General features: G+C 67.9%; 402 protein-coding genes, 8 tRNA genes, 2 pseudogenes and 3 riboswitches (1 of these 415 running past the window's edge). Of the genes and pseudogenes, 277 read left to right on the top strand and 135 right to left on the bottom strand.

What is annotated here, in order from left to right:
• Positions 1–323: 323 nt before the first annotated feature.
• Positions 324–1,151: an alpha/beta fold hydrolase gene (locus ABLE92_RS03905; RefSeq protein WP_348803327.1), complete on the bottom strand. Its 828-nt coding sequence runs from the start codon at positions 1,149–1,151 to the stop codon at positions 324–326.
• Positions 1,152–1,381: 230 nt separating this feature from the next.
• Here ABLE92_RS03905 and ettA point away from each other — a divergent pair, with 230 nt between their 5' ends.
• From ettA to ABLE92_RS03925, 4 genes are all read left to right on the top strand, one after another.
• Positions 1,382–3,055, top strand: coding sequence for an energy-dependent translational throttle protein EttA (gene ettA, locus ABLE92_RS03910; protein WP_348803328.1), 1,674 nt, complete (start codon positions 1,382–1,384; stop codon positions 3,053–3,055).
• A 192-nt stretch (positions 3,056–3,247) separates the two neighbouring features.
• The gene (locus ABLE92_RS03915; protein WP_496560764.1) at positions 3,248–8,059 is read left to right on the top strand and encodes an NAD-glutamate dehydrogenase; all 4,812 of its coding nucleotides are present in this window, start codon (positions 3,248–3,250) and stop codon (positions 8,057–8,059) included.
• 5 nt (positions 8,060–8,064) lie between these two features.
• Positions 8,065–8,520, top strand: a complete 456-nt coding sequence (locus tag ABLE92_RS03920; protein ID WP_348803896.1) for an acyl-CoA thioesterase — start codon at positions 8,065–8,067, stop codon at positions 8,518–8,520.
• 10 nt (positions 8,521–8,530) lie between these two features.
• Positions 8,531–9,226, top strand: a complete 696-nt coding sequence (locus ABLE92_RS03925) for a DUF8010 domain-containing protein (RefSeq protein WP_348803330.1) — start codon at positions 8,531–8,533, stop codon at positions 9,224–9,226.
• 12 nt (positions 9,227–9,238) lie between these two features.
• On the opposite strand, the gene ABLE92_RS03930 is transcribed toward ABLE92_RS03925, so the two are convergent.
• Together ABLE92_RS03930 and ABLE92_RS03935 are read right to left on the bottom strand one after the other, a co-directional pair.
• Positions 9,239–10,996 (bottom strand): glycoside hydrolase family 13 protein, encoded by a 1,758-nt coding sequence (locus ABLE92_RS03930; protein ID WP_425476147.1) that lies wholly within the window; start codon positions 10,994–10,996, stop codon positions 9,239–9,241.
• Positions 10,997–11,482: 486 nt separating this feature from the next.
• A complete protein-coding gene (locus ABLE92_RS03935; protein WP_348803332.1) occupies positions 11,483–11,899 on the bottom strand; it encodes a globin in 417 nt (138 codons plus the stop codon).
• Between the two features lie 262 nt (positions 11,900–12,161).
• Here ABLE92_RS03935 and ABLE92_RS03940 point away from each other — a divergent pair, with 262 nt between their 5' ends.
• From ABLE92_RS03940 to ABLE92_RS03950, 3 genes are all read left to right on the top strand, one after another.
• On the top strand, positions 12,162–12,698 hold the full coding sequence (locus ABLE92_RS03940) for an HNH endonuclease (RefSeq protein ID WP_348803897.1): 537 nt from the start codon (positions 12,162–12,164) through the stop codon (positions 12,696–12,698).
• A gap of 132 nt (positions 12,699–12,830) precedes the next feature.
• Positions 12,831–13,079, top strand: coding sequence for an aa3-type cytochrome oxidase subunit CtaJ (gene ctaJ / locus ABLE92_RS03945; protein ID WP_348803333.1), 249 nt, complete (start codon positions 12,831–12,833; stop codon positions 13,077–13,079).
• Positions 13,066–13,560, top strand: coding sequence for a DUF5130 domain-containing protein (locus ABLE92_RS03950; protein ID WP_425476144.1), 495 nt, complete (start codon positions 13,066–13,068; stop codon positions 13,558–13,560). The genes ctaJ and ABLE92_RS03950 overlap by 14 nt, the downstream gene beginning before the upstream one ends.
• A gap of 79 nt (positions 13,561–13,639) precedes the next feature.
• On the opposite strand, the gene ABLE92_RS03955 is transcribed toward ABLE92_RS03950, so the two are convergent.
• On the bottom strand, positions 13,640–15,070 hold the full coding sequence (locus ABLE92_RS03955) for a cation:dicarboxylate symporter family transporter (RefSeq protein WP_348803335.1): 1,431 nt from the start codon (positions 15,068–15,070) through the stop codon (positions 13,640–13,642).
• A 182-nt stretch (positions 15,071–15,252) separates the two neighbouring features.
• Here ABLE92_RS03955 and ABLE92_RS03960 point away from each other — a divergent pair, with 182 nt between their 5' ends.
• Both ABLE92_RS03960 and ABLE92_RS03965 read left to right on the top strand, forming a co-directional pair.
• Complete coding sequence (locus tag ABLE92_RS03960) at positions 15,253–16,848, top strand: sensor histidine kinase (RefSeq protein ID WP_348803336.1); 1,596 nt, start codon at positions 15,253–15,255, stop codon at positions 16,846–16,848.
• The gene (locus tag ABLE92_RS03965) at positions 16,845–17,540 is read left to right on the top strand and encodes a response regulator (RefSeq protein WP_348803337.1); all 696 of its coding nucleotides are present in this window, start codon (positions 16,845–16,847) and stop codon (positions 17,538–17,540) included. The genes ABLE92_RS03960 and ABLE92_RS03965 overlap by 4 nt, the downstream gene beginning before the upstream one ends.
• Before the next feature lie 37 nt (positions 17,541–17,577).
• Here the strand turns inward: ABLE92_RS03965 and pepN are convergent, their stop codons facing one another.
• Complete coding sequence (gene pepN, locus ABLE92_RS03970; RefSeq protein WP_348803338.1) at positions 17,578–20,160, bottom strand: aminopeptidase N; 2,583 nt, start codon at positions 20,158–20,160, stop codon at positions 17,578–17,580.
• 185 nt (positions 20,161–20,345) lie between these two features.
• Here pepN and ABLE92_RS03975 point away from each other — a divergent pair, with 185 nt between their 5' ends.
• From ABLE92_RS03975 to ABLE92_RS03985, 3 genes are all read left to right on the top strand, one after another.
• Entirely contained in the window at positions 20,346–20,951 is a 606-nt protein-coding gene (locus tag ABLE92_RS03975; RefSeq protein WP_348803339.1) for a mycothiol-dependent nitroreductase Rv2466c family protein, read from the top strand.
• A gap of 125 nt (positions 20,952–21,076) precedes the next feature.
• Positions 21,077–21,550: a ribose-5-phosphate isomerase gene (locus ABLE92_RS03980; protein WP_348803340.1), complete on the top strand. Its 474-nt coding sequence runs from the start codon at positions 21,077–21,079 to the stop codon at positions 21,548–21,550.
• 19 nt (positions 21,551–21,569) lie between these two features.
• On the top strand, positions 21,570–22,373 hold the full coding sequence (locus ABLE92_RS03985; protein WP_348803341.1) for an Fpg/Nei family DNA glycosylase: 804 nt from the start codon (positions 21,570–21,572) through the stop codon (positions 22,371–22,373).
• Positions 22,374–22,411: 38 nt separating this feature from the next.
• On the opposite strand, the gene ABLE92_RS03990 is transcribed toward ABLE92_RS03985, so the two are convergent.
• Complete coding sequence (locus ABLE92_RS03990) at positions 22,412–22,552, bottom strand: hypothetical protein (RefSeq protein WP_348803342.1); 141 nt, start codon at positions 22,550–22,552, stop codon at positions 22,412–22,414.
• Positions 22,553–22,783: 231 nt separating this feature from the next.
• On the opposite strand from ABLE92_RS03990, the gene ABLE92_RS03995 reads away from it, so the two are divergent.
• Together ABLE92_RS03995 and sthA are read left to right on the top strand one after the other, a co-directional pair.
• On the top strand, positions 22,784–23,752 hold the full coding sequence (locus tag ABLE92_RS03995) for a PE-PPE domain-containing protein (protein WP_348803343.1): 969 nt from the start codon (positions 22,784–22,786) through the stop codon (positions 23,750–23,752).
• A 106-nt stretch (positions 23,753–23,858) separates the two neighbouring features.
• The gene (sthA, locus tag ABLE92_RS04000; protein ID WP_348803345.1) at positions 23,859–25,304 is read left to right on the top strand and encodes a Si-specific NAD(P)(+) transhydrogenase; all 1,446 of its coding nucleotides are present in this window, start codon (positions 23,859–23,861) and stop codon (positions 25,302–25,304) included.
• Between the two features lie 119 nt (positions 25,305–25,423).
• Here the strand turns inward: sthA and ABLE92_RS04005 are convergent, their stop codons facing one another.
• From ABLE92_RS04005 to ABLE92_RS04025, 5 genes are all read right to left on the bottom strand, one after another.
• On the bottom strand, positions 25,424–26,119 hold the full coding sequence (locus ABLE92_RS04005; RefSeq protein WP_348803346.1) for a L,D-transpeptidase: 696 nt from the start codon (positions 26,117–26,119) through the stop codon (positions 25,424–25,426).
• 198 nt (positions 26,120–26,317) lie between these two features.
• A complete protein-coding gene (locus tag ABLE92_RS04010; protein WP_496560770.1) occupies positions 26,318–27,517 on the bottom strand; it encodes a lipase family protein in 1,200 nt (399 codons plus the stop codon).
• Positions 27,518–27,721: 204 nt separating this feature from the next.
• A complete protein-coding gene (locus ABLE92_RS04015) occupies positions 27,722–27,907 on the bottom strand; it encodes a hypothetical protein (RefSeq protein ID WP_348803347.1) in 186 nt (61 codons plus the stop codon).
• An 87-nt stretch (positions 27,908–27,994) separates the two neighbouring features.
• Positions 27,995–29,449: a cytochrome P450 gene (locus ABLE92_RS04020; RefSeq protein WP_348803348.1), complete on the bottom strand. Its 1,455-nt coding sequence runs from the start codon at positions 29,447–29,449 to the stop codon at positions 27,995–27,997.
• An 11-nt stretch (positions 29,450–29,460) separates the two neighbouring features.
• Complete coding sequence (locus ABLE92_RS04025; protein WP_348803349.1) at positions 29,461–29,610, bottom strand: hypothetical protein; 150 nt, start codon at positions 29,608–29,610, stop codon at positions 29,461–29,463.
• A gap of 170 nt (positions 29,611–29,780) precedes the next feature.
• Here ABLE92_RS04025 and ABLE92_RS04030 point away from each other — a divergent pair, with 170 nt between their 5' ends.
• Complete coding sequence (locus ABLE92_RS04030; RefSeq protein ID WP_348803350.1) at positions 29,781–31,016, top strand: sensor histidine kinase; 1,236 nt, start codon at positions 29,781–29,783, stop codon at positions 31,014–31,016.
• On the top strand, positions 30,977–31,666 hold the full coding sequence (locus ABLE92_RS04035) for a response regulator transcription factor (protein WP_348803351.1): 690 nt from the start codon (positions 30,977–30,979) through the stop codon (positions 31,664–31,666). The genes ABLE92_RS04030 and ABLE92_RS04035 overlap by 40 nt, the downstream gene beginning before the upstream one ends.
• Before the next feature lie 71 nt (positions 31,667–31,737).
• Here ABLE92_RS04035 and ABLE92_RS04040 read toward each other — a convergent pair.
• Positions 31,738–31,808: transfer RNA gene (locus ABLE92_RS04040), tRNA-Gly, on the bottom strand.
• A gap of 223 nt (positions 31,809–32,031) precedes the next feature.
• Here ABLE92_RS04040 and ABLE92_RS04045 point away from each other — a divergent pair.
• The 5 genes from ABLE92_RS04045 to clpX all read left to right on the top strand — a co-directional run bounded on the left by ABLE92_RS04045 (position 32,032) and on the right by clpX (position 36,727).
• Positions 32,032–32,105 (top strand) — tRNA-Pro (locus ABLE92_RS04045).
• A 77-nt stretch (positions 32,106–32,182) separates the two neighbouring features.
• The gene (gene tig, locus ABLE92_RS04050; RefSeq protein ID WP_348803352.1) at positions 32,183–33,592 is read left to right on the top strand and encodes a trigger factor; all 1,410 of its coding nucleotides are present in this window, start codon (positions 32,183–32,185) and stop codon (positions 33,590–33,592) included.
• Between the two features lie 289 nt (positions 33,593–33,881).
• The gene (locus tag ABLE92_RS04055; RefSeq protein ID WP_348803354.1) at positions 33,882–34,460 is read left to right on the top strand and encodes an ATP-dependent Clp protease proteolytic subunit; all 579 of its coding nucleotides are present in this window, start codon (positions 33,882–33,884) and stop codon (positions 34,458–34,460) included.
• Between the two features lie 52 nt (positions 34,461–34,512).
• Positions 34,513–35,202 carry an ATP-dependent Clp protease proteolytic subunit gene (locus tag ABLE92_RS04060; RefSeq protein WP_348803355.1) on the top strand — a complete coding sequence of 230 codons (690 nt, stop codon included), beginning with the start codon at positions 34,513–34,515 and terminating at the stop codon, positions 35,200–35,202.
• Between the two features lie 244 nt (positions 35,203–35,446).
• Positions 35,447–36,727, top strand: coding sequence for an ATP-dependent Clp protease ATP-binding subunit ClpX (gene clpX / locus ABLE92_RS04065; protein WP_348803356.1), 1,281 nt, complete (start codon positions 35,447–35,449; stop codon positions 36,725–36,727).
• A gap of 80 nt (positions 36,728–36,807) precedes the next feature.
• On the opposite strand, the gene ABLE92_RS04070 is transcribed toward clpX, so the two are convergent.
• Complete coding sequence (locus ABLE92_RS04070; protein WP_348803358.1) at positions 36,808–39,123, bottom strand: FdhF/YdeP family oxidoreductase; 2,316 nt, start codon at positions 39,121–39,123, stop codon at positions 36,808–36,810.
• A gap of 49 nt (positions 39,124–39,172) precedes the next feature.
• On the opposite strand from ABLE92_RS04070, the gene mobA reads away from it, so the two are divergent.
• From mobA to proB, 11 genes are all read left to right on the top strand, one after another.
• Positions 39,173–39,793, top strand: a complete 621-nt coding sequence (mobA, locus tag ABLE92_RS04075; RefSeq protein WP_348803359.1) for a molybdenum cofactor guanylyltransferase — start codon at positions 39,173–39,175, stop codon at positions 39,791–39,793.
• Between the two features lie 28 nt (positions 39,794–39,821).
• On the top strand, positions 39,822–42,467 hold the full coding sequence (locus ABLE92_RS04080; RefSeq protein WP_348803360.1) for a valine--tRNA ligase: 2,646 nt from the start codon (positions 39,822–39,824) through the stop codon (positions 42,465–42,467).
• 41 nt (positions 42,468–42,508) lie between these two features.
• Positions 42,509–44,056, top strand: a complete 1,548-nt coding sequence (gene folC, locus ABLE92_RS04085; protein ID WP_348803899.1) for a bifunctional tetrahydrofolate synthase/dihydrofolate synthase — start codon at positions 42,509–42,511, stop codon at positions 44,054–44,056.
• 68 nt (positions 44,057–44,124) lie between these two features.
• Positions 44,125–44,466, top strand: a complete 342-nt coding sequence (locus tag ABLE92_RS04090; RefSeq protein ID WP_348803900.1) for a DUF4233 domain-containing protein — start codon at positions 44,125–44,127, stop codon at positions 44,464–44,466.
• A gap of 184 nt (positions 44,467–44,650) precedes the next feature.
• Positions 44,651–45,121, top strand: coding sequence for a hypothetical protein (locus tag ABLE92_RS04095; protein ID WP_348803361.1), 471 nt, complete (start codon positions 44,651–44,653; stop codon positions 45,119–45,121).
• A gap of 64 nt (positions 45,122–45,185) precedes the next feature.
• Positions 45,186–45,602, top strand: coding sequence for a nucleoside-diphosphate kinase (gene ndk / locus ABLE92_RS04100; RefSeq protein ID WP_348803362.1), 417 nt, complete (start codon positions 45,186–45,188; stop codon positions 45,600–45,602).
• A gap of 412 nt (positions 45,603–46,014) precedes the next feature.
• Positions 46,015–49,449, top strand: coding sequence for a translation initiation factor IF-2 N-terminal domain-containing protein (locus ABLE92_RS04105; protein ID WP_348803363.1), 3,435 nt, complete (start codon positions 46,015–46,017; stop codon positions 49,447–49,449).
• Positions 49,450–49,764: 315 nt separating this feature from the next.
• The gene (gene rplU, locus ABLE92_RS04110) at positions 49,765–50,076 is read left to right on the top strand and encodes a 50S ribosomal protein L21 (RefSeq protein ID WP_348803364.1); all 312 of its coding nucleotides are present in this window, start codon (positions 49,765–49,767) and stop codon (positions 50,074–50,076) included.
• 18 nt (positions 50,077–50,094) lie between these two features.
• Positions 50,095–50,358 carry a 50S ribosomal protein L27 gene (gene rpmA / locus ABLE92_RS04115; protein ID WP_348803365.1) on the top strand — a complete coding sequence of 88 codons (264 nt, stop codon included), beginning with the start codon at positions 50,095–50,097 and terminating at the stop codon, positions 50,356–50,358.
• A 161-nt stretch (positions 50,359–50,519) separates the two neighbouring features.
• The gene (obgE, locus tag ABLE92_RS04120; protein WP_348803366.1) at positions 50,520–51,980 is read left to right on the top strand and encodes a GTPase ObgE; all 1,461 of its coding nucleotides are present in this window, start codon (positions 50,520–50,522) and stop codon (positions 51,978–51,980) included.
• Between the two features lie 84 nt (positions 51,981–52,064).
• Complete coding sequence (gene proB / locus ABLE92_RS04125; protein ID WP_348803367.1) at positions 52,065–53,180, top strand: glutamate 5-kinase; 1,116 nt, start codon at positions 52,065–52,067, stop codon at positions 53,178–53,180.
• A gap of 13 nt (positions 53,181–53,193) precedes the next feature.
• Here the strand turns inward: proB and ABLE92_RS04130 are convergent, their stop codons facing one another.
• The 4 genes from ABLE92_RS04130 to ectA all read right to left on the bottom strand — a co-directional run bounded on the left by ABLE92_RS04130 (position 53,194) and on the right by ectA (position 56,705).
• Positions 53,194–54,099 carry a Sir2 family NAD-dependent protein deacetylase gene (locus ABLE92_RS04130; RefSeq protein ID WP_348803368.1) on the bottom strand — a complete coding sequence of 302 codons (906 nt, stop codon included), beginning with the start codon at positions 54,097–54,099 and terminating at the stop codon, positions 53,194–53,196.
• A gap of 45 nt (positions 54,100–54,144) precedes the next feature.
• Positions 54,145–54,579 (bottom strand): ectoine synthase, encoded by a 435-nt coding sequence (locus ABLE92_RS04135; protein WP_348803369.1) that lies wholly within the window; start codon positions 54,577–54,579, stop codon positions 54,145–54,147.
• Positions 54,576–55,847, bottom strand: a complete 1,272-nt coding sequence (ectB, locus tag ABLE92_RS04140; RefSeq protein WP_348803371.1) for a diaminobutyrate--2-oxoglutarate transaminase — start codon at positions 55,845–55,847, stop codon at positions 54,576–54,578. Before ectB ends, ABLE92_RS04135 begins: the two co-directional genes overlap by 4 nt.
• A 330-nt stretch (positions 55,848–56,177) precedes the next feature.
• Positions 56,178–56,705 (bottom strand): diaminobutyrate acetyltransferase, encoded by a 528-nt coding sequence (gene ectA / locus ABLE92_RS04145; protein WP_348803372.1) that lies wholly within the window; start codon positions 56,703–56,705, stop codon positions 56,178–56,180.
• Positions 56,706–56,903: 198 nt separating this feature from the next.
• Here ectA and rsmD point away from each other — a divergent pair, with 198 nt between their 5' ends.
• From rsmD to ABLE92_RS04175, 6 genes are all read left to right on the top strand, one after another.
• Positions 56,904–57,473, top strand: a complete 570-nt coding sequence (gene rsmD, locus ABLE92_RS04150; protein ID WP_348803374.1) for a 16S rRNA (guanine(966)-N(2))-methyltransferase RsmD — start codon at positions 56,904–56,906, stop codon at positions 57,471–57,473.
• A gap of 11 nt (positions 57,474–57,484) precedes the next feature.
• A complete protein-coding gene (coaD, locus tag ABLE92_RS04155) occupies positions 57,485–57,973 on the top strand; it encodes a pantetheine-phosphate adenylyltransferase (RefSeq protein WP_348803375.1) in 489 nt (162 codons plus the stop codon).
• A 104-nt stretch (positions 57,974–58,077) separates the two neighbouring features.
• A riboswitch (SAM riboswitch) is annotated at positions 58,078–58,186 on the top strand.
• 46 nt (positions 58,187–58,232) lie between these two features.
• On the top strand, positions 58,233–59,291 hold the full coding sequence (locus ABLE92_RS04160) for an amino acid ABC transporter permease (RefSeq protein ID WP_348803376.1): 1,059 nt from the start codon (positions 58,233–58,235) through the stop codon (positions 59,289–59,291).
• Positions 59,288–60,109 (top strand): amino acid ABC transporter ATP-binding protein, encoded by an 822-nt coding sequence (locus ABLE92_RS04165; RefSeq protein ID WP_348803377.1) that lies wholly within the window; start codon positions 59,288–59,290, stop codon positions 60,107–60,109. The genes ABLE92_RS04160 and ABLE92_RS04165 overlap by 4 nt, the downstream gene beginning before the upstream one ends.
• A gap of 136 nt (positions 60,110–60,245) precedes the next feature.
• Positions 60,246–61,253 carry an ABC transporter substrate-binding protein gene (locus tag ABLE92_RS04170; RefSeq protein WP_348803378.1) on the top strand — a complete coding sequence of 336 codons (1,008 nt, stop codon included), beginning with the start codon at positions 60,246–60,248 and terminating at the stop codon, positions 61,251–61,253.
• 160 nt (positions 61,254–61,413) lie between these two features.
• Complete coding sequence (locus ABLE92_RS04175; RefSeq protein WP_348803901.1) at positions 61,414–62,133, top strand: GNAT family N-acetyltransferase; 720 nt, start codon at positions 61,414–61,416, stop codon at positions 62,131–62,133.
• Between the two features lie 90 nt (positions 62,134–62,223).
• Here ABLE92_RS04175 and ABLE92_RS04180 read toward each other — a convergent pair whose 3' ends face one another.
• Positions 62,224–64,485, bottom strand: coding sequence for an HNH endonuclease signature motif containing protein (locus tag ABLE92_RS04180; RefSeq protein ID WP_348803379.1), 2,262 nt, complete (start codon positions 64,483–64,485; stop codon positions 62,224–62,226).
• A 590-nt stretch (positions 64,486–65,075) separates the two neighbouring features.
• Here ABLE92_RS04180 and ABLE92_RS04185 point away from each other — a divergent pair.
• From ABLE92_RS04185 to ABLE92_RS04245, 13 genes are all read left to right on the top strand, one after another.
• Complete coding sequence (locus ABLE92_RS04185; protein WP_348803381.1) at positions 65,076–65,891, top strand: DivIVA domain-containing protein; 816 nt, start codon at positions 65,076–65,078, stop codon at positions 65,889–65,891.
• A 72-nt stretch (positions 65,892–65,963) separates the two neighbouring features.
• A complete protein-coding gene (locus ABLE92_RS04190) occupies positions 65,964–66,614 on the top strand; it encodes a YceD family protein (protein ID WP_496560765.1) in 651 nt (216 codons plus the stop codon).
• Entirely contained in the window at positions 66,611–67,342 is a 732-nt protein-coding gene (rnc, locus tag ABLE92_RS04195; RefSeq protein WP_348803382.1) for a ribonuclease III, read from the top strand. Before ABLE92_RS04190 ends, rnc begins: the two co-directional genes overlap by 4 nt.
• A gap of 15 nt (positions 67,343–67,357) precedes the next feature.
• Positions 67,358–68,233 carry a bifunctional DNA-formamidopyrimidine glycosylase/DNA-(apurinic or apyrimidinic site) lyase gene (gene mutM / locus ABLE92_RS04200; protein ID WP_348803383.1) on the top strand — a complete coding sequence of 292 codons (876 nt, stop codon included), beginning with the start codon at positions 67,358–67,360 and terminating at the stop codon, positions 68,231–68,233.
• Between the two features lie 116 nt (positions 68,234–68,349).
• Complete coding sequence (locus ABLE92_RS04205) at positions 68,350–68,826, top strand: OsmC family protein (protein WP_348803384.1); 477 nt, start codon at positions 68,350–68,352, stop codon at positions 68,824–68,826.
• A 7-nt stretch (positions 68,827–68,833) separates the two neighbouring features.
• Positions 68,834–69,130 carry an acylphosphatase gene (locus ABLE92_RS04210; RefSeq protein WP_348803385.1) on the top strand — a complete coding sequence of 99 codons (297 nt, stop codon included), beginning with the start codon at positions 68,834–68,836 and terminating at the stop codon, positions 69,128–69,130.
• Positions 69,131–69,244: 114 nt separating this feature from the next.
• A complete protein-coding gene (smc, locus tag ABLE92_RS04215; protein ID WP_348803386.1) occupies positions 69,245–72,895 on the top strand; it encodes a chromosome segregation protein SMC in 3,651 nt (1,216 codons plus the stop codon).
• Between the two features lie 21 nt (positions 72,896–72,916).
• Complete coding sequence (gene ftsY, locus ABLE92_RS04220) at positions 72,917–74,488, top strand: signal recognition particle-docking protein FtsY (protein WP_348803388.1); 1,572 nt, start codon at positions 72,917–72,919, stop codon at positions 74,486–74,488.
• 213 nt (positions 74,489–74,701) lie between these two features.
• The gene (locus tag ABLE92_RS04225) at positions 74,702–76,048 is read left to right on the top strand and encodes an ammonium transporter (protein ID WP_348803390.1); all 1,347 of its coding nucleotides are present in this window, start codon (positions 74,702–74,704) and stop codon (positions 76,046–76,048) included.
• Positions 76,049–76,108: 60 nt separating this feature from the next.
• Entirely contained in the window at positions 76,109–76,447 is a 339-nt protein-coding gene (locus ABLE92_RS04230) for a P-II family nitrogen regulator (protein WP_348803391.1), read from the top strand.
• A gap of 9 nt (positions 76,448–76,456) precedes the next feature.
• Positions 76,457–79,042 (top strand): [protein-PII] uridylyltransferase, encoded by a 2,586-nt coding sequence (locus tag ABLE92_RS04235; protein ID WP_348803393.1) that lies wholly within the window; start codon positions 76,457–76,459, stop codon positions 79,040–79,042.
• 96 nt (positions 79,043–79,138) lie between these two features.
• Positions 79,139–80,704 carry a signal recognition particle protein gene (gene ffh, locus ABLE92_RS04240; protein WP_348803394.1) on the top strand — a complete coding sequence of 522 codons (1,566 nt, stop codon included), beginning with the start codon at positions 79,139–79,141 and terminating at the stop codon, positions 80,702–80,704.
• Positions 80,705–80,708: 4 nt separating this feature from the next.
• Complete coding sequence (locus tag ABLE92_RS04245; protein ID WP_348803395.1) at positions 80,709–81,806, top strand: amidohydrolase family protein; 1,098 nt, start codon at positions 80,709–80,711, stop codon at positions 81,804–81,806.
• Between the two features lie 327 nt (positions 81,807–82,133).
• Here the strand turns inward: ABLE92_RS04245 and ABLE92_RS04250 are convergent, their stop codons facing one another.
• Positions 82,134–82,793, bottom strand: coding sequence for a GAP family protein (locus tag ABLE92_RS04250; protein WP_348803396.1), 660 nt, complete (start codon positions 82,791–82,793; stop codon positions 82,134–82,136).
• 316 nt (positions 82,794–83,109) lie between these two features.
• Between ABLE92_RS04250 and rpsP the strand changes: the two genes are divergently transcribed.
• The 16 genes from rpsP (at position 83,110) to ABLE92_RS04330 (ending at position 94,772) form a co-directional block, all read left to right on the top strand.
• A complete protein-coding gene (gene rpsP, locus ABLE92_RS04255; RefSeq protein WP_348803397.1) occupies positions 83,110–83,580 on the top strand; it encodes a 30S ribosomal protein S16 in 471 nt (156 codons plus the stop codon).
• A complete protein-coding gene (locus ABLE92_RS04260; protein ID WP_348803399.1) occupies positions 83,577–83,819 on the top strand; it encodes an RNA-binding protein in 243 nt (80 codons plus the stop codon). Before rpsP ends, ABLE92_RS04260 begins: the two co-directional genes overlap by 4 nt.
• 11 nt (positions 83,820–83,830) lie before the next feature.
• Positions 83,831–84,379, top strand: a complete 549-nt coding sequence (gene rimM, locus ABLE92_RS04265; protein ID WP_348803400.1) for a ribosome maturation factor RimM — start codon at positions 83,831–83,833, stop codon at positions 84,377–84,379.
• A gap of 11 nt (positions 84,380–84,390) precedes the next feature.
• A complete protein-coding gene (gene trmD / locus ABLE92_RS04270; protein WP_348803903.1) occupies positions 84,391–85,086 on the top strand; it encodes a tRNA (guanosine(37)-N1)-methyltransferase TrmD in 696 nt (231 codons plus the stop codon).
• Positions 85,087–85,244: 158 nt separating this feature from the next.
• Entirely contained in the window at positions 85,245–85,625 is a 381-nt protein-coding gene (locus ABLE92_RS04275) for a YbaB/EbfC family nucleoid-associated protein (RefSeq protein ID WP_348803401.1), read from the top strand.
• The gene (locus ABLE92_RS04280) at positions 85,622–85,954 is read left to right on the top strand and encodes a hypothetical protein (RefSeq protein WP_348803402.1); all 333 of its coding nucleotides are present in this window, start codon (positions 85,622–85,624) and stop codon (positions 85,952–85,954) included. Before ABLE92_RS04275 ends, ABLE92_RS04280 begins: the two co-directional genes overlap by 4 nt.
• Entirely contained in the window at positions 85,951–86,976 is a 1,026-nt protein-coding gene (locus ABLE92_RS04285) for a hypothetical protein (protein ID WP_348803403.1), read from the top strand. The genes ABLE92_RS04280 and ABLE92_RS04285 overlap by 4 nt, the downstream gene beginning before the upstream one ends.
• Before the next feature lie 220 nt (positions 86,977–87,196).
• A complete protein-coding gene (rplS, locus tag ABLE92_RS04290) occupies positions 87,197–87,538 on the top strand; it encodes a 50S ribosomal protein L19 (RefSeq protein ID WP_348803404.1) in 342 nt (113 codons plus the stop codon).
• An 18-nt stretch (positions 87,539–87,556) separates the two neighbouring features.
• Entirely contained in the window at positions 87,557–88,414 is an 858-nt protein-coding gene (gene lepB / locus ABLE92_RS04295; RefSeq protein WP_348803405.1) for a signal peptidase I, read from the top strand.
• 38 nt (positions 88,415–88,452) lie between these two features.
• Positions 88,453–89,151: a ribonuclease HII gene (locus ABLE92_RS04300; RefSeq protein WP_348803406.1), complete on the top strand. Its 699-nt coding sequence runs from the start codon at positions 88,453–88,455 to the stop codon at positions 89,149–89,151.
• Positions 89,148–89,459 (top strand): DUF2469 domain-containing protein, encoded by a 312-nt coding sequence (locus tag ABLE92_RS04305; RefSeq protein ID WP_348803407.1) that lies wholly within the window; start codon positions 89,148–89,150, stop codon positions 89,457–89,459. The genes ABLE92_RS04300 and ABLE92_RS04305 overlap by 4 nt, the downstream gene beginning before the upstream one ends.
• 203 nt (positions 89,460–89,662) lie before the next feature.
• A complete protein-coding gene (locus ABLE92_RS04310) occupies positions 89,663–90,076 on the top strand; it encodes a YraN family protein (protein WP_348803408.1) in 414 nt (137 codons plus the stop codon).
• A complete protein-coding gene (locus ABLE92_RS04315) occupies positions 90,057–91,628 on the top strand; it encodes a YifB family Mg chelatase-like AAA ATPase (RefSeq protein ID WP_348803410.1) in 1,572 nt (523 codons plus the stop codon). The genes ABLE92_RS04310 and ABLE92_RS04315 overlap by 20 nt, the downstream gene beginning before the upstream one ends.
• Positions 91,625–92,752 (top strand): DNA-processing protein DprA, encoded by a 1,128-nt coding sequence (gene dprA, locus ABLE92_RS04320; protein ID WP_348803411.1) that lies wholly within the window; start codon positions 91,625–91,627, stop codon positions 92,750–92,752. Before ABLE92_RS04315 ends, dprA begins: the two co-directional genes overlap by 4 nt.
• 111 nt (positions 92,753–92,863) lie before the next feature.
• The gene (locus ABLE92_RS04325) at positions 92,864–93,757 is read left to right on the top strand and encodes a siderophore-interacting protein (protein WP_348803412.1); all 894 of its coding nucleotides are present in this window, start codon (positions 92,864–92,866) and stop codon (positions 93,755–93,757) included.
• A 94-nt stretch (positions 93,758–93,851) separates the two neighbouring features.
• On the top strand, positions 93,852–94,772 hold the full coding sequence (locus ABLE92_RS04330; protein WP_348803414.1) for a tyrosine recombinase XerC: 921 nt from the start codon (positions 93,852–93,854) through the stop codon (positions 94,770–94,772).
• A 23-nt stretch (positions 94,773–94,795) separates the two neighbouring features.
• On the opposite strand, the gene ABLE92_RS04335 is transcribed toward ABLE92_RS04330, so the two are convergent.
• Positions 94,796–95,302: a M23 family metallopeptidase gene (locus tag ABLE92_RS04335; RefSeq protein WP_496560771.1), complete on the bottom strand. Its 507-nt coding sequence runs from the start codon at positions 95,300–95,302 to the stop codon at positions 94,796–94,798.
• Positions 95,303–95,747: 445 nt separating this feature from the next.
• Here ABLE92_RS04335 and rpsB point away from each other — a divergent pair, with 445 nt between their 5' ends.
• The 5 genes from rpsB to ABLE92_RS04360 all read left to right on the top strand — a co-directional run bounded on the left by rpsB (position 95,748) and on the right by ABLE92_RS04360 (position 100,031).
• The gene (rpsB, locus tag ABLE92_RS04340; protein WP_348803415.1) at positions 95,748–96,557 is read left to right on the top strand and encodes a 30S ribosomal protein S2; all 810 of its coding nucleotides are present in this window, start codon (positions 95,748–95,750) and stop codon (positions 96,555–96,557) included.
• A 98-nt stretch (positions 96,558–96,655) separates the two neighbouring features.
• Positions 96,656–97,480, top strand: coding sequence for a translation elongation factor Ts (tsf, locus tag ABLE92_RS04345; protein WP_348803417.1), 825 nt, complete (start codon positions 96,656–96,658; stop codon positions 97,478–97,480).
• Between the two features lie 166 nt (positions 97,481–97,646).
• Positions 97,647–98,387 carry a UMP kinase gene (gene pyrH / locus ABLE92_RS04350; RefSeq protein WP_348803418.1) on the top strand — a complete coding sequence of 247 codons (741 nt, stop codon included), beginning with the start codon at positions 97,647–97,649 and terminating at the stop codon, positions 98,385–98,387.
• A 55-nt stretch (positions 98,388–98,442) separates the two neighbouring features.
• Positions 98,443–99,000: a ribosome recycling factor gene (frr, locus tag ABLE92_RS04355; RefSeq protein ID WP_348803420.1), complete on the top strand. Its 558-nt coding sequence runs from the start codon at positions 98,443–98,445 to the stop codon at positions 98,998–99,000.
• A 113-nt stretch (positions 99,001–99,113) separates the two neighbouring features.
• Positions 99,114–100,031, top strand: coding sequence for a phosphatidate cytidylyltransferase (locus ABLE92_RS04360; protein ID WP_348803421.1), 918 nt, complete (start codon positions 99,114–99,116; stop codon positions 100,029–100,031).
• A gap of 32 nt (positions 100,032–100,063) precedes the next feature.
• On the opposite strand, the gene ABLE92_RS04365 is transcribed toward ABLE92_RS04360, so the two are convergent.
• Positions 100,064–100,444, bottom strand: a complete 381-nt coding sequence (locus ABLE92_RS04365; RefSeq protein ID WP_348803422.1) for a LapA family protein — start codon at positions 100,442–100,444, stop codon at positions 100,064–100,066.
• A gap of 30 nt (positions 100,445–100,474) precedes the next feature.
• Between ABLE92_RS04365 and rlmN the strand changes: the two genes are divergently transcribed.
• A complete protein-coding gene (rlmN, locus tag ABLE92_RS04370; protein WP_348803424.1) occupies positions 100,475–101,581 on the top strand; it encodes a dual-specificity RNA methyltransferase RlmN in 1,107 nt (368 codons plus the stop codon).
• Positions 101,582–101,672: 91 nt separating this feature from the next.
• On the opposite strand, the gene ABLE92_RS04375 is transcribed toward rlmN, so the two are convergent.
• Positions 101,673–101,939 (bottom strand): DUF2631 domain-containing protein, encoded by a 267-nt coding sequence (locus ABLE92_RS04375; protein ID WP_348803426.1) that lies wholly within the window; start codon positions 101,937–101,939, stop codon positions 101,673–101,675.
• A gap of 155 nt (positions 101,940–102,094) precedes the next feature.
• Here ABLE92_RS04375 and puuE point away from each other — a divergent pair, with 155 nt between their 5' ends.
• From puuE to ABLE92_RS04405, 6 genes are all read left to right on the top strand, one after another.
• Positions 102,095–103,075, top strand: a complete 981-nt coding sequence (gene puuE / locus ABLE92_RS04380; RefSeq protein ID WP_348803427.1) for an allantoinase PuuE — start codon at positions 102,095–102,097, stop codon at positions 103,073–103,075.
• 63 nt (positions 103,076–103,138) lie between these two features.
• Positions 103,139–104,296: a 1-deoxy-D-xylulose-5-phosphate reductoisomerase gene (gene dxr, locus ABLE92_RS04385; RefSeq protein ID WP_348803429.1), complete on the top strand. Its 1,158-nt coding sequence runs from the start codon at positions 103,139–103,141 to the stop codon at positions 104,294–104,296.
• Between the two features lie 27 nt (positions 104,297–104,323).
• On the top strand, positions 104,324–105,556 hold the full coding sequence (locus ABLE92_RS04390) for a M50 family metallopeptidase (protein WP_348803431.1): 1,233 nt from the start codon (positions 104,324–104,326) through the stop codon (positions 105,554–105,556).
• A gap of 63 nt (positions 105,557–105,619) precedes the next feature.
• Entirely contained in the window at positions 105,620–106,813 is a 1,194-nt protein-coding gene (gene ispG, locus ABLE92_RS04395) for a flavodoxin-dependent (E)-4-hydroxy-3-methylbut-2-enyl-diphosphate synthase (RefSeq protein ID WP_348803433.1), read from the top strand.
• Positions 106,814–106,847: 34 nt separating this feature from the next.
• The gene (locus tag ABLE92_RS04400; protein ID WP_348803434.1) at positions 106,848–107,684 is read left to right on the top strand and encodes a GNAT family N-acetyltransferase; all 837 of its coding nucleotides are present in this window, start codon (positions 106,848–106,850) and stop codon (positions 107,682–107,684) included.
• Between the two features lie 103 nt (positions 107,685–107,787).
• Positions 107,788–109,617 (top strand): penicillin-binding transpeptidase domain-containing protein, encoded by a 1,830-nt coding sequence (locus ABLE92_RS04405; protein WP_348803436.1) that lies wholly within the window; start codon positions 107,788–107,790, stop codon positions 109,615–109,617.
• A gap of 9 nt (positions 109,618–109,626) precedes the next feature.
• Here the strand turns inward: ABLE92_RS04405 and ABLE92_RS04410 are convergent, their stop codons facing one another.
• Genes ABLE92_RS04410 through ABLE92_RS04420 form a run of 3 tightly spaced genes read right to left on the bottom strand, consistent with a single transcriptional unit; the run spans position 109,627 to position 112,465 of the window.
• Positions 109,627–110,403 (bottom strand): heme ABC transporter ATP-binding protein, encoded by a 777-nt coding sequence (locus ABLE92_RS04410; protein ID WP_348803438.1) that lies wholly within the window; start codon positions 110,401–110,403, stop codon positions 109,627–109,629.
• Between the two features lie 2 nt (positions 110,404–110,405).
• Positions 110,406–111,491 carry a FecCD family ABC transporter permease gene (locus ABLE92_RS04415; protein WP_348803440.1) on the bottom strand — a complete coding sequence of 362 codons (1,086 nt, stop codon included), beginning with the start codon at positions 111,489–111,491 and terminating at the stop codon, positions 110,406–110,408.
• Positions 111,488–112,465 carry a heme/hemin ABC transporter substrate-binding protein gene (locus ABLE92_RS04420; RefSeq protein WP_348803905.1) on the bottom strand — a complete coding sequence of 326 codons (978 nt, stop codon included), beginning with the start codon at positions 112,463–112,465 and terminating at the stop codon, positions 111,488–111,490. Before ABLE92_RS04420 ends, ABLE92_RS04415 begins: the two co-directional genes overlap by 4 nt.
• 214 nt (positions 112,466–112,679) lie before the next feature.
• Between ABLE92_RS04420 and map (ABLE92_RS04425) the strand changes: the two genes are divergently transcribed.
• On the top strand, positions 112,680–113,543 hold the full coding sequence (gene map / locus ABLE92_RS04425) for a type I methionyl aminopeptidase (protein ID WP_348803441.1): 864 nt from the start codon (positions 112,680–112,682) through the stop codon (positions 113,541–113,543).
• Positions 113,544–113,598: 55 nt separating this feature from the next.
• Here the strand turns inward: map (ABLE92_RS04425) and ABLE92_RS04430 are convergent, their stop codons facing one another.
• From ABLE92_RS04430 to ABLE92_RS04445, 4 genes are all read right to left on the bottom strand, one after another.
• The gene (locus tag ABLE92_RS04430; RefSeq protein WP_348803442.1) at positions 113,599–115,710 is read right to left on the bottom strand and encodes a protein kinase domain-containing protein; all 2,112 of its coding nucleotides are present in this window, start codon (positions 115,708–115,710) and stop codon (positions 113,599–113,601) included.
• A gap of 109 nt (positions 115,711–115,819) precedes the next feature.
• A complete protein-coding gene (locus tag ABLE92_RS04435; protein ID WP_348803906.1) occupies positions 115,820–118,069 on the bottom strand; it encodes a protein kinase domain-containing protein in 2,250 nt (749 codons plus the stop codon).
• Positions 118,070–118,164: 95 nt separating this feature from the next.
• The gene (locus ABLE92_RS04440) at positions 118,165–119,217 is read right to left on the bottom strand and encodes an RCC1 domain-containing protein (protein ID WP_348803443.1); all 1,053 of its coding nucleotides are present in this window, start codon (positions 119,215–119,217) and stop codon (positions 118,165–118,167) included.
• A complete protein-coding gene (locus ABLE92_RS04445) occupies positions 119,214–121,496 on the bottom strand; it encodes a protein kinase domain-containing protein (protein WP_348803445.1) in 2,283 nt (760 codons plus the stop codon). The genes ABLE92_RS04440 and ABLE92_RS04445 overlap by 4 nt, the downstream gene beginning before the upstream one ends.
• Before the next feature lie 139 nt (positions 121,497–121,635).
• On the opposite strand from ABLE92_RS04445, the gene ABLE92_RS04450 reads away from it, so the two are divergent.
• The 4 genes and pseudogenes from ABLE92_RS04450 (at position 121,636) to ABLE92_RS04465 (ending at position 126,537) form a co-directional block, all read left to right on the top strand.
• Positions 121,636–123,186: a cobyric acid synthase gene (locus tag ABLE92_RS04450; RefSeq protein WP_348803446.1), complete on the top strand. Its 1,551-nt coding sequence runs from the start codon at positions 121,636–121,638 to the stop codon at positions 123,184–123,186.
• Positions 123,187–123,223: 37 nt separating this feature from the next.
• Positions 123,224–124,048, top strand: a complete 825-nt coding sequence (locus tag ABLE92_RS04455; protein WP_348803448.1) for an alpha/beta fold hydrolase — start codon at positions 123,224–123,226, stop codon at positions 124,046–124,048.
• Between the two features lie 563 nt (positions 124,049–124,611).
• Positions 124,612–125,381 (top strand): annotated as a pseudogene (locus tag ABLE92_RS04460) (DUF222 domain-containing protein); the annotation flags it as partial.
• Between the two features lie 196 nt (positions 125,382–125,577).
• On the top strand, positions 125,578–126,537 hold the full coding sequence (locus ABLE92_RS04465) for a prolipoprotein diacylglyceryl transferase (RefSeq protein ID WP_348803951.1): 960 nt from the start codon (positions 125,578–125,580) through the stop codon (positions 126,535–126,537).
• Between the two features lie 295 nt (positions 126,538–126,832).
• Here the strand turns inward: ABLE92_RS04465 and ABLE92_RS04470 are convergent, their stop codons facing one another.
• Positions 126,833–128,227, bottom strand: a complete 1,395-nt coding sequence (locus ABLE92_RS04470; protein ID WP_348803450.1) for a mycothione reductase — start codon at positions 128,225–128,227, stop codon at positions 126,833–126,835.
• A 3-nt stretch (positions 128,228–128,230) separates the two neighbouring features.
• Positions 128,231–129,289, bottom strand: coding sequence for an alpha/beta hydrolase (locus ABLE92_RS04475; protein WP_348803451.1), 1,059 nt, complete (start codon positions 129,287–129,289; stop codon positions 128,231–128,233).
• 181 nt (positions 129,290–129,470) lie between these two features.
• Here ABLE92_RS04475 and mqo point away from each other — a divergent pair, with 181 nt between their 5' ends.
• The 6 genes from mqo to ABLE92_RS04505 all read left to right on the top strand — a co-directional run bounded on the left by mqo (position 129,471) and on the right by ABLE92_RS04505 (position 137,374).
• A complete protein-coding gene (gene mqo / locus ABLE92_RS04480) occupies positions 129,471–130,988 on the top strand; it encodes a malate dehydrogenase (quinone) (protein WP_348803452.1) in 1,518 nt (505 codons plus the stop codon).
• Positions 130,989–131,050: 62 nt separating this feature from the next.
• Positions 131,051–131,581, top strand: coding sequence for a GNAT family N-acetyltransferase (locus tag ABLE92_RS04485; protein WP_348803454.1), 531 nt, complete (start codon positions 131,051–131,053; stop codon positions 131,579–131,581).
• Position 131,582: 1 nt separating this feature from the next.
• A complete protein-coding gene (locus tag ABLE92_RS04490; RefSeq protein ID WP_348803456.1) occupies positions 131,583–133,625 on the top strand; it encodes a VWA domain-containing protein in 2,043 nt (680 codons plus the stop codon).
• 21 nt (positions 133,626–133,646) lie between these two features.
• Positions 133,647–134,264 (top strand): cob(I)yrinic acid a,c-diamide adenosyltransferase, encoded by a 618-nt coding sequence (gene cobO / locus ABLE92_RS04495; protein ID WP_348803457.1) that lies wholly within the window; start codon positions 133,647–133,649, stop codon positions 134,262–134,264.
• A 4-nt stretch (positions 134,265–134,268) separates the two neighbouring features.
• Complete coding sequence (locus tag ABLE92_RS04500; RefSeq protein WP_348803458.1) at positions 134,269–135,735, top strand: cobyrinic acid a,c-diamide synthase CobB; 1,467 nt, start codon at positions 134,269–134,271, stop codon at positions 135,733–135,735.
• Positions 135,722–137,374, top strand: a complete 1,653-nt coding sequence (locus tag ABLE92_RS04505) for a GAF domain-containing sensor histidine kinase (protein ID WP_348803907.1) — start codon at positions 135,722–135,724, stop codon at positions 137,372–137,374. The genes ABLE92_RS04500 and ABLE92_RS04505 overlap by 14 nt, the downstream gene beginning before the upstream one ends.
• A 366-nt stretch (positions 137,375–137,740) precedes the next feature.
• On the opposite strand, the gene ABLE92_RS04510 is transcribed toward ABLE92_RS04505, so the two are convergent.
• Positions 137,741–138,454 carry a response regulator transcription factor gene (locus ABLE92_RS04510; RefSeq protein WP_348803459.1) on the bottom strand — a complete coding sequence of 238 codons (714 nt, stop codon included), beginning with the start codon at positions 138,452–138,454 and terminating at the stop codon, positions 137,741–137,743.
• Positions 138,455–138,674: 220 nt separating this feature from the next.
• Between ABLE92_RS04510 and ABLE92_RS04515 the strand changes: the two genes are divergently transcribed.
• From ABLE92_RS04515 to ABLE92_RS04530, 4 genes are all read left to right on the top strand, one after another.
• Positions 138,675–139,673 (top strand): acyl-ACP desaturase, encoded by a 999-nt coding sequence (locus ABLE92_RS04515; RefSeq protein ID WP_348803460.1) that lies wholly within the window; start codon positions 138,675–138,677, stop codon positions 139,671–139,673.
• Positions 139,670–140,011 (top strand): hypothetical protein, encoded by a 342-nt coding sequence (locus ABLE92_RS04520; protein ID WP_348803461.1) that lies wholly within the window; start codon positions 139,670–139,672, stop codon positions 140,009–140,011. Before ABLE92_RS04515 ends, ABLE92_RS04520 begins: the two co-directional genes overlap by 4 nt.
• A 111-nt stretch (positions 140,012–140,122) precedes the next feature.
• A complete protein-coding gene (gene cobA / locus ABLE92_RS04525) occupies positions 140,123–141,379 on the top strand; it encodes a uroporphyrinogen-III C-methyltransferase (protein ID WP_348803462.1) in 1,257 nt (418 codons plus the stop codon).
• 137 nt (positions 141,380–141,516) lie between these two features.
• A complete protein-coding gene (locus ABLE92_RS04530) occupies positions 141,517–143,046 on the top strand; it encodes a DHA2 family efflux MFS transporter permease subunit (protein ID WP_348803463.1) in 1,530 nt (509 codons plus the stop codon).
• Positions 143,047–143,084: 38 nt separating this feature from the next.
• On the opposite strand, the gene ABLE92_RS04535 is transcribed toward ABLE92_RS04530, so the two are convergent.
• On the bottom strand, positions 143,085–143,861 hold the full coding sequence (locus tag ABLE92_RS04535) for a hypothetical protein (protein WP_348803464.1): 777 nt from the start codon (positions 143,859–143,861) through the stop codon (positions 143,085–143,087).
• A 58-nt stretch (positions 143,862–143,919) separates the two neighbouring features.
• Positions 143,920–144,660, bottom strand: a complete 741-nt coding sequence (gene yaaA, locus ABLE92_RS04540) for a peroxide stress protein YaaA (protein WP_348803465.1) — start codon at positions 144,658–144,660, stop codon at positions 143,920–143,922.
• Between the two features lie 82 nt (positions 144,661–144,742).
• Between yaaA and ABLE92_RS04545 the strand changes: the two genes are divergently transcribed.
• The gene (locus ABLE92_RS04545) at positions 144,743–146,473 is read left to right on the top strand and encodes a proline--tRNA ligase (RefSeq protein ID WP_348803908.1); all 1,731 of its coding nucleotides are present in this window, start codon (positions 144,743–144,745) and stop codon (positions 146,471–146,473) included.
• Between the two features lie 24 nt (positions 146,474–146,497).
• Here the strand turns inward: ABLE92_RS04545 and ABLE92_RS04550 are convergent, their stop codons facing one another.
• The 3 genes from ABLE92_RS04550 to ABLE92_RS04560 form a co-directional block, all read right to left on the bottom strand.
• Positions 146,498–146,956 (bottom strand): phosphohydrolase, encoded by a 459-nt coding sequence (locus ABLE92_RS04550; RefSeq protein ID WP_348803466.1) that lies wholly within the window; start codon positions 146,954–146,956, stop codon positions 146,498–146,500.
• A gap of 107 nt (positions 146,957–147,063) precedes the next feature.
• Positions 147,064–147,492 (bottom strand): ferritin-like domain-containing protein, encoded by a 429-nt coding sequence (locus ABLE92_RS04555; protein WP_348803467.1) that lies wholly within the window; start codon positions 147,490–147,492, stop codon positions 147,064–147,066.
• Entirely contained in the window at positions 147,489–148,073 is a 585-nt protein-coding gene (locus tag ABLE92_RS04560) for a hypothetical protein (RefSeq protein WP_348803909.1), read from the bottom strand. The genes ABLE92_RS04555 and ABLE92_RS04560 overlap by 4 nt, the downstream gene beginning before the upstream one ends.
• Positions 148,074–148,217: 144 nt before the next feature.
• Here ABLE92_RS04560 and rimP point away from each other — a divergent pair, with 144 nt between their 5' ends.
• The 7 genes from rimP (at position 148,218) to ABLE92_RS04595 (ending at position 156,194) form a co-directional block, all read left to right on the top strand.
• Positions 148,218–148,763 (top strand): ribosome maturation factor RimP, encoded by a 546-nt coding sequence (gene rimP, locus ABLE92_RS04565; protein ID WP_348803468.1) that lies wholly within the window; start codon positions 148,218–148,220, stop codon positions 148,761–148,763.
• Positions 148,764–148,864: 101 nt separating this feature from the next.
• Positions 148,865–149,902: a transcription termination factor NusA gene (gene nusA / locus ABLE92_RS04570; protein WP_348803469.1), complete on the top strand. Its 1,038-nt coding sequence runs from the start codon at positions 148,865–148,867 to the stop codon at positions 149,900–149,902.
• Between the two features lie 87 nt (positions 149,903–149,989).
• Entirely contained in the window at positions 149,990–150,313 is a 324-nt protein-coding gene (locus tag ABLE92_RS04575; RefSeq protein ID WP_348803471.1) for a YlxR family protein, read from the top strand.
• 79 nt (positions 150,314–150,392) lie between these two features.
• The gene (gene infB / locus ABLE92_RS04580) at positions 150,393–153,203 is read left to right on the top strand and encodes a translation initiation factor IF-2 (protein ID WP_348803472.1); all 2,811 of its coding nucleotides are present in this window, start codon (positions 150,393–150,395) and stop codon (positions 153,201–153,203) included.
• A 179-nt stretch (positions 153,204–153,382) separates the two neighbouring features.
• A complete protein-coding gene (rbfA, locus tag ABLE92_RS04585) occupies positions 153,383–153,853 on the top strand; it encodes a 30S ribosome-binding factor RbfA (protein ID WP_348803473.1) in 471 nt (156 codons plus the stop codon).
• Positions 153,853–154,821: a DHH family phosphoesterase gene (locus tag ABLE92_RS04590; protein ID WP_348803475.1), complete on the top strand. Its 969-nt coding sequence runs from the start codon at positions 153,853–153,855 to the stop codon at positions 154,819–154,821. Before rbfA ends, ABLE92_RS04590 begins: the two co-directional genes overlap by 1 nt.
• A gap of 41 nt (positions 154,822–154,862) precedes the next feature.
• Positions 154,863–156,194: an MATE family efflux transporter gene (locus ABLE92_RS04595; RefSeq protein ID WP_348803477.1), complete on the top strand. Its 1,332-nt coding sequence runs from the start codon at positions 154,863–154,865 to the stop codon at positions 156,192–156,194.
• Positions 156,195–156,204: 10 nt separating this feature from the next.
• Here ABLE92_RS04595 and ABLE92_RS04600 read toward each other — a convergent pair whose 3' ends face one another.
• The 3 genes from ABLE92_RS04600 to ABLE92_RS04610 form a co-directional block, all read right to left on the bottom strand.
• Complete coding sequence (locus ABLE92_RS04600) at positions 156,205–156,960, bottom strand: hypothetical protein (RefSeq protein ID WP_348803478.1); 756 nt, start codon at positions 156,958–156,960, stop codon at positions 156,205–156,207.
• Positions 156,961–157,031: 71 nt separating this feature from the next.
• On the bottom strand, positions 157,032–157,853 hold the full coding sequence (locus ABLE92_RS04605; RefSeq protein WP_348803479.1) for a hypothetical protein: 822 nt from the start codon (positions 157,851–157,853) through the stop codon (positions 157,032–157,034).
• A gap of 67 nt (positions 157,854–157,920) precedes the next feature.
• Positions 157,921–158,709, bottom strand: coding sequence for a hypothetical protein (locus ABLE92_RS04610; RefSeq protein ID WP_348803480.1), 789 nt, complete (start codon positions 158,707–158,709; stop codon positions 157,921–157,923).
• Between the two features lie 83 nt (positions 158,710–158,792).
• Between ABLE92_RS04610 and ABLE92_RS04615 the strand changes: the two genes are divergently transcribed.
• From ABLE92_RS04615 to ABLE92_RS04640, 6 genes are all read left to right on the top strand, one after another.
• Positions 158,793–159,800: a metallophosphoesterase gene (locus ABLE92_RS04615; RefSeq protein ID WP_348803481.1), complete on the top strand. Its 1,008-nt coding sequence runs from the start codon at positions 158,793–158,795 to the stop codon at positions 159,798–159,800.
• Positions 159,797–160,465, top strand: coding sequence for a 4'-phosphopantetheinyl transferase Npt (gene npt, locus ABLE92_RS04620; protein ID WP_348803482.1), 669 nt, complete (start codon positions 159,797–159,799; stop codon positions 160,463–160,465). The genes ABLE92_RS04615 and npt overlap by 4 nt, the downstream gene beginning before the upstream one ends.
• Position 160,466: 1 nt before the next feature.
• Positions 160,467–161,396 (top strand): tRNA pseudouridine(55) synthase TruB, encoded by a 930-nt coding sequence (truB, locus tag ABLE92_RS04625; RefSeq protein WP_348803483.1) that lies wholly within the window; start codon positions 160,467–160,469, stop codon positions 161,394–161,396.
• A 207-nt stretch (positions 161,397–161,603) separates the two neighbouring features.
• Positions 161,604–162,560, top strand: a complete 957-nt coding sequence (locus ABLE92_RS04630; RefSeq protein WP_496560766.1) for an oxygenase MpaB family protein — start codon at positions 161,604–161,606, stop codon at positions 162,558–162,560.
• A 1-nt stretch (position 162,561) separates the two neighbouring features.
• Positions 162,562–162,786 carry a hypothetical protein gene (locus ABLE92_RS04635; protein ID WP_348803485.1) on the top strand — a complete coding sequence of 75 codons (225 nt, stop codon included), beginning with the start codon at positions 162,562–162,564 and terminating at the stop codon, positions 162,784–162,786.
• Between the two features lie 20 nt (positions 162,787–162,806).
• A complete protein-coding gene (locus ABLE92_RS04640; RefSeq protein WP_348803486.1) occupies positions 162,807–163,001 on the top strand; it encodes a hypothetical protein in 195 nt (64 codons plus the stop codon).
• A 247-nt stretch (positions 163,002–163,248) separates the two neighbouring features.
• Here ABLE92_RS04640 and ABLE92_RS04645 read toward each other — a convergent pair whose 3' ends face one another.
• Positions 163,249–163,971 (bottom strand): metal-dependent transcriptional regulator, encoded by a 723-nt coding sequence (locus ABLE92_RS04645; protein WP_348803487.1) that lies wholly within the window; start codon positions 163,969–163,971, stop codon positions 163,249–163,251.
• A gap of 204 nt (positions 163,972–164,175) precedes the next feature.
• Between ABLE92_RS04645 and ABLE92_RS04650 the strand changes: the two genes are divergently transcribed.
• The 4 genes from ABLE92_RS04650 to ABLE92_RS04665 all read left to right on the top strand — a co-directional run bounded on the left by ABLE92_RS04650 (position 164,176) and on the right by ABLE92_RS04665 (position 168,926).
• Positions 164,176–165,153, top strand: a complete 978-nt coding sequence (locus tag ABLE92_RS04650; protein ID WP_348803488.1) for a bifunctional riboflavin kinase/FAD synthetase — start codon at positions 164,176–164,178, stop codon at positions 165,151–165,153.
• Between the two features lies 1 nt (position 165,154).
• Positions 165,155–165,772 carry a hypothetical protein gene (locus ABLE92_RS04655; RefSeq protein ID WP_348803489.1) on the top strand — a complete coding sequence of 206 codons (618 nt, stop codon included), beginning with the start codon at positions 165,155–165,157 and terminating at the stop codon, positions 165,770–165,772.
• 149 nt (positions 165,773–165,921) lie between these two features.
• Positions 165,922–166,191, top strand: coding sequence for a 30S ribosomal protein S15 (gene rpsO, locus ABLE92_RS04660; RefSeq protein ID WP_348803490.1), 270 nt, complete (start codon positions 165,922–165,924; stop codon positions 166,189–166,191).
• 452 nt (positions 166,192–166,643) lie between these two features.
• The gene (locus ABLE92_RS04665; protein ID WP_348803491.1) at positions 166,644–168,926 is read left to right on the top strand and encodes a polyribonucleotide nucleotidyltransferase; all 2,283 of its coding nucleotides are present in this window, start codon (positions 166,644–166,646) and stop codon (positions 168,924–168,926) included.
• 183 nt (positions 168,927–169,109) lie between these two features.
• On the opposite strand, the gene ABLE92_RS04670 is transcribed toward ABLE92_RS04665, so the two are convergent.
• Complete coding sequence (locus tag ABLE92_RS04670) at positions 169,110–170,612, bottom strand: amino acid permease (RefSeq protein WP_348803492.1); 1,503 nt, start codon at positions 170,610–170,612, stop codon at positions 169,110–169,112.
• 308 nt (positions 170,613–170,920) lie between these two features.
• On the opposite strand from ABLE92_RS04670, the gene ABLE92_RS04675 reads away from it, so the two are divergent.
• From ABLE92_RS04675 to ABLE92_RS04690, 4 genes are all read left to right on the top strand, one after another.
• Positions 170,921–172,774, top strand: a complete 1,854-nt coding sequence (locus ABLE92_RS04675) for a putative nucleotidyltransferase substrate binding domain-containing protein (RefSeq protein ID WP_348803493.1) — start codon at positions 170,921–170,923, stop codon at positions 172,772–172,774.
• A gap of 419 nt (positions 172,775–173,193) precedes the next feature.
• Positions 173,194–173,946 carry an NRDE family protein gene (locus tag ABLE92_RS04680; RefSeq protein ID WP_348803494.1) on the top strand — a complete coding sequence of 251 codons (753 nt, stop codon included), beginning with the start codon at positions 173,194–173,196 and terminating at the stop codon, positions 173,944–173,946.
• A 56-nt stretch (positions 173,947–174,002) separates the two neighbouring features.
• A complete protein-coding gene (locus tag ABLE92_RS04685) occupies positions 174,003–174,959 on the top strand; it encodes an aldo/keto reductase (RefSeq protein ID WP_348803495.1) in 957 nt (318 codons plus the stop codon).
• Positions 174,960–175,048: 89 nt separating this feature from the next.
• Positions 175,049–175,714 carry a GAP family protein gene (locus ABLE92_RS04690; RefSeq protein ID WP_348803496.1) on the top strand — a complete coding sequence of 222 codons (666 nt, stop codon included), beginning with the start codon at positions 175,049–175,051 and terminating at the stop codon, positions 175,712–175,714.
• 75 nt (positions 175,715–175,789) lie between these two features.
• Here ABLE92_RS04690 and ald read toward each other — a convergent pair whose 3' ends face one another.
• On the bottom strand, positions 175,790–176,905 hold the full coding sequence (gene ald / locus ABLE92_RS04695; RefSeq protein WP_348803497.1) for an alanine dehydrogenase: 1,116 nt from the start codon (positions 176,903–176,905) through the stop codon (positions 175,790–175,792).
• Positions 176,906–177,075: 170 nt separating this feature from the next.
• Between ald and ABLE92_RS04700 the strand changes: the two genes are divergently transcribed.
• The 4 genes from ABLE92_RS04700 to ABLE92_RS04715 all read left to right on the top strand — a co-directional run bounded on the left by ABLE92_RS04700 (position 177,076) and on the right by ABLE92_RS04715 (position 179,662).
• On the top strand, positions 177,076–177,555 hold the full coding sequence (locus ABLE92_RS04700) for an Lrp/AsnC family transcriptional regulator (protein WP_348803498.1): 480 nt from the start codon (positions 177,076–177,078) through the stop codon (positions 177,553–177,555).
• A gap of 378 nt (positions 177,556–177,933) precedes the next feature.
• Positions 177,934–178,686, top strand: coding sequence for a 4-hydroxy-tetrahydrodipicolinate reductase (gene dapB, locus ABLE92_RS04705; protein ID WP_348803499.1), 753 nt, complete (start codon positions 177,934–177,936; stop codon positions 178,684–178,686).
• Between the two features lie 5 nt (positions 178,687–178,691).
• The gene (locus ABLE92_RS04710) at positions 178,692–179,210 is read left to right on the top strand and encodes a hypothetical protein (RefSeq protein ID WP_425476142.1); all 519 of its coding nucleotides are present in this window, start codon (positions 178,692–178,694) and stop codon (positions 179,208–179,210) included.
• Entirely contained in the window at positions 179,207–179,662 is a 456-nt protein-coding gene (locus ABLE92_RS04715; RefSeq protein WP_348803500.1) for a flavodoxin family protein, read from the top strand. Before ABLE92_RS04710 ends, ABLE92_RS04715 begins: the two co-directional genes overlap by 4 nt.
• A gap of 10 nt (positions 179,663–179,672) precedes the next feature.
• Here ABLE92_RS04715 and ABLE92_RS04720 read toward each other — a convergent pair whose 3' ends face one another.
• Complete coding sequence (locus ABLE92_RS04720) at positions 179,673–180,233, bottom strand: TetR/AcrR family transcriptional regulator (RefSeq protein ID WP_348803501.1); 561 nt, start codon at positions 180,231–180,233, stop codon at positions 179,673–179,675.
• Between the two features lie 70 nt (positions 180,234–180,303).
• Here ABLE92_RS04720 and ABLE92_RS04725 point away from each other — a divergent pair, with 70 nt between their 5' ends.
• Complete coding sequence (locus ABLE92_RS04725) at positions 180,304–181,737, top strand: carotenoid oxygenase family protein (protein WP_348803502.1); 1,434 nt, start codon at positions 180,304–180,306, stop codon at positions 181,735–181,737.
• Positions 181,738–181,754: 17 nt separating this feature from the next.
• On the opposite strand, the gene ABLE92_RS04730 is transcribed toward ABLE92_RS04725, so the two are convergent.
• The 9 genes from ABLE92_RS04730 to ABLE92_RS04770 are packed head-to-tail and all read right to left on the bottom strand — an operon-like array spanning position 181,755 to position 195,445.
• Positions 181,755–182,066, bottom strand: coding sequence for a Rieske (2Fe-2S) protein (locus tag ABLE92_RS04730; protein ID WP_348803503.1), 312 nt, complete (start codon positions 182,064–182,066; stop codon positions 181,755–181,757).
• Positions 182,063–184,564, bottom strand: a complete 2,502-nt coding sequence (gene nirB / locus ABLE92_RS04735) for a nitrite reductase large subunit NirB (RefSeq protein WP_348803504.1) — start codon at positions 184,562–184,564, stop codon at positions 182,063–182,065. The genes ABLE92_RS04730 and nirB (ABLE92_RS04735) overlap by 4 nt, the downstream gene beginning before the upstream one ends.
• Entirely contained in the window at positions 184,564–184,917 is a 354-nt protein-coding gene (locus ABLE92_RS04740) for a molybdopterin oxidoreductase (protein ID WP_348803506.1), read from the bottom strand. Before ABLE92_RS04740 ends, nirB (ABLE92_RS04735) begins: the two co-directional genes overlap by 1 nt.
• Before the next feature lie 53 nt (positions 184,918–184,970).
• Positions 184,971–189,077 carry a bifunctional nitrate reductase/sulfite reductase flavoprotein subunit alpha gene (locus ABLE92_RS04745; RefSeq protein WP_348803507.1) on the bottom strand — a complete coding sequence of 1,369 codons (4,107 nt, stop codon included), beginning with the start codon at positions 189,075–189,077 and terminating at the stop codon, positions 184,971–184,973.
• Between the two features lie 5 nt (positions 189,078–189,082).
• Complete coding sequence (locus tag ABLE92_RS04750; RefSeq protein ID WP_348803509.1) at positions 189,083–189,814, bottom strand: sirohydrochlorin chelatase; 732 nt, start codon at positions 189,812–189,814, stop codon at positions 189,083–189,085.
• Positions 189,807–190,967 (bottom strand): uroporphyrinogen-III synthase, encoded by a 1,161-nt coding sequence (locus ABLE92_RS04755; protein WP_348803510.1) that lies wholly within the window; start codon positions 190,965–190,967, stop codon positions 189,807–189,809. Before ABLE92_RS04755 ends, ABLE92_RS04750 begins: the two co-directional genes overlap by 8 nt.
• Positions 190,964–191,344 (bottom strand): nitrite reductase small subunit NirD, encoded by a 381-nt coding sequence (nirD, locus tag ABLE92_RS04760; protein ID WP_348803511.1) that lies wholly within the window; start codon positions 191,342–191,344, stop codon positions 190,964–190,966. The genes ABLE92_RS04755 and nirD overlap by 4 nt, the downstream gene beginning before the upstream one ends.
• A gap of 15 nt (positions 191,345–191,359) precedes the next feature.
• Complete coding sequence (gene nirB, locus ABLE92_RS04765) at positions 191,360–193,969, bottom strand: nitrite reductase large subunit NirB (RefSeq protein ID WP_348803512.1); 2,610 nt, start codon at positions 193,967–193,969, stop codon at positions 191,360–191,362.
• Between the two features lie 30 nt (positions 193,970–193,999).
• Positions 194,000–195,445, bottom strand: a complete 1,446-nt coding sequence (locus tag ABLE92_RS04770; protein ID WP_348803513.1) for a nitrate/nitrite transporter — start codon at positions 195,443–195,445, stop codon at positions 194,000–194,002.
• A gap of 267 nt (positions 195,446–195,712) precedes the next feature.
• Here ABLE92_RS04770 and ABLE92_RS04775 point away from each other — a divergent pair.
• From ABLE92_RS04775 to ABLE92_RS04825, 11 genes and pseudogenes are all read left to right on the top strand, one after another.
• Positions 195,713–196,446, top strand: a pseudogene (locus tag ABLE92_RS04775) (GAP family protein).
• Positions 196,447–196,471: 25 nt separating this feature from the next.
• Positions 196,472–197,311, top strand: coding sequence for a thymidylate synthase (locus ABLE92_RS04780; protein WP_348803514.1), 840 nt, complete (start codon positions 196,472–196,474; stop codon positions 197,309–197,311).
• Between the two features lie 111 nt (positions 197,312–197,422).
• Positions 197,423–197,911: a dihydrofolate reductase gene (locus tag ABLE92_RS04785; RefSeq protein WP_348803515.1), complete on the top strand. Its 489-nt coding sequence runs from the start codon at positions 197,423–197,425 to the stop codon at positions 197,909–197,911.
• Positions 197,912–197,929: 18 nt separating this feature from the next.
• Positions 197,930–199,165: a winged helix-turn-helix domain-containing protein gene (locus ABLE92_RS04790; protein WP_348803516.1), complete on the top strand. Its 1,236-nt coding sequence runs from the start codon at positions 197,930–197,932 to the stop codon at positions 199,163–199,165.
• A gap of 220 nt (positions 199,166–199,385) precedes the next feature.
• Positions 199,386–202,214 carry a PEP/pyruvate-binding domain-containing protein gene (locus ABLE92_RS04795; protein ID WP_348803517.1) on the top strand — a complete coding sequence of 943 codons (2,829 nt, stop codon included), beginning with the start codon at positions 199,386–199,388 and terminating at the stop codon, positions 202,212–202,214.
• Entirely contained in the window at positions 202,207–205,752 is a 3,546-nt protein-coding gene (locus tag ABLE92_RS04800; protein ID WP_348803518.1) for an AMP-binding protein, read from the top strand. Before ABLE92_RS04795 ends, ABLE92_RS04800 begins: the two co-directional genes overlap by 8 nt.
• Positions 205,749–206,015, top strand: a complete 267-nt coding sequence (locus tag ABLE92_RS04805) for an acyl carrier protein (protein ID WP_348803519.1) — start codon at positions 205,749–205,751, stop codon at positions 206,013–206,015. The genes ABLE92_RS04800 and ABLE92_RS04805 overlap by 4 nt, the downstream gene beginning before the upstream one ends.
• On the top strand, positions 206,012–207,091 hold the full coding sequence (locus tag ABLE92_RS04810) for an SDR family oxidoreductase (RefSeq protein ID WP_348803520.1): 1,080 nt from the start codon (positions 206,012–206,014) through the stop codon (positions 207,089–207,091). The genes ABLE92_RS04805 and ABLE92_RS04810 overlap by 4 nt, the downstream gene beginning before the upstream one ends.
• Entirely contained in the window at positions 207,088–208,119 is a 1,032-nt protein-coding gene (locus tag ABLE92_RS04815; RefSeq protein WP_348803521.1) for a hypothetical protein, read from the top strand. Before ABLE92_RS04810 ends, ABLE92_RS04815 begins: the two co-directional genes overlap by 4 nt.
• Entirely contained in the window at positions 208,116–209,117 is a 1,002-nt protein-coding gene (locus tag ABLE92_RS04820; RefSeq protein WP_348803522.1) for a ScbA/BarX family gamma-butyrolactone biosynthesis protein, read from the top strand. Before ABLE92_RS04815 ends, ABLE92_RS04820 begins: the two co-directional genes overlap by 4 nt.
• On the top strand, positions 209,114–210,052 hold the full coding sequence (locus ABLE92_RS04825; protein ID WP_348803523.1) for a UbiA prenyltransferase family protein: 939 nt from the start codon (positions 209,114–209,116) through the stop codon (positions 210,050–210,052). Before ABLE92_RS04820 ends, ABLE92_RS04825 begins: the two co-directional genes overlap by 4 nt.
• 29 nt (positions 210,053–210,081) lie before the next feature.
• Here the strand turns inward: ABLE92_RS04825 and ABLE92_RS04830 are convergent, their stop codons facing one another.
• The gene (locus ABLE92_RS04830; RefSeq protein ID WP_348803524.1) at positions 210,082–212,733 is read right to left on the bottom strand and encodes a cytochrome P450; all 2,652 of its coding nucleotides are present in this window, start codon (positions 212,731–212,733) and stop codon (positions 210,082–210,084) included.
• A gap of 89 nt (positions 212,734–212,822) precedes the next feature.
• Between ABLE92_RS04830 and ABLE92_RS04835 the strand changes: the two genes are divergently transcribed.
• Positions 212,823–214,103 carry a glycosyltransferase gene (locus ABLE92_RS04835; protein ID WP_348803525.1) on the top strand — a complete coding sequence of 427 codons (1,281 nt, stop codon included), beginning with the start codon at positions 212,823–212,825 and terminating at the stop codon, positions 214,101–214,103.
• A gap of 103 nt (positions 214,104–214,206) precedes the next feature.
• Complete coding sequence (locus ABLE92_RS04840) at positions 214,207–214,971, top strand: HAD-IIB family hydrolase (protein ID WP_348803526.1); 765 nt, start codon at positions 214,207–214,209, stop codon at positions 214,969–214,971.
• Between the two features lie 22 nt (positions 214,972–214,993).
• Here the strand turns inward: ABLE92_RS04840 and ABLE92_RS04845 are convergent, their stop codons facing one another.
• Both ABLE92_RS04845 and ABLE92_RS04850 read right to left on the bottom strand, forming a co-directional pair.
• A complete protein-coding gene (locus tag ABLE92_RS04845) occupies positions 214,994–216,415 on the bottom strand; it encodes an amidase (RefSeq protein ID WP_348803527.1) in 1,422 nt (473 codons plus the stop codon).
• Positions 216,416–216,780: 365 nt separating this feature from the next.
• Entirely contained in the window at positions 216,781–218,415 is a 1,635-nt protein-coding gene (locus ABLE92_RS04850) for an alkaline phosphatase D family protein (protein ID WP_496560772.1), read from the bottom strand.
• Between the two features lie 405 nt (positions 218,416–218,820).
• Between ABLE92_RS04850 and thyX the strand changes: the two genes are divergently transcribed.
• From thyX to ABLE92_RS04875, 5 genes are all read left to right on the top strand, one after another.
• Positions 218,821–219,573 (top strand): FAD-dependent thymidylate synthase, encoded by a 753-nt coding sequence (gene thyX, locus ABLE92_RS04855; RefSeq protein ID WP_348803529.1) that lies wholly within the window; start codon positions 218,821–218,823, stop codon positions 219,571–219,573.
• Between the two features lie 131 nt (positions 219,574–219,704).
• Positions 219,705–220,610, top strand: a complete 906-nt coding sequence (gene dapA / locus ABLE92_RS04860; protein WP_348803530.1) for a 4-hydroxy-tetrahydrodipicolinate synthase — start codon at positions 219,705–219,707, stop codon at positions 220,608–220,610.
• Positions 220,610–222,721 carry a ribonuclease J gene (locus ABLE92_RS04865; protein ID WP_348803531.1) on the top strand — a complete coding sequence of 704 codons (2,112 nt, stop codon included), beginning with the start codon at positions 220,610–220,612 and terminating at the stop codon, positions 222,719–222,721. The genes dapA and ABLE92_RS04865 overlap by 1 nt, the downstream gene beginning before the upstream one ends.
• Before the next feature lie 86 nt (positions 222,722–222,807).
• Positions 222,808–223,443, top strand: coding sequence for a TIGR03085 family metal-binding protein (locus ABLE92_RS04870; protein WP_348803533.1), 636 nt, complete (start codon positions 222,808–222,810; stop codon positions 223,441–223,443).
• A gap of 110 nt (positions 223,444–223,553) precedes the next feature.
• A complete protein-coding gene (locus tag ABLE92_RS04875) occupies positions 223,554–226,649 on the top strand; it encodes a DNA translocase FtsK (protein WP_348803534.1) in 3,096 nt (1,031 codons plus the stop codon).
• A 7-nt stretch (positions 226,650–226,656) separates the two neighbouring features.
• On the opposite strand, the gene ABLE92_RS04880 is transcribed toward ABLE92_RS04875, so the two are convergent.
• Positions 226,657–227,085 carry an MmcQ/YjbR family DNA-binding protein gene (locus ABLE92_RS04880; protein WP_348803536.1) on the bottom strand — a complete coding sequence of 143 codons (429 nt, stop codon included), beginning with the start codon at positions 227,083–227,085 and terminating at the stop codon, positions 226,657–226,659.
• Between the two features lie 254 nt (positions 227,086–227,339).
• Between ABLE92_RS04880 and ABLE92_RS04885 the strand changes: the two genes are divergently transcribed.
• Positions 227,340–228,383 carry a TerC family protein gene (locus ABLE92_RS04885; protein ID WP_348803537.1) on the top strand — a complete coding sequence of 348 codons (1,044 nt, stop codon included), beginning with the start codon at positions 227,340–227,342 and terminating at the stop codon, positions 228,381–228,383.
• Here the strand turns inward: ABLE92_RS04885 and ABLE92_RS04890 are convergent.
• The 3 genes from ABLE92_RS04890 to ABLE92_RS04900 form a co-directional block, all read right to left on the bottom strand.
• Positions 228,368–229,393 (bottom strand): DUF3558 domain-containing protein, encoded by a 1,026-nt coding sequence (locus tag ABLE92_RS04890; protein WP_348803538.1) that lies wholly within the window; start codon positions 229,391–229,393, stop codon positions 228,368–228,370. The genes ABLE92_RS04885 and ABLE92_RS04890 overlap by 16 nt on opposite strands.
• Positions 229,394–229,520: 127 nt before the next feature.
• Entirely contained in the window at positions 229,521–229,808 is a 288-nt protein-coding gene (locus tag ABLE92_RS04895) for a YciI family protein (protein ID WP_348803539.1), read from the bottom strand.
• A gap of 50 nt (positions 229,809–229,858) precedes the next feature.
• Positions 229,859–230,443, bottom strand: a complete 585-nt coding sequence (locus ABLE92_RS04900; RefSeq protein WP_348803540.1) for an amino-acid N-acetyltransferase — start codon at positions 230,441–230,443, stop codon at positions 229,859–229,861.
• Positions 230,444–230,523: 80 nt separating this feature from the next.
• Here ABLE92_RS04900 and ABLE92_RS26110 point away from each other — a divergent pair, with 80 nt between their 5' ends.
• The 9 genes from ABLE92_RS26110 (at position 230,524) to ABLE92_RS04940 (ending at position 238,451) form a co-directional block, all read left to right on the top strand.
• Positions 230,524–230,715 (top strand): WGR domain-containing protein, encoded by a 192-nt coding sequence (locus ABLE92_RS26110; RefSeq protein WP_425476140.1) that lies wholly within the window; start codon positions 230,524–230,526, stop codon positions 230,713–230,715.
• Positions 230,640–232,499 (top strand): DUF4132 domain-containing protein, encoded by a 1,860-nt coding sequence (locus ABLE92_RS04905; protein WP_348803541.1) that lies wholly within the window; start codon positions 230,640–230,642, stop codon positions 232,497–232,499. Before ABLE92_RS26110 ends, ABLE92_RS04905 begins: the two co-directional genes overlap by 76 nt.
• Before the next feature lie 178 nt (positions 232,500–232,677).
• Positions 232,678–233,388, top strand: a complete 711-nt coding sequence (pgsA, locus tag ABLE92_RS04910) for a CDP-diacylglycerol--glycerol-3-phosphate 3-phosphatidyltransferase (protein ID WP_348803542.1) — start codon at positions 232,678–232,680, stop codon at positions 233,386–233,388.
• Positions 233,389–233,704: 316 nt separating this feature from the next.
• Complete coding sequence (locus ABLE92_RS04915; RefSeq protein ID WP_348803543.1) at positions 233,705–234,043, top strand: helix-turn-helix domain-containing protein; 339 nt, start codon at positions 233,705–233,707, stop codon at positions 234,041–234,043.
• Between the two features lie 192 nt (positions 234,044–234,235).
• Positions 234,236–235,048, top strand: coding sequence for a PspA/IM30 family protein (locus tag ABLE92_RS04920; RefSeq protein WP_348803544.1), 813 nt, complete (start codon positions 234,236–234,238; stop codon positions 235,046–235,048).
• Positions 235,049–235,129: 81 nt separating this feature from the next.
• Positions 235,130–236,350, top strand: a complete 1,221-nt coding sequence (locus tag ABLE92_RS04925) for a glycosyltransferase (protein ID WP_348803545.1) — start codon at positions 235,130–235,132, stop codon at positions 236,348–236,350.
• Entirely contained in the window at positions 236,341–236,535 is a 195-nt protein-coding gene (locus ABLE92_RS04930) for a DUF3046 domain-containing protein (protein ID WP_348803546.1), read from the top strand. The genes ABLE92_RS04925 and ABLE92_RS04930 overlap by 10 nt, the downstream gene beginning before the upstream one ends.
• A 332-nt stretch (positions 236,536–236,867) precedes the next feature.
• Positions 236,868–237,911, top strand: a complete 1,044-nt coding sequence (recA, locus tag ABLE92_RS04935) for a recombinase RecA (protein WP_348803547.1) — start codon at positions 236,868–236,870, stop codon at positions 237,909–237,911.
• Positions 237,912–238,019: 108 nt separating this feature from the next.
• Positions 238,020–238,451 (top strand): regulatory protein RecX, encoded by a 432-nt coding sequence (locus ABLE92_RS04940; protein WP_348803912.1) that lies wholly within the window; start codon positions 238,020–238,022, stop codon positions 238,449–238,451.
• A gap of 149 nt (positions 238,452–238,600) precedes the next feature.
• On the opposite strand, the gene ABLE92_RS04945 is transcribed toward ABLE92_RS04940, so the two are convergent.
• The 4 genes from ABLE92_RS04945 to ABLE92_RS04960 all read right to left on the bottom strand — a co-directional run bounded on the left by ABLE92_RS04945 (position 238,601) and on the right by ABLE92_RS04960 (position 241,990).
• Positions 238,601–239,491, bottom strand: coding sequence for an amino acid ABC transporter permease (locus ABLE92_RS04945; RefSeq protein WP_348803548.1), 891 nt, complete (start codon positions 239,489–239,491; stop codon positions 238,601–238,603).
• On the bottom strand, positions 239,488–240,171 hold the full coding sequence (locus tag ABLE92_RS04950; protein WP_348803550.1) for an amino acid ABC transporter permease: 684 nt from the start codon (positions 240,169–240,171) through the stop codon (positions 239,488–239,490). The genes ABLE92_RS04945 and ABLE92_RS04950 overlap by 4 nt, the downstream gene beginning before the upstream one ends.
• A gap of 12 nt (positions 240,172–240,183) precedes the next feature.
• Positions 240,184–241,191 carry a glutamate ABC transporter substrate-binding protein gene (locus tag ABLE92_RS04955; protein WP_348803552.1) on the bottom strand — a complete coding sequence of 336 codons (1,008 nt, stop codon included), beginning with the start codon at positions 241,189–241,191 and terminating at the stop codon, positions 240,184–240,186.
• Between the two features lie 70 nt (positions 241,192–241,261).
• Complete coding sequence (locus tag ABLE92_RS04960; RefSeq protein ID WP_348803913.1) at positions 241,262–241,990, bottom strand: amino acid ABC transporter ATP-binding protein; 729 nt, start codon at positions 241,988–241,990, stop codon at positions 241,262–241,264.
• A 266-nt stretch (positions 241,991–242,256) separates the two neighbouring features.
• On the opposite strand from ABLE92_RS04960, the gene miaB reads away from it, so the two are divergent.
• Positions 242,257–243,816 carry a tRNA (N6-isopentenyl adenosine(37)-C2)-methylthiotransferase MiaB gene (gene miaB / locus ABLE92_RS04965; RefSeq protein ID WP_348803914.1) on the top strand — a complete coding sequence of 520 codons (1,560 nt, stop codon included), beginning with the start codon at positions 242,257–242,259 and terminating at the stop codon, positions 243,814–243,816.
• Positions 243,817–243,857: 41 nt separating this feature from the next.
• Complete coding sequence (locus ABLE92_RS04970) at positions 243,858–244,550, top strand: Rv2732c family membrane protein (RefSeq protein ID WP_496560767.1); 693 nt, start codon at positions 243,858–243,860, stop codon at positions 244,548–244,550.
• Between the two features lie 215 nt (positions 244,551–244,765).
• Here ABLE92_RS04970 and ABLE92_RS04975 read toward each other — a convergent pair whose 3' ends face one another.
• On the bottom strand, positions 244,766–246,202 hold the full coding sequence (locus ABLE92_RS04975) for a DUF349 domain-containing protein (protein ID WP_348803553.1): 1,437 nt from the start codon (positions 246,200–246,202) through the stop codon (positions 244,766–244,768).
• A 212-nt stretch (positions 246,203–246,414) separates the two neighbouring features.
• On the opposite strand from ABLE92_RS04975, the gene ABLE92_RS04980 reads away from it, so the two are divergent.
• The 4 genes from ABLE92_RS04980 to hflX all read left to right on the top strand — a co-directional run bounded on the left by ABLE92_RS04980 (position 246,415) and on the right by hflX (position 250,640).
• Positions 246,415–247,245, top strand: a complete 831-nt coding sequence (locus ABLE92_RS04980) for a class III extradiol ring-cleavage dioxygenase family protein (protein WP_348803554.1) — start codon at positions 246,415–246,417, stop codon at positions 247,243–247,245.
• Entirely contained in the window at positions 247,233–248,156 is a 924-nt protein-coding gene (gene miaA / locus ABLE92_RS04985) for a tRNA (adenosine(37)-N6)-dimethylallyltransferase MiaA (RefSeq protein ID WP_348803555.1), read from the top strand. The genes ABLE92_RS04980 and miaA overlap by 13 nt, the downstream gene beginning before the upstream one ends.
• The gene (gene dapF / locus ABLE92_RS04990; RefSeq protein ID WP_348803556.1) at positions 248,153–249,058 is read left to right on the top strand and encodes a diaminopimelate epimerase; all 906 of its coding nucleotides are present in this window, start codon (positions 248,153–248,155) and stop codon (positions 249,056–249,058) included. Before miaA ends, dapF begins: the two co-directional genes overlap by 4 nt.
• Positions 249,059–249,134: 76 nt before the next feature.
• Positions 249,135–250,640, top strand: coding sequence for a GTPase HflX (gene hflX, locus ABLE92_RS04995; protein ID WP_348803557.1), 1,506 nt, complete (start codon positions 249,135–249,137; stop codon positions 250,638–250,640).
• A 99-nt stretch (positions 250,641–250,739) separates the two neighbouring features.
• Here hflX and ABLE92_RS05000 read toward each other — a convergent pair whose 3' ends face one another.
• From ABLE92_RS05000 to ABLE92_RS05015, 4 genes are all read right to left on the bottom strand, one after another.
• Positions 250,740–251,000, bottom strand: coding sequence for an HPr family phosphocarrier protein (locus ABLE92_RS05000; protein WP_348803558.1), 261 nt, complete (start codon positions 250,998–251,000; stop codon positions 250,740–250,742).
• 118 nt (positions 251,001–251,118) lie between these two features.
• Entirely contained in the window at positions 251,119–253,227 is a 2,109-nt protein-coding gene (locus ABLE92_RS05005) for a PTS fructose transporter subunit IIABC (RefSeq protein ID WP_348803559.1), read from the bottom strand.
• 78 nt (positions 253,228–253,305) lie between these two features.
• Entirely contained in the window at positions 253,306–254,271 is a 966-nt protein-coding gene (locus tag ABLE92_RS05010; protein WP_348803560.1) for a 1-phosphofructokinase family hexose kinase, read from the bottom strand.
• Positions 254,268–255,038, bottom strand: a complete 771-nt coding sequence (locus ABLE92_RS05015) for a DeoR/GlpR family DNA-binding transcription regulator (protein ID WP_348803917.1) — start codon at positions 255,036–255,038, stop codon at positions 254,268–254,270. Before ABLE92_RS05015 ends, ABLE92_RS05010 begins: the two co-directional genes overlap by 4 nt.
• A gap of 160 nt (positions 255,039–255,198) precedes the next feature.
• Here ABLE92_RS05015 and ptsP point away from each other — a divergent pair, with 160 nt between their 5' ends.
• Positions 255,199–256,986: a phosphoenolpyruvate--protein phosphotransferase gene (gene ptsP, locus ABLE92_RS05020; RefSeq protein ID WP_425476139.1), complete on the top strand. Its 1,788-nt coding sequence runs from the start codon at positions 255,199–255,201 to the stop codon at positions 256,984–256,986.
• 39 nt (positions 256,987–257,025) lie between these two features.
• On the opposite strand, the gene lexA is transcribed toward ptsP, so the two are convergent.
• Positions 257,026–257,766, bottom strand: coding sequence for a transcriptional repressor LexA (gene lexA / locus ABLE92_RS05025; protein WP_348803563.1), 741 nt, complete (start codon positions 257,764–257,766; stop codon positions 257,026–257,028).
• A 266-nt stretch (positions 257,767–258,032) separates the two neighbouring features.
• Between lexA and ABLE92_RS05030 the strand changes: the two genes are divergently transcribed.
• Together ABLE92_RS05030 and nrdR are read left to right on the top strand one after the other, a co-directional pair.
• Positions 258,033–258,632 carry a LysM peptidoglycan-binding domain-containing protein gene (locus ABLE92_RS05030; RefSeq protein ID WP_348803564.1) on the top strand — a complete coding sequence of 200 codons (600 nt, stop codon included), beginning with the start codon at positions 258,033–258,035 and terminating at the stop codon, positions 258,630–258,632.
• Between the two features lie 24 nt (positions 258,633–258,656).
• Positions 258,657–259,163, top strand: coding sequence for a transcriptional regulator NrdR (gene nrdR / locus ABLE92_RS05035; protein ID WP_348803565.1), 507 nt, complete (start codon positions 258,657–258,659; stop codon positions 259,161–259,163).
• Here nrdR and hrpA read toward each other — a convergent pair.
• Positions 259,137–263,090, bottom strand: coding sequence for an ATP-dependent RNA helicase HrpA (gene hrpA, locus ABLE92_RS05040; RefSeq protein ID WP_348803566.1), 3,954 nt, complete (start codon positions 263,088–263,090; stop codon positions 259,137–259,139). The genes nrdR and hrpA overlap by 27 nt on opposite strands.
• 86 nt (positions 263,091–263,176) lie before the next feature.
• Between hrpA and ABLE92_RS05045 the strand changes: the two genes are divergently transcribed.
• On the top strand, positions 263,177–264,409 hold the full coding sequence (locus ABLE92_RS05045) for an aminotransferase family protein (protein WP_348803567.1): 1,233 nt from the start codon (positions 263,177–263,179) through the stop codon (positions 264,407–264,409).
• A gap of 146 nt (positions 264,410–264,555) precedes the next feature.
• Here ABLE92_RS05045 and ahpD read toward each other — a convergent pair whose 3' ends face one another.
• The gene (ahpD, locus tag ABLE92_RS05050) at positions 264,556–265,089 is read right to left on the bottom strand and encodes an alkylhydroperoxidase, AhpD family (protein ID WP_348803568.1); all 534 of its coding nucleotides are present in this window, start codon (positions 265,087–265,089) and stop codon (positions 264,556–264,558) included.
• A gap of 11 nt (positions 265,090–265,100) precedes the next feature.
• Positions 265,101–265,688 (bottom strand): peroxiredoxin, encoded by a 588-nt coding sequence (locus ABLE92_RS05055; RefSeq protein WP_348803569.1) that lies wholly within the window; start codon positions 265,686–265,688, stop codon positions 265,101–265,103.
• 138 nt (positions 265,689–265,826) lie between these two features.
• Here ABLE92_RS05055 and ABLE92_RS05060 point away from each other — a divergent pair, with 138 nt between their 5' ends.
• On the top strand, positions 265,827–266,777 hold the full coding sequence (locus ABLE92_RS05060) for a hydrogen peroxide-inducible genes activator (protein WP_348803570.1): 951 nt from the start codon (positions 265,827–265,829) through the stop codon (positions 266,775–266,777).
• A gap of 31 nt (positions 266,778–266,808) precedes the next feature.
• On the opposite strand, the gene ABLE92_RS05065 is transcribed toward ABLE92_RS05060, so the two are convergent.
• Entirely contained in the window at positions 266,809–268,911 is a 2,103-nt protein-coding gene (locus ABLE92_RS05065; RefSeq protein ID WP_348803918.1) for a DEAD/DEAH box helicase, read from the bottom strand.
• On the bottom strand, positions 268,908–269,933 hold the full coding sequence (locus tag ABLE92_RS05070; protein WP_348803571.1) for a proteasome assembly chaperone family protein: 1,026 nt from the start codon (positions 269,931–269,933) through the stop codon (positions 268,908–268,910). The genes ABLE92_RS05065 and ABLE92_RS05070 overlap by 4 nt, the downstream gene beginning before the upstream one ends.
• A gap of 424 nt (positions 269,934–270,357) precedes the next feature.
• Here ABLE92_RS05070 and ABLE92_RS05075 point away from each other — a divergent pair, with 424 nt between their 5' ends.
• Together ABLE92_RS05075 and ABLE92_RS05080 are read left to right on the top strand one after the other, a co-directional pair.
• The gene (locus ABLE92_RS05075) at positions 270,358–271,011 is read left to right on the top strand and encodes a hypothetical protein (protein ID WP_348803572.1); all 654 of its coding nucleotides are present in this window, start codon (positions 270,358–270,360) and stop codon (positions 271,009–271,011) included.
• Positions 271,012–271,134: 123 nt separating this feature from the next.
• The gene (locus ABLE92_RS05080) at positions 271,135–272,235 is read left to right on the top strand and encodes a DUF4192 domain-containing protein (protein ID WP_348803573.1); all 1,101 of its coding nucleotides are present in this window, start codon (positions 271,135–271,137) and stop codon (positions 272,233–272,235) included.
• A gap of 25 nt (positions 272,236–272,260) precedes the next feature.
• Here the strand turns inward: ABLE92_RS05080 and ABLE92_RS05085 are convergent, their stop codons facing one another.
• Positions 272,261–272,944, bottom strand: coding sequence for an iron-dependent transcriptional repressor DtxR (locus tag ABLE92_RS05085; RefSeq protein ID WP_348803574.1), 684 nt, complete (start codon positions 272,942–272,944; stop codon positions 272,261–272,263).
• Between the two features lie 180 nt (positions 272,945–273,124).
• Between ABLE92_RS05085 and ABLE92_RS05090 the strand changes: the two genes are divergently transcribed.
• Positions 273,125–274,369 carry an acetoin utilization protein AcuC gene (locus tag ABLE92_RS05090; protein ID WP_348803575.1) on the top strand — a complete coding sequence of 415 codons (1,245 nt, stop codon included), beginning with the start codon at positions 273,125–273,127 and terminating at the stop codon, positions 274,367–274,369.
• Entirely contained in the window at positions 274,362–277,283 is a 2,922-nt protein-coding gene (locus tag ABLE92_RS05095; RefSeq protein ID WP_496560768.1) for a bifunctional acetate--CoA ligase family protein/GNAT family N-acetyltransferase, read from the top strand. The genes ABLE92_RS05090 and ABLE92_RS05095 overlap by 8 nt, the downstream gene beginning before the upstream one ends.
• Before the next feature lie 4 nt (positions 277,284–277,287).
• Here the strand turns inward: ABLE92_RS05095 and ABLE92_RS05100 are convergent, their stop codons facing one another.
• Both ABLE92_RS05100 and ABLE92_RS05105 read right to left on the bottom strand, forming a co-directional pair.
• Positions 277,288–278,307 (bottom strand): sigma-70 family RNA polymerase sigma factor, encoded by a 1,020-nt coding sequence (locus ABLE92_RS05100; RefSeq protein ID WP_348803577.1) that lies wholly within the window; start codon positions 278,305–278,307, stop codon positions 277,288–277,290.
• Positions 278,308–278,566: 259 nt separating this feature from the next.
• The gene (locus tag ABLE92_RS05105; protein ID WP_348803579.1) at positions 278,567–278,965 is read right to left on the bottom strand and encodes a DUF3099 domain-containing protein; all 399 of its coding nucleotides are present in this window, start codon (positions 278,963–278,965) and stop codon (positions 278,567–278,569) included.
• A gap of 161 nt (positions 278,966–279,126) precedes the next feature.
• Here ABLE92_RS05105 and ABLE92_RS05110 point away from each other — a divergent pair, with 161 nt between their 5' ends.
• Entirely contained in the window at positions 279,127–279,408 is a 282-nt protein-coding gene (locus ABLE92_RS05110; protein ID WP_348803581.1) for a DUF3039 domain-containing protein, read from the top strand.
• A 22-nt stretch (positions 279,409–279,430) separates the two neighbouring features.
• Here the strand turns inward: ABLE92_RS05110 and ABLE92_RS05115 are convergent, their stop codons facing one another.
• Positions 279,431–280,744, bottom strand: coding sequence for a YihY/virulence factor BrkB family protein (locus tag ABLE92_RS05115; RefSeq protein WP_348803582.1), 1,314 nt, complete (start codon positions 280,742–280,744; stop codon positions 279,431–279,433).
• Between the two features lie 302 nt (positions 280,745–281,046).
• Between ABLE92_RS05115 and ABLE92_RS05120 the strand changes: the two genes are divergently transcribed.
• Positions 281,047–282,768, top strand: a complete 1,722-nt coding sequence (locus ABLE92_RS05120) for a DEAD/DEAH box helicase (RefSeq protein ID WP_348803583.1) — start codon at positions 281,047–281,049, stop codon at positions 282,766–282,768.
• A gap of 213 nt (positions 282,769–282,981) precedes the next feature.
• Here the strand turns inward: ABLE92_RS05120 and ABLE92_RS05125 are convergent, their stop codons facing one another.
• The 4 genes from ABLE92_RS05125 to ppgK form a co-directional block, all read right to left on the bottom strand.
• Positions 282,982–283,188: a DUF7455 domain-containing protein gene (locus ABLE92_RS05125; RefSeq protein WP_348803585.1), complete on the bottom strand. Its 207-nt coding sequence runs from the start codon at positions 283,186–283,188 to the stop codon at positions 282,982–282,984.
• 250 nt (positions 283,189–283,438) lie between these two features.
• Positions 283,439–284,392, bottom strand: coding sequence for a sulfite exporter TauE/SafE family protein (locus tag ABLE92_RS05130; RefSeq protein WP_348803587.1), 954 nt, complete (start codon positions 284,390–284,392; stop codon positions 283,439–283,441).
• Between the two features lie 362 nt (positions 284,393–284,754).
• The gene (locus tag ABLE92_RS05135) at positions 284,755–286,227 is read right to left on the bottom strand and encodes an RNA polymerase sigma factor (RefSeq protein ID WP_348803588.1); all 1,473 of its coding nucleotides are present in this window, start codon (positions 286,225–286,227) and stop codon (positions 284,755–284,757) included.
• A gap of 165 nt (positions 286,228–286,392) precedes the next feature.
• On the bottom strand, positions 286,393–287,181 hold the full coding sequence (gene ppgK / locus ABLE92_RS05140; protein ID WP_348803589.1) for a polyphosphate--glucose phosphotransferase: 789 nt from the start codon (positions 287,179–287,181) through the stop codon (positions 286,393–286,395).
• A gap of 230 nt (positions 287,182–287,411) precedes the next feature.
• Here ppgK and ABLE92_RS05145 point away from each other — a divergent pair, with 230 nt between their 5' ends.
• On the top strand, positions 287,412–288,308 hold the full coding sequence (locus ABLE92_RS05145) for an inositol monophosphatase family protein (protein ID WP_348803590.1): 897 nt from the start codon (positions 287,412–287,414) through the stop codon (positions 288,306–288,308).
• A gap of 38 nt (positions 288,309–288,346) precedes the next feature.
• On the opposite strand, the gene cei is transcribed toward ABLE92_RS05145, so the two are convergent.
• Complete coding sequence (cei, locus tag ABLE92_RS05150) at positions 288,347–289,063, bottom strand: envelope integrity protein Cei (RefSeq protein ID WP_348803592.1); 717 nt, start codon at positions 289,061–289,063, stop codon at positions 288,347–288,349.
• A 427-nt stretch (positions 289,064–289,490) separates the two neighbouring features.
• On the opposite strand from cei, the gene ABLE92_RS05155 reads away from it, so the two are divergent.
• Entirely contained in the window at positions 289,491–289,790 is a 300-nt protein-coding gene (locus tag ABLE92_RS05155) for a DUF4193 domain-containing protein (RefSeq protein WP_348803593.1), read from the top strand.
• Between the two features lie 50 nt (positions 289,791–289,840).
• Here the strand turns inward: ABLE92_RS05155 and ABLE92_RS05160 are convergent, their stop codons facing one another.
• A complete protein-coding gene (locus ABLE92_RS05160; RefSeq protein ID WP_348803594.1) occupies positions 289,841–290,407 on the bottom strand; it encodes a DUF3093 domain-containing protein in 567 nt (188 codons plus the stop codon).
• 22 nt (positions 290,408–290,429) lie between these two features.
• Here ABLE92_RS05160 and dut point away from each other — a divergent pair, with 22 nt between their 5' ends.
• Both dut and ABLE92_RS05170 read left to right on the top strand, forming a co-directional pair.
• On the top strand, positions 290,430–290,927 hold the full coding sequence (gene dut / locus ABLE92_RS05165; protein ID WP_348803595.1) for a dUTP diphosphatase: 498 nt from the start codon (positions 290,430–290,432) through the stop codon (positions 290,925–290,927).
• Between the two features lie 141 nt (positions 290,928–291,068).
• Entirely contained in the window at positions 291,069–291,953 is an 885-nt protein-coding gene (locus tag ABLE92_RS05170; RefSeq protein ID WP_348803597.1) for a DUF3710 domain-containing protein, read from the top strand.
• 69 nt (positions 291,954–292,022) lie between these two features.
• On the opposite strand, the gene ABLE92_RS05175 is transcribed toward ABLE92_RS05170, so the two are convergent.
• The gene (locus tag ABLE92_RS05175; RefSeq protein WP_348803920.1) at positions 292,023–292,697 is read right to left on the bottom strand and encodes an alpha/beta hydrolase; all 675 of its coding nucleotides are present in this window, start codon (positions 292,695–292,697) and stop codon (positions 292,023–292,025) included.
• 226 nt (positions 292,698–292,923) lie between these two features.
• On the opposite strand from ABLE92_RS05175, the gene ABLE92_RS05180 reads away from it, so the two are divergent.
• Positions 292,924–293,298, top strand: coding sequence for an OB-fold nucleic acid binding domain-containing protein (locus tag ABLE92_RS05180; protein ID WP_348803598.1), 375 nt, complete (start codon positions 292,924–292,926; stop codon positions 293,296–293,298).
• A gap of 123 nt (positions 293,299–293,421) precedes the next feature.
• On the opposite strand, the gene ABLE92_RS05185 is transcribed toward ABLE92_RS05180, so the two are convergent.
• Together ABLE92_RS05185 and ABLE92_RS05190 are read right to left on the bottom strand one after the other, a co-directional pair.
• Positions 293,422–294,081, bottom strand: a complete 660-nt coding sequence (locus tag ABLE92_RS05185) for a potassium channel family protein (protein WP_348803599.1) — start codon at positions 294,079–294,081, stop codon at positions 293,422–293,424.
• A 75-nt stretch (positions 294,082–294,156) separates the two neighbouring features.
• On the bottom strand, positions 294,157–294,819 hold the full coding sequence (locus tag ABLE92_RS05190) for a potassium channel family protein (RefSeq protein WP_348803600.1): 663 nt from the start codon (positions 294,817–294,819) through the stop codon (positions 294,157–294,159).
• Positions 294,820–295,012: 193 nt separating this feature from the next.
• Between ABLE92_RS05190 and ABLE92_RS05195 the strand changes: the two genes are divergently transcribed.
• The 3 genes from ABLE92_RS05195 to dxs all read left to right on the top strand — a co-directional run bounded on the left by ABLE92_RS05195 (position 295,013) and on the right by dxs (position 300,570).
• A complete protein-coding gene (locus tag ABLE92_RS05195) occupies positions 295,013–297,022 on the top strand; it encodes an APC family permease (protein ID WP_348803601.1) in 2,010 nt (669 codons plus the stop codon).
• Complete coding sequence (locus ABLE92_RS05200) at positions 297,019–298,374, top strand: class I SAM-dependent RNA methyltransferase (protein ID WP_348803602.1); 1,356 nt, start codon at positions 297,019–297,021, stop codon at positions 298,372–298,374. The genes ABLE92_RS05195 and ABLE92_RS05200 overlap by 4 nt, the downstream gene beginning before the upstream one ends.
• A gap of 204 nt (positions 298,375–298,578) precedes the next feature.
• On the top strand, positions 298,579–300,570 hold the full coding sequence (gene dxs / locus ABLE92_RS05205) for a 1-deoxy-D-xylulose-5-phosphate synthase (protein WP_348803921.1): 1,992 nt from the start codon (positions 298,579–298,581) through the stop codon (positions 300,568–300,570).
• 222 nt (positions 300,571–300,792) lie between these two features.
• Here the strand turns inward: dxs and ABLE92_RS05210 are convergent, their stop codons facing one another.
• The 3 genes from ABLE92_RS05210 to ABLE92_RS05220 form a co-directional block, all read right to left on the bottom strand.
• Entirely contained in the window at positions 300,793–303,048 is a 2,256-nt protein-coding gene (locus tag ABLE92_RS05210) for an HNH endonuclease signature motif containing protein (RefSeq protein WP_348803604.1), read from the bottom strand.
• 376 nt (positions 303,049–303,424) lie between these two features.
• Positions 303,425–304,711: a ribonuclease D gene (locus tag ABLE92_RS05215; protein WP_348803605.1), complete on the bottom strand. Its 1,287-nt coding sequence runs from the start codon at positions 304,709–304,711 to the stop codon at positions 303,425–303,427.
• Entirely contained in the window at positions 304,708–305,337 is a 630-nt protein-coding gene (locus tag ABLE92_RS05220) for a DUF3000 domain-containing protein (RefSeq protein ID WP_348803607.1), read from the bottom strand. The genes ABLE92_RS05215 and ABLE92_RS05220 overlap by 4 nt, the downstream gene beginning before the upstream one ends.
• Before the next feature lie 128 nt (positions 305,338–305,465).
• On the opposite strand from ABLE92_RS05220, the gene hemE reads away from it, so the two are divergent.
• From hemE to ABLE92_RS05240, 4 genes are read left to right on the top strand one after another with little or no spacing between them, the layout of a single operon-like run.
• Positions 305,466–306,527, top strand: coding sequence for a uroporphyrinogen decarboxylase (gene hemE / locus ABLE92_RS05225; protein WP_348803608.1), 1,062 nt, complete (start codon positions 305,466–305,468; stop codon positions 306,525–306,527).
• Between the two features lie 2 nt (positions 306,528–306,529).
• Positions 306,530–307,930, top strand: a complete 1,401-nt coding sequence (gene hemG / locus ABLE92_RS05230) for a protoporphyrinogen oxidase (RefSeq protein ID WP_348803609.1) — start codon at positions 306,530–306,532, stop codon at positions 307,928–307,930.
• 48 nt (positions 307,931–307,978) lie between these two features.
• Positions 307,979–308,674 carry a hydrogen peroxide-dependent heme synthase gene (gene hemQ, locus ABLE92_RS05235; RefSeq protein ID WP_348803611.1) on the top strand — a complete coding sequence of 232 codons (696 nt, stop codon included), beginning with the start codon at positions 307,979–307,981 and terminating at the stop codon, positions 308,672–308,674.
• A complete protein-coding gene (locus ABLE92_RS05240; RefSeq protein WP_348803612.1) occupies positions 308,671–309,555 on the top strand; it encodes a peptidylprolyl isomerase in 885 nt (294 codons plus the stop codon). The genes hemQ and ABLE92_RS05240 overlap by 4 nt, the downstream gene beginning before the upstream one ends.
• A 16-nt stretch (positions 309,556–309,571) precedes the next feature.
• On the opposite strand, the gene msrB is transcribed toward ABLE92_RS05240, so the two are convergent.
• Positions 309,572–310,003, bottom strand: coding sequence for a peptide-methionine (R)-S-oxide reductase MsrB (gene msrB / locus ABLE92_RS05245; RefSeq protein WP_348803613.1), 432 nt, complete (start codon positions 310,001–310,003; stop codon positions 309,572–309,574).
• A 136-nt stretch (positions 310,004–310,139) separates the two neighbouring features.
• Here msrB and ABLE92_RS05250 point away from each other — a divergent pair, with 136 nt between their 5' ends.
• Positions 310,140–310,679 carry a hypothetical protein gene (locus tag ABLE92_RS05250; protein WP_348803614.1) on the top strand — a complete coding sequence of 180 codons (540 nt, stop codon included), beginning with the start codon at positions 310,140–310,142 and terminating at the stop codon, positions 310,677–310,679.
• An 8-nt stretch (positions 310,680–310,687) separates the two neighbouring features.
• Here ABLE92_RS05250 and ABLE92_RS05255 read toward each other — a convergent pair whose 3' ends face one another.
• From ABLE92_RS05255 to ABLE92_RS05265, 3 genes are all read right to left on the bottom strand, one after another.
• Positions 310,688–311,956 carry a glycosyltransferase family 87 protein gene (locus tag ABLE92_RS05255; protein WP_348803615.1) on the bottom strand — a complete coding sequence of 423 codons (1,269 nt, stop codon included), beginning with the start codon at positions 311,954–311,956 and terminating at the stop codon, positions 310,688–310,690.
• A 92-nt stretch (positions 311,957–312,048) separates the two neighbouring features.
• On the bottom strand, positions 312,049–313,614 hold the full coding sequence (locus ABLE92_RS05260; RefSeq protein WP_348803922.1) for an alpha/beta hydrolase: 1,566 nt from the start codon (positions 313,612–313,614) through the stop codon (positions 312,049–312,051).
• Between the two features lie 115 nt (positions 313,615–313,729).
• Positions 313,730–314,497: a pyrimidine reductase family protein gene (locus ABLE92_RS05265; protein ID WP_348803616.1), complete on the bottom strand. Its 768-nt coding sequence runs from the start codon at positions 314,495–314,497 to the stop codon at positions 313,730–313,732.
• Positions 314,498–314,534: 37 nt separating this feature from the next.
• Between ABLE92_RS05265 and zapE the strand changes: the two genes are divergently transcribed.
• The 4 genes from zapE (at position 314,535) to ABLE92_RS05285 (ending at position 318,614) form a co-directional block, all read left to right on the top strand.
• Positions 314,535–315,548, top strand: a complete 1,014-nt coding sequence (zapE, locus tag ABLE92_RS05270) for a cell division protein ZapE (protein WP_348803617.1) — start codon at positions 314,535–314,537, stop codon at positions 315,546–315,548.
• Between the two features lie 108 nt (positions 315,549–315,656).
• A complete protein-coding gene (locus ABLE92_RS05275) occupies positions 315,657–316,886 on the top strand; it encodes a hypothetical protein (RefSeq protein ID WP_348803618.1) in 1,230 nt (409 codons plus the stop codon).
• A 105-nt stretch (positions 316,887–316,991) separates the two neighbouring features.
• Entirely contained in the window at positions 316,992–317,396 is a 405-nt protein-coding gene (locus tag ABLE92_RS05280) for a DUF6285 domain-containing protein (protein WP_348803619.1), read from the top strand.
• 27 nt (positions 317,397–317,423) lie between these two features.
• A complete protein-coding gene (locus tag ABLE92_RS05285; protein WP_348803620.1) occupies positions 317,424–318,614 on the top strand; it encodes an acyl-CoA dehydrogenase family protein in 1,191 nt (396 codons plus the stop codon).
• Positions 318,615–318,662: 48 nt separating this feature from the next.
• On the opposite strand, the gene ABLE92_RS05290 is transcribed toward ABLE92_RS05285, so the two are convergent.
• A complete protein-coding gene (locus ABLE92_RS05290) occupies positions 318,663–319,667 on the bottom strand; it encodes a phosphotransferase family protein (protein ID WP_348803621.1) in 1,005 nt (334 codons plus the stop codon).
• A 175-nt stretch (positions 319,668–319,842) separates the two neighbouring features.
• Between ABLE92_RS05290 and ABLE92_RS05295 the strand changes: the two genes are divergently transcribed.
• Complete coding sequence (locus ABLE92_RS05295; RefSeq protein ID WP_348803623.1) at positions 319,843–320,577, top strand: DUF2306 domain-containing protein; 735 nt, start codon at positions 319,843–319,845, stop codon at positions 320,575–320,577.
• On the opposite strand, the gene ABLE92_RS05300 is transcribed toward ABLE92_RS05295, so the two are convergent.
• From ABLE92_RS05300 to ABLE92_RS05345, 10 genes are all read right to left on the bottom strand, one after another.
• Positions 320,550–321,110 carry a GNAT family N-acetyltransferase gene (locus ABLE92_RS05300; RefSeq protein WP_348803624.1) on the bottom strand — a complete coding sequence of 187 codons (561 nt, stop codon included), beginning with the start codon at positions 321,108–321,110 and terminating at the stop codon, positions 320,550–320,552. The two genes, ABLE92_RS05295 and ABLE92_RS05300, sit on opposite strands and share 28 nt — an antisense overlap.
• A 207-nt stretch (positions 321,111–321,317) precedes the next feature.
• The gene (locus ABLE92_RS05305; RefSeq protein WP_348803625.1) at positions 321,318–321,782 is read right to left on the bottom strand and encodes a DUF1622 domain-containing protein; all 465 of its coding nucleotides are present in this window, start codon (positions 321,780–321,782) and stop codon (positions 321,318–321,320) included.
• Between the two features lie 43 nt (positions 321,783–321,825).
• Positions 321,826–322,446 (bottom strand): class I SAM-dependent DNA methyltransferase, encoded by a 621-nt coding sequence (locus ABLE92_RS05310; protein WP_348803626.1) that lies wholly within the window; start codon positions 322,444–322,446, stop codon positions 321,826–321,828.
• Between the two features lie 17 nt (positions 322,447–322,463).
• Positions 322,464–323,237 carry a 3-oxoacyl-ACP reductase gene (locus ABLE92_RS05315; protein WP_348803627.1) on the bottom strand — a complete coding sequence of 258 codons (774 nt, stop codon included), beginning with the start codon at positions 323,235–323,237 and terminating at the stop codon, positions 322,464–322,466.
• Positions 323,231–323,327, bottom strand: a riboswitch (TPP riboswitch). It overlaps the preceding gene by 7 nt.
• 101 nt (positions 323,328–323,428) lie before the next feature.
• Complete coding sequence (locus ABLE92_RS05320) at positions 323,429–323,623, bottom strand: hypothetical protein (RefSeq protein ID WP_348803628.1); 195 nt, start codon at positions 323,621–323,623, stop codon at positions 323,429–323,431.
• A gap of 105 nt (positions 323,624–323,728) precedes the next feature.
• A tRNA-Val gene (locus ABLE92_RS05325) sits at positions 323,729–323,800 on the bottom strand.
• A gap of 20 nt (positions 323,801–323,820) precedes the next feature.
• Positions 323,821–323,893, bottom strand: a tRNA-Gly gene (locus tag ABLE92_RS05330).
• Between the two features lie 138 nt (positions 323,894–324,031).
• Positions 324,032–324,106 (bottom strand) — tRNA-Val (locus ABLE92_RS05335).
• Between the two features lie 32 nt (positions 324,107–324,138).
• A tRNA-Cys gene (locus ABLE92_RS05340) sits at positions 324,139–324,212 on the bottom strand.
• A 22-nt stretch (positions 324,213–324,234) separates the two neighbouring features.
• Positions 324,235–324,307: transfer RNA gene (locus ABLE92_RS05345), tRNA-Gly, on the bottom strand.
• Positions 324,308–324,615: 308 nt separating this feature from the next.
• Between ABLE92_RS05345 and ABLE92_RS05350 the strand changes: the two genes are divergently transcribed.
• Positions 324,616–324,687, top strand: a tRNA-Val gene (locus ABLE92_RS05350).
• 685 nt (positions 324,688–325,372) lie between these two features.
• On the opposite strand, the gene ABLE92_RS05355 is transcribed toward ABLE92_RS05350, so the two are convergent.
• From ABLE92_RS05355 to ABLE92_RS05365, 3 genes are all read right to left on the bottom strand, one after another.
• On the bottom strand, positions 325,373–325,666 hold the full coding sequence (locus ABLE92_RS05355; RefSeq protein ID WP_348803629.1) for a hypothetical protein: 294 nt from the start codon (positions 325,664–325,666) through the stop codon (positions 325,373–325,375).
• Positions 325,663–326,280 carry a recombinase family protein gene (locus ABLE92_RS05360; RefSeq protein ID WP_348803630.1) on the bottom strand — a complete coding sequence of 206 codons (618 nt, stop codon included), beginning with the start codon at positions 326,278–326,280 and terminating at the stop codon, positions 325,663–325,665. Before ABLE92_RS05360 ends, ABLE92_RS05355 begins: the two co-directional genes overlap by 4 nt.
• A gap of 272 nt (positions 326,281–326,552) precedes the next feature.
• On the bottom strand, positions 326,553–327,428 hold the full coding sequence (locus ABLE92_RS05365) for a D-hexose-6-phosphate mutarotase (RefSeq protein ID WP_348803631.1): 876 nt from the start codon (positions 327,426–327,428) through the stop codon (positions 326,553–326,555).
• Positions 327,429–327,499: 71 nt separating this feature from the next.
• On the opposite strand from ABLE92_RS05365, the gene ABLE92_RS05370 reads away from it, so the two are divergent.
• From ABLE92_RS05370 to ABLE92_RS05445, 16 genes are all read left to right on the top strand, one after another.
• A complete protein-coding gene (locus tag ABLE92_RS05370) occupies positions 327,500–328,924 on the top strand; it encodes a carboxylesterase/lipase family protein (RefSeq protein ID WP_496560769.1) in 1,425 nt (474 codons plus the stop codon).
• Between the two features lie 138 nt (positions 328,925–329,062).
• On the top strand, positions 329,063–330,589 hold the full coding sequence (locus ABLE92_RS05375; RefSeq protein WP_348803632.1) for a glycosyltransferase 87 family protein: 1,527 nt from the start codon (positions 329,063–329,065) through the stop codon (positions 330,587–330,589).
• Positions 330,517–330,930, top strand: coding sequence for a TIGR02611 family protein (locus ABLE92_RS05380; RefSeq protein ID WP_348803634.1), 414 nt, complete (start codon positions 330,517–330,519; stop codon positions 330,928–330,930). Before ABLE92_RS05375 ends, ABLE92_RS05380 begins: the two co-directional genes overlap by 73 nt.
• A gap of 169 nt (positions 330,931–331,099) precedes the next feature.
• Positions 331,100–333,172, top strand: a complete 2,073-nt coding sequence (gene thrS, locus ABLE92_RS05385; protein ID WP_348803635.1) for a threonine--tRNA ligase — start codon at positions 331,100–331,102, stop codon at positions 333,170–333,172.
• Positions 333,165–333,752 carry an ATP adenylyltransferase gene (locus ABLE92_RS05390; RefSeq protein WP_348803636.1) on the top strand — a complete coding sequence of 196 codons (588 nt, stop codon included), beginning with the start codon at positions 333,165–333,167 and terminating at the stop codon, positions 333,750–333,752. The genes thrS and ABLE92_RS05390 overlap by 8 nt, the downstream gene beginning before the upstream one ends.
• A 34-nt stretch (positions 333,753–333,786) precedes the next feature.
• A complete protein-coding gene (gene pgsA, locus ABLE92_RS05395; protein ID WP_348803637.1) occupies positions 333,787–334,500 on the top strand; it encodes a phosphatidylinositol phosphate synthase in 714 nt (237 codons plus the stop codon).
• Positions 334,493–335,410 (top strand): phosphatidylinositol mannoside acyltransferase, encoded by a 918-nt coding sequence (locus ABLE92_RS05400; protein WP_348803639.1) that lies wholly within the window; start codon positions 334,493–334,495, stop codon positions 335,408–335,410. Before pgsA (ABLE92_RS05395) ends, ABLE92_RS05400 begins: the two co-directional genes overlap by 8 nt.
• Positions 335,407–336,531: a glycosyltransferase family 4 protein gene (locus ABLE92_RS05405; RefSeq protein ID WP_348803640.1), complete on the top strand. Its 1,125-nt coding sequence runs from the start codon at positions 335,407–335,409 to the stop codon at positions 336,529–336,531. Before ABLE92_RS05400 ends, ABLE92_RS05405 begins: the two co-directional genes overlap by 4 nt.
• A gap of 77 nt (positions 336,532–336,608) precedes the next feature.
• Entirely contained in the window at positions 336,609–337,130 is a 522-nt protein-coding gene (locus tag ABLE92_RS05410; RefSeq protein WP_348803641.1) for a LemA family protein, read from the top strand.
• Positions 337,131–337,350: 220 nt separating this feature from the next.
• Positions 337,351–338,199, top strand: a complete 849-nt coding sequence (gene pdxS, locus ABLE92_RS05415; protein WP_425476180.1) for a pyridoxal 5'-phosphate synthase lyase subunit PdxS — start codon at positions 337,351–337,353, stop codon at positions 338,197–338,199.
• Between the two features lie 81 nt (positions 338,200–338,280).
• A complete protein-coding gene (locus ABLE92_RS05420; RefSeq protein ID WP_425476177.1) occupies positions 338,281–339,294 on the top strand; it encodes a PP2C family protein-serine/threonine phosphatase in 1,014 nt (337 codons plus the stop codon).
• A gap of 14 nt (positions 339,295–339,308) precedes the next feature.
• A complete protein-coding gene (locus ABLE92_RS05425) occupies positions 339,309–340,061 on the top strand; it encodes an FHA domain-containing protein (protein ID WP_348803644.1) in 753 nt (250 codons plus the stop codon).
• Between the two features lie 417 nt (positions 340,062–340,478).
• The gene (locus ABLE92_RS05430; protein WP_348803645.1) at positions 340,479–340,919 is read left to right on the top strand and encodes a response regulator transcription factor; all 441 of its coding nucleotides are present in this window, start codon (positions 340,479–340,481) and stop codon (positions 340,917–340,919) included.
• 71 nt (positions 340,920–340,990) lie between these two features.
• Complete coding sequence (locus ABLE92_RS05435; RefSeq protein WP_348803646.1) at positions 340,991–341,845, top strand: acyl-CoA thioesterase; 855 nt, start codon at positions 340,991–340,993, stop codon at positions 341,843–341,845.
• Positions 341,842–342,444, top strand: a complete 603-nt coding sequence (gene pdxT, locus ABLE92_RS05440; protein WP_348803647.1) for a pyridoxal 5'-phosphate synthase glutaminase subunit PdxT — start codon at positions 341,842–341,844, stop codon at positions 342,442–342,444. Before ABLE92_RS05435 ends, pdxT begins: the two co-directional genes overlap by 4 nt.
• Positions 342,445–342,555: 111 nt before the next feature.
• Positions 342,556–343,308 carry a YebC/PmpR family DNA-binding transcriptional regulator gene (locus tag ABLE92_RS05445; RefSeq protein WP_348803648.1) on the top strand — a complete coding sequence of 251 codons (753 nt, stop codon included), beginning with the start codon at positions 342,556–342,558 and terminating at the stop codon, positions 343,306–343,308.
• 50 nt (positions 343,309–343,358) lie between these two features.
• On the opposite strand, the gene ABLE92_RS05450 is transcribed toward ABLE92_RS05445, so the two are convergent.
• Complete coding sequence (locus tag ABLE92_RS05450; RefSeq protein ID WP_348803649.1) at positions 343,359–343,967, bottom strand: nucleoside/nucleotide kinase family protein; 609 nt, start codon at positions 343,965–343,967, stop codon at positions 343,359–343,361.
• Between the two features lie 112 nt (positions 343,968–344,079).
• Between ABLE92_RS05450 and ruvC the strand changes: the two genes are divergently transcribed.
• From ruvC to ABLE92_RS05495, 9 genes are all read left to right on the top strand, one after another.
• Positions 344,080–344,649 carry a crossover junction endodeoxyribonuclease RuvC gene (ruvC, locus tag ABLE92_RS05455; RefSeq protein WP_348803924.1) on the top strand — a complete coding sequence of 190 codons (570 nt, stop codon included), beginning with the start codon at positions 344,080–344,082 and terminating at the stop codon, positions 344,647–344,649.
• On the top strand, positions 344,646–345,245 hold the full coding sequence (gene ruvA / locus ABLE92_RS05460; protein WP_348803650.1) for a Holliday junction branch migration protein RuvA: 600 nt from the start codon (positions 344,646–344,648) through the stop codon (positions 345,243–345,245). The genes ruvC and ruvA overlap by 4 nt, the downstream gene beginning before the upstream one ends.
• The gene (gene ruvB, locus ABLE92_RS05465) at positions 345,242–346,342 is read left to right on the top strand and encodes a Holliday junction branch migration DNA helicase RuvB (RefSeq protein WP_348803651.1); all 1,101 of its coding nucleotides are present in this window, start codon (positions 345,242–345,244) and stop codon (positions 346,340–346,342) included. Before ruvA ends, ruvB begins: the two co-directional genes overlap by 4 nt.
• A 184-nt stretch (positions 346,343–346,526) precedes the next feature.
• The gene (gene yajC, locus ABLE92_RS05470; RefSeq protein WP_348803652.1) at positions 346,527–346,943 is read left to right on the top strand and encodes a preprotein translocase subunit YajC; all 417 of its coding nucleotides are present in this window, start codon (positions 346,527–346,529) and stop codon (positions 346,941–346,943) included.
• A gap of 370 nt (positions 346,944–347,313) precedes the next feature.
• Positions 347,314–348,975: a protein translocase subunit SecD gene (gene secD / locus ABLE92_RS05475; protein WP_425476179.1), complete on the top strand. Its 1,662-nt coding sequence runs from the start codon at positions 347,314–347,316 to the stop codon at positions 348,973–348,975.
• Positions 348,972–350,198, top strand: a complete 1,227-nt coding sequence (secF, locus tag ABLE92_RS05480; RefSeq protein WP_348803654.1) for a protein translocase subunit SecF — start codon at positions 348,972–348,974, stop codon at positions 350,196–350,198. Before secD ends, secF begins: the two co-directional genes overlap by 4 nt.
• A 71-nt stretch (positions 350,199–350,269) precedes the next feature.
• A complete protein-coding gene (locus tag ABLE92_RS05485; protein ID WP_348803926.1) occupies positions 350,270–351,943 on the top strand; it encodes an ABC transporter substrate-binding protein in 1,674 nt (557 codons plus the stop codon).
• Positions 351,944–352,006: 63 nt separating this feature from the next.
• Positions 352,007–352,609, top strand: a complete 603-nt coding sequence (locus ABLE92_RS05490) for an adenine phosphoribosyltransferase (RefSeq protein WP_348803655.1) — start codon at positions 352,007–352,009, stop codon at positions 352,607–352,609.
• Positions 352,610–352,780: 171 nt separating this feature from the next.
• The gene (locus ABLE92_RS05495) at positions 352,781–355,291 is read left to right on the top strand and encodes a RelA/SpoT family protein (RefSeq protein ID WP_348803656.1); all 2,511 of its coding nucleotides are present in this window, start codon (positions 352,781–352,783) and stop codon (positions 355,289–355,291) included.
• A 115-nt stretch (positions 355,292–355,406) separates the two neighbouring features.
• Here ABLE92_RS05495 and ABLE92_RS05500 read toward each other — a convergent pair whose 3' ends face one another.
• Positions 355,407–356,351 (bottom strand): peptidylprolyl isomerase, encoded by a 945-nt coding sequence (locus ABLE92_RS05500; protein WP_348803927.1) that lies wholly within the window; start codon positions 356,349–356,351, stop codon positions 355,407–355,409.
• A gap of 349 nt (positions 356,352–356,700) precedes the next feature.
• On the opposite strand from ABLE92_RS05500, the gene ABLE92_RS05505 reads away from it, so the two are divergent.
• Together ABLE92_RS05505 and hisS are read left to right on the top strand one after the other, a co-directional pair.
• On the top strand, positions 356,701–357,459 hold the full coding sequence (locus ABLE92_RS05505; RefSeq protein ID WP_348803657.1) for an MBL fold metallo-hydrolase: 759 nt from the start codon (positions 356,701–356,703) through the stop codon (positions 357,457–357,459).
• Complete coding sequence (gene hisS, locus ABLE92_RS05510; RefSeq protein ID WP_348803659.1) at positions 357,456–358,724, top strand: histidine--tRNA ligase; 1,269 nt, start codon at positions 357,456–357,458, stop codon at positions 358,722–358,724. Before ABLE92_RS05505 ends, hisS begins: the two co-directional genes overlap by 4 nt.
• A 585-nt stretch (positions 358,725–359,309) precedes the next feature.
• Here hisS and ABLE92_RS05515 read toward each other — a convergent pair.
• From ABLE92_RS05515 to ypfJ, 4 genes are all read right to left on the bottom strand, one after another.
• Positions 359,310–360,131 carry an alpha/beta hydrolase family protein gene (locus ABLE92_RS05515; protein ID WP_348803661.1) on the bottom strand — a complete coding sequence of 274 codons (822 nt, stop codon included), beginning with the start codon at positions 360,129–360,131 and terminating at the stop codon, positions 359,310–359,312.
• 45 nt (positions 360,132–360,176) lie between these two features.
• Complete coding sequence (locus ABLE92_RS05520) at positions 360,177–360,449, bottom strand: hypothetical protein (RefSeq protein WP_348803662.1); 273 nt, start codon at positions 360,447–360,449, stop codon at positions 360,177–360,179.
• A 33-nt stretch (positions 360,450–360,482) separates the two neighbouring features.
• On the bottom strand, positions 360,483–362,075 hold the full coding sequence (locus ABLE92_RS05525; protein WP_348803928.1) for a DUF885 domain-containing protein: 1,593 nt from the start codon (positions 362,073–362,075) through the stop codon (positions 360,483–360,485).
• A gap of 89 nt (positions 362,076–362,164) precedes the next feature.
• Positions 362,165–363,037, bottom strand: a complete 873-nt coding sequence (gene ypfJ, locus ABLE92_RS05530; protein WP_348803663.1) for a KPN_02809 family neutral zinc metallopeptidase — start codon at positions 363,035–363,037, stop codon at positions 362,165–362,167.
• 190 nt (positions 363,038–363,227) lie between these two features.
• On the opposite strand from ypfJ, the gene aspS reads away from it, so the two are divergent.
• The 8 genes from aspS (at position 363,228) to ruvX (ending at position 378,725) form a co-directional block, all read left to right on the top strand.
• Positions 363,228–365,075, top strand: coding sequence for an aspartate--tRNA ligase (gene aspS, locus ABLE92_RS05535; RefSeq protein ID WP_348803664.1), 1,848 nt, complete (start codon positions 363,228–363,230; stop codon positions 365,073–365,075).
• A 122-nt stretch (positions 365,076–365,197) separates the two neighbouring features.
• Positions 365,198–368,665, top strand: a complete 3,468-nt coding sequence (locus ABLE92_RS05540) for a transglutaminase family protein (protein ID WP_348803665.1) — start codon at positions 365,198–365,200, stop codon at positions 368,663–368,665.
• Complete coding sequence (locus tag ABLE92_RS05545; protein ID WP_348803666.1) at positions 368,662–371,472, top strand: circularly permuted type 2 ATP-grasp protein; 2,811 nt, start codon at positions 368,662–368,664, stop codon at positions 371,470–371,472. Before ABLE92_RS05540 ends, ABLE92_RS05545 begins: the two co-directional genes overlap by 4 nt.
• On the top strand, positions 371,469–372,572 hold the full coding sequence (locus tag ABLE92_RS05550) for a transglutaminase family protein (RefSeq protein ID WP_348803667.1): 1,104 nt from the start codon (positions 371,469–371,471) through the stop codon (positions 372,570–372,572). Before ABLE92_RS05545 ends, ABLE92_RS05550 begins: the two co-directional genes overlap by 4 nt.
• A gap of 113 nt (positions 372,573–372,685) precedes the next feature.
• Positions 372,686–373,990: a hypothetical protein gene (locus ABLE92_RS05555; RefSeq protein ID WP_348803669.1), complete on the top strand. Its 1,305-nt coding sequence runs from the start codon at positions 372,686–372,688 to the stop codon at positions 373,988–373,990.
• A gap of 8 nt (positions 373,991–373,998) precedes the next feature.
• Complete coding sequence (locus tag ABLE92_RS05560) at positions 373,999–375,414, top strand: replication-associated recombination protein A (protein ID WP_348803929.1); 1,416 nt, start codon at positions 373,999–374,001, stop codon at positions 375,412–375,414.
• A gap of 210 nt (positions 375,415–375,624) precedes the next feature.
• Entirely contained in the window at positions 375,625–378,294 is a 2,670-nt protein-coding gene (alaS, locus tag ABLE92_RS05565) for an alanine--tRNA ligase (RefSeq protein WP_348803670.1), read from the top strand.
• Complete coding sequence (ruvX, locus tag ABLE92_RS05570; RefSeq protein ID WP_348803672.1) at positions 378,294–378,725, top strand: Holliday junction resolvase RuvX; 432 nt, start codon at positions 378,294–378,296, stop codon at positions 378,723–378,725. Before alaS ends, ruvX begins: the two co-directional genes overlap by 1 nt.
• A gap of 186 nt (positions 378,726–378,911) precedes the next feature.
• Here ruvX and ABLE92_RS26115 read toward each other — a convergent pair whose 3' ends face one another.
• Positions 378,912–379,136 carry a hypothetical protein gene (locus ABLE92_RS26115; RefSeq protein ID WP_348808677.1) on the bottom strand — a complete coding sequence of 75 codons (225 nt, stop codon included), beginning with the start codon at positions 379,134–379,136 and terminating at the stop codon, positions 378,912–378,914.
• Between ABLE92_RS26115 and mltG the strand changes: the two genes are divergently transcribed.
• From mltG to ABLE92_RS05610, 8 genes are all read left to right on the top strand, one after another.
• Positions 379,120–380,808 carry an endolytic transglycosylase MltG gene (mltG, locus tag ABLE92_RS05575; RefSeq protein WP_348808676.1) on the top strand — a complete coding sequence of 563 codons (1,689 nt, stop codon included), beginning with the start codon at positions 379,120–379,122 and terminating at the stop codon, positions 380,806–380,808. The two genes, ABLE92_RS26115 and mltG, sit on opposite strands and share 17 nt — an antisense overlap.
• Positions 380,805–381,698: a shikimate dehydrogenase gene (locus ABLE92_RS05580; protein WP_348803674.1), complete on the top strand. Its 894-nt coding sequence runs from the start codon at positions 380,805–380,807 to the stop codon at positions 381,696–381,698. The genes mltG and ABLE92_RS05580 overlap by 4 nt, the downstream gene beginning before the upstream one ends.
• Before the next feature lie 140 nt (positions 381,699–381,838).
• On the top strand, positions 381,839–382,276 hold the full coding sequence (locus tag ABLE92_RS05585) for a prepilin peptidase (RefSeq protein ID WP_348803675.1): 438 nt from the start codon (positions 381,839–381,841) through the stop codon (positions 382,274–382,276).
• Entirely contained in the window at positions 382,264–383,472 is a 1,209-nt protein-coding gene (gene aroC / locus ABLE92_RS05590; protein ID WP_348803676.1) for a chorismate synthase, read from the top strand. The genes ABLE92_RS05585 and aroC overlap by 13 nt, the downstream gene beginning before the upstream one ends.
• Positions 383,469–384,044: a shikimate kinase gene (locus ABLE92_RS05595; RefSeq protein WP_348803677.1), complete on the top strand. Its 576-nt coding sequence runs from the start codon at positions 383,469–383,471 to the stop codon at positions 384,042–384,044. The genes aroC and ABLE92_RS05595 overlap by 4 nt, the downstream gene beginning before the upstream one ends.
• Positions 384,041–385,165, top strand: coding sequence for a 3-dehydroquinate synthase (aroB, locus tag ABLE92_RS05600; protein WP_348803678.1), 1,125 nt, complete (start codon positions 384,041–384,043; stop codon positions 385,163–385,165). The genes ABLE92_RS05595 and aroB overlap by 4 nt, the downstream gene beginning before the upstream one ends.
• 36 nt (positions 385,166–385,201) lie before the next feature.
• On the top strand, positions 385,202–385,714 hold the full coding sequence (locus ABLE92_RS05605; protein ID WP_348803679.1) for a hypothetical protein: 513 nt from the start codon (positions 385,202–385,204) through the stop codon (positions 385,712–385,714).
• 430 nt (positions 385,715–386,144) lie between these two features.
• Positions 386,145–388,100, top strand: a complete 1,956-nt coding sequence (locus ABLE92_RS05610) for a DUF222 domain-containing protein (protein WP_348803680.1) — start codon at positions 386,145–386,147, stop codon at positions 388,098–388,100.
• Positions 388,101–388,312: 212 nt separating this feature from the next.
• Here ABLE92_RS05610 and ABLE92_RS05615 read toward each other — a convergent pair whose 3' ends face one another.
• Positions 388,313–388,816, bottom strand: coding sequence for a B-4DMT family transporter (locus tag ABLE92_RS05615; protein WP_348803681.1), 504 nt, complete (start codon positions 388,814–388,816; stop codon positions 388,313–388,315).
• 126 nt (positions 388,817–388,942) lie between these two features.
• Between ABLE92_RS05615 and ABLE92_RS05620 the strand changes: the two genes are divergently transcribed.
• The 10 genes from ABLE92_RS05620 to pyrF all read left to right on the top strand — a co-directional run bounded on the left by ABLE92_RS05620 (position 388,943) and on the right by pyrF (position 400,099).
• Entirely contained in the window at positions 388,943–390,049 is a 1,107-nt protein-coding gene (locus tag ABLE92_RS05620; RefSeq protein WP_348803682.1) for a M24 family metallopeptidase, read from the top strand.
• Between the two features lie 36 nt (positions 390,050–390,085).
• Positions 390,086–390,649 (top strand): elongation factor P, encoded by a 564-nt coding sequence (efp, locus tag ABLE92_RS05625; RefSeq protein WP_348803683.1) that lies wholly within the window; start codon positions 390,086–390,088, stop codon positions 390,647–390,649.
• A 15-nt stretch (positions 390,650–390,664) separates the two neighbouring features.
• The gene (gene nusB / locus ABLE92_RS05630; protein WP_348803684.1) at positions 390,665–391,138 is read left to right on the top strand and encodes a transcription antitermination factor NusB; all 474 of its coding nucleotides are present in this window, start codon (positions 390,665–390,667) and stop codon (positions 391,136–391,138) included.
• 99 nt (positions 391,139–391,237) lie between these two features.
• Positions 391,238–391,825, top strand: coding sequence for a bifunctional pyr operon transcriptional regulator/uracil phosphoribosyltransferase PyrR (gene pyrR, locus ABLE92_RS05635; protein ID WP_348803686.1), 588 nt, complete (start codon positions 391,238–391,240; stop codon positions 391,823–391,825).
• The gene (locus ABLE92_RS05640; protein WP_348803687.1) at positions 391,825–392,805 is read left to right on the top strand and encodes an aspartate carbamoyltransferase catalytic subunit; all 981 of its coding nucleotides are present in this window, start codon (positions 391,825–391,827) and stop codon (positions 392,803–392,805) included. The genes pyrR and ABLE92_RS05640 overlap by 1 nt, the downstream gene beginning before the upstream one ends.
• Entirely contained in the window at positions 392,802–394,139 is a 1,338-nt protein-coding gene (locus tag ABLE92_RS05645; protein WP_425476175.1) for a dihydroorotase, read from the top strand. The genes ABLE92_RS05640 and ABLE92_RS05645 overlap by 4 nt, the downstream gene beginning before the upstream one ends.
• Positions 394,136–394,774 carry a PH-like domain-containing protein gene (locus tag ABLE92_RS05650; RefSeq protein ID WP_348803688.1) on the top strand — a complete coding sequence of 213 codons (639 nt, stop codon included), beginning with the start codon at positions 394,136–394,138 and terminating at the stop codon, positions 394,772–394,774. Before ABLE92_RS05645 ends, ABLE92_RS05650 begins: the two co-directional genes overlap by 4 nt.
• Positions 394,771–395,946, top strand: a complete 1,176-nt coding sequence (carA, locus tag ABLE92_RS05655) for a glutamine-hydrolyzing carbamoyl-phosphate synthase small subunit (protein WP_348803690.1) — start codon at positions 394,771–394,773, stop codon at positions 395,944–395,946. The genes ABLE92_RS05650 and carA overlap by 4 nt, the downstream gene beginning before the upstream one ends.
• Positions 395,946–399,281, top strand: a complete 3,336-nt coding sequence (gene carB / locus ABLE92_RS05660) for a carbamoyl-phosphate synthase large subunit (protein WP_348803691.1) — start codon at positions 395,946–395,948, stop codon at positions 399,279–399,281. Before carA ends, carB begins: the two co-directional genes overlap by 1 nt.
• Positions 399,278–400,099 (top strand): orotidine-5'-phosphate decarboxylase, encoded by an 822-nt coding sequence (gene pyrF, locus ABLE92_RS05665; RefSeq protein ID WP_348803693.1) that lies wholly within the window; start codon positions 399,278–399,280, stop codon positions 400,097–400,099. Before carB ends, pyrF begins: the two co-directional genes overlap by 4 nt.
• 362 nt (positions 400,100–400,461) lie before the next feature.
• On the opposite strand, the gene ABLE92_RS05670 is transcribed toward pyrF, so the two are convergent.
• Positions 400,462–400,947 (bottom strand): SRPBCC family protein, encoded by a 486-nt coding sequence (locus ABLE92_RS05670; protein WP_348803694.1) that lies wholly within the window; start codon positions 400,945–400,947, stop codon positions 400,462–400,464.
• A 10-nt stretch (positions 400,948–400,957) separates the two neighbouring features.
• Complete coding sequence (locus ABLE92_RS05675; protein ID WP_348803696.1) at positions 400,958–402,823, bottom strand: alpha-amylase family protein; 1,866 nt, start codon at positions 402,821–402,823, stop codon at positions 400,958–400,960.
• Positions 402,824–403,374: 551 nt separating this feature from the next.
• Between ABLE92_RS05675 and mihF the strand changes: the two genes are divergently transcribed.
• The 8 genes from mihF (at position 403,375) to ABLE92_RS05715 (ending at position 411,874) form a co-directional block, all read left to right on the top strand.
• A complete protein-coding gene (gene mihF / locus ABLE92_RS05680; protein ID WP_020791706.1) occupies positions 403,375–403,689 on the top strand; it encodes an integration host factor, actinobacterial type in 315 nt (104 codons plus the stop codon).
• Between the two features lie 23 nt (positions 403,690–403,712).
• Entirely contained in the window at positions 403,713–404,351 is a 639-nt protein-coding gene (gene gmk / locus ABLE92_RS05685) for a guanylate kinase (protein WP_348803698.1), read from the top strand.
• A 130-nt stretch (positions 404,352–404,481) separates the two neighbouring features.
• Entirely contained in the window at positions 404,482–404,781 is a 300-nt protein-coding gene (gene rpoZ / locus ABLE92_RS05690) for a DNA-directed RNA polymerase subunit omega (RefSeq protein WP_348803699.1), read from the top strand.
• Positions 404,782–404,796: 15 nt separating this feature from the next.
• Positions 404,797–406,086, top strand: a complete 1,290-nt coding sequence (gene coaBC / locus ABLE92_RS05695) for a bifunctional phosphopantothenoylcysteine decarboxylase/phosphopantothenate--cysteine ligase CoaBC (protein ID WP_348803700.1) — start codon at positions 404,797–404,799, stop codon at positions 406,084–406,086.
• A gap of 105 nt (positions 406,087–406,191) precedes the next feature.
• Positions 406,192–407,403, top strand: coding sequence for a methionine adenosyltransferase (gene metK / locus ABLE92_RS05700; protein ID WP_348803701.1), 1,212 nt, complete (start codon positions 406,192–406,194; stop codon positions 407,401–407,403).
• A gap of 78 nt (positions 407,404–407,481) precedes the next feature.
• Positions 407,482–409,419 carry a primosomal protein N' gene (locus ABLE92_RS05705; protein ID WP_348803932.1) on the top strand — a complete coding sequence of 646 codons (1,938 nt, stop codon included), beginning with the start codon at positions 407,482–407,484 and terminating at the stop codon, positions 409,417–409,419.
• Positions 409,420–409,463: 44 nt separating this feature from the next.
• Complete coding sequence (fmt, locus tag ABLE92_RS05710; protein ID WP_348803702.1) at positions 409,464–410,405, top strand: methionyl-tRNA formyltransferase; 942 nt, start codon at positions 409,464–409,466, stop codon at positions 410,403–410,405.
• Positions 410,402–411,874 carry an RsmB/NOP family class I SAM-dependent RNA methyltransferase gene (locus ABLE92_RS05715; RefSeq protein WP_425476174.1) on the top strand — a complete coding sequence of 491 codons (1,473 nt, stop codon included), beginning with the start codon at positions 410,402–410,404 and terminating at the stop codon, positions 411,872–411,874. The genes fmt and ABLE92_RS05715 overlap by 4 nt, the downstream gene beginning before the upstream one ends.
• 159 nt (positions 411,875–412,033) lie before the next feature.
• Here ABLE92_RS05715 and ABLE92_RS05720 read toward each other — a convergent pair whose 3' ends face one another.
• A complete protein-coding gene (locus ABLE92_RS05720) occupies positions 412,034–412,300 on the bottom strand; it encodes a helix-turn-helix domain-containing protein (RefSeq protein ID WP_348803703.1) in 267 nt (88 codons plus the stop codon).
• Positions 412,301–412,377: 77 nt separating this feature from the next.
• Between ABLE92_RS05720 and map (ABLE92_RS05725) the strand changes: the two genes are divergently transcribed.
• From map (ABLE92_RS05725) to ribD, 3 genes are read left to right on the top strand one after another with little or no spacing between them, the layout of a single operon-like run.
• Complete coding sequence (gene map, locus ABLE92_RS05725; RefSeq protein WP_348803705.1) at positions 412,378–413,145, top strand: type I methionyl aminopeptidase; 768 nt, start codon at positions 412,378–412,380, stop codon at positions 413,143–413,145.
• 43 nt (positions 413,146–413,188) lie between these two features.
• Positions 413,189–413,881, top strand: a complete 693-nt coding sequence (gene rpe, locus ABLE92_RS05730; protein ID WP_348803706.1) for a ribulose-phosphate 3-epimerase — start codon at positions 413,189–413,191, stop codon at positions 413,879–413,881.
• A 14-nt stretch (positions 413,882–413,895) separates the two neighbouring features.
• Positions 413,896–414,924, top strand: coding sequence for a bifunctional diaminohydroxyphosphoribosylaminopyrimidine deaminase/5-amino-6-(5-phosphoribosylamino)uracil reductase RibD (gene ribD, locus ABLE92_RS05735; protein WP_348803707.1), 1,029 nt, complete (start codon positions 413,896–413,898; stop codon positions 414,922–414,924).
• A gap of 50 nt (positions 414,925–414,974) precedes the next feature.
• Here the strand turns inward: ribD and ABLE92_RS05740 are convergent, their stop codons facing one another.
• Entirely contained in the window at positions 414,975–415,325 is a 351-nt protein-coding gene (locus tag ABLE92_RS05740) for a lipopolysaccharide assembly protein LapA domain-containing protein (RefSeq protein WP_348803708.1), read from the bottom strand.
• 67 nt (positions 415,326–415,392) lie between these two features.
• A riboswitch (FMN riboswitch) is annotated at positions 415,393–415,546 on the top strand.
• A gap of 54 nt (positions 415,547–415,600) precedes the next feature.
• On the opposite strand from ABLE92_RS05740, the gene ABLE92_RS05745 reads away from it, so the two are divergent.
• The 5 genes from ABLE92_RS05745 to ABLE92_RS05765 are packed head-to-tail and all read left to right on the top strand — an operon-like array spanning position 415,601 to position 419,337.
• Entirely contained in the window at positions 415,601–416,242 is a 642-nt protein-coding gene (locus ABLE92_RS05745) for a riboflavin synthase (protein WP_348803709.1), read from the top strand.
• Positions 416,242–417,534, top strand: coding sequence for a bifunctional 3,4-dihydroxy-2-butanone-4-phosphate synthase/GTP cyclohydrolase II (locus tag ABLE92_RS05750; protein WP_348803710.1), 1,293 nt, complete (start codon positions 416,242–416,244; stop codon positions 417,532–417,534). Before ABLE92_RS05745 ends, ABLE92_RS05750 begins: the two co-directional genes overlap by 1 nt.
• A complete protein-coding gene (gene ribH, locus ABLE92_RS05755) occupies positions 417,531–418,016 on the top strand; it encodes a 6,7-dimethyl-8-ribityllumazine synthase (RefSeq protein WP_348803712.1) in 486 nt (161 codons plus the stop codon). The genes ABLE92_RS05750 and ribH overlap by 4 nt, the downstream gene beginning before the upstream one ends.
• A gap of 32 nt (positions 418,017–418,048) precedes the next feature.
• The gene (locus ABLE92_RS05760; protein ID WP_348803713.1) at positions 418,049–418,513 is read left to right on the top strand and encodes a PH domain-containing protein; all 465 of its coding nucleotides are present in this window, start codon (positions 418,049–418,051) and stop codon (positions 418,511–418,513) included.
• Complete coding sequence (locus tag ABLE92_RS05765) at positions 418,510–419,337, top strand: SAM-dependent methyltransferase (protein ID WP_348803714.1); 828 nt, start codon at positions 418,510–418,512, stop codon at positions 419,335–419,337. The genes ABLE92_RS05760 and ABLE92_RS05765 overlap by 4 nt, the downstream gene beginning before the upstream one ends.
• Positions 419,338–419,391: 54 nt before the next feature.
• Here ABLE92_RS05765 and ABLE92_RS05770 read toward each other — a convergent pair whose 3' ends face one another.
• Together ABLE92_RS05770 and ABLE92_RS05775 are read right to left on the bottom strand one after the other, a co-directional pair.
• On the bottom strand, positions 419,392–421,227 hold the full coding sequence (locus ABLE92_RS05770) for a DUF222 domain-containing protein (protein WP_348803715.1): 1,836 nt from the start codon (positions 421,225–421,227) through the stop codon (positions 419,392–419,394).
• Positions 421,190–421,672: a hypothetical protein gene (locus tag ABLE92_RS05775; protein ID WP_348803716.1), complete on the bottom strand. Its 483-nt coding sequence runs from the start codon at positions 421,670–421,672 to the stop codon at positions 421,190–421,192. Before ABLE92_RS05775 ends, ABLE92_RS05770 begins: the two co-directional genes overlap by 38 nt.
• Positions 421,673–422,230: 558 nt before the next feature.
• Between ABLE92_RS05775 and uvrC the strand changes: the two genes are divergently transcribed.
• The 13 genes from uvrC to ABLE92_RS05840 all read left to right on the top strand — a co-directional run bounded on the left by uvrC (position 422,231) and on the right by ABLE92_RS05840 (position 437,962).
• The gene (gene uvrC / locus ABLE92_RS05780) at positions 422,231–424,309 is read left to right on the top strand and encodes an excinuclease ABC subunit UvrC (RefSeq protein ID WP_348803718.1); all 2,079 of its coding nucleotides are present in this window, start codon (positions 422,231–422,233) and stop codon (positions 424,307–424,309) included.
• A 62-nt stretch (positions 424,310–424,371) separates the two neighbouring features.
• A complete protein-coding gene (gene rapZ / locus ABLE92_RS05785; protein WP_348803720.1) occupies positions 424,372–425,271 on the top strand; it encodes an RNase adapter RapZ in 900 nt (299 codons plus the stop codon).
• Complete coding sequence (locus ABLE92_RS05790; protein ID WP_348803721.1) at positions 425,268–426,272, top strand: gluconeogenesis factor YvcK family protein; 1,005 nt, start codon at positions 425,268–425,270, stop codon at positions 426,270–426,272. The genes rapZ and ABLE92_RS05790 overlap by 4 nt, the downstream gene beginning before the upstream one ends.
• A 104-nt stretch (positions 426,273–426,376) precedes the next feature.
• Entirely contained in the window at positions 426,377–427,354 is a 978-nt protein-coding gene (whiA, locus tag ABLE92_RS05795) for a DNA-binding protein WhiA (RefSeq protein ID WP_348803934.1), read from the top strand.
• A gap of 185 nt (positions 427,355–427,539) precedes the next feature.
• Positions 427,540–428,556, top strand: coding sequence for a type I glyceraldehyde-3-phosphate dehydrogenase (gap, locus tag ABLE92_RS05800; RefSeq protein WP_348803722.1), 1,017 nt, complete (start codon positions 427,540–427,542; stop codon positions 428,554–428,556).
• Between the two features lie 36 nt (positions 428,557–428,592).
• On the top strand, positions 428,593–429,804 hold the full coding sequence (locus ABLE92_RS05805; protein ID WP_348803723.1) for a phosphoglycerate kinase: 1,212 nt from the start codon (positions 428,593–428,595) through the stop codon (positions 429,802–429,804).
• Complete coding sequence (gene tpiA, locus ABLE92_RS05810) at positions 429,798–430,586, top strand: triose-phosphate isomerase (RefSeq protein WP_348803935.1); 789 nt, start codon at positions 429,798–429,800, stop codon at positions 430,584–430,586. The genes ABLE92_RS05805 and tpiA overlap by 7 nt, the downstream gene beginning before the upstream one ends.
• 119 nt (positions 430,587–430,705) lie before the next feature.
• Entirely contained in the window at positions 430,706–430,945 is a 240-nt protein-coding gene (gene secG / locus ABLE92_RS05815; protein WP_348803724.1) for a preprotein translocase subunit SecG, read from the top strand.
• A 161-nt stretch (positions 430,946–431,106) separates the two neighbouring features.
• Complete coding sequence (ppc, locus tag ABLE92_RS05820; protein WP_348803725.1) at positions 431,107–433,941, top strand: phosphoenolpyruvate carboxylase; 2,835 nt, start codon at positions 431,107–431,109, stop codon at positions 433,939–433,941.
• Positions 433,942–434,200: 259 nt separating this feature from the next.
• Positions 434,201–436,315 (top strand): glucose PTS transporter subunit IIA, encoded by a 2,115-nt coding sequence (locus tag ABLE92_RS05825; RefSeq protein ID WP_348803726.1) that lies wholly within the window; start codon positions 434,201–434,203, stop codon positions 436,313–436,315.
• A 109-nt stretch (positions 436,316–436,424) separates the two neighbouring features.
• A complete protein-coding gene (locus ABLE92_RS26120; protein WP_496560773.1) occupies positions 436,425–436,841 on the top strand; it encodes an ATP-binding cassette domain-containing protein in 417 nt (138 codons plus the stop codon).
• Positions 436,748–437,176, top strand: coding sequence for a hypothetical protein (locus ABLE92_RS05835; protein ID WP_348803953.1), 429 nt, complete (start codon positions 436,748–436,750; stop codon positions 437,174–437,176). The genes ABLE92_RS26120 and ABLE92_RS05835 overlap by 94 nt, the downstream gene beginning before the upstream one ends.
• A gap of 3 nt (positions 437,177–437,179) precedes the next feature.
• Complete coding sequence (locus ABLE92_RS05840; RefSeq protein ID WP_348803727.1) at positions 437,180–437,962, top strand: ABC transporter permease; 783 nt, start codon at positions 437,180–437,182, stop codon at positions 437,960–437,962.
• Between the two features lie 18 nt (positions 437,963–437,980).
• Here the strand turns inward: ABLE92_RS05840 and pgl are convergent, their stop codons facing one another.
• From pgl to tkt, 5 genes are read right to left on the bottom strand one after another with little or no spacing between them, the layout of a single operon-like run.
• On the bottom strand, positions 437,981–438,724 hold the full coding sequence (gene pgl, locus ABLE92_RS05845) for a 6-phosphogluconolactonase (RefSeq protein WP_348803729.1): 744 nt from the start codon (positions 438,722–438,724) through the stop codon (positions 437,981–437,983).
• A complete protein-coding gene (locus ABLE92_RS05850) occupies positions 438,724–439,638 on the bottom strand; it encodes a glucose-6-phosphate dehydrogenase assembly protein OpcA (RefSeq protein WP_348803730.1) in 915 nt (304 codons plus the stop codon). Before ABLE92_RS05850 ends, pgl begins: the two co-directional genes overlap by 1 nt.
• A gap of 34 nt (positions 439,639–439,672) precedes the next feature.
• Positions 439,673–441,217: a glucose-6-phosphate dehydrogenase gene (gene zwf / locus ABLE92_RS05855; RefSeq protein ID WP_348803731.1), complete on the bottom strand. Its 1,545-nt coding sequence runs from the start codon at positions 441,215–441,217 to the stop codon at positions 439,673–439,675.
• Positions 441,218–441,221: 4 nt separating this feature from the next.
• Positions 441,222–442,343 carry a transaldolase gene (tal, locus tag ABLE92_RS05860; RefSeq protein WP_348803732.1) on the bottom strand — a complete coding sequence of 374 codons (1,122 nt, stop codon included), beginning with the start codon at positions 442,341–442,343 and terminating at the stop codon, positions 441,222–441,224.
• A 47-nt stretch (positions 442,344–442,390) separates the two neighbouring features.
• Complete coding sequence (tkt, locus tag ABLE92_RS05865) at positions 442,391–444,469, bottom strand: transketolase (protein ID WP_348803733.1); 2,079 nt, start codon at positions 444,467–444,469, stop codon at positions 442,391–442,393.
• A 528-nt stretch (positions 444,470–444,997) separates the two neighbouring features.
• Between tkt and ABLE92_RS05870 the strand changes: the two genes are divergently transcribed.
• The gene (locus ABLE92_RS05870) at positions 444,998–445,978 is read left to right on the top strand and encodes a heme o synthase (RefSeq protein WP_425476173.1); all 981 of its coding nucleotides are present in this window, start codon (positions 444,998–445,000) and stop codon (positions 445,976–445,978) included.
• Positions 445,979–446,014: 36 nt separating this feature from the next.
• Here the strand turns inward: ABLE92_RS05870 and ABLE92_RS05875 are convergent, their stop codons facing one another.
• Positions 446,015–446,980, bottom strand: a complete 966-nt coding sequence (locus tag ABLE92_RS05875) for a quinone oxidoreductase family protein (protein ID WP_348803734.1) — start codon at positions 446,978–446,980, stop codon at positions 446,015–446,017.
• Between the two features lie 52 nt (positions 446,981–447,032).
• Positions 447,033–447,542, bottom strand: a complete 510-nt coding sequence (locus ABLE92_RS05880) for a phosphoribosyltransferase (RefSeq protein ID WP_348803735.1) — start codon at positions 447,540–447,542, stop codon at positions 447,033–447,035.
• 129 nt (positions 447,543–447,671) lie between these two features.
• On the opposite strand from ABLE92_RS05880, the gene ABLE92_RS05885 reads away from it, so the two are divergent.
• Positions 447,672–448,061, top strand: a complete 390-nt coding sequence (locus tag ABLE92_RS05885) for a hypothetical protein (protein ID WP_348803736.1) — start codon at positions 447,672–447,674, stop codon at positions 448,059–448,061.
• Between the two features lie 57 nt (positions 448,062–448,118).
• Here ABLE92_RS05885 and ABLE92_RS05890 read toward each other — a convergent pair whose 3' ends face one another.
• The 4 genes from ABLE92_RS05890 to mptB all read right to left on the bottom strand — a co-directional run bounded on the left by ABLE92_RS05890 (position 448,119) and on the right by mptB (position 452,939).
• Positions 448,119–449,138, bottom strand: coding sequence for a COX15/CtaA family protein (locus ABLE92_RS05890; protein WP_348803737.1), 1,020 nt, complete (start codon positions 449,136–449,138; stop codon positions 448,119–448,121).
• A gap of 57 nt (positions 449,139–449,195) precedes the next feature.
• Entirely contained in the window at positions 449,196–449,993 is a 798-nt protein-coding gene (locus ABLE92_RS05895) for an ABC transporter permease (protein WP_348803738.1), read from the bottom strand.
• Positions 449,990–451,060 carry an ABC transporter ATP-binding protein gene (locus ABLE92_RS05900; RefSeq protein ID WP_348803739.1) on the bottom strand — a complete coding sequence of 357 codons (1,071 nt, stop codon included), beginning with the start codon at positions 451,058–451,060 and terminating at the stop codon, positions 449,990–449,992. Before ABLE92_RS05900 ends, ABLE92_RS05895 begins: the two co-directional genes overlap by 4 nt.
• Before the next feature lie 79 nt (positions 451,061–451,139).
• Positions 451,140–452,939 (bottom strand): polyprenol phosphomannose-dependent alpha 1,6 mannosyltransferase MptB, encoded by a 1,800-nt coding sequence (gene mptB / locus ABLE92_RS05905; protein WP_348803740.1) that lies wholly within the window; start codon positions 452,937–452,939, stop codon positions 451,140–451,142.
• 176 nt (positions 452,940–453,115) lie between these two features.
• Here mptB and ABLE92_RS05910 point away from each other — a divergent pair, with 176 nt between their 5' ends.
• The 8 genes from ABLE92_RS05910 to ABLE92_RS05945 all read left to right on the top strand — a co-directional run bounded on the left by ABLE92_RS05910 (position 453,116) and on the right by ABLE92_RS05945 (position 460,235).
• Complete coding sequence (locus ABLE92_RS05910; RefSeq protein WP_425476172.1) at positions 453,116–453,964, top strand: helix-turn-helix transcriptional regulator; 849 nt, start codon at positions 453,116–453,118, stop codon at positions 453,962–453,964.
• The gene (gene sufB, locus ABLE92_RS05915) at positions 453,961–455,415 is read left to right on the top strand and encodes a Fe-S cluster assembly protein SufB (protein ID WP_348803742.1); all 1,455 of its coding nucleotides are present in this window, start codon (positions 453,961–453,963) and stop codon (positions 455,413–455,415) included. The genes ABLE92_RS05910 and sufB overlap by 4 nt, the downstream gene beginning before the upstream one ends.
• Positions 455,415–456,596: a Fe-S cluster assembly protein SufD gene (sufD, locus tag ABLE92_RS05920; protein ID WP_348803743.1), complete on the top strand. Its 1,182-nt coding sequence runs from the start codon at positions 455,415–455,417 to the stop codon at positions 456,594–456,596. Before sufB ends, sufD begins: the two co-directional genes overlap by 1 nt.
• Positions 456,597–456,779: 183 nt before the next feature.
• The gene (gene sufC / locus ABLE92_RS05925) at positions 456,780–457,553 is read left to right on the top strand and encodes a Fe-S cluster assembly ATPase SufC (protein WP_348803744.1); all 774 of its coding nucleotides are present in this window, start codon (positions 456,780–456,782) and stop codon (positions 457,551–457,553) included.
• A 56-nt stretch (positions 457,554–457,609) separates the two neighbouring features.
• Complete coding sequence (locus tag ABLE92_RS05930) at positions 457,610–458,890, top strand: cysteine desulfurase (protein ID WP_348803746.1); 1,281 nt, start codon at positions 457,610–457,612, stop codon at positions 458,888–458,890.
• Positions 458,890–459,360: a Fe-S cluster assembly sulfur transfer protein SufU gene (gene sufU / locus ABLE92_RS05935; RefSeq protein WP_348803747.1), complete on the top strand. Its 471-nt coding sequence runs from the start codon at positions 458,890–458,892 to the stop codon at positions 459,358–459,360. The genes ABLE92_RS05930 and sufU overlap by 1 nt, the downstream gene beginning before the upstream one ends.
• Positions 459,357–459,788 (top strand): metal-sulfur cluster assembly factor, encoded by a 432-nt coding sequence (locus tag ABLE92_RS05940; RefSeq protein WP_348803748.1) that lies wholly within the window; start codon positions 459,357–459,359, stop codon positions 459,786–459,788. Before sufU ends, ABLE92_RS05940 begins: the two co-directional genes overlap by 4 nt.
• 90 nt (positions 459,789–459,878) lie before the next feature.
• Complete coding sequence (locus ABLE92_RS05945; protein ID WP_348803937.1) at positions 459,879–460,235, top strand: DnaJ family domain-containing protein; 357 nt, start codon at positions 459,879–459,881, stop codon at positions 460,233–460,235.
• 45 nt (positions 460,236–460,280) lie between these two features.
• Here ABLE92_RS05945 and ABLE92_RS05950 read toward each other — a convergent pair whose 3' ends face one another.
• Positions 460,281–461,373, bottom strand: partial view of a flavin-containing monooxygenase gene (locus ABLE92_RS05950; protein ID WP_348803749.1) — the 3' portion only. Its footprint extends 623 nt past the window's final position; only the last 1,093 of its 1,716 coding nucleotides appear in the window; its start codon lies beyond the right edge, outside the window; the stop codon is at positions 460,281–460,283.

The raw sequence follows: 461,373 nt of genomic DNA on the forward strand, positions 1-461,373 counted from the left end.
CGGCGGAACGCTGGGTCGGTGAGCGTTCGGCGGAACGCTGGGTCGGTGAGCGTTCGGCGGAACGCTGGGTCGGTGAGCGTTCGGCGGAACGCTGGGTCGGTGAGCGTTCGGCGGAACGCTGGGGCGGTGAGCGTTCGGCGGAACGCTGGGTCGGTGAGCGTTCGGCGGAACGCTGGGGCGGTGAGCGTTCGGCGGAACGCTGGGTCGGTGAGCGTTCGGCGGAACGCCGGGGCGGTGAGCGTTCAGCGGAACGCCGGGGCGGTGAGCGTTCAGCGGAACGCCGGGGCGGTGAGCGTTCAGCGGAACGCCGGGTCGGTGAGCGTTCAGCGGAACGCTGGGGCGGTGAGCGTTGTCGCCCTGCGCACGTGGTCGCGCACCGCCTCGGCGACCAGCGCGGGATTCTCCAGCGTCGGGATGTGGCCGACACCGGGGAGGACGACCTCCTCCACGTGATCGGGCAGCCCGTCGAGGAGCCGTCGCATGCAGCCGTCGCGGGTGAGGAAGGTGTCGAACTCCGACAGGATGAGGGTCATCGGCGCGGTGACAGCCCGGATGTCGTCGTCGGTGAGTGGGCCGTCGCGCAGACAGGCCAGCTGCATCGGCAGGTAGATCGGGCAGTGCGAGACCGCGCGCACGACGTTCGTCGCGTCGTCGGCGGACACGGCGGTGACGTCGGTGCTGCAATTGCGGATGATCGGCCGCTGGAAACGTTCACTTCGCGCCGCCCGATCACCGCGCAGGCGTGCCACCGCGGCGAGCGGGAACTGGCCGATGAATCCGAGTCCGAGTCGGAACTCGGTCATGGAGAACCGTTTCCAGCCCCCGGCCGGGTTGATCGGTGCGAGGGAGCGGGCGCGGCCCCGCCGTTCGAGTTCGAAGGCGAGTTGCCCACCGAGGGAACAGCCGACCACGTGGCAGGTGTCCCAGCCAATCGCGTCGAGCTCACGTTCGATGCCGTCGGCCAGTCCGGCGACGCCCACGTCACGCAGGCGCAGCCGGGGTCCTCCCCAGTGTCCGGGCATGGTGATCGCCGCGACGTCGTGGTCGGCCGCGAGGTCGTCGACGACGGCGTGCCACATGTGATGCGACAAGCTGAATCCGTGTAGCAGCAGTACCGGTTCGCCCGCCCCGGCCCGAATCATCGACATCATTGGCCCCCGTCCTCGGAATGACTCCACAGGTAACAGGGCACGAGGACGGTGTCCAGGACTCAGGGTGCTGCGTCCGCTGATCAGTGGCCTCCCAGCGGCCGACCTCGTCCCCGCTAGGATTGACGGGTGTTTCGGGATGCGACCGCGTCCGGTTCGTTCGCTACGTGCCCGGACGCGCTGGTCCTCCCACCATGCGCGACGACAACAAACCAGGTCAGTAGGGATTAGGTGTGGCTGAGTTCATATACACGATGAAGAAGGTGCGCAAGGCGCACGGCGACAAGGTCATCCTCGACGATGTCACCATGTCGTTCTTCCCCGGCGCCAAGATCGGCGTCGTGGGCCCCAACGGCGCGGGTAAGTCGTCGATCCTGAAGATCATGGCCGGCATCGATCAGCCGTCCAACGGTGAGGCCTTCCTCGATCCCGACGCCACCGTCGGCATCCTGCTGCAGGAGCCGCCCCTCAACGAGGAGAAGACGGTCAAGGAGAACGTCGAGGAGGGGATGGGCGAGATCAAGGTGAAGCTCGACCGCTTCAACGAGATCGCCGAACTGCTCGCCACCGACTACTCCGACGAACTCATGGAGGAGATGGGCAAACTCCAGGAGGATCTCGACAACGCCGACGCCTGGGACATGGATTCCCAGCTCGAGCAGGCGATGGACGCGCTGCGCTGCCCGCCCGGCGACGCGCCGGTCACCCACCTCTCCGGTGGTGAACGGCGTCGTGTCGCGCTGTGCAAGCTGCTGCTGTCCAAGCCGGATCTGCTGCTGCTCGACGAGCCGACCAACCACCTCGACGCCGAGAGCGTGCTGTGGCTCGAGCAGTTCCTCGCGAGCTACCCCGGCGCCGTCCTGGCCGTGACCCACGACCGCTACTTCCTCGACCACGTCGCGGAATGGATCTGCGAGGTCGACCGCGGCAAGCTGATCCCGTATCAGGGCAACTACTCCACCTACCTGGAGAAGAAGGCCGAGCGACTCGAGGTCCAGGGCAAGAAGGACCAGAAGCTGCAGAAGCGCCTCAAGGAAGAGCTCGCCTGGGTGCGTTCGGGTGCCAAAGCCCGCCAGACCAAGAACAAGGCGCGTCTGGCCCGCTACGAGGAGATGGCCGCCGAGGCGGAGAAGACGCGCAAGCTCGACTTCGAGGAGATCCAGATCCCCACGCCGCCGCGCCTCGGTGACGTGGTGGTCGACGTCTCCCACCTCGACAAGGGCTTCGACGGGCGCGTGCTGATCAAGGACCTCTCGTTCACCCTGCCGCGCAACGGCATCGTCGGCGTCATCGGTCCCAACGGCGTGGGTAAGACGACGCTGTTCAAGACGATCGTCGGACTCGAGGAGCCGGATTCGGGCACCGTCAAGGTCGGCGACACCGTCAAGCTCAGCTATGTCGACCAGGGTCGCGCGAACATCGACCCCAAGAAGTCGGTGTGGGAGGTCGTCTCCGACGGACTCGACTACATCGAGGTCGGCCAGAACGAGATGCCGTCGCGGGCATACGTCTCGGCGTTCGGCTTCAAGGGCCCGGATCAGCAGAAGCGCTCCGAGGTGCTCTCCGGTGGTGAACGCAACCGGCTGAACCTGGCGCTGACCCTGAAAGAGGGCGGCAACCTGATCCTGCTCGACGAGCCGACCAACGACCTCGACGTGGAGACCCTGAGCTCGCTGGAGAACGCGCTCGAACAGTTCCCCGGCTGTGCGGTGGTCATCTCCCACGACCGCTGGTTCCTGGACCGCACCTGTACCCACATCCTGGCGTGGGAGGGCAACGTCGAGGAGGGCAAGTGGTTCTGGTTCGAGGGCAACTTCGAGGCGTATGAGGCCAACAAGGTCGACCGCCTCGGCGCCGACGCGGCCCGTCCGCACCGGGTGACCCACCGCAAGCTCACCCGCGACTGAGTTCGCGCCACCACAACACGTCACTGCGACGTCACCTCACTCGCCGTCCGGGCTTCCCGGGCGGCGAGTGTGTTTGTGCCGTGGATGACTGCCGTGGCCGCCCCGATGGCACTAGGCTCGCGGATGGACCGGTGTGTGTCGAAGCGTCTGTGAAAGGGCGCGTCCATGAGAGGGTGATCATCGTTGACGGATGTGACTTCGCTTCTGCCGCAAGTCATTCCCTGCTACCTGGCGACATCGGTCGGTGCGATCGACGAGGCCGGTGGGCGCAGCCGCTCCCACCTGGATCCGGCGACGCTGGACCCCGGCGAGGTTGACCGAATCCGGACCCACGTGCAGGTCGCCGCCGTGCGTGGCGTCGGGCAGTCGATCATCGACGTGGTCACCGGCGGTTCCGGCGGCACCGAGATCGTGGTGATCAACGACGACATGCCACTGTTGGTCGAGGCGGTCCTGGCGACCCTGGAGGGGCAGGGTCTGACCGTCGGCCGGATCGATCACCCGATCATCGCGGTGACCCGCGACCCGGCGGGCACTCTGACCGACATCGGTGACCACGCGCACGGCCGGGCGGAGTCGTGGATCTCGGTGTCGGCGTTGCCGGGCCGGGCGTCGGTTGACGACGACGCTCTCGCCGCGCAACTGAAGCGCGTCATCGGCATCGTCGTGGACGTCGACGAGGATGCGCCGGCGATGCGGGAGCGGCTGACGGGGTGTGGTGCCGACTGCGTGTCGATGCCCGATGGTGCGGGCGTTGCGACCGCCGACATCGACCGGCGCGAGTACTCCGATCTCTTCGACTGGTTGGCGGGCAATCACTTCGTCACATTGGGGTATGAGCGGATCACCGCGCGCGGCGGTGTCGAGGAGCGGCTGGGCATCTATCGGGCCGACGACGTCGATCCCAGTTTCCCCCTCGCCGACGGGGCTCGGCCGGCACCGCGGATCTCCCGGGTGTTCGTCGAGACGGGGATCCAGCGGTCCAACTATCCGATCCTCATCCAGTTGCCGACCGCCGACGCCGACGGCACCCCGACCGGCGAACACCGGTTCCTCGGGGTGTTCACCTCCTCGGGCCTGCATCAGACGGTGCTCGATGTTCCGGCGTTGCGCGCGAAGGTGCACGAGGTGGTCCGGCGGGCCGGGGTCGACGAGGATTCCTATGCCGGGCGCACCATGGTCGAACTGCTGCAGAACTACCCCCTGGTGGAGATGTTCCAGGATTCGACGTCGGAACTGAGTCGACGCGTCGACGACATGCTCGACGCGGTGGCCACCCGGTCGTTGCGTGTCTTCCTGCGCGTCAACCCGGGCGGGCAGGCCGCCACCGCCCTGATCTACCTGCCACGCGACCGCTACAACACCGCATCACGACTCGCCCTGCAATCGGAGGTGACCCGGATACTCGAGGCCTCCGACCTGGAGTACTCCGCGCGGGTCAGTGAGCGTCCCCTGGCCCAACTGCAGGTGATGGTCCGGGTGGACCCCGAGGTGGCCCGCTCCTGGGGATCGGTCGACATCGGCAGCGAGGTGCAACAACGCATGCAGGCGGCCCTCGCCGAGGCCGTGCGGAGCTGGGACGAACGTGTCCGTGAACTGATCACCGCCTCGGACGGGGTGACCTCGGCGGTTCCGGGACCATCGGCGCGGGTCGACACCGACGCGATGCTGCGACTGATCAGCTCGCTGCCCGACGACTACAAGGATCAGCGTGCGCCGACCGCGGGTGTCGCCGACCTCGCGCAGGTGGTCGGATTGGCCCCCGGTGATCTGGCCGTCACCCTGAAGGGGCGTTCGCAGGATGATTCCGCCGCTCCGCGTTGGGATTTCACACTCTATCTGTGCGGTGAGTCGGCGACGCTGACCGATGTGCTGCCGGTGCTGCACAGTCTGGGGCTCGACGTCATCGACGAGCACCCCTACCAACTGGTCCGTCCCGACGGTGCGGACTGTCATGTCTACGAGTTCGCGGTCGCGCTCGCCCCGGGGATGTCGGTCGACATGGCGACCGCCGAGGATCTCCCGCAGCGGTTCACCGAGGCCTTCACCCAAATCTGGCGTCGTAATGCCGAGGTCGACGCCTACAACGAGTTGATCATGCGGTGCGGGCTGACCTGGCGTTCGGCGGCCATGCTGCGGGCCTACGGGCGTTACCTGCGCCAGTGCGGATTCGCTTACAGCACAACGCATGTCGCCGCAACTCTGGGGCGCTACCGCGATGTCACGCGCGGCCTGGTCGACCTGTTCGAGGTGTCGTTCGACCCGGCCGTGAGCGACCCGGCACGACGTGAGACGGTGCTGGCGGCCCTGCACGAGGCGGTCGGCGAGGTCCTGTCGCTCGACGCCGACCGGATCGTCTCCGCCTTCACCTCCGTCGTCACCGCGACCGACCGGACCAATTTCTATGTGACGGGCGGACCGCAGGTGGAGTCCGACCCGGCGACGTCCGGTGGGCACCGTCCGGTGATGTCGTTCAAACTGCGTCCGCGTGACATCCCGCAGGCGCCCGAACCCCGTCCGCTGCACGAGATCTGGGTGTATTCGCCGCGGGTCGAGGGCGTGCATCTGCGGTTCGGGTCGGTCGCCCGCGGTGGTTTGCGGTGGTCGGACCGGCGTGAGGATTTCCGCACGGAGATCCTGGGTCTGGTCAAGGCGCAGGCGGTGAAGAACGCGGTGATCGTGCCGCTCGGGGCCAAGGGAGGTTTCGTGCTGGCGCGGCCGCCGGCCCCGACCGGTGACCCGGCCGCGGACCGGGATGCGTTGCGGGCCGAGGGAATCGAGTGCTACCGCAGGTTCATCTCCGGGCTCCTCGATGTCACCGACAACATCGACCGGGCCACCGGCGAGATCATCGCGGCCCGCTCGGTGGTGCGGCGCGACGGCGACGATCCGTATCTCGTGGTGGCCGCGGACAAGGGCACCGCGTCGTTCTCCGACATCGCCAACGGGGTGGCCGGTGATTACGGCTTCTGGCTCGGCGACGCCTTCGCCTCGGGCGGCTCGGCCGGTTATGACCACAAGGCGATGGGCATCACCGCGCGCGGCGCCTGGGAATCGGTCAAACGGCATTTCCGGGAGATGGGAATCGACACCCAGGCAGAGGAATTCACCGTCGCCGGGATCGGCGACATGAGCGGGGACGTCTTCGGTAACGGCATGCTGCTCAGTGAGCACATCCGGTTGGTCGCCGCGTTCGATCACCGGCATGTGTTCATCGATCCCACCCCGGACGCCGCCATGTCGTATGCCGAGCGGGCCCGGTTGTTCGCGTTGCCGCGCTCGTCGTGGGCCGATTACGACGCCACGCTGATCAGTCCCGGCGGCGGAGTCTGGTCACGGGAACGCAAGTCCATCCCGGTGAGCGCCGAGATGCGTTCGGCGCTCGGCCTTTCCGACGATGTGACGGCATTGTCGCCGCCGGATCTGATCCGGGCGGTGCTGCTCGCCCCCGTCGACCTGCTCTGGAACGGTGGCATCGGGACCTATGTGCGGGCGTCCACCGAATCCGACGCAGAGGTGGGGGACAAGGCCAACGACGCCATCCGGGTCACCGGAGAACAACTGCGCGCCAAGGTGATCGGCGAGGGTGGCAATCTCGGAGTCACCGAACGAGGCCGCATCGAGTTCGATCTGGCGGGCGGCCGGGTCAACACCGACGCGATGGACAACTCCGCCGGTGTCGACTGCTCCGATCACGAGGTGAACATCAAGATCCTCCTCGACGCCGCGGTGTCGTCGGGGGACCTCGACTCGCAGGCGCGTAACCCGTTGCTCGAGTCGATGACCGACGAGGTCTCCGCACTGGTTCTGGCCGACAACATCTCGCAGAACGCGGAATTGGGCTTCGGTCGCGCATACTCCACCGAACGCGTCGACGTCCACGGACGGCTGCTCGCGCAACTGGCGCATCGAGGGGTCAACCTGAAGCTGGAGGCGCTGCCCGATCCGGTCACCCTGCACAAGCGCCACACCTCGGATATCCATCGTGGATTGACCTCGCCCGAGTTGGCGACCCTGATGGCCCACGTGAAGCTGGCCGCCAAGGATGACCTGCTGGCCAGCGACCTACCCGACAACGACGTGTTCGACGCACAACTCGACGGCTACTTCCCGGTGGCGCTGCGCCGGCAGTTCGCCGACGGTATCCGCGATTATCGCCTGCGCCGTCAGATCGTGACGACGGTTCTGGTCAACGACGTGGTCGACCGGGCCGGGATCACCCACCTGTTCCGCCTGAGTGAGGCGACCGGCGCCGGAACCGACGAGGTGGTGCGGGCATTCGTCGTCGCCGACCAGGTGTTCGGGATGGCCGATCTCCTTGCCCGGGTTCAGGATTGCGCCGCGAGCATCGAAGCGATCGACGAGATGATGATGTACGCGCGGCGACTGCTGTTCCGCGGGTCCCGGTGGTTGCTGGCCTTCCGCCCGCAGCCGCTGGCGATGGCCGCGGAGGTGACCCGGTACTCCGAACGGGTCGCCACGCTGTCGGCGTTGCTGGACAGCTGGTTCGGGCGCGGATCGGCCACCGACGTCGACGATCGCGTCGAGCACTACCGGTCGCTGGGTGTGCCCCCGGATCTGGCACACGAGGTGGCCATCAGCCTGCACCGCTTCTGCCTGCTCGACATCGTCGACGCCGCCGAGATCGCCGACCGTGATCCCGTCGAGGTCGGTGAACTGTACTTCGCGGTGATGGAGCATTTCGGGTTGGAGGAGTTGCTCACCGCGGTTAGCAACCTCGACTACGGCGACCGCTGGCATGCGTTGGCGCGCTTGGCTCTCCGCGACGACATGCATGGCGCGCTACGCGCCCTGACCCTGAAGATCCTCGAGGTCAGCGAACCCGAGGAGCGTGCGGCGGTGAAGATCTCCGAGTGGGAGCGGTCCTTCTCGTCGCGGCTGTCCCGGGTCCGGGCGATGCTCACCGAGATCGAGGAGGCGGGCAACCTCGACCTGGCCACCCTGTCGGTGGCCGCGCGGCAACTCCGTAGCGTGATCCGGTGACCAATATGAGCTTTGAGGACGAGGGAACCGCCACCGCGAACGGCTACGTGGTCAAGGTGCCGGTGCGGTGGTCGGACATGGATGTGTTCGCCCACATCAACCATGCCCGGATCGTGACGTTGCTGGAGGAGGCCCGGATTCCGTGGCTGTTCTACGACGAACGACCCACCGCGGATCTGCGTCGCGGGTGCGTGGTGGCCGACCTGCACGTCAAGTACCAATCCCAGCTGCGCCACGACGAAGGACCGATCGTGGTGACGATGCGGGTGGAGAAGGTCCGCGCCGTGGACTTCACCGTGGCCTACGAGGTGCGCCCCCACGGGGCGTCACCGACCGACAAACCGGCGGTGATCGCCTCCACCCAGCTCGTCGCATTCGACGTCGACGGGCAGCGCCTGCGCCGGTTGACCCCCGCCGAACGGGAGTACCTGGAGTCCTTCGTCGTGACGGCGGGATCGTGACGGGCGCCGAGTGAATCCGGAACGGTTCCTCTCCCTGGACCGGGCCGAGGACAAGGCCGACGCGGTGGCCTTCCTGGCACGGGCGAGCCGACTCGACGAGTCGGCGGTGACGCGGCTGTCGGTACGCCCCGACGGGCTCATCGGAATGTGGTCGCACACCGGATTCGAGGTGCTGGTGACCCGCGCGGTCTTCGGCCGGATGGCGCCCCGCGACCTGGTATGCGATGCGTCGACGCTGCGACAGGCGTTGACCCAGGCCGAACCCGGGACCGCGGTGGACCCCGGCATGCCGTTCGACTCGGCATGGCGCGGCGCACTGCCCCTACAAACCGGCTACCGGCACGTCGACGATGTGCCCGCCCGCGCGGTGGTGGAACTGGCCCGCGACGGTGCGCGCGTGGCGCGGGAGGAGGGCAGCGCCCACGGGCCGGCGACCGGGCTGCTCGACCAGCCGGTCCTGGAGGTGGCCTCCGCCGACGGCAACCTGACGGCCGCGGTGTCGATGCGGTCGCTGTTCGCCCTGACCGCCATGGGGTTCGTGCGTGACGCCGACGGCCGGGCGATCACCGAGAACTCCGACGTCGAGGCCGTCGACCCGGCCGAACCCATCCGAATTCGTATGTCCGCGGCCTGGATTCGGATCGATGCCCGTTACGGCGCGGTGTACCAGCGCCGCCACCGCGACCTCGATGTGATGGTGCGCTGAGAGACGCGGAGCTCAGACCAGCCAGGCGGCGGAATTCGGTGCCAGGTACCCGTCGACCAGTGGTGCACTCACCAGGATCACCTCACCGGGTGGCAGGGGAACCGGGTCGGCGGTGGTGTTCAGCGCGCACACCAGTCGTCCCTCCGACCGCCGGAACGCCAGACAGCCGTCCGGGGCGCCGTACCACTCGACGGTGTCGCCGGCGAATTCCGGTCGCTGATACCGCAATTCGATCGCCTGCCGATACAGCGACAGCGTCGACGAGATGTCTTCGAGTTCACGTTCGACGGTGAACGGTGCCCACGACTCGGGCATCGGCAACCAGGTCTGCGGTGACGAGCTGAATCCGAACGGCGGTTCGGTGCCCTCCCAGGGAATCGGCACCCGGCACCCGTCGCGGCCACGCTCGGTGTGACCCGACCGTTCCCACACCGGATCCTGCAGGGCCTCGTCGGGGAGATCGGCGTTGGGCAGCCCGAGTTCGGCGCCGTTGTAGATGAACACCGTTCCGGGCAAGGCCAATTCGACCATCGCCATGGCGCGGGCGCGCGCCGATCCGACGGCGAGGTCGATGGGCGAATCGTCCCCGCCCTGATCGTCTCCACGTTGATCGATGCGGGCATAGCGGGACACCTCACGCTCGACGTCGTGATTCGACAGTGTCCAGGTGGGGGTACCCGATACCGACAACACCGCATCGAGGGAGTTCTCGATGGCATCACGTACCGATTCGGCGGTGAACTCGGCCTTCGCGAGCCGGAAATTGAATCCCAGGTGCAGCTCGTCGGGCCGCAGATACTCGGCGAATCGCTCGTTGTCCTCGACCCAGATCTCACCGACATTCGCCGCGCCCGGGTACTCGTCGATCACCGTGCGGATCTTGCGGTGGATGTCGTGCACCGCATAGTTGTTGAAGCGCGGGTCGTCGTCGCTGTTGCTCAACAGGCCGACCGACTCCAGGTCCATGTCGGGAAGATCCTCGGGCTTGGCCATGCCGTGCGCGACGTCGATGCGGAACCCGTCGACGCCACGGTCGAGCCAGAACCTCAGCGTCCGTTCGAGATCGGCGAAGACCTCGGGATTCTCCCAGTTCAGGTCCGGTTGCTCGGCGGCGAAGACGTGCAGATACCACTGCCCGGGACTGCCGTCGGCCTCGGTGACCCGGGTCCAGGCCGGCCCGCCGAAGACGCTGCGCCAGTTGTTGGGTGGCTGATCGCCGCCCTCGCCCACGCCGTCGCGGAAGATGTAGCGGGCCCGCTCGGGGCTGCCGGGTGCGGCGGCCAACGCCGCGGTGAACCATGCGTGCCGGTCGCTGGTGTGGTTGGGGACCAGGTCCATGGTGACGCGGATGCCCCGGTCGTGTGCCTCGTCGATGAGATCGTCGAAGTCGGCGAGATCACCGAACAGCGGATCGATGTCGCGCGGGTCGGAGACGTCGTAACCGTGATCGGCCATGGGGGAGCGCATGATCGGGCTCAGCCAGATCGCATCCACACCGAGCAACTCGAGATAACCGAGTTTGTCGATCACGCCCGCGAGATCGCCGACGCCGTCGCCGTCGAGGTCGGAGAACGACCGTGGATAGATCTGATAGAACACCGCCGACTGCCACCAGGTGGTGTCGGCGGGATCGAGTTGCGGCACCACCACCTGATCGGCGACTGCGGCCACGGCCGGTTCCTGTTCCGGTTCGGAATCGGTCTCCGGGGTCTCGGTGTCGGAGACGTCGGTGTCGGGGGCGCCGGTGTCGGGGATCTCGGCGTCCGAGATCTCGGGTGTGACGTCTTCCGCAGGTGCGACGCTCTCGGCGGGATCGGCGTGGACTGCCGTGACGTCGTCACCGGCCTCGTCGTCAACAGCCTCGTCGTCGGATGCCTCATCGTCGGCCACCTCGGCCACCTCGTCATCGGCCGGCGGGGTGTCATCGGTTGCCGCAGAGCCGACCGCGGGTTCGGTGGGAGCTACGTCCTCGCCGACCTCGGCGTCCGCGTCGACATCCTGCCCGGCACCCTCGTGCCCGACGACGGCATCACCGGAGGGTGTGGTGGCTGCCGGCCCGCCCGGCTCTTCCGACGGCGCGGCCGAACCATTCTCGATATCCGATACGGGATGATCGGGGTCGGACGAGTCGGCGCTCGATGTCTCATCGCTCACGTCGCAATTGTGCACCACCTGTGATTTCAGTGAGGAATTGAGGTTGGTGCGGCGCGTCGCTGCCCGGGCGTGTCGCGTCGGGCCGATGCCCTCCGGGCGCACTCAGAACGGCGAGTTCACCATCGACTGCGCGGCCATCTCCATGTAGTCGACGAGGGCCCGGCGGTGCGCGTCGTCGAGGGTGTCGGAGTCGATCGAGGCGATCGCGATGTGCATGCAGCGCAGCCAGGCATCGCGCTGGATCGGGCCGATGGTGTACGGATGATGACGCATCCGCAGCCGTGGGTGGCCTCGTTCCTCCGAATAGGTGCGGGGACCGCCCCAGTACTGCTCGAGAAACATCCGCAGACGTCGTTCGGCCGGCCCGAGATCCGCCTCGGGGTACATCGGCCGGAGAATGTCGTCCTTGGCGACCTCGGCGTAGAACGCGTGGGTCAGGCGTTCGAAGGTCTCGGCGCCACCGACCTCGTCGTAGAAGGAGCGTTGGTCGGGTGCTTGGGCGGGCTGCTGTGCACTCACCCGTCCATTGTCCCTCACTCCCGATTGGGAGTGCACGAGCGCGTTCGACGTGGTCCACTTGACGCGACCGGTGCGCGCACGGGAGACGGCTATGACACGCAGAAGTCCACGGCAGGTTCGCGATGTGACGATGCTGCACGCGACCCGACGACCCGAGGTGCCCCGACGACCCGAGGTGCCCCGACGACCCGAGGTGCCCCGACGACCCGAGGTGCTCGGTGCGGATGCGGCCGTGGGCACGGCAGTCCCGGACACCGCTTCGATGCGTTCGACCCCCGGGATCTGGGGCCGCCGACGGGTGCTGCTGCTCAACGCGACCTACGAGCCGCTGACCGCGGTCTCGCTGCGCCGCGCGATCGTCCTCATCCTGCGTGAGCGTGCCGACGTCGTTCACGCCGCGGCCCCCGGACTGGCCGTGCATTCGGCCGACACCGCCGTCGCGGTGCCGTCGGTGATCCGCCTGCGGACCTATGTGCGGGTGCCGTACCGGGCGACCATCCCGATGACGCGCGCCGCGCTGATGCATCGCGACCGGTTCCGCTGCGGCTACTGCGGCGCCAAGGCGACCACCATCGATCACGTCCTGCCGCGCAGTCGCGGGGGCGGCCACACCTGGGAGAACTGCGTGGCCTGCTGTGCCGGCTGCAACCATCGCAAGGCCGACCATCTGCTCAGCGAGTTGGGATGGACCCTGCACACCCCACTCGTGGCGCCCAAGGGGCGGCATTGGCGATTGCTGGCGACCGTCAAGGAGATCGATCCGGCCTGGGCGCGCTACATCGATGTGGGCGCCGCCTGAGTCCCGCGAAATTGTCTACGACGCGTTGTAGGCCCCACTGGGACGTGAGTGTCGTCGTGGGCTAGATTGATCACACGACCTGCTGGGCGGGTCGCCTACCGGCAGCCCCCGGACACCGATCGAAAGGATGTCATGGATAGCGCGATGGTCGGCATCGGAGTCGTCGTCACGGTCGTTTGCGTCGTGATGGTGGTTCTCTGTGTCATCTCGATGGTGTTCTCGAACGGCCTGAAGTACCCGAAGGTGCAGGAGTACACGCTCGATCAGCCGTGGACGCGAGATCCGTTGCTGTTCAGCGCGACCGAGATCGAGCCGATGGCTCTCCCGCACCATGCAGAAGCGACCGATGTGGATGGAGGCTCGGCCAGTGGCAAGTGGTGAGGTAACCCAGGCAGGGACCGAGGGGGGCGTCAAGCTCTCCCCGTCCACCGCGCTCCCGATGGGAACGGTGATCACCAACAGCGGACGCGTGTCGTCGACCCGTTTCCCCGGTCAGTCCCCGAGCACCCCGCCGTTCAGTCAGGCCGACCTCATCGACCTCGACGATGCGCTGAAGGCCGCCAGCGAGAAGGCAATGGTGCGTTTCTCGGTGTACATCGGTGATCTCGGCTCCGACGCGGTCGCCGACGCCCGCGCGGTCCTCGCGCAGGCCCCGGAACCGGCCAACGGTGCACTCATCGCGGTGTCGCCGAATTCGCACGATGTGGTCGTGGTGTCCGGTGCCCGGGTCGCCGACCGCGTCAATGACCGGGTCGCCCAACTCGGCGTCACCGCCGCGATCGGCAGCCTCCGGTCCGGCAACCTCATCGACGGTCTGGTCTCGGCACTGCATGTGATCGCCACGGCGGCCGCAAACCAGTAGCGACGTCCCCGACACAACCTCACGTCGGCCGCTCATCCCTGGTGGATGAGCGGCCGACGTCGTTGTGGGCGATGGGTGATCAGTGAGTGACCAGGACCTTCTCGGTGGCCTGTGCGCCGGCGTCCGGCCGCTGATCGATCGGATCGTCGTCGGCCGAGCCGATGGTGTCGTCTCCGTCCACCATGTCGGATTCGTTGAACGGGGCACGGCCGGAGAGCACCTCGTCGACGCGGTCCTTGTCGACGGTCTTCGTCCACGATCCGACCAACAGGGTGGCCACGGCGTTGCCGGAGAAGTTGGTGACCGCCCGCGCCTCGGACATGAACCGGTCGATACCCACGATCAGCCCGACACCGTCGAGCATCTCCGGACGGTGTGCCTGCAGACCGCCGGCGAGGGTGGCCAGGCCCGCGCCGCTGACGCCGGCGGCGCCCTTGGACGCGATGATCATGAACGCCAGCAGTCCGAGCTGCTCGGGGATCGACAGCGGATCACCCATGGCGTCGGCGATGAACAGCGAGGCCATCGTCAGATAGATCGCGGTGCCGTCCAGGTTGAACGAGTACCCGGTCGGGACGACGACGCCCACGGTGGTCTTCTGCACGCCGAGGTGCTCCATCTTGGCGATGAGGCGGGGGAGTGCGGATTCCGACGACGAGGTCGCGAAGATCAGGATGTACTCCCGGGCCAGGTAGCGCACCAGGCGGAAGATGGACACGCCGGCGACGGTGCGCAGCAGCACGCCGAGCACCCCGAACACGAACACCAGGCAGGTCAGGTAGAACGCGACCATGAGCACCAGCAGCTGACCGACGGCCGCCCATCCGGTCTGACCGACCACGCTCGCGATCGCGCCGAACGCGCCGATCGGGGCGACCCACAGCACCATGGTCAGCACCTTGAACACCAGCTTCTGGAAGTACGACACCGCGGTCAGGACCGGCTCACCGCTGCGACCCATGGCCTGGATGGCGAATCCGACGAGCAGTGCGACGAACAGGGCCTGCAGGACGCTGCCCTCGGTGAGTGCCGACAGCATCGAGGTCGGGATGATGCCCTCGATGAAGGCCATCGTGCCGCCGGATTCGTGCGCCTGCTCGGCCAGCTCGGCGCCCTTGCCCGCCACCGACGAGATGTTCAGGCCCTCACCGGGTTTGATGATGTTGCCGACCACCAGACCGATCGCCAGGGCGACGGTCGACATCGCCAGGAAGTAGACGAAGGCGAGTCCGCCGACCTTGCCGACGGTGGCCGCCTTCCGTACCGAGCCGATCCCCAGCACGATGGTGCAGAAGATCACCGGCGCGATCATCATCTTGATCAGGCTGACGAACATCGTCCCGAGGACGCCGAGATCCTTGCCGAGTTCCGGCCAGATCAGGCCCACCGCCACACCGGCGATCACCGCGACGATCACCGCGATGTAGAGCCAATGCGTGCGATCGCGCTTCTTCCCCGAGGGGGACGCCGGGAAATCGGCGGTGCCCGCCGCCTTCGCTCTGATGGTCATCTCGACTGCCTTTCGTTCCTCCGCCCCCGCCGATGCGAGGAGGTGCTGGGTAAGAATTGTTCGATGACCCGGTGATGCCGGTCACCCTTGAGTTCATTTCGTTCAGTGGCACACATCACCGGACGCGGAGCACACTGGCTGGCGATCACCGGCACACGTCCGGAGAAAGAGGTGATGCGACGATGAGCAGGCTGATGCCGCGCTCCCTGGCCGGGCAGGCGGTGGCCCTGCAGGTGGCGGTGGTGGTGGCCATCGTGGTGTGCGGCAGCGTGCTGGCCGCCGTCGACGCCCGCGCCGACGCCAACCGCGCCGCGCGCGAGGAGGTGAGCGCGGTGGCGGTCAGTCTGGCCGACGCGCCCTGGACCGCGGCGGCACTGAGCTCGGCCGATCCCACCGCCACCCTGCAGCCGGTCACCGAGCAGATCCGACGCGCCACCGGCGTCGCGTTCATCACGATCATGGACACCACGGGTCGCCGCTTCACCCACACCACCCCGTCGCTCATCGGGCAGCGCTATATCGGCACCACCGAGCCGTCGCTGCGCGGGGAGATCTACACCGAGACCTACACCGGCACGCTCGGTCCGTCGATCCGCACCGTCGCGCCGGTGCGCGACGCCGGTGGGAAGGTGGTCGGGCTGGTCGCCGTCGGGATCACCCAGTCCACGCTCACCGAGGACTGGGTGTCGCAGCTCCCGCTCATCGCCACCATCGGGATCGCCGCGCTGGTGATCGCACTGATCGGACTGTGGGCCATCCGCCGCCGATTACTGCGCCACACAGGCGGATTGGCGCCGTCGGAGTTGCGGGTGATGTACGACCACCACGACGCGGTGCTGCACGCCGTCCACGAGGGCCTCATCGTCCTCGAGGGTGGGAAACCGGTCCTGGTCAACGACGAGGCCCACCGGCTGCTGGGCGACGGGCGCGGGGGCCGTGAACCGGCCGATGGTGATGCCGCGGTGGATATTCCGTCGTTCCTCACCGGCGGCCACGAACCGCTGCGCGACACCCTGTACGCCGCGAACGGTCGCGTGTTGGTGGTCAACCGCGCACCCGTGCCCGGTCGCGATGACGGTGCGGTGGTCACCATCCGGGATCGCACCGAGTTGTCCGAGGCGGTGGGAGAACTCGATTCGATGACGCGCTTCGCCGAGGCGCTGCGCTCGCAGGCACACGAATCGGGGAATCGGTTGCACACCATGGTCGCGTTGATCGAGATGGGCCGAACCGAGGAGGCCGTGCGGCTGGCCACCGAAAGCCTGGAGGTGTCACAGCATCTCGTCGACCGGATCACCGACGCCGTCGCCGAACCGACCCTGGCGGCGCTGCTGCTCGGAAAGTCGGCGCAGGCCGCCGAACGGGGTATCGCGTTCGCCCTCACCGAGGACTCGATGGTCGATGATGGTGCCACACAACGACTCTCGCCGGCGGAGATGATCACGGTGGTGGGCAACCTGGTGGACAACGCACTCGACGCGTGCGATCCGGAGGATCCGTGGGTCGAGGTGACCGTACGCGGCGACGCCGGTGGTCTGCGCATCGTGGTGGCCGATTCCGGCGGTGGGATGTCGCCCGACGTCTTCGCCCGGGCGCAGCAACGCGGCTACTCGACCAAGGCCGGCGGTGACGAGGCCGGCCGGGGGATCGGGCTGGCGCTGGTGGCCCAGGTCGTCGCCGGCCATGACGGGGTGATCGTCGCCGAGAACACCTATGGGTCGGTGGTCACCGTGGAGATCGGGTCGGCCGCCGCACCCGCCGTGGGGGTGGGGTCGTGATCGCGGTGATGATCGTCGAGGACGAACCCCTGATCGCCGCCGGACATCGCGAATACCTGTCCCGCGTCGGTGGATTCGAGGTGATCGCCGAGTGTCGCACCGCGCAGGACGCACTGCGGCGGGCCACCGGGGCGGCCGCGACCGGTGCACCGATCGACCTGGTGTTGCTGGATCTGGGGCTCCCCGACGCGCGTGGCGTCGACCTCGCCGCCGCTCTGGGCGGTATCCGCCCGGCACCCGACATCATCGCGATCACCGCCGCCCGCGATCTCGACTCGGTGCGCAGCGCGATGGGTCACGGAGTGCTGCTCTACCTCATCAAGCCGTTCACCTACGCGGCGTTCAAGGAGAAGCTCACCCAGTATCTCGGCTACCGCGCAGCGCTGTCCGGACACGGGGACGCGGTGAGCCAACGGGAGGTCGACCAGGCGCTGGCGCAACTGCGCACCGTCGGCGACCGGCGGACCGCCGCGAAGGGACGCGCACCCGACACCGAGGATGCCGTCGCACGTGCGGTGCGCGACAGCGCCGCCGGACTCACCGCATCGGAAGTCGCTGCGGGCGTGGGTAGTTCGCGGGTGACGGCTTGGCGCTACCTGGAGCATCTGGCCGACGACGGCACCGTGGACCGGGTCACCGAATACGGGCGCACCGGTCGGCCGCAGGTCCGATACGTGTGGCGGGTGCGGTGAGCACCCGCCACACGATGTCGCCGATCTCGGGTCGAACTCAGCTCGCGTCGAACTCGCGGGCCTTCAGGGAACGTTCTACTCCCGCACGGCCTTCGGAGATCAGGCGCTTGAGTGCCGACGGATGGTCGCCGGCCAGGAACTCCTCGGCCGCCGTCAGTGCGTCGGCGCTGATGTCCCACGACGGATACAGACCGACCACCACCGTCTGGGCGACCTCGCTCGAGCGGCGTGACCAGACGCCCGGCGCGGCGTCGAAGTACTTCGCCACGTAGTCGTCGAGGAGGCCGTCCTGACCCGGGCGGGCGAATCCGGCGACGACCGCACGGGTGTAGATGTTGGAGGCCGTGTCGTCGTCGATGGCCTGAGCCCAGGCGTCGGCCTTGGCCTCCGGCAGCGGCCGGGCCGCCCGCGCGGTAGCGGCCTGACGGGCGCCGGCGGCGGTGTTGTCGCGGTCGGCCTCGGCGTCGATGACCGGCGTCGAATCCGGATCGGTGTCGATGGCACCGGCGGTGGCCAGGGCGATCACGATCTTCCAGCGCAGATCCGTGTCGACGGTCAGTCCGGGCAGGTCGTAGTCGGCGGGGTCGTCGCCGTCGAGCAACGACTGCAGCATCTGCGTCTGATCGTCGTTGACCCGGCAGGTGAGCAGGGTGTTGACGAAGGCCAGCTGGTGATCGGAGCCGGCCTCGGCGCCCTTGGCCAATTCGAGCAGTCGGGCGCTGAATCCGGGACGGCCGGTGGTGGCCGCCCACGCCGGATCCGCGTAGGCGTCGATGGCGGTGGTCGCCTGCAGCAGAACGCGTTGCACCACACCGATCTCCGTCTCGGACGCGATGCCGCGTTCGACGAGTTCGACGAAGTCCCGGGCGCGCATCTCGGCCTGACGGGTCATCTCCCAGGCCGCCGACCACACCAGCGTGCGCGGCATGGAGTCGGTGATGTCGCCGATCCGTGCGGTGGCGGTCGCCAGGGACTGCTCGTCCAGCCGGATCGAGGCGTAGGTGAGGTCGTCGTCGTTGAGCAGGATCAGCGCGCCGCGGGGCACGCCCACCAGGTCGGCGACATCGGTGCGTTCGCCCTCGACGTCGAGTTCGGCACTGTGGGTGCGCACCAGCGCGCCGGAGCCGTCATCGTCGTAGACGCCGACCCGCAGGCGGTGCACACGGGTCTCACCGGCGCCGGGTGCGGCACCGTCCTGGACGATGGTGAACCGGGTGAACGCGCCGTCGTCGTCGAGCTCGAAATCCGGTCGGATGACGTTGATCCCGGTGGTGCGCAGCCACTGGTCACCCCAGTCGGACAGGTCGCGTCCCGACGACTTCTCCAGCGCGGCAAGCAGATCCGAGAAGGTGGCGTTACCGAACTTGTGGGCGGTGAAGTAGTCGCGCAGGCCGGCGAGGAAATCCTCGAGGCCCACGTAGGCGACGAGCTGTTTGAGTACCGAGGCGCCCTTGGCGTAGGTGATGCCGTCGAAGTTCACCTCGACCGCGGCGATGTCGGGGATGTCGGCGGCCACCGGGTGTGTGGAGGGCAACTGATCCTGGCGGTAGGCCCAGGACTTCTCGACGTTGGCGAAGGTGGTCCACGCACTCTCGTATTCGGTGGCCTCGGCCTGGCACAGGACCGAGGCGAAGGTGGCGAAGGACTCGTTGAGCCACAGGTCATCCCACCAGGTCATGGTGACCAGGTCGCCGAACCACATGTGGGCCATCTCGTGCAGCACGGTCTCGGCGCGACGCTCGTAGAGGTACTTGGTGACCCGGGACCGGAACACGTAGTCCTCGAGGAAGGTCACCGCGCCGGCATTCTCCATCGCACCGGCGTTGAACTCGGGCACGAACAGCTGGTCGTACTTGTCGAAGGCGTACGGGATGCCGAAGTTCTTGTGGTAGAACGCAAATCCTTGCTTGGTCTCGGTGAACAGCCGCTCCGGATCCATGAACTCGGCCAGCGATGCGCGGCAGTAGATGCCCAGCGGGATGTCGCCGTGCTCGTCACTGTAGGTGTCGGTCCACTCCGCGTACGGCCCGGCGATGAGGGCCACCAGATAGGTGCTCATCGTCGGTGTCTCGCGGAAACGGTGGATGCCCGGTTCGGCCACCAGATCGTTGACCACTGCGGCGTTGGAGATGACCTTCCAGTCCTCCGGCGCGGTCACCGTCAAGGTGTAGGTGGCCTTGAGGTCGGGCTGGTCGAAACAGGCGAACATGCGCTTGGCGTCCGCGGTTTCGAACTGCGAATACAGATACACCGAGTCGTCGGTGGGGTCGACGAAGCGGTGCAGACCCTCACCGGTGTTGGAGTAGGCGCAGTCGGCGACGACGACCAGTTCGTTGTCGGCGGCCAGATCCGGCAACGCGATGCCGACCGATTCGTCGAAGTCGGACACGTCGAGCTCGGTGCCGTTGAGGGTGGCCGAGATCAGGTTCGGTGCCACCAGGTCGATGACGGTCGAGGATCCCGCGGTGGCGGTGAAGGTCACGGTGGTGGACGACCGGAAGGTGGTGGAGCCGGGGGCCCCGTTGCCGTCGGTCAGATCGAGGTCGATGCCGTAGTGGGAGACGGTCACGGTGGCGGCACGCTCGCGGGCCGCATCACGCGTCAGATTCGGAGCAGTCACAGTGGCCAGCTTAGCCATCCACCCGTCGTGTCCGGGGTACGGTCGGTGCCGGCGGAATCAGCGGGCACACCCCGGAGTTGTAGAAACAGGGTTGTGGAAACAGCCACGGTGTGCGTCCCGGGATTCCGGTTCGCGCACCGAAGTCAGACAAACCCGTCAGACAAACCCGACGAAGGGATGACCGCATGTCGACCGATCGCGTGGATTTCTGGTTCGATCCGCTGTGTCCGTGGTGTTGGATCACCTCCCGCTGGATTCTCGAGGTCGAGAAGGTGCGCGACATCGACGCGAACTTCCACCTCATGAGCCTCGCGGTCCTCAACGAGGGACGCGATATCCCCGAGGATTATCGTGAGCGACTCGCCAACGCGTGGAAGCCGGTGCGGGTGATCGCCGCGGCCGCCGCGAAACACGGCGACCAGATCCTGGCGCCGCTCTACACCGCGATGGGCACCAAGATCCACAACGAACAGAACAAGGATTTCGACGTCGTCATCGCCGAGTCGCTAGCCGATCTCGGTCTCGAGCCGGAGTTGGCACAGGCCGCGGAGTCCACGGAATTCGACGATGCCGTTCGCACCAGCCACCACGCGGGCATGGACAAGGTCGGCGACGACGTGGGCACCCCGACCATCCACATCAACGACGTGGCGTTCTTCGGTCCGGTGCTCTCACGCATCCCGCGCGGGGAGACCGCCGGCACGGTGTGGGACGGCGCGCTGGCGTTGGCGTCCTACCCGCACTTCTTCGAACTCAAGCGCAGCCGCGGTGAGGACCCGGAGTTCGACTGAAACACCGACCGAGCAGACCGGCCGAGCAGATCGACCGAGCAGATCGGCGGCGCAATCCTGGTCTGCCAGAACGCGGTCGGTGGGTGCGATGATGTGGCGCACCGACCGCGTTCTATAGTGTCGGCATGCGCGTATACCTCGGTGGAGATCATGCTGGTTTCGAACTGAAGACGGCCATCGCTGAGCATCTTCGGGGTGCCGGTCACGAGGTCATCGATTGCGGTGCCCACACCTATGACGCCCTCGACGACTATCCCGCCTTCTGCATCGCGGCCGCCGAGAAGGTTGTCGCCGATCCGGGCAGCCTCGGAATCGTGCTGGGCGGCAGCGGAAATGGCGAGCAGATCGCCGCGAACAAGGTGCCGGGTGCGCGCTGCGCGCTCGCGTGGAGCATCGAGACCGCCCAGTTGGCGCGGCAACACAACAACGCCCAGCTGATGGGCATCGGTGGGCGGATGCACACCACCGAGGAAGCGCTCGCGATCGTCGACGCCTTCCTCGCCGCCGAGTGGTCCGGCGAAGAGCGTCACCAGCGTCGTATCGACATCCTGTCGGAGTACGAGCGCACCGGCGTGGCACCGGCCGTTCCCGAGGCCTGAGCCGAGATCGGGTTGACCGATGCCCGAGGGGCATACGCTGCACCGCATCGCGCGGCGTCAGCAGAAGCTGTTCGGTGGGCAGCGCGTCGCGGTGTCGAGCCCGCAGGGTCGCTTCGCCGGGGGGGCCGCGCTCGTCGACGGGTGGGAGTTCCACCGGGCGCAGGCCTGGGGTAAACACCTGATCCAGGGCTACCGCGACGGACGGCGGTCTCAACTCGTCCACGTGCACCTGGGACTGTACGGGTCGTTCACCGAACTCCCGGTACCGATGGGGGAGCCGGTGGGTCAGGTCCGGATGCGGATCGAGGGCGCCGAGATGGGGACCGATCTACGCGGCCCCACCGCCTGCGAGCTGTACACACCCGCCGATCTCGACGACCTCGTCGCACGCCTGGGCCCCGACCCGTTGCGTCGCGACGGCGACCCGGACCGCATGTGGCGGGCGATCCACCGATCGCGACGACCCATCGCCGCGCTGCTGATGGATCAGAAGGTGATCGCCGGCGTCGGGAACGTGTATCGGGCCGAGGTGTTGTTCCGGGCGCGGCTCGATCCGCAGCGCCCGGGTACCACCATCGACCACGAGACGGTCACCGCCCTGTGGGCGGATCTGGTGTCGTTGATGCGAATCGGTGTGCGGCGCGGGCGAATTCACGTGGTGGCGCAGGAGGATGATCACGGGCCCGGCTCGTACGCACCGGATCGTCCGCGCACCTACGTGTACCGGCGCACCGGAGAGCCGTGCCGGATCTGCGGTACCCCGATCGCGCAGACCGAACTCGAGGGGCGAAACCTCTACTGGTGCCCGAGTTGTCAGCAGTGAGGCTTGTCAGCAGTGAGGCGCGGGCGCCGACGGCGGGATCAGCGCGATTCGAGGCGCTGGGCCATCACCAGAAGCTCGTCGCGCTGAGCGCCGCTGGCAGTGCGATGAATGCGGTCGTACAGATCGCGATGGCCGGTGGAGGAGGACAGGAAACGTTCACGGAAACGTGCGAACGACATGTGCTGGTACTTCTTTCAACTTCTCGATTGTGTCGATCGGCCGGTCGGGCGGACTGCGGGTGAGCGAGCGCTGCCGACACCAAGGCCTCTTCCCATTGTTCGCGTTACATCTGTGTTAATCAACGTGTTCGGCGATGATTCTGCTCACCCGGCCGCCTCGGGTGTGCCGGTCTCAGGCGGCGCTCAGCCGTCTCGTCGACGGTTCTCATCCGCGATGGACAGGATGGAGTCATGAGCGCAGCCGACGTGACGGCCACCGGCGACTGGCCGCCCGCACACCATGTCACCGCACTGGTGGTCGGTGGCACCGGGGAGTCATCCGCCGACGACACCCGCACCGAGGTGAGCGGTGTCCTGTCCGGGGTCACCGAGGCCCTCGACGACCGATTCGATCCTCGCTGGGTGGCCTACCCGGCGAGCTACGGTCCGGCCCCACACCTGGACGGGATCAGCTACGCAGACAGCGTCGCCGAGGGGATGCGCAGACTCGATGCGGCGCTCGCGGCCGAGACCGGTCCGGTGGTGCTGATCGGCTATTCCCAGGGGGCCGTGGTGATCCGGCGCCTGCTGGCCGACATCGCCGCCGACCCGCGTCGACGCCCGGTGGCCGACCGGGTGCTGGCCGTGGGTCTGGTGGCCGATCCGCATCAGCCGCCCGGGGTGGTCCCGGGATGTGACGGATGGGGTGTGGCCGGTCGCGGGCCGGCGTTGCCGGCGTCGATCCCGGTCTGGTGGGTGGGGACCGCCGAGGACATGATCTGCAATGCCGGGCACGATTCGTTCATCCGGGACATCGCCGATCTCACCGACTCGCTGACCGTCGCCGATCCCCGGCGATGGCTGGGCGCCATGTGGGAAACGTTGCGCACCAACTCCTTTCAGAATGCGCTGCGGACCTCGCCCGGACCGGTGCAGTGGCGACGCGACATCACCCGGTTGTGGTCGGCGGCGCGGGAAGTGCGCGGGTATCTGCCACGGGTGATCACCTGGCGGGGGATGGTCATCCGGAACGCGACCGGCGGCCGCCACACCGCCTACCGTGACGAGCCGTATCACCGGGCACCGATCACCGACCCGCTGACCACCGGTTGCCAGGCACTCGCCCAGTGGCTGCAGGTCCAGGTGACCTTCGCGATCGGTGCCGAAGCGGAGAACCCTGCCGACATCACCGCCGACCCGCGCAGCGACGCCGTGGCCTGATCACCTCCGCTCGAGTCGAGGGATTCGGGCCGGTGAGCGACACTTGTATGCGTCTCGGGACGCCTCGTGCCCGCGATTCGTAGAGCACTCGAGCGGAGCATCCACGGTGGATCATTTCGACATCGTCGTCATCGGGTCCGGGCCTGCCGGGCAGAAGGCGGCGATCGCCGCCGCCAAACTGGGTAAGCGAGCGGCCATCGTCGAGAGACGTCACATGATGGGCGGCGTCTGCATCAACACCGGCACGATCCCGTCGAAGACGTTGCGGGAGGCCGTGCTGTACCTGACGGGTCTCAATCAACGCGAGTTGTACGGACAGTCCTACCGGCTCAAGACCGACATCACCGTCAGCGACCTCACCGCGCGGACCATGCACGTCGTGGGCAAAGAGATCGACGTCATCCAGAACCAGTTGGCACGCAACGGGGTGAGCATCTTCACCGGCAGTGCGCAGTTCACGAGTCCGCACGAGATCATCATCGAAGACGCGACCGGCGACCTCAAACGGGTGACGTCGGACAAGTTCGTCATCGCGGTGGGTACCCGCCCCGCCCGTCCGAAGACCGTCGAGTTCGACGGCGAGACCGTCGTCGACTCCGATCAGATCCTGGAGATGGATCGGGTACCCGGCTCGATGGTCGTGGTGGGCGCGGGCGTGATCGGTATCGAGTACGCCTCCATGTTCGCCGCCCTGGGCACCAAGGTGACCGTCATCGAGCAACGTCCGGCGATGCTGGACTTCTGCGACCGGGAGATCGTCGAGGCCCTGCAGTACCAGCTCCGCGAACGGGGCGTGACCTTCCGGTTCGGTGAGCACGTCAAGACCGTCGAGACGCATCCGTCAGGCACCTTGACGGTCCTCGAATCGGGCAAGCAGATTCCCGCCGACACCGTCCTGTACTCCGCCGGACGGCAGGGCGTGTCCGACGAGCTGAAGGTGGAGGCCGCCGGGCTGACCGCGGACTCCCGCGGCCGACTGAAGGTCGACGGACACTTCCGGACCGAGGTCGAGCACATCTACGCCGTCGGCGACATCATCGGCTTCCCCGCGCTGGCGGCCACCTCGATGGAGCAGGGGCGTCGTGCCGCCTACCACGCCTTCGGCGAACCGGTCGGGGAGACGGCGGAGGAGTTGCAGCCGATCGGTATCTACGCGATCCCGGAGATCAGTTTCGTCGGGCGGACCGAGGATCAGCTGACGACCGCCAACATCCCGTTCGAGGTGGGGGTCGCCCGATACCGCGAACTGGCCCGCGGTGCGATCATGGGCGACTCCTACGGACTGCTGAAACTGCTCGTCCACGCCGAGGACCGGACCCTGCTGGGTGTGCACGCGTTCGGTTCCAACGCGGCCGAACTCGTGCACATCGGGCAGACGGTGATGGGCCTGGGCGGCACCATCGACTATCTGGTCGACGCGGTGTTCAACTACCCGACACTCGCCGAGGGGTACAAGGTGGCCGCGCTCGACGCGTCGAACAAGATGCGGGCCATCGCCCGCGTGCGCGCGGAGGGCCGTTCCCTCGATCTCGACGCCGACGCGGCCGTCTGACAACGGCGCCCCGCGGCCACCCCCACCGCCACCACACCGAACGACGAAGGCCGGTCCCTGTCGGGACCGGCCTTCGTGGTATCAGCTCAGCGGTATCGGCTCAGTGGAGCCCGGAGCGCTCAGTCGCCGGTGTACTGGCCACCGATGGTGCCACGTACCACGATGGGGGTTCCCTCACCGATGGTGTCGTAGACCCACTTGCCGTTCTCGGTGCTCACGTTGATGCAGCCGTGGCTGACATTGCTCACGCCCTGCTGGGCGAGTGACCACGGTGCGGCATGGATGAAGATGCCGTCCCAGGACATGCGGGTCGCGTACTCGACGTAGGTGCGGTAGCCCTCAGGGGAGTCGACGGGCACACCGTAGGTGGAGGAGTCCATGTACATGTCACGGTACTTCTCCTTGGTGTGGTACACGCCGTTCGGAGTCGGGTGCTCACTGGAGCCCATCGAGATCGGCATCGACTTCACGAAGTCGCCGTCCTTGTACCAGTAGATGGTGTGGCTGGCGTCGTCGGCCAGGGCCACCCATCCGGTCGGTGTCGACACACGCGGGACGGCCGGGACACCGGGGGTCTCCGGGGTCGTGGTCGTCGGCGGCGGAGTGGTGGTCTCCGGCGTCGGGGTCTGGGTCGGCGGAGTCGGGAGACCCGGGATGGCGGGAATCTCGACCGGCGGCAGGCCGGGCACGACGGTCACGGGCGCCGCCTGTGCCAGACCCGGAAGGGCGAAGGCCATCGCGATCACGCCGAGGACGACGGCGACAAGGCGGAAGCCTCCGCGACGGCGGCGGCGAGAGGAAGTGGTGTTCAGCACGGGACGTTGAAACCTTTGCTTTCGGGAAACTCCAGGCGCCTCCCCCCGGAGTGCGCAGCCACCATCGTTACACAACCGTTGTCTTTCGGCCAAAGGCCTGCGGGGTCGGCGGTGTGTGACGGTGCCGCATCGGGGATGCGATATGTCGAAACAACAGGTGAGGGACCCTGAGAAAAGTCGATGTGACAAGCGACACACTCAGCAGTTGCGGGGTGCCGGGATCCCGGCGAATCGGTCGCCGAGGTAATTGAAGGCGGGCAGCAGCCCGATCACGGCGGCCGACATGTGGTCCGGTGACGGCGTCGAGAAGTGTTGCACTCGCACCCCGGCCCGGCAGTAACGCCCCAGGGTCTGATCGATCGACGACACCGGGATCAACGCATCGGTCGGACTGTGCCACTCGAAGATCGGGGTGGTCGGTATCCCCGGATAGAAGACGAGACTGTTGTCCCGGACCACACGTCGCGCCGTGGGGTCCTCGAAGATCTGCTCGCCGCCGACCGACACCTCCTTGGCCGAATGGCCCGCGCCGAGACGCAGGATGTCGTTGGTGCAGGCGTTGCGCATCTCGAGGAACATGCGCATCCCCACCGGCGACAGATACTTCAGCATCGGAATCTGCTGCGGATACTCGCGCGAGAGTCCGATGGCGGCGGCGAAGGCGAGACCGAAGGCCGGATGCGGATTGTTGTAGCCCAGACCCTCCGCCATCTTGATCAGATCCATCGGCACGCCGCCGTAGGCCGCGCCGACGATGTCGAGGTCGGGGGCATAGGTGGGGGCGAGAGCCGCGGCCCACGCGGTGGCCATGCCACCGCCGGAGTATCCGGCCATCGCGACCTTGCTCCGCGCGACGCCGGCGGGGGAGAAGTGCTGCACCGCGCGGATGCCGTCCAGGGTGATCTGGCCACCGAGCTTCGCCGCGCCGTAGGAGCTACGCGGCCCGAGGTGATCGGGGATGGCGATCGTCCAGCCGCGCTGCAGCGCGACGTTGAGGCCGGGTGCCTCGCGAATCGTGAGGTTCGGGTCGCTGGTCCACAGTGCCTGCGAGGGGGCGCATTCGAGTCCGGTGGCATTGATGATGTGCTGGAACGACAGCAACGGCCCGTTGGCCTGCTTGTGAACCGGAACGAGCAGCGTGGTGACCGCGGCGATCGGCGCGCCCTCGCTGTCGGTCGTGCGGAACTTGATCTGATACGTCCGCACATCGACGAATGCCGGCGGGTTGACGCGGGTGCGGGTCGCGATGATGTCGCCGTCGCGGAAGCGCCCGATGTCGGCGGGAGCGGCGTAGAACGGGTCACTCAGTGAGGTGGGCAATGCGACGTTGTCGGCGTGGGCCGGGCCGGCGGCGGTGGCGGTGATCGCCGCGCCGAGGCCCGCGACCGTCAATGCGATACACGCGAGCCGGGTGAGCGCGGCCGCGCGCACGCGACGGCCGAAGATTGTGGACAAGGTCCCCCCAAGGGATTGTGCCTGCACGCCTGCGCGGTGTGGAGTACCGCCGCAGGACCCCCGCCCGGGTCACAATCTCTTGGGTCACGCCACCGCTGTCAACTGGAACAAATGACCAGGTGCGGCCGTGGTGACGTGGGACCGGGCTCAGGCGGTCTGCAGGTGCTCGGTGTGGAGGTGGCGTGCGGGTTCCGAGCAGGCCTCGTCGCGGCACACGAGCATCGTGTCGACGCGGCGGTGACCTCCCTCGCTGGTCGCGACGTCCTTGCGGACGTGCAGATTCGCCCCGCACGAGGGGCACTTGCGTTGGCTTTTCACATGACTGGAAGACATGGCCTCAGACTACGCCGAATGTGGCGAATATCACATCAACGGACGGCCGTGTGGCGGACGCCGTGGGCGACCCGTCGGCGCCGGGCGTCAGTGCACCGCACGTGCGCGGACGCGACCCCCGTCCGCCGGAATCATCGTGACATTGCGGTGCCGCGGCCGCTCGGGCGCGCGGTCGGTGGCCTCGAGGTCGACCCGGCGCAGGACCTCGGTGACGATGATGTCGAGTTCGGCCATCGCCAGATGTGCGCCCAGGCAACGGCGGTTGCCGCCCCCGAAGGGGAGGAAGGCGTGCGGTGACGGACGCGTGCCGAGGAACCGTTCCGGCCGGAATGCGAAGGGCTGCGGGTAGAGGTCGTCGCGATGGTGCAGCAGTATCGTGCTCGCGATCACCACGGTGCCCGCGTCCACGCGGAATCGTCCGAACTTCCAGGGGCGCAACACTTCTCGCGCAATGGACGGAACCACCGGGCGGCACCGCATCGTCTCGGTGATCACCGCGTCGACGACGTCGCGTTCGCCGGCGCGTGCCGCGTCACGCGCGTCGGCCAGCATGCGCGGATGGCGGGTCAGACGCTCGAACACCCACGCCGTGGTGTGTGCCGTCGTCTCGTGACCGGCGAGGAGGAGCCCGACGAGTTCGTCCCTGATCTCGGAGTCGGAGAGTCGGGCGCCGTCGGGGGTTCGGGCGGTGAGCAACACCGACAGCACGTCGTCGCGGTCGGTGTCGCCGTGACCGCTGTCGTCGAGGCTGCGGCGTTCGGCGATCAGTCGGTGCACCGCGCGGTCCAGCGGCGCCAGACCCAGCGCGAGAATTCCGGTCGCCTCCTCCCTGCGCGCATTGCGCAACTGCGCGGCGACCCCGATGCGTGTCGTCGAGAACCGCATGCTGCGTCGCACCGCGACCCGCAGGGCACGCTCGGCCGGAGTCGACGAGGCGTCGTCGGTGAGGCCGAAGGCGACACGGGTGATGACGTCGAGGGTGATCTCCTCGGCAATGCCGGCCACCGCCACCTCCGAACCCGGCCGCCACCGGTCGATCCGCTCGCCGCAGGCCCGCTCGATGTGACCACGGCAGTCGGCGACCGCGGAACGGTGAAACGCGGGCATCAACCGGGCGCGCTGACGACGATGCTGCTCGCCGAGCGTCGTCAGGACCGAATCTCCGCCGACGATGGGCCGCAGCAGGGAATGGCGGGTGGCCGAGGGCGCGATCTCCGGCGCCGCCGTCACGATCGACCGGATGTGGCCGGGATCGGAGATCGTCACGATCGCGCCGGGCCCGCCGACGAGGTCATAGGCGACCACATCGCCCAATCGGGCGGCGTCGGCGAACATCAGGTCGGTTTCGTTGCGGGCGAAGTCGATCGTGCGCCACAGTGACGCGGCGCGGGCCAGTGGTGCGCGCGGCAGGTCGCGGGCGTCGTCGGCGACCAGTGGACCCGCCTCGCCATCAAGGGTGAGCAGACCCGACCGGGCGTCGGACGCGGCGGCGAACCAGGCGCGGCCGGGTCCGGAGTGTGGGCGCATGGTCGGGGCACTCATGCGACTCCCGCTCATGAGAACCGCGCCGTGCGGATGCGACGTTCGCGGGCGGCGAAGGCGGCCCGTTCCTCGCGGCCGCGGTAATCCATGTTGTCGGGGTCGTGTGTGAGCCAGGCAAGGAGCACGAGAACGAGAATGGTGATTCCGAGGAGCAGCCACATGACGTCTTTCCCTTCGATCGAATCCCGGTGTGGGGGTACCGATAACGCTAGGAAGAATGTCGCTGCAGGTCAGCGGGCTGCGGGTGGATCCTTTCGTCCGTCTCGGGCAGGACCGGAGAATCCGACCGTGGGTGGATGTGGCCGGTGTCACGCGGCGATAGAATCGGCGGATGCGCTGGTTGGACGCCCATTACCGGCACGCGATGGAACGCTTCGGTTTCGACTATCCGCCGGGGTACATGATGATCGCCGATCTCGCGGTGGTGACGCTGTGCGTGGCCGCGGTCGTGCAACGCGGCATCGACGGTGTTCACGGTGCGGCCTGGTTGTGGCCGGTGGCCGGCGCGCTGGTCAGCGTGGCACCTCACCTGGTGTGTCTGGTGGCGCCACTTCGCCCCTGGGTGATGGGCCTGGCCGCGTCGTCGATCATCTCGGTGGTGCTGTTCTGGCAGACGCCGGTGCACGTGGATGTCGCGTCACTGTTGCTGCCGCTGTCGGCCACCGTCACCGCCGCCATCGCCACCGGCCACCGGGGGCTGATCACCACGGCTGCGCTGTCGCTCACCGCCGTCGGCGGGGGCCTCGCCGGTGTCATCGACCAGGGCTGGTTGCTCGCCCTGATGGTCGGTTTCGCCGGCGTGGTCGGCCACCTGATGCAGAAACAACTGCATCTGTTGCGGGCCGAGCGCACCGCGCGTACCCAGCAGGCCGCACTGGACCGGGCGGCGATCGCGGGTGAGATCCACGACGTACTCGCACATTCGTTGAGCATTGTGCTGCTCAACGTCACCGCGGCCCGGCGTGCGCTGCGCGAGGACGCCGGCCGCTCTGCTGATGACCGCTCGGCTGATGACCGCTCGGAGGCGGCCGAGGCCCTCGAGGACGCCGAGAAGGTCGGCCGCGCCGCCATGCACGACGTCCGTCACACCATCGAGTTGCTGCGGGGCGAGGGGATGGACGGTGATCCGCAACCGGGGGTGGCCGACCTCGACGATCTGATCGACGGTTTCCGCCGGGCCGGTGTCGAGATCGACGGTGACCTCGCCGACGTCGGACCCGTCACCGCCGGAACCGGGCTGGCGGTGTACCGGGTGGTTCAGGAATCCCTGTCCAACGCGAGCAGACATGTGCCGGGGGCGTCGGTGACCGTGCACGTCGGGCCGGCGGGTGATGGCCGGTTGGTGATCCGGGTGGCAAATCCGGTGCCGCCCAACCTCCGTCGCGGCCGGGGCGGGTCGGGTCTGCGTGGGATGGACTCCCGGGTGCGCAACCTCGGCGGAACCGTCGACGTCGGCGTGGTCGCGGGCCGATGGATGGTGGAGGCGACGCTGCCGGCCGGGATCACCGAGGTCGCCGACCCGGGTGGGTGCGCACGAGACCACATCCCGGCGGTGACGTCGGCGTGACCCGGGTGGCGCTGGTCGACGACCAGGAACTCGTGCGCGCCGGTCTGCGCCGCATCCTGCGGGCCAGGGACGGCTTCGAGATCGTCGCCGAATGCGGCGACGGCGACGAGGTGCCCGACATGGTCGCCGAGCATCGGCCCGACGTCGTGGTGATGGATCTGCGGATGAGACGCGTCGGCGGGGCCGAGGCCACTCGCAGGCTGTCCGAGTGTGCGGGGGCGCCGCCGGTGTTGGTGCTGACGACCTACCGCGACGAGCAACTCCTGTCGGAGGCACTACGGGCGGGCGCGGCCGGATTCGTGTTGAAGGACTCGCCCGCCGAAGACCTCATCCGCGCGGTGCGAGTGGTCGCCGCGGGTGAGGCCGTCCTCGATCCGGCGGTCACCGGGCACGTTCTCGACGCGTACCGGTCCATGCCGGTCACCACCGATGCGGCCGCGGCGCCCGATCATCTCACCGCGCGCGAGATGACGGTGCTCGGACTGATCGGGCGGGGACTGACCAACGACGAGATCGCCGCGGAACTGGTGATCTCGGTGGTCACGGTCAAGAGTCACGTCGGCAAGATCTTCACCAAACTCGGCGTGCGTGATCGGGCGGCCGCGGTGATCTACGCCTTCGACCACAAGATGGTGACGCCGCGGGCGTGAGGTCACGCCCGCGAGCACCTGCGGCGAAAAACGCAGAATGCCCCGGTCCGAGGGGACCGGGGCAGTGCGCGAGCGGGTGACGGGAATCGAACCCGCGTAGCTAGTTTGGAAGACTAGGGCTCTACCATTGAGCTACACCCGCGTGCGCCGTCACAACCGCCCGAGGGGCCGTCCGAAGTGCGCGCATGAGACTGTACAGGTTCGGTGCCCCGGATCAGAAATCGCCTGCCTCGCGGCGGGTCTCCGGGTCCCGATCGGCTGCGTGGGGTGGACCGGTTTTTCTCCCCCGGTGCCCGACCCGTAAGATCGGCTGTCGGCCCTGCCTCGACACGTCGTGATGGCGGCATGTTCGGTGAACGGGACCACGGGATGTGGCGCAGCTTGGTAGCGCATCCGCTTTGGGAGCGGAGGGTCGCAGGTTCAAATCCTGTCATCCCGACAGAACCGATGACGGCCCACGGAATGGGGGCCGCGACGATCATGGCGTACGCAACGCAGATATAAGGAGCATCAGGCGTGAAGAGCACCGTCGAGCAGCTGAGCCCCACCCGGGTGAAGCTCAACGTGGAAGTCCCGTTCGAGGAGCTCTCGGGCGACTTCGACCGGGCCTACAAGGCCCTCGCACAGCAGGTCCGTATCCCCGGCTTCCGCCCGGGCAAGGCCCCCGCGAAGCTCATCGAGGCGCGCGTCGGTCGCGACTCGATCCTCGCGCAGGTCGTCAACGACGCGCTGCCCGGCAAGTACAGCCAGGCCGTCGCCGAGACCGAGACCAAGGCCATCGGTCAGCCCGAGATCGATCTCGAGGAACTCAAGTACGGCGAGTCGATCTCGTTCACCGCCGAGGTCGACGTCCGTCCCGAACTCGAACTCCCGGACTACTCGACCCTGTCGGTCGAGGTGGATCCGATCGCCGACGACGAGGACGCCGTCGACGAGCAGATCGAGGGCCTGCGTGCCCGTTTCGGCACCCTCACCGGTGTGGATCGCGGTGCGCAGGACGGCGACATGGTGTCGATCGACCTCGCCGCGAGCATCGACGGCGAACCGGTCGAGGAGGCCTCCACCGAGGGCCTGTCCCACGAGGTGGGCGCCGGAGACCTCATCGACGGCCTCGACGAGGCCCTCGTCGGACTCAAGGCCGGCGAGTCGAAGGTCTTCACCACCACACTCGTCGCCGGTGAGCACGCCGACGAGGAGGCCGACGTCACCGTGACCGTGAACTCGGTCAAGGAACGCGAGCTGCCCGAGCTCGACGACGAATTCGCGCAGATGGCAAGCGAATTCGACACCGTCGACGAACTTCGTGAGTCGCTGGCCGAGCGGGTGGCGCAGTCGAAGAAGATGGAGCAGGCCAACAAGGTCCGCGACGCCGTCCTCGACGAGCTGCTCGCCAAGGTCGAGGTCCCGTTGCCGGAGAACGTCGTGCAGGCCGAGGTCGACAACTCCCTCGAGCAGGTCCTGCACAGCATCGGACACGACGAGGCCATCTTCGCCCAGCTCCTCGAGGCCCAGGGCACCACGCGGGAGGCCTTCGAGGCCGACGCCCGCGAGACCGCCGAGAAGTCGGTGCGTCAGCAGCTGCTCCTCGACGCCATCGCCGAGCAGCAGGACACCGAGGTCAGCCAGGACGAGCTGACCCAGCAGATCCTCTTCTCCGCGCAGCGGTACGGGATGGCTCCGCAGGAGTTCATCCAGCAGCTGACCCAGGCCAACCAGGTCGGCGCCGTCTACGCCGACGTGCGGCGCAACAAGGCGCTGCTCGGCATCGTCGGTGAGGTCACCGTCACCGACACCGACGGCAACGCCGTCGACACCACGGAGTTCTTCGGCACCGCCGACGAGGACGACGCGGATGCCGACGCCGCCGCCGCAGAGGACAAGGGCGCAGAGGACAAGAGCACAGACGACAAGAGCTCTGACGCCTGATCGCTTCACCGTGACCTGACAGCCGGACACCGCACGAGGTGTCCGGCTGTCATGTCTTGTCCTCCGGTCCACCGATTCGGTTCTGCTGTGAGCGAAGACGGGCGTTGACGGGAGTGCCCGTGGCACCGGATTGGTTAGTGTCGGTGACGAGCGAACGACGTGCGAAGTACAGGTGCCGGCCCGGTGCGGCCGGTACGTGAAAGAGCTACGACAGGTAAAGGTAGGAATCGTGAGCAATCCGACTGTTGACCCCGCGGGTGCAATGTCCTCTGGCGGCCGCACTCCTTCGATGAGTTCGGGTGTTGCCGGGCTGAACCTCACCGATTCGGTGTTCGAGCGGCTGCTGCGGGAACGGATCATCTTCCTCGGCACCCAGGTCGACGACGACATCGCCAACCGGCTGTGCGCGCAGATCCTGTTGCTGGCGGCCGAGGACCCGACCAAGGACATCCATCTCTACATCAACTCACCGGGCGGATCGGTGACCGCGGGCATGGCGATCTTCGACACCATGCAGCTCGCCGAGTGCGACGTCGCCACCTACGCGATGGGGATGGCCGCGTCGATGGGGCAGTTCCTGCTCGCCGCCGGGGCCAAGGGCAAGCGGCACGCCCTGCCGCACGCCCGGATCATGATGCACCAGCCGTCCGCCGGCATCGGTGGTACGGCCGCCGACATCGCGATCCAGGCCGAGCAGTTCGCCGCCACCAAGAAGGAGATGAACCGGCTCAACGCCGAGTTCAGTGGGCAGCCGTTGGAGAAGATCGAGGCCGACGCCGATCGCGACAAGTGGTTCACCGCGGCCGAGGCCAAGGACTACGGCCTCGTCGACCATGTGATCGCCCGTGCCGCGATCGGCTCGCAGTAGTCGCCCGGTAGCAGTCGAGACCATCCCACCACCACCTTCACGGAGTAGGACCATGACCAACATGTATGACTCGCTGCCGGCCGACGTGGCCGCCGGAATTCCCGCCTCGGCCTTGGCGCTCAAGGGCATCCAGGCGCGCTACATCCTCCCGCAGTTCATCGAGCACACCCCCAACGGGCAGCGGCAGTACGATCCCTACGCCAAGCTGTTCGAGGAGCGCATCGTCTTCGTCGGTACGCCGATCGACCAGACCGTCGCCAACGACGTGATGGCGCAGCTGCTGGTGCTCGAGTCGCAGGATCCCGACCGCGACATCACCATGTACATCAACTCGCCGGGCGGCAGCGTGCCGGACATGCTGGCCATCTACGACACCATGCAGTACGTCCACTGCGACATCGTCACCGTCTGCCTCGGTGAGGCGGCGTCGGCCGCGGCGATCCTGCTGGCCGGTGGCACCCCCGGCAAACGTGCCGCGCTGCCCAACGCGACGATCCTCATCCACCAGCCCCGCACCGGCGGCGCCTACCAGGGACAGGTCTCCGACCTGGAGATCCAGGCCGCCGAGATCGAGCGGATCCGCAACCGGCTCGACGAGATCCTGGCGGGCCACACCGGTCAGGATCCGGCGAAGATCCGCAAGGACACCGACCGCGACAACATCCTCACCGCCGCTGCCGCCAAGGAGTACGGCATCGTGGACGAGGTGTTCGAATACCGCAAGAAGTCGCTGAAGAAGTGAGGTGAGCGGTGGTCGCGGCACCGCGACCACCGGCTCTTTCCGGCAATCTGCGCGACATTTGGCCCAAGCGGTCGAAGTAACGCGCGACCGCGGGTACCGTCGGGTGAACGAGCCTTTCGTGACGCCCGTCGAGCCTGCCCGCGGGCAGCTCACGACCGACCGCACCGCCGGTGGCGTCGTCGCCGATCCGGTGGCGATCCACGCAGACGGTACGGACACATCGAGGAAGTAGGTACAGCACAAGATGGCACGTATCGGAGATGGTGGCGATCTGCTGAAGTGCTCCTTCTGCGGAAAGAGCCAGAAGCAGGTCAAGAAGCTCATCGCCGGTCCCGGTGTGTACATCTGCGACGAGTGCATCGACCTCTGCAACGAGATCATCGAAGAGGAACTCGCCGAGAACGGTGACGTGAAGCTCGACGAGCTGCCCAAGCCCGCCGAGATCAAGGACTTCCTGGAGAACTACGTCATCGGCCAGGACACCGCCAAGCGGACCCTCGCGGTGGCCGTCTACAACCACTACAAGCGGATCCAGGCGGGCGAGAAGAAGGAAGCGCGCGGCGGTGAGAGCGTCGAGCTGATGAAGTCGAACATCCTGATGCTCGGCCCCACCGGCTGCGGAAAGACCTATCTCGCCCAGACCCTCGCCAAGATGCTCAACGTGCCGTTCGCCATCGCCGACGCGACCGCCCTGACCGAGGCCGGCTACGTCGGTGAGGACGTCGAGAACATCCTCCTCAAGCTCATCCAGGCCGCCGACTACGACGTCAAGCGTGCCGAGACCGGCATCATCTACATCGACGAGGTCGACAAGATCGCCCGCAAGAGCGAGAACCCGTCGATCACCCGCGACGTGTCCGGTGAGGGTGTGCAGCAGGCGCTGCTGAAGATCCTCGAGGGCACCCAGGCGTCGGTGCCCCCGCAGGGTGGCCGCAAGCATCCGCATCAGGAATTCATCCAGATCGACACCACCAACGTGCTGTTCATCGTGGCGGGCGCCTTCGCCGGCCTGGAGAAGGTGATCTCCGAACGAATCGGTAAGCGCGGCATCGGTTTCGGCAACGAGGTGGCCTCCAAGAACGAGGTGGACACCACCGATCACTTCGCCGAGGTGATGCCGGAGGACCTGATCAAGTTCGGATTGATCCCGGAGTTCATCGGTCGTCTGCCGATCATCGCCTCGGTGACCAACCTGGACAAGGAATCGCTCGTGTCGATCCTGTCCGAGCCGAAGAACGCGCTGGTCAAGCAGTACACCAAGCTCTTCGAGATGGACAATGTGGAACTCGAGTTCACCACCGATGCGCTCGAGGCGATCGCCGATCAGGCCATCCATCGTGGTACCGGTGCCCGTGGACTCCGCGCCATCATGGAGGAAGTGCTGCTGCCGGTGATGTATGACATCCCGAGCCGCGACGATGTGGAGAAGGTCGTCGTCACGGGCGAGACCGTGAACGACAACGTGCTCCCGACGATCGTCCCGCGCAGCGACAACGACGACGAGCGGCGCGACAAGAGCGCCTGACACGCGCCCCACGCACAGACACGACGCGGGCCGCTCCACGATCAGATCGTGGAGCGGCCCGCGTCGTTGCGCTGTCCGAATCAGTCCGGAGCGTTTGCGGTGCGCTCGAGCCGGATGACGACGGCCTTGGACACCGGTGTGTTGGATTCCTCGGCCACCAGGTGCAGGGGGACGAGGGGATTGGTCTCCGGGTAGTAGCCGGCGGCATTGCCGCGCGGGGTGTCGTAGGCGACGACCTCGAAGTCGGTGACGCGTCGTTCCTCCGGTCCGTCGGGCCCGGCGAACTCCGACACGATGTCGACGTGATCACCGGCCGTCAGGCCGTGTGCGGCGATGTCGTCGGGATGGACCATGATCACGCGGCGATTGCCCTTGATGCCGCGGTAACGATCGTCGTGGCCGTACACCGTGGTGTTGTACTGGTCGTGGCTGCGCAGCGTCTGCAGGATCAGACGCCCCTCGGGGACCGGCACCCACCGCAGCGGATGGGCGGCGAGGTTGGCCCGGCCGGTGCCGGTGGCGAACTCCCGCGAATCCCTCGGCGGGTGCGGGAGCACGAATCCGTCCTTGGCGCGCACGCGGGTGTTGAAGTCGGTGAAGCCGGGGATGACCCGGGAGATGTGGTCGCGGATCACGTCGTAGTCGCGGGCCATGGCGGTCCAGTCGACGGGGTGATCCGTGCCGAAGGTCGCCGTCGCCAGATCGCAGACGATGCCGACCTCGCTGTGCAACAGCGGTGATGACGGTGTCAGAGATCCGCGGGACAGGTGTACCACCGACATCGAGTCCTCCACCGAGACCTGTTGTGCCACACCGTCGACGATGTCCTTGTCGGTGCGGCCCAGGCTGGGCAGGATCAGTGCGGCGGTGCCGGTCGCGACGTGTGACTCGTTGAGTTTGGTACTCACCTGCACGGTCAGCCGACAGCGAGCCAGTGCCGCTTCGGTGACCCGGGTGTCGGGGGCGGCGGCGACGAAGTTGCCGCCCATCGCCATGAACACCCGCACCTCGCCGCGAACCATGGCGTCGATGGCCGCGACGGTGTCGTGTCCGTGCGCTCGGGGACTGGCGATGCCGAACTCCGCGTCGAGCGCGGCCAGGAATGTCTCCGGCATCTTCTCGTAGATGCCCATCGTGCGATCGCCCTGCACATTCGAGTGGCCGCGCACCGGGCAGACGCCGGCGCCGGGCTTGCCGATCATCCCGCGCAACAGCAGCATGTTGACGCCCTCGGCGATGGTCGCCACGCCGTGGCGTTGCTGGGTGAGGCCCATCGCCCAGCACAGCACCACCCGCTGCGACCGCGCGACCCGGGTGGCCAGGTCGCGGATCGTCGCATGGTCGAGTCCGGTGGCGGCGAGGATCTCGTCGATGTCGACCGCGCCGAGCAGATCGAGATAGGACTGCACCCCGGCGCACTTGTCGCGCAGGAAATCGTGATCGAAAACCGTTCCGGGACTCTGGTCTTCGTCGTCGAGCAGCATCCGGCAGATGCCGCGGAACAGGGCCATGTCACCGCCGACGCGGATCTGCAGGAAGTCGTCGGCCAGCCGCACACCGTCGCCGACGACACCGCTGGGACGCTGCGGATCCTTGAACCGCATCAGCCCGGCCTCCGGCAGCGGATTGATCGCGACGATGTGCGCGCCACCCCGCTTGGCCTTCTCCAGCGTGGAGAGCATGCGCGGGTGATTGGTGCCCGGGTTCTGTCCGGCGACGATGATCAGGTCGGCGGTCTCGAGGTCGGGCACCGACACCGAGCCCTTGCCGATGCCGATCGCCTCGGTCAGCGCGGTGCCGGACGATTCGTGGCACATGTTGGAGCAGTCGGGCATGTTGTTGGTGCCCAGGCTGCGGGCGAACAACTGATAGACGAAGGCGGCCTCGTTGCTGGTGCGTCCGGAGGTGTAGAAGACGGCCTGATCGGGGTGATCCATCGCGCGCAGTTCGTCGGCGATGATGTGGTTGGCCTCGTCCCAGCTCACCGGTCGGTAGTGGGTGTCGCCCGGCGCGAGGTACATCGGGTGGGTCAGCCGGCCCTGCTGGGACAGCCAGTACCCGGAGCGGGTGCGCAGGTCGTCGAGCGGATGCGCCGCGAAGAATTCCGGGGTCACCACCCGGCGGGTCGCCTCCTCGGCCACCGCCTTGGCGCCGTTCTCGCAGAACTCGGCGTGCTTACGGTGCCCGGGGGTTTCCGGCCAGGCACAGCCGGGACAATCGAAACCGTTGCGCTGGTTCAGTTTTGCCAGGGTACGGGCGGTGCGCACGGTGCCCATCTGCTCGATGCCGCGACGCAGTGCCACCGCCACCGCGGGCACGCCCGCCGCATATGTCTTGATGTGACCGACGTGGACGTCGGCGGGTTCGTCGACCGGCGTGGTTTCCCGATGGTTCATCTGCTCATCTTCGCGTATTTGTGACCCGATATCGATCACACTGTGTGTCATGACGAACACCACACAGCAATCCCGACTCGCCGCCATCGTGCTCGCCGGGGGACGATCGCGCCGGATGGGAACGGATAAGGCCGCGTTGGACTGGGACGGCGAACCGATGCTGGCACGGATCGTGCGGATCTCCTCGGAACGCTGCGATCCGGTCTTCGTGGTCGCGGCGGAGTCGTCGTCGGCGTATCGGCTGTTGCACGGCACCGGCGGCCATGAGGCCACCTGGGTCACCGACGAGGCGCCCGAGGCCGGTCCGGTGGGTGGCCTGGCCGTCGGGTTGGCCGCTGCCGCGGCGGCCGGCGCCGATCTGGCCTTCGTCTGCGCCACTGACATGCCGCTGATCTCGGTCCGGCTGATCGACGAGCTGTCCGGAGCGGTCGTCGACTCCGCCGACGCGGTGATCGCCCACGACACCGAACGTGATCACCCGATGGCCGGGGTGTACCGCACCTCGGCGGCGTCGCGGATCGCCGAGCTGGTGGCGACCGGGGAGAAACGGATGACCGCCGTGCTCGACGCGCTGGCGACCCGTCGGGTGAGTGTGTCCGATCCGGACTGGCTGACCAACGTGAATGCCCCCGAGGACCTGCACCGGCTGCGCGCGGCCTCCGGGATATAGCGTCGGAGGCGTTCCCTAAGATTGTGGGGTGAGCACACCCGAATCCTCCCGCGAGCTGCCGAAGTCCTGGGACCCCGCCGAACACGAGGCGAAGCTGTATCAGGGGTGGGTCGACGCCGGCTACTTCACAGCCGACGCGGCAAGCGAGAAGCCCGCATTCTCGATCGTCATCCCGCCGCCCAACGTCAACGGTTCCCTGCACATGGGGCACGCCTACGAGCACGTCCTGATGGACGCGTTGTCGCGGTGGCGGCGAATGCAGGGGTATGAGGTCCTCTGGCTGCCCGGCATGGATCATGCGGCGATCGCGATGCAGACGATGGTCGAACGCAAGCTGGCCGACGAGGGACTCACCCGCGATGACCTGGGTCGGGAGAAGTTCATCGAACGGGTGTGGGCCGAGAAGGTGGAGATAGGCGGCAACATCGGCGAGCAGATGCGCCGCCTCGGTGACGGCGTCGACTGGAGTCGCGAACGCTTCACCATGGACGAGGGCCTCTCCCGGGCGGTGGCCACCGTCTTCAAGAAGATGTACGACGACGGGCTGATCTATCAGGCCGAACGACTGGTCAACTGGTCGCCGGTGCTGCAGACCGCGGTCAGCGACATCGAGGTCAACTACGCCGACGTCGAGGGCGAGCTCGTCAGCTTCCGCTACGGTTCGCTCGATGACGCGCAGCCGCATATCGTCGTCGCGACCACCCGACTGGAGACGATGCTCGGTGACACCGCGATCGCAGTGCACCCCGACGACGAGCGCTACGCCCACCTGGTGGGCACCGAACTCGAGCATCCCTTCGTCGACCGCAGGATCCCGATCGTGGCCGACGACTACGTCGACCCGGAGTTCGGCTCCGGCGCGGTCAAGATCACCCCGGCACACGACCCGAACGACTTCGCGCTCGGGCAGCGTCACAACCTGGCGATGCCCACGATCATGGACACCCAGGCCCGGATCGCGGGCACCGGAACACCGTTCGACGGCATGGATCGCTTCGAAGCGCGCGTGCGGATCCGGGAGGCGCTGGCCGAGCAGGGCCGCATCGTCAAGGAGGTGCGTCCGTACCTGCACAGCGTCGGACATTCCGAACGCACCGGCGAACCGATCGAACCGCGCCTGTCGATGCAGTGGTGGGTCGATGTCTCCTCGCTGGCCAAGGCCGCCGGTGATGCGGTGCGCGACGGGTCGACCGTCATCCACCCGACGACCATGGAACCGCGGTGGTTCGCCTGGGTCGACGACATGCACGACTGGTGCATCTCGCGGCAGCTGTGGTGGGGCCACCGCATCCCGATCTGGTACGGACCCGACGGCGAGGTGGTGTGCGTCGGTCCCGACGAGACGCCGCCGGCCGGCTACACCCAGGAGACCGACGTCCTCGACACGTGGTTCTCCTCCGGGCTGTGGCCGTTCTCCACGATGGGCTGGCCCGATCAGACCGCCGATCTCGAGAAGTTCTATCCCACATCGGTTCTCGTGACGGGCTACGACATCCTGTTCTTCTGGGTGGCGCGGATGATGATGTTCGGCACATACGTCGGCAAGGACCTCGGGCCCGGCAACGAGGTCCCCTTCCACAACCTCTTCCTGCACGGATTGGTGCGCGACGAGCACGGCCGGAAGATGAGCAAGTCCAAGGGCAACGGCATCGATCCGCTGGACTGGGTGGAACGCTTCGGCGCCGACGCGCTGCGGTTCACCCTGGCGCGCGGGGCGAATCCGGGCAGCGACATCTCGGTCGGCGAGGACCACGCGTCGTCGTCGCGTAACTTCGCGACCAAGCTGTTCAACGCCACCAAGTTCGCCCTGATGAACGGCGCCACCCTCGGCGAGGTCCCGTCGCCGGAGCAGCTGACCGTCGCCGATCGCTGGATCCTCACCCGGCTCGACGAGGTGCTCGCACAGGTGCAGCGCGGCCTCGAGTCCTTCGAGTTCTCCAAGGCGTGTGAGGCGCTGTATCACTTCGCCTGGGACGAGTTCTGCGACTGGTATCTCGAACTCGCCAAGGTCCAGTTCGCCGAGGGTGATGAGAGTCGCTCGCAGACAACACGTCTGGTGCTCGGGGGAGTGCTCGACCCGCTGCTGCGGGCGCTGAGCCCGGTGATGCCGTTCGTCACCGAGGTGCTGTGGACGGCGTTGACGGGAGGCGAGTCGGTGGTGATCGCGCCGTGGCCGCTGCCGTCGGAACGTGCGGCCGATGCCGCGGCCGCGGGCAGCGTCGAGGATCTGCAGAAGCTGATCACCGAGGTGCGCCGATTCCGCAGCGATCAGGGACTCAAACCCGGTCAGAAGGTGCCGGTGCGTTTCGATCATCTCGCCGAGTCGGGGCTCGAGCCGTTGACGCCCGCCATCGCCTCGCTGGCGCGACTGGAGGATCCGTCCGAGGCGTTCACCGCGACCGCGACGCTGGAGGTGCGCCTGTCGGCCGCCACCGTCGGCGTGCAGATCGACACGTCCGGAACCGTCGATGTGGCCGCCGAACGCAAACGCATCACCAAGGATCTCGCGGCGGCCGAGAAGGAACTGGCGCAGACCACGGCGAAACTGGGCAACGAGCAGTTCCTGTCGAAGGCGCCCGAGCCGGTCGTCGCCAAGATCAAGGCGCGGCAGGGGATCGCCACCGAAGAGGTGGAACGGTTGACCGCCAAACTCGCCTCGCTGGGAGGATCGTGAGCGACCGCAGGGACGACGCCGTCGACGATGACGGTCAGGAGATGGGGGCCGACGAACCCATCTTCACCGCCGAGGATCTCGCCGGTTTCGAGGATCCGGGTGCGATCGAACCGGACCGGATGGATCTGGCCTCGCTGCTGACCGACGACGACGGCGAGGCATCCGACGTCGACGATCCCGACGCGCCGATCTTCCGGGTCGACAGCGCCTCGGATCTCGCCGAACTCGCCGACCTGGAGGCCGAGCTCGACACCCGGTGGCCGGAGACGAAGATCGATCCGTCCCTCGCCCGGATCTCGACGCTGATGGATCTGCTGGGTTCGCCGCAGCATGCCTATCCGGCGATCCACGTGGCCGGCACCAACGGCAAGACGTCGGTGACGCGGATGATCGACGCGCTGCTGATCGCGCTGCACCGGCGCACCGGCCGCATCACCAGCCCGCATCTGCAGCGGGTCACCGAACGCATCGCCGTTGACGGGCAACCGATCTCGGCCCGCGCCTACATCGACACCTACCGTGATCTCGAGCCCTACATCACGATGGTCGACGATTCGTCGACGGCCGCCGACGGCCCGCGGATGAGCAAGTTCGAGGTGCTCACCGCGATCGCCTATGCCTACTTCGCCGAGGCGCCCATCGACGTGGCGGTGGTGGAGACCGGGATGGGTGGCCGCTGGGACGCGACCAACGTCGTCGACGCGACCGTCGCCGTCATCACGCCCATCGCCATGGACCACGCCGATTACCTCGGCGACACCCTCGCCGCGATCGCGGGGGAGAAGGCCGGAATCATCAAGCGCGGCAAGGACGATCTGGTACAGGTCGATCCGGTGACGGTGATCGCGCCGCAGCAACCCGAGGTGATCGACGTCCTGCTGCGCGAGACCGTGGAGAAGGGAACCATTGTCGCCCGCCAGAATTCGGAGTTCGCCGTTCTCGAATCGGTGACCGCCGTTGGCGGCCAACAACTCCGGATTCAGGGCCTCGGCGGCGTGTACGACGAGGTGTTCCTGCCACTGCACGGTGAACATCAGGCGGCCAACGCGGCGCTCGCGCTCGCGGCGGTGGAGGCGTTCTTCGGCGCCGGCCCCGATCGCCAACTCGACATCGACGCCGTGCGAGCGGGATTCGCGTCGGTGACCAGTCCCGGTCGCCTCGAACGGGTGCGCAGCGCGCCGAGTGTGTTCGTCGACGCCGCCCACAATCCGCACGGGGCACAGGCCTTGGCGCGGGCGCTGACCGACCAGTTCGATTTCCGCCGCCTCGTCGGCGTGATCGGCGTGCTCGGTGACAAGGACGCCGAGGGTCTGCTCAGTGCGCTCGAACCGATCCTCGATCAGGTGGTGGTGACCAACAACGGGTCGCCCCGCGCGCTCGACGCCGAGGACCTCGCCGAGATCGCCCGCGAGGTGTTCGGTGAGGACCGGGTGGTGGTGGAGCCGTTCCTGCCCGATGCGGTGGCCGCGGCCATCGGCCTCGCCGAGGAATCCGAGGGCGAACCGGTGTCCGGTGCGGGCGTCATCATCACCGGGTCGGTGGTCACCGCCGGTGCCGGACGAACCCTCTTCGGGAAGGAACCCTCGTGAATCAGGCCGACGAACACCCGGGTTTCACCGCTCCGGCCACCGACCCGTGGCGCGGTCTGCGTGGCGTGATGGCCGGAACGTTGATCCTGGAGGTCATCGTCATGGTGCTGACGTTCCCGGTGGTCGCGAAGATCGGGCCGGGACTGTCCTGGTTCTCCGGTGTCTACCTCGGTGTGGTCACGCTGTTGCTCATCCTCGCCGCCGGCATCCAGAAACGTTCCCGCGCCCTCGACATCGATCTCGGCCTGCAGGTGCTGGTGATCCTCGGCGGCTACTTCCACTGGTCGATCGCGATCGTCGGGGTCATCTTCCTGTTCGTGTGGATCTACATCCGCTACGTGCGCAACGACGTTGCCCGCCGGATGCGTGAGGGCCGACTGGCCGGGCAGGAGCCGATCGGCAACGCGTGAGGTGTGTACGCACCGCGACCGGATCGTGACCTGTTCGTGGCCCCCCGGGGACGCGACGGTGCCACACTGGCGGCCAGTGTGTCCGGGGACACGTGCGCGTCCGCCGCATGTCCGTGGCACATCGATTCCGATGCCGACACGAGACGTCGACATCGCACACTGACGTCAACCCGTGAGGAGCCGCGTGACCGTCGATCGACCCCGCACCCTGCCCATCAGCCGTTTCTCGACACGACTCCGGGCGGCGGCGCTGGCCGTCGGGGTCGGTGCGGCACTGGCATCGGCGCTGTCGGCGGGCACCGCGCACGCGGCACCGGTCGCACCCACCGAGACGACGCCGAGTTTCTCGGTTCTCGAGATTCCGCAGGCCGGTCCGCCGATGTCGGTGCCGGCCGGATCATTCGAGTACACCGCGACCCACTCGGTGACCAAGCAACTGTCGACGATGAGCATCCCGGAGGCGATCCTCGCCCTGCCGGTACCCGCCGATTACCGCCCGGCCAACGCCGCATTGGCCGCACGCCTCGATGTCGCGATGATGGCGGCGCTGGCCGACCCGCGGGGATGCCTGCAGATCATCGTCGATCCGCAACCCGACAGCGGCAACCTCTTCGATTACGGGGTGTACCCGATCTCCGGCGAGTACTGCCCCTGATCTGGTACGGCCCTGATCCGGTACTGGCCCTGATCCGGGCGGTCCCGATGGATACAGTGTCGGGGTGACTGAACGGACACTGGTACTGATCAAGCCCGATGGCGTCGCCCGATCGCTGGTCGGCGACGTCATCGCCCGCATCGAGCGCAAGGGCCTGACCCTGATCGCCCTCGAGTTGACCCAGGTCAGCGACGAGGTGGCGCGTAAGCACTACGCCGAACACGAGGGCAAGCCCTTCTTCCCGTCGTTGCTGGAATTCATCACCTCGGGACCGCTGGTGGCCGCCGTCGTCGAGGGACCCCGTGCGGTGGCCGCGTGGCGGCAGATCGCCGGTGGCACCGACCCGGTGGAAAAGGCCGTTCCGGGAACAATCCGCGGTGACTTTGCGCTGACCACACAGAACAACCTCGTACACGGATCGGATTCCATTGAATCCGCGGAGCGCGAGATCGCGATCTGGTTCCCCGACCTCGACTCCTGAGGCGTTCGGCGGACGCCGACGACACCGGGCCGACGCGCATTGCGGCACACGTGTGCCGGCGTCGGCCCGTCGTGTGGGATACTTGGGAAGTTATCGCGGACACACTTTGCCCGCGTTGACGCCGATGACGAACGGAAAACGGGTCGGACCAGCACGAAACATCTTGTGCCCGCCCACCCGCCCTCCCCATCGAGGTGGTTCACCAGCGGTGATCCATTCACAGGCCACAGCCCATTCGATGGCGTGGAGGGTGGACCAGAGCTCATCACCCAGCAAGAGCGTCTTGCGGAGCCGGATTCCGGCACCGACGGGACGCGCAGACCACACAACACCGGCCGAAGGCCGGGACACAGGATGAGGCCCTCGCGTGGCCGCGTCGATACGACGCGCCCGGGGGCTCGAGGAGACACGAGTGACCGACAACGGGTCACCGGCTGACGCGAACGCTGCGTCGGATCCGGTGGAAGAATTTCCCAGCAAACTCCGTGTGCACGCGCTGGCGCGCGTACTCGGCGTGACAAGCCGCCAGGTCTTGGCCCACCTGGCAGAACTGGGCTCGCATACGCGCAGCCCACAATCGAGTATCGAACGCGACATGGCCGAGGCCGTCGCCCAGCGGGTTCGCGACCCCGAGGCCGCCGACGGCGCTCCCGAGCCGACCGACAGCGCTCCCGACACCGCTGACAGCGCTCAGTCGGACGTTGACAGCGCTCCCGAGGTCACTGACAGCGCTCCCGAGGCCACTGACAGCGCTCAGTCCGACGTTGACAGCGCTCCTGAGGTCACTGACAGCGCTCAGTCCGACGTTGTCAGCGCTCCTGAGGTCACTGACAGCGCTCAGTCCGACGTTGTCAGCGCTCCCGAGGTCACTGACAGCGCTCAGTCCGACGTTGTCAGCGCTCCTGAGGTCACTGACAGCGCTCAGCCCGACGTTGACAGCGTTCCCGAGCCCGCCGCGATGACGTTGTTCTCGGCGGCCGACGCCGCCAGTCATGAGCCGGTCGTGGTGACCGAGGTGGCCGACGGCCCGCTGTTCCTGCAGCCGAGTGCTCCCGAGGCCACCGGCCCGGGTGGTTCGGGGCGTCGCCGGACCGCGAGTGCGCCGACCGAGAGCTCGTCGAAGACCGACACCTCACCGACGACCGACAGCTCACCGAAGACCGAATCGTCGGCCGATCAGGCCGACGCCGATGCCGACTCATCGACCGAGGACTCCGACGAAGCCGGCTCAGGGGAGTCGGGTCGCAACCGTCGGCGGCGTCGCGGACGTCGAGGTCGCGGTCGCGGCCGTGGCGACCAGGGCGAACGGTCCGACTCGGGTGACGACTCGACGAGTTCGGAGGATTCCGACGACACCTCGGTCGCGGCGTCCGACGACGACGCGTCCGAGGACAACGCCGATGCCGCATCCGGTGGCGGCAAGAAGTCCAAGAAGGGCGACAAGAAGGGCAAGAAGTCCGACGCCAAGAAGGACGAGGCCGCGAAGGACGGGGCCACGAAGTCCGCCGCCACGAAGGACTCGGACACCGACGCGGCCGGGGCCGCCGAGGACACCGAGTCCGACGAGTCGACGGAATCCGACGACGATGATGCCGATGCGTCGGTGCCCACCTCCAAGCGCCGGCGTCGTCGTCGGCGTCGCAAGGGTGGTGGCGAGCCCGATGAGGCCTCGCCGGACGATCCGCCGAACACCGTCGTGCACGAACGGGAACCGCGCAGCAAGCGGGTCCGCGACGAGGTGCAGGGCATCTCCGGATCGACACGCCTCGAGGCGAAGCGTCAGCGACGCCGCGACGGACGTGACGCGGGCCGTCGCCGGCCGCCGATCCTGAGCGAATCGGAGTTCCTCGCCCGCCGCGAATCGGTCGAACGCGTCATGGTGGTGCGCGAACGCAGCGCCAACAGCGCGCTCACCGGATCCGATCACTCCGACCACTCGGTGATCGAGGACTACACCCAGGTCGCCGTGCTCGAGGACGGCGTGCTCGTCGAACACTTCGTCACCACCGAGACGTCGTCGTCGATGGTCGGCAACATCTACCTCGGCCGCGTGCAGAACGTGTTGCCCGGGATGGAGGCGGCGTTCGTCGACATCGGTCGCGGCCGCAACGGCGTCCTCTACGCCGGTGAGGTGAACTGGGATGCCGCGGGCCTCGACGGCGGTTCCCGCAAGATCGAACAGGCGTTGAAGCCCGGCGACAACGTCGTCGTGCAGGTCAGCAAGGATCCGGTCGGTCACAAGGGGGCCCGGCTGACCACGCAGATCTCCCTCGCCGGTCGCTACCTGGTGTACGTGCCGGGCGGATCGTCGACCGGCATCAGCCGCAAACTGCCCGACGTCGAGCGCAAGCGCCTCAAGCAGGTCCTCGCCAAGTTGGTGCCCGACGATGCCGGGGTGATCATCCGCACCGCCTCGGAGGGCGTCAGTGCCGAGGATCTCGGAACCGACATCGAGCGGCTGGAATCCAAGTGGAAGTCCATCGACGCCTCGGTCGCCGACGCGAAGAAGGGCAACGGCTCGGCCGGTCCGCGAGCGCTGTACGAAGAGCCCGACCTGCTGGTGCGGGTGGTCCGTGATCTGTTCAACGAGGACTTCCGCAAGCTCGTGATCGAGGGCAACAAGGCCTGGAGTCTGGTCGAGGGTTATGTACAGACCGTCGCGCCGGATCTGCTCGATCGGGTGGAGCGGTTCGAGCGGTCGCACGCCGACGCCCCGGACTCCTTCACGGTGCATCGCGTCGACGAGCAGCTCGCCAAGGCACTCGACCGCAAGGTGTGGTTGCCCTCAGGCGGCACGCTGATCATCGAGCACACCGAGGCGATGACCGTCATCGACGTCAACACCGGTAAGTTCACCGGCTCCGGCGGCAACCTCGAAGAGACCGTCACCCGCAACAATCTCGAGGCCGCCGAGGAGATCGTGCGGCAGATGCGCCTGCGTGACATCGGCGGCATGATCATCGTCGACTTCATCGACATGGTCCTCGAATCCAACCGCGACCTCGTGCTGCGACGACTCACCGAGTCGCTGGCGCGGGACCGCACCCGCCACCAGGTGTCCGAGGTGACGTCGCTGGGTCTGGTCCAGATGACCCGTAAGCGGCTGGGAACCGGTCTGCTGGAAGCGTTTTCGACCACCTGCACGTCGTGCGGCGGTCGCGGTGTGATCGTGCATTCGTCGCCGGTCGAGGTGAAGACCGAGGACACCGGACGCGGTGATACGTCCGGGTCCAAGCGGTCGCGCCGCGGCAAGCGCAAGAACGACCAGCCCGCCGAGGCCCCCGCGAAGCCTGCACACAACCCGGCCGAGCACCCGATGTTCCGTGCCATGGCGGCACACGCGCACGACGACGACGTCGAGCCGGTGTCGGTTGAGCAGAACGCCGACGACCAGACCCCGCCCGACCAGGCCGAGCAGAACGCTGCCGACCGCGGCACCGACGCCGGCGTAACGACCGCCGCCGACGAGTCGCACGACGATGCGATCGAGGTCGACGGCGCTGGTTCCGACGGCGCAGGTTCCGACGGCGCAGGCGAGGCGCAGGCCGCACCCACCGACACCCCGGAGGTCGAGGCAGCCGAGGTGCACACCAACGGTGCGAACGGCGCCGCATCGGGAACCCAGGCCGCTTCCGGGCAGCGGCGCCCGCGGCGCCGGGCCGCTCGTCGTGCGGCATCGCCGACGACGACGGAGGCGCCGACGATGATCCGCGCCGAGACGACGGCAGCACCGCTGACGACGTTCGGCCCGATCTCCACCTCGCCCACCGAGGCGGTCGTCGCGGTACGCCGACGCCCCCGTCGACGGGCCGCCGGCCGCCCGGCCGGTCCGCCGGTGGAGGACTGACCCCGATCACGGGAAACGGGGCCGGCGGTCGGCGACTGCCATGCTCGTCGGAGCGAGTTTGACCTGACGTGACCGGCTCCCGTAACCTTGATTGGTCGCCTCTGGCGAAGGGTTCCAGCTGTGCGCGGTATCCATCCGGATACACCGCGAACGGTGATCGGAGATCCTTCCCGGCAGGCCCTTCGGAGCGATCTGAGCGAATCCCCACCGCTGTGCGGGGTCTCGCACGGCCCGCACCGGACGCACACACCCACACACACCGTGGCACGCGAACGCATGACACGGCCCGAGATGATGAACAAGAGGACAGCTTCGATGGCAACGTACGCGATCGTCAAGACCGGCGGTAAGCAGTACAAGGTCGCAGAGGGCGACATTGTGAAGGTCGAGAAGATCGACAGCGAGCCGGGCAGCACCGTCAGCCTGCCGGTGGCACTGGTCGTCGACGGCTCGACGCTGACCACCGACGCCGACAAGCTCGCCAAGATCTCCGTCACCGGCGAGGTCGTCGAGCACGTCAAGGGCCCGAAGATCCGCATCCACAAGTTCAAGAACAAGACCGGCTACCACAAGCGCCAGGGCCACCGTCAGAAGCTGACGGTCCTCAAGGTCACCGGTATCAAGTAAAGCCAGGAGGACGAGACAATGGCACATAAGAAGGGCGCGTCCAGCTCGCGCAACGGTCGTGATTCCAACGCCCAGCGCCTCGGCGTGAAGCGCTTCGGTGGTCAGAAGGTCAGCGCAGGCGAGATCCTGATCCGCCAGCGCGGCACCAAGTTCCACCCCGGCGTCAACGTCGGACGCGGTGGCGACGACACCCTGTTCGCTCTCGAGGCGGGTGCGGTCGAGTTCGGCACCAAGCGCGGCCGCAAGACCGTGAACATCGTTCCGGAAACCGCTCAGGCCTGACCGAGCGGTTCACCAGAACCACCAAGCTCTCATCGACAGGGCGGGCAGGGGCATACGCACCCGGCCCGCTCTGTTGTCGTTTCTGGGTCGTGCCGATGGCACGACTGTGTGTTTGAGACGTCCGTCCCGGTAGGGGAGTTCGTCAACGGAAGGAAGTCCTCATGTCGCGGTTCGTCGACCGGGTGACCATTCACGTCGCCGCCGGCAACGGCGGACACGGCTGTTCGTCGGTGCACCGGGAGAAGTTCAAGCCCCTGGGCGGACCCGACGGCGGCAACGGCGGTAACGGGGGATCGGTGCGCCTCGTGGTGGATCCGCAGGTGCACACGCTCCTGGACTTCCATTTCCGCCCGCATGCCAAGGCGAGCAACGGACGGCCCGGCATGGGTGACAACCGGGATGGCGCGACCGGCGACGATCTGGTTCTGGCGGTACCCGACGGGACCGTGGTGCTCGACGGCAACGGCACGATCCTGGCCGATCTGGTCGGGGACGGAACGACGTTCGAGGCCGCCCAGGGTGGCCGGGGCGGCCTGGGCAACGCCTCGTTGGCGTCCAAGGCCCGCAAGGCACCGGGTTTCGCGTTGCTCGGTGAGGAAGGCCAGCATCGGGACCTCGTCCTCGAACTGAAGTCGGTCGCCGACGTCGGGCTCGTCGGCTTCCCGTCGGCGGGCAAATCGTCTCTGGTGTCGGTGCTTTCGGCCGCCAAGCCGAAAATCGCGGACTATCCGTTCACCACGCTGGCACCGAATCTCGGTGTGGTGCAGTCGGCCGGTGACGTGTTCACCATCGCCGACGTGCCCGGCCTCATTCCCGGAGCGTCCACCGGACGTGGTCTGGGTCTGGAATTCCTGCGTCATCTCGAGCGGTGCGCGGTGCTCGCGCACGTCGTCGATTGCGCGACACTGGAACCCGGGCGTGACCCGATCTCCGACATCGATGCCCTCGAGGCCGAGTTGGCGGCCTATCGTCCCGCTCTCGACGCCGATCACGGACTCGGTGATCTCGCCGAACGTCCGCGCGTGGTGATCCTCAACAAGATCGACGTCCCGGACGCCGCCGAACTCGCGGACCTGGTGGAACCCGAACTGGTACAACGCGGTTGGCCGGTGTTCCGGATCTCGGCGGTGACCCATCAGGGACTGAAGGAACTGACCAATGCCCTCGCGCGGATGGTCGCGCAGTATCGCGAAGCCCATCCGAAACCCGCCGCACGGCGAACGGTCATCCGGCCCAAGGCGATCGACGAGGCACAGTTCAGTGTCGAGCCCGACCCGTCCATCCCCGGCGGCTTCATCGTGCGGGGTACGCGACCCGAGCGGTGGATCGCGCAGACCCAGTTCGACAACGACGAGGCGGTCGGCTACCTCGCCGACCGACTCAACCGTCTCGGCGTCGAGGACGAACTGACCCGGCTGGGAGCCGAACCCGGCGCCTCGGTGACGATCGGCGACATGACCTTCGACTGGGAGCCGTCCACCCCGATGGGTGAGGACGTGCCGATCACCGGTCGTGGCACCGACGTGCGACTCGACCGTTCCGAACGGATCGGCGCCGCCGAACGCAAGCAGGCCCGCCGCCTGCGGCGCGGACTCGTCGACGATGACGACAGCGACGAATGAGCGGCGACGAATGAGCGGCGACGAATGAGCGGCGACGAATGAGCGGCGAGGAATGAACGGCGAGAGTGCAGTGAGCGATCAGGCATGAGCGATGTCCGTGACACGATCACCCATGCGCGCAGCCTCGTCGTCAAGATCGGCTCGTCGGCGCTGACCGACCTCGGCACCGGACTCGACACGGCACGTCTGGATCGGCTCGCCGACGCACTGGAAGCGCGGATGCGATCGGGCTCGGATGTGATCGTGGTGTCCTCGGGTGCCATCGGTGCCGGTATCGCCCCGCTGGGCCTGAAGAAGCGACCGACCGATCTGGCCACCAAACAGGCCGCGGCCAGCGTCGGTCAACTCGTCCTCGCACACGCCTGGGGCACCTCGTTCCATCGATACGGACGCACCGTCGGACAGGTGTTGCTGACCGCATCCGACATCTCCAACCGCGCCCATCACGCGAACGCCCAACGCACCCTGGACCGGCTGCGTTCGTTGGGGGCGGTGGCCATCGTCAACGAGAACGACACGGTGGCGACCAACGAGATCCGCTTCGGCGACAACGACCGCCTCGCCGCGCTGGTGGCCCACCTCGCCGGTGCCGACGCCCTCGTCCTGCTGTCCGATGTCGACGGCCTCTACGACGGTGACCCGCGCAAGGTCGGCCCGAACGGCCATGTCGCACAATTCATCTCCGAGGTCAACGGGCCCGACGATCTCGACGGGGTGATCGCCGGTTCGGGCGGGGCGCTGGGCACCGGTGGGATGGCATCCAAGCTCGCGGCGGCGCGATTGGCCGCCGATGGTGGCGTCCCGGTGCTGCTGGCCGCCGCGGCCGATGCCGCCCAGGCGTTGAGTTCGGCATCGGTGGGTACCGTCTTCGCGCCGCGTCCCGAACGTCTCTCGGCGCGGCGATTCTGGGTGCGGCACGCCGCCGATGCGCACGGTCAGATCGTCATCGACGACGGTGCGGTGGCCGCGGTGTCCCATCGTCGCCGGTCGTTGCTGGCCGCCGGAGTGGTCGGGGTGCGGGGCGGCTTCTCCGACGGGGACGTCGTCGAACTCGTCGGCACGTCGGGGCGGGTGTGTGCGCGTGGCGTGTCGTCGTATGACGCCGACGACGTCGCGGCCATGGTGGGCCGCTCCACCTCGGAACTGCCGGTGGAGTTGTCCCGGCCGGTCGTGCACGCCGACGATCTGGTGACCGTCTGACGTTCGGTCCGGGTCAGGGTGCGTCGAGATCGGCCGCCGCGGAGTCGGCGGCGAGTGCGGGCAGGACAACGCCGCAGTAGTGGTCGATCTTGAGGTCGGCGATGTCGTCGGCGCGGGTGGCGCCCCGGTTCACCACGATCAGCAACTTACCGGTGCGTCGCGCATACCGGGCGAAGCGCAGACCGCTCATCACGGTGAGCGAAGAACCCACGACCAACAGGGCGTCACTGTCATCGACGAGTGAGAATGACTGTGCCACAGCACTCTTCGTCGCATTCTCACCGAAGTACACGATATCGGGTTTGAGGATTCCGCCGCAGCGCGGGCAGTCGGCGACGACGAAATCGCCGGTGTGCTCGACGGTCATGTCGGCGTCGGGGGCCACCTCGATGGCGCCACGACCCAGAACCCGGTCGGCGAAACCGGGATTCAGCGATTCCAGACGTTCGGCGAGCCGGTGCCGCGAGGTGATGGCGCCGCAGCGCAGGCAACGTACCCGGCCGTAACAGCCGTGCAGTTCGATGACGCGCCGCGTGCCGGCCTTGGTGTGCAGCATGTCGACGTTCTGGGTGATGATCCCGGTCAGCCGGCCCGCGGCCTGCAGATCGGTGAGCGCCCGGTGGGCCGCATTGGGACGCGCGGCGTCCATGTGGCGCCAGCCGAGATGGTTTCGGGCCCAGTAGTGTTGCCGGAACTGCGGCGACGATCGGAACATCTGCGCGGTCATCGGCGTGCGGACCGGGGCGCCGGGACTGCGATAGTCGGGAATCCCGGAATCGGTCGAGATGCCGGCCCCGGTGAGCGCGCAGATCCGCGCACCGTCGGTCAACGCACGAAGCCGCTCGATCCGGATGTCGATATCCGGATCGAGCGGCGTCTGTTCGGCCGGGGTCCAGCCGATCTGTAGGCGGGTGCGCACGTGATCCAGGGTATCGGCGCGCACGCGTCGAGGTGGCCGGGCGGCTCAGGCCTCGACCGGCTCCGCGTGCCGACCCTCGGGTTGTTCGGGCACTGTGACCAGGGGATACACCCCGTTCTCGTCGTGCACCTCGGTGCCCACCACGGGCGGATTGAACACGCACAGCATCCGCATCTGCGTGTCGGCGGTGACGGTGTGCCGCTCGTGCCCGTTGAGCAGATACATCGTGCCGGGGGCGAGCGGGTAGGTCTGCCCCGTCTCGCGGTCGAGGAGCGTGCCGGTGCCCTCCACCAGCCACACCGCCTCGATGTGGTTGGCGTAGTGGAACTCGTTGACGCTGCCGGCGTTGATGGTGGTCTCGTGGAAGGAGAAACCGACCCCGTCTCCGCCGAGCACGATGCGCTTGGACACCCAATTGCCCTTGGGGTCGGCGACATCTCGGTCGGTTCCGGTGATCTCGTCAGTGGTACGGACGATCATGCGAGTACCTCCTCGGTGGCATCGGCGAGGATTCCCAGACCGCGGTCGAGATCCTCGGGCGAAATGGTCAGGGGCGGGAGCAGTTTGACGACCTCGTCGGACGGTCCGGAGGTCTCGGTGAGCAGTCCGGCGCCGAAGGCGGTGGCGCACACCTTGCCGGCGTTGGCGGGCTCGTCGAAGACGAGTCCTCGAACCATACCCCGGCCGCGGGTCGACACGCCCTCGTGCCGGGTCGCGAGGGTGGTGAGCACCTCGTCGATCTGGCGGCCCTTGATGTGCACGTCACGCGACAGCGCGTCGTCGGACCAGTAGTGCTCGATGGCCCGCGTTGCGGTGATGAAGGCCGGGTTGTTGCCGCGGAAGGTGCCGTTGTGTTCGCCGGGTGACCACACGTCGAGGTCACGGCGGATCAGGGTGAGTGCCAACGGTAGGCCGTATCCACTGATCGACTTCGACAACGTGACGATGTCCGGGGTGATCCCGGCCTCCTCGAACGAGAAGAACTCGCCGGTGCGGCCGCAGCCCATCTGCACGTCGTCGACGATGAGCAGGATGTCGCGGCGGGCACACAGGTCTGCCAGGGCGCGCAGCCACTCCGCACGGGCGACGTTGACGCCACCCTCACCCTGCACGGTCTCGACGATGACGGCGGCCGGCAGGTTGAGGCCGCTGCCGGAGTCGTCGAGGACCCGCTCGAACCAGCTGAAGTCCTCGACGGCGCCGCCGAGGTAGTTGTCGAACGGCATCGGGGTGGCGTGCACCAGCGGAATGCCCGCACCGGCCCGCTTCATCGAGTTGCCGGTCACCGACAGGGAACCCAGCGTCATGCCGTGGAAGGCGTTGGTGAAACTGACGATCGACTCACGGCCGGTGACCTTGCGGGCCAGCTTGAGGGCGGCTTCGACGGCGTTGGTCCCGGTGGGGCCGGGGAACTGGACCTTGTAGTCGAGACCGCGCGGGGTCAGGATCTTGTCGGCGAACGTCTCCAGGAACCGGCCCTTGGCCGCGGTGGCCATGTCGAGTCCGTGGGTGATGCCGTCCTCGTTGATGTAGTCGAGGAGTGCGGACTTGAGGACCGGATTGTTGTGACCGTAATTCAGCGATCCGGCGCCGGCGAAGAAATCCAGATAGCGATCGCCGTCGGTGTTGGTGAGCCACGATCCGCGGGCCCGGCCGAATACCGTCGGCCAATTGCGGCAATAGCTGCGGACCTCGGATTCGTGCTGGGTGAAGACCGAATCGTCAATCGTTGTATCGAACATACTCATGAACAAACCTCCGATAGGTGAAAAATCGTGGGTAATGACGCACGGCCGCGTCCCGGGTCGTGCCCCATGCGCGATGGAATACCAACGAGCGCAAGGGATACGGACGCGCATGCGACGGAATCGCATGCGGCACTACGGTGCCGCCTGTGCCGAACCGTGCCACTTCACCGGCGGGCGGACGATCGCAGTGCGAGCCCGGTCGAAACTGCTCGCTGAGCGCCGTCACACCGTGCGCTCCCTCAACACCGTGCGTTGAGCTCGTCAAGCCGCTCGTTGAGCTCCGTCACACCGCTCGTTGAGCTCCGTCGAAACGTCAGTCCTGAAAGTCCCTCAGGGTTCCGGGATCTCGGGTTCCAGCAGGTAGAGATCCTCGGGCTCGTGGGCGTCGGGGAAGTCCGTCGCGGCGAAGAGATCGCGCCGGTCGAACCGAAGGCCGCGGGCCGCTGCCACGGACGCGAAAAGCCGTTGGGAGGCAACGTTATCCGGGCTGATGGTGGTGTGCATCGCGACGATGCCACGTTCTGCGGTGCGATCGAAGAGGCGATGCAGCATCGCGGCGGCGATGCCGTGGCCGCGATGGTCGTCGTCGACGGCGACCTGCCACACCATCAGGGTCGACGGGTCCGACGGTCGGCGGTAGCCGGTGACGAATCCGACTGCGCGGCCGTCGACTTCGGCAACGATGGACGTCTCTGCGAAATCGGAGCACCACAGTACGTAGGCGTAACTCGAGTTGACGTCGAGGACGCGGGAATCGCGGGCGATCTCCCAGAGCCGGGTTCCGTCGGTCACCGTCGGAATGCGGTAGTCGAGAGTGAGTGTGTTGGATGGGGCCGTTCTTATGTGGGACGGGCTCATGACGGATCCGACGTTAACAATGTGTGTCGTCGGATTCACCCACCGACGGAAATCGGTCACGGAATGACCCACCAATTCCCAGTTCAGCGGGCACATGTGAGGCCAGTCACATCGGGGGATCTGCAGGGCGGCAGAGCGGGGTCGCACGGGCGCGCTGGGCTCCCCTTCGTCGGCGCGGCCCTGGGGCACAATGGCGGGGTGACCCGCATCATTGCCGGCCGGTTCGGTGGACGCCGACTCAAGGTCCCCGACGACGGCACCCGACCGACCTCGGACCGGGTGCGAGAAGCACTGTTCAGCATGCTCGCCGCCCGCATCGACCTCGACGGCGCCCACGTCCTCGATCTGTACGCCGGATCGGGTGCCCTCGGCATCGAGGCCCTGTCGAGGGGTGCAGCGACGGCGACCTTCGTCGATGCACGCCGCAAGGCGAGCGGTGTCATCACGGCGAACGTCGCGGCGCTGGGCCTCGCCCCCGATGCGCAGGTCGTCACCTCGTCGGTGTCGACCTTCCTGGCCGGCTCGCCCTCACAGCCGTTCGATCTCGTCTTCAGCGACCCGCCGTATGCCATCGACCCGGCTGAGATCGAGGACGACCTCGCGCGACTCGGTGAGCGGTGGGTGTCCGCCGATGCATTGATCATTCTCGAACGTGCCCGGCGGACGTCGGTGAGCTGGCCGGAGGACCTCGAGGTGATCCTGACGAAGATGTACGGGGACACCGCCGTCGACGTGGGCATGCGACGGTGGGCCGCAGGGGACGGGTAGGTTCAACGGTCATGACCAGTGCGGTGATCCCCGGCTCCTTCGATCCCTTCACACGTGGGCACCGTTATGTGGTGGAGCGCGCCGCGAGGTGTTTCGACGAACTCGTCGTCACCGTCGTGGTGAATCCGAACAAACGGGGACTGTTCACCGTCGACGAGCGCCTCGAACTCATCGCCGAGGACTGTGCCGATCTGCCCAATGTGCGGGTGGACCGGTGGACCGGCTTGCTGGTGGACTACCTGCGGGAGAACTCGATCCATTCGATCGTGAAGGGTCTGCGGTCGGCGGTCGACTTCGATTACGAACTGCCGATGGCCCAGATGAACCGCGACCTGGCCGACGTCGAGACGATCTTTCTGCTGACCGATCCGCGCTACGCGCATGTGTCGAGTTCGTTGGTGAAAGAGGTCGCGAAACTGGGCGGTGACGTCTCGCCGTTCCTGTCGGCCCATATCCATCAGCGTCTCCTCGCCGAGATCGCGGGCGAGCGGCGGGTCTGATCGGCCGCTCGTTCGGCACGAGATCTTCACCTCTGCACAGAGAAAAACTCTCGCGGGTGCAAACCCGACATCGAAACATCCTCGCGCAGTAGCGTTCTGACCACGGTGATGAGCGTCAGCGTCAAGCCCTGGCTTGCTGGCCGGCAACCCTCGCGTCGCGGTGGGGTGCTCCAGGTGACAACCGGATCGGTATCGGACCGATAAGCGCGATGGCCACCGTGTGGCCGGAAGAGGTTGTATTGATGTTGCTGGATGTGTCATGCCGTTCGACGTCGTTGTCGACGAGACCACAGGGTTCGGCGGGCCGGAGATGACGGCATCTCGGGGCCGCGATGCGGGCTCGGTGGCGCTGACGGAATCGCCGCAGGCCCGCGATGATCACCCGACCGTGCCGGTCGATGTACCCGCGCCGCCGTCGCGTGATCCGGTGATACCGCTGCGTCATCCGGGGCGGTGGATGCTCACGGCAGTGGTCGCCGTGATCGCCGCGCAGATCGTCCACGGGCTGATCACCAACCCGTTCTTCCAGTGGGATCGCTTCGCGTACTGGTTCTTTCGTCCGGTCGTGATCGAGGGACTCTGGGTAACCCTCGAGGTGGCGGCCTACAGTGCGGTTCTCGGGTTGCTCGGGGGTATCGTCCTGGCCCTCATGCGCCTGTCGCGGAGTCCCGTTCTGGCAGCGGTCAGTTGGATCTACGTGTGGGTGTTCCGATCCATTCCGCTGATCGTGCTGCTGCTGATCTTGTACAACTTCGGTGCGCTGTATGAGTCGCTGAGTCTGGGAATTCCGTTCGGGCCCGGGTTCTTTCACTTCTCCGAGGCCGATCTGGCGACTCCGCTGATCATCGCGATCGTCGGGATCAGCCTGCACGAATCGGCCTTCGCCGCCGAGATCGTGCGGGGCGGAGTGCTGTCGGTGGACGCCGGCCAGCACGACGCTGCCGCGGCACTGGGATTGCCGCGCCACTATCACTTTCTCCGCATCACCCTTCCTCAGGCGTTGCGCACCATCGTCCCGTCCTATGTGAACCTCCTGATCGGTCTGATCAAGGCGACGTCGCTGGTCTATTACGTGTCGCTGCTGGATCTGTTCGGGGTCGTCTCCACCCAGAGTTCCACTTACTCCGGCGACGTGGTGCCGCTGCTCCTCGTCGCGACAGTCTGGTACATCGTCCTGACCAGCATCGTGTCGGTCGCACAGTTCTATGTCGAGCGATACTTCGCGCGTGGTGCGGTTCGGACCCTACCGCCGACACCGCTGCAGCGACTGCGGATGACCGCGGCGACACTCAGCCGGCAATCGAGGTGGACATCATGAACGCGGCATCGGGAGTCGGCATCGACGCCGCGGACCTGGCTGGCGTCACCGGCGCCGGTGCTCGGGTCGAGGTGCGCAACGCCCATCGCTGGTACGGAAACCTCCATGTTCTGAAGGGAATCGATCTCACGGTCGAACCCGGTCGGGTCGCGGCGATCCTCGGCCCGTCCGGGTCGGGAAAGTCCACCTTGCTGCGTACGATCAATCATCTCGACCGCCTCGACGCCGGACATGTGAGCATCGGGGGAGAGTTGATCGGCGTGCGCCGCGTCGGGGGTGGGCGTCTCAAGGAGCTGCCGGAGCGGGTCATCCTGCGTCAGCGACGTGACGTCGGCTTCGTCTTCCAGAACTTCAACCTCTTCGCCAATCTCACCGCCCTGGACAACGTTGCTGCGGCGCCCACGGCGAGCGGAGTGTTGTCGCGTGCCGCAGCGGTGGCGCGGGCCCGTGACCTCCTCGACCGAGTCGGGTTGTCCGACAAGGCCGATGCCTATCCGCGGCAACTGTCCGGCGGTCAGCAGCAACGTGTGGCGATTGCGCGTGCTCTTGCGCTCGAGCCGCGAGTGTTGCTGTTCGACGAGCCGACCTCGGCACTCGACCCCGAACTGGTCGGCGACGTGCTCTCGGTGATCGCTGATCTCGCGGCCACTGGTACCACGATGCTCATCGTGACCCATGAGATCGGCTTCGCGCGTCAGGTCGCCGACTCGGTGATCTTCATCGATCACGGCGAGATCATCGAACAGGGCACGCCGGACCAGGTCCTCGATCATCCGTCGCACCCACGGACACAGGACTTCCTGCGCCGCGTCCTCTGACGCACGCCCGGTAACACCATCCGGCGCACGTGGCCGGAGACGATTCATCGCCGCTCGGGAGTCCGTCGGCCAGGCCGGCGTTCCGGCACCGCAGTCACTCGGTTCCCGCCCACACCCACCCACTGAAGGAGTAGTCATGTCTCGACATCGATCGTTCGTCCGGCGCGTCGCCGCCCTCGCTGTCGGCGGGGTGATCGCCGCGACCGCACTCAGCGCGTGCGCGGGGGCATCCGCCGACGACACCGCCACACCCGGCTCGGTGGTGGTCGGTGCCGTCTCGAACGGAGCCGCCAAAGAAGTCACTCTGTCTGTGCCGCAGGTGGATTCGATTCGCGGTCAGCTTCCTCAGGAGGTCCGTGACTCGGGTGAATTGTCCATCGGGATCGGCGCACTCCCGTCGGGATACCCGCCGTTGGCCTTTGTCGGGTCCGACCAACACACGTTGACCGGTGCCGAGCCGGATCTGGGCCGGCTGGTGGCATCGGTGTTCGGACTGAAACCGGTGATCGAGAACTCGACCTGGGAGAACCTCTTCGTCGGAATCGACAGTGGGCGAGTCGATGTCGGATTCTCCAACATCACCGTGACCGAGGAACGCAAGGACAAGTACGATTTCGCGTCGTACCGTCGCGACCAGCTGGCATTCGAAGTGCCGGCGTCGAGTTCGTGGAACTTCGACGGCGACTATCACACGCTGGCGGGAAAGACGGTCGCGGTGAATTCGGGAACGAATCAGGAGCGCATCCTGTTGGCGTGGCGTGATGCTTTGGCTTCGGAGGGGAAGACGCTGACCGTCGTCCACTTCCCGGATTCGAACGCCACCAATCTCGCCCTGGCGTCCGGCAAGATCGACACGTATCTCGGGCCCAATCCCTCGATCTCTTACCACGTCCGGCAGACCGCGAACACTCCCAAGGCCACCCGCATCGCGGGCACCTACTCCGGTGCCGGTGCGAGCCTGCAGGGCATGATCGCCGCCACGACCAAGAAGGGGTCCGGGCTCGCCGCTCCGATCGCGGCGGCGATCAATCACTTGATCGAGACCGGTGTATACGCGAAATGGATTGCCGCATGGAATCTCTCGGCCGAGGCAGTGCCTGCCTCCCAGATCAACCCGCCCGGACTACCCCGCTCGGACTCCTGATCACCTCGGTGCACGACTCATCGGAGAGTGAACTGCCGCGCGGAGTAACAGCCGTGCGGGGGCAACAATGGAGTTGACTGCGGCGGCGACCAACTATGACCAACGGAGCCGTGAGAGGTGGGGGCGAAAGGAGTCGGGTGAGGTGACCACACACAAGGACATGACAACAGACCGGGCAGCGGATGTTTCGGCCGTCGGCAGTGCCGATGTCGGGGTGCTCGATCACGCCGTGCGTTCGGCTCTGACCGGCCCCCATGCGCACTTCGCGGAGCGCCGCGGACGGGTGCTCCGCTACCCCCGCGATGTGTCGGTGTTCGGCGATTTCCCCGAGGACCCGACTCCGCAGGATTGGGCCGACGCGGCCGAACTCTATGGGCCGGGCGCGGATCTGCCGGTGTCCGGCGATCTGCCCTCGCCCCCGCCCGGGTGGGCGGTGTCGATGAATATCCCGGGTGTGCAGATGGTCGGCACGAACGTGTGGGGCGCGGCAGACGCCGAGGCGGTGGTGTTGACGCGCGCCGACGTGCCGGAGATGCTGGCGTTGGTTGGGCGCACGCGTCCGGGGCCCTTTCTGACGCGGACCATCGAGCTGGGTACCTACCTCGGAATCCGGCGTGGGGGAGAGCTGGTCGCCATGGCCGGGGAACGTCTCCATCCGGTGGGGTGGACGGAGATCAGTGCCGTCTGTACCGATGAGGCGTTCCGGGGGCAGGGGTTGGGGACGCGGCTGGTCCTCGCGGTCGCCGCGGGTATCCGTGCCCGGGGCGAAATCCCATTCCTGCACACCGCGGCTGCCAATGTCACTGCGATCCGCCTGTACGAGGAACTCGGCTTCGTTCTTCGGCGCACGTTGACGTTCGGAGGCATTCGCATCCCCTGATGGTGATCGACGCCAAGCGCTGAGCCCGTAAGTGGGGCTTGCTATGTCGAGGGAGGCGACTCACTTCGGGCCCGTGGGCGCGGGGTGGGTTCAGGAGGTGTCGAGCCGGTAGTGGAGCCGGGCGGCCAGGACTCGTTCGATTCGGCTGTTGCGTGGGTTCATGCCGATGGCGGCGAGTTCCTCGAGCTGACGTTCCCGGTCGGCATCGCTGGTACGGATGCCGCCATCACGGATGCGGCGCTCGCGTGCTTGTTCTTCGGTGGTCTTGTCGCGGAGGCTGATGCGGGTGCGCGAGGCATGTTCGAGCCCGGCAGCGGTGGCAGGGTCGTCGGGATCGTCGGTGATCGGAACACCGTCCCCGTCGAAGATGACCAGGTCGATGTCCCCGATGTCGGTGACACCAGGTCTGTCGGGGTGCTCGTCGCCTGCGGCGTCGGGCCCGTCCCGCTGGTCGGGTGGTTGAGGCTCGACCGGATCGGATTGGGCTGGGCCTGAATTGTATTCGTCGACGTCTGGTTTTGGCTGATCGCAGATGTTGGCATCGTGATCGTCATCCTGATCGACGCTGTCTGCGATATCGATGCTGTCGTCGATGCTCGAGGAGTCGGCGGCCGGAGCCTGATGATCCTTCGAAACACCACGATCGGAAGACGTTTCGGTCTCGACGGTCGGTGCCGCGTCCTTGTGGTCGTGGCCAGCGTCAGAATCTGCCGGTTCGTCGATGTGGGTATCGACCGACTCGGCCTCACCCTGCGCGTCAGCTTCAGCGTCGGCGACTTCGACATCAACCGCTTCGGCATCGACAGTGTCGGCGTCGACCACGTCGGCGTCACCCAGCTCGGTGTCTGCGGGTTCGGTTGCGCCGGCATCACAATCGGTGACGGTGTCGCCGTGGATCTGGTCGCGGATCTGGTCGAGTTTCTCCTCGTAGAGGGCGGTGATGTCGGGATGATCGTTGACGATCTTCGGGTTTGCCGGCATCCCGGGTTCGGCGTTGAGTTGCCACCAGCAACGTCCGGCGAGGGGGCCGTCTTCGCAGATGCCGGTGGTGTACTGCCCGGGGTTGGGGCCGACCATCCGGTTGTGCGGCCCGCATGCCGGCGCAAGGTCGGTGATGTCGGTTTTCCCGCCGTTGGCCCAGTCCTGTTTGGCGTGGTGCATTTCCGAACGCGACGCGGGTTGTCCGCAGCCGGGGAACGAGCACACTTCACCGCCGGTGCGGGAGAACGACGCGATCCGCTGCTCGGTGGATGCCAGGCGTCGGGACCGCCCGAGATACAGGGGCAGGTCGATGGCGTCGGAGAACACCGCCAGGAACTGCTGCACATCGGTGGGGTCGGTGACCTCACCCAACGCGGTCAGCAAATCCGGAATAGGAATGGTGGAACCTGAAGCGGTGGTGGCATATCCGGCGCCGGCCAGCAGATCCGTCACGGACGCTTTCGCGATCAACGCCACGGGCAGGCCTCGATGAGTTTTGCCGAGGACGCCTTCTTTCATCGCCGACACCAACAACATGTGCATCGCATCAAGATTGCGTTGCGCCTGGCTGCGGTCGTCACGCTTGACCGCGGCCGCGAGGACGTCGGGGTCGGCGTCACCAATAGCACCGGTCGGCGATTCCGGATCGCTGAGACTGTTCATTCCGGGCTTGGCCCAGGCGTCGAGCATGGTGTCCCACAGGGCACGGGTGATCGGGGGCAGGTGCCCGTTGAGTTTCGCCATCCCATCGACCCGGTTCTGGTTGATCCACAGGTTGCGGCGCTGTTGGCGTTCTTTCTCCTCCACCAACTGTCCGTCGGGGTCGAGGTGCGCCAGGATCCGGGCGCCCATTTTGGTGATGTCCGACGGAATATGTTCGGTGGCTTTCTCACCCAAAGTGGCTTCGGCGGCGACCTTCTTGTCGTGCGGGACCGCGCCCGGGATCTTGTCCAGGGCTTCCAACGCCGCGGACAGGTGGGTGTGACCGATCAAGCCCTGCTCGTACGCCTTGGAGAGGGTGGGGTATTTCGGTTCCTCGGGTTGCCCGGTCAGCCCGTGGAATCGGGCGGTGGCCTTCATATGCGCGATGCGCATGGTGGGTTGCGCGATCCGCAGATCGTAGTTCAGGAAATTCGACAGGCTGACTTTGCCGACTTTGCGGTGCACACCACGATCAGAGATTTCCAGGATCGCGCGGTCGCCTTGGAAGTGAGTACGCATGGCGATCTGCTCGGACAGTTTCGCCGCCTCCACCACCTCGAGGTCGGAGCAGGCGGTCATCGGAGTCGTTGCCAGCTCGTCCAGGATTTCGGAGAGTTGGTGCATCAGCTGCAGTGGTCGTGACATGGGAGTGTCGGTTGTGTCTGTCATGCTGATGTCACCTCCCCCGAGAAGGCCGTTGTGGCGTATGTGTTCTATTATAGCCGATCTCAACGACAATCGCAATTGTTTTCTATCCACAGGATGTGGATGCGTGAATGTGGTTGGGGTGGTGGAGTTTTTAGAGTCGGCTTGCGAGGTCTCGACACGGGCTCCGCTAGCGCTCCGCCCGGCTCGACCGGCGGGCTAGCGGCTCGACTTGCGGGACAAAGATGTTCGGCCGGTGGGATGAGGGGCTCGACCTGCGGGATGCGGGCTCGACCTCGACCTCGACCTCGACGACCTCGACCTCGACGAGCTCGGCCCGGCGGACAAGCTCGGCTCGGCGGACACGGACGTCGTTTCGACAGAGCTCAACGCGGCTGCCGGCGCTCCGCCCGGCGAATGCGGGTCTCGGCTGGCTGCCGGGTGCGGTGACCTGGCTCGGCGGCGGTATCGCGCGCGGTCCCCGGATGGCGGGTCGATGTGCCATCCCGACACGCCGACCCCATTCACCTCCTGAGTCACAACCATCTCATTCGGCACAATGGCCACAGACGTTTCACCAAGAGACCAATGGCAGATGCCGGATTGGGGTGGCTGTGTACCGGGTATTCGAAGCACTCGACGAACTCATGGCAATTGTCGAGGAGGCGCGGAGCGTGCCGATGACGGCGGGTTGCGTGGTGCCGCGAGGCGATGTCCTCGAACTCCTCGACGACATCAAGGACTCGATCCCCGGTGAGCTCGATGACGCGCAGGACGTGCTCGACAACCGGGACTCGATGCTCAACGAGGCCCGCTCGCACGCCGACACCGTCATCACCGGCGCCGACTCGGAATCCGAGGCCGTGCTCGCACACGCCCGTGCCGAGGCCGACCGCGTCCTGTCGGAGGCCAAGGCCCAGGCCGATCGCATGGTCGACGAGGCGAGCAACCACGGCAAGTCCCTGGTCGACGAGGCCACCGAAGAGGCGCGTCGGATGTCGGCCAGCGCATCCCGCGAGTTCGAGGCCGTCACCGGCCGGGCCCGCGCCGAAGCGCAGCGCACCATAGATTCCGCGAACAACATCTACGACAAGTCGGTCGCCGACGGCATCGCCGAACAGCAGCGTCTGGTCTCCGAGGCCGAGGTGGTGGCCGCGGCCAAGTCCGAAGCCGAGCGGATCATCGACGCCGCGCACGCCGAGGTCGACCGCCTGCGTGGCGACTGCGACGTCTACGTCGACGAGAAGCTCGCGCAGTTCGAAGAGGTCCTCACCAACACCCTGCGTTCGGTCAACCGTGGCCGTCACCAGCTGCGCACCGGTGCGGGCATGCACGACTACGTCGAATACCCCCGCAGCGTCGATCAGGACGTCGCGCGGGGCCGGGCCCGCGCCGAGGCCGACGAGGATGTGTCACCCCTCGCGGTCTGACCGGCCGGCGTCCATGCCGACACGGGTCAGTGGTCATTCGAGGAATTTCTGACCCGAGCGTATGGTTTTTGTGTGGCCGACAACGCAGTGACGCCGGATGCATCCACTCCCGGCGCCGATTCACACGGAGTAGTTCGGGATCCTTTCGTCCTCGACATCCGTTCCCTGGGACGCCGCCCCGGCACCATGACCGAGGTGCATCGCACCGTCGCGACTCCCGAACGCATTGGCGTCGAGATGATCGCCATCCCGACGGGCTCGGACGTCGACCTCGATCTGCGCCTGGAATCGGTGAGTGAGGGCGTCCTGGTGACCGGGACCGTCGCCGGTGAGACCGAGGGGCAGTGCTCGCGCTGTCTGGAACCGCTCGACGGCACCGTGACGGTGTTCCTCACCGAACTGTTCGCCTACCCCGACAGCGAGACCGAACAGACCACCGATGCCGACGAGGTGCACCGGATCGTCGACGACCGCATCGATCTCGAACAGTCGATCATCGACGCCGTCGCCCTGGAACTGCCGATGTCGCCGCTGTGCCGCGACGACTGCCAGGGACTGTGCAGCGTCTGCGGAATACGGCTCGCCGTCGCCGAACCCGATCACGGACACGAGGTGATCGATCCGCGGTGGGCGGGACTGGCCGACAAGTTCGGCTCCCTGAACGAGTCATCGGACGACCTGGGCAAGGGTGACGCCGATACCGAGGTGCGAGGCGACAAGTGACCGACGGTAAGCGACGGGGTAATCAACCGCCCTCGTTCGATCCGCTGCTGAGCGCGCTCGGCGTCGAGATCTCCGATGAGATGCTGACGCTGGCGCTGACCCACCGCTCCTACGCCTACGAGCACGGCGGCCTACCCACCAACGAGCGCCTCGAGTTCCTCGGGGATTCGGTGCTCGGCGTGGTGATCACCGAATGTCTCTACAAGCGATTCCCCGAGCGTCCCGAGGGCGAGCTCGCGAAGATTCGTGCCAGCGTCGTCAACATGCATGCGCTCGCCGACGTCGCACGTGGACTCGGACCCGACGGGCTCGGCCACTTCCTGTTCCTGGGCCGAGGTGAAGAACTGACCGGTGGCCGCGACAAGGACTCGATCCTCGCCGACGGCCTCGAATCCCTTTTCGGCGCCGTGTATCTCGAACACGGCCTGGCGATCTCGCAGAACGTCGTCATGGGGTTGTTCGACGAGATCATGGATCGCGCAGGCGATCTCGGTGCCGGATTGGACTGGAAGACGTCGCTGCAGGAACTGACCGCCGAACGAGGCTATGGCCCCCCGCAGTATCAGATCACCTCGACCGGACCCGACCACAACAAGGAGTTCACCGCCGTTGCGGTGGTGGCCGGCGAGAACATCGGCGAGGGTACCGGCCGCACCAAGAAGGAGGCCGAGCAGAAGGCCGCGGCACTCGCCTGGCAGGCGTTGTCGGACCGGGCCGGCGCCTCGTGAGTCCCGCACCCACAGATGCCTGAACTCCCCGAGGTCGAGACGGTTCGCCTCGGTCTTGCCGATCACGTTGTGGGACAGCGGATCACCGATGTCGACGTGATGCACGAACGGGCCGTCCGGCGGCATGCCGGCGGCGCGCCCGACCTTCGCTCACGTCTGCGCGGCAAGACGGTCACCGCGGCACGGCGTCGCGGCAAGTACCTCTGGCTCGACGTCGCCGACGCCGACGATGACGCCGCGCTGGTGGTGCACCTGGGGATGAGTGGCCAGATGCTCATCGCTCGTGAGGGCGCGCCCGATCACACCCATCTGCGGATTCGGGCCCGGCTCGCCGACGGCAACGAACTGCGATTCGTCGATCAGCGCACCTTCGGTGGGTGGCACGTCGATGATCACGTCCCCGATCCGTTCGGCGGCGCCGGGCAGGTGCCCGCCTCGATCGCCCACATCGCACCCGATCCCTTCGAGACCGCCTTCGACCGCGAGGCCGTCGTCGCGGCGATGCGTGCCAAACACACCGAGATCAAGCGGGCTCTGCTCGATCAGTCCCTGATATCCGGGGTGGGCAACATCTACGCCGACGAAGCGCTGTGGCGAGCCCGGCTGCACGGCACCCGACTGACCGACACCCTCGCCCCGAAACGGCTACGGGAACTCCTCGATGCGGCGACGGCGGTGATGTCGGAGGCACTCGACGTGGGTGGGACGTCGTTCGACACCCTCTACGTCAACGTCAACGGTCAATCCGGTTACTTCGAGCGATCGCTGAACGCCTACGGGCGAGAAGGGCAGCCGTGCCGACGATGCGGCCGAACGATGCGCCGCGAACACTTCATGAACCGCAGTTCGTTCTCCTGCCCGCAATGCCAGCGACGGCCGCGCGAGGCGTAGACAGTTATCGAGCGGGAAGCCACGGAAACGCCACGGTGTTGAGCAAACACGGTGTTGAGCCACACGATGATGAGCACACACGACACGACAGATGCCACGAAGGAGCCGTCACCACGATGACCGTTGAGCAGGAGAACGCGCAGGCCGGGTCGAGCACCGCCGACACCGCCGGAGGGGCGCAGCCGCACACCGAACTGTGGGTGCAACGCACCGGCACGCGTCGCTACACCGGGCACAGTTCACGTGGCGCGCAGGTGCTCGTCGGTTCCGAGGATGTCGAGGGCGTCTTCACCCCCGGTGAGTTGCTGAAGATCGCGCTCGCCGCATGCACCGGCATGTCCTCGGATCGCCCGCTGTCGCGGCGCCTCGGCGATGACTACGACGCCACCATCCGTGTCGGCGGCGCCGCCGACCGCGAGAACGAGGTGTACCCGAAGCTCTCCGAGGTTCTCGAGGTGGACCTCTCGGAGCTGGAACCCGAAGCGGCACAACGGCTTCTCGTCGTCGTCGAGCGTGCGATCGACGCCGTCTGCACCGTCGGACGCACCCTGCGGGCGGGCACCGACGTCGACCTGCGGATCGACACGGAATGAGCGTGTCATGACCGACGCGTCCGATGCCGCAACCACCGTCCGCCTGACCGCGTTCGTCCACGGGCACGTGCAGGGCGTCGGATTCCGGTGGTGGACCCGTTCCCGTGCCCTGGAGCTGGGCCTCGTCGGCTACGCCGCGAACCAGCCCGACGGCCGGGTCCTGGTGGTTGCCGAGGGGCCACGCTCGTCGGTGTCCGCGCTGGTGGAAGCGTTGCGCTCGGACCGGACCCCCGGGCGGGTTGATCTGGTGGTGGATCGACTGGATCCGCCGCGCGGGGATCTGACGGGGTTCGTCGAGAAGTAGGGCCACCTCGACGATGCCGTCCGTGGGTGTGGACGCGGGGTCGATTGTGGACAAGTGCTGCGCCGTCGCGGTGTCGGCCGCCCGACGATCTCCAGGTGGGTAGGCTGTACCGTCGTGCACCTCAAGTCGCTCACCCTCAAGGGCTTCAAGTCCTTCGCGTCGGCGACGACCCTGCGTTTCGAGCCCGGGATCACCTGCGTCGTCGGCCCCAACGGCTCGGGCAAATCGAACGTCGTCGACGCCCTGACCTGGGTGATGGGGGAGCAGGGCGCCAAGGCGCTGCGCGGCGGGAAGATGGAGGATGTCATCTTCGCCGGCACCTCGGGCCGCCCGCCCCTCGGCCGCGCCGAGGTGACCCTGACCATCGACAACTCCGACGGCGCCCTGCCGATCGAATACTCCGAGGTGTCCATCACCCGGCGGATGTTCCGCGACGGTGCCGGCGAATACGAGATCAACGGCAGTACGTGTCGCCTGATGGATGTACAGGAGTTGCTGTCGGATTCGGGTATCGGCCGGGAGATGCACGTCATCGTCGGACAGGGGCGTCTCGCGACGATCCTCGAATCCCGGCCCGAGGACCGTCGCGCCTTCATCGAGGAGGCCGCCGGCGTCCTCAAACATCGAAAACGCAAAGAGAAGGCCGTCCGCAAACTGCAGGGCATGCAGGCCAACCTGGACCGGCTCTCCGACCTGACGGCCGAACTGCGCCGGCAGCTCAAACCGCTCGGTCGGCAGGCCGAGGTCGCCCGCCGCGCCCAGACCATCCAGGCCGACCTGCGTGATGCGCGACTGCGCCTGGCCGCCGACGACCTCGTCAGCCGGCGCGAAGAGATGGCCGAACACACCGCCGTCGAGGACCAGATCCGCGGCGAACAGGACGAGGTGTCGGCCGAACTCGACACCGTCAGCGCCGACGTCGCCGATCACGAGGAGCACCTCGCCCAGGTCGTGCCCGCCGCCGAAGCCGCCGGTCAGGCGTGGTTCACGTTGTCGGCGCTGGCCGAGCGGGTGGGCGCGACCGGCCGGGTGGCCGCCGAACGCAGCCGCTACCTCGACGAGCCGGCGGCCGAGACGGGCGGACCCGACCCCGACGACCTCGAACGTCAGGCCGATGAGGCCGCCGAGACCGAGGCCGAGATGACCTACGCGGTCGAGAGCGCCGCGGAAGTCCTCGAGGGAGCGGCCGACGACCTGGCCGATGCCGAACGTGCCGCCGGTGCCGCCGAGGCCGCCCACCTGGCCGCGGTCCGCGCCGTCGCCGATCGTCGCGAGGGCCTGGCCCGCCTGGAGGGTCAGGTCGGGAGTCTGCGCACCAAGGCCGAATCGGTCGACGCCGAGATCGACCGCATGACCACCTCGATCGCCGAGGCCACCGAGCGTGCCCAGCGGGCCCAGACCCAGCAGGACGCCGTGGCCGAGTCGTTGGGTGAACTCGAGGCATCCGAACAGGGTCTCGACGAGCATCACGAGCGATGTGTCTCAGCGCTCAACCTGTCCAATGAACGGGTCGCCACCCTGCAGACCGAGGAGCGGGCGACCGAACAGCGCATCGCGTCGCTGACCGCGCGGATCGAGGCCCTCTCGGTGGGACTGGAACGTGGCGACGGCGGTGCGTGGCTGCTCGAGCACGCCACCGACGGTCTGCTGGGACCGATGTCGGGGCTGATCACGGTCACCTCCGGATGGGAAACGGCCATCGCCGCAGCCCTCGGCTCGGCTGCCGATGCCATCGCGACGGTCGACTCGCTGGCGGCGCTTCGAGCCCTCGACGCGCTCAAGGGCGGCGACGGGGGACGGGCGTCGCTGATCGTCGGCGGTCTCGCCGAAGCCGCGGCGCCCCGCACCGACTCTCTTCCCGACGGGGTGGTGTGGGCGGCGTCCGTGGTGACCTGCGACGACGCGATCCGGGGCGCGGTCGATCACCTGCTCGCCGACACCGTCGTGGTGGACACGACCGCCCGGGGCGTCGATGTGGCGACGGCGCTCGGCGTGCGCGCGGTCAGCCGCGAGGGTGATCGCATCACCCGCGCGTCGCTGGAGGGTGGTTCCTCGCATCGCCCGTCGACCCTGGAGGTGACCTCGGCGATCGACGCCGCCACCGCCCAGTTGGCGACGGCCCGACGCCGCGTCGAGGAGATCGGTGCCGCCCTGCAGGGTGCGCTCACCGAACAACAGCAGCGTCGGGAGGCGGCCGAGGAAGCCCTGGCCGCGTTGCACGAGTCCGACAGCGCGGTCGGCGGCGCGTATGAGCACCTGGCGCGATTGGGGCAGGAGATCCGCGCCGCGGAGGCCGACGCCGATCGCCTCACCCGGCAACGCACCTTCGTCGAGACCGGTCGTGCCGAAACCCTGACCTCCCTGCACGAACTCGAACAGCGTCTGGCCCTGGCCCGCGACGAGGGTTCCGACGAACCCGCCGACATCGAGTCGCCTGACCGTTCGGCGGCCGCCGAGGCGGTCGCGGTGGCCCGCGCCGCCGAGATGGAGGCGCGTCTGGGGCTGCGCACCGCCGAGGAACGGTTGGCCTCGGTGCGGGGGCGCGCGGAATCGCTGCGTCGCGCGGCCGCGCGGGAACGCGACGCCCGTGAACGGGCCCGACGGCAGAACGAGGCGCGCCGTCAGGCGGCCACCGTCGCCGCGGCCGTTGCCGCCGCGGCCGCCGAGGTTTCCACCCGACTCGTGGGTGCCGTCGCCGACGCCCAGGCCGGTCGCGACGAACTCGAACAGGTCCGGGCCACCCGAACGGTGGCGCTGGATGAGCTCAAGAGCCGTGCGAATCTGCTGTCGCAGCGACTGAGCACCCTCAAGGACGCGGTACATCGTGACGAGGTCGCCCGCGCCCAGGCATCGCTGCGCATCGAACAGCTCGAAGAACAGGTGATGGAGTCGTTCGCGATGACACCGGACGATCTCGTTGCCGAATACGGCCCCGACGTGCCGATGCCGCCGTCGGCGTTGGAGATGAGTGAGTACGAGGCTGCCAAGGCCCGTGGTGATCAGGTGGTGGCCCCGGCCCCGATGCCGTACGACCGTGCCACCCAGGAGTCGCGGGCGAAGAAGGCGCAGAAGGATCTGAACACCCTCGGCAAGGTGAATCCGCTTGCGCTGGAAGAGTTTGCGGCGCTGGAGGAGCGTTTCAACTTTCTCTCCGCCCAACTCGAGGACGTCAAGGCCGCCCGCAAGGACCTGCTGTCGGTGGTCGAGGAGGTCGACGCCCGCATCCTGCAGGTCTTCACCGACGCCTACGCCGACGTCGAACGCGAGTTCGCGCAGGTCTTCTCGACACTGTTCCCCGGCGGCGAGGGACGTCTGGTGCTGACCGAGCCCGGTGACATGCTGACCACCGGCGTCGAGGTGGAGGCGAGGCCGCCCGGCAAGAAGGTCAAGCGGCTCTCGCTGCTGTCCGGCGGTGAGAAGTCGTTGACCGCCGTCGCGATGCTGGTGGCGATCTTCCGCGCCCGGCCGTCGCCGTTCTACGTCATGGACGAGGTCGAGGCCGCACTCGACGACACCAACCTGCGACGACTCATCAGCCTGTTCGAACAGTTGCGGGAACGCTCGCAGCTGATCGTCATCACCCATCAGAAACCGACCATGCAGGTCGCCGACGCGCTGTACGGCGTGAGCATGCGCGGTGACGGGATCACCACGGTGATCTCGCAGCGGCTGCGCGGGGTGGAGATCCCCGTCGCCGCCGCGTCCGATCCGGCCGCGTCCGACCCGGCGACCGGGTCGGATCAGCAGGACCCAACGAGCGTGTAGAGAACAGGACAGGACCCCTCAGTGGACACCCAACTCATCATCGGCATCGTCGTCATCGCCGTCGTCGTGATCCTCGCGCTGATCGTCGCGGGAATCGTCCTCGCGCGGCGGCGACGGATCTCGTTGAGCGACAAGCCCGATACGCAGGTCATCGACGGCAGCAAGCCCCAGGTGGACAGATCCGGCGGCTACCAGGCCGGGTCCGGGTTCAGTTTCAGTCAGGGTGGGACGACGACCGTGGCGCCCCCGCCCGAGCCGGTGCGCCCGCCGGTGGAACGCACCGAGACCGACGGTCAGCCCGGCGTCGGCGACGACGCCTCGGTCCCACGCGACTCCGAGCAGCGCAAGATCACCGACATCACGCTGCCCGACACCGACACCGACACGGTCACCGATACCGACACCGTTGACAGCGCTCCGGAGGTCACTGACAGCGCTCCCGACACCGTTGACAGCGCTCCGGAGGTCACTGACAGCGCTCCCGAGGTCACTGACAGCGCTCCGGAAGTCACTGACAGCGCTCCCGAGGTCACTGACAGCGCTCCGGAGGTCGTTGACAGCGCTCCGGAAGTCACCGACGCCGCTCCCGAGGTCACCGACAGCGCTCCGGCACCCGAGATCACCGCTCCCACGGATGCCTCCACGGCCGAAGTGGCGCCCCCGCGGGAGGAGATCGCGCCGACCGCCGGTCGCCTCGGCCGCCTGCGCGGGCGACTGTCGCGGTCGCAGGGCGCCATCGGCAAGAGCATGCTCGGCCTGCTCGGCGCGGGTGACCTCGACGAGGATTCCTGGGAGGAGATCGAGGACACGCTGGTGATGGCCGACCTCGGTACCGCGTCGACCACCGCCGTCGTCGAACGACTGCGGACCGAGTTGGCGACCAATCCGGTCCGCACCTCCGACGATGCACGGGCACTGCTGCGACGTGTCCTCGTCGAGCAGCTTCATCCCGAGATGGATCGTTCGGTCCGGGCGCTGCCGCATGCCGGTAGTCCCGCCGTGGTGCTGGTGGTCGGCGTCAACGGCACCGGAAAGACCACCACCACCGGCAAGCTGGCGCGGGTTCTGGTCGCCGACGGCCGGCGCGTGTTGCTCGGTGCGGCGGACACCTTCCGTGCCGCGGCCGCCGATCAGCTGCAGACCTGGGGGGAGCGGGTCGGCGCCGACATCGTTCGTGGCAAGGAGCAGGCGGATCCGGCCTCGGTGGCCTTCGACGCGGTGGCCAAAGGCATCGACACCGGTGTGGACGTGGTGATGATCGACACCGCCGGGCGCCTGCATACCAAGACCGGCCTGATGGACGAGTTGGGCAAGGTCAAGCGGGTCGTCGAGAAGAAGGCCCCGGTCGACGAGGTTCTCCTCGTTCTCGACGCCACTGTCGGCCAGAACGGGCTCACCCAGGCCCGGGTGTTCGCGGAGGTCGTCGACATCACCGGCGTCGTGTTGACCAAGCTCGACGGTACGGCCAAGGGCGGCATCGTCTTTCACGTGCAGGAAGAACTGGGTGTTCCGGTCAAACTGGTCGGGCTCGGTGAGGGGGCCGACGATCTCGCCCCCTTCGAGCCGGAGGCGTTCGTCGACGCGTTGCTGTGACGACACGCAGACACTGATGTGGGAATCGGTGGAATTGCCTGTGGGATTTCATGCGGCGCCGTGCATATGTGACCAGGGATGTTACCTGCGCGAAATGTAAACCGGCCACCGGTTCACATATCGGAAACGTCAGAGCACCACGGCTGAAACCGAGTGCCGACAGTCTCTTTGGAGGCGCCGAGCGGTCGGCGCACTCTAGGGAGGTTTCTCACAGTGGTTTCTGCACTGCCAGAAAGCGTTTTCGGAGAGTTCGACACCGGTGATACGGCATGGGTCATCACGGCCGCCGGCCTGGTGCTGCTGATGACTCCCGGTCTTGCTTTCTTCTATGGGGGTTTGTCTCGGGGCAAATCCGTCCTGAACATGATGATGATGTCGTTCGGCGCACTCGCCACGGTCAGCGTCATCTACGTTCTGTGGGGTTTCTCGATGTCGTTCAGCGACGGCATCACCGGGGAGAGTGACATCGCAGGCATTTTCGCGAATCCGTTCGCATTGTTCGGCTCCGATCAGTTGATGAACACGATCGGGGAGGGCGACACCGAAAAGGTCGTCACCGCAGGGTTGTCCATTCCGGCGGTCGTCTTCCTCGGCTTCCAGCTCACCTTCGCCGTGATCACCGTCGCGCTGATCTCGGGCGCGGTCGCCGAGCGCGTGAAGTTCTCGACCTGGTTGGCGTTCTCGGTGCTGTGGGCCACCATCGTCTACTTCCCGCTGTCGCACATGGTGTGGGGTGGCCTGGTCGGCGGCGGCGGCATCATGGGTGGCGGCGAGGACGGCTTCGCTGCGTGGATGTTCGGTACCACCGACGGTGAGGCCAACGTCGCGCCCATCGACTTCGCCGGTGGCACCGTGGTTCACATCAACGCCGGTATGGCCGGCCTGGTGCTCGCGCTGATCGTCGGCGCCCGCGTCGGCTTCGGCAAGACCGCCTACCGTCCGCACAACATCCCGTTCGTCATGCTCGGTGCCGCTCTGCTGTGGTTCGGCTGGTTCGGCTTCAACGTCGGTTCCGAACTCGCCGCGGACCTGACCGCCGGCAAGGTGTGGCTCAACACGACCGCCGCCACCGCTGCGGCGATCATCGGCTGGCTCGCGGTGGAATTGATCCGCGACAAGCACGCCACCAGCGTCGGCGCGGCCTCGGGAATCGTTGCCGGTCTCGTCGCGATCACCCCCGCGTGTGGCAATCTCACCCCGGTCGGGTCGCTGATCCTCGGCGTGATCGCCGGTATCCTCGCGGCGCTGGCCATCGGACTGAAGAACAAGTTCGGTTACGACGACTCCCTCGACGTCGTCGGCGTTCACCTCGTCGCCGGCCTCTGGGGCACCGTCGGTATCGGATTCCTGGCGCAGGACACCGGCCTGTTCTGGGGTGGCGATTACAAGCAGCTCGTCGTGCAGGTCGTCATCGCCCTGTTCGCGCTCGCCTTCACCGGCGTTCTGACCACCATCATCGCCCTGATTCTCAAGCCGCTCGGCTGGCGTGTCGCCTCCGACGAGGAGAAGAGCGGAATCGACGAGGCAGAACACGCGGAGACAGCGTATGAGTTGGCGTGAATCCGGCACCGTTGACCACTACGCTGAATCACAGCTGAATCCTTTGGAGAGGGATAATTCATGAAGCTGATCACCGCGATCGTGAAGCCGTTCACGCTCGAAGACGTCAAAGCAGGTCTCGAGCAGGCCGGCATCCTGGGCATGACCGTCAGTGAGGTCCAGGGTTACGGACGCCAGAAGGGCCACACCGAGGTCTACCGTGGCGCCGAGTATTCCGTCGATTTCGTTCCCAAGGTGCGTGTGGAGGTCGTCGTCGACGACGCCGCCGTGGACAAGGTCGTCGACGTCATCGTCGAGGCCGCCCGCACCGGCAAGATCGGTGACGGCAAGGTATGGGTGTCGCCGGTGGAGTCGGTCGTGCGCGTCCGCACCGGTGAGCGTGGCTCCGACGCCCTATAACGAGGGTCGATGCCCTTCGTGAGCACAGGTCACGGCCCCGCATCCGACGACGAGTCGGGCGCGGGGCCGCGTCCTTCCCAGACACCGGTCGCGGCAACAGATCTCGCGGCCACCCGGCGGCAACTGACCGAGGCCACCGGACCCAACCGACTCGACGCTGCCGGACTCCGGCAGGTGCTCGTCGATCTGCACGAGTTCTGGCTGACCAGCAAGGGTGCCGAACTCGGCATCCGGCCCGGCAGCGGCTTGTCGATCGTCGCCGTCGGCGGACTCGGCCGGGGCGAACTCCTGCCGTTCTCCGACCTCGACCTCATCCTGCTCTACGAGGACCAATCACCGGAGCGGGTGTCCGAGGTCGCCGACGGACTCTGGTATCCGCTGTGGGACGCCAACATCCCACTCGATCACAGTGTCCGGACGGTTCCGCAGGCCCTGCAGGTCGCCTCCGACGACGTGACCGCGGCACTCGGCCTGCTCGAGGCCCGACACATCGCCGGCGACGAGGACCTCTCGGCGCTGCTGATCGGTGGTGTGCGCCAACAGTGGCGATCGGAGATCCGTACCCGATTCGGTGCGGTCGTCGAACACGCGCGGGATCGTTGGCGCCGCAGCGGCGACATCGCCCACCGCGCCGAACCCGATCTCAAGAACGGCCGTGGCGGCCTGCGAGACGTGCAGCTGTTGGGCGCACTGTCGATCGCCCAGCTCACCGACGGCATGGCCAACCTGCGGCCCGACTCGCCGGGCGCCGGCCCCCAGGTGGCCTATCAGCGACTCCTGGACATCCGTACCGAATTGCATCGGATCGCCGGGCGGCCCCGGGAGCAGGTCCGCGCCCAGGACGCCGACGAGATCGGCGCCGCGTTACTCATCGGCGACCGTTTCGATCTCGCGCGCGTCATCAGCGACGCCGCACGCACCATCAGCTACTCCACCGATGTGGGGCTGCGTACCGCCGGTAACGCGCTGCCCCGACGCGGCCTGGCCAAGTTGCGGCGGTCACCGATCCGCCGACCGCTCGACGAGGGGGTCGTCGAGCACAATGGCGAGATCGTGTTGGCGCGCAATGCACTTCCGAGCAAGGACCCGGGTCTGATCCTGCGGGTGGCGGCCTCGTCGGCGCGCACCGGACTGCCGATCAGCGCCTCGACACTGTCGCGGCTGGCCGACTACGCCCCCGAACTGCGCGAACCCTGGCCCGCCGAGGCCCTCAGCGACCTACTGGTCCTGCTCGGCTCGGGCCCGCACATGGTGGCGCCCATCGAGGCCCTGGATCGCACCGGACTGTGGGGGCGTCTGCTCCCCGAATGGGGTGCGGTCCGTGACCTCCCGCCGCGCGACGCCGTGCACACCTGGACGGTGGATCGCCACCTGGTGGAGACCGCGGTCAACGCGAGCCGGATGACCACACGTGTCACCCGGCCCGATCTGCTGCTGCTCGGCGCACTGGTCCACGATCTCGGCAAGGGCCGCGGCGCCGACCACAGCATCGTCGGCGCCGACCTCGCCATTCAGGTCGGCACGCGGATCGGATTGTGGCCGCAGGACGTGACGATCCTGTCGGAGATGGTGCGGTATCACCTGCTCCTGCCGACCGTCGCGACCAGGCGGGATCTCGACGACCCGGCGACCGCGCAGGAGGTGGTCGACAAGCTCGGCCGCAGCCGGGTGCTGCTCGAGTTGCTCGCCGCGCTGGCCGAGGCGGACTCGCTGGCCACCGGCCCGGGCGTGTGGGGGGACTGGAAGGCCTCCCTCATCGGTGACCTGGTGCGGCGGGCCACCCGACTGCTCGACGGCGACGAACTGCCCACGCCGGAACCGCTCACCGATGAGATGATCGCGGTCGCCGAGAGCGGCGAGTACGCCGTGAAGGTGTCACCGACCGAAGGGCCACATACCTTCTCGGTGATCATGGTGGCCCCGGACCGTCCCGGTCTGCTGTCGAAGATGGCAGGTGTGCTGGCGCTCAACGGCCTTCGGTCGCATTCGGCGACCGTGCAGGGCCACGCCGGTCGCGCGGTCAACGCGTTCGTGGTGGTGCCGGCGTTCGGTGATCCGCCCGAGGCGGGTCTGTTGCGTCAGCAGCTGATCGCGGCGGTCGAGGGCAAGATCAAGGTGCTCGACCGGCTCGACAAACGGGAGCGCGAATCGCCGACACCGACGATCGGGACCGTGGCCGGCTCGCCGGGTGCGGCCACCACCGAGACCGACGACGACATGCCGACCGTGGCCGCGGTCAACGCGGTGCCGGCCCTGTTCGCGGTGGCGCCGTCGCGGGTGCTGTGGGCCGCGGTCGGCGACGCCGGCGAGTTGCTGATGGAACTGCGCACCGACGACCGGCTGGGTCTGCTCAGCCGGGTCAGCGCCGTGATCGAGGAGTCGGGTGCCACTGTACGGTGGGCCAAGGTCGCGACGCTCGGCAACACCGTCGTCGACACCTTCTGCCTGACGCTGCCCGCCGACACCGACGAGACGCGCGCCGCGTTGGAAGAGTCGGTTCTGGCCGTGTGTCCGGTCATCCGCCCGTTCTCGGACGACGACGACGCGGGCCCGCCGACCGCGGGGTCGTCGCGATCCGGGGTTCCCATCAGCTGACCGCTCGGCCTCGCACGGGCCGCGCCCGGGCGCCGACACGGACGAGGCGACGTGGTCGAGCGGTCACCTCGAGCGCGGTCATGGAAAGATGGGGGAATGTTCGACTCCCTCTCCGATCGGTTGACCGGTGCGCTGAAGGACCTGCGTGGCAAGGGCCGCCTCTCCGACGCCGACATCGACCGCACCTGTCGTGAAATCCGGCTCGCACTGCTCGAGGCCGACGTCTCGCTGCCCGTGGTCCGTGCCTTCATCGCACGGATCAAGGAACGTGCCAAGGGCGCGGAGGTGTCCGGTGCGCTCAACCCGGCCCAGCAGGTCGTCAAGATCGTCAACGAGGAACTCGTCGCGATCCTCGGCGGCGAGACCCGGCGGGTGCAGTTCGCGAAGACCCCGCCGACCGTCATCATGCTGGCCGGTCTGCAAGGTGCCGGTAAGACGACCCTGGCCGGAAAGCTCGGTGCGTGGCTGATCAAGCAGGGGCACACCCCGTTGCTGGTGGCATGTGACCTGCAGCGCCCGGGTGCGGTGTCCCAGCTGCAGATCGTCGGCGAGCGTGCCGGCGTGCCGGTCTTCGCGCCGCATCCGGGTACCTCGATCACCGGCGAGTCGTCGCCAACCGGGGTGAACGCATTGGGTGTCACCGCCGGTGACCCGGTGTCGGTGGCCAAGGCCGGTGTGGACGAGGCGCGTGCACGCCACCACGATGTCGTCATCATCGACACCGCGGGCCGGCTCGGCATCGACACCGAACTGATGAAGCAGGCGTCCGACATCCGCGACGCCACCCAGCCCGACGAGGTGCTCTTCGTCGTCGACGCCATGATCGGTCAGGACGCGGTCTCCACGGCCGAGGCGTTCGCCGACGGTGTCGGATTCACCGGCGTGGTGCTCACCAAACTCGACGGCGACGCCCGCGGCGGTGCGGCGCTGTCGGTGCGTGAGGTGACCGGCCGACCGATCATGTTCGCCTCCTCGGGTGAGAAACTCGAGGACTTCGACGTCTTCCACCCCGACCGGATGGCCAGTCGCATCCTCGGCATGGGCGATGTGCTCTCCCTGATCGAACAGGCCGAACAGCACTGGGATGCCCAGCAGGCCGAGGAGGCCGCGGCCAAGATCACCCAGGGGGAGCTGACCCTCGAGGACTTCCTCGAGCAGATGCAGATGATCCGGAAGATGGGGCCGATCGGCAACATCCTCGGCATGCTGCCCGGCGCCAACCAGATGAAGGACGCCCTCAGCCAGGTCGACGACAAGCAACTCGACCGGGTGCAGGCGATCATCCGTGGCATGACCCCCGCCGAGCGGGAGAATCCGAAGATCATCAACGCCTCCCGCCGACTGCGCATCGCCAACGGTTCGGGTGTGACGGTCAGCGAGGTCAACCAACTCGTCGACCGGTTCTTCGAGGCCCGCAAGATGATGGCCCAGATGTCCGGCCGGATGATGGGCCCGGGCCGAAAGACCAACCGTAAGAAGGGCAAAGGCAAGAAGGGCAAGAGCCGCGGACGCGGACCAACCCCGCCGAAGGTACGCGGCGGCTTCCCGGGCATGCCCGGCGGCTTCCCGGACCTGTCCAACATGCCGGCCGGACTCGATCAACTCCCGCCGGGCCTCGAGGGCATCGACGTCTCGCAGTTCCAGCAGCCGAAGAAGAAGTGAGCCGATGACCGTCGGCGGTGGATCCGGTACCGCACCCGCACAGCACTACCGGGGTCGGGATCCGCTGACCGACGAGCCACTCGAATTCTGGGTGGTCGACGGCACGATCACCTCTGAGCCGGTGGCCGCGGCCGACACCGTCGTCGCCGACGGCTGGATCGTGCCGGGACTCGTCGACGCGCACAACCATGTCGGGATCGCACCCGGACTCGGTGTGACCATCGAGCAGGCCCGCGACTTCGCCCGTCAGGACGCCCTCGCCGGCACCCTGCTGATCCGCGAGGTCGGATCCCCGCTGGACACCCACCCACTCGACGACGATCCGGCGGGGCCGCGATTCATCCGTTCCGGCAAGCACATCGCCCGGCCGAAGCGGTATCTGCGTGACTACGGTGTCGATCTCGACGATCCGGACGAACTGGCCGACGAGGTGGCGCGGCAGGCGAAGGCCGGCGACGGATGGGTGAAGATCGTCGGGGACTGGATCGACCGGGAGGTCGGGGATCTCGCGCCCCTGTGGACCCGGCGCCAGCTCGACGCGGCGGTGACCGCGGCGCACGACAACGGTGCCCGCATCACCGCGCATGTCTTCGGCACCGACGCGCTCGGCGACCTCATCGACGCCGGCGTCGACTGCATCGAGCACGGTACCGGCCTGACCTCCGAGCACATCGATGCACTCGTCGAGCGCTCGATCGCCTTGGTGCCCACACTGATCCAGGTCGACAACTTCCTCCAGATCGCCTCCGGCGCCGACCGGTTCCCGACCTATGCGGCGACGATGCGCAAGCTGTACGCGCACGCCGAGGACACCTTCGCCGCGGCACGCGAAGCCGGAGTGACGATCTTCGCGGGCACCGACGCGGGTGGATTCGTCGAACACGGACGCATCGTCGACGAGGTCGAACGGCTCGCCGGCGTCGGTCTCGGCGCCCGGGGAGCTCTCGCCGCCGCCACCACCGAACCGCGGCGCTGGCTCGGTGCCGGAATTCTCGACGACGGTGACCGCGCCGACTTCCTGGTGTTTCAGGAGAACCCGGTGGAGAACCTGAACATCCTGCGTCATCCGGCGGCCATCGTCTGCGCGGGCACGCACCTCTGATCACGCCGCCGCGATCGCGACAGCATGCTGGTCGCCGAGCGGGAGGTCGTCGAGTGAGGGGTCGGGTTATTCCGCGCTATACACCTCACGGGCCGATTTTGTGAGCCAAATCACCCATTGACCGTTGGTCGATATCCTTACTGTTCGGTAGGGTCACAGTCACATCGCGTAGGTTGACCACTTCGTGATCAGTTCACAAGTCTTCTCGTCGCCCGCATCGCGGTGCGATCGGCGGGATGTTCACCGGGGTGAGGTGCGGGCATGTGGGTGTCCTTCGCGGGGTGGACAGCCACATGCCCGATCCCGTTTCCGGGTTCGGATCACCCGTCAGAGCAGTCGCAGGATGCCGATCGCGATCAACAGTGCCGAGACCAGGTAGGCGGCACCGCGGGCGACGAGTGTGTGGTGTCGCCGAGCAGTGACGAACAGCCGTCCGGCCCACGATCGCGGCCGGACCCGGACCAGTCCGAGCGCCATCGCGGCCAGCACCGGGATGCTGAGGGCGACCGTCGCGTAGGCCAGCAGCGCGGTGTAGCGCTCGCCGGTCGGTAGACCGCTCGACGACAGCACCGCGAGCCCGGCGTAGAACGGCACCGAGGTGGCCGACTGCACCACGCCGAGACCCACACCGGCCAGCACGGTCAACGGCGACGCCGTACGCACCGGCGTGAGGATGCGGTCGACGATCGGGGGTGGCCCGTCGTCGCCCTGGCGCAGCGTCCACAACGCGGTGACGACACCGGTGAGGATCAACAGCGCGCCGAATGCCGGAGAGTCGACGACCCGCTCGACGATGGTGCCCAACCCGTCGAAGGCGAGCAGGACGATCAGGGCCAGGCCGATGACGCCCAGCCAGTTGCCGATGAGCAGCAGAATGGTGATGGAGCGATACCGGCCGCGTGCGGTCATCATCGCGAGCGCGACCAGGACGCCGATCAACAACACGTTGACCGCATCGACGAGGGCGTAGGCCAGGGCGTTGAGCATGGGGTGCGGTGCTCTCCTCGCTGACTGTGTCGACTGCTGGTGTGGGAAGGGTTGCGGCCCGACGTCAGGTCGCCGAGTACCGCCCGCTGGTCACCCCCGACCGCCCGGACGAGCGTACCGGGTCGATCGCAGGGGGCCGATGCGCGCTGGTCGATCGGCCGCGATTTGGGCCGGTGGGCGCGTCTCTGGCAGAATCGAACGCTGGTTCGTCGGACACGGTCACGTACCGGCCGACGGTCACACCCGATCGCAAAACCGGGCCCCGCATTCCGGCGGGGTCGCTGAATTGCGCAGTGGCCAACGAAAGAAGAAGAACATGGCTGTCAAGATCAAGCTCACGCGGCTCGGCAAGATCCGCAACCCGCAGTACCGCATCATCGTCGCCGATTCCCGCACCCGCCGCAACGGCCGGGTGATCGAGACCATCGGCAAGTACCACCCCAAGGAAGAGCCGAGCCTCATCGAGGTCGACTCCGAGCGCGCACAGTACTGGCTCGGCGTGGGCGCCCAGCCGACCGAGCCCGTCGCCGCGATCCTCAAGGTCACCGGCGACTGGCAGAAGTTCAAGGGCCTGCCCGGCGCCGAGGGAACCCTGAAGACCGCCGCCGAGAAGCCCTCCAAGCTGGACCTGTTCAACGCGGCCCTGGCCGCCGCCGACAGCGAGCCGGTCGCCGAGGCCACCACCCCGAAGAAGAAGGCCGCCAAGAAGGACGAGGCCCCGGCCGCATCCGCCGACGAGGCCGTCACCGATGAGGCGGCCGCCGAGGGCGACAAGGCCCAGGCGTGAGCGCTGTCGTCGCCGACGCCGTCGAGCATCTCGTTCGCGGGATCGTCTCCAACCCCGATGACGTGCGCGTCGAACTGATCACCGGCCGTCGTGGTCGCCTCGTCGAGGTGCACGTGAATCCGGAGGATCTCGGCAAGGTGATCGGTCGCAACGGCCGCACCGCCACCGCACTGCGCACCCTCGTGAGCGGTATCGGTGGCCGCGGCATGCGTGTCGACATCGTCGACACCGACCGCTGAGCGTCACATCAATGGAGCTCGTGGTGGGCCGTGTGGTCAAGTCGCACGGCATTCGCGGCGAGGTCGTCGTCGACGTCCGTACCGACGAACCGGAGCAACGGTTCGCGACGGGTGCGACTCTGGTCGGTCGCCTGCCACGAGGTGGGGGCGAACGCGATTTCACGGTGACAGCCGCCCGGGAACATTCCGGGCGGCTGTTGCTGTCGCTGGCCGAGGTCGGCACGCGGGCCGACGCCGACGACCTGCGGGGGACGTTGTTCCTCATTGACAGTTCGCAGGTCGATTCCGGTGACGATCCCGACGCCTTCTACGACCACGAACTCGAGGGTCTGCCGGTGACGACCGTCGCGGGAGTGGCGGTCGGTGTGCTGTCGTCGGTGCTGCATCTGCCCGCCAACGACGTGCTGGCGGTGCGTGCCCCGGACGGTCGGGAGATCCTCATCCCGTTCGTACGGGAGATCGTCCCGGTGGTCGGGCGCGACGGTATCGTCGTCGACCCGCCGATCGGTCTGCTCGACGACGCGGACGCGGACGCGGGCACTCCCGACGGCGCATCGTGACCGATCCCCGCATGCGTGTCGACGTCGTCACCATCTTTCCCGAGTACCTCGAGCCGGTGCGAGTGGCCTTGCTGGGCAAGGCAATCGACCGTGGCGTCATCGAGGTCGGGATACACGACCTGCGGTCCTGGACCCACGACGTGCACCGCAGCGTCGACGATTCCCCGTACGGCGGCGGTCCGGGCATGGTGATGAAACCCGATGTCTGGGGTCCCGCGCTGGACGAGGTGTGCCCGGACGAGGCGTTGCTGATCGTCCCCACACCGGCGGGGGTGCCCTTCACCCAGGCCACGGCCGTCCGCTGGAGTACGGAACGACAACTCGTGTTCGCATGCGGCCGATACGAGGGCATCGACCAGCGGGTCTTCGACGACGCCGCACGCCGGGTGCGCGTCGAGGAGGTCTCGCTCGGTGATTTCGTCCTCATCGGGGGTGAGGTGGCGGCGATCGCGATGATCGAGGCCACCGTGCGGTTGATCCCCGGGGTCCTCGGCAATCCTCGTTCCCACCAAGAGGATTCGTTCTCCGACGGACTCCTGGAGGGGCCGAGCTATACCCGCCCGGAGACGTGGCGGGGGCTGCCCGTGCCGCCGGTGTTGCTCTCCGGCGATCACGCCAAGGTCGCGCGGTTCCGCCACGAACAGTCGTTGCAGCGCACGCGCGAGCGTCGCCCCGACCTCCTCGCCGAACCCGGCGCCGACAACTGACGGCGACGAACGACCCGTCCCCGCGCTGACGGGTTCGCCACTGTGGACGCATTCGCGGTGGGAGCACTCTGTTCGGGCTACGCTCGGTCGACCCGCGTCCGACGACCTCACACGCGGGTACTGACGACCTCACACGCGGGTACCAGGGGGAAACGACGGTGGATGAACGGTCCGATGCACACGACACGCGTGATCCGGGTCGGCCGGGTGACTCCCACTGGTCGGCGATGCTCGAAAAACTGGACCGGCAGCGCACCGACCTCGCCCGCGCCGCCGAACAACTCGCGACGCTGACCGCCCGCGCGGTCAGCACGGACCGGCTGATCGAGGTCACCGTCGACGCGCGCGGCCTGCTCGTCGACCTGCAGATCGAACCGGCGGCCCTGCGCCGACACCGCGCGCCCGTGTTGGCCGAGCTCATCACGGACCTGGTCGCCGCGGCCGACCAGCAGCTGCGTCACCAGCGTGAACACCTCCTGGCGGCGGTGGCCGAAACGGCCCCCGGATACGCCGATGTGTCCGGCGGGAACCGCACATGAGCCGGTCCGAGGGCGTCGCGGTCGACCCGGAGGCGGGCCACACGCTCGTCGGCGAGGTGACCGAACTCGCCGACGAGGTCACCGCCATCGGGGCGGACCTCGATCGCATCATCGACGAACTCACCGAAGCGCTCGGACACGACGTCGGCGCGACCGCGTTCGCCGCCGCCTTCGTCCCCGGTGTCACCGCGCTGCACGATGCCCTCGGCCGGATCGCCGACGCCCTGACCACCCAGGCCGCACAGATCGCTCACGGCGTGCTCGGCGTCGAGGCCGCCGAGGACACCGCCGCCCATGGCGTGCGACGAAGCGTGGACCGGACCGCATGAGTGGGCCGGACGACCTGCGGCGCATCGCCGAGGAACTCGCACCCGATCGGTGGCCGGACACCGACGTCATCGCCATCGGTGAGCTCGCGCAGCGACTCGCCGGGCTCGCCGCGCGACTACGGGCGGTCGCGAACACCGTCGAGACCGTCCACCACGTCCACCGGATCGGTGCGGGCGCCTTCGACCAGGCGACCATCGACACCGCCGCCCGGCTCGCCGACGACGCGACCGGGACCGCCGGCGGGCTCGCCGTCTCGGCGACGACCCTGGCGGCCTTCGCCGACCTCACCACCAGGACGCGGCAGAAGATGGCGGTCGTGGCGACGATCGCCGATCGTGATCGGCTGCTCGGGATGATCGGCTCCGCGGTCGGCGACGACACGCCGGCTGTCCGGGCGGCCAGTGCCGGACGCGCGGCGATGACCGCTGCCGGCGACGACTACGCCGACGAGGCCGCGGCACACGGAACCGCGGCCACCACCACCGCGACCACCGACGATCCGCAACATCCCGCCGCCGCGACGAGCGGGATGATGCCGATGGGTGGGCTCGGGACCATGGGCGTGGGTGCGGTGGGCGTGGGTGCGGTGGGCGCCGCGGCTGCTGCCGGGAGAAACCGGCGGGAGCCGGGAACCGACGACGACGAACCGCCCGAACTCACCCGCGCTGAGCACGAGGACCTCGTGCGCTACGCCCGGACTCTGGCCGCCGACCTCGACGGTCGGGCCGGGGGCTGGGTTCAGGTGGCCGTCGGCATCGGGCACGATCGGGCCCAGGGACGCGCGACGGTCGTCGGGACCAGCGATCCGGTGCCCTATCTGCGCGTCGGGATGCGGGTCCGCACCACCGACGAGGTGGCCGGTGACGGGCGGGCACCGGAGATCGCGGTGGTCGACCATCTCCGCGCCCGCGGATACGAGCCGATCGCGGTGGCCTCACCGTCGACGCCGTCGGCGGCGGCGCGGGCCGTCCTGGCGACGGCCGGGGTGACCTCGATCATCATCGACCCTACCCGGACGTGACGACGTCACCGCTGGTGAGGTCGCGATTTCGTCGGACGCGGGTCGGTCTGGCACAATAGTCGGGTTGCCTGACGACGGCCCCCGGTCGGGGTCGCGAGCAGGCGCGCACATGACTCGGAGCACGAACCGGCCGAACCCATGCCCCCGATCCGGGTGATCCGGGTGGGGGAGGGCCGCCAGGTTCCTCTGTTCGCAGCTAGCACCCTAAGGACCAACCATCATGAACACCCTGGACATCCTCGACCAGCAGTCCCTGCGCGACGACATCCCCGCATTCGGACCCGGCGACACCCTCGACGTGCACGTCAAGGTCATCGAGGGCAGCAAGGAACGTGTCCAGGTCTTCAAGGGCGTCGTGATCCGTCGCCAGGGTGGTGGCGTCCGCGAGACCTTCACCGTCCGCAAGGTCTCCTTCGGCGTCGGCGTGGAGCGTACCTTCCCGGTGCACAGCCCCAACATCGCCAAGATCGACGTCCTGACCCGCGGTGATGTGCGTCGCGCCAAGCTCTACTACCTGCGCGATCTGCGCGGCAAGGCCGCCAAGATCAAGGAAAAGCGCTGACGCGTCTACCCTGGCGACGTGGCTGACACTGACCGCCGAGGCGATGAGGCCGGCGAGGACCGGGTCCCGCGCGACGACGATTCCGTCGACGCCGACTCCGCGTCCCGCCCCTGGCGCACCAAGAGCGACAAGCCGGAAAAGAAGGGTTCCCTGCTGCGGGAGACGATCATCATCGTCGCCTGCGTCCTGCTGATCAGCTGGATTCTGCAGACCTTCATCGGACGGCAATACGTCATCCCGTCCGAGTCGATGGAGCCGACGCTGATCGGCTGCACCGGTTGCTCGAACGACCGGATCTTCGTCGACAAACTGTCCTACACCTTCGGTGATCCCGCACCCGGCGACGTCGTGGTGTTCAAGGTTCCCGAGTCGTGGGGCGAGGACGGATGGGTGTCACCCCGATCCTCCAATACGGTGATCCATGGACTGCAGAACGGCCTGTCGTGGTTCGGCTTCGCGCCGCCCGACGAGAACGACTACGTCAAACGCATCATCGCCACCGGCGGTCAGACCATCGAATGCCACAACGCCGACGGCGTCGGCGTGAAGGTCAACGGCAAGGTTCTCACAGAGCCGTACGTCGACATGGCCCTGCAGGAGCAGAACCTCGCCGACGGCACCGCGACCCCGACCGCCATCGGCGAGGACGGGAAGCTCAACAGCTGCCTCGGCAAGGACTTCGGCCCGATCGTGGTGCCCGAGAACAGCGTGTTCGTGATGGGCGACAACCGCACCCGTTCCTCGGATTCGCGCTACCACATCACCGAGACCAGCGACGGCACCGTCCCCGTCGACGATATCCGCGGCAAGACGCAGTTCATCATCTTCCCGTTCTCCCGGATGGGCGGGGTGGACTCCGTCAACCCCCAGCAGTGATCCCACAGCAGTGACCGCGAGTCGATAGCAGATCCACGATGAGTCGCTGGCCACCCCGTCTGCCGATCCGCCGCGCGGCGGGCCTGCGCACCTTCGAGTTCGCCCTGCATCGCAGTGGTCTCGGTCCGGTCGCCGGGGTCGACGAGGCCGGGCGCGGCGCGTGCGCCGGGCCGCTGGTGGTGGCCGCGTGCGTGCTGCGACCCACCCAGCTCGTGTCGTTGTCGGAACTCGACGACTCCAAGAAGCTCACCGAGTCAACGCGTGAGAAGCTCTATCGCTCGGTCACGCGATACGCCGACGCCTGGTCGGTGGTGATCGTCGACGCCGACGAGATCGATCGGATCGGCATCCACGTCGCCAACATCGAGGGGATGCGTCGCGCCGTGGCCGGTCTGGATGTGACTCCGGGCTACGTCCTGTCCGACGGGTTCGCGGTTCCCGGACTGACCGCCCCGTCGCTGCCGGTGATCGGCGGTGACGGCGCCGCCGCCTGCATCGCCGCGGCCAGCATCCTGGCGAAGGTGACCCGCGACCGCATCATGGTGGCGATGGACTCCGAACTGCCGGGGTACTCCTTTTCCATCCACAAGGGCTACAGCACGGCACTGCACATGAGCTGCCTGGACGAACTCGGACCCTCGCCCCAGCATCGGATGTCGTATCGCAACGTCGCCGCCCGCAGTCGCGACATTCCTGCCGCATCCGCCGACACGTCGCGCGATAGGCTTACAGGATGAGTGCTGAGGATCTCGAGAAGTACGAAACCGAGATGGAGTTGTCCCTGTACCGCGAGTACAAGGACATCGTCGGTCAGTTCACGTACGTCGTCGAGACCGAGCGCCGTTTCTATCTCGCCAACTCGGTGGAGGTCGTGCCACGTAACCCCGAGGGTGAGATCTACTTCGAGCTGAGGATGAGCGATGCGTGGGTCTGGGACATGTACCGCCCGGCTCGTTTCGTCAAGCAGGTCCGGGTGCTGACCTTCAAGGACGTCAACATCGAGGAACTGGAGAAGTCCGAACTGCGGCTGCCCGACGAACCGTGATCTGACATCGCCTCGATTGCGACGAAAGTCGTTGTAGGGGTATCGCTTTTGCGGTCTGATGGTCCGCCGAAGGTGCGCCGATCCGGTTGAACCGCGGGTCTGATCCCGGCGGTGATCCCCAGAAGCGCCGTCATCCACAGGTATCGCCCGTCGCGGCAGACATCCGGGCGGTCCGGTCTGCGCGGTGAGTGATGCTGTCGGACATGACAGCACAATCGGTGGGACCCGGGCCCAATCGCCGGCCCAATCGCCGGGCCGGGGTGGGGCGGTTGGGTGAAGACCTCGCGGCCGACTACGTCAGCGGTCTCGGGTGGAACATTCTGGATCGCAACTGGCGCAACAGGTATGGCGAACTCGACCTGATCGCGGCCGACGGACGCCGACTGGTGGTCGTCGAGGTCAAGACCCGCGCCTCGCGGATCTTCAACGATCCGGTGGCGGCGGTGACCCGCGACAAACTGATGCGGATGCGACGGCTGACGCGCATGTGGTTGGCGCAGCAGGATCGGCACTGGGAGCAGATCCGATTCGACATCATCTCCATCCAACTCGATCCGGCACATCCGATGTCGGCCGACGGCGCGCGGGTGCGGCACCATGTCAACATCGTGGAGTGAGGACCCATCGCGGAATGAGGATGAGGAGTCCTCACGGATGCTCGGGTGCACGAACTCCGTGGGGCTCAACGCCTTCGAGGCATCGCCGGTCGAGGTGCAGGCCAATGTCGGGCACGGCCTGCCCGGCGTGACGATCTCCGGCAGCGTGGATTCGTCGCTGCGCGAGGCCAAGGAACGCATCCGTTCGGCGATCAACAACTCGGGATTCTCGTTCCCCGACATGAAGGTGACGATCAGCCTGTCGCCGGCCGAAATGCCCAAACGGGGTTCCACCTACGACCTCGCGATGGCGGTCGCGGTGCTCGCCGCGATCAAACGGGCGCCGACGGCCAGGCTCGGTCGCACCGTGCTGGTGGGTGAACTCGCACTCGACGGCAGCCTCCGGCCGGTGCGGGGTGTGCTGCCCGCGGTGATCGAGGCCCGCGCCGCGGGCATGGCCGCGGTGGTGGTGCCGATGGCCAACATCGCCGAGGCGACCCTGGTCTCGGGGATCGAGGTGGGTGGCGCGCACAACCTCGCCGAGGTCGTGCGGTGGCTCGCCGGCAACCATGTGCTCGACACCGTCGACGACGCGACGCCGCGGCAATCGCCGTCGCGGATACCGGCGGACATGGCCGATGTGGCGGGTCAGGCACAGGCCCGGCACGCTCTCGAGATCGCCGCCGCCGGAGGGCATCACGTCCTGATGACCGGTCCGCCCGGGATCGGCAAGACGATGCTGGCGCGTCGGCTGCCGGGGATTCTGCCGCCACTGTCGACCGACGAGTCCCTGCAGGTCACCGCGATTCACTCGATCGCGGGTGCGCTGTCGCCCGGCTCGCCGCTGGTCGTCGAACCGCCGTTCATCGACCCCCACCACAGCATCTCGCTCACGGCGATGCTCGGCGGCGGAACCGGCATGGCCCGCCCGGGTGTCGTCTCGCTGGCGCATCGGGGAGTGCTGTTCCTCGACGAGTGCGCGGAGATGGGCACCAAGGTCCTCGATTCGCTCCGTCAACCGCTCGAGGAGGGCGAGGTGCGGGTGACCCGCCGCGACGGGGTCGCGGTGTATCCGGCGCGTTTCCAGCTCGTGCTGGCCGCCAACCCGTGTCCGTGTGCCCCGGTCCGTGACGTCGAGTGCGTCTGCAGTTCGGTGACGCGGCGTCGCTACCTGGGCAAGTTGTCCGGGCCGTTGATGGATCGGGTGGACATCCGGGTGCGCATGGATCCCCCGGGCAATGCGGCACTGACCACCGACACCGGGGAATCGAGTGCCGACATCCGGGCGCGCGTCGCGGCCGCCCGGGAAGCGGCGGCCGAGCGGTGGAGTGGGCGCGGCTTCCGCACCAACACCGAGGTACCGGGACCACTGCTGCGACGCGAGTTCCGTCTCCCGCCGGCGGCGACGCGACCCCTCGAACTGGCGATGCGCGACGGCCGGCTCACCGCCCGTGGCGCCGACCGCGCATTGCGGGTCGCCTGGACACTCGCTGACCTGTCCGGGCAGACCGTGCCCGCAGAAAACGAAGTAGCACAGGCCCTTCACTACCGTGACCGGGGAATCCATCGATGACGAGCAATGATTCCGAACGCGCCGCATGGGCCTATCTGGTGGCGGTGGCCGAGCCGCCGTGCCGCGCGGTGGGTGCGCTGGTGGCCGACATCGGGGCCGAGGCGGCGGCCGAGGCCATCCGCACCCGAATGGTTCCCACGGCACACCGGGCGGTGCTCAAGCCGACCGCATCGCGGGCGGCGGCCGTCCGTCCGGAGCAGGCGCTGGCGGCCGCCGACGCCGTGGGGGCGCGGCTGGTGACCCCGGACGACGACGAGTGGCCGGGATTCTCCCTGCTCGCATTGGATCAGGCGGACACGGCATCCGCGGGGGGAATGCCGTTGGCGCTGTGGGTACGCGGTCCTCGGCGACTGGACGACTTCGCCGAGCAATCCATCGCCGTGGTGGGGTCCCGCGCGGCGTCGGACTACGGCACCCACGTCACCGGCACCCTGACCGAGCAGTTGGTGTCCCGTGGGTGGGGCATCGTCTCGGGTGCGGCCTACGGCGTCGACGTCGCCGCTCACCGTGCCGCGCTCGCGTGTGACGGCGCGACGATGGCCGTCATGGCCTGTGGCATCGACCGGGACTATCCGGCCGCACATTCGCGGCTGCTGGCCGCGATCGCCGAGAGTGGGCTGATCGTGTCGGAGTACACGCCCGGGACGACGGCCGCCCGGCACCGGTTTCTGGCGCGAAATCGCCTGGTCGCGGCCCTGTCGTCGGCGGTACTGGTGGTCGAGGCGGGTGCGCGGTCCGGGGCGGTGAGCACCGCGGCCTGGGCCTGCAAGCTGGGACGTCCATTGGGTGCGGTACCCGGACCGGTCACCTCGGCGACGTCGGTGGGATGTCACGAGATGATCGCCGATGGCCGTGCCGCCCTCATCGCCGACGTCGACGCGCTGGTCTCGGTGGTCCGCCCGGACGGCCTGGGGGTACCCGATCACGGTGCGGCCCGGCCCACCGACGGTCTGACCGCGCAACAGAAACTGGTGCACGACGCCATTCCCGGTCGCGGCGGGGCCACCCTGGAGGAGATCGCATTCTCCGCGGGTGTCGAGATCGATGCCACCCGGGTGGCCCTGGTGATGATGGAACTCGGGGGACTGGTCGGCACCGACGGCAGTACGTGGCGACTGGCGTGAGGCCGTGCCACGGGTGTGGGTGTTCGGTGTGCGCTTTCTGCGAGAAGCCAACCGCCGCCCAGTTAGGTAAACCTAACTCGGCGTACGCTGGTTCGGGAGAAGGAGGTCTGCATGGCCAAGCGAGTGAATACGATGACCGTCCTGCGACGTGAGCAGGTGACGCCGCACATGGTGCGGCTGTTCTTCGGCGGAGAAGGGTTCGACGACTTCCTGCCGGCCGTCGGCAAGGACGGTCTGCCCGAGACCGACATGTACATCAAGCTGATCTTCATGCCCGAGGGCGTGGAGTTCCCGGAGGATTTCGATCCGCGCGCGTCGCGGTCGTTGCCCCCCGAGCAGCAGCCGACGTTGCGCACCTACACGGTCCGCAAGGTCGACGCCGAACGCCGGGAACTGCTCGTCGACTTCGTGGTGCACGGCGACGAGGGGCTCGCCGGACCGTGGGCGGCCTCGGTCGAGCCGGGAACTGTCGTGCGGTTCCTCGGGCCGGGCAGCGGTTATCACCCGAACCCGGACGCACCCTGGCATCTGCTCGCCTGCGATGAGGCGGGATTGCCCGCGGTGGCAGCAGCGCTGGAAGCACTGCCGGCCGACGCGACCGCGCGGGTGTTCATCGAGGTCGCCGGTCCCGAGGACGAGATCGATCTCGTCGCCCCCGCCGGGGCGCAGATCACCTGGGTGCATCGGGGTGGCGGTGCCGGTGAGGTCGGCGACGATCGTGCCGGGGACAACGCCCCGCTGATCGCCGCGGTCCGCGGCGCGCAGTGGCTCGACGGTGAGCCGCAGGTCTTCATCCACGGGGAGGCGCAGGCGGTGATGCACAATCTGCGTGCCTACATCCGCAAGGAACGTGGTGTGGGCGCGAAGAATGCGTCCATTTCCGGATACTGGCGCCGCGGCCGCACCGAGGAGGGCTTCCGCGAATGGAAGGCCGATCTGCGCGCCACCGAAGAGGGGGAGCAGAAGGTCGGCGTCGGGCAGCGCCTCCGCAATCTGGTGCGCTGAACCGGGCGCGAGGACGATCGGGCGGTCGTACCGATCCGGCAACGGCGTCGCGTGTGCGGTTGCGTGAGTGCGGCGCGGTGGGTGTGCTGGGGTGATGACCGAGTCGGTGGTGTCGGAATTCGCGCGGTATCTGCGCTTCGAGCGTGGACTCAGCGAGCACACGATCCGTGCGTACACCGGTGATCTGCGCGGCCTGATCAGCTTCGCGGGCGTGCGCGGCGTACCCGTCGGCGACATCGATCTGGCGCTGTTACGCGCCTGGCTGGCCGACCACACCCGTCGGGGAGCCGCGCGGACAACGGTCGCCCGACAGGTGTCCTCGGCAAAGACGTTCTGCGCGTGGGCCGTTCGCGAAGGGATTCTCGGCGCGGACCCGGCCACCCGGCTGCAGGCCCCGAAGGCGCACCGGAGGTTGCCTGCCGTGCTCACCGCCGAACAGGCGGCGACGGTCGCCGCCGGCACCGCCGTATCGGGTGCCGACGACTCCCAGGGCGACGCCGGCCCCGACGATCCGATCGTGCTGCGTGACCGCGTGATCACCGAGCTGCTCTACGCCAGCGGAATCCGGGTGGGCGAGTTGTGCGGTCTCGACCTCGCCGACGTCGACGACGCGCGAGCGGTGCTGCGGGTCATCGGCAAGGGGGACAAGCAGCGCAGTGTGCCCTACGGTGCGCCCGCCGCGCGCGCGTTGCAGCGGTGGCTTGCCGTCGGACGGCCCGCGCTGGCGACCGCCGCCTCCGGGTCGGCCCTGCTGCTCGGTGCCCGGGGCGGCCGACTCAACCAGCGGGTCGCGCGGGCGGTCGTCTCCTCGGCGGTCGCCGCGGCCGGCGGCCCGCACATGGGACCCCACGGTCTGCGCCACAGCGCCGCGACGCATCTCCTCGAGGGCGGTGCGGATCTCCGTGTCGTGCAGGAACTCCTGGGACATTCGTCGCTGGCGACGACCCAGATCTACACCCACGTCAGCGTCGAACGGCTACGCGCCGCCCACCGGCAGGCGCATCCGCGGGCATAGGGCATACGGCATAGGGCACGGTCTCACCCGTCGAGCGGCTTGAGCCGCACCCGGACCGCACCCAGCAACGCCAGCGGATCGAGATACTGCGCCGCGTGACCGGCCCCGCGTCGCGCGCCCCAGTGCAGGCAGGCGGCCGCGGCGCAGCCGGGATGACCGGATTCGAGGATGCCGATCGGCTCACCGCGCCGCACCAGGGTGCCCCGTCGCACGCTCGCGCGCACCGGCTCGTAGGTGGTGATCACGCCGTCACCGTGCTCGATCGACACCGACGGTTTACCTGCGACGATCCCGGCGAACCGGATCACACCGTCGCCGGCCGCCCGGATCACCGCACCCGCCGGCGCCGCCAGATCGACTCCACGGTGACCGGGTTGCCACCGCTGCGGGGGATTGTCGAAGCCGCGGACCACCGTCGGCCGCGGGGACAGCGGCGCCGAGTAACCGCGCGGTGACACCGGGATCTGGGACACCGGGATTTGGGACACCGGGGTCGGGGCGGCACCGACGACACCGGGCACCACCAGCATCATCGACGCGACGACCAGCAGCTCGACGAGCACCGCCGTCAGATGCCGGATCAGGCCCACCGCTCGTCGTGGTCGTGGCGGCGTCACGGCATCGTCGTCATCACGGTCGTCGGCGCCGAGATGCGCGGTCTCACGCCATGTCGCAGAATCTGCAGAACGGGTCACAACAGATCAGACGCACGCCGGGGCCATTCGGCTCCATCGCGGGCCGAGAAATTTCGGGGAGTTCTCGGGCTTTTTGGAGACCGGCATGCGCGCGCGTAGACTTGCCAGAGCACCTCGCTTCGGCGGGGTGACTTCGCGCGTCTGCACCCGGTCGCCGCACTGCGGCCCCGAACAACCTCCGCGCGGCGGTCCCGGTCTCCCGGGTCCGCGTGGACGCAGACGCCAGGGTCGACGCCACCCGGTGTCGACGTCAACTGCGCACAAAGGAATGAACACACTCATGGCTGTCGTAACCATGAAGCAGCTGCTGGACAGCGGCGCACACTTCGGGCATCAGACCCGCCGTTGGAACCCGAAGATGAAGCGATTCATCTTCACCGACCGCAACGGCATCTACATCATCGACCTGCAGCAGACGCTGACCTACATCGACAAGGCGTACGAGTTCGTCAAGGAGACCGTCGCCCACGGCGGCACCATCCTGTTCGTCGGCACCAAGAAGCAGGCCCAGGAATCCATCGCCGCCGAGGCCACCCGCGTCGGCATGCCGTACGTCAACCAGCGTTGGCTCGGTGGCATGCTCACCAACTTCCAGACCGTGCACAAGCGTCTGCAGCGTCTCAAGGAACTCGAGACCATGGAGCAGACCGGTGGCTTCGAGGGTCGCACCAAGAAGGAAATCCTGATGCTGACCCGCGAGAAGAACAAGCTCGAGCGGACACTCGGTGGTATCCGCGATATGGCCAAGGTGCCGTCTGCCATTTGGGTGGTGGACACCAACAAGGAGCACATTGCTGTCGGTGAGGCACGCAAGCTCAACATCCCGGTCATCGCGATCCTCGACACCAACTGCGACCCCGACCTCGTCGACTACCCGATCCCGGGCAACGACGACGCCATCCGCAGTGCCGCCCTGCTCACCCGCGTGGTCGCCTCGGCCGTCGCCGAAGGCGTCCAGGCCCGCGCCGGCCAGTCCTCCGACGACTCCAAGCCGGAGGCCGGTGGCGGCGAGCCGCTCGCCGAGTGGGAGCAGGAACTGCTGACCCAGGCGGCCGCACCCGCCGAGGGTGGCGCCACCCCGGCGTCCTGACCTGATCGGGTCCACGTCGTCGACCTGCGCGCCCGGTATCCCGGGCGCGCAGGTCACCAGACACATCGACACTCTTTCCTAAAGGAGGCTCGCCAACGATGGCGAACTACACCGCAGCGGACGTGAAGCGTCTCCGCGAGCTCACCGGCTCCGGAATGATGGACTGCAAGAAGGCCCTCGAGAACAACGACGGTGACTTCGACAAGGCCGTCGAGGAACTGCGCATCAAGGGCGCCAAGGACGTCGGCAAGCGTGCCGAGCGGTCCACCGCCGAGGGTCTCGTCGCCGCTCGCGACGGCGTCATGGTGGAGATCAACTCCGAGACCGACTTCGTCGCCAAGAACGCCGAGTTCCAGGCGCTCGCCGACCAGGTCGTGGAGGCCGCGATCGCCGCCAAGACCAGCGACGTCGACGAACTCAAGGCCGCCAAGCTCGGCGACGGGACCGTCGCCGACGCCGTCCAGGCACTCTCGGCCAAGATCGGCGAGAAGCTCGAACTGCGTCGCGTCGCCTACTACGACGGCCCGGTCGCGATCTACCTGCACAAGCGTGCCTCGGATCTCCCGCCGGCCGTCGGTGTGCTGGTGTCCTACACCGGTGAGGGCGACGCTGCGGCCGAGGCCGCACGTGGCGCCGCCATGCAGGTCGCCGCGCTCAAGGCGCGCTACGCCACCCGCGATGAGGTCCCCGCCGACATCATCGAGAACGAGCGTCGCATCGCCGAGGAGACCGCGAAGGCCGAGGGCAAGCCGGAGAAGGCACTGCCCAAGATCGTCGAAGGTCGCGTCAACGGCTTCTACAAGGATGTCGTGCTGCTCGACCAGCCGTCGGTGCAGGACTCCAAGAAGACCGTCAAGGCACTCCTCGACGAGGCCGGTGTGACCGTCAACGGTTTCACCCGCTTCGAGGTCGGCCAGGCCTGATCGGCCCTGATCGCACGACGACCCCGTGTCCGCACTTCTCGTGGACACGGGGTCGTCGCGTCAGGGCGGCAATCGGGCACGCCCTAAGATGATTCGAGAAGGTCGTGTGCACCGCCCGCGCGGATCGCATGCGGCCCACCACCGTCGGCTGTCAGTGAGGAAGTAGATGATGCAATCCCCTGATCCCCAGCAGTCCGAGCGTTCCGGTTTCCACCGGGTGCTCCTCAAGCTCGGCGGTGAGATGTTCGGCGGGGGAGAGGTCGGACTGGATCCCGATGTGGTGGCCACCGTCGCCGATCAGATCGCCGAAGTGGTGGAATCCGGGGCGCAGGTGGCCGTCGTCATCGGCGGCGGCAACTTCTTCCGCGGCGCCGAACTGCAGCAGCGCGGCCTGGACCGGGCCCGCTCGGACTACATGGGCATGCTCGGGACCGTCATGAATTGCCTTGCGCTGCAGGACTTCCTGGAGAAGCGCGGGGTCACCACGCGAGTCCAGACGGCCATCACGATGGGTCAGGTCGCCGAGCCGTACCTGCCGTTGCGGGCACAGCGTCACCTCGAGAAGGGCCGGGTCGTCATCTTCGGCGCCGGTATGGGCATGCCGTACTTCTCCACCGACACCACCGCCGCGCAGCGCGCCCTCGAGATCAAGGCCGAGGTGGTGCTGATGGCCAAGGCCGTCGACGGTGTCTACAGCGCCGACCCGAAGGTCGATCCCGACGCGACCCTGTTCCGCGAGATCAGTCACCGCGAGGTCCTCGACCGCGAACTCAAGGTCGCCGACGCGACCGCGTTCAGCCTCTGCATGGACAACAAGATGCCGATCCTGGTGTTCAATCTGCTGGAGCGGGGCAACATCGCCCGGGCGGTGGCCGGTGAACCGATCGGGACACTCGTGAGCACCTGAGCCCCACACACCTTCGCGACCACCCACCACACACCAGAACCAGGGAACTCAACACATGATCGACGACACCTTGCTCGATGCCGAAGAGAAGATGGAGAAGGCCGTTGCCGTCGCCAAGGACGACATGGGCTCCATCCGGACCGGCCGAGCCAATCCGGCGATGTTCAACAAGGTCACCATCGAGTACTACGGCGCCATCACCCCGATCACGCAGGTGGCCGGCATCACCACCCCCGAGGCCCGACTGGTGGTCATCAAGCCCTACGAGGCGTCGACCCTCCGCGACATCGAGACCGCGATCCGCAACTCCGATCTCGGGGTCAACCCGACCAACGACGGTTCGCTGATCCGGGTGTCGATCCCGCAGCTCACCGAGGATCGGCGCAAGGACCTCGTCAAGCAGGCCAAGGGCAAGGGTGAGGACGCGAAGGTCGCCATCCGCAACGTCCGGCGCAAGGCCGTCGACGAGCTCAAGCGCATCCAGAAGGACGGCGAGGCCGGCGAGGACGAGGTCGTGCGGGCCGAGAAGGAAATCGACAAGACCACCGCCGACTACGTTCATCAGGTCGACGAGCTGGTCAAGCACAAGGAGTCCGAACTCCTCGAGGTGTGAGGATCGCGAACCCCTGGTGAGTCGGGACCCGGGGACCCGACGACCTCGAACCCAACACCTCAACCTCGCGACGCACCTCGACTCAACGGAGATGACAGGCGGACACCACAGCAATGCCACACGAATCGTCGGCGCAGCCGTCGGGGACGGACGGATCTTCGGAGGGTCGGGAGGCCGGATCACCTGCGGATCCGTCGGCATCGGCCCCGAAGAAGTCACGCGCCGGTCGGGATCTGCCGGCGGCCATCGGGGTCGGTGTGACCCTGGGTGTCTCCATCATCCTCATCCTGCTGTTCGCACCCATGGTCTGGTACGGCGTCGTCTCGGTGGCCTTCGCGATCGCCACCTGGGAGGTCACCAAACGGCTCCGCGGCGGCGGCTATGACGTCGCGTTCTGGCCGCTGCTGATCGGTGGGCAGGCCATCGTGTGGTCGAGCTGGCCGTGGGGAACGACCGGCATCCTGGTGGCATTCGTCGCGACCGTGCTCGTGCTGATGGTGTGGAAACTGTTGTCGCAGGGCATCACTCACGCGCCGGAAAACTATCTGCGCAACCTCGCCGTGTCGATCCTGGTGCTGGCGTGGCTCCCACTGTTGGCCTCGTTCGGCGTCGTGATGGTCACCCAGGATCACGGGGCCGCCCGCGTCGCCACCCTGATGGTCGTGGTGGTGTGCTCCGACGTGGGCGGCTACGCCGCGGGAGTGCTCTTCGGCAAACATCCGATGGCGCCGGCGATCAGTCCGAAGAAGTCGTGGGAGGGCCTCGTCGGCTCGTTCGTGGTGGGGACCGCGGGCGCGGTCGGATGCGTGATGCTGTTGCTCGACAACGCCTGGTGGGTGGGCGTCATCCTGGGGCCGGTCCTGGTGATCTGTGCGACCCTCGGTGACCTCGTCGAATCGCAGATCAAACGCGATCTCGCGATCAAGGACATGGGAACCCTGCTCCCCGGCCACGGCGGCATCATGGATCGCCTGGACTCGCTGTTGCCGTCGGCGTTCATCGTGTGGGCGGTCCTCACCGCCCTGCTGTAGACGACGCCGCCTCGACGGTCACTTCTTGGCCTCTACTTTTTTGCCTTCTTCAGGGCCCGGCTGAGCTGAATCATCCGGAGTCCGCCGACCAGCGCGACGATCAACGCACCGGCGATGGCGGCGATGAGCAGACTCACGCCCATCGGTAGCGTGACATGCCACGCGAGGAACGTGATCTGCTGCTTGTCGAGATTCTGCAGGATGAAGACCAGGAGCAGGACGGTGATGACGGCCCCGATCACCAGCCCGATGAAGGTGGCGCGGGTCCGCGTGTGCTCGACCTTTTTCACTTGTTTGCGCAGCGCGTCGCGCTCGTCGAGCAGTGCTTGGCTGTCCACATCGGGGGTGGCGGGGTCGGTGGTTCCGGCAGAGCTATCCTGCGCCGCCGGACCGTGCGGATCGGGACTCGTCATGCACCCATCATGACATGCGACAATGGCGTTATGACGTCATTGCCACTCGTGTTCGACGCGCCCAAGCGTGGGCGTCCGCCGACACACTTCGCCGATCTCGACGCGGCGGACCGTGTGGCGGCCCTCGGCGAGATCGGGCTCCCACGATTCCGCGCCGATCAGCTCGCCCGCCAGTACTACGGCCGCCTCAACGGCGACGTCGACGAGATGACCGACCTCCCCGCCGCCGCCCGTGACAAAGTCGGCGCGGCGCTGTTCCCGCAGCTCCTCACCCCGGTCCGGCACATCTCCTGCGACGACGACAGCACCCGCAAGACCCTGTGGCGGCTGCACGACGGCACCCTTCTGGAAAGCGTGCTGATGCGCTATCCCGACCGCAACACGTTGTGTATCTCCAGTCAGGCCGGCTGCGGCATGGCCTGCCCGTTCTGCGCGACCGGGCAGGGCGGCCTCGACCGCAACCTGTCCACCGGCGAGATCGTCGACCAGGTGCGCGCCGCCGCACGGGCGCTGCGCGACGGCGAATTCGGCGAACCGGGCCGACTGTCCAACGTCGTGTTCATGGGAATGGGTGAGCCCCTCGCGAACTACAAGCGCGTGGTCAGCGCGGTCCGCCAGATCACCTCGCCGGCACCCGCCGGGCTGGGGATCTCGGCGCGGTCGGTGACGGTGTCGACGGTCGGTCTGGCGCCGGCCATCCGGCGCCTGGCCGACGAGAAACTGTCGGTCACCCTCGCCGTGTCCCTGCACACCCCCGACGACGAACTACGCGACACCCTGGTCCCGGTGAACAACCGGTGGTCGGTGGCCGAGGTCCTCGACGCCGCGCGGTACTACGCCGACTCGAGCGGTCGTCGCGTGTCGATCGAGTACGCCCTCATCCGGGACGTCAACGACCAGCCGTGGCGCGCCGACATGCTGGGGGAGAAGCTGCACAAGGCGCTCGGTTCACTGGTCCACGTCAATCTCATCCCGCTGAACCCGACCCCGGGCTCGGAGTGGGACGCCAGTCCCAAACCGGTGGAACGGGAGTTCGTGCGACGGGTCCGCGAGCAGGGTGTCTCCTGCACGGTGCGCGACACCCGCGGGCAGGAGATCGCGGCGGCCTGCGGTCAGCTCGCCGCCGAGGAGAAATAGACCTCTCCGGGCCCGGCGACACGACCGGAAGAACGACCAGAGCCCGGCCGGTGATCACCGGCCGGGCTCTGTGACGTCTGGGAGGAGCGGGCTAACTCCACTTCTTCTTGGCGAACATCGCACGCAGGAGGAAGACCGCCAGCACCGCCGCGGAGACGGCCAGCCAGATGTCCTCGACGTGCCCCACGTGATTGCCGAAGAACATGAGCAGCAGCAGGATCACGCTCAGCCAACCGGCGATGTAGAAGGTCTTCGTCGCGGTGCCGTGCCAACCGAACCGCGCCGACGGCGCATCGGCGGGTTCGTGCACCCAACCGGTGTCGATGTCCTCGCTGTGCTCCACATCGGTGCTTGCCACGCCTGGCTCCTCACTGCGGGCGCCGAAGCCCCCGGAGGGATCTTCGACGGTCGGTAGTAGTTCTGCTCTGGGGAAAGCATAGCGGCCCGACCCACACGGCGTCGCACTCCCCACGCCGACGGGTGCCGACGTCGGATCGGTGTAAGAATCTGGCCATGCATCCGCCGTCTCGATCACTCGCCGACCATCGCTCCGAGGACTACCCACGCGACATGGTGGGATACGGTCCGACGCCGCCGGACCCGCAGTGGCCGGGTGGCGCGAAGATCGCGGTGCAGTTCGTCCTCAACTATGAGGAGGGCAGTGAGAACAATGTCCTCGAGAACGATCGCGGCAGCGAGACCTTCCTCTCGGAAATGATTGGCGCCCAATCCTTTCCGAACCGGCACATGAGCATGGAATCGCTGTACGAATACGGGTCGCGGGCCGGCGTGTGGCGCATCCTGCGGACCTTCTCCCGTCGTGGTCTCCCGTTGACGATCTTCGCGGTCGCCCAGGCGATGGCCCGCAACCCGGAGGCGGCCGCGGCCTTCGTCGAACGCGGTGACGAGATCGCCTGCCACGGCTACCGGTGGCTGAGTTATCAGATGGTCGACGAGCATGTCGAGCGTGAACACATGCGCACCGCGATCGACGTCCTGACCGAGATCACCGGGTCGCGGCCGCTCGGCTGGTACACCGGACGCGATTCACCCAACACCCGCTCCCTGGTCGTCGAACAGGGCGGTTTCGTCTACGACTCCGACAGTTACGCAGACGACCTGCCCTACTGGGTGAAGGTTCCGCGCACCGACGGATCGGTCACCGGGGCCGTCGATCACCTGGTGGTGCCCTACACCCTCGACACCAACGACATGCGGTTCGCCTCGCCCGGCGGATTCCCGTCGGGGGAGCAGTTCTTCGCCCATCTCCGCGATGCGTTCGACGTGCTCTACCGCGAAGGTGTCGAGGGATCGCCGAAGATGCTCTCGGTCGGACTGCATTGCCGGCTCGTCGGGCGCCCCGCCCGATTGGCGAGCCTGGAGCGATTCCTCGACCACGTCCAGTCCCACGACGATGTCTGGATCACCCGCCGCATCGACATCGCCGAACACTGGCGCACGGTGCATCCGGCGCCGGGCGGAATCAGCGGCTGAACACCACACACATCCTCGGGTGGGGATGTATGGCCCGGTGGGGCCGTCGGCCACAATGAACGTGTGACGACGCGCGTGCTCATCCTCGGTTCCACCGGATCGATCGGGGTCCAGGCCCTCGACGTGATCACCGAACATCCCGACCGATTCTCGGTGGTCGGGCTCGGCGCCGGGGGCGGCAATCGTGACGTCCTCGCATGTCAGGCGCGAGAGCACGGCGTGCCCGCGACGGCGGTCGCGGTCGCCGATCCAGCGGCGGCGCAGGCACTGCGCGCCGAACTCGGTGACGGCGTCCTCGGCGGCGAGGATGCGATGTGCCGGCTCATCGAGACCGTCGAGGCCGACGTCGTCCTCAATGCCGTCGTCGGGTCGATCGGACTGCGGCCGAGCCTCGCCGCACTCGAATCGGGTGCGCGACTCGCGTTGGCCAACAAGGAATCGCTGGTCGCCGGTGGTGCGCTGGTGTTGCGGGCCGCCGCGCCCGGCCAGATCGTGCCGGTCGACTCCGAGCATTCCGCGATCGCGCAGTGTCTGCGGGCGGGGACCGCGGCCGAGGTGGACCGGCTGGTGCTCACCGCCTCCGGTGGGCCGTTCCGCGGGTGGAGTGCCGCGCAACTCGAGGACGTCACCCCCGAACAGGCCGGGCGGCATCCGACGTGGTCGATGGGGCCGATGATCACCCTCAACTCGGCGACGCTGGTCAACAAGGCCCTCGAGGTGATCGAGGCGCATCTGCTGTTCGACGTGCCCTACGACCGCATCGACGTCACCGTCCACCCCCAGTCGATCGTGCATTCCATGGTGACCTTCGTCGACGGTGCGACCATCGCCAAGGCGTCCCCGCCGTCGATGAAACTGCCCATCGCGCTGGCCCTCGGCTGGCCGGACCGGGTGCCCGGATCGTCGCAGGCCTGCGACTTCTCCACGGCCTCGGCGTGGACCTTCGAACCCGTCGACAACGAGGTGTTCCCGGCGATCGAGCTGGCCCGGCGTGCCGGTAGGGCCGGTGGCAGCCTGACCGCGGTCTACAACGCCGCCAACGAGGCCGCAGCGGCCGGGTTCTTCGCCGGTGAGATCGCCTTTCCCCGCATCGTCGAGGTGATCGGTCGTGTGCTCGACGACGCCGATCAATGGCGTGCGACCCCGGGTACTGTGGACGAGGTCCTCGCCGCAGACACCTGGGCGCGGGCCCGTGCTGCGGAGCTGGTCGCGGCAGGCTGATCGGTAATCAACAGGAGAGTCGGAGAAGTGGTTTTTGCGATCGGGGTGGTGCTGTTCGCCCTCGCGTTGCTCGCGTCGATCGCGTGGCATGAGTGCGGTCACATGTGGGCCGCTCAGCGGACCGGGATGAAGGTCCGACGCTACTTCGTCGGCTTCGGCCCCACCCTGTGGTCGACGCGGCGCGGCGAGACCGAGTACGGCGTGAAGGCCCTGCCGTTCGGCGGGTTCTGCGACATCGCCGGCATGACCCCGCATGAGGAACTGACCGCCGACGAGCGTGAGCGTGCGATGTACCGGCAGAAGCCGTGGAAACGGCTCGTCGTGCTGTTCGCCGGCCCCGCACAGAACTTCATCCTCGGATTCGTCCTGATCGTGATCGCCGGGCTGGTCTGGGGACTTCCCGATCTGTCGCCGCCGGCCACCGGCACCACCGTCGCCAAGATCTCCTGCGTCACCCCGACCATCACGGTCGATGCCGGCAACTCCGCCACCGAGGCGCCCTGCGCGGGCAGTGGTCCGGCCGGTGCGGCGGGACTGCGCACCGGTGACCAGATCGTCGCCGTCAACGGCACACCGGTGGACACCGCTTCGGACCTGACCCCGAAGATCCAGCAGAGTGTCGGTCCGGTCGAACTCACGGTGCGTCGCGACGGCAGCGACTTCACCGCCGTGATGACCCCGCAGCCGGTGACGATCAACACCACCGACAAGGCCGGTGCCACGACCAGCCGAACCATCAACCGGGTCGGGATCACCTTCGAGCAGCCCCCGCTGTGGAAGCACTACAACGCGCTGACGATCCTGCCCGGATCCGCGGTGTTCACCGCCGAACTGGCACATCAGACCTGGAATGCGCTGCTGTCGATGCCGACGAAGGTGCACAACCTGTGGATCGCGGTCACCGGCGGCGAACGCGACCCGGACACCCCGGTCAGCGTGTACGGCGCCACCGTGCTGGGCGGTCAGGCCGCCGAGCGGGGCCTGTGGGACACCTTCCTGCTGCTGCTGATCAGCATCAACTTCTTCCTCGGACTGTTCAACCTCGTCCCGCTATTACCCTTGGATGGTGGACACATGGCCATCGTCGGGTACGAGAAGGGACGTGACACGGTGCGTCGGTGGTTCGGCCGGGCCCCGGGCGGTCCGGTCGACTACTACAAGCTGCTGCCCCTGACCTACGCGGTGGTGGTCGTGATGGCCGGATTCATGGTGCTGACGCTGACCGCCGACATCATCAATCCGATCACCATCCCCAACTGATGGTTGCCCTCCCAGCCCCGCGAGCCCGCCTCGCACCCCTCGACACGCCCGCAGGAGAACGCGATGTCCGCCCCTGACCCGAACTCGTCCGGCCCGATCGCGATCGGCCTCGGCATGCCCGAGGCGCCACCGCCGGTGCTGGCCCCCCGACGCAAGACCCGCCAGATCCAGGTCGGCTCGGTCGGCGTCGGCAGCGATCACCCCATCTCGGTGCAGTCGATGACCACCACCAAGACCCATGACATCAACGCGACGCTGCAGCAGATCGCCGAACTCACGGCGTCGGGCTGCGACATCGTCCGCGTGGCGTGTCCGCGTCAGGAGGACGCCGACGCGCTGCCGATCATCGCCAAGAAGTCCAAGATCCCGGTGATCGCCGACATCCACTTCCAGCCGAAGTACATCTTCGCCGCCATCGACGCCGGATGTGCGGCGGTGCGCGTGAACCCGGGCAACATCAAGGAATTCGACGGCCGGGTCAAGGAGGTCGCCAAGGCCGCCGGGGACGCCGGCATCCCGATCCGCATCGGCGTCAACGCCGGATCGCTGGACAAACGCATCATGCAGAAGTACGGCAAGGCCACCCCGGAGGCGCTGGTCGAGTCGGCGCTGTGGGAGGCGGGCCTGTTCGAGGAACACGGCTTCGGCGACATCAAGATCTCGGTCAAGCACAACGACCCGGTCATCATGGTCGAGGCCTACCGCCAACTCGCGGCGCAATGCGACTACCCGCTGCACCTCGGCGTCACCGAGGCCGGTCCCGCATTCCAGGGCACCATCAAGTCCGCGGTCGCGTTCGGGGCGCTGCTGAGCCAGGGCATCGGCGACACCATCCGGGTGTCGCTGTCGGCGCCGCCCGCCGAGGAGATCAAGGTCGGCGATCAGATCCTGCAGTCGCTCAACCTGCGTCCCCGCAAGCTGGAGATCGTCTCCTGCCCGTCGTGCGGGCGCGCCCAGGTCGACGTCTACAAGCTCGCCGACGCGGTGACCGCCGGGCTCGAGGGCATGGAGGTACCCCTGCGGGTGGCGGTGATGGGCTGCGTCGTCAACGGTCCGGGCGAGGCACGCGAAGCCGACCTGGGCGTGGCGTCGGGCAACGGCAAGGGTCAGATCTTCGTCAAGGGGGAGGTCATCAAGACCGTCCCCGAGGCCGACATCGTCGAGACACTGATCGAAGAAGCGCTGCGAATTGCCGAGGAATCAGGGGACACTGGTGAGGGCGCGCCGGTCGGGCCGCCGGTCGTGACCGTCTCGTAGGGTCGCGCAGGGCTACGGGAGCGAAGGAGCAGCGGTGCTGAAGCTGCTGGGCGACAAGCCGCTCGGAGCGCGGGACGCACCCGCGGTCAGTCGTGTCCTCAACTCCGACCCGGTCGCGAACTGCATGGTCGCCGCGCGCTTCGAGTCCCACGGCATCGAACCCCGGATGCTCGGCGGGGAGATGTGGTCGGCCGGTCATCCCGAATCGTCGCTGTGCTTCTCCGGTGCCAACCTCATCCCGATCCGGGGATCGCTGGCCGACATGGCGTACTTCGCCGACCGTGCGACGTCGGGGGCCCGCGTCTGCTCCTCGATCGTCGGGGACACCGATCTGGCGTTGACCCTGTGGGAGAACATCACACCGGTCTGGGGGCCGGCCCGTGAGGTCCGTCCCACCCAACCGCTGATGGCGCTGTACGGCCCGCCCGCCGTCGAACCCGACCCCGCGGTCCGGCTGGTCACCCCCGAGGATCTCGACGCCTATCTGCCGGCGGCCGTCGACATGTTCATCGGCGAGGTCGGTGTGGATCCGTGTGCCGGCGACGGTGGCCGGTCCTATCGCCGTCGTCTCGCGTCGCTGATCGCGGCGCGCCGGGTGTTCGCGCGCTTCGACGACGGTGAGGTCGTGTTCAAGGCCGAGATCGGGTCGATGTCACGGGCGGTCGGCCAGATCCAGGGAGTCTGGGTGGACCCGCAGATGCGTGGGCGCGGGTACGGCGCCGCCGGCACCGCCGCCGTGGCCGCCGCGGTCGCCGCCTACGGACGCATTCCCAGCCTCTACGTCAACAGCTTCAATCTGCCGGCCCAGGCCGTCTACCACCGCGTCGGGTTCACCCAGGTGGGCACGTTCGCCACGGTGCTCATCGACTGAGCGCGGTCGGCACATCGTTGGGCCGAGAAGATCGCAGAGTCACAGGCTTGCGCGCCGCGTGGCTCCCGGATTCCCGGTGCACTCGCCCCTAGGATCGGCTGCGATGGAGTTCCCCACGCGCAGAGCGGCCTTGATCCTGGCCATGCTGATCAGCGCTGTGCTCGTCGTCGGCGCGGCGACGGCCTGCAGTTCGGCCGACGACGGGCCGCGTGGTGCCGTCGACGACTTCCTGTCCGCCTACAGTCGCGGCGACATCGCCGGCGCCGCCGCACAGACCGACAATCCGCAGGCATCGGCGGCCGCGCTGCGATCGGCGTGGGATGGGCTGGCCGCCGAGTCGGTGACCGGACGGACCGGCCGGGCCGACGTCACGCAGGACACCGCCGACATCGACGTCGCCTACACGTGGCGGCTGGGCGGTGCGCGGGAATGGCGCTACGACGCGACCATCAAGGTGGTGCGGTCGGACTCACGCGGCTGGCAGGTGCGCTGGACCTCCACCGACATCCACCCGAACCTCGGCGCCGATCAACGGCTCGTCCTGCGCACCACCGCCGCGCCGCGGGCCACCGTGAACGAGGCCGACGGTTCGGAGGTGATGGTCAACGGCACCGTCATCGGCATCAACTTCGACGCCAAAGCCGCAGCGGCCCAAGGGTCCGTCGGTGATTCGGTGACCCGCCTCGTCGACGTGCTGGCACCCATCGACCCGACCCTCAACGCGCAGAAGATCGCCGAGGAATCGACCGCCGACGACGGGCAGTACCCGATCACCCGCCTGTCGACGGCCGACTTCGACCGGTTGCGTGACCAGTTGGCGATCCCCGGCGTGGTCCACAACGAGCAGGCCGAACTGGTCCCCACCAACCCCGCCTTCGCGCCGGCACTCCTGACCGGGGTGCGCAGCGTCGTCGACGGCGAACTCGCCGGGCGGTCCGGCTGGCAGATCGTCACCGTCAACCCGAACGGCCTGGACGCCGACACCCTCACCGACCATGCGGCCGAGCCGGCGCCCGCGGTGTCGCTGAGTCTGTCCCGTCAGGTGCAGGACGCGGCGCAACGAGCGGTCAACGCCACCAACGCCTTCCAGATCGCCATGGTCGTCATCCAGCCGTCGTCCGGCCGTATCCTGGCGGTCGCGCAGAACCCGGCCGCCGATGCCCACGGACCGATCGCGACCACCGGCCTGTACCCGCCGGGCTCCACCTTCAAGATGGTGACCTCGGCGGCGGCGTTCAATGCCGGGATGGTGCACCCGGATTCGACGGTGGGGTGCCCCGGCGAGGTGACCATCGGGCCGCGCACCATCCCCAACTACGACCGGTTCGCGTTGGGACCGGTCAGTCTGCTGCGCGCCTTCGCGCAATCGTGTAACACCACCTTCGCCAAACTCGCGAGCGAGATGGGGCCGTCGGATCTGCCGCATGCGGCCGCCGCGATGGGTATCGGCCGCAACTACGACATCCCCGGCCTGGCCACGGCCACCGGGTCGGTACCGATCGAGAGCGATCTGGTGGCGCGGACCGAGGACGGCTTCGGGCAGGGCCGGGACCTGGTCAGCCCGTTCGGCATGGCGCTCGTCGCGGCGACCGTCGCCAACAACGGCACACTGCCCGTCCCGCAACTGATCCTGGGCCGCACCACACAGGTGAGCGGGCCGTCGGCGGAACTCAATCCCGACGTCGTGGGCCAATTGCGGCCGATGATGCGCGAGGTCGTGGTCTCCGGCACCGGAACCGCCATCGCCGGGCAGGGTGAGGTGTACGGCAAGACCGGTGAGGCGGAGTTCGACGGTGGGTCGCACGCCTGGTTCGCCGGCTACCGCGGAGATCTCGCATTCGCGACTCTCGTTGTGCGCGGCGGTGATTCGAACAACGCCGTGGGCGTCACCCGCGACTTCTTCTCGTTCCTGCCGGCCGGTTTCGGAGTCTGATCACAGCGTTCACCTGCGACGCGGTATGACGATCAGCCGGCCGTCGCGTTCGAAGATCTCGACCGGGTGATCGTAGGTCTCCGACAGCAATTCGGTGGTCATCACCGCACGGGTCGGGCCGAAGGCGAGAAGGTGACCGTCCTTCATCACCGCCACCTTGTCGGCGTAGGCGGCCGCGAGTGTCAGGTCGTGGACCACGAGGAGGACCGCGGCGCCGGAATCCCGGTGCTCGCAGAGGATGTCGAGGACCTGCTCCTGATGCCGGATGTCGAGGGGGGCGGTGGGCTCGTCGAGCATCATCACCGGGGTGTCCTGCGCGATCGCCCGGGCCAGCGACACCCGCGCCTGCTGACCGCCGGACAGCTGCGGAAACGGCCGCGCCACGATGTCGGACAGGTCGCACCGGGCGATCGCGTCGGCGATCACGGCGGGGGAGTCGGCCGCGCGTGGGGTGCGCAGCCACGGGAAACGCCCCATCTCCACGACCTCCCCGACGGTGAACGGGGTGTCGACGCGGTTGTGCTGGGTGACCATCGAGCGGCGGCGCGCGAGATCACGATGGGAGGTGTGGGCGACGTCGTGACCGTCGATGAACACCTGCCCGCGTCGGGGGCGGCGTACTCCCGACAGCACCGACAGCAGGGTGGACTTGCCGCAGCCGTTGGGGCCCACCAGTGCGACGAGCTCGCCGGGACGCACCGACAGCGACACCCCGGACACCACGTCGCGGCCACCGAGTTCGACGACGATGTCGGTGGCATCGATCCCGGCGTGGGTGTCGGCCATCGTCACCACCCGGCCCCGGCGTGGCGGCTGCGGCGCAGCAGGATGAAGAACACCGGGCCACCCACCAGTGAGGTGAACACGCCCAGCGGCAGGTCGGCCCCGCCCAGGACGGTGCGTGAGGCCAGGTCGGCCGCTGCGAGGACCAGTGCGCCGCCGATCACGCTCGCCGGCAACAGCACCGCGTGACGCGGGCCGACGATCAGGCGCATCACATGCGGCACCACGAGACCGACGAACATCACGATGCCGGTGAAGGCGACCGCGGCGGCGGTGAGAATCGCGACGAGGACGACGACCTGTCGGCGGACGGTCTCGACGTTCACACCCAGCGACGCGGCCTGGATCTCGCCGAGCGCGAGCAGGTCGAGCTTGTGCACCAGCAGCATCGCCGCGGCCACGCCCGCGACCACCAGGGGCAGCGTCACCCACACCGCGTTCCAATTCGCCCCGGCGAGAGAACCCAACTGCCAGAACACGATCTGTTCGCGGGCGGCGGTGGTGGCGATGAAGGTGAGGTAGGAGATGATGCCCAGGGCGAACGCGTTGATCGCAATGCCGGTGAGCACCAACATGATCGCCGACGACGACCCGTCCCGCAGGGACAGCACGTACACCGCGGCGGTGGTGATCAACGCCGCCACGAAGGCCGCCCCGGCCAGCGCCCAGCCGTTCACACCGACCCCACCGATCACGATCATCAGGCAGGCACCGACCGCCGCTCCTGACGACACCCCGATCACGCCGGGTTCGGCCAGCGGGTTGGCCAACACCCCCTGTAGCAGGCATCCGCCCGCTCCGAGCGCGGCGCCGACGATGAGGCCCAACACGATTCGTGGGAATCGCACCACCCACAGCGCGTGTTCACCCTGCGGATGCGACGGCAGCGATCCGATGTTCAGGCCGAAATGGTGGGCGATGCTGCCGAGTACCTCGCTCGGCGCCACCGGAATCTGACCGATGGCGGCCGACGCGACGACGACGACGATCGTCGCCACGATCAGTGTCGCGATGACCACCGGTGCCGAGACGCGTCCGGCCGCCCGCGCCCCCGGACGCGACGTCGACGGTGACTCCGTGGGTGTGCTCATGTGTAGATCGCGTGGGACAGTGCGCCGAGGACCCTCCCGACGTCGGGTCCGAAGGCGAGGATCTCGGTCTCGTCCATCTGCACCACGCGGCGTGCCCGCCCGGCATCGGTGTCGGCGACGCCGGGCAGTGCCAGGACACCGTCGAGTCCACCCACCGAGTCCGCGCCCTGGGTCATCACCAGGACGACGTCGGGGTTGGCGCGCAGCAGCGCCTCCGGGGTGATGGCGGTGAAGGCCGCGCTCAGCCCCGCCGCGGTGCCGGCGTCCTTGCCGCCGAGGGCCTCGATGAGATCGTCGGCGCCGGAGTTCGGGCCGGCCAGCAACACGAGGTTCGGTCCGCGGATGTACAGGAACGCCATCGTGGGGTCACCGGACGGGTCGGGGATCGTTGCCTGCGCGTCGGCGATCTGCGCCTGGGTTCGTGCCACCAGGGCGTCGCCCGCGGGCGTCACGCCGAGTGCGGCCGCCACGGCCCGGATGAGATCGGGTGTGGTGGACACCGACCGCGTGTCGGTGAACGCCACCACCGGGATCTGCGAGGCCCGCAGGGCGTCGACGGCCTGTGGCGGGGTGGTCGTCTTGTCGACGAGGACCACCGACGGGTTCAGCGCCAGCACGGCCTCGGCGTTGAGCTGGTGCCCGTTGCCGGTGACCACCGGCAGGTCGGCCGCCGACGGGAACGTCGTCGACTGATCGCGTCCGACGACGCGGGAGCCCAGGCCCAGGGAGAACACGATGTTGCTCAGGGTGCCGTTGCGGTCGATCGCGATGATCCGGCTGGTGTCGGTGACGGTGACGGTACCGCCGGATGCCGACTCGACGGTCGCCGGCAGGGTGATCGTCGGATTCGTGGTCACCGGCACGACGTCCGCGTCGGGCAGGGTGGCCGTTTGCGGACCGCTGCGCAGGTGCGCCGCCGCATCCGAAGGCGAGGCCTGATCGATCGGCGCGGTGCTGCACCCGGTGATCAGCATCAGAGTGGCGGCCAGTGCCACCAGCGTGGCGAGAACCGCGGGCCGCCCCGACGGTCGGTGATACCGAGCCCGCTTCCCGGCCGCGTCGCCGCCCATGACGGACGCGGCCGTCTCCATCTGTTGCACAGGCTCACCTTAATCACGGATGCTGAGAGGTCGGCGATGCACCTCCGGCCGGTCCGGGGCACTCATCGGCGTTCACTAAGCTGGGGCCATGACCGTTCGTGCCCCGCTCCAGCCCGGAGAACTCTCACCCATCCGCCAGGTGCCCGACTCGATCGCACGGCCGGAGTATGTCTGGAAGGACAAGGTCAACGAGGGACACGAGCCCTGGGTGCAGACCCCCGAGGTGATTGAGAAGGTCCGGGTGGCCAGCAAGATCGCCGCGAACGCCCTCGCCGAGGCCGGCAAGGCCGTCGCCCCCGGAGTGACCACCGACGAACTCGACCGCATCGCGCACGAGTACATGATCGACCACGGCGCCTACCCGTCGACGTTGGGCTACAAGGACTTTCCGAAATCCTGCTGCACCTCGCTGAACGAGGTGATCTGCCACGGCATCCCGGATTCGACCGTCATCGCCGACGGCGACATCGTCAACATCGACGTCACCGCCTACATCGACGGGGCCCACGGCGACACCAACGCCACCTTCCTCGCCGGCGACGTGTCGCAGGAGGCACGCGATCTCGTCGAGCGCACCCGCATCGCCACCGAACGCGCCATCAAGGCGGTCAAACCGGGACGTGAACTCAACGTGATCGGCCGCGTCATCGAGGCCTACGCCAACCGATTCGGCTACACCGTGGTCCGCGACTTCACCGGCCACGGCATCGGCGAGACCTTCCACAACGGACTCGTCGTCCTGCACTACGACCAGCCCAACGTCGACACCATCATCGAACCCGGCATGGTGTTCACCATCGAACCGATGATCAATCTCGGTGGGCTGCCGTGGGAGATGTGGGACGACGGGTGGACCGTGGTGACCGTCGACCGCAAGTGGACGGCCCAGTTCGAGCACACGCTCGTCGTCACCGACACGGGCGCGGAGATCCTCACGGTGCCCGACGCCTGACCGGGCCCGACGCCTGACCGGGCCCGACGCCCGACCGGCCCGACGCCGACCGGCCTCACGCCGGATCGCGGACCCGCACCGGCTGATCGATCGAGGTGGTCGTCGTCCCGTCGCCGAGTTGCCCGGCATTGTTGAGACCCCAGCAGTACAGCCGGCCGGCCGAGATCGCGCAGACGTTGATGTTGCCGTCCAGCGCCGTCACCTGATCGATGCCCGCCACGTCGGCGGGCGTCGGCGCCACGTCGCCACCACTACGCCAGCACGAGACGTGGCCGCTGACGACCGCGGCGCATCCACCGGTCCCGGTGTTGGCGACGTATCGTGCGCCGTCGAGTCCGATCGGCTCGGGGCGCAGATGCTCGTTCTCGGTGCCCGAGGGATACTGGCCGGGACCGTACCCCCAGCAGTAGACCTGCCCCTCGGCCACGGCGCAGGTATTGCTGGTGCCGGGACTGACCGAGGTGACCGAACGTAGTCCGGGGATCTTCACCGGGGTTGCGCGGTTCTCCCGGGTGCCGTCGCCCACCTGGCCGGTGTTGTTCTGGCCCCAGCAGTACAGTTCGGCCCCGCGAGTGATGGCACAGGTGGTGGCGACCCCACTCGTGATCGACGCCACGTTCTCCAGACCGGCCACCTTCGTCGGATCGGCCACCGACGTGGATGTCGTTCCGACGCCGGCACTTCCGTACACGTTGTTTCCCCAGCAGTACACCTCACCCCGACGCACCACACACGTGGCGATCCCGGAGGAAACCCCACTGACATCGGAGATGCCGTCGACGCGAGTGGGGATTCGCTGCATGTCGCCGCCCGCGAGATCCTGACCCCAGCAGTACAGGTCGCCCTTGCTCACCGCACAGACCCGGGCCTGACCGAACGCCACCGACACCGACGAGACATCACTGATGCCCGTGACCGCCGTCGGGACGGTGCGGTCGGTGGTCGTGCCGTCACCGACGGCGCCGTAATCGTTGTCACCCCAACACAACAGCGCACGCCCCTTGATCCCACAGCTGACGGTCGTCGAGGTGCTGACCGCGGTCCAGTCACCGCTCGCGTCCGGCGCGCTCGTGGCCGCCGGCGCACCGGTTCCCGACGCGGCGGCCGGCGGCGTGGACGGTTCGTCACCCGCCGACAACCAGACGGCGACACCCGCGACGGCCGCGACGAGGAGCAGCACACTCACTGCAGCGGTCACCAGCAGGGCCGTTCGCCGTGCCGATGACCCGCGCGGCGACGTCGGAGCGGGTGGCGCAGGCGTGGCAGGGGTCAGGCCGGTACCCGGTGCGCCGGGGTGCTGCGGCGGCATCGGTACCGCGCCCGGTATCAACGTCGGTGCACCGCGGGACGACATGGCGCGGTGGAGGTCGGTGGTGAAGTCGTGGCAGGTGGGGTAGCGGTCGGTGGGGTTTTTGGCCATGGCTCGTGCGATGACCGCGTCGGCTGCCGGTGGTGTGGGGATGCGTTCGGAGAGTCGGGGGATGGGGGCGTGGAGGTGGCCGGAGATGAGGTGGCCGGGGTTGGTGGCGGGGAAGGGTGGGGTGCCGGTGAGGAGGGTGAAGGTGGTGCAGGCCAGGGCGTATTGGTCGGAGGCGGGGGTGGCGGGTGCGCCGTTGAGTATTTCGGGTGCGGCGTAGGCGAGGGTGCCGATGAAGGCGCTGGTGGCGGTCATCTTGGGGGCGTCGATGAGTCGGGCGATGCCGAAGTCGAGGACGGTGACGCGGTCGGGGTGGCCGTGGGGGTCGGTGGTGATGACGATGTTGGCGGGTTTGATGTCGCGGTGGATGATGCGGCGGGCGTGGGCGTAGTCGAGGGCGTCGGCGACGCGGGTGGTGATGTGGAGGGTGTCGTCGATGGGGAGTGGGGGGTGGTGGTCGAGGTCGTGTCCCTGGAGGTAGGTCATGGTGAACCAGGGGGTGCGGTTTTCGATGCCGTGGGCGTAGACGGTGACGATGCCGGGGTGGTCGAGGGAGGCGGCCATGCGGGCTTCGTTGGTGAAGCGGGCGAGGAAGTCGGGGTCGTCGGTTCCGGTGGAGACGATTTTGAGGGCTTCGTGGCGGTGGAGTGAGGGGTGTTCGACGAGGTAGACCTGGCCCATGCCGCCGGCGCCGAGTTGTCGGATGACGCGGTAGCCGGCGAAGAGTGTGCCCGGTTCGAGCAGCGTCATGCGCCGATTCCCCCCAACTGCGTCGACAAATGTGCGATCAACTGTAGCCAACCATCCCCGACGGAACCCGCGCAGGCGTCCGGGGGTCGATGGGCCCCGCGCCTCGCGATCACTCCGGATCCCGGACGCGGGCGGGCTGATTGAACGAACTCGCGGAAGAGCCGTTGCCCAGCTGGCCCGAGGTGTTGAGTCCCCAGCAATACAGTTGACCCGCCGAGATCGCGCACATGTTGCCCAACCCGACCAACCTCGTCACGCGGTCGAGGGTGGGCAGGGAGCTCGGTTCCGACTCAGGGGAGTAGGGACCCCAGCACATGACATGCCCGTCGGCCACCGACGCACAGCCGCCGGTTCCACCGTTCGCGACATCGCGCGCAGCGTCGACGCCGACGGTCTCCGGGAGCAGATGGTCGGTTTCGGTGCCGGCCGGGTACTGGCCGGCGGCGTATCCCCAGCAGTAGACCTGCCCCGCGGCGGCACAGGTGTTGTTGGGGCCGAGAGACACCGACGTCACCGCTGGAAGGTCGATCTTCACCGGGGACAGTTGGTTCTGCTGCGTTCCGTCACCGATCTGACCGGTCTCGTTCTTTCCCCAGCAGTACAGGTCCGCGGCGCGCGTGATCGCACAGGCGTTGCCGATGCCCACCGCCACAGCGGTCACGTTCCGCAGTCCCGGGACCTTCGTGGGGGTGTTCACCGACGGTGACGTCGTCCCCGTTCCGGCGGTGCCGTAGACGTTGTTGCCCCAGCAGTACGCCTCGGCCTGCCGGATTGCGCAGGTGTTGGTCCCCGAGGTGGAGATGGCGGTCACATCGGAGATTCCGTCGATACGGACCGGGGTGCGTCGGACATCACCACTCCCGAATTCCTGGCCCCAGCAGTAGACCGTGCCGCCGCTCACCGCGCACACTTCGGCGGTTCCGACGGCGACCGACACCGCCGACACCTCGCCGAGTCCCTTGACAGGGGTGGGGACGGTGCGGTCGGTGGCGGTGCCATCGCCGATGGAACCGTAGTCGTTGTCACCCCAGCACAACAGCGTCCCGCCCTTGATGCCGCAGGTGACCGATCCGCCCGCGGAGACAGCGGTCCAGTCGCCGGTGATCTGCGTCGCCGGGCTCGTCGACGGGTCGGATGAGTCGGTGGCCACGGGAACGGTGGACGGTGCCTCGTCGGCGCCCGACACCCAGACCTTGACACCGGTGATCACCGCGACGACGACCACCATGCCGAGCACCGCGCCGGCGATCACGGCGGCTCGGCGCCGTGACTCCTTCGGGGGTGCCGGGTTCACCGGCGGCCGGAGCGGCGAACGCAGCTGCGTGGGGGAGAACTGCTGAGGGTGGATCGGCGCAGGTCCGGGAGCCGGCGCGAGCGGCGGTGTGCTGTGTCCGGGCGATCGCGGCGGGGGCGCCGACACTCGCCGAGCGGGCGGGGCCGCGCCGATGGCAACCGGCCCCCGCGGGGGCAACGGACTCGTCGATGGCGCCGGCGACGATGGCACCAACGTCGGTGCGCCGCGGGCGGCCATCGGTTGGGTCACCGCGGCCGCGTGGCGAAGCTCGGTCGCGAATTCACGGCAGGTCGCAAAGCGTTCCGCCGGATTCTTCGCCAACGCCCGGGCGAGGACGGCGTCGACGGCCGCCGGTACCGGAACCCGCTCCGACAGCCGCGGTATCGGCGAGCGGATATGGCCGGCGATGAGCTGCCCCGGCGTGTTCGCCGGATACGGTGGGGTGCCCGAGAACAGCGCAAATGCCGTACACGCCAACGCATACTGATCAGATCGTGGGCCGGCGTCGGCGGCGCTCAGGACCTCGGGTGCGGCGTAGGCGAGGGTGCCGATGAAGGCGCTGGTGGCGGTCATCTTGGGGGCGTCGATGAGTCGGGCGATGCCGAAGTCGAGGACGGTGACGCGGTCGGGGTGGCCGTGGGGGTCGGTGGTGATGACGATGTTGGCGGGTTTGATGTCGCGGTGGATGATGCGGCGGGCGTGGGCGTAGTCGAGGGCGTCGGCGACTCTGCCGATGATGTGGGACACATCCTCGATCGGCAGCGCCGGGCTGTGATAGAGGTCGCGCCCCTCCAGATAGCTCATGGTGAACCACGGTGTGCCGTTCTCGACGCCATGCGCATGGACGGTGACGATGCCGGGGTGATCGAGGGACGCTGCCACTCGGGCCTCGTTGGCGAAACGATGAAAGAAGTCGGGGTCGTCGGTGTTGGCGGAAATGATCTTGAGCGCCTCGCGGCGATGCAAAGAGGGATGTTCGACGAGGTAGACCTGGCCCATGCCGCCGGCACCGAGCCGGCGGATGACGCGGTAGCCGGCGAACATCGTGCCGGGCTGGAGCAGCATCACGCGTCGATTCCCCCGACTTCGTCGACAAATGTGCGCTCAACTGTAGCGAAACGTGGTGGAAGGGGGGCACGCCGAGAACGTTGCACGCACCGTCATTCCGGGTCGCTGACGCGTGCGGGTGTGCCGAACGACGTGGTCGTGGTCCCGTCGCCGAGCTGCCCCGCGTTGTTGCGTCCCCAGCAGTACAGGTGACCGGCCGAGATCGCGCACGTGTTCGCCACACCCACCAGGTTCGTCACCTGATCCAGTTCGGGCAGCACCGCAGGCGTCGACGGTGGCGCCGTGTCGAGGACCTGCCAGCAGGTGACGCGGCCGGAGTTCACCGTTGCGCAGCCGCCGTTGCTGGTCAGGACGACGTCGCGGGCACCGCTCACACCCACCGGGGTGGGGCTGAGGTGGCCGACCCGGCCATTCTCCGGACGGCCGACGGGCCCGGAACCCCAGCAGTAGACGGTCCCGTCGGCGACGGCGCAGGTCGCGTCGGCGCCCAGGGTCACCGAGGTGACCGACCGCAGTCCCGCGATCCTCACCGGCGTCAGCCGATTCTGCGTGGTCCCGTCACCGACCTGTCCGGTGGTGTTCCTCCCCCAGCAGTACAGGTCGGCCGCGTGGGTGATCGCACAGGTGGTGCCGACGCCGGTGGCGATCGATGCCACATCCTCGAGTCCGATCACCCGCGTCGGCTCCGGGATGAAGCCGATCGTGGATCCGGTACCGGTGCCGCCGTCGACATTGCTTCCCCAGCAGTAGGCCTGTGACTGCCGCACGGCGCAGGTCGTCACTCCGGCGGTGACCTCGCTGGCACCGGAGATGCCGTCGACTCGGGTCGGTTTGATGTCGCCACCGGAGGCGTTCTGGCCCCAGCAGTACACGTCGCCGTCGCTCACGGCGCAGGCCCGGGCCTGCCCGTAGGCGACCGACACCGACGAGACGTCGCCGAGCCCGTGGACGGGCGTGGGAACCGAGCGATCGGTGGTGGTGCCGTCGCCGACGGAGCCGTATTCGTTGTCGCCCCAACAGAACAGCCCACGACTCTTGATTCCGCAGGTCACGTTCGTGGATGTGCTGACGGCGGTCCACTCGCCGACGGTCGACTCCCGTGATGCGGTGGTCGGCGCGTCCGATCCGTCGCCGACCGACGTCACGAGAGTGACACCCGCGATGGCGGCGAGGAGCAGGAGTACGCCACCGAGTACGACAGTTCGTCGTGCGGAGCGGGACCCGCGTCCCCGCCGATGGCCGGTGGACGATTGCCCCGCGGCAGGCTGCGCGAGCACCGGTGGTGGCGGAGCGGACCCCGGCGCGACGGTCGGAGCACCGGAGAACACCGTCGGCATCGCGGACGACGCATCCGTCGTCGGTGCGCTGATCGGCGGTGCGTTCCGGGGTGCGGACGCCGCGTGCGCGAGAGCAGCGCTGAACTCGCGGCAGCTCGCGTACCGCTCCGCCGGATCCTTGGCGAGGGCTCGAGCGAATACCGCGTCGACCTCCTCCGGAACCGGGACGTGTGGGCATCGCCGACGCTGATCGATGTCACATCGTCGACTCCGTGCACCTGTCGAGGGACCAGCAGGTTCGGCGCACCTCGCTCGCCCGATTCGTTGACGCCTGCCTGGCCCGAATGATTGTCGCCCCAGCAGTACACATCGGCCTTCGACAGCGCACAGGCCGTCCCGAACAGTGAGCCCACCGACACCTGCGACACCCCGGTCAGGGTGCCCGAGCGCACCGGAACCGTCGAGTCGGTCTCGTCCGAGGCCAGGGATCGCCCGTCCCCGAGCGTGCCCCGGCTCCCGCCGCCCCAACAGAACACGGTCCCGCCGGTTGCCGTGGCACACGAGGTGTTGGCGACGGTGCTCACCGACGTCGAATCCGTCAGCCCGAGTACCCGTACCGGCGTCGTGCTCGCGGTGGATGAACCATCGCCGAGCGCGAAAGTGCTCTTACCCCAGCAATACGGAACGTCCTGGGCCACCGCACACGTCACGTTGATCGACGCGGAGATGGCCGTGACGTCCGTGAGGCCGACGACCTCGACTGGAGTCGCGCTGTCGGTGGTGGATCGGTTGCCGAGTTGTCCCTTGTCGTTCTCGCCCCAGCACCATGCCCGACCGGAGTCGATGGCGCAGGTGTGGCCCGACCCGGCGCTGATCGCGGTCACGTGGGCGAGCCCGACGACCTTCACCGGGACCACCGGCGCGCCGGTGCTGATGCCGTTGCCCAGTTGGCCCGCATCGTTGTTTCCCCAGCAGTACGCCGATCCGGCCGTCGCGATGGCACACGCGTGACCGGCACCCACCGATGTACTCACCCAACCACCGACGGGGATCTCCGCGGGATTCTGCACCAGGAACTCGGAGCGCGGCAGTGCCGATGTCGAGTCCGCATCGCCGACGTCGGCGACAACTGCCACCACGACGGCGACGAGCGCCATCACGAGAACCAATGCCGCGACGCCGACACCGATCGCCAGTCCACGTCGCGGCCGTCCACGTGGAGGTTGCGGGTTCCATGCGGGCGCTGCCACGTGGGGATGGACGGGAGGACGCGCGACACCCGGCACCGGTGAGAAGTGCGCGGCCGGGGCTGGGGCGGACGGTCCCATGTGAGCCGCGGCGTTGGCAAAGGCCGAGGCGAACGCGGCGCAGTTCGGGAACCTTTGCTCGGGGGTCTTGGCGAGTGCACGTCGAAACACGTCGTCGAACGGTGCCAGGGTGGGGTCGGCTGCAGACACCCGCGGAATGGGTGAGTTGATATGACCCATCATCAACGCGCCCGGATTGTCGGCGACGTACGGCGCGCGGCCGGTCAACAATTCGAAGGTCGTGCACGCCAACGCATATTGATCTGACGCCGGACTCGCCGCCGAGCCGGTGAGGACCTCGGGCGCGGCGTAGGCGACGGTGCCGATGAACGCGTTGGACGTCGTCATCCTGGTGCTGTCGAGAAGGCGTGCGATGCCGAAGTCGAGCACCGTGACCCGGTTGAGGGAACCGTCGGCGCCGCGGGTGACGAGGATGTTGGCCGGTTTGATGTCGCGGTGAATGATTCGGTGAGCGTGAGCATCGTCGAGCGCGTCGGCCACCCGGGTCAGGATCGCAACTACCTCGTGCGGCGGGAGCGGGCCCGCACCGGACAGGTCGGTGCCCGCGATATAGGCCATCGTGTACCACGGCTGGCCGTCCTCGATCCCGTAGTGATAGACGGTGACGATGTCGGGGTGATCGAGGGACGCCGCGGTCCGGGCCTCGCTGGTGAATCTCTCGGAGAACGACGGGTCGTCGGAGCGAACCGAGATCACCTTCAGTGCTTCACGACGTCCGAGATGCGGGTGTTCGACGAGATAGACCTCGCCCATGCCGCCGGCACCCAGCTGTTCGATGACGCGACAACCGGCAAAGGTCGCACCGGCGGCCAGTGCCATCGATATCTCCTCACCCCGACGTTCTCGGGTGAGGGTATCGAACCCCGGGGGCCCCGCGTCGACGCGGATGGCGGAGGCGGGCTCTGATCGACGGCGCGGAAAGCACCCGAACGACGAACGCACCGATAGGGTGACCGAGGTGACCGGGATTCGTGGTGCCGTACTGATCGGGGGGACGAGCTCGGACGCCGGCAAGAGCCTGGTGGTCGCCGGGCTGTGCCGGGCGCTGGCGCGACAGGGCGTGCGGGTCGCGCCGTTCAAGGCCCAGAACATGTCCAACAATTCGGTGGTCACGATCGACGGCGGCGAGATCGGTCGCGCGCAGGCGTTGCAGGCGTACGCCTGTGGTCTGGAACCGTCGACCCGATTCAATCCCGTGCTGCTCAAGCCGGGCGGTGATCGACGGTCGCATGTGATCGTGCGTGGGCAGCCGGCCGGCGACGTGGGCGCTCGCGACTACATCACGCGCCGGTCCCATCTACTCGAGGTGGTCGCCGATGAATTGTCCTCGCTACGTGACGAATTCGATGTCGTCATCTGTGAGGGTGCCGGTTCGGTCGCCGAGATCAATCTGCGTGATACCGACATCGCCAACATGGGATTGGCGCAGGCTGCCGACCTTCCGGTGCTGCTCGTCACCGACATCGACCGCGGCGGATCGCTGGCGCACCTCTTCGGTACCACCGCCATCCTGGACAGCGCGGATCAGACGCGCATCGCCGGCTACATCATCAACAAGTTCCGTGGCGATGTGTCGATCCTCGAACCGGGACTGATGCAGCTGCAGGCGTTGACCGGACGGCCGACGCTGGGCGTGTTGCCGTTCGACACCGGCCTGTGGATCGATGCCGAGGATTCGCTGTCGTCGCCGGTCGGCCGTCGGGTGGGACCGCTCGGGACGTCGGATCGGTCGGGCCGCAACCTCACGGTGGCCGCGATCCGGCTACCTCGGATCTCCAACTCCACCGACGTGGAGGCCTTGGCATGCGATCCGGGCGTGGACGTCACGTGGGTGGACGATCCGGGCAGCGTCGCCTCCGCTGATCTGGTGGTACTCCCGGGCACTCGGGCCACCGTGTCCGACCTCGCGTGGCTGCGGTCACGGGGGATCGACAGCGCCGTGCAGGCGAGGGCTGCTGCCGGCCGGCCGATCCTCGGGATCTGCGGAGGATTCCAGATGCTCGGCCGACTCATCGTCGACGATGTGGAGTCGGCGACGGGACACGAGCGGGTGGACGGTCTCGGCCTCCTCGACATCGACGTGGAGTTCGATCAGCAGAAGATCCTCCGCGAGGTCAGTGGCACCGGTGGCGGTCTCCCGATCAGCGGATATGAGATCCATCACGGACGGGTGACGCGTTCCGCCGAGGAACCCTGGCTGCGCGACGACCGTTTCGGCGACGAAGGCGCGGCTCGAGGATCGGTACGGGGGACACACTGGCACGGCTTGCTCGCCTCGGACGGGTTTCGCCGGGACTTCCTCTGTTGGGTCGCAAGAGAATCGGGCCATAGCGAGTTCGAGCCCGACGAAACCGTCACCTTCGCCGACGTGCGCGCCGAGCAGGTCGACCGCATCGCGGATCTGGTGGTCGAGCATCTCGATCTCGACGCCGTCGTGGACATCCTCGCCGCCGGAGCTCGCGCGGACCTGCCGATCATCGCCAGCGCGCTGATTCCGCGCCCGTGTTGAACCTCTGACGTGTCGGCGATCACCTAGGCTGGACCGAGTGGACACACAACAGCGCACGGTCGATGTGGGGGATCTGAGTTTCGAGGTCACCACCGGGGGCCCGGACAAGGGCCCCTGGGTGCTACTCCTTCACGGCTTTCCGGTGAACGGTTCGTGCTACGACGCCGTCGTCCCGCGTCTTCATGAGGCGGGATTGCGGACCATCGTGCCCAACCAGCGCGGCTACAGCCCGGGTGCCCGTCCCGACAAGGTCGAGGATTATCGGATCGATCATCTCGTCGACGATGCGATCGGCATCCTCGATGCGCTCGGCGTGCACTACGCGTTGTTGGTCGGACACGACTGGGGAGGGCTGGTTGCCTGGCACCTCGCCGCCAAGCATCCAGACAGGTTCACCGGATTCGTCGCGGTCAGCACGGGTCACCCGTCGGCGACCCGAGATTCACTGGACACCAGTGATCAACGGGAAAGATCCTCCTACATCAAGGATTTCATTGCCGACGGTGCGGAGGAGAAGCTCCTCGCGCGCAACGGTGTACTGCTGCGTCGGGCGGGTGTCACTGCGGAAGAGCTTGCCCCACTGAAGGAACCGGGGGCGATGACCGCGGCGTTGAACTGGTACCGGGCGAACTTCACCACCGACATCGCCAAGACGATGTCGTGCCGACCCGTCGAGATTCCCACCACCATGGTGTGGAGCGACGCCGACTCTGCGCTCGGGCGTGAGCAGGCCGAGCAGAGCGGGCGGTATGCCTACTCGGACTTCCGCTTCTGCGTACTGTCCGGCGTCGACCACTGGATTCCGCAACACGCGCCGGCCGAACTGGCCAGCGAGATCTCCTTGCGCTCAGCAGTTTTCTGAGCGCCGTCGGTCAGGCGACGCTCGACCAACCCCATCTCCTGACGCGTCCCAACGGCCTCGTCGAGCACCCTCATCCCGCCGGTCGAGCCGGTGAGGAGCGCAAGCGACGAACCGTGTCGAGACCCGGTGACGCAAGGCTGGAAATAGCCAGCACCCCAACCATATTCACGCATGCACACCCTGTGGGTAGAAAAGCCTTGCGAATATAGATGTGGACCGCTATAATAGAACACATACGCCACAACGGCCTTCTCGGGGGAGGTGACATCAGCATGACAGACACCACCGACACTCCTATGTCGCGACCACTGCAGCTGATGCACCAGATCAACGCGATGCTCGACGAACTGGCCGAAACTCCGATGACCGCATGCTCCGACACCGAAGTCATCGAAGCGGCGAAACTGTCCGAACAGATCGCGACCCGTACCCACTTTCAGGGTGATCGCGCGATCCTGGAAATCTCTGATCGTGGTGTGCACCGCAAGGTCGGCAAAGTCAGCCTGTCGAACTTCCTGAACTACGATCTGCGGATCGCGCAACCCACCATGCGCATCGCTCATATGAAGGCCACCGCCCGATTCCACGGGCTGACCGGGCAACCGGAGGAACCGAAATATCCCACCCTCTCCAAAGCCTATGAGCAGGGTCTGATCGGCCACACCCACCTGTCGGCGGCACTGGAAGCGTTGGACAACATCCCCAACGCCGTACCCCATGACAAGAAGGTCGCCGCCGAAGCCACCCTCGGGGAGAAAGCCGCCGAGCATATTCCGGCCGGCATCACCAAGATGGGTGCCCGGATTTTGGCGCACCTCGACCCCGACGGACAGCTCGTCGAGGAGAAGGAACGCCAACAGCGTCGCAACCTGTGGATCAACCAGTCCCGTGTCGATGGGATGGCGAAACTCAACGGGCACCTTCCCCCGATCACCCGCGCCCTGTGGGACACCATGCTGGACGCCTGGGCCAAACCCGGGATGAACAACTTGCACGATCCGGAATCCCCGACCGGCGCGATCGGGGATGCTGACCCCGACGTGCTCGCCGCGGCGGTCAAGCGTGACGATCGTTCCAGGCGCAACGCAATCATGATGCGATGCACGTGTTGTTGGTGTCGGCGATGAAAGAAGGGGTGCTCGGCAAAACGCATCGGGGACTACCGGTTGCGTTGATCATCAAGACCTTCCTGCAGGACCTGCTCGCCGGTGCCGGGTATGCGACCACCGCCTCCGGATCCACGATTCCTATTCCGGATTTGCTGAGTGCGTTGGGTGACATCGAGGATCCCAACGATGTGCAGCAGTTCCTGGCGGTGTTCTCCGACGCCATCGACCTCCCGTTGTATCTGGGGCGGGCGCGGCGGTTGGCGTCGACCGAGCAGCGGATCGCGTCGTTCTCCCGCACCGGTGGTGAGGTGTGTTCGTTCCCCGGTTGCGGGCAACCCGCGTCGCATTCGGAAATGCATCACGCCAAAGAGGACTGGGCTGATGGCGGGAAAACCGATATCACCGATTTGGCGCCGGCGTGTGGTCCGCACAACCGGATGGTCGGGCCGAACCCCGGGTCAGTACACCACCGGCATCTACGAAGACGGACCGCTCGCCGGACGGTGCTGGTGGCAACTCAACGCCGCACCCGGCATGCCGGAGAACCCGAAGGTCGTCAACGACCATCCCGACATCACCGCCCTCTACGAGCAGAAACTCGACCAGATCCGCGACCAGATCCACAGCGACCACACCACCGATACCGATTGTGGTGCCGGCGCAACCGAACCCGCAGACACCGACCTGCGTGACGCCGACGTGGTCGACGCTGAAGCGGTCGATGCCGAAACTGCTGACATCGAAGCCGAAGCCGCTGACGGTGAAGCACGTGGTGAGGCCGAGGACGACACTCGCCACGACCACGAGGGCGCGGCACCGACCGTCGAGGCCGAAACCCCGTGCGATCGTGGCGTTTCGAGTGACCATCCGGCTCCGGCCGTCGACTCGTCCAACATCGTCGACAGCATCGACGAGGGTGACGACCGCAAGTCCGGCGTCGCTGAGCAACCCGAACCAGGCGTCGACGAGTTCGATTCAGGCGCAGCCCATTCCGATCCTGTTGAGCCCCAACCACCCGATCAGCGGGACGGGCCCGACGCCGTAGGCGGCGAGCACCCCGACGAACCTGGTGTCACCGGTACCGGGGAGATCGACCTGGTCATCTTTGACGGGGACGGTGTTCCGATCACCGACGATCCCGACGACCCTGACACCGTTGCCGGGCTGGATCGTGCCTCACGTACCCGGATTCGTGTCCGCGACACGGCCACTGAAAGTCAGGCACGCGAGCGCCGCATCCGTGATGGCGGATTCCGTACCAGCGATGCCGACCGGGAGCGTGAGCTCGAGGAACTGGCCGCCATCGGCATGAACCCGCGCAACAGCCGGATCGAACGTGTCCTGGCCGCCAGGCTCCACTACCGGCTCGACACCTCCTGAACCAGCCCGCCCCACCGGGACTGTCCGGGCTCCGCTGCCGCAGAAACGTTGTGGCCGTGGGGAGTTACAGCGCTTGCCTTGCGAGGCCTCGACCTCGACAAGCTCGGCCCGGCGGACACGGTCCTCCGTTTCGACGGAGCTCAACGCGGCGGCTAACGCTCCGGACCGGCTCGACCACCGGGACGGGACCTCGACCTCGACCTCGACAAGCTCGGCCCGGCGGACACGGTCCTCCGTTTCCACGGAGCTCAAACACCGCGACCAACGGGACGGTCGGATCGACCAACGGGCCGGGTCAGATCTCCAGTCCGAGAAGGGCGTTCTCCAGGACCTCCGGCATTGCCGGGTGAATCCAGTACTGGCCGCGCGCCATCTCGTGGGCGGTGAGCCCGAAGGACATCGCCTGAATGACCGGTTGGATGACGGTCGGAGCCTGCGGACCGATGAGGTGGGCGCCCAACAGTTTGCCGGTGCCCTTCTCGGCGATCAGTTTGCAGAACCCGGTGGAGTCCTCCATCGCCCAGCCGTAAGCGACGTCACCGTATGCCTGGACCTTGACCGTGATGTCGTGGCCGGCCGCGCGGGCCTGCGCCTCCGACATGCCGACGCAGGCGATCTGGGGGTGGGTGAAGACGGCAGCAGGAACGTATCGATGATCAAAGGACTCGAGATCGTCGGCGTCCCAACCCTTGCACAGGTTGGCCTGCACGACACGCTGTTCGTGATTGGCGACGTGCTTGAGCTGGTACGGCGAACTGACGTCGCCCAGCGCCCATACGCCGGGGGCGTCGGTTCGGCCATGCTCGTCGGCGATGACCCGGCCGTCATCAGAGAGGGTGAGTCCGATTGTGTTCAACCCCAGCCGATCCGCGTTGGATACTCGGCCGACGGCCACCAGGAGCACGTCGGCATCGAGATGGGTCCCATCCTCGAAGTCGACGCGAACTCCGCCCCCGGGAAGATTCGCCGCCCCCGACACCTGCGTGTCGAGATGCACATCCCAGCGGTCCCGGGCGATCTCGGTGAACCGCTCCGAGACCTCGTCGTCCAGCTTGCGGAGCAGTCGCGGTCCGCGGGCCACGATGGACACGTCGGTACCCAATGCACCGAAGACATGCGCGAACTCGGCGGCGATGTACCCGCTGCCCACGATGATCATCCGTTGCGGCAGCTTCTCCAGCCGCATCACGTCATTGTTGGTGTAGTAGCGGACGCCGCTCTCGGCGATCGGGGTGGGGATGGTGGCACGCGACCCTGCGGCGATGACCACCTCGTCGGCGAGGACCACCGAATCCCCGGTGACGAGCCGATAGCGGCCGGAATCATCGCGACCGTCGAACTCGACATGGGAATCGAAGACGGTGATGTTGTCACAGTCCTCGACGCGATAACGTTTGCCGCCCACCGAGATTGGGTCGATCCGCCCGAAGACACGCGACACGATCGACGGCCAGTCGACCCCGTCGACACGCGAATGAACGCCGTACTTCTCACCGTGAGAGGCGATGTCGGCGACTTCGGAGGCGTAGACGAACATCTTGGTCGGGATACAGCCGACGTTGAGGCAGGTGCCCCCGTAGATGCTTTCCTCGAAGATGGCGATGCTCTTCCCGGCGAAGCGATCGTCGGGAATGGAGTTTCCACTGCCCGATCCGATGATGGCCAGATCGACAGATGTGGTTGTTCCCACGGGTTAGTGACCTTTCGCAGTCTGTTGTTCGTGCAGGGCCGCGAGCCATCGGTCGACCTCGAGGTAGGCCTGCTCACGGGCGTGACGCACCGACAAGAACACGTCGTGCCGGGCATCGGTGATCGGCACGGTGGTGACTCGATTACCGAGGCAGCCACTCCACTGGGCGATCTGCCCGACGTCGAGGACGGCGTCCGCGGTGTCGGTCGCCGACGAGTAGTGCGGGCTGAAATGTGTTTTGTCAGAACGTAAGACGAGTGATGGAACGCCGACGTCGATGCCGTGGTGCAGGTGCCGCTGAGCCGTTCGGGCGGCATTGAGGAAGCCGAAGGTCTTGGGAAACCCGCCGAGGGGCTTCTTTGCCAGGTCGTAGCTCCACTCGCCGAACTTGCTCACGTGGATGCTGTCGCCGTATGCGGATGAGAACTCCTGCGGGATCACGGTTTTCGGCCGAACCGCGGCCACGATCCGGAACAACAGGGTCACCGGGTACGAACGGAGCAACGGCGCGCCCTGCAGATCGAACCACGGACTGTTGAGCAGCAACCCGTGGATGCGGTCGTGGCGGGTTGGGTCGGTTCGGCGGAGTCGGTCGAGCCACAGTGCTGCAACCAACCCGCCGGTGGAGTGGCCGGCAACCAGGATCTCGGCGTCGGCGCCCACGTCGGCGCCGATGATGTCGATCGCGGCGCGCAACTCCTCGTCGTACACCGCGAGATCGGCGGTGTAGTGCGGGGTGTGCTGGGGCAGCAGCGAACGCCCGCACTTGCGCAGATCGATCGCGTAGAACGCATAGCCGAGTTCGGCGAAGTGGTCGGCGAGGGGTTCATGAAAGAAGTAGTCGGTCAGGCCGTGCACGTACAGCACGGCTCCGCGTTCGGCATCGGCCTGACCGGCCGGGCGGCGGACGAGGGTCGCGGTGATGGGATCCTCGCCGTCGGGGTCGGGCCCGAGGTCGATGGTGCAGGTTTCGTAGCGGTCGAGGAAGTGGTCGGGTTGCCAGCCGTGGACGACGGCACCGGTGCTGCTGGCGGCGTTGACGAGGCCCTGCTGAGACGTCACGCCACCACTGTAGTGAAGCGGCACCGGCGGCATCGACCAGCGCAGGGGGTGCGAAAGTCCGGGTGCAGTGTCGCCCAGCCCACACTTGACAGGAGTCGATGCTGCCGGAGCGCCGCGATAGGGGACAATGGGCTATCGAGAAGGGACGACGGTCGTCCCGGCTGCGTGAATTGGGGTCCAGGTGTCTGAAACGGTGATCAAGACAGATGTGGCGTTGGTGGGCGCGGGCATCATGAGTGCCACTCTGGGAGCGCTGCTGCGGCAGCTCGAGCCCAATTGGTCGATCAGCCTGTTCGAACGGCTCGACGCCGCCGCCGCCGAAAGCAGCGACCCGTGGAACAACGCCGGGACCGGTCACTCGGCACTGTGCGAGCTGAACTACACACCGAAGACCGCCGATGGTGATGTCAACATCGACAAGGCCATCAACATCAACGAGCAGTTCCAGGTGTCTCGTCAGTTCTGGGCCCACGCCGTCGACAACGGCATCCTCGGCTCGCCCAGCGAGTTCATCAACCCGATCCCGCACGTCAGCTTCACCCACGGTCAGGCCGGCGCCGACTACCTGCGCAAGCGTTACGACCGTCTCTCCGGACAGGTCTTGTTCGAGGGCATGGAGTTCATCGACGACCCGGCCGAGTTCAGCGCACGGCTGCCACTGATGGCCCAGGGCCGCGATTTCAGCGATCCGGTGGCGCTCAACTGGTTCACCGACGGCACCGACGTCGACTTCGGCGCACTCACCCAGCAGTTGCTGAACTTCGTCAGCCAGGGCGGCGACATCTACTTCGGTCACTCGGTGACCAACCTGAACAAGCAATCCGACGGCAGCTGGATCGTCAAGGTGAAGAACCGTCGCACCGGCGAGAAGACCCAGGTGCACGCCAAGTTCGTCTTCGTGGGCGCCGGTGGCGGCGCGTTGAGCCTCCTGCAGAAGTCGGGTATCGCCGAGGCGAAGGGCTTCGGCGGCTTCCCGGTGTCGGGTGAGTTCTTCCGCTGCACCAACCCCGATCTGATCGAACAGCACGCGGCCAAGGTGTACGGGCAGGCCGCCGTCGGCGCCCCGCCGATGTCGGTGCCGCACCTCGACACCCGCGTCATCAACCACTCCAAGGGACTGCTGTTCGGCCCGTACGCCGGCTGGTCGCCGAAGTTCCTCAAGAGCGGCAAGGTCACCGACCTGCCCGCGACCATCAAGCCCGGCAACCTGCTGCCGATGATCTCGATCGCGCCGCAGGAGTTCGGTCTGCTCAAGTACCTGATCGGGGAGCTCGCCGCCAGCCCCGCCGACCGCGTGAAGACGCTGTCGGAGTTCGTACCCCGCGCCCTCGGGCACGACTGGGAGTTGATCACCGCGGGCCAGCGTGTCCAGGTGATCCGTAAGACCGGTGTCGGTGGCTCGCTGGAGTTCGGAACCGCGGTGGTCGCCGCCGGTGACGGCACCATCGCGGGCCTGCTCGGTGCCTCGCCCGGCGCGTCCACGGCCGTTCCGGCGATGCTCAACGTGCTCGAGCAGTGCTTCCCCACGGAGTATCAGGGGTGGACGTCCAAGCTGACCGAGATGATTCCGTCCTTCGGCCAGAAGCTCTCGGGCAATCGCGACCTGTTCCGGCAGGTGTGGGATTGGACCAGCGCCAGCCTGCAGCTCAAGAGCGGAGCCACCCAGTCCTCCGACGCGGTCGCGACCTCGGCCGGCTGACCGCGGCGGTGTGATGTGCGGGAAGGTGCACGGCCCGTGCGTCCTGTGATAGTCACGACATCATGAGCTCAGCGACGTCGAACGCGTACCGGCTGCATCACAGTGCCGCCGCCGACCTCGATCCCGCCACGCTGTACCGGATCCTGCGGTTGCGGGTCGATGTCTTCGTCGTCGAGCAGGCCTGCCCCTACCCGGAACTCGACGGCCGGGACCTCGAGTCCACCACTCATCACTGGTGGTTCACCGAGTCGCCGTCGGTGTCGGACGAGGTGGACGGCACGGGATCTCCGGTGGCGGCGACGTTGCGTGTCATGCAGGACGGTGTCGGTCCCGATGGCAGGCCCGAATTCCGTATCGGTCGGGTGTGCACCGAACGGGCCCACCGTGGCATGGGCCTGACCGCACAATTGTTGACCGCCGCGCTCGAGGACATCGGAGAACACGTGTGCCGGATCGAGGCGCAGACCTACCTGACGCAGATGTATGCGAAGTTCGGCTTCCGGGTCAACAGTGACGAATACCTCGAGGACGGGATACCCCACGTGTCGATGGTGCGTGACGGTGCTGGTCCGGCGGAGACGGGTGTGAGCTGAGATGACCGCAGACCTTGCGTCGGGACACACCCCGCGCGACCCGATCGCCGCACCGGTGCGGTATCCGTTCACCGCGGTCGTCGGACAGGACCGACTCAAACTCGCCCTCATCCTCAGTGCGATCGCACCCGGGATCGGTGGAGTGCTCATCCGCGGCGAGAAGGGCACCGCGAAGTCGACGATCGTGCGTGCGCTCGGTCCACTCATTCATGACGCGCGCGCGGACGGTCAAGGTGCCCGCGTCGTCGAACTACCCATCGGTGCCACCGAGGACCGGGTGATCGGATCGCTCGATCTCACCGGTGTCCTGCGCGACGGTCGGGCCGACTTCACTCCCGGATTGCTGGCGCAGGCCGACGGGGGAGTGCTCTACATCGACGAGGTCAATCTGCTCGCCGATCACCTCGTCGACGTTCTCCTGGACGCCGCGGCGAGCGGGCGGGTGACGATCGAACGTGACGGGGTGTCGCACACCCAATCCGCCGACTTCGTGCTCGTCGGCACCATGAATCCCGAAGAGGGAGAACTACGTCCGCAACTCCTCGACCGTTTCGGTCTGGCCGTCGATGTGATCGCCGGACGAGACGTCGACGAACGGGTCGAGATCGTCCGTCGTCGCATCGACTTCGACGCCGATCCGGTGGGTTTCGCGGCGCGCTACGCGGATTCCGAAGACGAACTCGCGCAACGTATCTCGGCGGCAAGGGCAAGTATCGACTCCGTTGCGCTCCCGACGTCGCAGCTGCGCCGGATCGCCGGGATCTGTGCTCACCTGCAGGTGGACGGACTGCGCGGTGACATCGTCGTGGCACGGACCGCGACGGCCCACGCCGCGTTGCGGGGTGCCACCGAGGTCGACGCCGAGGACGTGCGCGTCGCCGTCGAACTGGCACTGCCGCATCGGCGCCGACGCAACCCGTTCGACGAATCCGGTCTCAGCGATCAGCAACTCGACGATGCGATGGCGGCCGGCGCTGAGGCCGCTGGCGATGATGATTCCCCGGAACCACCGGACGATCCCGGGTCCGGAGATCGTGAACCCGATGACCCAGGACCCGATGGGGGAGAACCGACGGGCGAGGCACCCCGCGATTCCACCGAGCCCTCCACGCCCGACCCCGCCCCACCCAACAACGCTGCCCCACCCAACAACGCTGCCCCATCCGACGACGCCGCCCCACCCAACGACGAGGAGGGTGCCGAGTCGACGACGCCGGCCGGTCCGGCGCCGGGGGCCCTGTTCGGCGGGCCCGCCGCGGCGACCGCCCGCCGGATGCGTCGCCTGCGTGTCGACGGCATCGGCGACGGCGAACCCGGCCGACGATCCCGCGCCCGGAGTCGACGTGGCCAGACGATCGGCGCCACCGATTTCGGTCCCGGCACACCGATGCATCTGTTCGGCACGGTCTTGTCGGCGGCCGGCCGCGGTGTCGACGACGCCGGGCGGGTACGGGTCGCCGAAAGAGATCTCCGTGGGGCCGCGCGGATCGGTCAGGAAGCCAATCTGGTGGTCTTCGTCGTCGATCTGAGCGGATCGATGACCGCGCGCCGCCGACTGGCCGCCGTCAGTGAACTGTGCGTCGATCTGCTCCGCGATTCCTACACCCGACGGGATCGGGTGGCCGTGGTGATCGCGCGTGGCTCGCGCGCCGAAGTCGCTGTGCCGCCGACGAAGTCGGTCGACATCGCGGTGCGTCGGATGGCCTCGGTCCGCACCGGTGGACGCACCCCGCTCGCCGAGGGGCTGCTCGCCGCCGACGAGGTCATCACCCGAGCCCGACGTGCCGATCCGCATCGACGCCCCCTGCTGGTGGTCCTGACCGACGGCCGGGCCACCGCGGGGGCCGACGCCGCGCCCCGGGCCCGCGCGGCCGCCGAGACGATCGGGCGCAAAGGCATCGACAGTGTTGTCGTCGACTGTGAGCAGGGCATGGTGCGTCTGGGTCTCGCGGCGGAGCTCGCGGTGCACCTCAACGCGGAACTGTTGCCCATGGAGCACCTGAGCCTGGCCGCCCTGGCCCGCCCCGTCCATTCGGCCGCATAACGATAGTCGAGGAGAAATTCTGTGCCGCAAGGTGTTCCGACCGCCATTCCCGACGACGGCCTGACCACTCGGCAGCGCCGGAATCTCCCGGTGCTCGCCGTGCACACCGGCGACGGGAAAGGGAAATCGACCGCCGCGTTCGGCATGGCGATGCGGGCGTGGAACTCCGGCATGCGGGTCGCGGTGTTCCAGTTCGTCAAGAGCGCCAAGTGGAAGGTGGGCGAGGAGTCGGCCATGACCGCCCTCGGCGAACTGCATGAGAGGACCGGGCAGGGCGGACCGGTCGAGTGGCACAAGATGGGCCAGGGCTGGTCGTGGTTGCGCGCCAACGCCGATGACACCGACGACCACGCCGCCGCGGCCCGCGCCGGGTGGGCGGAGATCGCGCGGCGCCTCGCAGCGAACGAACACGACTTCTACGTCCTCGACGAATTCACCTACCCGCTGGACTGGGGCTGGGTGGACGTCGACGAGGTCATCGAGGCACTGGCCGCGCGACCCGGCCGGCAACACGTCGTCATCACCGGACGCCGCGCCCCGCAGTCGCTCATCGACGCCGCCGACCTGGTCACCGAGATGCGCAAGATCAAGCATCCGATGGACTCGGGTCGTAAGGGGCAGAAGGGTATCGAGTGGTGAGGCCGTGACGTCGCCGACGGCCACCGGCATCCCCACCGTCGTCATCGCCGCGCCCGCGTCGGGTAGCGGCAAGACGACGGTGACCACCGGACTGCTCGGCGCGTTGCGCGCCGCCGGACACCGGGTTGCGCCGTTCAAGGTGGGACCCGACTACATCGACCCCGGGTACCACGCGGTGGCGGCCGGTCGGGTGGGACGCAATCTGGACCCGAATCTCGTTGAGGCGGAGATGATCGCCCCGCTGTTCGCCGCGGGATGCGGCGGAGCCGACATCGCCGTCGTGGAGGGGGTGATGGGCCTGTTCGACGGGCGGATCACCGGGATCGGCGACGACGCGGACATCTCGGAGGCCGACCCCATCGGCATGGGATCGACCGCGCATGTGGCGACGCTGATCGGTGCGCCGGTGATCCTCGTCGTCGACGCCGGCGGCCACAGTCAGTCATTGGCCGCACTGCTGCACGGCTTCCTCGGATACTCGCCGTCGGTGCGGATCGCCGGGGTGATCCTCAATCGTGTCGGTTCACCGCGGCACGAGGCGGTCCTACGTCAGGCGTGTGCGCGGGTCGGTCTCCCCGTTTTCGGTGTGCTGCACCGCAATCCCGAGCTGGCGGTCCCGTCGCGTCATCTCGGCCTGATACCCGCCGCCGAACGCAGCGCGGATGCGGTGACCGCGGTGGCCGCAATGACGGCGACGGTGGGCGCCGGACTCGACCTGCCGGCCATCGTCGCGGCGGCACACGCCGCGCGTGGGGTCCCGGATCGACCGTGGAGTGCGGCGGAGGCGATCGCCGAGGCCGTCGGCCCGGACGTGTCACCTCCCCGGGCCCGCCCGGTGGTGGCGGTGGCCGCCGGGGCGGCCTTCACCTTCGGCTACGCCGAGCACACCGAACTGCTGAGGGCCGCGGGTGCCGACATCGCCGAGTTCGATCCGCTGACCGACCGACTTCCCGACGGCACCGCCGCCGTCGTCATCGGGGGTGGGTTCCCCGAGGAACATGCTGCCGAACTGTCGGCGAACACGCTGCTACGCAACGATATTGCCGACCATGCCCGCGCCGGAGGCGCGATCCACGCCGAGTGCGCCGGCCTGCTCTACCTCTGCCGGGAGCTCGACGGGCATGCGATGACCGGTGTCATCGACGGTGTCGGCGTCTTCGGTCCACGGTTGAATCTCGGATACCGGGATGCCGTCGCCATCGCCGATTCGGTCTTGTATCGAGCCGGTGAACGGGTCACCGGCCACGAATTCCACCGCTCCTACGTCGACATCGACCAGGGGGCACCCGCCTGGGGATGGCGTGGCGTCACTGGGCTGCCCGTCACCGACGGGGCCATCGGTGACGGCGTGCACGCGTCCTACCTGCACGTACACCCGGTGGCGACGCCACATGCGATCGCGCGATTCGTCGACGCGGCAACGACGGCTATGACGATCGGTGGTGACCGCGATGACCATGTCCGGAACTGAACTGCGGGCCGTGCTCGACGCTCTGCTCGAGTACGGTGTCGACGACCCCGACATCCTTCGGGACCTGCTCGAGGCCGTCCTCGTTGTGGGGCAGGGACTCGAACTCGACCGCGCTCTGCAGCGGATCGTCGAGGTGGCGGTCGGCGTCGTCGACGCCCGCTACGGGGCGTTGGGCGTGCGCGGACCGGATGGCGGTCTCAGCGAGTTCGTCTACACCGGCATCACACCCGTCGAGCGGGCACGGATGGGGGCGCTGCCCGTCGGTCGCGGTGTGCTCGGTGTGCTGATGGACGATCCGCACGTTCTCCGGATTCCCGATCTCGCCAAACATCCGGCGTCGGTGGGATTCCCGCCGAATCACCCGCCGATGACCACCTTCCTCGGCGCGCCGATCATCATCCGCGGCTCGATCTTCGGGCGCATCTACCTGACCGAGAAGCGGGGCGGTGCACAGTTTTCCGAGCTCGACGAGACGTTGATCGCCGTCCTGGCGGTGGCCGCGGGTATCGCCGTGGACAACGCCCAACTCTTCGAGCGTGCGCGCACCCGACACCGGTGGATGCAGATCCTCGCCCGTCGCGGATCGGAGCCCCTGGCCGGAATCGCGTTGTCGGACACGCTGTCCCGGATGTGTTCGGACGTGGCCGAGTTGGTCAACGCGGTGGACGTGTACTTGATCACCGGCGAGCAGGGCGATCGGTCGGTCGCCGGGGCCACCCGCACCGGGTTGGATCTGTCGCGGTTGACACTGCCCGCCGGTACCGGGTTGTCGGTGGTGCCGATCGAGGAGATCGACTCGGAACTGTCACGTTCGGGGGCCGGGTGGGCGACGGTGCAGCCGCTGCATCGCGCGTCGGGGGCGTTCGGCTGGTTGCTGATCACCGCCCGCGAGAAGACGTTCTGGGAGGACGAGGAGATCGCCGGTCTGGCCGGTGTCGCCGAGGTGGCGTCGCTGGCCATCGTGTACGCCGAGCAGCAGCAGGTCGCCCGCGATCTGGAGGTACTCGAGGACCGGCATCGCATCGCCCGTGACCTGCATGACCATGTGATCCAGCGCCTTTTCGCGATCGGTATGTCGATCCAGACGATGCAGGCACGTTCGGCCGCCCAGCCGGGGACCACCGACGAGGCGACCACCGCGCGTCTCGAGCAGGTGATGACCGATCTGGACCGGACGATCGCCCAGATCCGGACCTCGATCTTCGATCTGCAGACCGTGTCGGATCATCACGACACCTCGACGTTGCGTCGTCGTGTCCTCGACATCGTCTCGGAGTTGTCGGTGCACGCGCCGATCGCGCCGAGCGTGCAGTTCATCGGCCCGGTCGACACCGTGGTACCCGATGCGCTCGGACCACACATCGATGCCGTGCTGCGCGAAGGGCTTTCCAATGCGCTCCGGCATGCGCACGCCGAGCACATCTCCGTGTCGGTGAGCGCCGACGACGTGCTGACCGTGGAGATCGAGGATGACGGCGTCGGAATCGCCAAGGACGTCAACTACCGGGGACTGGACAATCTGACCCGTCGCGCCGAAGAGTGTGACGGCGTCTTCGACATCCACACCGCACCACGCCGGCGCGATGGGCGCGGTGGTGGCACGACGCTGACCTGGTCGGTGCCGCTGGCCGAGGGGTGAGGAGGGCGCGTCCTGCCGGTCGGGGTGTGGTGGGCCGATCCGCTGGTCGGTGTGCGTTGTGGAGTCGCGGCGAGCCCCCAGGGCGAGCCGCCAGTCGCTTTGACCACCTGCCTGATGACACCGGCATTGGCCGATTCCAGCTCTGGCACAAGAGGTCTCGAGGCTCGTCGCTAGCGCTCCTCGCACCTCGACCGGCGGACTGGCCGCGCCACTACGCACCACCGACCGGCGGATTGGCCGCGCCACTACGCACCACCGACCGGCGGATTGGCCGCGCCACTACGCACCACCGACCGGCGGATTGGCCGCGCCACTACGCACCACCGACCGGCGGGACCGGCGCATTGGGTCGGCTCGACCGCAGGCCTACGCCTTCCCGTCGCGCAGTTTGGTCGCCATCACCGCGACCTGGGTGCGGCGCTGCATGTCGAGTTTGGCGAGGATGCGTGAGACATAGTTCTTGATTGTCTTCTCCGCCAAGAACATTCGTTCTGCGATCTGGCGGTTCGTCATACCGTCGCCGATCAGGTTGAAGACCTCGCGCTCCTGATGGGTCAGCTCGGCAAGCGGATCGGTGTGCTGCTTGCCGTCGCGCAGTTTCGCCAGAAGTGCCGCCGTGCTGCGATCGTCGAGGAGCGAACCACCCTTGCCGACGGTGCGCACGGCCGCCACCAGGTTGTGTCCGAGGATCTGCTTGAGCACGAATCCGGACGCCCCGGCCAGCACGGCGGCGAGCAGGGCATCGTCGTCGGCGTAGCTGGTGAGCATCAGACAGTGGATGGAGGGATCGGCGGCGCGGATGTCGCGGCACAGTTCGACACCGTTGCCGTCGGGCAATCGGACGTCGAGCACCGCCACGTCGGGCTTGGCCGCCAGGACGCCGACGCGGGCCTCTCCGACGCTCGCCGCCTCACCGACCACCTCGATGTCGCCGGCGGTTCCGAGCAGGTCACGCAGACCGCGCCGGACGAGTTCGTGGTCGTCGACGAGGTACACCCGAACCGGTGCGGTCGGCGCACCGTCGTGGCCGAGCTCACCACCGGAATCGTCGGCAGAAGCGGGATGGACGTCGGAGGACATGACACGAAGTTACCGCACCGGGCCGCCCAGATCGCGACGTCGGTCCCCACCGACAGGGGACCTTTGGCTCACGTGTGACGGGTGGGACGTGGCGGAGAGTGTGGAGAACCGGGAGCGCGTGTCGGGCCGCGCGCCGGGAGGACCGCCGAGCGGGCGTGGCAACGACGCACATCCCGCCGCGGTCGTAACGATCCGACACGAAGAGCACTAGGAGCGACGCGTGAGCACCCTCATCGGACCAGCCACCAGTGACGCCGGGATGACCGGCTCCGACTTGCTGCGTGAACTGTTGCCGGTCTGCGAGACCGAAGTCGAACGCCACATGAAGATGACCAAGGACTGGCACCCGCACGACTACGTCCCGTGGGACGACGGGCGCAACTTCGCCGCTCTGGGCGGCGTGGACTGGGATCCCGAGCAGTCGCAGCTGTCGGAGGTCGCGAAGGCGGCGATGATCACCAACCTGCTCACCGAGGACAACCTGCCGTCGTATCACCGCGTGATCGCCGACAACTTCACCCTCGACGACGCCTGGGGTTTCTGGGTCGGGCGGTGGACCGCCGAGGAGATGCGCCACTCGACGGTGATGCGCGACTACCTCGTCGTCACCCGCGGGGTTGACCCGGTGGAACTCGAGGAAACCCGCATGCTGCACATGACGCACGGATTCAATCCGCTGCCCGAGGACGACGGTCAGCGCGATCACAGCTTCGACATGCTCTACGCCGTCAGCTACGTCAGCTTCCAGGAACTGGCCACCCGCGTCAGTCACCGCAACACCGGCAAGGCGTGCGGCGACCCGATCGCCGACAAGATGCTGCAGCGTGTCGCGGCGGACGAGAACCTGCACATGCTCTTCTACCGCAACATCGTCGCCGGTGCGCTCGACCTGGTGCCCGATCAGGCGATGGCCGCCATCTACGGGATCGTCTCGAACTTCCAGATGCCCGGTGCCTCGATGCCGAACTTCCGGCGCAACGCGGTGCTCATCGCCAAGGGTGGCATCTACGATCTGCCGCAACACCTTTCGGAGGTGGTGATGCCGGTGCTGCGGAAGTGGCGGATCTTCGAGCGCGACGACTTCGGCCCACTCGGAGACATGTACCGCGACAAGCTCGCCGACTTCCTCGAGGAGATGAACGTCAAGGTGGAGAAGTTCCAGCGGGCCCGCGAGCGGGCGCTGGAGCGTGAGTCGCGAAGGGCGATGGCGGGCGCATGACGATCGCGGACCTACCGATGAACCTGGGAATCGAGCCGTCGGCACCCGCGGCGGGGGGCTGCGGCGACTGCTGCGGCAGTTGTGAACGCCCGGTACCGGCACCGGAACCCGACGTCCCGGTCGGCTTCCACGCCGCGATCACCATGGCCGAGGCCGCCGCGAACCACAATCCGACCTGGTGGAACGAGGTGCGCTGTCACGCCGAGGACACCGCCGCCGGCGAATACTGCAGTTCGCTGCTCCTCGGTGCCTTGCTGCAATCGGCGGCGCATCGGCTCGGGGTGCCGACCGCGGATGTGTGGTCCTACATCCGCCGTACCGGTGAGCTGCCGCAGTAGCCGGTCAAAGGTCCACTCGGACAACGACGTTCCGGCGCACTCGGGCATCGTGGCGACGGTCATGCCCGCGTGCCCGGGCGCGACGTGCCCGAGCCGGTAGGCTCCACACTCATGTCCGACACCCCTGAGAGCCCCGAGCGTGACGCCGCCGTCGGTGAGTCCGGCCACTACCTGGCCGGCCTCGACCTGGTCGGCCGCAGGGTCGTCGTGGTCGGCGGCGGGTCGGTCGCACAGCGCCGGCTGCCCAATCTGGTGGCGGCCGGCGCCGACGTGCATGTGGTGGCGATCGACCCGACGCCCGCGGTGGAGTCCTACCCGGGGGTGAGCATCCATCGCCGTGCCTATGCCGACGGCGATCTGGCCGGTGCGTGGTATGCGATGGCCTGCACCGACGATCCCGACGTCAACGCCGCGGTGGTGGCCGAGGCGGAACGGTCGCACACGTTCTGTGTGCGGGCCGACGACGCGCGCTTCGGTTCGGCCGTCACCCCGGCCTCGGGTCGCCACCGGGACGTCCAGTTCGGCGTGCTCGCCGGCGGCGATCACAAGCTGTCCGCCGCGCTGCGGGCCGCCATCGGCCGGGCCCTGGCCGACGGTGACCTCGTCGTCGACGATGCACCGCACCCGCCCGGGGTGGCGCTGGTCGGTGGCGGACCGGGGGACCCCGACCTCATCACCGTCCGCGGCCTGCGGCTGCTGATGGCCGCCGACGTCGTCGTCGCCGATCGGCTCGCGCCGCCGCAACTGCTGGCCGCGTTGGGGCCGCAGGTGGAGATCATCGACGCCGCGAAGGTGCCCTACGGGCGGGCGATGAAGCAGGAGGCCATCAACGACGTCCTGGTCGCCCGCGCCAAGGAGGGCAAGTTCGTCGTGCGGTTCAAGGGCGGCGACCCCTATGTGTACGGCCGGGGCTTCGAGGAACTGCAGGCCTGCGTCGCCGCCGGTGTCCCGGTGACCGTGGTCCCCGGTATCACCAGCCCGATCTCGGTGCCCGCATCCGCGGGCATCCCCGTCACCCATCGAGGCGTCACCCATGAGGTGGTGATCGTCTCGGGGCACGTGGCGCCCGATCATCCCGACTCGCTGGTCGACTGGCCGGCACTGGGCAGGCTGCGCGGCACCCTGGTGCTGATGATGGCCGTCGAACGCATCGACCGGTTCACCCAGGCGTTGCTCGACGGTGGCCGCAGCCCGCAGACACCGGTGGCGATGATCGAGAACGGTTCGCTGCCCACCCAGCGGGTGATCCGCGCGGATCTGGCCCACGCCGCCGAGGAGGCGGTGCGCGGCAACCTGCGACCACCGGCCATCGTGGTGATCGGCGACGTCGCCGGGTTCACCGACGCGGACACCACCGTCGGCTCCTGATCCGGCAGAATCCTCGTCTCGACGCCGTCACAGCCGCCTCACGAGGTCACTGCCGTATCAACTTGCCGTCACTTCTGAGCCAACATTGCCAACAACGATTGGCATATTGATCAAGGCGAACGGTAGCGTCGACCCTTATGTCGCTATCAGCTCCGTCTGATCACGGCACCACGGTGGTGCCCGGTCAGTACCGACCGGTCTTCGGTTTCGCGATCCTGGTGCTGTCGGGGATGCAGCTGCTGATGGTTCTCGACGGCACCGTCGCCGCCCTCGCACTCCCGAGCATCCGCGATCACCTGGATCTCGGCGAATCGTCGGCGAACTGGGTCATCACCGCCTACGTCCTGGCCTTCGGCGGTCTGATGCTGCTCGGCGGCAGACTCGGCGACACCTTCGGCCGCAAGCGGATGTTCATCGTCGGTGTCACGGCGTTCACCCTCACCTCGCTGCTGTGCGGGGTGGCCTGGAACGAGGCGAGCCTGATCGTCGGACGAGCCCTGCAGGGCGCGTCGGCGGCCGTCGCGGCACCCACGGCGATGGCCCTGGTGGCCACCACCTTCGCGCCGGGAAAGCCGCGCAGTCAGGCATTCGCCATCTACGCGGCGATGACGGGCGTCGGGTCGGTCGCGGGCCTCATCCTCGGTGGTGTGCTCACCGAGATGTCCTGGCGGCTGGTGTTCCTCATCAACGTGCCGATCGGGCTGGCGGTGGCCGTCGGCGCCGTGTTCGCGTTGCGTGAGTCCCAGGGTGAACGTCTGGCACTCGACGTCCGTGGTGCCGTGCTCGCCACGGTCGGCTGCACGCTGCTGGTGCTGGCGGTCAGCGAGGGCCCCAACGGGTGGGGACGGCCCCTCGTCGTCGGATCCTTCCTCCTCGGCGCGATCGCGCTCGCCGCATTCATCGTGGTCGAACGCCGCGCCGCCAACCCGATCCTGCCGTTCGTCCTCTTCGACAACACCAGCCGGGTCGCCGCCCTCGCCGCGATCTTCCTGGCCAGCATGATCATGATGTGCATGGCGGTGTTCATCTCCCTGTACCTGCAGGGCATTCTGGAGTACTCGCCGATCGAGAGCGGCCTGGCCGTGGTGCCGTTCGCCGTGGGGCTGGGGGTGGCCGCGGCGATCGCGTCCAAGCTCTCGCTGATGATCCAGCCGCGGTGGCTGGTGCTCGTCGGCGGCGCGATCATCCTCGCGGGATGCCTGTACGCGTCCTCGATCGCCACCGACATGCCGCACTACTTCCCGGGCATCGGACTGACGGTCATCATCATCGGCTTCGGCGTCGGACTGGCGGTGATCCCGTTGACCCTGTCGGTGGTCGCCGGCGTCGCGCCCACCGAGATCGGACCACTGACCGCGCTCGCGCAGGTCGCCCAGAACCTCGGTGGCGCCATCGGACTGGTCGCCGTCGGCGCGATGGTCACCTCGCGGGCCCTGTCGCAGGGCGGCACCACCGGGCCGGTGGAGACCATGAACCCCACCCAACTCGCCGCGCAGGCCGACGGTTACGGCCTGGCGTTCGCGTGCTGCGCGGGGATCGCCGTCATCGCGGCGGTCGTCGTCATGTTCATGAGGTTCACCCCCGAGGAGGTCGCCGAGGGGCAGGCCGCGCAGGAAGCCGCGAACACCACCCTTGACGTCGACGACGCCGTCACACATCGGCCCTGACACGCCGGCCCTGACACACCGGCCGTGGAGCCCCGCCCTCAGTCCGGCTCGGACAGGACGGCCTGACGTGGGCCGGTGACCATCAGATGCGCACCGTGCCCCCAGACGCGCAGATGGCTCGCCGCCGCCTGCAGGGTCCAACCGCGTGCCGCATAACGCAGCCCGACGTCCAACACCGTCGCGGCGGCACCCCAGCGCATGGTGATCGTCGCCGGCGGGGCTTCGTCGACGAGGGTTCCGTCCCGCAACCGCATCGGCGGATCGAACCACGCTCCGGTCAAGAGGACACCATCGTCATCGAGCGTGATCGACACCCGATCGCCGAGCGCCGTGGCGACGTGGGCCTCGGAACCGAAGGTGGGCAGGGTGCGCACAGCGGCGCGCGGGCCGTCGTAGATCCCGGGATGCACACCGTCGAGCATGAGGCACTCGGCAACCTCCGCCTCGCTGCGCACGACGATCAGCGCGGTGTCGGTCGGTCCCCGATCGGCACCCAGCCAGGCCCGATCGCACGTGATGCTCACGCCGATCCCGGCTCCGAGGGCGGTGCCTCCCACAGTCGAGAGCACGTCGTGGACGACGGCGGCCTCCGCCGGCCCGGGGGTGACGGCGAAGGTCACGGTGTCGGGGGCGAGGTCCAGCCGGATCCACGGCGCATCGACCAGCGTGCCGCCACCGGATTCCGCTGACCGGTCGGCGATCCGGTCCGTCAGCCGCCGCGCGGCGAACGCCTCGAGCGCCGACGGATCGAACGGCTGGTCACGGAGATCGTGGGTGCGCGGATCGAGGTTGACGACGAACAACGGTTCAGACATTGCGATTCACCATAGTTAATGGCGTCTTGTGGACCTCGGGTCGGGTCCCGACTCGCAGTCAGTCGGTGATCACGACGACCTCATCGCCGCGCACGATCTCCACCCGCTGACCGGCATCACTGAGAACCGACGCGAGTCCGTTGATGTCGCGGACGGTGCGGCGGGTCCGCACGAGTTCGCGCGCCATCAGTCCCTTGTAATGCTTGTTGAAGTGGCTGACCACCTTGCGGGTGCCGTCGGCGGCCTCGGTGACCACGGTGGCGGTCACCGCCCCCGACACCGGGCCGAGTTGCTGGTAGATACCCGAGCGCAGATCCACGACGAAATCGTCGACCGCGTCGAGTGCCGCCGACAGGTCCGGTTTCCACAGTGCGGTGAGGGTCGGCAGCCCGGGGAGTTTCGATCCGCCGGAGAGGCGATAGGCCGGGATCGGGTCGGTGGCCCGAACCACGCCGAACAGTGCCGAGCCGATGGCGAGACGCTCGGCGGCCTTGTTCTTGCCTGCCTTCGTCAGCGAGCGGTGATCCAGGGCGTCGTAGAGCACGCCGGTGTAGCGCTCGATGGCCGGGCGGGTGGGGGAGAGCCACAGGTCGGCGTTGCGGTCGACCTCGGCGAGTTGGGTCTTGCCGAGGCCGAGGGCCTTCTGACTGGCGTCCAGGTCGGCGGCGAGGTCGACGATCGCGTCGGCGATGCGCTTACGGGTCGGGTTCAGCTCGGTGAAGGACAGCGCGTCGAGGTCGAGCGGGGCACCGGAACCGCCGTCGGACTTGGTTTCCGAAGGGGGGAGGATGACGAGCACCGCCACACTGTATCGGCGGTGCCGACGGGCGCGACAACGCGGTTGCAGCACCCGACTAGACTCTGCTCCCGTGATCACCCGCATGTCGACCCTGTTCCTGCGAACCCTGCGCGACGACCCCGCCGACGCCGAGGTTCCCAGCCACAAACTGCTCGTCCGCGCCGGATACGTGCGACGCGCAGCGCCCGGCGTGTACAGCTGGTTGCCGTTGGGCCTCAAGGTCCTCAAGGCCGTCGAGCAGGTCGTCCGCGACGAGATGAACGCCATCGGCGCCCAGGAGATCCTGCTGCCCGCGCTGCTGCCGCGCGACCCGTACGAGGAGACCGGCCGCTGGACCGAATACGGCCCGGCGCTGTTCCGGCTCAAGGACCGCAAGGGCGCCGACATGCTGCTCGGGCCCACCCACGAGGAACTGTTCGCCCAGCTGGTCAAGGGGGAGTACTCCTCGTACAAGGATCTGCCGGTGGTGCTCTATCAGATCCAGACCAAGTACCGCGACGAGGAACGCCCCCGCGCCGGCATTCTGCGTGGCCGTGAATTCGTCATGAAGGACTCCTACTCCTTCGACCTCGACGACGACGGACTCAAGCTCAGCTACCAGGCCCACCGGGAGGCGTACCAGAAGATCTTCGCGCGCCTCGGCGTGCGGTACGTGATCGTCGCCGCCACCTCGGGAGCCATGGGCGGCAGCGCCTCCGAGGAGTTCCTCGCCGAGAGCGAGGTCGGTGAGGACACCTTCGTCCGGTGCGTCGAGTCGGGTTACGCCGCCAACGTCGAAGCCGTGATCACCCCTGCGGCAGAGCCGATTCCGTTCGACGACACGCCCGCCGCCGTCGTGCACGACACCCCGGACACCCCGACCATCGACACCCTGGTGGCGTGGGCCAACGACACCCTCGACGGCATCTACACCGCCGCCGACACACTCAAGAACATCCTCGTGAAAGTCCGTGAGCCGGGCAAGGATTGGGAGTTACTGGGCGTCGGTGTGCCCGGTGACCGCGAGGTCGATTTCAAACGTCTCGAGGCGTCCCTCGAGCCGGCCGAGGTGGAGTTGCTCACCGAGGCCGACTTCGCCGCCAACCCGTTCCTCACCAAGGGATACATCGGACCGAAAGGTCTGCAGGACAACGGGGTTCGCTATCTCGTCGATCCGCGGATCGGTGACGGCTCGTCGTGGATCACCGGCGCCGACGCACCCAACAAGCATGTCGTCGGCCTGGTGGCCGGACGTGACTTCGTCGCCGACGGCACCATCGAGGCCGCCGAGGTCCGCGACGGCGACGCCTCACCGGATGGCAAGGGTCCCTTGGTCAGTGCCAAGGGCATCGAGATCGGTCACATCTTCCAGCTCGGCCAGAAGTACACCGACGCCTTCGAGGTCGACGTCCTCGGCGAGAGCGGTAAGCCGGTACGGCTGACGATGGGCTCCTACGGCGTCGGGGTGTCGCGTCTGGTGGCGGTGCTCGCCGAGCAGAACCACGACGACAAGGGTCTGCGCTGGCCGCGTGCGGTGTCGCCGTTCGCCGTGCACCTGGTGATCGCCAACAAGGACCAGGGCGCGATCGACGGCGCCAACACCCTGGCCGCCGACCTCGACGCCGCCGGTCTGGAGGTCCTCCTCGACGACCGCAAGGCCTCACCCGGCGTGAAGTTCAAGGACGCCGAATTGCTCGGTGTGCCAACGGTTGTCGTCGTCGGGCGCGGCTACGCCAACGGTGTCGTCGAGGTGCGTGACCGGTTCACCGGCGAGAGCACCGAGGTTCCCGTCGGCGACGCGGTCGAGACGATCACGGCGGCGGTTCGCGGCTGACCCGACGGTTCGACAAAGGCCGGATCACCGGGCCGGATCGTCACAAACCGCCGCGAGCAGGCGTTCGCGCGCCGTCTCGTACTTCTGCTTGAGGCGCGCCGCGGTCTGCGGATCGCGTTCGGCGAGTGCGGCGTTGCCGGACAGGTTCTGGGCGTTGTCGGCGAGTTTGACCTGCCGACCGAGCGGATCGGCCGCGGCGCGCTCGATGGCGGCCGAATAGTCCTCGCCGTCGTTCTTGGTCACCGCGACGACGGCCCGGATGACATGTGCCGGAACCCCGAAGTCGGTCAACTCCGCGACCGTGACGTCGGTGTCCTCGAGGATGTCGTGCAGGAGTCCGGCCATCTCGGCGTCGGGGCCGAGCGGCGCGAGGCGTTCCGCGATCGGTTCGAGGTGGGCGGTGTAGTAGTCGCGGCCCATCTTGTCGACCTGGCCCGCGTGTGCGCGGCGTGCGAGGTCGCGAACGCTCTCGAGTGTCGTCATCTGCCGTTGTCCGTTCTTCTCACCGCGGCGTCGGGTGCCGCCCCACGGAAGCGTAGGTGGTGACGCCCACCGGCGTCGGGTGACGGCCGCTCACGGGTGTCGCGACACTACCGACGACCGGGAAATGCGACCGTTGCCGGCCGCTCACCCAGCGCGACACGCCACCGCGCGGCCCGCAATGCCGACGAAGTCAACCCGTCGACACCGAGGGTGCGTGCCGGGGCACCATCGGCCTGCTCGAGCAGGGCGCGATAGGCGACGGTGCAGTCGATCTCGGAATCCAGGACCACCCGCGCGGCGCTGACCGGATCATTCACCGTGATCGGCAACGTATAGCCGGCAGCGGCCTCGGGTGCAGTGCCACCGGCCGCCGTGATCGCCGCGGTGAGCCGATCACGTTCGGTGCGGTGCTCGGCGATGAACTCCTCGAGCATCGGCCGCCGTGCGGACGAGATGAAGGCGGTGGCCACCCCGTAGGTGAAGATGGCGGCGTTCTGGGTCTCGACGGCCGCCGACATCGCATCGACCGAACTCATCCGAGCTGCACCTCCATCAGGGTTGTCACCGACGCACTGATCGAACCGGTCAGGCCCGAGGAGTACCCGCTCAGGTCGATCGCCGAACTCCGCGCCGCCTTGGCCGACGCCGCCAACGCCGATCGCAGCCCGTCGAGGGTGGTCGCCGACGGCGCCGCCGGACCGCTTGTCGCGCTGGGGCCGGCACCCGACGAGGACGCCGACGTACTCGATGCGCCGCCGGACACCGTATCGATCTGCCCGGCGATGTCCTGATCGAGACGGGTGATCTCCTCCCGCAAAGCCTGCGCATGCTGACCGCGTTGATCGGCGACGACGCCGAGTGCGGCAGCGTAGTCGGTCACCTGCGGGGCCAGCGCCCGGGCCGCCGCGGCGTCGGCCAGCGCCGACCGGGCCAACGGCACCAGCGCCTGTGCGGTGACCTGACCCGGCGTGGGCCCTCGATCGCATCCCGCGGCGGTGGCCACCACCGTCACGCCGACACCGAGCATCACACCGCCGCGCAGAACGGTGCGACGGGACGGGCCGGTGCGGACGTGGGGCGTATCGCCGTGAACGGGGTCGGCGGGTGGTGGACGCATCACCCGACACATGATGCCAGCCCGGTCGGAGTCCGCACCGGCCGTGCACACGGTGGTCGGATCCGCTGCGCCCATCCACTACCATGGGCGAGCCGACCGAACAGGCAACCGAAGCCAGAGACAACTGAAGACGAGGAGAACGTGGTGGCCATCGAGAAGCAGCGGGTTCACGACCTCGTCGAACATCTGGTCGTCGAGGGCGGCTTCGACCTCGAGGACGTGATCATCTCGTCCGCGGCCGGCGCCGACGAGGTCCGCCTCGTCGTGGATCGTGACGGCGGCGCCGATCTCGACGTCCTGGGTGCGCTCACCCGCGACATCAACGAGGTCCTCGACGCCGGTCCCGACATCTCCGACACCCCCTACACGCTCGAGGTCACCTCACCCGGCATCGGGCGCCCGCTCACCCTGCCGCGGCACTGGCGACGGGCGCAGGGCCGCAAGGTCCGTGCGACCCTGCACGACGGCCGAAAGGTCGAGGGACGCATCGGGGCGAGCACCGACGACGAGGTCACCGTCGTCACCAACACCCGCGGCCGGATCGGTGCCGAAGCGATCCCGCTCACCGCGATCGAACGCGCCGTGGTGGAGGTCGACTTCTCCCGCCCGAGCGTGGCCGAACTGCAACGCTGCGGCCTCGACGACACCGAGATCGCGCGACGCCGCGAACCCGGTCCGACGGAATTGTGAAGGACGGGTCCCGCGGCGGACACTGGACTCGACACAACTGGGCACACACAACTGAATATCGGCACAAGTGAAACCGACAAATGAATAGGAGCACTCACGACATGAACATCGACATCAACGCCCTGCGGATGATCGAGGCCGACAAGGGCATCTCGATCGACACCGTCATCACCGCCATCGAGACGGCCCTGCTCACCGCCTACCGCCACACCGACGGCTTCGCCCCGCACGCGCGCATCGACGTCAACCGCAAATCCGGTGAGGTCCGCGTGATGGCCCAAGAACTCGACGAGCACGGCGACGTCGTCCACGAATACGACGACACCCCCGAGGGATTCGGCCGCATCGCGGCGACCACCGCACGCCAGGTGATCCTGCAGCGGCTGCGTGACGCCGAGAACGAGAAGAGCTTCGGCGATCTGGTCGCCCACGAGGGGGAGATCGTCGGCGGCGTCGTCCAGCAGGACGCCCGCGCCAACGCCCGCGGCATGGTCGTGGTGCAGATCGGCAGCGAGGCCAACGCCACCGAGGGCGTCATCCCACCCGCCGAGCAGGTGCCGGGGGAGACCTACACCCACGGCGACCGCATCAAGTGCTACGTCGTCGGCGTCACCCGGGGACAGCGTGGCCCGCAGATCACCCTGTCGCGCACGCACCCGAACCTGGTGCGCAAACTGTTCTCGCTGGAGGTCCCCGAGATCGAGGACGGCTCCGTCGAGATCGTCGCCGTCGCCCGCGAGGCGGGTCACCGGTCGAAGATCGCGGTGCACACCGGTGTCAGCGGCCTCAACGCCAAGGGTGCCTGCATCGGGCCGATGGGGCAGCGCGTGCGCAACGTGATGAGTGAACTCGCCGGCGAGAAGATCGACATCATCGACTTCGACACCGATCCGGCCACCTTCGTCGGGAATGCCCTGTCGCCGGCGAAGGTTGTCTCCGTCGAGGTCGTCGACCTCGCGGCGAAAGCCGCACGAGTGGTCGTGCCGGACTATCAGCTGTCCCTCGCCATCGGCAAGGAAGGGCAGAACGCACGACTGGCCGCACGGCTGACCGGGTGGCGGATCGACATCCGATCCGATGCCGACGGGTCGCCCGCGACCGGCTCCCGCACACCGAGTGGTGGCCGATTGTCCTCTTAGCGGCGACTCACGCTAGACTGAGCGATGGTTCAGCGAAAGCCGTCGACCACGTCCTCTGACGATGGCCGTCGGGATCGTCCCGTCCGAATGTGCATCGGATGTCGGCAACGCGCCGAGATCACCGCACTGGTTCGTGTGGTCGCCCGCGAGGGTGCCAACGGACCGACGGTCGAGGTCGATCTCGCGAAGACCATGCCGGGACGAGGTGCGTGGCTGCATCCGAACGTGGACTGTGTGTCCGCGGCGGTGCGGCGACGGGCGTTCGCAGTGGCATTGAGGACGACGAATCTGGCAGCCAATCCAGATGACCTCGCCGAAGCGATCGAAGCCGGGGATCGGTTCCCGATCGCGGACGACAGCAGGCTCGACACCGAGCCGGAACAGGTAGCAGAAGACATGAGCACACCGTGAAGTCCCCACGATGAGCACGTATCGGACATAATCCGAGGCCGTAGCGGGCAGCCCGCTCGGCCTCCAAGTGAGGAGAGCAGTGGCAGGCAAGGCCCGCGTGCACGAACTGGCCAAGGAACTGGGCGTGACGAGCAAGCAAGTGCTCGAGCGACTCAAAGAACAAGGTGAGTTCGTCAAATCCGCGTCGTCGACCGTCGAGGCCCCGGTGGCCCGTCGACTTCGCGAATCATTCCCCAAGAAAGACGGCGGTTCATCCGCACCCAAGCCCGGCGGTAACGGCGGCGCACCCAAGCCCGGTGCACGCCCGCGTCCGGGCCCCAAGCCCGGCAATGCGTCGGCACCCAAGCCCGGTCCCGCTCCGGCACCCGAGGTGAGCGCGCCGGCAGCCCCGGCCCGTCCCGCGGCCGCCACCCCGGCGGCCCCGGCCCCGCAGGCCCCGGCACCAGCGCCGAGCGCTCCGGCACCCAAGCCCGCAGCACCCAAGCCGGCTGCTGCGTCGGCCCCCGCGCCCGCAGCGCCGTCGGCCCCGAGTCCCGGTCCGCGCCCCGGACCGAAGCCCGGTCCGCGTGCACCACGGGTCGGCAACAACCCGTACTCCTCGGCACCGGCGCCCGCGCCGCGTCCGCAGGGTCCGCGTCCCGGTCCCGGTCAGGGCGGTCCCCGCCCCGGCGGTGGACGTCCCGGCGCGCAGAATCGACCCGGTCAGGGCGGCGGACGTCCCGCTCCCGGCCAGGGCGGTCCCCGTCCCAGCCCCGGCAACATGCCGCCGCGCCCGAACCCGGGTGCGATGCCCAGCCGTGCCAGCCGACCCGACGCCCGGCCCGGTGGCCGCAGCGGCGGTCCCGGTAACCGCGGTGGCGGCGGTGGCGGTGGCTACCGCGGCGGCGGTGGCGGTGCTCCCGGTGCCGGCGCACCCGCAGGTGGCGGCGGTTTCCGCGGCCGCCCCGGCGGTGGCGGACGTGGTCGCGGCGGTGCCGCGGGTGCGTTCGGTCGTCCCGGCGGTGCACCCCGCAAGGGCCGCAAGTCGAAGCGGGCGAAGCGCGCCGAGTACGAGAACATGCAGGCACCGGCCGTCGGCGGTGTCCGGCTGCCGCGCGGCAACGGCGAGACCATCCGTCTCGCCCGCGGCGCATCGCTGTCGGACTTCGCCGACAAGATCGACGCCAACCCGGCATCGCTGGTCCAGGCGTTGTTCAACCTCGGCGAGATGGTGACGGCGACGGAGTCGGTCAACGACGAGACGATGGAGCTGCTCGGCTCGGAGATGAACTACACCGTTCAGGTGGTCAGCCCCGAGGACGAGGACCGCGAACTCCTCGAGAGCTTCGACCTGTCCTACGGCGAGGACGAAGGGGACGAGGAAGACCTCGAGCAGCGTCCGCCGGTGGTCACCGTCATGGGCCACGTCGATCACGGTAAGACCCGACTGCTGGACACGATCCGTAATGCCAGCGTCCGCGAGGGCGAGGCCGGCGGCATCACCCAGCACATCGGTGCCTACCAGGTGAACACGCACCTCAACGGCGATGATCGGCTCATCACCTTCATCGACACCCCGGGTCACGAGGCGTTCACCGCCATGCGTGCCCGCGGTGCGAAGGCCACCGACATCGCGATCCTCGTGGTCGCCGCCGACGACGGCGTCATGCCGCAGACGGTGGAGGCCATCAACCACGCACAGGCGGCCGACGTGCCGATCGTGGTGGCGGTCAACAAGATCGACAAGGAAGGTGCCGATCCGCAGAAGATCCGCGGTCAGCTCACCGAGTACGGTCTGATCCCCGAGGAGTACGGCGGCGACGCCATGTTCGTCGACATCTCGGCCAAGCAGGGCACCAACATCGACGAACTGCTCGAAGCGGTGCTGCTGACCGCCGACGCGTCGCTCGACCTGCGGGCGAACCCGGACATGGACGCCCAGGGTGTGGCCATCGAGGCGCACCTCGACCGCGGTCGTGGACCGGTGGCGACCGTGCTCATCCAGCGCGGAACGCTCAAGGTCGGCGACTCGATCGTGGCCGGCGACGCCTACGGACGTGTGCGCCGCATGGTCGACGAACACGGTGACGACATCGAGGCGGCCCTGCCGTCGCGTCCGGTCCAGGTGATCGGTTTCACCTCGGTGCCCGGTGCCGGCGACAACCTGCTCGTCGTCGAGGAAGACCGCATCGCCCGGCAGATCGCCGACCGCCGCAATGCGCGCAAGCGCAACGCGCTGGCCGCACGCAGCCGCAAGCGGATCAGCCTCGAGGACCTGGATTCGGCGCTGAAGGAAACCAGCCAGCTGAACCTGATCCTCAAGGGCGACAACTCCGGTACCGTCGAGGCCCTCGAAGAGGCCTTGCTCGGTATCGACATGGGCGACGAGGTGTCGTTGCGGGTCATCGACCGCGGTGTCGGTGGCGTCACCGAGACCAACGTCAACCTGGCGGCCGCATCGGATGCGATCATCATCGGCTTCAACGTCCGCGCGGAGGGCAAGGCCACCGAGCTGGCCAACCGCGAGGGCGTCGACATCCGGTACTACTCGGTGATCTACCAGGCCATCGACGAGATCGAGAGCGCGCTCAAGGGCATGCTCAAGCCGATCTACGAAGAGGTGGAACTCGGCCGCGCCGAGATCCGCGCCATCTTCAAGTCGTCGAAGGTCGGCAACATCGCCGGTTGCCTGGTGCAGTCGGGCATCGTCCGCCGCAACGCCAAGGCACGTCTGCTCCGCGACAACGTCGTGGTGGCCGAGAATCTCACCATCGCCTCACTGCGACGGGAGAAGGACGATGTCACCGAGGTTCGCGAAGGCTACGAATGTGGTCTCACGCTGACCTACAGCGATATCAAGGTCGACGACGTCATCGAGAGTTACGAGCTGCAGGAGAAGGCGCGCGACTGAGATGACGCCGTCGACGGACATCAAGGTCGACGACGTCATCGAGAGTTACGAATTGCAGGAGAAGGCGCGCGACTGACGCGCAGCGCAACAATCGAGGCTCCCCTCCCGCGGGCGGTGTCCGGGTTCGCCCGGGCCGCCCGCCGGGAGGGGAGTATCTTCTGACCTCTGGGAGGACACCGATGGCCGATCCGGCACGAGCACAACGTCTCGCCAAGCGGATCTCGTCGATCGTCGCGTCGGCGATCGCCAACGAGATCAAGGACCCGCGTCTGGCGCATGTCACGATCACCGACGCGCGGGTCACCAACGACCTGCACGACGCCACGGTGTTCTACACCGTGATGGGATCCACCCTCGACGAGGAACCCGACCTCGACGCCGCCGCGGCCGGCCTGGCCAAGGCGACCGGCATCCTCCGATCGAAGGTGGGCGCGGGCACCGGGGTGCGATTCACCCCGACGTTGACCTTCGTCCTCGACACCGTTCCCGATGCCGCGCGGCAGATGGAGGAACTGGTGGCGCGGGCGCGGGCCAACGACGAACTCGTCGCACGTCGCGCCGCGGGCGCCGAACCGGCCGGCGACGCCGACCCGTACCGCAGCAAGGACGCCGACGAATCCGATGCTGCGACCGGCGAAGTCGAGCAGTAGTGGGCGACGCCTCGAGTGCGGCCGTCGCCGGCACGCTTCGCCGTACCGCCGAGAGTGGCGGTGCGGCGACGATCCTGTGTCACGTCCGCCCCGACGCCGACACCATCGGCAGCGGTCTCGCCCTCGGACTGGCACTGGATCGTCTCGGTGTGGATGTCGAGATCGCCTTTCCGGGTCCGGAGACCCTGCCCGCGGCCCTCGGTGCACTTCCCGGCGCGAAACTGCTCGTCGACGCCCCCAGCGTCCGGGGCAGTGATCTCGTGATCTCGGTGGACGCGGCCAGCGTCGAGCGGCTGGGCGTCCTGGGGTCCCACTTCGATGCGGCCGCCACCTCCGTCGTCATCGACCACCATGCCTCCAACAAGGGCTTCGGCGATCTGAACTTCATTGATCCGCAAGCAGATTGCACCGCGGTGCTGGTTCTACGGATACTCGACGATCTCGGTGTCGACCTCGACAGTGACATCGCGACGTGCCTGTACGCCGGTCTCACCACCGACACCGGATCCTTCCGGTGGGCGCGCCCGGACTCGTACCGCATCGCGGCCCGACTGATCGACGCCGGCGTCGACTCCCGCACCTGGAGTCGGCGGCTGTTCGACACGCATCCCTTCGCCTGGCTGGGAATGGTCGCCGGTGTTCTGGCGTCGGCCCAGTTGGACGCTGCGGCGTGTGACGGCGAGGGACTGGTGTACGCCGTGGTCGACCGTGCGGCGCTGAGCGGGATGAGCTGGGAAGAGTCCGAAAGCGTCATCGACATCGTGCGCACCGCCGCCGAGGCCGAGGTCGCGGCGGTGTTCAAGGAAGTCGACGCCGATAGCTGGACCGTGTCGCTGCGATCAAAGAAGACCGTCGACCTCGTCCCGGTCGCGCGAGCGCACGGCGGCGGCGGCCATCGCAACGCCTCCGGCTACAGCGACACCGGCTCGGCCGACGAGGTGATCGCCCGGCTGCGGGAGTCACTCTGAGCGGATCACCGACGACGACCGGCCCCGACATCGATGCCGGGATGCGACGCGTCGGAATCCTCACCGTCTCGGCGCTCGCGGTGCTCATCGCTCCGCCGCTGTACCTGCTGCTCGACCTGGCCGTGGTGGGACGGCTCGGCGGCGACGAACTCGCCGCGCTCGCCGTGGCCACCCTGGTCCTGTCGATCATCAGCACCCAGCTGACGTTCCTCTCATACGGAACGACGGCACGCTCGGCGCGCAGGTTCGGCTCCGGTGATCGTGCCGGCGCCATTTCCGAAGGCGTACAGGCGAGTTGGATCGCGCTCGGCGCCGGTCTGCTGATCGTCGCCGTCACCTGGCCGATCGCGCCGTATGTGATGGCCGCCCTGGTCGGCGACGCGTCACCCTCGTCGGCGACGGTGGCCACCGACGCCACCGAGTGGTTGCGTGTGGCGGTGTTCGGCGTCCCGCTGATCCTGCTGTCGATGGCCGGCAACGGCTGGATGCGTGGCGTGCAGGAGACCCGTCGACCGGTGATCTATGTGCTTGTCGGACTGTCACTGTCGGCGGTTCTCGTAGTGGGGTTGGTGCACGGCCTGTGGGGGTTCCCGCGTCTGGGCATCGTCGGCAGTGCCATCGCCAACGTCATCGGGCAGTCCATCACCGGCGTCCTGTTCGCGACGCGGGTGATCCGCGAACACACCCGGGATTCGGGGGTGAGCTGGGCGACATTCCGGCCCGATCGCACCATGATCGGCGCACAACTGGTCATGGCCCGCGACCTCATCGTGCGCAGCCTCTCGTTCCAGATCTGCTTCATCTCCGCGGCCGCGGTCGCCGCCCGGTTCGGCGTCGCCCAGGTCGCGGCGCACCAACTGGTCCTGCAACTGTGGGAGTTCATGTCGTTGTTCCTCGACTCGGTGGCCATCGCCGCGCAGGCCCTGGTCGGTGCCGCCCTCGGCGCCGGCTCGGTGTCCGTCGCCGCTTCGGTGGCCCGTCGGGTGACGATCATGTCGGTGACCGCGGCGGTGTTCATGGCCGGGGTGTTCGCCGCCGGATCCTCGGTCCTGCCGAGGGTCTTCACCTCCGATGACGCGGTGCTCGACGCGATCGGTGTGCCGTGGTGGTTCTTCGTCGCGATGCTGCCGATCGCGGGTGTGGTGTTCGCCTTCGACGGCGTGCTGCTCGGTGCCGGCGACGCTGCGTTCCTGCGTACCGCCACCCTGATCGCCGCGCTGTGCGGATTCCTGCCGCTGATCTGGCTGTCGCTGATCTTCGATTGGGGGCTGGCCGGGGTGTGGACCGGCCTCGTCGTGTTCATGATCCTGCGGCTGGCCGCTGTCGGGTGGCGGATCGCGTCGGGGCGCTGGCGGCGGGTGGGAGTCGGCTGACGCGCGGTGGTCACTGCTGCGGCGGCCATCCGGGTGGTTGCTGTGGTGGCCAGGGCTGTGGATTCGGTGGGTGGCCGGGCCGGCCCGGTCCATGACCGTACGGTGCAACGACCCCGCGGGGGCCTTGCGGCGGTCGGGGACGGTCACGGCGCAGGAGCAGGCCGAGGCCGTCGCACGCCCACACGAGCAAGATGCCGAGGACCGTCAGCCCGAATGCTATGCCGAGGAACGCGGCCCAGTTCGCCATCGTCGCGTACACCGCGACGTCCCAGGGGATCCAGAGATCGGGCGGCTGGAAGGTGAGCGGCCAACCGCCGAGCCACACCACGCCGACGGCCGGTAGCACGCCGATCAGGGCGGCGGGCGTCCGGCGTCGTGCGAGACTCCATCCGGTGATGGAGCCGATCAGCAGCGTGATTCCGATGCGCCGGGTGCCGAAATTGCCGGGATCGGCCCACTCGTCGGTCGACAGCGGGTCGACGTAGTACGCGATCGTGATTCCCAGGCACAGTCCGAGACAGATCATGGCGACGATGACGCTCAGGATCCGCTGAGTCGACGTTCTTCCCCACACGGCGAGAACACCGATGTACAGCAGGACGAGCAGTCCCCAGACCGCGAACTCGGCGGATCTGCCGAGCCCGCCGACATGGGTGATCACCGGCACGAAGTAGAGGCCGGCGAAGGAAACACCGAAGAGAACCACCGCGATGGCGGCACTGATGAGCGTCTGCACCCACCACGGGCCGCGATCGCCGAGGGGCACTCGGGGAGTTGGTGGTGCAATCGGGTTCTGAAACGGAGGTGGGGGCGGTGTCGTCACCAGAGGAACTCGTCTCAATACCGGGGCGGCCGCTGCTGGTGCGGCGACCAACCCGAATCGTGCGGTGGCGGTGGCGTCGATGGACCGGGCCACGATGTTCCCTGGCCGGGAGTCCCGGGCGTACCGAACGGCGACGTTCCGAACACCGGGGATGTCGGAGGGGGAGCGGGTCGAGTGCGTTGCAGGAGTAGGCCGAGGCCGTCACATGCCCAGACGAGCAGGATGCCGAGGACCGCGAAGCCGACAAACGCCCCGCAGAGGTTGGACCACCACGCGATGGGCAGGTACAGGTCGTCGACATAGTCGAACGCGGGAAGGTGAAACTCGATGATCCAGGTTCCCAACGCGATCATGCCGACGGCGGGGATGATGCCGAGGAGGGAATACAGTGTCCGGCGGCGGGCGATGCTCCACCCGAGGATCGACGCGAGAAAGATCATCGCGTCGGTGATGATGAGGAGGGTGGTGCTCGAAACGGATTCGACTACACCCCAATCGAAGTCATATGACGCGTACACCATGTGTGAGGCCGTGAGGAGTACGGCTGCAGCGGTGGCTGCGAGAACACGTCGCAGGAGCGTGCGCCCCCAGATCGCCACTATCGCGACAATGAGAAAGTACGGAATGATCCAGGACACGTACTCGACCCAGATGCCGGCGTCGGTGGCTGCCGTCTTGCTCGCGGCGAACAGGACCGGCACCGAGACCGCGTAGATCACCACCGGCACAACGGCACTGATCAGCGTCTGCAGCCACCACGGGCCGCGGTCGGAGAAGGAACGCCGCGGCGTCGGCGTCGGGAGTGGCGGAGTCCCAAAGGGATACGGAGCTGCCATCGTCACATCACCTCTCCGGCATCGTTCGTGGGGGACTCGATCCGCAGTAGTTCTCAAGCCACAGGGTTCAGGACTGCGGTGGCCACGACTGCTGCGGCGGTGGCCACCCTTGCCCCTGCGCGGGCGGCGTCGGACCGGCTTGGCCCGGCCACTGCGTGCCGTAGCCCTGGGCGCCGTAACCCCCGACGCCACCAAACGGCGACGCCGGTGGCGCGGAGCTGTTGCGTTGCGAGGCCAGCCCGAAGCCGTCGCATCCCCACAAGATCAGGATGCCGACGATCCAGAAGGCGAAGTCGATGGCGTTACCCGCCAGCGGACGCCAGAAGTCGTTGTCGATGTACGGCAGTTCCCAGTTGACCCACACGGCCACGGCGATCAGGATCGCCACCGGCAGGAGACCGATCCAGGTGAAGCCGGTCCGCCGACGGGCGACGGTCCACCCGAGAATCACACCGGAGTACAGGACAGCGGTCCCGGTCCACCAGAATGCCTTGAACTGCCAGTCCGCCCAGTCGAGGAAATCGTCCTCAATAATCACCCAGAACACCTGCAGGATTCGCTGGACACCGATCAACACCAGCGCGACGAGTGCTCCGGCGATCCGCCGGGTTGTCGTCCGTCCCCACAGTGCCAGGACCCCGACAAAGATCACGCCGAGCACGGACCAGGCCGCCACGTTCGGCCACTGGTCGACATCCACCTGGATCAGTACGTACTGCAGTGCCACCGACAGCACGAAGAACACCACGCCGATACCCGCGCTGATCAGCGCCTGCACCCACCACGGCCCACGGTCGCCGAGGGCCGGGCTGCGGGCGGGTACCGGTGCAACAGGGGGATAGCCAGGGGAGTACACCGCGTGATCATGTCACGTGGTGGTGCTCACCGCCGGGACAGCGCTGCGCGGTGTCATCCGGGCGCATGGCACGATGGATCCTCGTGGCAACTCTCTGGGCGATCAGCGATCTGCACGTTGCGCATCGCGGCAACGAGCACATCGTCGACCAGATCCGTCCGACCTCCGATCAGGACTGGCTGATCGTCGCCGGCGACGTCGCCGAACGCACCGACGACATCGTCGACACCCTGCGTCGGTTGCGCGCCCGATTCCACACCGTCGTCTGGGTACCCGGCAATCACGAGCTCTACACCACCGCCAAGGATCCGCTGCAGATCTTCGGTGCCGCCCGCTACGACTATCTCGTGCAGGCTTGCCGTGACCTGGGTGTCGTCACGCCCGAGGACATCTATCCACTGTTCGATGCCGGTGACGGATCCGCGCCGGTGCGGGTGGTGCCGATGTTCCTGCTCTACGACTACACCTTCCGGCCCGAGGGAACCTCGACGGCACTGGCGGCCCTGGCGTTGGCGCGGGAGCGCAATGTGGTGGCCACCGACGAATTCCTGTTGTCGCCGGAGCCGTATCCGACCCGCGATGCGTGGGGACGGGCTCGGGTGGCGGCGACCCGGGCCCGGCTCGAGGCGCTCGACCCGGCCGAGCAGACCATCCTGATCAATCATTGGCCGCTGCGTCGTGAACCGACCGACGCACTGATGTATCCGGAGTTCGCCTTGTGGTGCGGCAGCACCGAGACCGCGGACTGGCACACCCGCTTCAACGCGGCCTGCTGCGTCTACGGCCATCTGCACATCCCGCGCACCACGTTCTACGACTTCGTGCGGTTCGAAGAGGTGTCGGTGGGTTATCCGCGGGAATGGAAGCGGCGCGGTCTGCCCGAACCGCTGCTGCGGCAGATCACCCCCGACCCGGGACTCTGCGAGGAGGATCTGCCCCCGCACGGCGCACGCTTCGAACTGCCGCCCGATTATGAGCGGCGCGCCGAGGAATTCCAGCGGCGAGTTGCCGAGCGCCGGGAACGCCAGGCCGCCCGGCGCGCGCAGAACTCCACGACCCCGACACCCTCACCGGAAGGACCCGAGACGTGATCGAACGCCTGCTGCCCTCGGGTGTGGCCTCGGCCGAATCCTTCGGTGACCCACCGGGTCTCACGCCACTGCCGGGGGAGGAGTCGCTGATCTCACGCGCCGTGGAGAAACGTCGCCGCGAGTTCACGACCGCGCGGCACTGTGCCCGCGAAGCGCTCGGCCAACTCGGCATCGAGCCCGTCGCGATCATGCGGGGCGAACGCGGAATGCCGTTGTGGCCCAAGAACGTTGTCGGCAGTCTCACCCATTGCGACGGATACCGGGCAGCGATCGTCGGCTACGGCATGGCGGTGCGATCCCTCGGCATCGACGCCGAACCCCACGACGCGCTACCCGACGGCGTGCTCGACCACATCAGCCTGCCGGAGGAGCGTGAGGTCCTCGCCGGGCGTCCGGACACCCTGCACTGGGATCGACTGTTGTTCTGCGCCAAGGAGGCCACCTACAAGGCGTGGTTCCCGCTCACCGAGCGGTGGCTCGGATTCGAGGACGCGCACATCACCTTCACCCAGGACGACCACGCCACCGCTGCTCCGACCGGAACGTTCCGCTCCCGCATCCTGATCGACGGGCGCACCGTCGACGGAGGCGCTCCGCTCGACGAACTGCACGGACGCTGGACGGTCGAGGGCGGCCTCATCCTCACCACGATCGTGAACGTCTGACATGGCCGACGCATCGATCGAGAACGCCGGTCTGCTCATCGTCGACAAGACCGCCGGAATCACCAGCCACGACGTCGTCGCCCGGTGCCGCAAGATCTTCAACACCCGCCGGGTGGGTCACGCCGGCACCCTCGACCCGATGGCGACCGGTGTGCTCGTGGTCGGAATCGAGAGGGCGACAAAGCTTCTCGGGCTGTTATCGCTGACCACCAAGAGTTACACGGCCACCATCCGGCTGGGCGCGGCCACCGACACCGATGACCGCGAGGGCCAGATCGTTTCTCGCGGCCCGGTTGAGGCGATCACCGACGAGGCGATTGACGTCGCCGTCGCCGAGCTCACCGGCGACATCCAACAGGTGCCCGCCAAGGTCAGCGCCATCAAGGTCGACGGTCGTCGTGCGCACGCACTGGTGCGCACCGGAGCCGACTTCGACCTCGAGTCGCGTCCGGTCACGGTGTCGCGCTTCGAGATTCGCGACCGGCGCCGCGTCGACGTCGCGGCCGATGACGCCGATCCCGGAGGCCGCTTCCTCGATCTCGACGTCGAGGTCGACTGTTCGGCCGGCACCTACATCCGTTCGCTGGCACGCGATCTCGGGGTGGCGCTGGGCGCGGGCGGGCATCTCACCGCCCTGCGACGCACCGCGGTGGGACCGTTCACACTCGAACACTCCCGCACGCTCGACGATCTCGCCGAGAACCCACGACTGTCGCTGACGATCGACGAGGCAGCCCTGCTGTCGTTCCCGCGGCGCGACATCGACGACGACGAGGCCGAATCAATCTCGCAGGGGCGGTGGTTGCGGCCGATCGGCCTGACCGGAATCCACGTCGCCGTCGACCCGTCCGGGCAGGCGATCGCGCTCATCGAGGAGAAGGGCCGCCGGGCGAGTTCGGTGATGGTGGTGCGGCCGGCCACGCTGCGCTGACACCGCACACGCGAGTTCACATGTGAGATGTGCCGACCCCTCGGCGTTCATGACCGGCGTCACGTCGCCGGGCACCGTCGGCTATTCTGATCACGTGCGTATCCAGATCGGGGGCAGAGGATGACGAGGTCGATGGGTCGGCACCGACGACACGGTGACGCAAACAGTGATGATGCAGGTCGGGACGCGGACCGTGACGGCTCCGAGGTGGCCGTTGCCCGGCCCGGCGTCGTCGAAGCCGGCCGTCCGGCGACCGGCCGGTACCTGCCGGACTGGCAGAACACCGTTCCGCGGTTGACCTCGGAACAGACCCGCATCTCCATCGCCACCCCGCGGCGTGCCACCAGCGCGGAGCTCGCTGGGCAGCGGATTCAGGAAGCCCTCGACGGCTGGGCGGCCGCCGGTGCGGCCGCCAACGTCGCGATGCAACTGGGCTGGCCGGAAGTGGGCTACGGCGTGATGGAATCCCGCGTCGAATCCGGGGCGCTGATGGTGCATCCGTGGAAGCGCCTACGCACCACCGCCCAGTACCTCGCCGTGGCCATTCTCGGCACCGAGGACGAGCGGGCCGCCTACCGCGAGGCGGTGAACTCGGCCCATCGTCACGTGCGCAGCACCGAATCCTCGCCGGTGAAGTACAACGCCTTCGACCGGGAACTGCAGATGTGGGTCGCGGCATGTCTGTTCATCGGTTTCGAGGACACCCACCAGCTGCTGTTCGGAAAGATGACCCCCGAGCAGGCCGAGGAGTTCTACCAGAGTGCCCGCCCGCTCGGCACCACCCTGCAGGTGCCCGACGACATGTGGCCGGCCACACGCGCCGACTTCGAGCACTTCTGGAACGTGGCGTGTGAGCGGATCGCCTACGACGAGACGCAGCGAGAGTTCCTCAACCGGTTGATCGACCTGAAGATGGTCACCCCGCTGATGCGGTACCCCCTGCGGGGTCTCTTGCGGTTCCTGACGATCGGCTCGCTCGCGCCGGTTTTCCGCGAGCGGATGGGGCTGCAGTGGCGACCCATCGATCAGCGACGCTTCGACAATCTCTTCCTCTTCGTCGGCTTCACCAATCGTTTTCTGCCGCAACCACTTCGATTCTGGGCATTCCACCTGGGAATGGGTGATCTGCGACGTCGGATCCGCACCGGAAAGGATCTGGTGTGAGATGAAGACCATCAACCGCATCCTCGACCATCAGATGAAGGTCTCCGAGATCCTCGGAACCCTCATCCTCATCGGCATCCCCTACGGAATCGTCGGCGTGGTGTGGACCCTGACCCACACCGCGCACCTTGCCGACATCGACAACCCGGTCGACAAGGTCGTCTCCTTCCTCGGAGCGATCGTGTGCTGGCCCGTGCTGACGTTCGCCAACGTCACGATGACCTGAGACCGACCGGAGAAACGCTGATGATGACACTCGTAAGGCTCATCGACCTGTTCGTCGAGTTCGTGAAAATCCTGCTCGGACAGGGCCCCGGGGGACCGATCGTCCGCGTCCTGGCGTGGCTGGTGGTGATCGCGGTCGCCGCGGTGGCCGTCGCACTGGTGGCCTGGTTCGTCGTGTCGATCCCGGCCATCGTCGACGCGATCAACGGTTCCTGATCGAGTGGCGGCTATCGCCAGTGGGGTCGAGTCGCACGCCCCGCCGGTCGACTGGCGTCGAGCCGACTCTCCCCGCTGGTCGAGTGGCGTCGAGCCGCACCTCCCCGCTGGTCGAGTAGCGCCGTCCGAGCGAAGCGAGGCCGCCGCGTGTCGAGGCCACGCCAACCGGGCGCCGGAACCCACCCACAGCCATCGCCGCCACTGACCCTCGTATTCGAATTGGGCTGTCCGACGCGATCATCCGCGTTCAGGGTGTCGGCACGAGGAAGATCGCGCGGGCCGCGATGTCCCCGATGTCCAGGGTGTCGCCGTCGTCGATGGAAATCGAGATCGTGCCGGCGAACGGTCGTTTGCCGGTCACCGTCACCCGGCAGTCGAGCGCCACGCCGACCTCGTCGAAGTAGCGCAGCATCTCCGGGTCGTCGTCGGAGATCCGTGCGACGGTTCCCGATGCGCCGACGTCGAGATCGGCGAGCGAATCGGCATCGGGGGTCGGGACCGAACCGTCGACGGCCGGGATCGGATCACCGTGCGGGTCGCGGTTGGGATGACCGAGCTTGGCGTCGAGTCGCGCCATCAGCCGGTCGGACACCGCATGCTCGAGGACCTCGGCCTCGTCGTGCACCTCGTCCCAGCCGTAGCCGAGCTCGCGGACCAGGAAGGTCTCCAGCAGGCGATGTCGTCGGACCATGAGAACGGCTGCGGTGCGACCGGATTCGGTGAGCGTCACCGCGCCGTAGCGTTCGTGGGACACCAGGCCCTGATCGGCGAGTTTGCGGATCGATTCCGACGCGGTGGACGCCGACACGCCCATCTTGTCGGCGAGCAGCTTCGTGGTGACCTTGACCTCCGCCCATTCCTGGGAAGTCCAGATCACCTTCAGATAGTCCTGGGTCACCGTCGACAGCTCCGTCACCGCCTGTTCGGCTCCGGTGCCTCGGCGCGGCGTGGACGCTCCTTTGGTGGGCATATCGGCAAGCTTAGGTCGCCGTCGCACCAACGGCGACGCCGACGCTCCCACTGTGTGGTTCACGGTGCGAACGCCCGCACCTCGTCCGGTGCGCCGCCGGTATCGACATGTCCGGTTCACCGGTGTCGAACGACTGCGTCACGTCGGGTTCATTCGGGACGGCGGTGCTGGTTTGGTGCGCCGCCGCGCCGTAGTCTGGTCGGCGTGTTGCGTTGGCGAGGTCTGGACGATGTGCCCGCGGACTGGGGGCGTTGCGTGGTGACGATCGGTGTGTTCGACGGTGTCCATCGTGGTCATGCCGAGTTGATCGGTGCCGCGACGCGGGCCGCGCACGACCGGGGTGTGCCCGCGGTGCTGATGACGTTCGATCCGCATCCCGCCGAGGTGGTGCGCGCCGGCAACCACCCGCCGCAACTGACCACGCTGACCCGACGTGCCGAACTGGCCGAGCAGCTGAACATCGACGTGTTCTGTGTCATGCCGTTCACACCCGAACTGGCCTCGCGCACACCCAAGGACTTCGCCCACGACATCCTGGTGGAACGACTGCACGCCGCCGACGTGGTGGTCGGCGCGAACTTCACCTTCGGCAAGAAGGCCGCCGGTGACGTCGCCAAACTCGCCGAACTCGGTGCGAAGTTCGGGTTCGAGGTGCAGGCGATCTCGTTGTTCGGCGAGCATGCGGTGACCTACTCGTCGACCTACATCCGCTCCTGTGTGGCCGCCGGCGACGTCGAGCGGGCCGCCGAGGCGCTCGGCCGGCCGCACCGGGTCGAGGGAGTGGTCGTCCGCGGTGACGGCCGGGGTCGCGAATTGGGTTATCCGACAGCCAATGTCGCACCGCCGATGCATGCCGCCATCCCCGCCGACGGTGTGTACGCCGCGTGGTTCACGGTGCTCGGCGCCGGACCCGTCGTCGGGCAGGTCGTGCCGGGGGAGCGGTATCAGGCCGCCGTGTCGGTGGGCACCAACCCGACCTTCTCCGGGCGCACCCGCACCGTGGAGGCCTTCGTCCTCGACACCAGCGCCGACCTCTACGGCCAGCACGTCGCCGTCGACTTCGTCAGTCACATCCGCCCGATGGAACCCTTCGACAGCATCGACGGCCTGATCAAGGCCATCGCCGACGACGTCGACAAGACGCGGGTGCTGCTGGCGGCCGACAGCGCGGAGACGGACTGAGTTGACATCGACAACCGGACTCCGGATCTCCGGAGCTCTTTCCCTCGTGCTCGGAGTGCTCGCGGTGGTGGCGAGTTTCATGACCTGGGTGGATCTGTCGGACGTCGGTGCCGAGGTCTTCAACCCCACCGGCTTCGGGCCACGTCCACTCAGTCGGAAGCGGCTGACGCCGGGGCTACCCGCACTCGGTTGGGTGACGGTGCCCCTCGGTATCGCTGTGATCGTCGCCGGCGTGTTGGCCTCGATGGGCAGACGATTTGCTTCGGTCGTCGTGACCGGCTGCGGGGCGGCACTTCTGGTGATCGCGGTGTCGGTCTGCGTGTGGACCACGCGCGTGGCGATGAGCTTGGCCCAAATCGGGGCCGAGTCCATGTCGGGCAGCGTGGGTAGGCCGACCATGGGAGTGTTCGTGCTTCTCGCGGCAGGTCTGTGCGCGGTCCTGGTCGGTGTCGTGGGTGCGGCGTCGTCTACGACGGATTGCGACGCCCCCCGTCGTGCGGTGGGAACGTCATTGGCGGTGGCCATCGGGATCGGTGTCGCGCTCGGGGTGATCGCGGTCGCAGGTATCTGGTGGCTCTACTCCGAGCCACGCCACATGCCGTGGTGGAACGGGTCCTGACCACCGATTTGGGTGCACCACATCTCCGCTGGTAAATTGGTCTCTCGGCGTTGCTGCAGTCCGCGGTGGCACGCCGCCCACGAACCGTCCGGGTGGACGGGTTCGCAGGATCTGAAGTTGACGCGGTACTGAGAAACAGGAGTAATTCCATGGCGCTGACCGCTGCCGAGAAGAAGACCATCCTCACCGAGTACGGCCTGCACGAGACCGACACCGGTTCCCCCGAGGCCCAGGTGGCGCTGCTGACCAAGCGCATCACCGACCTCACCGAGCACCTCAAGACCCACAAGCACGATCACCACAGCCGTCGTGGTCTGCTGCTGCTGGTCGGCCGTCGTCGCCGCCTGCTCAAGTACGTCGCCAAGGTCGACATCAACCGTTACCGCTCGCTGATCGAGCGCCTCGGTCTGCGTCGCTGAGCGCATCCAGGCTTCATTGACATACCGCGAACCGGTCATCTCCGCTGGAGGTGGCCGGTTCGTCATATCGGCAGTGATAAACTGACCGACGGAATGTTGCCGTGACGATCATCTGATGCACGGAAGCGATGACGAGCCAGATCGGTTTTCGGTAGTGGCCGCCGGAACGTGACCCGGACGAACGGGTCGCAAGGTAGATGATTCCGGCCGCTTCGATCGAAGGCCGTCTGAGCACATGCGGTGCCGACGAGTGCACCGATCGCCTCCCGCCGACGATTTCTCTTCCCGGCAGTTCCGGGGCTGATGCACACGTGTACCCCGAATCGGGGATCACAGGACAGGTGTTCTGTGCGCACGTCGTGGCAGGCCCACAGCCGTACAACGAAGGCCGCGCGGACGCGGCCACCCCACGGCCGCACGACGCGGCCGCAACGAAGGGATCACCACCCCACATGTCAGATGTGACCACCAACGACGACTTCGCCGACGACTACGACGAAGCCATCACCGAGGCCACTGCCGTCATCGACAACGGCAGTTTCGGTACCCGCACCATCCGTTTCGAGACCGGACGCCTCGCCCTGCAGGCCGCCGGCTCGGTGACCGCCTACCTCGACGACGAGACCATGCTGCTCTCGACCACCGCGGCGTCCAAGCACCCAAAGGAGCATTTCGACTTCTTCCCGTTGACCGTCGACGTCGAAGAGCGGATGTATGCCGCCGGGCGTATCCCCGGTTCGTTCTTCCGTCGTGAGGGCCGCCCGTCCACCGACGCGATCCTCACCTGCCGCCTGATCGACCGTCCGCTGCGTCCGTCCTTCGTCGACGGCCTGCGCAACGAGATCCAGGTGGTCGTCACCATCCTCTCGCTCGACCCGAAGGACCTCTACGACGTCGTCGCGATCAACGCCGCGTCGGCCTCCACCCAGCTCGCCGGACTGCCGTTCTCCGGCCCGGTCGGCGGTGTGCGTGTCGCGCTCATCCCCACCGAGGAGAACAAGGCCGGCCAGTGGGTCGCCTTCCCGACCGTGGAGCAGCTCGAGGGCGCCGTGTTCGACATGGTCGTCGCCGGGCGCATCGTGGGTGGCGAGGGTGACACCGCCGACGTCGCGATCATGATGGTCGAGGCCGAGGCCACCGAGAACGTCATCGACCTCATCGCCGGTGGTGCCCAGGCGCCGACCGAGTCGATCGTCGCCGAGGGCCTCGAGGCCGCCAAGCCGTTCATCGCGCGTCTCTGCGAGGCACAGAAGTCGCTCGCCGACGCCGCCGCCAAGGCGACCGCGGAGTTCCCGCTGTTCCCGCCGTACGAGTCCGACGTCTTCGACGCCGTCTCCGCCGCCGCGAGCGAGCAGCTGAGCCAGATCCTCACCATCGCCGGCAAGCAGGAACGCGACGAGAAGACCGACGAACTCAAGGCGCAGATCCTCGATCAGCTCGGCGCGCAGTTCGAGGGACGTGAGAAGGAGATCGGTGCGGCCTACCGCTCGGTCACCAAGAAGCTGGTGCGCCAGCGCATCCTGACCGACCACTTCCGCATCGACGGCCGCGGCATCACCGACATCCGGTCGCTGTCGGCGGAGGTCGCGGTCATCCCGCGTGCCCACGGCAGCGCATTGTTCGAGCGTGGCGAGACCCAGATCCTGGGCGTCACCACCCTCGACATGGTGAAGATGGCCCAGCAGATCGACTCGCTGACGCCGGAAACCTCCAAGCGTTACATGCACCACTACAACTTCCCGCCGTACTCGACCGGTGAGACCGGTCGCGTCGGGTCGCCCAAGCGCCGCGAGATCGGCCACGGCGCGCTCGCCGAGCGTGCCCTGGTGCCGGTCATCCCGAGCGTCGAGGACTTCCCGTACGCGATCCGTCAGGTCTCGGAAGCGTTGGGCTCCAACGGTTCCACCTCGATGGGCTCGGTGTGCGCCTCCACCATGTCGCTGCTGAATGCCGGTGTGCCGCTGCGCGCCCCGGTCGCCGGCATCGCCATGGGTCTGGTCTCCGACACCGTCGACGGCGAAACCCGTTACGTCGCACTGACCGACATTCTCGGCGCCGAAGATGCCTTCGGCGACATGGACTTCAAGGTCGCCGGCACCAAGGACTTCGTCACCGCCCTGCAGCTCGACACCAAGCTCGACGGCATCCCCAGCCAGGTGCTGGCCGGTGCGCTGAGCCAGGCCAAGGACGCGCGTCTGACCATCCTGGACGTGATGGCCGAGGCGATCGACGAGCCCGACGAGATGAGCCCGTACGCCCCGCGGATCACCACCATCAAGATCCCGATGGACAAGATCGGTGAGCTGATCGGCCCCAAGGGCAAGACCATCAACGGCATCACCGAGGACACCGGCGCCAGCATCTCCATCGAGGACGACGGCACCGTGTTCATCGGCGCCTCCGACGGCGAGTCGGCGCAGGCCGCGATCGACAAGGTCAACGCCATCGCCAACCCGCAGCTGCCGAAGGTGGGCGAGCGGTTCCTCGGCACGGTCGTCAAGACCACCGCATTCGGTGCGTTCGTGTCGCTGCTGCCGGGTCGCGACGGTCTGGTGCACATCTCCAAGCTCGGCAAGGGCAAGCGCATCAACAAGGTCGAGGACGTCGTGAACGTCGGATCGAAGCTGCGTGTGGAGATCGCCGACATCGACGAGCGCGGCAAGATCAGCCTGGTGCCGGTGGACGAGGACGCCAAGTCCGACGCCCCGGCCGAGAAGGCGACCGCCGACGCCTGATCTGCCTCCCAGACGCACCGCGGCCCCCGACCGATTGGTCGGGGGCCGCGGTGTTTCTCTGCGTGGGTGGGTTCCTGCGTCGGTGCCGGCTCGCGCGAGCCGGGGTCGCTCGCGCGGGTCATCGACGGCCTGAGTGAGCCGAGAGGACCCGCACGAGCAGACTCGACCCGCGCGAACGGGACCTCAGTCGGACTTCGTGCCCGTCCAGGCCGGCCCCAACTTGCCGTCGGTGTGATCGGTGACGTTGCCCCGGATGAGGTACCAGCCGCCGATCATGGCCGCCGCGATGAGCGGGATACCGCCGACGACGACCCAGAAGTCGGTCTTCTCACCGAGATTCGGCGAGGCGAGCCACCCGGAGATCGCCAGAGCGACGACGACCCCGACGAGGAAGACCAGCCCGAAGATCGAGGTGTACGGATAGCCGGGCGCCTGGAACGGACTCTTCGGGATCACACCGCGATTGACCAACTGCCGCAGTCGAAGCTGACACGCGAAGATGGTGCCCCAGGTGAACACGATGCCCAGCGACGCCGCCTCCAAAGCGATGTCGAAGGCCTCGCCGGGCATCAGGATGTTCAGGATGACACCGAGGCAGTAGACGATGGCGGTCACGCCGATGCCGATCCACGGTACGCCCGAGCCGCTCATCCGGGTCATCATTTCCGGTGCCTGCTTGGACATTCCGAGGCTGCGCAGCACGCGGCCGGTGGAGTAGAGGCCCGAGTTCAGCGAGCTCATGGCGGCGACGATGAGCACGGCGTTGATCACGCCGCCCATCCAGCCCATGCCGAGCCGGGAGAACACGGTCACGAACGGACTCTCGACGTCGCCGGCGGCGTTGGTGCCGTACTCCGAGGTGGGCAGCATGCAGGCGAGCAGCAGGATCGAACCGCAGTAGAACACGCCGATGCGGAAGATGACGGCGTTGACGGCCTTGGGGACCTCGCGTTCGGGATTCTGCATCTCGCCGGCCGCGACACCGACGAGTTCGATGGCGGCGTAGGCGAACACGACGCCGGACAGCACCAGGATCGGGCCGTACCAGGCATACGGATCCGCGGTCGGCCAGAAGCCGCCATTGGACCACAGATTGGAGATTCCCGCCTGCGTGGTGCCGACATGGATGCCGCCGACCACCACGACCACACCGACGACGAGGAACAGGACGATGGCGCCCACCTTGAGGATGGAGGCCCAGAACTCGAACTCGCCGAAGGCCTTTGCCGAGAGCAGGTTGATGGCCAGGACCACCACCAGGGCGATCAGCGCGCTCACCGCGTTCGGCAACCCGGGAAACCAGAACTTCATGTACACGCCGACGGCGGACAATTCGGCGATTCCGGTCAGCGCCCAGTTCAGCCAGTACATCCAGCCGGTGACGTATGCGGCCTTCTCGCCGAAGAATTCACGCATGTAGGAGACGAAGGCGCCGCTCGTCGAACGATGCAACACCAACTCGCCGAGGGCCCGCATGAGGAAGTAGGCGACGAGTCCGGCGAACGCGTAGCTGAACAGCAGTGCCGGGCCGACGGAATGCAGGCGAGTCGCCGACCCCAGGAATAGACCGGTTCCGATCGCACCCCCGATGGCGATCATCTGGACGTGGCGTCGGCCGAGTTCCTGTTTGTAGCCGACCTGTTCGGCGGCGAGATGGGCGTGGGGAGTCGTGGTGGTTTCCGTCATCGATGTCCTCGTGGTCTGCGGTCCTCACGTGTGCGTGAGGCACTCGTTCTGTACACATGCCGTCGGGGTGACCGGGCGTGCGGGTGCGGACGTGCGTGGACGCTGTCCGTCGGGTGTGCTCTTCGTCGCCGGTTCGCCGACAACGGGGCACACGCCCAACCGAAAGTAGGGAACCGATGTTGCCCGATCATTACGATCAGGCGAGGTCACGTTACCGGCGGCGACATTTCCGACATTCCGGGTGCGCCCGGCCGATGATGTTGTGACCTATCCTGATTCGGAACGCGACCGAGACGAAAGGATGGGGTGTGGACGATCTCGCGGCGGCGCTGGGATCGCACCCACCGCTGGACTCACTCTCCGACGCCGAACTCGTGAGTATCGCCTCCCGGGCCACCGTCGCCTCGTTCGAATCGGGTGCGCAGATCGTCAACGGCTTCGTGACGTCCACGCATCTGCTCTGGGTGGTGCTCGCCGGACAGGTCGAGATCTTCAACCATCCGGAGCCCTCCGCCGACGGACCTGACGAAATCCTCGGCCCGGGAGGGATTTTTGGATACTCCTCGTTGCTGACGCGAGAACGTCAGGGACCGATCGCCGTCGCGGTCGGGCCCGTTCGGGTCTGCCGGATACCCGAAGATGCTGTGCGCCCGCTGTTCTCGGGACTTGCGGGTGCGAGATTCCTGGCGGGGCAACTGTCCTCGACCCGTCGGCGCGTGGTGAGCCCAACCCCCGGGCACGGAACGGTCGAGGAGTTGATCGTCACGGTCCCCGCAGTCGCATCGGCCGACGAGACCGTGGTTGCCGCCGCCGAGCGGATGACCGCAACCGGCCAGCCGCACGTGGTGATCCCGCATCCGGATGGACGTTTCGGCGTGCTCACCGACCGTGACATCCGCGTGCGCGTGGTCGCGGCGGGCCGCACGGCGAACACCCCGGTGGGTGAGGTCATGAGTTTTCCCGCCGTCACCGTCCGCGCCGACGCCCCGGCCTCCGATGTGCTCACGCTCATCGTCGAACGTGGGCTCGGCTGTGTGCCCGTGACGGGGCTCGACGGTGAACTCCGCGGGGTGGTGGTGCCCACCGACTTCGTTGCCGTTCCGGCGGGTCCGAGCATGACCCTGCGCCGACAGGTGGCCGACGCCGCGACGGTGACCGAATTGCAGGAACGGGCGCGGCGGATGCCATATCTGGTGGGCGATCTCGTGCGCGGTGGACAGCCCGCGGCGGAGATCACCCGGGTGCTCTCGCTGGTCCACGACGCCGTGGTGCGACGGGCGATCGAATTGGTGCTGGCCACGACGCCCCACCTGGATCCGGCTGCCATGACCTGGCTGTCGCTGGGCAGCAATGCCCGCCGTGAACCGGTCCTGAGTTCCGACGTGGACAGCGCGGTCTCCTTGAGCGATGAGCTCGAAGCGGCCGAGATCGACTCGTACCGAGCCGCATTCGCCGAGGTCGACACCATCCTGCGCGGCGCGGGACTGGTGGTCGACACCAACGGCGCCATCGCGTCGATGCCACTGTTCACCCGCACTCACGGTCAATGGCGTGCTGCCGCCCGCACCTGGCTGGATGCGCCCACCGAGAACAAGGGGATGATCTTCACCTCGCTGCTTCTCGACGCCCGGCCGATCTGGGGTGATCCCGGTCTGACCGCGGTCGCAGAGGTCTTCGGTGACCTGCGATCGCATCCGTCGACCCTGCGGATGCTGCTCGCCGAGGCTCTGGCGACACCGGCGCGGCTACGATCCATGCGCGATGTCCTCGTCCGCCGGACCGACACCGTCGACATCAAACGCCACGCACTGACCCCGCTCGTCAACATCGCCCGCTGGGGTGCCCTCGCGGTCGGCTCCGTGGAACTCGACACCCCGTCCCGGTTACGCGATGCCGGCGAATCGGAGGTGCTCGGCACCGACGCCGCCGCCACCCTCGTCGAGGTCTTCGATGTGCTGCAACGGATTCGGCTGAGGTATCAGCTCGAACAGATCGAACGACGCGAAGATCCGTCCGACATCATCACGATGCGCCGCCTCTCGCCCCTGGACCGAAGCCTGCTGGCCCAGGCGGTCCGCGAGATCTCCTCGGTGCAGCGCCGGATGGGCAATGTCGCGCAGTACGCGCCGGTGGAGGACTGGGGAGCCGGCACCGACCGGTGACCGATGATCCGCCGGTCGAGCCTTACCCCGCTGGCCACTCGCTGGCCCCCGGTGGTCGAGCCTGGTCGAGCCGGTGAGGAGCGCAAGCGGCGAGCCGTGTCGAGACCTCCGCAACCCGACAGCGAAACATGGTAAACGCCAACCGAACACAGATCTGCCGACGCTGACGGCGTTCACCCCCAACCGATTCGGCGCCGATCAGTTTTGTCGGTGGTCGTCGCTCCTCCGCAACCTGCGCTGTGATCGGCTTCCAGCTTCGTGTTGCGTGGTCTCGAGGCTCGTCGCCCTGGGGGCTCCTCGCTCCTCGACCGGCGGAAGGGCCACCTGGAGTTGTGGGATGCGGTGGTTCGATTGGCGGAGGGCAACCTCGGCCGGCGGCAGAAGACGGATCGACCGGGAAGCCAGGTAGCCTCGACGGCGTGTGCTTGATCCTGTTCGCCGTCGACGCATCCCCACGCCACCGGCTGATCCTCGCGGCCAACCGCGACGAATTCTTCTCGCGCAGTACCGAACCGGTGCACGCCTGGCCGGATCTGCCGATCATCGGCGGACGTGACCTGCAGGCCGGCGGGACCTGGATGGGGGTGTCGACCGTCGGCACCCGGCGCCTGGCCGCGGTGACCAACGTCCGCGACGGCGTCGCGCAACCGATGCCGGACAAACGGTCACGCGGGACGCTGCCCGTCGAGTTCCTGACCTCCGGTGAGTCGGCGCGCGCGTCGGCCGATGAACTCGTCGAGAGCGCGACCGACTACGCCCCGGTCAACCTGATCGTCGATGACGGGACCGACACATATTGGGCGACAAACCATCCCGAGCCACAGCTGCGCCGAGTGGAGCCGGGCGTGCACGGATTGTCCAACGGTCTGCTCGACGAGCCCTGGCCCAAGGTCACCCGCGGAGTGACCGCACTGGGAACCCATCTCGACGCCGAACCCTACGTGCTGCTGGATCTGTTGCATGACACCACGATTGCCGACGATGCGGCACTCCCGCACACCGGTGTGTCCCGCAAGCAGGAACGTGCGCTGTCGCCGATGTTCATCGACACCGGCGACTACGGCACGCGTGCAAGCACCGTCGTGCGCATCGGACACGACGGACACGGCGACATCACCGAACGACGCTATGCGCATGGACAGCAGCCACGGACCCTCGCACTGGAATTCTGAGCGCGGGGTAACGCCAGTACCTCCCACGGCGACGACTCCGCGCCTACCGTGAATCCATGACGATGGAGTACCGCCCGCTCGGGCGCACCGGTGTACGTGTCAGCCCGCTGTGTCTGGGCGCGATGATGTTCGGGCCGTGGGGCAATGACGACGTCGACGACAGCGTCGCGATCATCCACCGAGCCCTCGACGCCGGGGTCAACTTCATCGAGACCGCCGACGTGTACTCGGCGGGGGAGTCCAAACGCATCGTCGGCACGGCACTGGCAGGTCGCCGCGACGACGTCGTGCTGGCCACCAAGTTCTACATGCCGATGGGCGAGAACCCCAACGCCCGTGGCGGCTCACGCAAGTGGATCTTCCGTGAGGTCAAGGAATCGTTGCGGCGCCTGCAGACCGACTACATCGACCTCTACCAGGTGCATCGCCCCGACCCCGACACCGACGTCACCGAAACCCTCGGTGCCCTCACCGATCTCGTCGCGCAGGGCAAGATCCGGATGATCGGGTCGTCGTCGTACTCCGGCAGCCAGATCGTCGAGGCGCAGTGGGCGGCACGAGACCGCAACCTGTCGCGGTTCGTCACCGAACAGCCGCCGTACTCGATCCTGGTTCGCGGAATCGAGGAGGATGTCCTGCCCACCGCACGTCGGCACGGAATGGGCATCCTCACCTACAGTCCGCTGTCCGGCGGATGGCTGTCCGGCCGCTTCCGCAAGAACGCGAATGCCGCACCGGTGTCGAAGGCGCGGCCGGGGGCGCGTTTCGACATGTCCCGCCCGGACAATCAGGGCAAGCTGGACATCGTGGAAGAGCTTGCCGGTGTGGCCGATTCGGCGGGGCTGACGATGATCGAGCTCGCCATCGCATTCGTCATCCGCCATCCCGGCGTCACGTCGGCGATCGTCGGACCGCGCACGATGCAACAGCTGGAATCGTATCTACCGGCCACCGAGGTCCGCCTCGACGACGATGTCCTCGACCGCATCGACGAGTTGGTCGCGCCGGGGTGACGCTCAATCCCGACGACAACAGCTACGGAGCGCACGAACTCGTCGCGACACAACGACGCCGGCCGTAGCGGTTCGGCTAGGTTGACCGGATGACCAACGCCGTCCTCGACGTCCTACCGATCGCCGTCGCCCTGTTGATGGCATCGGTCCCGCTGGTCATGGTCAGCATGGCGCTGGTGATCAAACGGACGCCGATCATCGGGTGGTCGTTCCTCGGCGGATGGCTCGTCGGGCTGATCGTCACGCTCGTCGTTCTGATCGCCGTGGCCGATGTGTTCTCGCTGTCCGGTGGAAGGCGCCCGGCGGTGGCGGTGATCGGGCTGATCGTCGGCCTGCTGTTGCTGTGGCTCGGAGTCCGAAAGTGGTACGGCGCCTGGCGCGGTGCGGAGAAGTCCGAGGTGCCCGGCTGGTATGCGATGGTCGAGACCATCGGCGTGGCCAAGGCCGGTGCGCTCGGCGTCGGTATGGCCGCGGCGAATCCGAAGAACCTGCTGATCACGGTGTCTGCGTCGGCCGCGATCGCCGAGGCGACCGCCGACGTCGGCGCGCAGGCCGTGGCGCTCGCGGTGTTCGTGGTGGTCGGCAGTCTGGCGATCGCGGCTCCCACGGTGGTCACGACGATCGCCGGGACGCGAGCCGAGCCCGCCCTGGCCCGCATCGACGAGTGGGTGACCCGCCACAACTCGGTGATCGTGGGAACCGTGCTCATCGTCCTCGGTGTGGTGGTGGCATCAAACGCGCTGGAGGCGTTGTAGCCAGGTGTCGGCGGACATCCGACACGTCGAAGCCGGACCGGTCGGAGATCGACGCGGCCCGGCTTCGTCGGGGATTCAGTTGGTGGCGAACGGATTCGCGACCACCGGAAGGCCGAGGGCCTCGCCGACCTCGGGGGTGTAGAGCTCACCTGCATGGGTGCTCAGACCCGCCGCGAGGGCCGGGCTCTGGGCGAGGGCGGCCTCCCAGCCGAGATCGGCCAGGCGCAGCACATACGGCAGGGTGGCACCGGTGAGCGCCTGCGTGGAGGTGCGGGCGACGGTGCCCGGCATGTTGGCGACGCAGTAGAACACGCTGTCGTGCACGGTGAACGTCGGGTCTTCGTGGGTGGTGGGACGGGAATCTTCGAAGCAGCCGCCCTGATCGATGGCGATGTCGACCAGCACCGAACCCGGCTTCATCTGGGCGACAAGGCTGTTCGGCACGAGCACCGGGGCCTTGGCGCCGGGGACGAGGACGGCGCCGATGACGAGGTCGGCCTCGCGGATGGCCTCCGACAGTGCGAGGGTCGTGCTGTAGCGGGTGTGCACCCGGCCGCCGAACCGCGCGTCGATGGCGCGCAGCTTGGTGATGTCGAGGTCGAAGACGGTGACCTGGGCACCCATGCCCATCGCGATGGTCGCGGCGTTGACGCCGCTGACACCGCCGCCGATGACGACGACGTCGGCGGGTTCGGTCCCGGGCACGCCGCCCATCAGTGCGCCGCGCCCGCCTTCGGAACGCATCAGGTGGTAGGCGCCGACCTGCGGCGCGAGTCGTCCGGCGACCTCGCTCATCGGGGCGAGCAGCGGCAGCGAACCGTCGGCGCCGCGAACGGTCTCATATGCGATCGACGTGGTGCCCGACGCGAGGAGGGCGTCGGTGCATTCGCGGCTCGCGGCGAGGTGCAGGTAGGTGAACAGGGTCTGGCCCTTGCGCATGCGGTGGTACTCGGCCGCGATGGGTTCCTTGACCTTGAGGATCATCTCGGCCTGCTCCCACACCTCGTCGGCGGTGGACAGGATCTGTGCGCCGGCCTCCTTGAAGTCGGCGTCGGAGATGGCCGACCCCACGCCCGCTCCGGCCTCGATGACCACCTCGTGGCCGCGGTGGGTCAGTTCGGCGACCCCGGCCGGGGTGGCCGCGACGCGGTACTCGTGGTTCTTGATCTCGGTGGGAATGCCGATGCGCATCTGATGCTCCTGAAGGTTCGTCGGAAGTGTGGCGAGGAAAAGGTGGTGGATGAATGTTCCTCGATGAACGTGCCTCAAGAGTGAAGTAACTGCGGAAACAGAGCAATAGATATGACGATGATTCTCTATCTGGCTATTCTGGCGAAGATGAATCGACACGGAGGTGTGAGATGCCCACTCAGGTGAAGGATGTTCGGCCGCAACTCGACGACATCGATCGCCGGTTGCTGCGACATCTGCAGTCCGACGCCCGCATCACCAACAGTGACCTCGCCGCACGGGTGGGAATCGCGGCGTCGACCTGCCACGGACGAGTACGTCGGTTGCTGGACCTGGGCGTGATCCGCGGGTTCTTCGCCGACGTCGATCCCGCAGCCGTGGGACGTCCGCTCCGGGCGATGGTGGCGGTGAGCCTGCAGTCCGACGCACGAGGTCAGATCCGGCAGTTCGTCGCCGAGATCACCGGCCACGACGAGGTGATCGACGTCTTCTTCCTCGCCGGCACCGACGACTACCTGCTGCACGTCGCGACCGCGGACACCGAGACCCTGCGGAGGTTCGTCGAGATGCTCAACTCCCGTCGCGAGGTGGCCGGCACCACCACATCGCTGGTGTTCGACCACCAACGGGGGGACGCGCCCATCTTCTGACTCCCGCTTGCCATTTCCAGACATTCGACGAGTACGCATCACTTCGCGACCTGGGCTTTCGCCGACACTCTACTTCGAGAATGTCTAGAAATGGGCAAGCAGCGTGGAACGAGGCAGCACGTGGTCCAGTAACCCCACTGACAGCGCTCACCTCGACACTGACAGCGCTCACCTCGACACTGACAGCGCTCACCTCGACGCTGACGGCGCTCACCTCGACGCTGACGGCGCTCACCTCGACGCTGACGGCGCCCCGGCGCGGTTCGCGGACCGCGATCGTGCCCGCCAGGGCAGAATTCGGCGATCACGCCGACTGCATAGACTTGACGCCGACAAGCTTCGACCGGCTGGGCAGCCCAGCCACGACGAAAGGCCGGCATGACAGACGGCATCAAGGTTGGCGTGTTCGGCTCCAACGGCAAGGTGGGCAAGGCGATCGTGGCCGGTGTCGAGGAGGCCCCCGATCTCACGTTCAGCGCAGGGGTCGACAAGGGTGACGACCCGGCGCTGTTCGTCGAGTCCGGCACCCAGGTCGTGGTCGACTTCACCCACCCCGACGTCGTGATGAACAACCTGAAGTTCCTGATCGACAACGGAATCCATGCGGTCGTCGGTACCACCGGCTTCACCGAGGAGCGACTCGCGCAGGTGCGGGAGTGGCTGTCGGCGGCCCCGGACGTGGGTGTGCTCATCGCCCCGAACTTCGCCATCGGAGCCGTACTGTGCATGCGGTTCGCGCAGCAGGCCGCCCGCTTCTTCGACTCCGTCGAGGTGATCGAACTGCATCATCCGGCGAAGGCCGACGCGCCGTCGGGCACCGCATTCCGCACTGCGTCGCTGATCGCCGAGGCCCGAGAGGCCGCCGGAGTCGGCGTCAGCCCCGACGCCACCACCAGCGAACTCGACGGTGCACGCGGCGCCGTCGTCGACGGGGTGCGGGTGCACTCGGTGCGTCTGGCCGGATTGGTCGCCCATCAGGAGGTGCTGCTGGGCACGCAGGGGGAGACGCTGACCATCCGCCACGATTCGCTCGACCGCACCTCCTTCGTTCCGGGTGTCCTCCTCGGTGTCCGCAACGTCGCCGACCGACCCGGACTCACCGTCGGCCTCGACGCCCTGATGGACCTCTAGACCGGATGACCGCAGAGATGGCCTCCGACAGCAAACCCCGCAAGCAACGCAACCGCGACGCCCGGCCGATCGTGTGGATGATCGCGTTCCTCGTCATCGCCATGTGCGTGTACTTCGTGCTGCTCGGGCAGCGGGGCATCGACTTGATCTCCAGCGGCACCGCCGCCGGCATCGGTATCGGCATCGGCGTGCTCATCCTGCCGTTCCTCGGGATCTGGATGATCGTCGCGACCCTGCGCGCCGGCATCGAGCATCAGAAACTCGCGCGGATCATGGCGGAGGAGGGTCGTGAACTCGATGTCTCCGATCTGCCGCGGCGTCCGTCGGGCCGGATCGAACGCGACGCCGCCGACGACCTTTTCGCACAGGTGAAGACGGAGTGGGAAGCCGACCCGGAGAACTGGCGCAACACCTACCGCATCGCCCGCGCGTACGACTACGCGGGCGACCGCAGTCGGGCGCGGCAGATGATGAAACGTGCTGTCGCACAGTTCCGTGAGTCGCCCGAGGAGCGTTCGGCATGAGTCGTCTGCTCATCGTTCATCACACGCCGTCCCCGCATTGTCAGGCGATGTTCGAGGCGGTGATCTCCGGCGCCACCGACCCCGAGATCGAGGGCGTCGAGGTCGTGCGCCGGGCCGCGCTGTCGGTGTCGGCGAGTGACTTCCTCGAGGCTGACGGATATCTGCTCGGCACACCCGCCAATCTCGGATACATCAGCGGTGCGCTGAAGCACGCCTTCGATGTCGCCTACTACCAGATCCTCGACTCGACGCGGGGCCGTCCGTTCGGCGCGTACCTGCACGGGAACGAGGGGACCGAGGGTGCGGTGAACGCGATCGACCGGATCACCGCGGGTCTCGGCTGGACCAAGGCCGCCGACTACGTCGTCGTGTCGGAGAAGCCCGGCAAGGACGACCTCGAGAAGTGTTGGGAGTTGGGGGCCACGGTCGCCGCCGGGTTGATGGAGTCGTGAGGGGCACCATTCACTCCGGTGGCCGCGGACACACCGCATCGGTGACATAGGCGGCGATCGCCGCGTGCGTCAGAAACCGGCCCGGCGACAGCAACTCCGCGAAGGTCACGCTGACCATGAACTCCATCGCCGTCCGCGGATCGGGCTGCAGGTGGCCGGCGAGTTCCGAGCCCTCCACATGTGCCAGCGAGCGGTCGGTGACGATGTCGACGATGGTCCGGTGATCGGGAGTGCGGATCATCCACGGCGTCAGGGCCGCCCCGTCGAAGCGCAGGACGGCCTGGACGATCTCGTTGGTGGCGTTGAAGTCGAGGACCTCGCGCACCAGCATGTGAACGGTCTCGCGTGGTTCGTCGGCGAAGCGCAGACGGGTCAGGAGAACACTCTCCAGCGCATCGAGTTCGGCGTCGATCAGCGCGGAGATCAACTGATCGCGAGACGCGAAGCGGCGGTAGACCGTGGCGCGACTCAGCCCGGACTCCTTGGCGACGGCGGCGAGTGTCAGTGCACCCACACCGACGCGCCGAATGACTGCGCGCGCCGCGCCCGTGACCCGGTCGTTCTGTGGCATGGGGAGAATCTTAGCGAGCCGATCTGAGACACACTGTCCAATACTGTCTCAAGTATGCGATGCTTCAACCATGACCGACTCACTTCACGCCGAGCCCCGCACCGACACCGGCGAGTCGCCCTGGGACGCTCAGCGCGTGGAGCGCGACTATCAGGTGCGCGAGATCGACGGTGTGATCCCCGAGACGCTGCGCGGGGTCCTCTATCGGATCGGCCCCGGCCGGCTCGACGTCGGCGGACATCCCATGGGACACATCTTCGACGGCGACGGGATGGTCTCGCGAATCGCCCTCACGCCCTCCGGCGTGCACTATCGCAATCGCTACGTCCGCACCCGTGCCTACCATCACACCAACGAAACCGGCGCGCCGCCACGGGGTTTCTGCACCCAGCGGGCGGGTGGTCCGCTCGCCAACGCACTGCGCTTCCCGTGCAACACGTCGAACACCAGCGTGCTGGTCCATGACGACGCGCTGTACTCGCTCTGGGAGGGCGGACGCCCGCATCACCTCGATCCGGACACCCTCGAGACCTTCGGCACGGAGTCGTTCGGCGGAGCGCTCAAGCGGCTCGGAGCCTTCTCCGCCCACCTGAAGGTCGATCCGACGACGGGCGAGGTCTTCAACTTCGGACTGGACTTCTTCCCGCGCCCGGTGATCCGCTGCTATCGGCTGGTCCGCGGTCAGATGTTCCCGGTCCGGACCGTCCCGATCCGCACCCTCGGATTCGTCCACGACTTCGCGCTCACCGAGCGGCACATGGTCTTCATCCTGGGGCCACTGGTGGTCCGACGACCGATCCCCGTCGCACTAGGACTGCGGCCGTTCGACGATGCGCTGTCCTATCAACCGCAACGTGGCACCACCATCGTCCTCGTCCCCCGCGACGGGGCCGCACCCACGACGATCGAGTGCGACGCGATGTTCAACTTCCACGTCACCAACGCCTACGACAGCGGCGACGAGGTCATCGCCGAGATCGTCACCCACGAGTTCGAAGACGGATGGTCCGGATGGAACAAGTACCTGCGTGACTATCGCGGCAACATGGGATCGGCGTTCGGCGGAACGCTGACCAGGCTCCGCATCGACCGCCGACGGGCCACCGCGACACGAGAGACGGTGCACGAGAACGGATGCGAGTTCCCCCAACTCGACCCTCGTCGCGCCACCAGGGAGCATCGGTACTCCTATGTGGCCGAGGCGTCCCGGACCGGTGGGGAGCCGGACTCGATCGTGACCATCGATCACCGGAGCGGGCGATCGGGCCGCTACACCGTCGACGACGGCGCGACGGTGTGTGAGCCGTTGTTCGCCGCCGACCCCGACGCCGACGGGGCCGAGGGGCAGGGATGGCTGCTGAGCCTCGAACATGTTCCGGCCCTGCGGCGTTCCCGCCTGCTGGTGCTGCCGGCCGATGATCCGGGCCGCGGGCCGGTGGCCACGGCCACACTCGAGCATCACGTGCCGATGACCTTTCACGGGGCGTTCACCGCATCGCAGTAGGTGAGCCGCAGCCCACCTCACCCGACGTCGACGTGCACCGTACCCGTCTCGTCGACCCGCACCGCATACGACGTCGTCGCATACCCGCCGAAGGCCATCTCCGCTCCACTGCACAGGTCGAAGGTGTGATTGTGCAACGGGCACACCACGACCCGCGCGTCGAGGAGTCCGTCGGCCAGGGGACCGCCCCGATGGGGGCACACGGCGTCGAGGGCACGCAGCGTGTCGTCACGCAGCCGGAACACCGCGATCTGACGGTCGCCGACCCCGAAGGCGCGTCCCTCGCCGGGCGGGATCTCGTCGAGTCTCGCGACGGCATGTTCGGTCATCGGACCGGCACCTGCGGTAGCGGCAGAAGCGGTAGCGCCGAACGGAATTGGCCCGGGGTGACCGGGTCTCTGCCGTCGAGCCACGGATCCCGGTAGGCGTCCACGGATTCCTGCATGCGCGAATCCAGTTCGGCGGCAATACCATCGTCGTCGTCGACGACGGCGGCCCGGATTCGTTCGATGCCGTACCGCGGCACCCACGCGTAGGTGCGTTCCAGCCATTTCGCGTTCTCGCGGTAGAACTGCAGGAATCGTCCGGTCAGCGTGATCACCTCCTCGGGGGTGTCGACGGTCGCGAGCAGATCACCCTTGCGGATGTGCGCACCCGCCGCGCCGCCGACGTAGATCTCCCAGCGGCCGCCGTCGATGGCCACCACGCCGAGGTCCTTGCACAGTGCCTCGGCGCAGTTGCGGGGGCAGCCGGTGACCGCGAGTTTCATCTTTGCCGGTCCGGCGATCCCCTGGAAGCGGGTTTCCAGGGCGATACCCAGCGCGGTGGAGTCGCCGACGCCGAAGCGGCAGAAGTCCATGCCCACACAGGTTTTCACGGTGCGGAAACTCTTGCCGTAGGCGTATCCGGACGGCATGTCCAGATCGGCCCACACCTTGGGTAGATCCTCCTTGCGGATGCCAAGGAGATCGATGCGTTGTCCGCCGGTGAGTTTGATCATCGGGACGTCGTACTTCTCGGCGACGTCGGCGATGGTGCGCAGCTGGTCGACGCTGGTGACCCCACCCTTCATCTGCGGGACCACCGAGAACGTGCCGTCGCGCTGGATGTTCGCGTGCACGCGGTCGTTGATGAAACGTTCGGCGCGTTCGTCGACGAACTCGGCGCCCCACATCATCTCCAGCAACGACGACAACGCCATCTTGGAGTTGGCGTCCTCGGCGCCGTCGGGCGCGAGGGCGGCGAACACCGATGTGACCGAATGCAACCGCAGTTCACGGATCAGCCGCATCAGTTCCGGCTTCTCGTAGGGGATGCACGGCACATACCAGTTCGCCGACGGATCCTCGGTGACGGCGTCACCGGCGGCCCACTCGACGATCTGGGACACCAACGACTTACACGACCCGCACCCCTTCCCGGCGCGGGTCTGCGCCATCACACCGGCCACCGAGGTGGTGCCGGCCGACACGCACCCGACGATGGTCGCCTTGTCGACGCCGTTGCAGTTGCACACCTGCGCGTCGTCGGCGAGTTCGGCGACTCCGGTGTCCGCGTCGGGGGTGCCGAGATCGAACATCAGCGACACCCGCTCATCCGGAAGCGGCGTACGTTGATCGAAGGCCTGCAACAGAAACGACACCTTGCTGACGTCGCCGACGAGGGTCGCGCCGATCAATCGGTTGTCGCGGATCACGACGGTCTTGTACACGCCGCGACGTGGCTCGTAAAACTGCACGAACTCGTCGTCCGGATGCTCCGGGTGCTTGACGCCCATCTGCGCGACGTCGACACCGGCCACCTTGAGCTTCGTCGACGTCCGCGAACCGTGATAGGCGGCGGTGCGGTCATGTCCGGTCAGGTGTGCGGCGAGGATCTTCGCCTGCTCCCACAACGGGGCCACCAGGCCGTACACCTGGCCGCGATGCTGGGCACATTCACCGACGACATAGACATCGTCGTCATCGATCGAGCGCATGTGATCGTCGGTGACGATGGCACGCTCCACGGTAAGGCCGGCGCCCCGGGCCAGCCCCACATTGGGGCGGATGCCGGTGGACAGCACCAGCATGTCGCAGTCGAGGGTCGTACCGTCGGCGAAGCCGATGCCGGTGATCGTGTGGTGCTCGTCGGAATATGCTGTGGTGGTGCGCTTGTCGGTCACCACGTCGATGCCGATGTCGCCGATGGCGCGGCGCAACACCGCGCCGCCGGTCTCGTCGAGTTGGGCGTTCATCAGCACCGGGCCGGAATGGATCACCGTGGCCGCCACGCCCCGGTTCTGAAGTCCGCGTGCGGCTTCCAGCCCGAGCAATCCGCCACCGACGATCGCGGCGCGCGCCCGGCCCGGCGCATAGTCGATCATCGCGGTGGTGTCGTCGAGGGTACGAAACCCGAACACCCCGGACACCAACGTGGTGTCGTCGACCCAGAGGCCGTCGATGGGTGGCAGGAAGGCCCGGCTGCCGGTGGCGATGATCAGTTTGTCGTAGGCGACGATCGAACCGTCGTCGGCGAACACCCTTTTCGCGAACGTGTCGATGCGCACCACGCGGACGCCGGCACGCAACTCGATGTCGTTGTCGTCGTACCAGGCCAGGCTGTTGAGATAGATGCCGTCCGGGGACTCCGACCCGGCCAGCACATTGGACAGCTGAATGCGGTTGTAGTTGCCGTACGGTTCGTCGCCGAAGACGACGATGGCGAACTGTTCGGCGCCACCGAGTGCGAGGATCTCCTCGAGTGCACGGGCGCCGGCCATCCCGTTGCCGATCACCACCAGCGAGGCGCGGTCGGGCCGTGGTGGGTGAGAAGTGTTGGCCAACATCAGAACTCGACCAGACCGAGGTCGATGATCAGGGTGCCGGTGGTGCTCTTGTCCGCGGTGACGTGCAACTCCACCACCTCGCCGGCATCGAAATCCTCGACCAGACGCAGCGGGACGTGCGTCGCGCCCTTCGCGCCGATCGGGAAGTACCGGACCGGCACACCGCCGCGCAGCAGTGCGACGGTGACGAGTTCGTCGCTGCTGTTACCACCGCGAAAGTAGACCGCCTGCAGCGTCTTTCCGTCGGACACCGTGAGGGTCAGTGACTCGTCGATCGGTGCGAGACTGTCGAAGCCGTCGCCGGTGAACGGGAATCGGCCTTGCAGGAATCGCGGTGTGCTGGCATCGCTCATGGTGGGAACCGTCCTTCGATGGGTCGATGGTGGGCTGGGTCGGGTGAAGCTGGTCAGTAGACGTCGCGGACGTAGCGTTTCTCGGCGGACAGGGCCTTGACGTAGGCCTGTGCGCTGGGACCGGACAGTTTTCCATGTTGGGCGACGACGGCGGTCAGGGCGGCGTCGACGTCGCGGGCCATCCGGGTCCGATCGCCGCAGACGTAGAAGTGGGCACCGTTGTTGAGCCACTCCCACAACTGCTTTCCCTTGGCCATCATCCGGTCCTGCACATAGATCTTGCGGTCCTGATCACGGGAGAACGCGAGGTCGAGGTCGGTGAGGAGGCCGTCGGCGTGAAAGCCCTCGATCTCGTCCCGATAGTAGAAGTCGGTGGCCGCGTGTTGCTCACCGAAGAACAGCCAGTTCTTTCCGGTGTGGCCCAGTGCGCGACGCTCCCGGAGGAACCCGCGGAAGGGCGCGATGCCGGTGCCCGGTCCCACCATGATCATCGGCGTGTCCGATTCCGCCGGCGGACCGAAATGCGCCGACGGCGCGACCCACACACCGATCTCGTCGTCGGCGGCGTGATCGGCGAGATAGGTCGAGCAGACCCCATGGCGAGGCACCCCGTGGACGTTGTAGCGCACCGCCGACACCGTCAACTGCACCTCGCCGGGATCCTCCAGTGGCGACGACGAGATCGAATACTGGCGTGGGGCAAGCGGGGTGAGCACGGCGAGCCAGTCGTCGACGGAGGCACGGATTCTGTGCTCGCCCAACAGGTCCGCGAGCTGTCGGCCCCACGACCAATCGTCGAACGCGGCGCGCTCGGCGCCGGCGAGCCGATGCAGGTCCTCGGACCGGCACCGCTGCGCGACGAACGACACCAGGGGCTGGGTGAGTCGCGCGATGTCGAGCGTGTCGCGTAGCGCCATGCGCAGGTCCATGTCGGTGCCGCCGATGGTGACCACCGACGATCCGTCGAGGCCGGTGAGGTCCAGGACGTGCTCGACCAGTGCCGGACCGTTGCGTGGCATCACCCCGAGGGCATCGCCCGCGGTGTAGGTGAGTGTTCCTTCGGGAAGCGCAAACCCGATCTGGCGCACATCCTTCTGCGATCCGGCGCCGGTGAGGACGGTATTGCGGATCAGCCGCGTCGGCAGGGGGTTCTTACGGCCGTAGCCCGCCGGCCGCGTGGACGACGGTTGCGCAGACGCCGGGGCGGGGGATGGGGCGGACGACGTCACGGCGTCCGCCGCCGCGAGGTTCTCGGTGACGGTGTGCAGCCAGGCGGCGGCACTGTCTTCGAACTCCGGTTCGCAGTCGGTGCGGTCGGCCAGGCGCGTCGCGCCGAGTTCGGCGAGGCGCGCGTCGAGTTTGCGGCCGAAGCCGCAGAACTCGTCGTAGCTGGGATCGCCGAAGGCGAGCACCGAATAGCGCAGCGCCGACAGCGAGGGTGCGTCGGCGGCGCTGAGCCGGTCCCAGATGGCGCTCGCATTGTCGGGCGGATCGCCGTCGCCGGTGGTGCTGGTCACGAACAGTGCGGTGCCGCCGGAGGTGAGGGAGTCGAGCCCGGCCTCGTCGAGGGTTCGCAGATCTCCGGTCATCCCCGCCGAGGTCAGTGCGTCCACGACGGTGGGCGCGTAGTCCTCGACGGTGCCGGTCTGCGACGCCCAGAGGACCGCCACGGCGGGCCGATCCGGCGACGGCGCGTCACCGGTGGAGTGATCGGCCGCGGACTGCGTGGCCGTACGCGAGAACGTCCCCGCCAGAACGCCGTTCACCCATGCCCGGTCACGCTCGGACAGGGGGGCGTCGGCGGGCAGGGTCGGGACGCCGGGATGGGCCGCCGATGATGCGAGGCCGGTCAGCACACCCGCCAGATACGAGCCGGCGACCGGATCGAACGCCGGTGGCGCGACGGGGCCGATGCCCAGCGCCTCGGCGAGGGCGTTGCTCGGGGTGCCGGCCTCGTGGGGTCGGGCATCCGGCGTCCGGGAACCGAGCGCTGCCGGCGCCGGCGTGAGTGCCACCGCACAGGCCTTGAACTCCGGTTGCAGGGAGTCCGGGTCGACGGCGTCGTTGGTGACGGCGTTGATCGCGAGGTTCTCGCCGAACATGTCGCTCCAATGAAACGGTGCAAAGCAGGTGCCGGAGCGTACCCGGTCGGTGACCACGGCCGGTAGCTCCGCCTGGCCGCGGCGGGAGGACACGCGAACCGGGTCACCTTCCTGTACCGACATACCCGCGGCGTCGTCGGGGTGGATCTCGACGAACGGGGCCGGGTTCAGTTTGTTGAGTTTGGCCACCCGGCCGGTCTTGGTCATCGTGTGCCACTGATGTTGCAGTCGACCGGTGTTGAGGACGAACGGGAAAGCGTCGTCGGGCATCTCGGCCGGTGGTAGCCCGGGGCGGGCGTGGAACACGGCCCGGCCGTCAGCGGTTGGGAACGCGAGCCGAGGACGGGAACCGTCGCCGCGGGTCAGCATGCGTTGGCTGCGACCGTCGTTGAGGTAGCGGACCGGATGACGGTCGTCGGGATCGTCGGGCGGGCACGGCCACTGCACCGGGGTGCGGCGCAGGAGATCGTACGACACCCCCCGGATATCCCAGCCGGTCAACGGATTCCAGAACCGTTGGATCTCGGTGAAGACGTCCTCGGCATCGGAATGGGCGAACGACTCGGCGTATCCCATGGCGCGCGCGACGCGGGCGATGAGTTCCCAGTCCGGTGTCGCGTCACCCGGCGGTGGCACGGCAGCCTGATACAACGTCAGGTTGCGTTCCGAATTGACCATCACCCCGTCGGATTCGGTCCACATCGCGGCGGGCAGTGCGACGTCGGCGTAGGCGAGGGTCTCGTTGTTGGCGAACACATCCTGCACGATCACCAGCTCGCATCGCTGCAACGCCTCGATGACGGTGGCGCGATTGGCGACGCTGGCAACGGGATTGGTGCAGATGATCCAGCAGGCCTTGATCTCACCCGCGGCCATCTTCTCGAACATGTCGATGGTGCCCCGGCCGACCTCGGCGCGGATGGTGCCGCGGGGCAGACCCCACGCGTCCTCGGTGAAGTCGCGGTCGGCCTCGGAGAGGACCGAGCGTTGACCGGGCAGTCCCGGCCCCATGTATCCCATCTCGCGTCCACCCATCGCATTGGGCTGTCCGGTGAGGGAGAAGGGTCCGCTGCCCACCCGGCAGATCGCGCCGGTCGCCAGGTGCAGATTGCAGAGGGCATTGGTGTTCCAGGTGCCGTGGGTACTCTGATTGAGTCCCATGGTCCAGCAACTCATCCAGTCGGGGGCCTCGGCGATCCAGCGGGCGAGGGTCTCGACGTCCGCGGCGGGCACTCCGGTGACTCGCTCGACCTCGGCGGGTGGGTAGTCCGCGGCAAAGTCGGGTATGGCGTCGAAGCCGTCGGTGAACTCGGCGATGAAGTCGTGGTCGACCGCGTCGGCGGCGATGAGCAGATGCAGGAGCCCGTTGAGCAGCGTGAGGTCGGTGCCGGGGCGCACCTGGAGGAACAGATCGGCCTTCTCGGCGGTGGCGGTGCGACGCGGATCGACCACGACCAGTTTCGCGCCTGCCTTGACCCGTTCCATCATGCGCAGGAACAGGATCGGGTGGCAGTCGGCCATGTTCGACCCGATCACCAGGAACAGGTCGGCGTGGTCGAAGTCCTGGTAGGACCCGGGTGGCCCGTCGGCGCCGAGCGACTGCTTGTATCCGGTCCCCGCACTCGCCATGCACAGTCGCGAGTTCGATTCGATGTGCACCGAGCGCAGCATGCCCTTGGCGAGTTTGTTGGACAGGTACTGCGATTCGAGCGACATCTGCCCGGACACGTAGAGCGCCACCGAGTCCGGGCCGTGCTCGTCGACGATCGCGCGCAGTCGCCCGGCCGCGTGGTCGATGGCGTCGGACAGCGCCACCGCCTCCCGGTCGGCCGAGCGGTCGGTGCGCAGCGACGCCTTCTCCATCCGACCCGGTGCCGCCAGCATGTCGGCGGTCGTCGAGCCCTTGGTGCAAAGGCGACCGAAGTTCGTCGGATGATCCTTGCGTCCCACGGTTTTCGCGATCACCCGGGTGCGTGGCGCGGACGGCGAATCGTCGACCTTGAGCACCATCCCGCACCCCACACCGCAGTAGGCGCACAAGGACTGGACCTCGGACATGACCGTCACACCCGCTGCCGGTGGCCGGCCGCGACGCATGCATCCCGGTAGCGGGCGGCCATCAGGTCGGCGATCCGGGGGTCCGCGCCGAGCGGAGCGGCCACTCCCGAGGCGCCCAGGGAATGTAGTTTCTGGTGAAAGAGCCCGGGAGCCAACAGATATGACGCGATGAACACCCGACGGCGCCGACGCGACACCGCCGACACCACGTCGGCGATCCCCGGTCGTGCGGTGGCGATGTAGCCCACCGGAACCTCGACGTGGACCCGATCGGCGAGATACGCTGCGGCACGCTCGACCTCGGCGAGCGCCTGCGGGTCCGACGAGCCGGCCGCGGCCATCACCACGCGATCGCCGGGCCGCGCGCCCGCCTCACGCAGACGATCGACCATGATGTCGGCGAGGACGGGGTCGGGTCCGAGGTTGGCCGCGACCACCGCGTCGGAGTGCCCGCTGGCCAGCACGTGATCGGGAATATCCTGTCGCACATGGTATCCCGAGGAGAGGAAGGCGGGCAGGACGACGGCAGGCGCGGCCTCGTCGGAGAGGAGTTCCGACGGTGACGGGCCGAGCACGTCGACGAATGCGACGCGGGTGGCGCCGATGCGCTCGGAGGTCAGTTGCGCAAGGCGGGCGACGGTGTTGACTCCGTGGGGTGAACGCGTGCCGTGGGCCACCATGATCGGTGCCCGCGGTGCGGTCTCGTGAACGCCGTTGCGCGGAACGTGGTCAGTCATCGTCTTCTCCTTCCGATTCGTCGTATTCGAGGTCGACGGCGAGCCGATAGCCACGTTTGACCACGGTCTGGATCATCTTCGGGTTGCCCAGCGCACCGCGCAGACGCGTCACCGCCATCTCCACCGCGTGGGTGTCGGTACCGCCCCCGGGCAGATGATCGAGGAGGTCGGGGCGCGAGATCACCTGTCCCGGAATCTGTGTCAGGGCACGGAGCAACGCCAGCCCGGTGGTCGAGGGCTCGCGGGGAGTGCCGTCGATCACCACGCCGGAGGCGCGCACGGTCAGCTCGGAGCCCGCGACGTGAAACGTGCGGGCCCGCCGCGGCACCTCGTCGGCGATGAGCCGGGCCAGTGCGCCGAGACGAAAACGCTGGGGCTGCATGGTCGGCACGCTCAGCGCCTGCAGTGGACCGGCGGTCACGTTGCCGACACAGAACGCCGGTACGCGCGTGCGCATCGCGTGCAGCAACGATTCGAGCACGCCGAGCTTGTCGGCCTGTCCCAGCATGGACGCCACCGCCGGGGCTGAGGTGAAGGTGATGGCATCGAGGGCGGCACCCACGACCGCGTCGATCATCAGCGTCATCGGTTCGGGGTTGTCCGGCGGAACCCACCGATACACCGGGATCGGGATGATGGTGGCGCCGGCCTCGCGCAGCACCATCGCGAGGTCGGGCAGTGGCTCCCATTCGGTGGTCGCCCCATGCAATTGCACCGCGACCCGGAGCCCGTCGACGCCCTCGTTCAGCAGTTCCTCGATCAGCTCGGAGGAGGACTCGCTCGGCGGCGACCACTGCTCGTGCAGCCCGGCGGCGCGCACCGCACCCTTGGCCTTGGGGCCGCGGGCGAGGACCCGGGTGCGGCCCAGGCAGGTCACGAGGTCGTCGGCCAGGCCCCAGCCGTCGGCCGCCTCCACCCACCCCCGGAACCCGATGCCGGTGGTGGCGACGGTGACGTCGGGTGGGTCGGCGAGCACGGCCTCGGTGGCGTGACGCAACTCGTCGTCGTCGACGAGCGGGATGATCCGGATGGCCGGGGCGTGCATCACCCGGGCGCCGCGCCGTTCGAGGAGAGCGGCGAATTCGTCGGCCCGTCGCGCCGCGGTCACACCGATCGTGGCGCCGGCGAGCGGGAGGTCGGTGGGAGCGGTCACCGAGGGTCCACCGTCGAGGTGTCCGCGTAGCCGATCTGGACGTCACCGTCGACGACGCGCACCGCGTACACCGGGAGTGCGACGGTCGCGTCATCGAGGCATTCGCCGTCGTCGAGCGAGAAGACCTGCTTGAGCAGGGGTGATGCGACGGTCGGCACACCGTCGCGGTCGCCGACCAATCCGCGCGACATGACCGCGGCACGTCCGAACGGATCGATGTTGCCCACCGCGCGGATGTCGGGGGCTCCGGACTCGTCGGTGCCGAGGTGGAAGACCGCCACCTGCCGGTCATCGAGCAGGGCGGCGACACCGCGGCCGGGAACGAGGTCGGCGAGCGGGCAGACATGCACCCAGGTGCGCGATTCGATGATGGTCATCGTCGGGATTGCCTCTCAGATGGTGGTGGGCTGATCTCGGGCGCCGGCGCGGACTGCCGGTGCACCGAGGAGTACTGGAACCTTACGGGCGCCGGTGTCGTCGAAGGCGATCGTCGGGTCGGGTGTGTCCGGGGCGTTGACGAACGACACGAATCGGCGGAGTTTGTCCTCGTCGTCGAGGACGGCCGCCCACTCGTCTCGGTAGCCGGCGACGTGACGTTCCATGGCTGCTTCGAGGTCCCCGGCGATCTCCAGGGTGTCGTCGCAGATGATTTCCCGCAACTTGTCGAGGCCACCGTCGAAGGCCTGCTGCCACGGCGCGGTGCGCTGCAGCCGATCGGCGGTGCGGATGTAGAACATCAGATACCGGTCGATGTAGCCGATCAGGGTGTCGTCGTCGATCCCGGACGCCAGCAGCTGCGCGTGGACCGGGTTCTGGCCGCCGTTGCCGCCGACATACAGATTCCAGCCGGCCTCGGTGGCGATCACGCCGACGTCCTTGCCGCGCGCCTCCGCGCATTCGCGTGCGCAGCCCGAGACGCCGAACTTGAGCTTGTGCGGCGACCGCAGGCCCCGATAGCGGGTCTCCAGCCGGACGGCCATCGCGACCGAATCCTGCACACCGTACCGACACCAGGTGGACCCAACGCAGCTCTTCACCGTGCGCAGACTCTTGCCGTAGGCGTGACCGGATTCCATCCCGGCGTCGACGAGCCGTCGCCAGATCAGCGGGAGTTGTTCGACCCGCGCACCGAACATGTCGATCCGCTGGCCGCCGGTGAGTTTGGTGTACAGACCGAAATCGCGGGCGATCTCACCGATCACGATCAGCTGCTCGGGGGTGACCTCGCCGCCCGGCATGCGGGGCACCACCGAATAGGTGCCGTTGCGTTGCAGATTGGCCAGGAAGTGATCGTTGGTGTCCTGCAGGGCGGCCTGCTCGCCGTCGAGGATGTGATCACTGGACGTCGAGGCCAGGATCGACGCCACGGTCGGCTTGCAGATCTCACATCCACGTCCGGTGCCGAAGCGGCTCAACAACTCCGAGAAGGTGCGGATACCGGTCGCGGCGACGATCGAGAAGAGTTCGGCCCGCGACTGGGTGAAGTGTTCACACAGGGCCGTCGGCAGGTCGACGCCGGACTCGGCGAGCAACCGGGTCAGCGAGGGCACGCAGCCGCCGCAGGTGGTGCCGGCGCCGGTGCACTTCTTGAGATCGGCCACCGTGCAGGAGCCCTCGGCGATGGCGCCGCAGATGGCACCCTTGGACACCCCGTTACAAGAGCAGATCTCCGCATCGTCGGGCAGCGCCGACAGGCCGATACCCTCCGACGCGCCGCCGGCCGGCGCTATCAGCGCGGCTGGATCACCCGGAAGTGAGTGTCCCACCATCGGTTTGAGCATCGCGTAGGCATCGGCGTCGCCGACCAGGATGCCGCCGAGCAGGGTGCGGGCATCATCGGAGATGACCAGTTTCTTGTAGGTGCCCGCCACCGGATCGGAATGGACTATCTCCAGTGCGCCCGGGGTGGTGGCCATCGCGTCGCCGAAACTCGCCACGTCGACGCCGAGGAGTTTGAGTTTGGTGGACATGTCAGCGCCGGTGAACTCCTCGTCGGCGACGTCGACGATGTCGGCGGCGGCGATGGCGGCCATGGTGTAGCCGGGTGCGACGAGACCGTAGCAGCGGCCGTTGACCGCGGCCACCTCGCCGATGGCGTAGATGGCGGGATCGCCGGTGCGGCAACGGCTGTCGGTGATGATGCCGCCGCGTTCACCGACCTCGAGGCCGGCGTCGCGGGCCAGGCGGTCCTGTGGACGGACGCCCGCGGAGAAGACCACGAGCGCGGCGTCGAGCACGCTGCCGTCGGAGAGTGTGACCTCCAGCATGCCCGGCGCGGATGCGTCGGGGGCGTCGGCGATGGCCGTGGTGGACACCCCGGTGTGCACCCTCAGACCGAGGTCGGTGACCAACCCGGCCAGCAGCGCGCCGCCACCGTCGTCGACCTGCAGCGGCATCAGACGCGGCGCGAACTCGACGACATGCGGCGACATTCCCAGCAGGCGAAGCGCATTGGCCGCTTCCAGGCCGAGGAGACCACCGCCCACCACGACACCCGGCGCGCCCGGACCGGCTGCTTCGGCCGCCGCCCGGATCTCGTCGAGATCGGCGAGGGTGCGGTAGACGAAACTGCGCGGATGATCCGCTCCGGCGACCGGCGGGACGAACGGGTACGACCCGGTGGCCAGCACCAGGGTGTCGTAGCCGATGACATCGCCGCTGCTCGTCGTCACGCGGCGGGTATCCCGATCGATCGCGGTGGCCGACTCGCCGAGACGCACCTCGACCATCTCGTCACCGGGATAATCGTTGCCGCGCAGCGCCATTGCCGCCGGTTCCCAGGTGCCGACGTAGCCGGACAGGCCGACCCGGTCATAGGCCGCGACCGGTTCCTCGCTCAGGACGACGACCCGGCAGGTGTCGGCGACGTCGCGGCGGCGGAGTTCCTCGATGAAGCGGTGACCGACCATGCCGTGCCCGACCACCACGACGGTGGCCAGATCGGCGGCGATGTGGAGATCGGTGGTGCTGCGGGGATCGGATGTGGTGTGCTGCTGCGACATTGGTATCCTCGTGGGCTGGGTGGGCGTGGTTCAGACGCGGGCGTCGCTGGGTGCGGTGACCGTGATGTCGGAGGTGGCGCTCGGTCCGGTGGTCACCTCGGCGTCGTCGAGGTGGATCTCGCGTCGGGCATAGAACCACCAGGTGACCGCCGCGGCCAGGGCGTAGAAGGCGAGGAACACCCAAAATGCGGCCGTGGCAGACTGATTCGCCTTGTAGCTGGTACGCAGGACCAGGTTGATGCCCACGCCACCCATGCCGCCCAGGGCGCCGGCGATGCCGATCAGCGCGCCGGACATCTTCCGTGACCAGATCACCTTGCCCATGGCGTCGAGGGTGGTGTTGGCGCGGGCCTTGTGCTCGAAGACGGTCGGGATGATCTTGTACACGGAGCCGTTGGCGATCCCCGAGATCAGGAACAGCAGGACGAATCCGACGATGAAGGCGGCCAGTTGCGGCGTCTCGATGCGGTGGGCGGGGTGACCGTCGGCGATGGTGCCGGCGACGACGAGGATGGCGGCCGAGGCGATCATGGCGCCGAAGCAGGCCAGGGTGATGCGGCCGCCGCCGAAGCGGTCGGCGAGTTTGCCGCCGTAGGGGCGGGCGATCGATCCGAGCAGCGGACCGATCCAGGCGATCTGTGCCGCCGCCAGGGTCGGGTTCGCCGCGCCGGACGACTTGAAGCTCAGCTGCAGGACCTGGGTGAACGCGAAGCTGAATCCGATGAACGAGCCGAACGTACCGATGTAGAGCAGCGAGATGAGCCAGGTGTCGCGGTATTTCAGGCAGTCGATCATGGAGCGGTAGCTGGCGGTCTGATGATCCAGATTGTCCATGTAGACGGCGGCGCCGATGCCGGCGAACGCCAGTGCCACCAGGTAGATGGCGCAGATGATCTCGGGGCGGTCGGTGGTCAGCCAGATGACGGCGAGGCCGATGAGCTGGATGATCGGGACGCCGATGTTGCCGCCGCCGGCGTTGAGTCCCAGCGCCCAGCCCTTGAGTCGCTGCGGGTAGAAGGCGTTGATGTTGGTCATCGAGGAGGCGAAGTTGCCGCCGCCCAGACCGGTCAGCGCCGCGGCCAGCAGGAACCAGCCGAATCCGAACTCGCCGGGGTTGAGCATCAGGACCATCACCAGCGAGGTGGGGATCAGCAGCACCACCGCGGAGAAGACCGCCCAGTTGCGCCCGCCGAACTTCGCCGTCGCCTGGGTGTAGGGGATGCGCAGGCACGAACCGACGAATGCGGCGGTCGCGGTGATCGCGAATTTCTGATCCACCGAGATGCCGTAGGCGGGCGTCATGAACAGGACCATCACCGAGAACAGCGACCAGATCGAGAAGCCGATGTGCTCACAGACGATGGACCAGGTGAGGTTGCGGCGGGCGATCTGCGCGCCGCCGCTGTCCCAGGCGTCGCGGTCTTCGGGATCCCAGCCGGTGATGTGGTGTTTGCGGGTGTAGGTGTAGGCAGCCATCGGGCGTCATTCCTCGGGGTGGGCGTGTGTCGGCTGAGGCGTCCTCAGATGCGGAGTTCTCAGATGGGGGAGTTCTCGTCGACGGCGACGAGGTTGTCCATAACGGTAGGAAGCCGGGATTGCCATGACTTTTCTCAGCGTGAACCCGCGGTCACTTTCTGCTCACCGACCCGCGGCGGCGAGTGTGAGACCGATTGTGGGCCCGATGTCGGGCGAAACCGTGCCGGCGAAGTGTGCAGGAGCGTGCACACGCCGTCGTACCGTGTGATGCTGGGAGTTCTGCGTCCGGTACTCCGACCGGCACACAGTGCGACGAAAGTGGTGCGAGTGGTCTCGGCGATCGGATCGATCCTTCCCATTGCGATCGCGCTCGCCATCGCACCGTTGACCATCGTCAGCGGCATCGTCCTGCTCCTCGGCGAGCGAGGACGCCTCAAGGCGGCGTTGTTCGGTGGCGGGTGGTTCGTGGTCATCGCGGCCGTCACCGCGGTGGCCTACCTGATCACCGACGTGGCCGAGGAGGAGGACGTCGAGGTCGCCGACGACGGCGTGCACATCCTGACCGCGGTGATCGGTGTGTTCTTCCTGGTGCTCGCGGTGGTATGTGGTTTCGCCGGCCCCGACGCGACGAGCCGCACGAGGAGTCGGCGCTGATCCGTCGGGTGACGGGAATGTCGCCGCTCGGTGCGCTCGGGCTCGGTGCGGCCGAGGGCGTCGTGGTGATCAAGAACATCCCGTTGTGCCTCGGCGCGGGTGCCGTCCTGGTCCGGTCCTCCGAACTCGTAGCGCCGCAGGCGTGGGCGGTGATCGCCGTGTTCGCGCTGATCGCCAGTGCCGGGGTGGTCATCCCGGTCCTGGTCGCGGTGGTCGGGGGCCGACGGCTGGACGCCCCGTTGGCCCGCACCCGGGAATGGCTCGAACACCACATGTCGCCGATCACCATCGTGACGCTGCTGGTGGTGGGCGTGTACTTCCTCCTCAAGGCCTTCACGGTCATCTGAGGTCGGGCGCCCTACACTGGACCGCGTGACAACGGCCACCGACATCGCCGCCACCGGCGCCGCCGCGCAGATTCCCACGCCGTATGAGGACCTGCTCCGACTCGTCCTCGAGACGGGCACGCCCAAGGCCGATCGCACCGGCACCGGTACCCGGAGCCTGTTCGGCCATCAACTCCGATACGACCTGGCACAGGGCTTCCCGCTGATCACCACCAAGAAGGTGCATCTGAAGTCGATCATCTACGAACTGCTGTGGTTCCTCCGGGGTGATTCGAATGTGCGCTGGCTGCAGGAGCGCGGCGTCACCATCTGGGACGAATGGGCCGACGCGAACGGTGAGCTGGGCCCCGTCTACGGAGTGCAGTGGCGGTCCTGGCCCACGCCGTCGGGGGAGCAGGTCGATCAGATCTCGGCGGCCCTGGACATGCTCAAGACCAACCCGGATTCGCGACGCAACATCGTCTCGGCATGGAACGTCGGCGAGATCCCGCAGATGGCGCTGCCGCCGTGCCACGCGTTCTTCCAGTTCTACGTCGCCGACGGCAAACTCTCGTGCCAGCTGTACCAGCGCAGCGCCGACCTGTTCCTCGGCGTGCCGTTCAACATCGCCTCCTACGCACTGCTGACCCACATGATGGCGCAGCAGGCCGGACTCGACGTCGGAGAGTTCGTCTGGACCGGCGGCGACTGCCACATCTACGACAATCACATCGAGCAGGTCACCCGGCAGCTCTTGCGTGAGCCGTACCCGTATCCGACGTTGGCGCTGCGGCACCGGGATTCGATCTTCGACTACGAGTTCGACGACATCGAGGTGCTCGGATACCGATCGCACCCGGGGATCAAGGCGCCCGTCGCCGTCTGACGCCCACTCGACGGGGTAGGGCGCCCACTCGACGGATTTCGGCGCACACTCGACGGGGTAGGGCGCCCACTCGACGGATTTCGGCGCCCACTCGACGGTAGGCTGGACGGCATGATCACGCTGATCTGGGCGCAGGATCGGGCCGGGGCCATCGGCCGCGACAACACCATCCCGTGGCGGGTGCCCGAGGACATGGCCCGGTTCCGGGAGATCACCGGCACCCACGCGGTGGTGATGGGCCGCAAGACCTGGGAGTCGCTGCCGGCGCGGTTCCGTCCGCTGCCCGGGCGACGCAACATCGTGGTGACCCGTTCGGTGGACTATCGGGTGGACGGCGCCGACGTCGTGCACACCGTCGAGGAAGCGATCGCGACGGCCGGGGTGGATGTGGTGGTCATCGGCGGCGGGGAGATCTACTCGGCCGTCATGGACCGGGCCACTCACCTGCGCGTCACCGAGATCGACATGCTCGTCACCGGCGCCGACGCCTTTGCGCCGTCGGTCGACGAATTGCGCTGGGACACCGTCGACACGGGGGAGTGGCAACGGTCGAGCACCGGCACCCACTACCGGTTCCTCGATTACGTCCGGCATTCGTGAGCGAGGCGTCGTCGGTGGATGTCCGCTGATCTCACGCCGGCGCAGGCGCGACGTGTCGCGCTGGCCGCGCAGGGTTTCACCGATCGTCGGCCCACCGGTGCGCCGACGATGCGACTTGTCGAACGAGTTGTGCAGCGCACCAAATTATTTCAGATGGACTCGGTGAACATCGCGGTCCGTGCGCATTATCTGCCGCTGTTCAGTCGGCTCGGTGCCTATGACCGAGGCCTGCTCGACCGTGCGGCCTGGCAACCGGGCCGCGGACGTCGGCTGCTCACCGAATACTGGGCGCATGAGGCGGCGCTCATTCCCACCGACGACTGGCCCCTGTTCGGTTTCCGGATGGCGCAGTTCCGCGACGGTCGGTATCAACACACCCGAGACATGATGCGGCGCAACCGAACCCTGGCCGCCGACATTCGTGACGTGATCACCGCCACCGGGCCGATGATTCCCCGGCGCATCGAGGCAGAACTCGGGATCGAACGAGATCCGGCGCCGTCCGGCGGCTGGTGGAACCGGGGCGAGGTCAAACACCTGTGTGAGGCGATGTTCGCCGCCGGCGAGTTGGCCGCCACCCGCGACGACGCGTTCGGCCGTCACTATGACCTCGCCGAACGCGTCCTCGGCCGCGACATCTGTGCCCGGCATGTCCCGCGAGAGGACGCACATCGGGAACTGGTGGCCCGCGCCGCCGCCGCTCTGGGTGTCGCGACCGTCGCGGACCTGGCCGACTACTACCGCCTCAAAGCGGTCGATGTCCGCCCGGCCGTCGCCGATCTGGTGGAATCCGGTGACCTACAGGTGGTTTCGGTATCAGGGTGGAAGGATCCGGCCTACCTGCATGTCACCGCGGAGGCAGGGGTCCGCGCGAAACGTCCACGCGCGCCCCATGGCACCATCGTCTCCCCGTTCGATCCGTTGGTATTCTTCCGGCCGCGCGCCGAGCGGATCTTCGATTTCCGCTACCGCATCGAGATCTACGTTCCCGAGCACAAACGCGTCCACGGCTACTACGTGCACCCGTATCTGCTCGGTGACCGGATCGCCGCCCGGGTGGATCTCAAGGCCGATCGTCACCGGGGCGTTCTGATGGTGCCCGCCGCCTTCGTCGAAGACGGTCACGACCCGGGTGAGGTGGCGGAGAATCTCGGTGCGCACCTGCGTGAGCTGGCGCAATGGCTCGGCATGGGGGATGTCGAGATCGGTGGTCGTGGATCGCTCGGCGCGGTACTGCGTCGAACGTTCAACTGACTGCGTCGTCGTCGTGTAGCGCGCACGGCGTCATCATCGATAGACCGGGTGAGCGTGACGCGCGCCGACGCCCGGCAACGGTCTCGATGGGACGCGGCGGTGTCGTCGGGGTGGCGCGTGGTGCATTTTCTCCGTTTTCGTGCATTCGGCGAGACGGCACATACATCGCGGAGAGCCGTTTAGTGTGACAAAAGGACCAGACTTCCGGAGAGGAAACGCTGTGCACCTGTTGGGTCCGTGGAGCGAACAATCAGAGCTGGCCGGACGCGGGGGAGGCAAGGCCGGTGGCCTTCGTCTGTTGTCCGAAAGCGGTCTGCAGGTACCGGATTGGATCGTCCTGGGCACCGATGTCTTCGATCGGGTGGTGCTCGAAACCGGACTCTCGTCCGGTCTACACCGACTCCGGACCGCGGGCCAACTCGACGACGCCCTCGTCGCGGCCGCCGAAGTACGCGACGAGATCATCCACTCTGCCCTGTCTGCCGACGTGAGTGAGGTTATCCGACAGGCATATTCGCGGGTCGGTGGCTCTGCGGTGGCGGTGCGGTCGTCGATGGCGGGCGAGGACGGCGAGTATCGTTCGTACGCGGGCCAATTCGACACATTCCTGAACGTGCGTGGTGAGTCCGCGGTGATCGACGCCGTGCGCGGATGCTGGGCGTCGGCGTTCTCGCCACGGTCGATCGCCTATTCCCACGCTCGCGGCGGCGGTGACGCCGGTGGTGTCGCCGTCATCCTGCAACACCTCGTCGACGCCGATGCCAGCGGAGTCGTGTTCACCTGCAACCCGATCACCGGTAGCGCACAGGAGACCGTCATCAGCGCGGTGTACGGTCTCGGCGAAGGCCTGGTGTCGGGTGCGGTGGACGCCGACACCTACATCGTCGACGCCGATGGTGTGATCGGCGATACCGTCATCGGCGCCAAGGAAAGTCGTCATCGACCCGATCCGGACGGCGGAGTGCGGCAGGAGCCGGTCGGCAGCACCGAGCGGGCGCGTGTGGTACTGACCTCCGCCGAGATCGGCGAATTGACCTCGGCGGCACACCATGTCGCCGACTCCGTCGGGTCGCCTCAGGATATCGAGTGGGCGATCAGCGGTGGCACCCTCTGGTACCTGCAGGCGCGGCCGGTGACCGCGTCGGCGCCGGCGCCCACCGACGGCGGCGGACACCGTGGCGATGGCGATGTCCGCGATACTGTTGTCCGCGAGGCGGTTGTGCGCGGTGCGGTTGTGCGTGGTGCCGGAGAAGTGCTGGGGGACAATGAGAAGCGAATCTGGGACAACTCCAACATCATCGAGAGTTTCAACGGCATCACCTCACCGTTGACGTTCACCACCGCCGCCGACATCTACGGGCGGGTCTACCTCGGCTACGCCGAATCACTGCGTGTGCCGCCTGCCCAACTCGCGCAGGTCGCGCGGTGGACCCCGGTGATGCTGGGGACCTTTCACAGCCGGGTCTACTACAACCTGGTGCACTGGTACCGGATGGTGGGTATCGCGCCCGGGTACCCGCTGAACCGCAAGGTCCTCGAGGCCGCACTCGGCGTGGCCGAACCGCTGGACACCGCGTGGGCAAAGACGTTGCGACCCTACGACTTCGCCACGCCGCTGCATCGGGTGGTCGGACGTGCGGTCACCACGGTCACCTATCTGCGCCGGCTGCGCGACATCGATGCCATCGTCGCGGACTTCCTCGAGGAGTTCTATCGCGTCTACGACCGCTTCGAGGAACTGGATCTGGACTCGGTGACCGGAGCGCAGGCCTACGCCGCCTATCGGGATGTGGACGCCGATCTGGTCCGGCGGTGGGGCCCGTTGATGGTGCTCGACGCGATCCTGTTGACGCTCACCGGCTCGATGTACCTGCTGACGAAGGTGTTTCTGCCGAAGGCCCCCGAGTGGTTTCTCTATGCGGTCCTCGGCCCGGGTGCCGATGTCGAATCCGCGGAGCCGGCCCGGGCGATGACCGACCTGGCCCGGCGCGCGGCCGCCGATCCCGCGGTGCGGCACCTGGTCGAGACGACCGCACCTGCGCGGTGCCACGACGCCCTGGTCGCCGGCGGGCACTCCGCGTTCCTCGCCGCGGTCGAGGACTACCTGCGCCGCTACGGGTATCGGAGTCTGGACGAGTTGAAACTCGAGATCCCCGATCTGCGTGAGGATCCGTCGTCGGTGTTCGTGATGGTGCGCAGCGCGATGACGCAGGCGCAGGACTCGTCGGTGACCAGCGGCGCGGGGAGTTCGTCGACTCCCACAGCGCAGGAGTATCTCGATGAGCACCTGGCCGGTGTCCGGCGGCGCATCTATGATCGCTTGCGCGCCAAGGTGTCCCGATGCGCGGCGCACCGCGAGCGGCTGAGATTCGCGCGCACCAGGGCCTTCGGGATGGTCAAGAGACTGATCCGGGTGATGGCTCGTGACCTCGTGGAGCGCGGAGTGCTGGAGCACTTCGAGGACGTCTTCGACCTCACGGTGCACGAACTGCGCCGGTGTTACGAATCCGGGCCCCCCGACGATATCGCTGACATGGTGCACGCACGACGGGCGGCGCGCCTGGACGATTCGGCGCTCGTGGCGCCGGAACGCTTCGTGACCGTCGGCGCGCAGTTCGACGACGCCGAGCTCACGGAGCAGGGCTGGGTGCCGCTCGAGTCGATTCCGCCCGCACCGACCGGCTCGGTGCTGGTCGGCACCCCCTCGTGTGCCGGGGTCGCCGAGGCCACCGCCGCGGTGGTCACGCGGCCCGACGATGTTCGTGGTGGCGTCCTGGTCGCCTACCGCACCGATCCCGGTTGGGTGGCCGCGCTGCCGTCGGCGTCGGCCCTGGTGATCGAACGCGGCAGCCCCCTGACCCACGTCGCGATCGTCGCGCGGGAACTCGGCGTGCCGACCGTCGTACAGGTGCGTGACGTGACGGCCCGATTGCGCAGCGGGATGCGGGTCCGGGTGGACGGCACCGTGGGCACCGTGACGGTGCTGGAGTCGGTACCCGAGGACGCGGCCGATGACGCCGAACCACTTCGTGAGGAGCGACATGCGTGAACTCGACGACCTGAGCGCCACCGAGGTCATCCGGGGCTGGTTACGGAACCCGGCGCGCGACCGCGGCATTCATCTGGCCGGGGAGGGGCAGGAGTGGACGTTCCGCTCCTATGGCGCCATCGCCGATCATGCGGTGCGGATCGCGGTGGACGTGCGGGAGCACGGCGTCGCCGGCGGCGACGGGGTGTGCGTCATCCTGCCGACCGACCACACCTGCGCCGCGGCGTTCTATGCGGTCTGGGTGTGCGGTGGTGTGCTCACCCCCATCGCGCCGCCGACATTCGCCGATCTCGACCAGTACCGGTCCCACGTCGCCGCCATCATCGATCAGGCGCGGCCACGGCTGGTGGTGACCGAACCGGGACTCGCCGGGCTCGTGCGGGAGGCACTCGAGTTGTCACGTGTGCGCTGCCGGTTGCTGGAGGTGACCGATGACCCGGCGGCAACGGCGAGCGATGGCGCCGACCTCGACGAGGTGTGGGGCCCGGCCGGCGAGTGCGCGTTGCTCCAGTTCACCTCCGGCTCCACCGGCACACCGCGCGGAGTGCAGATCTCCTGGGAGAGCCTGGCCACCAACACCGCCATGATCAGCGAGCTGCTCCGGTGGCGCGATGGCGAACCGATGGCATCCTGGTTGCCGCTCTATCACGACATGGGGCTGGTGGGCGGATTCCTGACCACCGTGACCAATCAGGAGGATCTCCACCTGATGCGGCCGGATCACTTCGTCCGTGACCCCGTGCGGTGGCTACGTGCGATGACCGTCGCGCGTCACACGCCGTCGCCCTCGTTCGCGCTGGGCTACCTCGCGCACCGCGTCGGGGCCGAGGAGATCGCGGACCTCGACCTGTCCGGATGGCGAACGCTCGCCGTCGGTTCCGAACCCGTCGAGATCGGCGACCTGCAGTCGTTCACCGACCTCGCCGGTCCGTGCGGATTCGACGCCGACGCCGTCACACTGGCCTACGGATTGGCGGAGTCGACGTTGATGGTCTCCTCCTCGCGCCGGGACGCACCGATTACCCTGGTGCGTCCGGGCGTGGGTGGACTGCGCTTCGGGTACCCCGTCGACATCGCCGAGACCCGCGAATTCTCTTCCGGTGCAACTTACTCCGGTACCGGCTGGATCGCCGGACTCGGCTGTTCGACGGGCCGTTCACAGGTCGCGATCGTCGACGACGCCGGGGACACGCTCCCCGACGGGGTTCTCGGTGAGGTGATCGTCACCGGCAGCTCGGTTGCCTCGGGCTATTCCGACGACCGCGCGCCGGCGGCCGGGAGCACCCGCATCATCGACGGGGTCCTCCACACCGGTGATGCCGGATTCCTGCTCGACGATGAACTGTTCGTGTTGGGCCGGATGGGATCGAGCCTGAAGGTCCGCGGGCGGTCTGTGTTCATGGAGGACCTCGAATCCAAGGTATCCGCCGAATCGGGCATCACCAAGGGCAAACTCGCCGCCGTGGCCGTCACCGACTCACGGGACCGGGGCGTGGCACTGTTCGCCGAGGCGGCCCCGGGGGAGTGGATGAGTGCCGCCCGCACCATCATTCGTGCCGAACTCGGCCCCGCACACACCGTCACCATCGTCACCGGCCCGCGCGGCCTGATCCGCCGCACCTCCAGCGGCAAACCCCGCCGCCGACACATGTGGCAGTTGCACACCGCCGGTGCGCTCGACGGTGCCCTGACCCACGACGTGGACGGGACCAGCGCCCACCCGGCACCGACCCCGACCCTGGCCGCGCAGCGCGTCACCGAACTGCTGGACTCCGCACTGGAATTGGTGACGATGCCCGACGCGTGCGCGGTGGTGTTCGAGGGATCGCTCGCCGAGGGATTCGGCAATGAGGGGTCCGACGTCGATTTCCTCGTCATCGCGGCCGGCGACGACGAGATGCCCACCCTGCCCTCGGTGCTGTTCGCCGATGGTCGTCGGCTCGAGATCCGCACGCGGTCGGTGGCCCAGCTGCGGGAGCAACTCGAGACGGTGGCACGCCACGCGTCCGCCGGCACCGTCGACGAACTCGGTGAGGACCTGCTCAACCGGTGCCAGCGATTCCTGAACTCGACGCCCATCCGTGAGAGTGCCGATGTCGATCTGGGTGAACTGCGAAACATCCTGTCGCGCCAGCAATTCGCCGACACACTGACCTCGTGGTGGGCGGATCGGGCCCGGCAGGCCTTCCGGCAGGCGGTGGCATTGCGTGTTCTGGACTGCGCCGACGAGGCATCCGGATGGGCCGTCGACGCGCTGACACAGGCCGCCAAGAGCTGGTGCGCCGCCCACGGCGAAACCTACCTCGAATCCAAATGGCTGCCCCGCCAACTCGATCGGGCCGCCGAACGCGGTGACGCCGATCTGATCGCCCGGCTTGGTCGCCTCGCCGACGACGCCCGCCACAATCCCGGACTCGACGAGTCGTGGTGGGTGCGCGTCGCGGAGACCTCGACCGCACTAGGTGTCGACGCGGACGGATGGTGCGATTCCGATCGGCTGCGCCTGACGCGGATGCCGGGTGTGACGACGTGGACGGTCGCCGACCGGATCCACGTCATCCGTTCCGCCGCCGAGGTTTTCGCGCTGACCGACACCGCCGCCCGGGTGTGGCGTCAGGTGGTGTTCCGGCAGCCACTGACGGCGGTGCTCGACCGGGCTGCGGCGGCACTGGAGGAGGTCGCCGACGGCGTCGCGTCGCCGTCGGTGCGCGCGTGCATCGCCGAGTTCGTCCGTCTCGGGCTGGTGGGCCTGGACTGGCGCGACGCGGGCGCCCTACGACCCGCGATGGCGATGTGCGAACCCTCGCCGCCGTACACGCCGCCGCCGTACGCACCGTCGCCCGTCGTGGGACAACCGCTGGTGGGGTTGACCGGTGCGGCGCGGCCCGAGGTCGGCATCGCTGTGCTCTCGCCGCTGCCGGCGCCCCGATTCGTCTCCGCCGCACTGGATCTGACGTGGTCGAATGTGGTGGCGGAGAACGCGCGGGAGGATCTGGTCGGGGCGGTCAAGAGTGGCCAGGGGGCGGTGGCGCAGGTCGCCGCGGACCGCCTGATCGCGATGGCCGCCCGGATGATGCTGTCCTCGAACGGTATTCATCCGTTGCCGCCCGATGTCGCACCCACCGCGACGCTGCGGCGTCTACTCCCCGACGGAGCCGGACACCGCGAGGTGATGACGCGGTTCGAGGTGGCGTCGGCGCTGCACTGGCGGGCCCTGGTGGACGGGGGTGATCCGCTGGCCGGCGTCGAGACTCTCGACGGGCTCCTCGGCGAGGTCCGTGCCCGGGTCGAGGGGGCCGGATTCCCGTCGTCCTTCGACTCGAAGGAGCAGTGGCGCGCCACCCTGGCGATCGCCTACGACTGGGTTCGTATCGGCACCCACCTCGGGGTCCCGCTGCCGTTGGCCGAAGCGCAGGACCTGGTCGGGACCGGCGGTGCGCAGCCACACACCGGAGCACAGCCATACAACGGAGCGCAGCCATACAACGGAGCGCAGCCATACAACGGAGCGCAGCCATACAACGGAGTGCAGCGATGAGCGGGGTGAGCGCCGGTGTCCGAGAAGTGATCGCCGCGATGGTTCCGCCGTCGGGAGCGGCGGTGGGCGCCGAGGATCTCCTGGGAACCGCACGTCTGCGCGAGGATCTGGGATTCGAGTCCATCCGGCTGATCGAACTGACCATGGTCCTCGAGCGGCGCTTCGCCCTCGCCGCGATACCGCCGGAGGAACTGGCGGGCGTGCGCACCGTCGACGATGTGATCGCCGTGATCACCCGGGCGGTCGAGGCGGGTGCGGCGTGAATGATCATGTTCTGGTGACCGGCGCCGCGGGCCTCGTCGGCGTGGAGGTCATCGCCCGCCTCCAGGCACACGGGACGCCGGTGATCGCGTTGACCCACAATGTCGGTGAGTTCGTCGCGAACGACGGTGCGCTCATCGCCCCGCGTCGCGTCGTCGCCGGCGATGTCCGGGAACGCGGTTTCGGGGCGCGGGTCCGCGAGGTCGCCGACGATCTGCGGCGCGAGGTGGGGGCGATCGTGCACTGCGCCGCGACCACCGCATTCGACGCCACCGACGAGGAGTACGCGACGCTCAACGTGGCCGGGACCGCGAACGCCATCGAACTCGCCCGCCGCTGGGATGTGCCGCTGGTGCATGTCTCCACCGCCTACGTCTGTGGGCTGCGCACCGGCCGGATCGCCGAGGACGACCTCGATGCCGGTCAACGATTCGGCACCCGATATGAGCACAGCAAGTTTCGTGCCGAGCAGCTCGTCGACGACGCCCGCGCCGACGGGCTGCGCGCGGTCACGGTGCGACCCGGCATCGTCACCGGTACCACCGCCGACGGTGCGATCCGCGACCACAAGAACCTCTACACCGTCGTCAAACTGATGGTCGAGGGCAAGCTGCGCACCCTGCCCGGGCGATACGACGCCACCATCTCCCTCGCGCCGGTCGACCACGTCGCCGACGTGGTCACCGCCGCGGCGCTGCGCGCCGACGACCTCGACGGGATGACGCTGCACGCCGTGGGTTCCCACCCGCTGACCCTGCGTGAGCTGTCCGACGTCCTCGCCGAATACCCGTCGTTCGCGGTGGCCACCTTCGTCCCCGACTCGGCCTTCGACGTCGACGCCCTCGACGCGATCGAACGTGACTACTACCTCCGCGTCGGATCGCTCTACACCAGCTACTTCGCGCGGCGCCTGTCCTTCGACACCACCCACGCCGACGCACTCCTGGGCCGCCCGTCCCCGGAATGCGACGTCGAGTACCTGCGGCTGCTTCTCGATCACTGTCTCGACATCGGATACCTCGGCGCGCCGCTGCCGGATGTCGAGGCGATCCTCGCCCGACTCGGGGGTCGACGATGAATGCTCCCGTCCCATCCCCGGCACGCGAGATGGTCGGCGCACCTCGCTCGACCGTGGACCTCCTCGTCGCACTCGGCGTGCCCACCGAACGCCACGTTGATCTGCTCGCGGACACCTACGTCCTCGAGGCGATCGAGCATCTCGACCGTGCCGGAATCGATCCGCGGTGGTTCGCCACGCGCTGCTCGTTGCTGCTGATCAAACCCGATGCGATCGTGGCGCGGGCCGTGCAACCCACTCTGGTCTGGCTCGCCGACCGCGGGTGGCGGGTGCGTCATGCCGCCCGGGTACCCGCGGATCGTCATCTCGCGCGGGCACTTTGGGCGCGGTCCTGGGCGACCGCGTCACCGGAGCGACGACGACTCGCGGACCTGCTGGTCGGCATCTGCGATGCGATGGTGCTCGTCGTCGAGGATGATGAGCCGCCCGGCGCGGGATTGACGCCGCCCGCTCGCTTCGCTCCCGGCGCGGAATCGGCGACCGAACGGCTCACCCGGGAGAAGGGTCCGACGAAACCGCCGGCACGGAAGCCGGGCCAACTGCGATACATCCTCGGACGCCACACCTACCTGCTGAACCTGGTGCACACCCCGGATGCGCCGATCGACGTGCTGCGGGAATGGGCGATCATCTCCGATGAGGCGGCGCGGCAACGATGTCTGACCGACATGCTCCGCCCGGCCGACGACTCCGATGGTGCCGACGAATCCGACGGTGCCGCAGCGGCTCTGAGCCTGGTCGAGGAACTCTACCGGCAGGTCCCCGCGTGGAGATTCGATCGGGACGCCGCACTGAGCCGCATCCGCCACGACCTCGCTGGCACCGGAATCGGCTGTGCCTCCGACGATGACGCGGCGTGTGCCGCACTCCTTCGCACCGCATGGGCGTCGGAGACGCCGATGGACCCGTGGTCGGTGATCGTGCTCGGCTCCCACGTCCTGCCGATGATCGGCGATCCGCAGGTGCGCGCAGCGGCCTCGGCGCCGATCACACCGACCACCTTCTCGACCACCCGGAGGGCACGATGAGTACCGACCCGCTGAGCTCACGAACCGAACACGCTGTGCACGAGACGATCTCGACCCACTCTCATACCATTGCCCGTGAGCTCGTGCACCGCTGCGCGGTCTCGGAGGTGTTCGTCACCTCGCTCGCCCGACCGTATCCCCGGGGTGACACCGACTTCGTCGTCGGTGCGCAACTGCCGCGCATGCACGCCTACTACGGCGATCACCTCGGAGCCCAAGCCGGACACCATGATCCGCTGATAGTGATGGAGGTGGCGCGGCAGGCGTCGATCGCACTGACCCACACCTACTTCGACGTCCCGCTCGACAGCGCATTTCTGGTGCGGACCTTCAACGGGCTCGCCGCGCCCGGATCCGCGTGGGAGATCGGTCGCGCACCGGCCGACCTGGACATCGCTGTGCGCGTGGCGAATCGGCATGTCGCCGCCGAACGTCTGCGGGGGCTCGATCTCATCCTCGACATCGGCCTGGACGGCGCACATCTCATGACCGTCGACGGGTCGTTCTCGTGGACCACCCCGAAGCAATGGCGCGCGTTGCGGTCGCAGGCCCGTGGCGGCGCCGAGATCGGGCCGATCACGATGCCCGATCCGATCTCGGCGGAGACGGTGGGTCGCAACGATCCCCGCAACGTCGTCATCGGCTCATGGGACCCGGCGGCCGGGACACCGAGCGCACCGCTGGTCGTCGACATCGACCACGGCGGACTGTTCGACCATCATCTCGACCACGTGCCCGGAAGCCTGCTGCTGGAGGCCGCGCGGCAGGTCGCGCTCACCGTGTCCGGTGCGGAGTCCGGTGTGCCGGCCGGCCGGATCACCGCCGTGCACAGCACATTCGGACAGTTCGTCGAGCTGGATCGGCCCGCGGTGTGCGTGGCGCGGCGGGTCACCTCCGCGGACGGGGTCACCACGGTGCTGGTGAGCATCGAGCAGGACGGTCGACGCTGTGCCGACATCCATGTCGCGGTGACCCCGGACGCGGCGCGGGACCGGTGAGCATCATCGACCGGGGTCGGGGCACGACGCCGCGAGGTGTCTCGGCGACTCGGCTCGTCCGGTTCACCGCGGTCATGTACAAGCCGCAGTACCTGCTGTACGGGATCCTGTGGACCCTGGCATTCGAGGGCACCGCGGCACATCTGAGCGGTCAGCAGTGGCGGCCCGGCGCGGCGACCGTGGTGCGGATCGTCGTCGTGGTCATCGTGTTGCTCTACCTGCGGATGGTCGATGAACAAAAGGACCTCGAGTACGACCGTCTGCACCATCCCGATCGTCCGCTGGTGACCGGTGCGGTGACTGCCGCCGATCTGCGCGTCGGGATGGCGGTGATCAGTGTTGTCGCGGTGGGGGTGTCGGCGCTGTTGTCGTGGGGATCGGCGGTGGCCATCGCGGTGGTCCTGGCCTACGGGCTGGGATTGTGGGCAGCGGAGTCGATGTGGCCGGCGCTGCGCGACGGCGTGCTGGTGAACCTGGCGATCACGTATCCGATACAGCTCCTGATCGCCGGCTATGTGCTGGTGTCGGGCATCGGCACCGGTCAGATCGACGCCGACGGGCGGGTCGGCTGGGCGGTGCTGATCGTCGCCGCCGCGTTTCTGCAGTTCGAGTTCGCGCGCAAGATCTCCCGTAGACCCCGGCCGGGGGAGATGTACTACTCCAACGCGGTGGGGGCGTGGCCTGCGGTCGGGGTGTCGCTCGGTCTGGTCGCCGTCGCCGTGGGTGCGAGCCTCGTCGCCTTGGCGCCGTGGCAGTTCGGCGGATGGCCCGCCGCCCTCGGGTGGTTGCCCCTGGCGACCGCGATGATCCCGGGACCGGCCGCGGTCGCATTCCGCCGTGGCGGCGACGACTATTCGCCGGTACCCGCCGTCATCTTCGTGCTCGCGTTGTATCTCGAACTGATCGTGGCCGTGTTGGTGGTGCCGGCGTCATGACGCGTTCGACGACGACGGTGATGCTGCCGTCACCGACGGTCCTCGAGTCGCACCCGCAGATGCGACGGCGACGCGACGAAGTCGGTGGTCGACGGACGAACCGGGCGCGGGTCGGCGAGCCGCGGCGTCCGGTGCGCGAACAACGCCGCCGTGGCGAGCAGGATCGTCGACATCGCGAAGTTGCTTCCCGGGCAATGACGTTCGCCGACGCCGAAGGCGAGGTTGGCCCGTTTGTCGATGTGTTCGACCCGCCCGGGCGCCCAGCGGTCCGGATCGAAGGACTCCGGATCGGCGAAGTAGCGGGGATCATGGCTCACCAGGTACGGACTGTAGATCACCATCGCGTCGGCCGGCAGGGGCAGCCGGCCGGTGGTGTCGTCGCCGAAAGTGACCGGCCCGTCGGCGTTCTGGCTGCTGATCCACGGACTCCACATCCGCAGGGTCTCCTGGACCACCCGCCGCAGGTACACCAATTCGGGCAGGTGGTCGGCACGGACCGGGCCGTCACCGACCACCCGCGTCACCTCGTCGACGACCCGCGTCGTCACCGTCGGTGCCCGCAGGATCTCGTACCAGACCCACGCGAGAATAGAAGCGGTGGAACCGACTCCGGCGGCCACCATCAACAGCAACTCGTCGACGATCTCGTCGTCGGTCAATCCGTCGGCGGGGTCGTCGGTGTGGCCGACCAATACCGACAGCACATCGTCGTGATCGCGGACCTCGGTGCGGTATGCGGCGACGACGGTGCCGATCTCGCTGCGCAGCATGGCCGCTCGTCGGGCGAAGCGACGGTTGGCCACGATGCGCAGACGTTGCACCGGCGCCGGCAGCGCACCGCGCACGATCACCTCGCCCAGCAACCAGGGCACGGTGTCGCGGACACGTTGCAGGGCGGCCGCACCGAAATCGGCGCTGAACAGGGTGGAGGTGACGGTCTCCAGGATCAGTCCGTGTGCCTCGGTGGTGAGGTCGACGGTGTCCGCGGCGGGCAGTCGGCGCGACCACGAGTCGGCCAGCGCGGCGGTGGTGATCGCGTAGCGGGCGAGCCGGCCCTGCCGCAGGGCGGGCGCCATCTGCCTGCGGCGCTTCTCATGTCGGCTGCCGTGCAGCACGTTGGAGGCCTCGCGGATGGCCTCGTGCATCGCGCGCGCGAGGTCGTCGCGATGGAACTCGCCGGCGGTGCGGAAGCCGACCTGACGGATGAGATCCGGCGTGGTGAGCAGATACGCCGGCGTGCGCCCCAGGTCCAGGCGCACCACCGGGCCCACCGAACCGAGGGTGCGGATGAAGTGCAGACCACGCCGCAACGCCACCACGCTGTGCCCGAGAACCGGCACCGCGCCGGGTGCGACGGGAACCTCGTCGGGTGTCGCGGGCAGGTGGGTGTGTCGCGCCCGGGCGTCGTCGATGAGATCGGTGTACAACGCGAGGATCTCGGTGCTCAGTTCCGATTGCCGGACGGGCGATGTGCCGGCGATGGCGGACGAACCGAGCCGCGACAGGCGATCGGCGGCCTCCCGCAGGGGACGGCGATCGTCGGCGAGCCCGGCCAGCAGCCCGGCCATCGTCGATGTGGTTGTGCCACCGAGGAATCCCGAGTCGGCGTGAATGCTCTCGGCGACGTCGGGATCGCTGTGGATCACCGGGAGCCCGGCGGCGGCCGCCTCGGTGAGGACGAGTCCCTGCGTGTCGAACCCGACCGAGGTGAACAACAGTGCGTCGTACCCACGCATCGCCGCGATCACCGCGGCGCGGTCCCTCCGACCGAGGAGACGAACCCGATCGGCGACGTCCAGTTCGGCGATGCGGTTGGCTGCCGTGGCGACCTGGTCGCCGTCGCCGATGAGATCGAGTGTGACACCGGGGGATGCGGCGACGGCCTCGATCGCCTGAAGGGGCCGCTTCTCGGCGGAGAGCCGACCACACCACAGCAGGCGCAACGGGCCGTCCGCGGGGTCGGGCCGCGATCCGGTGAGTTCGTCGATGAGGGTGTCGTCCACGCCGTTCGGGATCACCCGCACGTCACCGGCGTAGCCGTGATCGGTCAGCCGCGTGGCGAAGTGGTGGCTGGGTGTGATCACCGCGTCGGCGGCGTGGCACTGGGCGATCATGGTGTGCCACACGTGATGTGCGGCGCGCGATTCCGTGATTCGGGCACCTCGGGCACCTCGGGCACCTCGGGCACCGGGCACCGCATCGGACGGTTCCTCCCGGCCGCGCTGAGAGATGGCCGCGCGGTGCAGGATTCGCATCGCGAGGGCGGTCGGCAGGGGTGCCGGCGAGGTCAGTTCGACGAAGGCGTCGTCGCGGCTGTGCATCGTCTGGACGAGCGGCAGATGATGCCTGCGAGCGGCACGCACCCCGGCGGCGCCCACACCGTAGGTGGTGTGCACGTGCACCAGGTCGACCGGTCCGCGACGGGTGAACTGCTCGTCGACGAGACCGGCGACCGACCGGGTCGGAAAGACCGCGGGAAAACCGTTGACGGACAAGCCGAACACCGGTGGCAGGGTGACGAGCCGGTCCGCCGCGGCGGTCGGCTCGTCGCATTCGGATTCCGGTGCGAACACCGTCACCGTATGTCCACGGCGTCGCAGTTCTCGCGCCTGGTCGGCGACGGCAACCGAGATCCCACCCAGGGTGTCGGGGTGGAAATCGGTGAACATGGCGATGTGCATCACCAGCAGGGTAACCACATCCGGCCGTGCGCGGCCAGCATCGTCGGCGATCGCGCCGTCGTCTGGATGACGAATCGGAGGACAGCACAATGAAAGTGGCGATACCACTCACCGGCACCCGAGGTGATGTGCAGCCGGCCATCGCACTCGGGCTCGAACTCATCGGTCGGGGCCACGACGTCCTGGTGGGCGCACCGCCCAACCTCGTCGACTTCACCGGACGCGCCGGACTGTCCGCCGTGGCGTGCGGACCCGATGTGGCGCAACTGTATTCGTCCGACGAAGGCCAGCGGGCGTTGGCTGCCGGCAGCACCCTGGCGCTGATGCGGATGGTCGGCGATCAGATGGCCGCCTATGCCGACCAGATGAACTCGGAGGTCATCGAGGTGTGCCGGGGGGCCGACGTCGTCGTCGCGACGCTGCTCACCGAGGACCGCGCGGCGTCGGTCACCGAGGCATTCGACATTCCGCTGGTCACCATGCACGGATTCCCGGGGCGGCCGAGTCGCACCTACCCGTTTCCGGGGGCGCTTCCCGCTCATCTGCGGCCACCGGCACTGGTGAACCGGGCCACGTGGACCATTGCCGACAACCTCCGTCGAATGGTGTTCCTGCCGTACCTGAACCGTCTGCGTCGTGAACTGGGCCTGCGACGCAGCATCGCCACACCGACCCAGATGTGTGCCCGGCGTGGCGTGCCGGAGATCCAGATCTATGACCCGGCGCTGGTCCCGGGTCTCGCCGAGGAGTGGGGCGACCGCCGACCCCTCGTCGGGTTCCTGCCGCTCGAGCGTGACGCCCGCGAGGCCGTCGGAGAGATGGCCGACGGACACGGCGAGGTGATGGACTGGATCGACGCCGGAGATCCCCCGCTGTACTGCGGATTCGGGTCCATGCCGATCCGGGATGCGGCGGCCACCGTGGACATGGTGCGCGACGTCGCGTCACGCCTGGACACCCGCATCCTGGTCAGTGCCGGATGGAGTGATCTCGATGCCGATACTCCCGGCGATGATGAGCGGGTCCTGGTGACCGGCGCGCTCGCCCACGACGTGGTGTTCCCGCGGTGCGTCGCGGCCATGCATCACGGCGGTATCGGCACCACCTTCGAAAGCCTGCGCGCCGGACTGCCGACCCTGGTGTGCTCGGTGTCCTTCGACCAGCCGATGTGGGGTGCACAACTCGAGCGACTCGGTGTCGGAGCCCACCTGCCGTTCGTGAAGCTCACCACGGACTCGTTGACCGCGTCCCTGCGCACGGTGCTGGAACCCGATGTCGGGGTACGTGCGCGTGAGTTCGCCGGGCGTCTGGCATGTCGCACCGATGCGACGGCACGTACCGCCGACATCGTCGAGGCGGCGGCCCGGTGACGAGTCGATGCGCGGGGGTGTCGGTGGCCATGACATCCTGATCTCCACGAAGTCCACCCGCCGCGCCCCGGTGGGGCGATCTGTTTCGAGGAGTGAGCGCACAATGTCGGTGACCTATGGCGGCCACGAGTATCGGCTGGTCATGTTCGATCTCGACGACACCCTGGCCCCGTCGAAGAGTCCACTCGACGACGCGATGGTCGAGGTGATGCGGCGTCTGCTGCAGCGCAGCCTGGTGTGCATCATCTCCGGCGGCCGCTACGAACAGTTCCGGGCCCAGGTACTCGACCGGATCGGCGACATCGACGACGTCGCCAACCTGCACCTCATGCCCACCTGCGGCACCCAGTACGTGCGATGGTCCGACGGTCAGTGGCAGACCGTCTACGCCGAGGACCTGACCGACGATCAGAAGCAGCGCACCCTCGACGCGCTGGAGACAGGCGCCAAGGAACTCGGCGTGTGGGAGTCGGAGACCTGGGGGCCGATCCTCGAGGATCGTGGCAGCCAGATCACGTTCTCCGCGCTCGGCCAATCGGCGCCCGTGGATGCCAAGAAGGCATGGGATCCGGACGGCGCGAAGAAGGAAGCGCTGCGTGCCTACGCGCAGGAGCGGCTGCCCGATCTCGAGGTGCGCAGCGGTGGTTCGACGTCGGTCGACGTGACCCGTAAGGGCATCGACAAGGCCTACGGCGCCGGCAAGCTGATGGAGATCCTCGATCTGAAGCTGTCCGACATCCTGTTCTTCGGCGACCGTCTGGATGAGGGTGGCAACGATCGTCCCGTGCAGGACATGGGTATCGAGTCGGTGGCCGTGCACGGCTGGGAAGACACCCACGCGAAACTTGTTGCACTGCTGGAGAACTGAACGGCGGTAACGCCGGGGGCGCTCAGAGGTGGTCGAGGGGTGGGCGCCGCCGGAGTTCCTCGCGACGCAGGCTCTCGATCTGCGCCGCTGCCGACAGCACCACCGGCTCACCACCGGCCGGGCCGATGACCTGCACGCTCTGCGGAAGACCGGCCCGGTCGAATCCGACCGGGACGGCAGCGGCGGGATTGCCGAGCACATTCCACATACTCGTGTACGACGAGACATCGGACGCGGCCCGTGCGAGACCGACGAACCCGTGACGGTCGATCTGGCCGATCGGAAGAGCTGTCGTCGACGTGGTGGGTGTGAGTACCACATCGACATCGGAGAACAGGGTGGCGAGAAAGCCGTGTGCGGTCGCCTCGGCGTTGCGTTCGGCGCGTCCCACGAACGGGCGCAGCACGCGGCCCAGCGTGGCCATCCGACGCGTCGGGCGTTCCAGGAGATCGGGATGCTCCACCCGGGACGCCTCCTCGGCCACTCCCGTAGCGACCTGAATCTGGAAGGGGATCACGACATTCGGGTAGTCGGGGTCATCGCGCACCACCTGATGGCCGGCGGCGGAGAGTTGGTCGGCCAGGGCGGTGAGCACCGCGAGTGATTCGGAGTCTGCTTGCCCGCCGCGCATCGGGTTGCGGGTGGAGACCAGAATCCGGAGTGGCTGCGGCGTCGACGCGGCGGCCTCGGTGAAGGTGCCGGCCAGTGGTTCCGCGCGGAAGCGGTCGGTGTCGGCGGCGCCGGCGATGACGTCGTAGATGAGCGCGCTGTCGGCGACGGTGCGGGTCAGCGGGCCGAGAGTGCCCAGGGCTCGCCACAGATCCGGGTGGGGTGCGGTCGGAACCCGGCCGCGTTGTGGTTTGAGGCCGAAGAGTCCGCACCAGGAGGCGGGCAGTCGGATGGATCCACCACCGTCGCCACCGATCCCGGCGGCCACCATTCCCGACGCCACCGCGACCGCGGTACCCCCACTCGACCCGGCCGGGGAGCGGGTCGGATCCCACGGATTACGCGTCCACCCGTGCGCGGCGGACTCGGTGAACGGCCAGATCCCGAACTCGGGCATCCGGGTCTTGCCGATGATGATGGCTCCCGCCGCGCGCAGTCGACGCACCACCTCGGCGTCGTCGCGTGCCGGTGTGAGAACGGCGCCGCCCCCGTAGGCGGTGGGGAGTCCCGCGACGTCGTTCTCGTCCTTGACGGCGATCGGGATGCCGTGGAGCGGTCCGAGCAGGGTTCCCGCGCGACGCCGGGCGTCGAGGTCATCGGCCGTCGCACGAGCCGAGTCGGTCAGGACGTGACCGAACGCGTTGAGAGTCGGATTGAGGCGCGCGATCCGGGCGAGGCTGTGCTCGACGAGGTCGCGGGCGCTGACCACGCCGTCAGCCACCCACCTGCGCTGGTCTGTGACCGTACTGAACGCCAACTCCACCACGCAGGTCATTATGACGGGTAACGATCTGAGGTGTCGAGGCCCGTGCGATGCGGCGGGATCGGTGTATGTGTGCCGGGGTGCGGATTTGCCGGCGCTGTCAACGGAAAACCGGGCGCTGTCAACGGAAACCGGGCGCTGTCGCTGGTCGCCTCACGCTGTCGCTGGTTGCCTATTACCGTCGGTCGAGCCCGACGAAGCGAAGCTGAGGAGGCGTCGAGACCTGGTGAGATGCGGCTGGGCCGTTCGACAAGCGCTGTCAACGGAGTTGCGGGCGCTGTCAACGGAAAACCGGGCGCTGTCAACGGAATTGCGGGCGCAGTCAGGGGGCGGTGACCGAGGCGACGGTGCTGTGGCGGTGGCCGTCGAGGAGGTTGTCAGGTGATGGGACCGGCCGCGGGCGTGACGTGCGGGGCGCCGCTGGCGACCCGGTATGACCGTGCGTGATAGCTGCCCGTGCGGGGATCGGTCTTGTCGGTGAGGAAGTACCAATCCATCTGTGTTGCAGCGGGAGTCACGGTGAGGACAGAATAGCCGTGGGCGTCGAAATCGTTCCACCGGACGTGCCGGTTGGCGGCGATGAGGCCGGTGGTGACGGCCGTGCCCGCGGTGTGCTCGGGTACGCCCAGAATGTCGTCGATGTTGCTCGACGTCACCGAGGTGACCACCAATTCGGTTGCCACCGAGCCCTTCTGCGGATAAGCCGCGGCGTCGACGGGGACGTCGCACGCCCACGACGAGTGGATGTCACCGGTGATGAAGACGACATTGTCGATACGGTTCTTCGTGATCGTGTCCAGCAGGCGATGCCGGTCGGCGGTGTAGCCGTCCCACTGATCGGGGTTGTAGGGCATGCCCTCCCGGGGAAGTCCGAGGGTCTCGGTGAGGGCCGAGGTCGTCTGGGCGTCCAGGGGTGGCAGCAGCACCGGGCTGATCATCACCGGATTGCCGACGATGCGCCACCGCGTGGAGGATTCGACCAAACCATCTGTCAGCCAACGCATCTGGGCGGGACCGGTGATCGATCGGGCCGGGTCGTCGATACTGCTCGAGGTCACCGACGACTGTTCGTCGCGGTAGGTGCGCAGATCGAGCATCGACAGTTCCAGCAGTCGCCCGAAGCGGAGGCGGCGGTACAGGTGGCGGCCGCCGGCATCGGCGGCCGGCCGGACCGGCATCCACTCGAAGTAGGCGCGCTCCGAGGCGGCCTTGCGGGCCGCCCACGCACCCTCGTCGGCCGAGTGGTTCTCGGCGCCGCCGGACCAGGCGTCGTTGGCGGATTCGTGGTCGTCCCAGGTGCAGATCCAGGGCAGGAGACGATGCAGCGCCGCCAGATCCGCATCGGTCTTGTACTGCGCGTGCCGGATTCGGTAGTCGCGCAGGGTGATGATCTCGTTGCGGGGTTCGTGCGTGCGCACCGCGCCGGTCTTGCCGGTGTACCCGCCGTGTTCGTATTCGTAGAGGTAGTCGCCGAGATGGACGATGGCCGTCAGGTCGCGGTGGTCGCGCAGATGACGGTAGGCGCCGAAGTATCCGGCCTCCCAGTTGGAACACGACACGACGCCGAAGCGAACGCGCGCGACGTCGGCGTCGGGCGACGGCGCGGTGCGGGTGTGTCCGGTCGGTGACACCGCGCCCGCGGCCGGACCCGAGCTCACCCGGAACCGGTACACGTAGCGTGTGTCGGCCGACAATCCCGTCGCGTCGACCTTCACGGTGAAGTCGGTGTCCGGTCCGGCCACCGCCGAACCGGAGGACACCACATGGGTGAACTGCTCGTCGCGTGCGATCTCCCAGGCCACGGTTGCTGCGACTCCGCGCCCCGAACCCGGCGTCGCATCCGCCGTCGGCGTGACCCGGGTCCACAGGATCACCCGGTCGGCAAGCGGATCCCCGGAGGCGACGCCATGGGCGAAGACGGCGTGGCCCGGAGCGGCCGCCGCCGGCGACCGGGACACCAGTGGTGCTCCGACGACGGCGGCGGAGCCGGCGACCAGTCCGGACCCCAACAGCGTCCGCCGTGACGTGCCGGTTCGTCCGAGATCGGGCCGTGTCGATCCGGTGGACGCCGAATCGGTGGTCGATGCAGTGATGATGTCTCCCCGGACGCTCGCGATGATTGTGGGCGAGGCACATCATGCGGCACCGGCGGCGGTCCGCGCGAGTTCGGGCACACCGAAATCGTGTGGTCGGCGAAAGGCGCCACCGGGGCGTCGCCCACTGTTCATCCCCCGGTCGTTCATTCCCCTGTTCATTCCCCTGTTCATTCCCCTGTTCATTCCCCCGGTCATTCCCCCGTGACCCGGCGGTGAATCGTCGGCGTCGGCGAGGGCACGTCACCGGCGTCGACGCCGCTGGTGGACAATCGGTGGGATCGTGCGGCCGCGTGGCCCGCGACGACCAGATGAGGAGTCGACGTGTCGGAGATGGTGCCGTTGCGAGTGCAGATGGTGGCCGCCACTGCCTTCACCCCGCCCGCGGAGGTGCCATGGACCACTGATGCCGATGGGGGAGAGGCACTCGTCGAGTTCGCCGGACGGGCCTGTTACCAGAGCTGGGACAAGCCCAATCCGCGGACCGCCACCAACGCCGGATACCTGCGGCACATCCTGGAGGTCGGTCATCTCTCACTGCTCGAACACGCGACGGTGACCTTCTACATCACCGGGATCTCCCGGTCGTGTACCCACGAACTCATCCGGCACCGGCATTTCTCGTACTCGCAACTGTCGCAGCGCTTCGTGCCCGAGCACGACTCGAACGTCGTGCCGCCCCCGGCCATCCGGGGTGACGACGAACTCGAGCGGCTGTTCACCGAGGCCACCGATGCGAGTCGGGAGGCCTACACCGAACTGCTGGCCGCCCTGGAGGCGAAGTTCGCCGACGTCCCCAACGCCATCCTGCGACGCAAGCAGGCCCGTCAGGCCGCTCGGTCGGTACTGCCCAACGCCACCGAGACGAAGATCGTGGTCACCGGCAACTACCGCGCATGGCGGCACTTCGTCGGCATGCGGGCCACCGAACATGCCGACGTCGAGATCCGCCAGCTCGCCGTCGAATGCCTGCGGCAACTGATGGAGGTCGCACCGACCGTCTTCGGTGACTTCGAGATCGGCGAACTGGCCGACGGCACCGAGGTCGCGACGTCGCCGTTCGTCCTGGAGGGCTGAGCGACCCCGGTGCCGTACGCAGGTGCCAACAGCCGACACCTACGGACGGCACTGGCAGGGGACACGCCGGAACAGGCCTCACCTGCGACCCGTTCGCTCCGGCGAGGACCGCCACGGTAGCCTTGAGCACCATGAACGCAGCCGCTTCGCAGCCACAGGCGCACCCATTCGGGACCAACGTCGTGGCCATGGTGACCCCCTTCCGGCCCGACGGTTCGCTGGATCTGGACAAGGCTGCCGAACTGGCCGACCATCTCGTCGGAAAGGGCTGCGACGGCTTGGTGGTCTCCGGCACCACCGGGGAGTCGCCGACGACCACCGTCGCCGAGAAGCTGGATCTGTTGCGGGTGGTGCTCGACGCCGTCGGTGATCGTGCCCGCATCACTCAGGGTGCCGGCAGTTATGACACCGCCGAGAGCATTCGTTTCGCCCGGGCCTCGGCACAGGCCGGTGCCCATGCCCTGCTCGTCGTCACGCCCTACTACTCGAAACCGCCGCAGGCCGGGCTGCTCGCACATTTCCGTGCCGTCGCCGACTCCACCGACCTGCCGGTGCTGCTCTACGACATCCCGCCACGCTCGGTGGTGCCCATCGCCAACGAGACGATGCTGGCGCTCGCCGAGCACCCCCGGATTCTCGGGGTCAAGGACGCCAAGGGCGACCTGCATTCGGCCGCCGGACTCATCGCGTCCACCGACCTGGAGTACCTCTCCGGCGAAGACGCGCTGAACCTCCCGTGGCTGGCGATCGGCGCCAGCGGATTCGTCAGCGTGATCGGACATCTCGTCGCAGATCGCCTGCGCGACATGCAGATCGCCGTGGAGAAGGGTGACCTGCAGGCCGCGCGCGCGATCAACGTCACGATGCTCCCGCTCGTCAACGCGATGGGACGCCTGGGCGGGGTGACGATGGTGAAGGCGTCGTTGCGGATTCTGGGCCTCGAAGTCGGCGACCCCCGACTTCCCCAGGTGCCCGCCGACGGTCCGCAGATCGAGGCGTTGATCGCCGATCTGCGCGCAGCAGGGTTGCTGAGCTGATGACCCGCCCATCGCGTCGCCGCAGCGCCCGCCGCCAGGCCGGCCCGCCCGAGGTCGCTCCCGAACAGCAACCGGCCGAACAGAATCCGGCCGAACAGAATCCGACCGGGCAGACCACATCGCGCCACGCCGCCGACAATGCCGAACCGCCCGTGGTCGCGGTGTCCGAGGTGCCGGACACCACCGTTCCGGACAAGCCGGCGGCCACACGCGGGGGCAACCAGGGCTCGCGCCGATCCGGACGACACGAGCGGCGTGAGAACAGGGGATCCGAGAACAGGGGATCCGAGAACAGGGGATCCGAGAACAGGGGATCCGAGAACAGGGGATCCGAGAACAGGGGATCCGAGAACAAGGGGCCGGGCAACAAGGGATCGGGCAACAAGGGATCGGGGCGTAACGCATCCGGTTCGTCACAGGCCGCCCCCGTGGATCGGCTCGGCACTCCGCGCCGCCTGCCGAAGGGTGCGCTGCGCGTGGTCGCGCTCGGCGGGATCGGTGAGATCGGCCGTAACATGACCGTCTTCGAATACGGCGGACGACTCCTCATCGTCGACTGCGGGGTGCTGTTCCCGGAGGACGCCCAACCCGGCGTCGATCTCATCCTGCCCGACTTCCGCTACATCGAGGACCGGATGGATGACGTCGAGGCCGTCATCCTCACCCACGGACACGAGGATCACATCGGTGCGGTGCCGTTCCTGCTCCGGTTGCGCAGCGACATCCCGGTGATCGGCTCGAAGTTCACGCTGGCGTTGGTCGAGGCCAAGTGCCGCGAGCATCGGTTGCGTCCCAAGCTGATTCAGGTGCGTGAGGGTGAACGCACCCAGCACGGACCCTTCGAGTGTGAGTACTTCGCGGTCAACCACTCGATTCCGGACGCCATCGCGGTGGCGATCCGCACCCCGGCCGGCGTCGCGCTGCACACCGGCGACATCAAACTCGATCAGTTGCCGCTCGACGGCCGGCTGACCGACCTCGCCGGTTTCAGCCGTCTCGGTGACGAGGGCGTGGACCTGTTCCTCGTCGACTCGACCAATGCGGAGGTCCCCGGTTTCGTCACGCCGGAACGTCAGATCGGCGGCGTGCTCGACCAGGTAATCGGCAAGGCCCGCGGCCGCGTGATCGTGGCCTCGTTCGCCAGTCACGTGCACCGCATCCAGCAGATCATCGACGTCGCCCGCGCCCACGATCGCCGGGTCACCTTCGTCGGCCGGTCGATGGTCCGCAACATGCAGATCGCGCAGGATCTCGGATACCTCGAGGTGCCCGCCGGTGTCGTCATCGACATGGACACCGCGGCCACCCTGCCCGATCACCGCGTCGTCCTCATCTCCACCGGCTCGCAGGGTGAACCGCTATCCGCGTTGTCGCGGATGGCCCGCGGTGAGCATCGCCAGATCAACATCCGCTCGGCCGACCTCGTCGTGCTGGCATCCTCGCTGATCCCGGGCAACGAGAACTCGGTGTTCGCGGTGGTCAACGGCCTGGCGAAACTTGGCGCGACCGTCATCACCCAGCAGAGCGCCAAGGTGCACGTGTCGGGTCACGCCTCGGCGGGTGAACTGCTGTACCTCTACAACGCCGTCCGGCCGAGCAACGCGATGCCGGTGCACGGCGAATGGCGTCACCTGCGTGCCAACGCCGCCCTCGCCGAGGCCACCGGGGTCAACCCCGACAGCATCATGCTCGCCGAGGACGGGGTGGTGGTCGACCTCGTCGACGGGCAGGCACGGATCGTCGGGCGTGTCCCGGTCGGTCATGTCTACGTCGACGGTCTGTCGGTCGGCGACGTCGGCGAGTCCACCCTGTCGGAGCGACTCGTCCTCGGTGAGGGCGGCTTCATCGCGATCACCGTGGCGATCGACGCCACCACCGGTCGCGCGGTCAGCACCCCGGAGGTCTCCGGACGCGGATTCTCCGACGATCCCGACGCCCTCAAGGCCGCGGCCGATCTGGTCGATCAGACCCTCGACGCGCTGGCCGCCGAGGGTGTGTCCGACACCCATCGCATCGCGCAGGCCATCCGGCGTGCCGTGGGCCGATGGGTCGCCGACACCTATCGCCGGCGCCCGATGATCGTCCCGACGGTGCTGGCGGTCGGCGACTGATCGCTGCGGTCGGTTCACCGCCGACCGGTTGTTGGAACACAACGGTCGGACCGTCGCTTCGTGGCGGCACGCTCTAGGGTGGAGTCGTGAGCTACGCACAGGATGAGCGCCAAGCCCTTGTCGAGACCTTTCGTGATGTCGGTCCGGATGCCCCCACGCTGTGCGAAGGGTGGACGACCCGCGACCTCGCCGCGCACCTGGTGGTCCGGGAGAGGCGACTCGACGCCGCCCCGGGCATCTTGATCAAGGCCCTCGCCGGTCACACCGCCAAGGTGCAGGACAAGGTGGCCGCCGAGGCGGGATGGTCGAAGTTGCTCGACGACATCGCCTCCGGACCACCGATCTACTCGCCGATGAAGCCGGTCGACCGCTGGGCCAACCTCGCCGAGTACTTCATCCATCACGAGGACGTGCTGCGCGGCGCGGCCGATCCCACCAGCGACTGGCAGCCCCGACGCCTTGACCCGGGACTGGAGAAGGCCCTGCTGACACCGCTCAAGACGATGGGCAAGATGTCGGTGCGGTCCCTGCCCGCCGATGTCTCGCTCTGCCTGCCGGACGGCACCGTCGCACTGCGCGGCGGGTCGGGACCCGCGGTCACCGTGACCGGACCGGTCGGTGAACTGATCCTGTTCGCCACCGGCCGCAAGCCGGTGGCGGTGACCTTCGACGGTGATCCCGCCGCGATCGAGGCCGTGAAGGCGGGTGTGCACGGGTTCTGATGTGCCCGTGACGGGCGCCGGCCTGCTCGGTGGTCACAACTTCGACACACGCCCGTGTTGCCTGTGTTGCCCGTGTGACTGAGGTGATGGTTGCCGACTAGTCTGTCGGCATGGCTTCGAAAGCGAGCACTGGTACGCGCGCGTCCGCATCCCGTGCGTCCGGGGGGAACAAGACCGGCGCCGGCTCGACCCGATCCGGGTCGACCCGATCGGCATCGGCCGGAACCGTGCGGTCGTCATCACCGAAGCGTTCCTCGGGGGCCGCGTCACGCTCGACCGGCTCCCGTGTGCGGGGTGGTTCCGCATCGACGGCGCGTGGTCGGACGTCGGGTGGTCGTACGTCGGGTGGTCAGGGCTCCCGCGGCGGCGCGGGCGCGTCCCGTTCGCGCGCGGCCGCCTCGGCCGACATCTCCCGCCGGGGCCGGGGAGCGGGTGCCGCCGGTGCCGTCGGCAAGGGTGTCGGCAAGGGCATCGGCGCGGGTTGGTCATTGCTGGCACGTGGCGTCGGTGGCGTGGCACGCGCCGGTTCCGGTTCCGGTGGCGGTCGGCGACGTGCTGATCGGGCCTTCGACGACGCCTTCGATGTCGACCAGGACGTCGAGCAGGACCTCGACTACGGCGACTACGACGATGGCGATTACGACGATGGCGGCGACGACCGGTCGCCGAACGCACCGGAACGTGGGGGAGCGGGGCACACCCATCGCCGCGACGGCACCGCGCTGGCGATCATCGCGATCGCCGTCCTGATCGCCGCCGGTGTCTGGTTCGGCGCGGCCGGCCCGGTCGGCGCGTTCATCGACGCGTTCATCCGGGCGATCGTCGGGTTCCTCGCCGTCGTCGTCCCCGTCGCGCTCGTCGTGACCGCCGTCATCCTGATGCGTCGACCACCGAACCCGCAGCGTCGCGGCCGTTACATCGGCGCCGGACTGTTGATCGTGCTGCCGTTGCTCGGTCTGATCCATCTCGTGGCGGGCTCGCCGACCGACCTGACGGGTCGCTCGGCCGCCGCAGGATTCCTGGGATTCGCGGTCGGCACGCCCCTCACCACCGGTGTGACGGCCTGGGTGTCGGTGCCGATCCTGTTGTTGTGCATGGCCTTCGGCGTTCTGATCATCAGTGGTCGCACCGTCCGCGAGGTCACCGACGGCGTGCGTCGCTGGCTGGGCCTGAGCGCACCACTCGCCGAGGACTGGGACGACGACGCACCCTGGGATGACGAGACCGAGGGCGACCCCGACGCGCACGCCGACGATGACGACCTCGACGACGATGGCGCGCGGTACTCGTCGTCGACCGCACGCAGAGGCGGATGGTCGCCCGACCCGTACGACAACTACCCGCCCGACGCCGTCGACGAGGCACCGCGACGCTCGGCGCGCCGATCACGGCGTCCGGCGCCCGGCGCCCGGGCCGGCGATGTGTTGGCGTCGGCGCCGACCGAACCACTCGGTGATGCGGTCACCGATCCGTTCGGCGCAGAAGGGTTCGGCGCTGACATGTTCGACGAGCCGACCGAACCGCTCGACGAGCCACCCGCGGCGCCGCGCGCTCCGAGCCGGTCGTCGGCGCGGGGTGCGTCATCGCGCACGCGTGACTCCGCCGCGGCCAGGGCAGCCAAGGCCAAGGCTCCGGAGCCGGCACCCACGCCGCGTCCGGCCGATGACGCCGATGACGAGGCGTTCGCCATCGCCCCCGCCGAGGGGGACTATCGCCTGCCGCCGACGAGTCTGCTCATCGAAGGGGACCCGCCCAAGCAGGGCAGCCGATCCAACGACGACATGATCGACCGGATCTCCGGCGTGCTGGAGCAGTTCAAGATCGACGCGGCGGTCACCGGCTACACCCGCGGGCCGACCGTCACCCGCTACGAGGTGGAACTCGGTCCCGGTGTGAAGGTCGAGAAGATCACCGCGCTGCAACGCAACATCGCCTACGCGGTGGCCACCGACAACGTGCGTCTGCTCGCGCCCATCCCGGGCAAGTCCGCCGTCGGTATCGAGGTCCCCAACTCCGACCGGGAGATGGTGCGGCTGGCCGACGTGCTCGAGGCGCCGGCGACCCGCAAGGACACCCACCCCCTGGTGATCGGCCTTGGCAAGGACATCGAAGGTGACTTCGTCAGTGCGAACCTCGCGAAGATGCCGCATCTGCTGGTCGCCGGATCGACCGGCTCGGGTAAGTCCAGCTTCGTCAACTCGATGCTGGTGTCGCTGCTGACCCGGGCCACCCCCGAGCAGGTACGGATGATCCTGATCGACCCCAAGATGGTGGAACTGACTCCGTACGAAGGCATTCCGCATCTGATCACCCCCATCATCACCCAGCCGAAGAAGGCCGCGGCGGCGTTGGCGTGGCTGGTCGAGGAGATGGAACAGCGCTATCAGGACATGAAGGCGTCGCGGGTCCGTCACATCGACGACTTCAACGCGAAGGTGCGATCCGGTGAGATCACCACCCCGCTCGGTTCGGAGCGCGTGTACAAGCCGTATCCCTACATCATCGCGATCGTCGACGAGCTCGCCGACCTGATGATGACCGCCCCCCGCGACGTCGAGGACGCGATCGTGCGGATCACCCAGAAGGCGCGTGCCGCCGGCATCCACCTGGTGCTGGCGACCCAGCGTCCGTCGGTCGATGTGGTCACCGGTCTGATCAAGACGAATGTGCCGTCGCGGCTGGCGTTCGCGACGTCGTCGCTGACCGACTCCCGCGTCATCCTCGATCAGCCGGGTGCGGAGAAACTGATCGGCATGGGCGACGGACTGTTCCTGCCGATGGGCGCGAACAAGCCGATCCGCATGCAGGGTGCGTTCATCACCGACGAGGAGATCGGTGCCGTCGTCGACTACGCCAAGGAACAGGCCGACCCGGAATACACCGAGGGTGTGACCACCGCGAAGGCCGGCGACAAGAAGGACATCGACTCCGACATCGGCAACGACCTCGACGACCTGCTGCAGGCCATCGAACTGGTGGTGAGCAGTCAGTTCGGGTCGACGTCGATGCTGCAGCGCAAGCTGCGCGTCGGATTCGCCAAGGCCGGTCGCCTGATGGACCTGATGGAGACCCGTGGCGTCGTCGGTCCCAGCGAGGGCTCGAAGGCCCGCGAGGTGCTGGTGAAACCCGACGACCTGGCCGGGGTGATCGCCTCGATCACCGGTGGTGGCGACGACGGGGATGGCGAGGGGACGCCGGCCGGGTAGGGGCGGGTCAGGCCGACGGGTCGTGCTCGGCCAGCCACGTCCGGGCACGGCGTGCCGACGCTCGCGACAGCCACGCGTCGGCGATGATCTCCGACAGCTCGGTCTCACTCACCTCGCCGATCCGCGACGTGCGAAGCAGCACCGAGGGGTGCCCGTCGAAATGCGCCGTGGTGAAGAACGGTGACCGACTGTCCTGGACGAGTGCCTGCTTGTCGGCCTCCGACGGCACCCAGAGGACGACGACATCGTCGAAACGTTCACCGGTGTCGGCGTCGACGGCGTCTGGACGCGGGGTGCGGAAGAAGACGAAGCTCTTCCCGCCGACCTGGTAGACGGGTCGCTCGGGAGCCCCGCCCGCGTCGGTCACGTGGGGCATCGCACGGGCGAGGCGGTGGATGTCGTCCACGGTTGCGGGCCGATCTGGGCGCCGGGGCATGGCTTGATGGTAGGCCGCACGCCGCCGCCCGCGAGCGTCGACGAGGCCCGACAAAACGGACATGGGGTAGGGTGGTCCGCAGATCGAAGAGGGGAGTATCCCCACGCGGCGTATCCGTCAATACGGTCGCGGTAGGTCAGAGATGCCGATCATTTCTGCGACCGCGGCCCGGGTACCCGGTCGTCCACCTCGGCGGGAGAGACCTCTGGCATCGCAACCAATTCTGTGCTGCGCGCTGGAGGTAGATCGTCCCCATGGAAGTAACCACAACCATCTGGATCATCACGTGTGTGGTGATCGCCGGCCTGTTCATCTTCGACTTCTTCGCCCACGTGCGGGTACCGCACGCCCCGTCGCTCAAGGAATCCGGATTCTGGTCGGCGGTCTACATCACCATCGCCGTCATCTTCGGCCTGTTCGTGTGGTGGAAGTGGGGATCGACGTACGGCGGTGAGTATTTCGCCGGCTACGTCACCGAGAAGGCGCTCTCGGTGGACAACCTGTTCGTGTTCGTGATCATCATGAGCAAGTTCGCCGTACCCAAGGAGTATCAGCAGAAGGTCCTGCTGCTCGGCATCGTGATGGCCCTGGTGTTGCGTGGTGTGTTCATCGCCGTCGGTGCGGCCGCCATCAACGCCTACAGCTGGGTCTTCTACCTGTTCGGTGCGTTCCTGATCTTCACCGCGATCAAGCTGCTGCGCGAGAGCGACGATCCCGTCGAGCACGAGGAAGACCGCGAGTCGCGGCTGGAACGCTTCCTGAAGAAGTACCTGCGGACCAGCGACGAGTACAACGGCGACAAGCTGTTCACCCGCATCTCCGGCAAGCGGATGGCCACCCCGATGCTGATGGTGCTCATCGTCATCGGCTTCACCGACATCCTCTTCGCGCTCGACTCGATCCCGGCGATCTACGGCCTCACCCAGGAGCCCTACCTGGTGTTCACCGCCAACGCGTTTGCGTTGATGGGTCTGCGGCAGCTGTACTTCCTGCTCGGCGGACTGCTGGATCGCCTCGTCTACCTGTCGTTCGGGCTGTCGTTCATCCTCGCGTTCATCGGTGTGAAGCTGGTGCTGCACGCGCTGCACGAGAACACCTTGGGGTTCATCAACGGCGGTGAGCACGTGTCGGTCCCGGAGATCTCGACGCCGCTGTCGCTGGGGGTCATCGTGGGCACACTCGTGATCACCACGGTCGCCAGCCTGCTCAGTTCCAAGCGCAACGACGTACCCGAGATCGATTCTCCCGAAACCGATGGCGTGGAACCGTCATCGGGACGCGATCACGACGCCAGGTAGGCACGCGCCGCGGCGTCGAGGATCTCGACGGTGAGGTCGCAGGAACTGCTGTAGGTCTGGTAGGCCTCGACGAGCGTCTCCGTGCGTTCGTACCGCCGGATCCGGCCTGGTTCGAACAGGGGCTCGCCGTAGGAGATGGTTCGCCGGACGACCTTGTGATCCATCCCGACGAACACAAAACCCTTGCACCCGATCTCGCCGTCGTCTCGGAGTTCGCCGCGGAATCCGCGCACCGTGATGTCGCTGATGTTCGAGACACCGGAAGCCGGCGGCATCGGTTCGTTCATCAGGATGGCATCGACGAAGACGCCGTGATCGAGGTTGTCCACCGACTCCAGGTCCATCCGGCACGATGACCACCACTGCCCGTCGCGGATCTGGAGCCGCGGATGGCGGGGGCGCAGCAGACGTGCGGCACCACACGCGTCGATGCCGATCAACCGTGACGTCACCGGGTACGGGGACTCGGCCCGCGACCGGTGGTGTCGGGCGAGGGGTACCGACGCGCGGGCGATCTCGGTCAGTGCGTCGCAGACGCCCATGGGATCGCGGCCGCTCGGATGGGAGGCGAAGAAGAACACACCGAGGTCGCGGTCGTGATTCACCGAGATCGAGCAGTCGGAACCGCGATACAGGGCGGGACCACCGTCGATCGACGCCTCCTCGACACCGTCCATCGGCAGCGGCGTGAACGTGCCGAAGCCCAGGAGGTGAAACGGCGTGGGGGAGACCCTCAGATCCGAGATCCGCGCGGTCGCCTCGTCGAAACGCAACTCACAGTCGGTGAGTTCGCTGGTGAGGCCGACATCGTAGGGTTGCGCGCCGACGATGTCGGCGACGGCGGCGACATCGACGAATGCGCACGGGTCCAGCGCCTCGAAGTCCCGGACGTCGGCCGTCACCGCCGGATCCCGAAGGTCCAGCGGGAGTTCCGGCTCGTCGGCGGCCACCGGTGAACCGCTGATCGCCACCGCGCAACCGCCGAGCGTCACGGTCATGGCGACTGCCACGACGACGACCCAGATCCGGCGCGGTGACCCCCACATCCACATGGGTGTCGATTGTCACCGCTTCGGGCGGGCCGTCGGCGGCCCGACGGCAATCTGTGGATAACTCGAACGGGTGGGATCGCGCCTGTCAGGCGTCGAACGGACCGTAGACCTGGGTCCACTCGACGATGCGGACGCCGTCGATCGCCTGATGGGCGTTGAACGGATCGTTGGCCATGAAGGCCTCGGCGGCGTCGATCCCACCGTCGGCCTTGATCATGATCAGCGCGCCGGATCCGTCGGGATAGGGGCCGGAGATCAACACGTTGCCCGCGCCGTACTCCTCGGACAGCCACTGCCGGTGTTGTGCCCGATGCTCGTCGCGGATCGCCGCCTTCGCTGCGGTGTAGGTGTAGTGGACCGCGTAGATCGCCACGGTGGAGGTCTCCTTGGGTTCGATTGTCGTGTGTGAATTGTGTTGGGATGTCAGGGGTTCGGGGTTTGTGCGTCCGGGGTGCCGTCGAGCGAGACCAGCATCCGGGTGTTGCCCAGCGTATTCGGCTTCACGTAACTGAGGTCGAGGAATTCCGCGACACCGGTGTCATACGACCGGCACATCTCCTCGAAGACCTCGCGCGTCACCGGGGTGCCCTCGATCTCGCGAAACCCGTGGCGGCCGAAGAACTCGGTCTCGAAGGTCAGCACGAACACCCGCGACAGCTGCAGTTCGCGGGCGACGTCGAGCAGCCGCGCGACCAGGCGGTGGCCGATCCCGCGTCCGCCGCAGGTCTTGTCCACCGCGACGGTACGGATCTCACCGAGATCGGCCCACAGCACATGCAATGCGCCGCAGCCGACGACCGAGTCGTCGAGTTCGCACACCCAGAACTCCTGCACCGCCTCGTACAGCGTGACGAGGTTCTTCTCCAGCAGGATCTTGCCCGCGTACTGGTCGACGAGGGCCTTGATCCGGGGAACGTCGGAGGTACGGGCACGTCGGATGGTCACCTCGCCGGTCGTGCGGCGCGTGTCATTCGATGAGGCGAACTCCACCCCGTCCTCGCTGTGCATGCGGCCATCTTGCCCCGAGGGATGTCGGCGCGTCCTACTAGGCTCGGTTCCGCTTCGTTCACACGTAGAGGAGTCGGGGAGTGCGACGATACGAGTTCACCGGGGGAAGCTCGGAGAAGTTCTGGGAGATCGAGCAGGCCGGTACCACGGTGACCGTGCGCTACGGTCGGCTCGGCACCGCCGGCCGCGCGAGTCGATGCATCGTCGTGCGGGCGTCGTCGTTTACGACGAGAACACCATCGTCGTGTACGACGAGAACACCATTGTCGTGACCGACGAGAACGCCATTGTCCTCTCGGCGAGATGGCAGAAACTCGTGCACCCGGATCGGACCCGGGACCCGCGCAGGCGGCAACGGATCAATGCCGCAGCCGCCGACCGCTGCCGCGACCTGATCACGCGCAGTGATGAATTCATCTACGGCAGCATCATCGACGGGGGAGATCCGGAGATCGTCGACGCGGCCCACACGGGCACCTCCGCGTTGGGACACGCCGCCGTCGCGTTCGCCCTCCACGAGAATTACCGCGGACCGAAGGGTATGACGGTGCGAGAACACCACGCCGCCATCGACGGATTGCCCGACCTCTGGATGCAGACCGGAGGACTCGCGTTCGCCGGCGAGGTCGCCGCGCACATGGTCGGGCTCGGCATCGACCGGGATTGGCGCACCACCGGTCTTCGGATCCGGCGCGCCGGGCCGTCGGATCGGTGGTACCGATCCACTTCGGCGGTGGAACGACTTCGCCGATTCGCCGCCGGCGCCTCCGATCGCGCGTATGGCGAACTCGTGCGCGCTCTGGGGCCGCTCAGAGACGACCATCCCGATCGGCGGCTGTTGACCGATTACCTCGCCATGGCCGAAACGGCTTGGATCGACGAGGATTTCGCGACACTCGTGAACGTGGGCAGGGATGCGGGACTGTCCGACCTCGGTCTCACCCTGGTGCGTAACACCACGGACTTCGTGCAGGCCACCTCGCCGATGGAGTCGTTTCTTGCCGTCGGTACCACCTACCTCGTCACCGCGTTGCGGGCATGTGACCCGGACATCGACGAGCACCTCATCGGATGGCTCGACGTCGACGATCGCCTGCAGTGGTTCTTCGCCCGGGACGCATTGGCATGCGTCGGCAGCGACCGGGCATACGAGGCACTCCTGGACCGCGCGGACTCGGTGGCGTTCGAGCGGGCCCTAGCCGATGCCACCCAACGATTCCCCCGTCGCGCGATGCGGCTGCGCGCGCAACGAACGGCCCGACACCACGCGCCCGAGCCCGATCGGCTTCCAGATGACGGCACCGGATCGGGCGCGGGAACCGAAACGCCTTCCGGTGGGCCCGTATCCGACGACGCCCTCATCGGCGAACTGGAATCGGCCATGGTGTGTGGACAGGTCTGGGACGCGCCGGGGTTCACACGGCGATTCCTCGGCCGTCGCGCCGGTTCCCAGATCACTCGGGTGGTATTCGCGGCGCGCGATCGATCATCTGAATCCGTTGTATCCGAACACTTTCGGATCACCGAGGACGGGACTGCGGTCGACGCGGACGGTCGAGTCGTCGACTTCGACACCGACACGGTGATCGGTGTGGCGCACCCGATGAGAATGGGTGAGCCGGTGGTGCGACGGTGGCGCCACGTCATCGACGACCTCGGACCATCGCAGCCCTTCGAACAACTCCGGCGCTCGGTCTACCACGTCCGCGCGGACACCGCCCTCGGCACTCAGATCGACGCGGTCGCCGGAATGGTCCTGCGAGCGACGACGGGCACCGGTCTCGTCTCGCGCGGCTGGTCCCCGCACCACGAGGACCCGGGTGCTGAGCGTGCCACCCAACTGCGGCGAGCGTTTCCCGGATCGACATGGTCGATCACGGTGCGAATCCGTCCCGGAGTGCCGCGCGGCGCGGGCGCCCGCGAGGACGGCATCGGCCGGCAGACGCTGGGCGCGGCCACCCTCGTCGATGCGGCGGGGGCGCGCGTCGCGCCGGCGGGCCTCGATCCGGTGTTGTTCTCGGAGATCCTCCGCGAGCTCGACTGGTTGGCGTCGTGAACCGAGAGCGGGTGGAGGCGATCGTGGGTGTACGGCCGTCCACGGGTCCGCCGACCGGATGACGGGACGGAGTCGATACTCTGTTGATCGTGCGAATGACTGACACCCGCCCGATGGCGACGTGCCTCGATCGGCGCGTGCCGGCGGTGCCCGTCATCGCTGCCGCAGGTGTGTGCCCGTGACCGATCGGATGCGACGAGCGGTCAACGAGCGGGGATTGGCCGATGTCGGACGCGGACCCGATCACATCACCGATCCGGTGGATCCGGTGCCGGTGGTCAACATCGCCAACGCGTTGACGGTCTTCCGCATCGTCCTGGTCCCGGTCTTCGTGATCGTCCTGTTCGTCGACGGTGGCCACGACACGGCCTGGCGTATCGCCGCCGCCGTCGTGTTCGGTATCGCCGCGATCACCGACCACATCGACGGCAGGCTGGCGCGGAACCGGGGACTGGTCACCGACTTCGGCAAGCTCGCCGACCCCATCGCCGACAAGGCGTTGATCGGGGCCGCGCTGATCAGCCTGTCACTGCTGGGGGAGTTGTCGTGGTGGATCACCGCGATCATCCTGGTCCGTGAACTGGGGGTGACCGCCCTGCGGTTCTGGGTGCTGCGCCACGGGGTCATCCCGGCCAGTCGCGGCGGCAAACTCAAGACCCTCCTCCAGGCCATCGGAATCGGTCTGCTGCTGTTGCCACTGTCGGGCGCATGGCATCTGGGTGCCGTCGTCATCATGTGGGTGGCCGTCGCGAGCACGGTGGCCACCGGGGTCGATTACGTGTGGCAGGCGGTCCGGTTGCGCTCCCGGAGTACCGCGGGCAATCGTCGAGGGCCCTCTGCGTCGCGCAACCGGACGCCGATCACCGACTCGGGTGGCGACGCGAGCTGATCGGTCGGGTGGGGTCGGCATCTGTCCTCCGGTGATCTGTACAGGTGATCTGTACCGGTGATCTGTCCACCGGCGGTACGGCACGCGGGGCAGGTGTGCGGCAACCGGCGCGGAATTCGACTACTGTCGTCCACACACGTCGCCGGAAACGGCGGCGTGTGGCTTCGGGAACGGTATGCGCTCGGCAGACGTTGAGGTACCGGTCGGTCCGGTTCGATGTCCGGCCCGGCGAGTCCAGGCCGTGGTGCGCGAATCGACTCACATCGAGTCGGCGCGGACCGTATATGGACTCATCGCAGAGGAGGAGGGATACCCGATGGCAGTGCTCTTGCGGGAGGCGCTCGGCGACAGCCTGCGCCGTGTTCGCACTCAGCAGGGCCGGACGCTTCGTGAAGTGTCCACCGATGCGCGGGTGAGTCTCGGTTACCTCTCGGAGGTCGAGCGGGGACAGAAGGAAGCGTCGAGCGAATTGCTGGCCGCGATCTGCGACGCACTGGACGTGGAGATCGCCGATCTGCTGCTCGAGGTCGGGACGGCCATGCGGCCCGAATCCGCCAAGTCCACGTCTGCCGACCACGACGCCGCGATCACCCCGGCCGTCGTCATCCCTGCGCCCGAGGTGCATGCACGGGCCACCGCCCTGGCCGCCGCCTGACCGCGCGGGTCGACATCCGCATTGCCACCCGTGGTCGATCGGCCGCGGTCGCGCGTCAGACTGCCGGTGACTGTCATCCGCCTGACTGTCATCCGCCGAAGACCGTGTGTCCGTGCCGTACCGGTGAGTGAGGCGCTAGATTGGGTGGAACCCTCACGACGAAATCCGTTCTGAATGGAGTTGACGAGAAGCATGGCGAACCCGTTCGTGAAGATGTGGCGATACCTGATGGCGCTCGGCAACGCGAAGATCGACGAGAATGCCGATCCCAAGGTGCAGATCCAGCAGGCGATCGAGGATGCCCAACGGCAGCATCAGGCCCTGTCGCAGCAGGCCGCATCGGTCATCGGCAACCAGCGCCAGCTGGAGATGAAGCTCAATCGGCAACTCGAGGACGTCGAGCGGCTGCAGGCCAACACCCGTCAGGCCCTGACGCTGGCCGATCAGGCCAACGCCGCCGGTGACGCCCAGAAGGCGCAGGAGTACACCAACGCCGCCGAGGCCTTCGCGGCGCAGCTGGTGACCGCCGAGCAGAGCGTCGAGGATCTGAAATCGCTGCACGATCAGTCGTTGCAGGCCGCACAGCAGGCCAAGCAGGCCGTCGAGCGCAACGCGATGATCCTGCAGCAGAAGCTCGCCGAGCGGTCGAAGCTGCTCAGCCAGCTCGAGCAGGCCAAGATGCAGGAGCAGGTGAGCGCCTCGCTCAACCAGATGAGCGAACTGTCGGTGCCCGGCAACACGCCCAGCCTCGATCAGGTGCGCGAGAAGATCGAACGCCGCTACGCCAACGCCCTCGGTTCGGCCGAGTTGGCGAAGAATTCGGTGCAGGGCCGGATGGCCGAGGTGGAGCAGGCCGGGGTGCAGATGGCCGGCCACGCGCGCCTGGAGCAGATCCGGGCCAGCATGTCGGGTGGTTCGCTGCCGGCCGGCGGAGCCGCCGCCCCCGCCGCGCAGCCGGCTCCCGGGCGGCTGTCCAAGCCCGAGCCCCCGCAGGCGGGCAGCTGACATCATCGTCGTTCTCACGACACAACCCGCGGCCACCGGTCGCGGGTTGTGTGCGTCTATCCGGGGATCGTCGGTGATCCGGTGAGGGTGGCGATCGTCGCCGGCCCCGATGCCGGGCACGCCTTTCCCGCCTTCGCTCTTGCCGAAAGGCTTGTTGCGGAAGGTATTTCGACGACGGTGTGGACCGGGACGTCGTGGTTCGCGTTGGCGGAATCGCGGGGGATCGACATCGCCGAACTGCCGGGACTCGCGGCCACCGACGACGATGACGACACCGACGCCGGCAGGAAGCTCAGTGTCCGGGCGGCGCGGATGGCGGTGGCGCTGGCGCCGGTGCTGGCGGTGCGCGGCGTCGATCTGGTGATCTCCGATGTGATCACCGTGGCCGGGCTGTGGGCCGCCGAACTGTGCGGTATCCCGGCCGTCGAACTGTCCCCGCATCCGCTGTATCTGCCGTCGCGGGGACTCCCGCCGGTGGGTGCCGGTCTCGAACCGGGAACCGGGGTGCTCGGGCACCTGCGGGACACCGCGCTGCGGGCGGCGAGCAACACCTCGGTGCGTGCCGGTCGTCGCCAGCGGGGTGCCGCGCGCCGGTCGATCGGCCTGCCGGCCGACCCGCCGACGTACCGACCACGGCTGATCGCCACCCTGCCGGCCCTCGAGGTGCCGCGGCCGGACTGGCCGGCCGACGCCCATCTGGTGGGCCCGTTGGTGTGGGAGCCGACCACCGAGATCATCGAACCCCCGGCCGGCGACGCACCACTGATCGTCATCGCGCCCTCGACCGCACAGATCGGTGCCGACATGGTGGGCGCGACGATGGATGCACTACGCGACAGGGCCGCGCATTCTCCTGTGCGCGTGGTGATCTCGGCGCTGAAACCACCGCCGGAGGAGGTCCTGGCCGCGGTTCCCGGATTGTCGGTGCGGGCCGGCCTCGGGCGCCAGGATCGGCTGCTCGAGCATGCCGACGCGGTGGTGTGCGGCGGCGGGCACGGGATGCTCGCGAAGTCACTGTCGGCGGGTGTGCCGGTGGTGACGGTGCCCGGCGGCGGCGATCAGTGGGAGTTGGCCGCGCGGGTGACCCGGCAGGGTGGTGGGCTCGTGGTGCGCCCGGTCGACGCCGAGGCGATCGGGCGGGCCGTCGGTGCGGTGCTCGATGATCCCGCGCATCGGGAGGCCGCGGCGCGTGCGGGCGCCTCGGCCGTCGACGTCGTCGACCCCGTGCGGGTCGTGCGAGCCGTTCATCGCAGGCACCTCGCCTCGCGCCAACCGACCGAAAGGGCCGACGAATGCGACTGACCGAGTTCACCGAGCGGATCACCGAACAGTTCGGCGCGATGTCGGCGGATTCGATCATGACCGACCATGTGCTCACCGAACTGGGCGGCCGGACCGGCGCCCAGGCGATCGAGGACGGAGTGGACCCGCGCGACGTCTGGGTGGCGATCTGCCGGGATTTCGACGTACCCAGACACGTGTGGTGAGGGTTGTGTGGTGAGAGTGCTGTGCTGAGATTCCTGTGCTGATAGTGCTGTGGCGATGGTTCTGGGGCCGCTGAGGCGGCGGTGACGTGTGCCTGCGGTGATTTCCGGCGGCGCCCGCGTGTCACACTTGCCATCGAACACATGTTCTCCGAGAGTGGAGGGGTACGGAACCGAACCGGGGTGGCGAGCGTCAGAACTTTTTGTCGGACCCCATGAGTAGCGTGCGACGCGTCAGAAGTTCCGGCGGATATCCGTCGGAGACAGCCACCACCACCCACACGACAACCACAACCGCCGGAGCACTCCGGCGCACAACCGAGGAGACAAGTCCCATGGCACCAGCGGCCCCCGATCGTGACAAGGCACTCGATCTCGCCCTCGCGCAGATCGACAAGAACTTCGGCAAGGGCTCGGTCATGCGCCTTGGCGAAGAGACCCGTCAGCCCATCGAGGTGATCCCCACCGGTTCGATCGCACTCGACGTCGCTCTCGGGATCGGCGGGCTGCCACGTGGCCGCGTCGTCGAGATCTACGGCCCGGAATCCTCCGGTAAGACCACCGTCGCGTTGCATGCGGTGGCCAATGCGCAGGCGCAGGGCGGCATCGCCGCATTCATCGACGCCGAGCACGCACTCGATCCCGACTACGCCGCCAGGCTGGGCGTCGACACCGACGCGCTGCTGGTCTCCCAGCCCGACACCGGTGAGCAGGCGCTGGAGATCGCGGACATGCTGATCCGTTCCGGTGCGCTGGACATCCTGGTGATCGACTCGGTCGCCGCCCTGGTGCCCAAGGCCGAGATCGAGGGCGAGATGGGTGATTCGCATGTGGGTCTGCAGGCCCGGCTGATGAGCCAGGCGCTGCGCAAGATGACCTCGGCGCTGAGCAACTCCAACACCACCGCGATCTTCATCAACCAGCTGCGCGAGAAGATCGGTGTGATGTTCGGTTCCCCCGAGACCACCACTGGCGGAAAGGCACTGAAGTTCTATTCGTCGGTGCGACTGGACGTGCGCCGCATCGAGACCCTCAAGGACGGCACCGACGCCGTGGGCAACCGCACCCGCGTGAAGGTCGTCAAGAACAAGGTGGCACCGCCGTTCAAGCAGGCCGAGTTCGACATCCTCTACGGCAAGGGCATCAGCAAGGAGGGCTCGCTGATCGACATGGGTGTCGCCGAGGGATTCATCCGCAAGTCGGGTTCCTGGTTCACCTACGAGGGCGATCAGCTGGGTCAGGGCAAGGAGAACGCCCGCAAGTTCCTGCTCGAGAACGACGACATCCGCGACGAGATTGAGAAGAAGATCAAGGAGAAGCTCGGCATCGGCGCGGTCGTCGACGCCGACGACGTGGCCCCGGCTCCGGTCGAGTTCTGATCGGTCGGCGTGCGCGACACCACCACCGACCCCGAGGGACGCAAGCAACCCAGCGCCTGGGACGCCGCTCTGCGGCTCCTCGGGGTCCGCGCACGGTCACGCAGTGAGATGCGGGAACGCCTGTCCCGCCGGGGTTTCGAACCCGACGTCGTCGACGACGTGATGGATCGGCTGGATCGCGGCGGCCTGCTCGACGACGAGGATTTCGCCGCCGAGTGGGTGCGGTCCCGGCACGCCAACTCCGGACGGGGCCGCGTGGCGCTGCGTCATGAGCTGGTGGCCAAGGGCGTCGACGCGGACACCATCGAATCCGCACTGGCCGACATCGACCCGGACACCGAGCGGTCCGTCGCCACCGGACTCGTCGAGCGCAAGCTGACGGCGACGGTCCGCGAACAGGTCCGCGACGACCGCTCGGCACGGGACAAGCAGTTCCGCAGGTTGGTCGGGATGCTCGTGCGGCGTGGTTATCCGCAGACGTTGGCGATCGATGTCGTGGGGGAGTGTCTCGATGCGGCCGCCGCGGATGCACACCCCTGACGCGCCGGTCGCCCCGGAGACGCACTCCTGACACGTCGATGCCCTGACGATCTGCAGATCGTCAGGGCATCGACTCTCTCGGGCATCCACTCTGCAGGGCCGCGTGCCTGAGACTGCGTGCGGTCCGGCGGTCGGTTCCGGCCGCCGGGTCAGTGCTTGCCGAAGGTCGGCATGTTCTCCATCGCGGCACGGTCGGCCTCGTCGGGGTCGGGAGCCGCGGTCTTGCGTCGACCCTGCCGCAACGACTTCTCGATGAAGGTCGCCAACGACGACAGGCCGAAGTTGATGACGATCATCACGATGGCGACCACCACCAGCGCCGGGAGGTAGTTGCCGTAATACGACGCGGACTGCAGACCCGACCGCACCACCTCGACGTAACCGATGGCGTAGCCGAGCGCGGAATCCTTGAGCGCGATGACCATCTGCGAGATGAGTGCCGGCAACATGGCGGTGACCGCCTGCGGGAGCAGGATGATGCGCATGATCTGCGACTTGCGCAATCCCAACGCCTGAGCGGCCTCGGTCTGTCCCTTGGGCAGCGAATTGATCCCCGAACGCAGGATCTCGGCCATCACCGATCCGTTGTAGAGCGTCAGACCGGTGACGACCGCCGCGAACGCGAGCTGCGACGACGGGAAGATCGCATAGTCGGCGAACAGGTAGTACGAGAAGATCATCAGGATCAGCACCGGGATGGCGCGGAAGATCTCCACGAACAATCCGCTCAGGCTGCGCACCCACCAGTGGTCCGACAGTCGGCCGATTCCGAGAACCGAGCCCAGGATCATCGCGAAGATGATCGACAGGGCCGCAGCCTTCAGCGTCCCCCACAGTCCGGGGAGTATGTAGGTCGTCCAGGTGGTCCCGATGACGAAGGGATTCCACTTGTCGCCGGTGAGCTGGCCGTTGTTCGCCAGCACCACGATCACATAGGCGAGGATCGCCACGATGATCGCGACGAAGACGACGGCGATGATCGCGTTGCGGATCCGGGCCTTCGGGCCGGGAGCGTCGTAGAGGACAGTTGCGCCGCTCATCGTTTCACCGCCAGTCGATTCGCGAGGTAGCCGAAGACGGCTCCCTCCAGGAGGGTGATGATCATGAATCCGACCGCGGTGATCGCGAAGATCGCGATGATCTGATCGGAGTAGGTCTCCAGCTCTTCCTTCATCAGCAACGCGGCCTCACTGACGCCGATCACCGAGGCGATCGTGGTGTTCTTCGTCAAGGCGATCAGCACGCTGCCCAATGGTCCGATCACCGCGCGCATGGCCTGCGGCAACACGATGATCCCGAACACCTGCAGGAACGGAAGTCCCAGCGACCGTGCCGCCTCCGCCTGCCCGATCGGCACGGTGTTGAAACCCGAGCGCAGCGTCTCGCACACGAACGTCGACGTGTAGAGGATGAACGCCAGAACCGCGAGCCAGAAGTTGTTGTTCTTGACGAAGTTCTCGTTGTCCGGGGCCAGCGCCAGACCGAGGTTCTGGTAGAGCCCGATCGAGCAGAACAGGACGATCAACGTCAACGGCGTGTTGCGCACGATGTTGACGTAGGTGGCGCCGAACCACCGCATCACCGGCACCGGTGACACCCGCATCCCGGCCAGGACCACACCCAGGATCAATGAACCGAGGGCCGACCAGAACGTCAGTTGGATCGTCACCCAGAACGCGGGCCACAACTGTGGCCCCATGCTGGACCAGAGGTCACTCATGGTTCACCCCTCTCAGCTCATGCCCGCTGGGCACGGCACCGACGGTGCGTCGATGATGGTCTGGACGGCTTCGACACTCGGATCGGGCAGGAATTTGTACTTCGCCGGTTCGCGTTCGGCACGGGTGACCATCTCGTCGACGTACTCGTTGCCGATCGCGTCACGCAATGCGAGTTCCCACGCCGATTCGGTGCCGTTCGGGCCGGGCGCGAGCATCGCGTCGAGCGCCTGGTTCACCGCGACCACCGCGTCGGGGAACTGTTGGGCCATGCCGATGCCATACCGCTCGGTGGAGAACGGGGCGCCGGCGGTCTTGAGGACCTTCTTGCCGCTGCTGGTGACGCAGGCGTCGGCCGGGTAGGTCATCCCGACGATCTTGAACTCGTCCGGGAAGAAGTTCGCGTAGCCGGCGAGGATGACCTCGTCGGTGGTCAGCGCGTCGACCTTGGAGCGGCGCAACGCCTCCACACAGGAGGAATACGAGTCGTACTCCTGCAGCTGTACCGACGGCAACTGCGCCTTGACGTTTTGTGCCGACGTCGAGCCGGTCACCGAACACAGCTTCTTGCCCTTGTTCAGATCGGTCAGCGACGTGATCGAATCGTCGTCGTCGCGTACCAGCAGACCCTGGTAATTGATCAGATACGGCCCGGCGAAGTCGACCTTCTTGGCACGTGCGCCGGTGATCGAGTAGGTGGCGGCGATCATGTCGACCTCACCGTTGTTGATCAACGTCTCACGCTGCGCCGACGGTGTCTCGCGCCAGGTGATCTCGGGATGCGGCACGCCCAGGGAGTCGGCGATGTGGTTGACCACGTACGTCGACACCGACGGATCGAATCCGGTGACGGTCTTGTCGGGGTTGCGGATGCCCAGTCCGGGCTGGTCGAACTTGGTTCCCAGCACCACCTTGCCGGCGCGGATCGAATCCAGCAGGTTGCGGGGTTCGGTGCTGCCGCATGCGGTCAGCGTCGCGGCGAGGACGGCCGCGATCGTCGCGATCACGCCGAGCGCCAGCATCCGGGGCAGTCGGGTCCGGGGTGTTCGGCTATGAGTTTGTGTCGTCTGTCGTGTCGACGAAGGTGTCATGTCAGTGGCCCAGAATCTTGCCGAGGAAGTCCTTCGCCCGGTCGGATTGGGGATTGTCGAAGAAGGAATCCGGATCGGTGTCCTCGACGACGGCACCGTCGGCCATGAAGATCACCCGATCGGCCGCCTTGCGGGCGAAGCCCATCTCGTGGGTCACCACCAGCATGGTCATGCCCTCCTTGGCCAGCGAGACCATCACGTCGAGGACCTCGTTGACCATCTCGGGATCGAGCGCCGAGGTGGGCTCGTCGAAGAGCATGATCCGCGGTTCCATCGCCAGCGAACGGGCGATGGCGACGCGCTGTTGCTGCCCGCCGGAGAGCTGCGCGGGATACTTGTCCTTCTGGCTGGCGATGCCGACGCGGTCGAGGAGTTCCAGCGCGCGTTTGGTGGCGTCGGCCTTGCTCTGCTTGCGCACCTTGATCGGTGCGAGAGTGACGTTCTGCAGAATCGTCTTGTGCGCGAACAGGTTGAACGACTGGAAGACCATCCCGACGTCGGCGCGCAGGCGCGCCAGGTCCTTGCCCTCGGCCGGGAGTAGCTCGCCGGAGATGCGGATCTCACCGTCGTCGATGGGTTCGAGCCGGTTGATGGTGCGGCACAGGGTGGATTTACCCGAACCCGAGGGCCCGAGAACCACCACCACCTGTCCACGGGGGACCTCGAGGTTGATCTCCTTGAGGACGTGGAGTTCGCCGTAGTGCTTGTTGACGGCCGTCATCGAGATCATCGGAGGCGACTCGGATGCGGTAGACGGACCGGGTGCCTGGACGGGGGATTCGGTCATACGTGCCAAGCCTAATCACGGTCGGCGGTATCGGCGCGGCAAATGGGACATGCCCGGCGCGCCGCGAGCCGGCCGGCGCCGCGCGACCAGGCGATTTGCGCTCACACCGTACTCTGGATCCAGTGAGTATCGACCTGTCCGAGCCCGTGGCACCCACCCCGACATCGACCGCTGCGCCGTGGGCGCCGGCCGTCGCGGATGCCGATGCGGTGACCGCGCCCGTCGACACGTCCGTCGACGCGCTGGCCGATTCGCCTCGATATCAGGTCCGCACCTACGGCTGCCAGATGAATGTGCATGACTCGGAACGGATTTCGGGACTGCTCGAACAGGCCGGTTACGTGCGGGGCGCCGACGACGACGAGATCGACCTCGTCGTGTTCAACACGTGTGCGATCCGGGAGAACGCCGACAACAAGCTCTACGGCAACCTGTCGCACCTGGCGCCGGTGAAGGCGTCGCGGCCCGGGATGCAGATCGCGGTCGGCGGGTGTCTGGCGCAGAAGGACAAGGACACCGTGCTGCGGCGCGCGCCGTGGGTGGACGTGGTCTTCGGCACCCACAACATCGGCTCGTTGCCGGTGTTGCTGGACCGGGCCCGGCACAACGAGCAGGCGCAGGTCGAGATCCGGGATTCGCTCGAGGCCTTCCCGTCCACGCTGCCCGCCAAGCGGGAATCGGCCTATGCGGGCTGGGTGTCGGTGTCGGTCGGCTGCAACAACACGTGCACGTTCTGCATCGTGCCGTCGCTGCGCGGCAAAGAGGTCGACCGGCGACCCGGCGACGTCCTCGCCGAGGTGCAGACCCTGGTCGACGCCGGTGTGCTCGAGGTGACACTGCTCGGGCAGAACGTCAACGCCTACGGCATGTCGTTCGCCGATCCGGATCAGCCCCGCAACCGTGGTGCCTTCGCGGAGTTGCTGCGCGCCTGCGGCGACATCGACGGACTCGAGCGCGTCCGGTTCACCTCGCCGCACCCCGCCGAATTCACCGACGACGTGATCGAGGCGATGGCGCAGACCCCCAATGTCTGTCCGCAGCTGCACATGCCGTTGCAGTCGGGTTCGGATCGGATTCTCAAGGCGATGCGGCGCAGCTATCGGCGCACCAGGTTCCTGGGCATCCTCGACAAGGTCCGCGACGCCATGCCGCACGCGGCGATCACCACCGACATCATCGTCGGATTCCCCGGCGAGACCGAGGAGGATTTCGCGCAGACCCTCGAGGTCGTCGAGCAGGCACGCTTCTCGAGCGCGTTCACCTTCCAGTACTCACCGCGGCCGGGCACCCCGGCCGCCACGATGGACGATCAGGTGCCGCCCGAGGTGGTCAAGGACCGCTACCAGCGACTGATCGACCTGCAGGAACGGATCTGTCTGTCGGAGAATCGCGCCATCGTCGGACGCGACGTGGAGTTGCTGGTCGTCGCCGACGAGGGACGAAAGAGTGCCCATGCGCACCGGATGACCGGTCGTGCCCGGGACGGGCGACTGGTGCACTTCGCTCCCGGCGATCGGGGTGCGGCGATCCGCCCCGGTGACGTGGTGACCACGGTGGTGACCGACGCGGCGCCGCATCACCTGATCGCCGACGCAGGCATCGGTTCGCACCGACGGACGCGGGCCGGAGATGCCCACGAGCAGGCCCTGACGCCGACGACACCGCCGGTGGGAGTCGGCCTCGGAATGCCGGGGGTCGGTCCGAGCGCTCCGGTCGCCTCCGGTGGTGGCTGTGAGTCCGGTGCCTGCGGGGCTCCGGCCACCCGATGAGCGGCCAACAGGACCGGGATACACCGAAGATCGAGGAAGCAGTGAACGAGCAGGACGACAACGCCGGCCCAGAGCCCGAACCGTCAGCTCGCCGCAATCCGGCGAAGCGTGATCCGATCGACGACGGCTTCGCCGGGTACGAGGACGATTTGCGCAAGGCCGAGCGCAAGGTGGCCGGCGAGATCGATCCGGGTGCCCGCGCCGTCGTCGTCGCCGTCGCCGTGTTGGTCGCGATGGTGTCGCTGGTGCTTCCGCACACCGGTGCGGCGAGCGGCATCGACGTGTTGACCGTGTCGCCGGACGCGGTCACCGAACGGGTGGCCATCACCTCGAAGGTGTTCGTCTGGCTGTTGCTGGTGTTCGGCATCGGGGCGTCGATGCTCGCGCTGCTCACGCGTCGCTGGATCATCGCCTGGATCGCCCTGTGCGGGTGCGCGGTCTCGTGCGTCGCCGGCATGCTGGCCTGGTGGACCCGCAACACGCCGGGCGTCGGCGGAGTGGAACCGCCGCACGGTGTCGGTATCGGCCTGATCCTCGGCTGGATCGCCGCGTTGGTCCTGACCTTCCACTGGGCGCGGGTGGTGTGGGCCCGCAGCACGTACCACCTCGCGCTGGAAGAGGAACGCCGCCGGGAGTCCGCCGCGCGGGAGGACGCCGCGCGTCGTCTCACCGGCCGCACCATCACCCGGCCGAGTGACATCCCGCGAGAAGACGGAACGCCGGGAACCTCGTAACCCGCCGCACGCTCAACGGGAAAGCCCGCCCACTCAACGGGAAAGTGCGCCCACTCAACGGGAAAGTGCGCCCACTCGACGGGAAAGTGCGCCCACTCGACGGGAAAGTGCGCCCACTCGACGGGAAAGTGCGCCCACTCGACGGGAAAGTGCGCCCACTCGACGGGAAAGTGCGCCCACTCGACGGGAAAGTGCGCCCACTCGACGGGGGCGGGTCAGCGATCCTCGATGGCGCTCTGGGCCGCGGTCGCCCACTCGCGCCACTGCGCCGCCTGATCGCGCAGCTTCGCGGCGTCCTTGGCCTTGCCGCGTTCCTCGGCCTTGCGGGCCTGCTCCTCGTACTGCGCGGCGCGTTCGGCGAACTGCGCGGCGCGTGCCTGCGCCTCCGGGTCGGTGCGCTGCCACTGGGCGTCCTCGGCGTCGCGAATCCGCTTCTCGAGCGCGCGTGCGCGGCTTTCCAGCGAATGCATCTGCTCGCGGGGTACCTTGCCGATCTCGTCCCACTTGTCGCGGAACGCGCGGAACTCCTTGCGTGCGCCGTCGAGGTCGGCGGCCGGGTCGATGCTCTTCTCGGCCTGCGCGAGGAGATCGAGTTTGGCCTGTCCGTTGGCGCTGAACTCGGCGTCGCGTTCGGAGGCGACCGCATTGCGTGCGGCGAAGAAGACGTCCTGGGCGGCCTTGAACCGCTGCCACAGTGCCTCGTCGGCGTCCCGGGGAGCGCGTCCGGCGGCCTTCCACTCGGTCAGCAGGTCACGGAACTTTGCCGCGGTGGTGCCCCAGTCGGTGGAGCCGGACAGTTCCTCGGCCTGCGCGATCAACTCCTCCTTGCGCACCTTGGCGCCGGCGCGAACCCGGTCGAGTTCGGCGAAATGTGCGCCGCGCCGACGGTTGAACGCGTCGCGTGCCTTTGCGTACCGCTTCCACAGCACGTCGTCGGTCTTGCGGTCGATGCCCTTGATCGACTTCCACTCGTCGAGGATGGCGCGCAGCCGATCCCCGGACGACTTCCACTGGGTGGATTCGGCGCCGATGGTCTCCGCCTCCGCGGCCAACTCCTCCTTGCGGGCGATCGCGGCCGCGCGGGTGGCCTCTCGCTCCGCCTTGAGGGAGTCGGCGACCTCGTCGGCGGCCCCGACGATCACCGACAGGCGCTTCTCGAGGGCGTCGACGTCGCCGATGACCGCGGCGTCGGGTAGCGAGTCGAGCAGGTGACGGGCCGCGGTCTGTGCCTTGCGTGGATCCCCGGATCGCGCGGCCAGGCGTTCCTCGAGGATTTCCACCTCGGTGGCCAGATCGTCGAAGCGCCGGCTGAAGTGATTGAGACCGTCCTCGACGGAACCGGCCTGCCAGGAGCCGATCTGGCGTTCCCCGGATGCGGTGGTGAGCCAGACGACGCCGTCGGCGTCGATCCGACCGAATCGGTGCGGGTCGGTGTGCGGGACGTGGGTGGGTGTCACCACCGGGGTCACCGCGGACGCGGCGGGCGGGGTCGGGCGGGGCCGCGGTCCGGGCTTGGGCCCGGGTCGGGGTCCGGGCTTCGGGACGGGCGTGGAAGCCCCGCCGATATCGGTTGCGCCGATATCGGTTCCGGGACCGGGCTCGCCGGTGTTGTCTCCGGTGCCGTCTCCGTTGCTGTCGTGTTCTCCGCTCATGTGCAGATGCCCCTTCTGCGCTTCATGGTGCCGCGCGACACGGCTGCCAGGTCACTGATCCATCCCGGACGGACCACCGGCCGCCGGGCTGTTCCCCATTCAAGCAGCTCAGGCTCCGTCGCGTGCGCGCTGCGCGACAATGATCCGCGCGCGTCGCGTCGTCGATCTCCCCGGGGCACCGGCTTGCGGACCGGGCATTCGCCGGTGATCGGGTGGCGTGGACTAGCGTCGAGCAGGTGTTTGCCTGCGCGGTCTTCGTTCCGAGTGCACCTCTTCTCGTGCCCGAACTGACCGGACCGGATGCCGACGAGGCCGATGCGGTTCGCGACGCCACCCGGCACGCGTTCGCTGCCGCCGCACCGGCGGCCACCACCTGGGTGGCGATCGGAGCGGCCGATCGGCCGGGGTCATCCGACGGCGCCGGTCGTACCTGCGTCACCGATGTGCCCACCTCGGGAACGTTCGCGCGATTCGGGGTCGACGTCGGGGTGAGCCTCGATCCGTCCCGTGGTGCGCCCGCGGGTGCGCCGGCCCCGGCCGAGCCGATGCCACTGTCTGAGCCGATGCCACTGTCGATGCTGATCGCGGCCTGGTTGCGGGAACAGGCGGGCGTTGGCGCACTCACCCCGGTCGTCATCGATCCGGAGGCGAGCACCGCCGAGTGTGCCCGCATCGGCGGTGAGATCGCCGCGGCACTGGACTCGCGTGCCGAGCCGATCGGGTTGCTGGTGGTGGGCGACGGTGCCTTCGCGTTGACGCAGAAGTCGCCCGGCGGTGGCACCCGCGAGGAATCGGTACGCCTGCAGCACCGGATCGAAGCGGCGATCGCTGCCGGCGACCTCGACGCCCTTGCGGCACTGGACCCGGACGAGTGTGCCGCCGAGGGTGTCGGCGGGCGCGTCGCCTGGCAGACGGCGGCCGCAGCGGTGCGCGCATCGGCCCGGACCGACGATCCCGCGGGAGCACCCGCCCTGACGGCGTCGGTGGAGTACGCCGATGCGCCGTTCGGCGTCGGATATGTGGTGGCCCGATGGGAGAGGTGACGTCGTCCGGGGTGGTCCCGGTTGCCGTGGTCGGCCCGACGGCGGTCGGCAAATCCGATCTGGCCCTGGATCTCGCCGAGGAACTCGGCGGAGAGATCGTCAACATCGACGCGATGCAGCAGTACCACGGGATGGACATCGGGACGGCCAAACTGCCGCCCGAAGAACGTCGAGGTATCACCCACCATCAGATCGACGTGCTCGACGTCACCGAGGTCGCGACGGTGGCCCGCTACCAGGCCGCGGCGTCGCAGGATGTCGAGACCCTGCTGGCGGCCGGGCGTACCCCGGTCATCGTCGGCGGTTCGATGCTCTACATCCAGGGACTGCTCGACGACTGGAAGTTCCCGGCCACCGACCCGGAGGTGCGGGCCCGCTACGAGGCACTCCTCGCCGAGATCGGCGTCGGCGCGTTGCACCGCAGACTCGCCGAGGTCGACCCGGCCGCGGCGGCATCGATCCTCGACACCGACGGCCGCCGGATCGTGCGCGCACTCGAGGTGGTCGAACTCACCGGTGAACCGTTCGCCGCGTCGGCGCCGCAGATCGGCGAACCGCGCTGGGCGACCCGGATCCTCGCGCTGGACCGCGACACCGCCGATCTCGACGACCGGATCCGGGCGCGGACCGCGGCGATGTTCGCCGGTGGCCTCGTCGACGAGGTGCGCGCCCTGGCCGACTGCGGTCTGCGGGAGGGACGCACCGCTCGGCGGGCCATCGGGTACGCCCAGGTCCTCGACGCGCTCGACGGCGACGGTGACCTCGACCGCGCCGAGGAACTGACCGTCATCGGGACACGCCGCTATGTGCGTCGCCAGCGCTCCTGGTTCCGTCGTGATCACCGCATCGTGTGGCTCGATGCGGCCGCCGACGACCTCACCGCTCGGGCTCTGGCTACCCTGGACCGGTGACGATCAGCACCGCCCCGAGTGGGGACGACCTCGCCTTTGTGAAGGGGCACGGCACCCAGAACGACTTCGTCATCCTGACCGACCCGGCCGCCGAACTCGACCTCGACGACGATCTCGTCGCTGCGCTGTGCGATCGGCAACGCGGCGTGGGTGCCGACGGGTTGCTGCGCGTGGCCCGTGCCGGTGCGCTGGTGGCCGCCGGGGTCCTTCCGGAGGTGCCCGCCGGGGTCACCCCGGATGACTGGTTCATGGATTACCGCAACGCCGACGGCTCGATCGCCGAGATGTGCGGCAACGGGGTGCGGGTGTTCGCGCATCACGTCCGCGCCACCGGACTCGCCGACCGTGACGAGTTCACGGTCGGGTCGCGGGCCGGTGCCCGACCGGTGATCGTGCACTCCTTCGATCACGTGAATGCCGACGTGAGTGTGCAGATGGGGCCCGCACGACTCGGGGTGGAGACCACCGCACGGATCGGTGACGACCTGTACGTCGGCACGGCGGTCGACGTCGGCAATCCGCACCTGGCGTGCGTGGTGCCCGGACTCGACGTCGCCGGACTCGCGGCGGTCGACTTCGCCCGGGGCGTCACCTTCGACGCCGAGGTGTTCCCCGACGGCACGAATGTCGAGCTCCTGACCGTGCCCGAACCGACCGGGGCAGGTCTGCATGCCCATATGCGTGTCTTTGAACGTGGGGTGGGCGAAACACGCAGCTGCGGGACCGGGCTGGTGGCCGCCGCCGCGTCCGGTCTGGCGCACCTGCACCAGCAGACGGGTGAGATGACCATCGATGTGCCCGGCGGGCGGGTTCAGGTGCGCATCCTCGACGACGACGCATGGTTGCGGGGGCCGTCGCGGCTCGTCGCCGACGGCCGTCTCCGCGCCGGCTGGGCCCACTGAGGGTGCACATCGTCGGGGTGGGCGGCGAAATAATCGCGTGCACCGCGACGTTTCTCCGTGCAACCATGGAAGGCGTATGAGCGAATCAACCCACATTTTCCCACCCGTCCCGGCCGATGACGTGAATCCGGAGCGTGACGTCCGCGAGAGCGACGTTCGCGACAGTGATCATCGCGAGACCGCCGCGTCCGATCCGACCCTGGGTGAACTGCAACTCTCCGATCGTGCCTCGCTGCAACGCGTGGCCGGACTGTCCACCGAACTCGCCGACGTCACCGAGGTCGAGTACCGGCAGCTGCGCCTCGAACGCGTGGTGCTCGTCGGAGTGTGGACCCACGGCACCGCGGCGCAGGCACGGGCGGCGATGACCGAGCTGGCGGGGCTCGCCGAGACCGCCGGCTCGCAGGTCCTCGACGCCGTCATCCAACGCCGCAACGCCCCCGACCCCGGGACCTACATCGGCTCCGGCAAGGCCGACGAGCTGCGCGAGGTGGTGCTGGCCACCGGCGCCGACACGGTGATCTGCGACGGCGAACTGACCCCCGGTCAGCTGACCGCACTCGAGAAGGTCGTCAAGGTCAAGGTGATCGACCGGACCGCGCTGATCCTCGACATCTTCGCCCAGCACGCGACGTCGCGTGAGGGCAAGGCACAGGTGTCGCTGGCCCAGATGGAGTACATGCTCCCGCGCCTGCGTGGTTGGGGTGAGTCGATGTCCCGGCAGGCCGGTGGCCGCGCCGGCAGCAACGGCGGCGTGGGCCTGCGTGGTCCCGGTGAGACGAAGATCGAGACCGATCGGCGTCGCATCCGGGAACGAATGGCCAAGCTGCGCCGCGAGATTCGCGACATGAAGAAGGCCCGGCTGACCAAACGGGCGGCGCGGCAACGCAGTTCCGTCCCCAAGCTGACGGTCGCCGGTTACACCAATGCCGGTAAGTCCAGTCTCGTCAACGCGATGACGGGTTCGGGTGTGCTGGTGCAGGACGCACTGTTCGCGACCCTCGATCCCACCACGCGTCGCGCCACGCTCGACGACGGACGCGAGGTGGTGTTCACCGACACCGTCGGTTTCGTCCGCCATCTGCCGACGCAACTGGTGGAGGCCTTCCGCTCGACCCTCGAGGAGGTCGTCGACGCGGACCTGGTGCTGCACGTGGTCGACGGTGCCGACGAGTTCCCCGCCGAACAGATCGCCGCGGTCCGTCAGGTGATCAACGAGGTGGTGGCCGACGAGGACGTCGCCGCACCGCCGGAGTTGTTGGTGATCAACAAGATCGACTCGATCGACGCGACGCGGATGGCCGAACTCCGGGCCATGGCACCGGATGCGGTGTTCGTCTCGGCGCGCACCGGCGAGGGATTGCCGGAATTGTTCGACCGGGTCCGGGAGTTCGTCGGACGCACCGACGTCGAGCTGACCCTCGCCGTCCCGTTCACCCGTGGTGAGGTGCTCTCCCGCATCCACCGCGAGGGTGAGGTGCTCTCCACCGAACACGACGAGCACGGATCGATTGTGCGAGTACGGGTTCCGCCGGCCATGGCCGGTGAGCTCGCCGACCTGGTGTTGGCGACGGCGCACTGAGCCGCCGATCCGGCTCCACCGGGCACGACCAGACGAGACGGCCGGTCACCCGCACGGGTGACCGGCCGTCTCGTTGTCCGAGATCGTCGGGGATGGCGCCTACTCGGCGTCGAGATCCTTGGCGACGAGTTGGGCGATGTGCTCGAGTGCGCCCGCGTCGTCGGAGGACACGATGACATTCGTGCCCTTCTCGGCGCCGAGGGTCATGATCATCAGGGCCGAACCGGCGTCGACCGGTTCGCCGCCCTCGACGGCGAGGGTGATCGGGACGCCGGCATCGGCGGCGGCCTCGGCGATGATGGTCGCGGGTCGGGCGTGCAGTCCGACGGCGGAGCCGACGGTGACAGTGGTGCTGGGCATGGTGACTACTCCTTTGGAGGGTGACGGCTTCAACGGCAGGTGATGGTGAGGTGATTGTGCCCCGTGATCACCGTGGCGGGCGGGATTTCGCCGACGCCCGCCGCGGTGATCCGCCTCGTCAGGCGGCGACGGCCTCGCGCTCCACGGCGGCGACCTCGTCGTGGCCGTGGCCGCGTCCCCACTGCTTGGCGGCGATGACGCAGACCGCCGAGAGGACGGTGCCCGCGGCCAAGGCGACCAGGAAGAGCAGCCAGTGGTTCATCGTGAAGAACACGAAGATGCCGCCGTGCGGGGCGCGCTGGGTGACGCCGAAGGCCATGATCAGCGCGCCGGACAGCGCACCGCCGGCCATCATCGAGGGGATGACGCGGAACGGATCGGTGGCCGCGAACGGGATGGCGCCCTCGGAGATGAACGATGCACCGAGCAGCCAGGCGGCCTTGCCGTTCTCGCGTTCGGGTTCTGTGAACAGGCCCGGGCGCAGGACGGTGGCCAGTGCCAGGGCGAGCGGCGGGACCATTCCGGCGCACATGACCGCGGCCATGATCTCCAACTGTGCGGTTCCGGCGATGGCCAGACCGGCGGTGGCGAAGAGGTACGCCGCCTTGTTGACCGGGCCGCCGAGGTCGAAGCACATCATCAGGCCCAGGACGATGCCGAGTGCGATCTTCGAACCGCCGGACATGCTGTTGAGGCCGTTGGTCATCTCGGTGGTCACCCAGGCGAGGGGCTTGCCGAGCAACATGTAGAGCACGACGCCGATGAACAAGCTGCCCAGCAGCGGGATGATCACGACCGGCATCAGACCACGTGCCCACTGCGGCAACGGGAGTCGGGAGATCCACAGGCAGACGACGCCGGCGATCAGACCGCCGACCAGGCCGCCGATGAAGCTCGCACCGACCGCCACGGACACCAGTCCGGCCACGAATCCGGGTGCGATGCCGGGTCGGTCGGCGATGGCGAACGATATGTAACCGGCCAGGACGGGCACCAGCATGCTCATGGCGAGTCCGCCGATCGCGAACAACACCGCGCCGATGTACTGTCCGAGTCCGCCGGCGGGCAGATCCCACAGGCTGTTGTGCAACGCGATGAACTGTCCGTCGTTGAGGGCGCCGGTCTCGTCGAGGGTCTTGTTGGCGATCTGGTATCCGCCGAGGAACGGCAGGAACGCCAGGGCGATGAGCAGGCCGCCGGCGGCGACGAACGGGATCATGTAGCTGACGCCGGTCATCAGCGCCTGCTGGGTGCGCTTGCCCAGGCCGAGGGTCTCTCCGCCGGCGGCGTCGGCCGGGGCGTCGTTGCCGTCACCGTCGCGGACCACCGCGGCCTTGGGATTGCGGGCGGCGGCCATGGCCTCGGCGATCATCGTGTCGGGCTCGTTGATGGCGCGTTTGACGCCCGAGGCGATCACCGGCTTGCCGTGGAATCGGCTCTTGCCCTTGACTCCCACGTCGGTGGCGAAGATGACCGCGTCGGCGCCGGCGATGACGTCCGGGGTGAACGGTGTCGTTCCCGACGAACCCTGCGGTTCGACGTGGAAGTCGACCCCGGCGCGTTCGGCGGCGTACTTGAGGGCATCGGCGGCCATGTAGGTGTGCGCGATCCCGGTGGGGCAGGCGGTGATCGCCACGATCGAGAGCTTCTTCTCGGCGGTGGCGGGGGCGGCGACGGCCGCGGTGGTCGCTGCGGCGGCGGCGGGTGCGGCGGCCTTGGTGGTCGAGACGGTGGTCTTCTCGGTGGCGGCGGCCGTGTCGGGCTTCTTCGCCGGCGGATTGATCGCCTCGTCGACCAGGGTGACGACCTCGTCGTCGGTCTTCGCCGCCCGCAGGGAGGCCACGAAGTCGGGGCGGACCAGCGCGCGGGCGAGCGAGCTGAGCAGTTTCATGTGTTCGGCGGCGCCGCCTTCGGGCGCGGCGATGAGGAACACCAGGTCGGCGGGGCCGTCCGGCGCGCCGAAATCGACCTTCTTGGACAGCCGTGCCATGCCGAGGCTGGCCTCGGTGACCGAGGCCGCCCGGGCGTGGGGGATGGCGATGCCGCCCGGTAGGCCGGTGGCCGACTTGGCCTCGCGGGCCAGGGCGCCTCGTGCGAGGTCGGCGGCGTCGCTGGTGCGTCCGGCGGCGGCGAGGTTCTCGGCGAGGTGGTTGATCACCGCCGACGGGTCGTCGCCCGCGTCGATGTCGAGGTTCACCGTCGCTGCGGTGATGATCTGCTCGGACATGAATCTTCCTTTACTGCTAGGTGTTTCGGGAGTGTCGGATGTGGGTGGGGGAGATCGGGGAGGTCGGGGAGGTCGGGGTCATGTGGCGGGGGCGGCTCCGGCGAGGTCGGTGATCGCGACATGATCGGGGTCGAGGTGATCGGGTCGGGGTGGTTGGGTGCCGGCCAGTGCGGCGGCGGCGGCCCCGTAGGCGACGGCGCTGCGGAGACGCTCCGGTTCGCCGGCGCCGCGCGCCTCGGCGATGAGGTAGCCGGCCAGCGAGGAATCGCCGGCACCGACGGTGCTGCGCGGGACGATCGGGGGAGGCGTGGCGAACCAGCTGCCCGAGGTGGTGGTCAGCACGGCGCCCGCGGCGCCCAGGGTCGTCAGCACCGCGCCGCCGGTGTGCCCGGCGAGTTCGGCCGAGGCCGCGATGATCGGATCCAGGTCGCCGGCGGCGGCGGCCCGGCGCAGCACCGTCGGGTCGGCGCCGCAGACCTCGGCGAGTTCGGTCTCGTTGGGCTTGATCAGGTCGACGCGGCCGGTGACCGCGGCGCGCAGGGGTTCCCCGGAGGTGTCGATGGCGACCCGGCAACCACGCGCGATGAGCTGATCGGCCAGCTCCCGATACCAGGAGTCCTCGACTCCGGGGGGAAGCGATCCGCACAACGCCACCCAGCCGGCGCCGGCGGCGTGCGCCAGCACCAGATCGGTCAGGGCGGCGCGGCGGCGATCGTCGAGCGGTTGGCCGGAGGCGTTGATCTTGGTGGTGGTGCCGTCGGCCTCGGCGATGGTGATGTTGGAGCGGACCTCGCCGTCGACGGCGACGGTCTCGTGGCGCAGACCGACGGCGTCGAGTGCGCTCAGCAGTGGGTCGCCGGCGCGGGCGGGCAGGACGGCGATGGTGTCGATGCCCGCCTCGGCGACGACGCGGGAGACGTTGACGCCCTTGCCGCCCGGTTCGGCGCGCACGGCCACCGCGCGTTGCACCTCACCGCGCTCGAGCGGCGCGGCGATCTCCAACGTGCGATCCAGGCTTGGATTGGCTGTGACGGTGAGGATCATGCGATCACGACCTCGATGCCGCGGGCCGAGAGGGCGGCGGCGTAGGAGGGATCGACACCGGCGTCGGTGATGAGGACGTCGACATCGTCGAGCGAGGCGAAGGACGAGAAGTCCTCGCGGTTCATCTTGGAGGAGTCCGCCAGGACGACGACGCGCTGGGCCGAGGCCACCAGTGCCGCCTTGACGGCCGCCTCCTCGGGGTCGGGGGTCGACAAGCCCATGTCCTCGCTGATGCCGTTGGTCCCGATGAACGCCACGGAGGTGCGGAAGGTGGCAAGGCGGGCCACGGTCTCGGCGCCCACCGCGGCCTGGGTGAGGCCGCGCACACGCCCGCCGACGAGATGCAGGGTGGCGTTCGGGTGACTCGCCAGCACCGTCGCGATCGGCAGGCTGCTGGTCACCATGTGCAGGCGGCGATCTGCCGGGATGGCGACGGCCGCCTGATAGGTGGTCGTCCCGGCGTCGAGGGACACCGACCCGCCGTCGGCCGGAAGGAAGGCGATCGCGGCCCGCCCGATGGCGGCCTTCTGGATGGTGTGGCTGGTCTCGCGCTCGGAGATGTCCTGCTCGTCGATGAGCTGCACCAGTTCGGGACGGACGGCGCCGCCATGGACACGCTGCAGGTGTCCGGAGCGCTCCAGGGTTGCCAGGTCGCGACGCACTGTCTCGCTGGTGACATCGAATCGCTCGGCGAGCGAGCTGACCGATGCGCGGCCATGCGAGCGAACCAGTTCGGCGATCGCCTGCTGTCTTTCTTCGGCGTACACGTTGCTCCGATCGGAGAGGACGGATGACGGGATGTCTGTGTCCATGTGGGTTTGGGCAAAACTTGATGTGGTTTTGGGTGGAACTCAATGTTGATATATCTGTGTTTACGCCTGTTTGTGTTGACAAGTCAAGGATTTCTTGTAACTTCGATCACAAGAGATGTTCGGCGGGCAGATTTTTCACAGATCGGGCCGCCGGGAGAGCGATCTCGCGACAGCACAGACCAGATCGGCCGACGACGGCCGAAACGAACCTCGAACGAAGGGCAGCGCAGTGAACGATCAGCAGGCTCAGGAACTGCGTGGGACCCCCGTGGTCGGCGGGAAGGCCTACGGGCCGGTGGTTCGCCCCGGCGAGCGCGTCGCCCCGGTGCATGACACCGCGACGATCCCGGAGGACGCGCGGGAGGCGGAGCAGTCCCGCTTCGTCGACGCGGCCGGGCTGGTGGCCGCCCGGCTGCGCGAACGTGCCTCACATGCCTCCGGTGCGGCCGCCGAGGTTCTCATCGCCACCGCCGGCCTCGCCGAGGACCGCGGCTGGATCGGTGCGGCGGGCAAGCTGATCTCCTCCGGGTCGTCGGCCGCATCGGCCGCGACCGCGGCGACCGACCAGTTCGCCGCGCTCTTCACCAAACTCGGCGGTCTGATGGCCGAACGCGTCACCGATCTCAACGATGTCCGCGATCGGGTCGTGGCCGAGTTGCTCGGACAACCCGAACCGGGTGTGCCGGTGCCCACCGAGCCGTCGGTGCTCTGCGCCGACGATCTGGCGCCGGCCGACACCGCCGGCCTCGATCCCAAACTGGTCACCGCGCTGGTGACCCGACTCGGCGGGCCGACCAGTCACACCGCGATCATCGCCCGGCAGCTGGGCATCCCGTGCATCGTCGCGGTCGCCGACCTCGACGAGGTACCCGCCGGAACCCTGGTGCTCGTCGACGGCACCGCCGGAACCGTTGTGCTGGAACCGGATCCGGAGCAGGCGCAGGCGGCCGTCGACGAGAGCCGGCGCGAGGCGGAACTCGTCGCGGGCTGGTCGGGGCCGGGGCACACCGCCGACGGTCACGAGGCGGCCATCCTGGCCAACGTCGCCGACGGTGTCTCCGCGCGCGCCGCCACCGCCTATCCGGTCGAGGGAGTGGGCCTGTTCCGGACCGAACTGGCCTTCCTCGACAGCGCCGAGGCACCCACGGTGGCCGAGCAGACCGAGCTCTACCGCGAGGTGCTCGAGGCGTTCGGGGGCAAGAAGGTCGTCGTGCGGACGCTCGACGCGGGTTCGGACAAGCCGTTGAAATTCGTCGACCACGGCACCGAGGCCAACCCCGCTCTGGGGGTCCGGGGTAATCGGATCACCGCTCGGCATCCGGAGATCCGCGCCGGGCAACTCGACGCCATCGCGGCGGCCGCCCGGGAGACCGGCAGCACTCCATGGGTGATGGCACCGATGATCGCCTCGGCCGACGAGGCCGCGGAGTTCGCGGCACAGGTCCGCGGGCGTGGTCTGGTCGCCGGGGTGATGGTCGAGATCCCGTCCGCCGCGATCCTCGCGTCGTCGATCCTCGCCGAGGTCGACTTCGTGTCGATCGGAACCAACGATCTGACGCAGTACACGATGGCCGCCGACCGCATGTCGGCCGATCTGGCCGAACTCACCGATCCGTGGCAGCCCGCGGTGCTCGCGCTCATCTCGATGGTGGCCGAGGCCGGGAAACGTACGGGTAAACCGGTCGGCGTCTGCGGTGAGGCCGCCGCCGACCCGCTGCTGGCCTGCGTACTCGTCGGACTCGGCGTCACCTCGCTGTCGAGTGCTCCGGCGGCGTCGGCGGCGGTCGGTGCCAAACTCGGCGGCGTCACACTCGATGCGTGCCGTGCCGCGGCGAGTGCTGCCCTCGCGACCGCCTCCCCGGCGGCCGCACGTGAGGCCGCCACCGCGGCGCTCGCCGGCTGAATTTCGGCGAGCGCCGCACCGGGCGGGCCCGGAGCCGGATCAGATCCGGCGCATCACCGTGACGACCTTGCCCAGGATGGCGGCGTCGTCGCCGGGGATGGGTTCGAAATGCTCGTTGTGCGGCATCAGCCACACGTGACCGTCCTTGCGCTTGAAGGTCTTCACGGTCGCCTCGCCGTCGATCATCGCGGCGACGATGTCACCGTTGTCGGCCACGTTCTGCTGCCGGACGACGACCCAGTCGCCGTCACAGATCGCGGCGTCGATCATCGACTCGCCGACCACCTTCAGCAGGAACAGTGAACCCTCGCCGACGAGTTCACGCGGCAGCGGGAAGACGTCCTCGACGGCCTCCTCGGCGAGGATCGGTCCACCGGCCGCGATGCGCCCGAGAACCGGGACGAAGGTCGGGGCGGGCAGATTCGACGCGACCGCGGTGTCGTCCGGTGGGGTGTGCTCGCCGTCCTGCACGTTGACCGCGCGTGGGCGGTTGTGGTCGCGCTTGAGCAGTCCCTTGCGTTCCAGTGTCCGCAGCTGATGGGCGACCGACGACGTCGAGGCCAGCCCGACGGCGTCGCCGATCTCGCGGATGCTCGGCGGATAGCCGCGCTCGCGCACCGACTTGCGGATCACATCGAGCACGCCCCGCTGACGCGGCGTGAGCGAGGCCTCCGCGGCCGCCGCGTCGAACGGGACCTCCGGCTCGTCGGCGGCGGCCGATCCGCGGCCGCGCTTGGTCGACGACGTCGACGTCGTCGAACGTCGGTTCTTCTCACTCATCGGGTGTTCGATCCTTTCGGTCGGAAACTCTGTTGTGGTCGGACGGTGTTGTCGGTGGTCCGGTGCGGTCGGTTGTCCCGTGCAGTCGGTGGTCCGGTGCGGCCGGGGTTTGTCCGCGGGTCTGCGCTGCTGGTCAACGGCCAGGTTAGTCCAGGTCACCGACAACTTCAAACATTTGTTCGACGTGTTGCGAGAAATTGTCGGAGGTGCGTGATAGAACTTCGAACATCAGTTCCTCGAACGAGTGATCGAGATCGGAGACTCTCATGCAGAACACCTTGGTTCGCAGTGAAACCGCAGGTCAGGCGCGTCGGGCGACGGTTCGGCGCACCCCGTCCGGTGCCCGTTTCGGTGCCGCTCCCGATGCCCGGGGTGCGGCGCGAGACGATGTCACGCCCCGGCGCGGCGCGATCGTGCATGCCGGACGGCCGGTGCCGGCTCGCCGCGCCACCCCGGCGGCGCGGCACCGGCACCTCCACCGCCCGGCCGACAATCGTCCGGTCGACCGGCCCCGGGTCGCGATCCCCAGGCGCCCGGCCGGGACGCCGTGCGCCGCGCCCGCGTCGCAGTCCCGTCGGGCGGGCCGTCGCGGTGCCGCGGTGGCCCTGCTGACCGGGGTGGCGCTGGCGATGCTGGTGTGGCTGATCGGTGTCGCCGGCAGCGATTACCAGGAATCCACCGCCCCCACGCCGGTGGCCACGCAGGTGGTGCACGTCCGGGCGGGGGAGTCGCTGAACTCCGTCGCCGCGCGCGTCGCGCCCGAGATGCCGCGGCAGGCGGTCATCGACGAGATCGTCGAGCTCAACGACATGGGTGGCAGCGCCCTGCGTGTCGGTCAGGCGCTGCTGACGCCCGCATATCGCTGAGCGGTGAGGCGCTATTCTCGATGCATGCGCTGCCCGTTCTGCAGGAATGATGACACCAAGGTCATCGACTCCCGAGTCGCCGACGAGGGACAGGCGATCCGTCGTCGCCGTTCGTGCAGCGCCTGTGGCCGACGATTCTCCACCGTGGAGACCGCCGTGCTGGCGGTGGTTAAGCGCAACGGCGTCACCGAACCGTTCAGTCGGGAGAAGGTGATGCGCGGGGTGCGCCGCGCCTGCCAGGGACGGCACGTCCACGAGGACGATCTGGCCCAGTTGGCGCAGCAGGTCGAAGAGACGGTGCGCGCCTCGGGCGTCGCGGAGATCCCCAGCAACGAGGTCGGTCTCGCCATTCTCAAACCGTTGCGTGACCTCGACGAGGTCGCCTATCTCCGGTTCGCGTCGGTGTACCGGTCGTTCGATTCCCTCGAGGACTTCCAACGCGAGATCGACGATCTGCAGGGCAATCTCACGCGGCGCAACGGCACGGATGCGCCCGATGCCCTCTCAGCCGAGTCGATCCAGGGTTCGTAGCGCACGCTTCTCCGAGATCGGATATCGGGTGCCCAGCCGCTGGGCGAACAGACCCACCCGCAGTTCCTCGACCATCCAATGCGCCTGTTCGTTGACGAGATCGCGACGGGCCTCGGGTACCTCGGCGAGTCGCTGATTCCACCGCCCGGTGACCCGGTCGAGCGTGCCCATGGCCGCCCGGTCCCGGTCCGCCGATCCCGGAAGGTGTTCCAGCCGTTCGCGTGCGGCCGCCAGATATCTCGGGAGTTCGGCCAGGTGCTCACGCGGGGTGGCCAGCACGAAGCCGTCGAAGATCAGGTTGGCCAGTTGCTCGGCGACGTCGTCGGCGGCGACCTGACCGGAATGCTCATCGATCGCCTGACGCAGCGGCGCGACCATCCGGAGTGCGTTGACGGCCGAGGCGAGATACTCCGGTGCGGCCGAACGTACGCGCGGACCGAGTGCGGCGGCCAGCGCATCGAACTGCTGCGGTGACCGCACCCGGGCCGCCGCGTCGACGTCGACGAGGTCCCGGATGGCCCGCCTGGTGCAGTCGGCGAAGAACTCGCTGGAATCCCGGTAGGGGTTCTGGCTCAACGCGAGTCGCCCGGCGGGGTCGAGGCCCGACGATGCCTTCGACGAGAGCCCGGTGATGGTGTGGTCGAGCAGCGCGATGACACCGACGACCCGCATCCGGTTGGCCTCGTCCTCGGTGGCGGCGGTGGCCCGCGCGACGCCCACGGATCGGCCGGGATCCCCGACGGCACGCAACGTGGGATGGCGGGTGATGTGTTGGCCCGCGACGTCGGCGGTCTCGGTGGCCGCCAGGGTGCCGAGCCCGTCGGCGGTCCAGGTGGTGTACACCGCGGCCGGGGGTGTCGGTCGACGGTCCGCTCCGTCGGCGGTGAGATCTGTGAACGACTTGCTGCGCCTGCGGATCTCGCCCGAATCGTCGATGACGGCGAAGGTGATCCGCAGGTGGGCGGGCAGGCGGTCGACGGCGAAGTCCGCCGGTGTCACGGTGTGCCGGGTGATCGTCGACAACTCGCGGGCCAGCCCACGGACCAGTGGTTCGGAGCGCGGCGTCAGCCGGGACAGGGCCAGATCGGCGAAGCGCTGTGCCGGGGCCATTGTCTTGCGAAGCTGTTTGGGCAGGGTCTTGACGAGTTCGGTGGCCAGTTCCGATCGCATTCCCGGTACCAGCCAATCGAATCCGGCGTTGCGGACGTGGGGGAGCAGGGCCTGCGGAATGACGACGGTGACCCCGTCGTCGGGTGCGCCCGGCTCGAATCGGTAGCGCAGTTCCAGGCGGGTGTCGCCCTGCTGCCATGCCCCCGGATAGTCGGTGTCGGCGACGGCGACGTCGGCGGCCACATCGGCGGGGGTCAGATCCAGCAGGGTCGGGTCGGTGCGCCGCGCCGACTTCCACCACGTGTCGAAATGCCGCGCCGAGGTCACCTCGGCGGGGATGCGCTTGTCGTAGAACTCGTAGAGCTGCTCCTCGGAGATCACCACGTCGCGACGCCGGGCGCGGTGCTCGACGTCGGCGGCCTCGGTCAGCAACTGCCGATTCTGTTCGAAGAAACGATGATTCGTCCGCCAGTCGCCCTCGACGAGGGCATGGCGGATGAACAGGTCGCGCGACACCTCGGGGTCGATCGGGCCGTAGTTGACGCGTCGGCGCGCCACCAGCGTCACGCCGTAGAGGGTGACGCGCTCATAGGCCATCGCGGCGCCGCGCGTGGAGGACCAGTGCGGTTCGCTGTGGGTGCGTTTCACCAGATCGCCGGCGAGCTTCTCCGCCCACAACGGGTCGACCCCGGCCACCGTGTGCGCGAACAGCCGGGACGTCTCGATGATCTCGGCGGCCATCAGGAAGGCCGGCGGTTTCCTGGACACCGACGACCCGGGGAAGATCATCAGCGTGGTGTTGCGGGCACCGGTGTACTCGCGGCCCTCGGCGGCCCGGACCGCGATGTTGCCGAGCAGGCCGGCGAGGATGGCGCGATGGATCGCGTCGGCATTCGGTTCGGTCTCGGGGATCTGCCAGTCGAGGTCGATGACGATTCCGCGCAACTGGCGGTGCAGGTCCTGCCATTCGCGGATGCGCAGGTAGTGCAGGAACTCGCGTTCGCAGGTGCGTCGGAACTGATTGGCCGACAACTCCTTACGTTTCTCCTGCACATATCGCCACAGCTGCGTATAGCTCAGGAAGTCCGAACCGGGGACGGCGAAACGCCGATGACTGGTGTCGGCGGCCTCCCGGTGTTCGGCCGGGCGTTCCCGGACGTCGGGAATCGACAGGGCGGCCGCGATCACCAGCACGTGGTCGAGGCAGCCCTCGTCGCGGGCGGCCACCAGCATCCGGGCGATCCGCGGATCGACCGGGATGCGGGCCATCGTGGCGCCGACCTTCGTCAGGCGCACCTCGCCCTTGTCGCGGCCGCCGGCGTCCGGTCCGCTGCCGCGTCCGGAGCCCTTGCCCGGCACCGTGATCGCTCCCAGTTCCGACAGCACGCCGACGCCGTCGCGGACCGCCCGGGAATCCGGCGGCTGCACGAAGGGGAAGTCCTCGATGTCGCCGAGACGCAGGGACGTCATCTGCAGGATGACCGACGCGAGATTGGTGCGCAGGATCTCCGGGTCGGTGAAGGCGGGCCGCGCATCGAAGTCGGATTCGGAGTACAGCCGGATGCAGATACCCGGGGCCACACGTCCACATCGACCGGCGCGCTGGCGGGCACTGGCCTGCGACACCGGTTCCACCGGCAGCCGCAGGACCTTGGTGCGGGTGGAGTAGCGGGAGATCCGCGCGGTGCCCGAGTCGATCACGTACCGGATTCCGGGAACGGTCAGCGACGTCTCGGCGACGTTGGTGGACAACACGATTCGTCGTCCGTCCGACGGCGTGAACACGCGCTGCTGATCGGCGATGGACAGCCGGGCGAACAGCGGGACGACCTCGGCGCCCGCGGCGATGCGGCGCGACAACGACGCCGCCGCCTCCCGGATGTCGCGTTCGGTGGGCAGGAACACCAGGATGTCGCCGCGACCGGCGGTGCCCCACAGTTCGTCGATGGCGGCGTCGACGCCCTGGAACAGATCGAGGTCGGCGTGCTCGCCGCCACCGCGTTCGTCGCCGGCATCCGGGTCCTCACGCAGGGTCAGTGGCCGGTAACGCACCTCGACGGGATAGGTCCGACCCGACACCTCGATCACCGGCACCGGTGTGCCGGAGTCGGTGGTGAAATGCCGGGCGAATCGGCCCGGTTCGATGGTGGCCGAGGTGATGATCACCTTCAGATCGGGACGGCGCGGCAGCAGCCGTCGCAGGTACCCGAGGATGAAGTCGATGTTCAGCGACCGCTCGTGGGCCTCGTCGACGATGATCGTGTCGTAGTGGCGCAGCATCGGGTCGGTGGAGATCTCCCGGAGCAGGATGCCGTCGGTCATCACCTTGACGAGCGTGTCGGCGCCGGAGCGATCGGAGAAGCGCACCGAGTAGCCGATGGCCTCACCGATCCGTGTTCCGGTCTCCTCGGCGATCCGCCGGGCCACCGAACTCGCCGCGATGCGGCGGGGCTGGGTGTGGCCGATCGCGCCACGCACACCGCGGCCGAGTTCGAGGCAGATCTTCGGTAGCTGGGTGGTCTTGCCCGACCCGGTCTCACCGGCGATCACCACCACCTGATGCTCGGAGATTGCCGCAGCGATCTCGTCGCGGGCCGCCGAGACCGGCAGATCCTCGGGGAATTCCAGGACGGGGACGGCGGCGCGGCGGGCGGCGACCCGTCGTTCGGCACCGGCGAGGGATTTCTCCAGTCCGGCGAGTCGGTCCGCGGAGGGTTGCGGCCCGAGCTTGTCGAGGCGCCGCCGAAGCGCATGGGCATCGGCGATGCCGACGGCACGAATCCGCTCGAGGAGATCGCGGCGATCCGGTGGTGTCATGATCCCTCCAGGATATGGGCTGCCGCCGGGGTGCGATCCGGCCCCCGATCACCGGGTCGGCACACCCGCCCGGCATCATGGAGGTCATGGCTGGTTCGTTGTGGCATGGGTTCGCCGACATGGGTGCGGTGACCGCGAAGGGTCCGTTCGTCGTCGCCCGAGGTGAGGGCGCCCGCATCTGGGACGTCGACGGCAACGAGTACCTCGATGCCACCGCCGGGCTGTGGTTCACCAACGTCGGCCACGGACGCACCGAGATCGCCGACGCGGTGGCCGCACAGCTCGGGCGGCTCGCGCATTACTCCGGCTTCGGTGATCTGACCGCCGACGTCACCGATGCCCTCGCCGACCGGCTGGCGCAGATCGCGCCGGTGCCCGGTAGCAAGATCTTTTTCACCTCCGGTGGTAGTGACTCGGTGGACACCGCGGCCAAACTGGCACGCCGGTACTGGAACGAGGTCGGTAAGCCGGAGAAGACCCTGCTCGTCGGGCGCACCAAGGCCTACCACGGCATGCACGTCGCCGGAACGTCGTTGGCCGGCATCCCGGTCAATCACGACGGCTACGGTCAGCTCATGCCCGACGCCGAGTCGGTGGACTGGGATGACGCGAAAAGCCTTCTGGGACTGATCGAACGGGTCGGTGCCGACAAGGTGGCCGCCTTCTTCTGCGAACCGATCATCGGGGCCGGCGGCGTGTACCTGCCGCCGGCGGGATACCTCACCGAGGTCCGTCAGATCTGCCGGGACCACGACATCCTGTTCGTGGCCGACGAGGTGGTCACCGGCTTCGGCCGCATCGGCGGCGGCAGTTGGTTCGCCTCATCGCGTTTCGACCTTCAACCCGACATGATGACCACCGCGAAGGGACTCACCTCCGGGTATGTGCCGATGGGTGCGGTGTTCATCGCACCGCGCGTCGCCGAGCCGTTCTTCGCCGGCGGTGTCTGGTGGCGGCACGGCTACACCTACGGCGGTCACGCCGGTGCGGCGGCCGCGGCCATGGCCAACCTCGACATCATCGAGCGCGAGGGTCTGATCGGCGAGGCGGCACGCCTCGAAGGTGATCTGGCCACTCATTTCGCCCCGCTTGCCGAACTCGACGCGGTCACCGAGGTGCGCACCGGGCTCGGCGCGGTGACGGCGGTGCAGCTCACCGACGCACCGACCGCGATGGCCGCGGTCGGTACGCTGCGCCGGCACGGCGTCAGTGGCCGGGCCGCAGGCCAAGGGGCACTGCAGATCTCGCCGTCGTTCGTGATGACCACCGAGCAGGTGGCCGACATGGCCGAACGGTTCCGGGCCGCACTGACCGACTGAGCGCGCCCGTCACCCGATTCCCGCCGGCACGACGACAACCGGCACGACGACAACCGGCACGACGACAACCGGCACGACGACAACCGGCACGACGACGACGGCCCGGTCACCTCACGGTGACCGGGCCGTTCGTCATGACCGGATGATCAGGCGTTCGCCAGCACCTCGGTGGTCGAGATGGCCTGGGCCACACCGGAGACGGTGGCGGCAACCTTGACGGCCTCCCAGACCTGCTCCTTGGTCAGTCCGGCGTCGCGGACGACCTTGGCGTGGGCCGCGGTGCAGTCGTGGCAGCCGTTGATGGTCGAGACGGCCAGGCTCCACAGCTCGAAGTCGGCCTTGTCGACCCCCGGGTTGCCGATGATGTTCATCCGCAGACCCATCCGCACCTGGGCGTAGTCGTCGCCGAGGAAGCTCTTGGCCCGGTAGGCGACGTTGTTCATGCCCATGATCGAGGCGGCGCCGAGGGCGGCGTTGTAGGCCTCGGCCGACAGTGTGTCACCGGCCTCCTCGGCGATCTCGGTGAGCACCTTGGCATTTCGGCTCGCGGCGGCGGCGGCGAGGAAGGTTCCCCACAACTGCTGCTCGTTCAGCTCGGTGGTGCGCGCCAGTGACGACAGGTTGAGCTTGAGGTCCTTGGCGTACTCGGGAAGGGCTTCCTTCAGATTGTCGATGCTCATCTCAGTCCTTCTCAGACGCTCGCGGTCAGCAGTTCGCCGGCGTCGATCGTCGGATCGCCCTTGCGCCAGTTGCAGGCGCACAGTTCGTCGGACTGCAGGGCGTCGAGGACACGCAGCACCTCGTCGACGTTGCGGCCGACCGAGCCCGCGGTGACCGACACGAACTGGATCTCGTTGTTCGGGTCGACGATGAAGGTGGCGCGATCGGCCACCCCGTCGGCGTTGAGAACGCCTGCGGCCGAGACGAGTTCGCGCTTGAGGTCGCTGAGCATCGGGAAGGGGAGGGTCTTGAGGTCCTCGTGCTGGGCACGCCACTGGAAGTGGACGAACTCGTTGTCCACCGAGGCGCCGAGAACCTGGGCGTCGCGATCGGCGAACTCCTCGTTCAGCTTTCCGAACGCGGCGATCTCGGTCGGGCACACGAAGGTGAAGTCCTTGGGCCAGAAGAAGATGATCCGCCACTTGCCGGGATGGTCATCGCTGGAGATCTGGGTGAAGTAGTCGTCGGGTTGCTGGGCGTCGACCTTCGACAGGTCGCCTCCGATGACAGCGGTCAGGTTGTAGGCGGGGAACTGGTCCCCGATTGTCAGCAGAGCCATGGCGTGTGACGCTCCCTTTCGTCTCGCGTGACAGCGTCGTCGGCGCATGCGACGACGACGTGTCGTAGTGGTTACCCCTCAATTCTGCGCCGAAACCGCCGAAAGTGAAACGTGATGATTAGCACTATACTGATAGGTATGGCTGATAAAACTTATCAACCCTCGCTGGCCGGCCTGAGGGCCTTCGTGGCGTTGGCACGGACACATCACTTCGGTTCTGCCGCAGCAGAACTCGGAGTCAGTCAGCCATCGCTGTCGCAGGCGCTGGCGGGTCTGGAGAACGGGTTGGGGCGCAAACTCATCGAACGCACCACGCGGCGTGTCTTCTTGACACCGGAGGGGCGCACGTTGCTCGACCGGGCGATCGCGGTGACCGATGCGGCAGACGAGTTCCTGGCCGCCGCGGCGGGTGCCGACGACCCGTTGGTGGGCACCCTTCGGCTCGGGCTGATTCCGACCGTCGCCCCCTACATCCTGCCCACCGTGCTGCGCGGATTGCCGGAACAACTGCCGGACCTCGGGCTGCGGGTGGTGGAGGATCAGACCGCGCGGCTGCTCGCCGCGCTGCGCGACGGCTCACTGGACGTGGCGATCCTCGCGTTGCCCGCCGACGCGCCCGGCATCGCCGAGATCCCGATGTACGACGAGGATTTCGTCCTCGCCCTGCCGTCCGGGCACCCGCTGGCCGGCCGCAAGCGCGTCGACCCGAGCACCCTGGCCGAACTCCCGCTGCTGCTGCTCGACGAGGGGCATTGCCTGCGTGATCAGGCCCTCGAGGTGTGCCGGCTCGCCGGGGTATCGCCCGACCTCGGACAGACCCGTGCGGCATCGCTTGCGACCGCGGTGCAGTGTGTCGAGGGCGGGCTCGGCGTCACTCTGATCCCGGACACGGCGGTCGAATCCGAAACCGCCGGAGGAGAATTGGCGACCGCACGATTCAGCGTGCCGCGACCGGGGCGGCGCGTCGGGCTGGTCTACCGCGAGTCCTCGGGGCGCGACGAGGCCTATCGTCGGCTCGCCGGGGTCATTGCCGACCTGATCGGTGCGGGTGGCTCGGTGCGCGTCGTCGCGAGCGGCGTCCCGGTCTGAGCGAGGTGCGCGTAAACGACCGTGCCGCGTCTCATCGCCCGGTGACCGCGGCGAGTTCCTCCCACTCGTCGAGCAGGCTGGAATCGACCTCGCGGACCATGGCACCCACCCGATCGGTGATGTCCTCGATCTCGTCGGTGGCAACCGCCAACGGAAGGCCTTGTCGCAGAACGCGATAGCAGTCGGAGAGATACCGCAGCACGATGCCCTCGCTGCGGGCGAGTCCGTAGGCCGAGATCAACTCGGTGAAGGTCATCGCCCGTTCGAGCATCTCCCGCAGCACGGATTTGGGTTTCGGCGGAAACCCGGACACCCACGGATGCCCGCGACGGTAGACGTCGAAGGCATAGGCGATCTCCTCGGCCAGCGGACGGGGCCAGGTGATCTCCTCGAGGCGCGCCATCCGTTCCTCGTACTCGACGCCGTCGGCCTTCATCTCCGCGATCGCCGCATCCCGCGCCACCTTGCGCTGCGCCAGCAGCACCGGGCGCGGATCCTCCAGCGTGCATTCGAGAACGGAGACCACATCGAGGGCATACGTCGACGATTGCGGGTCGAGGAGTTCGAAGGCGGCGAGCGCGAACGCCGACAGGGGATTGGTGAGGGCGAAGTTCTCCGGCATGTCGACGCTGAGCGAGACATGTCGGCCCTCGTCGTCGGGTTCGTCGAGTTGCACCACGATGCCGGCGTTGCGCAGGTCCCGGTACAGCGCGATGGTGTGCCGGATGTGACGCAACTGCCGATCCCGCGGCTCGTGATTGCCCTCCAACAGATGTCGCGTCGCGGCGAAGCAGTCACCCGGCCGGCCGAGCACCTCGAGCAGCATCGCGGTGGTCATCTGGAAATGCGAGCGCAGCGGCTCGTCGGGCGCCTGCGCCAACTGCAGGAAGGTCTTCTCACCCCACGACACGAACCCCTCGGGCGGTTTCTTGCGGACGATCTTGCGCAGCTTCTTCGGATCGTCGCCCGCCTTGGCGACCGCGCGTGCGTTGTCGACGTCGTGTTCGGGTGCCTGGGCGACGACGTAGCCGATGGTGTCGAAGCCCGCGCGCCCGGCGCGCCCGGCGATCTGATGGAACTCGCGGGCCCGCAGCCGTCGCACCCGGGTGCCGTCGTACTTGCTCAGCCCGGCGAACAGCACGGTGCGGATGGGCACGTTGATCCCCACGCCGAGGGTGTCGGTGCCGGCGACCACCTTGAGCAGACCACGCTGGGCGAGACGTTCCACCAGCCGGCGGTACCGCGGCAGCATCCCGGCGTGATGCACGCCGATCCCGGCGCGCAGCAGTTTCGAGAGGGTGTTGCCGAATCCGGTGGCGAACCGGAAGTCGCCGATCGCCTCGGCGATCACCGCCTTCTCGGCCTTGTCGCAGATCCGGGCCGACAAGAGCGCCTGAGCCCGCTCCACGGCGGCGGCCTGGGTGAAGTGCACGACGTAGATCGGGGCCCGGCCGCGGTCGATGAGATCCTCGATCGTCTCGTGGATCGGGGTCATCGCGTAGTCGTACTCCAGCGGGACCGGCCGCTGCGTGCCGGTGATCGCGGCGGTGTCACGGCCGGTGCGCTCACGCAGGTCGTCGACGAAGAAGCCGACGTCGCCCAGCGTGGCCGACATCAGCAGGAACTGGGTGTGCGGCAACTCGATCAGCGGCACCTGCCAGGCCCAGCCGCGGTCACGCTCACCGTAGAAGTGGAACTCGTCGGCGACGAGCACGCCGATGTCGCTGTCGGCGCCGTCCCGCAACGCCAGATTGGCGACGATCTCGGCCGTCGCGCAGATGATCGGGGCGTCGGCGTTCACGGCGGCGTCGCCGGTGAGCAAACCCACCGACTCGGCGCCGAACTGCTCGCACAGATCGAAGAACTTCTCGCTGACCAGCGCCTTGATCGGCGCCGTGTAGAACGCCCGGCGTCCCTGACAGCGGGCGAAATACACCGCGCCGGAGGCGACCAACGACTTGCCCGAGCCGGTCGGCGTGGCCAGGATGACGTTGCTGCCGGCGAGCAACTCCAGCAGCGATTCCTCCTGGTGGGGATAGAACTCGATCCCACGGTCGGACCACCACCGGGTGAAGTGTTCGAGGGCGGCGTCCTCGTCGGCGGTCGGGGTGAGTGGGATGGTCGCCGAGCTCAGATCGGGAATGATCGACCGCCCGGGTCGCCGTCGGAGTCCTCACCGGCGTCATCGGTGCCGGCGCCGAACCCCGGCTGCTCGTCGGAGCCGTCCGGCGCGTGCAGATCGGCCAGGAACCGCTCGAGCTCTGCACCCAGCTCATCACCGCTGGGCAGGGATTCCTCGGTGGCCAACAGCGAGGCGCGTTCGGTCTGTGCCTGCGCGAACGCGTCGTACTGCTGCTCGAGCGCGGTCACGACGGACTCGATCTCGGTGTTCCCCGAGACCTCGTTGTCGACCTGCTCGCGTACCTTCTCGGCGGCCGAATCCAGTGCTGCGACCGGCAATTCGAGCCCGGTGAGCGACGACACCGTCTGCAGCAACCGGGCCGCGGCGGCGGGATAGTCGGTCTGCGACAGGTAGTGCGGCACGTGCACCGACAGCCCCGTCGCGCGTCGGCCGGCCTGGCCGAGGCGCAGTTCCAGCAACATCGAGGCGCTCGCCGGAAGTTTCATCGCCGAACCCCACCGGGGCAGATCGCCGAGCAGGTCGGGATCGCTGCCATGCGCGGTGAGCGACGGCGGCCGGGTGTGCGGCACGGCCATCGGAATGGCGTTGAGACCGATCACATCGGTCACACCGAAATGGTCGGCGAGCCTGCGCACCGCCTCGACGAACTTCTCCCAGCGCAGATCGGGCTCGGATCCCGACAGCAGCAGGAACGGGCGGTCCTCGGCGTCGCGGATCGCGTGCAACGTCAGCGTCGGCATGGCCACATCGGTGAAGGTCTCACCGCTGAAGTCGATGGTGGGGCGACGCGAGCGATAGTCGATCAGCTCGTCGGTGTCGAAGGTGGCGACCAGATCGGAGCCGAACGCATCGCGCAGATGCGTCGCGGCCAGCGCGACGGCGTGGCCGGCGTCGGCGAAACCGTCCAGCGCGTGGATCAGGACCGGGCCGGTCTCGGCGCCGTCCCGTTGGACGGCGGGCGTGGGGAAGGCGAGCTCGTACAGGGGCCGGTCGTCGGCGGAGTGCTCGTCCATGTCGTCCCTCCTGTCGTTCTCGTGCCGGTCGTTGTTGTGCCGGTCGTTGTCGGTGCCGGTGGTTCTCGTGCGTGAGACTCTCGTGTCGCCGCGATCAATTCTCGTGCACCGAATGTCCATTGTCGCGTATCGGCGCTGTTCGGGGCGAATCCCGTGGTCATTCCGCGGTGGCGGTGCGCGTGCCACCGAGGGTCGTCGCCGCCGGTGAACTCTCCATCCGGTGACCCCTCCAGAAGTACAACCGCGACGCGTCGCGGTAATTCCCGGTTCGGGGCTCGGTGACCGGTTGTCCCCCGGCCGAGGGACCCCGGAGTGTCGGTGGGCCCCGTGGCCCACGAAGGTGGCACAGTGGGGCGTTGTGCGGCTGAGCAGAAGGATCGGCACGACGCGTCGGCGTCGGCCAACGGGTGACGTCGGTCGCTCGATGTCTCTGCGCACACTCACCCTGGTGGCGTGCATGGTGATGCTTCCCGTGGCCGCCGGCTGCACGGTGACCGGGCATTCGGTGGCCGACTCGGGTGACCTGTCGTCGTCATCGGTGCAGGCCGACGACTTCCCGGTTCCGGGGGCGACCCGCGTACCCACTCCGGCGGTGCCGTTCGCCGTGGCGGGCCTCGCCGGAACGGACCCGGCGATCGCGAGTCCATCCGACTGCATTCCGCCGCGCGTCGACGCCACCGGCGCGGTGGTGTGGCAGGTGATCGTCGACGGCGGTGCCTCCTCCTACACGAGTGCGGTGACCCATGCCGACGAGTCGGTCGCCGCGGACGTGGCCCGGGCCGAGCGCTGCCCCCAGACATTCTCCGGTGACGCCGCAGCCGGCACCCGGATCACGACGACCGTGCTGCCCGCACCGCCCGGCCCGACCGGCGTCGACACCGCGGCGATCCGACGCATCACCGGAAGCGGCGACGACGAGCATCGGGGGGTCACCAGCAGTCTCACGCTGATCGGTCAGCGCGACGGGGTGCGGGTGTACGCGCAGTACCGCAACCCGGGCGAGGACGCCATCCCCGCCGACGCCGCGGCCGGCCTCGACTCGTTGTTCACCAAGGCACTGGCCGCCGCATTCGGGTGACCACCCGCGGCACGGCGACGGGTACCGCGTCGGCCTGTGGATGGCGGGACATCGGGGGATAACCCGTCGTCCCGGCGGTCGCCCCGGCCGGAAGTGGCCGCCACCCGGCGAACCATGTGGCGCATGACATTCACACACCCCCGCCGTCTCAAGGCCCGCTCGCTTCTCAGTGCCGTTCCCGCGCTCCTCGGCTTCATCCCCGAATCCTCGGTGATCCTCGTCGTGCTGCGCCCTCCCAACCACGTGGGAGTGGCGATGCGCTACGACCTCTCCCTGACCGAGTCCGGTGCTCCCGACGACGATCTGCTCGATGTTCTCGACCGGCTCGGCACCATCATCGAACGGCAGGGCGGCGGCGGTCCGGTCGTCGGGGTGATCGCCGATCGCCGATTCCACCCCGATGATCGGCGCTACCGTCAGGTGATGGCGGTCGCCAACCGCTTCCTGGCCGCGGTCGGCGGCATCGCCCAGGGATTCGTCGTCACCGACTTCGAGGAACACGCGCCCTGGCATCTCATCTGGGATCCGCGAGGCGACGGGCCGACCGGCGCGACCCTGAGAACCGCGTCGGCGACCGGCACCCTGACCGACCCACGCACGTCGCCGACCGCGATCGCGTCGGCGGTCGAGACAGGTCGCCGGATCCTGGCGCGCCGTTCGGACATGGCCGCGATGCTCACGCCGCTGCCGCATTGCACGTCTGCGTCATGTTTTCGCAGCGAATCCCCGGCGACCGCGCCGATGGCCGTGGTGCCGCCCGGCGTCGCCGACCCCGACGAATGTGCGGCACTGCTCACGGATCTGCTGACCGCGATGGCCGAACCACCCGACCTCGGTTGTGCCGGCGTGGCCCGACTGGAACGGGCGATCCTGACGCTCGACGTCCGGGACGCCGCACTGGCATGCGCGGTGACCGATCTGCGGGCCGGCGCCGAGTACCTCTGGCGCGAGCTGGCGCGGCGGCTGATCGGCACGGGCCGGGCGAGCGCGGCCACGCTGCTCGCCCATCTGCATTACGTCGCCGGTGAGGGTGGATACGCCGGGGTGGCATTGGACTGTGCTCTCACCGCCGACCCGGACTGGGCGTTGGCCCGACTGCTCGATCGCGCGCTCCGCGGTGGCCTGGAGCCTGCCGTACTGCGGGAAACGATCGATGACAGCTACGCGCAGGCAGCCGAGTGGGGGATGGACCTGCCGCGCATGACGTTGCGTCAGGTCGGTTGACGTCGGTGGGTGTGGCCCTGCAGCCCTACACCTTCTCGACGAAGATCGAATGGGCCATCTCGGCCGACAGCACCAGACCGTCGTGTCCCGGGGTGTCGATCTCCACCTTGTGTGGTGTGCAGGTGACCGTCACGCGGGCGTTGGGGACCACGCCCGCCTCGCGGAGGTCGGAGATCAGTTCCCGGTCGGACTGGGCGTGTTCGGCGACGCGTCGCACGATGACGGCGACGGCGTCGCCCTGCGGCAGGTCCGACAGACGGGTGGCCGCATCCTTGACCGGCGGGGCCTCGGCGCCGAGTGCCTCGAGGCCGGGGATCGGGTTGCCGTAGGGGGAGGTCGTCGGATTGTCGAGCACGGTGAGCAGGTGGCGTTCCACGTTCTCGCTCATCACATGCTCCCAGCGGCAGGCCTCGTCGTGCACCTGATCCCAGGGCATCCCGATCACGTCGACGAGCAGACGCTCGGCGAGCCGATGCTTGCGCATCACGGCGACGGCGAGTCCTCGTCCCTTGTCGGTGAGTTCCAGATGGCGGTCGCCGGCCACCCGCAGCAGCCCGTCGCGTTCCATCCGTGCGACGGTCTGGGACACCGTGGGTCCGCTCTGATCCAAGCGTTCGGCGATGCGTGCGCGCAGCGGCACGATGCCTTCTTCCTCGAGGTCGTAGATCGTCCGCAAGTACATCTCAGTGGTGTCAACCAGATCGTTCACTCTGCGTAGTCCCTTCGTCCCCTCAAGGGTACCTTGACCAGCACCGGAATCGAGGCTGCCGGCCGCGCCCGGTCAACGTGCCCCTCGGCCACGCCGTCGGACGCCCGTTGTCACTACCTCACAGTGGAAGTGGGGGATATGGCCTAGCCTGAGTGGCGTGGCAAGACAGTGGAGTCCGCGATGACCGCCGCGGTGATCTGGAGTGAGGACTTTCTGTCCTACCGATGGGCGCACACGCATCCGATGAATCCGGTCCGGCTCGCGTTGACGATGACGTTGGCCAACAGTTTCGGAGTCCTCGACGACGTCGACCTCGCGCCGCCCCTGCAGATCGACGACGACCAGCTCGCCGTGGTGCACACCCGCGACTACATCGACGCGGTGCGAGCGGTCGGGTCCGGCACGGCATCGCTGTCGGGGCCGTTACTGGAGCGTCTCTTCGGCCTCGGGGACGCCGACAATCCGGTGTTCGACGGCATGCACGAGGCGGCTCGTCTCCTCGTCGGCGGCACCCTCGCCGCCGCCCAGGCGGTGGCCTCGGGATCGGTACGGCGCGCGGTCAACATCGGCGGCGGCATGCACCACGCGATGAAGTCGCGGGCCGCCGGGTTCTGCATCTACAACGACTGCGCCGTCGCGATCCGGTGGCTGCTCGACAACGGCTTCGACCGCATCGCCTACATCGACATCGACGCCCATCACGGCGACGGTGTCCAGGCCGAGTTCGTCGCCGATCCGCGGGTGATGACCATCTCCCTGCATCAGCATCCGGCGACGCTGTGGCCGGGTACCGGCTGGCCCACCGAGATCGGCGACGACGACGCGCACGGCACCGCGGTCAACCTCCCGTTCATGCCCGGAACGCAGGATCGCTTGTGGCTGCGTGGTTTTCACGCGGTGGTGCCGTCGATGATCGCGGAGTTCCGGCCGCAGATCCTGATCAGTCAGTGTGGCGCCGACAGCCATCGCGCCGATCCCCTCACCGACCTCGCCCTCACCGTCGACGGACAGCGGGCGGCGATGATCGCGATGCGGGAACTCGCCGAACGGTACTGCGAGGGACGGTGGATCGCCGTCGGCGGCGGCGGATACGGCGTGGTCAACGTCGTGCCGCGCAGCTGGACACATCTGCTCGGCGTGGTCCTCGACCGCGACATCGCCGTCGACCGGGTGATCGACGAGTCGTGGCGGTCCTCGGCCGAGCAGATCGCCGGACGCATCTACGAGGAGTACGCGGCACAACCGGTCGGCGTGATGGGTGACGACGGTGATGTCGCCTATGTGCCGTGGGACGGCGACACCGGACAGTCGCCGCCACCGGGAATCGACGAGTCGGCACTGCGCCAGACCGACCGAGCCATCATGGCGACCCGCAAGGCCGTCTTCCCGCTGCACGGACTCGATCCGGAGGACCCGCGTGACTGATCAGCGACCCGACACCGCGACCACCGACACCGCGAACTCGGATCCGGCCCCGGCCCCGTCCGACCAGCACACGTCCGACCAGCACACGTCCGGCGGCTGGGACTACCCACGGCACTGGATCGCCGACGTGCTCGCCTCCGACGGTGGCGTCGTGCATCTGCGCCCGATCGTTCCCGGTGACGCCGACCGCGTGGTCCGCTTCCACGCCGGGTTGAGTGAACGCACGCGGTACATGCGGTACTTCGGTCCGACGCCGACCCTGCCACCGCGCGAGGTGGTCCGGATGACCACCGTCGACCACAAGACGCGCGTGGCGATCGTCGCGGTCCTCGGCGGCGAGATCATCGCGATCGGCATCTACGAGGGCCTCGCCGCCGACGGGAAACCGGAGTCGGCCGAGGTCGCATTCGTCGTCGCCGACGAACACCAGGGCCGCGGACTGGGCCCGATCCTGCTCGAGCACCTCGCCGGGGCGGCCGCCGAGAACGGATTCACCCGGTTCGAGGCCGAGGTGCTCAGCGAGAACCCGAACATGGTGGCGGTGTTCCGCGACGCCGGATACCAGATCACCCGGGCCTTCGACGGTGCCACCGTCCATGTGGAGTTCCTCATCGATCCCACCGAGGCCCTGATGTCGGTGCGCAACGCGCGGGAACGGGCGTCGGAGGCCCGCAGCGTCGCCAACCTCCTGCGGCCGGCGTCGGTCGCCGTGATCGGCGCGTCGGCCGACCCGAAAAAGGTGGGTAATGCGTTGCTCGACAACATCATCGCCGGTGGCTTCACCGGTCCGGTGTTCCCGGTCAACGGCCCCGCTCATCGCGGCGGGGACGCCGACGCCGAATCCCAGCCCGGCGCCGCCGCACACGGGGCCGGTCCCGGACACCACGGTCCCGGACATCCCGGTCTCGGCCATCACGGCCACGGCAATCCCCGACGGCCGGTCCGTGAACGTCCACCGTCGGTGCGCGGCATCCGCGCCTACGAGTCGGTGCGCGACATCCCGGATCCGGTGGATCTGGCCGTGGTCGCCGTGCCGGCCGCGGTGGTCGACACCGTCCTCGACGACTGCCTGGTGAAGGGTGTGCGCACCCTGGTCATCGTGTCGTCCGGATTCGGCGAGAGCGGGGAGGCCGGGCTGGAGAGTGAACGACGACTCGTCGAGCAGGTCCGCGAACACGGCATGCGCCTGGTCGGTCCCAACGCGCTCGGCGTCGCCAACAACGACCCGGAGATCGCGCTGAATGCGACTCTGGCGCCCCGCATCCCGGCCGCCGGGCGGGTCGGGTTCTTCTGCCAGTCCGGTGCCCTGGGCATCGCGATCCTCGACACCGCCGCGCGTCGGCAGATCGGACTGTCGACCTTCGTCTCGGCCGGCAACCGCGCCGACGTCTCCGGTAACGATCTGCTGCAGTACTGGGATTCCGACACCGCCACCGACGTGGTGCTGTTGTACCTGGAGAGCTTCGGCAACCCGCGGAAGTTCTCCCGGATCGCGCAACGGGTGTCGCGGACCAAGCCGATCGTCGCGGTGAAGTCGGGCAAGGGCGCGATGACCGCGGTCCGCGCCGCACGCTCGGCCGGGGCCCGGCTCGACGACCGCATCGCGCAGATGGTCCTCGAACAGGCGGGGGTCATCCAGGTCGACACCATCCCCGAACTCTTCGACTGCGCAACGATATTCGCCTACCAGCCGCTGCCCCGAGGTCCGCGCACCCAGGTCATCGGCAATTCGTCGGTCATCGCGAGTCTGGCCGCCGACACCGCCCGCACCGGCGGACTCGAGGTCATCGGCACCGTGGACCTGGGGGCCGGCGCGTCGGAGGAGGAATTCGAGTCGGCGGTCGCGGCGGCGATGGTCGACGACGGGGTCGACGCCGTCATCGTGGTGTTCGTACCGCCGGTGGCCGTCGACGCCGATTGGCATGCACGTGCGCTCATGGCCGCGGCGAACACGCCGGGCGGCGTTCCGAAACCGATCGTCACGACCTTCCTCGCGGTCGAGGGCATCCCGCCCGGACTGATGCGACCGGGGCCGCACGGGTTGCCGGAGCGTGGATCCATCCCGTCCTACGGCAGCCCCGAGCGGGCCGCGGCGGCGCTGGCGAACGCGTGGCAGTACGCGCGCTGGCGCAGCGCCCCCGAACCCACCTTCGCGCGACCGGCGGGTACCGATGCCGAGGCCGCCCGGATGTTCGTCCGTGAGCACATGGACGGGCTCACCGACGGACAGTCCGGCGAAGGGGGCCGCGACCTCACCGAGGTCGAGGCGGCCACCCTGCTCGGCTGGTACGGCATCGACGTGGTGGAGTTCCGCGAGGTCCGCACCATGCACGAGGCCAGTGCCGCGGCCCGTGAACTCGGCTTCCCGGTCGCGGTCAAGGCCACGTCACCGGGATGGCGCGGCCGGCTCGACCGGGAGGGCGCACGCCTGGACCTGCCCGACCCGACATCGGTGGTGACCGCGTTCGCCGAATTGATCGAGCTCACCGGCGATCCGGTGCTGCACGTCCAGAAGATGGCCCCGAAGGGGGTCGGGACCGTCGTCACCATGCGCGACGACCCGTCGTTCGGGCCGCTCATCTCGTTCGGGCTGTCCGGCAGCACCTTCGACCTCCTCGGCGACCGCGCCTACCGGGCGGTGCCGCTGTCGGATCGCGATGCCGCCGACCTCGTGGCGGCACCACGATCGGCACCCCTGCTCGACGGCTACCGCGGAGAACAGCCGATCGACAAGGAAGCACTCATCGACCTGCTGCTGCGCATCTCCACCCTCGTCGACGACATTCCGGAGATCCGTGAGGTGGTGTGCGACCCGATCCTGGTCTCACCCGACGCCGTCGCGGCACTGAGCGCCCGGATCCGGATCGGCCCGGTGCCCTCCAGGAAGGACGCCGGGCCGAGACGGTTGAGTTAGTCGATCAGCTGGCGTAGGCGCGCAGACGCTCGGCGCGGTCGCCCTGACGCAGCTTGCCCATCACCTCGCGTTCGATCTGACGCACCCGCTCGCGGGAGAGTCCGAACATCCGGCCGATCTGATCGAGCGTGCGGGGCTGCCCGTCGTCGAGTCCGTAGCGCATCCGGATCACCTGCTGCTCGCGCTCGTCGAGTGTCGCGAGCACGGCCCGCACGTCGGAGTGCAGCAGTCCGGCGATGACGGCGTTCTCGGCCGAGGTCGCCTCGGCGTCCTCGATGAAGTCGCCGAGCGGTGCCTCCTCGTCACTGCCGACCGGCATGTCCAGGCTCACCGGGTCACGGCTGTGATCGAGCAGGTCGGCGATCTTCTCCGCCGGGATGCCCGACTCGGTGGCCAACTCGTCGTCGGTGGCCTCGCGTCCGAGCTGCTGATGCAGTTCACGCTTGATCCGGGCGATCTTGTTGACCTGCTCCACGAGGTGGACGGGCAGCCGGATGGTGCGGCTCTGATCGGCCATGCCGCGGGTGATGGCCTGCCGGATCCACCAGGTGGCGTAGGTCGAGAACTTGAAGCCCTTGGCGTAGTCGAACTTCTCCATCGCACGGATCAGCCCGAGGTTGCCCTCCTGGATGAGGTCGAGCAACGGCATACCGCGTCCGGTGTAGCGCTTGGCCAGCGACACCACCAGGCGCAGGTTGGCCTCGAGCAGATGCGAGCGGGCCATCTCACCCTCACGGATGATCGTGTTCAGATCGCGCTTCTTCGCGGCCGACAACCGCTTCTTGGTCGCCAACACGTGCTTGGCGTACAGGCCGGCCTCGATCTGCTTGGCGAGTTCGACCTCCTGCTCGGCGTTGAGCAGTGCGGTGCGACCGATCCCGTTCAGATAGACACGAACGAGATCGGCGGCGGGTGACTGAGCGTCGAGATCCTGCTCGGTCATGGCGGGTCGTGTGGAGGTGCTGGGCGCGTCGGTGAGATCAGTGGACGACGTGGTGGAGCGAGCAACGGTGGAGCGTGACATTCCGGCCTCCTGACTTAGGTGCATACAACGGGTCCAACGCGGATGGGTGGACGAAAGTTCCCCGGACGCGCTGGGGCCCCCGCCGTCACGAGTACGGTGAGCTGCGCAAACGCGACAGTGGCCGCCGGAGCTGCTGAGAAGTTGCTGAGATGGTGAAGTCCCGGAACACGATCACGCACCCCGCGCGAGCGTTCCGGTGACGTGCTCGGGACGACGAGGCCCGGCTTTCGTACGGGCCCGTCAGTTCTCGTGCGGCCCGTCAGGTGTCGTGCGGCCCGTCGACGGTCGTCGAGTCGATGCTGCGGCCCGAGGGGCCCAGCGCCGGTGGTCCCACCACGTGATGATCGGGTCCGTACTTGTACTGCGGAACCTCGCCGCGTTTGCGGGGCGGCCGATCGTTGGCGATCAGCACCGCGACCCAGGGCAGCGGAATCGACGCCGCGATGATCGCCAGGGCCCACCAGCCCGAACCCGTCGACGAGTACACGATGCCCGCGATGATCAGCGCCGGGACGCGGAAGGCCATCAGCGTGAGATATTTGCGCACCCGGGCACGATGTTGCTCGTCGTACGGCGTGGGTGCGCCGGTGATCAGGAAGGCGTCGGCGTTCCGGCGATCTCCCGTGGATCGCTGTGCCGCGTCGTTCTGATCACCCATGAATCCACTGTCCCACTTTCGTCGACCGCGCGCACCGTCGGGTTCGGCCGAAATGTCGGGATCGGGTCGCTGCCCGCGCTGGTGACCCGGGCCGGTCGTGGCGCACAGTCCTCGGGCCGCTCGCTGGTGGCGCGGCCCAAACGTGGCGCACAATGGAGCCCATGCCCACCGAAACCATTGAGCGTCCCGATCTCGACGAGCGGATCGACACCGACACCCGCACTGACGAGCGGCCCGACGCCGACGCCACCGACCACGGCGACGACGATCGCCCCAAGTTCTTCCACTACGTCAAGAAGGACAAGATCGCCGAGAGTGCCGTCATGGGCAATCATGTCGTCGCGTTGTGCGGGGAGACCTTCCCGGTGACGCGTTCGGCCAAGCCCGGCTCACCGGTCTGCCCGAAGTGCAAGAAGATCTACAACCGGATGCGGAAGAGCTGAGTGCCGGCGCCGCCAGGCGGCGTCACCCGTCGTCGGACCGATTGCGCCGGATCGGTCCGCTCGACAGCCGGTCCGGCAACGTCCTGAGTTGCTCGGTGACCTCCGCGGTCTGACTGTGCACCCACTTGCGGACGTGCGTGGTGACGGCCGGTTTGGCTGGCCACAGCGACTGCACCGCCGCATTGAACTCGGCACCGATCACGATGGCGAACCCCAGGAAGAACGTGAACAGCAGAAAAGCGATCGGGGTCGCGAGCGCGCCGTAGCTGTAACCGGCGCGGGTGATGGCGGCGAGGTAGAGACGCAGGAAGTAGCTCGCCACCCAGAACGCGATGCCCGCGACGACGGCGCCGCCGACCAGTCGATGCCACGGCAGCGGGTTCGGAAGCGCCAGGTGATACAGCGTGGTCAGCACCAGCAACAGCAGCAGCGCGACGAACGGGAAGTAGCCGATGTTGATCGCCGAGGTCACCAGCGGATCCCAGGACTCGGGAACGATGTCGCGCAGGTAGTTGGGGCCCAACGCCACCAACGGCAGCAGCGGCACCGCGACGGTCAGGAACGCCAGGTAGAGCAGCAGTGCGAAGATGCGTTGCCACACCGGGTTCCGGACCTCGTGCTGGTCGTGGGCACGCACGATGGAGGCGACGAAACACGACACCGCCGACGACCCGGCCCACAGTGACAGCACGAAACCGATCGACACCACGCCCACCCGGCCGCGGCCCAGGACGTTGTCGACGGTCGGCTTGATCAGGTCGTCGACGACATTCGGGGAGAAGGTGCGTTCGGCGAAGGACAGGATGCGTTCGTAGATGACGTCGACGGTGTCCGGGCCGAACCACCCGGCCACGTAGCCGACGCTGCCGAGCAGCCCGAGCAGCAGCGGAGGCAACGAGAGCGCCTGCCAGAACGCCGCCTGCGCCGCCCAACCGACGATGCCGTCATCCCAGGCCTTGACGATGGTGCGCCAGACGAGTGTCGGGATGTTGCGGAGCACGGGCGTGCGGGGCTGCGGTGGAGTGTCGGCCGGGTCGTCCTGACCGGTGCGCGGATCCGATCCGGCGGTGTCACGTTCCTGCGACAGCGTCCGATGGTGTGCGTCCGGCGCGTCGAGTTCCACCGACACCGGCGCCGGGTTGCGTCGCGCAGCGGACAACGGTGTCGTCGGGGTCTCACCGCGCGGTGGATGCGGCGTCACGAGCCGGGCGGGACCGATCACATCGGTGTCGGCCGCCGCGCCCGCGGGTGCCGGGCGTGGCGCCGGACCGCCGGCCGTGACATCGGGCCGCCGTCGCCGGGGTGCCCCCGGCGACGCGGTGTCGTCGGGGGTCATCGGTGCGGGATTGCGGCGTCGGGTGCTGATGTGTCCAGCATCCCCGATCGGGCCCGGCGATGGGGGACCACCCCGCGCGCGACACGCGGGGCGAGGTGTGGCCGACACGCCGCACCGGCGGAAGGGCCGCGGATCTCACAGGAGTGTCGGCGGGTGCAGGGCCCGAGGGGCTCGGTAGAGTTGTCGCGTCCGCGCGGTGCGTCACCGCTTGCGCCCCATCGCGATCCCTGTCCCCAGCCCGTGTTTCCCCGTCCAACCCGTGTTTCCCTGTCCTGTACTGCCGACCTTCGGAGCCAGCACCCTTGACCTCTGCCGAAAACGTTGTCGTCCCCACGGTTTCGGGGCCGCCGCTGCGGGCCTGGCAGCGCCGGGCCCTGACGCGGTACCTGGCGCAGGGCCCGAAGGATTTTCTGGCCGTGGCCACGCCCGGCGCGGGCAAGACCACATTCGGTCTGCGTGTCGCCCGCGAGTTGCTCGACGATCGGACCATCGAGCAGATCACCGTGGTGACACCGACCGAACACCTCAAGCACCAGTGGGCGCAGGCGGCTGCGCGGGTGGGGATCGCGCTCGATTCCCGGTTCAGCAACTCGGCCGGTCAGACGAGCACCGACTTCGACGGTGTGGCGGTGACCTACGCGCAGGTGGCCGCACACCCGACCCGGCACCGGGTGCGGACCGAGAACCGCCGCACGCTGGTCATCCTCGACGAGATCCATCACGGTGGTGACGCGAAGTCGTGGGGTGAGGCCATCCGGGAGGCCTTCGACGATGCCGAACGCCGGCTCGCGCTCACCGGAACCCCGTTCCGGTCGGATGACTCACCGATCCCGTTCGTCACCTACGAACCCGAACCGGGTGGCGGCCAGCGGTCACGTGCCGACCACAGCTATGGCTACTCCGATGCCCTCGCCGACGGCGTCGTCCGGCCGGTGGTGTTCCTGGCGTACTCGGGTCAGGCGAGTTGGCGCACCAACGCCGGTGAGGAGTTCACCGCGCGTCTCGGGGAGCCGCTGTCGGCCGAACACACCGCGCGGGCCTGGCGAACCGCACTCGATCCACACGGCGACTGGATTCCCGCGGTGCTGCAGGCCGCGCATACGCGCCTCGGGCAGATCCGAGCCGCCGGGATGCCCGACGCCGGCGGCCTGGTGATCGCGACGGATCAGACCGTGGCCCGCGACTACGCCGAACTGATCGAGTCGATCACCGGGCGGGCACCCACGCTGGTGCTCTCCGATGACCCGAAGGCATCGTCGCGGATCGCGGAGTTCGCCGCGTCCGACGACCAGTGGATGGTCGCGGTCCGGATGGTGTCCGAGGGCGTGGACGTGCCGCGGCTCGCGGTCGGCGTGTACGCGACGAGTTCGTCGACGCCGCTGTTCTTCGCCCAGGCGATCGGACGGTTCGTGCGGTCGCGTCGGCCGGGGGAGACCGCGAGTGTCTTCCTGCCGTCGGTGCCGGTCCTGCTCACCCTGGCCAGCGAGATGGAGGCGCAGCGGGACCACGTCCTGGGCAAGCCGCATCGCGAGAGCGACGGCCTCGACGACGCGCTGCTCATCGATGCCAACAAGCAGAAGGACGAGCCGGGGGAGGACGAGCGCGGATTCCAGTCGCTGCACGCCGACGCCGAACTCGATCAGGTGATCTTCGACGGTTCGTCGTTCGGTACCGCGACCTTCTCGGGAAGCGAGGAGGAATCCGACTATCTCGGGTTGCCGGGTCTGCTCGACGCCGATCAGGTGCGTGCGCTGCTGCGCAAACGCCAGGAGACCCAGGTGGAGCAGCGCACCGCGGCGGCGTCGGCGCCGGCCGCCGAGGCACCACAGCGGGCGACGGGTGAGAATCTGGCGGCACTGCGCAAGGAACTCAACACGCTGGTCGCCATGCATCACCATCGGACGGGCAAACCGCACGGCGTCGTGCACAGTGAACTGCGTGCCAAGCTCGGCGGACCGCCCACGGCGATGGCGTCGGGCGATCAGCTGCGTGAACGTATTCAGGCGCTGCGGGAGTGGCGCTGACGCGCTGCGGGAGTGGCGCTGACCTTCGGCCGGTGGCTTCCGGGCCGTGGTGACGAAACGACCCGGTGACGAAACGACCCGGTGACGAAACGACCCGGCTCCGGTGGCGTCTGCCACCGGACCCGGGTCGTGGGTCCCTCGGTGAGGAGATCGGGGCCGATCGATCGGTTGTGATCGGATCGGTTGGTCCGGCCGGTTCGGCCGGACACGGGTTCAGACGAGTTCGCCGGCCGATTCGTCGACGGTCGCCTGTAGTTCCACGAGACGTGCCTCGTGCTCATTGAAGTGATGCCGGCAGAAGAGGAGTTCGCCGCCCTTCGGGAGAACGGCACGCACCTTCGCTGCGGCGCCGCAGCGGTCACAACGGTCCGACGCGGTCAACGGCAGGGAGATCGGGGGTGTGGTCGCGATGTCTGGCATTGTTTCCTCCGTCCCGGTCCGGCACTCGCAGGTGCCATTCCTTCTTGAGCCGACACATCCGGGCGATGCATCAACCTCACTGTGTCAGACGTTGTGGGGTTGCGTATTGTTCCGCGCACCCGTCGGCGTGTGTCGTCACTCACCCGTAACACGCGTGCGCCGCCCGCAACACGAGATCAAGTCCCTGTTACCGGCGGCGCGACGTGGATCACATTCACCACGAGCGGAATGTGAAGGGAGGTCGGCGATCTCAGCTCGCCGCGACGGCCGGGGACGGCGTCTTGGTGGCCCGTTCGCGTTCCTCCCGCAGAGCGCTGATGGCGTCGGAGGACTCCAGGTCGCGGTCACGCAGGTATTCGCGCAGCGAGTAGGCGAACGCGGCGGCCCACGCCACGACGATGACGGTATAGATGACCGTCTGCGCCGGACGCGGGACGTCGACGAGATCGGCGCGCAGCAGGGTGCGCGTATTGGTCAGGATGATCAGTCCACCGACCGACGCACCCAGCAGTCGCGGCGGCACATGCCGCACCAGCCACGCGGCCAGGGGTGCGGCCAGCACACCACCGACCAGGATGGCGCCCACCCAGGCGAAGTTGATGCCCTGTGATCCGAGGCTCACGAGGAATCCGAGGCTGGCCGCGACCGCGATGATGAACTCGCTGGTGTCGATCGATCCGATGACCTTGCGGGGTTCGAGACGCCCGCTGGCCAGGATCGCCGGGGTGCCGACCGGTCCCCAGCCGCCGCCACCAGTGGCGTCGACGAAACCGGCGACCAGGCCGAGTGGTGACAGGAATCGTTTGCGCAGCGGCTTGCCGAGGTGTTCGCGGGGAATGCCGGAGAAGGTGAAGCGCACCAGGATGTAGAGGCCCAACGCCAGCAGGATGGCGGCCATCACCGGCGCGGCCGCCTCGGTGGACAGGTGCGAGAGGACCGTGGCGCCGGCGAATGCGCCGATTGCGCCGGGGAGCGCGATCCGGCGGACGACCTTCCAGTCGACGTTGCCGAACCGCCAGTGGGAGACGCCGGAGACCAGGGTGGTGCCGATCTCGGCGAGGTGGACGGTGGCCGACGCCGCCGCGGGGTTGGTGCCGATCGCCAGCAGCAGGGTGGTCGTCGTGACGCCGTAGGCCATGCCGAGGCTGCCGTCGACGAGTTGGGCGGCGAAGCCCACGAGGCCGATGAGGACAAGAGTGCGCATCAGTGGATGTCTTTCGGTGGTGACGGTGAGGGTGAAGAGCCGATCAGCGGTGGCGACGACAGATCGCGACCGACGGCGCAGGTGTGCGGGGGCGGCGGGTCGTGCCCGCGCTCAGGTCACCGACACAGCATGGATGCGACCCGTAACAGGTCGACGACGCGACTGCTGACCAGCACGGGGAGCCCTCGGACGTCGGAAAGCGGCATGCCGGACATCCTATGAGTGACCGGGTCGCGGTACCGCATCGGCGGCGGGGTCGCGATCAGCACGGGCGCAACCCTTGACACGGGTGCCGACAGGGGCCGTGAACGACCGACGCCCCGGCCATGCGGCCGGGGCGTCGATCTGATGATGCGGCGTTGTCAGTCCAGGTAGTCGCGCAGGACCTGCGACCGCGACGGGTGGCGCAGCTTCGACATCGTCTTCGACTCGATCTGCCGGATGCGTTCGCGCGTCACGCCATAGACCTGTCCGATCTCGTCGAGGGTGCGCGGCTGACCGTCGGTCAGACCGAAACGGAGTCGGACGACGCCGGCCTCACGTTCGGAGAGGGTTTCCAGCACGGACTGCAGCTGATCCTGCAGCAGCGTGAAGCTCACCGCGTCGACCGCGACGACCGCCTCGGAATCCTCGATGAAGTCACCGAGCTGCGAATCGCCCTCGTCGCCGATGGTCTGATCCAGCGAGATCGGTTCACGCGCGTACTGCTGGATCTCCAGCACCTTCTCCGGCGTGATGTCCATCTCCTTGGCGAGTTCCTCGGGGGTCGGCTCGCGGCCGAGGTCCTGGAGGAGTTCGCGCTGGATACGGCCGAGCTTGTTGATGACCTCGACCATGTGGACCGGGATGCGGATGGTGCGGGCCTGATCGGCCATGGCGCGGGTGATGGCCTGGCGGATCCACCAGGTGGCGTACGTCGAGAACTTGTAGCCCTTGGTGTAGTCGAACTTCTCGACCGCACGGATCAGGCCCAGGTTGCCCTCCTGGATGAGGTCCAGGAACGCCATGCCGCGGCCGGTGTAACGCTTGGCCAGCGAGACGACGAGACGCAGGTTCGCCTCGAGGAGGTGATTCTTCGCCCGGTTGCCGTCGCGCGAGATCCAGTTGAGGTCACGCTTGGCGGCGGTGGACACCTTCTCGCCGGATGCCAGCATGCGCCGCAACCGCTCGGTGGCGAACAGGCCGGCCTCGATGCGCTTGGCGAGTTCGACCTCCTCCTCGGCGTTGAGCAGTGCGACCTTGCCGATCTGCTTGAGGTAGGCACGCACCGAGTCGGCCGATGCGGTCAGTTCCGCGTCCTTGCGGGCCTGTCGCAGGGCCTCGGATTCCTCTTCGTCCCAGACGAAGTCGCCGGACTTGGCCTCCTTGGCCTCCTCCTTGGGCTTGGCCGCGGTGGCCTTGGCGGTACCGGTACCGGTACCGGTGGCGGCGGCCGGTGCCGGTGCGTCGGTCTTGGCCGCGTCGTCGTCGGACTCGGCATCGTCCTCGTCGTCGTCCGAGTCGTCCTCGGACTCGTCGTCGGCGTCCTCGTCGATCTCGACGTCATCGATCTCGACGTCGTCGAGTTCGGTGTCGGGGACGTCGATGTCGTCGATCGAGGTGGGCTCGTCGTCGGAATCCTCGGCGGCATCGGCGGTGCCCGTGGCCACGGCCTTGGCGGCGGTCTTCTTCGCAGCCTTGCGGGCCGGGGCCTTCTTTGCTGCGGTCTTGCGGGCGGTTGCTTTCTTGGCCGCCTTCTTGGCGACCTTCTTCGCGGGTGCCTTGTCAGCCGCGGGGGCGGTTGACGTCGGATCCTCGACCTCGGCGTCGTTCTGGCGGGTCTGGGTGGCTGCCACGTACAACCTTTCGGATACGAATCGTGTCTATCGTTTGCGGCAGCGGTGAGCCGTCGCTGATCAGGGCTTGATCCGGCGTGAGATCGCCGGTGCGGACCATTGTAACGACACCCCCCGGCCGAATGTGACAAAGGCCTGGTCAGGATGGCTGTGTCAAGGTCACGGTCAGGCGCGGAGACCTTGGTTGACGGCCATCGCGGCCCCGACGATGCCCGCGGTGTTGAGCAGGGTGGCCGGCACCACCGGGGTGGAGTTGGTCAGCAACGGAATCCACTTGTCGGACTTGCGGCTGATCCCGCCGCCGGCGATGAAGAGTTTGGGCCAGAACAGTGCCTCGTACTCCTTGAGGACGATCGACACCTTCTCGGTCCACTTCTCATACGACCAGCCCTTCTCCTCCTTGATGCGCGAGGATGCCTGGTGCTCGGCCTCCTTCTTGCCGACGATGAGGTGCCCGAGTTCGGTGTTGGGCACCAGGGTTCCGTTGATGAGGATGGCCGAACCGATCCCGGTACCGAAGGTCAAGAGCATCACCACGCCGCTGACACCCTTCCCGGCGCCGTAGGCGTCCTCGGCCATCCCGGCGGCGTCGGCGTCGTTGAGCACCGACACCTGCCGTCCGCCCATCATCTCGCTGAAGAGTGCGTACACGTCGGTCCCGATCCAGGCGGGATCGATGTTGGCGGCGGTCCGCATCACCCCGTCGGTGATCACGCCCGGCAGGGTGATGCCGACCGGTCCGGCCCAGTCGAAGTGGGCCACCACCTCGGCGACGCCCACGGCGACCGCATTGGGCGTCGCGGGCTTGGGGGTGAGGACCTTGAACCGCTCACCGACCAGCGCACCCGTGTCGAGGTCGACGATCCCGCCCTTGATGCCCGACCCGCCGACATCGACGCCGAAGCCCAGATTCGTTGCGGTGGTGGGGGAGTCGGGCACTGCGGAGTCGGTCATGGCGAGTCCTCTCAGGCGATGGTCGGGTGCCGGCCGACGATCGGTCTCGCCGCGGCGTCTTCAGGCTATCGACACCGCGCGCAGGTCGCAGGGGTGTGCGGAGAACTCTCGTCGACGGCGCGGGGACCGACTTGCCCGATCGCACCGTCGGCCGGCGGGTGTGCTCACATGGAACGGTGGAGCACGCAGACAGGCAGGGTGTCGTCGACCATCGGTCCGGGAGTTCGGACGTGTCCGAGGCGGGTGGGGGTGCGGCCGATATCGACCCGGCGTCGTTGGGTGCGGTGGCGGTTGAGGTGGCGCACGAGGCCGCCGCACACGTGCGCACCCGGCGGCCGGAACTGTTCGGCGGCCCGGGACCCGGCGCGGCCGAGGACGGCGTCGACGATGCGGTGTCGACCAAATCGACGCCCACCGATCCGGTCACCGTGGCCGACACCGAGACCGAGGCACTGATCCGCGCGATGCTGCATCGGCTGCGGCCCGGTGACCACGTCCTCGGGGAGGAGGCCGGCGGCAGCGTCGCCGTGCCGACCGGGGTGCGCTGGGTCGTCGACCCGATCGACGGGACGGTCAACTTCATGTACGGCATCCCGGCGTATGCGGTGTCGGTGGCCGCGCAGATCGACGGGCGCTCGGTGGCGGGTGCGGTGGTCGACGTCGCACGGCGGGTCACCTACTCGGCGACGCTGGGCGGCGGTGCCGTCATGACCGTCGACGGAGTGCGAACCCCGTTGCGATGCAACGCCATCGACGAGGTGGGCCTGGCGTTGGTGGCCACCGGTTTCGGGTACGACGCCCGCCGGCGGCGCGCGCAGGGGGCGCTGGTGGCGCAGTTGCTGCCCAAGGTGCGGGACCTGCGCCGGATCGGGGCCGCCGCACTCGATCTGTGCATGGTCGCCAGCGGTGCCGTCGACGCGCACATCGAACACGGCCTGAGTCCCTGGGATTGGGCGGCGGGTGGGCTCATCGCCGCCGAGGCGGGCGCGAGAGTGCTGTTGCCGCCACCGGATTCACGCTCGGACGACGGTCATCCCACGATCGCGGTGGCACCGGGGATCGCCGAGAGCTTCATCGCACTCCTCGACTCGGTCGATGCCCGGCGGGCGCTGCCCGCCCAGGCATGACCTGAGGCCGGACCCGGCGCCGGTGGTCTGGAGGCCGCTCAGCAGCGCTGGGAGTGCACGGCGCTGACCAGACCCGGGTCGACGCCGCTCTGCGGGTTCTTCGGATCCGCCGACCGCAGCGCCTCCAGTGCCGCCTGCGCATCCTGGGACTGCTCCTGGGCCTCGTAGTACTCGCCGAGCGCGACATCGACGTCGGTGCCGCGACGTCCGTCGTTGACGAGTTGGGCGCACGGGATCGCGAGCCACACCGCCGCCGCGGCCGCCTGTCCGGCCGGGCCGAAGCGGATCTGCGCGACACAGTTGAGATCGTGGTTGGGGTAGAGCGGATCGTCGCCGTAGGCGGAGTCGCTGGCCGGGGTGAAACCCTGAGCCGTCAGATCGCCCGACGCCGAGCGCGCCGCGCCGCGCTGCGTGGACGCGTTGAGCACCCGCACCTGGAACGTCGACAGCGCCGCCGGAGTGACCTTGAGCATGTCGTCGCGATCGACGACGGTGGAGGTCGGCTGTGCGGCGGAGGTCGGCGCCGGGGCCGCGTCGGCCGGTGCGGAGTCGGACGCGGAGGCACTCGCCGGGGTCGGAACGTTGCAGTCGGTGGGCGTCGCGTCGGCCTCCGAGCCCGCCAGCGCCACCGACCAGGCGATGACTCCCAGGACGGCGAGCACGGCCAACACGATGAGAATGGGCCGGCTTCGGCGTCGGCGATACGGTCGCCCGTTGTGATCGGTGGGGTAACCGGTCGTAATCTGCGAGACCACCGTGGACTGCGCTCCTTCATCGCCAGCGGATTTGGGCCCACTGTAGAGGGTCGGTCCGTCGCCGGATCGGAGGCGGCGCCGACCAGAGATGGCGCGTGACATTTTTCGGGCCCACCGGGTGGCGGAGGGGAGCGGGCGGCGTCAAGCGGCGATCGAGCCCGAGGAGAGCCGCGGTGACCGGCGTGATTGACTCTGTGCGGTGTCTCCACTATGCTTCGGGCGCCCGCTCTCCCGAGCCCGAGGCGAGCAGGCATCAAAACGTGAGCAACTTCACAACGATCCGGTGGTCGATGGGTAACGAATCGCCCCGGTCATGACGTTGTAGGTACGCCGGCAAGACAATCCCGGCATGTACGGCACCCAGGGTTCATGACGGTCACAAGCCGAGGACTGCGTGGTGCGCTCCTCCAACCAGGTAAGGCACACAATGGCTACTGATTATGACGCGCCACGACGCACGGAGAGCGAAGACCTGAACGAGGATTCGCTCGAGGAACTCAAGGCGCGGCGCAGCGAGGCACAGGCCGCGGCCGTCGACGTCGACGAGACAGACACCGCGGAGTCGTTCGAACTCCCCGGGGCGGACCTGTCCGGTGAGGAACTGTCGGTGCGGGTCATCCCGAAGCAGGCCGACGAGTTCACTTGTAGCAGCTGTTTTCTCGTTTATCACCGCAGTCGACTCGCCCGTGAGAACGGCTCGTCGATGATCTGCGTCGACTGCGCCTGAGGTCGTCGGGCCGCTGCCCGGCGAACGGCGGGCCGGGTCGCCGGTGACCTCTACGAGGTCGCTGCGGCGTCCGGCACTCCGAGCGCTTCCAGCAACTCGCCGGGCCGACGGGTCGACACCAGCCAGTACGGGGTCGGGTCGTCAGGGTCGTCGAGAACCAACAGCACCATCGTCTTGACCCAGGCGTGGTGCACCAGGAATGCGGCCGGGTCGAGCTGGCGTCCCAGGGCCGCACTCTTGGCCGAGGCGCTGATCGTCGCGCCTCGAGCGATCACCGAACGCGGCAGGCGCGCCTTGCCCGCCTGCAGTTCGCCATCGGCCGTCACCCGGATGCGTGTGCGACCCATCGACCAGAGCGCCAACGCGCACACGATCGCGGTACCCACGTATCCGAGATATCCCCATCCCGAACGGTGTGCCGAGAGCTCGATCTCGTGCCCGACCACGCCGGTCACCACAGCCGCGGCCAGCCACCACCACCACGGGACCCTCAGTCGTTCGTCGAAACGTGTGTCGCCCCCGGTGGCCCGATCGCCTGCGGAGCCACCGGCCGACCCGACGGCATTGCCTGCGGTCTGGGCGTCGGGATGGGACTCGCTGGGTTCGGGATCACTCACAGGGCCAGCGTAGTCTGCCAGCGTGACATCAGATCTCACCCCTGGTCCGAGCGACTCGCTGCCACCGGTACGGGTCCGCCGCCTCGATCCCGATCTTCCGCTGCCGGCCCGGGCCCACCCGGGCGACGCCGGCGTCGACCTCTGTTCCACCATCGACCTCGAACTTCCCGCCGGCCGTCGCCAACTCGTCGGCACAGGGATCGCCATCGCACTGCCGGTGGGCACGGTGGGCCTGATCCATCCCCGATCCGGGTTGGCGGCGCGCGCCGGGCTGTCGATCGTGAACACGCCCGGCACCATCGACGCCGGCTACCGCGGTGAGATCAAGGTCTGCCTGATCAACCTCGATCCGAGCGAGCCGATCCACATCGCACGCGGTGACCGCATCGCCCAACTCGTCATCCAGCGTGTCGAGCTCCCGTCGTTCGTGGAGGTCGACGAACTCGACGAGACCAGCCGCGGCGCCGGTGGATACGGGTCCAGCGGTGGCCACGCCGCACTGTCCGGCCCCGAGTCCTGACGAAGCGCACCGCGCGACATCTCCGACCGGCGTCGACCGTTCCCGCTGACCTCCGACGTCGCGGTCGGCCCGTCGATTACCCTGCACACGGGAAGGTCGGCACACCGTGGTTCGCGGTGAGGGCAGGAGATGAGACAGAAGATGGCAGCGGACGACGAACTGCGGGTCGGGCAGGCGCGTGGACCCTACGACATCGACGAATTGGCCACGCCGGCCGAGGAATTGGCGAACTCTCATCTGGATCTGGGCTCGGTGCTGGTCCCCGTGGTCGAGGGGGGACAGGTGACCGTGGAGATGTCCCCGGATCATCAGCCGGAGGCGGTGTACCTCGTCACCCCGCACGGCCGGATCAGCGTGACGGCCTTCGCGGCACCACGATCACCGGGCCTGTGGCGTGAGGTCGTGCGCGAACTCGCGGCGTCCCTGCGCGACGAAGGTGCCACCGTGAGCGTCGAGGACGCGCACTGGGGTCGTGAGGTCCTCGCGGAGGTCCCCGGTGGCGCCCACCGCTTCATCGGTGTCGACGGTCCCCGATGGATGGTCCGGTGCGTGGCCAGCGGTCCGGACGAGTCACGGGACCAGCTGAGCCAATTGGCCCGGGCGGTGCTGGCCGAGTCCGTGGTCCGGCGCGGCAAGGACCCGCACCCGCCCCGGGAGATGCTCCCGATCGTGTTGCCGCCTGTCCTCGCCGAGCAGGTCGCCGCCGCACAGCAACAGATGGTGCAGCAGCAGATGGGCGGTGCCGTGCCGCCCGGAGCGCCCGGCACCGAGGCGTCAGCGGTACCCGCCCCGGCTCAACCCGAGGAGGTCGCCGAGACCCGCGTCGACGACGACGTGGATGGCGATCTCGATGAGGACATCGACGTCGAACGCATCCCGGGCGGTGCGCTCGAACAGATCGAACAGGCCACCCTCGTGCGTGAGGCCGACGCGGCCGCCGAGGTGATCGAGGAGGAGCCCGAGGAGATCCCGCCGTCGTCGGGTTCGGCGATGCAGCGTTTCCGGCGTCGCCGTTCCAAGAGCTGAGCCGTTGGTCGAGCTGAGCCGGTCCGGGAGCTGAGCCGTTCGGTGAGCTGAACCGGGCCCGGGCGGCGTTCACCGCACGAGTTCACCCCACGCCCGCGCGCAGGAGCGCCCCAGAACGGACGGATCCTGTCCCCACTCGTGCAGACCCACGTGCACGAGGTGCGCCTCGGGTGCCGCGGCACACCACTGTTCAGCGACCTCGAGCGGATGCAGCGGGTCATCGGCTGCCGCGGTGATCGCCAGGGGCACGGCGAGGTGTGCGATGTCGTCGACCGTCGGGGCCCGATACCGCGCGGCCTGCTCCAACTGGCCGACCAGACCCGGGTACAGCGCTCGCCAGCTGCGGGTGAGTTCGGCACCCAGCCACGCGGGACTGCTGCGGCGCATCGCGGCGATCGTCGCCTCCAGCCCATCGACGCGCAGCGCCCGTGCGGTCGCCGCGGCGCTCTGTACGGCGAGCGTGGAGTCGCCGACCCCGCTCCACGCCGGCAGGGCGGCCCACACCCCGGCGCACCGCTGCGCGCCGTCGGCCCCCAATGCCCAGTCGATCGCGATGGCGGCTCCGATCGAGATGCCGCCCACCAGAATCCGGCCGTACCTATCCGCCGATTCGTCCAGGCGCCGGCGGTGGCCCGCGACAAGATCCTCCTCGGGTTGCAGGGCGATCAGTTCCACACCCATCCGCGCGGCGGCCGCACCGAATGCCCGCCGGACGAAGTCGGCGTCCGAACCCGTTCCGGGCATCACGACGAGCGCCGACACCGCGGTGTGAGACCCGCCATTCGTGCTGGTCACGGCGTGTATGTCATTCGCGGGCATGCCACGATCATGCCGTGCGTTGTACGTGTCGTGAGCTTGGGTCTACGCTGAGGCCAAGCACCCACGTCGGGGCGTCGAGTACTACTCAAGGCCCGGCCCACAAGGCACCACGACCCCGACTGGGCGAAGGCACATCGTCTTGGAGGTTGCGATGCCGACAGCCGGATATCTCAAGCGGCTGACGAAGCGGTTGACCGAGGATCTCGGCAACGCCGATGCGCAGCAGATCGCTGCCGAATCCGAAGCGACCGGCGCTCAGCGCGCCGTCGAGTGTTGCCGCGGTGACGAGGTCACCATGCACGGTGAACTGCGATCGGTGGAGACGTGTTCGCGCACCGCCAAGAGCGGGGTCAAGGCGGAGTTCTTCGATGGATCCGACGTCGTGATGCTGAAATGGCTGGGACGCAACCGGATCCCGGGAATCGAACCGGGCCGGAAGTTGACCGTACGGGGTCGCCTGGGCGAGCACGACGGCACCAAGGTGATCTACAACCCGTACTACGAGCTCTACGGCGACGAGGACTGACGGAGCGCACCATTAAGGCGGCCCACTGCGGCCGCCTTTCTGCTGCCCGACGAGCAGTGCCCGGCTCGACGTGCGGGCGCCACCGTGGCCGCCGAGCGGCAGTGTGCCCCCCGGATCTGGCGGCTACTCGATCCGCATCGCGGCGTGCAGCGCGGGTTCGGCCTCGGCCGGTGCGATGAACACCAGTTCGTCGCCGCCCTCGAGCGGGTCGTCGCGTTCGGGCACGATCACCCGGCCGCCGCGCAGGATCGCCACGAGCGCAGCATCTCTGGGCAACTGGAGCTTGTGAACGGGGCGGCCGGCGAGCGGCGTGTTCGCCGGCAGCGTGAGTTCGACCAGGTTGGCCTGTCCCTGGCGGAATGTCATCAGGCGCACCAGATCTCCGACGGAGACCGCCTCCTCGACGAGCGAGGCGAGCAGCCGCGGCGTCGACACCGCGACATCGACGCCCCACTCCTCGCCGAAAAGCCACTCATTGCGGGGGTCGTTGACCCGGGCGACCACCCGATTGACGGCGAATTCCGTCTTCGCGAGCAGACTCACCACCAGGTTGGCCTTGTCGTCGCCGGTCGCGGCGATCATCACGTCGAAGGACTGCAGATTCGCCGACTCGAGATTCGACAGCTCACAGGCGTCGGCGAGTAGCCATTGCGCGCCGGGGACGGCGTCGGTGTCGATGTGATCGGACTTGCGCTCGAACAAGGTGACCTCGTGCGAGTTGACGAGCAGCTCGCGGGCAATCGATCGCCCGACGGCGCCGGCACCGGCGATGGCGACTCTCATGACGTTCTCCTGTCGAAGACGGTGGTGACGGCGGCGGATGGGCCGCCCATCAAGATCAATGGCCGTTGTTGGTGGTCAGTCGTCGGCCAGCGGAGCCGCCACCAGGGCGCGTGTCTCCGGCAACCGGTCGAGCAGCACCGCGGCGAACACCACATCGCTTTGCTGCAGAACGGTCTTCGCCTCCGGCAGCACCGGCGTACCGACGCGGTTGAGGAAGGCGATCCGGGCGCCGGTGCGCTCCTGGAACTTGATCGAACTCGTCCCGATCCACGACTCGTGGATGTCGAGTTGCGCGATCGCCAACGTCCCCGACGGGTCACGCCACTCGGTGGTGGTCGAGGTCTCACCGAGCGCCGAGACGAAACGTTCGGTGGTCCACGGCACCGTCGCCACCGTCGGGATACCGAGGCGTTCGTAGACCGCCGCGCGTTTGGCGTCGTAGATGCGGGCCACCACGCGTTCGATGTCGAAGGTCTCGCGTGCCACGCGCGCGGAGATGATGTTGGAGTTGTCGCCGGAGGAGACGGCGGCGAAGGCGTCGGCTTTCTCGATCCCGGCGCGGATCAGCACGTCCCGATCGAATCCGACACCGACGATGCGGTCGCCGGTGAAGGCATCGCCGAGGCGGGCGAAGGCCGATGCGTCACGATCGATCACCGCGACCTCGTGCCCACGCTTCTGCATGGCCATCGCCAGCGCCGATCCGACTCGTCCGCAGCCCATGATGACTACTCGCACAGCGGTCCTTTCACGGTGCACCCTTTCCGGCGATCACATGCCTGTGGGGTTCGCCCACGACTCGGCGGCGCAGGGATTCATCGACGCCACCAACGACCGCGTCGTCCCATGCAGAGATGAACCTACCCGTACTGCCCGGCCGATGATGCGGGTCCTGGTGGCCTTCGGGTATCGCAGGTTCTAGTGTTGCCTGGTGTCCACCGTGTCAAAGGTGTCCGTCGCGACGAAACGCCTGCTTCTGGGACGTCCATTTCGCAGCGACAGTCTCGGCCACACCCTGCTGCCCAAGCGCATAGCGCTACCGGTGTTCGCGTCGGACGCGATGTCATCGGTCGCCTACGCGCCGCAGGAGATCTTCCTGGTCCTCTCGGTCGCCGGATTGTCGGCCCTGGCGTACACACCGTGGGTGGCGATCGCGGTCGCGATCGTGATGGCGGTCGTCGTTGCCAGCTATCGCCAGAACGTGCACGCCTATCCCTCCGGTGGCGGTGACTACGAGGTGGCCACCGTCAATCTCGGTCCCACCGCGGGCCTGACGGTCGGCAGCGCGCTGCTGGTCGACTACGTCCTCACCGTCGCGGTGTCGATCTCGTCGGCGGCGGAGAACATCGGTGCGGCGATACCCTTCGTGCACGAGCACCGAGTCTGGTTCTGTGTCGCGGCGATCATCGTGCTGGCGGCGGTGAATCTGCGCGGCCTCAAGGAGTCCGGGTCGGTGCTGGCCATCCCGACCTACGCCTTCATCTTCGGTGTGCTGGGCATGCTCATCTGGGGATTCCTGGAGATCTTCGTCCTGGGACGCGACGTGCAGGCCGAGACCGCGCACTTCGAGATCAGGGCCGAGAACAATCACCTGATGGGTATCGCGTTCGTGTTCCTGATCGCGCGTGCGTTTTCGTCCGGATGCGCGGCGCTGACCGGTGTGGAGGCGATCAGCAACGGCGTTCCGGCCTTCCAGAAACCCAAGTCGCGCAACGCCGCGACGACACTGCTCCTTCTCGGCAGCATCGCGATCGTGCTGCTGCTGGGCATCGTCTTCCTGGCCGAGCGGATCGGCGCGAAATACGTGATGAATCCGGACACCGACCTGATCGGTGCGCCCCCCGGCTACCAGCAGGAAGCCATGATCGCCCAGTTGGCGCACGCTGTCTTCGAGGGTTTCCCGATCGGGTTCTATTTCGTCGCGACCGTGACCGCCCTGATCCTGATGCTGGCGGCCAACACCGCATTCAACGGTTTTCCGGTGCTCGGGTCGGTGCTCGCCCAGGATCGTTATCTGCCGCGTCAGATGCACACCCGCGGCGACCGGCTGGCCTTCAGCAACGGCATCGTGTTCCTCGCCGTCGCGGCGATGGCCTTCGTGATCGCCTTCGGTGGTGAGGTGACCGCGCTCATCCAGCTCTACATCGTCGGCGTGTTCGTGTCGTTCACCCTGAGCCAGACGGGCATGGTGCGGCACTGGACGCGGTTGTTGCGTACCGAAACCGACCCGAGTGCGCGTCGGCGGATGATGCAATCCCGGGTGATCAACGCCGTGGGTCTGATCATGACGGCGACGGTGCTGGTGGTCGTGCTGATCACCAAGTTCACCGCCGGCGCCTGGATCGCGATCCTGGCGATGGTCATCCTGTTCGTCATCATGAAACTGATCCACCACCACTACGCCTCGGTCCAGCGCGAGCTCGAACGTGCCGTCGACGAGGACGAGCAGGTGTTGCCGAGCCGGACCCACTCGGTGGTGTTGGTCTCCACGCTGCACCTGGCCACCAAGCGGGCCCTGCTGTACGCCCGCGCCACCCGCCCCGACGTGCTCGAGGCGATCACCGTCAACGTCGACGATCGCGACACTCGCCGGTTGGTGTCGGAGTGGGAGGCCAGCGACATCCGGGTGCCGCTCAAGGTGATTGCGTCGCCCTATCGTGAGATCACCCGCCCGGTGATCGAGTACGTCCGTCGCGTCCGACGAGAGTCGCCCCGCGATGTCATCACCGTGTTCATCCCGGAGTATGTGGTGGGGCATTGGTGGGAGCAGATCCTGCACAACCAGTCGGCGCTGCGGTTGAAGACACGCCTGCTGTTCGAGCCCGGGGTGATGGTGACGTCGGTGCCCTGGCAGCTCAGTTCGTCCGATCGTCGCAAGGCGGATCTGTCCTACAACGCCCCCGGTGACACCCGGCGTGCCCTGGGTGGCCCCGACTCGTGAGTGCGCCCGAGCTGCTGACGTTGGCTGTGCAGCGGCCCGCGAACGGCGGCACCGCCATCGCCCACGCACCCGACGGCCGGGTCGTGTTCGTCCGGGGCGCGATTCCCGGTGAGACCGTGACCGCGTCGATCATCGGAGAGAAGCCCGGGTTTCTCTCCGCGGAGGTCTGCGACGTTCTCGATCCGTCGCCCTATCGCATCGAAAATCGTTGTCCGGCAGCGGTTCACGGAGCAGGTTGTTGCGACTTCGCGTTTGTCGCGGCGGCCCACGCGCGAACTCTGAAGTCGCAGGTGCTGCGTGACGTCCTGATCCGGGTGGGCGGCTTCACGCCGGATGCCCTCGACGTTCTCGAGGATGCGGCTGCGGCGGTTCGCGCACTCGACGACGCCGAGGTGGGTTGGCGGATTCGCACCCGACTGACCGTCGACGCCGACGGCCGGGCGGGGGTGCACGAACGAGGGGCCGCGGGAATCGTCGTCGGACACCCATGCGCGCAACCCGATCCGACGATGATCGTCGGCGTCGACGCCGGATACACACCGGGCGCCGAGCTCGCCATCGTGCTCGACGACGACGGTCACCGTCACATCACCGAACTGGCACCACCGAGTCCCGGAGGCGGTTCGGGTTCGAGTGGTCGGCGTCGGGCAACGCAGCGTCGGGGCACGGACCGGCGGGGTGCGGACCGCCGGTCGGCGCAACGACGTCGACGTGGGCGTGAGGGTGCTCGTGCACTGACCGTGCTCGAGGGGGAGGCGACCGCGGTACACCGGGTGGGGGACCGCGCCTGGCAGATCCCGGTGACCGGATTCTGGCAGGGGCACCGCGCAGCACCCTCGGTGTATGCCGCGACGGTCACCGAGTTCGTCCGGCGGTATCTCGAGTATGTCGGCGTCGGGTCGGGGGAGCCGGTGACGTGCTGGGATCTGTACGGCGGTGCGGGTGTGTTCGCGGCTGCTCTCCTCGACGACGTCGGTGCCGGTCGGGTGGACATCGTCGACTCCGACGGCGGCGCACTCGCGGCCGCCGGGGTGACCTTCGGTGACGATCCGCGGGTGCGGAGCCATCGTGGCGAGGTGGCGGAGATCATCGGCGACCTTCCCGCACCGGATGTGGTGGTTCTCGACCCGCCGCGGACGGGCGCCGGGGCACGGGTGATCGACGGCATCGTCGCCGCGGGTCCACGGGTGGTGGTGCACGTCGGTTGCGACGTCGGCCGGTTCGCGCGGGATCTGCGCCTGTGGACCGACCGGGGATATCGGGTGCGAGGCATTGCGGGGTTCGACGCATTCCCTCTCACGCACCATCTGGAGGCCATCGCAGTACTGGTGCGGTCGACCTCACCCGTCTGAGGGTTTGTCGCCGTCGGGTTGACGCCGGGACATCCGTAGACTGACACAGATGACTCTCGTCGCCTCCCGGCGTCGAGGGACGAATCCCCGGGGCGAACCGGTGGGTTCGTGGTCGGGGGCCTGGAGCCCTGGGGTATCCACCGGTGAAGCCCGCCGGTGTCGCGCCGACCCGCCGACCGTGGACGACGACATGATGGAGGAATGATGGGCCAACTCGAGCACATCAATTCACCGGCGGATCTGCGTGCGCTCTCACCCGAGGACGTCACCGCGTTGGCGAGTGAGATCCGCGATTTCCTCGTCGAGAAGGTGTCGGCCGTCGGCGGGCACCTCGGACCGAATCTGGGTGTCGTCGAGCTGACCCTGGCGCTGCATCGTGTCTTCCATTCGCCGATCGATCCGGTGATCTTCGACACAGGCCATCAGTGCTATGTGCACAAGATCGTGACCGGCCGGCGTGACGGGTTCGATTCGTTGCGGCAGAAGGGCGGACTCACCGGGTATCAGGATCGTGCCGAGAGCCCGCACGACTGGGTCGAATCCTCACACGCCTCGGCGGCGTTGTCGTACGCCGACGGCCTCGCGAAGTCGTTCGCGCTCACCGGGCAGGACGAGCGGACCGTGGTCGCCGTCGTCGGTGACGGTGCGCTCACCGGCGGTATGTGCTGGGAGGCCATCAACAACATCGCCGGTGCCGATCGGCCGGTGGTGATCGTGGTGAACGACAACGGGCGGTCGTATGCACCGACGATCGGCGGACTCGCCAAACACCTGTCCGGACTGCGGCTGCAGCCGGGGTACGAGCGCGTGCTCGACGAGGGACGCAAGGTGGTGCAGAAGTTGCCGGTCGTCGGCGACCCGGCGTACGCGTTGCTGCACGGGATGAAGAGCGGCTTGAAGGATCTGCTTGCGCCACAGGCGATGTTCACCGACCTCGGCCTCAAGTACGTGGGACCGGTGAACGGTCACGACGTGGAGGCACTCGAGTCGGCGTTCCGCCAGGCGAAGGCATTCGGCGGGCCGGTGATCGTACACACGGTGACCCGCAAGGGCATGGGGTATGCGCACGCGGAGAATCACGTCGCCGATCAGATGCACTCCACCGGAGTCATCGATCCCGCCACCGGCCGTGCCAAGACCGTGTCGCCGCAGGATTGGACGTCGGTGTTCTCGGCTGCGCTGATCGAGGCCGGCGCCGCACGGGACGATGTGGTGGCGATCACCGCCGCGATGCCCGGCCCGACCGGACTCGCACCCTTCGGCGAGCGGTACCCGGATCGGATGTTCGACGTGGGGATCGCGGAACAGCATGCGGTGACCTCGGCGGCCGGGTTGGCGCTGGGCGGTCTGCACCCGGTGGTCGCGATCTATTCGACTTTCCTCAATCGTGCCTTCGATCAGTTGTTGATGGATGTCGCGCTGCTGAAACTCCCGGTGACGCTGGTACTCGACCGGGCCGGGATCACCGGCCCCGACGGTCCGAGCCATCACGGAATGTGGGATCTGTCGCTGCTGGGTCTGGTGCCGGGCATCCGCGTTGCCGCGCCCCGTGATGCGGTGCGGCTGCGGGAGGAGTTCGCCGAGGCATTGGACGTCGGTGACGGACCCAGTGCGCTGCGATTCTCCAAGGGCGCTGTGCCGGAGGACATTCGGGCGATCGAGCGTCTGGATGACGGGGTTGACGTGCTGCGACGTGGCACCTCGCCGACCGAGCCGATCGGCGGTGACGTTCTCATCGTGGCGGTCGGCGCCTTCTGCGCGTTGGCTCTGGATACCGCGGAGCGACTGCGGAGTCAGGGCATCGAGGCCACCGTCGTCGATCCTCGATGGGTGTTGCCGGTCCCGCCATCGGTGGTCGATCTCGCCGGACGTCACCGACTCGTGGTCACACTGGAGGACAGCGGTGTGCACGGAGGCGTCGGGTCGGCGGTGGCCGCCGCACTGTCGAATGCGGATGTGACTGCGCCGGTTCAGATCCGGGGGATTCCTCAGCAATTCATCACTCACGCTTCCCGCGGTGAGATCTTGTCGGAGCTCGGTCTGACCGCGCAGGATCTGGCGCGGTCCATCACCGCCACGGTCTCCGGAATGCAGGTGACCCCCGGACTCGACCGTGCTGCGCTCGACGACCCCGAACTCGATGTGGCGCATGACGACTCGACGTCGGGCGAGTTGGAGTCCCCCGAGCCCGACTGACGCGTCCGAGCTTGTCCGCCGGGCCGAGCTTGTCGAGGTCCAGTCCCGGTGGTCGAGCCGGGCGGAGCGCTAGCCGCCGCGTTGAGCTCCGTCGAAACGAAGCCCGTGTCCGCCGGGCCGAGCTTGTCGAGGTCGAGGCCTCGTAAGACGAGGCTGGAACTCCCCACGGCCACAATGTTTCTGCGGCGGTGCGGCCCGGCCAGTACCGGCGGACGGGCTGCTTCAGGAGGTGTCGAGCCGGTAGTGGAGCCGGGCGGCCAGAACACGCTCGATTCGGCTGTTGCGTGGGTTCATGCCGATGGCGGCGAGTTCCTCGAGCTCACGTTCCCGGTCGGCGCCGCTGGTACGGATGCCGCCATCACGGATGCGGCGCTCGCGGGGCTGTCCTTCGGTGGTCGTGTCGCGGACACGGACGCGGGTGCGCGAGGCACGATCGAGCCCGGCAGCGGTAGCTGGGTCGTCGGGATCGTCGGTGATCGGAACACCGTCTCCGTCGAAGACGACCAGGTCGATCTCCCTGGTGTCGGTGACACCAGGTTCGTCAGGGTGCTCGTCGCCTGCGGCGTCGGGCTTGTCTCGCTGGTCGGGTGGTCGGGGTTCGACGGGATCGGGTTGGGCTGCGCCTGAATCGTATTCGTCGATGGCTGGGTCGGGTTGGTCAGGGACGCCCGACCCGTGGTCGTAGTTCTGGTCGACGCTGTCTGCGAGGTCGAGGCTGTCGTCGATGCTCGAGGAGTCGGCAGCCGGAGCCTGATGGTCACTCGGAACACTACGGTCGGACGGGGTTTCGGCCTCGACGGTTGCCGGGGCTTCGGCCTCGTGGTCCTTGTTGCTGTCAGCGTGGGGATCGGTCGGTTCGTCGATCTGGGTATCGACCGGCTCGGCCTCACCCTCCGCGTCAGCGGCGTCGGCTTCGATGTCAGCAGTGTCGGCATCGACCGCTTCAGCGTCAACCGCATCGGTGTCGGGTTCGGTTGCGCCGACACCACTATCAGCGTCGCTGGTGGTGAGGTCACCGTGGATCTGGTCGCGGATCTGGTCGAGTTTCTGCTCGTAGAGTGCGGTGATGTCGGGGTGGTCGTTGACGACCTTCGGGTTTGCCGGCATGCCGGGTGCGGCGTTGAGTTGCCACCAGCAGCGACCGGCCAGGGGTCCGTCTTCGTAGATGCCGGTGGTGTACTGACCCGGGTTGGGGCCGACCATCCGGTTGTGCGGACCACACGCCGGCGCCAAATCGGTGATATCGGTTTTCCCGCCGTCGGCCCAGTCTTTCTTGGCGTGATGCATTTCCGAATGCGAGGCGGGTTGTCCGCAGCCGGGGAACGAGCACACTTCACCGCCGGTGCGGGAGAACGACGCGATCCGCTGCTCGGTGGACGCCAGGCGGCGGGCCCGCCCCAGATACAGGGGCAGGTCGATGGCGTCGGAGAACACCGCCAGGAACTGCTGCAGATCGTTGGGGTCTTTGATGTCACCCAACGCACTCAGCAGGTCCGGGATGGGAATGGTGGATCCTGAGGCGGTGGTCGCATACCCGGCGCCGGCCAGCAGATCCTGCAGGAAGGTTTTGATGATCAACGCGACCGGCAGGCCGCGATGAGTTTTGCCGAGGACTCCTTCTTTCATCGCCGACACCAGCAGGACGTGCATGGCATCGTGATTGCGTTGCGCCTGGGAACGGTCGTCACGTTTGACCGCGGCTGCGAGTTGGTCGGGGTCGGCGTCGCCGATGGCGCCGGTCGGGGATTCCGCATCCGATAAGTTGTTCATTCCCGGTTTGGCCCACGCGTCGAGCATGGTGTCCCACAAGGCACGCGTGATCGGCGGGAGGTGCCCGTTGAGTTTCGCCATCCCATCGACACGGGACTGGTTGATCCACAGGTTACGACGCTGTTGGCGTTCCTTCTCCTCCACCAACTGCCCGTCGGGGTCGAGGTGCGCCAGAATCCGGGCACCCATCTTGGTGATGTCGGCCGGGATGTGTTCGGTGGCTTTCTCCCCGAGGGTGGCTTCGGCGGCGACCTTCTTGTCATGCGCGACAGCGTTCGGGATGTTGTCCAACGCTTCCAACGCCGCCGACAGGTGAGTGTGACCGATCAAGCCCTGCTCATACGCGGCCGACAGGGTCGGGTATTTCGGTTCCTCTGGTTGTCCGGTCAGTCCGTGGAATCGGGCGGTGGCCTTCATATGAGCGATGCGCATGGTGGGTTGCGCGATCCGCAGATCGAAGTTCAGAAAGTTGGACAGGCTGACTTTGCCGACCTTGCGGTGCACACCACGATCAGAGATTTCCAGGATCGCGCGATCACCCTGAAAGTGGGTACGGGTCGCGATCTGTTCGGACAGTTTCGCCGCCTCCACCACCTCGAGGTCGGAGCAGGCGGTCATCGGAGTCTGGGCCAACTCGTCGAGCAACGCGTTGATCTGGTGCATCAGTGCCAGTGGCCGTGACATGGGAGTGTCGGTGGTGTCTGTCATGCTGATGTCACCTCCCCCGAGAAGGCCGTTGTGGCGTATGCGTTCGATTATAGCCGATCATATCGAAACTCGCAAGTATTTTCTATCCACAGGTTATGTATGTCCCAATGGGATTGGGGTGGTTGAGTTTTCGGCGTCGGCTTGCGAGGTCTCGACTCGGGCTTCGTTTCGACGGAGCTCAACGCGGCGGCTAGCGCTCCGCCCGGCTCGACCAACGAATTATGGGGCTTTACCGACGGGATAGCGGCTCGACCGGCGGGATGAGGGGCTCGGTCAACAGACTGGGGGCTCGAGCGGGATGGGGTCTCGACCGGCGGGATGGTTCTCGCCCAATGGATTTGGGATCGTCTGGCGGACCACGGGTGGCGACCGACGGTCAGTCGGTGCCGCTCGAGTCGGAGGCGGAGTCGTCGATGCTGTTGAGTGCGCCGGCGATTGGGTGTGCGGTCAGCGTGCGTTGCCAGCCCCGGGCATCCCCGGCGGCCAAGCGCTCGTTTACCGCTTCCGCGGTGACCGGCACGGGCAGTCCTTCCCAGCACAGCTGCCGAACGAGTTCCGGGTGGAGCAGGTTCTCGGCGGGGAGATCGTTGGCCTCGGCGATCTCCTTCACCAGCGGACGCACTCGTGCGGCGCGCGCGGCGGCCTCGGGATTGCGCTGCTCCCATCGGCTCACCGGAGGCAGACCCGTCGTGGGGGTCTTTCGCGGGGGGAGTTCGGCTTCTGGCATGTCGCGTGCGCGCAGCAGGGCAGACAACCACGTTCCCGACTGCTTGCGTTGGCGTGGCCCACCGAACACGGGTAGACGCGTCAGTTCGGCCGTGGACTGCGGTCCGGCCGCTGCGGCGGTCACGATCGCCGAATCGGGCAACACGCGTCCCGGCGCAACATCTCGTCGTTGCGCGATCTCCTCACGCGCCGTCCACAATTCGCGCACGGCGGCAAGGCCGCGCGCGGTCTTGATCGTGTGGATGTTGGCCGTTTTGCGCCAACGATCCCTTCGCGGCGGCGATGCCGGCCGCGCCAGGACGTACGCGAATTCTTCGCGGGCCCACTCCTGCTTTCCGGCCTCCGACAAGGCCGCATCCATGGCGTCCCGCAATTCCACCAACACCTCGACGTCGAGTGCGGCGTAGTTGAGCCACTCGTCGGGAAGGGGTCGACGTGACCAGTCGGCGGCGCCATGCCCCTTCTGCAGGCCGAGCCCGAGGAACTGCTCGACCATCGCGGCGAGGTTCACCCGAGTGAGTCCGAGAAGTCGGCCCGCGAGTTCCGTGTCGAACAGTTCCCGGCCCCGGAATCCGACCTCACGCAGACAGGGGAGGTCCTGATCGGCGGCGTGCAGAACCCATTCCGGTCCCTCGAGAACGTCGATGAGCGGGGTGAGTGCGTCGGGATGTTCGATGGGATCGATGAGAAAGCTGCCGGAACCGTGACGACGGATCTGGATGAGGTAGGCCCGCTGGGAGTACCGGTAACCCGACGCGCGTTCGGTGTCCAACGCGACCGGACCCTCGCCGGCCGCGAGTTGCTCAGCGGCACGGGCGAATTCCGTCGGACTCGTCAGTACCGCCGGCACCCCGTCGCGCGGTGCGAGCAGCGGCGTCGTGGCCGGCCGGTCATCTTCGGGGCCGTCGGGTGTATCGGGTGGGGCCGGATCGTTCACGCGGACCCGAGTTCGGTGACCCCGACCGGTGGAAGGCCCGCGGCCGAGGCCAACACATCGCAGAAGGCCTCGAGATGACCGCCGAGACCGTCGGCCGTCGGTGCCGTCCATGACGCCCGCAACTCCAGTTGGTGTGCGCGCGGTGGACCGGCGATGTCGCCGTAGCGGACCGAGCTGGTCGACGTCACGGTGCCACCCAACGCGGTCACGCGCACGGCCGAATCACCCGGATGCCCGTCGTCGGACGTGGTGTGGCCGACCGGCACGCCGAGCGCATCGGACAACCAACTCCACGCGACCTCGGGCAGCAGCGGGTCCATCGCGAGAGCCGCCTCCATCTCTGCCTGGATGTAGGCGACCAGGCGCATCGTGCCGTTCCACGCGTCCTGACCGTCGGGGTCGTAGAGCAGGATCAAACGGCCGAAGGCGCTGCCCTGCGAGTCGGTGTCGACGTCGTCGGAATCGGGTGGGCTGACCTCGGCACCGACGGCATAACTGAAGGGCGCGAGACGCTGGGGTGGGCGGATGGGTCCGACCTCGATGTCGCGGCGGATGCGGGCGGAATGCAGCGACTCGACCGCGATGCGGAAGTCGGCAGGCTCCGTCGGAGCTCCGGAGGAGGTCACGCTCCCGACGGTATGACGAGGACCACGCCCGGCGGTGGAGGCGCGCCGGGTGATGACCCGACCGCAGGGTCCGATCGATCGGGCTCCGCCGACCGGTTTGTCCTGCGGACATGGCAGAGTGAGTACCGATGTCGCACACACAAGCAACGCGCCGTACCCACACCCGAATGCCGCTGGTCGCGGCCGCACGCGGCCAGACACCGACGCGCCGACCGGTGTGGTTCATGCGGCAGGCCGGCCGTTCGCTGCCCGAGTATCGCGCGATCCGCGCCGATCACGGGATGCTCGAGTCCTGCTTCGACCCCGAGCTGGTCTGCGAGATCACCATGCAACCGGTCCGGCGCCACGACGTCGACGCGGCGATCCTGTTCTCCGACATCGTGGTTCCACTTAAGGCTGCTGGCATCGACCTCGACATCGTGGCCGGCACCGGACCCGTCATCGCCGCGCCGGTGCGGACATCGGCCGACGTCGAGGCACTCCCGCGACTGGAACCGGCCTCGGTGGGTGCGGTGGCGCGGGCCGTGCGCCTCATCCTCGACCAGCTCTCCGAGACCACCGCGCTGATCGGATTCGCCGGTGCGCCGTTCACCCTCGCGTCGTACCTGATCGAGGGCGGACCGAGCCGGAACTACGTCCACACCAAGGCGTTGATGCGGTCCGAGCCTGCGACCTGGCACGCGCTGATGGGGCGTCTCGCCGACATCACCATCACCTTCCTGCAGGTGCAGCTCGACGCCGGGGTCGACGCCATCCAGGTCTTCGACTCGTGGGCGGGAGCGCTCAGCGCCTCCGACTATCAGGCCTACGTCGCGCCGCACACCGCCCGGGTATTCGCCGAGGTGGCACCCTACGATGTGCCGCGCATCCACTTCGGGGTGGGCACCGGCGAACTCCTCGCCTCGATGGCGGCGCCCGCCGACGTCATCGGCGTCGACTGGCGGGTACCCCTCGACGAGGCCGTACGCCGCGTCGGACCCGGTAAGGCGGTGCAGGGGAATCTCGATCCGACGGTCCTGTTCGCCGGCCCGACCGTCGTCGAAACAGAGATCAAGCGCGTCATCGACGACGGCACACGTGCACTGGCCGCCGGCGCGACCGGCCACATCGTCAACCTCGGTCACGGGGTTCTGCCCGACACCGATCCGGACGCGCTCACCCGCGCCGTCGAACTGATCCACACGCTCTGACGATGGCGGTACGCATCGCGATCGTCGGCGCCGGGATCTCCGGCCTGGTTGCGGCGCTGCGCCTGCGGCAGGGATTCGGTGCCGACGCACAGATCGACGTGTACTGCGACGATGACCGCCCGGGCGGCATCCTACGCACCGTGGACGTCGGCGGATCACCGGTGGATGTCGGCGCCGAGGCCTTCATCGTCCGGCGACCCGAGGCACTCGATCTGGTCACCGAACTCGGACTGGCCGACCGCGTCGTCTCGCCGACCACCCGCCGACCGGCGATCTGGTCCGCCGGCACGTTGCATCCGCTGCCGGCGCCCGCCCTGATGGGGATACCGCGGTCGGCGACGGCGGTCGAGGGTCTTGTCGATCCGGTCGACCTGAGGCTCATCGAGAGCGAACCCACCCGACCCCTGCTCTGGCATCCGGGGACCGATATGAGTGTCGGCGAATTGGTCGCGGGGCGGTTCGGTCTGTCGGTGGTGGATCGCAGCGTCGACCCGATGCTCGGCGGGGTGTACTCCAGTCTTGCTCGTGATATCGGTGTGCGCGAGGCGATTCCGGCTCTGGCGGCGCGCCTGGACGCGGGAGCCGGGAGCCTCACCGAGGCCGTCGGTGGCCTGCTCGACGAGAGTCGCGGCACCGGACCCGTCTTCGGCACACTCCTGGGCGGGTATCAGGTGCTCGTCGACGCCGTGATCGACGCAGCACGCCCGCGACTCATCACCGGATGTGCGCTCGCCGACGTCACCCCCGTTGACGGCTCCTGGTCGGTTCGCACCGCCGCGGGCACCGACCCCGGACCGGTCTACGACGGAGTCGTCGTGGCGGTCCCGGCCTGGATCGCCGCGCACCTTCTGCGCGATTCGGTACCCGCCGTCGCACCCGGACTGCGCGCCGTCGAACCCGCATCGTCGGTGGTGGTGTCGATCGCCCTGCGGCCGGGAACCGAGCTGCCCGACAACTCCGGGGTGCTGGTGGCCACCGGAGAAGACCTGCGGGCCAAGGCATTCACGCTGAGCTCACGCAAGTGGGCGCACTTGGATTCACCCGACCGTCCGGTGTCGGTGCGAGCGTCCTTCGGTCGCTACGGTGCGCCGATCCCCGGCGAGGACACCGAGCCGGGCATCGACGACCTGTTGCGGGTGTGGGCGCTCGAGGATCTCGACCGCGTGTGCTCCGCGGCCGGCGTCCCGGCACCGTCGTCGCGGGTCGTGGCGACGTATCTGCAACGGTGGACGGGCGGTCTGCCGCGCTACGCCCCGGGCCATCTCGCCCGGATGACGCAACTGGTCGAGGAATGTCCGCGCGGGCTGGTGCTGGCCGGGTCGTCGTATTCCGGTGTCGGGGTGCCGGCCTGTATCGGACACGCCGGGCGTGCGGCCGCCGCACTGCTCGACGACCTCGGCTGAGCATCCCTGGCTGCCGGGCACATCGGCGACGGTGGCACGATTGACGGCATGAGCCGCCTGGATTACGCCGCACTGAACTCCACCATCCGTTACCTGATGTTCTCGGTCTTCTCGGTCCGGCCCGGAGAACTCGGCGACGACCGGGACGCCGTGAAGTCCGACGTCACCGACTTCTTCAAGTCTCTCGAGGACACCGACGTGGTGGTCCGCGGCGTCTATGACGTCTCAGGTCTTCGGGCCGACGCCGACTACATGATCTGGTGGCACGCCGAGAAGCTCGAGGATCTGCAGGCCGCCTACAACCGGTTCCGTCGCGAGACCCTGCTGGGACGCGCGAGCAACGCGGTGTGGAGCAATGTCGCGCTGCATCGTCCTGCGGAGTTCAACAAGAGCCACATCCCGGCCTTCCTGGCGGGGGAGGAGCCCGGCAACTACATCTGCGTCTACCCGTTCGTGCGGTCGTATGAGTGGTACCTGCTGCCCGACGAGGAGCGGCGCACGATGCTCGCCGATCACGGCAAGGCCGCCCGCGGCTACAAGGACGTCCGGGCCAACACCGTCGCATCCTTCGCGCTCGGCGACTACGAGTGGCTCCTGGCCTTCGAGGCGCCAGAGCTGCACCGGATCGTCGATCTCATGCGCGATCTGCGTGCCACCGAGGCCCGCATGCATGTGCGTGAGGAGACCCCGTTCTTCACGGGTCCGCGGATCGAGCCGACGGCGCTTGTCGACGCACTTCCGTGAGACGGCGGCGGTCGTGGTTGGCGTTGGCGGTGGTCACCGGCGCCGGTCTGGTCTCGTCCGGGTGCGCCGTGGGAGTCGACGGAACCCCGGTTGCCGCCGAGTCCGTCGACCGGGCCGAAGTCACGACATGTGAGTACCCGACGGAGCCCGGCGGTTTCGACAGTGTGCCGACCACGCCGCCGCCGCAGATGACCGACCCCGGCCAGCGGACGCTGTATCAGCAGCAGATCGATCGTGTCCTGGCCGGCCGGTCGAAGCAACGCTCGTCGCCGGAACCTGCAGCGCAGCAACCGAAGTCGGGGATTCTGAAAGTCACCCTCACCACCGATCAGGGATCGATCCCCATCGTGGTGGACCGAGCCGACGCCCCCTGCAATGTCGCTGCCGTGGTGAGTCTCGCCGAGCACGGGTATTACGACGACACGCCGTGTCATCGGATGACCGACACCGCGGACCTGAAGGTGATCCAGTGCGGCGACCCTACGGGTACCGGTATCGGGAATCCCGGATGGACCAGCCCTGACGAACCGCCGACCGGTCTGCGGCCCAGCGGCCCGGTCGACCCGACATCCGGTGCACAGACCGTGATCTACCCCCGGGGCACCGTGGCCATCGCCAATCGCGGTCCGCGGCCCGACGCGCAGAACTCCGGTGGCGGCGCCCAGTTCTTCATCCTGCAGTCCGATGGGACGCTGCCTGCGAGCTACGCGGTGGTCGGCACCGTCGATTCCGCCGGGATGTCGGTCGTCGACAAGGTGTTTGCGGGCGGCATCGTCCCCGGGGTGGGAGTCGATCCGGTGACCGGCCGCCACCGTCTCGATCCGCAGGACGGTTCACCGAAGAGTCCGCTGACGATCGAGTCGGTGACGGTGTCGGACTGAGACGGGGTCGGACTGATCAGCCCTCGTCCGGCTCCATCGTGAGGCTGATCGAGTTGATGCAGTAGCGCAGGTCGGTGGGGGTGTCGTAGCCCTCGCCGGCGAAGACGTGACCGAGGTGGCTGCCACAGTTGGCGCACAACACCTCGGTGCGGCGCATGCCCAGCGAATCGTCGGATCGTTCGATGATGGCGTCCCCGGCGAGCGGGGAGAAGAACGACGGCCACCCGCAGTGCGAGTCGAACTTCTGCTCGCTGCGGAACAATTCGGAGCCGCAGGCGCGGCAGCGGTAGACGCCGATGGTCTTGCTGTCGGTGTACTCACCGGTGAAGGGGGCCTCGGTGCCGGCCTGGCGAAGGACGCGGTACTCGGCGGGGGACAGGCGTTCGCGCCACTGCGCGTCAGACAGGTCGGCGAGATCGGCAGGACTCTGGGCGGGCGTGTCGGTCATGTCGTCCACGGTACGAGGCGACTGCCGGTGCCGCCACGACGGCGTGGTCCGAACAGCGCCCCCAGACCAGGACACGAGTCGTTCAAGTGTCCGAGGCGTGCGCGGATCACCCCTCGGGAGGGCTTACGGTCGTCCGGTGCAGGGAACGACCTCGATGGGACAGGACTGGTCCGTCACCCGACGAGTCATGGCGTGGAAACCGCGGATGTCGACCGACTCCGACACCATCCCGGTCGTCTGGACCGATCAGGCGCGGCGTCAACCGGTGCCGTCGCCCGTCAACCGTCCGACATCCGAGCGAATCGATGAACGTCGGCGCGACGTGCGTGACACGTCGTCGGGTGGCGGCGGCCGCGTCGGATGGATTCTCCTGCTTGTGGTGTTCTGGCCGTACCTGGTGCTCGAGGCGATCGTCACCGTCCTCGTCCACGGTGCGTTCTACGTCATCTCCGGTGTGCTCAGTGTGCTGTGCACACCGTTTGTGCTGCTCGCCCGCTGGACGGGACTGGCCCCCTGGCGGATCGATGTGTGGATCGACGGCACTCTCGTCGACAAACAGTTCGTGCGTGGCCGTGCCGCGTCCTCGGCGCGGATGAGCGACATCGCACGATCACTCACCGACGAGTGCTTCCGCACGACCGCGGTCGCCGAGCCGCAGCATGCCCAGGGCTCGTGACCCGGGGATTACGCCGAGGCCGACTCGGGTGATGTCGTGGGGGACACCGCCCTCACGTCGCCCTCAGCCGACGGTGACCACTGGTTCCACCGTCCCGCAACACCGTCGCGGCGCATGTCCAGATAGCGGAACAGCAACGCGCAGAACACCGCGATCATCAGCAGCGACCAGCCCCAGGTGACCTTGTTGTACTCGAGTTGCCGGCCGAAGCCGTCCCATCGGGTCGACAGGAAACTGTCGAGGGTGAAGCAGCCGTACACGCCGAGCCAGGCGGGCCAGTTACGCATCGCGGAACCGGGGATCAGCACCGTCATCAGCAGCGGGAACAGCAGCATCGAGTAGTAACCCTGGCCGAGGGACCCGACCAGGAACGTCGTGCACAACAGCACTCCCGACGACGTGGTCATCCACAGCAGTTCGTTGGTGTGCCGGTAGTAGCGGTAGAGGAACCACAGCGAGAAGATCGCCATCAGCGTGAACGCGATGCGCAGGACGATGATCAGCCAGTCGGCCACACCGAAGTACGCGCCGTTGCCGGAAATCGAGCTGTTGTAGTAGTCGCGGGTCGAACCCAGATACGGGACCGTGTGGGAGAGGAACGACTTGGGGTCGGCCGACACCGGCCACGCCAGAATCGTGAGCAGCACGGGAATGCCGATGGCACCCACGAATATCCGCCACTGACGAGTCAGCAGGGGAAGCAGCAACAGCGGCGCGAGGACCGGTTTGACCGCCAGCGTCAGGCCGATGGGCACACCGGCCCACCAGTCATGGTTACGCAGCATCAAGATCATGAACGCGAGCATGCCGAGCAGGACGAAGCCGTTGAAGTTGGTGAAGATCAGCGTGTGCGCGACGGTCTCGGTGCTGAAGAAGAAGAACAGCACCGTCGGCATCACCCAGGTGTTCACGCCATACCCGAACAGGCGCGTGATCAGGTAGGCGCACGCGATCAGCGCGATCACGCTGACGGCGATGAACAGCCAACGGGAGCGCTCGGGATCGATGACCGCGATCGGCGACATCAGCAGCGTGCCCGACGGCGGATACAGATAGTGCGGGTCGACGGTGTCGAGGTTCTCCGCGTACACCGGCCGATGGTTGAGAAAGGCCAACGCGGCGTTGTAGACCGGTTTGAAATCGTCGGTCCGGTCGCCGTTGACGCCCAGGATCACCGAGCGCTGGAAGATCATCAGCACGCTCAGCGGCCAGAGCACCAGCGGCACGATGCGTTGCGCGGGCATCTGCGGGTAGAGATACCTGTCGAGAATTGCCACCCGCGAACCGTACTACGTACCGCACCCGGAATACGATCAGCCCCGCGCGGGCACCCCGCCGCGGTGACCGGGGTGGATCTCGTTGACGGCCGTCAGCTGGGGCACCCACGGTCGGCGGGACCGGTGAGCGGGTACTTCTCGACGTACTCGGCGACGAGGTCGGCGACGCAGGTGCTGCGCGACACCGCCGAATACCCCAATCCGGCCCAGCTGACGGTCACCGGCTGGGCCTGGGCTCGGGCGAAGATGGGGTCGAGTGCCGCGGCGCCGGTGCCGCCGTTGATCGGGTCTCCGGGGTTGTCGAGGATCAGCGGCACCACCGGGAAGCTGTTGGGCGGGTTGACCGCCTCGGCCGGTGCCCAGCCGTTGCACCGCATCAACGACAGCGCGGTGTCGGTGCCGGTCAGCGGATTCTGTTTGGTCCAGGTCGTGATGAGGCCGTTGATCTCGTTCTGGCTGACGGGGCCGCTGACGTCGTTGCATTCGGCGACGATCTGTCCATCGGTCAGACGCAGTGCCTCCGACCGCGTGGCCAGATCACGGAGTGCGCCGACGTCACCACGGTTGGCTGCGGCGATGGCGGTGGCGACGCCGCCGATCCCGTCGGCGGTGCCGGGTGCCAGCGCGATCCCGGTGGTGATCGCGGCGAGCGCCTGGGCATCGGACAGCCCGCCGAGGTCGCCGGTGCGGCCCTTCGCCAGGACCGAGGCGATGGTGTCCGCGCCGTCGGAGCCGAGCGCGCAGGCCGACCCGAGCGCCGCGCACCGTTGTGCGAACGTGGTGAGGGCGGCCTGGACACCGGTGGCCTGCGCGGCGCCGGTGTCGCGGGCGTTGGCGCCGAACGGAACGGGGGTGTCGAGGATCATCCGGCCGGTACGGCCGCCGTACAGGGAGGTGTAGGCGATCACCACGTCGGACCCCTCGCCGAGCCCGATGAGACCGAGCTGGGGGACATCCCAGGCCTTGCGCAGGGTCTCGAGGTCGGAGGCGGCGCCGGCGACGCCGAAGGCCAATTGGTCGGGGGACAGGGTCTCGGTGCAGCCGTCGGACGCCGACGAGGCGGCGGTGGCCAGCGTGGCGATGCGGCGGTCGGTGGTGGCGCCCGGGGTGAGACCGTTGTCGGCCATGGTGTCGCGTTCGGTGCGGGTCAGGCAGTCCAACGCGGTGCTGCGGGGGATCCCGCGGCGATCGATGGCAACGATCGGATGCTTGTCGACGAGCGAACGTCCCGGACCGGATGCGAGCAGCATCAACGCCCGCGACGACGGCATGTCGACGCCGGAGGTCAGGACGAGCGGTGCGGCATCGGCGGGGGTGGCGCCGGTGGTGATGCGGGTGGCGGCGACGGTGAGTCCCGAATTGGACTGGTCGGGATCGATGGGCGAGGTGTACTTCGCGCAGTCGACCGTCACACCCGACGGCACGGTCACCGCATAGGCGTCGGCGATCGCGGGTCCGCACGCCGACCACGAGAGTTCCTTCGCCGGCTTCTGCAGGGTGGGGACGGGCGGAGGTGCACTCGAGGTGGCCGGCGCCGCGCCACCTTCTCCGCCACCCGGAACGAGATCCGGTCCCGGGTTGGGGCCGACGGCGCAACCGGCGACGCCGAGAACGACGACCGTCGCCGCCATCAGCTGCCAACGCGCTCGACGCCACATCCCGCGCCGGCCCATCTCGGCTCGCCGGGGTGACGAGGCCGGTCGTGAATGTGCGTCGCCACCTGAACCCATGACGGCGAGCCTAGTCATCTCCGCACACCTGCTTGGTCACCGATCAGTTCGCGCGCGTCCAGCGGGTGTAGAGGAAGCCGTCGTCGTCGCCGAGGATGTGGTGTGGACGCATCGTCGGCGGCGTGTCGACGGGCGCGGGTCCGTGCGCGATGCGTGCGGCGTCGCCGGCGGCGAGGGTCGGGCTGATGGTGAGGCACAGTTCGTCGAGGAGGTCGTCGGCGATGATCGACCCGAGCAGGCTCGGACCGCCTTCGCAGAGGACCCGCAACAGCCCCCGCTCGGCGAGATGGGCGAGGACGCGGCCGAACTCGACCTTCTCGGTTCCGCAGTCGACGAGGGTCGCGCCGGCGTCCATCAAGGCCCGGCGGCGGTCGGCCGGTGAGTCCGCGCAGGTCAGGACGGTGGTCGCCGCGTGGGACAGCGGCGGGTAGTCGGGCCGGATCGACAGGGAGTTGCTGATCAGGACCAATTCCGGTGCCGGCGATTGGCCGAGGTCGCTGCGTGCCGCCGCGAAGGCCTCGTCGGGTTCGGGCTGGTGATAGTTCTCGGCGGTCGCGGTACCGGCCCCGACCACCACGACATCCGCCAGGCCCCGCAGGGTCCGGAAGATCGCGCGGTCGATGTCGGACCCCAACCCGCCGGACTTGCCGTCGACCGACGACGCCCCGTCGATCGAGGCGACCATATTCGCGCGGACCACCGGGCGGGTGAGGTCGTCGGGGTAGGGGTAGTGGTTGCTCAGGACGCGCAATCGGGCTGCGTCGTCGAGTTCATCGGATGTGACCTGGGTCGCTTTATGCTGATAGAGCATTATTCCTCGTGGTCGGCACTGACTAGGCTTGCGGTCCATGGTGGCACGTCTGTCCGACCGGAACCCGGTGGTCCCTCCCGAGCAGTTGATCGAGGAGATGGTCCCGCCGTCCACATTCGACGACGTGAGCTTCGACAGCTACATCCCCGATCCCAACGAGCCGTCCCAGGCGCAGGCCGTCGCCAAGGCCCGCGCCTTCGTCGAACGGGCCCGCTCGGCACGCGGCGGCAAGAAGGGACTCTTCTCGCGGAAGAAGGAGCCGCAGGGGATCGGCCTGTACCTCGACGGTGGCTTCGGTGTCGGCAAGACTCACCTGCTCGCGTCGATCTACCACGCGATGCCCGCACCGAAATCGTTCGCCACCTTCGTCGAACTGACCCACCTCGTCGGCGCGTTGGGCTTCATGAACGCCGTCGAGCGACTGTCCGAGCAGAACGTGCTGTGCATCGACGAGTTCGAACTCGACGATCCGGGCGACACCATGATCGTGTCGCGGCTGCTCACCGAGCTCACCGCCAAGGGCGTGTCCATCGCCGCCACCTCGAACACCCTGCCCGGACAGCTCGGCGAGGGCCGCTTCGCCGCGCAGGACTTCCTGCGGGAGATCAAGAAGCTCTCCGCCATCTTCGAGACCATCCGCGTCGACGGTCCCGACTACCGGCACCGCGACCTGCCGCCGGCCCCGGACCCCAAGACCGACGCCGAGCTGACCGAGCTCGCCGAGTCGACGCCGAATGCGACGCTCGACAACTTCGACGACCTCTGCGCGCACCTGGCCAAGCTGCATCCGTCGAAGTACAAGGATCTTGTCGAGGGCGTCTCGCTGGTCTGCATCTCCGACGTGCATCCGGCGTCGGATCAGTCGGTGGCGCTGCGCATCGTCGTTCTTGCCGACCGTCTCTACGACGCCAACATCCCGGTCACCGTGTCCGGCAGCAAACTCGACGAGATCTTCACCGAGGAGATGCTGCACGGCGGCTACCGCAAGAAGTACCTGCGTGCCACCTCGCGCCTGCTCGCGTTGTCGCGGTTCGCGGAGTCGTCTGTCTGACCGACCCTGATTTTCGGTCGCAGGGCTAGTGTTGTCAGGCCGAGGGTGATCTGACGAGGGGGCGTCGCCGTCAACGAATACGAACTGTCCGAAGCGGATTCGGCGGCCTTGGCCAATGCGATCTTCTCGCCATGGACCGTCGACGAGATGGATATCAGCCAGTACGGATCACTGGCGAAGGCGTTGGACAAGTTGGGTCCGGAACCCGAGTGGGATAGGGCGGTCTTCACTGCGGTGTTCGACGAGGATCGGGTCAGCAGGGGTCTTGATCTCTGCACTGGTCGAGGCCGCATCGGGTGGCAGCTCAGTCGGCGACGAGTGCCGGACAGAGTGTGGGAAATCGCGGCTTCGATCCACTCATCACTGATGGCCGTCGACCCAGTGGTGGTTGTCGTCATCGCCGAGAAGCATCCGGAGATCCCACTCGGGCCGCGAACCATCCGAGCGATGACGAGCATCGGCCAAGGCGCGTGCTTCTGGACCACGCACGGGGAACCAGAACGTCGTGAGCGGCTTGCGATGCTGTTCGGAGAGCTGGTCGACCTCAATGATGACTGGCGAACTGTGCTCCCCGAAGACGAGATCTTGTACGGTCGCGTGATCCGTGTGGAAGGTACACCGTGTGACGGAAAGGGAACACCGGTCGCGCTACCGCCGAGCCACGGCGGCCTGGGGCCTGACCGATACATCGCCGTCGAACGTGCTCCATTGGTCACCGGAGATCTGGCGATTGTTCCCGAAGGTGTCGATTCACCAACCGCGGTGCGGGTGCGCATCGACCAGCTTCGCGTGCGTCAATCGCCGCCGGAAGTTCGCGTCGGAGCGTTCCGCCAGCCGGTCGCAGGAACCTGGCGGCTCGTGCGTGTCGGTCACATCGAGTTGGAGTACGACGAAGATGCCGACATTTCTGCATGGCTTGACGGTCGTGCGGACCCGTCTGCAACTCTGCTGCCTCGGTACTCGGCAAGACCGACAGACGTCGATCTTCGAATTGAGCTGACGATACGCCCGGACGGGTCGTTCTACGAACTCACCGACGGCCGGGTGGATGCAGAGGCCCTCGCGTACTCGGGTGAAGACTATTGCCTGGGAAGTGTCTTCCACGGCTACGTGTTCGTCCATGACGGACGCGACTACCTGCGTTCTCCCGATGAGGGCTGCGATTGGGGGTCGGTCGGACGGAATATGTATCCCGACATCGTCGAAGAACTCATCCTCGGTCCCGACAACACCCTGACCCGAGTGCAGAACGTGGTGGATGACGGTATGTACCGGATTCGCGTCACTCTCGAGTACCGGCGTTTCGGTGAGCCGGGAGCCGAGCACGCGTCCAAGTAGTTCGGCGCGCGGTAGGCACAGATTTCCCTTCTTGTTCCATGTGTCATTGACCACAGGCCCCGGACCTGACTAGCATTGATCACAGGTCGTGTGTGACGAGCGGGGATGGAGTCGAAGACGTTGGCGGACAATGGCGTTGGCTCCTCGGGTGGTGATCTCGCAGCGGCCGACGACTTCTACGACCGACCCACCGTCATCGAACTGCTGGGCGCTGTGCGTGGGTTCCTGACCGGTCCGGTGATGGCCGAGACCTCCGGTTCCACCCGCTTTCACGCGCGGGTCGCCGCCAACGTGTTGGCCATCGTCGAGCGACAACTCGCCGCCGACCCCGAGGCCATCGACGACTTCCACGCCGCACTGTCCGAACTCGGTGTCGCCGACGCCGCCGGGCTGGTCGACGGCATCCGCGACGGCACCCTGGCCGACGACGCCCGTGTCCATGCGTTGCTGACCGCGTCGGTGGAAGCCAAACTCCGCGTGGACAATCCGACGCTGATCGAGAAGAGCTGATCGAGAAGAAGTGAACGGGGACGACAGATGACCTTCGAGGTACCCGAACACGTCCGGCCGCTGCGCGATCGCGTGTACGAGTTCATGGTCGAGTTGGTGGAACCGGCCGAACCGGAACTCGATGCCGGCGGACCCGACGCCGAGAAGATCATGGCGGAGTTGCGCGCCGAGGCCAAACGCCGCGACCTCTGGGCGTTGGGACATCCCACCGAGATCGGCGGTGGGGGATTGCCGTTCCTGGACTACGTGTACGTCAACGAGGTACAGGGTCGCAGTGAGTACGGTCAGCTCGCCCTGGGCACCTGGACGCTGCAGGACTCGATCATGCTGAACCGCCACGCCTCCCCTCGCTGGCGTAATGCGTATCTGGAACCGCTTGTGCGGGGCGAGATCTCGCCGAGCTTCGGGATGACCGAACCGGACGTGGCCGGCTCGGATCCGACCGGCATGCAGACCGCGGCGGTACTCGACGGCGACGAGTGGGTGATCACCGGCCGCAAGTGGTTCACCACCGGTGCCGCACAAGCCGCCTACACCACGGTGATGTGCCGGACCGAATCCGACGCCCCGCCCCACCGCGCGTTCTCGATGATCATCGTGCCCACCGACAACCCCGGGTACCGGATCGTCCGCGACACGCCGGTCCTCGGCTTCGGCGGACACCATTTCGAGGTGGCCTACGACGACGTGCGGGTGCCCGCGGAAAACCTTCTGGGGCAACGAGGCAATGGCTTCGTCATCGCACAGGAACGTTTGGGTCCGGGACGGATCTTCCACGCCATGCGGTGGCTCGGGCAGGCGCAGCGGGCCTTCGACCTGATGTGCAACCGGCTGATCGGGCGCACCGCCTTCGGCGAACCCCTCGCCGACAAGCAGCTGATGCAGCAACATGTCTTCGAGTCCTACAACGAGATCCAGGCCGCCCGACTCCTGACGCTCAAGGCGGCCGAACGCATCGACGCCGGAGATCAGGCGCGGGTGGAGATCGGCGCGATCAAGGTGTACGGGGCACGGATGCTGCACAACGTGATCGACCGGGCCGTGCAGGTCCACGGTGCCGCCGGCCTCACCGACGACACCCCGCTCGGCAAGATGTATCGCAACGCGCGTTCGGCCCGCATCTACGACGGCCCCGACGAGGTGCACATCTCGACCGTCGGCCGTCGGATTCTGAAGGAATACCGCAACGGCGGCAACTGGGAATTCGGTACGCGCTGAACAGGTCTCGAGATCGGTCGGGGTGATTGGACCGACTCGACGCCGCGTTCACACGTGCGCGCCGAGCAGGTTCAGCAACTCCCACTCGTTCTCGCTGACGCGGCGACCGATGGCGGCCAGTTCCACCGACATGGTGGCTCCGGACAGGTGGCGCTGTGCCTGGTGCACGCAGATCAGGCCCCATCGCAGCGTGCCGTACACCTGCCACCAGAACACCGCGTCACGGTCGACGGTCGCTCCGCTCCCGGCCTCGTAGGCACCGACGAATTCGTCGAGATCACATAATCCGCCGACCACTCCGGCGCCGCCGAATCGCCACGCCTTCACACACATCCAGCCCAGATCCTCCAGCGGATCACCGACGTGCGCGAGTTCCCAATCGAGTACCGCGGCCAGTCCGTCGTCGTCGACGATGATGTTGCCGACCCGGTAATCACCGTGCACCAGTGCGCGTCCCGACTCTTGCGGGCGTCGGTTGGCCAGCCAGGCGAGAGCGAATTCGAACGTGGGTAGCGGGCGGTCGATGGAATCCAGTTCCCGCTGCCAGGACTCGAGCGGATCCTCGTCGGGCAGACCCGGAATCGTATCGGGGTCGATGCGGTGCAGGCGGGCCAGGCTGTGCCCCAGTTGCGCACCCAGCCGCGTCCGCGCCGATGCGAATCGCTCGTCGCGCAGTATCTTTCGGGGGATGGTCTCGCCGTCGACGCGATTCATGACGACGAAGTCGCCGCCGATGTCGGGGTGATCCTCTCCTGCGGCGAGGACGGTCGGCGACGCCACGCCGGCGGCGCCCGCGGCGCGCATCAGCGCAGCCTCACGGAGGAGTGACGAATCCTCGCGCGCACCAGGGAGATCGAGCCGCAGGATGAGCGGGTGCGCCCGATCGTCAATTGTGGCGGTGAACGCCCACGTCTGCCGGGAGGCGCCGGCGGGAACGCGCGTGAGGTCGGTGACGGTGACGTCGCCCGCGCCGTGGACATCTGTCAGGACGTCGACGAGTCCCGACGAAATGCGTTCGGCCGGTTCGGATTGACGGGAGTCGGTCGGCGTCATGGGTGCAGTCTACGGGGCCGTCGGCGCATATCGTGGCGGATTCACCCCCGCAGGGGTACCCGAAAACCCGGGTGGATACGGGGGTTTACCCGGTGCCGGCTCCGACCCGACATTCGTAGTCTCGGTGTCACCGCGAACTCGTCATCTCGAGTTCTCCTGATACGGAAGGATACTCATGTCCGCCACGAAGTTCGTCACCGGGCGGTACACGGTGATCGCGCTGACCTGCGTCGCGGTCGCCGTGATGGCGCCCGCGCCGTATGTCGGCTCCCGGATGAGCGAGTTGGCGGCGAGCGACACCGGCCTGGCCGCGCATTACGCGACGCAGCCACAATGGGTGATCACCGTCCTCTACATCCACATGGTCACTGCCGGTGTCGCATTAGGGATCGGTCCGCTGCAGTTCTCCACCTACATCCGGTCGCGGTGGCTGAGGGGACATCGCGTCGTCGGGCGGGTCTACGTCCTCGCGGTCCTCCCGGCCGGGGTCTCCGGTCTCATCGTGTCCGCCTTCAGCGCCGCGGGTCTGGCGGGTCTCTTCGGTTTCGGCACGTTGGCGTTGCTGTGGCTGACATTCACGGCGCGTGGCACGCTGTGGGCATTCCGCGGCGACATCGCGCGCCATCAGGCCTGGATGATCCGGGGGTTCGCGATGACATATGCCGCTGTCACGTTGCGGGCCTGGCAGATGGTGCTGATGGGCGTGATCGAGGCGTCCGGCGGCTCCGGCGACGTGTTCGCACGCGCGTACGCCCCGGTGCCGTTCCTGTGCTGGATTCCGAATCTGATTGTCGCCGAGTACCTGATCTCACGGCGGGGGCTCCCGGGATTGCGGTATGTGGTGCCGCGCCCGACGGCTGCGGCCGTCGCGTCGCCGGTGTCTCAGACGAGTGGCAGCGTCATCACGTAGTCGTGTTCGACGCTGCCGCCGAGGTCGAAGGTCTTCACACCCGCGCGAGCGAACCCGAACTTGCCGTAGAAGCGTTGCGCCCGAACGTTTTCCTGGTTGACGCCGAGCCAGACGACGGCGCTGCCGCGTGCTCGTGCCCGATCGATCGACGCCCGCATCAGCAGGTGCGACGGGGGATCGGTACGCGATCGGCCATGGTGGTCGGGGAGCACGTACATCTTCGAGATCTCCGAGCAGGGGCGCTCGGTGACCACCGCCCCGACGTCCGGATCCGTCGGAGCTCGATGATGGACGAGCGCATAGCCGAGGAGACCGCCGTCCGTGGTGCGCGCGGCGAGGACATCGGAGTCCGGAGAGGTGACGTGGCCGGCGAAGGCGGCAGCGGACAGGTTCGCATCGATGAAGCCGACGATGTCGTCCGGTCGGGCGTGGGGCGGACATGCGAGCGGGAACGTGGCCGCCGCGACGTCGGCGAGTGCCGGGGCCGACGCAGGATCGGTGATCACGTCGACGGTGATGGACGGCGCCGTCATGCCAGGGGCCTCGCTTCGCGCAGATAACCCCTCGCGTGACGAACGACGCGAGGGGATCGGGGATGGGGACTACTTCTTGCCGCAGGTGCAGTTCTCGCCGCATTTGCAGTCGGGGCCGCAGGTGCAGTCGGGGTTGTCGCAGGCCGGGGCGTTCACATTGCTGATCATGCATACAACGTTACGACGACGGTGATCGAAAGGACACCGTCATTGGTCCCGAGTTGGCGTGACCACCGCCGATTCCGAGGGATCGCCCGCCTCCCGGCGAGCCCGGGTGGCCCGCGCGTCGCGTGCGACGGCGTTGCCGATGACCTGACCACCACTGGTGAGCAGGGCACGTCGCCAGGGGAGAACCCCCTCGATCTCGATCTGGATCGACATCGACAGGATCGTCCGGATCAGGACGATCATTCCCAGGATGGCGGCGTCGGTGATGGACGGCTTGGAGGTGATGGTCCGGATGAGGTCGGCGGCCACCAGGATCTCCAGCCCGAGCAGGATGGCGCCGCCGAGGGTGGTGCGCAGCACGGCGAAGGCGGCCGCGCCGCCTTCCTTGCGGACCAGCGACCGTGCGCTCAGCACGGCGGCCGTGGCGAATCCGACGATCATTGCTGCGGCCCCGATGGCCTCGAACGCCACCGCGATGTCGGAGAACGTCTCCTCGATGGTCATGCGGGCACCTTACCCAGACCAGGCTCGCCTGGTGCTGACTCGGTCACCGGCGGAGCAGCAGGTGGATGTGGGGAAAGCGATTATCGTTGTCGGGGCGGCTGATGAGGCGCCATGCCTCGGTGAAGCCGGCGGTGGTGGCGTCCTCGGCCAACGCATCCGGATGCCAGCGCCACGCCCGGGCGACGGCGTGGTCGAACTCGTGCACACCGGGGTCGTCACTGCTCTGCAGAGCGAGCAGCACGGTGGCTCCGGATGGCAGCCGCCGATGCCAGCTGCACAGCACCGCGCGAACGTCGTCCGGCGGCAGATGAATCAGGCTGAAGCGTGCGATGAGGCCGGTGACGTCGGCGAGATCGACGTCGCGCAACCACGCGTCACCGACGTCGAACGAAATGCCCGGGTAGGCCCGGCGGGCGTGTGTCAGCATCTGCTCGCTCGGATCGACTCCGCGGACGTCGAAGCCGCGACCCCGCAGGTCGGCGGCGACATGCCCTGTCCCACAACCCACGTCGACGATCCGCGCGCCGGGGCCGGGCAACTCGTCGGCGAACATTGCGACGGCGTGTCGTTCGAGCGGCGAGGTGTAGGCGGTGGGGAAGCGTTGCGCGTAGACGTCGGCGAGTGCGTCGTATCCGGGTTGGGCCCGATCTTCCGAAGTGGTCATGTCTGATCGGGGTGCCGTCAGTCCTTCACAAGTCCGCCGTCGACCACCAGGTTCTGTCCGGTGACCGCCCGCGACCAGGGTGAGAGGAAGAACAGGACGGCGTCGGCGAATTCGGCAGGTGTGGTCACCGACCGCAGCGGCGTCGTGGCCGCAATCGCGTCGAACACCTCCGCCGGCGTGGCCGAACTGGCGTCCGTGGTGCGCAGCAACCCGCCCGAGACCATGTTCACCGTGATGCTGTCGGGGCCGAGATCGGCCGACAGGGTTCGGGTGAGCGCCAGCAGCGCAGCCTTGGCGGCGGTGTAATCGTGATAGGGGACAACGGGATTCTGCACCAGGTTGGTGCCGATGTTGACGATGCGGCCACCGCCGACGGCGCGCATTCCCGGCAGTGCGGCCTGGGTGGTGTTCAGGGCTCCGCCGACGATGCCGCGGAACTGCGCGTCGAGTTCGTCGACGGTCAGTTCGTCGGCATGGGGCCGGGCGTCCCCGTTGAAGGAGTAGTCGGGCAGCGCGTTGTTGATCACCGCGGTGACGGGATGCCCGAAATGTGTTGCGGCGCGCTCGATCATCGAGTCGACGGCTGCACGGTCGGTGACGTCGGCGGGAAGGGCGATGGCGTTGTCACCGAGTGCGGCCGCGAGTTCGGTGGCAGCGTCGGCGCTGCGTCGGTAGTTGATGACCACCCGTGCGCCCTGCGCGGCGACCGCTTGGACGATGTGCGTGCCGAGTCCCCGGCCTCCGCCGGTGACGAGGACGACGTGTTCGGAAAACGGCGATGCCACAGGCATTCTCAGACCATCCCTTCGCCAGTACTAACTGGAGCAGGTTCGACGGGTGTGCTCTCAGCCGGCCGGTCGCCGGCACCCCGTGTCGATGGTCATCGAATCGTATTGCCGCGCCGGATGCAAGCACGCCGCGGCGGTCGACTCAGTTCGCCGTGCGATCGGGGGACAGCGCGGCGAGTAGGAGGAGGAGAACCTCAGACGCCGACGAGGCGACGCGATTCGATCCGTGCGACGGCGGCACGGAGTTCCTCGTCGCGGATGTCGAGGTCGTCGACGCGGCGGGTGATGGGAAGCAGGTCGGTGATCACCTCGGCTCCACTGACGGCAACATCGTGGGTGGTCACCCATTCGAGGGTGTACTGCAAGGCGGCGCGGTCCATGGTCATCACTGATCTCGGGTAGCGGGTGGGCTGGGATCTTCTCGGGTCGTGCGTGCCCGGATGTGGCACGTGCGACCCAGCAAGAAACCCACTGCGATGAGTGGGTTTCTCTCGTGCGCGATACAAGGATTGAACTTGTGACCTCTTCCGTGTCAGGGAAGCGCTCTCCCACTGAGCTAATCGCGCGGGCTATGAAATTGTGACCGAGCGGATGACGGGATTCGAACCCGCGACCCTCACCTTGGCAAGGTGATGCGCTACCAGCTGCGCTACATCCGCATGACGGCACGCGTGAAACGCTCACGACGTGCTGCGCAACCATATTCGATGCCGTGGTGATAATCCAAATGCGCAGGCACCGGCATCACGGTCGGACTCGCGGCAATGAAAAAACCCGCCGATTCAGGCGGGTTCTCGTGGTGCGCGATACAAGGATTGAACTTGTGACCTCTTCCGTGTCAGGGAAGCGCTCTCCCACTGAGCTAATCGCGCGGGCTATGAAATTGGCGTGGAAATGACCCTCTTGGAGGTGGCGACGGGAATCGAACCCGTGTGCACGGCTTTGCAGGCCGTTGCCTCACCACTCGGCCACACCACCAGAGGCGAGCTTGCTCGCACCGAGCGGATGACGGGATTCGAACCCGCGACCCTCACCTTGGCAAGGTGATGCGCTACCAGCTGCGCTACATCCGCATGCCCCGCGAGCGATCTTGTGGACCATTGTGCTCGCGATGCGGGACAGAACATTATCCGAACGTTACGGAGATGCCAAATCGCCTGGTCAAACAGTCGAGGGGAGTATGTCCGTGGAGCGGGGGCAGCGTTGTCGGAGTGGTTGATGGGGCTCGGGGGACCTCAGGTGCGGCGCGATCAGGGGAGCCGGTCATGCCGGTGTCCATGCAACAGTCGTGGGCGTCTGCCTCTCGAGGCGATTTGGGTAACCCGGGAGTGTGCGTGTACTGTTCCTGCTCGTGCACCGACGCCGTTGAGGGTCGGAACACGGTCCCGTGGCTCAGTGGAAGAGCGTCCCGTTCACACCGGGGAGGTCGCTGGTTCGATCCCAGCCGGGACCACCGCAATCGGGTGGTCGGCATTCGCCAGGCGCCACCGAAAACCGCAGATCGCTCGTCTTCTGAGCGCTGTGACACTCTCCGCGGTACGGGGCATACGTCGCAGAGCCATAGGCGGGCACCGGACTCGTGGGCCGATGAGCCGCTCGATACTCGTCCCGGGGACCCGGTATTCAGTACTCCGACACCGACAACATCGTCATCGGGCTCATCGTCGAGCAGATCACCGGCGGAATCCATGACGCCGCGCTCGCGGACGAGGTCTACCGCCCAGTCGGTCTGGGCCCGACCTCGATCACCTTGCCGGAAACCTACATTCGCGGATACACCGACGCCGGCGAGCCCGACGACGTCACCAAGTACTCTCAGTCCCACCGGTGCGTCGGCGTCGGGAGGCATGCTGCCCACCGCCTCCGATCCGAATACGTCTACGGTCACACCGGCAACGTTCAGGGCTACACGGCGTTCCTCGCCGGCACCGATGACGAGACGAGATCGGCTGTGGTGCTGGCGAACTCACAGATCAATGATGCACAACCCGACGTCTTCGCGTGGCTGTGCGCGGTCTTCGACGCCGCGGTCTGGGCACTGAGCCCCTCACGAGTCCGCGAGGGTAGCTCCCGGGCGTCGGCAGGGGCGCAGCAACGCCCACTCGACGGGATGTGGCGCCCACTCGACGGGATATCGGTCAGTGCCTCGACTGCCGCCGGAATCCGTACAGGGCGGCCCGATAGCCGCGTTCGTAGCTCTGCTTGATGTCGGGAATGCAACCGTCGGCCAAGGCTGTCGACGCGTGATGCACCGCCCAGGTACGCGGCATCGACGCGAGGTAGGTCGATGCGTCGTCATATCCGCGCTGGAACTCCACCGGATCGACGGTGGGATCGGCCAGCGTGGGATCGGGCAGGGTCCGATCGGGGATGACCGACTCGGCGGGGACTGCGGTCGGGAAGCGCAGGACGCGGGGCCCGCTGATGGTCATCGTGTGGTCCTCTTCTCGGCGAGTGTTCGGTAGAGCGTGGCGCGGCTGACCCCGAGGGTGGCCGCGATTGTCGGTACGGGATCTCCGTTGGCGCGCATACGTTTTGCGAGTTCCACCTGGTCATCGGTGAGAACGCGCGGACGACCGAGCGAGGCGTTGCCATGACCCGGCCCGCGGATCCGGGTGCGCCGGCGTCCGGCGTCGGCCTCCTCGTTGACGACGGCCAACGACGCCAGGACGCCGACGATCATGGCGCCCGCGTCGTCGGTGGTGGTCAGTCTCTCCCGCAGGGCGCGGACCCCGAGTTCGCGGTCGGCGAGCGTGCGCAGCGTCGACAACACCTCCGGCGTGGTACGGCCGAGGCGGTCGATTCCGACGACGACGACGGTGTCGCCGGTTCGTGCGTAGTCGAGCAGCGCGTCGAGGCCTGTCCTCGGTGCGTCGGGGGCATCCGTGCGCGTCTGGTCGGTGTAGACGCGGGCGGGTGGCACGCCGCTCTCGATGAGTGCATCGATCTGGGATTCGAGAGTCGGGTCATCCGAGGACGTGTCTCCACCCGCGCGCGCATAGCCGAGCATCATCCCGGCAGGCGTCGACGGGCCGATCGAGGTCATGACGGGAACACTATCTCGAAAAGGGTGGAAGAGATATCGCGACACGACGAAATTATGAGACAGATGGAGGGTTATCGTCGCCTTTGCCTTGGCACGTCACTGCGACGGGTTGTGGAGCGTTGTGGCGCATCAAATCATGCATGTAGACCAAGATGGGCAACAGTGTTGACCGCACGATCGGGAGTGGGTGCCGCGGCCGCCTGGTGCCGGCGCGTGCGCGTCGCATAAATCCTCGCGGAGTTACGAGACTTTATGAGATTGCCGAGCTGAGTTCAGTCCGCCGGTTGATCGGATACCGCGATCGTCTGCCACATCGAATGTGTGGCGCCCGCCGGTACCGACACGACGTCCGGACCGACGTTCGCCGCTTCCACGCAGACGAACTCACGCCAGTGCGCACCCACATCGCCCATGGTCGCCGCGCCCGCCTCACCCGGGTTCCAGACCACCGCGCTGCGCGCTGACCGCGCCGCCACCGTGATGGTCCGGCGCAGATCAGGATCGATGAGCCGGTATCGCCCGCCGGAGCCGGAATACACCCGGTCGCTGCGCGGGAGGTCGTGGGGGAGTGCCCAATCACCCTGCTGCTCATGGGTTCTCATGTCATCGAACTTGTCCAGATAGGGCAATCCGGCCAGGCCCTCCACGTGAACATCGGTGGCATCGGAGACGCGGAAGTAGTTGTGGAAGGCCTCGGTGATGGTCGCCGGCTCGTCGCCGGGGTTGTGGGTGTGCAGACCCATCTCGAGGTGCGTGCCGACGTGGACGGTCATCCGTAGGCCGACCGCGAGATGGTCGAGTCCGAGGGGTTCGAGCTCCAGGTCGACGCCCGCGTCGGTGCGGGCGCCGCCGGTGAGTGTCCACTCCGCCGTCCGCGCATAACCGTGCGACGGGACATCTCCGCTCTGGCCTTCGCGGGCGAAGTACGGCCAACACACCGGGACGCCGCCTCGAATCGGGGTGGGCACAGCGGCGAGTTGCGGTGAGACCCACAGCACGTCGGTGTCCGATCCTGCCGGGACGAACGAGATCACCTGACCGCCGAATACCGAGATCGCCGCCGTGGAGTGGCCGCTCTCGATGATGACGGCGTCGAGGCCGTGCACCGTTGCGCGTCGCACACCGTTGATGTCCACCGATTCGCTCACCGACCCAGCGTGGCACAGGCTCTCCGCGATCGGCGCCTGCCGACCGAAAAGTTCGCGTAGCGTCGGTCGACGTGACCCAAGCCGACGTCCAAGCTCCCGTGGTGACCACCTCCACCGGCCGGGTTTCCGGCCTCATCGAGGGGGGCATCTCGTCCTACCTCGGAATCCCTTACGCCGCACCACCGATCGGTCCCGCCGCGTTCGCGGCACCGGCGCCGGCCGCGGCGTGGGAGGGAGTGCGACCGGCCTCCGAGTACGGCCCGACGGCCCCGCAGGTCGGATACCCCGCACCGATCGCGGCGCTCCTCGACAACGTCATCGTGCCCGGCGACGACTACCTGAACCTGAACATCTGGACACCGGACCCCGGTGCGGGTGGACTGCCGGTGATGGTGTGGATCCACGGCGGGGCGTTCACCCGCGGCTCCAACCGCATCGAGATGTATGCCGGAGACACCTTCGCGCGTGACGGCGTCGTCTGCGTCGGCATCAACTACCGCCTCGGTACGGCCGGGTTCGCCTCCATCGACGGGGCACCCGAGAACCGTGGGTTACTCGATCAGCTCGCCGCGCTGCGCTGGGTACGCGACAACATCGCGGCCTTCGGTGGCGATCCCGACGCCATCACCGTCTTCGGCGAATCGGCCGGCGCGATGAGCGTCGCGTCGCTGCTGGCGTCGCCCCGAGCGACCGGACTGTTCGCGCGGGCGATCATGCAGAGCGGCAACGGATCCGCGGCCGCCGATCCGCGCGATGCCCGCACGATCACCGCCCGGATGGCGGCGATCCTCGGCGTCGGCGCGACGGCCGAGGCATTCGGTGCGATCGGCGCCGCAGATCTGCTGTCCGCCCAGTCGCAGGTGGCCCTGGAACTGATGGTCAATCCGGATCCCGCGCTGTGGGGCGAATCCGTCATCTCCGTCGGGATGGGCATCATGTCGCAGTTCCCGGTGGTCGACGGCGAGGTACTCACCGCCGTCCCGCACGAGGCGATCGCCGCCGGCGCCGGCGCCGAGGTCCCACTGGTGGCCGGCTGGAATGCCGACGAGTTCCGCTTCTTCATGGTCGCCACCGGCGGCGCGGCAGCCGTCACCGAGGACACCGCCGCGGCGATCCTGGGTCGCGGACCCGGCGGACCGGAGTACCTGCGGGCGCGACTGGCCGACGGGGCGAGCCCGGGGGATGCGGTGAGCGAGGCACTCACCATGCGCGGCTTCTCACTTCCCACGACCGCCATCGCGAGGTCACGCCCGGCCGGGTCGACGCACCTGTACGAGTTCGGTCATCAGAGCCCGCAGGCCGACATCCGCGCCGGGCATGCGGTGGAGATCCCCTTCGTCTTCGATCACCTCGCGGATGCGCATCCGCTGGTCGGACCCGAACCGGACCAGCGGCTCGCGGACGCGATGCACCGGGCGTGGGTCGACTTCGCGACCACCGGCGATCCGGGGTGGACGACGTATCAGAATTCGAGCGATATCAAGCATTTCGACTGACATTCACCGGGGTCGCCGCCTCGGCAATGCGCGACAATTCCAGCATTTCCGATCATTTCCACCCCGAGAATCCCGACATCCGGGGCGCCACGATCGTATGTGCTCTGAGCTGCGCCGGAACCGTCGTACGGTGAGGACATGTCGGTCGATCGCACCACAGCGACCCTCCCGGCGGATCGCCGATCCGTCGGGTGGGGATTGGTGATCGGTGCCGCGGTCGTCGCGGTCGCCGTCGTGATCTGGCAGATCACCGTCATTCCCTACGGAAATCCGTTCTACGGCCTGTTCCGCAACATGACCGACCTCAAGGTGTATCGCGCCGGCGCCGACACCGTGCTGCACGAGAGTTCGCTGTACCAACATGCCGTGTGGGCCCACCTGGAGTTCACCTATCCGCCGTTCGCGGCGGTGGTGTTCGTACTGTTCGCGGTGATGTCCCTGTCGGCGGCCAAGGTGGTGTGGTGGGTGGGGATCTACCTCGTCCTCGTCGCCGTCGTGATGCTGGGATTCCGCTCGCTCGGCTACCGCGCGGACCGTCGTCTCTGGTTGCTCGCGCTGTGCGCGGGTGTCGCGGTGACGGCTCTCGAGCCGGTGCGCACGACCATCTGGCTGGGTCAGATCAACATCTTCCTGATGCTGATCGTGCTCGCCGACCTGGTCTTCTGCGATCTGCGCCGGCCCGGGTCGTGGTTGCGGGGCGCCGGTGTGGGCATCGCGGCCGGGCTCAAACTGACCCCGGCATTCATGGTGGTCTACCTGCTCGCGGTGCGCCGGTTCCGTGCCGCGGCGGTGGCGGTGGTCGCGTTCGTGGCGACCGTCGTCGTCGGATTCATCGTGATCCCGGGCGACTCCCGCGCCTACTGGACCGATTACGTCGGCGGCGCCTCACGGGTCGGGCGGGTGGATTCCCCGGCGAATCAGTCGATCAACGGGTTCATCTCGCAGCTCCTGGCGTACTTCGACATCAGCCGCTTCCGCCATCCCTATCCCGACGGCGGCAGCGTGTACGAGGCGCCGGCGTGGTTTTGGATGCCGATCGCGGTGATCGCCGCGGTGCTCGGGCTGTGGGCGGCGGTCATCGCCTACCGACGGCAGTGGCGTCTGCTGTCGGTGACGATCGCCGCGATGACGGGTGCGGCCGTGTCGCCGTTCTCGTGGGGACATCACTGGGTGTGGTTCGTTCCGCTGCTCGTCGTCGCCGTCGAGGCCGCCTACCGGGGAGTTCGCGCCCACCGTGGTCGCTGGTGGTGGTGGCTCGGTCCCGTCGGCATCGTCGTCGGCTCCTTCGCGTGGTCCTACAACTGGTGGGACAGTGGGCCCTATCGCGCCTCGGACCACGCCATCGCGATCGGTGTGTTCATGATGCCGCGCTGGGCAGATGTGCACTGGTACGACTCCCTCGCGGTGGTGCTGTATTCGGGTGCCTATCCGGCGGTCCTGCTCGGGACGATCCTCGTCACGCTCGTCGTCGCACACCGCGGCACACCCGGCCGCGTCGGCGCCGAACCCGGTGCGGCCCCGCAGCCCGACACCACCGACGATCCCGATCGCTATCCTGGAGTCCCCACCACCACACAGGAGGACAGCCGACAGTGCGGGCCTGGCAACGACTCAGGATCTGGGCGCGCAAACGCCGCTACATCGTCCGGCGCGATCCTCGGCTGAATCTCACCTATCGGATCTCCGTCGGGGTGATCGGTGCCCTGGTCCTGGCCGTCGGCATCTTCGCGATCCCGTACCCCGGTCCCGGATGGGTGATCGTGTTCATCGGTCTCGGCATTCTCGCGTCGGAGTTCGATTGGGCACACCGCCTGCTGACCTTCGCGCGCGCGAAGTACGACGCGTGGATCGAGTGGATGAAGCGTCGGCACTGGTCGGTTCAGGGTCTCGTCGGGCTGGGAACCTGCGCCGTCGTGGTCGGCTCGCTGTGGATGCTCGGCGTGTTCGGGACGCTCGCCGGATGGTTCGACGTCAATGCCGGGTGGGCCGACAGCCCCATCCTGTGAGCCCGGCCCGTGGGCGAGCGGGTCGGGTCGGTGTCGCGTACCGCGGCCGGTGAATTCCGCCCATCCGGTGGCAAACCGGGGTACCTCACGCGGATACGATCAACGTCGAACCCGCAAAGCCCGTCGGTGCGTGAGTGAACGTACCGGCCTGTATCGAGGAGCGTCCGCCGTGCCCGACGATGTCACCGTGAGTCACCCAGCCACCGTGCGTGTGCCTGCCGGGACCACCGCGGGCACCGCGCTGCGTGAGCACGACCTGCCAAACAAGGGGCCCGAGGCCATCGTCGTGGTGCGCGACGCGGCCGGCGACCTGCGGGATCTGTCGTGGACGCCGGAACTCGACACCGACGTCGAACCGGTCGCGGCCAACACCGAGGCCGGGCGCAGCGTCATCCGGCACTCGACCGCGCATGTCCTCGCGCAGGCCGTGCAGGAGCTGTTCCCGGAGGCCAAGCTGGGGATCGGGCCGCCGATCAAGGACGGCTTCTACTACGACTTCGAGGTCGCCGAACCCTTCACCCCCGACGACCTCGCCGCGCTCGAGAAGAAGATGAAACAGATCATCAAGTCGGGTCAGCGGTTCTCCCGCCGTGTCTACACCTCCAAGGACGAGGCGCGGATGGAGTTGGCCAAGGAGCCGTTCAAACTCGAGCTCATCGACGACAAGGGTGCCGCCGCCGACAGTGAGGTCATGGAGGTCGGCGGGGCCGAACTCACCGCCTACGACAACCTCAATCCCCGCACCGGAGAACGCATCTGGTGCGACCTGTGCCGTGGCCCGCACGTTCCCACCACCAAGTACATCGCCGCGTTCCGGCTGACCCGCAGTTCGGCGGCGTACTGGCGGGGTGATCAGGCCAACGCCGACCTGCAGCGCATCTACGGCACCGCGTGGGAATCGCCGGAGGCGCAGGACGAGTACCTGGAACTTCTCGCCGAGGCCGAACGGCGCGATCACCGCAAGCTCGGTGCCGAACTCGACCTGTTCAGCTTCCCCGACGAACTCGGGTCGGGGTTGCCGGTCTTCCATCCCAAGGGCGGGATCATCCGCACCGAGATGGAGGACTACTCGCGTAAGCGGCACATCGAGGCGGACTACGAATTCGTCAACACCCCGCACATCACCAAGGGACATCTGTACGAGGTGTCCGGGCACCTCGACTGGTACTCCGAGGGCATGTTCCCGCCGATGCAGCTCGACGCGGAGTACAACGAGGACGGCTCGGTCCGCAAACCGGCGCAGGACTACTACCTCAAGCCGATGAACTGCCCGATGCACAACCTGATCTTCCGCTCGCGTGGACGGTCCTACCGGGAGCTGCCGCTGCGGCTCTTCGAGTTCGGCACGGTCTACCGCTACGAGAAGTCCGGCGTGATCCACGGATTGACGCGGGCCCGCGGCTTCACCCAGGACGACGCGCACATCTACTGCACCCGCGAGCAGATGCGCGACGAGCTGCGTTCGTTGCTGACCTTCGTCCTCGATCTCCTCAAGGATTACGGGCTCGACGATTTCTATCTGGAGTTGTCGACGAAGAATCCGGACAAATCCGTCGGCGACGACGCCACCTGGGACGAGGCGACCAATACCCTCGCCGAGGTCGCCCGGGAATCGGGACTCGATCTGGTGCCCGACCCCGGTGGCGCGGCGTTCTACGGGCCCAAGATCTCGGTGCAGGTGAAGGACGCGCTCGGGCGCACCTGGCAGATGTCGACCATCCAGCTCGACTTCAATCTCCCCGAGCGGTTCGGTCTGGAGTACACCGGCGCCGACGGCGGCAAGCACCGCCCGGTGATGATCCACCGCGCGCTGTTCGGGTCGATCGAGCGTTTCTTCGGCGTGCTCACCGAGCACTACGCCGGCGCATTCCCGGCCTGGCTCGCTCCGGTGCAGGTGGTGGGTATCCCGGTCGCGGAGGCCTTCGTCGATCACCTGCAGGCGGTGATCGCCGAGTTGAAGAAGCGCGGCATCCGCGCCGAAGTCGATTACTCTGACGACCGCATGCAGAAGAAGATCCGCACCCACACCACCGGAAAGGTGCCGTTCATGCTGCTCGCGGGGGAACGCGACGTCGCCGCCGGCGCGGTGAGCTTCCGATTCCGTGACGGTACCCAGGTCAACGGGGTGCCGACGGCGCAGGCCGTCGACGTCATCGCCGACTGGGTGGCATCGCGGCGCAACGAGTCACCGACGAAGGATCTGATCTCCGCCGGCGAGGTGGGTGAGAGCACCGATGGCTGACGACGCGGGCGAGCCCGGGTCGACGATCCGGGATTGCGGCACCGGCGATCCGGACCGGCTGCAGCGGCTGTGGAGTCCGCATCGGATGACCTACATCACCGCCGATCCACCGTCGACCACCTCGACCGGGCATCCGTTCCTCGACATCCCGACCATGAGCGACGAGGACGGGTTGATCGTCGCCCGCGGTGAGCACGTGTACGCGGTGCTCAATCTGTATCCGTACAACCCGGGACACACCATGATCGTCCCGTATCGGCAGGTCGCCGATCTGGAGGCACTGACCCCGGGGGAGTCGGCGGAGTTGATGGCGTTCACGCAGCGGATGATCCGCACGATCAAGTCGGTGTCGAACCCGAACGCCTTCAACGTCGGACTCAACCTCGGGTACGCGGCCGGCGGGTCGCTGGCCGAGCATCTGCATCAGCACATCGTGCCGCGGTGGGTGGGTGATGCGAACTTCATCACCGTCGTCGGTGGGGCCAAGGTGATGCCGCAGTTGCTGCGTGACACCCGCGCCCTGCTCGCCGACGCCTGGATCGCGCACGGCTACACCGCGGACGCGGGAGAACAGCGATGAGACGCTCGCGTCCCAGGGCGCAGGGAGCGGATCGGTGCTGAGCATCCTGGGCCGCGCTTCGGTGTCGAAGGTGACCCTGCCGATCGGTCGCGCCCTGCTGCGTACCGGGCTCACCCCCGACATGATGACGGTGATCGGCACCGTCGCCACGATCGCCGCGGCGGTGACCCTGTTCCCGATGGGGCATCTGTTCATCGGCACCTTGGTCATCTGGCTGTTCGTGATGTTCGACATGCTCGACGGTGCGATGGCCCGTGCCCGCGGTGGTGGCACCCGATTCGGTTCGGTGCTCGACGCCACCTGCGACCGCATCGCCGACGGCGCGATCTTCGCCGGCCTGGCCTGGTGGTGCGTGTGGACCGAGCCGCATCAGTTGCTGTTCATCGCCACGCTGATCTGCCTGGTCACCTCGCAGGTGATCTCCTATGCGAAGGCCCGCGCCGAGGCGGCGGGACTGTACGGCGACGGTGGTCTCATCGAACGGCCCGATCGCCTCATCATCGTGTTGGTCGGTGCGGGATTCACCGGTCTGGGTCTGTGGTGGGCGATCCACGTGGCGATGTGGCTGCTCGCCGTGGGCAGCGTGATCACGGTGGGTCAGCGGATGTTCTCGATCGCCGCCTCGCCGGGGGCGCGGGAGTTGATTCCGCTGGCCGCGCCGGCCGATCCGGACAGCGATGCCGGGGACTCCGGCGGCACCGGCACCACCGGTACCGCGGGCACCGACTCCACCGGCGCCGATGCTTGAGCGTGTCCGGGCGGAACTGACCGACCTGGGGTATCGGGCCGGCTGGGCGGGCGTGCGCCACGCACCCGACGGTCTCGCGCGTGCGTTGTTCGACCGGGGCGGGGCATTCGCCGGGCGCCGCGACGGCGGCCCGGAACAGTTGCGGCGCAACCTGGCCCGCGTGATCGGGACGCCCCCCGAGCAGGTGCCCGACGACCTCGTCGAGGACGCCATGCGGTCCTATGCGCGGTACTGGTACGAGGCCTTCCGGCTACCGGCCCAGGATTTCGCCGCCACCGCCGCCACGGTCGACGTACCCGCCGACGACCAGGTTCGTCTCGACGCCATTCTCGATCGCGGAAAGGGCGCGATCCTGGCGTTGCCGCACACCGGGAACTGGGACATGGCCGGGGTCTGGCTGGTCCAGAATCGGGGCAGCTTCGCCACCGTCGCCGAACGCCTGGAACCGGAGTCGCTGTTCCGGCGGTTCGTCGAGTACCGCGAGTCGCTGGGTTTCGAGATCTTTCCGCTCTCCGGCGGTGAGCAACCCCCGTTCGGGTTGCTCGCCGAGCGTCTGCGGGCCGGCGGCGTCGTCTGTCTGCTCGGTGAGCGTGACATCGCCCGCCATGGTGTGCCGGTCACCTTCTTCGGTGAGCGCACCCGGATGCCCGCCGGGTCGGCACGGTTGGCGATCGAGACCGGCGCCGGCCTGCTGCCGGTGCATCATTGGTTCACCGAGGCGCCGTATTCACAGATCAGCTGCGGTCAGGAGATCGACGTGTCGGTCGGCGTCGAGGCCGCCACCCAGGCGCTGGCCGACGCCTTCGCCGCCAACATCGCCGCGCACCCGACCGACTGGCACATGCTGCAGCCCCTGTGGGAGGCCGACTGGACCGACCGCCAGCGGGCCCGGGTGCAGGGGGCCACATGAGAATCGGGATGGTGTGCCCGTACTCCTTCGACGTCCCCGGCGGTGTCCAGGCCCACGTCGTCGAACTGGCCCAGGTGTTCATCGAGCGTGGCCACTTCGTGAGTGTGATCGCGCCGACCGATCATGCCGACGAGCTACCCGACTACGTGGTCCCGGGCGGGCGGGCGCTGGCGATCCCGTACAACGGGTCGGTCTCGCGAGTGAACTTCAGCCCCAACGGATATCGGCGCCTGCGCCGCTGGATCGCCGACAACCACTTCGACGTTCTGCATGTGCACGAACCGAATTCACCCAGCCTGTCGATGATGGCGCTGATGGTGGCATCCGGTCCGATCGTCGTGACATTCCACACCTCGACGTCACGATCGTTGTGGCTCAGCACTTTTCAGGGTGCCCTGCGCCCGTACCACGAACGGATCGCGGGCAAGATCGCGGTCAGTGAACTCGCCCGTCGTTGGCAGATGGAATCCCTCGGCTCCGATGCGGTGGAGATCCCCAACGGCGTCGACGTGGCGTCGTTCGCGACTGCCCAACCGCTCGACGGTTACCCGTGGCCGGGGCGCTCAGTCCTGTTCCTGGGACGCTTCGACGAACCCCGCAAGGGCATCGACATCCTGATGCGGGCGCTGCCGACGGTCGTGGCTGCCTTCCCCGACCTGCGGGTGCTGGTGGTCGGCGGCGGCAACCAGAAGGCGTTGCGCCGGCGCGCCGGCGACCTGGCCGATCACCTCGTGTTCCTCGGGCAGGTCGACGACGACACGAAGGCCCGGGCGTTGGCATCGACCGACGTGTACTGCGCCCCGAATCTCGGCGGTGAGAGTTTCGGCATCGTGCTGGTGGAGGCCATGGCCGCGGGCGCGGCGGTCGTCGCGAGCAAGCTCGATGCGTTCCGGCGGGTGCTCGACGACGGGCGGGCAGGCACCCTGGTCGGTGTCGGCGCCGCCGACGAACTGGCCGAGGCCATCGTGGGCCTGCTCTCCGACGACGACGCCCGCGCCGCGCAGGTGGCGGCCGGTCGCGCGCGAGCGGATCGGTACGACTGGTCGCGGGTCGCCGATCAGATCATGCGCGTCTACGAGACGGTCACCGTGGGCGCCGGGTCCGTGGTGGTGTCGGACTGATGTGCGGTGATGATGATGTGCGGTGATGATGTCGCGGCGGCTCATCGCGGCGCGACCCGGATGCAGGGAGGGCGATCATGTCGACGGCTGTGACCGTGCTCCTCGTCGTGGCGGCCATCGTGGTGGTGATCGTCGGTGGCTGGGCGTACGGGCGGGCCAATCGACTCGACCGGCTCAATGTCCGCGTCGACCTGGCCTGGCAGGCATTGGAGGCGGCGCTGGAACGACGGACCGTCGTCGTGCGGGCGATCGCCGCGTGGATGGACGATTCCGATGACGCCGACATCCATGCCGCGGCACGAACGCTGGTCGCGCGGGCCGACGCCGCCGAACACGCCGCGCGGGATCAGCGCGAGGACGCCGAGAACGAACTGTCGGTGGCCCTGGGACACCTCGATCCCGGCGCGCGCCCACCGGCGCTGGTGGCCGAACTCGCCGACGCCGAAACCCGAGTGATGATGGCGCGACGCTTCTACAACGACGCCGTCCGTGACACCCGCAGCCTCGCCGACCGTCGGCTCGTGCGTCTCCTGCGACTCGGGGGCACGGCCAAACGACCCGAGTACTTCGAGATCGTCGAGCGGGTCACCCCGAGCTGAACCCCCCGAGCTGAACCTCTGCGCTGTTTCCCCGATTGCGTCGGCACCGTCGTCCGGCGTCCGGACCGGCGATCATCATCCGATGACCCTCGCCTATCCTGGATCGGAGACGTTCGCGGCGCGCGGACATGCGAGAACGAGAAGCAGGAGAGCATCAGTGAGCCAACCGAACACCCCCATCACGGAATCCGGTCTGGGGACTGCCCGGGTCAAGCGGGGAATGGCCGAGATGCTCAAGGGCGGCGTCATCATGGACGTGGTCACCCCCGACCAGGCCAAGATCGCCGAGGATGCCGGTGCGGTGGCGGTCATGGCCCTCGAGCGTGTGCCCGCCGACATCCGCGCCCAGGGTGGGGTGTCGCGGATGAGTGATCCGGACATGATCGACGGAATCATCAGCGCGGTGTCCATCCCGGTGATGGCCAAGGCGCGCATCGGGCACTTCGTCGAGGCACAGATCCTGCAGAGCCTCGGCGTGGACTACATCGACGAGTCCGAGGTGCTCACCCCGGCCGACTACGCCAATCACATCGACAAGTTCGCCTTCACGGTTCCGTTCGTCTGCGGTGCGACCAATCTCGGTGAGGCACTTCGACGTATCACCGAGGGCGCGGCGATGATCCGCTCGAAGGGCGAGGCCGGCACCGGCGACGTGTCCAACGCGACGACCCACATGCGCAAGATCCGCGACGAGATCCGTCGCCTGACCTCCCTGCCCGCCGACGAGCTCTACGTCGCGGCGAAGGAACTGCAGGCGCCGTATGAGCTGGTCGTCGAGGTCGCGCGAGCCGGCAAGCTGCCCGTGACGTTGTTCACCGCCGGCGGTATCGCCACCCCGGCCGACGCCGCGATGATGATGCAACTCGGTGCCGAGGGCGTGTTCGTCGGTTCGGGCATCTTCAAGTCCGGCAATCCCGCGCAGCGCGCGGCGGCCATCGTGGCTGCGACGACCTTTCACGACGACCCGGATGTGCTCGCCAAGGTCTCCCGGGGCCTGGGGGAGGCGATGGTCGGCATCAACGTCGACGACATCCCGGCTCCGCATCGTCTCGCCGAGCGTGGCTGGTAGCGGCGCCGGTCGGATGAACAGCGTCAACTCGGTGTGGCCTGCTGACTGTTTCGGTGTCGGCGCCGGTAGGATCTGCTGACCATGGATTCGGTGAGCATCGTCCGTGATGCGGCGACGGCGGGCACCCATTTCGTCCAGAATTTGCGGCTGGAGTGGGCGGTGCGCTGCAGTGTCGGTCGGGTGCGGGAAACCAACGAGGACGCTGCGCTGGTGATGCCGGGCAAGTACCTGCTCGCCGACGGTATGGGGGGCCACGACAGCGGTGAATTGGCCAGCGAGGCCGCCCTGCTCACCTTGTCGGCGGCCGACGGTGCCGGGGAACTGATCGAGACGCAGAAATCACTGATCGATCTGCTCGACGAGGCGCAGACGCGTATCTCGGAGATCGAGACCTCGTCGGAACGCCGGGCCGGGACCACCACCACCGGGGCGTTGCTGGTGACCGTCGAGGGTGAACCACACTGGCTGATCCTCAACATCGGGGATTCCCGGACCTACCGGTATCAGCACGGCACCCTGCAACAGCTCACCCGCGATCACTCGCAGGTCCAGGACTTCATCGACGCGGGTTTCCTGACGCCCGAGGCGGCGCGGACCGATCCGCGCCGCAACGTGATCACCCGTGCTCTCGGTGCCGGGATGATCGATCCGGTGGCCGACTACTTCAGCACCGTCGCCCTGCCCGGTGACATCCTGCTGATGTGCTCGGACGGGCTGACCGGGGAACTGCCCGACGACGAGATCGCGCGGATCCTCGGTGACGCCGACACGGCCGAACGTGCCGCCGACGACCTCGTCGAGGCCGCCCTCGAACTCGGCGCCCACGACAACGTGACCGTCATCGTCGTCGAGGTCCACGAGTCGGTGGCCACGCTGCAGATACCGATCGTCGACGGGGAGGAATCGGAGGCCGGTGCGTCGGATGCGTCCGACACGCCGACCACCACAGACGACGCCGGGTCGGGCGACACCGAGCAGGACGACACCGGGCCGGGCGAAACCGATTCGGCCACCCCGGATTCCGAGGCGGCTGCCGACGGGACGGATGATTCCGACGACGACGCACCGGACACCGCGCCGACAACGGAGAAATGATCGGGTCGAGTTGAATGGTTCCTGAGTACGAACCCACCGGGAGCGGCACATCGGTACCGCCGGGGATGACGTACGTCGACTACTGCGGCGAGCGGTTTCCGCTGCCCGGGGACCGTCGATTCACCATCGGTCGTGAGGCCGATCTCTCCGTCGACGACAATCCGTATCTCCATCGTCGATTTCTGTTGCTGCACAACGAAAACGGGCTGTGGTGGCTCACCAATCTCGGGAGTCACCTGTCGGCGAGTGTGTCCGCCGGCGACGTCGGATTCTCCGCGACCCTCGGGCCGGGGGCGCGGATGCCGCTCGTGTTCGGGGAGACCACCGTCGTGTTCACCGCCGGGCCCACCACCTACGAGCTGATCGTCTACGCGACGGCGCCGCAGGTGCGTCCGGTCACCGAGCAGTCCTTCGCCGTCGGACGCACCACCGAGGGCGTGCCGATGCTCACCGAGAGTCAGAAGCTGCTCATCGTGGTGCTGGCCGAGGAGATCCTGCGTCGTGAGGGCACCGGTGCCAGCGCGATCCCCTCGTCGGCGAAAGCCGCTGCCCGACTGGGCTGGCCGCTGACGAAGTTCAACCGCAAACTCGACAACGTCTGCGACAAACTCGATCAACTCGGGGTCAGCGGGATGCGTGCCGGTGGCGGAAAGCTCGCGAGCAATCGTCGGGCACGGCTGATCGAGTACGCCATCTCCTCGCGCATCGTGACCCGCGACGATCTCCCGTTGATCGACGAGGAAGCGGCCCGCAACGCCGCGAGCTGACGGCGCTCTCAGCCACGTTGACAGCGCTTTGTACCACGCTGACAGCGCTCGCCACGTCGTTGACAGCGCTCAGGCTTCCTGAGGTTGGGCGCTGTCAGTGACCGGGTGAGCGCTGTCAGTGACTCGGTGGGCGCTGTCAGTGACCTGGTGAGCGCTGTCAGTGATGCGACGGTCCCGTGTCCCCGAGTCGGGGGAATGACAGGGGAGTGCGGTGGGTAGTCGCGACGGGGACCATGGGTAGAGTCCGGGAATCTCGTCCGTGCACCCCCTCTGAACTGCACGTATTCCATGGGTAGAACTACCCATGGGCAGGGGAGTTCTCCCCATCGACCTTCTTGCGAAACGCCCATAACGTCTTGTGCATCGGGTAACCGAGCCCACCAACCAGAAGACACACGACACGCACAGGAGCACACGATGACCGCAGTTGTTTCGCACATCCCCGCCGGCAACCTCGCCCAGGCCGCCCGTCGTCGCGCCGAGGCCGATCGGCGTCGCACCGAGGCTCTGGCCCGTCTGGCCGCACGGCGGATGCCGCTGCCCGGTCAGCAGGCCGCTCCCGTCGCCGAGCCCCGGATTCACCTGGTTCCCGAGGCCCGCGAGCCGCAGGCCCCCGAGGTCCCGGAGTTGCCGCGCCCGAACCTGACCACCCGTGAGGTCGAGGTGCTGCGCACCTGGCTGATGGTCGACTCCAAGCCCGCGGTCGCGCAGGAACTGTTCATCTCCCTGGGCACCGTGAACACCCACCTGACCCGCATCCGCGCCAAGTACGCCGAACTCGGCCGCACCGCGCCGACCAAGGCGGCGCTGGTGGCCCGCGCGGTGCAGGACGGACTGGTTCGTCTCGACGAGCTGTGACAGGGACGCGGCGTCGCAACCTGGTTGACGCCGCGTCGCAGGGTCCGGGCACGGTGCGCGATACTTGTCCGGTGGCAGACATCGAGGACATCCTGCGCGTCGAGCGCATCGAGACCGACATCTACCGGGGTGGGGCGTTCGAGAGCCACCTCCAGCGGACCTTCGGCGGACAGGTTGCCGGGCAATCGTTGGTCTCGGCCACTCGCACCGTCGGCGACGAGTTCGCGGTGCATTCGCTGCACGGATACTTCCTCCGCCCGGGCAATCCCGACATCCCCGCGGTCTTCCTCGTCGACCGCGTCCGCGACGGACGGTCCTTTGCCACCAGGCGCGTGACCGGAATCCAGAACGGCGAGGCCATCTTCACCATGTCCGCGTCCTTCCACGTGACCAGCGATCACGGCATCGAACACCAGGACCGGATGCCCCCGGCGCCGAATCCCGACGAATTGCCGGATCGCGCAGACGATCTGAGCGTCGAGGAACAGGCGGTCCTGCGGGAGTGGACGAACTTCGACATCCGGGTCGTGCCGGCCGAGCAGATGATCACCAACGAGTATTTCGCCGCGCAGCAGCGGGTGTGGTTCCGCTACCGCCATCCCTTGCCCGACGACCAGACGATCCACGTGTGCACGCTGGCCTACATGAGCGACATGACTCTGCTCGGATCGTCACGGGTGCCCCATCCCGACGTGACGCCGCAGGTCGCCTCCCTCGATCACGCCATGTGGTTTCTGCGCCCCTTCCGCGCCGATGAATGGCTGCTCTACGACCAGACCTCGCCGTCGGCCGGCGGTGGGCGAGCCCTCACGCAGGGACGCATCTTCGACCGTGCCGGCCAGATGGTCGCCGCGGTCACCCAAGAAGGGCTGACCCGACTCGGGCGCACCATGCCCGCCGACCAGCACGCGCGGCAGGAGCGGTGAGCGCGCCTCGCATCGGTGTTCTGGCTCTGCAGGGGGATGTGCGTGAGCACCTGGCCGCGCTGACCGAGGCAGGTGCCGACGCGCTCGCCGTCCGCCGACGCGCCGAACTCGACTCCGTCGACGGCCTGGTCATCCCGGGCGGGGAGTCGACGACGATGAGCAAACTGCTCGGGGTGTTCGACCTCTACGATCCGCTCCGGCGGCGTCTTGCCGACGGCATGCCCGCCTATGGATCGTGCGCCGGCATGATCATGCTGGCGTCGTCGATCCTGGACACCCGGGCCGACGCGCGCCACCTCGACGCTCTCGACATCACGGTGCGGCGCAACGCATTCGGACGTCAGGTGGAGTCCTTCGAGACCGATCTCGAGGTCGCCGGGATCACCGACGCGACCCCCATGCGTGCGGTGTTCATCCGGGCACCCTGGGTCGAATCGACCGGCGACGGCGTCGAGGTCCTCGCCCGTGTTCCGGACGGTCCCGCGGCCGGCCGGGTGGTCGCGGTACGCCAAGGTGACGTCCTCGCCACGTCCTTCCATCCGGAGGTCACCGGCGACCGACGTGTGCATGCCTACTTCGTCGACATGGTCCGCCGGTAGACTGACCTGTCAGGTTGTGCGCCCACGACCGTGATTCGGGTCACGGGTGGGGTGGCGCACTGAGTGATCGAGAGTTGTGCACGTCAGTGCCGGAAGGATCGGGTAGAGCGTATGAGCGGCCATTCCAAATGGGCCACCACCAAGCACAAGAAGGCCGTCATCGATGCCAAGCGCGGCAAGATGTTCGCCAAGTTGATCAAGAACATCGAGGTCGCGGCGCGGACCGGTGGTGGCGATCCGGCGGGTAATCCGACGCTCTATGACGCGATCCAGAAGGCCAAGAAGAGCTCGGTACCCAACGACAACATCGAACGCGCACGCAAGCGCGGCGGCGGCGAGGAGGCCGGCGGCGCCGACTGGCAGACCATCACCTACGAGGGCTACGGGCCCAACGGTGTCGCGATCCTGATCGAGTGCCTCACCGACAACCGCAATCGTGCGGCCGGCGAGGTGCGCACGGCGATGACCCGCAACGGCGGCAACATGGCGGATCCGGGTTCGGTGGCGTACCTGTTCACCCGCAAGGGTGTGGTCACCCTCGAGAAGGCCGGGCAGTCCGAGGACGACGTGCTGATGGCCGTCCTGGATGCCGGGGCCGAAGAGGTCAACGATCTCGGTGAGACCTTCGAGGTGGTCAGCGAGCCCACCGATCTGGTGGCCGTACGCACCGCACTGCAGGACGCCGGCATCGACTACGAATCCGCCGAGGCCGATTTCCGGGCGTCGGTGGAGGTCCCAGTGGACGCCGAGGGTGCCCGCAAGGTGTTCAAGCTGATCGACGCGCTCGAGGACTCCGACGACGTGCAGAACGTCTACAGCAATGTCGACGTGAGCGACGAGGTGCTCGCCGAACTCGACGCCTGACCCGACCGGCGCGCGCTCGACCCGCACCCGGCGATGCCGGACTCCCGGTGTCACCGGATGGCGATGGCCGGTCGTTCGGGATGGTCGTAGCGCACCTCGATGTCGGGCAGCGGCCCGAGTTCCTGCTGCTCCATGAGCGCGGCGATCGTCCAGTGCTCGTCCGGCGGCAACCGTCGACGCAGCGTGGGCGGGCTCATCCGCAGTGCGATGCCCAGATCGAGGTCGAGATCCTCGCGCAGCACCATGGGGCCGGCGACGAGAAGTATCTGGTCGTCGGTCGCGTGCTGCCGTTGATCGCGAAAAGATCTGTCGGAGTGGCCATCCCAGAGTCGCGGCAGCCACCGTCGATGGTGTCGGAGACCGTCGAGCACCTCGCGGCGCAGGGCCGGGTAGTCGTACCACGACGTCCGGAAGCTCTCGACGTCGTGGGCACCCCACTCCAGCCGGAGGGATGCGGGACGGAGGTAATCGATCACCCGGATCACCGCGGCGGCACGGCCGCGCGCCCGCAGAGTCGCCGCGATGGCCTCGGCGATCGATTCCGGCCGGGCCGGCGACGCGCCGTCGACGCCGACGATCGACGCGCCGTCGAGGTCCAGGCAGGTCTGCGCGCACATCTCGACGAGACCATCGGGATCGATCGGGGTGTAATGCGTCATCACCGGACATTCTCCCCGGCGCGAATCGGGGTCGTGTCGATCCGTTGCATTGTCGGTGGCCGCCGGTAGCATCTCGAACAGCTGTTCGTCTTGCGGAGAGAGGTGTGTGACCGTGCGGGTGATGGGCGTCGACCCGGGCTTGACCCGGTGTGGCATCGCGCTGGTCGAGTCGGGGAGTGGTCGGCAGGTGACCGCCCTCGACGTCGACGTGGTGCGCACGCCCACCGACATGGACCTGGCGCAACGACTGCTCGCGGTCTACTCCGCCGCCTGCCATTGGCTCGACGTCCATCAGCCCGACGTGGTCGCGATCGAGCGGGTCTTCGCGCAGAACCAGGTGTCCACCGCGATGGGTACGGCGCAGGCGGGTGGGGTGATCGCGCTCGCCGCCGGACAACGTGATGTGCCCGTCCGATTTCACACGCCGTCGGAGGTGAAGGCCGCGGTGACCGGCAACGGCCGCGCCGACAAATCCCAGGTCACCTCGATGGTGACGCGCATCCTCGGGATGCAGACCAAACCGCGTCCGGCCGATGCCGCCGATGCCCTGGCCCTCGCCATCTGTCACTGCTGGCGTGGCCCGATGATCGAACGCATGGCGCAGGCGCAACAACGCGCCGACGAGATCGCCCGGACGCACCGTCGCCGGGTGGCGGCGGCCGAACAAGGGAGGAAGCGATGATCGCCTCGGTACGCGGGCCGGTGCTGGAGGTGGCACTCGATCACGTCGTCCTCGACTGCGCCGGAGTCGGCTATCGCGTCCTGGCCACCCCCGACACGTTGTCACGGCTGCGACGAGGCGACGAGGCGACGCTGCTGACCTCGATGATCGTCCGTGAGGACTCGATGACCCTGTACGGGTTCACCGAACCCGACGCCCGAGCCCTGTTCGCGCTGCTGCAGACCGTCACCGGGGTCGGGCCCCGACTCGCGATGGCGACCCTCGCGGTCCTCGAACCCGACGCGCTGCGCCGCGCGTTGGCCGACTCCGACACCAAGGCACTCACCTCGGTCCCCGGAATCGGCAAGCGGGTGGCCGAACGTCTCGTCGTGGAACTGCGCGACAAGGTCGACCGGCCGGTCGCCGACACCGCGACGGCGTCGGGTGTGGCCGGCGCGGGTGGGGTCGCCGGGCAGGTCACCGAGGCACTCATCGGGCTCGGATTCACCGCGGCGCCCGCGGAGAAGGCCGTCGCATCGGTGCTGGCCGAGTCACCCGACGCCGACGCATCCGCGGCGCTGCGCCGATCGCTGGCCCTGCTGGGGAAGACGGCATGACCGGCGAGTACCCCGAGGAGGCGGGAACCGACGACGAACGCGAGGTCAGCGCGCTGCCGGTGCGCGCCGACGGCGACTTCGACGCCGGGTTGCGGCCGCGGTCCCTGGCCGATTTCATCGGGCAGCCCCGGGTGTGCGAGCAACTCGAACTGGTGCTGCACGGGGCGAAGAAGCGGGGGAGCACCCCCGACCACATCCTGTTGTCGGGGCCACCCGGGCTCGGCAAGACCTCGCTGGCGATGATCATCGCCGGGGAGATGGGATCGGCGATCCGGGTGACGTCGGGGCCCGCGCTGGAACGCGCCGGTGACCTCGCGGCGATGCTGTCGAACCTCGTCGAGGGTGACGTGCTGTTCATCGACGAGATCCACCGCATCGCCCGGCCGGCCGAAGAGATGTTGTATCTGGCGATGGAGGACTTCCGGGTCGACGTCGTGGTCGGAAAGGGCCCGGGGGCGACCTCGATTCCGCTCGACGTCGCACCGTTCACACTGGTCGGCGCGACGACCCGATCGGGATCGCTGACCGGGCCGCTGCGTGACCGCTTCGGGTTCACCGCGCACATGGAGTTCTACGAGACCGATGAGCTGGTGCGGGTGCTGCGGCGGTCGGCCGGCATTCTCGGTCTCGACCTGCAGGCCGATGCGTCGTCGGAGATCGCGAGCCGGTCACGCGGCACCCCGCGCATCGCCAACCGTCTGCTCCGCCGGGTCCGCGACTACGCCGAGGTACGGGGCGACGGGATCATCACCGTCGACATCTCGCGCGCGGCCCTGGCCGTCTACGACGTCGACGAACTCGGCTTCGACCGCCTCGACCGAGCCGTCCTCAACGCCCTGATCAGGGGATTCGGCGGTGGGCCCGTCGGCGTGTCGACGCTGGCCGTCGCGGTCGGCGAAGAACCGGCAACCGTCGAGGAGGTCTGTGAACCGTTCCTGGTCCGGGCCGGGATGGTGGCCCGCACCCCACGCGGGCGGGTGGCCACCGCGGCCGCCTGGCATCACCTCGGCCTGACACCGCCGGCCGGCGCGCTCAACGCCACCTTCGGCGTTCGACCCCGCGACGGCGGAACCGCGTCACTGTTCGACGAGCTGTGATCGGGCAAATCCGGCACCCCGACGGCGGCCACCTCGACACGGCGGCCCTAGGGAAACCGGCGATGGCCATGGCACACTGGACAGAGTGCATGCCGACACACACTTGTCGGCACCCCCGCGACCCGTGGTTCCCACGCAGCGTCGCGGGTGACATTCTCGATACGACAAGGACGATTGTTTCCTGATGGAATCTCTGTTTCTCCCGTTGCTGCTGGTCTTGATGGTCGGTTTCATGGTCTTCTCGATGCGCAAGCAGAAGAAGCGTGCGGCCGAGATGCAGGACATGCAGAACTCGGTGCAGACCGGAACCCGCATCCAGCTCTCCAGCGGACTGTTCGGCACCGTGATCGACGCAACCTCATCGGACTACGTCGACGTGGAGATCGCCACCGGCCTGGTCACACGGTGGAACCGGCTGGCCGTCATGCGTGTCGTCCCGACCGACGAGGCCGCCGCCACCTACCCCGGCTATGTCCCGCCGTTCGCCCTCGAGGATGACGATGATCACGACCTCGACGACGCGGTTGCCGACGACACCACCTCGGACACCCCGAACCTCAACAAGTCCTCCGACGACAAATCGGCCGATTCCGAGAAGTAGGACATCGGCGTCGCGTGACCCGCGACGCACCTGCCCCGCCCCCGGGATTCCCGGGGGCGGGTGTCTGTGTGCGGGACGCTACAGTGGCCGGGATGATCGCGCGTTCCCGCCGACACCGCGCTGATCAACGTTCGTATCAAAGGAGATCGAGTACGTGAGTTTTTCCCGTGGGGCCGAATCGAAGGGAGCCTCCACCGACGGAACCGGTGCGAGCGGTCCCACACCGAGCGGACCCGATCCCCGGACGACCGGACCGAAGGGCTCGCGTCGGCGGCCACGTCCCGACTCGGATTCGGCGAAGCCCACCACACGCAAACGGGCCCGATCGTCGGCGCGTGAGATCCCGCCGTGGCAGCCGCTCACCGCGTTCGTGGCGTTGCTGGCCCTGGTGTACCTGCTGATCTTCTTCACCGGGGGTGGTTCGCCGGAACCCAAACTCGGTATCGACCTGCAGGGCGGCACCCGCGTCACCCTAACCGCCCGCACCGACAACGGTCAGGCGCCCAACCGGGATCAGCTCAACCAGGCCAAGCAGATCATCGAGCAGCGCGTCAACGGACTCGGCGTCAGCGGCTCGGAGGTCGTGGTCAGTGGCAACAACCTGATCATCACCGTGCCCGGCAAGGACGGCGCGCAGGCCAAGTCGCTGGGCCAGACGGCGCGGCTGTACGTGCGCCCGGTCGAACAGCAGACCGCGGCCACCCCGCAGCCCGCCGATCAGCAGCAGGATTCCGAGAACTCCGAGGATCTGCCGGCCGATCAGGTCGCCGCCCAGATCGCCGAGGCGAAGAAGAACCGGCAGGCCCCCGCGAACTCCAACACCGAGGCCCTCGCGGCCTACATGGCCAAGATGGACTGCTCGCCGAACGCCAGCGATCCGTTGCGCGGCAACGACGATCCCTCCCAGTACCTGGTGGCCTGCTCCACCGACGGCAACACCGTGTACCTCCTCGGACCGGAGATCATCGACGGCCGTGACATCAAGTCGGCGAGTGCCGGTACCGAACCGCAGACCGGTGAGTGGATCGTGAGCCTGGAGTACAAGGGCGACGCGGCGAGTTTCTGGCCCACCTACACCGCACAGAACGTCGGCAAGCAGACCGCCTTCACCCTCGACACCCGGGTCGTCTCGGCGCCGGTCATCAACCAGGCGATCACCGGGGCCACCCAGATCAGCGGCAACCCGTTCAGCGAGTCCGAGGCCACCGACCTGGCCAACGTGCTCAAGTACGGATCGCTGCCGTTGTCGTTCTCGACCTCCGACGCCGAGACCGTGTCGGCGACGCTGGGCTTGTCGTCGCTGCGCGCGGGTCTGCTCGCCGGCGCGATCGGCCTGATCGCGGTGTTGATCTATGCGCTGGCCTACTACCGGATGCTGGGCTTCCTCACCGTGGCGTCGCTGCTGCTGTCGCTGGTGATGGTCTACGGCATCATCGTGCTGCTGGGGCGCTGGATCGGCTTCACCCTCGATCTGGCCGGTATCGCCGGTCTGATCATCGGCATCGGCATGACCGCCGACTCCTTCGTCGTCTACTTCGAACGCATCAAGGACGAGATGCGTGAGGGCCGGAGTTTCCGGTCGGCGGTACCCCGCGGCTGGGCATCGGCGCGGCGCACCATCTGGTCCGGTAACGCGGTCAGCTTCCTGGCCGCCGCGGTCATCTACATCCTGGCCGTCGGCGAGGTCCGCGGATTCGCCTTCACCCTCGGTCTGACGACGATCCTCGACATCGTCGTCGTCTTCCTGGTGACCCATCCGCTGGTCGTGCTGGCCAGCCGCTCGGAATTCCTGTCACGACCCGGCGTCAACGGTCTGGGTGCGGTCAGTGAGGTGGCCCGCCGGCGCCGCACCGAACGCGCCGAGCGGGTGGGCGCGCTGACCGGTGCCGGCGCCCGGGGTGCTGCGACCACCGAGACGACCTCGGGGTCGCCGAGCCTCACCAAACAACCCGGCAGCGCCGGATCCGGGACAGATCACGCCACCGGTGACGCGCCGGCCGGCGACGCATCGGCGAAAGGATCGTCGAAATGACCAGCCCCAACCAGACCGCCACTGACACCGACGGCGCGACGACCACCGTGGCGGCCCCGGCGACCGGTAGTGACGCCGACTTCACCGCCGACACCTCGCGATCGTTCCTGTCGCGGCTCTACACCGGCACCGGCGCCTTCGAGGTCATCGGCAAGCGCCGTCAGTGGTACATCGTCACCGCGGTGATCCTGGCGATCTGCGTGATCTCCATCGGTGTGCGTCAGTTCAGCTTCGGCATCGACTTCGAGGGCGGCACCCAGATCTCCATCCCGGTGTCGCAGGGCATCAGCAGCCAGTCCGTGGAGGATGTCGTCGGCAAGGCACTCGGCACCGCACCGGATTCGGTGCAGACCGCGGGATCAGGTTCCAGTGAGACCGTCCAGGTCCGCACCGACGCGTTGACCCTGGAACAGGCGCGGACGGTCACCGTGGCGCTGACCGACGCCTACGGGCCCGAACTCACCGCGCAGGACGTCAGCATCTCGGAGGTCAGTTCCACCTGGGGCCGCGAGATCACCGAGAAGATGCTCATCGCGCTCGCGGTCTTCCTGGTGATCGTGTTCATCTACATCGCGATCCGCTTCGACCGGGAGATGTCCATCGCCGCGCTGGCGACGCTGTTCTTCGACATCATCGTGACCGCGGGGGTGTACTCGCTGGTCGGATTCGAGGTCACCCCGGCCACCGTCATCGGTCTGCTGACCATCCTCGGTTTCTCGCTGTACGACACGGTGGTGGTGTTCGACAAGGTGTCGGAGAACACCCGTTCGGTCCTGCAGACCACCCGCCGCACCTACGCCGAGCAGGCCAACCTGGCCGTCAACCAGACCCTGATGCGCTCGATCAACACCACCGTCATCTCGGTGCTGCCGATCATCGCGCTCATGGTGATCGCGGTCTGGTTGCTCGGCGTCGGCACGCTCAAGGACCTCGCACTGATCCAGCTGGTCGGTGTGGTGGTCGGTGCGTACTCATCGGTGTTCCTGGCCACGCCGCTGCTGGTCACCCTGAAGGAACGCCGCGAGGACATCTCCCGGCACACCGCCCGGGTGCTCGCGCGCCGCGCCGCGATCGAGAAGGGGGAGGACCCCGACGCCGGTGACTCCGCGGCACGACGACGCCCGGCCCGATCACCCGGGACGCGCCGGTCCGGGGGAGCGCGGCAGGCCGCCGCCGACGACACCCCCGCCGTGCCGAGCGGAAAACGGCGCCGCACGCGATAGTCTCGGCACTCGTGACGAGGGGTTCGCGCACCACGCGCGGGGAGGATGCGCGGTCGGTGCGCCGCCGGTCGATGGTGATACGGCTGCTGGTCGTGATGGTGGGTGCGGCGCTGGCGGCGACGCTGGTGTCGGCGTGCTCCGACCCACCACCGCCGACCATCGACTATGCGGTCGACGCCAAGCTGAGCACCTACAACGCCAACACCCGCGAGGGCAACGCCAACGGCGTGCTGATGGCCACCACCCGTGTGCTGCCCGGTTTCAGTTACCTCGGCGATGCCGGGCAGGTGACCCCGGACCGTGACATCGGAACCGTGACCCGCGAGCCGGGTGGCCGATTGACGCTGCGCTACGACTTCAACCCGAAGGCCACGTACTCCGACGGCGTCCCGCTGACGTGCGATGAGATCGTGCTGGCCTGGGCCGCGATGAGCGGCCGGTTCGACGATTTCACGCCCGCGACCACCGCCGGCTACCGCGACATCGACTCGGTCGACTGCACCCCCGGTGCCACAACGGCCACGGTCACCTTCGCCGCCGGGCGTGACTACCAGGACTGGGCATCGCTGTTCGGTGCCGGCACCCTCCTGCCGGCACACGTCGTCGCCCGCGACGCCGGGGTGGCCAACATCGTCGACCCGATCCGCGCGCGCAACCGTGCGGTCATCGAACGGATCGCGAAGTCCTGGAACACCGGGTTCGACTTCACTCCCGGAGACTTCGATCGCAGTCGGTTCCCGGCGTCGGGGCCCTACCGATTCGAGAGTTACTCCACCTCCGGCGGCCTCCTGCTGGTGGCGAACGACACCTGGTGGGGTGATCCTCCGGCGGCGTCACGGATCACGATGTGGGGCCGCGGCAACGACGTCGCCCAACGCCTGGCCGACGGTGCGTACGACATCGCCGACGTGACGGCCGGTCTCGCCGACGGGGAGAACGTCCCACGACCGACCGACGGGGCCGAATCGCAGGCACTGGCCGTCGAGGGGCTGGTGCTGTCGGGGCGTGGCGTGTTCGGCGACGTCAGGGTGCGTCGGGCGTTCGCATCCTGCGTGCCCCGCGATGGGTTGGCACGGCAGTTCGGCAGCGGTGCGCAGATGTGGAACATGCGGGTCCTGGCACCCGGGGACGAGTTGGCCGCCTCGCTGAACGGCGAATTCGGGCGCGAGTACCAGCGTCCCGACCTCGGGCGCACCCGAACACTGCTGGCGGAGGCGGCCGGTACCGCCGATGACGGCACCCCGCGCCGGGCGTCGCGCACCGTGCGTATCGGCTACCTGGCGCCCACTGGGCGCTGGAACCAGATGGTCGCCGCGATCAACGCGTCCTGTGCGCCGGCGGGTATCACGGTGACCGACACCGCGTCGTCGGTCACCGGCGTCGGCGGGCTGGGATCGCAGGCGGATGCACTGCTGGTGGCGAGCGGCGCCTCGTTCTCCGCCGCGGGGTCCTCCGATCCGATCCGCGACGCCTATCAGCTGCGTGGCGGCGATCCGCTGAATCTGACGACCCTCAACAATCCGCAGGTCAACACCGCCATCGATCAGCTCGCCGTGGCGGATCTGGAGGCCGAGCGACTCGGCCTGGTCCGCACCATCGAGACCGGAGCGTGGGCGCAGGTGGCCTCGATCCCGTTGTTCGCTGCCCCGCGCGTGCGGCACTGGAATGATCAGGTCGACAATGTGGTCGCCGGATTGGGGCGCAACGGGACGGGATGGAACATGGATCGGTGGATGCTGACGTGACGACACTGACAACACCGCACACCTGGGAACCGCAACGCCGGGGATCGCATGGGGGTGGACCCGATGACCGATGACGTCTCCGACGACGCGGCCCGGCCGATGGTCGACGGTGACATCACCGCCGACGCCCTGCGACGCGCCCGGATCGCCATCACCGAACACGGCCGGATGGTCGCCGACTTCCCGGAACCGGGAATCGACTTCAAGGACCTCACACCGGTGCTCGCCGACCCGGACGGGTTGTCCTCGATCGTCACCGCACTCACGCACGGCTGTGCCACCATCGACCTCGTCGCGGGCATCGATGCCCGCGGGTTTCTGCTCGGCGGCGCGGTCGCACGGGAACTCGGGGTCGGGGTGCTGGCGGTCCGCAAGGGCGGCAAGCTGCCACCACCGGTCCACGGGATCGATTACGACCTCGAATACGGGCGGGCCCGACTCGAGATCCCGGCCAGCGGGATCGACATCACCGGCCTGCGGGTCCTGCTCGTCGACGACGTCCTCGCGACCGGCGGAACCGCCGTGGCGGCGGCCGAACTCCTCGAACGCGCCGGCGCCCGGGTCCTCGCCGTCGCGGTGATCATGGAGCTGAGCGCCCTCGGTGGCCGGCGGCGCATCGCCGACGGTCTCGGCGAGATCCCGGTGCACTGCATCGCCACCGACTGATCCGGACACACCTCCTCGAACGGTCGGTGGGGTCGGGCGGTGGGGTCGGGCGGCGGTGCACATCGGGTTGGGTGCGGCCCGCGGATTAGACTTGACGAATAGTCCGTTGAGTCCGAGATGGTGTCCGCACCGGTCGCCGGTCCGGATTCGTGTCGCTGAATGGAGGGTCGCATGGCCGACGAGCCCAACCCCGGCCCGGTGAATGCCACGGCCACCGAGGACGCGGCACGCTCTCGCGATGACACCGCCGCCGCTGCCCGGCCTCACCCGGCCGCCACGCAGGTGGTCGGAGCCCACGCCGACGGCGGCGCGACCGGCGCGAGCACATCGGATGCGCCCGCGCCCGAGAAGGTCGCACCGACGACACCGTCGGACGGCGCCGACGCCACTGCGCCGGAGACGAGTGCGATCCCGCCGCAGCATTCCTCGGCGTCGCGTCGCGTCCGGGCCCGGCTGGCACGGCGGATGACCGCGACGCGGTCACCGGTGCGCCCGGTGCTGGAGCCGCTGGTGACGCTGCATCGGGAGATCTACCCGAAGGCCGACGTCGCGCTGCTGCAACACGCCTACGACATCGCCGACGAACGCCACAGCGGGCAGACCCGGAAGTCGGGGGATCCCTACATCACCCACCCGCTTGCGGTGGCGACGATCCTGGCCGATCTGGGGATGGACACCACCACGCTGGTGGCCGCCCTGCTGCACGACACCGTCGAGGACACCGGGTACTCCCTCGAGGCGCTGGAGAAGGACTTCGGTGCCGAGGTCGCCCACCTCGTCGACGGCGTGACCAAACTCGACAAGGTCGCGCTCGGCTCTGCGGCCGAGGCCGAGACGATCCGGAAGATGATCATCGCGATGGCCCGCGATCCGCGGGTGCTGGTGATCAAGGTCGCCGACCGGCTGCACAACATGCGCACCATGCGGTTCCTGCCGCCCGAGAAGCAGGCGCGCAAGGCGCGCGAAACGCTGGAAGTCATTGCGCCGCTTGCTCATCGGTTGGGAATGGCGACGGTCAAGTGGGAGCTGGAAGACCTCTCCTTCGCGATCCTGCACCCCAAGCGCTACGAGGAGATCGTGCGGCTCGTCGCCGACCGCGCGCCCTCGCGTGACACCTACCTCGCCCGGGTGCGCGCCGACATCAACAACGCCTTGAGTTCGGCCAAGATCACCGCGACCGTCGAGGGCCGGCCGAAGCACTACTGGTCGATCTACCAGAAGATGATTGTCAAGGGCCGCGACTTCGACGACATCCACGACCTCGTCGGCATGCGGATCCTCTGCGACGAGGTGCGCGACTGCTATGCGGCGGTGGGCGTGGTGCATTCGCTGTGGCAGCCGATGGCCGGACGGTTCAAGGACTACATCGCGCAACCACGGTTCGGCGTCTACCAGTCGCTGCACACCACGGTCATCGGTCCGGAGGGCAAGCCCCTCGAGGTGCAGATCCGGACGCACGACATGCACCGCACCGCGGAGTTCGGGATCGCCGCGCACTGGCGCTACAAGGAGGGCGGCTACAAGGACCGCAAGGGCCGCCGCACCGATGTCGCCGAGGTCGACGACATGGCCTGGATGCGTCAGCTTCTCGACTGGCAGCGGGAGGCCGCCGACCCGGGCGAATTCCTCGAGTCGCTGCGCTACGACCTCGCCGTCAAGGAGATCTTCGTGTTCACCCCCAAGGGGGATGTGATCACGTTGCCGGCCGGCTCCACGCCGGTGGATTTCGCCTACGCCGTGCACACCGAGGTCGGCCACCGATGCATCGGCGCGCGGGTCAACGGTCGTCTCGTCGCACTCGAACGCCAACTCGAGAACGGTGAGGTGGTCGAGGTCTTCACCTCCAAGGCGCCGAACGCCGGACCGAGCAAGGACTGGCAGAACTTCGTGGTGTCCCCGCGGGCCAAGGCCAAGATCCGGCAGTGGTTCGCCAAGGAACGGCGCGAAGAGGCCCTCGAGACCGGCAAGGACGCCATCGCGAAGGAAGTGCGACGGGGTGGACTTCCGTTGCAGCGCTTGATGAGTGCCGATTCGATGGCCGCGGTGGCGCGCGAGTTGCGCTATCAGGACGTCAGCGCCCTGTACACGGCGGTGGGGGAGAATCACGTGTCGGCCCGGCACGTGGTCAACCGGTTGGTGGCCGCGCTCGGCGGGATCGACGCGGCCGCCGACGAGATCGCCGAGTTGACCACCCCGTCGACCATGCCGACCCGATCCCGCCAGGGCGGCGACGCCGGTGTGGTGGTCGAGGGCGTCGACAACGTGCTCATCAAACTCGCCAAATGCTGTACGCCCGTACCGGGCGACACCATCATGGGTTTCGTCACCCGGGGCGGCGGGATCAGCGTCCACCGCACCGACTGCACCAACGCCGCGGCGCTGCAGGGGCAGGCCGAACGGATCATCGACGTGTCCTGGGCGCCGTCGCCCGAGTCGGTGTTCCTGGTGGCCATCCAGGTCGAGGCGCTCGACCGGCATCGGCTGCTGTCCGACGTCACCAAGGTCCTCGCCGACGAGCGGGTGAACATCCTGTCGGCGTCGGTCACCACCAGCCGAGACCGGGTCGCGATCAGCAAGTTCACCTTCGAGATGGGTGACCCCAAGCACCTCGGACATGTGCTGAACGTGGTGCGCAACGTCGAAGGCGTCTACGACGTCTACCGCGTCACCTCGGCGGCCTGACACCGACTGACCGACCCGTCACCGGCCGCTCGCTCGGGCGTCGATCGACGCCGATGGCCCGCCACCTGGGGTGACGGGCCATCGGTTGTCTGTTATCGCGATCGCGAGCGGAGTGTCAGGACACCACCGCGGTCTCCACGGTCACCGGGATCTTCGGCGCGCCGTCGTCGGTCTTGCGTTCGAGTGCCCCGGTCATCTGGTTGGTGCCGATGCCGGGTTCGACGCCGCCGGCGTACACCTTGTCGATGACCTTCATTCCCGCGGCGTCGACGGTGCCGACGACGGCGTAGTTCGGGGGCAGTTGGCCATCCTGGATCAGGACGAAGAACTGCGCGGACCCCCCGGAATTGGCCTCACCCTGTTGGGCCTGACCGCTGTTGGCGATGGCGACGGTACCGCGCGGGTAGGTGACCACCTGCTGCTGCATGGCCGAGGCCTCACCGACCGGTTTCAGATTGGTCGGCGGCTCGTCCGGGCTGGTCCAGCCGGGCGACCCGAGGCCGCTGCCGGTGGGATCACCGCACTGCAGGACCTTGAGGTCGGCCGTCGTCATCCGGTGACACGGGCTGCCGTTGTAGTACCCGTTGTCGGCAAGGGAGATCACCGCGGCGGTGTTGCAGGGCGCGCCGGTCCGGTTGAGGTCGATCGGAATCGCACCCTGGTTGGTGTTCAGGGTGAGGGTGGCGGTCCCGTCCTTGGGCTGGGTCGAGTCCGGTTTCGGCGACGTCTTCTCGTTGCCCTTGCCGGCGTTGACCTTGTCGATCTGCTCCTGATACAGCGCGCGTTGCGCCGGATCGGTGACCTGGGCGGGTGGGCTGGTCGGCACGTCGGCCAGGTTGCTGGCCTTGTCGGTGTAGGTACACGTCGTGTGCGCGGCGTTGAACCGATCGGTCTGGATCTTGTCGACGATGAAATACGTCGCGGTCGCCACCACGGCGATCACCACCGCACCGGAGATGGTCCCGATCATGATCTTGCGCTTGCGCTGTGCCTGCCGTTCCCGCTCCAGGCGCTCCTCGAGCTTGCGTTTGGCGGCCTCGCGTCGCTGCTCATTGGTCAGCGCGCGGCGGGTCGCGGCGTCGGTCGCGGTCGACGTGTCGACGACCGCGGTGTCGTCGGCCGGATCTGATGAGTCTTGGGATTCCGGCTTGCCGGGCTCGTTGTCGCTCGCCACGCTCTGCACGCCCTCCTCGTCCTGGTGCTGCGATCGTGCTGGTGCTGGATTGACCTGGTGCTGCGGTTCTGGAATGTCCGGGCGGCCACCGAACACCCCATGCAGTGTGCCAGTATCACCTGTGAAGTCACTGCACCGGGTCTTTGACACTCCCCGCACGTGACGGTCGTGAGGAGATCGCCGGTTCCGACAGGCCACGCAAACCGCCTGGATCCGATGGGCCACAATGGAGAGCATGCTCATCACCGGCTTCCCTGCAGGGATGTTCCAGACCAACTGCTACATCGTGGCCGCCGGTCCGGGATCCGAGGCCATCATCATCGACCCGGGCCAGGATGCGGCCCCCCGGGTGCGGGAAATCCTGGCCGAACACCAGCTGACTCCGGTGGCGGTGCTGTTGACCCATGGGCACCTCGACCACACCTGGAACGCGACCGAGTTGTGCGACGAGTTCTCCATCCCCGCCTACATTCATCCGGATGATCGACCCATGCTCGCCGACCCGGCGCGGGGCCTCGGGCCCGCACTCGGTCCGATGATCGGTTCGCTGACCTTCCGTGAACCGGAGAAGGTCGTCGATTTCGTCGACGGTGAGGACGTCGAGGTGGCCGGCCTGCGCCTGGCCGTCGACCACGCGCCGGGACACACCGCGGGATCGGTGTTGCTGACCATGGACGTGCCGATTCCCGATGAGCAGTCCGGCGACGGGGCCGACGCCGGGGCCACGGTGCCCGTGTGTTTCTCCGGTGACGTACTGTTTGCCGGGTCCATCGGCCGGACCGACCTGCCCGGCGGCAGTCATCAACAGCTGCTCGAGTCGATCGGTGCGCGGCTGCTGACCCGTTCCGACGACACACAGGTGCTGCCCGGCCACGGCCCGCAGACCTCGGTCGGCCAGGAGCGGCGCACCAACCCGTTCCTCGTCGACGTGGCAGCCGACCCGTCCGCGCGGGCCGCGGACGACACCTCGACGAAGGGATCTCGACGACTGTGAGCGCCGACTTCTCCGCGCCCCGCGGAGTTCCCGACTACTACCCGCCGCGTTCGGCCGACTTCCGTCGTGTCCGCGACACCCTCACCGAGGCCGCGCGCCGCGCCGGTTACGGCCACATCGAGTTGCCGGTCTTCGAGGAGACCGCCTTGTTCGCGCGCGGCGTCGGCGAGTCCACCGACGTCGTGAGCAAGGAGATGTACACCTTCGCCGACCGCGGTGAGCGGTCGGTGACACTGCGGCCCGAGGGCACCGCGGGGGTGATGCGTGCGGTGATCCAGCACGGCCTCGACCGCGGACAACTGCCCGTCAAACTCTGCTACGCCGGACCGTTCTTCCGGTACGAGAAGCCGCAGACCGGTCGTTATCGGCAGTTGCAGCAGGTCGGCGTGGAGGCCATCGGCGTCGACGACCCGGCCCTGGACGCCGAGGTGATCGCGATCGCCGACGAGGGGTACCGGCGGCTCGGGCTGTCCGGCTTCCGCCTGGAGATCACCTCACTCGGCGATGACGAGAGTCGTCCGCGGTATCGGGAGGCGTTGCAGCAGTTCCTCTTCGGGCTCGATCTCGACGAGCCGACCCGCGCCCGCGCGCAGATCAATCCGTTGCGGGTGCTCGACGACAAGCGACCCGAGATCAAGGCGGCCACCGCCGATGCGCCGCTGCTGCTCGATTATCTGAGCGACGACGCGCGCGCCCACTTCGACACCGTGCTCGCGCACCTGAAACGGCTCGGGGTGCCCTACGAGATCAACCCGCGTCTCGTCCGCGGTCTCGACTACTACACGAAGACGACCTTCGAGTTCGTCCACGACGGACTCGGGGCGCAGTCGGGCATCGGCGGCGGTGGACGCTACGACGGACTGATGCGCCAGATCGGCGGCAAGCAGGACCTGTCCGGGATCGGATTCGGTCTCGGCGTCGACCGGACGATGCTCGCGCTGGAGGCCGAGGGCGTCGCCGACGCCGACGCCGCGCGGGTCGAGGTGTTCGGGGTGCCCATGGGTGCGGAGGCGAAGGCCGAATTGGTCTCCGTCGCAGGACAACTGCGGGCCGCCGGGATCAGCGTCGACCTCGCCTACGGCGATCGCGGACTCAAGGGCGCGATGAAGGCCGCCGACCGTTCCGGCGCGCGTCTCGCGCTTGTGCTGGGGGATCGCGAACTGGCCGAGGGGAAGCTGGAGATCAAGAACCTCGGCACCGGTGACCAGCATCAGGTGGAGCTGGCGCGCGTCGTCGACGAGGTGAGTGGGTTGCTGGGTCGCTGATTCCGGGGGCGTCTGTCGAACGGAGTAATCCCGGCGCAGTGTGTGATGTGAATCACATATGGCGGGCATGCTGTAGCGATCGGATTGCAGCGACTCCCGGAGGTTGCCATGACAGGTCACGGCACACGAGGTCATCGACGAAGCGCGATAGTCGGCGGCACCGCAATCCTTGCAGTCGGCGCCCTCGCCGGTGCGTTGTCCGGTTGCGGGCTGCCGGTCATCGGAGTCGGTGGCACGCCCCAGGCCGAGGCGTCGTCGGAAACCACGGAGTCGTCCACCTACGCAACGCCGACCTACACCTCGCCCACTTACACGACACCGTCTCCCACGATTCCGTCTCCCACGACCCCGCCTACGAGTTCATCCTCGCTACTGGGTGCGCCTGTCGGCCTTTGCTATCGCTTCACCTCGGGAGTGGGGCTCTTCCCGACGAGTTGCCATCCCGGCGCCTTTCGGATCATCAGCGACCGTGTTGTCGGTGGTGAAATCGCTTGTCCGCCGGAATATACCCACGTCTACACCACGGATGACTCCTCCGATCCGCATTACCCGACCGCCTGCCTGGTCGAGATCACCTGACTCAGGTCACCGTCGCGCGGTCACCCGATCGAGTGCGCCGACCAGGTGCCGCCACCCCGGCCCGGCCGGATCGGCCCACGACTCGTGGCCGATGCCGTCGACCACCTCGAGTGACACGTTCGAGTCCCCAGATGGCTTCGCTTGTGCCACATACCGTTCGGACAGTTCGACCGGGACATCGACATCGTCGGCGCCGTGCAGGATGTGGACGTCCACAGCCGGTGCGAGGCGGACCGGGTCGGCGACGGCATACACCTCGGGGATCTCTTCGGGAGTGCCGCCGAGGAATTCGGCGACCGCGTCGTCGCCGAGACGGAGTTCGGCGGCACGGGCCAGATCGGCGATCGGCGCGAGCGCGACCACTCCGGTGATGGTCGGATGCTCTGTGCGCCAACGGTTTCCCTCGGGCAGCGAAGCGCGACCGGCCACCCAGAGCGCGAGCTGGCCGCCGGCCGAATGGCCGACCAGGGTCGTCACCCGCGGCGCGTCGTTTCCTATGGTGAATTCCCTTCCGCTGAGCCCGATCTCGTCGATCGCGCCGATCACGTCGTCGAAGGCGTCGGCCCAGCTCCCCGGCCCACGGCGGTATTCGACGGCCGCGGTGAGATGTCCGGCGCCGGAGAGTTCGCGTCCCACCGGCCAGGTGCGGGTGCGGTCGGATTCCCGCCAGAATCCGCCGTGCAGCAGGATCACCAGCGAATCGGTCGGTTCGGCGGGCTCGAAGATGTCGGCGAGCTGGGACCGGGCGGGCCCGTAACGCACCGACGCATCCGGATAATCGGCGTCGGTGGCCGGAATGGATTCGGTGGGGGCGGAATCGGCCGTCATGGGCTCACGGTACTCGGGAGTGCCGGGGCGCCACCGGGGTTCGTCTCAATCGTCCCAACTGGAGAATTGCTCCCCGGACGAGTGCGCCGCGCCACCCCGATAGGCCTCGCGGTAGTGCCGCTCCCACAGCGGCCACGCCATGAACCGGTCACCGGCCGTGGCGCGGTAATCGCGGTAGGCACGCCGCGCGGTCATGGTCACGCTGGTGCGGGCCGCCCACGCCGCACGCTGGGCCCGGCGCCGGGCGGTGTCCCGTTCGACCGGAGTGAGCTTCGGGCCCCGGTCGGAGAAGATCGGCGAGCGGCGCAGCAATCCCATGCGCCCGATCATCGCCGACGACTCGGCGTCGCGCTACGCCGCGTCGGTCATCTCGCCGACCAGCACGTCGAGGCTCACCCCACCCAACGCCAACGCCCGGGTGTGGAAATCCTTGAGCGTCCACTCCGGGTGCGCGGCCAGGGCGGCCTGGCGGGTCTGCTGCCAGACCCGTTGTCCGAGAGCGTAGGACGGTGCCTGACCGGGCCAGCCGAGGTAGCGGTCCAGTTCGAATCGCAGCACCGCGCGATCCATCGCCACCGACGAGGTGAGGAAGGTCCACGCCTTGTCGGCATCCCAGACGCCACCGCCGAGGTGCTCTGGTGCCCGCAGGCCACAGTGCACACCGATGTCGACGACGATGCGTGCGGCCCGAAGTCGTTGCGAATCCAGCATTCCCATCCGGTCACCGAGATCGTCGAGCCACCCGAGCTCGGCCATCAGGCGTTCGGCGTAGAGGGCCCAGCCCTCCCCGTGTCCGGACGTGAACGACGCCAGCTTGCGCCAGGCGTTCAGGTCGTCGTCGACGATGGCCGACCCGAGCTGCAGGTGATGGCCGGGCACCCCCTCGTGGTAGACGGTGGTCTTCTCCTGCCAGGTGTGGAACACCGTCTGGGCCGGCGGCACCGCCCACCACATGCGTCCGGGCCGGGTCAGATCCGCGCTGGGCTGGGTGTAGTAGATGATGCCCGTCGACGACGGGGCCAATCGGCACTCCAGTCGCGTCAGTCGGGTCGGAATGTCGAAGTGGGTCCCGGCCAGGCCGGCCACTGCGTCGTCGGAGGTCTGCTGCATCCAGTCGACGAAGGCCGTCTTGTCGTGGATCTGATACCGCGGATCGGCGTCCAGATGCGCCAGTGCCGCCGCCACGTCACCGCCGTGGCCCAGGGCCGCGGCGATCTCGCGTTGTTCGGCGGTGATCTGTGCCAACTGCGTCAGGCCCCACGCGTACGCCTCGTCCGGATCGACGTCGGCGCCGAGGTAATGCGGCAGGTGCAGGAGATAGCGATCCCGGCCGACCGCATCGGCGTCGGAGGCGCCGGGCGCGATCCGGGTTCGCAGGTGATCGGCGTACGCCGCGAAGGCGGCCCCGGCCCGCTGCGTGGCGCGCTGCAGGTCGGTGGCCAGTGCCGGATCGGCGTCGATCGCGCCCGTCGTGGCCGTGATCGCGGCGGGTGCCGTGTCGGCCTGCTCGGCGGCGAGCAGCACCTGGCGACGGGCGAACGGTGGGCCCGTGGCCAGGCGGTGATCCAGGCCGGCGATCGCGCCCGCCAGGCTGTCCGGGATGGCCGCGAGCCGTGCCACGACATCGGCCCGAGCCGCTTCTGTGGCGGTGGGCATCAGGTCGAAGACGTCGCGGATGGCCTGCAGCGGGGAGGTGATCACGTTGCACACGCCGGTCGACTCGCCCGCATCGGCCAGCGCCAGTTCGCGGCGCAGGGATGCGGTCATCGTGGCGATCGTGACGCGGTCGACGTCGTCGGTGGGGGATGTGGCGGACAGCGCAGCCAAGGTCGCGCGTACCTGATCGGCGCGCGCCGTGACGGCGTCCGGCGAGAAATCGGTCAGCGCGTGATCGTGGCCCGGCAGACCGAATTCGGTGGCCAGGATCGGGTCGGCGGCCGCCATGGCCGTCAGGTGGGCCTCGGCGAGCGCATCGACCGGCGTCGCGGGTCGCGCCCCCGGTGATCCCGGCGTCGGTCCCGGCGTCGTGGCCGTCACAGGTCGTTGGTCGCGAACGTGTCGCACCGCTTGGGGTCACCGCTCTGATAGCCGACGGTGAACCACCGGGCGCGTTGCTGCGCCGACCCGTGGGTCCAGCCCTCCGGGTTGGAGTTCGAACCCTGGATCGTGTCGTCGCCGATCGCCTTGGCGGTCTGGATGACCCCGGCGATCTGATCCTGGGTCAGGTCATTGAGTGCGAAGGGCAGGTTGTCGTCGTCGGCGTGATTGGCCCACACCCCGGCCAGGCAGTCGGCCTGCAGTTCGACACGTACCGAACCCGATCGCGGTCCCTGCGACCCGAGTTGCTGGCCCTTCTGCAGGGCACCGGTCAGGTTCTGCACGTGATGCCCGTACTCGTGGGCGACGACGTATTCCTGGGCGAGGGCACCGTCACTGCCGCCCATCTGTTCCAGCGTCCGGAAGAACGACGGATCGAAATACGCGGTCTGATCGGCGGGGCAGTAGAACGGCCCGGTCGCCGACGTGGCGGCGCCGCACGCGGTGTTCACCGAATCGTTGAAGATGACGGTCTTGGGCGGTGTGTAGCTGCTCATCAGGGTCGGCCAGACCGTGTCGAGGCTGTTCGTGGTGGCCACGATGCGACAGATCTCGTCACCCTGATTGGCCATCTCCACGGTGCACGAGTCGATGTGCTGCTGGATCTCCGACGACGCGGCGGAATTCGTCGACGTGCCGGTGCCTCCGCCGCCCAGGATGTCACCCGGATTCACCCCGAAGAGCAGCGCGACGATCGTGATGATCAGGCCGGCACCGCCTCCGAGCGCGATGCGTCCGCCGCCACCTCCGCCGCCCCCGCCGCCGGAGACGTTCCCGGTGTCGAGGGGACCACTGCCCTGAAAGGTCATGGGGGAAGCGTACCGACGAAACACGGACATCCCGGGGTGTTCGGTCCACTCTGGCGTGGCCTGCCGCCACCCGGTCGGGCCGCGGTACCAACCGGGTGGGCCGACGCCGCGGGCGGCTACGTACGATTGACCCGGGCATTCGTCCCACCGACTTTTCCACCCCAGCTTTTCCACCCCAGGAAGGACTCCAGTGCTTCGCACGCATCAGGCCGGATCTCTGCGCCGCGCAGACGCCACGCAGACCGTCACCGTCGCCGGATGGGTGGCCCGCCGGCGCGACCACGGTGGCGTGGTGTTCATCGATCTGCGTGACAGCAGCGGACTGGTGCAGGTCGTGTTCCGCGACGAGCAGGTCGCCGCGGCCGCGCATCGGTTGCGCGCCGAGTACTGCATCGCGGTGACCGGTGTCGTCGAGGTCCGCCCCGAGGGCAGTGAGAACCCGAATCTGCCGTCCGGGGAGATCGAGATCAACGCGGCGCAGCTGCACGTGCTCAACGAGTCGGCGCCGTTGCCGTTCCAGCTCGATGAGTCGCCCGGGGAGGAGGCGCGGCTGCGCTACCGCTACCTCGACCTGCGTCGGGACCGTCCGGGAGCGGCGCTGAGGCTGCGCTCGAAGGTCAACGCCGCCGCCCGCGGTGTGCTGCTGGCCCGCGACTTCGTCGAGATCGAGACGCCGACACTGACCCGGTCCACTCCCGAGGGCGCGCGCGACTTCCTGGTGCCCGCGCGACTGCAGCCGGGTAACTTCTATGCGCTTCCGCAGAGCCCGCAGTTGTTCAAGCAGCTGCTGATGGTCGCCGGCATGGAACGCTACTTCCAGATCGCCCGCTGCTACCGCGACGAGGACTTCCGGGCCGACCGGCAGCCGGAGTTCACCCAGCTCGACGTCGAGATGAGTTTCGTCGACCAGGATGACGTGATCACCCTCGCCGAGGAGGTTCTGGTGGCGTTGTGGCGCCTCGTCGGCGTCGAACTGTCCACCCCGATCCCGCGGATGACCTACGCCGACGCGATGCGCCGGTACGGCACCGACAAGCCCGACCTGCGATTCGGGATCGAGCTCGTGGAGTGCACCGAGTACTTCGCGCAGACCCCGTTCCGGGTCTTCCAGGCGCCGTACGTGGGTGCGGTCGTCATGCCGGGCGGTGCGGCGCAGCCGCGGCGCACGCTCGACGCCTGGCAGGAGTGGGCCAAGCAGCGTGGCGCCAAGGGCCTGGCCTACGTCCTCATCGGCGAGGACGGCACGCTCGGTGGGCCGGTGGCCAAGAACCTCTCCGACGCCGAACGCGCGGGGCTGGCAGCCCATGTCGGCGCGGCGCCGGGGGACTGCGTGTTCTTCGCGGCCGGACCGGCCAAGGCCCAGCGGGCGCTGCTCGGCGCCGCGCGGGTCGAGATCGCGACCCGTCAGGGCCTGATCCCGGCCCCCGGGGAGGTCATCGATCCCGCGACCGCCGACTGGGCGTTCGTGTGGGTCGTCGACGCCCCGCTGTTCGAGCCGACCGGTGAGGCGACCGCGGCCGGTGACGTCGCGGTCGGATCGGGTGCGTGGACCGCGGTGCACCATGCGTTCACCTCACCCACACCGGAGTCGCTCGAGCATCTGGAGTCCGATCCCGGTGCGGCGCTGGCCTATGCCTACGACATCGTCTGCAACGGCAACGAGATCGGTGGTGGGTCGATCCGTATCCACCGCCGCGACGTGCAGGAACGGGTCTTCGAGATCATGGGCATCGGGCCGGAGGAGGCGCAGGAGAAGTTCGGCTTCCTGCTCGACGCCTTCGCCTTCGGTGCCCCGCCGCACGGGGGCATCGCCTTCGGCTGGGACCGCATCACCGCCCTGCTCGCCGGGGAGTCGTCGATCCGTGAGGTCATCGCCTTCCCCAAGTCCGGTGGTGGCGTGGATCCGTTGACCGAGGCCCCGGCGCCGATCACCGCGCAGCAGCGCAAGGAGTCGGGAATCGATGCCAAGCCGGTGGTCCGCCACGCGCCGGCCGCCGATGCCGCGGTGGCCGACGCACCCGCTTCCGCCGACAGCTGATCGACCTCGCCGGTGACGCCCGTCGCACGGCGGGCACAACCGCAACATCTGTGATGAGATTTGACCCCGTAAGGACTCATCGCCCGAGTTCACCCGGTGACCGATAGAGAGGTGGTCGACCCATGACCATCAAGGTCGCGCTGGAGCATCGCACCAGCTACGCCTTCGACCGACCCGTCAAGATCTTTCCGCATGTGGTCCGGCTCCGCCCGGCCCCACATTCGCGGACCCCGATCGAGGCGTATTCACTCAAGGTCGAGCCGGGTGATCACTTCCTCAACTGGCAGCAGGATGCGTTCAGCAATTACCTTGCGCGCCTTGTCTTCCCGGAGCCCGCCAAATCCCTGTCGATCACGGTCAGTCTGGTTGCCGACCTCACGGCGATCAATCCGTTCGACTTCTTCATCGAGGACTGGGCCGAGCACTACGGCTTCGAGTACCCGGCCGAGCTGAAGGAGGACCTCGAGGTCTACCTGCGGCCCGTCGGGGTCAACGAGGGCGAGTTCGCCGGGGCCCCGGTGCATCCGGACGTGGCCGAGTTCGCGGCGCGGCATCTGCCGACGAAGAAGATCCGCGTCATCGATTTCCTCGTCGGACTCAATCAGGCGGTCCAGCAGGCCGTCGGCTACACCGTGCGTCTGGAGCAGGGTGTGCAGAGTCCGGAGTACACGCTGTCCTCGGCGATCGGGTCGTGCCGTGACTCGGCGTGGCTGCTGGTGGCGTTGCTGCGGGAGCTGGGCCTGGCCGCCCGCTTCGTCTCCGGGTACCTGGTGCAGCTGACCTCCGATGTGAAGTCGCTCGACGGTCCGTCCGGACCCGACGCCGACTTCACCGACCTGCACGCCTGGACCGAGGTCTATCTGCCCGGCGCCGGCTGGGTGGGGATGGACCCGACGTCGGGACTGTTCGCCGGTGAGGGACACATCCCGCTCGCCGCGACGCCCAGCCCGGGCGGGGCCGCGCCGATCACCGGGGCCACCGGCCCGTGCCACGCCACCCTCGACTTCTCCAACACCGTCAGCCGCTACCACGAGGACCCGCGGGTCACGTTGCCCTACACGGCCTCCCAGTGGGAACGGGTCGTCGACCTCGGCGCCGTGGTGGACGCCAAGATGAAGGCGGGTGACGTTCGCCTGACGATGGGCGGCGAACCGACCTTCGTCAGCATCGACAATCAGAGCGATCCGGAATGGACCACCGCCGCCGACGGTCCACACAAACGTCAACTGGCCTCCGAGCTGGCCGGCCGCCTGCAGAAGGACTACGCGCCGCAGGGACTCGTGCAACGCAGCCAGGGCAAGTGGTATCCGGGTGAACCGCTCCCGCGCTGGCAGATCGCGCTGATGTGGCGAGAAGACGGCAAGCCGATCTGGACACGTCCGGAACTGCTCGCCGACCCGTGGTCGAGCCGCAGCGCCGCCGACGAGTCCATCGCCACCGAGATCGCCGGACCGGCACCCACCGCCGAGGGTGCGGCGGCCGCCGAGAAGTTGCTGCTGTCGTTCGCCGGTGCGCTGGGCCTGCCCGAGTCGCAGGTCATGCCGGCCTTCGAGGATCCGCTCGTGCGGATGCGTGAACTGGCCGCGCTGCCGCCCGGCGATCCGGGTATGGACCCGACCACGCCGACCGCCCGAGCCTTCGCGCGCGCCGAGGCCGCCGTGGAGATCGACGATCCCGACACCGACATCGAACCGCCCGCCGACTCCACCGAAGCGCGTCGAGACCTGCTGCAACGCCTCGACGCCGCCGTGGTCGACCCGACCGCCTACGTGTTGCCGCTGAGCCGGTCCGAGGACGAGACCGCGTGGAACAGTGCGCGCTGGACCACCCGACGCGGTCGGCTGGTGCTGACCGCGGGCACCTCGCCGGCGGGTCTGCGGCTGCCGTTGAACTCACTGTCGTGGGGACCTGCGCCGACGATGTTCGTCGCCGACCCGTCGGCACCGCACGAGGCGCTGCCCGACGATCCCGCGGAGACGTTGGGCTACCAGGTCATCGACATGCACCCGGCCGCCTTCGTCCCGCGGTCGGCGGTCGTCGCCGAGAAGCGCGGCGACACGATGTTCGTGTTCCTGCCGCCGACGGCCACCCTCGAGGAGTATCTGGCGATCGTCGGGATGATCGAGGAGGCCGCCGCGGCCACCTCGACCGCGGTGGTGATCGAGGGATACGGACCGCCCGCGGATCCGCGTCTGACCACCCTGACCGTCACCCCCGATCCGGGTGTCATCGAGGTCAACATCCAGCCGACGACGAGCTTCGCCGACCAGTCGGAGTTGTTGGCGTCGTTGTACGAGCACGCCCGTCACACCCGGCTGGGGACCGAGACCTTCGACCTCGACGGCAGTCACGGCGGCACCGGTGGTGGTAACCACATCACCCTGGGCGGGCCCACCCCGGCCGACTCGCCGCTGCTGCGCCGCCCCGACCTGCTGGTGTCGATGCTGACCTACTGGCAGCGGCATCCCGCGCTGTCCTACCTGTTCAGCGGCAAGTTCGTGGGAACCACGTCGCAGGCGCCGCGTGCCGACGAGGGGCGCGAATCGGCGCTGTACGAACTCGAGATCGCGTTCGCCGAGATCGACCGGCTGTCGGAGAAGGCACCCGCCGGTGAGAGCGCGGACGCGCCGCCGAACCCATGGGTCACCGACCGAGCCCTGCGGCATCTGCTCACCGACATCACCGGCAACACCCACCGCGCCGAGTTCTGCATCGACAAGCTCTACAGCCCCGACTCGCCACGCGGCCGCCTCGGCCTGCTGGAACTGCGCGGCTTCGAGATGCCGCCGCATCACCGCATGGCGATGGTCCAGTCGTTGCTGGTGCGTTCGCTGGTGTCGTGGTTCTGGGAGCACCCCTACCGGGCACGTCTCATCCGCCACGGCGGTGACCTGCACGGCAAGTACCTGCTGCCGCACTACATCATCTCCGACATCGCACTGGTGGCCGAGGAACTGCGCGAGGCGGGGTATCCGTTCGACACCTCGTGGCTCGACCCGTTCACCGAGTTCCGGTTCCCACGGTTGGGCACCGTGCAGATCCGTGACCAGGAGGTCGAGCTGCGCGGCGCGATCGAGCCGTGGAACACCCTCGGTGAGGAATCCACCGGGACCGGCACGGCCCGCTACGTCGACTCCTCGATCGAACGCGTCCAGGTCCGCGTCACCGGCGGTGACGACGATCGGTATGTGCTGACCTGCAACGGGCATCCGGTACCGCTGCGCGGCACCGGCCGCACCGGCGAACGTGTCGCCGGCATCCGGTTCCGGGCATGGCAGCCGCCGAGCTCCCTGCATCCGACGATCACCATCGACACCCCGCTGACGTTCGACCTCGTCGACACCGTCAACGGGCGTTCGGTCGGCGGCGCGACGTATCACGTCGTCCACCCGGGTGGACGCGCCTACGATCGGCCGCCGGTCAACGCGGTGGAGGCCGAGTCGCGGCGCAACGGCCGCTTCGAGGCCTCCGGGCACACCAGCGGAGATCTCGACGTCGGGTTGTTGCGGGAGCGTCAGGCCCGGCAGGCCGTCGACGCCGGGGTCCCGGCGGTACTCGATCTACGCCGGGCACGTACAGTTCTCCGGTGACTGTTTCTGCGGGTGGTCGGCTACCCGCGGTGTTCGACCGGTATCGCTCCGACGGATTTGCGCTGTTCGATCTCGACCAGCTCGGTGAGGGCGCGGTCGCCGCTGCCGCCGACAGGGATCTTGGTGCCGCCGACACGGATTCCGGCGCCGCCGGAACGGGCCACTACGACGAGATGCTCGACGCCACCGGCGCGGTGCGTCCGGCGTGGGACGAGCTGGTCTCCGGTTACGGCATGCGCGGCGATGCGCGGCTGGCCGCCGCCGCCGCGCGGCTGGCATCGGCGACGAGTGACGAGGGTGTCGTCTACAACGCCTTCGACGGGTCGACGACCCTCGCCCGGCCGTGGCAGGTCGATCCGGTGCCGCTCATCGTCGACGGCGTCGAGTGGGCCTCGCTGGAGAAGGCGATCACGCAGCGCTCGATGCTGCTCGACCTGATCCTGCGTGACCTCTACCGCGACCAGAAGCTCATCACCTCGGGCCTGGTGCCGCCGGCGATGGTGTTCGGCCATCCCGGCTACATCCGTAAGGCCGCGCGACTGCAGGTCCCGGGTCCGCATGCACTGTTCCTGCACGCGGTCGACCTGTGTCGGATGCCGGACGGCAGCTTCGTCACCTATGCCGACCGCACCCAGGCGCCGTCGGGTATCGGGTTCGCGATCGTCGACCGGCGGCTGGTGTCGCGGACCTTCCCGCAACTGTTCCAGTCGTGCGCGCCGCGACCGATGACGACGTTCGCCGGAACCCTGCGCCTGGCCCTGTTCGACTACGCGCCGCGCGGCGTCGACGATCCGACGGTGGCCGTGCTGAGTCCGGGCAGCATGTCCGAAACGGCGTTCGACCAGGCCTATCTCGCCTCGACGCTCGGCGTGCCGCTGGTCGAGGGTGCCGACCTCACCGTCCGCGACGGCGCGGTGTACATGCGGTCGCTGGGCAAGTTCAAACGCGTCGACGTGCTGCTGCGGCGCCTCGACGCCGCCTACGCCGACCCGCTCGACCTGCGCACCGATTCGCGGTTGGGTGTGGCCGGGCTGGTGGAGGCCATCTCGCGTGGCACCGTCACCGTCGTCAACACCCTGGGCAGCGGGGTGTGTGAGAACCCGGCATTGCACACGGTGCTCGACCGCATCGCCCCGGTCCTCCTCGACGAGGAACTCGCCCTGCCGTCGGTGCCGACGTTGTGGGCCGGCGACGACCTGCAGCGCACGAAGGTCCTCGCCGACCTCGACCACCTCGTGCTGACCAACACCCGCACCGGTGACGAGCTGATCGGCCCGCTCCTCGACAGGGCCGAACGCGAGGAGTTGGCCGACCGCATCGGCGTGCGCGGCATCGACTGGGTGGCGCGCACCATCGAGCACTACTCGGTGGCACCGACGATGACCCAGGGTGTGTTCCCCGGACGTGCCGGGGGAGTGCTCCGCGCGGCGCCGGTGTCGGTCCGCGCGTTCAGCGTCGCGCAGGGCCCCACCTATGCGGTGATGCCGGGTGGACTGGGATCGGTGCTCGCCGACGGTGTCGGCGGTGCGGCGTTGCAGACGGTCGCGGCCAAGGACGTGTGGGTGACCAGCACGGAGGTCGGCGGGCACGTGTCGCGCCGCTCCGAAACCCGCGGGGAACCGGCCGAAGAGGTCATCACGATCCGTCCGGAGCGCGTGTCGGTCTCCGACTATCAGGAGGTCGCGGCGGGCGCGAGCCCACGCGTGCTCGCCGACATGTTCTGGTTCGGTCGTTACGGCGAGCGGACCGAACTGGTGACCCGGCTGGCCAAGGTGGCCCGCGAGCGCTACCAGGACTTCCAGTACCGGCCGTGGATGAACGGCACCTCGGCCGTGCCGCTGCTGCTGCATGCGGTGGCCACGGTGACCGGCACCGCCGAGCACCTGCACACCGCGGATCTGCTGGTCGAGGACGTCAACCGGCATCCGTCGCCGGCACAGGTCAACGAGGCCATCGTGCGGATCACCGATCTGACCATCGACCGGTGGGTACCCGGCACCGTCGCGTACGCCGTCGAACGTCTGGTCGCGACCGCACGCGCCGTCCGCGATCAGATGTCGACCAGCACGTGGATGGTGCTGACGCCGATGGAGCGGGCCATGGAGACCCTGACGCGGCAGGTCGGGCGCGCCCACGAGATCGACGCCGCCACCGGTGCGCGCACCGACGGGATCTTCGGTGACGCCGCGCTGGATCTCGGACCCGATCTGGCCCGCACCCACGAGGACATCCTGCACGGCGTGCTCGGGTTGTCGGGGTTGCAGGCGGAGTCGATGGTGCACGACGCCGCGTGGTTGCTGATGGACGTCGGGCGCCGGATCGAACGCATCATCACCCTCGCGGACCTGACCGCCACACTGTTCGCATCCCCGCACGAGACGTCGGTGGAGCAGGCGCTGCTCGAATCTTTCCTGATCGCCAACGAATCGGCGGTCATCTACCGGCGCCGCAGCCGCGGTCTGTACCAGCTGCTGCCGGTCGTACAGTTGCTGCTGTTCGACGAGACCAATCCGCGGGCGATGATCTATCAGCTCGACCGGCTGCGGTCCGATCTGACCGGGCTGCCCGAGGAACTGCGGTCGGCGGTGGCCGAACGCATCGTCGAGGAGATGACGGGCGAACTGCGGCGCATCGATCCCGCCGACCTGGGGGCACTGGGCGACGACGGGCATCGCGGTGACCTCGTCGAACTGTTGACCACCCTGCGAGAAGGATCCTCTGAACTGTCGGATACGTTGACGCGCACCCGATTTGCGCCGCCGCTGCCCGCCCAGCCGATCTGGGGTGTCGGAGGTGGTGACACGTGAGCGCACCCGAGGCGACCTCGACCGTGCCGACCACTCGCCGGTACCGGGTGATCCACCGGACCTGTTACACCTACGACGCCGAGGTGTCCTCCTCATATGGCCGGTGCTATCTGACCCCGCGCGAGCTGCCGCATCAGCGGGTCCTCGACACCGACGTCACGATCGATCCGGACCCCGACGACCGGTCCTCGGGACTCGACGCGTACGGCAACACCGACACCTACTTCCATGTGCACGCCGATCACCTGGCGCTGGTGGTGACCGGGGCGTCGGTGGTCGAGGTCGACCCGATCGACTCGGGTCTGCTGGTCAGTCCGGCCGTACGGGCGCCGTGGGAGGAGGCCCGTCCGGTGGCCGCCGGTGCGGGCCTGGCCGCCGAGTTCACCCTCGATCTCGACCCGCCGGAGATCACCGACGCGGTCCGCGACTACGCCAGTGAGGTGTTCACCCCGGGGCGGCCGCTGATCGATGCGGTCGTCGACCTGACCTCGAGGATCTTCCGCGATTTCACCTACAAGTCCGGCGCCACGGCGATCAGCACGCGGGTCGACACCGTGATGTCGCGTCGCGAAGGGGTCTGCCAGGACTTCGCGCGGGTCGCGATCGCCTGCCTCCGGTCGGTGGGGCTGGCCGCCCGCTACGAATCCGGATACCTGGCCACCGATCCGCCGCCCGGCCGGGAACGCACCTTCGGCGCCGATGCGAGCCATGCCTGGGCCGCGGTGTGGCTGCCCGGTGACCGCTGGCTGGCGTTCGATCCGACCAACGACAAACTCGTCGACGAGCGTCATGTGACGGTGGCGTGGGGCCGTGACTACGACGATGTGCCGCCGTTGCGTGGGGTGATCTACACCGATGCGACGCGCAGCGAGATCGACGTCTCCGTCGACGTCAGTCCCCTCGAGGAGGGCGTCGACCCTGCCGCGGGGTTGGCCGCCGCAAAATCCGCAGCCGAGAAATCCGCAGCCGAGAAATCCGCAGCCGAGAAATCCGGCGCGGAATCGTCGGCCGGTAATTCGTCGGCCGACGATCCCGCCGCGGTGGGTCGCTCCGCACCGCAGGTGTCGCCTCAGCGGTCCCCCGATGAGGGGATCGGCTAAGGTCAGCGGCCATCCCGCCGGCCATCTCGGCGCTGCGCGGGGTCATCTGAACGATCACGAAACGAATGCGGCACTGACGTCTGTCGGTGTCTTTGGGTAGCGTGGAAGGCGCCATGACGGTCATCACAGAAAGCCGCATCACCAGTGTGGTGCGTGCAGCAGAGGCCCTGTTGTCGCATCGAGCCGGTTCGCCGGTGGTGCTCGCCGAACCGGAGGATCTCGGTGGAAGTGGGCGCACCATCGTGGTGCGCGTACGAGTCGCCCAGAATCCGCTGTCGATGGATCGCACCCTCGTCATCAAGGCCCTGCCGCAACACGAGGATCCGCACGCGTTCCACCGCGAGATCGCGTCCTACAAGTACGCCACCGCGCTGCCCACCGAGTCCCGGCCGGGCCCGCAGCTGATCGCATCGGATCCGGATGTACGACTGATGGTGCTGTCCGACCTCGGACGAGGCAATGCCATGACCGATCTGCTCGCCGGGACCGATGTGGTCGAGACCTCCCGGGCGATCAGCGCGTGGGGTCAGGCGCTCGGCCGTATGCACGCGGCCACCGTCGGTGGCGAAGGAGACTTCGCGGCGCTGGTCCGGCGCGGACCGGCCGGCACCCAGGGCGGTGACCTGCTGCGTGAGGAGGCACTGCGCGCGTCACGGGTGGCCCGTGCCCGGGCCGCCGATCTCGGCGTCGAGATGGGGTGCAGCGTCGTCCGCGCGCTCGACACCGCCTGCCGGCTCTTCGACGAGGGCGATCACCGCGCCTTCAGCCCGTCGGATGTGGGCCCGGAGAACATCCTGCTCAACGAGGCGGGCGTGCAGTTCATGGATTACGAGTGGGGTGGCTTCCGGGACGCCAGCCTCGACATCGCCTACGCGTTGGTCACCTTCGCCGCGCAACTGGGCCCGCAGGCCCTCGATCGGCACGGTGACCTGGAGATCGCCATGGTCGATGCGTGGCGTTCGGAGGTCCACGGCATCTGGCCGGCGCTGCGTCGGGACGGCGACCTGCAACGCACCCTGGTGATCGCACGGCTGCTCTGGGTGTGGTTGTCGACGATCTGGATGCTGCCCGACGACGACGCCGACATCGGGGGTGCCGCGCACCTGCTCGTCGGCCACGGGGACGAGGATCTCGCTGCCCACGGTGTCGACCTGCGCGACCTCGACGGCACCGCCGTCGACGGTGTGAGGATCGACGGACTGGGGATCGGCGACCTCGATCTGGACACCGTCGACATCGACGCCGACGAGGCGGTCGGCTCGCACTACGCCCACGACTGGGCCCTGCACACCAACGATCCCCGGGTGATCGTCGCGCGGTGGTCGGATCTGGCAACCGCGGCGGCGCCCGTCGATCCGGAGATCGCCGACTTCGCGACCGCGATGGGTGTGGCGTTGCACCGGGTGTGGCTCTCCTGACCCTCGCGATGGACGGATTGTTCGACCCACCGGAGGTTCCCGGGATGCCCACCAGCGGTGACACCGGGGCCGGTGTCGTCGGATCGCCGACGACGGGGCCGCTGGCCGTGCGGATGCGGCCGCGCACCCTCGACGAGATCGTCGGGCAGGCGCATCTGCTCGGTACCGGGTCGCCGTTGCGGCGCCTGATCAGCGGATCCGGTGCGGCATCGGTGCTGCTCTACGGACCGCCGGGAACCGGCAAGACCACCATGGCGTCGTTGATCTCGACGGCCGCCGGCGGTCGCTTCGAGGCGTTGTCGGCGCTGTCGGCCGGGGTCAAGGAGGTGCGTGCGGTCATCGAGGTCGCCCGTCGCCGACTCGTCGACGGCGAGCAGACCGTCCTGTTCATCGACGAAGTCCACCGTTTCTCCAAGACCCAGCAGGACGCACTGCTGCACGCGGTGGAGAACCGCATCGTGCTGCTGGTGGCGGCCACCACCGAGAATCCCTCCTTCTCGGTCGTGTCGCCGCTCTTGTCCCGATCGCTGGTGCTGCGACTGCGATCGCTCACCGACGACGACATCCGCGAGGTGCTGCGGCGCGCCGTCGCCGACGACCGCGGGCTCGGCGGCCGGGTCGCGGTCACCGACGCCGCCTACGACCATCTCGTCGCCGTCGCCGGCGGGGATGCGCGTCGCGCACTGACGGCGTTGGAGGCGGCCGCCGACACGGTGCTCTCCGACACGGACCCGGACCGGGACGGCGCGGACGGGGATGACGCCGTGCCGCCGGTCGATCTCGCCGACGTCGAGGCGGCCATCGACAAGGCCGCCGTGCGCTATGACCGGGACGGCGACCAGCACTACGACGTCACCTCCGCGTTCATCAAGTCGATCCGCGGGTCCGATGTCGATGCCGCGCTGCACTATCTGGCCCGGATGATCAGCGCGGGCGAGGACCCGCGGTTCATCGCACGCCGGCTGATGATCCACGCCAGCGAGGACATCGGCATGGCCGATCCGACCGCACTGCAGACGGCCGTGGCCGCCGCACAGGTGGTCGCGCTGGTCGGCATGCCCGAGGCCAAACTGGCCCTCACCCAGGCCACCATCCATCTCGCGACCGCCCCGAAGTCGGCGGGGGTGGTGACCGCGATCGGCGCCGCGCTCGCCGACGTCGAGGCCGGAAAGGCCGGCGCGGTACCCGCTCATCTGCGTGACAGTCACTACGCCGGCGCGAAGACGCTGGGCAGCGGGGTCGGCTACCGGTATCCCCATGACGACCCCGATGGTGTTGTGCCGCAACAGTATCCACCCGATGATCTGGTGGGCGTCGACTATTACCAGCCCACCGACCACGGTTTCGAACGTGAGATCGGGCCGCGGGTCACCAAACTGAGATCCATCATCCGGCGGGTGACCTCACGCTCGCGGTCACGCTGACGGCGCTCTCTCACTCGTTGACAGCGCTCTTCGTCCATTGACAGCGCTCGGTTGCTCGTTGACAGCGTCCTCCCACTGTCCGCCGCTCATGAGCCGGGTGTGACGGGCGTGGCGAGGCGTATCCCGGCGCCGGTGAGATCACCGATGAGTACTCGACGGTAGGCTGGTAAGTCGCAGATAGCCCAACCACTTCCCGAGGACGACACCGCAGTGCAGACGCATGACATCCGGAAGCGATTCCTGGATCACTTCATCTCCGCCGGGCACACCGAGGTGCCCAGCGCCTCGCTCATCCTCGACGACCCGAACCTGTTGTTCGTCAACGCGGGCATGGTGCCGTTCAAGCCGTACTTCCTCGGCGAGCAGACACCGCCGTTCGATCGCGCGACCAGCGTGCAGAAGTGCGTCCGCACCCTCGACATCGACGAGGTCGGCATCACCACCCGCCACAACACGTTCTTCCAGATGGCCGGCAACTTCTCCTTCGGCGACTATTTCAAGCGCGAGGCCATCAACTTCGCGTGGACGCTGCTGACCAACAGCGTCGACGACGGCGGATACGGCATCCCGGCCGAAAAGCTGTGGCCCACGGTCTATCTCGACGACGACGAGGCCGAGTCCATCTGGCGCGAAGAGATCGGGGTGCCCGCCGAACGCATCCAGCGGCGCGGCCTGAAGGACAATTACTGGTCGATGGGTGTGCCCGGGCCGTGCGGTCCGTGTTCGGAGATCTTCTACGACCGCGGCCCCGACTACGGCGTCGAGGGCGGCCCGGAGGCCGACGAGGACCGATACATCGAGATCTGGAATCTCGTGTTCATGCAGAACGTCCGCGGCCCCGGCGGCGGCAAGGAGGACTACGAGATCCTCGGGCCGCTGCCCAAGAAGAACATCGACACCGGCATGGGTATCGAACGTGTCGCATGCCTGCTGCAGGGCGTCGACAACGTCTACGAAACCGATCTGCTCAAGCCGATCATCGACCTCGCCGCCGAGGTCACCGGACGCGCCTACGGCGCCGGCCATCACGACGATGACGTGAAATTCCGCGTCATCGCCGACCACACCCGCACCTCGGCGATGCTCATCGGCGACGGCGTGCTGCCCGGCAACGACGGCCGCGGCTACGTGCTGCGCCGACTCCTGCGCCGCGTGGTCCGCTCGGCGCGTCTGCTCGGCGCACAGGGACCGACGATCGGAGCGTTCGTCGGCATGGCGATCGACCTGATGGCGCCGTCGTATCCGGAACTCGCCGCGCAGCGGGACCACATCCTCACCGTCGCCGAGGGGGAGGAGAACAGCTTCGCCAAGACCCTCGCCGCCGGCACCAAGCTGTTCGCCGACGCGGCCGCCGCCACCAAGAAGGCCGACAAAACGGTCCTGTCCGGCAACGACGCCTTCACCCTGCACGACACCTACGGCTTCCCCATCGACCTGACCCTGGAGATGGCCGCGGAGGCCGGGCTGAAGGTCGACGAGACCGGCTTCACCGAACTCATGGCCGAACAGAAGGCCCGCGCCAAGGCCGATGCGACGGCCCGCAAGACCGGGCACGCCGACGCTGGGGTGTACCGCGAATTCCTCGACCGCGGTCCCACCGAGTTCACCGGCTATGACGAGCTGGTGTCGGAGGCCCGCGTTCTCGGACTCGTCGCCGACGGGGTGCGGGTACGCAACGCCACCGCGGGGCAGGAACTCACCGTGATCCTCGACCGCACGCCGCTGTACGCGGAGTCCGGCGGTCAGATGGCCGACACCGGTGCCATCACCACCAGCACCGGCGCCCGCCTGCGGGTGCGCGATGTCCAGCGTGCGGGTAAGACCGTGTGGTTGCACAGTGTGGTCGTCGAGGCCGGCGAGATCGTCGAGGGCGACGAGGTGATCGCGGCGGTCGACCAGGCGTGGCGGCACGGCGCGACCCAGGGACACTCCGGAACGCACATGGTGCATGCCGCGCTGCGGCAGGTCCTCGGTCCGAGCGCCACGCAGGCCGGCTCGCTCAATCGCCCCGGATACCTGCGTTTCGACTTCCATTCCGGCTCGGCACTGACCGAGGCGCAGCGCACCGAGATCGAGGAGATCAGCAACGCCGCCGTCGAGGCCAACTATCCGGTGAACACCTTCGAGACCGGGTTGACCGAGGCCAAGGCGATGGGGGCGCTCGCCCTGTTCGGCGAGAACTACGGCGACGAGGTCCGCGTCGTCGAGATCGGCGGGCCGTTCTCGATGGAACTGTGCGGTGGCACCCACGTCGCATCGTCGGCGCAGATCGGGCCGGTGACGGTGATCGGTGAATCCTCGGTCGGATCGGGTGTCCGACGCGTCGAGGCCTACGTCGGGATGGACTCGTTCCGATACCTGTCCAAGGAACGCGCCCTGCTCGCCGGGCTGGCGTCGTCGTTGAAGGTGCCCTCCGAGGAGGTGCCCGGACGCGTCGAGTCCCTCGTCACGAAGCTGCGCGACGCCGAGAAGCAGGTGGAGAAGTTGCGGGCCGACGCGGCACGCGCGGCGGCCTCCGGACTGCTCGACGAGGCGACGACGGTGGGCTCGACACTGCTGGTCAGCGGTACCCTGCCGGGCCTGGACGCGAACGGTCTGCGGTCGGTGGCCACCGATCTGCGGGGCCGGGTCGCCGATCGGGCGGCGGTCGTCGCGCTCTTCTCGACCACCGGGGACGGCGCCGACACCAAGGTGCCGTTCGTCATCGCCACGACCGACGCGGCGCGCTCCGCGGGCACCAAGGCCGGTGACATCGTCAAGGACATCGCCGGACTCGTCGGCGGCCGCGGCGGCGGCAAACCGGATCTCGCGCAGGGATCGGGCACCAATCCCGACGGCGTCGACGCGGCGGTCCGCCGGATTCGCGAGTTGCTCGGCTGATGCCATTGCAGCGGGGACGTCGCCTCGGCATCGATGTGGGTAGTGTGCGCATCGGTGTGGCGGTCTGCGATCCCGACGGCATCCTCGCCACGCCGGTGGAAACCGTGCGTCGCGACACCTCCGGTGGCACCGACATCGCCCGGATCGCCACGCTGGTGGCCGAGTACGAGGCGATCGGCGTGATCATCGGGTTGCCCAAGACATTGCGTAACACCGATGGCGTCGCGGTGACGGCGGCCCGGGAGTTCGGCGACGCCCTGACCAGCGCAATCGCGCCGGTCGAGGTGGAATATGTGGACGAGCGTCTCACTACGGTCACCGCCGCGCAGGCATTGCGCGCCAGCGGCCGTTCGGCAAAGTCTTCGCGCGGGGTCATTGATCAGGCGGCCGCGGTCGCTATTCTGCAGGGATGGCTGGACGCGCGACGATGAGTCCGCGCGCGTTCGGCCGACGTCCATCGATCGGAGAGTCCGATCGTCACGCAGCGGTGGTGCTGCGTGAAGTGCGCACGTGCCGGGGGGCGGTGCGGCGAGCAGCCACACCGTCGAACCGGAACCAGGGAGGGTATCCGCGGTGACCGACGAACGGCATCGGAGTCGCCATCGAGAGCACTCCGATCACACGGGCGGGAGCATGGATCCCGAACGGTTGCGGTACTTCACGCAATCGGTCGAGGGTCGACCCAGCACCCGGCACCGCCGGCGCCGCGCGGACGGCACCGCCGGTCCGGCTCCGGCGACCACCCCCGCCCCGAACCGCAGCAGCGCGCCCGCCTCACCGGGCGCCGCCCCGACGGGGTCCGCGCCGACCTCGATGCGGGCCCGGGTGGCTCGCACCGACACGATCGACACCACGATCGACACCCGCAAGATGGCGCCGGTCGCGACGCCGACGGTCGACGAGGCCGCCGTCACCGACCTGCGCAAGCGTCCCGAGCCTTCGAGCGAGGTCATCGAGCAGCCGGTCACCGAACAGCCGGTCACCGAGCAGCCGGTCATCGAGCAGTCGGTCACCGACGCGACGCCCACCGCTCCGCCCGGGGAAGACGTCGATGCGGACCAGGTCGGCACCGAGCAGACCGAACAGACAGAGCCGAGCGACCTCGACGGATTCGGCACCGATGAGGTGCCCACCGAGACGGTCGACCCGACATCCGTCGCCCCCACGTCACGGGTGGTGGCGCCCGGAGCGCTTGCGGCACTGGCAGATCCGACCGTGTCGGACGAGGGCGGTTCCGGTTTCGCCGACACCGCGGCCCACGACACCGTCATCGCGCACGACACCGCCGATCACCGGACCGCGGCCGACACCGTCGTCGCAGACACCGGCGGAGCACCGGTCGACGATCATCCGGATCGGCGGCCCGCCGGGATTCGCCGTCGTCGACGTCGTCGGATCGGGATGATCGTCGCCGCCGTCGTGGTGTTGCTGCTGGTGGTCGGCGTCGGTCTGGTGGGAGCGAAGAAGGCCGGACTGCTCGATTCGCGCAAGGACTATACGAACGCCCAGGGCACCGGGGACGTGTTGGTGCACATCCCCGATGACACGACGATCAAGCAGATGGGGCAGATCCTCGTCGACGACGACGTGGTCGGCAGCGTGCACGCCTTCGTCGATGCCGCGGGTGATGCGTCGTTGTCGAGTGGGTACTACAAGATGCGCACCGAGATCCCGGCGTCGACGGCGGTCGAGATGATCTCCGATCCGGATGCGACGCACCGCGTCGGGCGGATCGTGGTTCCCCCGGGCACCCCGGTGGACACCAAACGGGACACCTCCGGGCGGGTCACCCCGGGCATCTTCGAGATGATCGCCAACCAGACCGGGGTGGACATCAACGGCCAACGCATCGGGGTGACTGTCGAGCAACTCGACGACGCCGCCGCGCAGGCGAGTGTCGCCGATCTGGGGATTCCGTCGTGGGCGCGCGACGCGGTGACCGGTCTGGACGGTGACCATCGTCGGATCGAGGGCCTCATCGCCCCCGGGACGTGGGAATCGATCGACCCGGGTCAGTCGGCCACCGAGATCCTGCGCTCACTGATCACCCAGAGCGCCGCGATGTATGAGAAGTGGGGGCTGTTGAGCAACAACAGCTCCGGTCTGAGCCCGTACCAGACGCTGGTCGCGGCATCGCTCCTGCAGGGCGAGGTCAATCCGGCCGACTACCCCAAGGTGGCCCGGGTCATCCTCAACCGGCTGGACAAGGGTCAGAAGTTGGAGTTCGACTCGACGGCCAACTACACCGCGCAGGTGGTCGACCTCAACGTGCACGACGAGGACCTGCGGGCCGGTACGCCGTGGAACACCTATGTGATCCGGGGGCTGCCACCCACCCCGATCGGGGCGGTCGAGGAGCAGGCACTCGAGGCGATGGAGCAACCCGCCGACGGCAACTGGCTGTACTTCGTCACCGTCGACGCGAAGGGGACGACCCTGTTCACCGCCGACTTCGATCAGCATCGGCGCAACATCAGCACCGCGTGCCGCAACAGGTTCATCACGTGCCGGTGAGCCCTCCGCCGTTGGACCGGCCGGGGTTGGCCGGGCCGGTGGGCGGACGACATGCGCGTGCCGCGGCCGTGCTCGGCTCACCCATTTCACATTCGCGGTCACCGGACCTGCATCTGGCGGCATATCGTGCTCTCGGCCTGACCGACTGGACCTACGTGCGTACCGAGTGCACCGCCGAGCACCTGCCGACGATCGTGCGGTCGGCGAGCCCGGCGCAGGTCGGGTTCTCGGTGACGATGCCGGCGAAGCTGGCGGCCCTCGCGGTCGCCGACGAACGCACCCCGCGGGCCGTGCTGGTGGGATCCGCCAACACCCTGGTCCGGACCGAGGCGGGATGGCGTGCCGACAACACCGACATCGACGGGATGACCGGCGCGCTCGCCGCACTCGGGGTGCTCCCCGAGACGGTCGGCACCACGCTGCCGCGCGCGGCCGTCGTCGTCGGAGCCGGTGGGACGGCCCTGCCCACGGTCGCCGCGCTGGTGGCGGCCGGAGTCGACGACGTGACCGTCGTCGCCCGAAGTGCCGACCGGGCCCGCGGTGTCCTCGACCTCGCCGACCGACTCGGGGTCCGCGCATCCCTGCTGCCGTTCGCCTCCGACGACGACCTCACCCGGCGCTGCGCCGAATCCGCGGTGACGGTGTCGACCGCACCTGCCGCGGGGGCCGCCGCCGTGGTCGGCTCGCTGTCGGCGGCCGCCCGGGTGGTCGACGTGATCTACGATCCGTGGCCGACCCCGCTCGCCGCCGCGGTCACCGAGGCCGGCGGACGGGTGGTCGGTGGTCTGGTGATGTTGCTGAACCAGGCCTTCTCCCAGGTGGAGCAGTTCACCGGGTACCCCGCTCCGCGGGAGGCGATGGCCGCGGCGATCGGCGCTGCGGCCGAGTGAGCCGGTGCGCGCCGACCGGGGAGACCCCGCCGCCCGCGCGTCCTCACCCGTCATCCCCAGAGCCTCCGGGGCTCACAGGTGGGCGGCGATGCCCGCGTCGGTGACGTGGCGTGGTGCCCATCGTCGGTGACACTGCACCGATGACCCCTGCAGCGGCGCTTACGGCGTCGGCAACCTCGGTGATCCTCGCGTGGCTGGCGGTGATCGCCGGATTCGATCACCGGCATTCCCGGATACCGAACATCGCCATCGTCCCCGGTGTCGCGGCGATGATCATCGCCGGCGCCATCCATCCCGTCGTGTTGGCAGCGGCGGTCGCCGGGTCCCTGGCCTACCTGTCGGGATTCCTCGCAGGTGCGTGTGGCGCCGGCGACGTCAAGCTCGCCTTCGTCCTCGGTGGTGTGCTCGGCGATCCGGTGTCGGCGCTGGTGATGGTGCTGATCGCGCAGGTGATCACGCTGGCCGAATTCGTGCTCGGTCGCGGTGGGCGAGTGCGCCGACCGCACGGGCCCGCCCTCGCCGGGGCCTTCCTGGCCACGGCCGCGGTCGGGGTCGTCGTCGGCGCATGGAACAATTGATCCTTGTGTTGCGCTGGATAACCGCCGGAGAGTCCCATGGCCCGGCCCTCGTGGCGATCGTCGAGGGGATGGTCGCCGGAGTCGAGGTCACGTCATCGGATATCGCCCTGCAATTGGCCCGTCGTCGACTCGGCTACGGCCGGGGCGCCCGGATGAAGTTCGAGGCCGACAAGGTCACCGTGATCGGCGGCATGCGTCATGGCCGATCCATGGGCGGGCCGATCGCGATCGAGATCGGCAATACCGAGTGGCCCAAGTGGGAAACCGTGATGGCCGCCGATCCCGTCGACGCCGCCGAACTCGAGGGCAGCGCGCGGAACGCGCCGCTGACCCGGCCACGTCCCGGGCATGCCGATTTCTCCGGCATGCTCAAATACGGCTTCGACGATGCGCGGCCGATCCTCGAGCGGGCCAGTGCCCGCGAGACCGCCGCCCGGGTGGCCGCCGGGACCGTGGCCCGCAACTTCCTGCGCCAGGTACTCGGGATCGACATCGTCTCCCACGTCATCTCGATCGGTGCGAGCGATCCCTATGCGGGTCCGGCCCCGACGATCGCCGATCTCGAGGCCATCGACGCCAGCCCGGTGCGGGCCTTCGATACGACGGCCGAGACGCAGATGATCGCCGAGATCGAGGCCGCCAAGAAGGACGGCGACACCCTCGGCGGCGTCGTCGAGGTGGTCGCCACCAATGTGCCGGTCGGACTCGGTTCCCATGTGAGCGGCGAGACCCGACTCGACGCGCGCCTGGCCGGTGCCCTCATGGGCATCCAGGCCATCAAGGGTGTCGAGGTCGGCGACGGCTTCGCCACCGCGCGCCGCCGCGGCAGCCAGGCGCACGACGAGATGGTGCCCGGCCCCGACGGCGTACTGCGGTCCACCAACCGCGCGGGCGGTCTGGAGGGCGGCATGTCCAATGGCGAGGACATCCGGGTACGTGCGGCGATGAAGCCGATCTCGACCGTGCCGCGGGCGTTGTCGACGATCGACATGAGCACCGGTGATCAGGCCAGTGCGATCCATCAACGCTCGGATGTGTGTGCGGTGCCCGCCGCGGGTGTGGTCGCCGAGTCGATGGTCGCGCTCGTGCTGGCACAGGCCGCGCTGGAGAAGTTCGGTGGCGATTCGGTGGCCGAGACCAGTGAGAACCTGCGCGGGTACCTGAAACACATCGCGACCCGGCCGCCCCGCTCATGACGGCCCCCGACAGCGGCGCACAGGTCGGCGGGCCCGACCGCCCGGTTGCGGTCCTCATCGGCTTCATGGGCGCCGGAAAGTCCACCGTCGGAAAGGTTCTCGCCGATCGCCTCGGTGTCGATTTCATCGACACCGACACCGAGATCGAACACCGCGTGGGGCAGACCATCCCGGAGATCTTCACCGGCTCCGGCCCGACCCGGTTCCGGGAGATCGAACGCGACGTCGTCCTCGACATCCTCGAGAATCATCGCGGAATCGTCGCACTCGGTGGCGGTGCGGTGACCACGCCGGCGGTCGCCGACGCACTCGCCGGACACCGGGTGATTCATCTGCGTGTCGGTGCCGAATCCGGCTTCGCGCGGGTGTCGGGTTCGGATCGGCCGCTGCTCGCATCCGCCGATCCCGCTGCGCGATACCGCGAATTGCTCGAGCAGCGCGCCGACACCTACGCCGGAGTGGCCACCATCGAGGTCGATGCCGCGGCCGGTGATCCCGAGCAGGTCGCCGACGAGATCGTCACCGCCATCGCCCACGAACTTCGCGAACTCGTTCCCGAGAGGACGTCATGACCGACCCTGCCACGTCGACCGAACCCGTCCGCATCGCCGTCAACGCGTCGTCGCCCTATGACGTCATCATCGGTCGGGGCCTTCTCGGTGACCTCGCGCAGGCCGCGGCCGGTGCCGACCGCGTGGCCGTCCTGTATCAGCCGACCCTCGCACAGACCGCCGAACAGATCCGGGAGTTCCTGTCCGACAAAGGATTCGATGCGCACCGGGTGGAGATCCCGGACGCCGAGGCGGGTAAGGACCTCAAGGTCGCCGAGTTCTGCTGGGACGTGTGCGGCCGGATCGGCCTGAAACGCAACGACAAGATCGTGTCGCTGGGTGGGGGAGCGGCCACCGACCTCGCCGGATTCGTCGCCGCCACCTGGATGCGTGGCATCGGCGTCATCCACGTCCCGACGACCCTGCTGGCCATGGTCGACGCCGCCGTCGGCGGCAAGACCGGCATCAACACCGACGCCGGGAAGAATCTCGTCGGGGCCTTCCACGAACCCGACGCCGTCCTCATCGACATCGCCACCCTCGAGACCGTGCCGCGCAACGAGGTCATCGCCGGCCTCGCCGAGGTCATCAAGACCGGTTTCATCGCCGATCCGGTGATCCTCGACCTCATCGAGGCGGATCCGGCCGCGGCCACCGATCCCACCGGAACGGTGCTGCCGGAGCTCATCCGGCGGTCGGTGCAGGTGAAGGCCGACGTGGTGTCCGCCGACCTCAAAGAGGCCTCACTCCGCGAGATCCTGAACTACGGGCACACCCTCGGCCATGCCATCGAGCGGCGTGAACGGTACCGCTGGCGCCACGGTGCCGCCGTGGCCGTCGGACTGGTGTTCGCCGCCGAGCTCGCGCGCCTGGCCGGGCGCCTGGACGACGCCACTGCCGACCGTCACAAGTCGATCCTCGATCTCGTCGGATTGCCCACCACCTACGACGCCGACGCGCTCGGTGACCTGCTGACAACCATGGCCGGGGACAAGAAGAACCGCTCGGGTGTGATGCGTTTCGTCGTCCTCGACGGGCTCGCCAAGCCGGGGCGACTCGAGGGACCGGATCCGTCGCTGATCGCTGCCGCCTACTCGGCGGTGGCTGCCGACGCCGCGCCGAACGGCGCCACCCTGTTGTAGTCGTCGGGGCGGCCGCGCGTGTGTGAGCAGTGCCTGGTGTCGCCGGTCTATTTCGGCGAACCACTGCCGGGGTGGCGGCTGGCGCGGGCGCGTCTGGCGTCGCCGGTCGCAACCTGGGGGCAGGGCGAGTGGGGTCTGTTCCAGGTGAACGATCCGGCATTCCGGTGGTCGACCACGCCGACGGCCAGCCCACTCTGGGGCATGTCGGACGCCGAACAGAAACGGTGGTGGGCGGCGCACGACACCGACGACGACCCGGACGTACGCCGGGTGATGTGGTTCGACGACGAGCGATGCGCCGATTTCCTCGACGCCTTCGGGACATGTTCGCCCGACTTAGGTTTCGACCTGGTGTCCGGGGCGCTCCAACGCGGGTATCGCCTCGACGACGGGTCGTTCCGGATGTGGTTCTTCGACTACCTCGGTGAGTACCTGCGCACGGCGGAGCCGCTCGTCGAGCCGTACGACGAACGGCCCGAACTGATCCGGAATCTGCCCTTCGATCCGACGATCGGGCGCGATCCGTTGCCCGGCGAACCGTTGTACTGACAACACCTTCCGCCGGTCGAACACCCTCATCCCGTCGGTCGAGCCTCTATCCCGCTGGTCGAGCCGCTATCCCGCCGGCCGAGCACCCACATTTCGCCGACCGGCCCCACATCCCGCCGGTCGATCACCCATCCCGCTGGTCGGGCCCCTCATCTCGCCGGTCGATCACCCATCCCGCTGGTCGGGCCCCTCATCTCGCCGGTCGAACCGTGTCGAGACCCGGTGACACAAGGCTGGAAATAGCCAGCACCCCAACCACATTCACGTATCCACAACCTGTGGATAGAAAACAATTGCGAGTGCCTTCGAGAGTGGCTATAATAGAACACATACGCCACAACGGCCTTCTCGGGGGAGGTGACATCAGCATGACAGACACCACCGACAGTCCCATGTCACGACCACTGCAGCTGATGCACAGATCAACGCGATGCTCGACGAGCTGGCGAAGACTCCGATGACCGCATGCTCCGACCTCGAGGTCGTCGAGGCGGCGAAACTGTCCGAACAGATCGCCACCCGCACCCACTTCCAGGGCGACCGCGCGATCCTGGAAATCTCGGATCGTGGTGTGCACCGCAAAGTCGGCAAAGTCAGCCTGTCGAACTTCCTGAACTACGATCTGCGGATCGCGCAACCCACCATGCGCATCGCCCATATGAAGGCCACCGCCCGATTCCACGGTTTGACCGGACAACCCGAGGAACCGAAATTCCCGACGCTGGCCAAAGCGTATGAGAAGGGTCTGATCGGTCACACCCACCTGTCGGCAGCGTTGGAAGCCCTGGACAACATCCCGAGCGCCGTACCCCATGACAAGAAGGTCGCCGCCGAAGCCACCTTGGGTGAGAAAGCCACCGAACACATCCCCGCCGACATCACCAAGATGGGTGCCCGAATTCTGGCGCACCTCGACCCCGACGGGCAGTTGGTGGAGGAGAAGGAACGCCAACAGCGTCGCAACCTGTGGATCAACCAGTCCCGTGTCGATGGGATGGCGAAACTCAACGGGCACCTGCCCCCGGTCACCCGTGCCTTGTGGGACTCCATGTTGGATGCGTGGGCGCAACCTGGGATGAATAATTTGAGTGATCTGGAGTCGCCGACCGGTGCGATCGGGGATGCCGACCCCGACGTGCTCGCCGCTGCAGTGAAGCGTGACGATCGTTCTCAGGCGCAACGCAATCATGATGCGATGCACGTGTTGTTGGTGTCGGCGATGAAAGAAGGAGTCCTCGGCAAAACGCATCGGGGTTTGCCGGTCGCGTTGATCATCAAAACCTTCCTGCAAGATCTGTTGGCCGGCGCCGGGTATGCCACCACCGCGTCTGGATCCACCATTCCTATTCCGGATTTGCTGAGTGCGCTGGGTGACATCGAGGATCCCAACGATCTGCAGCAGTTTCTGGCGGTGTTCTCCGACGCCATCGACCTGCCCCTGTATCTCGGGCGGTCCCGCCGCCTGGCATCCACCGAGCAGCGGATCGCGTCGTTCTCCCGCACCGGCGGTGAGGTGTGCTCCTTCCCCGGCTGCGGACAACCCGCCTCCCACTCGGAAATGCATCACGCCAAAGAGGACTGGGCCGACGGCGGGAAAACCGACATCACCGATCTGGCGCCGGCGTGCGGGCCGCACAACCGGATGGTCGGGCCGAACCCTGGGCAGTACACCACCGGCATCTACGAAGACGGGCCGCTGGCCGGTCGGTGCTGGTGGCAACTCAACGCCGCACCCGGCATGCCGGAGAACCCGAAGATCGTCAACGATCACCCCGACATCACCGCACTCTACGAGCAGAAACTCGACCAGATCCGCGACCAGATCCACCGCGACCTCACCACCAGCGACGCTGATAGTGGTGCCGGCGCAACCGAACCCGCAGACACCGAAGTGGTCGATGCCGAAACTGCTGACATCGAAGCCGACGCCACCGTCGACGTCGATGTACCGGCTGATCCCGACTCCGACAGCGACGACGAGGACACCGCGCCGCCGGCTGTGGATGCCGAAACCTTGTCCGATCGTGGTGTTCCGAAGGATCATCCGGCTCCGGCCGCGGACTCCTCGAGCATCGTCGACAGCGTCGATCAGGATGACGACCACGAGTCCGGCGTCGCTGACCAGCCTGAACCAGGCGTCGACGAATGCGATTCCGGCGCAGCCCAATCCGATCCCGTCGAACCCCGACCACCCGACCCGCGAGACGGGCCTGGCGGGCATTCTGACGAACCTGGTGTCACCAACACCGGGGAGATCGACCTGGTCATCTTCGACGGAGACGGTGTCCCGATCACCGACGATCCCGATGACCCTGACACCGTTGCCGCGCTCGATCGTGTCTCCCGTACCCGGATCAACCTCAGCGACACGACCACCGAGGGATAAGCACGTCAGCACCGCATCCGTGATGGCGGCATCCGTACCAGCGATGCCGACCGGGAACGTGAGCTCGAGGAACTGGCCGCCATCGGCATGAACCCTCGCAACAGCCGGATCGAACGTGTCCTGGCCGCCAGGCTCCACTACCGGCTCGACACGTCCTGAACCAGCTTGGCCCCATCGGACTTGTCGGGCCTGTCAGAACAGCCGGACTAGCCTCAGACCCGCTCGATCTGCTCGGTCTTCTCCGCGTCGGGATGCACCGACCAGTCGCTGGTGTCGGGTGCGTTCTTGCGCTGATCACGCCGGATCAGGAAGCGACCGACCGCCGCGCCCACGAAGGCGGGCACGAAGATCAGCAGCGCCGTGAACGAACCGCCGGCGAACAACTCGACGGCGAAATTGGCCTGGCCGATCCCGGCGAACACGAAGGTGCCCAGCACCCACGAGATGATCGCCGACGCGGCGCCCGCCAGAACGCCGGCCTTGAGCCAGCGCACGGTGAGGTCGTCGTAGTCGTCCGGGTCGGGATTGGCGCGTGCGTCGGAGATGCCGTCGATTCCGCCCCACAGCACCGCCACGAGGACGACAGCTGCCACAGCGATGGTCTTCCACACCGTGGAATGCAGTGGGGAGTGGATGATCGCGATGCCGAGGAGTACGCGGACACCGACGTGGACGGCGGTCATCACCACACCGCGCAGCAACCAGGGGAGAGCCATGGTGAGAAGAGTACAAGAGAGGGAACTCGGAGAGTGCCGTTGGCCACAGTTGGGCGTTGCCGGTGAGCGTCGCCGGCCGGGGCGGCGGCCGCGTCGAAAGTGCCGACGACGTCGTAGCGTGGAGGAATGCCCACCACCCCCGACCACGCCGCCCGCCGCGAACGCCTGCGAGGTCTGCTGACCGCGCACGAGACGCCCGTCGACGCGCTGATCGTGTCCGACCTGATCAACCTGCGGTATCTGACCGGATTCACCGGCTCCAACGGCGCGCTGCTCGTCTCGGCGTCGGGTCCCGACGCCGACCGCATCTGCACCGATGGCCGATATCTCACCCAGGTCGCCGCGCAGGCCGGTGACCTCACCGCCGTCATCGCACGCGACTGCCCGCGGGAACTGCTCGGGGTCGCCGCCGCGGCGGGGGCCACGAGGATCGGGTTCGAGGCCGACGCCCTGACCGTCGCCGCGCACCGGCGACTGGCCGACGACTCACCCGACGGTGTCGAACTGGTCGGCCGATCGGGCCTGGTCGAGGGCCTCCGCGAGGTGAAGGACGCCGGTGAGGTCGCGCTGCTGCGCCGGGCCTGTGCCATCGGCGACGACGCGCTGGCCGCGATCATCGCCGACGGCGTGATCCGGGCCGGGGCCACCGAACGCGAGGTCGCGCGGGCCCTCGAGTGGGCGATGTACCGGCTCGGTGCCGATGGCATCGCCTTCGAGACGATCGTCGCCGCCGGCGCACATTCGGCGATCCCGCATCATCGGCCGACGGACGCGGTCCTCGCCGACGGTGACCTGGTCAAGATCGACTTCGGGGCGCTCTACGGCGGCTATCACTCGGATATGACCCGCACCTTCGTGCTACGTCGGGCGGCAGCGTGGCAGAAGGACATCTACGACCTCGTCGCGGCCGCGCAGGCCGCCGGCCGGGCAGCGCTGGCACCGGGTGCCGATCTGCGCGAGATCGACGCCGCCGCCCGCACGATCATCGCCGACGCAGGCCACGGGGAGGACTACGTACACGGCCTCGGCCACGGCGTCGGCCTGCAGATTCACGAAGCACCGGGAATCGGCAAACTCGCGACGGGTACACTGCCATGCGGCGCAGCGGTGACCGTGGAACCCGGGGTGTACCTCCCGGGACGAGGCGGAGTCAGGATCGAGGACACCCTCGTCGTCACCGACGGCGATCCGGAGCTGCTGACCGCCACCGACAAGGCATTCACCGTCATCTGACGGCAATCAGACGAAAACCAGGAAAGAAGACGACCTATGGCGACCACCGCCGATTTCAAGAACGGCCTCGTGCTGCGCATGGACGACCAGCTGTGGCAGATCCTCGAATTCCAGCACGTCAAGCCCGGCAAGGGCCCGGCCTTCGTGCGGACCAAGATCAAGAACGTGCTCTCGGGCAAGACCGTCGACAAGACCTTCAACGCCGGTGTGAAGGTCGAGACCGCGACCGTCGACCGCCGTGACATGACATTCCTCTACAACGACGGCACCGACTACGTCTTCATGGACACCCAGGACTACGAGCAGTACGCACTCCCGCCGGCCGTCGTCGGTGACGGCGCCCGCTTCCTGCTGGAGAACATGACCGTGCAGGTCTCGCTCAACGACGGCAATCCGCTGTTCATCGAGCTTCCGGTCACCGTCGAGATGGAGGTGACCCACACCGATCCCGGTCTGCAGGGTGACCGTTCCACCGGTGGCACCAAGCCCGCCACCATGGAGAGCGGCGCCGAGATCCAGGTTCCGCTGTTCATCAACACCGGCGACAAGCTGAAGGTCGATTCCCGCGACGGCAGCTACCTCGGCCGCGTCAACAGCTGAGCGAGACCTCCCCACGTGAAGCAGCCCGGAACCCGACACAAGGCGCGCAGACGCGCCGTTGACCTGTTGTTCGAAGCGGAGGCCAAGGGGGTTGCCCCCGACAGCCTCATCGCCGAACGCCGCATCCTGGTGAACTCCGACGAGAGCGTCGGACAGATTCATCCCTACACCCAGCGGGTGATCGACGGCCTCGTCGCCGACAGCACCCAGATCGACGCGGTGATCTCCTCGCATCTGAAGGGGTGGACCCTCGAGCGCCTGCCGGCGGTCGATCGCGCCATACTGCGTCAGGCGACGTGGGAATTGTTCAATGCCACCGACGTCGACCCGGTCGTGGTGGTGGATGAGGCCGTCGAACTGGCCAAGGAACTGTCCACCGACGATTCCCCGGCCTTCGTCAACGGAGTGCTCGGGACGATCGCCGAACTCGCTCCGCAGGTGCGGGCGGCCGCCGCCGCGCAGCCGCGGACGGACCCGCCGCAGATCTGACTGCGTCGACGTCAGCGCGCCCGACGGGGGCGTGTAAGGTACCTGACGAGAAAGACATCCTTTAACGATCCGTCCCGTGAGGCGGAGAAGGAGGTCGGCGTGGTCACGCCTACCGACGGTGCCCCACCCAATCGGCGCGTTCTGCTCGACGCCGGCGATGTGTCGAGAACCATCGCCCGGGTGGCCCATCAGGTGATCGAGAAGAATGCTCTCGACGCCCCCGATGCACCGCATGTAATCATCATCGGAATTCCCACCCGCGGAACGACTCTCGCCGACAGGTTGGCGGCCAAGATCGCCGAGTTCGCCGGTCGGGAGATCCCCGTCGGATACCTCGACATCACCCTGTACCGCGACGACCTGCGCGACAAACCGCACCGCCCCCTCGAACGCACCATGGTGCCCACCGGGGGCGTCGACAATGCGATCGTCATCCTCGTCGACGACGTGCTCTACTCCGGCCGGACGGTGCGCGCCGCCCTCGACGCACTGCGTGACCTGGGGCGGCCGGCCGCGGTCCAGCTGGCGGTGCTCATCGACCGCGGCCACCGCGAACTGCCGCTGCGCGCCGACTACGTCGGCAAGAACATCCCGACCTCCCGCGACGAGAGTGTCGCGGTCCACCTCACCGAGCACGACGGCGTCGACGAGGTCGTGCTCAGCTCCGCCGGGGCGGTGCAGGCCTGATGCGGCACCTGCTCTCCACCCAGGACCTCACCCGCGACGACGCCACCGAACTTCTCGACGACGCCGAACGTTTCGAGCAGGCACTCACCGGCCGGGAGGTGCGCAAACTCCCGACGTTGCGGGGCCGCACCGTGATGACGGTGTTCTACGAGAACTCCACCCGCACCCGCGTGTCCTTCGAGACGGCGGGCAAGTGGATGAGCGCCGACGTGATCAACGTCTCGGCGTCGAGTTCCTCGGTCGGCAAGGGAGAGTCCTTGCGCGACACCGCGATGACGCTGCGCGCGATCGGCGCCGACGCCCTGATCGTGCGGCATCCGGCCTCCGGCGCGGCCCATCAGATCGCGCAGTGGACCGGCGGCCCCGGCATCGGGCCGAACGGCCGGGAAACCGGTGGGCCCGCCGTCATCAACGCCGGTGACGGCACCCACGAACATCCCACCCAGGCGCTGCTCGACGCGCTGACACTGCGCCAGCGACTCGGCTCCCTCGACGGCCGCCGCATCGGCATCGTCGGCGACGTGCTGCACTCGCGGGTGGCGCGATCCAACGCCCACCTGCTGGCGACGCTCGGGGCCGAGGTGGTGCTGATCGCCCCACCGACCCTGCTGCCGGTCGGGGTCGACCAGTGGCCGGTCACCGTGACCGGCGACCTCGACGCCGAACTGCCCACCCTCGACGCGGTGATGATGCTGCGCGTGCAGGCCGAACGCATGAACGGCGGCTTCTTCCCGAGTTCCCGCGAGTACTCGGTGCGTTACGGACTCAACGCACGACGACTCGCCCTGCTCGACGACGACGCGGTGGTGCTGCACCCCGGACCGATGCTGCGCGGCATGGAGATCGGCTTCTCCGTCGCCGACGCACCGCAGGCCACCGTCCTCGAACAGGTCCGCAACGGTGTGCACGTGCGGATGGCGGTGCTGTTCCGCCTGCTCGTCGGCACCGACACGACCGACCAGACAGGAGTCACGCTGTGAGCGCCCCGATCCCCGGACCCATTCCGGGACCCGATGCCACCGGAACCGTTGTCCTGCAACAGGTTCGCCCCTACGGCGAGGGTGATCCGGTGGATGTCGCGGTGATCGACGGCACCATCGCCGAGATCGGATCCTCGCTCACTGTCCCCGAGGGTGCCGAGATCATCGACGGCGCGGGAGCGGTGCTGCTGCCCGGTCTCGTCGACCTGCACACCCACCTGCGCGAACCCGGGCGCGAGGACACCGAGACCATTCGCACCGGCTCGCGTGCCGCCGCCCTCGGTGGCTACACCGCGGTTTTCGCCATGGCCAACACCGACCCGGTCGCCGACAACTCCACCATCACCGACAACGTCTGGCGGGTCGGGCGCGACGTCGGACTCGTCGACGTGCACCCGGTCGGGGCGGTCACCGTCGGCTTGGCGGGTGAACAACTCGCCGAGATGGGCATGATGGCCTCCGGCGCCGCCGGTGTCCGACTGTTCAGCGACGACGGCAAATGCGTCTTCGATCCGCTGATCATGCGTCGGGCCCTGGAGTACGCCACCGGCCTCGGGGTGCTGATCGCCCAGCACGCCGAGGAGCCCCGACTCACCAAAGGTGCTGTCGCACACGAGGGTCCGAACGCCGCCCGACTCGGACTGGCCGGTTGGCCGCGCGCCGCCGAGGAATCCATCGTCGTCCGTGACGCGTTGCTGGCCCGCGACGCCGGCGCACGCGTGCACATCTGCCACGCGTCCACCGAGGGCACCGTCGAACTGCTGCGCTGGGCCAAGGACCAGGGCATCGCGATCACCGCCGAGGTGACCCCGCACCACCTGTTCCTCAACGACGAACGGCTGGCCACCTACGACGGGGTGAACCGGGTCAATCCGCCGCTGCGCGAAACCCGGGACAATCTCGCGCTTCGTCAGGCCCTCGCCGACGGCGTCATCGACTGCGTCGGTACCGACCACGCACCGCATGCGGCGCAGGAGAAATGCTGCGAATTCGCCCTCGCCAAACCGGGAATGCTCGGCCTCGAGACCGCACTGCCGATCATCGTGGAGACGATGGTCGTTCCCGGCCTGCTCGACTGGCGTGGCGTGGCGCGTGTGATGAGTGAGCGCCCCGCGGAGATCGTCGGTCTCACCGATCAGGGGCGTCCCATCGCGGTGGGGGAGCCGGCGAATCTCACGATCGTCGATCCGGACCGCTCGTGGGTGGTGCACGGCCCCGACCTGGCGAGCCTGTCGGACAACACTCCGTATGAATCCATGACGATGCCGGCGACCGTGGTCGCGACGCTTCTGCGCGGCGTCGTCACCGCCCGTGACGGACGGGCGAGCGCATGAACGAGCTGTGGACCGACCTGATCATCGTCATCGTGGTGCTGGTGGTGTGGTTGGCGCTGGTGGCCCTGGTGGTGCGCGGGTGGCGCAACCGTGGGCGGCGACAGGCCGAGATCATCGGCGAGATCCCGACGGCCCCGGCCGAACTCGGAGACACGCTGCGTGGTCCCGACACCGGGCTCTATCTCGGCGCCACCCTCGCGCCGAGCTGGCAGAACCGGATTGCGGTGGGGGACTTCGGCGATCGGGCGTCCGCGCGACTGTCCGCACATCCCGACGGGATCCTGATCGAACGGACCGGTGCGAGCGAGATCTGGATTCCCCGGGAATCGATCACCGCGGTGCGCACCGAACGCGGTCACGCCGGCAAGGTGATGAGCGCCGACGGGGTGCTGGTGATCCGCTGGAGGTTGCCGGGCGGCACCGAGATCGACTCCGGATTCCGCGCCGACGACAAGTCCGTCTATCCCGGCTGGATCGACGACACCCACCCTGCCGACTCCGCTGCCACCGACTCCGCGGCCACCGACGCCGAATCCACCGATCCCGCGGCCATCACGCCCGAGGCCACCACCCCCGAGGAGACGGCGACCGCAGCCCCGGCGCGCTCCGAGACCGAACAGAGGAAAGATCAATGACCGCAGCGGTTCTGGTGCTCGAGAACGGTCAGGTGTTCTCCGGCCGGGCCTACGGCGCCGTCGGCGAAACCCTCGGCGAGGCCGTGTTCTGCACGGCGATGACCGGCTATCAGGAAACCCTCACCGACCCCAGCTATCACCGGCAGATCGTGGTGGCCACCGCCCCGCAGATCGGCAACACCGGCTGGAACACCGAGGACGGCGAATCCACCGGCAGCGCCGGCAGCGGCAGCCTCGACGGTGATTCCGGGAAGATCTGGGTGGCCGGCTACGCGATCCGCAATCCCACACGCCGCGTGTCGAATTGGCGTGCGACCACCTCGCTCGAGGACGAGCTGGTGCGCCAGGGCATCGTCGGCATCTCCGGCATCGACACCCGCACCGTGGTGCGCACGCTGCGCGATCACGGATCGATGCGGGCCGGGGTGTTCTCCGGTGCCGCACTCGACGGGGCGGGGGCCGAAGAACTCCTCGAACGAGTGCGCAGCCAGCCGTCGATGAAGGGCGCCGACCTCGCCGGCCAGGTGTCCACCGACACCGGCTACCTCGTGGAGCCGGCCGGTGAGACGCGCTACACCGTCGCCGCCATCGATCTGGGCATCAAGACCAACACGCCGCGGATGTTCGCGCAGCGCGGGGTCGCGGTGCGTGTCCTGCCGTCGAGTGCCTCCTTCGCCGACATCGCCGAGTTGAGGCCCGACGGGGTGTTCCTGTCCAACGGTCCCGGCGACCCGGCCACCGCCGACGCCGCCGTCGCGTTGACCCGGGAGGTCCTCGGGGCGGATCTGCCGCTCTTCGGAATCTGCTTCGGCAACCAGATCCTCGGCCGCGCACTGGGCCGGCGCACCTACAAGATGACCTTCGGTCACCGCGGCATCAACATCCCGGTGATCGACCACGCCACCGGCACGGTCTCCATCACCTCGCAGAACCACGGCTTCGCCCTCGAAGGCGAAGCGGGTGAGGAGTTCGACACCGACTTCGGACGTGCCCGGGTCAGCCACGTCTGCGCCAACGACGGCACCGTCGAGGGCGTCGAATTGCTCTCCGGCAGAGCATTTTCCGTCCAATACCATCCGGAGGCCGCGGCCGGTCCGCACGACGCCGCCTACCTCTTCGACAAATTCGTCACCCTGCTCGAGAGTGACCGCGCCAACGGAACGAGGGCCTGATGCCACGCCGCACCGATCTCAAGCACGTCCTGGTGATCGGCTCCGGACCGATCGTCATCGGCCAGGCCTGCGAATTCGACTACTCCGGAACCCAGGCCTGCCGCGTCCTGAAGTCCGAGGGTCTGCGGGTGAGCCTGGTGAACTCGAATCCGGCCACCATCATGACCGACCCGGAGTTCGCCGACGCCACCTACATCGAGCCGATCACCGCCGAGTACGTCGAGAAGGTCATCGAGGCCGAACGTGACGCCGGCCATCCGATCGACGCCGTGCTGGCCACCCTCGGCGGTCAGACCGCGCTCAACACCGCTGTGGCACTGCATGATCGGGGTTCGCTGGAGCGCTACGGCATCGAGCTGATCGGTGCCGACTTCGACGCCATCCAGCGCGGTGAGGACCGGCAGATGTTCAAGGACATCGTCGCCAAGGTCGGTGGCGAGAGCGCCCGCTCGGCGGTCTGCCACACGATGGAAGAGGTCCGCGAAACCGTCGCCGAACTCGGCTATCCGGTGGTGGTGCGGCCGTCGTTCACCATGGGTGGACTCGGCTCCGGCATGGCCTATGACGAGGCCGACCTCGACCGCATCGCCGGCGGGGGTCTCGCCGCGTCGCCGACCGCGAACGTCCTCATCGAGGAATCCATCCTCGGCTGGAAGGAATACGAGCTCGAGCTGATGCGCGACAACCGCGACAACGTGGTCGTCATCTGCTCCATCGAGAACGTCGACCCGGTCGGCGTGCACACCGGCGACTCGGTCACCGTGGCCCCCGCGATGACCCTGACCGACCGCGAATACCAGAAGATGCGCGACCTCTCGATCGCCATCCTGCGCGAGGTCGGCGTCGACACCGGCGGCTGCAACATCCAGTTCGCCCAGGACCCCGCCGACGGTCGCCTCGTCGTCATCGAGATGAACCCGCGTGTCTCCCGGTCATCCGCATTGGCCTCCAAAGCAACGGGATTCCCGATCGCCAAGATCGCCGCGAAGCTCGCCATCGGCTACAGCCTCGACGAGATCACCAACGACATCACCAGACAGACCCCGGCCTGCTTCGAGCCGACGCTGGACTACGTGGTGGTCAAGGCCCCGCGGTTCGCGTTCGAGAAGTTCCCGGGTGCCGACGACACGCTCACCACCACGATGAAGTCGGTGGGTGAGGCGATGAGCCTGGGCCGCAGCTTCGCCGAGGCCCTCGGCAAGGTGATGCGCTCCCTGGAGACCAAGGCCGCCGGGTTCTGGACCGAACCGGGCCGGGTCGACCCCGCGACCATCGACCTGCCCGCATTGCTCGAGGAACTCTCGGTCCCCAAGGACGGGCGCCTCTACGGCATCATGTTGGCCTTCGAGGCCGGTGCCAGTGTCGAGGATCTCTACGAGTCGACCAAGATCGACCCGTGGTTCCTCGCCGAGATCGGCGGCATCGCGGCGCTCGGCGCAGACATTCGCGACGCCGACGAACTGACCGAAGAGCTTCTGCGGGAAGCGAAGTCGACCGGATTCTCCGACCGGCAGATCGCGGCGCTGCGTGGCGATTTCGCCGATGAGGATGCTGTCCGGGCATTCCGGCAGTCACTCGGCGTGCATCCGGTCTACAAGACCGTCGACACCTGCGCCGCCGAGTTCGAGGCCCGCACGCCATATCACTACTCCACCTACGAACTCGACCCGGCGGCCACCAGCGAGGTGGCACCGCAGACCGAGCGGCCCAAGGTACTCATCCTCGGGTCCGGACCCAATCGGATCGGGCAGGGCATCGAGTTCGATTACTCGTGTGTGCACGCCGCGCTCACCCTGAGCGAGGCCGGGTACGAGACGGTGATGGTCAACTGCAACCCGGAGACCGTCTCCACCGACTACGACACCGCCGACCGTCTCTACTTCGAGCCGCTGACCTTCGAGGATGTGCTCGAGGTCTTCCACGCCGAATCGGAGTCGGGCACCGTGGCCGGGGTCATCGTGCAACTCGGTGGGCAGACCCCGCTCGGACTGGCCCATCGCCTCGAGGCGGCCGGGGTGCCGATCGTCGGCACCTCCCCGGCGGCCATCGACCTGGCCGAGGACCGCGGCGAGTTCGGCAAGGTGCTCACCGCCGCCGGCTTGCCCGCCCCGGCGTTCGGCACCGCGACCTCCTTCGACGAGGCCCGCGACACCGCCGCACGGATCGGCTACCCGGTTCTGGTACGTCCGTCCTACGTGTTGGGTGGCCGTGGCATGGAGATCGTCTACGACGAGAAGTCCTTGGCGGACTACATCTCTCGTGCCACCGAACTCACCCCCGATCATCCGGTGCTGGTCGACCGTTTCCTCGAGGACGCGGTCGAGATCGACGTCGACGCGCTGTGCGACGGTCAGGAGGTCTACATCGGCGGGATCATGGAGCACATCGAGGAGGCCGGCATCCACTCCGGCGACTCGGCGTGCGCGCTGCCGCCGGTGACCCTGGGCCGCGCCGATCTGGCGATGGTGCGCGAATCCACCGAGGCCCTGGCCAAGGGCATCGGGGTGCGGGGGCTGCTCAACGTGCAGTACGCCCTCAAGGACGATGTTCTCTATGTGCTGGAAGCCAATCCGCGGGCGAGCCGCACCGTGCCGTTCGTCTCCAAGGCGACCGCGATCCCGCTGGCGAAGGCCTGCGCGCGGGTGATGCTCGGTACCTCGATCGCCGAACTGCGTGAGCAGGCGATCCTGGCGGCCGACGGCGACGGCGGCGACGCCCCGTCGCATGCGCCGATCGCGGTGAAGGAAGCGGTGTTGCCGTTCAACCGGTTCCGCCGCCACGACGGCACCGGTGTCGACTCCCTGCTCAGTCCCGAGATGAAGTCCACCGGCGAGGTGATGGGCATCGACGCCGACTTCGGCCGCGCGTTCGCCAAGTCGCAGACCGCGGCCTACGGGTCGCTGCCCACCACCGGTGCGGTGTTCGTGTCGGTGGCCAACAAGGACAAGCGTGCCCTGCTGTTCCCGGTCAAGCACCTCGCCGACCTCGGATTCACCATCCTGGCCACCGAGGGCACCGCGGACGTGTTGCGGCGCAACGGAATCGATGCCACCACGGTGCGTAAGCACTTCGAGGCCGGACCGGGTGAGCCGACCATCCTCGACGCGATCCGGGCCGGCGAGGTGGCGATGGTGATCAACACCCCGTACGGACAGTCCGGACCCCGTGTCGACGGCTACGAGATCCGCAGTGCCGCCGTCGCCGCCGGCATCCCGTGCATCACCACCGTGCAGGGGGCGAGTGCGGCGGTGCAGGGGATCGAGGCCGCGCGGAACAAGAGCATGGGCGTCGAGGCGCTGCAACGCAGGCATGCGGCGCTGGTGAACGAGCGGTGACCGCCTTCGGGTCGCGCTACCGCGAGGCCGTCTCCGCGCGGGGGCGGCTGTGTGCCGGTATCGACCCGCACGCCGAGCTGCTGACGCAGTGGGGGTTGAGCGTCGACGCCGACGGTCTGGCCCGCTTCGCCGACATCTGCGTCGAGGCGCTGGGACCCGTTGCGGCCGTGGTGAAACCGCAGGTGGCGTTCTTCGAGGTGTTCGGGGCGGCCGGCTTCGCGGTCCTCGAACGCGTCATCACCGGTTGCCGCGAGGCCGGTGCGCTCGTCCTCGCTGACGCCAAACGCGGCGACATCGGTTCGACGATGGCCGCGTACGCGACGGCATGGCTCGACGACGCCGCACCGCTGTGCTCGGATGCGGTGACCGCCTCCCCGTATCTCGGGTTCGGATCTCTGTCGCCGGCTGTCGATCTCGCGCGTGCGGGTGGTCGGGGAGTGTTCGTGCTGGCCCGGACGTCGAACCCGGAAGGCGCGCCGGTGCAACTAGCCGACGCCGACGGCCGTCCGGTGGGCCAGCGCATCGTCGATGCCGCGGCCGCCGAGAATGCCGACGGCACCGGCACTCTCGGTCTCGTCGTGGGCGCGACCCGCGCGCATGGACTCGACCTCGCCGGCCTGAACGGACCCATCCTGTCGCCCGGGCTGGGCGCTCAGGGGGCGACGCCGAGCGACCTGCCGGAGGTCTTCGCCGGGGCCGACCCGTCCTGGGTGCTACCGGCCTCGAGCCGTGGTGTGCTGCGGTCCGGGCCGGATGTGGCCGCCCTGCGGGCGGAGTTCACGCGCACCCGGGACGAGGTGGAGCGGGCACTGGCCTGACGGTCACGCCGAGGCCTGAGTGTGCGGGGCGTCGGCCTTCTGCCGCCGGCAATCGGTTTTCTTCCGCTGGTCGTCGGTCTCGTCCGCCGGTCGTTGGTTTCGTGCGACTGGCGGTCGGTTTCTTGCGCTGGTCGTCGGTCTCGTCCGCCGGTCGAGGTGCGAGGAGCGCTAGCGACGAGCCTCGAGACCTCTTGCGCCGCCGCTGGTTTCGCGGCGGCACCAGCGTGCGGGGTCTTGACACGGGCTTCGTTTCGACGGTGCTCAACGCAGCGGTCGGCGCAGCGGCCTGCTCGACCTGCGAGTTAGGGCTCGTGGCCGGACCGGAAGGTTCGACCGCCGCGCGCGATGGCGACGGTGGCCCCTCAGACGTCGGCGTCGAGAAGACCGGCCAACCGGTCGATCGAGCCCGCCAGCTTCTCGCCGGACGTGGCCCGCGCCCGCACGAGGCGCTTCTCGTCGTCCAGTCGTGTCCAGTCATAGGTGTGGGTCACCCGCGTCGTCCCGTCGGCCAGTGGATCGAGCTCCCACCGCCACAGATGCCCGGGACTCGGTTGCCCGGGTTCGTTGGGCATCCACGCGATGCGGCGACCCTCGACGAATTCGGTGACCCGGTTCTCCCGGATCGCGCCCGTGGTGAGCTGCATGGTGAAGACGTTCCCGACGGCCCGGACGCGTTGACCGGTCGGTGCCTGCGCGAGGTTGTCGTTGCCATCCCATTCGGGTTGCCGGGCCGGGTCGGCGATGAGCTCGAAGATCGCCGCGGCGTCGGCACCGACGTCGCGGTAGGCGCTCACCACCCGCTGCTCGGATTCGCCCTGCTCGGATTGGCCCTGCTCGGATACCGTCACGGGCCTCACGCTACGCCGGGTTCTGTGCGGTCTCGATGACCCACCACGCCGCATACGGCGTCAACCAGAGCAGCCCGTCGGCGTCGGCGGTGACCGCCCGGTCGGAGATCACATCCCACGGCCGGGCGAATCCGTGGCCGGTGATCACCTCGACCGGGAACGACACCGTGCGGGCGCTCACGTTGTAGACGCAGATCATCGGCCCCAGCGGGGCGCGCCGCAGCGTCACCAGCACCGGTCCGTCGGCCCACGCGATCTCGCTGGGCACTCGTGCGTGCAGGTGCGGCAGCGAGGAACGGATCCGTCCCAGATGGCGGAGGCCGGCGAACACGCGCCCCGGGACCGTCGTCGTATCGTCGCGCAGGGCCAGCCGCGCCGGATCGAGGCGCGGACGATGTGCCCAGCGGTTGTCGTCGGCGTGGCCGGGTTCGGCGGCCCAGTGCGCGTCGTTCGGCGTGCCCAGTTCGTCGCCGCTCCAGATCACCGGGATTCCGCCCCACCCGTAGATGATGGCGTGTATCAAGAACATCCGGCCCAGAGCGGCGTCGACGGAGGCGTCATCGGTGGCGGTCTGCAGGCCGGTCAGCGCGGCCGCGGTCCCGCTGATCCGGCGGTCTCCGGTGCGCGGGTTGGCCTGGAACACCAGCCCAGCCGCGGGGGATTCCGGAAATTCCCCGCTGTACCAGTCGGAGAGGAATCGCCGGTGTGCCGCGCCGTCGAGTCCGACCGCCGCGGCGTCGGCGTCGTCGATCGCCCAGCCGATGTCGTCGTGACAGCGGACGTAGCAGATCCAGGTGCCGGTCGCCGGCGTCGGCGGCAGACTGCCGAGCGCGTGTGCGGCCAGCCCGGTGTCGGCGCAGGCGATCATCGACCAGATCTGCACCATCAGCGAGTTGTGGTAGGCGAGATCGCTGATCCGTCCGTCGTGTCGCCCCACGCCCAGGTAGGCGACGAGCTGCGCGGGCCCGACGATCGCCTCGGCCTTGAACGCGACGGCGGGGGCCACCATGTGGGTCAGTGCGCGCAGTATCTGGGTGATGGCGTGGACCTCGGGCTGATTCTGGCAGTCGGTGCCCATCCGCTTCCAGAGGAAGGCGATCGCGTCCAGGCGCACCACCTCCACGCCGAGGTTGGCGAGGAAGAAGATGATCTCGGCGAACTCGACGAGCACGTCGGGGTTGGCCCAGTTGAGATCCCACTGCCAGGAGTGGAACGTCGTCCACACCCACCGGTTCATCTCGGTGTCGAAGGTGAAGTTCCCGGGGGCGAAATCGGGGAAGACCTCCGGCAACGTCGCGGAGTAGCGGTCGGGTTCGTCGCGGTCGGGAAAGGTGAGGAAGTAGTCACGATGGTGCGCGTCCCCGGCGGCGGCCGCACGTGCCCACTCGTGTTCGCGGGCCACGTGATTGAGCACGAGGTCGACGACGAGGCTGATCCCCGACGCCCGCAGGGTGACGGCGAGAGCGGCGAGATCGTCGGTGGTGCCCAGATCGGGACGTACGCGACGGTAGTCGGCGACCGCGTACCCGCCGTCGTTGTCACCGGGACGCGGCGCGAGCAGCGGCATCAGATGCAGATAGGTGACGCCGAGTTCGCGGAGGTGGCCGACGCGGTCGGCGACATCGCTCAGGGTGCCAGCGAACCGTTCGGTGTACGCGGCGTAGCCGACCATGTCGGGTTGCTGGAGCCAGTCGGGCCGCAGCAGGCGGCGTTCGTCGAGTTCGCGGAGGTCGGCGGATCGGGCCGCGAAGGCGCGTTCGGCCGCACCGAGAAGTCGGGGGATCAGGGTGGGCCGGGACGATGCGCCGTACACCTGGGTGACGGCGTCGACGAGGTCGTCACGGTAGCGCTCGACCCGCAGGGCCCAGGTGCTCACCCCGGAAGCCCGATTCCGGGCCCGGTGCGGGCGCGCGATCGACTGATTTCTGGCCCGGTGCACCATCGCATGTGCCGACAGTAACCGACGGTGCCGACACGCGATGCGAGGTCGCATCGCCGCACGACACGCTGGGCGGGCCGAAGAAAGTTCGACCCGTCCGTCGATGTCCCACACGTCACACGGGGCTCAGCCGCAATGGTCGCCGCGACAGACCCGGAGAAGCGACGGGCAGCCGCGCGCGTCGAACGACAGGCCCGTCACCTGCGGTGATGTGCCCGATGCACGTCGGCGATGGGGTAGCGTGGTCGACGATCGTGCCGCGGCCACGCGGCCGATTCGTGAGCCGCCTACAGCATCGCCCCCGCGACGCAAACCCGGGGTGGCCCTCGCAAATGCCTGCTCAGATGGGTACGGTCGCTTTCGCCGCGCCCTTTCGGCGAGTGCTTGGTCATCGAGACCGATGAGCACCCGCGCCGAGCGGCCACACGCCACCGGGCACCACACGGTGCCGGTGCAGTCCAGATCGAGAACGAAAGACGGAGGAAACCGTGGCGCTTCCCCAGTTGACAGACGAGCAGCGCGCCGCTGCGTTGGAGAAGGCTGCTGCCGCACGCCGAGTACGCGCCGAGCTCAAAGAGCGCCTCAAGCGTGGCGGCACCGACCTCAAGCAGGTGCTCAAGGACGCCGAAGAAGACGAGATCCTGGGCAAGATGAAGGTCTCTGCCCTGCTCGAGGCCCTGCCCAAGGTGGGCAAGGTCAAGGCACAGGAGATCATGACCGAGCTGGAGATCGCCCCGACGCGCCGCCTGCGTGGCCTCGGTGATCGTCAGCGCAAGGCGCTGCTCGAGAAGTTCAGCTCCTGAGTCACGACGCCGAGAACGGCAGCGTGACGGGCTCACAACCCACACGTACGAGGGGTCGACTGGTGGTTCTGGTCGGCCCCTCTGCCGTGGGGAAGTCAACGGTGGTCGCGCGGGTCCGCGACGCGGTCCCGAACCTCTGGTTCAGTGTGTCGGCCACCACCCGCGACCCGCGACCGGGCGAGGTCGACGGACGTGACTACCGCTTCGTCGGCCGCGCCGAGTTCGACCGCATGATCGCCGATGACGAACTGCTCGAGTGGGCCGACATCCACGGCGGGTTGCAGCGTTCGGGGACGCCGCTGCGTCCCGTGGAACAGGCCCTGGCCTCCGGTGTGCCGGTGCTGCTGGAGGTGGATCTCGTCGGCGCCCGCAACGTCCGGCAGCGGCTGCCCGAGGCGACGCTGGTGTTTCTGGCACCGCCGAGCTGGGACGAGCTGGAGGCACGTTTGCGCGGACGCGGGACCGAGAGTCCCGAGCAGATCGACCGCCGGCTGGCGACCGCACGGACCGAGATGGCCGCGCAGGGCGAGTTCGACGAGGTGATCGTCAACTCCCGAGTCGACTCCGCGGCCGATGAATTGGTATCCTTGCTGGTCGGGCCTGATCAGCATCGACCGGAGACGCATCCCGGGTCGCACCGGAGTGCCGAACCGAGTCACTGATCGCCGACAAACCCCCGGGCGGCACGTCCGTCCGGGACCCAGAGACCCAGCGCGGTGGGGCCGACCCGAAGCGGGACCGCCCGGCACCAGGCCGCCTGATCGACATCCGCACACCACGGCAGGAGTTCGCGTGAGCGCACAGACCAATTTCGACATGACCGAGATCGCCGACGCACCGGCCTACGACACTCCGCTGGGTATCACCAATCCGCCCATCGACGATCTGCTCGAGCGGGCTTCGTCGAAGTACGCGCTGGTGATCTACGCGGCCAAGCGGGCGCGGCAGATCAACGATTACTACAACCAGCTCGGTGACGGCATCCTCGAGTACGTCGGCCCGCTGGTCGAGCCGGGTCTGCAGGAGAAGCCGCTGTCGATCGCGATGCGTGAGATCCACTCCGACCTGCTCGAGCACACCGAGGGCGAGTAGAGCCCGCCGCCGGTGATGACCGGAGCGACGGCCGACGCGGCCCCGACCAGTTCCACTGCGCGGGGCCGCAAACGCATCCTGATCGGTGTCGGGGGTGGGATCGCCGCCTACAAGGTGTGCTCGCTGATCCGCCACTTCACCGAGGCAGGGCATGACGTCCGGGTGATCCCGACGCGCGCCGCGCTGGAATTCGTCGGTGCCGCCACCTTCGAGGCGCTGTCCGGGAACCCGGTCAGCACCGAAGTGTTCGAGCGGGTCGACGAGGTCGAGCACGTCCGCCTCGGGCAGCACGCCGACCTGGTGATCGTCGCCCCGGCCACCGCCGACCTGATGGCGCGTGCCGTGGCCGGACGCGCCGACGACCTGCTCACCGCATCCCTGCTGGTCACCACGTGCCCGGTGCTCTACGTACCGGCGATGCACACCGAGATGTGGCGTCACGCCGCCACCCAGGCCAATGTCGCGACCCTGCGGGAACGGGGCAACGTCGTGATGACCCCGGCGTCGGGCCGCCTCACCGGGACCGACTCCGGTCCCGGCCGGTTACCCGAACCGCAGGAGATCGCCCTCATCGGTGAACTGCTCCTCGATCGCGCCGAGGCGTTGCCCTACGACCTGACCGGTCTGCGGGTGCTCATCAGCGCCGGCGGCACCCGCGAGGCCCTCGACCCGGTGCGGTTCCTGGGCAATCACAGCTCCGGAAAGCAGGGTTTCGCGTTGGCGCGTGCGGCAGCCCAGCGCGGCGCATCGGTCACCGTCGTCGCCGGTTCCACCAAGGGGGCGGGCGAGCCGCCCGCGGTGCGGATCGTGCCGATCTCCACCGCCCGCGAGCTCGCCGACGAGATGACGACCCGCGCCGCCGACGCCGATGTGGTGATCATGGCCGCGGCCGTCGCCGACTTCCGCCCGGTCACGATGAACGAGTCGAAGATCAAGAAGGGTGACGAGGGCCCCGCACCCATCGAGCTGACCACCAATCCCGACATCCTGCGCGGCCTGGTGCAGGCGCGGGATGCCGGTGACATCGCCGGCGACACGGTCATCGTCGGATTCGCCGCGGAGACCGGCGACGAGACCGGTGGCGTCCTCGACCACGGACGTGCGAAACTCAAGCGCAAGGGCTGCGACCTGCTCGTGGTGAACGCGGTCGGCGATGGCAAGGCCTTCGGCACCGAGGACAACACCGGGTGGCTGCTCGCCGCGACGGGGGAGGAAACGGCGTTGCCGCCGGGATCGAAAACACTCATGGCGAGCCGGATTCTTGACGCGGTCCGTTCGCTGGTGCCTGATGGATCGGGCGCCTGACACCCGAACCACCCGTGTCACACCGCTCTAGTAGTTTTGACACCACCACCGCCATAGGGCCCCCGACAGTCGGGGTGAACCGCCGACATGACCCGAGAGGATCCGATGACCAGCAGCGCGTCACGCCTTTTCACCAGCGAGTCCGTCACCGAGGGGCACCCGGACAAGATCTGTGACGCGATCAGCGACTCGATCCTCGACGCCATCCTCACCGACGACCCCAAGGCCCGTGTCGCCGTGGAGACGCTCGTCACCACCGGGCAGGTGCACGTCGCCGGTGAGGTCACCACCGACGCATACGTCGACATCCCCGGCATCGTCCGCGCAAAGATCCTCGAGATCGGGTACGACTCGTCGACCAAGGGCTTCGACGGCGCGTCGTGCGGGGTGAACGTCGCGATCGGCGCGCAGTCACCCGACATCGCCGGCGGCGTGTTCAATTCCCACGAGAACCGCAGCGGAATCTCCGAGGACGAGATCGACGCCCAGGGCGCCGGCGATCAGGGTCTGATGTTCGGGTACGCGACCAACGAGACCCCCGAGCTCATGCCGGTTCCGATCGCCCTCGCACATCGGCTGTCGCGTCGCCTGACCGAGGTCCGCAAGTCCGGTGTGTTGCCCTACCTGCGACCCGACGGCAAGACCCAGGTCACCATCGAATACAACGGCGACAAGCCGGTCCGCCTGGACACCGTGGTCATCTCCACCCAGCACGCCGCCGACATCGATCTCGAGAAGATGCTCACCCCCGATCTGCGGGAGCAGGTCCTCCAGAGCGTCCTCGCCGACCTCGAACTGCCCGACCTCGACACCTCCGATGTGCGACTGCTGGTCAACCCGACCGGCAAGTTCGTCCTCGGTGGGCCGATGGGTGATGCGGGGCTGACCGGCCGCAAGATCATCGTCGACACCTACGGAGGGATGGCCCGCCACGGCGGTGGCGCCTTCTCCGGCAAGGATCCGTCGAAGGTGGACCGCAGCGCCGCCTACGCGATGCGCTGGGTCGCCAAGAACGCCGTCGCCGCCGGACTGGCCGATCGCATCGAGGTCCAGGTGGCCTACGCCATCGGCAAGGCCGCGCCGGTCGGGTTGTTCGTGGAGACCTTCGGCACCGAGAAGGCCGACCCGGCCACGATCCAGCGGGCGATCTCCGAGGTCTTCGATCTGCGTCCCCTGGCCATCATCCGCGACCTGGACCTGCTGCGTCCGATCTACGGTCCCACCGCCGCATATGGACACTTCGGTCGTACCGATGTCGATCTGCCGTGGGAGCGCACCGACCGCGCCGAGAAGCTGCGCGCCGCCGCCGGTCTCTGACGCACATCCGTGGCCGGTACCACGCGTGCCGGGGCTCGTGAACGTGCCGCGACGGCACCGATCGCCAAGGTGCTGCCGATGCTCGGCCTGGCGCACCTCGATCGCCCGTTCGACTATCTGATCGACACCGACCAGGACGCCGACGCCGTACCCGGTGTGCGGCTCCGGATACGTTTCGCCGGACGCCTCGTCGACGGATTCCTGCTCGAGCGGGTCGAGGTGTCCGAGCACGAGGGAAAGCTCGGATTCCTCGATCGGGTGGTGTCCCCGGAGCCGGTGCTCACCGAGCCGATCGGCCATCTCGCGCGCGCGGTGGCCGATCGGTACGCCGGAACGATGTCGGACGTGCTGCGGCTGGCCGTGCCGCCACGCCATGCGCGCACCGAGGCGCAGCCGAGCCCACCGCCGACCACCGCCATCGTCGTCCCCGACCGGAGTCACTGGACGACCTACCGCACCGGGGCATCGTTTCTCGAATCGTTGGCCTCGGGTGCGCCGCGTGCGGTGTGGCAGGCGGCCCCGGCGGAACTGTGGCCACAACGACTCGCCGACCTGGCCGCCATCACCGCCGACGCCGGCCGCGGAGTGGTGATGGTGGTGCCCGATCAACGTGACCTCGATCGGGTCGCGGCGGCGTGCGAACCCCTGCTCGGCGACCGCTGCGTCACGTTGTCGGCCGGCCTGGGGCCGACCGCGCGATATCGCCGGTGGCTCGCGGCGCGGCGTGGCGTCGCCGACGTCGTGCTGGGCACCCGATCGGCGATCTTCGCCCCCGTCCACGATCTGGGTCTGATCGTGGTCTGGGACGACGGTGACGACAGCCTGAACGAACCCCGCGCCCCGTACCCGCATCCCCGTGAGGTCGCGGTGCTCCGTGCCCATCAGGAGCAGGCCGGGCTGGTCATCGGTGGTTTCGCGCGGACCGCGCAGGCGCAGGCGCTGGTCTCGTCCGGGTGGGCGCACGACCTCGTCGCCGACCGCGCCGTGGTGCGCGACCGCAGTCCGGCCGTGGAGGCCATCACCGACGAGGACGTCCGCATCGCCCGCGACCCGCTGGCGCGTACCGCACGGATCCCGGCGGTCGCCTTCGAGGCCGCGCGCAGGGCCCTCGCCGACGGTGCCCCGGTACTGTTCAGCGTGCCCCGACGCGGATACATCCCGTCGGTGGCCTGCGCCAAGTGCCGCACCCACGCCCGGTGCCGGGCGTGTCACGGTCCGCTTCAGATGGACGCGCACGGCGCCCTGAGCTGCCGATGGTGTGGCCGCGCCGAGATGTCGTTTCGCTGTCCGGAATGCGGTGGCACCGCGGTGCGGGCCCTGACCCTCGGGGCGCGTCGCACCGCCGAGGAGCTGGGCCGCGCGTTCGCCGGGGTGCCCGTCGTGACCAGTGGCGGGAGCACCGTCATCGACGAGGTGCCCGAGGGCAAGCGGGTCGTCGTGGCCACGCCGGGTGCCGAGCCGATGGCGCCGGGTGGATACGGTGCCGCTGTGATCCTCGACACCTGGGCACAACTCGACCGCGCCGATCTGCGTGCCGGGGAGGACGCCGTGCGCAGGTGGCTGGCCATCGGTGCGCAGGTGCGGTCCCGACGGGACGGCGGGGCGCTGGTCATCGTGGCCGACTCGTCGCTGCCGGCGGTTCAGGCCGTCATCCGTTGGGACCCGGTCGGATTCGCGGTCACCGAACTCGATCACCGCACCGAGCTGGGATTCCCGCCGGCCGTCACGATGGCCTCGGTGGACGGCCCCGCCGAGTCGGTGAACACCTTCATGGACCTCCTGGACCTTCCGTCCGGGGCCGACGTGCTCGGGCCGGTGCCGCTGCCCGACGGCGTGCGTCCACCCGCGGGTAGCGACGAGGAGGATCTCGGGGAGATCGAGCGGTTGCTCGTCCGTACCGATCGGCGTCACGGCCGTGACCTCGCACGCGCACTGACGGCCGCCCAGGTCCATCGCAACGCGGCGCGGCAGACCGGACCGATCCGCGTTCAGGTCGACCCGCCTACCATCGGATGAGTTGTGATGTGAGCAGATGTGCCGGCGATGAGGAGGAATGACACGTGAGAGTCGTGTTCGCGGGAACGCCGCAGGTGGCGGTGCCGTCACTGCAGCGGCTGATCGATGATCCCGCTCACGAGATCGTCGGCGTCATCGCCCGTCCCGACGCGGTGTCCGGTCGCGGACGCAAGGTGCGTCGCGCTCCGGTCGCCGAACTCGCCGACACGCACGGGATTCCCGTCCTCACCCCACGCCGCCTGTCCGAGCCGGAGGTCGCCGACACCCTCGCGCAGTGGGCCCCCGACGTGGGCGCTGTCGTCGCCTACGGGGGTCTGGTCCCGCCGGCGTTGCTGGAACTGCCCACCCACGGGTGGATCAATCTGCACTTCTCGGTGCTGCCGGCGTGGCGTGGCGCGGCCCCGGTCCAGGCGGCCATCGCCGCCGGCGACGAGACCACCGGCGCCAGCACGTTCCGGCTGGAGAAGGGTCTCGACACCGGACCGGTGTTCGGCGTGCTCACCGAGACCATCCGCGCCACCGACACCAGCGGCGACCTCCTGGACCGGCTGGCGGAGGCGGGCGCCGGCCTGCTCGCCGACACACTCAGCGGCATCGAGGCGGGCCGGTTGGTGCCGCAACCGCAGCCCGCCGACGGGATCAGCCACGCCCCCAAGGTCGAGGTCGACGATGCGGCGGTGCGATGGGATCTGCCCGCGCACATCGTGGACCGTCGGATCCGTGCGCACACACCGGCGCCGGGACCCTGGACGACGCTGGGCGATGTGCGGCTGAAACTCGGCCCGGTGGCCCTGACCGCGGGCGATCCGCAGGCGCCCGAGGCGCTGGCCCCCGGAACCCTGCACCTGACCAAGAAGGCCGTCTACGTGGGCACCGCCACCGCACCTGTGCGGCTCGGGCTGGTCCAGGCACCCGGCAAGAAGCCGATGCCGGCCACCGATTGGGCGCGCGGCGCGCGACTGGATGAGGGGAGTGTGCTCGGGTGAGCAGACCACGCGGAGACCGGTACGGCGATCAGGGCCGCGGACGCGGCGGCCAGCCTCGGGCCCAGCAGCGACGCACCGGGCCGGGACGCGATGGCCGCGGTGATCCCAAGATCCGTGACAAGGCCGTCGACCAGGTCCGCGTCACCGCCCGCGACGTATTACGCGCGGTGCGTGAACGTGATGCCTACGCCAACCTGCTGTTACCGAAGTTGTTGCGGGAGCGCCATATCAGTGGGCGGGATGCCGCCCTGGCCACCGAACTGACCTACGGGACCGCCCGCGCCCAGGGGCTTCTCGACGCGGTGATCGCCGCGGCTGCCGGACGTCCGGTCGCCGACATCGACGGCAAGCTCCTCGACGTGCTGCGGCTGGGAACCTATCAGCTGTTGCGCACCCGCATCGGTGCACACGCGGCGGTGTCGACATCGGTCGACCTGGTGCGTGCGGAGGACGGGCAGGGTCCGGCCGGATTCGTCAATGCGGTGTTGCGCAAGGTGTCCCAACGCGACGAAGATCTGTGGACCGACGAACTCGCCCCGCCGATGAGCGAGGATCTGCTCGGCAATCTCGCGTTCCGCTACGCACATCCGCGGTGGATCGCGGAGGTGTTCTTCGACGCGCTCGGCGGGTCGTACGGGCAGTTGCAGGCGGCGTTGGCCGCCGACGACGAGCGCCCGCCGGTGCATCTGGTCGCCCGTCCGGGCTTCATCACCGCCGAGGAGTTGGCGTTGACCAGCGGGGGAGAGGTCGGTCGCTATTCGCCGTATTGCGTCTACCTCCCCGGTGGCGACCCGGGCGATGTCGAGGCCATCCGGCAGGGATACGCCGGAGTGCAGGACGAGGGCAGCCAGCTCGTCGCCCGCGCGGTCACCGTCGCCGACATCGGCGAGGACGGCGGACGCTGGCTGGACATGTGCGCCGGACCGGGTGGCAAGGCGGCGTTGATCGGCGCGATCGCCGACATCGACAACGCCCACCTCGACGCCATCGAGGTCAGCGCCCACCGCGCCGACCTGATCCGTGGCGTGGTGCGCGACCTGCCCGTCGACGTGCATGTGGCCGACGCCCGCGACATCGTCGAACACACCGGACTCGCCGCCGGCTTCGACCGCATCCTGCTCGACGCCCCGTGCACCGGCCTGGGCTCGTTGCGTCGACGCCCCGAGGCCCGCTGGCGTCGGCAGCCGAGTGATGTGCCGGAACTCGTTGCGCTGCAGAAGGACTTGCTGGGCGAGGCGCTGCGGCTGGTCCGGCCCGGCGGCATCGTCGTCTACTCGACCTGCTCACCGCATCCCGCCGAGACCACCGGCGTGGTCGACGAGGTCGTCGCGTCCGTCGACGGTGCCCGGCAGCTCGACGCGCGTCCGCTGGTGGGTGCCGACGACGTCGGCGACGGTCCGCATGTGCAGCTGTGGCCGCACATCCACGGCACCGACGCCATGTTCCTCGCGGCGATCACCAAGGACTGACAGCGCTCGCCCACGTGAATCCGCGCCACTGACAGCGCTCGCGGGAACGTTGACAGCGCTCGCCCACACACTGACAGCGCTCGAGTGGACCTGTCAGGTAATGGGCAGAGCGCTGTGAACGTCGGGCAGAGCGCTGTCAGCGGAGTGGCTGCGACCTGACTACATTGCGACGGATGTTGCCGGACCGTTTCGCCACACCTCGACCGCGACCTGAATCGGCAGGTCGATGGCGTCGCAGATGGCCACGACGGTCCCGAAGCTCGGACTCGGTATCCTCCCCACCTCGATCTTGCGGAGGGTTTCCGGCGAGATTCCGGCTTGTCGCGCAACGGCTTCCGGGTCGCGGCCGGCGCGCTCGGAGCGCAAGAGGGCGCCGAGCCGACAGCCTGCCTCGATCTGTTCCGGTGTCAGGGGGATGCGGACCATGTCCCCAGCCTACGGTATTTGTTTACCGCTCCTGGTACGTTGGTATTGAAATACCGACGACCGAAGGATTGCCCGGCATGATCGAACTCAAGTCACCCCGAGAGATCGACGCGATGGCGGTGACGGGCCGATTCGTGGCGGAAGTGCTCCACACACTCGCGGCACGCGCCGAACCCGGCGTGAACCTGCTGGATCTCGAACGCCACGCGCGCACGATGCTCGACACTCGGGGAGCGGTGTCGTGCTACTGGGACTACTCGCCGTCCTTCGGGCGCGGGCCGTTCCGCAATGTCATCTGCCTGTCCGTCAATGACGCTGTGCTGCACGGTCTTCCGCACGATCACGTTCTCGCCGACGGTGATCTGCTCAGCCTCGACCTCGCCGTGTCGATCGACGGCTGGGTCGCCGATTCGGCGATCACCGTTCCCGTCGGAACCGCGACCACCGAGATCGACACGCTCATCGCGTCCACCCGCACCGCCCTCGATGCCGGTATCGCCGCCGCACTGCCGGGCAATCGGCTCGGCGACGTGTCCGCCGCGATCGGAGCGGTCGCGCGGCGAGGCGGTTACCGGGTCAACACCGACTTCGGTGGCCACGGTCTCGGAAAGACGATGCACGAGGACCCGCACGTCCCCAACCGCGGCAAGCCGCATCGGGGGCTGAAACTGGCGACCGGAATGACCCTGGCGCTCGAACCGTGGTGGGGGTTGGGCACCGACGAGCTGGTCACCGACCCGGACGGCTGGACGCTGCGGTTGGCCGACGGCTCGTACGGCGCGCACTCCGAACACACCATCGCCATCACCGACGACGGACCGCGCATCCTGACGCTGCCCGAGTGACCGGTGCCCACCGCACGACCACCGGCCGCGTAAATTGTCTGCCATGAGTTCCCCGATTGCCCCGATGATCGCGCCGTCGATCCTGTCGGCCGACTTCGCCAATCTGGCCGCCGAGGCCGCCGCCGTGTCCGGTCCCGGTTCCTCGCGCGCCGACTGGCTGCACGTCGACGTGATGGACGCCCACTTCGTCCCCAACCTGACCTTGGGGCTGCCCATCGTCGAGAGCCTGCTCAAGGCCACCGACATCCCGCTCGACTGTCACCTGATGATCGAGGACCCGGGCCGCTGGGCCCCGCCGTATGCCGAGGCCGGCGCCTACAACGTCACCTTCCACGCGGAGGCCACCGACGACCCGGTCTTGGTCGCCAAGGACATCCGCGCTGCCGGTGGCAAGGCCGGGCTGGCCATCAAGCCCGGCACGCCCCTTGATCCCTACCTGGAGATCCTGCGCGGGTTCGACACCCTGCTCGTGATGAGTGTGGAACCCGGGTTCGGTGGTCAGAAGTTCATGCCCGAGGTGCTCGGCAAGGTCCGCGAGATCCGCAAGGTCATCGACTCCGGCGATCTGCGCCTGCTCGTCGAGATCGACGGTGGCATCGCCGACGCCACGATCGCCGAGGCGGCCGAGGCCGGCGTCGACTGCTTCGTCGCCGGGTCGGCGGTCTACGGAGCCGAGGATGCCGGAGCCGCGGTGGCGGCGCTCCGCGAGAAGGCCGCCGCAGCGCGCGTCCACTAGCCGCGAGGAACGCCATGGCGCCCCCGATGACAGTCCTCGACGCGGCGATGGCCGACGCGATCGCGTATTCGTCTCTGGCGCTGAGTCTCTCCCGGCCCAATCCGGCGGTCGGGGCGCTCATCATCGCCGACGACGGCACCGAGATCTCGCGCGGCCACACCCAACGCGCCGGCGAGGCGCACGCCGAGGTGATGGCATTGCGGGCGGCGGGTGAGGCCGCCCGCGGCGCGACCGCGGTGGTCACACTCGAACCGTGCAACCACACCGGCCGCACCGGGCCGTGCGCCGTGGCGCTCATCGAGGCAGGCGTGCGTCGGGTCGTCTACGCGGTCGCCGATCCGAACCCCACCGCATCCGGTGGCGCCGACCGGCTACGCGCCGCAGGCGTCGAGGTGATCGACGCCGTCGGCGAAGCGGCCGCGCGTTCGGGCCCGTTGCGCGGATGGCTGTTCCGGCAGCAGTACGGTCGGCCCCTGGTGACCGCGAAGATCGCGGCCACCCTCGACGGCCGCATCGCCGCCCCGGACGGAACGAGTCAGTGGATCACCGGTGGCGTCGCCCGGGCCCGAGCGCACCGGCAGCGCGCCGAGATCGACGCCATCATCGTCGGCACCGGCACCGTGCTCGCCGACGATCCCGCGTTGACGGCACGCCTGCCCGACGGCTCCCTCTCCGACCGACAGCCGATCCGGGTTGCCATGGGGCACAGAGAGATTCCGGACGGTGCGGCGATCAGCCGTCCGTTCGGCGAGTTCCGCCACGTCCACACCCACGACCCGGAGCAGGTCCTCGCCGCACTCGATGACACCACCTGGGTGCTCGTGGAGGGCGGTCCCCGAATCATCGGGGCATTCCTCGACGCCGGCCTCGTCGACGAGGTGGAGGCCTACCTCGCCCCGACCGTCCTCGGTGCCGGGGCGTCAGCGGTGCACAGCGACGCGGTCACCACCCTGTCGGATGCGACCCGACTGCGACTCGACGGAATCGAACGACTGGGCGACGACATCCTGCTGACCTGCCGTTCCCCGCGGTTGCCGAACTGAGTCATCGCACCGATCCGGTCCGGGCCGCCTCACGACGAAGCCCGCCGGTGTCAGTCCGACTTCTTCCGCGCTCCGTTGCGGCCCAGAATCCACCCGGCGAGCACCCCGCCGACGGCAACGATCGTGAGGATCAACCACAGCCAGGAACTGATCTGCAGAAACAGGAAGTCGACGCTGACATGCTGGGTGTTCTGGGCGATGAAGATCACCGCGGCAACAATCAGGATCAGCGGGAGCCAAAAGCGTTTCAGCAGTCCGGCAATCACGTTTCCGGGGGAGCGTCGCGACGCACCGGGAGACGTCGTCGTACTGGAATCGGCCATGTTCGCGTTGCCCTTCTCGAGTGCCGGGCCGACGTTGGCGGCCCGGCAGAATCCACGGCGTGATGTTACCCGCCCCACCCCGGCGAGAACCGTAAGTGGACCGGCGTACTGGTTCGGCGTTTTCCCACGTGCTAGCGTCGATGTCGTACGTTCTCGGGGCGGGGTGAAAGTCCCCACCGGCGGTGATGGCGTCGCAGTTGCGGCACCGAGCCCGCGAGCGCCCGTCTCACCGACGGGGTCAGCAGATTCCGGTGTGATTCCGGAGCCGACGGTCACAGTCCGGATGCGAGAGAACATGACGGCGACCGGCGCCGTCCTGTCCGCTCCCGAGCGAGAGTCGACAGGAGGAGCAGGTGTTCACCGGCATCGTCGAAGAATTGGGTTCACTCGTCGGTCGTGACGACCTCACCGACGCCGCCCGACTCACCATCCGTGGCCCGCTGGTCACCTCCGACGCGGGATTCGGCGACTCCATCGCCGTCAACGGTGTCTGTCTGACGGTGGTCGAATACGACGACGAGAAGTTCACCGTCGACGTGATGGCCGAAACCCTGCGCCGCAGTTCGCTGGACCGACTCGAACCCGGCAGTCCCGTCAACCTGGAACGCGCCATGCCCGCGGGCGGCCGATTCGGTGGGCACATCGTCCAGGGACATGTGGACGGCACCGGCACCATCCGGGCCATCAGCCCGTCGGAGAACTGGACGGTCGTACGGATCGGCATGGATCCGCATCTGAGTCGCTACCTCGTCGAGAAGGGGTCGATCACCGTCGACGGGGTGTCGCTGACCGTGTCCGCCGTCGGCGTCGACGACACCGGTGACTGGTTCGAAATTTCGCTGATCCCGACGACGTTGCAGGAAACGAATCTGGGTACCGCATCGGTGGGCGCTGTGGTCAACCTCGAAGTCGATGTCATCGCGAAATACGTTGAGCGACTGCAGAGCGCCCAGAGCACGAAGACCGAACACCAGAGCAAGACAGAGGCGAACTGATGAGTGACACCACAACCGAGAGAGTCCAACTCGACACCGTCGAGCGTGCGATCGCCGATATCGCCGCGGGCAAGGCGGTCGTCGTGGTCGACGACGAGGACCGCGAGAACGAGGGCGACCTGATCTTCGCCGCGGAGAAGGCCACTCCCGAGTTGGTGGCGTTCATGGTGCGCTACACCTCCGGGTATCTGTGTGTCCCGCTCGACGGTGAGGACTGCGATCGGCTCGGTCTGCCGCCGATGTACTCGATCAATCAGGACAAGCACGGCACCGCCTACACCGTCACCGTCGACGCGAAGGAGGGCATCGGTACCGGTATCAGCGCCGCCGACCGTTCGGTCACGATGCGCCTGCTCGCCGACCCGACGACAGGGCCCGCGGACTTCACCCGGCCGGGTCACGTCGTGCCCTTGCGTGCGAAGGAGGGCGGCGTGCTGCGCCGTCCCGGCCACACCGAAGCCGCGGTCGACCTGGCCCGACTGGCCGGGCTCACCCCCGCCGGTGTCATCTGCGAGATCGTGTCGCAGAAGGACGAAGGCGCGATGGCCCAGACCGACGAGCTCCGGATCTTCGCCGACGAACATGACCTCGCACTGATCTCGATCGCCGACCTCATCGCCTGGCGTCGCCGTCACGAGAAGCACGTCGTCCGTGTCGCCGATGCGCGAATCCCCACCCGCCACGGGGACTTCCGGGCCGTGGGCTACACCAGCATCCACGACGACGTCGAGCACGTCGCGCTCGTCAAGGGCGACATCGCCGGCGAGGACGGCACCGGCAGCGATGTGCTGGTGCGGGTGCACTCGGAGTGTCTCACCGGTGACGTGTTCGGCTCACTGCGCTGCGATTGCGGTCCGCAACTCGACGCCGCAATGGAGATGGTCGCCGACGAGGGACGCGGCATCGTCCTCTACATGCGCGGCCATGAGGGTCGTGGCATCGGTCTGCTGCACAAGCTGCAGGCCTATCAGCTGCAGGACGCCGGCTCCGACACCGTCGACGCCAATCTGCAACTCGGCCTGCCCGCCGACTCCCGCGACTACGGTCTCGGCGCTCAGATCCTTGTCGATCTCGGTGTGTCGTCGATGCGTCTGCTCACCAATAATCCGGCCAAGCGTGTCGGCCTGGACGGCTACGGACTGCAGATCGTCGAGCGGGTCCCGATGCCGGTACGCGCCAACAAGGAGAACCTGCGTTACCTGCAGACCAAACGTGACCGGATGGGTCACGATCTGACCGGACTGGACACCTGGGACGCGCCGGCGGCGGCCGGGGACGGGGATCTGGCGTGAGCGGCCACGGCGAACCCACGCTCGACCTCGGCGATGCGGGCGCACTACGACTGGCGATCGTCTCCTCGCAGTGGCATGACACGATCTGCCGCGCCCTGCTCGACGGAGCTGTTCGTGCAGCCGAGCAGCATGGCGTGACCGACCCCACGATCGTGCACGTCGCCGGGGCGATCGAACTGCCCGTGATCGTGCAGGCACTGGCCCGAACCCACGACGCCGTGGTCGCCCTCGGTGTCGTGATCAAGGGTGAGACACCGCATTTCGACTACGTCTGCGACGCCGTCACCGCCGGTCTGACCCGTGTCTCGTTGGACGAGTCGACACCGGTCGGCAACGGTGTGCTCACCACCAACACCGAACAACAGGCCCTCGACAGGGCCGGACTCCCGGATTCCAAGGAGGACAAGGGAGCTCAGGCCACCACTGCGGCGTTGGCGTCGGCACTGACCCTGCGCTCGTTGCGTACCGGCGTCTCGTCGTGAGTGATGTGGCCCGAAACCCTGGACGTACCAAGATGACCGGCGACTCCGATGCTGAGGCGGAGTGGGACATGGACTATCGTTCGCGTCGACTCGCGGTGATCGCGGTCGCGGCCGCCGTCGTGGTCCTGATCATCCACATCACCTTCGGGCTGTTGCTGACCATCTCCAACACCGGCCCCGATAACATCGGCTGGTCGGATCAGGCCGCCGTGATCACCATCGGCATCGTGATCGCCGGTGCGTGCATGTTGCTCACCAGACCTCGGCTGCGAGTGGGCAGGAGCGGGGTGTCGGTCCGCAATCTGGCCACCGAGCGACTCTTCACCTGGGATCAGGTTCGTGGATTGACCTATCCCGACAAGGGTTTTGGTGGCCAACTCGAGCTTCCTGCGGATGAGCACGTGCCCGTCCTCGCGATCCAGGCGGGGGATGGCGAGCGCGCCGTCGCCGCGATGGAACGGTATCGCCAGATCGAGCAGCGCTACCGCCGAGGATGACCGATCTCGACGCCGTCGGACAGACCGCACTCGGCGTAGCCTACGTCCGAGCGGTCGAGTCGCGGCGGAGGGACGCACTCTTCACAGATCCCTTGGCCACGAGCATGTTCGACGAGGTGCAGACGGAGGCGGCGCGCTGGGACGACGGTGCCGATGACACGGCGGGCGAGCGCGTCGCGATGTACCAGTCCATCGTCGGACGCACTCTGTTTCTCGACGATGTCTGCCGTCGGGCGGCCGCCGCCGGGATCACTCAGTTCGTGATCCTGGGTGCAGGACTCGACGCGCGTGCGTTCCGGTTGGATCTGGGTTCGGAATGCGTCATCTTCGAACTCGATCGACCACAGGTGATCGACGTCAAGAATGAACTGGTACACCAGTACCGACCACCACGTAAGACGGTACGGCAGGTGGTCGCGGCGGATCTCACCGAGTCATGGACCGAAGAACTGTGTAGTGCCGGATTGCGCACGGATCGCCGGATCTGTTGGCTCGCCGAGGGTCTCTTCGTTTACCTGACCGACGACGTGGTGTTCTCCGTCATCGACTCGATCAGTGCCGTCTCGGTGCCGGGTTCGCGCGTGGGTGCGACACTGCGCCGCCCCTCAGCACATGCGCCCGGCGGTCCGTTCGCCGACGTGAGTGCCATGTGGCACCCGGACCCTGGAATCGTCGAGAATTTTGAGCGCACCGGATGGGTCTGCGAGATCGACGGAGCGCGCCGAATCCTGCGCGAGCATGGCCGGGCTGCCGACGGGCCCGAGGACAATCGTTCGCAACTGCTTGTGGCGGTTCGGTCGGCTGCGGGTACACCACACCGCTGATCGAGCGCACGCTTCGGCCGCCCGTGGAGCACCGGTCCGCCTGGGCGGGCTGGTTCAGGAGGTGTCGAGCCGGTAGTGAAGCCGGGCTGCCAGGACACGTTCGATGCGGCTGTTGCGAGGGTTCATGCCGATGGCGGCCAGTTCCTCGAGCTCACGTTCGCGGTCGGCGTCGCTGGTACGGATGCCGCCATCACGGATGCGGCGCTCGCGTGCCTGACTTTCGGTGGTCGTGTCGCGGACACGAATCCGGGTGCGCGAGGCACGATCGAGCCCGGCAGCGGTGGCTGGGTCGTCGGGATCGTCGGTGATCGGGACACCGTCTCCGTCGAAGATGACCAGGTCGATCTCCCCGGTGTCGGTGACACCAGGTTTGTCGGGGTGCTTGTCGCCTGCGGCGTCGGGCCCGTCCCGCTGATCGGGCGGCCTGGGTTCGACCGGATCGGAATGGGCTGCGCCTGAATCGTATTCGTCGACGGCTGGTTCGGGTTGGTCAGCGACGCCGGACTCGTGGTCCTGGTCGATGCTGTCTTCGATGTCGATGCTGTCGACGGTGGTCGAGTCGGCGGTCGGAGCCGGATGATCCTTCGAAAGACCGCGATCTGACAAGGTTTCGGCCCCGACAGTCGGTGCCGCGTCCTCGTGGTCGGACTCGCTGTCAGCGTCCGAACTTGCCGAGTCGTCGAGGTCTCCGGCGGTGGCGTCGGAATCGACCGACTCGGCCTCACCATTCACGTCAGCGTCAGCGGCGTCAGCTTCGATGTCAGCAGTTTCGGCATCGACCGCTTCGGCATCGACCGCTTCGGCATCGACCGCTTCGAGGTCGGGTTCGGTTGCGCCGGTATCACTATCAGTGCCGCTGGTGGTGTGGTCGCGGTGGAGCTGGTCGCGGATCTGGTCGAGTTTCTGCTCGTAGAGGGCGGTGATGTCGGGATGGTCGTTGACGATCTTCGGGTTGTCGGGCATGCCGGGTGCGGCGTTGAGTTGCCACCAGCACCGACCGGCGAGGGGGCCGTCTTCGTAGATGCCGGTGGTGTACTGCCCAGGGTTGGGGCCGACCATCCGGTTGTGCGGCCCGCACGCCGGCGCCAGATCGGTGATGTCGGTTTTCCCGCCGTTGGCCCAGTCCTCTTTGGCGTGATGCATTTCCGAGTGGGAGGCGGGTTGTCCGCAGCCGGGGAAGGAGCACACCTCACCGCCGGTGCGGGAGAACGACGCGATCCGCTGCTCGGTGGATGCCAGGCGGCGGGACCGCCCGAGATACAGGGGGAGGTCGATGGCGTCGGAGAACACCGCCAGGAACTGCTGCAGATCGTTGGGGTCTTTGATGTCACCCAGCGCACTCAGCAAGTCCGGGATGGGAATGGTGGAGCCTGAGGCGGTGGTGGCATACCCGGCGCCGGCGAGCAGATCTTGCAGGAAGGTTTTGATGATCAACGCGACCGGCAAACCCCGATGCGTTTTGCCGAGGACTCCTTCTTTCATCGCCGACACCAACAACACTTGCATGGCATCGTGGTTGCGTTGGGCTTGGGAACGATCGTCACGTTTGACCGCCGCCGCGAGGATGTCGGGGTCGGCGTCACCGATCGCGCCGGTCGGCGATTCCGGATCGTGCAAGTTGTTCATCCCGGGCTTGGCCCAGGCGTCCAGCATGGTGTCCCACAGCGCTCGGGTGATCGGGGGGAGGTGCCCGTTGAGTTTCGCCATCCCATCGACACGGGACTGGTTGATCCACAGGTTGCGACGCTGTTGGCGTTCCTTCTCCTCCACCAACTGCCCGTCGGGGTCGAGGTGCGCCAGAATTCGGGCACCCATCTTGGTGATGTCGGCGGGGATGTGTTCGGTGGCTTTCTCACCCGAGGGTGGCTTCGGCGGCGACCTTCTTGTCATGGGGTACGGCGCTCGGGATGTTGTCCAGGGCTTCCAACGCTGCCGACAGGTGAGTGTGACCGATCAGACCCTTCTCATACGCGGCCGACAGCGTCGGGAATTTCGGTTCCTCGGGTTGTCCGGTCAAACCGTGGAATCGGGCGGTGGCCTTCATATGGGCGATGCGCATGGTGGGTTGCGCGATCCGCAGATCGTAGTTCAGGAAGTTCGACAGGCTGACTTTGCCGACTTTGCGGTGCACACCACGATCCGAGATTTCCAGGATCGCCCGGTCGCCCTGGAAGTGGGTGCGGGTGGCGATCTGTTCGGACAGTTTCGCCGCCTCGACGACCTCGAGGTCGGAGCAGGCGGTCATCGGAGTGGCGGCCAACTCGTCCAAGATCTCGGAGAGTTGATGCATCAGCTGCAGTGGTCGTGACATGGGACTGTCGGTGGTGTCTGTCATGCTGATGTCACCTCCCCCGAGAAGGCCGTTGTGGCGTATGTGTTCTATTATAGTCACCCGCATCAAGACTCGTAAGTATTTTCTATCCACAGGGTGTGGATGCGTGAATGTGGTTGGGGTGCTGGCTATTTCCAGCCTTGTGTCACCGGGTCTCGACACGGTTCGTCGCTAGCGCTCCTCACCGGCTCGACCGGCGGGATAGAGGTGTTCGACCTGCGGGATGAGGGGCTCGACCTGCGGGATGAAGGTGTTCGACCGGCGGGATGCGGGCTCGACCGACGGGATAGCGGCTCGACCAACGAATTATGGGCTCGACCAACAATCTGGGGGCTCGAGCAACGAATGACGGGTCTCGGCCGGCGAACTATGGATGGGTCTCGGCCGGCGGGATGAGGGGTCTCAGTCAAGGAATCAAGGGTGCGCGATCGATGGGCATGAAGACGCTCGGCCGGCGGACGGGCTGCTCGACCGGGGGATGGGCAGGCCGCGACCCGGCTGTCGGGGCCCGTGCGACGAGTGAGCGCCTCGCCTGTCGGGACGGACGACTAGCCTGGAGGAGTGGCCGACCCGAGTACCTACCGTCCCGCGCCCGGGACGATTCCCACCGATCCCGGCGTCTACAAGTTCCGCGATACCCACGGGCGGGTCATCTACGTCGGTAAGGCCAAGAATCTGCGGTCACGGCTGACCTCCTACTTTGCCGACATCGTGTCGCTGCATCCACGCACCCGGCAGATGGTGACGACGGCTGCGTCGGTGGAGTGGACCGTCGTCGGCACCGAGGTCGAGGCGCTCCAGCTCGAGTACAACTGGATCAAGGAGTTCGATCCGCGCTTCAACGTCCGTTACCGCGACGACAAGAGTTATCCGATGCTCGCGGTCACCCTCAACGAGGAGTATCCGCGGCTGTTCGTCTACCGCGGTCCCCGGCGACGCGGCGTGCGCTATTTCGGGCCGTACTCACATGCCTGGGCCATCCGGGAGACCGTCGACCTTCTCACGCGGGTCTTCCCCGCGCGGACATGCTCGAACGGGGTGTTCAAACGTCACCGACAGATCGATCGCCCGTGCCTGCTCGGCTATATCGACAAGTGTGCTGCGCCTTGTATCGGGCGGGTCTCCGCTGCCGAACACCGCGAGATCGTCGACGATTTCTGTGACTTCCTCGCCGGCCGTACCGACCAGATGATGAAGCGTCTGGAGCGCGAGATGACCGCGGCGGCAACAGAACTCGACTTCGAACGCGCGGCCCGCCTGCGGGATGACCTCGGTGCCATGCGGCGGGCGATGGAGAAGCAGGCGGTGGTCCTCGGTGACGGCACCGATGCCGACATCATCGCCATGGTCGGCGACGACCTCGAGGTGTCGGTGCAGATCTTCCACGTGCGAGACGGACGTGTCCGCGGTGAACGGGGATGGGTGGTGGAGAAATCCGACGACGATTCGCTCGGCGAGCAGGTCGGGCAGTTCCTCACCCAGTTCTATGGTGCGCAGGTCGATCTCGACGCGACGGTATCCGTCGGTTCCGACCGTGCCCGCGGGGAGTCGGTGCCGCGTGAAGTGCTGGTCCCCGCCGTGCCCGCCGAGGTCGACGAACTCACCGAGTTCCTCTCCGACCTGCGTGGCAGCAGGGTCAGCCTGCGGGTGCCGCAGCGCGGTGACAAGAAAGCCCTGTTCGAGACGGTCGAACGCAACGCGTCAGAGGCCCTGGCGCAGCACAAATTACGTCGCGCGGGTGATCTCACCACACGTTCGGCGGCGTTGACCGAACTCCAGGAGGGCCTCGGCCTCGATCAGGCGCCGCTGCGCATCGAATGCGTGGACATCAGCCACGTGCAGGGGACCGACGTGGTCGCGTCGCTGGTGGTGTTCGAGGACGGACTGCCCCGCAAGTCGGACTACCGCCACTACTCCATCCGCGAGGCGGCCGGGGAAGGCCACTCCGACGACGTGGCCTCCATCGCCGAGGTCACCCGGCGTCGTTTCCTGCGGCATCGAGCCGATCAGGAGCAGGGTGTCGCGTCGCAGGTGATCGACCCGGATACCCACAAGCCCAGGCGTTTCGCCTATCCGCCCAACCTTTTCGTCGTCGACGGTGGCGCGCCGCAGGTGCATGCCGCCGCAGCGGTCCTCGACGAACTCGGCGTCACCGACGTCGCGGTCATCGGTCTGGCCAAGAGACTCGAGGAGATCTGGGTTCCCGGCGACGACGAACCGGTGATCCTGCCACGGTCGAGCGAAGCGCTCTTCCTGCTACAACGGGTCCGTGACGAGGCGCACCGGTTCGCGATCACCTTCCATCGCAGCAAGCGCAGCAGACGGATGACCGAGTCGGTCCTCGACGGCGTGCCCGGTCTCGGCCGTACCCGGCGCAACGCGTTGGTCACCCACTTCGGCTCGGTGGCGCGCCTGCGCGAGGCAACGGTCGACGACATCGCGCAGGTCCCCGGGATCGGGGTGACCACCGCGACCGTGGTGCACGACGCGCTGGCCGCCGACACCACCGCGTCGGAGCCCGCGTCCACCGACGTGACGGCCGATCCGGCCTCGGTCGGTGTCGCCTCCGGAGCTCCCGAACAGCCCGGTCCGAACCACAGCGTCGAACACGGCACCCCGGAAGCGAGCAGCACCCGATGACGACCGGCAATGATCAGGCGGGCCCAGCGCCCGCAGACCACCAGCGAGTGAGCGGAGTATCCATGAGCAACGACGACGTCGACTCTCTGGTGGTGTTGTTCGTGGCCGGCATGTCGGGCGCGGGGCGCTCGACGGTGGCCAATGTGCTCGAGGACGACGGCTGGTACGTCGCCGACAACGTGCCGCCCGCGCTGATCTCGACGATGGTCGACGTCGTGCGTGACAGCGACCCGCCCATCCTGCGTCTGGCGATGGTGCTGCGCGCCACCGATTCATCGCTCGGCGACGAGGTTCGTTCGCTGCGTTCCGAACTCGAGGAATCGGGCACGCAGACGCGGGTGCTGTTCCTCGACGCCTCCGATCAGGTGTTGGTCCGCCGGTTCGAACAGGTTCGTCGCCGCCATCCGCTGCAGGGCAGTGAAACCCTGATCGAGGGTATCGCGCGGGAGCGGGTGATCCTGGCGCCGCTCAAGGACACCGCCGACCTCGTCGTCGAGACCTCCTCGCTGACCGTGGCGAAACTGCGTGAGGTGGTGGAGGACTCGTATCCGCACGACGCCAATTCGAGGTTGAGCGTGGCGGTGCAGTCCTTCGGTTTCAAGTACGGGCTGCCGATCGACTCCGACCTGGTCGCCGACGTCAGGTTCCTGCCCAACCCGTACTGGGTCGCCGAACTCCGTGAACTCAACGGCCGCGACGAGCCGGTCCGCGACTACGTCCTCGGTCAGGAGGAAGCCGGACGATTCGTCGACCTCTACACCGAGTTGATCGGTGTGGTGGGCAAGGGCTATCTGCGAGAAGGTAAGCGGTACATGACAATCGGTATCGGGTGCACGGGTGGCAAGCACCGCAGCGTGGCCATTGCCGAGGAGTTGGCCCGCCATCTCCGGGCGTTGGCCGACGACGGCGGCGCGGCCCGCTACGACGTCCGGGTGATGCATCGGGATCTGGGACGCGAATGACGTCGATGAAGATCGCCGCGCTCGGCGGCGGGCACGGCCTGTACGCGACGTTGACGGCGATGCGCTACCTCAGTCCCGATATCACCGCGGTGGTCACCGTCGCCGATGACGGCGGCTCATCGGGGCGGCTGCGTGGCGAGTTGGGAGTGATCCCGCCGGGGGATCTGCGGATGGCGATCGCGGCACTGATGTGCGCCCCCGCGGCACTCGAGGAGATGTCGTCGGACGGTGATCGTGGTGAGGGTCGGCGCCGGCACGAATTGTGGGCGGAGGCGCTGCAGCATCGGTTCGGTGGTTACGGCGCGCTGGCGGGTCACCCGGTGGGCAACCTGTTGCTGGCCGGGCTGACCGAGGTTCTCGGCGACCCGGTGACCGCGCTCGATGAGATGATGCGGGTGTTCGACGTGGGCGGCCGGGTCCTGCCGATGTCGGCGGTGCCGCTCGAGATCGAGGCGGATGTCTCGGGATTGGAATCGGATCCGCGGATCTCGCGAGTGATCCGTGGGCAGGTCGCGGTGGCCACCACACCGGGCAAGGTGCGTCGGGTGCGGCTGATACCCAACGATCCGCCGGCGTGTGAACCGGCGCTGGCCGCGATCGACGAGGCCGATCTGGTGGTACTCGGCCCGGGGTCCTGGTTTTCCAGCGTGATCCCGCACGTGCTGGTTCCCGATCAATTGGATGCGTTGCGGCGCAGCAACTCCCGCAAGATCCTGTTCGTCAATCTGGCGCCCGAGCCGGGGGAGACGCCCGGGTTCTCGGTGGAGCGCCACCTGCACGTGTTGCATGCACATGCCGATACGCTGCGGATCGATCACGTCGTCGTCGACGAGGCCTCGGTGCCGGCCGGCCGGGAGCGGGAACACCTCGAACGTGCGGCGGCACAGTTCGGCGCGACCGTGGACGTCGGTGATCTCGCCGTGCCGGGACGTCACGTCCATGACCCGGTCAAAGTCGCTGCCCTGGTGAAGCAACTGTGCTTACGTGAACTCAGCCGATAGGCTGTGCGGACGAGAATGCGGGGGCGGGCGACAATACGGGGGGCGGTCGTGAGTACGGCCGGTGTGGGTGTGAGTCGATGACAGGAGGCCAGGGACCGGTGGCGATGACTGCTGCGGTGAAGGACGAGTTGAGTCGGCTCACCGTGACGCAGGTGAACCCGCGCAAGGCCGAGGTGTCGGCATTACTGCGATTCGCGGGAGGACTGCACATCGTCGGTGGTCGCGTGGTCGTCGAGGCCGAGGTCGACATGGGCAATGTCGCCCGGCGACTCCGTCGCGAGATCCACGATCTGTACGGACACACCTCCGAGGTGCACGTCCTGCGGGGTGGCGGTCTGCGCAAGACCGCCCGCTACATCGTGCGGGTCACCAACGACGGCGAAGGTCTGGCCCGGCAGACGGGACTGCTCGACCTGCGCGGCCGGCCGGTTCGCGGGCTACCCGCCCAGGTGGTCGGCGGCAGCGTCGCCGATGCCGAGGCCGCCTGGCGCGGAGCGTTTTTGGCGCACGGCTCACTGACCGAGCCGGGACGTTCCTCGGCGCTGGAGGTGAGTTGCCCCGGACCGGAGTCGGCGCTGGCGCTCGTCGGTGCAGCCCGACGTCTCGGGGTGTCGGCCAAGGCCCGGGAGGTCCGTGGGGCCGACCGCGTGGTGATCCGCGACGGCGAGGCCATCGGGGCGCTGCTCACCCGGATGGGTGCCCACGACACCCGGCTGATCTGGGAAGAGCGACGGATGCGCCGTGAGGTACGCGCGACGGCCAACCGGCTCGCCAACTTCGACGACGCGAACCTGCGTCGTTCGGCGCGGGCCGCGGTGGCCGCGGCCGCCCGGGTGGAACGGGCCCTGGAGATCCTCGGCGACGAGGTGCCCGACCATCTCGCCGCGGCCGGGCATCTGCGGATCACACACCGACAGGCGTCGCTGGAGGAACTGGGCCAGCTCGCCGACCCGCCGATGACCAAGGACGCGGTCGCCGGCCGGATTCGGCGGTTGTTGTCGACGGCGGACAAGAAGGCACACGCCGAAGGCCTCCCGGACACCGAGTCCGCGGTCACCTCGGAACTCCTCGACGACGAGTGAGGCGACGGGAGGACCCGGGCGATCACCCCACCGGGGGCCGGGCCGCGTTAATCGACCCGTCGGGCTGCCATCGATTGGGCGTCCCACTAGGCTGATGGTGACGTCGGTCTGCCAGGAGCGGACCGGCCCACCGGAGCGGCGCGGGCGCCTCGTCCTCGCCGAGACCAACGCTAAGGAGCGATCAAGTGACTGTTCGGGTAGGCGTCAACGGATTCGGCCGCATCGGCCGCAACTTCTTCCGTGCCGTAGAGGCGCAAAAGGCTTTGGGCACCACCGATATCGAGATCGTCGCGGTCAACGACCTCACTGACAATGCGACTCTCGCTCACCTGCTGAAGTTCGATTCCATCCTGGGACGCCTGCCGCAGGACGTCTCGCTCGACGGCGACTTCATCGTTGTCGGCGACCAGCGCATCAAGGCGCTCGAGGTCAAGGAAGGCCCGGCCGCCCTCCCGTGGGGAGACCTCGGTGTCGACGTCGTCGTCGAGTCGACCGGTATCTTCACCGCGGCGGAGAAGGCCAAGGGCCACATCGATGCCGGTGCCAAGAAGGTCATCATCTCCGCCCCCGCCAGCGGCGAGGACATCACCATCGTCATGGGCGTCAACGACGACAAGTACGACGGCAGCCAGAACATCATCTCCAACGCGTCGTGCACCACGAACTGCCTCGGGCCGTTCGCCAAGGTCCTCAACGACGAGTTCGGCATCGTCTCGGGTCTGATGACCACCGTGCACGCCTACACCCAGGATCAGAACCTGCAGGACGGTCCGCACAAGGATCTGCGTCGTGCGCGCGCCGCCGCGATCAACGTCGTGCCCACCTCGACCGGTGCGGCCAAGGCCATCGGCCTGGTGCTGCCGGAACTGAAGGGCAAGCTCGACGGTTACGCACTGCGCGTGCCGATCCCGACCGGCTCGGTGACCGACCTGACCGCGATCCTGGAGAAGTCCGCGACCGCCGACGAGATCAATGCCGCCATGAAGGCCGCTGCCGACGGGCCGCTCAAGGGCATTCTCAAGTACTACGACGCACCGATCGTCTCCAGCGACATCGTCACCGATCCGCACTCGTCGCTGTTTGACGCGGGCCTGACCAAGGTCATCGGCAATCAGGTCAAGGCCGTCTCCTGGTACGACAACGAATGGGGCTACTCCAACCGCCTCGTGGACCTGTCCGGCCTGGTCGGCAAGTCGCTCTGATCGACACGTCCACAACCTCAACGGAGTAACGCTGCAATGGGTGTACCCACTCTGAAAGACCTTCTGGCCGAAGGCGTTTCGGGTCGCGGGGTGCTGGTTCGGTCGGACTTCAACGTCCCGCTGGACGGATCGACGATCACCGATCCGGGCCGCATCCTCGCCTCTCTGCCGACGCTGACGGCGCTCATCGACGCCGGGGCGAAGGTGATCATCACCGCTCACCTCGGCCGGCCGAAGGGCGAACCGGATCCGAAGTACTCGTTGGCGCCGGTGGCCGCGCGCCTCGGTGAGGAACTGGGCCGCAACGTCCAACTCGCCGCGGACGTGGTCGGGTCCGACGCGCTCGCCCGCGCCGAGGGACTGACCGACGGTGACGTGCTGCTGCTGGAGAACATCCGGTTCGATCCGCGGGAGACCTCCAAGGACGAGGCCGAACGGGAATCCCTCGCCAAGGCGCTCGTCGAACTCGTCGGTGACGACGGGGCCTTCGTGTCCGACGGTTTCGGAGTGGTGCACCGCAAGCAGGCCTCGGTCTACGACGTCGCCAAGCTGCTCCCGCATTACGCGGGTGAGCTGGTGGCGGCCGAGGTGAAGGTGCTCTCGACGCTCACCGAGGATCCGGAACGGCCGTACGCCGTCGTTCTCGGCGGCTCCAAGGTGTCGGACAAACTCGGCGTCATCGAGGCCCTGGCACCCAAGGTCGACACCCTGGTGATCGGCGGCGGCATGGCTTTCACCTTCCTTGCGGCGCAAGGGCATTCGGTCGGATCGTCGCTGCTGCAGGAGGATCAGATCGACGTCTGCAAGGATCTGCTGGAGCGGTTCGGCGACGTCATCCACCTGCCGGTCGACGTGGTGGTGGCCGACAAGTTCGCCGCCGACGCCGAATCCGACACGGTGGCCGTCGACGCCATCCCCGACGGCTGGATGGGCCTGGACATCGGTCCCGAGTCGGTCAAGCGCTTCGCCGCGCTGCTCTCCGGCGCCAAGACCATCTTCTGGAACGGCCCGTCGGGCGTGTTCGAGTTCGAGAAGTTCTCCGCGGGCACCAAGGGCGTGGCCGAGGCGATCGCCGCGGCCACGGCCGGCGGCGCGTTCTCGGTGGTCGGCGGCGGTGACTCGGCCGCGGCGGTCCGCACGCTCGGGTTGCCGGACGAGGACTTCTCGCACATCTCGACCGGCGGCGGAGCGTCGCTGGAATATCTGGAGGGCAAGGAACTCCCCGGTCTGAAGGTGCTGGAATCATGAGCCGCAAACCCCTGATCGCCGGCAACTGGAAGATGAACCTCAACCACCTCGAGGGCATCGCGCTGGTGCAGAAGATCGCATTTGCGTTGCCGGCCAAGTACTTCGAGAAGGTCGACGTGACGGTGATCCCGCCGTTCACCGACATCCGATCGGTACAGACCGTCGTCGACGGCGACAAGTTGCTACTCACCTACGGTGCGCAGGATCTGTCCGAACACGATTCGGGTGCCTACACCGGTGAGATCAGTGGGGCGTTCCTGGCCAAGCTGGGATGCACCTTCGTGGTGGTCGGGCACTCCGAGCGCCGCACCATGCATGCCGAGACCGACGAGGTCGTGCTGGCCAAGACCAAGGCGGCGCTCAAGCACGGTCTGACCCCGATCGTGTGCATCGGTGAGGGACTCGACATCCGCGAGTCCGGCGAGCATGTGGCCTATAACGTCACCCAGCTCAAGGGATCGCTGGCGGGGCTGTCGGCCGAGGACATCGGCAGGGTCGTCATCGCCTACGAGCCGGTCTGGGCGATCGGCACGGGGCGGGTGGCCAGTGCCGCCGACGCACAGGAGGTGTGTGCCGCGGTGCGCGCAGCGCTGGCGGAGATCGCCGACGAGTCGACCGCCGCGTCGGTCCGCGTGCTCTACGGCGGCTCGGTGAACTCCAAGAACGTCGGCGAGATCGTCGGTCAGACCGACGTCGACGGGGCGCTGGTCGGTGGGGCGTCGCTCAAGGCCGATGAGTTCGCGACGCTCTCGGCGATCGCCGCGGGCGGCCCGCTGCCCTGACGGGCAGTTCCGACGCGTACACTGGGCGGGCCGGGTCATCGTCGACGGTGATCTGGCCTGCCCAGATGCGCATCCGCAGGTGATGTGCGCACCGACGATCGAAGAGGAATTCCTACGCCGTGCTCGAAACTGTGCTGGATATCGGCCTCATCATCACCAGCGTGCTGCTGGTGATCCTGGTTCTTCTGCACCGGGGCAAGGGCGGCGGCCTGTCGTCGCTGTTCGGCGGCGGCGTGCAGTCCAGTCTGTCCGGATCCAGCGTCGTCGAGCGCAACCTCGACCGGCTGACCATCTTCGTCGGCCTCATCTGGTTCATCTTCATCATCGGCATCGGCGTCGACATCAAGCTGTCCGCCTGATCTGCGCCTGAACTACTCCGTCTGATCTGCACGACCGGCCGTGATCGGCCTGGTCATCGTGGCTCGGTCTCCCGCCTCGGGGGAACCGGGCCACTTTGCGTTTGTGTGACGAGGCTTGTCCCGAGATGCCACGGTGATGCCGACGCGGAATACTTGCACCCATGACTCAATCGAACCCGTCCGCAGGCGCTCCGGGTTGGCGTCCCTCGATTCCCATTGTCGACCACATCACCGTGGACGAGGAGGGCCGTGCGCTCACCGAGCCCCTTCGGGAGGACATCAGGCTCCTCGGCGGGATCCTGGGCGACATGGTGCGGGAGCACTCGGGAACCGATGTGTTCGATCTGGTCGAGAACGCCCGGGTGGCCGCGTTCAAGATCCGCCGCGCCGAGATCGATCGGGCCGAACTGGCCGACCTGTTCACCGACCTCGACCTCGACAAGGCGATGCCGGTCATCCGCGCCTTCAGCAACTTCGCCCTGCTGGCCAACCTGGCCGAGGACATCCACCGGGAGCGTCGCCGCGCGATCCACGTGCGCGCCGGCGACCCGCCGCAGGACAGCAGCCTGGCAGCGACCTACGCGAAACTCGCCGCCGCCGATCTGTCCGACGCCGAGGTGGGGGCGGCCCTCGCGGACGCGACGGTCGTCCCGGTGATCACCGCGCACCCCACCGAGACACGTCGTCGTTCGGTGTTCGAGGCGCAGAACCGGATCACCGAACTGATGCGTTACCGCGACCGCACCGAGTTGACACCGTCGGAGGCCGACGAGGTCACCCAGGGGCTGCGCCGGCAGATCCTCACGCTGTGGCAGACCGCGCTGATCCGGCTCGAGAGACTCACCATCCAGGACGAGATCCGTTCCGGGCTGCGGTATTACGACGCCGCGTTCTTCGACGTGATCCCCACGATCAACACCGGGGTGCGGGAGTCGCTGCGCGCGGCGTACCCGGACGCCGATCTCGCCGACGAGCCGATGCTGCGGATGGGATCCTGGATCGGCGGCGACCGCGATGGCAACCCGTTCGTCACCGCCGAGATCGTGGAGATGGCCACCACGTTGGCCGCACGTACCGCAGTCGGTCACCATCTCAATGAATTGCACAGTCTCGCACAGGAATTGAGCATGTCGACCCGGCTGATCTCGGCCGATGACCCGATCTACGAACTCGCCGGCGTCGGGCGCGAGGATCCGGCCGCCGACGAGCCGTTCCGTCGCGCCCTGCGCCACATCCGCTCTCGCCTCGTCGCCACGGCCACCGACCTCTTCGGCGAGGAGGTGATGCGGCAGTCGGATCTGTTCCTGCTCGACGGCGCCGAACCCTACGTCACCGCCGGTGAATTGCTCGCCGATCTCGACGTGATCGATGAGGGCCTGCGGTCCACCGGCGACGACATCATCGCCGACGACCGCCTCTTGACCTTGCGGGAGGCGGTGCGCACCTTCGGTTTCCATCTCTCCGGGCTCGACATGCGACAGAACTCGGACATGCACGAGGATGTCATCGCCGAACTCCTTGCGTGGGCGGGCGTACATCCGGACTACAAGTCGCTCGCCGAGGCCGAGCGCGTGGAGATCCTCACCGCCGAACTGACCGCACGTCGGCCGCTGACCAGCCCCGACGCCGATCTGAGCGAGCTGGCCATCAAGGAACTCGGGATCGTGCGTGCCGCCGCGCGGGCGGTGGCGAAGTTCGGTCCGCAGGCGGTCCCGAACTACATCATCAGCATGTGTACCTCGGTCAGCGACATGCTCGAACCGATGATCTTGCTCAAGGAAGCCGGGTTGATCGAGATCGACGAGACCGGTTCGCTGGTGTCCACGGTGCGGATCGTGCCGCTGTTCGAGACCATCGAGGACCTGCAGCAGGGTGCCGAAACCCTGCTGGCGGTACTGGATCTGCCGTTCTACCGGGATCTGGTCGCCTCACAGGCCGACATGCAGGAAGTGATGCTCGGCTATTCGGACTCGAACAAGGACGGCGGCTACATGGCCGCCAACTGGGCGCTGTACCGCGGCGAACTCGACCTGGTCGAGGCGGCGAAGAAGGCGGGGATCCGGTTGCGCCTGTTCCACGGCCGCGGCGGCACCGTCGGCCGTGGCGGTGGTCCGAGCTACGACGCGATCCTGGCCCAGCCCCCGGGTGCGGTGCAGGGATCGTTGCGACTGACCGAACAGGGCGAGATCATCGCCGCCAAGTTCGCCGAGCCGGTGACGGCGGAGCGGAATCTGGAGACCCTGCTCGCGGCGACGATCGAGTCGTCCCTGCTCGACGTGGAGGGCCTCGGTGACGATTCCGAGGAGGCCTACACCGCGATGGACGAGATCGCCGCGCTGGCGCGCTCGGCTTACAGCAAACTCGTGCACGAGACACCCGGCTTCGTCGAGTACTTCACCACCTCGACCCCGCTGTCGGAGATCGGTGCGCTCAACATCGGTTCGCGTCCCGCCTCGCGGAAGCAGACCGAGAAGATCTCCGATCTGCGGGCGATCCCGTGGGTGCTGTCGTGGACGCAGTCGCGGGTGATGCTGCCCGGCTGGTACGGGACGGGTTCGGCCTTCGAACAGTGGATCGGCGACGACGAGACGCGGCTGGCGACCCTGCGCCGTTACTACGAGCAGTGGCCGTTCTTCCGCACCGTCATGTCGAACATGGCGCAGGTCCTGGCGAAATCGGACATGGGTCTGGCGCATCGTTACGCGCAGCTGGTTCCCGACGAGGAGTTGCGCAACAAGGTGTTCGGGATGATCGTCGACGAACACGAACGCACCATCGCGATGTACGCGAAGATCACCGAGACCAACGATCTGCTGGCCGACAACGCCGCACTGAAACGATCGGTGTACAACCGCTTCCCGTATCTGGAGCCGCTGAATCTGCTGCAGGTGGAGTTGCTGCGCCGGTTCCGTGCCGGCGACGACGAGCCGCGCATCCGTCGCGGCATCCAGCTGACGATGAACGGATTGGCCACCGCGCTGCGCAACAGCGGCTAGGGCCAGGACACGCACCACACAGGTGTGACGAAGAGCGGAGACGCCCGGCAACGGGTGTCTCCGCTCTTCGTGCACGCTCGGCGCACTTCGGCCGGCCGTTACGCACCGACGATGCCGATTCGTCGGCGATTTTGGTGAAGTGGGTCACAGCCCGACTCGTTGCGCTCTACTGTCACAGGGCCGGTTGCAGACGACTGGGGGACCGCCAGCGTCCGGGTATGAACAGGTTGACGCCTTTCTCGGACTGCGAGGTGCAGACATGTCCCCAACATCGGCTTCGGAGATCGTCGCGGCGGTCGGCGGTCCGGAGAACATCACCAGCCTCACCCACTGTGCGACGCGATTACGTTTTCAGCTCCACGACAACTCCGGTGTCGACAAGGACCGGGTCGAGGCCATCGACGGCGTGCTGGGTGCGGTGCCGCAGGCGACCACCGGCTATCAGGTGATCATCGGCGGTGGCGTGCAGACGATCTACAACGAGATCATGGACCTGCCGGCGATGGCGACCGTCGGTGCCCCCTCGGACGCCGACATCAAGGCGGCGGCGCGCGCCCAGGGACCACGCGGCAAGACCGCCTGGCTGGACACCCTGTTCGAGTACCTGTCCGACTCGTTCCGGCCGATTCTCGGTGCACTGCTCGGTGCGTCGTTGTTCATCACCTTCATGTCGCTGATGGCGACGTTGGACGTCATCCCGTCCTGGAATGCGCCGGGCGTCACGCTGAGTCCGTCGTGGACGTTCATCAACCTCTGCTGGCAGTGCGTGTTCGTGTTCCTGCCGTTGATGATCGCCTACAACGCGTCGAAGAAGGTCAACGCCGATCCCTGGGTGGGCTTCGCGATCATGGCCGTGCTGATGCTGCCCGCGTACACCGGGTTCGCCGACATCGCCACCACGCACACGATCTTCGGCTTCACGGTCAAGACGATCGATGTCTTCGGACTGCCGTTGACCGTCAACGACTACAGTTCCCAGGTCTTCCCGCCGTTGCTGATGGCCGCGGTGCTCGGTGCGCTGTACAAACTGCTCAACAAGCTCATCCCGTCCAACGTGCAACTGATCTTCGTGCCGTTCTTCGCGATGCTGATCATGATCCCGTTGACCGCGTTCATCATCGGCCCGATCGGGGTGTACGTCGGAGCCGGCCTGGGTGATCTGCTCAAGTCCATCAACGACTTCTCCCCGTTGATCTTCGCGATCGTCATCCCGCTGGCCTATCCGTTCATGGTGCCGCTGGGACTGCATTGGCCGATCAACGCCATCATGCTCATCAACATCCAGACGCTGGGGTACGACTTCATCCAGGGGCCGATGGGCGCGTGGAACTTCGCCTGCTTCGGCGCCACCGCCGGCGTCCTGTATCTGTCGTGGCGGGAGCGTGATTCGCAGATGCGCCAGACCGCCACCGGTGCCCTCGCCGCAGGCCTGCTCGGCGGCATCTCCGAACCGTCGCTTTACGGAATCCACCTGCGGTTCAAACGAATATATCCACGAATGCTCGTGGGCTGTCTGGTCGGCGGTGTGATCATCGGCGTGGGCGGCGGTGTGAAGACGAACGCCTTCGTGTTCACCTCATTGCTGACGATTCCCGCCTTCGATCCGATCGGACTGTACGGAATCGCGGTGGCCGCCGCCTTCATCACGGCCATGGTGCTGGTGATCCTCGCCGGATATCGCACCCCCGAACAGCAGGCGGAGTTCGAGGCCGCCCGCGCGAAAGGCCTCGAGACGCCCGGTGCCATTCCCCTCGACGACTCCGCCCTGGGTGTGCAGGCGGCCGGGGAGGCGGCGGCCGCCGAGCCGGCCACGACCGGTGCCGCGGGCGGCGCCACGTCCGTTCCCGCCCCCGCCGCAATGAGTCTCACCAAGGAGCCGACCGGTGGTGGCGACGTCACCGAGATCGGCTCGCCGCTGGACGGCACGGTGGTCTCCCTGACCGAGGTCCCCGATCCCGCCTTCGCCGGCGGCACGATGGGCGGCGGCGCCGCGATCATCCCGTCCGGCGACACCGTCTACGCGCCGGCCGACTGCATGGTGGTGGCGGCCCAACCGACCGGCCATGCCTTCGGGCTGGTCCTCGGCGGCGGCATCGAACTGCTCATCCACGTCGGCATCGACACGGTGCAACTGAAGGGTGAGGGCTTCGACGTCAAGGTCAAGGCGGGCCAGAAGGTCACCGCCGGAACACCGTTGGTCACCTTCGACCGTGCGGTGATCGAGGCGGCGGGTTATCCGCTGATCACTCCCGTCGTGGTGATGAACACCAAGAAGTTCGCCTCGGTCACCAAGATCGCCCAGGGTGCGGTCTCGGTCACACACGGCGATCCGCTTGTCGCGGTGGAGGCCAAGGCGAAGGCGGTGGCGACCTGAGCTGCCATAGACTGGCGGGGTGCCGGCCGCAGCCGAAGTAGCGATCAACGTTCGTCACCTGCGCAAGGTGTATCCGGGAGATGTTGGTGCGCTGGATATCTCGTTCAGGGTGTCCGAGGGTGAGATCTTCGGCCTGCTCGGGCCCAACGGATCGGGAAAGACGACCGCCGTGGAGTGCATCGGCGGGTTACGAGTCCGCGACGGTGGCGACGTCGACGTGCTGGGATATGACCCGGCAGATGATCAGACGGCAATGCGTGAGGTCGTCGGTATCCAACCGCAGGAAAGTCTCCTGCCCGACAAGATCAGGGTTGTCGAGGCGTTGGATCTGTTCGCGCAGTTCTACCGCGACCCCGCCCTCAGCCGAGGCTGGCCATTCTCGACGAGCTCACCACCGGCCTGGATCCGCGGGCGCGACGCGCGGTCTGGGAGGTGCTGCGCGAACTGCGCGATCGGGGCACCACGATCCTGCTGGTGTCGCACTTCATGGACGAGGCCCGGCATCTCTGTGATCGGGTGGCGGTGATCGATCACGGCCGGGTGGTCGCACTCGACACTCCCGACGGATTGGCCTCCCGGGTGTCGGCGACGCAGAAACTGCGATTCACACCCAGTGCGCCAATCGATGTATCGGTCCTGCGTGCCCTTCCGTCGGTGCGCAGCGTCACCGTCGACAACGGCGACCACGTCGAAGTGGTCGGTGGCGCCGAGGTCGTCACCGATGTGGTGCTGGCGTTGAACGACCAGGGTGCGCGGGCCATGCGGCTACGGGTCGATCAGGCGGGACTCGAGGATGCTTTCGTGGCGGTGGTCGATCGAGAAGACGACCGACAGGTCGGGGCCGATCGAGGGGAGGGCTGAGGCATGGCCGCCACCCACCTTCTGGGACATGCGGGCTCCCGTGCCGGTTTGCGTGGCCTGCGTCCACTGCTGATCAGCGAAGCGCGCTTGATGCGCCGCAACCCGATGCTGGTGGTCTGGGTGGGTGTGTTGCCGGTGGTCGCGGCGGTGGTGCTCGGTGCGATCCCGGCGACCCGAGAGCCCCAGGCGTACCTGGACGGCAACAGCTGGTTCGCCGTCTACCAGCCGATCCTGGTGATGTTCTCGTCCGTGATGCTCAGCGTGCAGATCCTGCCCGACACATTGACGCGCTATCGGGAGCGCGGCATCCTCAAGCGTCTGCGCACCACTCCGGCAACCCCCGCGGCGCTGCTGATCGCGCAGGTCATCCTGACGTTCGCGGTGGAGATCGCGGTCGTGGTCCTCATCGTCGTCATGCCCGGCATCGTCGGCGCGCCGGTACCGCGAAACCTCCTCGGATTCGCAATCGCGGTGGTGTTCTCGGCCGCTGCCATGATCTCGTTGGGCATGATGATCGCGGCCGTGTTCGCCAACAACAAGGTCGCCGCGGCCGCCGGCACCGTGCTCTTCTTCGTACTGCAGTTCTTCGCCGGCCTGTGGTGGCCGCGGCAGAGCATGCCGGAGTGGCTTCGTGCCATCTCCGACGCGACACCCAGCGGCGCCTCGGTGGCGGCGCTCACCGATTCGGCGCAGGGCGGATGGCCTTCGTGGACCTATCTTCTGACACTGCTCGCCTGGTCGGTGGTCCTCGGCGCCCTGTCCGTCCGGTTCTTCCGGTGGGAGTGAACGGAGCCGTCAGCCGCCTCAGTCGGGCAGATCCGCGGCCGCCGCGTGATCGAGGAACCACACGGTCTCCTCGGTCCCGTGGGCTCCGGCGCACGGCCAGTCGGCGGGATCGGCACCGGCATGCGCCGCGGCGACGGCCTGCGCCTTGTCGGCGCCGGCGACCAGGAACCACACCGCCCGGCTCCGGTTGACCACCGGTAGCGTCAGGGTGATGCGACGAGGCGGTGGCTTCGGTGAATTCTCCACGGCCACAACCGTTCTCTCGGTTTCCGCGGTGGCCGGTGTGTGCGGGAACAACGAGTTGATGTGTCCCTCGCCGCCCATCCCGAGCAGGTGCACGTCGAAGGCCGGGGACATGCCGTCCCCGCCGGCGGTCGCCAGGAGCGTGGCCGCATAGTCGGCCGCGGCCGCCTCGATGTCGTCGCCGAGAGGCCCGTCCGACGGTGCCATCGGGTGGACGCGGGACGGATCGACCGGGACGGAGCCGAGCAGCGCCTCGACGGCCTGCCCGTAATTGCGTTCCGGATCGTCGGCGGGGACGAAACGATCGTCCCCCCAATAGATGTCGACCTTCGACCAGTCGATCGAACCGCTGTCGGCGGCGAGCGCGGCGAGGATGGCGATCCCGTTGCTGCCCCCGGTGAGGGCCACCGACGCGACGCCTCGTTGCGCCTGCGCGGTGGTGACGAGATCGACGAACCGTCGGGCGGCGGTATCCACCAGAGTGGTCTTGTCCTCGAAAACCAGTGTCTCCGTGGTCATCACGCAGCCCCCTGGCGGGCGACCTCGACGGCACCGCGCAGTGACAGCTCGTAGACCTCGTCGGTGTCGAGGCGACGCAGTTCTTCGGCCAGGTAGACCGGGAGATCACGCGAGAGCATCGCCACCCGGCCGTCGGGCTTGCCGGGAACGGAGATGACGGCGTTGCCGTTCTGATCGATCGAGAGCACCGTGGCGCCCTCGTCGCGGAACAACCGCACCTCGAAGCTGCCGATCGAGCGGGTGGTCGGCACGCCCAACGCCCAATGCAGCCACCCCGCGAGCAGGTCGATCCCGGGGGAGTGACCCGGTCCGGTGACCTCCACCGACTGCACCGGGGTGTGCGGCGGACGGTCGATGGCCGAGGCGAGAAGAGCCCGCCAATGGGTGATCTGCGTCCACGCCAGGTCGGTGTCGCCGGGGGAGTAGGTCGCCAGGCGACGCTCGAGCACCGTGTCCGGATGCGCGGACTTGCTGGCATCGAGGATCCGTCGCTTGCCGATGCGGCCCATCGGGTCCCGGGCCGGATTCTCCGGTGCCGCACCCGGCCACCACACCACCACCGGGCAGTCCGGCAGCAGGAAGGGCGTGACCACACTGTGCGGCTGATCGGCGAGCGGGCCCTGCATCGAGAGCACCACCACCTCCGAGGCGCCGGCGTCACCGCCCACCCGGATCTGCGCGTCGAGTCGCGACTCGCCCTTACGGCTGCCGCACGCCAGCACGATCACCCGGCTCGGATGCTCACTGCTCGCGCCGACGGCGGCCTCGATCGCCGCCTCGGTCGGTTCGCCGTGTTCGGCGACCACCACCAGCGTCAACACGCGGCCCAGGCTGATCGCACCGCCGGACTCACGGACAGCCACCATCTTCTTGGCGACGTCGTTGGTCGAGGTCTGCTGCATGTCGATGATCATCGGTGTCCTCCCGCTTGCGTCGAATCCGTGGTGATCACGGGCGCCGCCACGCCCGCCCGGCGCGGGCCATCATCTCCTCGGCCGACGCCGGTCCCCACGTCCCCGACTCGTAGGTGTCCGGCTTCCCGGACTCGGCCCAGTTCGCCAGGATGGGATCGAGGATCTTCCAGGACAGTTCGACCTCGTCGTTGACCGGGAAGAGCGATGGTTCGCCGAGGAGCACATCGAGGATGAGCCGCTCGTAGGCCTCCGGCGACGCCTCGGTGAAGGCGGTGCCGTAACTGAAGTCCATGTTCACGTCACGGACCTCCATGCTCGACGCGGGCACCTTGGAACCGAACCGGAGCGTGATCCCCTCATCCGGCTGCACCCGGATGACCAGGGCGTTCTGGCTGAGCTCCTCGGTCATCGTCTTGTCGAACGGAAGGTGCGGTGCGCGTTTGAACACCAGCGCGATCTCGGTGACCCGACGTCCGAGCCTCTTGCCGGTGCGCAGATAGAACGGCACCCCGGCCCACCGCCGTGAGTCCACCTCCAGGGCGATGGCGGCGTACGTCTCGGTGGTCGAGTCGGCGGCGAACCCCTCCTCGTCCTGCAGACCCGGGACCTGTTCGCTGCCCTGCCATCCGGGCCCGTACTGGCCGCGCGCCGAGTTCTCCTCGAGCGGCAGGATGTGTCGGGTCGCGGAGAGGACCTTGATCTTCTCGGTCTGTAACTGCTTGGGCTCGAAGGAGATCGGCTCCTCCATCGCGACGAGCGCCATCAGCTGCAGCAGATGGTTCTGGATGACGTCGCGGGCGGCGCCGATGCCGTCGTAGTACCCTGCCCGGCCACCGAGGCCGATGTCCTCGGCCATGGTGATCTGCACGTGGTCGACGTAGTGCGAACTCCACAGCGGATCGAAGAGCTGGTTGGCGAACCGCAACGCGAGGATGTTCTGCACCGTCTCCTTGCCGAGGTAGTGGTCGATGCGGAACACCGACGACTCGGGGAAGACCGCGTTGACGATCGCGTTGAGTTCCTTCGCCGACTCCAGGTCGTGACCGAACGGCTTCTCGATCACCACCCGGCGCCAGTGATCGTCCCGCTCGGTGGCCAGTCCGCTGCGCTGCAACTGCTCACACACCGTCGGGAAGGCCTTCGGCGGGATCGACAGGTAGAAGGCGTGATTGCCGTCCGTGCCGCGCTCCTCGTCGAGTTTGGCGAGGGTCTGCTTCAACCGGAGGAAGGCGTCGTCGTCGTCGAAGGAACCGTGCACGAAGCGGAACCCCTCGGCGAGGCGTTCCCACACCTCTTCCCGGAAACCGGTCCGCGCGTGCTGTCGCACCGCGTCATGGACAACCGTGGAGAAATGCTCGTCGTCCCAGTCGCGTCGGGCGAACCCGACCAACGCGAACGACGGCGGCAGCAAACCCCGGTTGGCCAGGTCGTAGACGGCCGGCATCAGCTTCTTGCGGGCCAGGTCGCCGGTCACACCGAAGATCACCAGACTCGACGGTCCGGCGATGCGCGGCAGCCGTTTGTCACGGGGATCGCGTAACGGGTTCTTCCACGTCGGGCTCTGCGAGGACGACGCCACGCGTTCAGGCCTTCTTCGCCGCGGAGAGCTGCTCGGAGGTGGCGTCGAGCAGTTCGTTCCACGCGTCCTCGAACTTGCTCACGCCCTCGTCCTCGAGGACGGCGAAGACGTCGACGAGATCGATGCCCAGCGCCGCGATGGCGTCGAACGTCTCCTGGGAGGCGGCGGCGGTCCCGATGATGGAGTCGGTGTTGACCCAGCCGTGATCGGCGAAGGCGTCCATCGTCTTGCCCGGCATCGTGTTCACGGTGTTCGGCGCGACGAGCTCACTCACGTACAGGGTGTCGGGGTAGTCGGCGTTCTTCGTGCCCGTCGACGCCCAGAGCGCACGCTGCGGGTTGGCGCCCTTGGCGAGCAGTTCGGGGAAGCGGGACTCGACCTCGAACACCTGCTGATACGCCGAGTAGGCCAGCCGGGCGTTGGCCAGGGCGGCCTTGCCCTTGAGCTCGACGGCCTCCGGGGTGCCGATCGCGTCGAGACGCTTGTCGATCTCGGTGTCCACCCGGGACACGAAGAACGACGCCACCGAGTGGATCGCGGACAGATCGTGGCCCGCCTCGGCCGCGGCCTCGATGCCGGCGAGGTAGGCCTCCATCACACCCTGGTAGCGCTCGACGGAGAAGATCAGCGTCACGTTGACGCTGATGCCCTCGGCGAGGACGCGGGTGATCGCGGGCAGGCCCGCCTTGGTGGCCGGGATCTTGATCAGCAGGTTCGGCCGATCCACGATCTTCCACAGCTCGACGGCCTGGGCGACGGTGGTGTCGGTCTCGTGTGCCAGACGCGGATCGACCTCGATCGACACCCGGCCGTCGATGCCGCCCGACGCGGTGTACACCGGCGCGAGCACGTCGCATGCCGCACGCACGTCATCGGTGGTGATGGTGCGGATGGTGGCGTCCACATCGGCGTCACGTGCCGCGAGTTCGGCGATCTGGGCGTCGTAGGTGCGGGTGGAGGAGATGGAGGCCTGGAAGATCGACGGGTTGGTGGTCACGCCGACCACCGACTTGGTGTCGATGACCTCCTGCAGGCCGCCGGAGGAGATCAGGTCACGGGACAGGTCGTCCAGCCACACGGATACCCCGGCGGCGGACAGTTCGGCGAGCTTGGCGTTCTGGGTCACGATTCTCTCCTGGGTTCTCGTGGGTGTGGACTTCTCGCCCGGCCAGGTCAGCCGGCGACAACGCCGGTTGCCGCGGTGGCGACAGCGTCGGCGGTGATTCCGAACTTCTCGAAGAGCACCTTGTAGTCGGCCGAGGCGCCGAAGTGCTCCAGCGACACGATCGCCCCGGAATCCCCGACGATCTGGTACCAGGGCATGGCGATTCCCGCTTCGACCGAGACGCGGGGCACCGACGGCGGCAGGACCGAATCGCGGTAGGCCTGGTCCTGCTCGAAGAACCACTCGAAGCAGGGCATGGACACGACGCGAGCCGCAATTCCCTTGTCCGCCAGGATCTTCTGGGCCTCGACGGCTAGCTGGACCTCGGAACCGGTGCCGATCAACACGACCTGCGGGTCGCCCTCGGGATCGCTGAGGACGTAGGCACCCGCGGCCACCCCGTCGAAGGAGGTGCCCTCGAGGACCGGGACACCCTGGCGGGTCAGGCACAGCCCGACCGGATGATCCCGGCGGGTCAGCAGATGCCGCCAGGCGTGCGCGGTCTCGTTGGCGTCGGCGGGCCGCACCACGTCGAGATGGGGGATGGTGCGCAGCGCGGCGAGATGCTCGACGGGCTGATGGGTCGGGCCGTCCTCGCCGAGGCCGATCGAGTCGTGGGTCCACACGTAGATCGGGTCGATCTCCATCAGCGCGGCCAGACGCACGGCCGGGCGCATGTAGTCGGCGAACTGCAGGAAGGTCCCGCCGTAGGCGCGGGTCGGACCGTGCAGTGCGATACCCGACAGGATCGAGCCCATCGCGTGCTCGCGGATGCCGAAGTGCAGGGTACGGCCGTACGGGTTGGCCGACCAGGTCTTGGTGCTGATCGAGGTCGGGCCGAAGGAGTCGGCGCCGTCCATCGTGGTGTTGTTGGAACCGGCGAGATCGGCCGAACCACCCCACAGTTCGGGCAGCACCGGCGCCAGCGCCGAGAGGACCTTGCCCGACGCGGCGCGGGTGGCCAGCGCCTTGCTGCCGGGCTCCCAGGTCGGCAGCGCGTCGGTCCAGCCGTCCGGCAACTCGTGCGCGTACAGGCGATCGAACAGCGCCTTGCGGTCCGGGTTGGCGGTGGCCCAGGCGTCGAAGGTCTTCTGCCAGTCCGCGTGGGCGGCGGCCCCACGCTCGCCGAGCGTGCGGGTGTGCGCGATCACCTCGTCGGCGACCTCGAAATCCTTCTCCGGGTCGAAGCCCAGAACCTTCTTGGTGGCGGCCACCTCGTCGGCGCCCAGCGCCGAGCCGTGGATGCCGCCGGTGTTCATCTTGTCCGGGGCGGGGAAGCCGATGATGGTGCGCACCACGATCAGCGACGGACGGTCGGTGACCTGCTGGGCCGAGGTGATGGCCGCCTCGATGGCGGTCACGTTCTCGCCGCCCTCGACGTGCTGCACATGCCAGCCGTAGGCCTCGTAACGCTTCGCGGTGTCCTCGGTCAGCGCGATCTGCGTGTCGTCCTCGATGGAGATGTGGTTGCTGTCGTAGAAGACGACCAGGTTGCCCAGCTCCTGGGTGCCCGCCAGCGAGGAGGCCTCGGAGGTGACGCCCTCCTCGATGTCACCGTCGGAGGCGATGACGTAGATGAAGTGGTCGAACGGGCTGGTGCCGGGTGCGGCATCGGGATCGAACAGGCCGCGCTCGTACCGGGCGGCATACGCCATACCGACCGCCGACGCCAGGCCCTGACCGAGCGGGCCGGTGGTGATCTCCACGCCGCGGGTGTGGCGGTACTCCGGATGACCGGGGGTCAGCGACTCCCAGGTGCGCAACGCCTCGAGGTCGGGCAACTCCAGCCCGAAACCACCGAGATAGAGCTGGATGTACTGGGTCAGGCTCGAATGCCCACAGGACAGGACGAACCGGTCGCGGCCGACCCACTCGACATCGGTGGGGTCGTGGCGCATCACGCGCTGATACAGCGTGTAGGCCAGCGGCGCCAGGCTCATCGCGGTGCCCGGGTGGCCGCTCCCGCACTTCTGCACGGCGTCCGCGGCGAGGACACGCGCGGTGTCCACGGCGCGAGAATCGACATCGGTCCAGTCCTGCGGGTGAACCGCGGTGGTGAGTTCGCGGATCTCGTCTGTGTCAGCCACGGTGGTGCCGTCTCCTGTTGCTATCGGGGTGCATGCGAGGGGGTGCGGTGATGCTGTGACCGGGGGCCGACGCGCCGACACACCGGGATCGGAACCGGCGTGCGTGGACATCGGCAGGGCCTCACCCGACCCAGAGTAATCGGCCCGACCGGACCGGTGCCCGGCACCCGAGGGACTCGACGGTGACGACACTCAATTCTTCGATCGAGAACCACACGGTCTACCATGCTGTGTAGTAGCCGTGGCGCAGTATTTCGGAGTCGGACAACTGCCCTGGATGTGCCACGAGGCGTGAGACGTCAGGTCGGTTCTCCACCGGACCACCGTGTACCTGCGGGCAGGGAGCGTGACGAGATCACCCGGACAACAGACGGCCAGGGCAGGCGAGGAGTGGACGTGAGGATTGGGGAACGTGCGAGCGGAGAAGGCGCCGCCGCCTCCCGGTACACCCCCTCCCACGGCAGCGCATCCCACGGCCCCGCGCCTCACCGGTCTGCTTCCCGGGACGGCGCGCCCGACGAGGTTCGGGTGACCGCCGAGGGCACTGCGGGCTCCGCTGACACTGCCTCCGCCGACACCGCGCCGGTCGGCGCGGACAACGCCTCGTTGATCGGCCGGGCCCGCGCGACCGTGATGGCCTACATCGCCCTCACCAAACCGCGGGTCATCGAGTTGCTGTTGGTGGCCACCATCCCGGTGATGCTGCAGGCCTCCCGCGGCCACGTCGACATCGCGGTCATCGCCTTCACCCTGATCGGTGGGTGGCTCGGCGCGGGGAGCGCGAACACCTTGAACATGGTGGCCGACGCCGACATCGACAAGAAGATGCGCCGCACCGCCCGCCGTCCGTTGGCGCGCCGGGCGGTCGCGACCCGAAGTGCGCTGGTGTTCGGTCTGCTGCTGTGGGTGGCGTCGTTCCTCGTCCTGTACTTCGCCGCGAACCTGCTCAGCGCGTTGCTGGTGACCGCCACCATCGGTTTCTACGTCGGCGTCTACACCCTGATCCTCAAGCGCCGCACCTGGCAGAACGTGGTGTGGGGAGGCGCCGCCGGGTGCATGCCGACGCTGGTCGGCTGGGCCGCGGTCACCGGGTCGCTCAGCTGGCAGCCGATCGTGCTCTTCCTGGTGATCTTCTTCTGGACGCCCCCGCACACCTGGGCGTTGGCCATGCGTTACCGCGAGGACTACAAGGCCGCCGGCGTGCCGATGCTGCCGGTCATCGCCTCCGACGAGCATGTGACCCGGCAGATGGTGTTCTACACCTGGGCCACGGTCATCGCCTCGCTGGTGCTGATCCCGGCCGCGAGCTGGATCTATGCCGCGGTGGCGGTCCTCGCCGGTGGCTGGTTCCTCAGCCGGGTGCACAAGCTCTACCGCGACACCCGCAACGGTGCCGAGGTCACGCCGCTGAAGATCTTCCTGCAGTCCAACGAGTACCTCGCGGTGCTCTTCTGCGGCCTCGCGATCGACGCCGTCGTCAACCTGCCGATCATCGCCGACCTGTTCTGAGGCCGGGCCCGCACAACCGCTCAGCGGGGCGGCGGCTCAGCGCGGCAGCAGCACCGAGGTTCCGGTGGTCACCCGCCCCTCCAGGTCGGTATGTGCCTGCGCCGCGTCGGCCAGCCGATAATGCTGGCCCACCCGCACCTCCAGACCGTCGGCGATGGCCCCGAGGTACTCCGATGCCCGCCACCGCAGTTCTTCGGTGTCGGCGATGAAATGGGCCAGCGTGGGTCGGGTCACCGACAGTGATCCGGCCGCGTTGAGACGCTGCAGATCGAACGGCGGCACGGGTCCGCTGGCCGCGCCGAACAGGACGACGATGCCGCGGATGCCGGTGGTCGCGACCGACTGATCGAAGGTGTCGGCGCCCACCCCGTCGTAGGTGACGCGAACACCCGCACCGTCGGTGAGTCCGCGTACCCGTTCGACGAGGTCGTCGCCGTAGCGCAGCACGTGGTCGGCGCCCGCGGCGGCGGAGAGCTCGGCCTTCTCGTCGCTGGACACCGTGGTGATGACATGCAGACCCTTGCGCTTGGCGAGTTGGGTGAGGATCAGACCCACCCCGCCGGCGCCGGCGTGGACGAGGATCGCGTCACCGGCCGACGGATGGGCACTCCCGTCGAGCAGGTAGTGCGCGGTCAGTCCGCGCAGCAGGGAGCTGCCCGCCACCTGGTCGGAGACGCCGTCGGGGATGCGCACGGCCCGGGCGGCGCGCACGGCGACGAGTTCGGCGTAGCTCGCCGGTGTGTCGCACCAGCAGACGCGGTCGCCGACGGCGAGGTCGGTGACGTCGGCGCCGACGGCGACGATCTCACCGGCGCCCTCGCTTCCCGGTACGTAGGGCGGCGCAGACGGGTAGAGGCCGCGCCGGAGGTAGGTGTCGATGAAGTTCACACCCGCTGCGTCGACGCGGACGAGCACCTCGTCGGGAGTGGGGATCGGATCGTCGACGGTGCCGTAGCTCAGAACGTCCGGACCGCCATGACGGGTGACCTCGATTGCGCGCATGTCTCGTTTCTACACGCGGACGGATCCACCGCTTCGGTCCGGGTTGATGCCGTCAGGAGTCGGCGAGACCCGTTCCGGTAACCGGCGGCTGAACCGACCACGGGAAGTTGATCCACTTGTCGGTGATCCGCCAGAAGTAGTCGGGCGTGGTGATCGTGTGCGGCTTCTGATAGATCACCGCGTTGCGGACCTCGGCGACGCGCCCCTGATGTTCGCAGTAGTCGTCGACCAGGGCCAGCGTCTTGCCCGAATCAGCGACGTCGTCGACGACGAGGACCTTCTGATCGTGCAGGCCGCTGCTCTCCAGCAACGACGGCAGCATCACGGGTTCGGCGAGTGTCTCGCCGACACCGGTGTAGAAGGCGACGTTGAGCGAGATCATCAGTTTGCAGTCGAGGGCGTAGGCCATCGCCCCGGCCGGGATGAGCCCGCCCCGGGCGATGCCCAGGATGATGTCGGGGACGAATCCGTCGTCGGCGACCTGTTGGGCCAGTTCCCGGCAGGCCACCCCGTTCAGCTCCCAGGTGAGGATCTCGCGGTCGGTGTTCTCGATGCTCGACATTGCTCAACTGTGCCAATGAACGCGGCGGAGTACACGGTGAGAGCGGGATTCGGGTGGGCAGCGATGCCGCTCACACTCGCGGTGAGGGGATGGTCGGCGGTGGCCCGCTCGCCGGTATGCTCGTCAACCATGAGCGACCAGCCCGAATCCGCCCCTGCCGCCCCGGCCCCGAAGTCGCCGGCCCCGAAGGCGTCACTGCCCGGCGAGGTCGTCTCGTCGATCCGGAAGTTCGTGGCCCGCGAGGGCGGGTCGGCGACGGCCGTCCTGCAGCCGATCGGCGCGGCCGGTGTCCGCATCACCCTGGTCGGTCGGGACGGCGGCATTCTCGGTGACCGCGTCGTCGACGACATCGACACCGCCGCCGCCGTCGTCGAGGCCGTCGACGGACTCGAGATCGGTGAATGGGATCGGGACCTGACCTCGTCGACGAACGTCAAGCCCGGTCACTACCGGCAGATGGCCGGTTGGGTTGCCCACCAGAAGCGTTTCCCGAAGCCGCGTAACCAGGCGATTCTCTGATCTACTCAGAACAACACACGTGCGGCCCCGAGGATCTTCCTCGGGGCCGCACGTGTGTCAGGGAACCGGGACGGGTGTGACGTTCTCGGCGGTCGACCGCTCGGACTGGCCGAACCACAGCACCAGCCAGGTGGCTCCGATCAGGAGCAGCGCGCTTCCGAGCATGTGCAGCAGCACCAGCACGATCGGCAGGTCGGTGGCGTACTGCACCACTCCGATGACGCCCTGCAGTGCCAGCAGCCCGACGTAGATCAGTGCGGCGCGGGACTGGGGGAGTCGCATCACCCGGGTGACCACCACCGCGGCCACGGCCAGCCCGATGAGTACGAACACCGAGTCGGCGTGCAGTTGGGTGGTCTGCGAGGGCGTCAGGCCGTTGCGGGGGGCCTCGGCGTCGCCGGCGTGCGGGCCCGATCCGGTGACCACCGTGCCCAGGTAGATGGCCACCCACGTCACCACGTACACCGCCCACGACAGCAGCAACCCGGTCCGGGAGGCGAGGCCTGCCGGTGACTGTTCCCGCGGATACGGGGTGGTGCGGAACACCAGGACGGTGGCCCCGGACACCAGCAGCATCGACAGCAGGAAGTGCAGGGACACCACCCACGGGTTGAGATCGGTGAGCACCGTGATGCCGCCGACGACCCCCTGGAACGGAATGCCCAGCGCGAGCAGGGTGACCAACACCCGATTGCGGCGTTGCGATGACGCCTGCCGCCACACCGCCACCCAGGTGGCGATGGCGATGGCGATCAACACCCACGTGAGCATGCGATTGCCGAACTCGATCACCCCGTGGTAGCCGAGCGCCTGATGCGGCACGAACGATCCGTCGGTGCATTGCGGCCAGGTGGGGCAGCCGAGGCCGGAGCCGGTCAACCGCACGGCCCCGCCGGTGACGACGATCCCGACGTTGGCCACGAGCAGCGCGACGGCCCACCGGTGGACGAAACGTGCGGTGGGACGGCCGAATCCGGGGATCCGAGCGAATCCCGACGGCGCCGTCGGCGCGGCGTCGGAGGTGCCGGCCGGTGTGGCGCCGGATTTGTCGGAAGTGGATTTGTCGAAGGTGGTCATCGCGGTCCGGTCGTCGTGGGGGCTGTGAGAATTATCAGGATCAGGGGTTGATGAGGATCACTCGAATCGGAACCAGCGCACGGCGGCGGCGCCGCCGACGACCGCCCAGAGGATCAGCACCACGACGCCGAAGACGTCGAATTGGCTGTGCGTGGCGCGTTCCAGCGCCTCGGTCAGGGCGCCGGAGGGAATGCATCTCGCTATCCACCACAGGCCGGTGGGGATCCGCGACTCCATGATGACGACGCTGCCGATCCCGACCATGGCAAACCACAGCAGGTTGGCGACGGCGAGAACGACCTCGGCCTTGCCGGTGCCGCCGAGCAGCAGACCCAGTGCGGAGAAGGCGGTGGTGCCGATCGCGATGACGACCGCACCGATCGCCAATCCCGCGACGCCGGGTCGCCAGCCGAAGGAGGCGCCGATCGCGCCGATGATGATCGATTGCATCACCACGACGGCGACGACGGCCAACGACTTCCCGGCGATGATCCCCCACCGCGGGATCGGGGTCGCACCGAGCCGTTTGAGCGCTCCGTAGCGACGATCGAAGCCGACTGCGATCGCCTGGCCGGTGAAGGCCGTGGACATCACCGCGACGGTCATGATCGCGGGGACGAACGTCGCCGCGCGTTCGGCGGTGCTCGATCCCAGATCGGTGTCGAGGGGCAGCAGACACAGCCCGATGAGCAGCGTGATCGGGATGAACATCGTGAGGAGCAGTTGCTCGCCGTTGCGCAGCAGCAGGCGCAGTTCCAGGCGCGTCTGGGCGGCCAGGATCGCGGGCAGGGACGCCGCGCCGGCGCCGGGGGTGAAGGTGCCCGCCGGGAATCGATTCGTGGTCTGGCCGGTCATCGCAGTGCCCGTCCGGTGAGATCCAGGAACACATCCTCGAGGCTGCGGGTCTCGACCCGCAGATCGGTCGCCAGGACGTTGATCTTCGCGCACCACCCGGTGACGGTCGCCAGCACCTGGGGCGTGACCGTGCCCAGCACCAGGTAATTGCCCGGTCCGGTCTCCGAACAGTGGTAGCCCTCGGGCAGGGCCAACTCGAGCAGCGTCAGGTCGAGGCCCCGGGGCGCGGTGAAGCGTAATTCGTTCTCGGCCCCGCGGCTGGTGAGGTCGGCCGGTGAGCCGTCGGCGACGACCCGGCCCCGGTCGATGATGACCACGTGGTCGGCGAGGTGTTCGGCCTCGTCCATCAGGTGTGTGGTCAGCAGGACGGCCACACCGTCGCCGCGCAGCCGGTCGATGATGTCCCAGACCACCAGCCGGGCATGGGCGTCGAGGCCGGCGGTGGGTTCGTCGAGGAAGACCAACTCCGGCCGGCCGACGATGGCGCAGGCCAGGGAGAGTCGTTGCTGCTGGCCGCCGGACAGGCGCCGGAACGGGGTGCGGGCCGCGTCGCGCAGTCCCAGCGCGTCGAGCAGCCAATCCGGGTCGATCGGATCGGCGCTGTAGGCGGCGCACAGTCGCAGCATCTCCTCGGCGCGCGCACCGGGGTAGGCCCCGCCGCCCTGCAACATCACTCCGATGTGCCGGCGGAGTTCGTCGTTGTCGCGGGTCGGATCAAGTCCCAGCACCCGCACCGTTCCCTCGTCGGCGGTCTGGAATCCCTCACAGATCTCCACCGTCGTGGTCTTGCCGGCTCCGTTGGGCCCGAGCAGTGCCAGGACCGTTCCCGGGGCGAGATCGAGGTCGAGACCGTCGACGGCGGTGTGTCCGCCGAAGCGTTTGACCAATCCGCGGATCCGCAGGGCGGGTTCGGCGGCGCGGTTGTCGGTGGCACTCGGTGCCGACGCCCTGTCTGGACCAGCACCGTCCTGACGAAGACCGTCCCGACGAGTGCCCTGCGGGCGACCACCGTGCGGACGACCCGTCATCGGATCGTCGCTCGACGGTGGGTGGGTCGCGCTGCGCACACCGGCCAGACTATGCCCTCGTGGGCGCAGGGAAAAAACCACGGCAGCGCTCGGCGCCCGCTCGTTGACGCGGTGCCGATCACGTCGAGGTCGGCGTCGTCTCGGTGGCGCGGTCGCCGGACCTGCGCCGTCGCCTGCGCAGCCACGGCCAGTCCTCGAAGAACAGGGCGGTCATGACCGCGACCATGATCACACCGGCGAGCAGGCCCTGGGCGAGGACGACGCCGCTGGTGTTGGAACTGGTCGGCATGACGACGATCGCGATGATCGCCGACACCGAGATGGTCGCGATCCGGAACCAGGGACGGGTGGCCCAGGCGGCGAGCGGGATGACCGCCCACAACAGGTACCAGGCCTGGACGAACGGAAAGAACACCACCACGGTGGCCATCGACACCCCGAGTGCGCCCAGCGGATGCAACCGGCCGGCCAGCGTCGCCAGCATCCACCGCACCACGAAGATCGCGGCGATGAGCTGCCCGAGGGGCCGTACGACGTCGAGGATGGCCTGCGTCTGGTCGCCGAGGCCGAGGAACACCCCGACCCGACCGGCCGACACCGACAGCAGCGTCGGCATGGACATCCAGGAACGCACCACGGCGCCGGTCGAGAGGGTCTTGGTCCAGCCGAAGCCCAGGCCGGTGCCGAGGCAGACCAGCACCATCACGACCGCGAGGATGGCGGCGAGCAGCCCGGCGGAGGCGGCGAGTGCCCGAACGGTCTGGCGTGAACGCGGCCACCACTGGCCCAGCGGTGCGCGTCGCAGCGCCGGAAGTGTCGCGCCCCAGCGCAGCGCCAGGGCGATGCCGACGAAGCCGAGCGCGAGGATCGAGGTGAATTTCACCAGCGCACTCATCGAGATGATGGCCGCGCCGGCGACGAGCAACCAGCCCGCCCGGCCGGGCAGGCGACCACCGGGGGGCCACAGCGGATCGGTGCCGTAGATCGCCCGGAACGAGAGTTCGATACCGACGAGCATCATGCCCAGCATCAGGGCCTCGTTGTGGATGCCGCCGACCAGATGCAGGATGACCAGCGGATTCATCGCGCCGAGCCACAGCGCGGCGACGGGGGAGACACCGCAGCGCCGCGCCAGTCGGGGCAGTGCCCAGACGATCAGGGCGATGCCGATCAGGGCGACGATCCGGTGGGCGAAGATCGCCAGGGTGATGTTGTCCCCGGTGAGCGCGGTGATGCCCTTGCCGATCCAGATGAAGAACGGCCCGTACGGCGCCGGGGTGTCGCGCCACAGGTTGGGCACCGAGCGGGTCAGGGTGTTCTCCACACCGAGTCCGCGCAGCGGGCTGACCGTGTACGGATCCATCCCGCGGTAGGCGATCGCACTCTGCGCCAGGTAGGAGTAGATGTCCTTGCTCAGCAGCGGCGGGGCGATGACGATCGGGGCGATCCACAGCAGCAGGGTCCGGTCGGCCTGTGCGCGGGTCATGCGGCGTTCCGGGCTGCGTCCGTGCAGGACCTCGACGCTGAACCGGCCGACCGCGAACCGGCCGATCAACAGCCAGGCCACCACCAGCATGATGGTGCCGCCGATCGACAGGGTCAGTGCGGTGCTCCACATCCGCGACGGCAACGACAGCACGCGCACACCGGCCACGGGATTCTGCAGCACCGGGATCTGCCCGGTGGCCAGGGAACCGACGAGCATGAGGATCGTGCCCGTCGCACCGAAGAGTTTGATGCGGGTCAGTCGTCGGTTCTCGGCCGCATCGAGTGGCCCGACCTCACGTTCGCGGTCGTGCATCTTGGCGACGCTCACGCCGTATCCACCGCGTGTGTCGGGATCGCGTGGCGTCGATCGAGCGGGTTTGCTCAATCCGACGTAATCCAGTGCCCGACGCAGCACCGTGGTTTCTGGCACACGACGACTCTAGGTCATCGCCACTCCAGGTCATCGCCACACCAGGTCATCGACGCCGTGCGACGGTGTGCCCCGTCGGCCGCATCGTGGTCGCGGTCGCACTGTGATGAGCGCCGCTAAGGGCACCCTTGCTGGAACCCGGGAATCATTTACGTCACACTCGTGTTGTGAAAACCATGCCAGGTGGATCAGTGCGCGGTGAGGTCGTGTCGTCGACCGACTCGGCGCATGCCGGTGTGCACCCGACGAGCGTGCACACCGACGGTCAGACCCGTGCGGCAGTGGTGAATCTCCTCGTCGAGGACGGTCCGCTGACCGCGGGCGAGATCGGTGAGCGCCTCGGCATCAGCGCCGCGGGCGTCCGTCGACACCTCGACGCGCTGGTCGCGGCGGGCGATGTCGAGGAGGCCTCGGCGGCCTTCGGCCATCGCGGTGGTCGCGGTCGTCCGGCGAAGTTCTTCCAGCTCACCGCCGCCGGACGCGGAAAACTGCGGCACGCCTACGACGATCTCGCCGGTGCCGCCATGCGCAAGCTCCGCGATCTCGGCGGGTCCGCGGCCGTGTCGGAGTTCGCGCGGGAACGCGTCGAGCGCATCGTCGCCGAGGTGACCCCGGCCACCGACGCCGACGCGGTCGCCGGTACCGTCACCGACATCGCCGACGCCCTGACCAGCGCCGGCTATTCCGCCAACACCCGCCAGGTCGGTTCGGGGATGCAGATCTGTCAGCATCATTGCCCGGTCGCCCACGTCGCCACCGAGTTCCCCGAACTGTGCGAGGCCGAGACCGCGGTGTTCACCGAACTCCTCGGCACTCATGTGCAGCGGCTGGCCACCATCGCCAACGGTGATTGCGCCTGCACCACCCACGTACCACTGCCTCATCCGGATCCACCTCCCGACGGGTCATCGGCAACGCCGCCGCCGCCGGTCCCCTCGAGCCCATCGGGCTCCGCAGATGCACGAACGAGCGATGCACAGCCCGCACCCGCTCGCCCCACCACGAGTCGAAAGGCTTCGCGATGACAGTCACCGATCCCTCGGTCGCCGCCCCGGACAAGGCGGCGCCGCTCACGCAAGAAGAGACAATCGCCTCGCTGGGCAACTACGGATACGGCTGGGCCGATTCCGACGTCGCGGGTGCGAGTGCCCAGCGCGGCCTGTCCGACGCGGTCGTCGCCGACATCTCGGGCAAGAAGAGTGAGCCGGAGTGGATGCTCGAACAGCGCCTCAAGGCATTGCGCATCTTCGATCGCAAGCCGATGCCGCACTGGGGTGCCGAACTCGACGGCATCGACTTCGACAACATCAAGTACTTCGTGCGGTCCACCGAGAAGCAGGCCACCACGTGGGATGAGCTTCCCGAGGACATCAAGAACACCTACGACAAGCTCGGCATCCCCGAGGCCGAGAAGCAGCGCCTCGTCGCCGGCGTCGCCGCGCAGTACGAGTCGGAGGTCGTCTATCACCAGATCCGCGAGGATCTCGAGGCGCAGGGCGTGATCTTCCTCGACACCGACACCGGTCTCAAGGAGCACCCGGAACTGTTCCGTCAGTACTTCGGATCGGTGATCCCGGCCGGCGACAACAAGTTCTCCGCGCTCAACACCGCGGTGTGGTCGGGCGGATCGTTCATCTACGTCCCGCCGGGTGTGCACGTCGACATCCCGCTGCAGGCCTACTTCCGCATCAACACCGAGAACATGGGTCAGTTCGAGCGGACCCTGATCATCGTCGACGAGGGTGCCTACGTGCACTACGTCGAGGGATGTACCGCGCCGATCTACAAGACCGATTCGTTGCACTCGGCCGTCGTGGAGATCATCGTCAAGAAGGGTGGGCGGTGCCGCTACACGACCATCCAGAACTGGTCGAACAACGTCTACAACCTGGTCACCAAGCGCGCCAAGGCCGAGGCCGGCGCCACCATGGAGTGGATCGACGGCAACATCGGCTCCAAGGTCACCATGAAGTACCCGGCCGTGTGGCTCACCGGCGAACACGCCAAGGGTGAGGTGCTCTCGGTGGCATTCGCCGGCGAGGGACAGCACCAGGACACCGGATCGAAGATGGTGCACCTGGCGCCCAACACCTCGAGCAACATCGTGTCCAAGTCGGTCGCACGTGGCGGTGGCCGCGCCTCCTACCGCGGTCTGATCAAGATCAACAACGGTGCGCACGGCAGCCGGTCGACGGTGAAATGCGATGCGCTGCTGGTCGACACGATCTCCCGCAGCGACACCTACCCCTACGTCGACATCCGCGAGGACGACGTCACGATGGGTCATGAGGCGACCGTCTCCAAGGTGTCCGACGATCAGCTCTTCTACCTGATGAGCCGTGGCCTGACCGAGGACGAGGCGATGGCGATGGTGGTGCGCGGCTTCGTCGAGCCGATCGCGAAGGAACTGCCGATGGAGTACGCCCTCGAACTCAACCGGCTCATCGAACTGCAGATGGAAGGAGCCGTCGGCTGATGGCGGACCCCACACTCCCGGTGACCGCACCCGATGCGGCCGCCCCGGTCAATAAAGGCGAACAGTTCACCTCCTTCGACGTGGACGCGTTCGAGGTTCCCAGCCCGCGCGAGGAGGCCTGGCGGTTCACCCCGTTCCGTCGCCTGCGTGGACTGCATGACGGAACGGCGACCGCCACCGCGATCGCGAAGGTGACCGTCGACGGTGTCACCGACGGCGTCACCGCCGAGACCGTCGAACGTGACGACCCGCGCCTCGGCGAGGGTGGCGTTCCGTTCGATCGTGTTGCGGCGCAAGCCTATTCGACATTCGACGAGGCCACCGTGGTGACCGTCGGCAAGGAAGTGGAACTGAGTGACCCGGTGACCATCCGGGTGACCGGACCCGGTGAAGGCGATGTCGCCTACGGGCACATCCAGATTCGGCTCGAACCGTTCTCCCGGGCGGTGATCGTCCTCGACCAGAAGGGTGGCGGCACCTTTGCCGAGAACGTCGAGTTCGTGGTCGGTGACCAGGCGTCGCTGACCGTGGTCAACGTGCACGACTGGGATGACGACGCCGTCCATGTGGCCGCGCATCACATCAAGGTCGGGCGCGACGCGGTGGTGCGCCACTTCGCGGTGAGTCTCGGCGGCAACCTCGTCCGCCTGTCACCGGTGGTCCATTACGACGCACCCGGCGGCGATGTCGAACTGTGGGGTCTGTACTTCGCCGACGCCGGACAGCATCTCGAACAGCGTCTGCTCGTCGACCACAGCCAGCCCAACTGCCGCTCCAATGTGGTGTACAAGGGTGCGCTGCAAGGTGATCCGAGTGACCGGAGCAGGGAGGCGCACACCGTCTGGATCGGCGACGTGCTGATCCGGCCCGAGGCCGAGGGCACCGACACCTTCGAACTCAACCGGAACCTCGTCCTGACCGACGGGGCCCGCGCCGACTCGGTGCCCAACCTCGAGATCGAGACCGGCGAGATCGTCGGCGCCGGACACGCCAGTGCCACCGGACGTTTCGACGACGAGCAGCTGTTCTACCTGCAGGCCCGCGGAATCCCCGAGGATCAGGCCCGACGCCTGGTGATCCGCGGATTCTTCGGCGAGATCATCGCCAAGATCTCGGTCCCCGATCTGCGTGAACGCCTCGAGGCCGCGGTGGAAGCCGAACTCGAGAACGCCGGCGCCTGAGCACCCCCGCTCACGCCACCACCCGCTGAGCGAAGGGTCGAGCGCAGGCCACGGAATCCACCTGCCGATCGAGGGCCGAGCGAAGCGAAGTCCCCATCCACCCGCTGATCGAGTAGGGCCGAGCGAAGCGAGGCCCGTATCGAGATCACCCAGCCCAGCCCACACAACGAAAGACCACCATCAATGAGCACACTCGAAATCCGCGACCTGCACGTCGACGTCGCCCAGAGCGACTCCGAGGCAGAGCCGATCCACATCCTCAAGGGCGTCGACCTGACGGTGCGTTCCGGTGAGACCCACGCGATCATGGGCCCCAACGGTTCCGGCAAGTCGACGCTGTCCTATGCGATCGCCGGTCATCCCAAGTACCAGGTGACCTCGGGATCGATCACCCTCGACGGTGAGGACGTCCTCGAGATGAGCGTCGACGAACGAGCCCGCGCCGGGCTGTTCCTCGCGATGCAGTATCCCGTCGAGGTGCCCGGGGTGTCGATGTCGAACTTCCTGCGCACCGCCGCCACCGCCGTCCGCGGTGAAGCGCCGAAGCTGCGTCACTGGGTCAAGGAGACCAAGGAGGCGATGAACGCGCTCGAGATCGATCCGTCGTTCGCCGAACGCAGTGTCAACGAGGGTTTCTCGGGTGGCGAGAAGAAGCGCCACGAGATCCTGCAACTCGATCTGCTCAAGCCGAAGATCGCGATCCTCGACGAGACCGACTCCGGTCTCGACGTCGACGCGCTGCGCGTGGTCAGCGAGGGTGTGAACCGCTACAAGGAAGCCGAGAACGGCGGCATTCTGCTGATCACCCACTACACCCGCATCCTGCGCTACATCAAGCCCGAGTTCGTGCACGTCTTCGTCGGCGGTCGCATCGTGGAGTCCGCCGGTCCGGAGCTGGCCGACGAACTCGAGGAGAACGGCTACGTGCGATTCACCTCGGCGGCCGCGGCCCGCTGAGTCGGGCTCACCGGGATCGCCGATCACCGAACCGAGATCATCTTGAAGGAGGCGTCGTGACTCTCTCCGCCGCACCGGTGGCAGGCTTCGACGTGGCGTCGCTGCGGGCCGATTTCCCGATTCTGGGACGGACCGTCCGCGACGACAAACCTTTGGTGTACCTGGATTCCGGGGCCACCTCGCAGCGCCCGGTACAGGTTCTCGAAGCCGAACGCGAGTTCCTGACCACGCGCAATGCGGCCGTGCACCGTGGCGCGCATCAGCTGGCCGAGGAGGCGACCGACGCCTACGAGCAGGCGCGCGAGAAGATCGCCGCGTTCGTCGGTGCGGGCGTCGACGAGATCGTGTTCACCAAGAACGCGACCGAGTCGCTGAACCTGGTCACCTACACACTCGGTGACGACCGCAGCGCCGCCGTCCTCGGCGGACGCGCGCTCGGTGCGGGTGACACCGTGGTGATCACCGAACTCGAGCATCATGCGAATCTCGTTCCGTGGCAGGAGTTGTGCCGGCGCACCGGTGCGACCTTGCGCTGGTACGGCGTGACCGATGACGGCCGGATCGATCTCGACTCCCTGGTCCTCGACGAGACGGTGAAGGTGGTGTCGTTCACGCACCAGTCGAACGTGACCGGCGCCGTTGCCGACGTCGACGAACTGGTGAGCCGTGCTCGCAAGGTCGGCGCTCTGGTGGTGCTCGACGCCTGCCAGTCGGTGCCGCACATGCCGGTCGACTTCGCCTCGCTCGACGTCGATTTCGCCGCATTCTCCGGGCACAAGATGTTCGGGCCATCCGGGGTGGGTGTCCTCTACGGCAAGAGCGCACTGCTGAATGCGTTGCCGCCCTTCATCACCGGCGGATCGATGATCGAGACCGTCACCATGGAGGTCTCGACGTATGCGGCACCGCCGCAGCGATTCGAGGCCGGTGTGCCGATGACCTCGCAGGTCGTCGGGCTCGGTGCCGCCGTCGACTATCTGTCGCTGATGGGGATGAATGCCGTTGCCGCCCACGAGCACTCACTGGTCGAGCGGGCGTTGACACGTCTGGGTGAGATCGACGGACTGCGCATCATCGGGCCTACCACCACCGAGAACCGGGGCGGAGCCGTGTCCTTCGTCGTCGACGGCATCCACGCCCACGATCTCGGGCAGATCCTCGACGACGAGGGTGTGGCCATCCGGGTCGGCCATCACTGCGCCTGGCCCCTGCATCGTCGCTTCGGAATCGCGGCGACGGCACGCGCATCGTTTGCCGCCTACAACACCCTCGACGAGGTGGACGTCCTCGCCGACGCCATCCGCACGGCGCAGAAGTTCTTCGGGGTGGCCGGCTGATGCGGATGGAGCAGATGTACCAGGACGTCATCCTGGATCACTACAAGCATCCGCACGGTCGCGGACTGCGGGAACCGTTCCGCGCCGAGGTCCATCACGTGAACCCGACGTGCGGGGACGAGGTGACCCTGCGCGTGGCGCTGAGTGACGATGGCGAGACGATCGCCGACGTCTCCTACGACGGACAGGGATGTTCGATCTCTCAGGCGTCGACATCGGTGCTCTACGACCAGATCGTCGGGCTGAACCTGGATGATGCGCTCGCGGCGGTCGCCTCGTTCAACGCCATGATGACCTCACGCGGTAAGGACGAGGGCGACGAGGACGTGATCGGTGACGGCATCGCCTTCGCCGGTGTGAGCAAGTATCCGGCGCGCGTCAAATGCGCGCTGCTCGGCTGGCTGGCGTTCAAGGACGCACTGGCCCAGTCGGTGGAATCCATTGAGACACAACGAGCGGAACTCGCATGAGCAACGAGACTGATCAGACGGCAATCGATGCCACAGACACCGGCACCCCGACCACCGAAGCCCCGACAACCGAAGCTCCGACCACCGCTGTACCAGCGCCGGTGAGCACGTCGCTGCCGCTGCTGGAGGACGTCGAAGAAGCGATGCGCGACGTCGTCGATCCCGAGTTGGGGATCAACGTCGTGGATCTGGGCCTGGTCTATGACATCGAGATCACCGACGACGCGGTCGCCAAGATCGACATGACGTTGACGTCGGCGGCGTGCCCATTGACCGACGTGATCGAGGATCAGTCGCGGTCGGCTCTGGTCAGCAGCGGGTTGTGCACCGACATGGAGATCAACTGGGTCTGGTTGCCGGCGTGGGGCCCAGACAAGATCACCGACGACGGCCGCGAGCAACTGCGTGCCCTCGGTTTCACCGTCTGAGGCGTGACCGAAGGAACGGATCCACCGGAGGGACACTTCCGTCGTGTCCGGCGGTGGAAACCGCAGCGGCATGAGGATCGCGTGGAGAAGATGATCCGCGAGGCCACCGAACGCGGTGACTTCGACAATCTCCCCGGCATGGGCAAGCCGCTGAACCTGTCCGGACTCGACGATCCCGACTGGTGGGCCAAGCAGAAGATCCGCGACGAGGAACTCGACTCCACCGCCCTGTTACCGCCGACGCTGCAACTGCGCAAAGAGGCCGACACCTTCCCGGAGTCGTTGCGCGGCATCTCCGACGAGCAGGCGGTGCGTGCGATCCTCGACGACTACAACAAGCGGGTGAAACAGGATCGGTTGCGGCCCACCATGGGTCCCGCGTCGCACATCGTCGCGCGGACCATCGACGTTGACGACATGGTGGCCCGGTGGCGCGAACTGCGCTGAGCGCAGGTCCTGCCCGGTGTGACAACTGCCGGGCGAGAACCGTTGCTACATCATGTGTTCGGGATGCACATCGGTCGGCAGGAACCGCAACGTGGACATGCGCCACGCCATCTCGCGTCGGTTGTCGACGATCTCGGAGTACAGGTCGTCCAGTGCCGCCTTGCCGCGGTTGTGCGGTCCGACGATGCGATAGCAGGCCTGGTTGAACGAGCCGAACCACAATTGGATGAACAGTTTCGGGTTGCGCAGCATCATGCTCATCGGTACCAGGCAGCCGATCTCGCGTGCGAGCGCGTCGAGGTAGAGGACCTGCGACGGGATGGCCTCGGTGTGGCGGGGACTCAACTCGGTCCAGTGCTCCTCCCATTCCTTCTCGCGGCCGATGCGCTCGTCGAGATCGGCTGGGGGAGTGAGCTTTCCGCTCAGCACGCGGGCGAAGTACCGGGCCTGCATCTCCGCGCAGATCGGGATGCCGCCGGAGAACGGACGGACGAAACCGATGAATGCGGCGGTGCCCTGATGTTCGGGATGCAGGAAGTGCTTGTACAGGTTGCGCACGTTGGCGTCCTTGACCTGCAGGTCGCCGATGGACAACTCCTCCTTGGCGAAGCCGGTGCACAGCACGATGGTGTCGAACTCGGCCGAGGTGGAGTCACCGAAGGTGACGGTGTTGCCGTCGGAGGAGGAGATACCGGCGTCGTTCAGCGTGATGCGGCCACTGACCAGATGCGGGATGAAACTGACGTTCTTGCAGAAGATCCCACGTTGCGCCCAACTGCCGTCCGGGTGCGAGCGGCGATTCCAGGTGCGGATCATCTCGAAGTTGGCGTCGTTGTGCTCGGTCCCGATGTCGAGTTTGGGCGGATCGACGGCCTTGCGCATCGGATTGAGTTCCGGCTGCGGGGCGCGCATCGACGGGATCAGCTTGTCGCGGTAGACCCGGGCCGCGCCGAGTGCGGTGGTGAGGACACCGAGGACCACCGACACCACCCCGAACACCGCCTTGGCGATCGGGCTGCGTCCCCAGATCGTGTCCAGGGCGAACGGGTAATGCGAAGAGCGGTCCAGCATTTCGTGATGATGCGACCGGACCGTACCGTTGTCGGTGGTTCGGGTGCCGTTGAAGATGCGTGGCAGC

The organism is Gordonia oleivorans, from assembly GCF_040044975.1.
GTDB classification, from domain to species: domain Bacteria; phylum Actinomycetota; class Actinomycetes; order Mycobacteriales; family Mycobacteriaceae; genus Gordonia; species Gordonia oleivorans.

Excerpts from the sequence above, each read along its gene's own strand:
- ABLE92_RS03905 (WP_348803327.1), bottom strand. The coding sequence starts at position 1,151 with ATGATGTCGATGATTCGGGCCGGGGCGGGCGAACCGGTACTGCTGCTA.
- ABLE92_RS03920 (WP_348803896.1), top strand. The coding sequence starts at position 8,065 with ATGAGCTTTGAGGACGAGGGAACCGCCACCGCGAACGGCTACGTGGTC.
- ABLE92_RS03940 (WP_348803897.1), top strand. The coding sequence starts at position 12,162 with ATGCGTTCGACCCCCGGGATCTGGGGCCGCCGACGGGTGCTGCTGCTC.
- ctaJ (WP_348803333.1), top strand. The coding sequence starts at position 12,831 with ATGGATAGCGCGATGGTCGGCATCGGAGTCGTCGTCACGGTCGTTTGC.
- ABLE92_RS03955 (WP_348803335.1), bottom strand. The coding sequence starts at position 15,070 with ATGACCATCAGAGCGAAGGCGGCGGGCACCGCCGATTTCCCGGCGTCC.
- ABLE92_RS03960 (WP_348803336.1), top strand. The coding sequence starts at position 15,253 with ATGAGCAGGCTGATGCCGCGCTCCCTGGCCGGGCAGGCGGTGGCCCTG.
- ABLE92_RS03975 (WP_348803339.1), top strand. The coding sequence starts at position 20,346 with ATGTCGACCGATCGCGTGGATTTCTGGTTCGATCCGCTGTGTCCGTGG.
- ABLE92_RS03980 (WP_348803340.1), top strand. The coding sequence starts at position 21,077 with ATGCGCGTATACCTCGGTGGAGATCATGCTGGTTTCGAACTGAAGACG.
- ABLE92_RS03985 (WP_348803341.1), top strand. The coding sequence starts at position 21,570 with ATGCCCGAGGGGCATACGCTGCACCGCATCGCGCGGCGTCAGCAGAAG.
- ABLE92_RS03990 (WP_348803342.1), bottom strand. The coding sequence starts at position 22,552 with ATGTCGTTCGCACGTTTCCGTGAACGTTTCCTGTCCTCCTCCACCGGC.
- ABLE92_RS03995 (WP_348803343.1), top strand. The coding sequence starts at position 22,784 with ATGAGCGCAGCCGACGTGACGGCCACCGGCGACTGGCCGCCCGCACAC.
- ABLE92_RS04015 (WP_348803347.1), bottom strand. The coding sequence starts at position 27,907 with ATGTCTTCCAGTCATGTGAAAAGCCAACGCAAGTGCCCCTCGTGCGGG.
- ABLE92_RS04020 (WP_348803348.1), bottom strand. The coding sequence starts at position 29,449 with ATGAGTGCCCCGACCATGCGCCCACACTCCGGACCCGGCCGCGCCTGG.
- ABLE92_RS04025 (WP_348803349.1), bottom strand. The coding sequence starts at position 29,610 with ATGTGGCTGCTCCTCGGAATCACCATTCTCGTTCTCGTGCTCCTTGCC.
- ABLE92_RS04030 (WP_348803350.1), top strand. The coding sequence starts at position 29,781 with ATGCGCTGGTTGGACGCCCATTACCGGCACGCGATGGAACGCTTCGGT.
- ABLE92_RS04055 (WP_348803354.1), top strand. The coding sequence starts at position 33,882 with ATGAGTTCGGGTGTTGCCGGGCTGAACCTCACCGATTCGGTGTTCGAG.
- ABLE92_RS04060 (WP_348803355.1), top strand. The coding sequence starts at position 34,513 with ATGACCAACATGTATGACTCGCTGCCGGCCGACGTGGCCGCCGGAATT.
- clpX (WP_348803356.1), top strand. The coding sequence starts at position 35,447 with ATGGCACGTATCGGAGATGGTGGCGATCTGCTGAAGTGCTCCTTCTGC.
- ABLE92_RS04070 (WP_348803358.1), bottom strand. The coding sequence starts at position 39,123 with ATGAACCATCGGGAAACCACGCCGGTCGACGAACCCGCCGACGTCCAC.
- mobA (WP_348803359.1), top strand. The coding sequence starts at position 39,173 with ATGACGAACACCACACAGCAATCCCGACTCGCCGCCATCGTGCTCGCC.
- folC (WP_348803899.1), top strand. The coding sequence starts at position 42,509 with ATGGGGGCCGACGAACCCATCTTCACCGCCGAGGATCTCGCCGGTTTC.
- ABLE92_RS04090 (WP_348803900.1), top strand. The coding sequence starts at position 44,125 with ATGGCCGGAACGTTGATCCTGGAGGTCATCGTCATGGTGCTGACGTTC.
- rplU (WP_348803364.1), top strand. The coding sequence starts at position 49,765 with ATGGCAACGTACGCGATCGTCAAGACCGGCGGTAAGCAGTACAAGGTC.
- rpmA (WP_348803365.1), top strand. The coding sequence starts at position 50,095 with ATGGCACATAAGAAGGGCGCGTCCAGCTCGCGCAACGGTCGTGATTCC.
- obgE (WP_348803366.1), top strand. The coding sequence starts at position 50,520 with ATGTCGCGGTTCGTCGACCGGGTGACCATTCACGTCGCCGCCGGCAAC.
- proB (WP_348803367.1), top strand. The coding sequence starts at position 52,065 with ATGAGCGATGTCCGTGACACGATCACCCATGCGCGCAGCCTCGTCGTC.
- ABLE92_RS04135 (WP_348803369.1), bottom strand. The coding sequence starts at position 54,579 with ATGATCGTCCGTACCACTGACGAGATCACCGGAACCGACCGAGATGTC.
- ectB (WP_348803371.1), bottom strand. The coding sequence starts at position 55,847 with ATGAGTATGTTCGATACAACGATTGACGATTCGGTCTTCACCCAGCAC.
- ectA (WP_348803372.1), bottom strand. The coding sequence starts at position 56,705 with ATGAGCCCGTCCCACATAAGAACGGCCCCATCCAACACACTCACTCTC.
- coaD (WP_348803375.1), top strand. The coding sequence starts at position 57,485 with ATGACCAGTGCGGTGATCCCCGGCTCCTTCGATCCCTTCACACGTGGG.
- ABLE92_RS04160 (WP_348803376.1), top strand. The coding sequence starts at position 58,233 with ATGCCGTTCGACGTCGTTGTCGACGAGACCACAGGGTTCGGCGGGCCG.
- ABLE92_RS04165 (WP_348803377.1), top strand. The coding sequence starts at position 59,288 with ATGAACGCGGCATCGGGAGTCGGCATCGACGCCGCGGACCTGGCTGGC.
- ABLE92_RS04170 (WP_348803378.1), top strand. The coding sequence starts at position 60,246 with ATGTCTCGACATCGATCGTTCGTCCGGCGCGTCGCCGCCCTCGCTGTC.
- ABLE92_RS04175 (WP_348803901.1), top strand. The coding sequence starts at position 61,414 with ATGACAACAGACCGGGCAGCGGATGTTTCGGCCGTCGGCAGTGCCGAT.
- ABLE92_RS04180 (WP_348803379.1), bottom strand. The coding sequence starts at position 64,485 with ATGACAGACACAACCGACACTCCCATGTCACGACCACTGCAGCTGATG.
- mutM (WP_348803383.1), top strand. The coding sequence starts at position 67,358 with ATGCCTGAACTCCCCGAGGTCGAGACGGTTCGCCTCGGTCTTGCCGAT.
- ABLE92_RS04205 (WP_348803384.1), top strand. The coding sequence starts at position 68,350 with ATGACCGTTGAGCAGGAGAACGCGCAGGCCGGGTCGAGCACCGCCGAC.
- ABLE92_RS04210 (WP_348803385.1), top strand. The coding sequence starts at position 68,834 with ATGACCGACGCGTCCGATGCCGCAACCACCGTCCGCCTGACCGCGTTC.
- ABLE92_RS04230 (WP_348803391.1), top strand. The coding sequence starts at position 76,109 with ATGAAGCTGATCACCGCGATCGTGAAGCCGTTCACGCTCGAAGACGTC.
- ABLE92_RS04235 (WP_348803393.1), top strand. The coding sequence starts at position 76,457 with ATGCCCTTCGTGAGCACAGGTCACGGCCCCGCATCCGACGACGAGTCG.
- ffh (WP_348803394.1), top strand. The coding sequence starts at position 79,139 with ATGTTCGACTCCCTCTCCGATCGGTTGACCGGTGCGCTGAAGGACCTG.
- ABLE92_RS04245 (WP_348803395.1), top strand. The coding sequence starts at position 80,709 with ATGACCGTCGGCGGTGGATCCGGTACCGCACCCGCACAGCACTACCGG.
- ABLE92_RS04250 (WP_348803396.1), bottom strand. The coding sequence starts at position 82,793 with ATGCTCAACGCCCTGGCCTACGCCCTCGTCGATGCGGTCAACGTGTTG.
- rpsP (WP_348803397.1), top strand. The coding sequence starts at position 83,110 with ATGGCTGTCAAGATCAAGCTCACGCGGCTCGGCAAGATCCGCAACCCG.
- rimM (WP_348803400.1), top strand. The coding sequence starts at position 83,831 with ATGGAGCTCGTGGTGGGCCGTGTGGTCAAGTCGCACGGCATTCGCGGC.
- trmD (WP_348803903.1), top strand. The coding sequence starts at position 84,391 with ATGCGTGTCGACGTCGTCACCATCTTTCCCGAGTACCTCGAGCCGGTG.
- ABLE92_RS04280 (WP_348803402.1), top strand. The coding sequence starts at position 85,622 with ATGAGCCGGTCCGAGGGCGTCGCGGTCGACCCGGAGGCGGGCCACACG.
- ABLE92_RS04285 (WP_348803403.1), top strand. The coding sequence starts at position 85,951 with ATGAGTGGGCCGGACGACCTGCGGCGCATCGCCGAGGAACTCGCACCC.
- rplS (WP_348803404.1), top strand. The coding sequence starts at position 87,197 with ATGAACACCCTGGACATCCTCGACCAGCAGTCCCTGCGCGACGACATC.
- ABLE92_RS04300 (WP_348803406.1), top strand. The coding sequence starts at position 88,453 with ATGAGTCGCTGGCCACCCCGTCTGCCGATCCGCCGCGCGGCGGGCCTG.
- ABLE92_RS04305 (WP_348803407.1), top strand. The coding sequence starts at position 89,148 with ATGAGTGCTGAGGATCTCGAGAAGTACGAAACCGAGATGGAGTTGTCC.
- ABLE92_RS04310 (WP_348803408.1), top strand. The coding sequence starts at position 89,663 with ATGACAGCACAATCGGTGGGACCCGGGCCCAATCGCCGGCCCAATCGC.
- ABLE92_RS04315 (WP_348803410.1), top strand. The coding sequence starts at position 90,057 with ATGTCAACATCGTGGAGTGAGGACCCATCGCGGAATGAGGATGAGGAG.
- dprA (WP_348803411.1), top strand. The coding sequence starts at position 91,625 with ATGACGAGCAATGATTCCGAACGCGCCGCATGGGCCTATCTGGTGGCG.
- ABLE92_RS04325 (WP_348803412.1), top strand. The coding sequence starts at position 92,864 with ATGGCCAAGCGAGTGAATACGATGACCGTCCTGCGACGTGAGCAGGTG.
- ABLE92_RS04330 (WP_348803414.1), top strand. The coding sequence starts at position 93,852 with ATGACCGAGTCGGTGGTGTCGGAATTCGCGCGGTATCTGCGCTTCGAG.
- ABLE92_RS04335 (WP_496560771.1), bottom strand. The coding sequence starts at position 95,302 with ATGCTGGTGGTGCCCGGTGTCGTCGGTGCCGCCCCGACCCCGGTGTCC.
- rpsB (WP_348803415.1), top strand. The coding sequence starts at position 95,748 with ATGGCTGTCGTAACCATGAAGCAGCTGCTGGACAGCGGCGCACACTTC.
- tsf (WP_348803417.1), top strand. The coding sequence starts at position 96,656 with ATGGCGAACTACACCGCAGCGGACGTGAAGCGTCTCCGCGAGCTCACC.
- pyrH (WP_348803418.1), top strand. The coding sequence starts at position 97,647 with ATGATGCAATCCCCTGATCCCCAGCAGTCCGAGCGTTCCGGTTTCCAC.
- frr (WP_348803420.1), top strand. The coding sequence starts at position 98,443 with ATGATCGACGACACCTTGCTCGATGCCGAAGAGAAGATGGAGAAGGCC.
- ABLE92_RS04360 (WP_348803421.1), top strand. The coding sequence starts at position 99,114 with ATGCCACACGAATCGTCGGCGCAGCCGTCGGGGACGGACGGATCTTCG.
- ABLE92_RS04365 (WP_348803422.1), bottom strand. The coding sequence starts at position 100,444 with ATGACGAGTCCCGATCCGCACGGTCCGGCGGCGCAGGATAGCTCTGCC.
- rlmN (WP_348803424.1), top strand. The coding sequence starts at position 100,475 with ATGACGTCATTGCCACTCGTGTTCGACGCGCCCAAGCGTGGGCGTCCG.
- puuE (WP_348803427.1), top strand. The coding sequence starts at position 102,095 with ATGCATCCGCCGTCTCGATCACTCGCCGACCATCGCTCCGAGGACTAC.
- ispG (WP_348803433.1), top strand. The coding sequence starts at position 105,620 with ATGTCCGCCCCTGACCCGAACTCGTCCGGCCCGATCGCGATCGGCCTC.
- ABLE92_RS04405 (WP_348803436.1), top strand. The coding sequence starts at position 107,788 with ATGGAGTTCCCCACGCGCAGAGCGGCCTTGATCCTGGCCATGCTGATC.
- ABLE92_RS04410 (WP_348803438.1), bottom strand. The coding sequence starts at position 110,403 with ATGGCCGACACCCACGCCGGGATCGATGCCACCGACATCGTCGTCGAA.
- ABLE92_RS04415 (WP_348803440.1), bottom strand. The coding sequence starts at position 111,491 with ATGAGCACACCCACGGAGTCACCGTCGACGTCGCGTCCGGGGGCGCGG.
- ABLE92_RS04420 (WP_348803905.1), bottom strand. The coding sequence starts at position 112,465 with ATGCTGATCACCGGGTGCAGCACCGCGCCGATCGATCAGGCCTCGCCT.
- map (WP_348803441.1), top strand. The coding sequence starts at position 112,680 with ATGACCGTTCGTGCCCCGCTCCAGCCCGGAGAACTCTCACCCATCCGC.
- ABLE92_RS04430 (WP_348803442.1), bottom strand. The coding sequence starts at position 115,710 with ATGACGCTGCTCGAACCGGGCACACTCTTCGCCGGCTACCGCGTCATC.
- ABLE92_RS04435 (WP_348803906.1), bottom strand. The coding sequence starts at position 118,069 with ATGCTGCTCCAGCCCGGCACGATGTTCGCCGGCTACCGCGTCATCCGC.
- ABLE92_RS04445 (WP_348803445.1), bottom strand. The coding sequence starts at position 121,496 with ATGGCACTGGCCGCCGGTGCGACCTTTGCCGGTTGTCGCGTCATCGAA.
- ABLE92_RS04485 (WP_348803454.1), top strand. The coding sequence starts at position 131,051 with ATGAGCTCAGCGACGTCGAACGCGTACCGGCTGCATCACAGTGCCGCC.
- ABLE92_RS04490 (WP_348803456.1), top strand. The coding sequence starts at position 131,583 with ATGACCGCAGACCTTGCGTCGGGACACACCCCGCGCGACCCGATCGCC.
- ABLE92_RS04505 (WP_348803907.1), top strand. The coding sequence starts at position 135,722 with ATGTCCGGAACTGAACTGCGGGCCGTGCTCGACGCTCTGCTCGAGTAC.
- ABLE92_RS04510 (WP_348803459.1), bottom strand. The coding sequence starts at position 138,454 with ATGTCCTCCGACGTCCATCCCGCTTCTGCCGACGATTCCGGTGGTGAG.
- ABLE92_RS04520 (WP_348803461.1), top strand. The coding sequence starts at position 139,670 with ATGACGATCGCGGACCTACCGATGAACCTGGGAATCGAGCCGTCGGCA.
- cobA (WP_348803462.1), top strand. The coding sequence starts at position 140,123 with ATGTCCGACACCCCTGAGAGCCCCGAGCGTGACGCCGCCGTCGGTGAG.
- ABLE92_RS04530 (WP_348803463.1), top strand. The coding sequence starts at position 141,517 with ATGTCGCTATCAGCTCCGTCTGATCACGGCACCACGGTGGTGCCCGGT.
- ABLE92_RS04535 (WP_348803464.1), bottom strand. The coding sequence starts at position 143,861 with ATGTCTGAACCGTTGTTCGTCGTCAACCTCGATCCGCGCACCCACGAT.
- ABLE92_RS04545 (WP_348803908.1), top strand. The coding sequence starts at position 144,743 with ATGTCGACCCTGTTCCTGCGAACCCTGCGCGACGACCCCGCCGACGCC.
- ABLE92_RS04550 (WP_348803466.1), bottom strand. The coding sequence starts at position 146,956 with ATGACGACACTCGAGAGCGTTCGCGACCTCGCACGCCGCGCACACGCG.
- ABLE92_RS04555 (WP_348803467.1), bottom strand. The coding sequence starts at position 147,492 with ATGAGTTCGGTCGATGCGATGTCGGCGGCCGTCGAGACCCAGAACGCC.
- ABLE92_RS04560 (WP_348803909.1), bottom strand. The coding sequence starts at position 148,073 with ATGCGTCCACCACCCGCCGACCCCGTTCACGGCGATACGCCCCACGTC.
- nusA (WP_348803469.1), top strand. The coding sequence starts at position 148,865 with ATGAACATCGACATCAACGCCCTGCGGATGATCGAGGCCGACAAGGGC.
- ABLE92_RS04575 (WP_348803471.1), top strand. The coding sequence starts at position 149,990 with ATGTGCATCGGATGTCGGCAACGCGCCGAGATCACCGCACTGGTTCGT.
- rbfA (WP_348803473.1), top strand. The coding sequence starts at position 153,383 with ATGGCCGATCCGGCACGAGCACAACGTCTCGCCAAGCGGATCTCGTCG.
- ABLE92_RS04595 (WP_348803477.1), top strand. The coding sequence starts at position 154,863 with ATGCGACGCGTCGGAATCCTCACCGTCTCGGCGCTCGCGGTGCTCATC.
- ABLE92_RS04605 (WP_348803479.1), bottom strand. The coding sequence starts at position 157,853 with ATGGCAGCTCCGTATCCCTTTGGGACTCCGCCACTCCCGACGCCGACG.
- truB (WP_348803483.1), top strand. The coding sequence starts at position 160,467 with ATGGCCGACGCATCGATCGAGAACGCCGGTCTGCTCATCGTCGACAAG.
- ABLE92_RS04635 (WP_348803485.1), top strand. The coding sequence starts at position 162,562 with ATGAAGACCATCAACCGCATCCTCGACCATCAGATGAAGGTCTCCGAG.
- ABLE92_RS04640 (WP_348803486.1), top strand. The coding sequence starts at position 162,807 with ATGATGACACTCGTAAGGCTCATCGACCTGTTCGTCGAGTTCGTGAAA.
- ABLE92_RS04645 (WP_348803487.1), bottom strand. The coding sequence starts at position 163,971 with ATGCCCACCAAAGGAGCGTCCACGCCGCGCCGAGGCACCGGAGCCGAA.
- rpsO (WP_348803490.1), top strand. The coding sequence starts at position 165,922 with ATGGCGCTGACCGCTGCCGAGAAGAAGACCATCCTCACCGAGTACGGC.
- ABLE92_RS04665 (WP_348803491.1), top strand. The coding sequence starts at position 166,644 with ATGTCAGATGTGACCACCAACGACGACTTCGCCGACGACTACGACGAA.
- ABLE92_RS04670 (WP_348803492.1), bottom strand. The coding sequence starts at position 170,612 with ATGACGGAAACCACCACGACTCCCCACGCCCATCTCGCCGCCGAACAG.
- ABLE92_RS04685 (WP_348803495.1), top strand. The coding sequence starts at position 174,003 with ATGACGATGGAGTACCGCCCGCTCGGGCGCACCGGTGTACGTGTCAGC.
- ABLE92_RS04690 (WP_348803496.1), top strand. The coding sequence starts at position 175,049 with ATGACCAACGCCGTCCTCGACGTCCTACCGATCGCCGTCGCCCTGTTG.
- ald (WP_348803497.1), bottom strand. The coding sequence starts at position 176,905 with ATGCGCATCGGCATTCCCACCGAGATCAAGAACCACGAGTACCGCGTC.
- ABLE92_RS04700 (WP_348803498.1), top strand. The coding sequence starts at position 177,076 with ATGCCCACTCAGGTGAAGGATGTTCGGCCGCAACTCGACGACATCGAT.
- dapB (WP_348803499.1), top strand. The coding sequence starts at position 177,934 with ATGACAGACGGCATCAAGGTTGGCGTGTTCGGCTCCAACGGCAAGGTG.
- ABLE92_RS04710 (WP_425476142.1), top strand. The coding sequence starts at position 178,692 with ATGACCGCAGAGATGGCCTCCGACAGCAAACCCCGCAAGCAACGCAAC.
- ABLE92_RS04715 (WP_348803500.1), top strand. The coding sequence starts at position 179,207 with ATGAGTCGTCTGCTCATCGTTCATCACACGCCGTCCCCGCATTGTCAG.
- ABLE92_RS04720 (WP_348803501.1), bottom strand. The coding sequence starts at position 180,233 with ATGCCACAGAACGACCGGGTCACGGGCGCGGCGCGCGCAGTCATTCGG.
- ABLE92_RS04725 (WP_348803502.1), top strand. The coding sequence starts at position 180,304 with ATGACCGACTCACTTCACGCCGAGCCCCGCACCGACACCGGCGAGTCG.
- ABLE92_RS04730 (WP_348803503.1), bottom strand. The coding sequence starts at position 182,066 with ATGACCGAACATGCCGTCGCGAGACTCGACGAGATCCCGCCCGGCGAG.
- nirB (WP_348803504.1), bottom strand. The coding sequence starts at position 184,564 with ATGTTGGCCAACACTTCTCACCCACCACGGCCCGACCGCGCCTCGCTG.
- ABLE92_RS04740 (WP_348803506.1), bottom strand. The coding sequence starts at position 184,917 with ATGAGCGATGCCAGCACACCGCGATTCCTGCAAGGCCGATTCCCGTTC.
- ABLE92_RS04745 (WP_348803507.1), bottom strand. The coding sequence starts at position 189,077 with ATGTCCGAGGTCCAGTCCTTGTGCGCCTACTGCGGTGTGGGGTGCGGG.
- ABLE92_RS04750 (WP_348803509.1), bottom strand. The coding sequence starts at position 189,814 with ATGACTGACCACGTTCCGCGCAACGGCGTTCACGAGACCGCACCGCGG.
- nirD (WP_348803511.1), bottom strand. The coding sequence starts at position 191,344 with ATGACCATCATCGAATCGCGCACCTGGGTGCATGTCTGCCCGCTCGCC.
- nirB (WP_348803512.1), bottom strand. The coding sequence starts at position 193,969 with ATGTCGCAGCAGCACACCACATCCGATCCCCGCAGCACCACCGATCTC.
- ABLE92_RS04770 (WP_348803513.1), bottom strand. The coding sequence starts at position 195,445 with ATGGCTGCCTACACCTACACCCGCAAACACCACATCACCGGCTGGGAT.
- ABLE92_RS04785 (WP_348803515.1), top strand. The coding sequence starts at position 197,423 with ATGATCACGCTGATCTGGGCGCAGGATCGGGCCGGGGCCATCGGCCGC.
- ABLE92_RS04790 (WP_348803516.1), top strand. The coding sequence starts at position 197,930 with ATGTCCGCTGATCTCACGCCGGCGCAGGCGCGACGTGTCGCGCTGGCC.
- ABLE92_RS04800 (WP_348803518.1), top strand. The coding sequence starts at position 202,207 with ATGCGTGAACTCGACGACCTGAGCGCCACCGAGGTCATCCGGGGCTGG.
- ABLE92_RS04805 (WP_348803519.1), top strand. The coding sequence starts at position 205,749 with ATGAGCGGGGTGAGCGCCGGTGTCCGAGAAGTGATCGCCGCGATGGTT.
- ABLE92_RS04815 (WP_348803521.1), top strand. The coding sequence starts at position 207,088 with ATGAATGCTCCCGTCCCATCCCCGGCACGCGAGATGGTCGGCGCACCT.
- ABLE92_RS04820 (WP_348803522.1), top strand. The coding sequence starts at position 208,116 with ATGAGTACCGACCCGCTGAGCTCACGAACCGAACACGCTGTGCACGAG.
- ABLE92_RS04830 (WP_348803524.1), bottom strand. The coding sequence starts at position 212,733 with ATGCACATCGCCATGTTCACCGATTTCCACCCCGACACCCTGGGTGGG.
- ABLE92_RS04835 (WP_348803525.1), top strand. The coding sequence starts at position 212,823 with ATGAAAGTGGCGATACCACTCACCGGCACCCGAGGTGATGTGCAGCCG.
- ABLE92_RS04840 (WP_348803526.1), top strand. The coding sequence starts at position 214,207 with ATGTCGGTGACCTATGGCGGCCACGAGTATCGGCTGGTCATGTTCGAT.
- ABLE92_RS04845 (WP_348803527.1), bottom strand. The coding sequence starts at position 216,415 with ATGACCTGCGTGGTGGAGTTGGCGTTCAGTACGGTCACAGACCAGCGC.
- dapA (WP_348803530.1), top strand. The coding sequence starts at position 219,705 with ATGAACGCAGCCGCTTCGCAGCCACAGGCGCACCCATTCGGGACCAAC.
- ABLE92_RS04865 (WP_348803531.1), top strand. The coding sequence starts at position 220,610 with ATGACCCGCCCATCGCGTCGCCGCAGCGCCCGCCGCCAGGCCGGCCCG.
- ABLE92_RS04875 (WP_348803534.1), top strand. The coding sequence starts at position 223,554 with ATGGCTTCGAAAGCGAGCACTGGTACGCGCGCGTCCGCATCCCGTGCG.
- ABLE92_RS04880 (WP_348803536.1), bottom strand. The coding sequence starts at position 227,085 with ATGCCCCGGCGCCCAGATCGGCCCGCAACCGTGGACGACATCCACCGC.
- ABLE92_RS04885 (WP_348803537.1), top strand. The coding sequence starts at position 227,340 with ATGGAAGTAACCACAACCATCTGGATCATCACGTGTGTGGTGATCGCC.
- ABLE92_RS04900 (WP_348803540.1), bottom strand. The coding sequence starts at position 230,443 with ATGCACAGCGAGGACGGGGTGGAGTTCGCCTCATCGAATGACACGCGC.
- ABLE92_RS04905 (WP_348803541.1), top strand. The coding sequence starts at position 230,640 with ATGCATCGTCGTGCGGGCGTCGTCGTTTACGACGAGAACACCATCGTC.
- ABLE92_RS04915 (WP_348803543.1), top strand. The coding sequence starts at position 233,705 with ATGGCAGTGCTCTTGCGGGAGGCGCTCGGCGACAGCCTGCGCCGTGTT.
- ABLE92_RS04920 (WP_348803544.1), top strand. The coding sequence starts at position 234,236 with ATGGCGAACCCGTTCGTGAAGATGTGGCGATACCTGATGGCGCTCGGC.
- ABLE92_RS04930 (WP_348803546.1), top strand. The coding sequence starts at position 236,341 with ATGCGACTGACCGAGTTCACCGAGCGGATCACCGAACAGTTCGGCGCG.
- recA (WP_348803547.1), top strand. The coding sequence starts at position 236,868 with ATGGCACCAGCGGCCCCCGATCGTGACAAGGCACTCGATCTCGCCCTC.
- ABLE92_RS04940 (WP_348803912.1), top strand. The coding sequence starts at position 238,020 with ATGCGGGAACGCCTGTCCCGCCGGGGTTTCGAACCCGACGTCGTCGAC.
- ABLE92_RS04945 (WP_348803548.1), bottom strand. The coding sequence starts at position 239,491 with ATGAGCGGCGCAACTGTCCTCTACGACGCTCCCGGCCCGAAGGCCCGG.
- ABLE92_RS04950 (WP_348803550.1), bottom strand. The coding sequence starts at position 240,171 with ATGAGTGACCTCTGGTCCAGCATGGGGCCACAGTTGTGGCCCGCGTTC.
- ABLE92_RS04955 (WP_348803552.1), bottom strand. The coding sequence starts at position 241,191 with ATGCTGGCGCTCGGCGTGATCGCGACGATCGCGGCCGTCCTCGCCGCG.
- ABLE92_RS04960 (WP_348803913.1), bottom strand. The coding sequence starts at position 241,990 with ATGATCTCGATGACGGCCGTCAACAAGCACTACGGCGAACTCCACGTC.
- ABLE92_RS04975 (WP_348803553.1), bottom strand. The coding sequence starts at position 246,202 with ATGAGCGGAGAACACGACAGCAACGGAGACGGCACCGGAGACAACACC.
- miaA (WP_348803555.1), top strand. The coding sequence starts at position 247,233 with ATGGGAGAGGTGACGTCGTCCGGGGTGGTCCCGGTTGCCGTGGTCGGC.
- hflX (WP_348803557.1), top strand. The coding sequence starts at position 249,135 with ATGAGCGAATCAACCCACATTTTCCCACCCGTCCCGGCCGATGACGTG.
- ABLE92_RS05000 (WP_348803558.1), bottom strand. The coding sequence starts at position 251,000 with ATGCCCAGCACCACTGTCACCGTCGGCTCCGCCGTCGGACTGCACGCC.
- ABLE92_RS05005 (WP_348803559.1), bottom strand. The coding sequence starts at position 253,227 with ATGTCCGAGCAGATCATCACCGCAGCGACGGTGAACCTCGACATCGAC.
- ABLE92_RS05010 (WP_348803560.1), bottom strand. The coding sequence starts at position 254,271 with ATGATCCTCACCGTCACAGCCAATCCAAGCCTGGATCGCACGTTGGAG.
- ptsP (WP_425476139.1), top strand. The coding sequence starts at position 255,199 with ATGTTCGGCGGGCAGATTTTTCACAGATCGGGCCGCCGGGAGAGCGAT.
- lexA (WP_348803563.1), bottom strand. The coding sequence starts at position 257,766 with ATGAGTGAGAAGAACCGACGTTCGACGACGTCGACGTCGTCGACCAAG.
- ABLE92_RS05030 (WP_348803564.1), top strand. The coding sequence starts at position 258,033 with ATGCAGAACACCTTGGTTCGCAGTGAAACCGCAGGTCAGGCGCGTCGG.
- nrdR (WP_348803565.1), top strand. The coding sequence starts at position 258,657 with ATGCGCTGCCCGTTCTGCAGGAATGATGACACCAAGGTCATCGACTCC.
- hrpA (WP_348803566.1), bottom strand. The coding sequence starts at position 263,090 with ATGACACCACCGGATCGCCGCGATCTCCTCGAGCGGATTCGTGCCGTC.
- ABLE92_RS05045 (WP_348803567.1), top strand. The coding sequence starts at position 263,177 with ATGGCTGGTTCGTTGTGGCATGGGTTCGCCGACATGGGTGCGGTGACC.
- ahpD (WP_348803568.1), bottom strand. The coding sequence starts at position 265,089 with ATGAGCATCGACAATCTGAAGGAAGCCCTTCCCGAGTACGCCAAGGAC.
- ABLE92_RS05055 (WP_348803569.1), bottom strand. The coding sequence starts at position 265,688 with ATGGCTCTGCTGACAATCGGGGACCAGTTCCCCGCCTACAACCTGACC.
- ABLE92_RS05060 (WP_348803570.1), top strand. The coding sequence starts at position 265,827 with ATGGCTGATAAAACTTATCAACCCTCGCTGGCCGGCCTGAGGGCCTTC.
- ABLE92_RS05070 (WP_348803571.1), bottom strand. The coding sequence starts at position 269,933 with ATGGACGAGCACTCCGCCGACGACCGGCCCCTGTACGAGCTCGCCTTC.
- ABLE92_RS05075 (WP_348803572.1), top strand. The coding sequence starts at position 270,358 with ATGTCTCTGCGCACACTCACCCTGGTGGCGTGCATGGTGATGCTTCCC.
- ABLE92_RS05080 (WP_348803573.1), top strand. The coding sequence starts at position 271,135 with ATGACATTCACACACCCCCGCCGTCTCAAGGCCCGCTCGCTTCTCAGT.
- ABLE92_RS05090 (WP_348803575.1), top strand. The coding sequence starts at position 273,125 with ATGACCGCCGCGGTGATCTGGAGTGAGGACTTTCTGTCCTACCGATGG.
- ABLE92_RS05100 (WP_348803577.1), bottom strand. The coding sequence starts at position 278,307 with ATGTCACGCTCCACCGTTGCTCGCTCCACCACGTCGTCCACTGATCTC.
- ABLE92_RS05105 (WP_348803579.1), bottom strand. The coding sequence starts at position 278,965 with ATGGGTGATCAGAACGACGCGGCACAGCGATCCACGGGAGATCGCCGG.
- ABLE92_RS05110 (WP_348803581.1), top strand. The coding sequence starts at position 279,127 with ATGCCCACCGAAACCATTGAGCGTCCCGATCTCGACGAGCGGATCGAC.
- ABLE92_RS05115 (WP_348803582.1), bottom strand. The coding sequence starts at position 280,744 with ATGACCCCCGACGACACCGCGTCGCCGGGGGCACCCCGGCGACGGCGG.
- ABLE92_RS05125 (WP_348803585.1), bottom strand. The coding sequence starts at position 283,188 with ATGCCAGACATCGCGACCACACCCCCGATCTCCCTGCCGTTGACCGCG.
- ABLE92_RS05130 (WP_348803587.1), bottom strand. The coding sequence starts at position 284,392 with ATGCGCACTCTTGTCCTCATCGGCCTCGTGGGCTTCGCCGCCCAACTC.
- ppgK (WP_348803589.1), bottom strand. The coding sequence starts at position 287,181 with ATGACCGACTCCGCAGTGCCCGACTCCCCCACCACCGCAACGAATCTG.
- ABLE92_RS05155 (WP_348803593.1), top strand. The coding sequence starts at position 289,491 with ATGGCTACTGATTATGACGCGCCACGACGCACGGAGAGCGAAGACCTG.
- ABLE92_RS05170 (WP_348803597.1), top strand. The coding sequence starts at position 291,069 with ATGGCAGCGGACGACGAACTGCGGGTCGGGCAGGCGCGTGGACCCTAC.
- ABLE92_RS05175 (WP_348803920.1), bottom strand. The coding sequence starts at position 292,697 with ATGCCCGGAACGGGTTCGGACGCCGACTTCGTCCGGCGGGCATTCGGT.
- ABLE92_RS05180 (WP_348803598.1), top strand. The coding sequence starts at position 292,924 with ATGCCGACAGCCGGATATCTCAAGCGGCTGACGAAGCGGTTGACCGAG.
- ABLE92_RS05185 (WP_348803599.1), bottom strand. The coding sequence starts at position 294,081 with ATGAGAGTCGCCATCGCCGGTGCCGGCGCCGTCGGGCGATCGATTGCC.
- dxs (WP_348803921.1), top strand. The coding sequence starts at position 298,579 with ATGGGCCAACTCGAGCACATCAATTCACCGGCGGATCTGCGTGCGCTC.
- ABLE92_RS05210 (WP_348803604.1), bottom strand. The coding sequence starts at position 303,048 with ATGACAGACACCACCGACACTCCCATGTCACGGCCACTGGCACTGATG.
- hemE (WP_348803608.1), top strand. The coding sequence starts at position 305,466 with ATGTCGCACACACAAGCAACGCGCCGTACCCACACCCGAATGCCGCTG.
- hemG (WP_348803609.1), top strand. The coding sequence starts at position 306,530 with ATGGCGGTACGCATCGCGATCGTCGGCGCCGGGATCTCCGGCCTGGTT.
- hemQ (WP_348803611.1), top strand. The coding sequence starts at position 307,979 with ATGAGCCGCCTGGATTACGCCGCACTGAACTCCACCATCCGTTACCTG.
- msrB (WP_348803613.1), bottom strand. The coding sequence starts at position 310,003 with ATGACCGACACGCCCGCCCAGAGTCCTGCCGATCTCGCCGACCTGTCT.
- ABLE92_RS05260 (WP_348803922.1), bottom strand. The coding sequence starts at position 313,614 with ATGTGGCGTCGAGCGCGTTGGCAGCTGATGGCGGCGACGGTCGTCGTT.
- ABLE92_RS05265 (WP_348803616.1), bottom strand. The coding sequence starts at position 314,497 with ATGCTCTATCAGCATAAAGCGACCCAGGTCACATCCGATGAACTCGAC.
- zapE (WP_348803617.1), top strand. The coding sequence starts at position 314,535 with ATGGTGGCACGTCTGTCCGACCGGAACCCGGTGGTCCCTCCCGAGCAG.
- ABLE92_RS05280 (WP_348803619.1), top strand. The coding sequence starts at position 316,992 with ATGGAGTCGAAGACGTTGGCGGACAATGGCGTTGGCTCCTCGGGTGGT.
- ABLE92_RS05285 (WP_348803620.1), top strand. The coding sequence starts at position 317,424 with ATGACCTTCGAGGTACCCGAACACGTCCGGCCGCTGCGCGATCGCGTG.
- ABLE92_RS05290 (WP_348803621.1), bottom strand. The coding sequence starts at position 319,667 with ATGACGCCGACCGACTCCCGTCAATCCGAACCGGCCGAACGCATTTCG.
- ABLE92_RS05295 (WP_348803623.1), top strand. The coding sequence starts at position 319,843 with ATGTCCGCCACGAAGTTCGTCACCGGGCGGTACACGGTGATCGCGCTG.
- ABLE92_RS05300 (WP_348803624.1), bottom strand. The coding sequence starts at position 321,110 with ATGACGGCGCCGTCCATCACCGTCGACGTGATCACCGATCCTGCGTCG.
- ABLE92_RS05305 (WP_348803625.1), bottom strand. The coding sequence starts at position 321,782 with ATGACCATCGAGGAGACGTTCTCCGACATCGCGGTGGCGTTCGAGGCC.
- ABLE92_RS05310 (WP_348803626.1), bottom strand. The coding sequence starts at position 322,446 with ATGACCACTTCGGAAGATCGGGCCCAACCCGGATACGACGCACTCGCC.
- ABLE92_RS05315 (WP_348803627.1), bottom strand. The coding sequence starts at position 323,237 with ATGCCTGTGGCATCGCCGTTTTCCGAACACGTCGTCCTCGTCACCGGC.
- ABLE92_RS05355 (WP_348803629.1), bottom strand. The coding sequence starts at position 325,666 with ATGACCATCAGCGGGCCCCGCGTCCTGCGCTTCCCGACCGCAGTCCCC.
- ABLE92_RS05360 (WP_348803630.1), bottom strand. The coding sequence starts at position 326,280 with ATGACCTCGATCGGCCCGTCGACGCCTGCCGGGATGATGCTCGGCTAT.
- ABLE92_RS05375 (WP_348803632.1), top strand. The coding sequence starts at position 329,063 with ATGTCGGTCGATCGCACCACAGCGACCCTCCCGGCGGATCGCCGATCC.
- ABLE92_RS05390 (WP_348803636.1), top strand. The coding sequence starts at position 333,165 with ATGGCTGACGACGCGGGCGAGCCCGGGTCGACGATCCGGGATTGCGGC.
- ABLE92_RS05400 (WP_348803639.1), top strand. The coding sequence starts at position 334,493 with ATGCTTGAGCGTGTCCGGGCGGAACTGACCGACCTGGGGTATCGGGCC.
- ABLE92_RS05405 (WP_348803640.1), top strand. The coding sequence starts at position 335,407 with ATGAGAATCGGGATGGTGTGCCCGTACTCCTTCGACGTCCCCGGCGGT.
- ABLE92_RS05410 (WP_348803641.1), top strand. The coding sequence starts at position 336,609 with ATGTCGACGGCTGTGACCGTGCTCCTCGTCGTGGCGGCCATCGTGGTG.
- pdxS (WP_425476180.1), top strand. The coding sequence starts at position 337,351 with ATGGCCGAGATGCTCAAGGGCGGCGTCATCATGGACGTGGTCACCCCC.
- ABLE92_RS05420 (WP_425476177.1), top strand. The coding sequence starts at position 338,281 with ATGGATTCGGTGAGCATCGTCCGTGATGCGGCGACGGCGGGCACCCAT.
- ABLE92_RS05425 (WP_348803644.1), top strand. The coding sequence starts at position 339,309 with ATGGTTCCTGAGTACGAACCCACCGGGAGCGGCACATCGGTACCGCCG.
- ABLE92_RS05430 (WP_348803645.1), top strand. The coding sequence starts at position 340,479 with ATGACCGCAGTTGTTTCGCACATCCCCGCCGGCAACCTCGCCCAGGCC.
- ABLE92_RS05445 (WP_348803648.1), top strand. The coding sequence starts at position 342,556 with ATGAGCGGCCATTCCAAATGGGCCACCACCAAGCACAAGAAGGCCGTC.
- ABLE92_RS05450 (WP_348803649.1), bottom strand. The coding sequence starts at position 343,967 with ATGACGCATTACACCCCGATCGATCCCGATGGTCTCGTCGAGATGTGC.
- ruvA (WP_348803650.1), top strand. The coding sequence starts at position 344,646 with ATGATCGCCTCGGTACGCGGGCCGGTGCTGGAGGTGGCACTCGATCAC.
- ruvB (WP_348803651.1), top strand. The coding sequence starts at position 345,242 with ATGACCGGCGAGTACCCCGAGGAGGCGGGAACCGACGACGAACGCGAG.
- yajC (WP_348803652.1), top strand. The coding sequence starts at position 346,527 with ATGGAATCTCTGTTTCTCCCGTTGCTGCTGGTCTTGATGGTCGGTTTC.
- secF (WP_348803654.1), top strand. The coding sequence starts at position 348,972 with ATGACCAGCCCCAACCAGACCGCCACTGACACCGACGGCGCGACGACC.
- ABLE92_RS05485 (WP_348803926.1), top strand. The coding sequence starts at position 350,270 with ATGGTGATACGGCTGCTGGTCGTGATGGTGGGTGCGGCGCTGGCGGCG.
- ABLE92_RS05490 (WP_348803655.1), top strand. The coding sequence starts at position 352,007 with ATGACCGATGACGTCTCCGACGACGCGGCCCGGCCGATGGTCGACGGT.
- ABLE92_RS05495 (WP_348803656.1), top strand. The coding sequence starts at position 352,781 with ATGGCCGACGAGCCCAACCCCGGCCCGGTGAATGCCACGGCCACCGAG.
- ABLE92_RS05505 (WP_348803657.1), top strand. The coding sequence starts at position 356,701 with ATGCTCATCACCGGCTTCCCTGCAGGGATGTTCCAGACCAACTGCTAC.
- ABLE92_RS05515 (WP_348803661.1), bottom strand. The coding sequence starts at position 360,131 with ATGACGGCCGATTCCGCCCCCACCGAATCCATTCCGGCCACCGACGCC.
- ABLE92_RS05520 (WP_348803662.1), bottom strand. The coding sequence starts at position 360,449 with ATGGGATTGCTGCGCCGCTCGCCGATCTTCTCCGACCGGGGCCCGAAG.
- ABLE92_RS05525 (WP_348803928.1), bottom strand. The coding sequence starts at position 362,075 with ATGGCGGCCGCCGACCCGATCCTGGCCACCGAATTCGGTCTGCCGGGC.
- ypfJ (WP_348803663.1), bottom strand. The coding sequence starts at position 363,037 with ATGACCTTTCAGGGCAGTGGTCCCCTCGACACCGGGAACGTCTCCGGC.
- ABLE92_RS05540 (WP_348803665.1), top strand. The coding sequence starts at position 365,198 with ATGACCATCAAGGTCGCGCTGGAGCATCGCACCAGCTACGCCTTCGAC.
- ABLE92_RS05555 (WP_348803669.1), top strand. The coding sequence starts at position 372,686 with ATGACGGTCATCACAGAAAGCCGCATCACCAGTGTGGTGCGTGCAGCA.
- ABLE92_RS05560 (WP_348803929.1), top strand. The coding sequence starts at position 373,999 with ATGGACGGATTGTTCGACCCACCGGAGGTTCCCGGGATGCCCACCAGC.
- ruvX (WP_348803672.1), top strand. The coding sequence starts at position 378,294 with ATGCCATTGCAGCGGGGACGTCGCCTCGGCATCGATGTGGGTAGTGTG.
- ABLE92_RS05585 (WP_348803675.1), top strand. The coding sequence starts at position 381,839 with ATGACCCCTGCAGCGGCGCTTACGGCGTCGGCAACCTCGGTGATCCTC.
- aroC (WP_348803676.1), top strand. The coding sequence starts at position 382,264 with ATGGAACAATTGATCCTTGTGTTGCGCTGGATAACCGCCGGAGAGTCC.
- ABLE92_RS05595 (WP_348803677.1), top strand. The coding sequence starts at position 383,469 with ATGACGGCCCCCGACAGCGGCGCACAGGTCGGCGGGCCCGACCGCCCG.
- aroB (WP_348803678.1), top strand. The coding sequence starts at position 384,041 with ATGACCGACCCTGCCACGTCGACCGAACCCGTCCGCATCGCCGTCAAC.
- ABLE92_RS05610 (WP_348803680.1), top strand. The coding sequence starts at position 386,145 with ATGCTCGACGAGCTGGCGAAGACTCCGATGACCGCATGCTCCGACCTC.
- ABLE92_RS05615 (WP_348803681.1), bottom strand. The coding sequence starts at position 388,816 with ATGGCTCTCCCCTGGTTGCTGCGCGGTGTGGTGATGACCGCCGTCCAC.
- ABLE92_RS05620 (WP_348803682.1), top strand. The coding sequence starts at position 388,943 with ATGCCCACCACCCCCGACCACGCCGCCCGCCGCGAACGCCTGCGAGGT.
- efp (WP_348803683.1), top strand. The coding sequence starts at position 390,086 with ATGGCGACCACCGCCGATTTCAAGAACGGCCTCGTGCTGCGCATGGAC.
- ABLE92_RS05640 (WP_348803687.1), top strand. The coding sequence starts at position 391,825 with ATGCGGCACCTGCTCTCCACCCAGGACCTCACCCGCGACGACGCCACC.
- ABLE92_RS05650 (WP_348803688.1), top strand. The coding sequence starts at position 394,136 with ATGAACGAGCTGTGGACCGACCTGATCATCGTCATCGTGGTGCTGGTG.
- carA (WP_348803690.1), top strand. The coding sequence starts at position 394,771 with ATGACCGCAGCGGTTCTGGTGCTCGAGAACGGTCAGGTGTTCTCCGGC.
- carB (WP_348803691.1), top strand. The coding sequence starts at position 395,946 with ATGCCACGCCGCACCGATCTCAAGCACGTCCTGGTGATCGGCTCCGGA.
- coaBC (WP_348803700.1), top strand. The coding sequence starts at position 404,797 with ATGACCGGAGCGACGGCCGACGCGGCCCCGACCAGTTCCACTGCGCGG.
- metK (WP_348803701.1), top strand. The coding sequence starts at position 406,192 with ATGACCAGCAGCGCGTCACGCCTTTTCACCAGCGAGTCCGTCACCGAG.
- ABLE92_RS05705 (WP_348803932.1), top strand. The coding sequence starts at position 407,482 with ATGCTCGGCCTGGCGCACCTCGATCGCCCGTTCGACTATCTGATCGAC.
- ABLE92_RS05720 (WP_348803703.1), bottom strand. The coding sequence starts at position 412,300 with ATGGTCCGCATCCCCCTGACACCGGAACAGATCGAGGCAGGCTGTCGG.
- map (WP_348803705.1), top strand. The coding sequence starts at position 412,378 with ATGATCGAACTCAAGTCACCCCGAGAGATCGACGCGATGGCGGTGACG.
- rpe (WP_348803706.1), top strand. The coding sequence starts at position 413,189 with ATGAGTTCCCCGATTGCCCCGATGATCGCGCCGTCGATCCTGTCGGCC.
- ribD (WP_348803707.1), top strand. The coding sequence starts at position 413,896 with ATGGCGCCCCCGATGACAGTCCTCGACGCGGCGATGGCCGACGCGATC.
- ABLE92_RS05750 (WP_348803710.1), top strand. The coding sequence starts at position 416,242 with ATGAGTGACACCACAACCGAGAGAGTCCAACTCGACACCGTCGAGCGT.
- ABLE92_RS05760 (WP_348803713.1), top strand. The coding sequence starts at position 418,049 with ATGACCGGCGACTCCGATGCTGAGGCGGAGTGGGACATGGACTATCGT.
- ABLE92_RS05765 (WP_348803714.1), top strand. The coding sequence starts at position 418,510 with ATGACCGATCTCGACGCCGTCGGACAGACCGCACTCGGCGTAGCCTAC.
- ABLE92_RS05770 (WP_348803715.1), bottom strand. The coding sequence starts at position 421,227 with ATGACAAGAAGGTCGCCGCCGAAGCCACCCTCGGGTGAGAAAGCCACC.
- ABLE92_RS05775 (WP_348803716.1), bottom strand. The coding sequence starts at position 421,672 with ATGACAGACACCACCGACAGTCCCATGTCACGACCACTGCAGCTGATG.
- rapZ (WP_348803720.1), top strand. The coding sequence starts at position 424,372 with ATGAGCAACGACGACGTCGACTCTCTGGTGGTGTTGTTCGTGGCCGGC.
- ABLE92_RS05790 (WP_348803721.1), top strand. The coding sequence starts at position 425,268 with ATGACGTCGATGAAGATCGCCGCGCTCGGCGGCGGGCACGGCCTGTAC.
- whiA (WP_348803934.1), top strand. The coding sequence starts at position 426,377 with ATGACTGCTGCGGTGAAGGACGAGTTGAGTCGGCTCACCGTGACGCAG.
- ABLE92_RS05805 (WP_348803723.1), top strand. The coding sequence starts at position 428,593 with ATGGGTGTACCCACTCTGAAAGACCTTCTGGCCGAAGGCGTTTCGGGT.
- ppc (WP_348803725.1), top strand. The coding sequence starts at position 431,107 with ATGACTCAATCGAACCCGTCCGCAGGCGCTCCGGGTTGGCGTCCCTCG.
- ABLE92_RS05825 (WP_348803726.1), top strand. The coding sequence starts at position 434,201 with ATGTCCCCAACATCGGCTTCGGAGATCGTCGCGGCGGTCGGCGGTCCG.
- ABLE92_RS05840 (WP_348803727.1), top strand. The coding sequence starts at position 437,180 with ATGGCCGCCACCCACCTTCTGGGACATGCGGGCTCCCGTGCCGGTTTG.
- pgl (WP_348803729.1), bottom strand. The coding sequence starts at position 438,724 with ATGACCACGGAGACACTGGTTTTCGAGGACAAGACCACTCTGGTGGAT.
- ABLE92_RS05850 (WP_348803730.1), bottom strand. The coding sequence starts at position 439,638 with ATGATCATCGACATGCAGCAGACCTCGACCAACGACGTCGCCAAGAAG.
- ABLE92_RS05875 (WP_348803734.1), bottom strand. The coding sequence starts at position 446,980 with ATGCGCGCAATCGAGGTCACCCGTCATGGCGGTCCGGACGTTCTGAGC.
- ABLE92_RS05880 (WP_348803735.1), bottom strand. The coding sequence starts at position 447,542 with ATGTCGAGCATCGAGAACACCGACCGCGAGATCCTCACCTGGGAGCTG.
- ABLE92_RS05885 (WP_348803736.1), top strand. The coding sequence starts at position 447,672 with ATGAGCGACCAGCCCGAATCCGCCCCTGCCGCCCCGGCCCCGAAGTCG.
- ABLE92_RS05890 (WP_348803737.1), bottom strand. The coding sequence starts at position 449,138 with ATGACCACCTTCGACAAATCCACTTCCGACAAATCCGGCGCCACACCG.
- ABLE92_RS05895 (WP_348803738.1), bottom strand. The coding sequence starts at position 449,993 with ATGACCGGCCAGACCACGAATCGATTCCCGGCGGGCACCTTCACCCCC.
- ABLE92_RS05910 (WP_425476172.1), top strand. The coding sequence starts at position 453,116 with ATGCCAGGTGGATCAGTGCGCGGTGAGGTCGTGTCGTCGACCGACTCG.
- sufB (WP_348803742.1), top strand. The coding sequence starts at position 453,961 with ATGACAGTCACCGATCCCTCGGTCGCCGCCCCGGACAAGGCGGCGCCG.
- sufD (WP_348803743.1), top strand. The coding sequence starts at position 455,415 with ATGGCGGACCCCACACTCCCGGTGACCGCACCCGATGCGGCCGCCCCG.
- sufC (WP_348803744.1), top strand. The coding sequence starts at position 456,780 with ATGAGCACACTCGAAATCCGCGACCTGCACGTCGACGTCGCCCAGAGC.
- sufU (WP_348803747.1), top strand. The coding sequence starts at position 458,890 with ATGCGGATGGAGCAGATGTACCAGGACGTCATCCTGGATCACTACAAG.
- ABLE92_RS05940 (WP_348803748.1), top strand. The coding sequence starts at position 459,357 with ATGAGCAACGAGACTGATCAGACGGCAATCGATGCCACAGACACCGGC.
- ABLE92_RS05945 (WP_348803937.1), top strand. The coding sequence starts at position 459,879 with ATGATCCGCGAGGCCACCGAACGCGGTGACTTCGACAATCTCCCCGGC.